General features: G+C 61.7%; 425 protein-coding genes, 10 tRNA genes, 4 pseudogenes and 1 other annotated feature (2 of these 440 only partly in view). Of the genes and pseudogenes, 169 read left to right on the top strand and 270 right to left on the bottom strand.

Annotated elements, in window-relative coordinates; genetic code table 11:
* The 4 genes from NWI_RS07435 to NWI_RS07450 all read left to right on the top strand — a co-directional run.
* Positions 1-623: the final stretch of a TolC family outer membrane protein gene (locus tag NWI_RS07435; RefSeq protein ID WP_081431766.1), read on the top strand. 787 nt of this gene lie to the left of the window's left edge; only the last 623 of its 1410 coding nucleotides appear in the window; its start codon lies beyond the left edge, outside the window; the stop codon is at positions 621-623.
* A gap of 272 nt (positions 624-895) precedes the next feature.
* On the top strand, positions 896-1549 hold the full coding sequence (locus NWI_RS07440) for a PopZ family protein (protein ID WP_041345504.1): 654 nt from the start codon (positions 896-898) through the stop codon (positions 1547-1549).
* Between the two features lie 202 nt (positions 1550-1751).
* Positions 1752-4610, top strand: a complete 2859-nt coding sequence (locus tag NWI_RS07445) for a valine--tRNA ligase (protein WP_011314705.1) — start codon at positions 1752-1754, stop codon at positions 4608-4610.
* A complete protein-coding gene (locus tag NWI_RS07450; protein ID WP_011314706.1) occupies positions 4607-5773 on the top strand; it encodes an MFS transporter in 1167 nt (388 codons plus the stop codon). Before NWI_RS07445 ends, NWI_RS07450 begins: the two co-directional genes overlap by 4 nt.
* On the opposite strand, the gene NWI_RS07455 is transcribed toward NWI_RS07450, so the two are convergent.
* Positions 5754-6380: a DNA-3-methyladenine glycosylase gene (locus tag NWI_RS07455; RefSeq protein ID WP_011314707.1), complete on the bottom strand. Its 627-nt coding sequence runs from the start codon at positions 6378-6380 to the stop codon at positions 5754-5756. The two genes, NWI_RS07450 and NWI_RS07455, sit on opposite strands and share 20 nt — an antisense overlap.
* A gap of 217 nt (positions 6381-6597) precedes the next feature.
* Here NWI_RS07455 and lipA point away from each other — a divergent pair, with 217 nt between their 5' ends.
* A complete protein-coding gene (lipA, locus tag NWI_RS07460; RefSeq protein WP_011314708.1) occupies positions 6598-7557 on the top strand; it encodes a lipoyl synthase in 960 nt (319 codons plus the stop codon).
* 11 nt (positions 7558-7568) lie between these two features.
* Positions 7569-8036 carry a type II toxin-antitoxin system RatA family toxin gene (locus NWI_RS07465; RefSeq protein WP_011314709.1) on the top strand — a complete coding sequence of 156 codons (468 nt, stop codon included), beginning with the start codon at positions 7569-7571 and terminating at the stop codon, positions 8034-8036.
* A 10-nt stretch (positions 8037-8046) separates the two neighbouring features.
* On the opposite strand, the gene NWI_RS07470 is transcribed toward NWI_RS07465, so the two are convergent.
* Entirely contained in the window at positions 8047-8673 is a 627-nt protein-coding gene (locus NWI_RS07470; protein WP_011314710.1) for a CinA family protein, read from the bottom strand.
* 1 nt (position 8674) lies between these two features.
* The gene (locus tag NWI_RS07475; protein WP_011314711.1) at positions 8675-9871 is read right to left on the bottom strand and encodes a bifunctional 2-C-methyl-D-erythritol 4-phosphate cytidylyltransferase/2-C-methyl-D-erythritol 2,4-cyclodiphosphate synthase; all 1197 of its coding nucleotides are present in this window, start codon (positions 9869-9871) and stop codon (positions 8675-8677) included.
* Between the two features lie 200 nt (positions 9872-10071).
* On the opposite strand from NWI_RS07475, the gene dusB reads away from it, so the two are divergent.
* The 9 genes from dusB (at position 10072) to NWI_RS07520 (ending at position 21914) form a co-directional block, all read left to right on the top strand.
* Entirely contained in the window at positions 10072-11121 is a 1050-nt protein-coding gene (dusB, locus tag NWI_RS07480; protein WP_011314712.1) for a tRNA dihydrouridine synthase DusB, read from the top strand.
* Complete coding sequence (locus NWI_RS07485; protein ID WP_011314713.1) at positions 11118-12293, top strand: two-component system sensor histidine kinase NtrB; 1176 nt, start codon at positions 11118-11120, stop codon at positions 12291-12293. Before dusB ends, NWI_RS07485 begins: the two co-directional genes overlap by 4 nt.
* Before the next feature lie 7 nt (positions 12294-12300).
* Entirely contained in the window at positions 12301-13740 is a 1440-nt protein-coding gene (gene ntrC, locus NWI_RS07490; protein WP_011314714.1) for a nitrogen regulation protein NR(I), read from the top strand.
* A gap of 177 nt (positions 13741-13917) precedes the next feature.
* A complete protein-coding gene (locus NWI_RS07495; RefSeq protein ID WP_011314715.1) occupies positions 13918-16218 on the top strand; it encodes a sensor histidine kinase NtrY-like in 2301 nt (766 codons plus the stop codon).
* 17 nt (positions 16219-16235) lie between these two features.
* A complete protein-coding gene (locus NWI_RS07500; RefSeq protein ID WP_011314716.1) occupies positions 16236-17606 on the top strand; it encodes a sigma-54-dependent transcriptional regulator in 1371 nt (456 codons plus the stop codon).
* Positions 17607-17688: 82 nt separating this feature from the next.
* Positions 17689-18546: a D-amino-acid transaminase gene (locus NWI_RS07505; RefSeq protein ID WP_011314717.1), complete on the top strand. Its 858-nt coding sequence runs from the start codon at positions 17689-17691 to the stop codon at positions 18544-18546.
* Between the two features lie 184 nt (positions 18547-18730).
* Positions 18731-18979 (top strand): RNA chaperone Hfq, encoded by a 249-nt coding sequence (hfq, locus tag NWI_RS07510; protein ID WP_009797508.1) that lies wholly within the window; start codon positions 18731-18733, stop codon positions 18977-18979.
* Between the two features lie 23 nt (positions 18980-19002).
* Positions 19003-20376, top strand: coding sequence for a GTPase HflX (gene hflX, locus NWI_RS07515; protein WP_041344895.1), 1374 nt, complete (start codon positions 19003-19005; stop codon positions 20374-20376).
* A 101-nt stretch (positions 20377-20477) separates the two neighbouring features.
* Complete coding sequence (locus tag NWI_RS07520) at positions 20478-21914, top strand: NAD-dependent succinate-semialdehyde dehydrogenase (RefSeq protein WP_011314719.1); 1437 nt, start codon at positions 20478-20480, stop codon at positions 21912-21914.
* A 22-nt stretch (positions 21915-21936) separates the two neighbouring features.
* Here the strand turns inward: NWI_RS07520 and mazG are convergent, their stop codons facing one another.
* Positions 21937-22761: a nucleoside triphosphate pyrophosphohydrolase gene (gene mazG / locus NWI_RS07525; protein WP_011314720.1), complete on the bottom strand. Its 825-nt coding sequence runs from the start codon at positions 22759-22761 to the stop codon at positions 21937-21939.
* 134 nt (positions 22762-22895) lie between these two features.
* Between mazG and queC the strand changes: the two genes are divergently transcribed.
* The 5 genes from queC to NWI_RS07550 all read left to right on the top strand — a co-directional run bounded on the left by queC (position 22896) and on the right by NWI_RS07550 (position 29755).
* The gene (queC, locus tag NWI_RS07530) at positions 22896-23612 is read left to right on the top strand and encodes a 7-cyano-7-deazaguanine synthase QueC (RefSeq protein WP_011314721.1); all 717 of its coding nucleotides are present in this window, start codon (positions 22896-22898) and stop codon (positions 23610-23612) included.
* A gap of 333 nt (positions 23613-23945) precedes the next feature.
* Positions 23946-24251 (top strand): hypothetical protein, encoded by a 306-nt coding sequence (locus tag NWI_RS07535; protein ID WP_244375002.1) that lies wholly within the window; start codon positions 23946-23948, stop codon positions 24249-24251.
* A gap of 53 nt (positions 24252-24304) precedes the next feature.
* Complete coding sequence (ihpA, locus tag NWI_RS07540) at positions 24305-25576, top strand: divalent metal ion exporter subunit IhpA (protein WP_011314723.1); 1272 nt, start codon at positions 24305-24307, stop codon at positions 25574-25576.
* A complete protein-coding gene (ihpB, locus tag NWI_RS07545) occupies positions 25573-26565 on the top strand; it encodes a divalent metal ion exporter adaptor subunit IhpB (protein WP_011314724.1) in 993 nt (330 codons plus the stop codon). The genes ihpA and ihpB overlap by 4 nt, the downstream gene beginning before the upstream one ends.
* Positions 26555-29755 (top strand): efflux RND transporter permease subunit, encoded by a 3201-nt coding sequence (locus NWI_RS07550; protein WP_011314725.1) that lies wholly within the window; start codon positions 26555-26557, stop codon positions 29753-29755. Before ihpB ends, NWI_RS07550 begins: the two co-directional genes overlap by 11 nt.
* 87 nt (positions 29756-29842) lie before the next feature.
* Here NWI_RS07550 and NWI_RS07555 read toward each other — a convergent pair whose 3' ends face one another.
* From NWI_RS07555 to metG, 5 genes are all read right to left on the bottom strand, one after another.
* Positions 29843-30187, bottom strand: coding sequence for a carboxymuconolactone decarboxylase family protein (locus NWI_RS07555; protein ID WP_011314726.1), 345 nt, complete (start codon positions 30185-30187; stop codon positions 29843-29845).
* A gap of 294 nt (positions 30188-30481) precedes the next feature.
* Positions 30482-30808, bottom strand: coding sequence for a YnfA family protein (locus tag NWI_RS07560; RefSeq protein WP_011314727.1), 327 nt, complete (start codon positions 30806-30808; stop codon positions 30482-30484).
* A gap of 42 nt (positions 30809-30850) precedes the next feature.
* Positions 30851-31654 carry an MBL fold metallo-hydrolase gene (locus tag NWI_RS07565; protein ID WP_011314728.1) on the bottom strand — a complete coding sequence of 268 codons (804 nt, stop codon included), beginning with the start codon at positions 31652-31654 and terminating at the stop codon, positions 30851-30853.
* Positions 31651-32442, bottom strand: coding sequence for a TatD family hydrolase (locus NWI_RS07570; RefSeq protein WP_011314729.1), 792 nt, complete (start codon positions 32440-32442; stop codon positions 31651-31653). Before NWI_RS07570 ends, NWI_RS07565 begins: the two co-directional genes overlap by 4 nt.
* 14 nt (positions 32443-32456) lie before the next feature.
* Complete coding sequence (gene metG / locus NWI_RS07575; protein ID WP_011314730.1) at positions 32457-34091, bottom strand: methionine--tRNA ligase; 1635 nt, start codon at positions 34089-34091, stop codon at positions 32457-32459.
* Here metG and NWI_RS18220 point away from each other — a divergent pair.
* Positions 34060-34548 carry a hypothetical protein gene (locus NWI_RS18220; protein ID WP_244375003.1) on the top strand — a complete coding sequence of 163 codons (489 nt, stop codon included), beginning with the start codon at positions 34060-34062 and terminating at the stop codon, positions 34546-34548. The two genes, metG and NWI_RS18220, sit on opposite strands and share 32 nt — an antisense overlap.
* 51 nt (positions 34549-34599) lie before the next feature.
* On the opposite strand, the gene NWI_RS07585 is transcribed toward NWI_RS18220, so the two are convergent.
* The 7 genes from NWI_RS07585 to NWI_RS07615 form a co-directional block, all read right to left on the bottom strand.
* Positions 34600-35640 (bottom strand): DNA polymerase III subunit delta', encoded by a 1041-nt coding sequence (locus NWI_RS07585; RefSeq protein ID WP_011314731.1) that lies wholly within the window; start codon positions 35638-35640, stop codon positions 34600-34602.
* Entirely contained in the window at positions 35637-36329 is a 693-nt protein-coding gene (gene tmk, locus NWI_RS07590) for a dTMP kinase (protein ID WP_011314732.1), read from the bottom strand. Before tmk ends, NWI_RS07585 begins: the two co-directional genes overlap by 4 nt.
* On the bottom strand, positions 36329-37570 hold the full coding sequence (locus tag NWI_RS07595) for a D-alanyl-D-alanine carboxypeptidase family protein (RefSeq protein ID WP_011314733.1): 1242 nt from the start codon (positions 37568-37570) through the stop codon (positions 36329-36331). Before NWI_RS07595 ends, tmk begins: the two co-directional genes overlap by 1 nt.
* Before the next feature lie 123 nt (positions 37571-37693).
* Entirely contained in the window at positions 37694-38533 is an 840-nt protein-coding gene (locus tag NWI_RS07600) for a septal ring lytic transglycosylase RlpA family protein (RefSeq protein ID WP_011314734.1), read from the bottom strand.
* A 159-nt stretch (positions 38534-38692) separates the two neighbouring features.
* On the bottom strand, positions 38693-38989 hold the full coding sequence (locus tag NWI_RS07605) for a PilZ domain-containing protein (protein ID WP_011314735.1): 297 nt from the start codon (positions 38987-38989) through the stop codon (positions 38693-38695).
* 638 nt (positions 38990-39627) lie between these two features.
* Positions 39628-39855, bottom strand: coding sequence for a hypothetical protein (locus NWI_RS07610; RefSeq protein ID WP_041344900.1), 228 nt, complete (start codon positions 39853-39855; stop codon positions 39628-39630).
* A gap of 171 nt (positions 39856-40026) precedes the next feature.
* Positions 40027-40578 carry a hypothetical protein gene (locus NWI_RS07615; protein WP_041344901.1) on the bottom strand — a complete coding sequence of 184 codons (552 nt, stop codon included), beginning with the start codon at positions 40576-40578 and terminating at the stop codon, positions 40027-40029.
* A 65-nt stretch (positions 40579-40643) separates the two neighbouring features.
* Between NWI_RS07615 and NWI_RS07620 the strand changes: the two genes are divergently transcribed.
* Positions 40644-41057: a hypothetical protein gene (locus tag NWI_RS07620; RefSeq protein ID WP_011314737.1), complete on the top strand. Its 414-nt coding sequence runs from the start codon at positions 40644-40646 to the stop codon at positions 41055-41057.
* Between the two features lie 213 nt (positions 41058-41270).
* Here NWI_RS07620 and NWI_RS07630 read toward each other — a convergent pair whose 3' ends face one another.
* The 18 genes from NWI_RS07630 to NWI_RS07710 form a co-directional block, all read right to left on the bottom strand.
* On the bottom strand, positions 41271-41645 hold the full coding sequence (locus tag NWI_RS07630; protein ID WP_011314738.1) for a phage tail assembly chaperone: 375 nt from the start codon (positions 41643-41645) through the stop codon (positions 41271-41273).
* Positions 41642-43648, bottom strand: a complete 2007-nt coding sequence (locus NWI_RS07635; RefSeq protein WP_011314739.1) for a tape measure protein — start codon at positions 43646-43648, stop codon at positions 41642-41644. The genes NWI_RS07630 and NWI_RS07635 overlap by 4 nt, the downstream gene beginning before the upstream one ends.
* Before the next feature lies 1 nt (position 43649).
* Positions 43650-45263: a terminase large subunit gene (locus tag NWI_RS07640; RefSeq protein WP_011314740.1), complete on the bottom strand. Its 1614-nt coding sequence runs from the start codon at positions 45261-45263 to the stop codon at positions 43650-43652.
* Positions 45263-45658 (bottom strand): phage terminase small subunit P27 family, encoded by a 396-nt coding sequence (locus NWI_RS07645; RefSeq protein WP_011314741.1) that lies wholly within the window; start codon positions 45656-45658, stop codon positions 45263-45265. The genes NWI_RS07640 and NWI_RS07645 overlap by 1 nt, the downstream gene beginning before the upstream one ends.
* Positions 45658-46707, bottom strand: coding sequence for a hypothetical protein (locus NWI_RS16425; protein ID WP_011314742.1), 1050 nt, complete (start codon positions 46705-46707; stop codon positions 45658-45660). Before NWI_RS16425 ends, NWI_RS07645 begins: the two co-directional genes overlap by 1 nt.
* Positions 46707-46832: a hypothetical protein gene (locus NWI_RS18465; protein ID WP_283805213.1), complete on the bottom strand. Its 126-nt coding sequence runs from the start codon at positions 46830-46832 to the stop codon at positions 46707-46709. Before NWI_RS18465 ends, NWI_RS16425 begins: the two co-directional genes overlap by 1 nt.
* Complete coding sequence (locus NWI_RS07655; RefSeq protein ID WP_011314743.1) at positions 46829-47143, bottom strand: phage head closure protein; 315 nt, start codon at positions 47141-47143, stop codon at positions 46829-46831. Before NWI_RS07655 ends, NWI_RS18465 begins: the two co-directional genes overlap by 4 nt.
* Complete coding sequence (locus tag NWI_RS07660) at positions 47140-47574, bottom strand: DUF3168 domain-containing protein (RefSeq protein WP_011314744.1); 435 nt, start codon at positions 47572-47574, stop codon at positions 47140-47142. Before NWI_RS07660 ends, NWI_RS07655 begins: the two co-directional genes overlap by 4 nt.
* Entirely contained in the window at positions 47571-47996 is a 426-nt protein-coding gene (locus NWI_RS07665) for an HK97-gp10 family putative phage morphogenesis protein (protein ID WP_011314745.1), read from the bottom strand. Before NWI_RS07665 ends, NWI_RS07660 begins: the two co-directional genes overlap by 4 nt.
* Complete coding sequence (locus tag NWI_RS07670) at positions 47986-48306, bottom strand: head-tail connector protein (protein WP_011314746.1); 321 nt, start codon at positions 48304-48306, stop codon at positions 47986-47988. The genes NWI_RS07665 and NWI_RS07670 overlap by 11 nt, the downstream gene beginning before the upstream one ends.
* A complete protein-coding gene (locus NWI_RS07675; protein ID WP_011314747.1) occupies positions 48306-48608 on the bottom strand; it encodes a hypothetical protein in 303 nt (100 codons plus the stop codon). Before NWI_RS07675 ends, NWI_RS07670 begins: the two co-directional genes overlap by 1 nt.
* 2 nt (positions 48609-48610) lie before the next feature.
* Positions 48611-48973 (bottom strand): HNH endonuclease, encoded by a 363-nt coding sequence (locus tag NWI_RS16885; protein WP_011314748.1) that lies wholly within the window; start codon positions 48971-48973, stop codon positions 48611-48613.
* A 70-nt stretch (positions 48974-49043) separates the two neighbouring features.
* Complete coding sequence (locus NWI_RS07685) at positions 49044-49436, bottom strand: hypothetical protein (RefSeq protein ID WP_011314749.1); 393 nt, start codon at positions 49434-49436, stop codon at positions 49044-49046.
* A 12-nt stretch (positions 49437-49448) separates the two neighbouring features.
* Positions 49449-50606: a phage major capsid protein gene (locus tag NWI_RS07690; protein WP_011314750.1), complete on the bottom strand. Its 1158-nt coding sequence runs from the start codon at positions 50604-50606 to the stop codon at positions 49449-49451.
* 5 nt (positions 50607-50611) lie between these two features.
* Positions 50612-51109, bottom strand: a complete 498-nt coding sequence (locus NWI_RS07695) for an HK97 family phage prohead protease (RefSeq protein ID WP_011314751.1) — start codon at positions 51107-51109, stop codon at positions 50612-50614.
* Positions 51109-51294, bottom strand: coding sequence for a DUF2158 domain-containing protein (locus NWI_RS07700; RefSeq protein ID WP_148203805.1), 186 nt, complete (start codon positions 51292-51294; stop codon positions 51109-51111). Before NWI_RS07700 ends, NWI_RS07695 begins: the two co-directional genes overlap by 1 nt.
* Entirely contained in the window at positions 51291-51680 is a 390-nt protein-coding gene (locus NWI_RS07705; protein ID WP_011314752.1) for a hypothetical protein, read from the bottom strand. The genes NWI_RS07700 and NWI_RS07705 overlap by 4 nt, the downstream gene beginning before the upstream one ends.
* Positions 51673-52872 (bottom strand): phage portal protein, encoded by a 1200-nt coding sequence (locus NWI_RS07710; RefSeq protein WP_011314753.1) that lies wholly within the window; start codon positions 52870-52872, stop codon positions 51673-51675. Before NWI_RS07710 ends, NWI_RS07705 begins: the two co-directional genes overlap by 8 nt.
* A gap of 167 nt (positions 52873-53039) precedes the next feature.
* Between NWI_RS07710 and NWI_RS17910 the strand changes: the two genes are divergently transcribed.
* Positions 53040-53504, top strand: a complete 465-nt coding sequence (locus NWI_RS17910) for a hypothetical protein (protein WP_187148025.1) — start codon at positions 53040-53042, stop codon at positions 53502-53504.
* Between the two features lie 55 nt (positions 53505-53559).
* Here the strand turns inward: NWI_RS17910 and NWI_RS16430 are convergent, their stop codons facing one another.
* Together NWI_RS16430 and NWI_RS16895 are read right to left on the bottom strand one after the other, a co-directional pair.
* Positions 53560-55944 (bottom strand): AAA family ATPase, encoded by a 2385-nt coding sequence (locus NWI_RS16430; RefSeq protein ID WP_187148026.1) that lies wholly within the window; start codon positions 55942-55944, stop codon positions 53560-53562.
* 61 nt (positions 55945-56005) lie between these two features.
* Positions 56006-56242 carry a hypothetical protein gene (locus NWI_RS16895; RefSeq protein WP_081431716.1) on the bottom strand — a complete coding sequence of 79 codons (237 nt, stop codon included), beginning with the start codon at positions 56240-56242 and terminating at the stop codon, positions 56006-56008.
* A 443-nt stretch (positions 56243-56685) separates the two neighbouring features.
* Between NWI_RS16895 and NWI_RS07735 the strand changes: the two genes are divergently transcribed.
* From NWI_RS07735 to NWI_RS07745, 4 genes and pseudogenes are all read left to right on the top strand, one after another.
* Complete coding sequence (locus NWI_RS07735; RefSeq protein WP_041344909.1) at positions 56686-57240, top strand: hypothetical protein; 555 nt, start codon at positions 56686-56688, stop codon at positions 57238-57240.
* Positions 57237-57593 (top strand): annotated as a pseudogene (locus tag NWI_RS18575) (site-specific integrase); the annotation flags it as partial. The gene NWI_RS07735 and the pseudogene NWI_RS18575, both read left to right, overlap by 4 nt.
* Before the next feature lie 93 nt (positions 57594-57686).
* Positions 57687-58367: a site-specific integrase gene (locus NWI_RS07740; protein ID WP_430691789.1), complete on the top strand. Its 681-nt coding sequence runs from the start codon at positions 57687-57689 to the stop codon at positions 58365-58367.
* 71 nt (positions 58368-58438) lie between these two features.
* Positions 58439-58528, top strand: a tRNA-Ser gene (locus NWI_RS07745).
* A gap of 102 nt (positions 58529-58630) precedes the next feature.
* On the opposite strand, the gene NWI_RS07750 is transcribed toward NWI_RS07745, so the two are convergent.
* Both NWI_RS07750 and NWI_RS07755 read right to left on the bottom strand, forming a co-directional pair.
* Positions 58631-58870, bottom strand: coding sequence for a hypothetical protein (locus NWI_RS07750; protein WP_011314756.1), 240 nt, complete (start codon positions 58868-58870; stop codon positions 58631-58633).
* A 6-nt stretch (positions 58871-58876) separates the two neighbouring features.
* Positions 58877-59194, bottom strand: coding sequence for a hypothetical protein (locus NWI_RS07755; RefSeq protein WP_148203806.1), 318 nt, complete (start codon positions 59192-59194; stop codon positions 58877-58879).
* A 638-nt stretch (positions 59195-59832) separates the two neighbouring features.
* Here NWI_RS07755 and NWI_RS07760 point away from each other — a divergent pair.
* Both NWI_RS07760 and NWI_RS07770 read left to right on the top strand, forming a co-directional pair.
* Entirely contained in the window at positions 59833-60204 is a 372-nt protein-coding gene (locus NWI_RS07760) for a hypothetical protein (protein WP_011314758.1), read from the top strand.
* A 549-nt stretch (positions 60205-60753) separates the two neighbouring features.
* Positions 60754-62105 (top strand): IS3 family transposase gene (locus tag NWI_RS07770; RefSeq protein WP_148203808.1). Its coding sequence is split into 2 segments (ribosomal slippage): positions 60754-61090 and positions 61090-62105, totalling 1353 coding nucleotides; the frame shifts between segments, so codons are not numbered across the junction.
* On the opposite strand, the gene NWI_RS16435 is transcribed toward NWI_RS07770, so the two are convergent.
* The 6 genes from NWI_RS16435 to NWI_RS07795 form a co-directional block, all read right to left on the bottom strand.
* On the bottom strand, positions 62050-63369 hold the full coding sequence (locus tag NWI_RS16435; RefSeq protein ID WP_049750568.1) for an AAA family ATPase: 1320 nt from the start codon (positions 63367-63369) through the stop codon (positions 62050-62052). The genes NWI_RS07770 and NWI_RS16435 overlap by 56 nt on opposite strands.
* A complete protein-coding gene (locus NWI_RS07780) occupies positions 63360-63623 on the bottom strand; it encodes a hypothetical protein (RefSeq protein ID WP_011314761.1) in 264 nt (87 codons plus the stop codon). Before NWI_RS07780 ends, NWI_RS16435 begins: the two co-directional genes overlap by 10 nt.
* Complete coding sequence (locus NWI_RS07785) at positions 63620-63808, bottom strand: hypothetical protein (protein ID WP_041344911.1); 189 nt, start codon at positions 63806-63808, stop codon at positions 63620-63622. Before NWI_RS07785 ends, NWI_RS07780 begins: the two co-directional genes overlap by 4 nt.
* 186 nt (positions 63809-63994) lie before the next feature.
* Positions 63995-64273, bottom strand: coding sequence for an AlpA family phage regulatory protein (locus tag NWI_RS18580; protein WP_081431717.1), 279 nt, complete (start codon positions 64271-64273; stop codon positions 63995-63997).
* Between the two features lie 137 nt (positions 64274-64410).
* Entirely contained in the window at positions 64411-65007 is a 597-nt protein-coding gene (locus NWI_RS07790) for a hypothetical protein (protein WP_011314762.1), read from the bottom strand.
* Positions 65004-66035 carry a tyrosine-type recombinase/integrase gene (locus tag NWI_RS07795; protein ID WP_011314763.1) on the bottom strand — a complete coding sequence of 344 codons (1032 nt, stop codon included), beginning with the start codon at positions 66033-66035 and terminating at the stop codon, positions 65004-65006. Before NWI_RS07795 ends, NWI_RS07790 begins: the two co-directional genes overlap by 4 nt.
* Positions 66036-66911: 876 nt before the next feature.
* Between NWI_RS07795 and NWI_RS07800 the strand changes: the two genes are divergently transcribed.
* The gene (locus tag NWI_RS07800; protein ID WP_011314765.1) at positions 66912-67340 is read left to right on the top strand and encodes a hypothetical protein; all 429 of its coding nucleotides are present in this window, start codon (positions 66912-66914) and stop codon (positions 67338-67340) included.
* A gap of 176 nt (positions 67341-67516) precedes the next feature.
* Entirely contained in the window at positions 67517-68308 is a 792-nt protein-coding gene (locus NWI_RS07805) for a DUF2147 domain-containing protein (protein ID WP_041344913.1), read from the top strand.
* Between the two features lie 21 nt (positions 68309-68329).
* Here the strand turns inward: NWI_RS07805 and NWI_RS07810 are convergent, their stop codons facing one another.
* Positions 68330-68740 carry a (R)-mandelonitrile lyase gene (locus NWI_RS07810; RefSeq protein ID WP_011314767.1) on the bottom strand — a complete coding sequence of 137 codons (411 nt, stop codon included), beginning with the start codon at positions 68738-68740 and terminating at the stop codon, positions 68330-68332.
* Between the two features lie 128 nt (positions 68741-68868).
* On the opposite strand from NWI_RS07810, the gene pxpB reads away from it, so the two are divergent.
* The 3 genes from pxpB to NWI_RS07825 all read left to right on the top strand — a co-directional run bounded on the left by pxpB (position 68869) and on the right by NWI_RS07825 (position 71448).
* Positions 68869-69603, top strand: coding sequence for a 5-oxoprolinase subunit PxpB (gene pxpB / locus NWI_RS07815; protein WP_011314768.1), 735 nt, complete (start codon positions 68869-68871; stop codon positions 69601-69603).
* A complete protein-coding gene (locus NWI_RS07820; protein ID WP_011314769.1) occupies positions 69600-70619 on the top strand; it encodes a biotin-dependent carboxyltransferase family protein in 1020 nt (339 codons plus the stop codon). The genes pxpB and NWI_RS07820 overlap by 4 nt, the downstream gene beginning before the upstream one ends.
* A 61-nt stretch (positions 70620-70680) precedes the next feature.
* Positions 70681-71448 (top strand): 5-oxoprolinase subunit PxpA, encoded by a 768-nt coding sequence (locus NWI_RS07825; RefSeq protein WP_011314770.1) that lies wholly within the window; start codon positions 70681-70683, stop codon positions 71446-71448.
* Between the two features lie 7 nt (positions 71449-71455).
* Here NWI_RS07825 and NWI_RS17915 read toward each other — a convergent pair whose 3' ends face one another.
* The 4 genes from NWI_RS17915 to pcsA form a co-directional block, all read right to left on the bottom strand.
* On the bottom strand, positions 71456-71608 hold the full coding sequence (locus NWI_RS17915; RefSeq protein ID WP_187148027.1) for a hypothetical protein: 153 nt from the start codon (positions 71606-71608) through the stop codon (positions 71456-71458).
* A 175-nt stretch (positions 71609-71783) separates the two neighbouring features.
* On the bottom strand, positions 71784-72758 hold the full coding sequence (locus NWI_RS07830) for a quinone oxidoreductase family protein (RefSeq protein ID WP_011314771.1): 975 nt from the start codon (positions 72756-72758) through the stop codon (positions 71784-71786).
* An 85-nt stretch (positions 72759-72843) separates the two neighbouring features.
* Positions 72844-73569, bottom strand: a complete 726-nt coding sequence (locus tag NWI_RS07835) for a TerC family protein (RefSeq protein WP_011314772.1) — start codon at positions 73567-73569, stop codon at positions 72844-72846.
* The gene (pcsA, locus tag NWI_RS07840; RefSeq protein ID WP_011314773.1) at positions 73566-74300 is read right to left on the bottom strand and encodes a phosphatidylcholine synthase; all 735 of its coding nucleotides are present in this window, start codon (positions 74298-74300) and stop codon (positions 73566-73568) included. The genes NWI_RS07835 and pcsA overlap by 4 nt, the downstream gene beginning before the upstream one ends.
* Positions 74301-74451: 151 nt before the next feature.
* Here pcsA and NWI_RS07845 point away from each other — a divergent pair, with 151 nt between their 5' ends.
* Together NWI_RS07845 and hspQ are read left to right on the top strand one after the other, a co-directional pair.
* Positions 74452-75726: a UbiH/UbiF family hydroxylase gene (locus NWI_RS07845; protein WP_011314774.1), complete on the top strand. Its 1275-nt coding sequence runs from the start codon at positions 74452-74454 to the stop codon at positions 75724-75726.
* Between the two features lie 138 nt (positions 75727-75864).
* Positions 75865-76197, top strand: coding sequence for a heat shock protein HspQ (gene hspQ, locus NWI_RS07850; RefSeq protein WP_041344914.1), 333 nt, complete (start codon positions 75865-75867; stop codon positions 76195-76197).
* 69 nt (positions 76198-76266) lie between these two features.
* On the opposite strand, the gene NWI_RS07855 is transcribed toward hspQ, so the two are convergent.
* A complete protein-coding gene (locus NWI_RS07855; RefSeq protein ID WP_011314776.1) occupies positions 76267-77001 on the bottom strand; it encodes an invasion associated locus B family protein in 735 nt (244 codons plus the stop codon).
* A 520-nt stretch (positions 77002-77521) separates the two neighbouring features.
* On the opposite strand from NWI_RS07855, the gene NWI_RS07860 reads away from it, so the two are divergent.
* The 3 genes from NWI_RS07860 (at position 77522) to NWI_RS07870 (ending at position 82059) form a co-directional block, all read left to right on the top strand.
* Positions 77522-79237 (top strand): extracellular solute-binding protein, encoded by a 1716-nt coding sequence (locus tag NWI_RS07860; protein ID WP_244375015.1) that lies wholly within the window; start codon positions 77522-77524, stop codon positions 79235-79237.
* Between the two features lie 4 nt (positions 79238-79241).
* Positions 79242-80744: an AMP-binding protein gene (locus NWI_RS07865; RefSeq protein WP_011314778.1), complete on the top strand. Its 1503-nt coding sequence runs from the start codon at positions 79242-79244 to the stop codon at positions 80742-80744.
* Positions 80745-80829: 85 nt separating this feature from the next.
* Positions 80830-82059 carry a GGDEF domain-containing protein gene (locus NWI_RS07870; RefSeq protein ID WP_011314779.1) on the top strand — a complete coding sequence of 410 codons (1230 nt, stop codon included), beginning with the start codon at positions 80830-80832 and terminating at the stop codon, positions 82057-82059.
* Positions 82060-82067: 8 nt separating this feature from the next.
* Here NWI_RS07870 and mfd read toward each other — a convergent pair whose 3' ends face one another.
* The gene (mfd, locus tag NWI_RS07875) at positions 82068-85592 is read right to left on the bottom strand and encodes a transcription-repair coupling factor (protein ID WP_011314780.1); all 3525 of its coding nucleotides are present in this window, start codon (positions 85590-85592) and stop codon (positions 82068-82070) included.
* The gene (locus NWI_RS07880; RefSeq protein WP_041344915.1) at positions 85589-85876 is read right to left on the bottom strand and encodes a succinate dehydrogenase assembly factor 2; all 288 of its coding nucleotides are present in this window, start codon (positions 85874-85876) and stop codon (positions 85589-85591) included. The genes mfd and NWI_RS07880 overlap by 4 nt, the downstream gene beginning before the upstream one ends.
* Before the next feature lie 159 nt (positions 85877-86035).
* Here NWI_RS07880 and recG point away from each other — a divergent pair, with 159 nt between their 5' ends.
* A complete protein-coding gene (gene recG / locus NWI_RS07885; RefSeq protein WP_011314782.1) occupies positions 86036-88135 on the top strand; it encodes an ATP-dependent DNA helicase RecG in 2100 nt (699 codons plus the stop codon).
* Positions 88136-88273: 138 nt separating this feature from the next.
* Here recG and NWI_RS07890 read toward each other — a convergent pair whose 3' ends face one another.
* Together NWI_RS07890 and glmS are read right to left on the bottom strand one after the other, a co-directional pair.
* Positions 88274-89047 carry a DUF502 domain-containing protein gene (locus NWI_RS07890; RefSeq protein ID WP_011314783.1) on the bottom strand — a complete coding sequence of 258 codons (774 nt, stop codon included), beginning with the start codon at positions 89045-89047 and terminating at the stop codon, positions 88274-88276.
* A gap of 117 nt (positions 89048-89164) precedes the next feature.
* On the bottom strand, positions 89165-90991 hold the full coding sequence (glmS, locus tag NWI_RS07895; RefSeq protein ID WP_011314784.1) for a glutamine--fructose-6-phosphate transaminase (isomerizing): 1827 nt from the start codon (positions 90989-90991) through the stop codon (positions 89165-89167).
* A 374-nt stretch (positions 90992-91365) separates the two neighbouring features.
* Here glmS and NWI_RS07900 point away from each other — a divergent pair, with 374 nt between their 5' ends.
* Positions 91366-91560, top strand: a complete 195-nt coding sequence (locus NWI_RS07900; protein WP_041345523.1) for a hypothetical protein — start codon at positions 91366-91368, stop codon at positions 91558-91560.
* 76 nt (positions 91561-91636) lie between these two features.
* On the opposite strand, the gene NWI_RS07905 is transcribed toward NWI_RS07900, so the two are convergent.
* The 7 genes from NWI_RS07905 to NWI_RS07935 all read right to left on the bottom strand — a co-directional run bounded on the left by NWI_RS07905 (position 91637) and on the right by NWI_RS07935 (position 102709).
* Positions 91637-91710, bottom strand: a tRNA-Cys gene (locus NWI_RS07905).
* Between the two features lie 186 nt (positions 91711-91896).
* Positions 91897-92736, bottom strand: a complete 840-nt coding sequence (locus tag NWI_RS07910) for a hypothetical protein (RefSeq protein WP_011314786.1) — start codon at positions 92734-92736, stop codon at positions 91897-91899.
* A 150-nt stretch (positions 92737-92886) separates the two neighbouring features.
* Positions 92887-93600 (bottom strand): tRNA-uridine aminocarboxypropyltransferase, encoded by a 714-nt coding sequence (locus tag NWI_RS07915; RefSeq protein ID WP_011314787.1) that lies wholly within the window; start codon positions 93598-93600, stop codon positions 92887-92889.
* 47 nt (positions 93601-93647) lie between these two features.
* Complete coding sequence (locus NWI_RS07920) at positions 93648-96746, bottom strand: efflux RND transporter permease subunit (RefSeq protein WP_011314788.1); 3099 nt, start codon at positions 96744-96746, stop codon at positions 93648-93650.
* Positions 96746-99868, bottom strand: a complete 3123-nt coding sequence (locus NWI_RS07925) for an efflux RND transporter permease subunit (protein ID WP_011314789.1) — start codon at positions 99866-99868, stop codon at positions 96746-96748. Before NWI_RS07925 ends, NWI_RS07920 begins: the two co-directional genes overlap by 1 nt.
* A gap of 62 nt (positions 99869-99930) precedes the next feature.
* A complete protein-coding gene (locus NWI_RS07930) occupies positions 99931-101304 on the bottom strand; it encodes an efflux RND transporter periplasmic adaptor subunit (protein ID WP_011314790.1) in 1374 nt (457 codons plus the stop codon).
* Positions 101294-102709 (bottom strand): efflux transporter outer membrane subunit, encoded by a 1416-nt coding sequence (locus NWI_RS07935; protein WP_081431718.1) that lies wholly within the window; start codon positions 102707-102709, stop codon positions 101294-101296. Before NWI_RS07935 ends, NWI_RS07930 begins: the two co-directional genes overlap by 11 nt.
* A gap of 515 nt (positions 102710-103224) precedes the next feature.
* On the opposite strand from NWI_RS07935, the gene NWI_RS07940 reads away from it, so the two are divergent.
* Complete coding sequence (locus NWI_RS07940; protein ID WP_041344916.1) at positions 103225-104265, top strand: cysteine synthase A; 1041 nt, start codon at positions 103225-103227, stop codon at positions 104263-104265.
* Between the two features lie 13 nt (positions 104266-104278).
* On the opposite strand, the gene NWI_RS07945 is transcribed toward NWI_RS07940, so the two are convergent.
* The 4 genes from NWI_RS07945 to NWI_RS07960 are packed head-to-tail and all read right to left on the bottom strand — an operon-like array spanning position 104279 to position 108813.
* Positions 104279-105022, bottom strand: coding sequence for an amino acid ABC transporter ATP-binding protein (locus NWI_RS07945; RefSeq protein WP_011314793.1), 744 nt, complete (start codon positions 105020-105022; stop codon positions 104279-104281).
* Between the two features lie 12 nt (positions 105023-105034).
* Entirely contained in the window at positions 105035-106555 is a 1521-nt protein-coding gene (locus NWI_RS07950; RefSeq protein WP_011314794.1) for an amino acid ABC transporter permease, read from the bottom strand.
* Entirely contained in the window at positions 106552-107757 is a 1206-nt protein-coding gene (locus tag NWI_RS07955; protein WP_011314795.1) for an amino acid ABC transporter permease, read from the bottom strand. The genes NWI_RS07950 and NWI_RS07955 overlap by 4 nt, the downstream gene beginning before the upstream one ends.
* 15 nt (positions 107758-107772) lie before the next feature.
* Positions 107773-108813, bottom strand: coding sequence for an amino acid ABC transporter substrate-binding protein (locus NWI_RS07960; protein ID WP_011314796.1), 1041 nt, complete (start codon positions 108811-108813; stop codon positions 107773-107775).
* A 463-nt stretch (positions 108814-109276) separates the two neighbouring features.
* Between NWI_RS07960 and metC the strand changes: the two genes are divergently transcribed.
* Positions 109277-110473 carry a cystathionine beta-lyase gene (gene metC, locus NWI_RS07965; RefSeq protein ID WP_011314797.1) on the top strand — a complete coding sequence of 399 codons (1197 nt, stop codon included), beginning with the start codon at positions 109277-109279 and terminating at the stop codon, positions 110471-110473.
* Between the two features lie 84 nt (positions 110474-110557).
* Here the strand turns inward: metC and NWI_RS07970 are convergent, their stop codons facing one another.
* From NWI_RS07970 to NWI_RS07990, 5 genes are read right to left on the bottom strand one after another with little or no spacing between them, the layout of a single operon-like run.
* Positions 110558-110881 carry a lipid-A-disaccharide synthase N-terminal domain-containing protein gene (locus tag NWI_RS07970; protein ID WP_011314798.1) on the bottom strand — a complete coding sequence of 108 codons (324 nt, stop codon included), beginning with the start codon at positions 110879-110881 and terminating at the stop codon, positions 110558-110560.
* Entirely contained in the window at positions 110874-111623 is a 750-nt protein-coding gene (locus NWI_RS07975; protein WP_011314799.1) for a glycosyltransferase family 2 protein, read from the bottom strand. The genes NWI_RS07970 and NWI_RS07975 overlap by 8 nt, the downstream gene beginning before the upstream one ends.
* Before the next feature lie 13 nt (positions 111624-111636).
* Positions 111637-113379, bottom strand: coding sequence for an ArnT family glycosyltransferase (locus tag NWI_RS07980; RefSeq protein WP_041345524.1), 1743 nt, complete (start codon positions 113377-113379; stop codon positions 111637-111639).
* A gap of 51 nt (positions 113380-113430) precedes the next feature.
* The gene (gene pbpC, locus NWI_RS07985) at positions 113431-115551 is read right to left on the bottom strand and encodes a penicillin-binding protein 1C (protein WP_011314801.1); all 2121 of its coding nucleotides are present in this window, start codon (positions 115549-115551) and stop codon (positions 113431-113433) included.
* Positions 115548-120767, bottom strand: a complete 5220-nt coding sequence (locus NWI_RS07990) for an alpha-2-macroglobulin family protein (RefSeq protein WP_011314802.1) — start codon at positions 120765-120767, stop codon at positions 115548-115550. Before NWI_RS07990 ends, pbpC begins: the two co-directional genes overlap by 4 nt.
* Positions 120768-121264: 497 nt before the next feature.
* On the opposite strand from NWI_RS07990, the gene NWI_RS07995 reads away from it, so the two are divergent.
* A tRNA-Arg gene (locus NWI_RS07995) sits at positions 121265-121341 on the top strand.
* An 862-nt stretch (positions 121342-122203) separates the two neighbouring features.
* Here NWI_RS07995 and NWI_RS08000 read toward each other — a convergent pair.
* The 5 genes from NWI_RS08000 to NWI_RS08025 form a co-directional block, all read right to left on the bottom strand.
* On the bottom strand, positions 122204-122395 hold the full coding sequence (locus NWI_RS08000; RefSeq protein ID WP_148203810.1) for a hypothetical protein: 192 nt from the start codon (positions 122393-122395) through the stop codon (positions 122204-122206).
* A 536-nt stretch (positions 122396-122931) separates the two neighbouring features.
* Positions 122932-123165 carry a hypothetical protein gene (locus tag NWI_RS08010; RefSeq protein WP_011314805.1) on the bottom strand — a complete coding sequence of 78 codons (234 nt, stop codon included), beginning with the start codon at positions 123163-123165 and terminating at the stop codon, positions 122932-122934.
* Complete coding sequence (locus NWI_RS08015) at positions 123166-123462, bottom strand: hypothetical protein (RefSeq protein WP_041344918.1); 297 nt, start codon at positions 123460-123462, stop codon at positions 123166-123168.
* Positions 123459-123881 carry a hypothetical protein gene (locus NWI_RS08020; RefSeq protein ID WP_011314806.1) on the bottom strand — a complete coding sequence of 141 codons (423 nt, stop codon included), beginning with the start codon at positions 123879-123881 and terminating at the stop codon, positions 123459-123461. Before NWI_RS08020 ends, NWI_RS08015 begins: the two co-directional genes overlap by 4 nt.
* Positions 123881-124654: a M15 family metallopeptidase gene (locus NWI_RS08025; protein ID WP_011314807.1), complete on the bottom strand. Its 774-nt coding sequence runs from the start codon at positions 124652-124654 to the stop codon at positions 123881-123883. Before NWI_RS08025 ends, NWI_RS08020 begins: the two co-directional genes overlap by 1 nt.
* 504 nt (positions 124655-125158) lie before the next feature.
* Here NWI_RS08025 and NWI_RS08035 point away from each other — a divergent pair.
* A protein-coding gene (locus NWI_RS08035) for an IS3 family transposase (protein ID WP_148203749.1) occupies positions 125159-126510 on the top strand; the annotation gives its coding sequence in 2 pieces (ribosomal slippage) (positions 125159-125492 and positions 125492-126510; 1353 coding nt in all).
* Positions 126511-126542: 32 nt separating this feature from the next.
* Here the strand turns inward: NWI_RS08035 and NWI_RS08040 are convergent.
* The 17 genes from NWI_RS08040 to NWI_RS16450 all read right to left on the bottom strand — a co-directional run bounded on the left by NWI_RS08040 (position 126543) and on the right by NWI_RS16450 (position 142015).
* Positions 126543-127802 carry a phage major capsid protein gene (locus tag NWI_RS08040; RefSeq protein ID WP_011314809.1) on the bottom strand — a complete coding sequence of 420 codons (1260 nt, stop codon included), beginning with the start codon at positions 127800-127802 and terminating at the stop codon, positions 126543-126545.
* A 10-nt stretch (positions 127803-127812) separates the two neighbouring features.
* Positions 127813-128658 (bottom strand): head maturation protease, ClpP-related, encoded by an 846-nt coding sequence (locus NWI_RS08045; protein ID WP_011314810.1) that lies wholly within the window; start codon positions 128656-128658, stop codon positions 127813-127815.
* A complete protein-coding gene (locus NWI_RS08050) occupies positions 128636-129910 on the bottom strand; it encodes a phage portal protein (RefSeq protein ID WP_011314811.1) in 1275 nt (424 codons plus the stop codon). Before NWI_RS08050 ends, NWI_RS08045 begins: the two co-directional genes overlap by 23 nt.
* 12 nt (positions 129911-129922) lie before the next feature.
* The gene (locus NWI_RS08055) at positions 129923-131791 is read right to left on the bottom strand and encodes a terminase large subunit (RefSeq protein WP_081431720.1); all 1869 of its coding nucleotides are present in this window, start codon (positions 131789-131791) and stop codon (positions 129923-129925) included.
* The gene (locus NWI_RS08060) at positions 131724-133136 is read right to left on the bottom strand and encodes a site-specific DNA-methyltransferase (RefSeq protein ID WP_011314813.1); all 1413 of its coding nucleotides are present in this window, start codon (positions 133134-133136) and stop codon (positions 131724-131726) included. The genes NWI_RS08055 and NWI_RS08060 overlap by 68 nt, the downstream gene beginning before the upstream one ends.
* On the bottom strand, positions 133111-133581 hold the full coding sequence (locus NWI_RS08065) for a P27 family phage terminase small subunit (RefSeq protein WP_011314814.1): 471 nt from the start codon (positions 133579-133581) through the stop codon (positions 133111-133113). Before NWI_RS08065 ends, NWI_RS08060 begins: the two co-directional genes overlap by 26 nt.
* 245 nt (positions 133582-133826) lie before the next feature.
* On the bottom strand, positions 133827-134057 hold the full coding sequence (locus NWI_RS18230; RefSeq protein WP_244375005.1) for a hypothetical protein: 231 nt from the start codon (positions 134055-134057) through the stop codon (positions 133827-133829).
* Positions 134058-134436: 379 nt separating this feature from the next.
* Positions 134437-135141, bottom strand: a complete 705-nt coding sequence (nusG, locus tag NWI_RS16440) for a transcription termination/antitermination protein NusG (protein ID WP_011314816.1) — start codon at positions 135139-135141, stop codon at positions 134437-134439.
* The gene (locus NWI_RS16445; RefSeq protein WP_011314817.1) at positions 135138-136334 is read right to left on the bottom strand and encodes a helix-turn-helix domain-containing protein; all 1197 of its coding nucleotides are present in this window, start codon (positions 136332-136334) and stop codon (positions 135138-135140) included. The genes nusG and NWI_RS16445 overlap by 4 nt, the downstream gene beginning before the upstream one ends.
* The gene (locus tag NWI_RS08085; RefSeq protein ID WP_011314818.1) at positions 136331-136723 is read right to left on the bottom strand and encodes an ASCH domain-containing protein; all 393 of its coding nucleotides are present in this window, start codon (positions 136721-136723) and stop codon (positions 136331-136333) included. Before NWI_RS08085 ends, NWI_RS16445 begins: the two co-directional genes overlap by 4 nt.
* On the bottom strand, positions 136720-137454 hold the full coding sequence (locus NWI_RS08090; RefSeq protein ID WP_011314819.1) for a hypothetical protein: 735 nt from the start codon (positions 137452-137454) through the stop codon (positions 136720-136722). The genes NWI_RS08085 and NWI_RS08090 overlap by 4 nt, the downstream gene beginning before the upstream one ends.
* A complete protein-coding gene (locus tag NWI_RS18470; RefSeq protein WP_283805214.1) occupies positions 137451-137582 on the bottom strand; it encodes a hypothetical protein in 132 nt (43 codons plus the stop codon). The genes NWI_RS08090 and NWI_RS18470 overlap by 4 nt, the downstream gene beginning before the upstream one ends.
* A gap of 74 nt (positions 137583-137656) precedes the next feature.
* Positions 137657-138199, bottom strand: a complete 543-nt coding sequence (locus NWI_RS08100; RefSeq protein WP_011314820.1) for a DUF7220 family protein — start codon at positions 138197-138199, stop codon at positions 137657-137659.
* Positions 138196-140448 carry an MT-A70 family methyltransferase gene (locus NWI_RS08105; RefSeq protein WP_011314821.1) on the bottom strand — a complete coding sequence of 751 codons (2253 nt, stop codon included), beginning with the start codon at positions 140446-140448 and terminating at the stop codon, positions 138196-138198. The genes NWI_RS08100 and NWI_RS08105 overlap by 4 nt, the downstream gene beginning before the upstream one ends.
* Complete coding sequence (locus NWI_RS08110) at positions 140445-140978, bottom strand: HNH endonuclease (RefSeq protein WP_011314822.1); 534 nt, start codon at positions 140976-140978, stop codon at positions 140445-140447. The genes NWI_RS08105 and NWI_RS08110 overlap by 4 nt, the downstream gene beginning before the upstream one ends.
* On the bottom strand, positions 140975-141250 hold the full coding sequence (locus tag NWI_RS08115; RefSeq protein WP_011314823.1) for a hypothetical protein: 276 nt from the start codon (positions 141248-141250) through the stop codon (positions 140975-140977). The genes NWI_RS08110 and NWI_RS08115 overlap by 4 nt, the downstream gene beginning before the upstream one ends.
* A gap of 144 nt (positions 141251-141394) precedes the next feature.
* Positions 141395-142015, bottom strand: coding sequence for a DUF2312 domain-containing protein (locus NWI_RS16450; RefSeq protein ID WP_011314824.1), 621 nt, complete (start codon positions 142013-142015; stop codon positions 141395-141397).
* A gap of 122 nt (positions 142016-142137) precedes the next feature.
* Here NWI_RS16450 and NWI_RS17590 point away from each other — a divergent pair, with 122 nt between their 5' ends.
* Positions 142138-142410 carry a hypothetical protein gene (locus NWI_RS17590; RefSeq protein ID WP_011314825.1) on the top strand — a complete coding sequence of 91 codons (273 nt, stop codon included), beginning with the start codon at positions 142138-142140 and terminating at the stop codon, positions 142408-142410.
* 224 nt (positions 142411-142634) lie between these two features.
* Here NWI_RS17590 and NWI_RS16455 read toward each other — a convergent pair whose 3' ends face one another.
* Complete coding sequence (locus tag NWI_RS16455) at positions 142635-143027, bottom strand: hypothetical protein (RefSeq protein ID WP_011314826.1); 393 nt, start codon at positions 143025-143027, stop codon at positions 142635-142637.
* 98 nt (positions 143028-143125) lie between these two features.
* Here NWI_RS16455 and NWI_RS08135 point away from each other — a divergent pair, with 98 nt between their 5' ends.
* Positions 143126-143398: a hypothetical protein gene (locus NWI_RS08135; protein WP_011314827.1), complete on the top strand. Its 273-nt coding sequence runs from the start codon at positions 143126-143128 to the stop codon at positions 143396-143398.
* Positions 143399-143406: 8 nt separating this feature from the next.
* On the opposite strand, the gene NWI_RS18585 is transcribed toward NWI_RS08135, so the two are convergent.
* Positions 143407-143613, bottom strand: a complete 207-nt coding sequence (locus NWI_RS18585) for a helix-turn-helix domain-containing protein (RefSeq protein ID WP_041344925.1) — start codon at positions 143611-143613, stop codon at positions 143407-143409.
* A gap of 92 nt (positions 143614-143705) precedes the next feature.
* Between NWI_RS18585 and NWI_RS08145 the strand changes: the two genes are divergently transcribed.
* From NWI_RS08145 to NWI_RS08185, 7 genes are all read left to right on the top strand, one after another.
* The gene (locus NWI_RS08145; protein ID WP_041344927.1) at positions 143706-144080 is read left to right on the top strand and encodes a helix-turn-helix domain-containing protein; all 375 of its coding nucleotides are present in this window, start codon (positions 143706-143708) and stop codon (positions 144078-144080) included.
* Between the two features lie 83 nt (positions 144081-144163).
* Entirely contained in the window at positions 144164-144409 is a 246-nt protein-coding gene (locus NWI_RS08150) for a hypothetical protein (protein ID WP_011314828.1), read from the top strand.
* Between the two features lie 85 nt (positions 144410-144494).
* On the top strand, positions 144495-144725 hold the full coding sequence (locus tag NWI_RS08155) for a hypothetical protein (protein ID WP_011314829.1): 231 nt from the start codon (positions 144495-144497) through the stop codon (positions 144723-144725).
* Positions 144722-144991: a hypothetical protein gene (locus NWI_RS08160; RefSeq protein WP_011314830.1), complete on the top strand. Its 270-nt coding sequence runs from the start codon at positions 144722-144724 to the stop codon at positions 144989-144991. The genes NWI_RS08155 and NWI_RS08160 overlap by 4 nt, the downstream gene beginning before the upstream one ends.
* 192 nt (positions 144992-145183) lie before the next feature.
* Positions 145184-146443 carry a phage Gp37/Gp68 family protein gene (locus tag NWI_RS08170; RefSeq protein WP_011314831.1) on the top strand — a complete coding sequence of 420 codons (1260 nt, stop codon included), beginning with the start codon at positions 145184-145186 and terminating at the stop codon, positions 146441-146443.
* 585 nt (positions 146444-147028) lie between these two features.
* Positions 147029-148279 carry a tyrosine-type recombinase/integrase gene (locus NWI_RS16910; RefSeq protein ID WP_011314832.1) on the top strand — a complete coding sequence of 417 codons (1251 nt, stop codon included), beginning with the start codon at positions 147029-147031 and terminating at the stop codon, positions 148277-148279.
* Positions 148260-148331, top strand: a tRNA-Arg gene (locus tag NWI_RS08185). The genes NWI_RS16910 and NWI_RS08185 overlap by 20 nt, the downstream gene beginning before the upstream one ends.
* A 42-nt stretch (positions 148332-148373) precedes the next feature.
* Here the strand turns inward: NWI_RS08185 and NWI_RS08190 are convergent.
* Positions 148374-148865, bottom strand: coding sequence for a single-stranded DNA-binding protein (locus NWI_RS08190; RefSeq protein WP_011314833.1), 492 nt, complete (start codon positions 148863-148865; stop codon positions 148374-148376).
* A gap of 457 nt (positions 148866-149322) precedes the next feature.
* On the opposite strand from NWI_RS08190, the gene NWI_RS08195 reads away from it, so the two are divergent.
* On the top strand, positions 149323-150099 hold the full coding sequence (locus NWI_RS08195; protein ID WP_011314834.1) for an outer membrane protein: 777 nt from the start codon (positions 149323-149325) through the stop codon (positions 150097-150099).
* A 508-nt stretch (positions 150100-150607) separates the two neighbouring features.
* Entirely contained in the window at positions 150608-153589 is a 2982-nt protein-coding gene (gene uvrA, locus NWI_RS08200) for an excinuclease ABC subunit UvrA (protein ID WP_011314835.1), read from the top strand.
* A gap of 35 nt (positions 153590-153624) precedes the next feature.
* Here the strand turns inward: uvrA and NWI_RS17920 are convergent, their stop codons facing one another.
* Positions 153625-153912, bottom strand: coding sequence for a hypothetical protein (locus tag NWI_RS17920; protein WP_187148050.1), 288 nt, complete (start codon positions 153910-153912; stop codon positions 153625-153627).
* Between NWI_RS17920 and NWI_RS16915 the strand changes: the two genes are divergently transcribed.
* Complete coding sequence (locus NWI_RS16915; RefSeq protein WP_347335886.1) at positions 153911-154447, top strand: BA14K family protein; 537 nt, start codon at positions 153911-153913, stop codon at positions 154445-154447. The genes NWI_RS17920 and NWI_RS16915 overlap by 2 nt on opposite strands.
* A gap of 796 nt (positions 154448-155243) precedes the next feature.
* Complete coding sequence (locus NWI_RS08210; RefSeq protein ID WP_011314838.1) at positions 155244-159041, top strand: vitamin B12-dependent ribonucleotide reductase; 3798 nt, start codon at positions 155244-155246, stop codon at positions 159039-159041.
* Positions 159042-159312: 271 nt separating this feature from the next.
* Here the strand turns inward: NWI_RS08210 and NWI_RS08215 are convergent.
* A protein-coding gene (locus NWI_RS08215; protein ID WP_148203813.1) for an IS3 family transposase occupies positions 159313-160541 on the bottom strand; the annotation gives its coding sequence in 2 pieces (ribosomal slippage) (positions 159313-160253 and positions 160253-160541; 1230 coding nt in all).
* Positions 160144-160260 (bottom strand) — a sequence feature (AL1L pseudoknot). Its footprint overlaps the gene before it by 117 nt.
* Before the next feature lie 70 nt (positions 160542-160611).
* Between NWI_RS08215 and NWI_RS18590 the strand changes: the two genes are divergently transcribed.
* Both NWI_RS18590 and NWI_RS08225 read left to right on the top strand, forming a co-directional pair.
* Positions 160612-160887, top strand: coding sequence for an ImmA/IrrE family metallo-endopeptidase (locus NWI_RS18590; RefSeq protein ID WP_187147953.1), 276 nt, complete (start codon positions 160612-160614; stop codon positions 160885-160887).
* Between the two features lie 11 nt (positions 160888-160898).
* Positions 160899-161147, top strand: coding sequence for a DUF2442 domain-containing protein (locus NWI_RS08225; protein ID WP_011314841.1), 249 nt, complete (start codon positions 160899-160901; stop codon positions 161145-161147).
* A 312-nt stretch (positions 161148-161459) separates the two neighbouring features.
* Here the strand turns inward: NWI_RS08225 and NWI_RS17925 are convergent, their stop codons facing one another.
* Positions 161460-161615: a hypothetical protein gene (locus NWI_RS17925; protein ID WP_187147954.1), complete on the bottom strand. Its 156-nt coding sequence runs from the start codon at positions 161613-161615 to the stop codon at positions 161460-161462.
* Positions 161616-161665: 50 nt separating this feature from the next.
* Entirely contained in the window at positions 161666-162376 is a 711-nt protein-coding gene (locus tag NWI_RS08230) for an ROK family protein (protein WP_011314842.1), read from the bottom strand.
* Between the two features lie 273 nt (positions 162377-162649).
* Between NWI_RS08230 and yghU the strand changes: the two genes are divergently transcribed.
* The 4 genes from yghU to NWI_RS08250 all read left to right on the top strand — a co-directional run bounded on the left by yghU (position 162650) and on the right by NWI_RS08250 (position 165814).
* The gene (yghU, locus tag NWI_RS08235; protein ID WP_011314843.1) at positions 162650-163522 is read left to right on the top strand and encodes a glutathione-dependent disulfide-bond oxidoreductase; all 873 of its coding nucleotides are present in this window, start codon (positions 162650-162652) and stop codon (positions 163520-163522) included.
* A gap of 48 nt (positions 163523-163570) precedes the next feature.
* The gene (fabG, locus tag NWI_RS08240) at positions 163571-164251 is read left to right on the top strand and encodes a 3-oxoacyl-ACP reductase FabG (protein WP_011314844.1); all 681 of its coding nucleotides are present in this window, start codon (positions 163571-163573) and stop codon (positions 164249-164251) included.
* 305 nt (positions 164252-164556) lie between these two features.
* Positions 164557-165099 carry a bifunctional 3-hydroxydecanoyl-ACP dehydratase/trans-2-decenoyl-ACP isomerase gene (gene fabA, locus NWI_RS08245; RefSeq protein ID WP_011314845.1) on the top strand — a complete coding sequence of 181 codons (543 nt, stop codon included), beginning with the start codon at positions 164557-164559 and terminating at the stop codon, positions 165097-165099.
* Positions 165100-165136: 37 nt separating this feature from the next.
* Positions 165137-165814, top strand: a complete 678-nt coding sequence (locus tag NWI_RS08250) for a DUF2161 domain-containing phosphodiesterase (RefSeq protein ID WP_011314846.1) — start codon at positions 165137-165139, stop codon at positions 165812-165814.
* 37 nt (positions 165815-165851) lie between these two features.
* On the opposite strand, the gene NWI_RS17930 is transcribed toward NWI_RS08250, so the two are convergent.
* A complete protein-coding gene (locus NWI_RS17930; RefSeq protein WP_187147955.1) occupies positions 165852-166007 on the bottom strand; it encodes a hypothetical protein in 156 nt (51 codons plus the stop codon).
* A 161-nt stretch (positions 166008-166168) separates the two neighbouring features.
* Here NWI_RS17930 and NWI_RS08255 point away from each other — a divergent pair, with 161 nt between their 5' ends.
* Positions 166169-166468, top strand: a complete 300-nt coding sequence (locus NWI_RS08255) for a hypothetical protein (protein WP_011314848.1) — start codon at positions 166169-166171, stop codon at positions 166466-166468.
* A 330-nt stretch (positions 166469-166798) separates the two neighbouring features.
* Positions 166799-167017: a DUF6719 family protein gene (locus tag NWI_RS18235; RefSeq protein ID WP_244375016.1), complete on the top strand. Its 219-nt coding sequence runs from the start codon at positions 166799-166801 to the stop codon at positions 167015-167017.
* 161 nt (positions 167018-167178) lie between these two features.
* Here the strand turns inward: NWI_RS18235 and NWI_RS08265 are convergent, their stop codons facing one another.
* A complete protein-coding gene (locus NWI_RS08265) occupies positions 167179-167658 on the bottom strand; it encodes a CreA family protein (RefSeq protein ID WP_148203927.1) in 480 nt (159 codons plus the stop codon).
* A gap of 282 nt (positions 167659-167940) precedes the next feature.
* Here NWI_RS08265 and NWI_RS08270 point away from each other — a divergent pair, with 282 nt between their 5' ends.
* The 3 genes from NWI_RS08270 to NWI_RS08280 all read left to right on the top strand — a co-directional run bounded on the left by NWI_RS08270 (position 167941) and on the right by NWI_RS08280 (position 171091).
* Positions 167941-169422, top strand: coding sequence for a L,D-transpeptidase (locus NWI_RS08270; RefSeq protein ID WP_011314851.1), 1482 nt, complete (start codon positions 167941-167943; stop codon positions 169420-169422).
* A gap of 172 nt (positions 169423-169594) precedes the next feature.
* Positions 169595-170521, top strand: a complete 927-nt coding sequence (locus NWI_RS08275; protein ID WP_011314852.1) for a polysaccharide deacetylase family protein — start codon at positions 169595-169597, stop codon at positions 170519-170521.
* 21 nt (positions 170522-170542) lie between these two features.
* Positions 170543-171091 (top strand): dihydrofolate reductase, encoded by a 549-nt coding sequence (locus NWI_RS08280; RefSeq protein ID WP_011314853.1) that lies wholly within the window; start codon positions 170543-170545, stop codon positions 171089-171091.
* 32 nt (positions 171092-171123) lie between these two features.
* Here NWI_RS08280 and NWI_RS08285 read toward each other — a convergent pair whose 3' ends face one another.
* Together NWI_RS08285 and aspS are read right to left on the bottom strand one after the other, a co-directional pair.
* Positions 171124-173406 carry an NADP-dependent malic enzyme gene (locus NWI_RS08285; protein ID WP_011314854.1) on the bottom strand — a complete coding sequence of 761 codons (2283 nt, stop codon included), beginning with the start codon at positions 173404-173406 and terminating at the stop codon, positions 171124-171126.
* A gap of 186 nt (positions 173407-173592) precedes the next feature.
* Entirely contained in the window at positions 173593-175365 is a 1773-nt protein-coding gene (gene aspS, locus NWI_RS08290; protein WP_011314855.1) for an aspartate--tRNA ligase, read from the bottom strand.
* 226 nt (positions 175366-175591) lie between these two features.
* On the opposite strand from aspS, the gene rnd reads away from it, so the two are divergent.
* Positions 175592-176740, top strand: coding sequence for a ribonuclease D (gene rnd, locus NWI_RS08295; RefSeq protein ID WP_011314856.1), 1149 nt, complete (start codon positions 175592-175594; stop codon positions 176738-176740).
* 76 nt (positions 176741-176816) lie between these two features.
* On the opposite strand, the gene NWI_RS08300 is transcribed toward rnd, so the two are convergent.
* Entirely contained in the window at positions 176817-178133 is a 1317-nt protein-coding gene (locus NWI_RS08300; RefSeq protein ID WP_049750571.1) for a hemolysin family protein, read from the bottom strand.
* 555 nt (positions 178134-178688) lie between these two features.
* Here NWI_RS08300 and NWI_RS16925 point away from each other — a divergent pair.
* A pseudogene (locus NWI_RS16925) lies at positions 178689-179446 on the top strand (IS5 family transposase).
* 13 nt (positions 179447-179459) lie between these two features.
* On the opposite strand, the gene ppx reads toward NWI_RS16925, so the two are convergent.
* From ppx to NWI_RS08330, 4 genes are all read right to left on the bottom strand, one after another.
* On the bottom strand, positions 179460-180959 hold the full coding sequence (ppx, locus tag NWI_RS08315) for an exopolyphosphatase (RefSeq protein ID WP_041345535.1): 1500 nt from the start codon (positions 180957-180959) through the stop codon (positions 179460-179462).
* A 19-nt stretch (positions 180960-180978) separates the two neighbouring features.
* Positions 180979-183180 (bottom strand): RNA degradosome polyphosphate kinase, encoded by a 2202-nt coding sequence (locus NWI_RS08320; RefSeq protein WP_011314859.1) that lies wholly within the window; start codon positions 183178-183180, stop codon positions 180979-180981.
* 245 nt (positions 183181-183425) lie between these two features.
* Positions 183426-184106 (bottom strand): DnaA ATPase domain-containing protein, encoded by a 681-nt coding sequence (locus NWI_RS08325; RefSeq protein ID WP_011314860.1) that lies wholly within the window; start codon positions 184104-184106, stop codon positions 183426-183428.
* A gap of 45 nt (positions 184107-184151) precedes the next feature.
* On the bottom strand, positions 184152-184694 hold the full coding sequence (locus tag NWI_RS08330) for a CDP-alcohol phosphatidyltransferase family protein (protein ID WP_011314861.1): 543 nt from the start codon (positions 184692-184694) through the stop codon (positions 184152-184154).
* Positions 184695-184929: 235 nt separating this feature from the next.
* Between NWI_RS08330 and purM the strand changes: the two genes are divergently transcribed.
* Both purM and purN read left to right on the top strand, forming a co-directional pair.
* Positions 184930-186003, top strand: coding sequence for a phosphoribosylformylglycinamidine cyclo-ligase (gene purM / locus NWI_RS08335; RefSeq protein WP_011314862.1), 1074 nt, complete (start codon positions 184930-184932; stop codon positions 186001-186003).
* A 24-nt stretch (positions 186004-186027) separates the two neighbouring features.
* Positions 186028-186681, top strand: coding sequence for a phosphoribosylglycinamide formyltransferase (gene purN, locus NWI_RS08340; RefSeq protein WP_011314863.1), 654 nt, complete (start codon positions 186028-186030; stop codon positions 186679-186681).
* 220 nt (positions 186682-186901) lie between these two features.
* Here the strand turns inward: purN and NWI_RS08345 are convergent, their stop codons facing one another.
* The 3 genes from NWI_RS08345 to ndk form a co-directional block, all read right to left on the bottom strand.
* Positions 186902-187105: a cold-shock protein gene (locus tag NWI_RS08345; protein ID WP_011314864.1), complete on the bottom strand. Its 204-nt coding sequence runs from the start codon at positions 187103-187105 to the stop codon at positions 186902-186904.
* A 357-nt stretch (positions 187106-187462) separates the two neighbouring features.
* Positions 187463-188281, bottom strand: a complete 819-nt coding sequence (locus NWI_RS08350) for a TerC family protein (protein WP_041345536.1) — start codon at positions 188279-188281, stop codon at positions 187463-187465.
* 391 nt (positions 188282-188672) lie between these two features.
* Positions 188673-189095: a nucleoside-diphosphate kinase gene (ndk, locus tag NWI_RS08355; protein ID WP_011314866.1), complete on the bottom strand. Its 423-nt coding sequence runs from the start codon at positions 189093-189095 to the stop codon at positions 188673-188675.
* 266 nt (positions 189096-189361) lie between these two features.
* On the opposite strand from ndk, the gene NWI_RS08360 reads away from it, so the two are divergent.
* A complete protein-coding gene (locus NWI_RS08360) occupies positions 189362-189625 on the top strand; it encodes a hypothetical protein (protein ID WP_041344934.1) in 264 nt (87 codons plus the stop codon).
* Positions 189626-189678: 53 nt separating this feature from the next.
* Here the strand turns inward: NWI_RS08360 and NWI_RS08365 are convergent, their stop codons facing one another.
* The 8 genes from NWI_RS08365 to NWI_RS08400 form a co-directional block, all read right to left on the bottom strand.
* Positions 189679-191685, bottom strand: a complete 2007-nt coding sequence (locus tag NWI_RS08365; RefSeq protein ID WP_011314869.1) for an acetyl/propionyl/methylcrotonyl-CoA carboxylase subunit alpha — start codon at positions 191683-191685, stop codon at positions 189679-189681.
* Between the two features lie 2 nt (positions 191686-191687).
* Positions 191688-193292 carry a carboxyl transferase domain-containing protein gene (locus NWI_RS08370; protein ID WP_011314870.1) on the bottom strand — a complete coding sequence of 535 codons (1605 nt, stop codon included), beginning with the start codon at positions 193290-193292 and terminating at the stop codon, positions 191688-191690.
* A 234-nt stretch (positions 193293-193526) separates the two neighbouring features.
* Positions 193527-193832 (bottom strand): ETC complex I subunit, encoded by a 306-nt coding sequence (locus tag NWI_RS08375; protein WP_041345537.1) that lies wholly within the window; start codon positions 193830-193832, stop codon positions 193527-193529.
* Between the two features lie 257 nt (positions 193833-194089).
* On the bottom strand, positions 194090-194485 hold the full coding sequence (locus NWI_RS08380) for a hypothetical protein (protein ID WP_081431722.1): 396 nt from the start codon (positions 194483-194485) through the stop codon (positions 194090-194092).
* 52 nt (positions 194486-194537) lie between these two features.
* Positions 194538-194614 (bottom strand) — tRNA-Pro (locus NWI_RS08385).
* A gap of 70 nt (positions 194615-194684) precedes the next feature.
* Positions 194685-195176, bottom strand: coding sequence for a DUF192 domain-containing protein (locus tag NWI_RS08390; RefSeq protein ID WP_011314873.1), 492 nt, complete (start codon positions 195174-195176; stop codon positions 194685-194687).
* A gap of 152 nt (positions 195177-195328) precedes the next feature.
* A complete protein-coding gene (locus NWI_RS08395) occupies positions 195329-195982 on the bottom strand; it encodes a cold-shock protein (RefSeq protein WP_011314874.1) in 654 nt (217 codons plus the stop codon).
* Positions 195983-196731: 749 nt separating this feature from the next.
* On the bottom strand, positions 196732-197178 hold the full coding sequence (locus tag NWI_RS08400) for a hypothetical protein (protein ID WP_011314875.1): 447 nt from the start codon (positions 197176-197178) through the stop codon (positions 196732-196734).
* A 438-nt stretch (positions 197179-197616) separates the two neighbouring features.
* Here NWI_RS08400 and NWI_RS08405 point away from each other — a divergent pair, with 438 nt between their 5' ends.
* Together NWI_RS08405 and NWI_RS08410 are read left to right on the top strand one after the other, a co-directional pair.
* On the top strand, positions 197617-198066 hold the full coding sequence (locus NWI_RS08405; RefSeq protein ID WP_011314876.1) for a VOC family protein: 450 nt from the start codon (positions 197617-197619) through the stop codon (positions 198064-198066).
* A 602-nt stretch (positions 198067-198668) separates the two neighbouring features.
* A tRNA-Glu gene (locus NWI_RS08410) sits at positions 198669-198743 on the top strand.
* Positions 198744-198824: 81 nt separating this feature from the next.
* Here NWI_RS08410 and NWI_RS17935 read toward each other — a convergent pair.
* Complete coding sequence (locus NWI_RS17935; protein ID WP_187147956.1) at positions 198825-198995, bottom strand: hypothetical protein; 171 nt, start codon at positions 198993-198995, stop codon at positions 198825-198827.
* 204 nt (positions 198996-199199) lie between these two features.
* Here NWI_RS17935 and NWI_RS08415 point away from each other — a divergent pair, with 204 nt between their 5' ends.
* Both NWI_RS08415 and NWI_RS08420 read left to right on the top strand, forming a co-directional pair.
* Complete coding sequence (locus tag NWI_RS08415; protein WP_011314877.1) at positions 199200-199577, top strand: hypothetical protein; 378 nt, start codon at positions 199200-199202, stop codon at positions 199575-199577.
* Entirely contained in the window at positions 199574-200410 is an 837-nt protein-coding gene (locus tag NWI_RS08420) for a hypothetical protein (RefSeq protein WP_041344939.1), read from the top strand. The genes NWI_RS08415 and NWI_RS08420 overlap by 4 nt, the downstream gene beginning before the upstream one ends.
* A 10-nt stretch (positions 200411-200420) precedes the next feature.
* On the opposite strand, the gene NWI_RS08425 is transcribed toward NWI_RS08420, so the two are convergent.
* The 22 genes from NWI_RS08425 to NWI_RS08530 form a co-directional block, all read right to left on the bottom strand.
* Positions 200421-200816, bottom strand: a complete 396-nt coding sequence (locus NWI_RS08425; RefSeq protein ID WP_011314879.1) for a phage tail assembly chaperone — start codon at positions 200814-200816, stop codon at positions 200421-200423.
* On the bottom strand, positions 200813-202828 hold the full coding sequence (locus NWI_RS08430; protein ID WP_011314880.1) for a tape measure protein: 2016 nt from the start codon (positions 202826-202828) through the stop codon (positions 200813-200815). The genes NWI_RS08425 and NWI_RS08430 overlap by 4 nt, the downstream gene beginning before the upstream one ends.
* Before the next feature lies 1 nt (position 202829).
* On the bottom strand, positions 202830-204443 hold the full coding sequence (locus tag NWI_RS08435; RefSeq protein WP_011314881.1) for a terminase large subunit: 1614 nt from the start codon (positions 204441-204443) through the stop codon (positions 202830-202832).
* A complete protein-coding gene (locus tag NWI_RS08440) occupies positions 204443-204838 on the bottom strand; it encodes a phage terminase small subunit P27 family (RefSeq protein WP_011314882.1) in 396 nt (131 codons plus the stop codon). The genes NWI_RS08435 and NWI_RS08440 overlap by 1 nt, the downstream gene beginning before the upstream one ends.
* Positions 204838-205887: a hypothetical protein gene (locus NWI_RS17940; RefSeq protein ID WP_011314883.1), complete on the bottom strand. Its 1050-nt coding sequence runs from the start codon at positions 205885-205887 to the stop codon at positions 204838-204840. The genes NWI_RS08440 and NWI_RS17940 overlap by 1 nt, the downstream gene beginning before the upstream one ends.
* A gap of 106 nt (positions 205888-205993) precedes the next feature.
* Positions 205994-206308 carry a phage head closure protein gene (locus NWI_RS08450; protein ID WP_041344940.1) on the bottom strand — a complete coding sequence of 105 codons (315 nt, stop codon included), beginning with the start codon at positions 206306-206308 and terminating at the stop codon, positions 205994-205996.
* On the bottom strand, positions 206305-206739 hold the full coding sequence (locus tag NWI_RS08455) for a DUF3168 domain-containing protein (RefSeq protein ID WP_011314885.1): 435 nt from the start codon (positions 206737-206739) through the stop codon (positions 206305-206307). The genes NWI_RS08450 and NWI_RS08455 overlap by 4 nt, the downstream gene beginning before the upstream one ends.
* Positions 206736-207161 (bottom strand): HK97-gp10 family putative phage morphogenesis protein, encoded by a 426-nt coding sequence (locus NWI_RS08460; RefSeq protein WP_011314745.1) that lies wholly within the window; start codon positions 207159-207161, stop codon positions 206736-206738. The genes NWI_RS08455 and NWI_RS08460 overlap by 4 nt, the downstream gene beginning before the upstream one ends.
* Positions 207151-207471 (bottom strand): head-tail connector protein, encoded by a 321-nt coding sequence (locus NWI_RS08465; protein WP_011314886.1) that lies wholly within the window; start codon positions 207469-207471, stop codon positions 207151-207153. Before NWI_RS08465 ends, NWI_RS08460 begins: the two co-directional genes overlap by 11 nt.
* Positions 207468-207773, bottom strand: coding sequence for a hypothetical protein (locus NWI_RS08470; RefSeq protein ID WP_081431723.1), 306 nt, complete (start codon positions 207771-207773; stop codon positions 207468-207470). Before NWI_RS08470 ends, NWI_RS08465 begins: the two co-directional genes overlap by 4 nt.
* Positions 207774-207775: 2 nt before the next feature.
* Positions 207776-208138 carry an HNH endonuclease gene (locus tag NWI_RS16930; RefSeq protein WP_011314748.1) on the bottom strand — a complete coding sequence of 121 codons (363 nt, stop codon included), beginning with the start codon at positions 208136-208138 and terminating at the stop codon, positions 207776-207778.
* Between the two features lie 70 nt (positions 208139-208208).
* Entirely contained in the window at positions 208209-208601 is a 393-nt protein-coding gene (locus tag NWI_RS08475) for a hypothetical protein (protein WP_011314749.1), read from the bottom strand.
* 12 nt (positions 208602-208613) lie between these two features.
* Positions 208614-209771: a phage major capsid protein gene (locus NWI_RS08480; protein WP_011314750.1), complete on the bottom strand. Its 1158-nt coding sequence runs from the start codon at positions 209769-209771 to the stop codon at positions 208614-208616.
* A 5-nt stretch (positions 209772-209776) separates the two neighbouring features.
* On the bottom strand, positions 209777-210274 hold the full coding sequence (locus NWI_RS08485) for an HK97 family phage prohead protease (protein WP_011314751.1): 498 nt from the start codon (positions 210272-210274) through the stop codon (positions 209777-209779).
* Positions 210274-210459 carry a DUF2158 domain-containing protein gene (locus NWI_RS08490; RefSeq protein WP_148203805.1) on the bottom strand — a complete coding sequence of 62 codons (186 nt, stop codon included), beginning with the start codon at positions 210457-210459 and terminating at the stop codon, positions 210274-210276. Before NWI_RS08490 ends, NWI_RS08485 begins: the two co-directional genes overlap by 1 nt.
* The gene (locus tag NWI_RS08495) at positions 210456-210845 is read right to left on the bottom strand and encodes a hypothetical protein (protein ID WP_011314752.1); all 390 of its coding nucleotides are present in this window, start codon (positions 210843-210845) and stop codon (positions 210456-210458) included. Before NWI_RS08495 ends, NWI_RS08490 begins: the two co-directional genes overlap by 4 nt.
* Positions 210838-212016, bottom strand: a complete 1179-nt coding sequence (locus NWI_RS08500) for a phage portal protein (protein ID WP_011314888.1) — start codon at positions 212014-212016, stop codon at positions 210838-210840. The genes NWI_RS08495 and NWI_RS08500 overlap by 8 nt, the downstream gene beginning before the upstream one ends.
* A 65-nt stretch (positions 212017-212081) precedes the next feature.
* Entirely contained in the window at positions 212082-212288 is a 207-nt protein-coding gene (locus tag NWI_RS16935) for a DNA-binding protein (RefSeq protein ID WP_081431724.1), read from the bottom strand.
* Between the two features lie 434 nt (positions 212289-212722).
* Entirely contained in the window at positions 212723-214723 is a 2001-nt protein-coding gene (locus tag NWI_RS08510; RefSeq protein ID WP_011314889.1) for a bifunctional DNA primase/polymerase, read from the bottom strand.
* A 57-nt stretch (positions 214724-214780) separates the two neighbouring features.
* Positions 214781-215020: a hypothetical protein gene (locus tag NWI_RS08515; RefSeq protein ID WP_011314890.1), complete on the bottom strand. Its 240-nt coding sequence runs from the start codon at positions 215018-215020 to the stop codon at positions 214781-214783.
* Between the two features lie 259 nt (positions 215021-215279).
* On the bottom strand, positions 215280-215468 hold the full coding sequence (locus NWI_RS08525; RefSeq protein ID WP_041345544.1) for a helix-turn-helix transcriptional regulator: 189 nt from the start codon (positions 215466-215468) through the stop codon (positions 215280-215282).
* A gap of 150 nt (positions 215469-215618) precedes the next feature.
* Positions 215619-216827, bottom strand: coding sequence for a tyrosine-type recombinase/integrase (locus NWI_RS08530; RefSeq protein ID WP_244374888.1), 1209 nt, complete (start codon positions 216825-216827; stop codon positions 215619-215621).
* Positions 216828-217185: 358 nt separating this feature from the next.
* On the opposite strand from NWI_RS08530, the gene NWI_RS08535 reads away from it, so the two are divergent.
* The 3 genes from NWI_RS08535 to NWI_RS08550 all read left to right on the top strand — a co-directional run bounded on the left by NWI_RS08535 (position 217186) and on the right by NWI_RS08550 (position 219617).
* The gene (locus NWI_RS08535; protein ID WP_011314894.1) at positions 217186-217611 is read left to right on the top strand and encodes a hypothetical protein; all 426 of its coding nucleotides are present in this window, start codon (positions 217186-217188) and stop codon (positions 217609-217611) included.
* Between the two features lie 347 nt (positions 217612-217958).
* Complete coding sequence (locus NWI_RS08540; protein WP_011314895.1) at positions 217959-218333, top strand: hypothetical protein; 375 nt, start codon at positions 217959-217961, stop codon at positions 218331-218333.
* A 780-nt stretch (positions 218334-219113) separates the two neighbouring features.
* Positions 219114-219617: a hypothetical protein gene (locus NWI_RS08550; protein ID WP_041344944.1), complete on the top strand. Its 504-nt coding sequence runs from the start codon at positions 219114-219116 to the stop codon at positions 219615-219617.
* 164 nt (positions 219618-219781) lie between these two features.
* On the opposite strand, the gene NWI_RS08555 is transcribed toward NWI_RS08550, so the two are convergent.
* Positions 219782-220594 carry a phosphatase PAP2 family protein gene (locus tag NWI_RS08555; protein ID WP_011314898.1) on the bottom strand — a complete coding sequence of 271 codons (813 nt, stop codon included), beginning with the start codon at positions 220592-220594 and terminating at the stop codon, positions 219782-219784.
* A gap of 237 nt (positions 220595-220831) precedes the next feature.
* Between NWI_RS08555 and NWI_RS08560 the strand changes: the two genes are divergently transcribed.
* Positions 220832-221134, top strand: coding sequence for a hypothetical protein (locus NWI_RS08560; protein ID WP_011314899.1), 303 nt, complete (start codon positions 220832-220834; stop codon positions 221132-221134).
* 263 nt (positions 221135-221397) lie between these two features.
* On the opposite strand, the gene NWI_RS08565 is transcribed toward NWI_RS08560, so the two are convergent.
* The 3 genes from NWI_RS08565 to epmA all read right to left on the bottom strand — a co-directional run bounded on the left by NWI_RS08565 (position 221398) and on the right by epmA (position 223907).
* The gene (locus NWI_RS08565; protein WP_011314900.1) at positions 221398-221658 is read right to left on the bottom strand and encodes a hypothetical protein; all 261 of its coding nucleotides are present in this window, start codon (positions 221656-221658) and stop codon (positions 221398-221400) included.
* 108 nt (positions 221659-221766) lie between these two features.
* Entirely contained in the window at positions 221767-222867 is a 1101-nt protein-coding gene (locus tag NWI_RS08570) for a lysine-2,3-aminomutase-like protein (RefSeq protein ID WP_011314901.1), read from the bottom strand.
* A complete protein-coding gene (gene epmA, locus NWI_RS08575) occupies positions 222864-223907 on the bottom strand; it encodes an EF-P lysine aminoacylase EpmA (protein WP_011314902.1) in 1044 nt (347 codons plus the stop codon). The genes NWI_RS08570 and epmA overlap by 4 nt, the downstream gene beginning before the upstream one ends.
* 144 nt (positions 223908-224051) lie before the next feature.
* On the opposite strand from epmA, the gene efp reads away from it, so the two are divergent.
* Positions 224052-224618, top strand: coding sequence for an elongation factor P (gene efp, locus NWI_RS08580; protein ID WP_011314903.1), 567 nt, complete (start codon positions 224052-224054; stop codon positions 224616-224618).
* A gap of 69 nt (positions 224619-224687) precedes the next feature.
* A complete protein-coding gene (locus NWI_RS08585) occupies positions 224688-225911 on the top strand; it encodes a lytic murein transglycosylase (RefSeq protein WP_011314904.1) in 1224 nt (407 codons plus the stop codon).
* Positions 225912-225952: 41 nt separating this feature from the next.
* Here NWI_RS08585 and recJ read toward each other — a convergent pair whose 3' ends face one another.
* The 5 genes from recJ to NWI_RS08610 all read right to left on the bottom strand — a co-directional run bounded on the left by recJ (position 225953) and on the right by NWI_RS08610 (position 232059).
* A complete protein-coding gene (gene recJ / locus NWI_RS08590; RefSeq protein ID WP_011314905.1) occupies positions 225953-227794 on the bottom strand; it encodes a single-stranded-DNA-specific exonuclease RecJ in 1842 nt (613 codons plus the stop codon).
* Between the two features lie 51 nt (positions 227795-227845).
* A complete protein-coding gene (gene glpX, locus NWI_RS08595; protein ID WP_011314906.1) occupies positions 227846-228841 on the bottom strand; it encodes a class II fructose-bisphosphatase in 996 nt (331 codons plus the stop codon).
* 60 nt (positions 228842-228901) lie between these two features.
* Positions 228902-230224: a homoserine dehydrogenase gene (locus NWI_RS08600; RefSeq protein WP_011314907.1), complete on the bottom strand. Its 1323-nt coding sequence runs from the start codon at positions 230222-230224 to the stop codon at positions 228902-228904.
* A gap of 76 nt (positions 230225-230300) precedes the next feature.
* Complete coding sequence (locus tag NWI_RS08605; protein ID WP_011314908.1) at positions 230301-231518, bottom strand: LL-diaminopimelate aminotransferase; 1218 nt, start codon at positions 231516-231518, stop codon at positions 230301-230303.
* A gap of 235 nt (positions 231519-231753) precedes the next feature.
* The gene (locus tag NWI_RS08610) at positions 231754-232059 is read right to left on the bottom strand and encodes a hypothetical protein (protein WP_011314909.1); all 306 of its coding nucleotides are present in this window, start codon (positions 232057-232059) and stop codon (positions 231754-231756) included.
* A gap of 283 nt (positions 232060-232342) precedes the next feature.
* Between NWI_RS08610 and phaC the strand changes: the two genes are divergently transcribed.
* Positions 232343-234148: a class I poly(R)-hydroxyalkanoic acid synthase gene (gene phaC / locus NWI_RS08615; RefSeq protein WP_041345549.1), complete on the top strand. Its 1806-nt coding sequence runs from the start codon at positions 232343-232345 to the stop codon at positions 234146-234148.
* 85 nt (positions 234149-234233) lie between these two features.
* Here the strand turns inward: phaC and argC are convergent, their stop codons facing one another.
* Together argC and NWI_RS08625 are read right to left on the bottom strand one after the other, a co-directional pair.
* Positions 234234-235262 (bottom strand): N-acetyl-gamma-glutamyl-phosphate reductase, encoded by a 1029-nt coding sequence (argC, locus tag NWI_RS08620; RefSeq protein WP_011314911.1) that lies wholly within the window; start codon positions 235260-235262, stop codon positions 234234-234236.
* An 84-nt stretch (positions 235263-235346) separates the two neighbouring features.
* Entirely contained in the window at positions 235347-235877 is a 531-nt protein-coding gene (locus NWI_RS08625) for a DedA family protein (protein WP_011314912.1), read from the bottom strand.
* A 182-nt stretch (positions 235878-236059) separates the two neighbouring features.
* On the opposite strand from NWI_RS08625, the gene parE reads away from it, so the two are divergent.
* Both parE and NWI_RS08635 read left to right on the top strand, forming a co-directional pair.
* Positions 236060-238117, top strand: a complete 2058-nt coding sequence (gene parE, locus NWI_RS08630; RefSeq protein WP_011314913.1) for a DNA topoisomerase IV subunit B — start codon at positions 236060-236062, stop codon at positions 238115-238117.
* 134 nt (positions 238118-238251) lie between these two features.
* Positions 238252-238662: a VOC family protein gene (locus NWI_RS08635; RefSeq protein WP_011314914.1), complete on the top strand. Its 411-nt coding sequence runs from the start codon at positions 238252-238254 to the stop codon at positions 238660-238662.
* A gap of 38 nt (positions 238663-238700) precedes the next feature.
* Here the strand turns inward: NWI_RS08635 and NWI_RS08640 are convergent, their stop codons facing one another.
* Positions 238701-239960, bottom strand: coding sequence for an FAD-dependent oxidoreductase (locus tag NWI_RS08640; RefSeq protein ID WP_011314915.1), 1260 nt, complete (start codon positions 239958-239960; stop codon positions 238701-238703).
* 26 nt (positions 239961-239986) lie between these two features.
* Positions 239987-241486, bottom strand: a complete 1500-nt coding sequence (locus tag NWI_RS08645) for a caspase family protein (protein ID WP_011314916.1) — start codon at positions 241484-241486, stop codon at positions 239987-239989.
* A 356-nt stretch (positions 241487-241842) separates the two neighbouring features.
* On the opposite strand from NWI_RS08645, the gene NWI_RS08650 reads away from it, so the two are divergent.
* Together NWI_RS08650 and NWI_RS08655 are read left to right on the top strand one after the other, a co-directional pair.
* Complete coding sequence (locus NWI_RS08650; RefSeq protein ID WP_011314917.1) at positions 241843-243294, top strand: DEAD/DEAH box helicase; 1452 nt, start codon at positions 241843-241845, stop codon at positions 243292-243294.
* Between the two features lie 183 nt (positions 243295-243477).
* On the top strand, positions 243478-244512 hold the full coding sequence (locus NWI_RS08655) for a GGDEF domain-containing protein (protein ID WP_041345552.1): 1035 nt from the start codon (positions 243478-243480) through the stop codon (positions 244510-244512).
* 275 nt (positions 244513-244787) lie between these two features.
* Here the strand turns inward: NWI_RS08655 and NWI_RS08660 are convergent, their stop codons facing one another.
* The 7 genes from NWI_RS08660 to NWI_RS08690 all read right to left on the bottom strand — a co-directional run bounded on the left by NWI_RS08660 (position 244788) and on the right by NWI_RS08690 (position 252059).
* Positions 244788-245192 carry a HesB/IscA family protein gene (locus NWI_RS08660; protein ID WP_011314919.1) on the bottom strand — a complete coding sequence of 135 codons (405 nt, stop codon included), beginning with the start codon at positions 245190-245192 and terminating at the stop codon, positions 244788-244790.
* A gap of 58 nt (positions 245193-245250) precedes the next feature.
* Entirely contained in the window at positions 245251-245631 is a 381-nt protein-coding gene (locus tag NWI_RS08665) for an iron-sulfur cluster assembly protein (RefSeq protein WP_011314920.1), read from the bottom strand.
* Positions 245628-246872, bottom strand: coding sequence for a cysteine desulfurase (locus NWI_RS08670; RefSeq protein WP_011314921.1), 1245 nt, complete (start codon positions 246870-246872; stop codon positions 245628-245630). The genes NWI_RS08665 and NWI_RS08670 overlap by 4 nt, the downstream gene beginning before the upstream one ends.
* 164 nt (positions 246873-247036) lie before the next feature.
* Positions 247037-248359 (bottom strand): Fe-S cluster assembly protein SufD, encoded by a 1323-nt coding sequence (gene sufD / locus NWI_RS08675; RefSeq protein WP_011314922.1) that lies wholly within the window; start codon positions 248357-248359, stop codon positions 247037-247039.
* Between the two features lie 63 nt (positions 248360-248422).
* On the bottom strand, positions 248423-249172 hold the full coding sequence (gene sufC, locus NWI_RS08680) for a Fe-S cluster assembly ATPase SufC (RefSeq protein ID WP_011314923.1): 750 nt from the start codon (positions 249170-249172) through the stop codon (positions 248423-248425).
* Positions 249173-249315: 143 nt separating this feature from the next.
* A complete protein-coding gene (gene sufB, locus NWI_RS08685) occupies positions 249316-250797 on the bottom strand; it encodes a Fe-S cluster assembly protein SufB (RefSeq protein WP_011314924.1) in 1482 nt (493 codons plus the stop codon).
* 80 nt (positions 250798-250877) lie between these two features.
* On the bottom strand, positions 250878-252059 hold the full coding sequence (locus tag NWI_RS08690) for a cysteine desulfurase family protein (protein WP_011314925.1): 1182 nt from the start codon (positions 252057-252059) through the stop codon (positions 250878-250880).
* Positions 252060-252240: 181 nt separating this feature from the next.
* Here NWI_RS08690 and NWI_RS08695 point away from each other — a divergent pair, with 181 nt between their 5' ends.
* Positions 252241-252888 (top strand): alpha/beta hydrolase, encoded by a 648-nt coding sequence (locus NWI_RS08695; protein ID WP_011314926.1) that lies wholly within the window; start codon positions 252241-252243, stop codon positions 252886-252888.
* 50 nt (positions 252889-252938) lie between these two features.
* Here NWI_RS08695 and NWI_RS08700 read toward each other — a convergent pair whose 3' ends face one another.
* A complete protein-coding gene (locus tag NWI_RS08700; protein WP_011314927.1) occupies positions 252939-254039 on the bottom strand; it encodes an anhydro-N-acetylmuramic acid kinase in 1101 nt (366 codons plus the stop codon).
* Positions 254040-254193: 154 nt separating this feature from the next.
* Here NWI_RS08700 and tyrS point away from each other — a divergent pair, with 154 nt between their 5' ends.
* Positions 254194-255447, top strand: a complete 1254-nt coding sequence (gene tyrS, locus NWI_RS08705) for a tyrosine--tRNA ligase (RefSeq protein WP_011314928.1) — start codon at positions 254194-254196, stop codon at positions 255445-255447.
* Between the two features lie 24 nt (positions 255448-255471).
* Here the strand turns inward: tyrS and NWI_RS08710 are convergent, their stop codons facing one another.
* Positions 255472-259104, bottom strand: a complete 3633-nt coding sequence (locus NWI_RS08710; RefSeq protein ID WP_011314929.1) for a DUF3971 domain-containing protein — start codon at positions 259102-259104, stop codon at positions 255472-255474.
* Between the two features lie 223 nt (positions 259105-259327).
* On the opposite strand from NWI_RS08710, the gene NWI_RS16940 reads away from it, so the two are divergent.
* The 4 genes from NWI_RS16940 to NWI_RS08725 all read left to right on the top strand — a co-directional run bounded on the left by NWI_RS16940 (position 259328) and on the right by NWI_RS08725 (position 263826).
* On the top strand, positions 259328-259957 hold the full coding sequence (locus tag NWI_RS16940) for a peroxiredoxin (RefSeq protein WP_011314930.1): 630 nt from the start codon (positions 259328-259330) through the stop codon (positions 259955-259957).
* Between the two features lie 100 nt (positions 259958-260057).
* On the top strand, positions 260058-261422 hold the full coding sequence (locus NWI_RS08720; protein ID WP_011314931.1) for a M23 family metallopeptidase: 1365 nt from the start codon (positions 260058-260060) through the stop codon (positions 261420-261422).
* A 218-nt stretch (positions 261423-261640) separates the two neighbouring features.
* On the top strand, positions 261641-261814 hold the full coding sequence (locus NWI_RS17945; RefSeq protein ID WP_187147957.1) for a hypothetical protein: 174 nt from the start codon (positions 261641-261643) through the stop codon (positions 261812-261814).
* Between the two features lie 134 nt (positions 261815-261948).
* Complete coding sequence (locus tag NWI_RS08725; protein ID WP_011314933.1) at positions 261949-263826, top strand: ABC-F family ATP-binding cassette domain-containing protein; 1878 nt, start codon at positions 261949-261951, stop codon at positions 263824-263826.
* 133 nt (positions 263827-263959) lie between these two features.
* Here NWI_RS08725 and NWI_RS08730 read toward each other — a convergent pair whose 3' ends face one another.
* The 3 genes from NWI_RS08730 to NWI_RS08740 form a co-directional block, all read right to left on the bottom strand.
* Positions 263960-264517, bottom strand: coding sequence for a hypothetical protein (locus NWI_RS08730; RefSeq protein WP_011314934.1), 558 nt, complete (start codon positions 264515-264517; stop codon positions 263960-263962).
* 129 nt (positions 264518-264646) lie between these two features.
* The gene (locus NWI_RS08735) at positions 264647-265099 is read right to left on the bottom strand and encodes a DNA polymerase III subunit chi (RefSeq protein WP_011314935.1); all 453 of its coding nucleotides are present in this window, start codon (positions 265097-265099) and stop codon (positions 264647-264649) included.
* Positions 265096-266598 (bottom strand): leucyl aminopeptidase, encoded by a 1503-nt coding sequence (locus NWI_RS08740; RefSeq protein WP_011314936.1) that lies wholly within the window; start codon positions 266596-266598, stop codon positions 265096-265098. The genes NWI_RS08735 and NWI_RS08740 overlap by 4 nt, the downstream gene beginning before the upstream one ends.
* A gap of 362 nt (positions 266599-266960) precedes the next feature.
* On the opposite strand from NWI_RS08740, the gene lptF reads away from it, so the two are divergent.
* The 6 genes from lptF to rsmA all read left to right on the top strand — a co-directional run bounded on the left by lptF (position 266961) and on the right by rsmA (position 274821).
* On the top strand, positions 266961-268133 hold the full coding sequence (lptF, locus tag NWI_RS08745) for an LPS export ABC transporter permease LptF (protein WP_011314937.1): 1173 nt from the start codon (positions 266961-266963) through the stop codon (positions 268131-268133).
* Positions 268130-269227, top strand: a complete 1098-nt coding sequence (gene lptG, locus NWI_RS08750; protein ID WP_011314938.1) for an LPS export ABC transporter permease LptG — start codon at positions 268130-268132, stop codon at positions 269225-269227. The genes lptF and lptG overlap by 4 nt, the downstream gene beginning before the upstream one ends.
* On the top strand, positions 269227-271716 hold the full coding sequence (locus NWI_RS08755) for an LPS-assembly protein LptD (RefSeq protein WP_011314939.1): 2490 nt from the start codon (positions 269227-269229) through the stop codon (positions 271714-271716). Before lptG ends, NWI_RS08755 begins: the two co-directional genes overlap by 1 nt.
* Before the next feature lie 190 nt (positions 271717-271906).
* On the top strand, positions 271907-272851 hold the full coding sequence (locus NWI_RS08760; protein ID WP_011314940.1) for a SurA N-terminal domain-containing protein: 945 nt from the start codon (positions 271907-271909) through the stop codon (positions 272849-272851).
* A gap of 102 nt (positions 272852-272953) precedes the next feature.
* Entirely contained in the window at positions 272954-273961 is a 1008-nt protein-coding gene (gene pdxA / locus NWI_RS08765) for a 4-hydroxythreonine-4-phosphate dehydrogenase PdxA (protein ID WP_011314941.1), read from the top strand.
* Positions 273958-274821, top strand: coding sequence for a 16S rRNA (adenine(1518)-N(6)/adenine(1519)-N(6))-dimethyltransferase RsmA (gene rsmA / locus NWI_RS08770; RefSeq protein ID WP_011314942.1), 864 nt, complete (start codon positions 273958-273960; stop codon positions 274819-274821). The genes pdxA and rsmA overlap by 4 nt, the downstream gene beginning before the upstream one ends.
* Here rsmA and gmk read toward each other — a convergent pair.
* The 6 genes from gmk to fabG (NWI_RS08800) form a co-directional block, all read right to left on the bottom strand.
* Positions 274818-275477, bottom strand: a complete 660-nt coding sequence (gene gmk, locus NWI_RS08775) for a guanylate kinase (RefSeq protein ID WP_011314943.1) — start codon at positions 275475-275477, stop codon at positions 274818-274820. The two genes, rsmA and gmk, sit on opposite strands and share 4 nt — an antisense overlap.
* A 3-nt stretch (positions 275478-275480) precedes the next feature.
* Positions 275481-276368, bottom strand: coding sequence for a YicC/YloC family endoribonuclease (locus tag NWI_RS08780; RefSeq protein WP_011314944.1), 888 nt, complete (start codon positions 276366-276368; stop codon positions 275481-275483).
* A 436-nt stretch (positions 276369-276804) separates the two neighbouring features.
* Positions 276805-278028, bottom strand: a complete 1224-nt coding sequence (mltG, locus tag NWI_RS08785) for an endolytic transglycosylase MltG (protein WP_011314945.1) — start codon at positions 278026-278028, stop codon at positions 276805-276807.
* A 125-nt stretch (positions 278029-278153) separates the two neighbouring features.
* Positions 278154-279419, bottom strand: a complete 1266-nt coding sequence (fabF, locus tag NWI_RS08790; RefSeq protein WP_011314946.1) for a beta-ketoacyl-ACP synthase II — start codon at positions 279417-279419, stop codon at positions 278154-278156.
* A gap of 94 nt (positions 279420-279513) precedes the next feature.
* Positions 279514-279753 carry an acyl carrier protein gene (locus NWI_RS08795; protein ID WP_002716125.1) on the bottom strand — a complete coding sequence of 80 codons (240 nt, stop codon included), beginning with the start codon at positions 279751-279753 and terminating at the stop codon, positions 279514-279516.
* 274 nt (positions 279754-280027) lie between these two features.
* Positions 280028-280765 carry a 3-oxoacyl-[acyl-carrier-protein] reductase gene (gene fabG, locus NWI_RS08800; RefSeq protein WP_011314947.1) on the bottom strand — a complete coding sequence of 246 codons (738 nt, stop codon included), beginning with the start codon at positions 280763-280765 and terminating at the stop codon, positions 280028-280030.
* Positions 280766-281183: 418 nt separating this feature from the next.
* Here fabG (NWI_RS08800) and NWI_RS08805 point away from each other — a divergent pair, with 418 nt between their 5' ends.
* On the top strand, positions 281184-281396 hold the full coding sequence (locus NWI_RS08805; protein ID WP_187147958.1) for a hypothetical protein: 213 nt from the start codon (positions 281184-281186) through the stop codon (positions 281394-281396).
* A 57-nt stretch (positions 281397-281453) separates the two neighbouring features.
* On the opposite strand, the gene fabD is transcribed toward NWI_RS08805, so the two are convergent.
* Positions 281454-282407, bottom strand: coding sequence for an ACP S-malonyltransferase (fabD, locus tag NWI_RS08810; RefSeq protein ID WP_011314949.1), 954 nt, complete (start codon positions 282405-282407; stop codon positions 281454-281456).
* Positions 282408-282782: 375 nt separating this feature from the next.
* Between fabD and rpsF the strand changes: the two genes are divergently transcribed.
* From rpsF to rplI, 4 genes are all read left to right on the top strand, one after another.
* Positions 282783-283202: a 30S ribosomal protein S6 gene (rpsF, locus tag NWI_RS08815; protein WP_011314950.1), complete on the top strand. Its 420-nt coding sequence runs from the start codon at positions 282783-282785 to the stop codon at positions 283200-283202.
* A gap of 5 nt (positions 283203-283207) precedes the next feature.
* On the top strand, positions 283208-283447 hold the full coding sequence (gene rpsR / locus NWI_RS08820; RefSeq protein ID WP_011314951.1) for a 30S ribosomal protein S18: 240 nt from the start codon (positions 283208-283210) through the stop codon (positions 283445-283447).
* A gap of 133 nt (positions 283448-283580) precedes the next feature.
* Entirely contained in the window at positions 283581-284591 is a 1011-nt protein-coding gene (locus NWI_RS08825; protein WP_011314952.1) for a DUF2232 domain-containing protein, read from the top strand.
* 38 nt (positions 284592-284629) lie between these two features.
* Positions 284630-285238 carry a 50S ribosomal protein L9 gene (gene rplI / locus NWI_RS08830; RefSeq protein WP_011314953.1) on the top strand — a complete coding sequence of 203 codons (609 nt, stop codon included), beginning with the start codon at positions 284630-284632 and terminating at the stop codon, positions 285236-285238.
* Positions 285239-285610: 372 nt separating this feature from the next.
* Here the strand turns inward: rplI and clpA are convergent, their stop codons facing one another.
* On the bottom strand, positions 285611-288016 hold the full coding sequence (clpA, locus tag NWI_RS08835) for an ATP-dependent Clp protease ATP-binding subunit ClpA (RefSeq protein ID WP_011314954.1): 2406 nt from the start codon (positions 288014-288016) through the stop codon (positions 285611-285613).
* A 252-nt stretch (positions 288017-288268) separates the two neighbouring features.
* Positions 288269-288604, bottom strand: a complete 336-nt coding sequence (gene clpS / locus NWI_RS08840) for an ATP-dependent Clp protease adapter ClpS (RefSeq protein WP_148203816.1) — start codon at positions 288602-288604, stop codon at positions 288269-288271.
* A 524-nt stretch (positions 288605-289128) separates the two neighbouring features.
* Between clpS and NWI_RS08845 the strand changes: the two genes are divergently transcribed.
* Positions 289129-290946 (top strand): pilus assembly protein, encoded by a 1818-nt coding sequence (locus tag NWI_RS08845; protein WP_011314956.1) that lies wholly within the window; start codon positions 289129-289131, stop codon positions 290944-290946.
* A gap of 176 nt (positions 290947-291122) precedes the next feature.
* On the opposite strand, the gene NWI_RS08850 is transcribed toward NWI_RS08845, so the two are convergent.
* Complete coding sequence (locus NWI_RS08850; RefSeq protein WP_011314957.1) at positions 291123-291461, bottom strand: phasin family protein; 339 nt, start codon at positions 291459-291461, stop codon at positions 291123-291125.
* A 372-nt stretch (positions 291462-291833) separates the two neighbouring features.
* On the opposite strand from NWI_RS08850, the gene NWI_RS08855 reads away from it, so the two are divergent.
* On the top strand, positions 291834-293597 hold the full coding sequence (locus NWI_RS08855; protein ID WP_011314958.1) for a D-alanyl-D-alanine carboxypeptidase: 1764 nt from the start codon (positions 291834-291836) through the stop codon (positions 293595-293597).
* Positions 293598-293934: 337 nt separating this feature from the next.
* Here the strand turns inward: NWI_RS08855 and NWI_RS08860 are convergent, their stop codons facing one another.
* The gene (locus tag NWI_RS08860; RefSeq protein ID WP_041345554.1) at positions 293935-294657 is read right to left on the bottom strand and encodes a DnaJ domain-containing protein; all 723 of its coding nucleotides are present in this window, start codon (positions 294655-294657) and stop codon (positions 293935-293937) included.
* 193 nt (positions 294658-294850) lie between these two features.
* Entirely contained in the window at positions 294851-295474 is a 624-nt protein-coding gene (locus NWI_RS08865) for a VWA domain-containing protein (protein WP_244374890.1), read from the bottom strand.
* A 467-nt stretch (positions 295475-295941) separates the two neighbouring features.
* Here NWI_RS08865 and panC point away from each other — a divergent pair, with 467 nt between their 5' ends.
* Positions 295942-296793, top strand: a complete 852-nt coding sequence (panC, locus tag NWI_RS08870; protein ID WP_011314961.1) for a pantoate--beta-alanine ligase — start codon at positions 295942-295944, stop codon at positions 296791-296793.
* 33 nt (positions 296794-296826) lie between these two features.
* Here panC and NWI_RS08875 read toward each other — a convergent pair whose 3' ends face one another.
* The 4 genes from NWI_RS08875 to NWI_RS08890 form a co-directional block, all read right to left on the bottom strand.
* Complete coding sequence (locus tag NWI_RS08875) at positions 296827-297291, bottom strand: DUF1489 family protein (protein ID WP_011314962.1); 465 nt, start codon at positions 297289-297291, stop codon at positions 296827-296829.
* The gene (locus tag NWI_RS08880) at positions 297291-298211 is read right to left on the bottom strand and encodes a hypothetical protein (RefSeq protein WP_011314963.1); all 921 of its coding nucleotides are present in this window, start codon (positions 298209-298211) and stop codon (positions 297291-297293) included. The genes NWI_RS08875 and NWI_RS08880 overlap by 1 nt, the downstream gene beginning before the upstream one ends.
* Before the next feature lie 501 nt (positions 298212-298712).
* The gene (locus tag NWI_RS08885) at positions 298713-298916 is read right to left on the bottom strand and encodes a hypothetical protein (RefSeq protein ID WP_148203817.1); all 204 of its coding nucleotides are present in this window, start codon (positions 298914-298916) and stop codon (positions 298713-298715) included.
* A 250-nt stretch (positions 298917-299166) separates the two neighbouring features.
* Positions 299167-299823, bottom strand: a complete 657-nt coding sequence (locus tag NWI_RS08890; protein WP_011314965.1) for a glutathione S-transferase family protein — start codon at positions 299821-299823, stop codon at positions 299167-299169.
* A 249-nt stretch (positions 299824-300072) separates the two neighbouring features.
* Here NWI_RS08890 and NWI_RS08895 point away from each other — a divergent pair, with 249 nt between their 5' ends.
* Positions 300073-300342 (top strand): DUF3253 domain-containing protein, encoded by a 270-nt coding sequence (locus NWI_RS08895; protein WP_011314966.1) that lies wholly within the window; start codon positions 300073-300075, stop codon positions 300340-300342.
* Positions 300343-300356: 14 nt separating this feature from the next.
* Here NWI_RS08895 and NWI_RS08900 read toward each other — a convergent pair whose 3' ends face one another.
* Positions 300357-301154, bottom strand: a complete 798-nt coding sequence (locus NWI_RS08900; protein ID WP_041344951.1) for a YdcF family protein — start codon at positions 301152-301154, stop codon at positions 300357-300359.
* A 57-nt stretch (positions 301155-301211) separates the two neighbouring features.
* On the bottom strand, positions 301212-301532 hold the full coding sequence (locus NWI_RS08905; RefSeq protein WP_041344952.1) for a helix-turn-helix domain-containing protein: 321 nt from the start codon (positions 301530-301532) through the stop codon (positions 301212-301214).
* Positions 301533-301705: 173 nt separating this feature from the next.
* On the opposite strand from NWI_RS08905, the gene NWI_RS08910 reads away from it, so the two are divergent.
* Entirely contained in the window at positions 301706-302989 is a 1284-nt protein-coding gene (locus NWI_RS08910; RefSeq protein ID WP_011314969.1) for a polysaccharide deacetylase family protein, read from the top strand.
* A gap of 128 nt (positions 302990-303117) precedes the next feature.
* Here NWI_RS08910 and NWI_RS08915 read toward each other — a convergent pair whose 3' ends face one another.
* Positions 303118-303351 carry a hypothetical protein gene (locus NWI_RS08915; RefSeq protein WP_011314970.1) on the bottom strand — a complete coding sequence of 78 codons (234 nt, stop codon included), beginning with the start codon at positions 303349-303351 and terminating at the stop codon, positions 303118-303120.
* A 238-nt stretch (positions 303352-303589) separates the two neighbouring features.
* Here NWI_RS08915 and topA point away from each other — a divergent pair, with 238 nt between their 5' ends.
* The 3 genes from topA to NWI_RS08930 are packed head-to-tail and all read left to right on the top strand — an operon-like array spanning position 303590 to position 309126.
* The gene (gene topA, locus NWI_RS08920; RefSeq protein WP_011314971.1) at positions 303590-306325 is read left to right on the top strand and encodes a type I DNA topoisomerase; all 2736 of its coding nucleotides are present in this window, start codon (positions 303590-303592) and stop codon (positions 306323-306325) included.
* A 15-nt stretch (positions 306326-306340) separates the two neighbouring features.
* Positions 306341-308689 (top strand): ribonuclease R, encoded by a 2349-nt coding sequence (gene rnr / locus NWI_RS08925; protein WP_011314972.1) that lies wholly within the window; start codon positions 306341-306343, stop codon positions 308687-308689.
* A complete protein-coding gene (locus tag NWI_RS08930) occupies positions 308686-309126 on the top strand; it encodes a DUF983 domain-containing protein (protein ID WP_011314973.1) in 441 nt (146 codons plus the stop codon). Before rnr ends, NWI_RS08930 begins: the two co-directional genes overlap by 4 nt.
* A gap of 27 nt (positions 309127-309153) precedes the next feature.
* Here the strand turns inward: NWI_RS08930 and prfB are convergent.
* From prfB to NWI_RS08965, 5 genes are all read right to left on the bottom strand, one after another.
* Positions 309154-310285, bottom strand: a protein-coding gene (gene prfB, locus NWI_RS08935) for a peptide chain release factor 2 (RefSeq protein WP_148203818.1) whose coding sequence is annotated in 2 segments (ribosomal slippage) — positions 309154-310215 and positions 310217-310285 — 1131 coding nt in all. Because the reading frame shifts where the segments join, the coding sequence is not laid out codon by codon here.
* A gap of 311 nt (positions 310286-310596) precedes the next feature.
* Positions 310597-313089, bottom strand: coding sequence for a penicillin-binding protein 1A (locus NWI_RS08945; protein WP_041345555.1), 2493 nt, complete (start codon positions 313087-313089; stop codon positions 310597-310599).
* A gap of 320 nt (positions 313090-313409) precedes the next feature.
* Positions 313410-314360, bottom strand: a complete 951-nt coding sequence (locus NWI_RS08950; RefSeq protein ID WP_011313641.1) for an IS481 family transposase — start codon at positions 314358-314360, stop codon at positions 313410-313412.
* Positions 314361-314444: 84 nt separating this feature from the next.
* Positions 314445-315187, bottom strand: a protein-coding gene (locus NWI_RS16950; protein WP_148203819.1) for an IS5 family transposase whose coding sequence is annotated in 2 segments (ribosomal slippage) — positions 314445-314878 and positions 314878-315187 — 744 coding nt in all. Because the reading frame shifts where the segments join, the coding sequence is not laid out codon by codon here.
* Between the two features lie 71 nt (positions 315188-315258).
* Positions 315259-316527 (bottom strand): N-acetylmuramoyl-L-alanine amidase, encoded by a 1269-nt coding sequence (locus tag NWI_RS08965; protein ID WP_011314976.1) that lies wholly within the window; start codon positions 316525-316527, stop codon positions 315259-315261.
* Between the two features lie 702 nt (positions 316528-317229).
* Between NWI_RS08965 and NWI_RS08970 the strand changes: the two genes are divergently transcribed.
* Positions 317230-320346 (top strand): Rne/Rng family ribonuclease, encoded by a 3117-nt coding sequence (locus tag NWI_RS08970; RefSeq protein WP_041345556.1) that lies wholly within the window; start codon positions 317230-317232, stop codon positions 320344-320346.
* A 185-nt stretch (positions 320347-320531) separates the two neighbouring features.
* Here the strand turns inward: NWI_RS08970 and thiL are convergent, their stop codons facing one another.
* The 9 genes from thiL to NWI_RS09015 all read right to left on the bottom strand — a co-directional run bounded on the left by thiL (position 320532) and on the right by NWI_RS09015 (position 327972).
* Positions 320532-321503 carry a thiamine-phosphate kinase gene (gene thiL / locus NWI_RS08975; protein WP_011314978.1) on the bottom strand — a complete coding sequence of 324 codons (972 nt, stop codon included), beginning with the start codon at positions 321501-321503 and terminating at the stop codon, positions 320532-320534.
* 189 nt (positions 321504-321692) lie between these two features.
* On the bottom strand, positions 321693-322178 hold the full coding sequence (nusB, locus tag NWI_RS08980) for a transcription antitermination factor NusB (protein WP_011314979.1): 486 nt from the start codon (positions 322176-322178) through the stop codon (positions 321693-321695).
* Positions 322179-322185: 7 nt separating this feature from the next.
* A complete protein-coding gene (gene ribH / locus NWI_RS08985) occupies positions 322186-322677 on the bottom strand; it encodes a 6,7-dimethyl-8-ribityllumazine synthase (protein WP_011314980.1) in 492 nt (163 codons plus the stop codon).
* A gap of 670 nt (positions 322678-323347) precedes the next feature.
* Positions 323348-323977, bottom strand: coding sequence for a riboflavin synthase (locus NWI_RS08990; protein ID WP_011314981.1), 630 nt, complete (start codon positions 323975-323977; stop codon positions 323348-323350).
* 172 nt (positions 323978-324149) lie between these two features.
* Complete coding sequence (gene ribD, locus NWI_RS08995; protein WP_011314982.1) at positions 324150-325313, bottom strand: bifunctional diaminohydroxyphosphoribosylaminopyrimidine deaminase/5-amino-6-(5-phosphoribosylamino)uracil reductase RibD; 1164 nt, start codon at positions 325311-325313, stop codon at positions 324150-324152.
* Positions 325310-325792, bottom strand: coding sequence for a transcriptional regulator NrdR (nrdR, locus tag NWI_RS09000; RefSeq protein WP_011314983.1), 483 nt, complete (start codon positions 325790-325792; stop codon positions 325310-325312). Before nrdR ends, ribD begins: the two co-directional genes overlap by 4 nt.
* Positions 325793-325923: 131 nt before the next feature.
* Positions 325924-327225, bottom strand: a complete 1302-nt coding sequence (glyA, locus tag NWI_RS09005; protein WP_011314984.1) for a serine hydroxymethyltransferase — start codon at positions 327223-327225, stop codon at positions 325924-325926.
* A 184-nt stretch (positions 327226-327409) separates the two neighbouring features.
* Positions 327410-327604 (bottom strand): DUF3606 domain-containing protein, encoded by a 195-nt coding sequence (locus NWI_RS09010; protein WP_041344953.1) that lies wholly within the window; start codon positions 327602-327604, stop codon positions 327410-327412.
* A 68-nt stretch (positions 327605-327672) separates the two neighbouring features.
* The gene (locus NWI_RS09015) at positions 327673-327972 is read right to left on the bottom strand and encodes a hypothetical protein (RefSeq protein WP_011314985.1); all 300 of its coding nucleotides are present in this window, start codon (positions 327970-327972) and stop codon (positions 327673-327675) included.
* Between the two features lie 164 nt (positions 327973-328136).
* Here NWI_RS09015 and NWI_RS09020 point away from each other — a divergent pair, with 164 nt between their 5' ends.
* Entirely contained in the window at positions 328137-329138 is a 1002-nt protein-coding gene (locus NWI_RS09020) for a DUF4062 domain-containing protein (protein ID WP_011314986.1), read from the top strand.
* A gap of 63 nt (positions 329139-329201) precedes the next feature.
* Here NWI_RS09020 and NWI_RS09025 read toward each other — a convergent pair.
* Positions 329202-329286 (bottom strand) — tRNA-Leu (locus NWI_RS09025).
* A 131-nt stretch (positions 329287-329417) separates the two neighbouring features.
* Entirely contained in the window at positions 329418-329660 is a 243-nt protein-coding gene (locus NWI_RS09030) for a FliM/FliN family flagellar motor switch protein (RefSeq protein WP_041345558.1), read from the bottom strand.
* A gap of 63 nt (positions 329661-329723) precedes the next feature.
* Here NWI_RS09030 and lipB point away from each other — a divergent pair, with 63 nt between their 5' ends.
* Entirely contained in the window at positions 329724-330419 is a 696-nt protein-coding gene (gene lipB, locus NWI_RS09035) for a lipoyl(octanoyl) transferase LipB (RefSeq protein ID WP_011314988.1), read from the top strand.
* Positions 330420-330484: 65 nt separating this feature from the next.
* On the opposite strand, the gene NWI_RS09040 is transcribed toward lipB, so the two are convergent.
* From NWI_RS09040 to NWI_RS09065, 6 genes are all read right to left on the bottom strand, one after another.
* Positions 330485-333049, bottom strand: coding sequence for a TonB-dependent siderophore receptor (locus NWI_RS09040; protein WP_049750573.1), 2565 nt, complete (start codon positions 333047-333049; stop codon positions 330485-330487).
* 145 nt (positions 333050-333194) lie between these two features.
* Complete coding sequence (locus NWI_RS09045; RefSeq protein WP_011314990.1) at positions 333195-334154, bottom strand: FecR family protein; 960 nt, start codon at positions 334152-334154, stop codon at positions 333195-333197.
* 106 nt (positions 334155-334260) lie between these two features.
* The gene (locus tag NWI_RS09050) at positions 334261-334764 is read right to left on the bottom strand and encodes a sigma-70 family RNA polymerase sigma factor (RefSeq protein ID WP_041344955.1); all 504 of its coding nucleotides are present in this window, start codon (positions 334762-334764) and stop codon (positions 334261-334263) included.
* Between the two features lie 252 nt (positions 334765-335016).
* Positions 335017-335316, bottom strand: coding sequence for an acylphosphatase (locus NWI_RS09055; protein ID WP_011314992.1), 300 nt, complete (start codon positions 335314-335316; stop codon positions 335017-335019).
* Between the two features lie 75 nt (positions 335317-335391).
* Complete coding sequence (locus NWI_RS09060; RefSeq protein WP_011314993.1) at positions 335392-337407, bottom strand: acetyl-CoA carboxylase biotin carboxylase subunit; 2016 nt, start codon at positions 337405-337407, stop codon at positions 335392-335394.
* A 217-nt stretch (positions 337408-337624) separates the two neighbouring features.
* Positions 337625-338197 carry a hypothetical protein gene (locus NWI_RS09065; protein WP_011314994.1) on the bottom strand — a complete coding sequence of 191 codons (573 nt, stop codon included), beginning with the start codon at positions 338195-338197 and terminating at the stop codon, positions 337625-337627.
* A 384-nt stretch (positions 338198-338581) separates the two neighbouring features.
* On the opposite strand from NWI_RS09065, the gene NWI_RS09070 reads away from it, so the two are divergent.
* On the top strand, positions 338582-339241 hold the full coding sequence (locus NWI_RS09070; RefSeq protein WP_011314995.1) for a peroxiredoxin: 660 nt from the start codon (positions 338582-338584) through the stop codon (positions 339239-339241).
* A 315-nt stretch (positions 339242-339556) separates the two neighbouring features.
* Complete coding sequence (locus NWI_RS09075) at positions 339557-340684, top strand: S-(hydroxymethyl)glutathione dehydrogenase/class III alcohol dehydrogenase (RefSeq protein WP_011314996.1); 1128 nt, start codon at positions 339557-339559, stop codon at positions 340682-340684.
* 135 nt (positions 340685-340819) lie between these two features.
* Here the strand turns inward: NWI_RS09075 and NWI_RS09080 are convergent, their stop codons facing one another.
* Positions 340820-343081 carry a CHASE2 domain-containing protein gene (locus NWI_RS09080; protein WP_011314997.1) on the bottom strand — a complete coding sequence of 754 codons (2262 nt, stop codon included), beginning with the start codon at positions 343079-343081 and terminating at the stop codon, positions 340820-340822.
* A gap of 361 nt (positions 343082-343442) precedes the next feature.
* Positions 343443-344798 (bottom strand): tetratricopeptide repeat protein, encoded by a 1356-nt coding sequence (locus NWI_RS09085; RefSeq protein WP_011314999.1) that lies wholly within the window; start codon positions 344796-344798, stop codon positions 343443-343445.
* A 327-nt stretch (positions 344799-345125) separates the two neighbouring features.
* On the opposite strand from NWI_RS09085, the gene NWI_RS09090 reads away from it, so the two are divergent.
* Positions 345126-345202: transfer RNA gene (locus tag NWI_RS09090), tRNA-Arg, on the top strand.
* Between the two features lie 806 nt (positions 345203-346008).
* Positions 346009-346359 carry a GrlR family regulatory protein gene (locus tag NWI_RS09100; protein WP_041345559.1) on the top strand — a complete coding sequence of 117 codons (351 nt, stop codon included), beginning with the start codon at positions 346009-346011 and terminating at the stop codon, positions 346357-346359.
* A gap of 6 nt (positions 346360-346365) precedes the next feature.
* Here NWI_RS09100 and NWI_RS09105 read toward each other — a convergent pair whose 3' ends face one another.
* Positions 346366-349047, bottom strand: a complete 2682-nt coding sequence (locus NWI_RS09105) for a PAS domain S-box protein (protein ID WP_011315001.1) — start codon at positions 349045-349047, stop codon at positions 346366-346368.
* 81 nt (positions 349048-349128) lie between these two features.
* Positions 349129-352626 carry an indolepyruvate ferredoxin oxidoreductase family protein gene (locus NWI_RS09110; RefSeq protein WP_011315002.1) on the bottom strand — a complete coding sequence of 1166 codons (3498 nt, stop codon included), beginning with the start codon at positions 352624-352626 and terminating at the stop codon, positions 349129-349131.
* Positions 352627-353095: 469 nt separating this feature from the next.
* Between NWI_RS09110 and NWI_RS09115 the strand changes: the two genes are divergently transcribed.
* Positions 353096-353356, top strand: coding sequence for a GCG_CRPN prefix-to-repeats domain-containing protein (locus NWI_RS09115; protein WP_041344957.1), 261 nt, complete (start codon positions 353096-353098; stop codon positions 353354-353356).
* 435 nt (positions 353357-353791) lie between these two features.
* On the opposite strand, the gene NWI_RS09120 is transcribed toward NWI_RS09115, so the two are convergent.
* Together NWI_RS09120 and NWI_RS09125 are read right to left on the bottom strand one after the other, a co-directional pair.
* Complete coding sequence (locus NWI_RS09120; RefSeq protein ID WP_011315004.1) at positions 353792-355912, bottom strand: sodium-translocating pyrophosphatase; 2121 nt, start codon at positions 355910-355912, stop codon at positions 353792-353794.
* A gap of 251 nt (positions 355913-356163) precedes the next feature.
* On the bottom strand, positions 356164-357351 hold the full coding sequence (locus NWI_RS09125) for a pyridoxal phosphate-dependent aminotransferase (protein WP_011315005.1): 1188 nt from the start codon (positions 357349-357351) through the stop codon (positions 356164-356166).
* 171 nt (positions 357352-357522) lie between these two features.
* Here NWI_RS09125 and NWI_RS09130 point away from each other — a divergent pair, with 171 nt between their 5' ends.
* The 9 genes from NWI_RS09130 to aat all read left to right on the top strand — a co-directional run bounded on the left by NWI_RS09130 (position 357523) and on the right by aat (position 366496).
* The gene (locus NWI_RS09130; protein WP_430691771.1) at positions 357523-358878 is read left to right on the top strand and encodes a M48 family metalloprotease; all 1356 of its coding nucleotides are present in this window, start codon (positions 357523-357525) and stop codon (positions 358876-358878) included.
* A 42-nt stretch (positions 358879-358920) separates the two neighbouring features.
* Entirely contained in the window at positions 358921-359685 is a 765-nt protein-coding gene (locus tag NWI_RS09135) for a DsbA family protein (RefSeq protein WP_011315007.1), read from the top strand.
* A 370-nt stretch (positions 359686-360055) separates the two neighbouring features.
* Complete coding sequence (gene aroQ, locus NWI_RS09140; protein WP_011315008.1) at positions 360056-360526, top strand: type II 3-dehydroquinate dehydratase; 471 nt, start codon at positions 360056-360058, stop codon at positions 360524-360526.
* Positions 360527-360567: 41 nt separating this feature from the next.
* Positions 360568-361053, top strand: coding sequence for an acetyl-CoA carboxylase biotin carboxyl carrier protein (gene accB, locus NWI_RS09145; protein WP_011315009.1), 486 nt, complete (start codon positions 360568-360570; stop codon positions 361051-361053).
* A 25-nt stretch (positions 361054-361078) separates the two neighbouring features.
* Positions 361079-362434 carry an acetyl-CoA carboxylase biotin carboxylase subunit gene (gene accC / locus NWI_RS09150; protein ID WP_011315010.1) on the top strand — a complete coding sequence of 452 codons (1356 nt, stop codon included), beginning with the start codon at positions 361079-361081 and terminating at the stop codon, positions 362432-362434.
* Positions 362435-362610: 176 nt separating this feature from the next.
* The gene (locus NWI_RS09155; protein ID WP_244374891.1) at positions 362611-364104 is read left to right on the top strand and encodes a sensor histidine kinase; all 1494 of its coding nucleotides are present in this window, start codon (positions 362611-362613) and stop codon (positions 364102-364104) included.
* Positions 364101-364541, top strand: a complete 441-nt coding sequence (locus NWI_RS09160; RefSeq protein WP_011315012.1) for a response regulator — start codon at positions 364101-364103, stop codon at positions 364539-364541. Before NWI_RS09155 ends, NWI_RS09160 begins: the two co-directional genes overlap by 4 nt.
* Positions 364538-365626 carry a sensor histidine kinase gene (locus NWI_RS09165; protein WP_011315013.1) on the top strand — a complete coding sequence of 363 codons (1089 nt, stop codon included), beginning with the start codon at positions 364538-364540 and terminating at the stop codon, positions 365624-365626. The genes NWI_RS09160 and NWI_RS09165 overlap by 4 nt, the downstream gene beginning before the upstream one ends.
* 192 nt (positions 365627-365818) lie before the next feature.
* Complete coding sequence (gene aat / locus NWI_RS09170) at positions 365819-366496, top strand: leucyl/phenylalanyl-tRNA--protein transferase (protein ID WP_011315014.1); 678 nt, start codon at positions 365819-365821, stop codon at positions 366494-366496.
* A 181-nt stretch (positions 366497-366677) separates the two neighbouring features.
* On the opposite strand, the gene NWI_RS09175 is transcribed toward aat, so the two are convergent.
* Positions 366678-367607 (bottom strand): DUF2155 domain-containing protein, encoded by a 930-nt coding sequence (locus tag NWI_RS09175; RefSeq protein WP_148203821.1) that lies wholly within the window; start codon positions 367605-367607, stop codon positions 366678-366680.
* Between the two features lie 398 nt (positions 367608-368005).
* On the opposite strand from NWI_RS09175, the gene NWI_RS09180 reads away from it, so the two are divergent.
* Entirely contained in the window at positions 368006-369814 is a 1809-nt protein-coding gene (locus NWI_RS09180; protein ID WP_011315016.1) for a FecR domain-containing protein, read from the top strand.
* Between the two features lie 49 nt (positions 369815-369863).
* Here NWI_RS09180 and NWI_RS09185 read toward each other — a convergent pair whose 3' ends face one another.
* On the bottom strand, positions 369864-370274 hold the full coding sequence (locus NWI_RS09185) for an NADH:ubiquinone oxidoreductase subunit NDUFA12 (RefSeq protein WP_041344959.1): 411 nt from the start codon (positions 370272-370274) through the stop codon (positions 369864-369866).
* 442 nt (positions 370275-370716) lie between these two features.
* Here NWI_RS09185 and NWI_RS09190 point away from each other — a divergent pair, with 442 nt between their 5' ends.
* Positions 370717-371088, top strand: coding sequence for a GNAT family N-acetyltransferase (locus NWI_RS09190; protein WP_011315018.1), 372 nt, complete (start codon positions 370717-370719; stop codon positions 371086-371088).
* A gap of 131 nt (positions 371089-371219) precedes the next feature.
* On the opposite strand, the gene NWI_RS09195 is transcribed toward NWI_RS09190, so the two are convergent.
* Positions 371220-371594, bottom strand: a complete 375-nt coding sequence (locus tag NWI_RS09195; protein WP_011315019.1) for a DUF3597 domain-containing protein — start codon at positions 371592-371594, stop codon at positions 371220-371222.
* Between the two features lie 343 nt (positions 371595-371937).
* On the opposite strand from NWI_RS09195, the gene NWI_RS09200 reads away from it, so the two are divergent.
* From NWI_RS09200 to NWI_RS09210, 3 genes are all read left to right on the top strand, one after another.
* Positions 371938-372867, top strand: coding sequence for a DUF2189 domain-containing protein (locus tag NWI_RS09200; RefSeq protein ID WP_011315020.1), 930 nt, complete (start codon positions 371938-371940; stop codon positions 372865-372867).
* Positions 372868-373058: 191 nt separating this feature from the next.
* Entirely contained in the window at positions 373059-374492 is a 1434-nt protein-coding gene (trmFO, locus tag NWI_RS09205; RefSeq protein ID WP_011315021.1) for a methylenetetrahydrofolate--tRNA-(uracil(54)-C(5))-methyltransferase (FADH(2)-oxidizing) TrmFO, read from the top strand.
* A gap of 27 nt (positions 374493-374519) precedes the next feature.
* Positions 374520-375620 carry a serine/threonine protein kinase gene (locus NWI_RS09210; RefSeq protein WP_011315022.1) on the top strand — a complete coding sequence of 367 codons (1101 nt, stop codon included), beginning with the start codon at positions 374520-374522 and terminating at the stop codon, positions 375618-375620.
* A 6-nt stretch (positions 375621-375626) separates the two neighbouring features.
* On the opposite strand, the gene NWI_RS09215 is transcribed toward NWI_RS09210, so the two are convergent.
* The 5 genes from NWI_RS09215 to yajC all read right to left on the bottom strand — a co-directional run bounded on the left by NWI_RS09215 (position 375627) and on the right by yajC (position 380125).
* Entirely contained in the window at positions 375627-376487 is an 861-nt protein-coding gene (locus tag NWI_RS09215; protein ID WP_011315023.1) for a phytoene/squalene synthase family protein, read from the bottom strand.
* A 146-nt stretch (positions 376488-376633) separates the two neighbouring features.
* Positions 376634-377020 carry an Mth938-like domain-containing protein gene (locus NWI_RS09220; RefSeq protein WP_011315024.1) on the bottom strand — a complete coding sequence of 129 codons (387 nt, stop codon included), beginning with the start codon at positions 377018-377020 and terminating at the stop codon, positions 376634-376636.
* Complete coding sequence (gene secF, locus NWI_RS09225; RefSeq protein ID WP_011315025.1) at positions 377017-378075, bottom strand: protein translocase subunit SecF; 1059 nt, start codon at positions 378073-378075, stop codon at positions 377017-377019. The genes NWI_RS09220 and secF overlap by 4 nt, the downstream gene beginning before the upstream one ends.
* Positions 378076-378091: 16 nt before the next feature.
* Positions 378092-379690, bottom strand: a complete 1599-nt coding sequence (gene secD / locus NWI_RS09230) for a protein translocase subunit SecD (RefSeq protein WP_011315026.1) — start codon at positions 379688-379690, stop codon at positions 378092-378094.
* A gap of 33 nt (positions 379691-379723) precedes the next feature.
* Positions 379724-380125 (bottom strand): preprotein translocase subunit YajC, encoded by a 402-nt coding sequence (yajC, locus tag NWI_RS09235; protein ID WP_011315027.1) that lies wholly within the window; start codon positions 380123-380125, stop codon positions 379724-379726.
* Between the two features lie 187 nt (positions 380126-380312).
* On the opposite strand from yajC, the gene NWI_RS09240 reads away from it, so the two are divergent.
* Positions 380313-381287 carry an ATP-binding protein gene (locus tag NWI_RS09240; protein ID WP_011315028.1) on the top strand — a complete coding sequence of 325 codons (975 nt, stop codon included), beginning with the start codon at positions 380313-380315 and terminating at the stop codon, positions 381285-381287.
* Between the two features lie 139 nt (positions 381288-381426).
* Here NWI_RS09240 and NWI_RS09245 read toward each other — a convergent pair whose 3' ends face one another.
* Both NWI_RS09245 and NWI_RS09250 read right to left on the bottom strand, forming a co-directional pair.
* Positions 381427-382788, bottom strand: coding sequence for a peptidoglycan DD-metalloendopeptidase family protein (locus NWI_RS09245; RefSeq protein ID WP_011315029.1), 1362 nt, complete (start codon positions 382786-382788; stop codon positions 381427-381429).
* A gap of 148 nt (positions 382789-382936) precedes the next feature.
* Positions 382937-383590 carry a protein-L-isoaspartate(D-aspartate) O-methyltransferase gene (locus NWI_RS09250; RefSeq protein ID WP_011315030.1) on the bottom strand — a complete coding sequence of 218 codons (654 nt, stop codon included), beginning with the start codon at positions 383588-383590 and terminating at the stop codon, positions 382937-382939.
* 260 nt (positions 383591-383850) lie between these two features.
* Between NWI_RS09250 and NWI_RS09255 the strand changes: the two genes are divergently transcribed.
* Entirely contained in the window at positions 383851-384231 is a 381-nt protein-coding gene (locus tag NWI_RS09255; RefSeq protein WP_011315031.1) for a response regulator, read from the top strand.
* A gap of 65 nt (positions 384232-384296) precedes the next feature.
* Here the strand turns inward: NWI_RS09255 and surE are convergent, their stop codons facing one another.
* From surE to NWI_RS09285, 6 genes are all read right to left on the bottom strand, one after another.
* Positions 384297-385064, bottom strand: coding sequence for a 5'/3'-nucleotidase SurE (gene surE / locus NWI_RS09260; protein WP_011315032.1), 768 nt, complete (start codon positions 385062-385064; stop codon positions 384297-384299).
* A 323-nt stretch (positions 385065-385387) separates the two neighbouring features.
* On the bottom strand, positions 385388-386881 hold the full coding sequence (serS, locus tag NWI_RS09265) for a serine--tRNA ligase (protein WP_011315033.1): 1494 nt from the start codon (positions 386879-386881) through the stop codon (positions 385388-385390).
* Positions 386882-386988: 107 nt separating this feature from the next.
* Positions 386989-387798, bottom strand: a complete 810-nt coding sequence (tatC, locus tag NWI_RS09270; RefSeq protein WP_011315034.1) for a twin-arginine translocase subunit TatC — start codon at positions 387796-387798, stop codon at positions 386989-386991.
* The gene (gene tatB / locus NWI_RS09275; protein WP_011315035.1) at positions 387795-388337 is read right to left on the bottom strand and encodes a Sec-independent protein translocase protein TatB; all 543 of its coding nucleotides are present in this window, start codon (positions 388335-388337) and stop codon (positions 387795-387797) included. The genes tatC and tatB overlap by 4 nt, the downstream gene beginning before the upstream one ends.
* 179 nt (positions 388338-388516) lie before the next feature.
* Complete coding sequence (locus NWI_RS09280; RefSeq protein ID WP_011315036.1) at positions 388517-388753, bottom strand: twin-arginine translocase TatA/TatE family subunit; 237 nt, start codon at positions 388751-388753, stop codon at positions 388517-388519.
* A 258-nt stretch (positions 388754-389011) separates the two neighbouring features.
* Positions 389012-389674, bottom strand: coding sequence for a protein-L-isoaspartate O-methyltransferase family protein (locus NWI_RS09285; RefSeq protein ID WP_011315037.1), 663 nt, complete (start codon positions 389672-389674; stop codon positions 389012-389014).
* Positions 389675-389930: 256 nt separating this feature from the next.
* On the opposite strand from NWI_RS09285, the gene NWI_RS09290 reads away from it, so the two are divergent.
* A tRNA-Asn gene (locus NWI_RS09290) sits at positions 389931-390005 on the top strand.
* Positions 390006-390054: 49 nt separating this feature from the next.
* Here NWI_RS09290 and NWI_RS18240 read toward each other — a convergent pair.
* A pseudogene (locus NWI_RS18240) lies at positions 390055-390282 on the bottom strand (hypothetical protein); the annotation flags it as partial.
* Positions 390283-390557: 275 nt separating this feature from the next.
* On the opposite strand from NWI_RS18240, the gene NWI_RS09295 reads away from it, so the two are divergent.
* The 3 genes from NWI_RS09295 (at position 390558) to NWI_RS09305 (ending at position 391491) form a co-directional block, all read left to right on the top strand.
* Positions 390558-390800: a hypothetical protein gene (locus NWI_RS09295; protein ID WP_041344963.1), complete on the top strand. Its 243-nt coding sequence runs from the start codon at positions 390558-390560 to the stop codon at positions 390798-390800.
* 158 nt (positions 390801-390958) lie between these two features.
* Positions 390959-391192: a hypothetical protein gene (locus NWI_RS09300; RefSeq protein ID WP_011315039.1), complete on the top strand. Its 234-nt coding sequence runs from the start codon at positions 390959-390961 to the stop codon at positions 391190-391192.
* 92 nt (positions 391193-391284) lie between these two features.
* Entirely contained in the window at positions 391285-391491 is a 207-nt protein-coding gene (locus NWI_RS09305) for a hypothetical protein (RefSeq protein WP_041344964.1), read from the top strand.
* Between the two features lie 75 nt (positions 391492-391566).
* Here NWI_RS09305 and NWI_RS17950 read toward each other — a convergent pair whose 3' ends face one another.
* Both NWI_RS17950 and glmU read right to left on the bottom strand, forming a co-directional pair.
* Positions 391567-391743: a hypothetical protein gene (locus NWI_RS17950; protein ID WP_011315040.1), complete on the bottom strand. Its 177-nt coding sequence runs from the start codon at positions 391741-391743 to the stop codon at positions 391567-391569.
* Between the two features lie 652 nt (positions 391744-392395).
* The gene (gene glmU, locus NWI_RS09315; protein ID WP_011315041.1) at positions 392396-393754 is read right to left on the bottom strand and encodes a bifunctional UDP-N-acetylglucosamine diphosphorylase/glucosamine-1-phosphate N-acetyltransferase GlmU; all 1359 of its coding nucleotides are present in this window, start codon (positions 393752-393754) and stop codon (positions 392396-392398) included.
* A gap of 144 nt (positions 393755-393898) precedes the next feature.
* Here glmU and NWI_RS09320 point away from each other — a divergent pair, with 144 nt between their 5' ends.
* Both NWI_RS09320 and NWI_RS09325 read left to right on the top strand, forming a co-directional pair.
* On the top strand, positions 393899-395167 hold the full coding sequence (locus NWI_RS09320) for a hypothetical protein (protein WP_011315042.1): 1269 nt from the start codon (positions 393899-393901) through the stop codon (positions 395165-395167).
* 63 nt (positions 395168-395230) lie between these two features.
* Positions 395231-395611, top strand: coding sequence for a hypothetical protein (locus NWI_RS09325; RefSeq protein WP_011315043.1), 381 nt, complete (start codon positions 395231-395233; stop codon positions 395609-395611).
* On the opposite strand, the gene NWI_RS09330 is transcribed toward NWI_RS09325, so the two are convergent.
* On the bottom strand, positions 395571-397169 hold the full coding sequence (locus NWI_RS09330; protein WP_011315044.1) for a beta-1,6-glucan synthase: 1599 nt from the start codon (positions 397167-397169) through the stop codon (positions 395571-395573). The two genes, NWI_RS09325 and NWI_RS09330, sit on opposite strands and share 41 nt — an antisense overlap.
* Before the next feature lie 446 nt (positions 397170-397615).
* Here NWI_RS09330 and NWI_RS09335 point away from each other — a divergent pair, with 446 nt between their 5' ends.
* The 4 genes from NWI_RS09335 (at position 397616) to NWI_RS09350 (ending at position 401800) form a co-directional block, all read left to right on the top strand.
* Positions 397616-398188: a hypothetical protein gene (locus tag NWI_RS09335; protein WP_011315045.1), complete on the top strand. Its 573-nt coding sequence runs from the start codon at positions 397616-397618 to the stop codon at positions 398186-398188.
* Between the two features lie 178 nt (positions 398189-398366).
* Positions 398367-401036 (top strand): glycosyltransferase, encoded by a 2670-nt coding sequence (locus tag NWI_RS09340; protein ID WP_011315046.1) that lies wholly within the window; start codon positions 398367-398369, stop codon positions 401034-401036.
* A 267-nt stretch (positions 401037-401303) separates the two neighbouring features.
* Positions 401304-401379 (top strand) — tRNA-Lys (locus NWI_RS09345).
* 220 nt (positions 401380-401599) lie between these two features.
* Positions 401600-401800 carry a twin transmembrane helix small protein gene (locus NWI_RS09350; protein WP_041344966.1) on the top strand — a complete coding sequence of 67 codons (201 nt, stop codon included), beginning with the start codon at positions 401600-401602 and terminating at the stop codon, positions 401798-401800.
* A gap of 211 nt (positions 401801-402011) precedes the next feature.
* Here NWI_RS09350 and NWI_RS09355 read toward each other — a convergent pair whose 3' ends face one another.
* A complete protein-coding gene (locus tag NWI_RS09355; protein WP_011315048.1) occupies positions 402012-403157 on the bottom strand; it encodes a PcfJ domain-containing protein in 1146 nt (381 codons plus the stop codon).
* Positions 403158-403563: 406 nt separating this feature from the next.
* Between NWI_RS09355 and NWI_RS16965 the strand changes: the two genes are divergently transcribed.
* Together NWI_RS16965 and NWI_RS09360 are read left to right on the top strand one after the other, a co-directional pair.
* Positions 403564-403914 carry a hypothetical protein gene (locus tag NWI_RS16965; RefSeq protein ID WP_011315049.1) on the top strand — a complete coding sequence of 117 codons (351 nt, stop codon included), beginning with the start codon at positions 403564-403566 and terminating at the stop codon, positions 403912-403914.
* Positions 403915-403931: 17 nt separating this feature from the next.
* Positions 403932-404429, top strand: coding sequence for a hypothetical protein (locus NWI_RS09360; protein ID WP_011315050.1), 498 nt, complete (start codon positions 403932-403934; stop codon positions 404427-404429).
* 317 nt (positions 404430-404746) lie between these two features.
* On the opposite strand, the gene cysK is transcribed toward NWI_RS09360, so the two are convergent.
* Entirely contained in the window at positions 404747-405724 is a 978-nt protein-coding gene (gene cysK, locus NWI_RS09365) for a cysteine synthase A (RefSeq protein ID WP_011315051.1), read from the bottom strand.
* Positions 405725-405957: 233 nt separating this feature from the next.
* Here cysK and NWI_RS18245 point away from each other — a divergent pair, with 233 nt between their 5' ends.
* Positions 405958-406173, top strand: coding sequence for a hypothetical protein (locus NWI_RS18245; protein ID WP_041344967.1), 216 nt, complete (start codon positions 405958-405960; stop codon positions 406171-406173).
* A 27-nt stretch (positions 406174-406200) separates the two neighbouring features.
* Here the strand turns inward: NWI_RS18245 and tgt are convergent, their stop codons facing one another.
* From tgt to coaD, 5 genes are all read right to left on the bottom strand, one after another.
* The gene (gene tgt / locus NWI_RS09375; RefSeq protein WP_011315052.1) at positions 406201-407334 is read right to left on the bottom strand and encodes a tRNA guanosine(34) transglycosylase Tgt; all 1134 of its coding nucleotides are present in this window, start codon (positions 407332-407334) and stop codon (positions 406201-406203) included.
* Positions 407331-408413 carry a tRNA preQ1(34) S-adenosylmethionine ribosyltransferase-isomerase QueA gene (queA, locus tag NWI_RS09380; RefSeq protein WP_011315053.1) on the bottom strand — a complete coding sequence of 361 codons (1083 nt, stop codon included), beginning with the start codon at positions 408411-408413 and terminating at the stop codon, positions 407331-407333. The genes tgt and queA overlap by 4 nt, the downstream gene beginning before the upstream one ends.
* A 337-nt stretch (positions 408414-408750) precedes the next feature.
* On the bottom strand, positions 408751-409215 hold the full coding sequence (locus tag NWI_RS09385; protein WP_011315054.1) for a peptidylprolyl isomerase: 465 nt from the start codon (positions 409213-409215) through the stop codon (positions 408751-408753).
* Between the two features lie 40 nt (positions 409216-409255).
* Positions 409256-409816: a peptidylprolyl isomerase gene (locus NWI_RS09390; RefSeq protein WP_011315055.1), complete on the bottom strand. Its 561-nt coding sequence runs from the start codon at positions 409814-409816 to the stop codon at positions 409256-409258.
* 32 nt (positions 409817-409848) lie between these two features.
* Complete coding sequence (gene coaD / locus NWI_RS09395) at positions 409849-410346, bottom strand: pantetheine-phosphate adenylyltransferase (protein ID WP_011315056.1); 498 nt, start codon at positions 410344-410346, stop codon at positions 409849-409851.
* A gap of 529 nt (positions 410347-410875) precedes the next feature.
* Here coaD and NWI_RS09400 point away from each other — a divergent pair.
* Positions 410876-411130 (top strand): hypothetical protein, encoded by a 255-nt coding sequence (locus tag NWI_RS09400; RefSeq protein ID WP_011315057.1) that lies wholly within the window; start codon positions 410876-410878, stop codon positions 411128-411130.
* 90 nt (positions 411131-411220) lie between these two features.
* Here NWI_RS09400 and gyrA read toward each other — a convergent pair whose 3' ends face one another.
* A complete protein-coding gene (gene gyrA / locus NWI_RS09405; RefSeq protein ID WP_011315058.1) occupies positions 411221-413962 on the bottom strand; it encodes a DNA gyrase subunit A in 2742 nt (913 codons plus the stop codon).
* A gap of 149 nt (positions 413963-414111) precedes the next feature.
* On the opposite strand from gyrA, the gene NWI_RS09410 reads away from it, so the two are divergent.
* On the top strand, positions 414112-414735 hold the full coding sequence (locus tag NWI_RS09410) for a MarC family protein (protein WP_011315059.1): 624 nt from the start codon (positions 414112-414114) through the stop codon (positions 414733-414735).
* A 140-nt stretch (positions 414736-414875) separates the two neighbouring features.
* On the opposite strand, the gene scpB is transcribed toward NWI_RS09410, so the two are convergent.
* From scpB to NWI_RS09440, 6 genes are all read right to left on the bottom strand, one after another.
* Complete coding sequence (gene scpB, locus NWI_RS09415; protein ID WP_011315060.1) at positions 414876-415622, bottom strand: SMC-Scp complex subunit ScpB; 747 nt, start codon at positions 415620-415622, stop codon at positions 414876-414878.
* Positions 415623-415643: 21 nt separating this feature from the next.
* Positions 415644-416480, bottom strand: coding sequence for a segregation and condensation protein A (locus NWI_RS09420; RefSeq protein ID WP_011315061.1), 837 nt, complete (start codon positions 416478-416480; stop codon positions 415644-415646).
* Complete coding sequence (gene nagZ, locus NWI_RS09425; protein WP_011315062.1) at positions 416477-417493, bottom strand: beta-N-acetylhexosaminidase; 1017 nt, start codon at positions 417491-417493, stop codon at positions 416477-416479. The genes NWI_RS09420 and nagZ overlap by 4 nt, the downstream gene beginning before the upstream one ends.
* 47 nt (positions 417494-417540) lie before the next feature.
* Positions 417541-418953 carry an SPOR domain-containing protein gene (locus NWI_RS09430; RefSeq protein WP_011315063.1) on the bottom strand — a complete coding sequence of 471 codons (1413 nt, stop codon included), beginning with the start codon at positions 418951-418953 and terminating at the stop codon, positions 417541-417543.
* A gap of 101 nt (positions 418954-419054) precedes the next feature.
* A complete protein-coding gene (gene argS, locus NWI_RS09435; protein ID WP_011315064.1) occupies positions 419055-420848 on the bottom strand; it encodes an arginine--tRNA ligase in 1794 nt (597 codons plus the stop codon).
* Positions 420849-420886: 38 nt separating this feature from the next.
* The gene (locus NWI_RS09440) at positions 420887-422101 is read right to left on the bottom strand and encodes a deoxyguanosinetriphosphate triphosphohydrolase (protein WP_187147959.1); all 1215 of its coding nucleotides are present in this window, start codon (positions 422099-422101) and stop codon (positions 420887-420889) included.
* Between the two features lie 110 nt (positions 422102-422211).
* Between NWI_RS09440 and erpA the strand changes: the two genes are divergently transcribed.
* Positions 422212-422544: an iron-sulfur cluster insertion protein ErpA gene (gene erpA, locus NWI_RS09445; RefSeq protein ID WP_011315066.1), complete on the top strand. Its 333-nt coding sequence runs from the start codon at positions 422212-422214 to the stop codon at positions 422542-422544.
* Positions 422545-422635: 91 nt separating this feature from the next.
* Positions 422636-423436 carry an exodeoxyribonuclease III gene (gene xth, locus NWI_RS09450; protein WP_011315067.1) on the top strand — a complete coding sequence of 267 codons (801 nt, stop codon included), beginning with the start codon at positions 422636-422638 and terminating at the stop codon, positions 423434-423436.
* 109 nt (positions 423437-423545) lie between these two features.
* On the opposite strand, the gene NWI_RS09455 is transcribed toward xth, so the two are convergent.
* The 12 genes from NWI_RS09455 to NWI_RS09510 all read right to left on the bottom strand — a co-directional run bounded on the left by NWI_RS09455 (position 423546) and on the right by NWI_RS09510 (position 434577).
* Positions 423546-424364, bottom strand: a complete 819-nt coding sequence (locus NWI_RS09455) for a tetratricopeptide repeat protein (protein WP_041344968.1) — start codon at positions 424362-424364, stop codon at positions 423546-423548.
* On the bottom strand, positions 424364-424648 hold the full coding sequence (locus NWI_RS09460; RefSeq protein ID WP_148203824.1) for a hypothetical protein: 285 nt from the start codon (positions 424646-424648) through the stop codon (positions 424364-424366). The genes NWI_RS09455 and NWI_RS09460 overlap by 1 nt, the downstream gene beginning before the upstream one ends.
* 277 nt (positions 424649-424925) lie before the next feature.
* Positions 424926-426359, bottom strand: coding sequence for a dihydrolipoyl dehydrogenase (gene lpdA / locus NWI_RS09465; RefSeq protein ID WP_011315070.1), 1434 nt, complete (start codon positions 426357-426359; stop codon positions 424926-424928).
* Positions 426360-426377: 18 nt separating this feature from the next.
* Positions 426378-427343 carry an OmpA family protein gene (locus NWI_RS09470; RefSeq protein ID WP_011315071.1) on the bottom strand — a complete coding sequence of 322 codons (966 nt, stop codon included), beginning with the start codon at positions 427341-427343 and terminating at the stop codon, positions 426378-426380.
* A gap of 28 nt (positions 427344-427371) precedes the next feature.
* Entirely contained in the window at positions 427372-427716 is a 345-nt protein-coding gene (locus NWI_RS09475) for a hypothetical protein (RefSeq protein ID WP_011315072.1), read from the bottom strand.
* Positions 427713-429071 (bottom strand): pyruvate dehydrogenase complex dihydrolipoamide acetyltransferase, encoded by a 1359-nt coding sequence (locus NWI_RS09480; protein ID WP_011315073.1) that lies wholly within the window; start codon positions 429069-429071, stop codon positions 427713-427715. The genes NWI_RS09475 and NWI_RS09480 overlap by 4 nt, the downstream gene beginning before the upstream one ends.
* Before the next feature lie 12 nt (positions 429072-429083).
* Positions 429084-430481, bottom strand: a complete 1398-nt coding sequence (locus tag NWI_RS09485) for a pyruvate dehydrogenase complex E1 component subunit beta (RefSeq protein WP_011315074.1) — start codon at positions 430479-430481, stop codon at positions 429084-429086.
* Between the two features lie 27 nt (positions 430482-430508).
* Complete coding sequence (gene pdhA, locus NWI_RS09490; RefSeq protein WP_041345562.1) at positions 430509-431531, bottom strand: pyruvate dehydrogenase (acetyl-transferring) E1 component subunit alpha; 1023 nt, start codon at positions 431529-431531, stop codon at positions 430509-430511.
* 190 nt (positions 431532-431721) lie between these two features.
* Positions 431722-432039, bottom strand: a complete 318-nt coding sequence (locus tag NWI_RS09495; RefSeq protein ID WP_011315076.1) for an FtsB family cell division protein — start codon at positions 432037-432039, stop codon at positions 431722-431724.
* 59 nt (positions 432040-432098) lie between these two features.
* On the bottom strand, positions 432099-432656 hold the full coding sequence (locus tag NWI_RS09500; protein WP_011315077.1) for an NADPH-dependent FMN reductase: 558 nt from the start codon (positions 432654-432656) through the stop codon (positions 432099-432101).
* 61 nt (positions 432657-432717) lie between these two features.
* A complete protein-coding gene (locus NWI_RS09505; RefSeq protein WP_011315078.1) occupies positions 432718-433305 on the bottom strand; it encodes a protein-S-isoprenylcysteine O-methyltransferase in 588 nt (195 codons plus the stop codon).
* A 15-nt stretch (positions 433306-433320) separates the two neighbouring features.
* The gene (locus NWI_RS09510) at positions 433321-434577 is read right to left on the bottom strand and encodes a hypothetical protein (RefSeq protein WP_011315079.1); all 1257 of its coding nucleotides are present in this window, start codon (positions 434575-434577) and stop codon (positions 433321-433323) included.
* A 219-nt stretch (positions 434578-434796) separates the two neighbouring features.
* On the opposite strand from NWI_RS09510, the gene NWI_RS09515 reads away from it, so the two are divergent.
* On the top strand, positions 434797-435471 hold the full coding sequence (locus NWI_RS09515) for a hypothetical protein (protein WP_011315080.1): 675 nt from the start codon (positions 434797-434799) through the stop codon (positions 435469-435471).
* 164 nt (positions 435472-435635) lie between these two features.
* Positions 435636-436610, top strand: a complete 975-nt coding sequence (locus NWI_RS17610; protein WP_011315081.1) for a hypothetical protein — start codon at positions 435636-435638, stop codon at positions 436608-436610.
* A gap of 91 nt (positions 436611-436701) precedes the next feature.
* On the opposite strand, the gene NWI_RS17615 is transcribed toward NWI_RS17610, so the two are convergent.
* Entirely contained in the window at positions 436702-436926 is a 225-nt protein-coding gene (locus tag NWI_RS17615) for a hypothetical protein (protein ID WP_148203825.1), read from the bottom strand.
* On the opposite strand from NWI_RS17615, the gene NWI_RS16475 reads away from it, so the two are divergent.
* Both NWI_RS16475 and NWI_RS16485 read left to right on the top strand, forming a co-directional pair.
* Complete coding sequence (locus NWI_RS16475; RefSeq protein WP_148203826.1) at positions 436925-437914, top strand: hypothetical protein; 990 nt, start codon at positions 436925-436927, stop codon at positions 437912-437914. The two genes, NWI_RS17615 and NWI_RS16475, sit on opposite strands and share 2 nt — an antisense overlap.
* A gap of 122 nt (positions 437915-438036) precedes the next feature.
* Positions 438037-438615 (top strand): annotated as a pseudogene (locus tag NWI_RS16485) (autotransporter outer membrane beta-barrel domain-containing protein); the annotation flags it as partial.
* 98 nt (positions 438616-438713) lie between these two features.
* Here the strand turns inward: NWI_RS16485 and eno are convergent.
* Positions 438714-439994 carry a phosphopyruvate hydratase gene (gene eno, locus NWI_RS09530; RefSeq protein ID WP_011315083.1) on the bottom strand — a complete coding sequence of 427 codons (1281 nt, stop codon included), beginning with the start codon at positions 439992-439994 and terminating at the stop codon, positions 438714-438716.
* Positions 439995-440456: 462 nt separating this feature from the next.
* Here eno and queF point away from each other — a divergent pair, with 462 nt between their 5' ends.
* The gene (gene queF / locus NWI_RS09535; RefSeq protein WP_011315084.1) at positions 440457-440933 is read left to right on the top strand and encodes a preQ(1) synthase; all 477 of its coding nucleotides are present in this window, start codon (positions 440457-440459) and stop codon (positions 440931-440933) included.
* Between the two features lie 32 nt (positions 440934-440965).
* Here the strand turns inward: queF and NWI_RS09540 are convergent, their stop codons facing one another.
* The 3 genes from NWI_RS09540 to kdsA form a co-directional block, all read right to left on the bottom strand.
* A complete protein-coding gene (locus NWI_RS09540) occupies positions 440966-441682 on the bottom strand; it encodes a hypothetical protein (RefSeq protein WP_011315085.1) in 717 nt (238 codons plus the stop codon).
* A gap of 99 nt (positions 441683-441781) precedes the next feature.
* Complete coding sequence (locus NWI_RS09545; protein ID WP_011315086.1) at positions 441782-442978, bottom strand: MFS transporter; 1197 nt, start codon at positions 442976-442978, stop codon at positions 441782-441784.
* The gene (kdsA, locus tag NWI_RS09550; RefSeq protein ID WP_011315087.1) at positions 442975-443838 is read right to left on the bottom strand and encodes a 3-deoxy-8-phosphooctulonate synthase; all 864 of its coding nucleotides are present in this window, start codon (positions 443836-443838) and stop codon (positions 442975-442977) included. The genes NWI_RS09545 and kdsA overlap by 4 nt, the downstream gene beginning before the upstream one ends.
* Before the next feature lie 151 nt (positions 443839-443989).
* Here kdsA and NWI_RS09555 point away from each other — a divergent pair, with 151 nt between their 5' ends.
* Entirely contained in the window at positions 443990-444346 is a 357-nt protein-coding gene (locus NWI_RS09555; protein ID WP_011315088.1) for a PAAR domain-containing protein, read from the top strand.
* 4 nt (positions 444347-444350) lie between these two features.
* On the opposite strand, the gene NWI_RS09560 is transcribed toward NWI_RS09555, so the two are convergent.
* From NWI_RS09560 to tpiA, 3 genes are all read right to left on the bottom strand, one after another.
* A complete protein-coding gene (locus NWI_RS09560) occupies positions 444351-445982 on the bottom strand; it encodes a CTP synthase (protein ID WP_011315089.1) in 1632 nt (543 codons plus the stop codon).
* 166 nt (positions 445983-446148) lie between these two features.
* Positions 446149-446523: a preprotein translocase subunit SecG gene (secG, locus tag NWI_RS09565; protein ID WP_011315090.1), complete on the bottom strand. Its 375-nt coding sequence runs from the start codon at positions 446521-446523 to the stop codon at positions 446149-446151.
* Between the two features lie 554 nt (positions 446524-447077).
* A complete protein-coding gene (tpiA, locus tag NWI_RS09570; protein WP_011315091.1) occupies positions 447078-447830 on the bottom strand; it encodes a triose-phosphate isomerase in 753 nt (250 codons plus the stop codon).
* Positions 447831-448151: 321 nt separating this feature from the next.
* Here tpiA and NWI_RS09575 point away from each other — a divergent pair, with 321 nt between their 5' ends.
* From NWI_RS09575 to NWI_RS09605, 7 genes are all read left to right on the top strand, one after another.
* Complete coding sequence (locus tag NWI_RS09575; RefSeq protein WP_011315092.1) at positions 448152-450062, top strand: peptidylprolyl isomerase; 1911 nt, start codon at positions 448152-448154, stop codon at positions 450060-450062.
* Positions 450063-450098: 36 nt separating this feature from the next.
* Complete coding sequence (gene trpD / locus NWI_RS09580) at positions 450099-451112, top strand: anthranilate phosphoribosyltransferase (RefSeq protein WP_011315093.1); 1014 nt, start codon at positions 450099-450101, stop codon at positions 451110-451112.
* 10 nt (positions 451113-451122) lie between these two features.
* On the top strand, positions 451123-451917 hold the full coding sequence (gene trpC, locus NWI_RS09585) for an indole-3-glycerol phosphate synthase TrpC (RefSeq protein ID WP_011315094.1): 795 nt from the start codon (positions 451123-451125) through the stop codon (positions 451915-451917).
* Between the two features lie 153 nt (positions 451918-452070).
* Positions 452071-452580 (top strand): cyclic pyranopterin monophosphate synthase MoaC, encoded by a 510-nt coding sequence (gene moaC / locus NWI_RS09590; protein WP_011315095.1) that lies wholly within the window; start codon positions 452071-452073, stop codon positions 452578-452580.
* 318 nt (positions 452581-452898) lie between these two features.
* Positions 452899-454113: a molybdopterin molybdotransferase MoeA gene (locus NWI_RS09595; RefSeq protein WP_011315096.1), complete on the top strand. Its 1215-nt coding sequence runs from the start codon at positions 452899-452901 to the stop codon at positions 454111-454113.
* A gap of 169 nt (positions 454114-454282) precedes the next feature.
* Positions 454283-454984, top strand: coding sequence for a transcriptional repressor LexA (gene lexA / locus NWI_RS09600; RefSeq protein WP_011315097.1), 702 nt, complete (start codon positions 454283-454285; stop codon positions 454982-454984).
* Between the two features lie 136 nt (positions 454985-455120).
* On the top strand, positions 455121-455462 hold the full coding sequence (locus tag NWI_RS09605) for a hypothetical protein (protein WP_187147960.1): 342 nt from the start codon (positions 455121-455123) through the stop codon (positions 455460-455462).
* A 214-nt stretch (positions 455463-455676) separates the two neighbouring features.
* Here NWI_RS09605 and NWI_RS09610 read toward each other — a convergent pair whose 3' ends face one another.
* Together NWI_RS09610 and NWI_RS09615 are read right to left on the bottom strand one after the other, a co-directional pair.
* Entirely contained in the window at positions 455677-458013 is a 2337-nt protein-coding gene (locus tag NWI_RS09610; RefSeq protein WP_011315098.1) for a ComEC/Rec2 family competence protein, read from the bottom strand.
* Between the two features lie 86 nt (positions 458014-458099).
* A complete protein-coding gene (locus tag NWI_RS09615) occupies positions 458100-459779 on the bottom strand; it encodes a glutamine--tRNA ligase/YqeY domain fusion protein (protein WP_011315099.1) in 1680 nt (559 codons plus the stop codon).
* A gap of 233 nt (positions 459780-460012) precedes the next feature.
* Between NWI_RS09615 and gltX the strand changes: the two genes are divergently transcribed.
* Positions 460013-461373, top strand: the 5' portion of a protein-coding gene (gene gltX / locus NWI_RS09620; RefSeq protein ID WP_041344971.1) for a glutamate--tRNA ligase. It continues 64 nt past the right edge of the window; 1361 of the gene's 1425 nt are visible here — the first part of the coding sequence; the start codon lies at positions 460013-460015; the stop codon falls past the right edge of the window.

A 461373-nucleotide genomic window follows, 5' to 3' on the forward strand; every position in this document is an offset into this window, starting at 1 on the left:
TGACCGCGGCGATGTATGGCATCGACGTCAGCCATTTGCAGGTCAAGGTTGCGGAGGGCGTGCTGTTTCCGACCGTGACCCTTCAGGCCAACGTGCAGAAGGGGTACGATCAGCAGCTCACATTGCCGACTCAGTTCGCCGCATCGGCGATCGCGCAGGTGTCGGTGCCGATCTATCAGGGCGGCGCTGAATATTCGCTGATCCGCCAGTCCAAGGAAACGCTGGCGCAACAACGTCTCAACCTCGAGCAGGTTCGCAATCAGGCGCGCGCCAGCACTGTGCAGGCGTGGGGCCAGCTCGAAGCAACCAAGGTGCAGGTGAAGTCGGCGCAGGCGCAGGTCGAGGCTTCGGAGATCGCGGTCAACGGCATTCGCGAGGAAGCCAAGGCCGGTCAACGAACCACGTTCGACGTGCTGGTCGCGCAACAAGCCCTCGTCAGCGCCCGAGTGGCCCTGGTGACGGCTCAACACGATCGCGTGGTCGCCTCCTATGCGGTTTTGAATGCCGTTGGCCGGTTGACGCCGCAGGTACTTAAGCTGAACACCACGGTGTACGATCCCAGTGTCCACTATCATCAGGTTCGCGACAGCTGGATTGGCCTGCGTACGCCGGATGGACAGTAGTTGCGCCGACGGCGGCGGGTCCTTTGCTTGCAATCAATTGATGCCATGACATACCTTTGCACGAGGTCGTGAAGCGATTCGGACGTCGTCGGATGCCGGTCCTGCTGCGAGGGCCGGCCCGGAATTGATGTCACCACCAGTTCGCAGCGCTTTCTTGGGAAATAAATCCGGTTGCGATCGATGTCGGCGCCCGCATCTGGAACCGGATGAAAATCCTTATATCGCTTGAAGCTGGCGCTCTGGCGAGGGCCGTGACAGATGTGGAGTTGGACATGACGCAACCTGCAAAAGTCCAAGAGCCCTCCATGGAGGAAATTCTGGCGTCGATCCGTCGCATCATCGCGGACGATGAAAAGCCCGCCGCGGCCGGAAAAGCTGCCGTCGCTGACGTAGTGGAAGCGCGGCCTCGGACCGCTCCCGCCCCTAAGCCGGCCGCTCCCGCGAATGCTGACGCCGCCAACAGCCAGGACGATATCGACGCGATGCTTGCGAACCTCGACGCAGCAGCCACCGGGAAAGAAGGCCGTCCCGCCGAGGCTGAGGAGGTGTTCGAACTGACGGACGAAATGGCCGTGCCGGATGCAAGGCAGGACGCTTTTCAGAAAATCGAACCTCAGGATGATCTGGAATTCGCCGAAGCGACGCAGGTCGCGGCTGCCTCGCCGGATTCAGCAGCCATCCCCCCGTCCAATCCGAATGCCGCGCCGGCGGCGCGGATTCTGTCGCACTCGACCGTTTCAGCGGTTGAAACGGCCTTCAACTCGCTTGCCAGCACGGTGTTGACCAACAACGCCCGCACCCTTGAGGATCTCGTCAAGGAGATGCTGCGCCCGATGCTGAAGTCCTGGCTCGACGACAATCTGCCGGGGTTGGTGGAGCGCATCGTCAAGGCTGAAATCGAGCGGGTCTCGCGCGGTCGTCCCTGATCCGCTCCACCAGCCGGGAATGCGGCGGCCACCGGAGCGGAAAGCCGAACCGTCTCCAGGCGTCATGAGAAACTCACATCTGCGCTATGCGGCCGGTTTATTCGGTGGTCTTGTTGACTTGATGCGCCCTGAAAGGCTTTTAGCCGTCAGGGGATCTATTTCGTGAACTGACCTGAAACGCCCCGACTGTGATTGCATTGACATGATCGAAAAAACCTATCAGCCATCCGATATTGAAAGTCGCATGTCCCGCGTTTGGGAAGAGGCCGGCGCGTTCAAGGCCGGCCGGCCCGAACGCCGCGAGGCTGAGCCGTTCACGATCGTCATCCCGCCGCCGAACGTCACCGGCTCGTTGCACATGGGGCACGCGCTGAACAACACCTTGCAGGATGTGCTGTGCCGCTTCGAGCGGATGCGCGGCCGCGACGTGCTATGGCAGCCAGGCACAGATCATGCCGGCATCGCGACCCAGATGGTTGTGGAGCGGCAGTTGATGGAACGGAAGGAGCCCGGCCGCCGCGAGATGGGCCGCGCCAGGTTTCTTGAACGAGTCTGGCAATGGAAAGCGGAGAGCGGCGGCGTTATCGTCAACCAGTTGAAACGGCTGGGAGCGTCCTGCGATTGGTCGCGTGAGCGTTTCACCATGGACGAAGGGCTGTCACGCGCGGTCGCCAAGGTTTTCGTCGAGCTGCATCGCGCCGGCCTGATCTACAAGGACAAGCGGCTGGTCAATTGGGATCCGAAACTGCTCACCGCGATCTCCGATCTCGAGGTGAAACAGGTCGAGGTGAAAGGCAGCTTGTGGCATCTGCGCTATCCGATCGAGGGCAAGGCTTTCGACCCGAGCGATCCCTCGACCTATATCGTCGTCGCCACCACGCGGCCGGAGACCATGCTGGGCGATACGGCTGTCGCGGTGCATCCGGAGAACGCGAAGCTCGAATACCTGATCGGCAGCAATGTCGTGCTGCCTTTGGCCGGCAGGATCATTCCGATTGTCGGCGACGACTATGCCGATCCGGAGAAGGGCACCGGCGCGGTCAAAATCACCCCGGCTCATGATTTCAACGACTTCGAGGTCGGTAGGCGCCACCACCTGCCGCAGATCAGCGTGCTCGATCGCGAGGGACGGCTGACGCTATCCGAGAACGAGGATTTCCTGCGCGGCCTTCCGTCGGGCGCGTTGATGCTGGCTGAGGAATTCGACGGCATGGATCGCTTCGCCGCGCGCAAGGCGATCGTGGCGCGTCTCGAAGAGTTCGGCTTTCTCGACAAGATCGAGCCGCATACGCACATGGTGCCGCATGGCGACCGCTCCAACGCCGTCGTCGAGCCCTACCTGACCGACCAGTGGTACGTCGACGCCAAGGAACTGGCGCGGCCGGCAATGGCCGCCGTGCGTTCCGGCGAAACGGCGTTCGTGCCGAAGAACTGGGAGAAGACCTATTTCGAGTGGATGGAGAACATCCAACCCTGGTGTATCTCGCGGCAGCTCTGGTGGGGTCATCAGATTCCGGCCTGGTACGGGCCCGACGGAAAGGTGTTCGTCGCGGAAACGGAGGACGAGGCGATCGGCCATGCGCTCGGCTATTACGTCGAGCAGGGCGTGATTACGGCGGAGCAGGGCGCCGGGATGGCGCGCGATCCGGCGAAGCGTGATGGCTTCATCACGCGAGACGAAGACGTGCTCGACACCTGGTTTTCATCGGCGTTGTGGCCGTTCTCGACGCTCGGCTGGCCGGACGAGACGCCGGAGGTGAGGCGTTACTATCCGACCAACGTGCTCGTCACCGGCTTCGATATCATCTTCTTCTGGGTTGCCCGAATGATGATGATGGGCATCCACTTCATGAAAGAAGCCCCGTTCTCGACGGTCTACATCCACGCGCTCGTTCGCGACGAGAAGGGCGCCAAGATGTCGAAGTCGAAGGGCAACGTCATTGATCCCCTTAATCTGGTCGATAAGTACGGCGCGGATGCGCTGCGCTTTACGCTCGCCGCGATGGCGGTGCAGGGCCGCGACATCAAGCTCTCTCCGCAGAGGGTCGAAGGCTATCGCAATTTCGCGACCAAGTTCTGGAACGCGTGCCGTTTCGCGGAGATGAACGATTGTGTCGTTCCCGCCCGGTTCGATCCGACCGCGGCGACGGAGACACTGAACCGATGGATCGTTCATGAGACCGCGCGTACGGCGTGCGAGGTCACCGAGGCCATTGAATCCTCTCGCTTCAATGACGCCGCAAGCGCGATCTACCGCTTTGTCTGGAACGTCTATTGCGACTGGTATCTTGAGCTCGCGAAGCCCGTCATTCTGGGTGAGGACAGCCCCGCCAAGTCCGAGACACGCGCGATGGTCGCCTGGGCGCGCGATGAAATCCTGAAGCTTCTCCATCCGTTCATGCCGTTCATTACGGAGGAGTTATGGGCGGTGACGGCGGAGCGGACGCGACTGCTGACCCTGACGGAGTGGCCCAACAAGGCCGATCAGACCCGCAAACGGCGGACGTTGATCGCGGCCGCCGACCCCTTCATCGGGTCGGAGCCGATAACCGATCTGCTGGAGCCCTACTTCCGCGACGATGCCGCCGAAGCCGAGATCGGCTGGGTGGTCGATCTCGTCACGGCGATCCGCTCCGTCCGCGCGGAGATGAATATTCCGCCTGCAACCCTGGCGCCGCTGGTGCTGGCTGGCGCGTCCGACGAGAGCAGGGCGCGGGCGCAGCGCTGGAGCGATGTCATCAAGCGGATGTCCCGGCTTGCGGATATCTCGTTCGCGGACCAGGCGCCGGCGGGCGCCGTGCAACTGCTGATCCGTGGCGAAGTCGCCGCGCTGCCGTTGAAAGGCATCGTTGACGTCGCCGCCCAGCGTACGCGTCTGGGGAAGGAAATCGCTAAGGCTGACGCCGACATCGCTCGCGTCGATCTCAAGCTCGCGGATCAGAATTTCATCGCCAACGCGCCCGGAGAAATCGTCGAGGACGAAAAAGAAAAGCGGGAAGCAGCGGCCGCTCGCAAGGCGAAGTTCGTCGAGGCGCTGGAGCGTTTGAAGGCCGCTGAGTGAGTGTTGCGCGATCGTCGTCGCTGCGTCCCCTGGGTCTGCTATGGCTTGGGGGCGTGGGGCTGCGGCTCACGATCCTTGCGGTGCCGCCGGTACTGGCGCTTATCATTTCCGATCTTGCGCTGTCAGGAACCGAGGTCGGGATCCTCAATGCCATTCCGGTCAGTTTGTTCGCGCTTGTCGCGGTGCCCGGATCGCTGCTGATTTCGCGCGTCGGCGCCGTCAGGGCGCTCGTCGTTGGCCTTTTGATCGCGGCGGTCGGGTCGGCGCTGCGCGGTTTCGCCATCGGCGCGATGACGCTGTTCGCGGCGACCGCGCTGATGGCGGCGGGCGTCGCCCTGATGCAGCCGGCGTTGCCGCCGCTGGTTCGGCAATGGGTCCCCCGCCGGATTGGTTTCGCCACGGCCGTCTACACCAACGGATTGCTATGCGGCGAAATCTTCCCGGTCGTGCTTGTCGTGGTGACCGTGCCGTTGCTGGGAGGCGGGTGGCGCGGAAGTCTCGAACTCTGGTCGATCGCGGCGGCGGCGATCGCATTGATCATCTTCGTTGCCCGGCCGGGCGGCGACCAGGTATCCGCTCAGCACAGCCGCTGGATGCCGGACTGGCGCGATCCGCTGCTGTGGAAAATCGGCCTCGTCGCCAGCGCGAACAACCAGCTGTATTTCTGCACCAATGCGTTTCTGCCAGGCCTGCTGCTGCAAAACGGCCAGACCGAGCTGATCGGACCTGCGCTATCGGCGCTCAATCTCGGGCAGTTGCCGGGGTCGATCATTCTTATTCTGATGGCCAGCCGTCTCGAGCGGAGGAGATGGCCGCTGGTTCTTTGCGGCGCGCTCGGCCTGCTCGCTGTCCTCGGCACTGCGACGAGCACGAGTTTTTGGGCGATCGTCGGTTCGGCGGCGCTGGTGGGCTTCACCTGCGCCGTGGGCCTCACTCTTGTACTGACGCTGCCGGCCCTGCTGGTCGCTCCCGATGACGTACCCCACAACTCGGCCGGAATGTTCACAATCGGTTACGGAATCGCCATGCTGATCTCCATCGTCAGCGGGATGGTCTGGGACATCACCGGGAACGCCGTGGTTGCGTTCGTGCCGATCGGTCTTGCCGTCGTGCCGATGGTCGTGCTGCCGCTGGGAATTGATTTCAGTACCCGGCGCTCCTGAACGGCTTGCTCAGGAACTTCGATCCTTTCAATCCGTATCGCCATGGCAGGTCGGCGGCCTTGGTGATGCCGATGCGCACGCCGGCGACGACGTCGGCCTTCTCTGTTCGCCGAAAGACCGCGATCGGCGGCGCATCGAGCGGCAGCGCGTTATGCGCGATCGATATGCCGAGCGCCTGGCATAGTCTGCCTGGCCCTGAGCACAAAAGGCGTTCCTCATGCAGCCCGCGCCGCCGCCGCATCGCCGGAATGCCGTGGGTCGGCTGTAGCGCGCGGATCAGAACCGCGGCGGCGGAGCCATCCATTTCACAGACGAAGTTCACGCACCAGTGGATGCCGTAAGAGCGATAGACATAGGCGAAGCCGGGTGGGCCGAACATCACCATGTTTCGCGGCGTCGGTCCCCGATGGGAATGCGCCGCCGGTTCGGTGTGATGATAGGCCTCCACCTCGACGATGATGCCGCCGACGCCGTCGACCAGCAGGGTCGCGCCGATCAGGTCGGGAGCGACATCATGCACGCTGCGCCCGAAAAACGCGCGCGTGAGGGGTTTGCCGAGAACAGGTGGATCTGGGCCATCGGATGTCAGGTCTTGAGTCAGTTTCATGCGGCAATCGGAGCGGGCGGGTGGATTCGGGATATGTTACATATCTGGCTGATCCGGCGAAGCGGGTTGCAGCCCCGCGCCGCGCGGATTACCTAAAGCCTTCCCGCTTCTGACAGAAATCAAAAACGGGGCATACGATCTTGATCTGACGTGTTCTCTTCACGCGAACAGGTCGTTCGTTCCGCTCGAAAACGCCCAAAAGTCTTCTGGATCATCCATGGTCGTCATCCTCGATACGATTTCCGCCAATCCTGTCCGGCCGCGGCATCCGGAGAAGGCCAACCGGCCGGATGCGTTGTCGCCGCCGAAACCCGACTGGATTCGCGTGCGCGCGCCGAACACGCGCGGCTATGCGAATACGCGCCGGATCGTCAAGGAGAACGGACTGGTCACCGTATGCGAGGAGGCGGGCTGCCCGAACATCGGCGAGTGCTGGGACAAGAAACACGCCACCTTCATGATCATGGGCGACACCTGCACCCGCGCCTGCGCCTTCTGCAATGTCAAGACGGGAATGCCCGGTGCGATCGAGTCGTCCGAGCCCGAATACGTGGCTGAAGCGACGCGCAAGCTGGGGTTGGCGCACGTCGTCGTCACATCCGTCGATCGCGACGATCTCGATGACGGAGGCGCGGAACATTTCGCGCAGACGATACGCGCTATCCGTGAGCGTTGTCCGGCGACGACGATCGAGATCCTGACGCCCGATTTTCTTCGCAAGGACGGCGCGCTGGAAAAGGTGGTGGCGGCGAAGCCCGATGTCTTCAACCACAATCTCGAAACCGTTCCGTCGCGTTACCTGACTGTGCGGCCCGGCGCGCGCTATTTCCACTCGATCCGCCTGTTGCAACGGGTGAAGGAGATCGACCCGGCGATCTTCACCAAGTCCGGCATCATGGTCGGGCTTGGCGAGGAGCGTCACGAGGTCTTGCAGGTGATGGACGATCTGCGGTCGGCGGATGTCGACTTTCTTACCATCGGGCAATACCTGCAGCCGACCCGCAAGCATCACGCCGTGATACGTTACGTCACGCCGGAGGAGTTTTCGAGCTATGAGACTGTCGCTTACACCAAGGGTTTTCTGATGGTATCGGCAAGCCCGCTGACGCGCTCGTCGCATCACGCCGGCGAGGACTTTGCAAAGTTGCAGGCCGCCCGCGCCACGTTGTCGCGGTAAGCGCCACCGGGATGCCGTCGTTTTCAAGCAAGCGCCGCGTGCGTCACAGCGCGAGCGAGATGTTCGATCTCGTGGCGGATGTCGAGCGCTATCCGGACTTCGTGCCGCTTTGCCAGTCGTTGAAGGTGCGGCAGCGCACGCCCGCGGCCGACGGCAAGGAAGTCGTGGTCGCTGATATGACCGTGTCGTTCAAGCTCGTGAGCGAGTCCTTTACGAGCAAGGTGACGCTGGATCGGCCGAACCTGAAGATTGTCGTTGAGTATCTGCGCGGGCCGTTCAGCCACATGGAGAACCGCTGGACCTTCGAGCCGAAGTCGGATCAAGGCTGCGATGTGGGGTTTTTCATCACCTATGAATTCAAGAGCCGGATGCTGGCGATGCTGATGGGCGCGATGTTCGACACCGCGTTCCAGCGTTTCGCGGCGGCGTTCGAGAAACGCGCCGCCGCCGTGTACGGTCCGCCGAAGGCGAGGACCTGACGCGACATGTTCAGGTTTTCTTTGGAGAAGGTTTTACCGGCGCTGCGGTGCGCCGCCGCTCGGAAGCCCGGCGTGTCGGCGCTCTCGCCGCGCGCGGCCGCGACCGGCTGATGCTTTCGCGGCGGACTTTCGCGGGCGGCTTCGGGCCGCGCGTCAGTTCCATCAGCATCCGCAGGGCTTCGACGACCGAACGTTGCCGTACTGAACTGCGGCCGATGGCGCCGAAGCGGCATTCCCGATGGATCAGGCGGCCGTCACGCGCCGCGGCCGCAAAATGAACGAGGCCCACGGGCTTGCCCGGCGTTGCGCCGCCGGGACCCGCGATCCCGGTGATGGAAACGGCCAGATCGGTGTCGGCGCGCTCCAGCGCGCCTATCGCCATCGCGGTCGCGGTTTCCTTGCTGACAGCGCCGAAACTGTCGAGCGTGCCGGCCTTGACGCCAAGCATCGCGCGCTTGGCGTTATTGGAATAGGTGACGAAACCGCGATCGATGACGTCCGAGGAGCCGGGAATCTCGGTCAGCGCCGCGGCGACCAGTCCGCCGGTGCAGGATTCGGCCGTTGCGATCGTGAGCTTGCGCATCCGGCAAATGTCGAGCAGCGAACGCGACAGGGCGCGTGCGTCGCTGTTGTTCATGTCAGGTGTCCCGGCCCTTGTCGTTCCAGGGCAGACGGATGGTGGCGCTGGCAGTCGCCGCGATTCCTTCCTCGCGTCCGGTGAAGCCGAGCCGTTCGCTGGTCGTCGCCTTCACGGCGATGCGCGAGATGGCGACCCCGGTGATATCAGCGATGCGCGCCCGCATCTGGTCGCGCAGAGGTCCGATCTTCGGCTGCTGGCATATCATGGTGACCTCGAGATTGGCGACGCGGCCGCCGCGCGCCGTAACCCGGTCGACAGCATACTTCAGAAATTTGTCGGAAGCCGCCCCTTTCCATTGCGGGTCGCTGGGCGGGAAATGCGAGCCTATGTCGCCGTCCGCGAGCGCTCCGAGAATGGCGTCGACCAGCGCGTGCAAGCCGACATCGCCATCGGAGTGCGCCAGGAAGCCGCAATTATGCGGCACCTTCACGCCGCACAGCATGAGGTGATCGCCTTCGCCGAAAGCATGCACGTCGTAGCCCGTGCCGGTTCTGATGTCGCCGAGAGCGGCCGCGAGACGCGCTTCCTCACGCACGAAATCTTCGGGAGTCGTCAGTTTCATGTTCGCAGCATCGCCCTCGAATGTCGCCACCGTCAATCCCACCCACTCGGCGAGCGCGGCGTCGTCGGTGAAATCGTCGCGGCCCTCGCGCGCCGCACGGCGGTGCGCATCGAGTATCATATCGAAATGGAACGCCTGCGGCGTCTGCGCGATCCGCAGCTTTGCACGGTCGGGGGTCGCGTTGACCGCGCCGGATTCATCGACCTGCTTGATGGTGTCGGTAACGGCAATAGCGGGCACCGCCGCGCCGGCTTTATCGGCAGCGTCGATGGCGCGCGTGATCAGCGCCGGTGTGACGAACGGGCGGGCGGCGTCGTGGATCAGCACGATGTCCGGCGCGTCGGCCGCTAACGCCTCAAGGCCGGCGCGAACGGAAGCCTGGCGCGTGGCCCCGCCATTCGCGGGCGGACGATAGCGGAACTGGGCGGCGGCCTGATTGAACATCGAGAGGTCATCGGGATTGAGCACCGGCTGAACCGCGAACACGTCGGGATGCTGGCAGAACGCCTCCATCGCCCGCGAAATCACGGTTCGTCCGCCAATCGTCCGGTATTGTTTGGGGCCGCCCGCGCCCGCGCGGAGACCGCGGCCCGCGGCGACAATGATGGCGGCAGTTCGTTTTGAGCTGGGCATTGGACTCGCTGTGAAGGAATCGGGTTGTTTGAGCAGGCCCTTACCACGCCGTTAGCAAAAACAGCAGGAGTCCGGACCAGCCGCGAATTATTCGGTGCTGGCGTAGTTGGCAAGATGCCCGGAACTGGCTATTGTGTAGGCATAAAACCATCATGCCTAATAAATAAGCTATTCGGAACGTGGCACGGAACGATTGGACCATGAGCAAGAGCCTGACAGGTCCTCCTCCGTCATCAAGTCTCGGACCGTTCGCGGTCGGAGATATTTCGATCCGCAACCGCGTTCTTCTTGCGCCGATGTCGGGGATCACGGACAGGCCGTTTCGACGTCTTACGGAGTCGCTGGGGGCGGCGCTCGTTGTTTCGGAAATGACCGCGAGCGACGATCTCGTCCGCGGGCGTCCAATGTCCGTCCTTCGCTGTGAAGCCACCGGTCATGGGCCGCACGTCGTTCAGCTTGCCGGCTGCGAGACGCGCTGGATGGCGGAAGCCGCGCGGATCGCCGAGGCGGCCGGCGCCGACATCATCGATATCAACATGGGTTGTCCCGCCCGGCACGTGACAGGCGGCCAGTCGGGTTCGGCGCTGATGCGCGATCCCGACCATGCCCTCGACCTGATCGAGGCGACGGTCGGCGCGGTGAACGTGCCGGTCACACTCAAAATGCGCCTCGGATGGGACGGCCACTCGTTCAATGCGCCTTCGCTGGCGCGGCGCGCCGAATCCGCCGGCGTGCGGATGATCACGGTTCATGGCCGGACGCGCTGCCAGTTCTACAAAGGCCGCGCCGATTGGCGGGCCGTGCGGGCCGTGAAGGAAGCGGTGCGCGTTCCCGTCGTCGTCAACGGCGACATCACATCGTTCGACGCAGCCGTTGCTGCGCTGGAGGCGTCGGGGGCCGATGCGGTCATGGTGGGCCGCGGCGCGCAGGGCCGCCCCTGGCTGCCGGGTCAGATCGGGCGGCGGCTCGAAACCGGCATCGAAGAATCCCATCCTTCGCTCACGGATCAGTTGGCTTACATCCGCGCGCTTTATGACGACCTGCTTCTGCATTACGGCCTGCGCATCGGGCTTCGTCATGCGCGAAAGCATCTTGGCTGGGCGCTGGATACGGCGGCAGCGCTTCGTGCCGTGCCGACACCGGTCCAGAAATCGTGGCGGACGAAAATTCTGACGGCCGATGATCCCTCCGGCGTACAGCGGTTACTGGTGGACGCGTTCGACGATTTCGCGTGGAGGGCCGTGGCATGACGTCGATCGCGCAGCGTCCGCGCGTCGCGTCTTCCGATGGCGAGGCCATTCTCAACGCGCTCCCTAATCCTGTGCTGCTGGTCGCGCCCGACGGCCGGATCGTTGACGCCAACATGGCGGCAGAGTCCTTCTTTGAGATGTCGAAGCAGTTCCTGCAGCGCGAGCCACTGAAACAGCTTATCCCATTCGGCAGTCCGCTCCTGGCCCTGATCGATCAGGTTCGCGACAGCGGCGCGCCCGTCAACGAGTTCAGGGTTGATCTCGGCACGCCGAGGATCGGCCGTGACCGTCAGGTCGACCTGCATGTCGCGCCCCTGACCGAACGGCCCGCTCACGTCGTGGTGATGATCCAGGAGCGCACCATCGCCGACAAGATGGATCGGCAGTTGACCCATCGCAGCGCGGCCCGATCTGTGATCGCGCTTGCGGCCATGCTCGCGCACGAAATCAAGAACCCGCTTTCCGGGATTCGTGGTGCGGCGCAGCTTCTTGAACAGGGGGCGACGCCGGACGATCGAATGCTGACCCGGCTGATCTGCGACGAGGCGGACCGTATCGTCACGCTGGTCGATCGCATGGAGGTATTCGGCGACGAGCGGCCGATCAGGCGGGAGCCTGTCAACATTCACGCGGTGCTCGATCATGTCAAACGGCTCGCGCAGTCGGGCTTCGCGCGAAATGTCAGGTTCACCGTTGATTACGATCCGTCGCTTCCGCCGGTTCTCGGCGATCGGGATCAACTGGTTCAAATCTTTCTGAACCTTGTCAAGAATGCCGCCGAAGCTGTTTCCGATCTCGGAGAAGAGGGAGAAATCCAGTTCACGACCGCATTCCGTCCCGGCTTGCGCCTTTCCCTCCCGGGCAAGAAAACGCGGGTTTCGCTGCCGCTGGAGTTCTGCGTCAAGGACAATGGTCCCGGCGTGGCGGAGGATCTGCTTCCGAACCTGTTCGATCCGTTCGTCACCACCAAGCAGACCGGCAGCGGGCTCGGTCTGGCGCTGGTCGCAAAGATCGTCGGGGATCACGGCGGCATCGTCGAGTGCGAGTCGCAGCCGCGCAAGACCAACTTCCGTATCCTGCTGCCGATGTTCGATTCCGGTCCGGTACACCGGCAGGGCGATGACGCTGCCGCGTCCGGAATACCGCCACGCACCGCGCGTCATCCAGCATGAGGACAAAATGTCTCCAGCCAACATACTTGTCGCCGATGATGACGGAGCCATCCGCACGGTGATCAATCAGGCGCTGTCGCGTGCCGGTTATGACGTGCGCCTGACCGGGAATGCCGCAACGCTGTGGCGATGGGTCAGCCAGGGCGAAGGAGATATCGTGATCACCGACGTGGTGATGCCGGACGAGAACGCCTTCGACCTTCTGCCTCGCATCAAGAAAATCAGGCCGAACCTGCCGGTCATCGTGATGAGCGCGCAGAACACCTTCATGACGGCGATCCGCGCCTCCGAGCGCGGCGCTTACGAATACCTTCCGAAACCGTTCGACCTGAAGGAACTGATCGCAATCGTCGGCCGCGCGCTCGCCGAGCCGAAGGAGAGCGCGGCCAGCCGCGGCGACGAGAATGAAGGCGATTCCCTGCCGTTGATCGGCCGGTCCCCCGCCATGCAGGAAATCTACCGTGTTCTGGCGCGGCTGATGCAGACGGACCTGACCGTGATGATTTCCGGCGAGTCCGGCACCGGCAAGGAACTTGTCGCGCGCGCGCTTCATGACTACGGCAAGCGTCGCGGCGGTCCGTTCGTCGCCGTCAATATGGCGGCGATTCCCCGCGACCTGATCGAATCGGAGTTGTTCGGTCACGAACGCGGCGCATTCACGGGCGCGAACGCCCGCGCGTCGGGCCGTTTCGAGCAGGCCGAAGGAGGGACTCTCTTTCTCGACGAAATCGGCGACATGCCGATGGAGGCGCAGACACGTCTGCTTCGTGTGCTTCAGCAGGGTGAATATTGCACCGTCGGGGGAAGGACGGCCATCAAGACGGATGTCCGCATCGTTGCGGCATCCAACAAGGATCTTCGTGTCCTGATTCAGCAGGGGCTGTTTCGCGAGGATCTTTTTTTCCGCCTCAACGTGGTGCCGCTGCGCCTGCCGCCGCTCCGCGAACGCATCGAGGATCTGCCGGATCTGATCAGGCATTTTTTCGTGCTTGCCGAAAAGGATGGACTGCCGCCCAAGAAGCTGGACGCGCTTGCGCTAGAACGCTTGAAGCGGCACCGCTGGCCCGGCAACGTCCGGGAGCTTGAAAACCTTGCGCGCAGGCTGGCCGCGCTCTACCCGCAGGATGTCATCACCGCTCCGGTGATCGATTGCGAGCTTGCATCTCCCGAGGCGACCTCCGGAAGTAACGCCCAGAACATCAATAGTCTCGGTGGCGCCGTCGAGATGTACATGTCGTCGCTTTTCTCAGGCTCCCCGAACGGGCTCCCGCCGCCTGGCCTGTATCAACGCGTTCTCAGGGAGATTGAGGTCCCGCTTCTCACCGCCGTGCTGGCGGCGACGCGCGGCAACCAGATTCGCGCCGCCGACCTTTTGGGTTTGAACCGCAACACGCTCCGTAAAAAAATCCGCGATCTGGATATCCAGGTCTACCGTTCCGGAGGATAGGTAGCCGAGTCTACCGGCAGTTTTTCCGCCATTCACGATCGAACCGGACTCAATCGATTGTTGCCAGTCGCGGCTGATGTTCGCGCCGCGGAAATGTCCCAATTGTGCAACATTGTTGTATGATTGCATCAGTTCGCTGGTTGCGCCAGCCAGCTTAAACGCCCAGCTTTCACGCGGATGACCACAGCAGACACGCCGGTTCCCTCGCACGATCCGACATTCGCCGAGTCGCGTGGCTGGGCGATGCGCCGGCTATTGGCGCCCGTCGCGATCGGCCTTGCGCTGCTGTCGGCATTCCTGACTTTCGTGGTTTTGGTTGGCCTCACGCCGATCGAGCCGACGCACCGGGTCGTCATTACGTTTCTGCTGGTCGACGCCGGCATCATCCTTCTGCTCGTTGGCATCATCGCCCGCGAGGTCTGGCGTGTCGTGCAAGCCCGCCGCCGGGGGCGCGCCGCGGCGAAGCTGCATGTGCAGGTCGTCGGTCTTTTCTCGATCATCGCCGTTCTGCCGGCGGTCGTGGTGTCGGTCGTCGCCAGCGTCACGATCGATCGCGGCCTTGACCGTCTGTTTTCAGGGCCGATCAAGGAGGTTATTGAGAACTCGCGGATCGTCGCACACGCTTATGCGAACGAGCATGCCCAACTGATCCGGGGCGATATCCTGGGCATGGCCAATGACGTTTCCAACGCACGGCCGCTCTACGACCAGGACCGCGTGACATTTCTCCAACTCCTGACCTCCAGCGCCAAGGCTCGCAACCTTCCCGGCGCGATGCTGATCGATAAGGAGGGTCATCTGCTGGTATCGGCGCAAACCGGCATCAAGCGAGCCTACGACACGCCGAACCCCGACATTCTCAAGAATGTGAATGAGGACGATCCGCAGATCGCGCTCATTCCGGAGGCGAACTACGTCGCCGCCGTCATTCGCCTTCGCGCGTTTCAGGACACGTTCCTTTACGTCGCGAGATTGCTCGATCCCTATGTCGTCTCGCAACTGAAGCAGACCGAGTCGAGCATTGTCGAATACGCCACGATCGAGGCTCGGCGTCTTGGCATCCAGGTGGCGCTCGCGCTGATGTTCGCTGTGATTGCGCTGACCATTCTGATGGCGTCGGTATTGCTAGGCCTCAACTTCGCGGACCGGTTCGTGGCCCCCGTCCGACGCCTGATGAACGCGGCCAACCTCGTATCCACCGGCGACCTGAACGTTCAGGTTCCTGTTTTGAAATCCGAAGGCGACCTGGCGCAGCTCGGCGAGACATTCAACAAGATGACCGCCGAATTGCGCACTCAGCGCGACGAACTCGTTAATGCGAGCGGCCTGATCGACAGCCGGCGCCGTTTCATCGAGGCGGTGCTGTCGTCGGCCAGCGCCGGCATCATCGGCGTCGACGGCGCCAACACCATCCGCATCCTGAACCGCTCGGCGGAGAAGCTGATCGGCCATTCGGAATCAGAAACGCTCGGACATCCGCTATCCGAGGTCATCCCCGAGCTGAGCGATCTCATGCAGACGGCGAGGGAGGGGGCGCAACGGCTGGTGCAGGGCCAGATCACGCTCAATCGCGACGGCAATGAGCGTAACATCTCGGTGCGCGTCAGCGCCGAGCAAACCAGTCAATCGCGTGACAGCTACATCATCACCCTGGACGATATCACGGAGCTTGTGACCGCGCAGCGTACGTCCGCGTGGGGCGATGTGGCGCGACGTATCGCTCATGAAATCAAGAATCCGTTGACACCGATCCAGCTTTCGGCCGAGCGCATCCGCCGTAAATTCGGCAAGGTGATCACTCAGGACAAGCCGATCTTCGAGCAATGCACCGACACCATCGTGCGTCAGGTTGAGGATATCAGGCGGATGGTCGATGAGTTCTCGCGTTTCGCGCGAATGCCGAAGCCCGTGATGGAAGGAGAGGATGTCGCCGATACGGTCCGCCAGACGGTTTTCCTCATGCGTGTCGGACATCCCGAGATCGATATCGAAGCCGACATCAGGCAAGAACCGATGCGCGCGCAGTTTGACCGGCGGCTGATCTCGCAGGCGCTGACCAATATCATCAAGAACGCGGCCGAAGCCATCGAAGCGGTGCCGCCGGAGGTGCTCGGAAAAGGCCGGATCGACGTCATCGCCGCGCAGGAAGAAGACGACATCATCATTGACGTGATCGACAATGGTGTCGGCTTACCGAAAGTTGCGCGCGCGCGGCTGCTGGAGCCTTACGTGACGACACGCGAAAAGGGTACCGGCCTTGGTCTTGCGATCGTGGGGCGCGTTCTGGAAGACCACGGCGGAAAGCTCGAGCTCAATGACGCGTCGGCGATCAGGCCGGAAGCGCGGGGAGCCTGGATGCGGTTGCGGTTTGCAGCGACGGGGCCAGCGAATGCGGGAACCATTGGGGATGATGGAGCGACTAACGGGGATACCCTGACCGGAAAAGAAACAAAGACTGAGGTTGCGACCGGCGGCTGACGAGGCGGATCCAATTCATGGCACATGACATTCTGATTGTTGACGACGAGGCGGACATTCGCGACCTGGTTGCGGGCATCCTGGAAGATGAGGGGTTCACGACCCGAACCGCGCGCAACAGCGATGAGGCGCTGGCGGAGGTTTCAAGCCGCCGTCCGCACATGGTGTTTCTCGACATCTGGCTGCAAGGCAGCAAGCTCGATGGGCTCCAGCTGCTGGAAATGATCAAGCAGGACAGCCCCGATATGCCGGTCGTGATGATCTCCGGTCATGGCAACATCGAAACGGCGGTCGCGGCCATCAAACGCGGCGCCTATGACTTCATCGAAAAGCCGTTCAAGGCCGATCGGCTGATTCTGGTGGCGACGCGTGCGCTCGAAACGTCGCGCCTGAAGCGCGAGGTCCGTGAACTGAAGCAGCTCGCGCCGGCGGCAAGCTCGCTGGTTGGGCGTTCGCCATGCATGAACCAGCTTCGGCAAACCATCGAGCGCGCGGCGAAAGCCAACAGCCGCATCATGATCGTCGGCCCGTCCGGGTCCGGCAAGGAACTGGCGGCGCGAACGCTTCATAATCAGTCGAGCCGTGCCGAGGGGCCGTTTGTTGTCATCAACGCCGCTGCGATCACGCCGGAGCGAATGGAGTCCGAACTGTTCGGCGTGGAGCAGGTCGACGGTCAGCAGCCTCGCAAGGCCGGTGCGCTGGAAGAAGCGCACGGCGGGACGCTGTTCATCGACGAGATCGGCGATATGCCGCGCGAGACGCAGAACAAGATCATGCGGGTCCTGGTCGATCAGACCTTTCAACGCTCAGGCGGCGCAACCAAGATCAAGGTGGATGTGCGCATCATTTCGTCGACAGCGCGCAATCTGGAGGAGGAAATTGCAGCGGGCAGGTTCCGTGAAGATCTCTATCACCGGCTGTCGGTGGTGCCGATCCGCGTTCCGCCATTGTCCGAACGCCGCGAGGATATTCCCGAACTGATCGAATTTTTCATGGACCATATCTCCGCCACGAGCGGTTTGCCCAAGCGCCAGATCGGCGATGACGCGATGGCGGTGCTGCAATCGCATGTCTGGCCGGGCAACGTCCGGCAACTCCGAAACAATGTCGAGCGCGTAATGATCCTGGCAGGCGGAGGCCCGGAGGTCATCATCACCGCGGATATGTTGCCGCAGGATGTCGGCTCCATGGTCCCGGCGATGCCGTCGGGCGTCAATGGCGAGCACATCATGGGCTTGCCGCTTCGCGAGGCCCGCGAGGTTTTCGAGCGCGACTATCTGATCGCTCAGATCAGCCGCTTCTCCAACAACATCTCCCGGACCGCGGAGTTCGTCGGCATGGAGCGCTCGGCGCTGCATCGCAAACTCAAGGCGCTCGGCGTCAACTAGATTGTTGCTCTGACGCATGGTCATCCCGCGAAATCGTATTCATCTCGATCGAGAACAGGTAACGCTGAGGTAAACCTGCTGAATGTCGCGCATCGCTTATGTCAACGGCCGGTATCGCGATCTGCGCGATGCCTGCGTCAACGTCGAGGATCGCGGCTACCAGTTTGCCGACGGTGTTTACGAGGTTTGCGAGGTGCGCGGCGCGAGGCTGGTTGATTTTCCCCGGCACATGGCCCGGTTGCAGCGGTCGATGCGCGAATTGCGGATCGCCGAACCGATGCCGATCACGGCGCTCGGCATCATCATGCGCGAGGTCGTGCGGCGGAATCGCGTGACCTACGGAATCGTGTATCTGCAGGTGACTCGCGGCGTGGCCCGGCGCGATCACGCTTTTCCGCCGAACCCGGTCAAGCCGGGCGTCGTCGTCACGGCCCGCGCGCTGGATGACGAGAAAAAGCAGCAAGCCGCCGCCGCCGGCATTTCTGTCATTACTCTGCCGGAGAATCGTTGGCCGCGGGTGGATATCAAGTCAGTGGCGCTGCTGCCGAATGTTTTGGCAAAGCAGCATGCGCGGGAAAAGGGAGCCCATGAGGCGTGGTACGTCGATAGTGACGGATTCGTCACCGAAGGCGCGTCGAGCAACGCCTGGATCGTGACGAAGGACGGCCGGGCCGTCACCCGGTCAGTGGACCAGGGCATTCTGGCGGGCATCACGCGGGCTGTTCTCATGGAAGTCCTGAGGGCTTTTCAGATCAGGCTTGAAGAGCGCCCGTTCACGCCGGCGGAAGCCCGCGAGGCGGCCGAAGCGTTTGTAACCTCGGCTTCTCAGATCGTCATGCCCGTGGTCGCGATCGACGGCCAGGTGGTGGGGGATGGTCGGCCTGGCGGTATTGCAAGGCGGCTTCGAGAGGAATTCCACCGCTTTTCAGCATTTTCCTGATGGTTTTTGTGTATCCGGGTAAACCCGCGGACCCGAACCGGCTTGCGTAACATCATACTCTGCCTTCTAATCCGGGGGGCCGGGTCCATGAGGAGGATCTCAGAGGGGAGCCGGCGGGCCATGAAACGCTCGGGAGGGCTGCTTCCGGCTCCAAAAAGCAAAGTTAAACTGCGGGATAACAAAAATGGCGATAGACCGCGCACAAAACCTACAGGACACTTTCCTCAACCACGTCCGTAAGACGAAAACGCCTCTGACGATCTTTCTGGTAAACGGAGTCAAGCTCCAGGGAATCGTGACCTGGTTCGACAATTTCTGCCTGCTGCTCAGGCGCGACGGTCATTCACAACTGGTCTACAAACACGCGATTTCGACCATCATGCCGGGTGCTCCGATCCAGTTGTTTGAAGGCGGCGAGGATGCTCCGCTTTGAGCACATACTTGAAAGTTTCCTGATTGGACCCCCGCCAGTTCGAGGGGAGCACCGACCCGTCGGGGTCGATGCGGGGCGAGCCAACCGGACGAGCGATCGTCATCGGCCCTTACGTGCGGACGCGGGGCGGCGATGCCGAGACGCCGCGACGATCCCTGCGCAACACCGACGCCCGGCTGGATGAAGCCGCCGGTCTCGCCAAGGCAATCGACCTCCATGTGATTCAGGCGATCGTCGCTCCCGTCAGCCAGATCAGGCCCGCGACATATCTCGGTAAGGGCAAGGTCGAGGAGTTGCAGGGCTTGATCGCCGCCGATGGAGCCGGTCTCGTGGTGATGGACTGCGCGCTGTCGCCCATTCAACAGCGCAATCTGGAAAAGGCCTGGAGCACAAAGGTGCTGGACCGCACCGGCTTGATCCTCGAAATCTTCGGGCGCCGCGCCAAGACCAAAGAGGGCGCGCTTCAGGTCGAACTCGCTCATCTCAACTATCAGCGCAGCCGTCTGGTGCGCTCCTGGACCCACCTCGAACGGCAGCGTGGCGGCTTCGGATTCATGGGCGGGCCCGGCGAAACCCAGATCGAGGCGGATCGCCGCCTGATCGGCGATCGCATCACGCGACTGGAAAACGAACTCAAGAAGGTGCAGGCGACGCGGCGGCTGCATCGCGCCGGGCGGCAGCGCGTGCCCTATCGCGTGGTCGCGCTGGTCGGCTACACGAATGCCGGCAAATCGACGCTGTTCAATCGATTGACGCGCGCGGACGTTCAGGCCGCCGACATGCTGTTCGCGACGCTCGATCCGACGCTGCGCTCGCTCGCGCTGCCTCACGGCGGAAAGGCCATGCTGTCGGACACCGTCGGATTCATATCTAATCTGCCGACCCAGCTCGTCGCTGCTTTCCGCGCGACGTTGGAGGAGGTGATGGAGGCGGACGTTATCCTTCATGTTCGTGACATTTCGCATGAGGATACGGAGCCGCAGCAGCACGATGTCGAAGCCGTGCTGCATCAACTCGGCATCGACCCCGACGGACCGGCGCGCATGATCGAGGTCTGGAACAAGATCGATCGCTTCGATGCGGATCAGCGCAAAGACCTGGAGAACGTGGCTGCACGCCGTTCGACGGATGTGCCGCGTTTTCTTGTTTCTGCCGAAACCGGCGAAGGGGTTGAGACGCTGCTTGCGGCGATCGAGGATCGGCTGGCGGCAACCCGAACCACGCTGGATCTGTCGGTCGACGCCTCGGATGGCGCGGCGATCAGCTGGCTGCATCGGAACTCCGAGGTGCTCGCCAAGGAACTACGCGACGGCCGCTACGACATGACCGTCAGGGTCGATGAGACAAAACGTGACATACTCGTCAATCGGTATGGCGCGGCGCCACGTCCGCTTTGATTTCCGCTCGCAAAGCAAGGCCGCGCAAGGATGGTCTTGACCGGCGGAACGCCGGACTATTCCATGTCCATCAAATCACATGAAAGCCGCAGGAGATTTCCGTGAGCTATCAGGATACATCGCTTCTGATCGACGGAAGGTGGCGCCCCGGCGCCTCCGGCAAGACGATCGCCGTCCTCAACCCCGCGACCGAAGAACAGATCGGAACGGTCGCTCATGCCGATCGGGCCGATCTCGACGAGGCGCTCGCCGCTGCCGACAAGGGGTTCAAGATCTGGCGGGCGGTCGCTCCGTTCGAGCGCGCCAGGATCATGCGTAAGGCGGCAGCCTTGCTGCGGGAGCGAGTCGAGCGCATCGCAACGCTGATGACGATGGAGCAGGGCAAGGTTCTCGCTGAAGCCAGAATCGAGACGCTGGCCGCGGCCGACGTCATCGAATGGTTCGCGGAAGAGTCCCGGAGGGCGTATGGCCGCGTGATTCCCGCGCGGGGCCCGGGCATCTACCAGATTGCGATCAAGGAGCCGGTTGGTCCGGCGGCGGCTTTCACGCCGTGGAATTTTCCCATCAATCAGGTCTGCCGCAAATTGTCGGCAGCGCTCGCCGCCGGCTGTTCGATCATCGTCAAGGCGCCCGAGGAAACGCCGGCGTCTCCAGCCGAGCTGCTCCGCGTATTCATCGACGCGGGCGTGCCCGACGGCGTCATCAATCTCGTTTTCGGTGTGCCTGCCGAAATCTCCGAGTATCTGATCCCGCATCCGATCATCAGGAAAATATCCTTCACAGGCTCGACGGCGGTGGGCAAGCAACTCGCGGCGCTTGCCGGACTGCACATGAAGCGCGCGACCATGGAACTCGGCGGTCATGCGCCAGCCGTCGTGTTCGACGACGCCGACATCGCAAGCGCGGTGAAAATCATCTCGGACGCCAAGTTTCGTAACGCCGGTCAGGTCTGCATCGCGCCGACGCGCCTTCTCGTGCAGGAAAAGGTGTACAAGGATTTCGTCGGCAAGTTCACGGAGGCCGCCAAGGTGGTTAGAGTCGGCAACGGGCTCGACCCTGATTCAACGATGGGATCGCTTGCCAACTCGCGCCGCGTTTCCGCCGTGGAAGGTTTTGTTCAGGACGCGATCGGGAAGGGCGCCAAGCTCGCGGCGGGTGGACATCGCGTCGGCAACAAGGGTTATTTTTTCGAGCCGACAGTTCTGGTTGACGTGCCGAAGGAAGCCCGCGCCATGAACGAGGAGCCGTTCGGCCCCCTGGCGCTGATTTCGCCGTTCTCGAGTTTCGACGAGGCCGCCGAAGAATCGAACCGCCTGCCATACGGCCTCGCGTCCTATGCGTTCACCAGTTCGACCAGGACGGCAACCGCCATTGGCGCGGCCATTGAGAGCGGAATGGTCGCCATCAATAATGTCGCTCTCGCTTTGCCGGAAAATCCATTCGGAGGCGTCAAGGATTCAGGTTACGGTTCGGAGGGAGGAATCGAGGCGATGGAATCATATCTCATCACCAAGTTCATCAGCCAGACCGGCGTGTAAGCAGCGCGTTTCGCCCTAACGCTTAACGCGTTTCCTTCTGCTTCGCCTCGTTCCACAGCGCATCCATCTCGGCGAGAGATGCATCCTCGAGCGAACGGCCCTTCGCGGCAAGCGCGTGTTCGATATGGGCGAACCGCCGTTCGAATTTCGCGTTTGTCGCACGCAGCGCGGTTTCGGGGTCAGCATCGACATGGCGCGCGAGGTTGACCAGTGCGAACATGAGATCGCCGGTCTCAGACGCGATCTCGGACCTGTCGCCGCGATCCAGCGCCGCCTCGATCTCGTCAGCTTCCTCGCGGATCTTGTCGAGCACGGCTCGCGGGTCGTTCCAGTCGAAGCCCACGGTCGAGGCTTTTCGCTGCAAAGCCATCGCGCGCGTCAACGCGGGCTGACCGGCCTTGATGTCCGCGAGCAGACCCGAAGCCGGCGTTTCCCTCATCGGCTTGCGCGCGGCGCGCTCCGCCTTTTCTTCCGCCTTGATGCGTTCCCATGTTCCTTTCACATCGGATGGCGCGATGTATCCTGCATCGTCGGGAAAGACATGCGGATGCCGCCGGATCATTTTGCGCGTGATCGCCTCGACCACATCCCCAAACGAAAACGCATTCCGCTCTTCCGCGATGCGCGCGTGAAAGACGACTTGCAATAGCAGGTCACCAAGCTCGTCGCAGAGATCAACCAGATCGTTGCGCGCGATCGCATCCGCCACCTCGTAGGCTTCTTCGATGGTGTAGGGCGCAATGGTCGCAAACGTCTGCTCGAGATCCCAAGGGCAGCCGGTGCCGGGCGTTCTCAATTGCTTCATGATGTCGAGCAGGCGTGAAATATCGCGGGATGGGGTGGTCATCGGTTCACCGGTATCGGAATGGACTTGCTTCTCTATGCCTGAAGCAGCCCGTCGTCCCAGAAAAAAGCATGGGATCCAGCCTCGCAATCCCCACCGATTGGCGCGGGGAGCCGAGGGATGCTATTGGCTGCGCCATGATCGATGAGCCAGCCTCTCGAACCGCACTGGTGCTGTTTTCCGGAGGCCAGGACTCCGCCACCTGCCTTGCCTGGGCGCTGCAACGGTTCGCGCGCGTCGAAACGCTGGGGTTCGACTACGGCCAGCGCCATGCAATCGAACTCGACTGCCGCGACAGTCTGCTCGCGGGCATGGCGTCCCTGCGCCCGGATTGGGCGAAGAAGCTCGGCGAAACCCACACGCTCGCCATTCCGACACTGGCGGAGATTTCCGATACGGCGTTGACCCGGAACGTCGCGATCGAAGTAAGCGAGAGCGGATTGCCCAACACCTTCGTGCCGGGGCGCAATCTGGTGTTCCTGACTTTCGCGGCGGCGCTGGCCTACAGGCGCGGCGTGACGGATATCGTCGGCGGCATGTGCGAGACCGATTATTCCGGCTATCCCGATTGCCGTGATGAAACCATCAGAGCCCTGCGCATCGCGCTCAATCTTGGAATGGTCAGACAATTCGAACTGCATACGCCGCTGATGCGGCTCGACAAGGGTGCAACCTGGTCGCTTGCGCATGAACTCGGCGGGACCGGGCTGGTCGATCTCATCCGTGAACATTCCCACACCTGCTATCTCGGCGAGCGCGGTGCGCGGCATGCCTGGGGTTACGGCTGCGGCGAGTGCCCGGCGTGCGGGTTGCGGGCAAAAGGCTGGCGCGAATATCTGGCGCGGATCGCCTGACATGCGGCCGGATCGGACGGAGGCATGAAACCTGACGAATCCAACTGGCCGTCCGCTTGGAAGCCGTCTGATGTGTTATAGTATTGCAGTCGACTTGATGTCCGCGCGCGTGCTAGAGCGTTTCGAGCGAGGTATGTCTTCGGGCTTGACTTGAGGATGGATACGGTTCGCGCGAAGAAAACGCGTCAAAACAGTTCATGGAGAGCCTCGCTTCTGATTCAATCAGAAGCGGAAAGGCTCCAGACCGACGAGTGCCGACTTGAGACGGATGCGCTTTTGATACTCACCGCAAACGACGTTCGAACCTGTTGTCTGCGCGCATTGCGTAGCAGGGTGGCGGTTGTGTTTCTGATCGTGACCTATCTATTGTCGGGCGCGTCGCATCATTGTTTCGACGTGAATGTGTCCGCGCCTGAAAGCCGGATCGTTCTCTCGATGGCCTCGCTTCACGCAGACACCGACTCGCCGGGAGCACTCGCGGATCATCACTGCCACGGATGCTTCCAGGTCTCGCTGCCCGATCCGCCGTTATTCTCTGTTGCGATCGAGCATCAAGCTGCCGCCGTGCCTCGGGCGATGACGCGAGCCTCCGATCTTGTCCCCGGTATCGATACGCCTCCGCCGAAACTCCTGGGCTGAACGTATTCACGGGCGCATCGACGTCCTGATTCCGTTATTCGCCAGGATCTTCCATGTTGTTAAAGTCCGCCGCGCATCTTGCGTGGGCGATGGCGCTGCTGATCAGCCCCTGGCTGATGACGCCGTCGTATTCGCAAGCGCTGACCTTGAGGGCCGCGCTTCAACGCGCGCTCGCCGCCAACCCGCGTCTGACCGCCGCCGGGCGCGATGTCGGCATCGCAACCGGCAGGGGTATCCAGGCCGGGATGCTGATAAATCCCGAAGCATCGTATCAGCAGGATAACTCGCTCGGTTCCGGAAATTATCGCGGAACGCGGTCGGCGGAGACAACGCTCCAGATCAGCCAGTTGTTCGAGCTTTTCGGCAAGCGAGACGCGCGAATTGCCGTCGGCCGGGCCGGCGTGGAGACCGCGGTGATACAGCGCAAGGCCGTTCGCCTTGAAGTCTTGTCCGAGACGGCTGTCGCTTTTCTGAGCGTTCTCGGCGCCCAGCGCAGGATCCAGATTCTGGACGAGCAGATCGCCGCGATCGATGCGTTGACGCCGTTGCTGCAGCGGCGGGTGGAGGCCGGCGCGTCGTCATCCGCCGAGATCGGCCGGGCGGACGTCGCATCCGCATTGATGAAAGCGGACCGCGAGCGGATCCGGGCGAGGCTTGCCAGCGCCAGGCGCGAGCTGGCCGCGCTGATGGGAGACACTTCCGCCAAGTTCAAGTCCGTCGCGGGACGGCTGGACGACCTGGGCCGGCCTCCGTCTTTTCAGGCCGTGGTTGCCGCGATCGATGCGAATCCGCAGTTGATGCGCTGGACGGCCATCTATGCTCAACGCAACGCCGAACTTCTGGTGGCGCGGCTGAAGCCCTATCCCGACGTTCGCGTCAGCGCGGGCTGGCGTCATTTCAACACGACCAACGACGACGCCGTCATACTCTCGCTTTCGGTTCCCATCCCGGTATACGACCAGAATCAGGGCAACATCCTTTCCGCGCAGGAAAACCTCGCAAAAACCAGAGCCGAACGGGAATCCAATCGCAACACGCTGATCGTGCTCGCAGGGCGTGCCTATGACTCGCTGCAAGGTTCTTTACGCGAACTGAAGGTGCTGCGTGAGATTGCGATTCCGAAGTCGCGCAGCGCCGCCGATGCGATCTTCGAAGGATACGGGCAGGGGCGCTTTTCGTTGCTCGAAGTGCTCGATGCCCTGGCGAATGTCGCACAGGCGCGCCTGCGTGAGCAGGAGGCGCAGCAGAACTTTCACGTAGGCGTCGCGACGATCGAGGGTCTGGTCGGCAATCCGTTCGCGTTGGCGCGAGGGGGCGTCCGATGATCAAGAGATTCACGATAATCATATTCGCCGTCGTGGTGCTTGCGGTCGCAGGGATCGGCTATCGCATGTTGGATCTGACAGACCCCGGTGTTCCCGCATTGCGTGAGGATCACGATCACACGATCCATGAGTTCAAGCGGGGGCATGTCGAGGAGGATGAGCATGGCGCCAAGCGCATCCTGATCAGCGACGTCAAACTCGCGGCCGCCGGGGCGGTGCTTGCCGAGGCCGGAGAGGTCACGCTCAGCGACACGCTATCGTTCAACGGCGTGTTGCGGGCCAATCAGGAGACTGTGGTTCAGGTCACGCCGCGGTTTCCGGGCATCGTCCGGTCGATCAGGAAAAGGATCGGGGACACCGTCGCAGGTAACGACCTGCTTGCATCGATCGAAAGCAACCAGAGTCTCACCGTTTACGATCTGAAAGCGCCGATCAGCGGGACCGTGATCGATCGCCAGATATCGCTCGGCGAGTATGCCTCGGAACAGAAGCCTGCCTTCGTGGTCGCGGACCTGTCGACGATCTGGGTCGACCTTTCGATCTATCGTCAGGACCTGAAACGGGTTCGAACCGGTGATGAAGTGCTGATCGATCCGGATGACGGCGGCGCGGACATCAAGGGGCACATCTCTTATGTCGCGCCGATCGGATCAATCGACACGCAGACCGCGATCGCCCGGATCGTCCTGACCAACACCGATGGGCGCCTGCGTCCCGGACTGTTCGTCACGGCCAGGCTTGTCCTGACAAAACGCAGCGTACCGGTTGCCGTTCGCGCGGGAGCGATCCAGATGCTGGACAATAAGACGGTCGTGTTCGTTCGGGAGGACCAAGACAAGATCGAGGCTCGTCCGGTCGTGGTCGGAGAATCTGATGCGAGGTTCGTGGAGATTCGAGCCGGCATGGTGGCGGGAGAGCCCTATGTCGCCGAAAACAGCTTCGTTGTGAAAGCGGAGATGGGGAAGGGCGAGGGCGAGCATGATCATTGATGCTGTTCTTGCCTTCTCCATTCGCCAGCGATGGCTGATGATGCTGTTCGTGCTGGGGATCGGCGTCCTCGGAGCGTGGAATTTCACGAGGCTTCCCATCGATGCCGTACCTGACATCACGAACGTACAGGTCCAGATCAATACCCGCGCGCCAGGCTATTCGCCGCTGGAAACCGAACAGCGGATTACGTTTCCTGTCGAGACCGCGATGGGCGGTCTGCCGAAACTCGACTACACGCGCTCGAGTTCACGCTACGGCCTGAGTCAGGTCACGGTGGTCTTTCTCGACGGCACCGACATCTACTTCGCGCGCCAGCTCGTCAACGAGCGCATTCAGCGCGTAAGAGATCAGTTGCCGCCCGGCGTCGAAGTCGCGATGGGGCCGGTGTCGACCGGCCTCGGCGAAATCTTCATGTATACCGTAGAAGCGAGGACCGGAGCCCGGACGGCCGGAGGCGGCGAGTTTACACCGAGCGACCTGCGCACCATTCAGGACTGGATCATCAAGCCGCAACTTCGCAACGTTCCGGGCGTGATCGAAGTCAACACGATCGGCGGCTACGAGCGCCAGTTTCACGTGTTGCCGGATCCCGGACGCCTGATGGCCTACAATTTCGGATTTCGCGACGTGATGACGGCGCTTGCCGCCAATAACGCCAATGTCGGCGCGGGCTACATCGAGCGCAACGGCGAACAATATCTCGTCCGCGCGCCGGGGCAGGTCGCTAACATCGCTGAAATTCAGGAGATCGTCATTGGTTCGCGCGGGGGCATTCCCGTTCGTATCCGTGACGTGGCGAGTGTGAAGGAGGGCAGGGATCTCAGGACCGGCGCCGCCACGATGGACGGGAAGGAAACCGTGCTCGGCACGGCGATGCTGCTCATCGGAGAGAACAGTCGCGCCGTCGCAAGACAGGTGGCTGCAAAGCTCGACGAGATCGTCAGGTCCTTGCCTGAAGGCGTGGTCACGCGCACCGTTTACGATCGGACCGTCCTGGTCGATGCGACCATCAGGACCGTTCAAAAGAACCTGATCGAGGGTGCGCTTCTCGTCATCGCTGTTCTATTTCTTATCCTTGGCAACATCCGCGCGGCGATCGTGACGGCGTGCGTGATCCCGCTTTCCATGCTCTTCACCATCACCGGGATGATCGAAACGAAAGTCAGCGCCAATCTCATGAGCCTCGGCGCCATTGATTTCGGCATCATCGTCGATGGCGCCGTCATCATCGTCGAGAACTGCCTGCGGCTTCTTGCTGAAGAGCAGCGCAGGAAGGGCCGGATTCTAGCGCTCAATGAGCGGTTGCAGACTATTCTCGATGGATCCAGCGAGGTCATCAAGCCAAGCCTCTTCGGCACGATGATCATCGCGGTTGTGTACCTGCCGGTGCTGACCCTTACGGGCATTGAAGGAAAAATGTTCACGCCGATGGCGCTGACGGTCCTGATGGCGTTGCTGGGCGCCGCGATTCTCTCCGTGACGTTCGTGCCGGCGGCGGTAGCGATCGTCGTCACCGGCAAGGTCTCCGAAAAGGAGAACATCTTCATGCGCGGAGCAAAACAGGTTTATCTGCCATTGCTGGATGGTGCGATCCGGTATCGGCACATGGTTGTGGCCGTCGCCGTCGTTATCGTCCTCGGCAGCGGAGTGGCGGCGACGCGCATGGGTGGCGAATTCATTCCGTCGCTCGATGAAGGAGATATCGCGATCGCCGCGATCCGGATACCGGGGACCAGCCTGACGCAATCGCTTGACCTACAGAGCACGCTTGAGAGGCGGATAAAGCAGCTACCCGAGGTGAAGGACTTCTTCGCGCGAACCGGCACAGCGGAGGTCGCCACCGATGCCATGCCGCCGTCGATCTCGGACGGCTACGTCATGTTGAAGCCGCGCCGGGAGTGGCCTGACCCGTCGAAGCCGAAGTCGGATCTGGTGGAGGAAATCGAAGCAGCCGCGAATGAAATTCCGGGCAGCAGCTACGAGATATCGCAACCGATTCAGCTGCGCGTCAACGAACTGATTTCAGGCGTGCGGAGCGACCTCGGCATCAAGATCTTCGGCGACGACATGGATATTCTGCTGGGGGCGGCGGAGCAGGTGAGGGAGGTCATCAGGGGCATTGCGGGCGCGAGCGACGTGAAGGCCGAGCAGGTGTCGGGACTGCCCATTCTGACGGTCAAGCTCGATCGTCAGGCGCTGTCGCGCTACGGCCTCAGCATCGCCGACGTCCAGAACGTCGTGGAGATCGCCATCGGCGGCAAGAGCGCCGGGAAGCTGTTCGAGGGTGACCGGCGTTTCGATATCGTGGTTCGGCTTCCCGAAAGCCTGAGGGGCCGTTTGGAATCGATCCGCGCCATTTCCATTCCGCTGCCTTCAGCCGGGATCGCGGCGGCGGAGGCGACGAAGTTTGCGTGGGCGACGTCTCCGGTGCAGATGCGTTACGTGCCGCTGTCGTCGGTGGCGGCCGTCGATGTCGCGCCGGGCCCCAATCAGATCAGCCGAGAGAATGGCAAGCGTCGCATCGTTGTCACCGCCAACGTTCGTGAACGCGACCTTGGATCATTCGTGGCTGACGCGCAGCACGCCGTCGCGGAAAAGGTCCAGCTGCCGCCGGGATACTGGATCGGCTGGGGAGGGCAGTTCGAGCAGCTGGTTTCGGCCACCCAGCGGCTGACCGTCGTGGTGCCGGTCGCGCTGGCGCTCGTGCTGCTGCTGTTGTTCATGAGCTTCGGTTCGGTCGCCGATGCGCTGCTGGTCTTCAGCGGCGTGCCGCTAGCCCTGACAGGCGGCGTGCTGGCGCTGCTGCTGCGCGGCCTGCCGCTCTCGATCAGCGCCGGGGTGGGTTTCATCGCGCTGTCCGGCGTCGCGGTTCTGAACGGCATGGTCATCGTAGCGTTCATCGAGCGGCTGCGGCGCGAGGGAAAGCCGGTGTGGGATGCCGTGCGTCAGGGCGCGTCGACCCGGCTGCGGCCGGTTCTGATGACGGCGCTGGTCGCCTCGCTGGGGTTCGTTCCGATGGCGATCGCGACCGGGGCCGGAGCGGAAGTGCAGCGGCCATTGGCGACGGTCGTAATCGGCGGCATCGTCTCGTCCACCATCCTCACGCTGCTGGTGCTGCCGGCGCTATATATCCTGTTCCGGAAAGATTCCGACCCAGCCGCTGAACAGCCGCGCACAACCCATCCCTGACCGCGAGTTCGTCAGGGACGGGGGCGGCGGGACGGGTGACTGATCCGGCGTACGCGGCCGGGGTGGAGGCGGGGGGATCAAAACGGCCTATCGCGCGCCCTCGACCGCATCCACCGCGTCGAGAACTCTTGCGGAAAAGACGACGGCTGCCCCGGCGTTCATTGCCACAGCAACGCCCAGCGCCTCGGCGATTTCTTCGCGCGTCGCACCTTCCTGCACCGCCTTCGCCGCGTGAACGGCGATACAGCCGTCGCAGCGCGTCGTGACCGCGACGGCAAGCGAAATGAGCTCGCGCGTTTTTCCATCGAGATGCCCGGTCTTGGCGCCCGCGCCGCCGGCCATGCGATAGGCATCGACGGTGTCGGGTGAAAGTTTGCGCAGTTCGCCGACGCGTGACGACAACTTGTTCCGAAAGTTCGCCCAATCAAGCATGTAGGCCTCCTCTGCTTTTTCATGGTTCGGACACGGCCTTCGAGGCGGCGACAGCGACCTCTCTCTAAAGTCGGGCCCGCAAAGCCAGGCCCGCTAAAAATCAGAACATCACTCTTCTCCCGACCGCCAAGCACCGGGGCGAGAGTGACAAACTCGAGCGCGGACGACAATCCCGCTCACCCATGTTTGTTCGTGCTTACCCGGTGGCCGATCCAGAATTCGCATAAGGTATATTATGGAATATTTTCGGGATGCTTCGCCGGGGGACTTTTCGCCGAAGGATCAGAGGCTTAATCAGATTTCGTGCGGTCCGATCAGAATGACCACGGCCCCTATAAGGCAGATCAGCGCGCCCGCGAGATCCCACCTGTCCGGCTCAATGCCTTCCACGGACCAGAGCCAGCCCAGCGATGCCATGATGTAAATTCCGCCGTAAGCCGCGTAGGCGCGCCCCGCCGCTTCGCTGTCGACCAATGTCAGCAGATAAGCGAACAGCGCCAGGGAAGCCATTCCGGGCACGAGCCACCAAACCGACTTTCCAAGACGCAGCCAGGCCCAGAATGCGAAGCAGCCGGCGATTTCCGCAATGGCGGCGCCAACATATGCAGCAGGTGTGATCACTTTGATCTGTTCGTGATGTTGCTGAAACCGCGCTGAGATCGATCAGGCCGGATCGATCGTGAGACGCATCCCGTCATACGCCGGCGTGACATTCGTAGGAAGCTCCCGCCGCAGGATTTCGTAATCCAGATCGGAATGCATGTTGGTGATCACGGCGCGTCTGGGCTTGAAGCGGTCGATCCAGGACAACGCATCGGCGACGCTGAAATGAGTAGGGTGCTGCGCGTAGCGCAGCGCATCGACGATCCACAGATCGAGATTTTTCAGAGCAGGCCAGCTTTCTGGCGGAATATCGCAGAGATCGGGCGTATAAGCGGCGTCGCCGATCCGATATCCCAGCGCCGTGATTTGACCGTGCCGCACCAGGAAGGCCGACAATGTGAGCGCGCCGCCGCTGCCGTTGATGGTCCTGCTTTCGCCCGCCTCGATCGAGCGTTGCTCCAGTATCGGCGGATAGAAGCTGCCTTCGGGTGTCTCGAAGCAGTACGCAAAACGCTGCATGACATCCACGGCCGTGGACTTATTGAGATAAACCGGGATCCGCCGGCCCTGATGCAGGACGACCGAGCGGAGGTCATCGATCCCGTGAGTCTGGTCGGCATGTTCGTGGCTCAGGAACACCGCATCGATATGATCGACATTGGCGTCGATCAACTGCTCACGCAGGTCAGGCGAGGTGTCGATCACAACGCGCGTCGTGCCCTCCTCCGAGGTGCGTTCGGCCATGAGCGAGCAGCGACGGCGGCGGTTCTTCGGATTCGCGGGATCGCAGGCGCCCCAGCCCATTGCCGGGCGTGGCACGCCGGCGGACGAGCCGCAGCCGAGAATGGTCAAGGTCAGCGTCATGCGGCGGCGTCCGGATGCGGTACCTTGGAGAACAGCCGAAAGAAATTCTCGGTGGTTTGTCGCGAGATGTCGTCGAATGAAACGCCGCGCGCGTCCGCCAACACCTTCGCGGTCTCCACGACATAAGAGGGCTCGTTGCGCTTGCCGCGAAACTTGCCAGGCGCAAGATACGGTGCATCGGTCTCGACCAGGATGCGATCTGCGGGTAGTTCCGCGGCGAGCGCGCGCAACGCGTCGGATTTCTTGAAGGTCAGAATTCCGGTGAAGCCGATATACAATCCGAGCGCGACCGCTTTCATCGCGAGTTCGCGGCCACCCGTGTAGCAATGCAGCACGGCGCGAAAAGCGCCCTTCGCCATTTCCTCATCGAGGATATGACCGCAGTCCTCGTCCGCCTCGCGGGTGTGGATCACCAAGGGTAAACCGGTCTCGCGTGCGGCTGCGATGTGAGTGCCGAATCCCCGCGCCTGCGCAGCGTGCGAGCCGTGCTCGTAGAAATAATCCAGCCCCGCCTCTCCCAGCGCGGCGACTTTTGGATGGCGTGTCAGCGCGATGAGTTCGTCGATCGAAATGCCGCCCTCTTCGTCGGCATGATGCGGATGGGTGCCGACCGAGCAATAGACATCCGGAAACCGTTCCGCGATGGCGAGCAGTTTCGCCTGCTCCCTCACCCGCGTTGAAATTGTCACCATGCGCCCTACCCCCGCCGCTTCAGCGCGCGCGACCACGGCGTCGAGTTCATCGGCGAAATCGGGAAAGTCCAGATGGCAGTGGCTGTCGACAAGCATCGGCGTTCAACGGTTCAGGCTGAAGGCGGTTCGACATAGCGCGGAAACACCGGGACCGGCGCCGGCAAAGCCGATCCCGGTCTGATGCGGATGTCGCCGCCGAGCATCGCAAAATTCCGCTCGTCCGCGGGAATGCCGAGAATGTCGAGAAGCTTCGCACAGGCGGCAGGCATCGCGGGCTGCGCCAGGATAGCGATCTGGCGCACTACCTCGGCGGTGACATATAGCACGGTCTTCTGCCGCGCCGGGTCGGTCTTGGCCAGGGCCCAGGGCGCTTCGCCTGCAAAATAGCGGTTGGCTTCGGCGACGACGGACCAGATGGCATTGAGGGCCTGATGAATCTGCTGCGTATTCATCGCCTCACGCGCGATCGCGATCATGCCGTCCGCCTGTGCAAGGATCGCCTTGTCGGCGTCGCTGAAATCGCCGGGCTCGGGCAGAACGCCGCCGTGCTGCTTGGCGATCATCGACAGCGAGCGTTGCGCGAGGTTGCCGAAGTCGTTGGCGAGGTCGGCATTGATGCGCGCCACGATCGCCTCGTGGTTGTAGCTGCCGTCCTGTCCGAAGGGCACCTCGCGCAGGAAGAAGTAGCGCATCTGATCGACGCCATACTGCGCGGCAAGGCTGAAGGGATCGACCACATTGCCGACCGACTTCGACATTTTCTCACCGCGATTGAACAAGAAGCCGTGCGCATACACCCGCTTCGGCAACGCGATTCCCGCCGACATCAGGAAGGCAGGCCAGTACACCGCATGAAAGCGGATGATGTCCTTGCCGATGATGTGGATATCGGCCGGCCAGAAGCGCCAGTTGCTCTCGTCCTCGTCCGGAAAGCCGACGCCGGTGATATAGTTGGTCAGCGCATCGACCCAGACGTACATGACGTGCTCGGGATCGCCGGGAACCTTGACGCCCCAGTCGAAAGTGGTGCGCGAGATCGACAGATCCTTCAGGCCGCCCTTCACGAAGCTGACGACTTCGTTGCGGCGGGAATCCGGACCTATGAAGTCCGGCTCGCTTTCGTACAATGCAAGAAGCCTGTCCTCATAGGCCGAGAGCTTGAAAAAATAGCTCTTCTCTTCCACCCATTCGACGGGCGTACCTTGCGGGCCGCGCCGCACGTTGTCCTCGCCGACGACCGTCTCGTCCTCCGCGTAATAGGCTTCGTCGCGCACCGAGTACCAGCCGGAGTAGTTCGACAGATAGATGTCGCCGTTCCCGGCCATGCGCTTCCAGATGTCCTGGACCGAGCGATGGTGTGCCGATTCCGATGTGCGAATGAACCGGTCGAACGAGATGTCCAGCGCCTCGTCGAGTTTCCGTAGCAACTCCGCGTTTCGCGTGGCGAGTTCAAGCGCTGATATGTTTTCCCGTTGCGCCGTCTGCACCATCTTCTGGCCGTGCTCGTCGGTGCCGGTCAGGAAGAACACATCCTTGCCGTCGAGCCTTTGGAAACGCGCGAGCGCGTCGGTGGCGATGGCCTCATATGCGTGGCCGATGTGCGGCGCGCCGTTCGGATAAACGATGGCTGTGGTGATATAGAACGTATCGGCTCGCGATGACGCCGGACTCGAGGGAAGCGATGCAGCGGCCGTATCGACCTTGGCGGCAACCTTGCGCGGTGCTCGCGGCTTTGTCTTTTTCACCGGAGGCGTTGTAACGGATCGCTTCCGCGCGGCCTTTTCTGGTGCCGCTTTCCTCGGCGCGGTTTTTCTCGGCGTCACTTTCTTCGCCGTGGGTTTCTTTGGCGCGACCTTCTTCGACGCTGTCTTCTTGGACGCGACCTTCTTCGGAGTTCTTGTCGCCGGCTGCTTTTTAGCCGGTTTCCTGGCCGCTTTTCTGACCGTCCTCTTGGTGGTTTTCCTGGCCGCTTTCTTGAGTGTCTTCTTCTTCGCCGCCTTTCTAGCCGGCTTCGGCCCGCGCGCTGTCGTCGTCCCCTTCGCGGGCGTCTTCTTGCGTTTGGTGGTCTTCTTAACCGCCGTCTTGCCGCGCGTTTTTGCTTTCGGGTTACGGCCGGTGGCGGCGGAGCGCGGCTTGCGGGATTTCACGCGAGGTTTCTTGGCCGTTTTCTTCTTAGCGGGAGCCACCACGAATTCCTTATGAAGCAGGCTGGAGGTCGAGAACAACGTCGAGAACAATCTTGGGCGGAATGTTTTACCGCGTTGCTTCCGCGAGAAGCCCGAACACCGAAAAAACCAAGGGTTTTCGTTCGAGATTATAGGTCTCTGTCTCGCGCGCGGTATTGTTGATCTTTTCCCATACCTCCGCGAGCCGTGCAAGACGAGGAAGATCGGCGTTCGCGTCGCTGATGCGAAGTCGCTCGCCCATCCAGCGGTCCACACTGTCGATAAACGCGCCAAGCGCGGCGCGATCGCTGCCGCTGATGGCGTCGCCGAGCGCGTGGAGTTCGCCGGGGTCGATGTGCGGAAGGTTGTTCAACAACGCCGTCGTGCGTTGATGGAGCTTCAGCGCGCCGCCTCCCAGGAGCGCCAGCGCCCGCGCGACGCTTCCCTCTGCCGCTCCGGCGACATTCCGCAAGGACGCATCGTCGGGCGCGATACCGGCCGCTGCCGCGGCCGCGCTGATCACATCGCTCGCCGCCAGCGGGCGCAGCATCAGCTTGCGGCATCGTGATTGCATCGTCGCCAATACCCGCGCCGGAGCATGGCTGATCAGGAAGAACAGCGACCGGTGCGGCGGCTCCTCAAGCACCTTGAGCAGCGCATTGGCGGCGTTGGGGTTGAGTTCGTCGACGGGATCGACGATGCACACCCTCCACCCGTTCCCGGTCGCGGTCGATCCGAAAAAGGCGATGGTCTCCCGCGTCTGCTCGACGCTGATGACCGTGCGCATCACCCCCTTTTCGTTGAGTGTCCGCTCCAGCGTCAGGAGCCCGCCATGCGTGTCGGCCGCGACGTGGCGTATAGCCGGATGCATCAGGTCCAACTCAAGCGTTTCGGCCGATTGCACCCGCGGTGTAGCGGGATCGGCATGAGCGAGCACAAATCGCGCCATCCGATAGGCCAGCGTCGCCTTGCCGATCCCCGGCGCGCCGCCGATCAGCCACGCGTGTGGAATGCGGCCGCTGCGATAAGCGTCGAGCAACGTTCGTTCCGCCTCGCCATGGCCGAAAAGCGCGGTGGTCTCGCGCGGATGTGGAAACGGCGTTTCCGTGGCGGCCGGGCGTGCGATCATGCGCGTGAGGCTTTCGTGGCGGCGTCAGCCGTCAGCGCGCGGTCGTGCAGGGCCGCCCATACTCTCGCGGCCACCGCGTCGAGGTCTGCGTCGGCATCGATCACCACGCAGCGTTGCGGATCGCTCGCGGCGATCGCGCGATAGGCGTCGCGGAGTTTGCGGTGAAAAGCAATATCCTCCGCCTCGAAGCGATCCGGCGCGCCGCTGCCACGGCGAGCGGCCGCGCGCTGCAAGCCGACCTCGACGGGGACATCGAGGATCACCGTCAGGTCAGGCTTGAGATCGCCGATCGTGACCCGCTCCATCGCGTTCAGCACGCCGGGCAGCACGTTCCCCAATTGACCCTGATAGACGCGGGTCGAATCGGCAAACCGGTCGCAGAGCACCCAGATGCCCTGCTCCAGAGCGGGCTTGATGACGGTGTGGACATGGTCATCGCGGGCCGCCGCGAACAGCAAAGTCTCGGCGTCGGCGCCGAGCAGCTTGCCCACGCCCGACAGGACGAGGTGTCGAATGATTTCGGCTCCCGGCGATCCTCCCGGCTCTCGCGTGACGATGGCGCGCAGCTTCGCCGCCTGAAGACGTTCGGCCAGAATCCTGATCTGCGTGGATTTACCGGACCCCTCCCCGCCCTCGAAAGTAATGAAACGTCCGCGCTGCGAGTCGGCTTTGGGCGTGGCCTGGGCCATCAGAGTTTCGCGGCGCCTGAGCGCACCGTCCCGACGACAAGCTCGATCACTCCATCGAACGCGCGGCGCATGGTCGAGCCGATGCCAACCGCTTTCGTGGCATGAACCGGCATCTCCACCGCTACTTCCCTGCCTCGCCACACCCTGACGACGCCGATCGGCTGCCCCGGCGCAATCGGCGCGCGGACCGGCCCGGAATAAACGATGCGCGCGATCAGCCTGTCGCCGCCGTTCTTCTGAACCATGACCTGGACCGGGTCTGACACGGCCACCTGAACGGAGCCGCTATCGCCGCCAAATACCTTGGCGTAGCCGATCGGCTGTTCCGCGGCGAACAGGGTCCGGACCTCGAAATTTCGAAACCCCCATTCCAGCAATTTCCTGGCTGCGGTCAGCCGGTAGTCGGCGCTTTCGAGACCGTTCACGACCACGATCAGCCGCGTGCCGTTCTGAACCACCGAGCCGACCAGGCCGTATCCCCCCTCCTTGGTATAGCCGGTCTTGAGCCCGTCGGCCCCATCCATCGCGGCGAGAAGCGCGTTGCGGTTTGACTGGCGGATCTTGTTCCAGGTGAATTCGCGCTCGCCGAACAGCTTGTAAAAATCCGGGTATGTCAGGATGATGTGGCGCGCCAGCGCCGCAAGCTCCCGAACGGTCATCTTGTTGTCGGGATGCGGCAGACCACTGGAATTGGCGAAGGTGGAACGGCTCATGCCCAATTCCCGCGCGCGCGCCGTCATCTTTTCCGCGAAGGCGCTTTCGTGGCCGGCGATGCCCTCCGCGAGCGCCATGCAGGAGTCGTTTCCGCTCTGGATGATCGCGCCGCGCAGGAGGTCCTGGACAGGGATGCGGCTGTTGATCGCCGCGAACATCGTTGATCCGCCGGAGGGCGCCCCGCCCTTTCGCCAGGTGTTTTCGCTGATGACGTATTCGTCCGTGAGCTTGATCTCGCCTTTTGTGACGGCGTTGAAAACGACTTCCGCCGTCATCAGCTTCATCATGCTGGACGGTGCACGCAGTTCATCTGCGTTCTTCTCGAAAAGCACGCTACCGCTTTTGGCTTCGAGCAGAATTGCGGTCGGGGCGCTGGTTTCGTAGATATCTTCTTTCTTCGCTCCCTGGACGCTGTTGTTCGCAGCCAGCACGACTCCGTCGAGGCTGATCGTGAGGATGGCGGCGGCTACCAGACCGCGCCAGGCGAGCCCCCCGCGTCTGTCGGGCGTGGAAGATCTGGTTGTCATGATACGGTCCCGAGCAGACCCTTTTATCAGTTGGGGTGATCGCGAACAACATGGGCCCGCGCGCGTGAAGGGCCGGATAAATCACAGCAGGCTTAGGGGGTTTCCCCAGGAGGTGAGCGGCGCTTAATAGAGCCCTCGGGCCGAGAATTCGCTCGGTCCGCTCTGGTCCGCCGGCGCATAAGCGGCGACCGGGTGGACACGGCCCGTAACATCGCCCTCACCGTATGAAACCTCTCGCCGACCATCAGATTCCTGTCGATGCGTCGAGACACGGCTGGACGCGGAGGTTTCGCCGATCGACGGCCGGAGTTCAGGAACAAACGGCCGCGCCGAGGCGACCCTGACGGTGGACGGCGACGGCGCGGGAACGCCCGTTCGCAAGGTCGCCATCAATTGCCGATCGTCAGAACCTTCAAGTGGCGCGCGTCCGACATATTCGACCCGCACCGGCGCGACGCCATTTCGCTTGAACTCCAGCAATTCGGCCGCCTTGTTCGAGACATCGATCAGCCGGTTACCGTGATACGGTCCGCGATCGTTGACGCGGACGACCAGGGATTTGCTGTTGCCGAGGTTTGTGACCCGGACATAGCACGGCAACGGAAGGGTCGGATGCGCGGCAGACAGCGAAGCCATGTCGAAAACCTCGCCGTTGGCTGTCAGGCGGCCATGGAAGGCGTCGCCATACCAGGACGCGAGCCCTTCGGCTTTGTATTTGGTGTTTTCCTGGGGAACGTAAACACGTCCGGCGACCGTATAGGGCTTGCCGATCCGGTAAGTCCCGCCGCCTTTTGGCACCGTGTCGCCCGAGGCAACCACCCGAGGACTGCTCGAAACGCCGTACTTCGGGTCAATCCGGCTGAGTTTGCTCGATGAGCCGCAATTGGCGAGCATCAGACATGCGCCTGCGGCGGCTAAGGCACGCGCAGCAAGCCGGATTCGATCTGAACCTGATTTCCCCATCCGTCCCCAAGTCCCGATCCCTGGCGGGACTGCCCCACTTCACAGCGCCAGTCAGCATGATCATGATACGGTCACGACCATACCAAGTCGTGAACATATCGCAGCGCAAAGACGGCGGAAATACGGTAACGAGCCGGGAGGGATAAAACGAGTGGTAAATCAGGAGTTGCGACTGGGAGCGTCGAAGCCCGCTTCGGCGGTGGGCTGATCGAATGCAACCCCGATCCGGTTCTGTTTGGTCCAGATGACCCGGCAGCCTCGAATGACCCGATCCTTTTCGGTCATGAGTTGGAAACTCAATGGGACAGAGGCGGGATTTGGGACTTCAAGGGCGGCTCCCTCTGGAGATACGTTCAACAGTCGGCACCGCATGCTGAATCCGCCCATCGAAATGTAGGCCGGTTCGTCGATTTCGACGCGCGGATGTTTACGGCGGTCTTCAGTTGGGGAGTTCATGGCCTGTCCGTCTGCTTCTGCGTCCGGTTTATAGCGTCATCATAGTCGTCATCCGAACGCTCCTTCGCATTCTGCGGTTGGAATGATTCTATCTCGGGCAGCCCTATAGCGTTTTCAGGCTAGGCGGAAAACGGGTCGCAAAGGAAGGCGCGTCAACTCAGGATCATCGAGCCCCGCTTCTGATTTCCTTACGAGAGAATAGGATTCTGCGAAGCGCGGCCACCCGTAGACGTTTCGACAGTACGTCCCTCACCTCGTACGGGTCGCGACAGGTTAGATGACGACTTAGGGGTACAGGAGGAATATGGGGAGCGGTTTAAGATCCAGATCTACAATTTAGTCTATTTCTGTAAGGGTCTTTCGTTTCGGAGTTGCCCTTTCGCTGAAGGAAGGATGGCCTCTTCACTGTTTTCATTTCGCTATCAGCTATGTTCGACGGTTTGAGCAACGGTTTCGAGCATTCACTCCGTCTGCAATTGCGCTCGAGCGGGGGGTGCGCTAATCGGTCGAAGTCTTGGATTCGGAAGGGTGGCCGAGTGGTTTAAGGCACCGATCTTGAAAAACTATTTTTGCCTTCCGTGTAGTCCACGCTTGTCTAAGAACGTCCCGTTTCGTTGACGTTTCCGGGACGAAACCCCCTACCCGGCCCGCTTTGTCCGGGTCCGTTTCGGGGAGTTGGGTGCCAATTGCGGTGCCATATCATCCTCATCATCAACAGGAATGTAGACTCCGTTCTCTTTCGCCGCCGCGAAAACTTGGGTCTTCACCCTTTCCGCATTTTCCGCCAAGTACGTCACGTCCACCACCAAGGACATAAGCAGGCGTTGCGTGAAATTGGCTTCTGCGTCTTCGGTTTCCTTGGGCATCGTCACAACTCCAATGGGCCACCATGGCCGCGATCGGAACGTAGCGGAATCACTTCAGAGGTCAATTCTTGATATTTCTCTAAGTATCTGTAATATAATGGTTATATGTTGACAAACTGCATTGATGTAGTAAGTTAGCGCATCACGTAGTTTGTCAACCAACGAAAAACATCAGAAACTGCTCGGATTCTTCAAGCATTCATCTGCCACTTCTAAGAATGTCTCGACTAGGTGCGGAGCTCTAGGACCAATTTCGCCCTCTGGAATGATATATTTCAACGCGAATTTCGTTTCCGGTGAGTGCAAGCGGGACAGGTCTCGCAATGAGCATTCGATTGCTTCGTCGGGCTTTTCGGCAAACGCGTCCCGGTATTTCCCCGACGCTCTAGCTTCCTCCCAAGTTAAGGACGCGATCCGAAAAACTTTGGCGCGGATCTCGGCATTGCAATCAGCCAACCACAGTTTTTGAATGTCGTGCCTAAACTCCTTTCTGACCTCCTCAACGTCACCACTGGCACGCACGAGAGGGGCTTTTAGTAACACCTCAATCCCATGCGCGATCAAATGAAGCGTCGGCACTTTGATAATGGTCCGCTCGCTTTGCACCAGTATGCTAGCTGCGTAGAGATACTGTTTCGCGCGAACGACAAACTGCATGTCAGGGCGGTTTAAGAAACGTCTCGTCTCTTCCTCTGCTTGCTCAAAATAATCCATATGGCGCATGCGGTACCCCCGCCTAAGCAATTTCCGACTCGACAATCGTTCTCTTTATGTTCTAATTTCCCGCCATGTGCAACTGGTCCGCTTATTGGCGAATGCCCTCCGCCAGGCAAATGGAAAAACTTGCGCGCGAGCAGCGCCAGGATGAACCAAATTCCGAGCCGGACGGCTGGTGGCACTCGGTTCTGAACGATCCGCGCGCGACCGGTGCCCCTCGCCTGCCGATCCACCAACTACGCCTGAACGAAATCCCGCGGGACGTCCTTCGCGTCGAGTGCTTACGCTGTACGCGCATTGTGGAAATCCAGAAGGCCGACGCGGTTCGGCTGTACGGTCCACATGCCATCTGGAAAGATGTCGGCCGAAAGCTACTCGACGATGGGTGCAAATATCGCACCGGGCGTCATGAGGAAGACGGCTGCTGGCCAGATTGGCGTCTTGAATCCGCCTCAATCGCGAGCGAACTACGTATATTGCTTTAAAAATGGACTTTTCAAAATGAATATTGGCGATATTTTTCAGTTCCCATACCAAGGATACTTCATACCTTTTAGGATTTTCGAGATCGACGCTGATCGAAATGATGTATTGCTGCAAAAAGTGTTTTCTAACGGTGCTGACACGCCGCCCAAGGCTTTCAAAGCATATGACATAGAGCCCTACTGGCAGACACGCTAACTCATCCCGCGCTTCCACTACCCAAACATCGCATCGAACAGCGCCGGGGTCACTTTGCGCGAACTGACTTTCGGCTTGTCCGGCTCCTTCGCTAGGGCAGCGGCGACTTCCAGCCATGTCGCGTCCAATGCGCGGATCATGTCCAGTTCGAAAGGTCGCACCGGCTCGCGCCGTAGCCGCGACCAGGATTCAATGTCCGCGTAAGCGATAGGATTGGCGCCGAACCCGTTGCTGCCGCGCGTCGCGTGCAGGTCGAGGAATATCCCCCATACGCGCAGGCCGGCTGCGGGAATTTCAGGCGCGTCCGGTTCGTTTTCAGCGCCGGGGTGGCGGTCCATCCGCCAGCGGAGGATGTAGACGAGCCGATCGGAAAGCCATTGCAGGTTGATCATAGCAACCTCCGATTCTTTGCGTTCCTGACAGCTTGGACCGTGAGCATGGGCAAGTTAGCCTTCAAATCGGCGACTTGCTGCTCAACCCGTTGAAGTCCCGCCGCATCAGCGCCCGTGGCGTCGATATTCACCATCACCGGTACATTTATATCCCCGCCCCCGCCCACCGAACCGATTTGATGGTTCGGGATGACCTGAGACCCGCGCGGCAGGTTGACCAGTTCCGGTCCTTTCTCGCCGACGATGGCGAGACCACCCGGTGCATTGTCCGTACCGTTCGCGAACTTCGGAATGAGCGCGGACAGAATGCCGCCCCCGCTCCCGCCGCCACCCATCAAGTTCGCCAGTGGTCCGAGCACGGCCTGCTTGACCGCGATCTTGGCAAGTTCCGCAAGAATGGACTGTGCCATGGACTTGAATGCTTCTTCGACCGTCTTGGTCCCGGTGACGATCTCGCCGAAGTCGTCGGCGATGCGATCGAGCGAACCGACGGAGAGGTATTCTAGCTGCCGACCCACGTCAGCAGATTCCCGCGCGAACGACGCCAATGGACTATTCAAGCGCTCCAATTCGCCGCGCGCCTTGGCATAGGCGTCCGCAAGAGCCTCGATCTTGGCGCGCTGCTCGGCTGTCACCTCGACGTTTTTCTTGCCGGCGCGCTCATTGGCCTGCTTGGCCGCGGTCTCCAACTCGACGACAACTCTCGCCCGGTCCTGCTCCGTCGCTGTCTGATCGATCGTCGCCGCTTCGACCTTTAGAAGCTCGATCCGCTTGGCGATCTGGTCGTTTGACCGTTCGAACGGGTCACGGGTTGCGGCCGCGCCGTCCTTTTTGCCGGGCACCTTGAAGTCCGCCAGCGAAACCGGATTGACCTTCGGTCCCTCTGTCGTCCCGCCGGTAACTAAGACTCGCGCCGGCGTGGCTGGCGTCGCACCGACCGGCGTCAGGCCATACTTCGCCATTTCCTCGGGCGAGAAGTCGGCGCCGAAGAACTTTGCAATCGTGGTCCATGCCGAATTGTTGCCGACGCTGGTCAACCACTTTTGCAGCGTTTCCAGCTTGCCGGACGCGGCGTCAAAATAATCACTGAGCTTTTCGACCACGCCGGCAACGGCGGTCAGCCCCTTGGCAGCGTTGCCGCTCGCGCCGGTCGTCTTGTCGAGGTGTCCGACCAGTGCGATGAATGCGTTACCGATGCGGGCAGACGCCTGCCCGATGGTGCCGTCAGCTTTCGCGGCCTGCGCTTCGATCTGCGGCATACCAGCCAGGAAGGCACGGAAGAACGCCTCCGACGAAACCTTGCCATCGTTGACCAGGTTTTTCAGCGTCGAAACCGAACCGCCCGCTTCTTTCAAACCCGCCGCAACTGCCTGCAGGATTGGCCGCGCGCCTTCGTTGACGCTGTTAAATTCCTCGGCTCGCACGACGCCAGATCCGATCGCCTGCGAGAGTTGCAGCAACGCACCGGCCGCTTCTGTCGAATTTGTGCCGGCAACCCGCAGCGCAATCGAAACGCCGTCGGTGAATTTCATCAGGTCGGCGCTGTTAGCTTTCAGTTCCTTCTGCGCCTGCGAAGCCCGACTATAGAGCGTCACCAATGGCTCGATAGCGGTGCCGTTCTTCTGAGCGATCTGGAAGAGTGACGAAAACACCTTGTCCAACGCCGCATCTTCAAGGCCGGTCACCTTCAGCGCGTTCTGCAGTGACGTGAATTCCTGCGCCGCCTTGGATACCGTGCGGAACGCGGCGCTTCCGGCGATACCAACTGCGAAGGCCTTGGCGAACGAACCAATCTGGACGCTCGTCTGCGCCAGTGAGCGATTGATTGCCGTCGTCGAGCGGAGCATATCCTGCTCCATATTCTTCGTGGCGCGGCTGGATCCGGCTGTGAGTTGCCGATAAGTCCGCGTGCCGGTCTGCTCGGCTTTCACCATGCGCTTCTCGAACTCCGAGATCCGAGCCTCAAGCATCACGACTAGGCGTTCGCCAGTATCTTCAGCCATGTTATCCTGCCTTCACAAACGCCCAATCGGGCGACCAGTTCGGTGAATCGTAGATAGATCGCGCGTTGTCGCCAGCCGCGCACCGTGCAACAGCCATGGCAGTCGCAACCGCGCCGTCGATGCGGTCGCGAGACTTGCCCTTGTGAAAAGACTTGTTGCCGGCTTTGTCGGTTTCGGTGGCGATGTTGTCGAAGTTCCAGCGCAGCACGGGGTGTCCGCCGTGACGAAAGCGACGACCGACGATCGCCCGTTCCAATTCCTTGATGGCGGGCGCCATTGTCACCCAGCCCTGACGCATCTCCACGGCTGGAAGGCCGTCTGCCAGGAGATTACTGAGCATGTTGCGCGCCAGATGCGGATCGAACGCGATTTCGCGGACGTTGAACCGGTCGCATAGATCGCGAATATGATTTTCAACGACATGGAAGTCGACGACGTTGCCGGGTGTCGGGATAATGAATCCATCGGCGGCCCAAGCGGGATAGGCCACGCCATCCTTGTCCGCACGGCGCCGCAGATTGTCTTCCGGGCAGAAGAACCACGGCTGAACCTGATATCCATCATCGCCATCTCGCCAACAGGCGACGACGGCCGTGAGATCCGAATTACTGGAAAGGTCGACGCCTATCCAGCATGACTCGCCTTTGAGTTCGTCCAGATTAACAGCCCTGGCGCCTTGATCGTAAACAAGCATTTCCACGAATGGCGATGTCGAGTGGTCAAGCCAGCGGTTCAAATTGAATTGGAGAAAGCTGTCGCGATCTGAAGGCGAGTTGATCGCCTTCTGCGCCTTGTCGCGATAGCTGGTCAGGTCCGGATATCCGTGGCGCATACCGGGATTTAGCGCGTGCCACACCGCTTCATCGCGCCAGTCGTCGCCTTCCTCAGCCATAAAGACAACAGGCAACGTGGCCGGGTCGTCAATCTCGCCCTTCTGAACCTTGATTGCGTAATCAATCGTTTTCCATGCAAGGTTTTCCTGTCCGCGACCCGACGTGGTGGCAACGATCATGAGCGTGTCGGGTACTTTTACGAGGGCAGAATCGAGCGCCTCCCATTGCACCCGGCCTGCCCTGCCCTCCCAAGCGTGAAGCTCGTCAGCGATGACGACGTTCGGCGTCTTGCCGTGTTGCACCTTTCCATCGCTGGCGACAGCGATATAGCGGGATCGTTGCGCCTTGAACGTGATTGATGACGTGTATTCGCGAACAGCCAAGTGCTTCTCAAGGCGTCGATCGTGCTGAACAATCATCGCGACTTCGTTGAATAGCTCCATGGCCTGTTCGTGAGCCGATGCCGCCGACACGACCAAGTTACCGGGTTGCCTTTCGGGGCCAATCAGGTGCAAAAGCGTGATCGCGCCGCATAGGGACGTTTTCCGGTTGCCGCGCGGAAGTAGCAAAACGAGCCGCCGCACCACGCGCCGTCCATCTTCATGACGCGGGCCATAGAGCTTTCGAATGATACGCTCTTGCCACGGATCAAGCTGGAACGGGTGACCGCGCGCCGGATTCTTCGGATGCTTCAGCCTGCGAAGCCATTGCACCGCGCGCTCGCCGTAACCAAAAGGATCGGGAATCTCACTGCCGTCATTGATCCATGCAGGAACGAGCATCAGTCTAACAGCGAGTCCTCTTCGTCATCATCCCGGATCGCCGGCCGACTACGCGAAACCGGCGTCAGCCCCATTTCCACGGCGAGCAAGCGCGCGCGCGTCATGGCATCCGAGAGGATCACGCCGGCGGGATGGCGTTTAAGCAGCCCGCTTTCGGCGCCATAGACGTGGCCTTCGGTTTGCAGGATCCGTTCCATCTCCCTCACCTGCCCGATCGCGATGCAGTAGTTTTCGAGCGATCCGAGGTCCGCGTCCGTAAGAATGCGCCGCTCTATAAGATCAGGCAGAATACGCTTCCATTCGCGCTTGGCGTCCGCCGAAAGCCATTTCGGGACAGCCGGCGCCCGCTTCATCGCTGCGGAGTCGGTGCGCAGATGGGGCTTGGTGCCTTTCATCACGACCCGTAATGCTCGGTAACGATGATTATGCCAGAACCGCCCGCACCGCCTGCCGCACCGCCGGTTCCGGCCGAACCACCGTTGCCTCCCGCGGCGACCGAATAGGAGTAGGTTGACGTCGGCGAATTTATAATCGCCTTGACGTAACCTCCCGAACCGCCGCCTCCGCCGCCGTTTGGCGTCGTATTGACGCCACCGCCACCGCCGCCAGAACCGGTGTTAGCAGCGGCCGCAGTACCCGCACCTGCACCCGCCGCGCCGCCAGCGCCAGCACCGCCGAAGGGGCTAGCACCGCCGGAGCCACCCTGTGTGCTGTTGACACCAGAACCATTACCGCCGCCTGCGCCGGTTAAATTGACATATCCCCCTGATGCAGAACCTCCGGTGCCGCGGCCCGCATTCGCCCCGCCGTTCGCTCCCCCACCAGTGAGGTCTCCAAACGTGGTATTCCCGGCCGCGAAGCCGTTGCCATAACTTGTGCCGGAGCCAGACCCGCCACCCCCACCGCCGATAAGTTCGACTTCGATCCATTTGCAGCCGGCTGGCGTCGTGTAGGTACCCGAACCGGTCGTGAATACTTGGGTGGTCGGGAGTGTGTCAGATATTTCGAGGGTACCGCGAGCCTCCGCAGCATCCGCAGCCGTAAACAGTGCCTTGCCGACCGTGGTGCCGCCTAGATTGTCCAAAGCGGTGTCAGCGTCGTCCAAGTCGCTGAGGTTATTAGCAGGTATGAGGATATCCGCGGCTGATGCGGTGAGGGACAGAACCGCCGTTCCACTCAGATTGATTTTTGACGTTCCCGCAGTCCCGCCAATCTTGGACTTAGCAACAGTTGTGCGAGCCATCGTAGTGACACCGCCACCGATCGTCCCGATGCCTTCTTCGAAGTCCAAGCCATCCACGATCATGTATCGAACCGTGTCGCCGTCGCCTGCACCAGCTTCAGTCGGCGTGAGGAACGCATTTGATGACGCCGATCCGAACGTTACGTCCCCGGTCCCGGTCGTCGCGATATTGACCTTCACGCGGTCGAATAGTTTGAACATTAGATTCCCTCACCCGGCATGAATCCGCAGCCAGAGCCGAGCGGATCATCCGGTTCGGGCTGCTGTGCGGGCTTTGGCTTCTGGTCTTCGGCAGCCTTGGACTGTTCGTTCTGATTTTCGGTCATGCTATTTTCTGACATCTCAACTCCAATCCGGCTCGGCGGCCGATCTGCTTGGTTTCTTTGATATTGTGGTTATCCCCATCGAACAGCACACGATCTGCGGTGGTGATTTCGTCTATCCAGCGAACGCGAAAGACGGTGACGGTCTCGTCTGATGCACCGAAATTCCGGATGAACTCCTCGGTCGATTGCTGGATAATCTGCGCGCGAACCGTCGCGAGCGTGGTCCACGTCTCCGCCGGCGTGCCGTAATCGTCGACGGTGTTGGTGAAACGCTGAATGGCGATTTGCTGATCCAGCTTACCGGCCCTCATATGACGACGCTCCATCGCGCCTGGACCAGTGAGTTGATGGTCAGTACCGCGTGCGACATCTCTCCGCCGGGATCGCGCAAGTAGCGCACGCCATCGACGCGGCAATCGGCGCAAACGAAATCCGGATCACCTATATCGAGCCGCCGCACCCGGCCAATCGCCTTTCGGACAGCGCCAGCGATCGCCTTGACGCCTGCTGTGCTTGGCTCCGTCTTCCAAATGTGCAGCATCGAATAGACGCGGATGTAATCCCGCTTCAGCGTAAAGTCCTCGTCCACTTCCTGATCTTCGCCAAGAATGATGGATGGACTCGGCGCCGGTCGTTCGTTGCGATCCAAAATGTTCGCAGGCGGCACAAGCGCAGTGACCGCCGCGGTGTTGATCAACCGCAACCGGATTGCCTTTTGGAGTGCCAGTGCGGGGCTACTCATTTCCCCTTGGACTCCTTTACGGCTTTGTTGATTGCTCGCTTAATCCGCGACGTGATGCGCTTGCGGTACAGGCGGAACGCGGGCCAAAAGAACGGCTGCGCTGGCGCTTTCGCGGTTCCGTACTCGACCAAATGCGCGTAGCGGACCTTGGTATTACCTACCGTGACTGCAACGCTAGTTTCGCCCACCACCTTCGAACCGCCCGGCTGAGAGTACGCCGGCGTGGTTTCGCCTGGTCCCGTGACGGCGATAGAATCGATCAGGTCGCCTGTGTCGCGGCTGGCCTCGGCCAATTGACGCATAGCCGACTTCAATTCTTCACCCGATTTTAGCAGCGCAGGCTTGACCGCGGCGCGGACTTCCTTCGGGATCGCAGCCATGCGGCGCTGAAAGCTGGAAAGCCCGCCATCATCATTCGTCATCGGGCGTGCTCCACCAGCGTCGATATTCGCGGATGATGTCTGAAACGCCGTGCGGCAGTTGCTGTGCGGAGACGCCAACCAGTGTCGCCTCACGATTTTCGTACCAATGTCCGACAAGCTGCAGAACGGCTTCGACCAAGGCGGGCGGCACCGGCTCTTGATCCACGCCGCCATAGATGGACTCGATTTTGTAGCCGAGCCACGACTCCAGATAGTCTTGTGCCGCGGAAACCTTGCGGGTCAGCAGTGTATCATCGATGTCCGACGTGACATTGAGTTGCGCCTTGGCGTCGGCAAGCGTTGCGATCATTAGGAAAAAACTCCCAATTCGGTCAAATCTTGCGTTGTGGACCCCCGCCGGTCCCGCTGCGTTCCCTGAAACTTTTCGACCACCCCCGGTATCCGCATGAACCGCTCACGAACCGCTTCAGGATCGACGCCGGCGAGCGTGCAGACGATGGGAAAGTCGATGGTGTCGGTCAGCAGCCATTGAATGGCCGCGTGCTGGTCACGCTGTGCGTCCTTGCCAGTGCGTGTCGTTGTTGCATCCGTGATGGCTTGGCCGAGCACGGCACACCACAATTGTCGGTCGTGTTTCTCATCGTTTTGCATGGTCACGATGCACGCTCCATGCGCTGCTTGCGGCTGTTGTGGCAGGAGAAGCAAAGCGACTGCCAATTGCCTCGATCCCAAAATAGTTTGGTGTCGCCACGGTGTGGTCTAATGTGATCAACGACACGAGCGGCTGCACCACACATGACGCAACGAGGGTGCTTATCGAGAAAGTATGAGCGAGCCTTTTGCCATGTATTGTCATAACCGCGCTCTCGCGCATTCGGCCGGCGCTTGTCAGCTTCGGCACGTGTACGCTGCTGACACACACAACGAACGCCATAGGCGACCTTGAGGCCGCAGGAGCAGATACGTGGCGCACGAAAAGGCATTGGCATTCCTAGTTTAGGGTACGGGAGTCGCATGACTTACGAGGACCGCGACTCCCGTTCCACTAAGCGCGCCCGTGGCGGCAAGCGCGCTCAGTGACTAGTGTTAGGCGACAGGCCGCGAGCGCGCGTGACCGAGCACGGCAACAGCGCCAGCCGCGATCGACGTTCCGCTGTTCTTGGTCACAACGACACGGGCGTACTTCCTGTGGCCGATATACGACTGCTTATAAGTGCTCGACTCCTCAAGAGAGTCCGGAAGCGTCCCGACGAGGTGCGTTGCGTCGACGTCGGTGAAGTCACCGTCGGTGGTCGTGTCTGACTCCTGCAGCTTCGCGGTGAAGCTCGGTGCAGGCGAACCGGCGGTCGCACCAGTATTGATGACAAACGCGCAACTCTCGAAACCGGCCGTATCGACGGTTTCGCCCTTGATGGTTGCGGACTGCACCGCTGGCGCAAGAGCCTGAACGGTGCCGATGTTGGAAGCGATATCACGCATAATTTGTGCTCCTTACGAGGTCTTGCAGACGATCTTCTTCATCGCCGCTGGCTGAACGACCGCACCGCCGACACGCCGCGTGGCATGAATTCTGGTCGTGCCGGTGGTCGCCAGCAAATATGGATTGGCCAAAATCGACAAACCAATACGGTCGAGGATCCGATAGGTCGCGGCGATGTCGCCGAATGCGATCGGCGTGGTGCCGCTGCCGACATCATCCATGTCGGGGCAATCGATGACTGGACGACCCAGGATGGTGTCCGCCTGCCCCTGGAAGCCGGGCGACCAAAGGTATGTCCCGGTCGTGCCGTCCTTCAGCTTCCGGATGGCCGCGAGCGTCGTGGAATTCATCAACCAAGTGCCTGCGTTCCGATAAGCAGCCGGAAGCGAATAGAACGTGTCGATGAGCATGTCGGCCGGTCCGCTGCCAAGCGTGGAAGCGTTGCCGGTCGCGACGATGCTGATGTCCGCGTTGATGAGCAAACCTTCCGGCTGCAGCGGGCCGGTGCCCTTCAGGAACGACAGTCCCTCTTTCAGGCCGAAGTCCTCCGCGAGTGCCATCCGAACTTCGGACTCGGCTGCGCCGGCGCTGTCGGCGAGAAGCTGGTTCGAGATATCGACGTAAGTGTTGATCTCGCGAACCGGGATTTCAAGCTGACCAAAGGTCGGCTCACCAGTCGTCTGCGCTTGCGTCTCACCACGCCATTGAGCATTCGTGCGGCCGATGCGCTTGGGATAGGACACGGCAGGCGCCGATGTGGATCGGACCGAAGCGAGACCGCGGATCGGCGAGTACTGCACCAGATCACGAATAAACTCGGTCGCCATCTCGGTCGGCGCCAGATAGCCGCCCTGCGGATCGCTGGAAACGATCAGCGTCTTGAGTTCGAGCGGATCAGGCGGCGTGATGCCGGAACGGACATAAGCGCCGAACGCCTTGATTTCGAGCGCGGCGTCCGGATCCTTGTGATCGCCACTGCCCGGCCGGTTAATCTTGGCTTCGAGCTTGTCCATGCGGTCCACGAGCTTGGTCGTGTCGGCTTTGGTCTCGATGTCCTTCAAGCGCGCGTCAACGTTGGTAGTCAGATCATTGACCGCCTTCGTCACCAGATCGACCGGATCGGCGTCGTCGGTATCTTTGAATTCGAGATCAGAGAAATGCTTACCCAAGGTGATTACCTCAATGCTAGGGCCGCAGCGGCCCGGTTAATGACCGCGGCAATGGCTGCGGCTTCGTCAAAAGACTTTGCGGACGTGATCCGCGCACGGGGGTGCGACCCACTTCTGACAAGGCTGATTTCAGCGAGATCGAGCGCGTCGATAATTCGGTTGCGACCTTCCTTGCGGGACGACTTAGTGCGGAATCCGATCGAGAGATCAGACACGAGACCCTTTAGAACCAGGCTCCTCACCGAGCGTGCGCGGGGTTGATCGAGGTGCAGTTGCCCCTTGACCATCAACCCTTCGTCGGTCGCTTTGACTTCGGTCCACGTTCCGATCAGGTCGGCGGGATTGTGCTGATAGAGCATTCCGAGATCGGGAGAGATTTCGCCAAATGCACCCTTGGTGATGATGTCGCCAACACGATCCGGCTCCGCAAAGGGCCATGCGTTGCCGACAATTTCGCCAGTGTCGGAGACGTTCAGGGATGCCTTGATTTCGAGCCGGTCCATCAGAAGGTGTCCTTTACGAGGCCATCGACCGGGAATCGACCGAACTTCACATCGCCCCTATCGTCGATCCAAATCACGTGGACGGTGACAATGGTTTCCCGGTGATACGCGCCGGGCTGTCCATCCACTGTCATCGCGGGGCCACCGCTCTTCAACCGCACAACGTCGCCGACTTTCAAACTCAACTTGTCACCTTTCTGGAATAAGGTTCGCGGGATGCAGCGAACGCGTCGACCTGCTCTCGAACGAACCGAAACTTTGTAAGCAGCCGCACGGCTGCACTGAAACTGAACGGCACATCGACGCCGCCCTGCTTGACGCCCCAGCCGACGACGCATTTCGCGAGTTGCTCGATTGCAAGCCGCTCCTGTTCATCGGCTGGAGGTCGGCCCGCATAGCTCATCAGTGCATCCGTGGTGGCGAGGCGAGCGCGACGTTGAGTGTCGGAATCCGGACCGGCAACGATCAGAACAATATCGGTTGGCGTACCATTGACCGGATCGGTAATGACGCATTCCGCGCCGCGATCCTGGTACGCAATGAGATCATCGAAGTCGGCGAGATCAGTCATTTACGGGCTGCTCCTGCGATCCAGGCTGGCTGGCGCCGGTGTTCGGGTTGGCAAATTCGTTGCCGCCGGCATAAGGCGCAAGGCCGGTATCCAGCCATGTGCGGGCTTCGTTTGGATTGAGCACGCGACTGGCAACGAGGCTGGAAATGGCGGTCGCACGCTTCTCCAGGTCCACGCGTGTCAGGTCATCAATGTCGAACTTGAACGCGTACAGCGCCCGCTCGTCATCAGTCAGCAGCGCGCGGTCGAACGCAGATTCAAGCGCCTTGAGCCACGGCATCAGCGTGACGCTCAGGAACTCTCTGTATTTTTGCCATGCGTTGGCGTAGCTCGATTTTGCGAGGTCACCGAGCATGACGCTGCTAATGTTGAAAGCGCGTGCGATGTCTTCCAATTGCCAACGGCGGTTTTCAACGAACTGAGCGTCGGTCGATGCGAGCGCAATCTGCTTGAATGTCGCGCCATCGAATAGAAACGCCGTACCACCCGCATTGTCCGGGCCGCCATACGCCGCGTTCCAGCCAGCGATCATGTTCTGGACAGCCTTTTCGCCCGCGCCGGACGGTACCTCGACTACGCCACCGGGGCGCGCCATCCGCTTGAATAGGAATTCGACGTAGCGCGACATCGCCACTGCGGCGGAGATTGTCGGATACGCGAGGCTAACCGGGCATTTCGAGAATGGCCCGCGAATGTGAATGATGTCCGATGCCGGCACGCTGCGACCGTTGACGGTGTAGGACGGGCGACCGGAGCCGTCGCCGGCATATTCCACGGTGATGCGGCCCGCGCTGTAGCGGATGATTTCAAGGGGGCGACCGTCGCTGGATTTATTGACCCAGGCAATCCCGCCCGCGTCGGCGGTCAATGCTTGTGCGATCAAATCGCGGATCAGGACGGAGCCGGAGGTCCACTCGTTGACGTGGCCGCGCAACAGATCGAGTGCAGGGTGCTTTACGTCGGCGGACGTGTCATCGCGTTTGACCAGGTGTAGATCGAGCGTTGCCGCAGCATTGCTAATTGTCGTGACGGCGGCGGAAACAGCGGGTTCTGAAAGCGGATGAACCGGCCCGTACGTGCTGCCGCCCGAGAGAATTGCGACGATCGCTTCATCCGGATCGCTGAGCGATTTCGTTTCGACAGTAGTGCGGCTGAAGGGCCAGAGTTTCAAAGTTGCCTGCTCAAGGTACAAAAAATTCCCGCACGCGCCATTCAAGGGCTATGCGAGCCGATCGCAACGCGCGACCTGATGATGAAATGAATATACTACGCCCGAGTCGAATTCGTAAGCTGGCAAACCCTAGCAAGTCGTCAGGCGGCGCGTCGCATCCAACGCCATAGCTCGCTTCTGATAGCGCAGTGTCGCCCGCCAACTTTGAAAATCGGAACGTCAGGCTTCCTTGCCCATCGCCGGGCGGTGTCCACGCTCACGTCGAGAAAGAACGCAATCGCGGGAAGACCCCATATTCGTTCGACGTGCAGATCATCTTCGTTCAACGTGATTGGTGGTTTAGTTTCCATTATGAGTATCTTTCATTTTCAGACTGCGGGGATTCCATGGTCTACAATCGCTCCAAGGCACTAAAGTTAAACCGACTTGCTCAAGGGATCGCTGGTCGAATGGAGGAGAGGCGAAGAAAATTGGATGAGGAATACCGCTCCCAAATGCCTCCACCGAATACGAAGAAATGGCACTTATCGGAATATGAAAGCCCCCCGCCAGAGACTATCAAGCTGCCGCGACGCCTGGTGGAAGCCCTCATCAGTGACATGGCCCAATGGGAAAAGCATCTGCTCGACCACAGCGAGCCTTCCACAAAGTGACTTCTGAAATTTCGAGTTGATGCTTTCCCATGGTCACGCAAGCGCACAAGCGCCTTTAGGGCGCGCGCAGCGCTATGGGGGTATGGGGGTTGGGATAGCAGCCCGTTGGTATGGGAGTTGGTAGGGTTTGAGGTACCGTTGGTAGGGGTGTTGGTACCCCGTTGGTAGCCGGTTGGCAGGGCGTTGGAATCGGGTTGGTAGGCTCTTTCGTCAACTGATAAGTTCGATCTGAGACGATCAGGTGTTGTCTCATTCGCGAAGGTGGTCCGGTCATAATGGCTTCGATGCGCTTTGAAGCGAGCAATCGATCCATGGCATCTTTCAGCGCCCTGCTCTTCAGCCCTTGCGCGCCCGCGTGTTCTGCAAAGAGCTTCGGCGCGTAGTTGCTGCCTGGATTCGGGCTGACAGCCCCCCTGCTCTCCGCATCGTACAGTGCCAGCATTTTCAGGAAGACTTCGTCGGCCCTATTGCGAGCGTCGTTCGCAGCCATCAGGCCACCTGCAGTTATACTGTCAGGTACAAAGACACCACGGCGCCAATGCAGAACGATCTCCTCACCAACCCTGCCGTAGTTTGATTTCATGGACCGAAGTACGCGTGCGTCCGGATCCGGCTCGCTATTGTCGTCGGCCCGGATGCGATCGAAGTACAGGCGGCTCCGCACGGAATTATTCCAGCCGGTGCTTCCGCTCGAACCGGTACCCCTCGTCATTCCTGAGACGGAAGGATGTGCGAGCAAGAGGATGGTGATGTCGTATTTCAGCGCGAGACCACGCAGCAAACCGATGAACTGCCGAGCCTGCGAGCGGTCAATCTCATTGCCGCCGAACAGGTCCGCCAACGTATCGAGGACGACGAACGTCGGACGAAGCGCAATGCATTGAGCTTCCAGCGCGGCAAACAAGGCGGTCGGAATGAGGATGCTGCTACGCCCGTCAGGTGCCGCGAGGATCGCATCTTCTCCCGCAAGAGAAACGATATGCAGGTCCGTCATTTTACTCAACGGAACGGAATGCTCGCGGGCAATGTCAGCCAAGCGACGATGGACTTCGTCGCGTGAATCCTCGGCTGTCACGAATAGACATGCGCCCTTCTCCACAACCCGGCCCAGCCAGGGGCGTCCGAGCGCCGTTGAAGCGAGAAGCTGAAGAGCAATAAGAGATTTTCCCGTGCCGCCATCACCGTAAAGCAGCGTAACGGTCTCGGCTGGTATCCAATCACGAACGTGCCAGCGCCGCGGCGGTACCGGCAACCCTTCCAGAGACGCTGCCGAAAACACCGGTAGAATGCCGCCTGGCAGACTCGGAGCCGTACGCTCAGTGCGACCGTCTTCCGTCCAGCGCCAGCCTTCCGGCAATGGACTGCCTATGGGCAGCGGCGAGAAGGGCGGCGCGGGTGGATATGGACAGCCGATCACATGGCGAAACATCCAGTTAACTTCTTTCAGCCCGCGCAGCGTTAGGAGATTTTCGCCCTCGGTCTTGAAGTCGTTCGGATTCCACCAACGCTTTCGAAGTTCGTCTTCCCTGTCTTCCCATCCAAGAAGCAGGACTGCGTTCAAGCCGTCCTCTCCGGGGAACGACAATTTGATTCGCTTGGCAAGTTCGAAATCATCGGGCGTCGTCTCGCGGTCATCGGGAGTCCAGACTTTTGCCATGTGCTGGCAATACCAAACCACCTCAGCGTATCGGATGCCATCATGGGAGACGCCATCGACTGCATCGGGCACAGGCGCGGTGATCTTGATTGTTTTGGGTTTGACGTTAGCGGCCACCACGGCGAGCAGATCATCGACTTTTGTCCAGCTATTCCAAGCTTTATGAACGCGCACCGGCTGCGGATCGGGCGAGCGTCCGCGCTTTATTTTCGGTGTACTCGGCCAATTAAGCGTTCCGGGCACGCGCATGATGCGCGAGATATCCGGCACGCACATCTTGTCGCCAGTGAGTTCACCAAGCGCACGAGCCAACGGCTTCGACTCGGCAGGCGGCAATGCCCGATCGAGGATCATCACCTCCTGGTAATTCCCCTTGCTGGATTCGACGATATAATTCGGCATCAGCGGCGCGTGCGGTGTCGCTACTCCTTCGTGATCCGAATCGGCGTCAACAGTGAACGCCAGTGTTCGAACCACGTCGGCTTGGGTGCCTTTTGCACCCTCCGGCAGGTCCGGCCGCATGAGGCCACGTGAGTCGTAGACGCCGTATTGCGTGCCTTGAAACGCCATCGCTGCGGCGGTCATGCCGTCGACGTCACCAATGGCAAAATGCTGATTGATCGGCGGGAGACCCAGCGGCTTATCTGCGATTGCACATAGCACCAACTTGCCGGGGACATTGGCGCGTTCAGCGAGATGGTGCAGCATCCAGAAGTGATTGCGGATGGTGGTACGGTCGAACGTACTTGCAGAATCCGCTGTCTGCGGTGTATTATGGGTCATCAACATCCACTATTTTGGCTCGTTCATCTTAGACCCGCCCTGCCAGGCGGGTTTTTCTTTTCTAAGTTTCGATCTCGTCGAGTGCATCGAGCGCTGCTTCGCAGATTTCATGCCGAAGTGGGGCGTCGTCCCAAAACTTCAAACCCGGTGGCGGCAGGATGAAACATTCGCCCGCCCCGCTTTCCAGCAGCTTGCACCCGCGCAGCGTCGCCTGCGGAAGCTCCACGTCGAATAGTGCGAGCAAAGTTGGCGTGCGGGGGCTATCGTCGCTTACGGGTTCGATGCGGGTTATGTTCATTGGGTGTCGCCGAACAACTTCCGTCTGATCTCGGCAACCTTTGGGTCCTTAGAGTCGCCGGTAACGATCTGATGAATGGAGTCGATCATATCCTCTCGAATAAGGTCGCGGAGATTACTCTTAAGTTTCAGGGCCTCGATGCCCGGCGGTTTTGACAAGCTCATGCCGCGACCTCCAATCCGAGCTTCCGGCGAATCCAACTCGTGGGCACGACCTTTCGCTTGCCGAACTGGATGGTTTCGATTTCGCCACGGTTGGCAGCGTCGTAACTCGCATTTCGCCCAAGTCCGAAAGCTACCCTCTCGGCCGTCGGCACCGACGCCACAGGTTGTTTTAGGATTTCCGCAAGTTCTTCATTCATAACTGTTGCGCTCCTTTTGACGACAGGGTACACAATACTCCTATGATCCCGGGTTGTCAACGATAGGGGTGGAACGTACCCAATGAGCACTTCACTTAGGGCGATCTCGCCGCAACTGGCGGAAATACTTGGCGAAAAGCAGACAACGCTCAGAGAACGACAGCGGGCATTGGTCCAAGCTGGTCTTCTTAAATCGTTACCCGGTCGGGGTCGCGGGGCTGGAGTCCTCGCTACAGCGGAGAGCGCGGCTATACTTCTGACGTCGCTCCTAGCAAGCGTCGCATTAGTCGACGCGGCCGATCTGACGCACGAAATGGTGCAAGCCCTACCCGCTAATTCCAAGAAAGCATGTTCGCTAACTGGAGCGGTTAATTTCCTTGGGGCGCTGACAGAAATCTTGTCGGACCCGCAGACCGCCAATCGGATAACAAGAATATCGGCGAGCAACTACGGCACTGCTTCTATAGAATATGACAATGAGTCCCGCTGCGGTTTTGTCGTGCTCATCGCCGACGTTCCGAAAATGACCGTTCTCGCTCAAAACAGAACTTACAGTCGCTTTCGCGTGGACATATCAGTTCTCGGTCAAACGCTTCAAGAGATCGCCACCCTCCTCGCAAAGGAAGTGGCGAAATGAAGGGTCATATCCAGCAGCGCGGCAAAACCTCTTGGCGTCTCAAGTTCGATGCAGGGCGCGACGAAAAGACGGGAAAGCGCAATGTTCAGTTCGTTACATTCCGCGGCACCAAGCGCCAAGCGCAGACCAAACTGGCCGAGTTGATCGCATCGGTTGCGCAGTCGAAATACATCGAACCAAGCAAGATCACGGTGGCGGACTATGTGCGTGGTCGAGTTGACCAGTGGGAAGACTCCGGCGACATCAGCGCCCGGACGGCAGCAAGGTATCGTGAACTGACCGAAAATCAGATCGTCCCGCACCTCGGCGCGAAACTGATCCAGAAGCTCCGCACCGATGACATCGAGGAATGGCACACCACACTGCGCAGCGGCGGCCGGGCGAAGGGCAAAGGCGGCTTGGCACCACGGACGATCGGCCACGCCCACAGGGTACTTGGCAAGGCAATGCGTGACGCGCTCCGCTTCGAAAAGATCACCAAGAACGTCACCGCTCTGCAGGCTGCTCCGAAGGTCGACGATGACGAAATGGCCATCGTGCAGGACGTCCCTGCCCTAATCGACCGGCTGCGCCACCATCGGCTGTTCCCCTTGGCGATGATCGCCCTGTTTACAGGGATGCGGATCGGCGAGGTTCTGGCGCTCCGCTGGGGCCGGGTCGACCTTGATCGAAAGGTAATCGAGGTTCGCGAGGCAATCGAGGAAACCAAGGCTCACGGCATCCGAATCAAGCCTCCAAAGACAAAGGCGGGACGACGGGACGTCACCCTGCCCGACGTTCTGGTCGACGTGCTGCGCGACTATCGCAAAACCCATCTGGAACGACGGGTCGCGCTTGGCTTGGGCAAGTTGCCCGACGACGCGCTGCTATTCGCTGGGCCGGGCGGTTCCCTGCCCTCCCAGAAGTATTACAGCAAGGCGTGGAGCGATCTTGATGTCGGCGTGCCGTTCCATGGGCTGCGCCATACCCATGCGAGCCAGCTTATCGACGCCGGCGTGGATATCGTCACGATTTCCAAAAGGCTGGGCCACGCCAAGCCCGATATCACCTTGCGGATTTATGCCCACTTGTTCAGAAAGGACGACAGCAAGGCTGCGGCGGCGATCAATGCGGCTTTCAATGGTTAGGGTGCCAATCCGGTGCCAACTTCACAGTTTGTTCTTCCGGAGTTCCGCCTAAGTTATTGATTTCGCTACACGGAAGGGTGGCCGAGTGGTTTAAGGCACCGGTCTTGAAAACCGGCGTGCCCGCAAGGGTACCGTGGGTTCGAATCCCACCCCTTCCGCCAGAAACATAGTAAAATCAATGACTTAGTTCTGAAGTCGGCGCCCAACGCACAAACCGACGTACAACGAAAAAGCCCGCCAGCGTGAACCGGCGGGCCTTTGCCTTATGGATTCGCAAGCCGGCCGATGGCCATGCCGGCTCGGTGCTGACACTTATCAAGTGCCAGCGCGTGATCTCTCATCACCAACACCAGCCGGTGAAGGCCGGGACACTCATTTTCAATGTCCGGCGCGGACAGCAATAGCGCGATCAGGTCGCAATATTCCAAGATCGAGTTGAGATGGTCATCCATACCGTTAAGGCCGCTCTGCGCCTCTTGGATCAATTCAGGGGTAGTGTTCATTGCGCCCTACCCCATCACCGTGTGCTGCCAGTCCCGCTGGCCAATCTGCTCAAGCAGGCCTTCAAAGTCGGCAATGCCGCTTTCAGCGGCGTCCTGCTCGCGATCGTCGGCTGCGCCCACTGCCCAGAGCCTCTGATCAACCCCTGCTGAGACCTCGTGAGGGTTCGCGCTGCCGAGGGACGGCTCACCGTCGACATCCCCGGCCCCGTCTAGCTCGTTATCGTCACAGGGAATGTCGTCCACAGCCGCCTCAAGCTCGTGCATGGTGTAGCCGTCGCTGGCATCAAGGAAGGCGATCAGCCGCTCGATTTCGGCGGATGCCATTTCCCGTAGCTCACGGACTCGCTGGCGCGTTTTCTCTGCTCGCCGCTGTTGGGCAGCGAGTTGGCGCAAACGCTCACCAGCGGCTCGCTGTGGCAGTTCTATGATGGTTTGTGCAGACGTGTTTGTGGGTGGCGTGCTAAGCACGCTTTCAGCCTGAGCCATGGTCCCAAATCCTTGGTTCGGGTTAGGGCCGTCAGGGTGGTTACCGACACCTTGGCGGCCCGATTGCTTTCGTGTGCAATTGAATGCATAATGCACCAACTGGTTTGAATGTCAACTGCACACAAAAGCACTCAATGGCAAAAACTTCCGCAATCTCCGTTCGAGTCCCGGACAACGTGAAGGCTGCGGCTGAAAAGGCCGCAGCCGCCGACAGCCGTTCGCTAGCCTCGCTTGTGGAAAAGGTACTTACAGAATTTCTTAAAAAGAACGGCTACTTAAGCCAATAACCTTCACGTAATCTCGCGGGCCGCCGGCGGTTGAGACTAGGATACCGCCTCGATTTTCGTTATCCGCTTCGGCGTTCTGGTTGGCCCGGCCAAGAGCCGCAGAGCGTTCGGATATGTGATTGCGCGCTAGACTTTAGTTGCCCTCGCCCCCTAGTTGCGGTTTTATGGCGGCAAAATGGGGGCGGAATCATGAAGATCAGAACAGTGCTACTGTGCGCCGCGCTCGGCGGTTGCGCATCTTCCTCAAATGAGATCACGGCGGCTTACGTCTCGCCGGTCATGTACCAAGGCTATACATGTCAGCAACTCGCATTAGAGGCTCAAGGTGTTTCAGCGCGAGCCGCTGCACTGTCCGGTGCGCAGGATAAGCAGCGCACCAACGATGCGGTCGCGACGACGGCGGCTGTTATTATTTTCTGGCCCGCAGCTTTCCTCGTTGGCGGCGACAAGCAAACGGCCGCTGAGCTGGGGCAGATGAAGGGCCAAATGAACGCCATCGAACAAGCGTCGATCGCCAAAAAATGCGGGATCGAGTTTCATCGCGGCCCGTCACGGTCCTAACCAAGATACCGCGTAAATGATCTCTGCCCTCTTTGAGACAGCCGCCGCTCGGGACGATCCCTACGACAGCCGGCTTCGCTGGGTCCTTTCACCCATCACGCGAAGGCGACGATTCAAGAGATTTGTCTTTCGCGGTTACCATCATGCCCTTCCCCGAGCTCTTGGCATAACCTTCACGCTGCCGGGATTTGTGCGAACAGTCGCTCGCCTCGGACTCATCGTCGCGATTGCCTTAACCCCGTATTGGAGCGATTGGCTGGTAAAAGGGGAAGTCTCGCCTCAGAGGGCCGGTTGGGCCAGTGCGGTTATCGTTTTTCTTCTGATCGCTAAGCATTTGCTTGATGAATTTGGTACCACAAGAGCGGCGGCAGCGCGTCAACGCCGGCTTCTGCAACAATGTGCGACAAGGCAAACAGTGATAAATCGCGACCTATTTAAAGCGATGCCGCCGCGAATATCGATCGTGTCCGCCGTCAGGGCTCTTGAGACAGTTTAGGAGTTTTCGGGAAGGGAGGATTTCTGGATCATCGCAGCCAATTTGGAGCGCAGATGAGACAGAAATCCGGGCCGGAGAAAGCACCGGCAGAGCAGGTCGTGAAGGACATCCGCCGGGCAACGCGCCGGCAGTTCTCGGCTGAAGAGAAGATCCGCATCGTGCTGGAAGGCGTGCGCGGCGAGGAGAGCATCGCCGAGCTGTGTCGGCGCGAGGGGATCGCCTCGTCGATGTATTACGGCTGGTCGAAGGAGTTCCTCGACGCCGGCAAGCGCCGTCTCGCTGGTGACACGGCCCGCGCCGCGACGTCGGACGAGGTGAAAGAGCTGCGCCGTGAGGCGCAGGCCCTGAAGGAGGCCGTGGCCGATCTCACCCTGGAAAACCGCCTGCTGAAAAAAAGCATGCTCGCGGATGGGGAGGACGACACATGAGGTATCCTGCATCCGAAAAGGCCGAGATCATTCGCCTGGTCGAGGCCTCGCATCTGCCGGCACGGCGAACCCTGGACAAGCTCGGCATCCCGCGCGCCACGTTCTATCGCTGGTACGATCGCTATCTCACCGGTGGGATCGAGGCTCTGGCCGATCATCGCTCGCGGCCGGATCGTGTCTGGAACCGGATTCCTGACCCAATCCGGGCCGAGATCGTCGAGCTGGCGCTGCGCGAAACGGAGCTGAGCCCGCGCGAGCTGGCGGTGCGCTTCACCGACGAGAAGCGCTACTTTGTCTCGGAGGCGTCGGTATATCGGCTGCTGAAGGCTCATGATCTCATCACCAGCCCAGCCTATATCGTCATCAAGGCGGCGTCTGAGTTCAAGGACAAGACGACAGCGCCCAACCAGCTCTGGCAAACCGACTTCACCTACCTGAAGATCACGGGTTGGGGCTGGTATTATCTCTCGACCGTGCTCGACGACTTCTCCCGCTTCATCGTCGCCTGGAAGCTCTGCGCCACGATGCGGGCGGATGACGTCACCGCCACGCTCGATCTGGCTCTGGCGGCATCGGGGCTCGACCAGATCGCGGTCGCGCATCGGCCGAGGCTGTTGAGCGACAACGGCGCCTCATACATCTCGGCCGAACTCGCTACCTGGCTCGACGGCAAGGGCATGAAACACGTTCGCGGCGCGCCGTATCATCCCCAGACGCAGGGCAAGATCGAGCGCTGGCATCAGACCCTGAAGAACCGCATCCTGCTGGAAAACTACTATCTGCCCGGCGACCTTGAACGGCAGGTCGCGGCCTTCGTCGAGCACTACAATCACGGCCGCTATCACGAGAGCATCGATAATCTCACGCCCGCTGACGTCTACTTCGGCCGCGGGCAGACCATCCTCACCGAACGCGAAAGGATCAAACGCCAGACCATCCACCAAAGACGCTTGCAGCATCACCTGCAGGCCGCCTAACCTCAAACCCAGATGAGCCAGAACCTCCGTTCCCGTGACCCCGGAACAGTCTCAATTCATCTGACGACGGACATGCTTTGATGTCGTCTTTGAGAGCAGCAAAGGCGGCATCGTCCAGGAACGAAATGGACGATCGCATGAAGACAAGCTTTTGCGGGTCTTCGCTGATGCCGCGATACTGCATGAAGGCGTTGACGCGCTTCACGAACCCGGCGTGACCCTCACGAGCGATGATCAAAACATCTGTTGGCACGCCCGGGAGTTTAGCGCCGTGCCAATCTGGCAGTCCGAATGCAAGGTGAAGGCACCAGTCGAAACCGAGAAAGGATTTGCCACTGCCCCAGCGCCCATAGAGCAGACCGACGCTACGTTCTGGAATCCAGCCGTCCATCAAGTATTCGGCGGGCGGCAACGTCTTGAGATCGGAGAATGTCTCAAACTTGAAGCGCGAAGCGGGGCCTTCGGCAGCCGGTGCATCGCGAAGCAGATCGGCAAGCTCGTCTGCGGTCCCGCCTGCCTCGATCCAGTCCGAAACGTCGCCTTTGTCAGGGAGGCCCGGCAGCCGCACCACTCGGACTGATCGCGCGACTTTTTGCAGCGTCTCGACAACCTGCTTTGCGTGCCGCTCGCCCGCCTCGTCATTGTCGGGCAGGACGTACACGTTCCGGTCCTTGAACCACTTGGCAAGCTCTGGCGCGAATTTCTCCGCGCCAGCTGAGTTTGTCGTAGCGATGCAACCGAGCGCCGCCAGATTGTCGGCGTCTTTCTCGCCCTCGACAATCATTATATCCATCACTCCATCGCGCGCCGCCTGAACCATTTCAGGAAGACGGTATGGGACCTTCAGCCCCTTAGGGGCACCGTTCACCCACGCCTGACCGTTCCAATGGGACTGATAGAACTGCTTTTCGGAAGTGCGCTTAACCCGCAGGTAGGGCGTGCCGTCCTCGAGTCGGTAGACGTACTCGGCCGGCGGTGTGGATACGCGCTCCTGCATCCGCCTAATCGGATCAACGCCGTTCTTTTTCTGAGGCTCCCAGCGAAGCCCTAGCTTGTCTCTCACATAGTCCTTGCAGGTGATTGGATTATCACCCGCAAAGCTGTGCACGACGAAGCCGTCGGGCGCAGTCGGGTCAACTTTGATGCTAAGTGACCGGTCCTTAGTCGAGTGGTTCGGTCCTGGAGCCAATACTGCTCTGCCGGAAATTTCGCCGCCTAGCGCAAGCGCAATTTCCCGAGTGGTGAAATTGAGCGTCATGCGCATAGCACCGCGTTGAGCCTAACCGCTTCCGCAACGGCAGCAATTTTCGCAGCTTCCATAGTTTCAAAGCCGCGCTGAATGCCGGCACTGCCGCCCGATTTCGATTCATGAACGACGGCAAAACCGGCTGGCGTCTGCACTTCGTTGCCGTCGATGTAACTGCATTCGAAAAACTCGGTTGCGTAGACCTCGCCGTTAGCAGGGTCCGGGCGATATTTTTCCTTCGCGGAAGGTCTCTTGAAAGGAAGCACCTTCATGCAGCGCCCCCCATGTCGAGGTTATTCGAAACGCGCCACCGGATTTCCGTTTCGATTGCTTCCTCGGCTTTGCGAAGAGCGTTCGCCACCATCTTCATTTCACCGATGGAATATTCATTGTGCGGGGCTGAGACCGTGCTGCCGATCGTGTCGATTTGGCAGAAGATTGGTTTGATGCGTTCCATCACCTGCAGCCCTCCCCGAACACGAGAGGAGCAACCACCGCAGCCATCACGGCGCTGATCGCGCAGCGACGGGTCAATGATGCTACTTGAAGCGAACGAACTGAACGGCTATCTTCCGAACTGATCCCGCTACCCAGCAGATCAATATTCGGAAAGCCTCGTGCCCCCAGCGCGGGGTTTTTCTTTTCAGGCTGCATCGGCGGTGACCTCCATGGGTTTCCACTCGCCGCGCTGCCAAGCTGCAACTTCATCCTCCCACCAAACGACGGCCTGTCCGTTCGGGTCGAGCCGGTGGCTTTGTGGGAAAGCCTTCTCCTTCATTTTTCGGTAAAGAGTGGGGACAGACCAACCCGTGGCGTCCAAGACGCGGGGGCGGCGAATTGCCTTGCGTAGTACAGACGGTGCGGGCCGTGACTGCTGAGTAGGAGCAGGTGCCGCCGCAGACGCTAGAAGCTCTGGCTTCATCTAGGTGCCTCCTGCGTTCTCAGGACCATCCTTAAGAACGCGGGTACCTAGTTATGCCGACCGGATTACGTACTGAATCGAAATGGCACCACAACAACTGCGGCGCACGATTTCGTAGCAAGCAAATGGCACAAAAATTATTTGGCTCGTTTTTGTGGATTCCGATTGGATTTGAATGGGATCACGTTGGCACCCAATGAGGCTAGTTGCGCCGCCCTTTCAGCCTCTTGTCGCCGCTGGATTAGTCCAATCCTGCGAATGTGCGTCTTGTCGGGAATGCTTTTGTCCAGCCATCCATTTTTGACGGCCCATCGCACATGATCCGACTGCCTCTTTTCCGGCCTCGTCTCAATCATGGCGACGACTACGGAATAACCCGGATCAAAGTGCCATTTCTCATATGACCCCTTCTTGCGGCCCGGCCGGTTTAGCTCAGCTAGTTTCGCGTCGAGGGCCTCGCATCGCTCAGTCGCATCAGCTAGGCTGTTGGCCAGCTCGGCAGCCTTAAAAAGCAATGGGAGCACGGCCTCGGTGGCTGCCGCGCCCTTAAGATCGCCTGCAATCTCCCTCGCGGCGTACCAGCCCATATTGAACATCACCTTGTCAGCAAGAATGCGCTCTATTCTAATCTGGTTTGCTAGTGACTCCGCGCTTAGGCGTCCGCTGGCGGTGATGTAGTCGTTGAAATTTCGTAATGCGCCCAAAAGCGACATTAGCCGCACATCAGCCGTCATCGCCCCGCCCCTATCGCCACCACGTTGTCACCGCCAGTCGCCTTGCTCTCACAGTAGCCTGCCCAATCAGCCATGAGCCGAACGCGCTTCTCTCGCTGATCGCCGCGACGATAGGCGCGCTCGGTCTTGCTGGAGACGATATGCGCCATCGCCATTTCCGTTAGCTCGTTGGCATAGGAAGTCTGCTCAGACGCCCAATCCTTAAACGTCGACCGGAAGCCGTGAACCGTTGCCACGTCGCCGCTGTAGCCCATTTCCTTAAGCGTTTCGGCCATGGCCATGTTGCTGAGCCCTTCACCCCTAGCGCCGGGAAAGATGAATGAGCCTTCGCGGGGAAGGTCCTGCAAGATCGACAACGCACGATCAGACAAAGGGATGACGTGATCCGGCCGCCGCCTGCCCTTTTGGCCCTTCATCAACTCGCCTGGAATCGTCCAAGTCTGTTCGGACTCGTTAATCTGCTCCCACTTCGCGCCGATTGTATTTGCGGTGCGGGTGACGTTTAGGATCGTAAACTCAAGAGCCCGCGCGCTGATCCCGTCGCGCTTGCGCAGTTTCGCCATGAAGGCAGGCAGTTGCTTGTAGGGAAGCGCAGCGAAATGCTCCACCGGAGCGACCTGCGATTTCTTCGGCAACAACTGATCCAAGTGCCCAACCCACCGGGCCGGGTTCTCGGCCTCGCGGAGTCCGATCGCCCTTGCCCGGTCCAGCACCTTCTCAATCCGACCGCGAACGCGGCTCGCCGTCTCTGTCTTAGTCGTCCAAATCGGCTCAAGGATTTTCATGATGTGGTTGCGGTCGACCAGCGCCACCGGGACATTGCCGATGACGGGATAAGCGTACCTCTCCAGCGTTGCCGCCCATTGGCTGCCGTGCTTGGCGCTTTTCCAGCCGGCTTGATGCGCCTTGATGTAGGCTTCCGCGCACTGCCGGAATGTCGTGGCGTTGGCCTTCTGGGTTTCCCGTTCGGCAACAAACGCCAGCTTGCGGGCGTTGCGATCTTCGATCGGGTCAAGCCCGTCGATCACTAGAAGGCGCTTTGCCTGGGCAACCGGGGTCGGGCTTGGTCATCGGCTGCGCCGACGCCGCCGTAGCGAAAATCAGGAGCACTCCTGTCACGAGATTACGTCTGATCATCTTCGTTCCTCCAAAGGATTCAGCAGTCCTTGACCGGCCTGCCTCCCTTGGACGGAAGCCACGCTGCGCGGGTTCAATAGGGCGTTTTCGAGCGAAGATGAATCCGGTTCGCGTGAAAAAAAACGCGTCAAAACATAAAGGCAGAGTCTTTCACCGTTTCCATGAAGCGGTGAAAGACTCTGGTGACTGAAAGCCCGCGCCACCGGAGAATTCGATAGAGCCCTCCCCTGTCGCGCCAAAATTATTTGGTTCGGCATCTCGCGCCGGAGCGTGCGAGCGCCAATATTGTCTTTGCTGTTGTCCGCGATTTACCGTTGCGGGTAACGGCGCAGGATCTTGCGATGAGCAAGTTTGCTTTGTTGCTGTTGGAGGCAAGAACATATGCCCCTCTTGATGTTTGGCGCGATCATCGGCTGCGGTGTGCTCTTTTATGCCAGCTATCGCTACGTACGATCTCACCCTCCGATCCGGGAAGAAATCCGGGAAGAGGATGAGACGCCTAAAGAGATCGCGAAAGGGGATTGAGCGCGCGCGGGCATCCGCGTTCGTGATGGCCGGCGCGAAAATGCCCCGTTCCTTCGAGTGATTTCAGTTAAAGATGCTTTATGTGCATGATATATCCGAGTTTATCCTCTTGCGGAAAAGTGTTTCCGGATCGACAAAAAACCGCCCATTTGCGCCCGGATACATGCGCTTCGATGCGTATGGGGACGGACGCGTTGTAACTGGCGTCCGTGCCGTCCCCGGCTCAACACGGGGACAGGCAGGTGAGCGAAAACGACCCGACCGACCACGCTCTCGCGGCGATTGCGAGTTTCATCGACAAGCCGGATGTATCGGCCGAAGGGGATGCGGACGCCGCGCCCGAGCCTGAACCGGCAGAACAAGCAGTATCCGAAACGGCGACGGTCATCCCTGACTCTCCGGATTCGAAGCAGGCCGAAACCTACACCAGGTATGGTCCCGGTCCCCTCACCGCTGTCCGGTTCAAGTGGAGCACACGGCGCGGCGACAACGGCGATTACTTTGTCGATGAAACGATCGGGGAAAGCTCCTACCCTCTCGTCAGCGGTCCGATGACGAAAGAAGCCGCGATCAAGTTCGTCGATGACCGCGAGCGCGACGCCCGCGAGCGCTTTGAAGCTTTACGAAGCGAGATGGCGGGCGGCGAAACCGGTCAGAGCGCTGGCGAATAGCTGGCTGGTTGAAGGACAGGCCTTTCCCTTCTCGGAGCCCGACGCCTGCCTCGGGAAGGTGACCGGCTTCGACCCGATGCGCCGAGAGTGGATGCGTCGAGAGTGATTTAGATCACATTCCGGAAGCCTCCGCATGGCTAAGGTCGGAGATGAATTTCCGAACCGGAGTGGATCCCATGAAAGCGCTCGGTGTCGCCGCCGCCTTGTTGCTCACCCTCTCGACCGCCCAGGCCGGTGAGAATTTTTCATTTGAGATCGGTGGACACACCGTGCGGATCCATGCCTCGCGCGGATGCGACTCCCCGTCCTGCATCTCGATCTCGATCCCTGGCCTGTACAACTCGAAACGCAAACGGTTTGACGACGCCGATTCCGGTGACTCTGATGTCCCTCAGGCAGGCTCCGTTCAGGCCCCTGCCGCCTCTTCCCCGAGCGCGCCGCCACCAGCGCCCGCGCAAGCATCTGCTACGGCTTCTGCCCCGGCTCCCGCGGCAACAGCGCCTACCCCCGCGCAACAGCCCTCGCCTTCGATAGCGGTGTCTACGCCGACCGCCTCGACTGGGGCGCCGGTGGAGCCTGTCCCGAGTCAGGACACGAAAACGGTGGCGTCCAACGTACCGGCCGCGGAACCGCCCGAGGCATCGCCTCGTGCCACCGAACCGGCCGGGCCTCTCGGCATGTGGGTAACCGAAAAGAAGGAAGGCCGCGTCCGGATCGAGGAGTGCGGCAAAAATCTGTGCGGATATTCCGTGGATTCCCGCAGCGGCCGGAACAAGGAGAAGATCCTGATCAATATGAAGCCGAGCGGCTCGAAGTGGAGCGGAAAGATCTACGACCCGAACAGCGGAAGCACCTACAGTTCCACCGTTGCGATGAAGGGCAAGGACCGCCTGCGCGTCCAGGGTTGCGCATTCGGGGGCATGTTCTGCGGTGGACAAATCTGGACCCGGCTCAACCAGAGCTTATGAAATGGTCGAGCTTCGATGTCGTCAGCCGCTGATCTTGCCGGCATATTCCTCGTCGGTGACGTGCTCCATCCAGGTCACGGCGCTTCCGTTCAGGGCTTCATGCACCGCTATGTGAGTCATGGCGCTCGTCGGCGCGGCTCCGTGCCAGTGCTTCTCGCCCGGTGAAAACCATACCGTGTCGCCGGGGTGAATTTCGCGGATCGGCCCGCCCTCGGTCTGGACCAGCCCGACTCCGGAAACCACATACAGCGTTTGGCCGAGCGGATGAGTGTGCCACGCGGTGCGCGCGCCCGGCTCGAAGGCGACGCTCGCGGCGAGGACGCGCGAAGGCGCGTTCACGCTGGCGATGATCGGCTCAACCGAAACCGTGCCGGAAAAATACTCGCCGGGTCCAGGCTTTGCCGGCCGCGAACCTGCCTGATGAATATCCATTCTGACCTCCTGAGTTATCGCGCGCGCCGCCACCGAGAATTCATTGGAATTGCATACATCCTTCATGTCAACTCGGCGTTTGAAACGTGTTGCCTTTCATCCGTCACGAACGAAACCTGTCATCGGTCATGGCTGCGCCGTCCCTAGCCCCTCCTCGCTTGCTGCCGAGCGGCGATACCGCCATTACGGTGGAATTCTGCCGCATCATCGATGAGCTGGCCAACCACCGCGTGCTAGCGCTCGATCGTGCGCTTGCGGAGGAACCGATCGAGGGCGTTACGGAAACGGTGCCAACCTATCGATCGCTGCTCGTTCATTACGATCCTGTCCGGATCGGTTTCGAGGAACTCGCGGAACGCCTGTCGGCGCTCGCGCGCCTGCCCGTTGCTCCGGCAACTCGCGCCCGGCGCTGGCGAATCCCGGTTGCCTATGGCGGCGAGCACGGCATCGATCTGGAAGATGTCGCGAAGACGCTGAACATGACCCCTGACGACATTGTGGCGCGTCATGCCGGCGGCGATTATCGTGTCGCCATGATCGGATTTACGCCGGGCTGGTCTTATCTGAGCGGTCTCGACAGTTCGCTGCGAATACCGCGGCTGCAAAGTCCGCGCTTACTGACGCCTTCCGGCATGATCTCCATCGGCGGCCTTCAGGCGGGCATCCAGTGCCTTGGGGGACCCAGCGGCTGGCGTTTGTTGGGACGAACCGCCGTGCGAACCTATCAGCTTCATCGCGATCCCGTTTTTCTGCTCGAACCCGGAGACGCCATCACGTTTTACGCCGTCGACGGCAAGCAGTTCGCGGAACAGGAGCGCGCCGCCGCGCACGGCGAGTGGGTCGCGCAATTGGTGACGCCATGAGCAAACTTGTCGTCACCGCTGTCGGGCCCGTCACCTCGGTTCAGGACGGCGGCCGCTCCGGCGCGCAGCGTTACGGGTTGCCGCCAGGCGGCGCGGCGGATCGACTCGCGCTGGCTGCCGGCAATTGTCTGGTCGGGAATCCCCCCTTTGCGGCTGCGATTGAAATCGGCCCCTTCAGTACGAGCTTCACCGTTCGTGAAGGCAGGGTACGCGTTGCGCTCACGGGTGCCGCTCGGAGTGCGGATGTTTCGGGCCGCCCGGTTTCGTTCAACGAATCCTGCACGTTCGGTGATGGCGACAGCCTGACACTCGGCGTGGCGCGCGACGGCACCTTCAGCTACCTTGCGATCGAAGGCGGCGTGAAGGGCGAACCGATGTTCGGCAGCCTGGCCGTTCTTGCACGCGCTGGTCTCGGCAGTCCGTTTCCCCGACCGTTACAGGCTGGCGACGTGCTCGATGTGGAGGCGGCGACCACCGGGGCCGAACATGGGATCGAACTTCCCGGCCAGGACGACGGCCCGATCCGCATCGTGATGGGTCCGCAAGACGATGAGTTCGGAGAGGCTACAGGACTGTTTCTCGGCAGCGAGTGGAAAATCTCGGCGACGAGCGATCGCATGGGCTATCGCCTCGAAGGCCCGATCATCGAACACCTTCACGGCCATAACATCGTCTCCGATGGCACCGTGAACGGCAGCATTCAGATTCCCGGCAACGGACAACCGATCGTCCTGATGCCGGATCGCGGCACCAGCGGCGGCTATCCGAAGATCGCAACCGTCATGACGGCGGATCTCGGTCGTTTCGCACAAATTCCCGTGGGCCGCGGTTTCCGCTTCAAGTCGGTTACCGTCGCCGAGGCGCAGGCTGAAGCGCGCGCCATGGCCGACCTGTTGCGAACGCTGCCCGGCCGGGTGCGCGCGGTGCGCAATACCGACATTGACGATGCCTTGCGCAACGCCAATATCGCCGGAACCGCGGTGAATGCATTCGATAGCGGGACGTGGCAGACATAGCGGGATGTGGCAGACTTGGCCGCCCCTGGAACCCTAAACGCCCCGCCGTATCGGACGAACCATGACGATCGATCTCAATTGCGATCTTGGCGAAAGCTTCGGCGTCTGGCCGATGGGCAGCGATGCTGCGATGATCGAGCTTGCGACGTCCGTCAACATCGCCTGCGGTTTTCATGCCGGCGATGCGGACACGATGAGGAAGACCGTCGATCTTGCCGGAACGCATGGCGTCAACATCGGCGCGCATCCCGGCTATCGCGACCTGCACGGCTTCGGGCGGCGGCCGATCGCCGGCCTTACCTCCGGGGAAATCGAAAACCTCGTCGCGTATCAGATCGGCGCGCTTCAGGCGATCGCCACCATGGCGGGGCACAGGGTCACGCATGTGAAGGCCCACGGGGCGCTGTCTAATGTCGCTTGCGAAGACGACATGACCGCGCGCGCGATCGCCTCAGCGGTCAAAGCCGTCGACCCCGGTCTCGTCTTCGTGGTGCCTGCGAACTCGCGTCTCGTCGCGGCCGGCGAAGCCGCCGGCCTGCCGCTGGCGCATGAGGTGTTCGCCGACCGTGCCTATGAAGATGACGGATCGCTGGTGTCGCGGCGCAAGCCGGGCGCGGTGCTTCATAATGCGGATGAGATCGCTCGCCGCGTCGTGACAATGCTTCAATCCGGAGAGGTGGTTTCAATCACCGGCAAGCCGATCAGGATGCGTATGGATACGGTCTGCATTCATGGCGACACGCCGGACGCGGTCCGTATCGCGCGTACATTGCGCCAGGCGCTCAAGGATAACGGCATCGCCGTCGCGCCTTTTAATCTGATAAAATAGCGTTCGGTCAGAACGGATGGATGCCGAGCGAGCCGAATACCACGGCCGCGATCAGGAAAAGCGAGCCATAGAGTGCGAAGGTCTGGAGCCGCAACACCGTTTGCTCGGTCAGGCCAAGGGCGCTGACGTTCATGCGAGTATGGTCGGATTGTTGTTGCATCGTCGGTCTCCGGCTCAATACTCCTTACAATGAACGACGGTTCCGGTCGGCGGCAAGACAGGTGACGAAAATAGCGATAGGATTCTTCAATTCTCCGGATATCCGGACAGAAATTCTCTCCTATCTCTCGCTTCCGAAAAATTCTATTCGCGGCGGCGGATGCGCGAGGCGGCCTTCACGGCTTGAGAATGATGGCGCCTGTGGTCCGGCGGCTTTCGAGATCGGTCTGGGCTTTCGCAGCGTCCTTCAACGCATAGGCATGATTGATCTGAACGTGCAGACTGCCGGTGATGACGGCGGCGAAGACCGTATCGGCGCCTTCGAGAAGCTCCCCGCGCGTCGCTATATAATCGTTCAGCTTCGGGCGCGTGGCGAACAGCGAGCCGTGATGGGAAAGCTCGACCAATGGAAACGGCGGCACCCGGCCTGACGCGTTGCCGAAACTGACGAACAGTCCGCGCGGCCGCAGGCAGGACAGCGAGCCCGGAAACGTCATCTTGCCGACGCCGTCATAGACCACGTCGCATAGTTCGTTGCGACTGATCTGCTTGACGCGCGCGACGAAGTCCTCCTCCTCATAGAGGATGACGTGATCACAGCCGTTCGCCAGCGCAAGGTCCGCCTTGGCCTTCGACCCGACGGTGCCGATGACGTTCGCGCCGAGCGCCTTCGCCCACTGGCAGGCGAGAAGCCCGATACCGCCCGCCGCGGCATGGATCAGAACGCGATGGCCGTGCTCGACCTTGAAGGTCTTGTGCAGGAGATACCAGACCGTCAATCCCTTGAGCATCAGCACCGCGCCCTGCTCGTAGGTGATGTGGTCGGGTAGTTTAACCAGCTTGTCCGCCGGGATGTTGCGGTCGGTCGCATAACCGCCGAGATCGAAATAATAAGCGACGCGGTCGCCGGGGTGAAAATTGGTGACGCCCGGTCCAACGGAAACGACTTCGCCCGCGGCCTCATTGCCCACGATGAACGGGGCGGCCGGCGTTTTGTAGAGCCCGCTGCGATAGTACACGTCGATAAAATTCAGGCCGATCGCATGTTGCCTGATGCGGACCTCGCCCTGCCCCGGCGTACCTAGGTCCACGGCCTCATAGACAAGCGCCTCGGGACCACCGACCCGGTGAACGCGTACCGCCCTGGTCATTGTCCCCTCTCCCTGCAATGTGCGCCAAGGAGAGCGAAAGCCATAGGGCCGGCGTTGTCAACCAGCGAACCGCTGCAAGGGAAGCTCAGCGGCTCGCTTTCTTGCGGTTGCGCCCGGCGAGGACGTTGAACATTTCCACCGCCGCGGAGAACGCCATCGCGAAGTAGATGTAGGCGCGCGGGATGTGAAAGTGGAAGCCGTCCGCGACGAGCGCGACGCCGATCAGCACCAGAAACGCCAGCGCCAGCATCTTGGTTGTCGGGTGCTCGCTGACGAACCGGGACACCGGCCCCGACGACAGGTACATGACGAAACATGCGATGATGACGGCCGCGATCATGATCTCGAGATCTTTCGCCATGCCGATCGCCGTGATGATTGAATCCAGGGAAAACACCAGATCGATGATGATGATCTGCACGATGACCAGAAGAAACGCGCGTGGTTTCGGCGTTTCCCCCGCCTCGTGTTCACGCGCCTCCACCTCGCCGTGGATCTCATGCGTGGCCTTGGCGATCAGGAACAGGCCGCCGCCGATCAGGATGATGTCGCGCCAGGAAAAGGCAAAGTCCTGCACCGTCAGTACCGGCGTGGTCAGGCCGATCAGCCAGACCAGCACGGTCAGCAGCGCGATGCGGAAGATCACGGCCAGCGCGAGGCCGACCTGGCGCGCGCGCTTCGCCTGCTTCGGCGGGATTCGCGAAACAATCACCGACAGGAAAATGACGTTGTCGATGCCCAACACGATCTCGAGCGCGGTCAGCGTCACGAGTGCAGCCCATGCTTCCGGGCTGGTCAGCAGTTCGATCATTGTTTCTCTGGCCTCAGGAGACGGATCACGGCATCGCCGCAGACGATGTAGAATGCGATGGCGCAAAGCACGGCCGTGACCGGCATCGCCACATTGAAGTCGTGAGCAACGGTCGTCATTGCAAGCGCAGCCCATACCGCGATCAGCGACAGATTGAAACCGCGAAACCGCTTCACCCGTACCGGGTGCAGAACCTTGAGAGGGACGAAGGTCAGCACGATAAGCGCTGCGATCGCGAGGGTCGAAGCCGCCGGTGATGGACGCAGCAGAAACAGGTAGAACGCCGCGGCGTTCCAGAGCGCCGGGAAACCACGAAAGTGGTTATCGTCTGTCTTCATCCGGCGGTCGGAGAAATAAAGCGCGCTGCTGATCACGATGCCTACGCCCAGCAACGGCGCGGCGAACGGAAGCAACAGGCCGCTCGCGGTGATGGCGTAGGCCGGAACGAATACGTAGGTGAGGAAGTCGACCACGAGGTCCAGTATCTCACCGGACCAGTTTGGCTGCGCTGCCTGGACGTTCAGCCGCCGCGCCATCGGCCCGTCCAGGCCATCGATGAGTAGCGCCAGACCCAGCCAGGCAAACATGGCTGCCCAGTGCTCCCGCACGGCTTCCAGCATGGCGAGCAGCGCAATTCCGGCCCCGGTCGCCGTGAAAACATGGACCAGGAGCGCGGCGGTCCGCGACGTTCCGGGTCCGGGTAGCGGGCCCTGCCGGCTTGGTTGGCTCATTTGTACATCCTGCTATCAGGAGTCGGGCAGTTTTGCATAATGGTCGTTGCCGTGCTCCGCCGCGCGAGCAGTCGGGAGCAATGTCATCCGGTTCCGGCAATGTTAGCCGGGCGGGCTTGAAAATGGCGCGGCGAATGGCGATTGTCGATCCATGAACGAGAGCGCGAAGCCGGTTGCAATCTTTGATGTCGCGGTGGTGGGCGGAGGGCCTGCCGGATTGGCTGCGGCGATCGCCCTCTCCCATGCCGGCGCGCGGACGGCGCTAATCGCGCGGCGCGTCGGTTATGGCGATAACCGGACGACAGCCCTGCTTGGCGGTTCCATCGATCTGTTACGAGAGCTTGACGTATGGCCCCGCTGCGAGGCCGATGCCGCCCCTCTCCGTGTCATGCGGCTTGTGGACGATACCGGACGTCTTATCCGGGCTCCCGAGGTGCGTTTTTCCGCCGCCGAGATCGGGCGCGACGCATTCGGCTACAATATTGCAAACCGCGCGCTGATGGCCGCCATGGAGGCGCGCGCCGCGGAAGCGGAAAACCTCACGCGGATCGACGGCGAAGCTGAGCAGGTCACGCCCGGCGATACCGTGGTCACCATCACCACCCGGCAGGGAGATGAATTGAGCGCTCGTCTGGCGGTCGGGGCCGACGGGCGGCAGTCGCTATGCCGCAAAGCCGCGTGCATCGGCATTACGCGTCGCGCGCTCGATCAGGCTGCTTTGACGTTCAACGTCGCGCATAGCCGGCCGCACAAAAACACCTCGACCGAGTTTCATACCCCGCATGGTCCCTGCGTTTTTGTGCCGCTGCCCGGAGACCGCTCCAGTGTCGTCTGGGTCGCCTCCCCCAGGGAGGTGGAGCGGCTTGCCGCCCTGAGCGACGACGAACTGGCCGAAGCCGCCGAACGGAGATCGCATTCGATCCTGGGACGGCTTGAGGTCGGCCAGGGACGAAATAAGTTTCCGTTAGGGATCGAGCGGCCCGCGCGATTTGCAGGCAACCGCATCGTTCTGGTCGGCGAATCCGCCCATGTCCTGCCGCCGATCGGCGCGCAGGGGCTGAACCTGGGCCTGCGTGACGCCGCCGATATCGCGGAGATTGTCGGCGACGTTCTGTCCTCCGGGGAAGATCCCGGCGCATCTCCCGCTCTTGCGCGTTTCGAAACGGCGCGGCGCAGCGACGTTCTGAGCCGAACCTTCGCGATCGACGTGGCGAACCGGTCGCTGCTCAGCGATTTCCTGCCGATCCAGACCGCACGCGCATTCGGGCTGCACCTGATCAGCAAGGTCGGTCCGCTCCGACGCCTTGCCATGCGCGAGGGTCTCGCGCCGTCGTGGCGGCGGCGTCCACATAGGGAGCCTCGGTCTAAAGCATTTTCCGGCGAAGTGGATACCGGTTCGTCGCAAGAAAATGCGTCAAAACAATAATCTAGAGCCTCGCTTCTGATTCAATCAGAAGCGAACGTGCTCTAGCCAGCCTTGAGCCGAGGCCTCGACTCCCGCCCGTGGAGTCCAGTCCGATCTCGCCTCTGGCTTCGGCCGCCGTCCTGGTCTATGCGGTCAGGGATGACGAAAGCGCGTACCGCCAGATTCCAGATCGGCCAAATCGTTCGCCATCGGATTTATTCGTTTCGGGGCGTGATCTTCGATATCGATCCGGTCTTCAACAACACGGAAGAATGGTGGCTCTCGATCCCGGAGAATGTCCGGCCGCACAAGGATCAGCCATTCTACCATATGCTCGCCGAGAATGCGGATTCCGAATACGTGGCTTATGTCTCGGAGCAGAACCTTCTGCCAGACGACTCCGGCGAGCCAATCCGGCACTCGCAGGTGACCGAGATTTTCATCCAGGATGAATCCGGCGGCTATCGTCCCCGCAACCCGTCTCTGAATTGAGATCGTAGCTGCCTGATAACAAAAAAGCGCCCCGCGAGGAGCGCTTTTCCGTTTGATCTCAATAACGAGCTACTGTTTAGCGGTACCCTGTTGGGTGGCTTCGAGCTTCGCGCGCGCTTCGGCAGCCCGCTTCTGCAGTTCTTCCTGCAGCTTCTTCTGGGTTTCCTCGAACACCTTGGGGTCGGTCGGCGGGCCGTCATAGGCTTTCGCGAACTCAGCCAGCGGAAGCGGCAGCGTCAGCGGCGCGCCGTTGGAATTGATTGCCTGAACAATCAGATTCTGGCCCTTCTTCAGGTGTCCGAGCATATCCGCTGACAACTCATAATCCGACATGCAGCCATTGGCGAAGCAGATCACGTAGGGACTCTGCTGCGGCGGGTTGCTATCGACGATGATGCGCGTTCCGTGGACGAGTTGCATCCCGAGCGGCAGCGTTACGCGGAGAATCTTCTTGGGCTCGCCTTCGGGCTCGATGATGACCGCCGCGATTACGGGCTGGCCGGATTCGATTCGTCCGTCCTTGCCGGTGAAACATACCTGCTTGGCTTTCGCATCCTGGCCTTTCAGGCAGAACTTGGTCCAGGGGGCATAGATCAGTTGCACCTGCTGGTCGGCTGGCGCCGCCTGGTTTGCCGCCGGAGCCTGCTGCGCTCCCTTTGCTGGAGCCGCCTTGCCTTTGGGGGGGGGCGCTTGCTGGGCGGGAGCGTCCGACGCAAATGGAACGGCCACGAGCGTCACCGCGGCGAACAGGGCGAAGGCCCGTCCGCGATGCAAAGCGGACGTGGTCAAGAGACGAAAATTCATTGCGGAAAACCCTTTCCTGAACGCTCGTGATCGGATTCTAACATTCGTATTTCGTTTCAGCGAGCCTTCCTTCGAACGCAAAATTGAAGGACCGCTTGCAAACCCAGGCCCTCGATGGAGCGATTGCTGGTGGAGTTTCGAATTCAGCATTCGCGTTCCCGACGCGGTCAGCCGGATTTCTCCACCAGGAGCAGGCATTGGCGCAGACTATTCGGCGGCTGTCTCTTAGTGAAATGAGGCGGTTACGTGACGATTCGCGCTGTCATGGTCAATTGCCCGCCTTCAATACTAGGGCGCATAAAAAGATCAATGGCAACATACGCTTTTGACGTGCCTTTCAAACCGCGTCGCGGCGGTTGTGATAAAATTTCTTGTGAGCAAGTTCGAATCAAAATGGACCCGGTATTGCCGGCCGCCGCGCGAGCGCTGCCGGACGGTGGTGGGTTTGGCGCTCATAGTCGGGCTGCTCGCCGCCGGGTACCAGGAGGTTTCCGCGGCGGATTCCGGTTACGCCATCGCGATGCATGGCGAACCGGCCCTGCCGCCTGATTTCAGCCGGATGCCCTATGCCGATCCGGACGCGCCCAAGGGTGGCCGGCTGGTTCAAAGTGTTCCCGGTAGTTTCGACAGCCTCAATCCCTTCATCGTCAAAGGCGTCGCGCTTCAGCAAATTCGGGGTTTCGTGGTCGAGAGCCTGATGGCCCGTGGTCACGACGAACCCTTCACGCTCTACGGTCTGCTGGCGGAAAGGATTGAAACCGACGATGCCCGCACCTACGCCACCTTTCATCTGAATCCACAGGCGCGCTTTTACGACGGGCGGTCCGTCCGTGCCGAAGACGTGCTCTTTTCCTGGCAACTTCTCCGGGACAAGGGCCGACCCAACCATCGTCAGTATTATTCGAAGGTTGCGACGGCGGAGGCGATCGATGAGCGCACGGTGCGTTTCGATTTCGGGGGAACCACGGATCGCGAACTGCCCCTGATCCTCGGCCTGATGCCTGTTCTGCCGAAACATGCCGTCGATGCCGCCACTTTCGAGCAGACCTCGATGACCGCCCCGCTGGGGTCCGGGCCGTATCGCGTGACCGCCGTCAAGCCTGGAGCCAGCGTGACGCTGACGCGCAACCCGGATTATTGGGGACGCAACCTGCCGGTCAATCGCGGCCTGTGGAACTTCGACGAGATCAGGTTCGACTACTACCGCGAAGCCAACAGTCAGTTCGAGGCGTTCAAGCGCGGTCTGTATGACTTTCGTGTCGAGAGTGAACCACTGCGCTGGCACGAAGGCTACAACTTCCCGGCAGCGGGCGATGGTCAGCTTGTCCGCGAAGCTATTAAGACCGGCCTGCCCGCGCCCTCGGAATATCTGGTGTTCAATACGCGGCGGCCGATGTTTTCCGACATTCGCGTTCGCGAGGCGCTGACGCTGCTGTTCGATTTCGAGTGGATCAACCGAAACTATTTTTTCGGACTCTATAGTCGCGCCGGCGGCTTCTTCGCGGGATCGGAACTGTCCGCCTACGCGCGCGCCGCCGCCGACGGAGAGCGGTCGCTGCTGAAGCCGTTTCCATCGGCCGTGCGAAGCGATATCCTCGACGGCAGCTACCGCCTTCCCGTGACCGACGGTTCAGGCCGGGACCGCGAAGCCTTACGCGCCGCTCTCGCGCTTCTGTCGCAGGCAGGTTACGAGTTTGACGGCACGGTCCTGCGCCATCGCTCGACCAAGGCTCCCCTTGCCTTTGAAATTCTGGTGACGACCCGCGATCAGGAGCGGATCGCGCTAGCTTACGCGCGCGATCTCAAGCGCGCCGGCATTGAGGTGTCCGTGCGCTCGGTCGATGGCGTGCAGTTCGATCAGCGTCGGCTGGCGTTTGATTTTGACATGATCCAGAACCGCTGGGATCAATCGCTGTCGCCCGGCAACGAACAGTCCTTCTACTGGGGCAGCGAAGCCGCCGACATTCCGGGCACCCGCAATTACATGGGCGTGAAGAATCCCGCGATCGACGCCATGATCGCCGCCATGCTCAAGGCCAGGGAGCGGCCGGGCTTCGTGGATGCGGTACGCGCGCTCGACCGGGTCCTGATGTCCGGATTTTACGTGATTCCGGTTTACAACGTTCGAGAACAATGGATCGCGCGCTGGAATCGGATAGAACGACCGGCAGCGACCGCGTTGACTGGATACATCCCTGAAACTTGGTGGCGAAGGCCGCCGAAGCCCGGCAAGTGACTTCGTGCTCCAGAACAATTCATCGCCTACGCTGGATGAACTCTTCGACCGCATCCTCGTCCGGCAGCCGGACCGGCCGGCGCTGATCGATCCGCCGGACAAGCTGCGGGTGACGGGACAGTCACCCCTGCATCTGACCTTTGCCCAGGCCGACCGGGCGGTATCAGCATTGGCGGCCCACTTCATCGAGGCTGGCCTGCCCGCCAATTCGATCATAGCGGTACAGCTACCCAACACCATCGAACTGGCGCTGACAGTGCTTGCCGCCCATCGCGCCGGTCTGATCGTGGCGTTGTTGCCCCAGCTTTGGCGGCAGGCCGAGCTCGCTGTTGCGATCAACCGGACAGGCGCGCGCGCGATCGTCGCGATGGGCAATATCGACGGCGTCAATCATGCCGACCTCGCGATGAACGCGGCGGCGGAAGTGTTCTCCGTCCGTCATGTCTGCGGCTTCGGCAGCAACTTGCCGGAAGGTATGGTTCCGCTGGATATCGCTACCGAAAGGACAATCGACCGCTCGCGGCTGATGATCCGGGATTCGCGCCGCGCCGCGCTGGTGACGTTCGAGGCTTCGGGCTCGGGCTTCCTCGCCGTGCCGCGAACCCACGTCAACCTGATCGCCGCCGGGCTTGCCATCTTTCTCGAGAGCAGCCTGCCTCAGAACGCGACAATTCTCTCGGCTCTCGCGCCGTCGTCCTTCGCCGGGCTGACCTCATCCTTCGTGATGTGGCTGCTCAGCGGCGGCACCCTGGCGATGCATCATCCCTTCGACGAAACTGTTCTCGTGCGGCAGATGGAAACCGAACGCTGCGACACGCTGGTCGCGCCGGCCTCCCTGGCATTGCGGATGGCTGAAACCGGTGCTCTGTCTTCCGTCCCGAGCCTGCGTCATGTCGTTGGTCTCTGGCGGGTTCCGGAACAGGTGGGATCGAGCGCGCCCTGGTCCGACAGCGAGAGGCAAATGACCGACGTCTACCTGTTCGGCGAGGCGGGTCTTTTCGCGAGCCGCCGCGTGGAGGACGGCTCCCCTGCCCCGATCATGCCCGGCCCTTATCGGACGCCACCTCAGGTTCCCATCACATCCACGGCCGGCGAGATCGTTTTGACCCCGCACGGCACGCTGGGGCTGCGAGGGCCGATGGTGCCGATCGCGGCCTACGCCGCGCCGGAGTCTCCTTCCGAGGACTTCGTCGTGCCGTCGCAGCCGGATTATGTCGATACCGGCTATGCCGCGCGGATCGATCGCGCCACGGGCGCCATTGCGATCACGGCGCCGCCGGCCGGCGTCATGGCCGTCGGCGGCTACCGGTTTCCCGCACAGGACCTTCAGGAATGGGCGCGACGGCTCGGACCGAACGCCATGCTGACGGCGCTTCCCGACCGTCTGAGCGGCCATCGCCTTGCCGGGCGAGCCGGCGACAATGCCCGCGCTCGCGAGGCTCTCAAGGAACTGGGGCTGAACCCGTTGATGGTGGAAGCATTTCGCGATCGTTCCGTGAGCGGCTGATCAAATCCGGCGCCATTCATTGACGCCGCATTAAGGGACAATAAACTAGCCTCACACGCCTTTGGCACGTACCGAGTTGGTGAGAATGTCCCAGCAAGGCCCGCTTATCGTTGTCTCACACGGCGAGCGACAAGCGTCCGTCGTCTCTCGAGCGAGCCGGAGCATCTTCCCTGTTCTCGACATCGATTGGTCGGAAGCCTCCCGCGGCATCGAACGCTTTCAGCCGGCAGCCGTGTTCGTCCCCACGACCGAAGGCGCGGGCGTGGGATTGGATCGCCTCGCCGGTCAGCTTGCCGCGATGCAGCCTTACGTTCCCCTGATCGTCGCCGATCCCCCAATGCCCTGCCCGGACAACGCGCTTCCGTTCTCGTCCCTGAACGAAGGCATCGACCGGTTCGACAGGCGTCTCAATGCGGCGCTGCGCGTGCGAACGCTGCACGCGACCGTCCTCCGGCGGCTTGCAGGCAATCCGGCGGCGCCAAGCCTGCCGGATGCCGACCCGATCCGGGATGCGACCGTTCTCCTGATCGGGCGCGGCGCCGCTTATCCGACGCTATCGGTGGCCTTTGGCGAACGGCTCGGCGTCGTCGGGGCGCTCAGCATCGAGGCGGCGGCGAAGCATCTCAACGCGCGGGATCTGGACGGTGTCGTTATCAGTGAGGGGTTCGCCCGGCGCGTGGTCGACGCGCTTCTGACCGTGCTCGCTGAAGACACGCGCTTTCGCAATCTGCCGATCGCGGTTCCGGCCGGCGGCCCGTGGGCGACCTATGATCTTCCCAATCTCGAAGTGATGCCGAGCGAGCCCCATCATGCCGTCAGCACGTTTCTGCCTTTGGTTCGGCAGCACGCATTCGAGGCGCGTCTGCATCGTACGCTGAAATCAATGGATGCGGGCGGACTCCTCGATCCGCGAACGGGTCTCCTGACCGGGGATGCCTTCCACCGTGAACTCAACATGGCGATCCGCCAGACCCGCTCCAGCGGCGCGAGTCTCTCCATCGCGCGCTTCTCGCTCGGCCAGCAGCATGAACGCCCGCTGTTCGACGCGGCGCGTATTCTCAGCCGGCTGATGCGGCGAATGGATTTCGGCACGCTCGAAGCCGATGGTTCGATCGTCGTGGTTTTTGCCGACGCTGATTTACGCAACGCGCAGATGATCGCGCGGCGGCTTTCGAGCGTGATGAAGCATACGACGCTCAGCGCCAAGCGTACCGTGCGGATCGACCCTCAGGTCACCCTGACGGCATCCCGGTTTGATGACTCGGCGGTATCGCTCCTCACCCGCCTGAGCAGTGAAGCGCGCGCGGCATCATAACGACCGCATTACGCCGCCTTGCGATCCTCCGCGAGATTGGCAAGCTGCCGCATGATTTCGGTGGTGCCCATCAGGCGCTCTTCCGGGGTTTCCCAGTTCTGTAAGAACACCACTTTCATGTCGGGACGGACCTTCGCCGCCTGTCCATGCTGGCGGATGAAATACACCAGCCGATCGGGTTGCGCGAACTTGTTGTCGCGGAAGGAAATGACCGCACCCTTCGGTCCCGCATCCACCTTCTCGACATTGGCGCGGCGGCAATAGGCCTTGATGGCCGCGACCTTGAACAGATATCGGACTTCGTCCGGCAATTTACCGAAGCGGTCGCGCAGCTCCGCGGCAAAGCTGTCGATTTCATCATCGGTATCGAGGTCGGCAAGCCGGCGATACAACGATAGCCGAACCGCCAGATCGGCAATGTAATCCTCGGGGATCAATACCGGCATCCCGATGGTGATCTGCGGGGACCAGCGATCGTCGGCAATCTCCGTCACGCCGGTCTTGAGATTCTCGATCGCCTCCTCCAGCATCGACTGATAGAGTTCGAAACCAACTTCCTTGATGTGGCCCGACTGCTCCTCGCCGAGCAGATTGCCCGCGCCGCGAATGTCGAGATCATGCGACGCAAGCTGGAATCCCGCCCCCAGGGTTTCGAGCGACTGCAGAACCTTGAGCCGGCGTTCGGCCTGCGCCGTGATCTTGTGTTTCGACGGCAGCGTGAACAGCGCATAGGCGCGCAGCTTCGAACGCCCGACCCGGCCGCGCAACTGATAAAGCTGCGCCAGCCCGAACATATCCGAGCGATGCACGATGAGAGTGTTGGCGGTCGGGATATCGAGCCCGGACTCCACGATGGTTGTCGAGAGCAGGACATCGTACTTGCCGTCATAGAAGGCCGAGATGATGTCCTCGATTACCGTCGGCGGCATCTGGCCGTGCGCGACGGCGACCTTCATCTCCGGTACGTGCTTGTCGAGGAAATCCTTGACCTCGGCCAGATCGCTTACGCGCGGCACGACATAGAAGGCCTGGCCACCACGGTAGCGTTCGCGCAGGAGCGCCTCCCGGATCATCAGGGGATCGTGGGGCGCCACGAAGGTACGAACGGCCAAGCGATCGACCGGCGGCGAGGCGATGATCGATAGATCGCGCACGCCGGTCAGGGCCAGTTGCAGCGTGCGCGGAATCGGAGTTGCGCTCAGCGTCAGTACGTGGACATGCGCCCGCAGTTGCTTCAGCCGCTCCTTGTGGCTGACGCCGAAATGCTGCTCTTCGTCGACCACCAGAAGTCCGAGGTCCCTGAACTTGATGGATTTGCCGAGCAAGGCATGTGTGCCGACGACGATATCCACCGAGCCGTCGGCGATCCCCTTCTTGACCTTGGCCAGCTCCTTCGGCGACACCAGTCGCGAGGCCTGCGCGACATTGACCGGAAAACCACGAAACCGCTCGGTGAACGTTTTCGCGTGCTGACGCGCAAGCAGCGTTGTCGGCACGACGACCGCGACCTGCTTGCCATCCAGCGCGACGGCGAATGCCGCCCGCAGGGCCACTTCGGTTTTGCCGAATCCGACGTCACCGCACACCAGCCGATCCATCGGCTTGCCGCTTTCGAGATCCTCCAGCGAAGCCTGGATCGCGCCGAGCTGGTCCTCGGTTTCCTCGTAGGGAAAGCGCGCGCAGAACTCGTCGTACAGGCCCGACTGCACCGGCAGCTTCGGCGCCTCACGCAAATGCCGCTCCGCGGCGATCCTGATCAACTCGCCTGCGATCTCGCGAATGCGACTTTTCAGCTTGGCCTTGCGAGCCTGCCAGCCCCCGCCTCCGAGCCGGTCCAGTTCGACATTGGCTTGATCGGAGCCATAGCGCGATAGCAGTTCAATATTCTCGACCGGCAGGAACAGCTTGGTCTCGTTGGCGTAACGCAGTTCCAGACAATCGTGCGGCGCGCCACCTACTTCAAGCGTCTGCAAGCCGACAAAACGCCCGATGCCGTGCTCGACGTGAACAACGAGATCGCCCGCCGCAAGGCTGGTGACTTCCGAGATGAAGTTTTCGAGTTTGCGGCTGGCCTTGGGTGGCCGCACCAGGCGATCGCCCAGGATGTCCTGTTCGCTGATGACCGCGACAGATTCAGTTTCAAATCCGGATTCTATCCCGACAACGCCCAGCATGACCTCATTGCGGGGCGTTGCGTGAACGGTACGCCAGGTATTGATGCTCGTCAGGTTGAGCAGTCCGTGATCTTTCAGCATGCTCGCCATGCGGTCGCGCGAACCCTCGCTCCACAACGTCACGACGACTTTCTTTCGCGCGGCCTGCAACGCCTGTATGTGGGATCCGACGGACTCGAAAACGTTGAGAGTGGTGTCAGCCCGTTCGGGCGCGAAATTCCGCCCCTGCCGTGCGCCGGCATCGATGATATTGACGGATTCGTCCGGCATCGCGAATGGCGTCAACCGCACCAAAGCTGCTTCATTGAGGCGCTTTGCCCACTCATCCGGCGTCAGATAAAGACGGTCGGGCGGAAGCGGCTTGTAGGGCACGCCGCCGCCGGCTTGCTCAAGGGGCTCGCGGCGCGCTTCATGGTAATCGGCGATCTGCTTGAAGCGCTCGCTCGCGGCGTCTTCTCCCTGCGGCTCGATGACGATGGATGCGCCGTCAAGATAGTCGAACAGCGTGTCCATGCGTTCGTGAAACAGCGGCAGCCAGTGCTCCATGCCCGGATACCGCCGCCCTTCGCTGACAGCTTCATACAACAGGTCATCGCGTTCCGGTGCGCCGAAAGTCGCGACGTATCCCATCCGGAAACGCCGGATGGTTTCGGTGACGAACTGGAATTCGGAGATCGGCACCAGATCGAGCGAGCGTACGTCAAACAGCGTGCGCTGGGTTTCCGGATCGAATGACCGGATCGACTCCAGCGAGTCGCCGAAGAAATCGAATCGCACGGGATGATCGAGATTCGACGGAAACAGGTCGAGGATGCCGCCGCGAACGGCGTATTCGCCGGGTTCGCGGACCGTTGAAGAGCGATTGTAGCCGTTGTGCTCGAGCCATGCGGCGATGGAATCCATCGGAACCACATTGCCGGGTGCGACCGACAGGGCTTGAGACGCGACGATTTCGCGCGCGGGCACGCGTTGCAGGATCGCGTTGACCGTTGTGAGGATGATCAGAGGCGTCTCGCTGCCGGTTAGACGAGACAGGCGCGCCAGCGTCGTCAGGCGCTGCGCAAGCACGCCTCCATGCGGCGAGACCCGATCATAGGGCTGGCAATCCCAGGCCGGGAATTGCATCACGGAAATGTCCGACGCGAAAAATTCGAGCGCCCGCGCCAGTTGCTGCATCCGCGGACCGTCACGGCAGACCACCGTCAGGCTGACCGCCGCGGCTCGCCGCGTAGCGTTGGCCTTGATGGCTCGCGCGAGGTCAGAGACGACGAGTCCCTCGGCGCCCTCCGCGACATTCGCGAGCGTCAGCGGACGACCCGGTGACAGCGATTCCGCAGGCGACCTTGAAAAAGCTTTCATGCGCCCTGTCCCCGCCGAAACGACTTGATGCGATCGAACAGCGCGGTCCGGTATTCGGAGGCCAGCGGAGCGCCGTCGCTCAGCGCGGCGTAAAGGTCCGGGTCCGGAACCTCGATCAGGTTTTCGAGATCTTTTAACTCCGCTTCGGTCAATGAACCGATCTCCTCATCGACGAACCGGCCGAGGATCAGGTCCATCTCGCGCATCCCGCGATGCCAGCAGCGATACAGCAGCCGTTTGCGGCGGTCATCCATGCCCTCGCTCGATCGTGTCGATCCCGTCATTCGTCTATTCCAGGCAAACGCCAAAAGCCCGGACGAGCCGGGCCGGCACCATATAGCCTCCGGAATAATGGATGTCAGCATCCGTTTCGCGCATTGCGCAATCAGAGATTTGCATTCAAGGCTTGCAGTTGGTCCAGATCATTCCGCCCGAGTCCTGAGATGCGTCCCGCGCTGCTCAATCCGCTCTTTGTACCGGTGACCAGCCTGTCCGGCGTCGGACCGAAGCAGGACAGGCTGTTCCGGCACCTGCTCGCGCGCGATGAAACGCCGCGGCTGGTTGATCTGCTGTTTCACCTGCCTGCAAGCGTCGTCGATCGCAGGGCGCGACCCAAAATCCGTGACGCCGTCCCCGGCACGATCGTGACGCTGGAGGTGAGCGTCGACCGGCATCGCCCGGCGCCGCCCGGACGCTCGCGCGCGCCGCATCTCGTCTATGCCAGCGACGAAACCGGAAGCGTCGTCCTGACCTACTTCCGCGCTCAGCCGAGCTATGTCGAAAAACTGCTTCCCGCAGGCAGCAAGCGTTATGTGTCCGGCACGGTGCAGATGTTCGACGGCACGCTGCAGATCGTGCATCCCGACCGGGTTGTCGATGAAGCCGGGCTGGCGGAGCTTTCCGGCATCGATCCCGTCTATCCCCTCACCCAGGGTCTGGCGCCGGGGGCGTTGCGCCGCGCGATCGCGCAGGCATTGCAGAATCTGCCCGTGTTGCCCGAATGGACCGATCCGAAGATTTTACGTCGCTGTGGCTTTCCGCCGCTGGCTCAGGCGCTCCGCCGGGTCCACGTCCCCCTGGAGTTGACTGATACGCTGCCGGAAGGCCCGTTCTGGTCACGCCTCGCCTTCGACGAACTGCTGGCCGGCCAGCTTGCGCTAACGCTGGTGCGCGCGCGGCTTCGCCGCCCGGCTGGAAACCGGCACGCGGGCGACGGACACCTGCGCAACAGGATTATCGATGCGCTCCCCTACGCCCTCACCGCATCCCAACAGCAAGCCGTCGCGGCGATCATCGAAGACCTGCGGCAGCCGGTGAGGATGCTGCGGCTGCTTCAGGGCGATGTCGGCTCGGGCAAGACCGTGGTCGCGCTGCTGGCCGCCTGCGCGGTGGCCGAATCCGGCAAGCAGACGGCCTTGATGGCGCCGACCGAGGTTCTTGCTCGCCAGCATATCAAGACCATCGCGCCGCTGGCCGAACGGGCCGGCCTGCGGGTTGCGATTCTGACCGGCCGCGAGAAAGGCAGGGAACGGCGCGAGATCACGGCGCGCCTCGCCGAAGGCGACATTGACCTGCTTGTAGGCACCCATGCGTTGATCCAGGATGAGGTCACGTTCAAATCGCTGGCGCTCGCGGTGGTGGATGAGCAGCACCGTTTCGGCGTGCGCGAGCGCCTCGCGCTGACGACGAAGGGTGAAGCTGTCGATGTCCTGGTGCTGAGCGCGACGCCGATCCCGCGCACGCTGGTGCTGACCTATTTCGGCGACATGGATGTCTCCGAATTGCGCGACAAGCCCGCGGGCCGGCAGCCGATCGATACCCGCGCCGTTTCCGACGGCCGGTTGACCGAGGTCATCGACGCCGTTGGCCGCGCCGTGAAGGCGGGAAAGCTGGCTTACTGGATCTGTCCGCTGGTTGAGGAATCCGACGCCGTCGACCTGAGCGATGCCGAGCAGCGCTACCAAAGCCTCAAGGCTCGCTTCGGCGACAGGGTCGGCCTTGTTCACGGCAAGATGCGCGGCCCCGAAAAGGATCGCGTGATGGCGCAATTCGCGGCCGGCGAAATCAATCTGCTGGTCGCGACAACCGTCGTCGAGGTCGGCGTCGACGTTCCGGCGGCGACGATCATGGTGATCGAGAACGCCGAACGCTTCGGTCTGGCGCAACTCCATCAGTTACGAGGCCGGATCGGTCGTGGTTCGGAGCCCTCCACGTGCCTGCTGCTTTACCGGGAGCCTTTGGGCGAGATGTCAGCCGCCCGGCTGCGGGTGATCCGGGAGACCACGGACGGATTCCGCATTGCCGAAGAAGACCTGAGGCTGCGCGGCGAAGGCGATGTGCTCGGCACGCGTCAAAGCGGCCTGCCCGGCTATCGCGTCGCGCGCTCGGATGTCCATGCGCAACTCATCACGCTGGCCCGCGACGAAGCCCTGCGCATTCTGAAGCAGAATCCGAATCTCACGGGCTCGCACGGCGAAGCCTTGCGATGCCTGCTGTATCTGTTTGAGCGCGACGAAGCCCTGCCCCTGCTCGGCGCGGGTTAAAAGCGAGGCATGTCTCCGGGCTGGCCCCCGAGCATGAAAGACCTATTCGCGTGAAGAAAACGCTACAGGTCGAGGTCTGGACAGCCTCCGCTCCTCACCCTGTGCTCCTCACCCTGTCAGGCGCAAGGGCTCCAGGCATCAGTCAACCTTCGCAGCCGTTGTCGACGCGAGGTTGGAGGCATTCGCGACCCGCGCCGCCTGGGCCATTTCCGCGAGGGCCGCGAGCTTCTTCTGCGAATCGGAGTTCGGCTGAACCACGCCGGCCGACATAATCAAGGTCGCCGCCTCCTCCGTGCTCATGTCGATCTCGACGACCCTGTTTTTGGGCACGTAGAAGAAGAAGCCCGTGGTCGGGTTGGGCGCGCAGGGCAGGAATACGGAAATATGCTCCTCCTGAGAGGGAAGCCGGGCAGCGACATTCGCGCTTGGCACCTGCGAGATGAGCACGATCGACCACATGCCGGGCGACGGGAATTCAACGAGACCAACCCTGCGGAGGCTCGATCCGGATCCCGAGAAAAGCGTTTCGAAGACCTGCTTGAGTCCGCGGTAGATCGCCCGCACCACCGGCATACGGCCGAGCACTTTTTCGCCAAGATCGACCAGCGTCCGGCCGATCAGGTTGGCCGTCAGGAAGCCGAGCATGGTCAGCGCGAACACCGCGACGATCAGGCCCGATCCGGGCAATATGAAAGGCAGGTACGTTTCCGGCCGATATGCCATCGGGACGAACGGCCGCACCAGGTTGTCGACCCAGTTCACGAACCACCAGGTCAGGTAAAGCGTTATCGCCACCGGGCCTGCGACAATCAGGCCGGTCAGAAAGTAATTCCGGAATCGCGCGATGAGCCCGCGAGGCATGTCCGGGGAATGGTCGCCTTGTGCGCCGCTCGGAGGGGTGTCACGCGTCATCGTGGTTCCAGATCAAGACGTCCAAAAAGGCTTTCAAAGGGCTGATACCGGCTTATATAGGCATTCTATCAAACTTTGCATGTCGTGCATGCGATGGACGCCCTTGCGGCCTCCGTCTTATTCAACGGTGACGGATTTTGCCAGGTTGCGCGGCTGATCGACATCCGTGCCCATCACGACCGCGGTGTGATACGCCAGCAACTGCACCGGCACCGCATAGATCAACGCGGCAAAAGTGGCCGCCATATCTGGCATGATGATCGTCTCCAGCGGCTCGACAGCGGCTTCCGCCGCTCCCTTCGCGTCGGTCATGAGAATGATGTTGCCGCCGCGCGCCGCCACCTCCTGCATGTTGGACACGGTCTTTTCGAAGACGCGGTCATAGGGAGCGATCACCACCACAGGCATGTTCTCGTCGATCAATGCGATCGGTCCATGCTTGAGTTCGCCCGCGGCGTAGCCTTCCGCATGGATATAGGAGATTTCCTTGAGCTTGAGCGCTCCCTCCAGCGCAAGCGGATAACTGGTGCCGCGTCCGAGATACAGGACATCCCTGGATTTGGCGATCTCGCGCGCGAGCCTGTCGATCTGCGGTTCGGTGGCCAGCGCCTCCGACATCAAGCGCGGAACTTCGATCAGATCGTGCACGAGCCGGGCTTCATCTTCCTCGGATAATTCGCCGCGCACCTTGCCCGCGGCGATCGCGAGCGTTGCGAGCACCATCAACTGGCAGGTGAAAGCCTTGGTCGAGGCGACGCCGATCTCCGGTCCCGCCAGCGTTTGCAGCATCGTCTCGCTTTCGCGCGCGATCGTCGATGTCGTGACGTTGACGATCGAGAGCGTGTGCAATCCATGCTGCTTCGCATATCGCAGCGCCGCGAGCGTATCGGCGGTTTCGCCGGATTGCGAAATGAAGATGGCGAGGTCGCCTTTGCCGAGCGGCGCTTCACGATAGCGAAACTCAGAGGCGATATCGATTTCGACGGCAAGCCGGCCCAACCGCTCCAGCCAGTACTTACCGATGTAGCCGGCATAGTTGGCGGTTCCACACGCGATGATCGAGACCCGCTTGATCTCGCGAAAATCGAACGGAAGGTCCACCGGAAGCGATACGCGCTCGGTCGCCATGTCGACATAGCGGGCCAGCGTGTGTCCCACCACTTCGGGCTGTTCGTGGATTTCCTTGGCCATGAAGTGGCGATAGTTCGCCTTGTCGACCAGGGAAGCCGAAGCGCTTTGCTTGACCACCTCGCGCTGAACGACGGCGTTATGGTGGTCGTAAACCGTCGCGCCGTCATGCGTCAAAACAGCCCAATCGCCGTCTTCGAGGTAGCTGATCGTATCCGTCAGCGGCCCGAGCGCAATCGCGTCCGATCCCAGGTACATTTCGCCGTCGCCATACCCGATCGCCAGCGGAGGCCCGTTCCGCGCGCAGATCAGAATGTCATCGTCGGCCGCGAAAATGAAACCGAGAGCGAAGGCGCCGCGAAGCTGCGACAACGTGGCTCTGACCGCCTCGACCGGATCGATGCCGGCGGCAAGATAGCCATCGACCAGATGAAGCACGGCTTCAGTATCGGTTTCAGTTTCGAAAACCGCTCCGTTCTTCTTAAGTTTCTCGCGCAGTTCGCGAAAGTTTTCGATGATGCCGTTGTGAACGACGGCCACGCGCTCGGTCGCGTGGGGGTGCGCGTTGTTCTCCGTTGGTCTGCCGTGCGTCGCCCAGCGCGTGTGCCCAATCCCGACCTGCCCGATCAGCGGCTCGGCCTGGAGGCGCCCGGCGAGGTTTCGCAGCTTGCCCTCGGCGCGACGGCGCGCCAGACACGCGCCTTCCAGTGTAGCAATGCCGGCGGAATCGTAACCGCGGTATTCGAGACGCCTGAGCGAATCAACCAGTTGCTCCGCTACCGGACCGCGCCCCAGAATTCCTACAATACCGCACATGCGGATCAATATCTCCCAACTCAGACAATCGCGAAAAGACCGCGCCCTCTTAACGAAACCCGGACCGTCCGGAAACAGTAATCATCGCCGATTGCGACAGTGTTAAACCGGCCTCAACGCAAATCCTCCAGCGGTCCGGATGTCCCTTCCTCGCGAGACCGGTCGCGGGCGGACCTGCCACGGTAAGCACTCGATAACCTTGATTGCATGCGAATCGGCGATCCGCGATGTCGAGGATGTCCGTCGGTCGGGTCATGTGCGAGGCTCAAACCGTGTCGCAATTTTCATGGCTCGATCCAGACAATTTTAGCGATTTCCGCAACGGGAGCCCAAGCCGTTTCTGGCACTCTGTATGCCAGACCAGAGAGGCGTACATGAGTGAAGTTGAGTTTGAACGACTGCTGAGCGCAGTGAGTGACGTGCTCGCGCCGCGCATCGAAGAAGCCGTGCGTAACGCGCAGCCGCAGGTTGACCAAATGGGGCCCGGCAAGCTGCCGCAAGCCGCGAACGACAATGAAGTCGCCTGGCCCTTCCTTCCTTTTCCCGAGGGGTGGAACGGCGCCTGCTGAACGATTTCTAAGCGATTGATGAATTTGTAAATTTTGAATTATTTCAGATGGTTATCATAACACATTGATTATGTTATGGAGGCCACGACCAGAATTGAACTGGTGTACACGGTTTTGCAGACCGTTGCGTAACCACTCCGCCACGTGGCCCCTTGGTCCCCGACTTATTATAGAGTGACAGTCACTTAAGCAACCTTGCTCATATTTACGGGCGCAGATTTCTGAATCTGCGATCCGTGGCGTTTCCGAACCGCCGTCCGCGTTGTATTCCCCAGCCTCGACCTGGCCTGGACCTCAGACGGCCGCTGATAAGCAAGGCGGCGGCGCACAGCAATCTCACTTCCGGGAACAGGATTCTTTCTTGTCTTGTGCCGAAAACTCCAAGGATGAGATCGAAGCCCTGGCGCCGCAGTACCGACGCTCGCAACTCTCATTGGCAAATCGAAACCGGATACGATCCGATATCTCGATATCGATCTGACAAACCTCTGTCGGCTGGCTTTTGTCGACATAGCGCCAGCCTTGCGCTGTTTCGGCTACCGTGCCTTTCGCGGAGCATAGATGTTTCGTGCGCGGATTAGCGACGTCGACGGAGAACGACGCCGACCCGGATGATCCAACGCTGAGGCTGAATTCGACTCCCTCGTCCTTCTGCGCAAAGCAATGACGCCCTTCCCTCATCGCAGCGCGCATATCGCCGGCCTCTCCCGTCGCCGCGCGTGTCGTATTCTTGGGCGCGACGGCGGCATTCTCACCGCCGCACTTCCGGTAAAGACTGATGCCGGGGCGCTGCTTGCTGACGTTGACCATGGCGAGAGTGTCATTCCTCCCCAATGGGAGGATCTGCCATATCCCGGTTTGCGTCCATCGCTCGCCTTCACCATCGCACGTCATGGCGACGTGAACAGCGCCGCTATCAAATTCGACCTTTGGCCGGGATACGGATTTGAATCGGCACTCGCTCTCATGATAGCGAACGAGGCCTGCCTCGATCTTGATGTGCGTGTCGGTGTGCCGGTCCGAATTCCAGTCCGAGGCTTTGCAAGCCTGATCTTCATTTTCGATGGCCTGCCACACGCCCGTGAAGCGTTCCGGCACGTTCGCGGCCAAACACTGGATCGGCGCAAGGACAGCAATCCCGATGATCAGCGAATTGTTTAGTGCGCGAATATTCAACCTGGTCCCCGCCTGCTCGGTTCAAGCAAACTTGATACATCAGACTGATCCAGCCGACAGCTCAAAAGTGACCGATCCTTCAGCCGCTCGCGAAATGGTCGAACGACGTTTGCGGCCGCTGCAACCGTCATGGGCCTATCATGGCCAGCGTCATCGGTGTCGGCGGCGTCTCGGTCGGGTTGCAAGTTCGGGCATGTCCGCCTGCGCCTCCTGATACTTTGTCAGCATCCGATCGAAGCTCGCGAGCAATGTGGTTTCGATGTCAGGCCGATCCTCGAGTCCGGCGAGCATGATCGCCGCCGCCTCGATCGTGGCGAGGCCGTCGCGTCGCGGCTCCTTGCGCAGCTTGCCGTAACGGGACGCTCGCCCCGGCGCCAGGACGACGCGCTGGCATTTCAGCAACCATGGATTGCGCCACCATAGCGCCTTCGCCTGGCTCCATGTGCCATCCAGCAGCACCACGCCCTCGATATCGGCGAGAGCCGCGCGTTGATCGGTCTTCATCTGGCCGTTGCGATCGATTGCGACGATGGTGCGGTCGGTATTGAAGCGATCGGCCCTGACCGAGCCAAGGTAAAGCGCTGCCCAGCGCGAGGGATCATGCACCGGCCGTCCCAATGCTCTCGACAGGCTGGGCCAGGACAGACCGATCTTCAGCACGGCGTTCTCGACATGCAGCGCGGTCAGCCGGGCGGTTCCGAGCGCTTTATCCTGCTCCTGGGGATGTTGCAGAAGAAGCAGCGCGGTCCGGTTTTTGATCTGCTCGATGCTCCCGCAAACGCAGAGCACTTCCGCCTTGTGACAGCGCCCGCATTGCGGGAGCGCTTCACTTTCCGCGGCGGAGCTTTCGGAGTTGCTGGACATTGCCCGCTATACGCCGCGCCGATCCAGCCCGCAACCGATCGCTTCCGCTATTCGGCGGGCGCGGCGGCGGGGATGGCCTCGCCTCGCCGCCGAATCCGGTCGATCAGGAGATAGATGACCGGGGTCGTATAGAGGGTCAGGATTTGTGAAACGAGAAGCCCGCCGATGATGGTGATGCCGAGCGGTCGCCGTAGTTCCGTTCCCGGACCGGTCGCGAGCACCAGCGGTATCGCGGCGAAAAGCGCGGCCATTGTCGTCATGATGATCGGCCGAAAGCGCACGCGGCACGCCTCGAAGATGGCGTCCGCGGATGATAATCCGCGTTGGCGTTCGGCTTCCAGCGCGAAATCGACGATCATGATCCCGTTCTTCTTGACGATGCCGATGAGAAGAATGATTCCGACGAACGCAATGATCGTCAGCGGCGTGCCGGTGATCTGCAAGGCCAGAAGCGCTCCGAGGCCCGCCGATGGCAGGGTGGAAATGATCGTCAGCGGATGAGCGAGACTCTCATAGAGAACCCCGAGCACAATATACACCGCGACGAGCGCGCCGAGAATCAGCAGCGGCTGTCGCCCCGATGTCTTGCGGAAGTCGGCCGCGCTTCCCTCGAAGCTTCCGCGAATGCCCTCGGGCATGTGCAACTCATCGACCGCGCGTTGAATGTTGGCGGTAGCATCCTGAAGTTCCACGCCCGGCAACGTGTTGAACGACACCGTCACCGACGGAAACGATTGTGAATGATAAACGGCGAGCGGCGACAGATCTCGCTCGTAACGGGCGACGGCGGACAACGGAATTTGCACGCCGTTGGCTCCCGCGACGAAGATGCGTTCGAGGTGAGATGGGTCTTCCTGAAACCGCGGATCGATTTCCAGAATGACCTGATACTGATTGCGCTGGGTGTAAACGATCGAAATCTGCCGCTGCGAAAACGCGTTGTTGAGCGCGTTGTCGATGTCCTGAACCCTGACCCCGAGGCTGGACGCCCTCTGCCGGTCGATTGACAGCGTCAGTTGCAAACCGCCGGCCTCGCGGTCGCTCGACACGTCGGTAACGCCTTCGATCGCTTGCATGCGCTTGGCGACAAGCGGCGCCCATTTCTGCAACAAATCGAGGTCGGTGCTAATGAGCGTGTACTGGTAGTTCGAATCGCTCTGGCGGCCTCCGCGGCCGATGTCTTGGGCGGCGAACATGAATAGCCTGATGCCCGGCACGTCACCAAGACTTCGTCGAAGCCGATCGATCGCCTGCTGGGTCGTCAGCTTCCCCCGTTCAGCGGGCGGCTTCAGGCTGATATACATGAATCCCCGATTTGAGCCCGCGCGCATGCCGCCGCCGCCGATCGATGAGCCGATGCCCTCCACGGCGGGATCAGCCATCACGATATCCATGACGCGCTGTTGAAGCTCGAGCATGGACTGAAAGGAAACGTCGGGTGACGCGCGCGTCGCACCGATAATGAAGCCGCTATCGTCGATCGGGAAATAGCCCTTCGGCGTCTTGATATACAGCGTCACCGTCAGGGCGATGGTTGCGAAGAAAACCAGCAGCATCAGGACGGGAAAGCCGAGCACGACGCGCAGCGTGCGCGTATAGAACGCCACGATTCGCGAAAGCAGGCCCTCGACCAGCCGGTCGAACCGGGTCGCATCCGTGGATGTCGCGCGTTTGATGTAGTGGGCGCAGATCATTGGCGTGACCGTCAACGACACGATCGTCGATACCACGATGGCAAACGTGAGTGTCAGCGAGAACTCCCGCAGCAACCGGCCGACAATACCGTCCATGAAGATCAGGGGCGTGAATGCGGCAATCAGCGACAGGCTGATCGAGAGCACGGTAAAGCCGATTTGCCTTGCTCCTTCGAGCGCCGCCCGGTACGGCGGCAACCCCTGTTCCAGATTGCGGTACATGTTCTCGATCATGACGATGGCGTCGTCGACAACGAAACCGACCGAGATGGCCAGCGCCATCAGGGACAGGTTATCGATGGAGAAGCCCGCGAGCCACATCCCGGCGCATGTACCGGCCAGCGCCAACGGGACTGATACGCCGGCCGCGACCGTCGGCGTAAATCGCCGGAGGAACGCAAAGACAACGACCATCACCAGCAAGGCTGTCGCAAGCAGCGTCCATTCCATGTCCTCGACGCTTGCGCGGATGGTTCCGGTACGATCAACGATGATGGAGACTTCGATACCGGCCGGGATCCATTGCTTGAGTTCGGGCAGCAGCGCCCTCACCCGGTCGACCGTGTCGATGACATTGGCGTCGCCCTGCTTGGTGACCTGGATCAGCACCGCGGGCTGCTTGTTGAACCAGGCGATCGAGCGGCTGTTTCGCGTGGCGTCCTTGACCTCGGCCACGTCCGAGAGCCGAACGAAATTTCCTCCCGAACTCTTTATAACGATGTCTCTGAATTCCGCCGCGCTACGCATCTGCCGGTTGGTCGACAGCGTCTCGCTCTGGCGGTCGCCGTTGAAGATTCCGACAGGGCCGAGCGGATTGGCGTTCACGATCGCGGTCCGGACATCGTCGGTCGAGATCCCTGCGTTCGAGAGCGCGACCGGATTGAGCGCGATCCGCACAGCCGGCTGGTCAGCGCCGCTGACCGAAACCTCGCCCACTCCCGGAACCTGCGAAACGCGCTGAACGAGAACCGTATCGGCTACGTCATAGATGGCGCTGGTCGACATGGTTTTCGATGTCAGCGCCAGGATAAAGACCGGCGACGCCGCCGGATTGGCCTTGCGGAATTTCGGCAAGGTCGGCATATCCGTCGGCAGATTCGCGAGCGACGCGTTGATCGCCGCCTGCACATCGCGCGCTGCGTGATCGATGTCGCGCCCGATGGCGAACTGCAAATGGATGCTGGTGGAGCCCAGCGTACTTGAGGATGTGATCTGTTCGACGCCGGCGATCTCGCCGAGGCGCCGCTCCAGCGGCGCGGCGACGGTGGCGGCCATCACCGACGGCGACGCGCCCGGCCGGCTCGCCGACACCCTGATCATCGGGAAGTCGACATTGGGAACGGAAGCCACCGGAAGCACGCCATAAGCCACGACGCCGATGAGAAACAGCCCGATGGCGAGCAGCGTGGTGCCGACCGGCCTTCGTATGAACGGCTCGGAGATCGAAGCCATTATTTCATGCCTTCGATCGCGCCTGGCGGCGGCCCCGAACCGCCGGTCGGAACGGCTTGCTCGATGCGCTTGTTCAGCCGGTCGAGCGCCAGATAGATCACGGGCGTGGTGTAAAGCGTGAGCAGCTGACTGAGCAGCAAACCGCCAATGATCGAAATACCGAGAGGAAACCGCAACTCCGAGCCGGTGCCGCTTTCAACCGCCAGCGGCAGCGCGCCGAACAGCGCCGCCAGCGTCGTCATCATGATGGGTCGGAAGCGGAGCAAACACGCCTGCACGATCGCATCCGTCGAAGACATGCCCTGACGGCGTTCAGCCTCCAGCGCGAAATCGATCATCATGATCGCGTTCTTCTTCACGATGCCCATCAGAAGAATGATGCCGATCAGGCCGATCACCGACAGATCCTGTCCGAACAGCATCAAGGCGAGAATGGCGCCGATACCCGCCGAAGGCAGTGTCGAGAGGATCGTAATCGGATGAATATAGCTTTCGTACAGGACGCCCAGCACGATGTAGATCGTGACCAGCGCGGCCAGGATCAGCCAGGGCTGACCGGCAAGCGATTTCGAGAACTCGGCCGCGTCACCCGAAAACATGCCGGCGATATTGGAGGGCATGCCGATGCGGGTCTCAATGGTCTTGACCCGTTTCACGGCGTCGCCCAGCGCCTCTCCCGGAGCGAGGTTGAAGCTGAGCGAGGATGCCGGGAACTGCGCCTGATGAGAGATCGCCAGCGGCGCGGTTGTTCGGGTCAGCGTCGCGACGGCGGATAGCGGCACCTGGGCCCCGGCCACCCCCGGCAGAAAGAGCTTGGAGAGGATCGAGGGGTCGCGCTGATACTGCGGCAGAGCCTCCAGCACGACGCGATACTGATTGGACTGTCCATAAACCGTCGATATCTGCCGCTGGGCAAAGGCATCGTTCAACGTGTCGTTGACCGCCTGAAGGCTGACGCCCAACTGGCCCGCGCGAGCGCGGTCGATGTTCAGCGCGGCGCGAAGACCTGCGTCCTGCGCTTCCGACGATACGTCCCGGAAAAGCGGATCGCGGCGCAGTTCCTCGACCAGCTTGCGGGTCCACTCCGAAACCTGGGCCGCGTCCGTCCCCGTCAGGGTGTATTGATACAGTGAACGGCTGGTTCGCGTGCTGATCTGAATGTCCTGCACCGGCTGAAAATAAACCGTCATGCCGGGAATCGAAGCCACGCGCGCCTTGAGGCGCGCGATGACGGCAGCGACGTCGTCACGGCGGTCGTTGCGCGGACTCAGCGTCATCACCAGACGGCCGGCATTCGTGGTCGGATTCACCGAAGCGGCGCCAATGACGGATACGACGCCTGTGACGTCAGGGTCCGCCTTGATGACGGCCGCTACCTCGGCCTGACGCCTTTGCATTTCGGCGAAGGAGACGTCGGGCCCCGCCTCGGTGACGGCGATAACCGACGCCGTGTCCTGCAAGGGCAGGAAGCCCTTTGGCGCGACGACATAGAGCAGCATCGTCGCGACGATCGTCGCAAGGACAACGCCCAGTGTCGCCTGCTGATGCCGGAGGACCCATAACAGCGTCAAATGATAGAACGCGACCAGCCGGTCGATACTGCGGTTGACCGCCGCCACTCCGGGGATCGAAACGCCTCCTTCCGAGCGCTTGAGCAGACGCGAGCACATCATAGGCGTCAGCGTGAGCGACACCACGGCGGAGGTGACGACCGCGATCGTCAGTGTCAGGGCGAACTCGCGGAACATTCTTCCGACCAGCCCGGACATGAACAACAGCGGGATGAACACCGCGATCAGCGAAACCGTCAGCGAGATCACGGTGAAGGCGATCTCGCGCGCGCCCCGGAGCGCGGCTTCCATGACGCTCTCGCCGTTCTCGATGTGCCGGACGATGTTTTCGATCATGACGATGGCGTCATCGACCACGAATCCGGTGCCGATCGTCAGCGCCATCAGCGACAGGTTGTCGAGGCTGAAGCCTGCGAAATACATGATGCCGAAACTGGTGATCAGCGATAGCGGCAGCGCCACCCCCGCGATCAATGTCGCCCGCAGCGAGCGCAGGAAAAGCAGCACGACAAGCGTCACGAGGACGATGCTGAGAATGAGGGTGAACTGCACGTCGTGGACGGATGCGCGGATCGTCACGGTCCGGTCGCTGACGACGGTCAGGTCGACACCGGCCGGAATCGCGCTTTGGAGTTTCGGAATCTCCTCCCGGATCTGCCGGACAACCTCAATCACATTGGCGCCGGGCTGGCGCTGGATATCGATGATGACCGCCGGCGTTCCGTTGTACCAGCCGCCAGTGCGGTTGTTCTCCAGTCCGTCGACGATCCGGGCGACATCGCCGATCGTGACCGGAGAACCGTTACGGTAAGCGATAATGATGGGTCGGTATGCGTCGGCCGTCGTGACCTGGTCGTTCGCCGCGATCGTATAGGCTTGCTGCGCGCCGTCCAGGGATCCCTTGGGGCCGGAAACGTTGGCGCTGGCGATCGCGGTCCGCAAATCCTCCATTGAAATGCCATAGGCGGCCAGCCGCGTGAGATCGGCCTGGACGCGCACCGCCGGCTTCAAGCCTCCGAGCACGGAAACGCGGCCGACGCCCGAAATCTGACTGAGGCGCTGGGTGAGAATGGTATCCGCGATATCGCTCATGGCGCGCATCGAGACCGTGTCCGAGGTCAAAGCGAGCGTCATCACCGGCGCGTCGGCAGGATTCACCTTGGCGTAGGTTGGCGGGTACGGCAGATTTCTCGGCAGGATTCCCGCGGCCGCATTGATGGCCGCCTGCACGTCCTGCGTGGCGCCGTCAATATCCCGATCCAGGTTGAACTGCAGGGAGATCTGGCTGAGCCCGTACGAACTTGTCGACGTCATCGACGACAGCGACGGGATCTGTCCGAGCTGACGTTCCAGCGGCGCCGTCAGCAATGACGCGACGACATCGGGACTTGCGCCCGGCAGCTGAGTCCTCACCTGCACTGTCGGGAAATCAACCTGCGGCAGCGCGGAGACCGGCAGCGCCCAATAGCCGAGCGCGCCCCCGATCATCAGCGCGATCCCGAGCAAGGAGGTCGCGATCGGACGACGGATAAACGGTTCCGAAACACCCATGTCTGATCAACTCGTCTGGCGGCGATGCCGTGGATTAGATATTCAGCGCCGCACCTCTGGAGTTATGGCCGAGGCTTCGGTCCCGCGCCGGACTGCCCGCTTTCCTGTGGCTCGCTGCCCGATTGATTCTGTCCTCTCTCGCTCCGCCTGCCGCGACGATCGCTGCCATCACCGCCCCGGCGAGCGCCGCGCCTGTCCTGCCGCGCCGGCGGCGCAAGATCGGCCGTCGGCACCTGATCGCTCTGGCCGACAGTCACCTTTGCGCCATCGGAGAGATTGGCGAATCCGGTTGTGACCACGCGATCGGTGGGAGCAATTCCCTTGGCGATCACGGCGTCCTTTTCGTCCTGCTGCCGCACCGTCACCGGCCTGGCTTTCACGATGTCGTCGTCGCCGATCACGTAGCTGAAGGTTCCGAGCGGGCCTCGCTGCACCGCCGACGTCGGGATCACCGTCGCTTGCGACAGCGTTTCAACCTTGATGCGTACGTTGACGAACTGGCCTGGCCAGAGTTGAAAATGCTCATTCGAAAATGCGGCCCTCAGCCTCAATGTGCCGGTCGTCGGATCGACCTGATTATCGATGCCGATCAGCTTGCCCGTGTCGACGACTGTCGTGCCGTCGTTTCCGAATACATCGACTTCGATTTCACCCTTGGCGGCGGCTGCATTCACGCGCGTGATCTGCTGTTGCGGAAGGCTGAACTGGACGGAGATGGGTTGAAGCTGCGTAATGATGACCAGTCCGGTCGCATCCGCGGCGTTGATGATGTTGCCGCGGTCGACCTGGCGCAGGCCCACGCGACCGGAAATCGGCGCGACGATCCTGGTGAAGCCGAGCATCGCCTGCGCGTTGTCGATGGCGGCCTGATCGGCCTTGACCAGCGCCTCCTGCTGCGCGACGACCGCCCTCTGGGTATCCGCCTGCTGCTTCGAACCGGCGTTGGAGGCGGCTAGTTGCTCGTAGCGTTTCAGATCGAGGCGCATATTGGCGAGTTGCGCTTCGTCCTGCGCCTTCTTCGCGACCGCCTGATCGTACTGGGCCTGATAGATCACGGGCTCGATTTCGCCCAGCACGTCGCCTTTCTTGACGTCCTGGCCTTCGGTGAAATTGACGGCGATCAGCTTGCCGTTGACCTGGGAGCGTACTGTCACGGTGCTTAGCGCGCGGACGGCTCCGACGCCGTCCAGGTAGACCGGCACGTCCTGGATGCGCGGCGTCGCCGCCAGTACCGGAACCGCGCGATCGGGACGTTCCCAGCTTCCATCGCGCTTCTTCTGAGCAAACGAGGTCCAGCCGAGATAGGCTAGCCCTCCGACGATCAGGAGCGTGATGGCGATCCGCAGGGGACGCCGACGGTCGCTCGCCGCTCTCGCGCCGGACAGCCCGTCGCCGGCTGCTTTCACTGTATCGTCCAGGCCTGGTCTAAAGAGCATTGCCCGCCCTCTCGATCCGCGGCTCCCAGCCGCCGCCCAGGGCCTGATAAAGACTCACGATCGCCTGTAACCGTGCAAGCTGCGCTTGCGACAGGACATCTTCCGCCTGAAAAAGCGTCAATTGCGTGTTCAGCACGATGATGATGTCGGCGGTACCGGCCTGTAGCTGTTGTTCGGAGAGCTGGAACGCTTTGCGCGAAGCGGCCACGACCTCACGCTGGAGGCGCAGCCGCTCGGTGGTTTGACGCACGGCAGTCAGCGCGTTGCCGACATCGGCGAACGCCGAGATCACCGTCTTGCGGTAAGTCTGAAGCAGTTCGTCCTGCCTCGCCTTCGTGAGTTCGAAATTGCTGAGGATCCTGCGGCCATCGAAGATCGGCTGCGTCAGTGCGCCGGCGAGGTTGAAGAATGCGGCATTGGGGGCGAACAGCGCGACCAGCGCCGGGCTCTGGTAGCCGCCCTGCGCGGTCAACTGAATGCTTGGAAAGAACTGTGCCCGCGCGCTACCGACATTCGCGGTCGCCGAGGCGAGCTGCAGCTCCTGACGGCGGATGTCCGGGCGCTGGGTCAGCAATTCGGACGGCAGCCCGGGCGTCACCCTTGGCGCGGTGATGCGGTTGAGCGAACCGCCCTTCACGGTCACGCTTTCCGGCGGGCGAGCCACCAGCGTCGCGAGCGCGTTGATGTTCTGTACCAGCGTCTGCCTGAGTTGCGGAACGGTCGCGCGCAGATTTGCCAGCACGCTCTCCTGCTGCGCAACGTCGAGGTCGGATCCGGTGCCGGCGCTCAGCCGCTGTTTGAGCGCGTCCAGAATACGCCGGGCGCTGGCGATGTTGCGTTCGGCGGTGCGAATGCGGTCCTGCGCCGTGAGGACCTGGAAATAGGCATTCGCGACGCTGACCAGCGTCGTCAGCGCGACCACGTCGCGGTCAAAGCGGCTGGCGTTGGCCGTCTCCAGCGCGGCCAGCGTGGCATCGCGGTTCTTGCCCCAGAAATCGAGCTCATAGCTGGCGCCGCTCAACGTGCCCGAGTAGTTCACGACTTCCCGGCCACGATTGGTCAGGCCGCTTTGGCTCGAACCCGACGTGCGGAAATAGGATTCCTGCCCGCCGATGCTGACGCTCGGCAATAGCGCCGCGCCGATGATCCGGGCCTGCCGGTCGGCCTGAATGATCCTCGCGGCCGCCGCTGCGATATCGAGATTGACGGTCTGGGCCTCTTCCATCAGGGAGGTGAGTTCGGACGAGCGAAAGCCGCGCCACCAGTCGAGCGCCGGCAGGGCGTCAGCCGCGGTCGTGCTCGCGGCCTTGTACGCCATCGGAATATCCAGCGCCGGATCCGGAATATCCCGTGTCAGAATGCAGCCGGCCGACGCCGCGACCGCCGCCCATAGCGGCAGGAGCATCGCGGAACGCCGGATCCATGTCGCGCGTCTCAGAGGATGGCCCAAAGCCCTGGCGGCGGGAGCGCTCACACCGGCCCCCTGAGGGACGACAGAGACGACGAAAGGTATTGACGTGAGCCTGAGGCACCGCAGTACCAACCTTTTCTGAAATAGAGCGACGCGGCCACCGGGAGTAATGCTTTCTCTTAAGAAACCGCCCTATTCTAGCTGTCCGAGCAGGCGACGGACAGTCCTGCGGAGGCAAGAACGTTAGACGCGCTCCACTGGAGCCGGAGTTCTGATTCTATCAGAAAAGACCTGATTTTATTGCGTTTCCTGAAACATGGACCGAGGCGTGTCCGCCAATCTTACCAAGATTTCATGCGGCGCTACGAGGGTTCGCCGCCGGTTCGTGGAAAGTCGCCGGCCCGCGGCTTCGCTTTATGAATGCGATTCTGCGCACCCTTGTACCTGCCTCTCCCCTCAACTAGGGTTACCTGCAATCCTCCAACAGCCCGATGAGAATTTTGCATCTCATGAGAATCGATAACGACGTCGTAGAAGCGATCGGCAATACACCTCTTATCAAGTTGAAGCGCGCCTCCGAAGCAACAGGATGCACCATTCTCGGCAAGGCCGAGTTCATGAATCCGGGTCAGTCCGTCAAGGATCGCGCCGGTAAGCAGATGATCCTGGAAGCCGAAAAGCGCGGCGACCTCAAGCCCGGCGGCCTCGTCGTTGAAGGCACGGCCGGCAATACCGGCATCGGTCTTGCCATCGTCGCCAGCGCTAGAGGCTATCGCACGATGATCGTCATTCCGGAAACACAAAGCCGTGAAAAGAAAGACATGCTTCGGCTATGCGGCGCCGAGCTGGTCGAGGTTCCGGCGCTCCCCTACAGCAACCCGAACAATTATCAGCACATCGCAAGGCGTCTCGCTGACGAATTGCGCGAATCCGAACCCAACGGTGTGCTGTTCGCCGACCAATGGAATAACCTCGACAATCCGAAGGCCCATTACGTTTCCACGGGTCCGGAAATCTGGGAGCAGACGGATGGAAAGGTCGATGGCTTCATCTGTTCGATCGGCACCGGCGGCACGCTCGCCGGAGTGAGCGCTTTCCTGCGGGAGAAAAATAAAGATATCGTCATCGGCGTCGCGGACCCGCGCGGCGCGGCCATGTATGAACTGTTCAAGAACGGCGTGGCCAAGCCGACCGCGGGAGGCTCGATCACCGAGGGGATCGGGCTCGGACGCGTGACGCCCGTGATTGCCGACGCCAGGGTTGACGAAGCCTATCTCGTCCCGGACGAGGAGGCTGTGCCCGTGATCTACGATCTGCTCGAACACGAGGGGCTTTGCCTTGGCGGCTCGACCGGCGTCAACGTCGCCGGCGCGATTCGTCTCGCGCGCCAGCTGGGGCCCGGCCATACCGTCGTGACGATCCTGTGCGACTCGGGCAACCGCTATCAGTCGAAACTTTTCAACCCGGACTTCATGCGCTCCAAGAACCTTCCCGTGCCGCAATGGCTCGAGAGGCGGAGCACGGTGAAGGTTCCGCTCGCAGAAGTTTAAGGCCGTTCCGGTCTCACCGCAGAATCTGGCTGAGGAAGAGCTGGCTGCGCGGGTGTCGCGGATTGGCGAAGAAGCTGGCCGGGGTATCGGACTCGATGATCTGTCCCTCATCCATGAACACGACGCGGTTGGCGACCTCCCTGGCGAATCCCATTTCGTGCGTGACCACAAGCATGGTCATGCCTTCTTCTGCCAGATCCACCATCGTGTCGAGAACCTCCTTGACCATCTCGGGATCGAGCGCCGACGTCGGCTCGTCGAACAGCATGACCTTTGGATTCATCGTGAGCGCGCGCGCGATCGCCACGCGCTGCTGCTGGCCTCCGGACATCTGACCGGGATATTTGTTGGCCTGATCAGGAATCTTGACGCGCTCCAGAAACTTCATCGCCGCCGCCTCAGCGTCCTTCTTCGGCGTATTGCGGACCCAGATGGGAGCGAGCGTGCAGTTTTCGAGCACCGTGAGGTGCGGAAACAGATTGAAGTTCTGAAAGACCATCCCGACCTCGCGCCGCACGTCGTCGACGCGCCGCAAATTGGGGCCGAGTTCAATTCCATCGACGACGATGCGGCCTTCCTGAAACTCCTCGAGCGCGTTGATGCAGCGGATCAGCGTCGACTTTCCCGAGCCCGACGGACCGCAAATGACGATGCGTTCGCCGCGGGCGACGTCGAGATCGATGTCCCGCAGCACGTGAAAACTGCCGAACCACTTGTTGAGAGCGATGATGGAAACGATGGCGTTGTTATCTGTCATTGGTTTCCGAGTTCAGGTTCGCCGATGCGCGTTCAGTCGATGCTCCACGAATAAAGAGTATCGCGAGATGCTGAAGCAGAATGCGAAGTAGATGAGTCCGGTGAATGCGAATCCGGTGAACAGCGTGGTGGGCGTCGCCCATGTGGGATCCGCGAACGACGCCCGCAAGATTCCGAGCAGATCGAACAACGCGACGATGGAGACCAGCGAGGTGTCCTTGAACAGCGCGATAAAGCTGTTGACCAGTCCGGGGATGACATGCCGCACCGCCTGCGGCATCACGATCAGCCCGGTGGTCTTCCAGTAGGACAGTCCAAGCGCATGAGCGGCTTCCGCCTGTCCGCCCGGAACCGCCGCGAGACCGCCGCGAATGACCTCGGCATTATACGCCCCCGCGAACAGCGCAATACCGATCAGGACCCGGACCAGCCCATCGACGGTAAAGTTTCCGGGAAGGAAGAGCGGCAGCATATAGGTCGCGAAAAACAGCACGGTGATCAGGGGAACGCCGCGCCAGAATTCGATGAAGGCGATCGAGAAAACCCGAATCAGCGGGAGAGTGGAGCGCCGTCCCAGCGCCAGCGCGATTCCGATCGGTATCGACGACACGATGCCGGTCACCGACACCACCAGCGTGACCAGCAGGCCGCCCCAGAGACGAGTGTCGACAACCGGAAGTCCGCCGCGATCGAGAGGCATGACCGCGATAATCAGGCCCATGCCGGCGAACGCGGTCAGGCTCGTGAGCAAGGCACCCCAGCCTGCACGAAATCCGCCGCTGAAGAAAAAGAGCAGCAGCGAAATGAACGCTGCCGTCAGGCCAAAATCGTACCAGACCGGCTGACCGGAGCCCTGAAGCCGATCCCGGAGCGACATCAACGGCGACGCCAGCACGTTCACCACGTCCCCGATCGATGCAATGGCGCCTCCCACCGGCCGCAGGATCGTACCGAACTCGCCCGCCTCCCCTGACGCCGCGAGTTGCCGTCCGGCGTCGCCGACGCTGTCCGCAAGGCTGGACAGAAGCCCTGCGCTCCAGCTCACACCGAATCCGGTAATGCCACCGCCATGCAGCAGAAAAAATGCCGTGACGGGAAAAGCGACGAAGAACAGGCCGGCATTGAGACGCTTGGCGGGCAATCGGGGAATGAGAAGCGGCAACAGCAAGACGGCCGCCAGCAGGAACGTCAGATTGACCCGCCACCGTTCGGGCTCCGGATAAAAGCCGTAAATGAACTGCGTGATCTTCGCCTGGACGAACGGCCAGCACGCTCCGATCGATTGCCCCGCATCGGCGGCCAGACACGAGGTTCGGTCCTGACCTTCCCACGCCGCATCGATGAAGAGAAAGCGAACGGCGGGAACAACGAAGAGCCATAGCAGCGCGACGCCGACGAAAGTCAGCAGCGCGTTGCCCGGCGAGTTGAACAGGCGAATCTGCACGAAGCGGAGCAGGTTTGTCGTCGTGACGGGGGCTCGTCGTTCCGGAACGAGATCGTCGCGCACGAACGATGGTGCGGGTCGAGCGGTCATGCCCTTACGCTCCGCGCAACGCGCCGGGAGTAGATGCTCATGATCCCGCTGGTTACCAGCGAGATCAGCAGATACACGCCCATCGTGATCGCGAGGATCTCGATGGCTTGTCCGGTCTGGCTGAGCGTCGTCCCGGCGAACACGGAGAACAACTCCGGATATCCGATGGCGACAGCCAGCGAAGAATTCTTGGTGAGGTTGAGATACTGATTGGTCAGCGGCGGCAGGACGACCCTCATGGCTTGCGGGACCACGATCAATCGCAGCGTCGATCCCCGCGAAAGCCCGAGCGCGGCGCCTGCTTCCATCTGACCCTTGTGCACGGAGAGAATTCCGGCGCGCACGACTTCCGCGATGAAGGCGGCCGTATACGTCGAGAGCGCGATCGCCAGTGCGACAAATTCGGGGATCAGACGCGCGCCGCCGGAGAAATTGAATCCCTTGAGGACCGGCATTTCGAACGTGAAGGGAATACCGAAAACGGCTATCGCTACGGCCGGCAGAAAGATCAGCAGACCAAGAGCATAGGGCCAGACGACCAGCGCTCGTCCGGTCCGAAACAAGCTGCGACGGGAATGGCTCCGCAGCACCATGCAGCCGATGATGGCAACCGCTATCGCGACGGCGAACGCGATCAACCCCTCCTGCCCGACCGGCCTCGGGATCGCGAGACCGCGATTGCTGAGAAAGACGCCATCAAGGATCGAGATGCTTTGCTTTGGACTCGGGAGCATCCGCAGCACGGCAAGGTACCAGAACAGAATCTGAAACAATAAGGGCAGATTTCGAACCAGCTCCACATAGCCGCCGGAAATGCGGGATATCAGCCAGTTCGGCGACAAGCGGCCAAGCGCCACCATGAAGCCGATCACTGTCGCGAAGAAAATGCCGACCGCGGCCACCACCAGCGTATTCACGAGACCGACAAGAAAAACACGCGTGTAGCTGTCGGTCTGGGAATACGGGATCAGGGTCTGGCTGACCCCGAACCCCGCGGTATTCGACATGAAACCAAGCCCGGACGCGGTATTCTGCGCTTCCAGGTTTCCTCTGGCGTTGGCCACGATCTCATAGCCGATCCACGCAAGGATCGCGACGAACAGCACCTGCAACGCAAGTCCGCTCCAGCCCGCCCGCCCGCCAAGCGCGCGTCGTAGCCTGAGAGAAAATTGCAGCGGCGGTTTTCGGGACCGGGTGGCCATTCCTTCGCGTCGACGCTAGCGGATCGGCGGCGCGTACATGATTCCGCCCTGATTCCAGAGCTTGTTGAGTCCTCGCGCGATCCCGAGCGGCGAGCCGGCGCCGACGTTGCGATCGAACGATTCGCCATAGTTGCCGACGGCCTTGATGATTCGCGAAACCCAATCCTTGGTGACGCCGAGCTGCTCGCCGAAATTGCCGTCTGTTCCGAATATGCGCTTGAGTTCGGGATTCTCGGATCTGGCCATTTCGTCAACGTTCTTCTTCGTGATGCCGAGTTCTTCGGCATTGATCATCGCAAACAGCGTCCACTTCACGAGATCGAACCACTGGTCATCGCCGTGACGCACCATCGTCGCGTGCGGCTCCTTCGAGATGACCTCCGGCAGAACCGCATGATCGGCGGGATTAATGAGCTTCAGCCGCTGGGCGTAGAGCTGTGAAATATCCGAAGTGAACACATCGCACCGGCCGGATTCGTAGGCCTTTATGGTCTCGTCGGCGGTGCTGAATGCAATGACCTCGTACTTCATCTTGTTGCTTTTGAAATAATCGGCGAGATTCTGTTCGTTCGTGGTGCCGGTCTGAACGCAGACCGATGCGCTGTTCAATTCCAGCGCCGAGTTCACCTTGAGGGACTTCCTGATCAGGAAGCCTTGTCCGTCGTAGTATGTCACGCCGGTGAAATTGGCTCCGAGCGACGTGTCGCGCGAGAGCGTCCATGTGGTGTCGCGCGACAGCACATCGATTTCGCCGGATTGCAGGGCGATAAACCGGTCTTTCGCGGACAGCGGAACAAACTTGACCTTGGTGGGATCGTTGAACACCACGGCCGCGATCGCGCGGCAGATGTCCACGTCGAGGCCCGTCCAGTTTCCTTTGTCGTCAGGGGCGGAGAAGCCCGGCAACCCCTGACTGACGCCGCACGACAGCGCGCCTCGCGCCTTGACTGCTTCGAGCGTGGTCTTCGCCTTCGCGGATTCCTGCTCCTGCGCGGATGCCGGTTGTAATGAAATACCAGCAACGATAGCGAAAATAGCAGTAAATACGCATTTCATGGCAATGCCTTTCAAGAACGTCAATGGACTCAGGTCGCGCCGTTCAGCGGTTTGGTCTAGGTGCGCCCGACCGATTCGTTTCTCCCACCAGAATCAGGCCAAAGACGGACTTTGTCGATCAACCGGGGTTGAGAACAGATGAAGCTTCACAGGATGAAGCTTCACGGGGGCTTTCTACCCGCGGTCGGCGATAAATTGAACCATCACCGAACGACGAGCGCACTCCAGCATTCGCACCCGTTTCCAGCGATGCCTTTTCTTGTGAAGGGGGATCAGCGAGCGATATGGGTTGCGGGGCGGTGTTTCAAGCCTGACATTCGGCTCCGCGACACACGGAGGCGATACACGGGGGTTGACGAAGGTCTTTTCTTTCCTGTTACTACCGATCCGCTTTGGAACTGACATCCGTCGAATTTCGGGACAGTGTCAGCGGCAAAATGCCTCGTTTAGCAACGCAGAAGATATGACCTTGTCGAAGAGCGACGGATCGACGGATTCGCTTCGGGCGGAAACCAGACTGGTCGTTTCGGGTCGAGACACCGCGTCCCAGAAAGGGTTCGTCAATCCTCCCATCGTCCGCGGCTCGACGGTGCTCTATCCGACTGCCGGCGACCTTTACGCCCACCGCGGAGAATTCCAGTACGGACGGCACGGCACGCCTTCGACCCGTGCGCTGCAGGATGCGCTGATGGCGTTGGAGGGCCCGCATTGCGCGGGCGTCGGCCTGGTTCCGTCAGGTGTCTCCGCGCTTTCCACGGCGCTGTTGTCAGTGCTGAAGGCCGGCGATCATCTCCTCGTCTGCGATAACGTTTATCGTCCGACGCGACAGTTCTGCGATGGGTTTCTGGCGCGCTACGGAGTTGAAACGACTTACTTCGATCCGTTGATCGGTTCGGGGATCGCCGCGCTGCTCCGTCCGGAAACCCGCGTGGTGATGGTCGAGGCGCCAGGCTCACAGTCCCTGGAGATGCCGGATGTTCCCGCGATCGCGGCCGCCGCTCACGCGCGCGGAGCGATTGTGATCGACGACAATACGTGGGCGACCCCCCTCTTCCGCCGCGCGCTCGAGCAAGGCGTGGACATCAGCATCCAGGCGGCGACCAAGTACATCGGAGGTCATTCCGACGTCATGTTCGGAACCATCGCCGCCAATGCCAGCGCCTGGCCGGCGCTCACTGAGACCATCAGACTACTCGGTCTATGCGTCGGTCCCGACGACGTGTTTCTGACCCTGCGAGGATTACGCACCCTTGCGGTGCGGCTTTATCATCACCAGCAGGCCGCGATGAACATGGCGCAGTGGCTCGCGCGGCGGCCGGAGGTGACCAGAATTCTGTATCCGGCATGGCCGGACGATCCGGGTCATGCGATCTGGAAACGGGACTTCACCGGCGCACCGGGATTGTTTAGCATCGTCCTCAAGCCCGCGCCGCAGCAGGCCGTCAGCGCGCTGCTCGATACGCTGAAGCTGTTCGGCATGGGTTACTCGTGGGGCGGCTTTGAGAGCCTCATCATTCCCTTCGATTGCGCATCGTATCGGACCGCGACAAAGTGGACGCCGGGCGGCCCCACGCTGCGGCTACAGATCGGGCTTGAGAACGTGGACGATCTCAAGGCCGATCTCGAACGGGGTTTTGCGGCCTTCAACGCCCATCAATGAAGGCTCCCGCGATGAAGGCTCCCGCCTCCCGCTTTTGACGGGTTGCTTCAGCCCAACAACCAGCGCCTGACTCGCGTCGGTCTCTCACGTCGATGATTGGCGTCCGTTGAGAATGATGAAATACAGGTTGCGAAAATAAACGATAAGGCCGAGAGCCTGGCCGGCGATGAACACCGGGTCTCGCCGGTAAAGGGCGTAAACCAGAAGAAGAACTCCGCCTCCGATCGAGAAGAACCAGAACGCCACGGGAATCACGCTCTTTCGCGCACGTTCGGATGCAATCCATTGCACGACGAACCGCATGGTAAAGAAACCCTGCGCAACAAAACCGAGAATCACCCAGCCGTCGAAATTAGCCACGAACACGTCGTAGAAATAGTTCGTCAGCATCCCGACCATGTCAGTCATGACGCAGCACCTCGGTTGCAACTGGCGTCGATTTCTTGCGCCGGATCAGCCACCACACACCGGCAAGATCGATGATTCCGATCCACAGGCGATCGAAGAATCCGTAATTCGACACGCCCGAACGTCGCGGCCGGTCGGTCACGTCGACATAGGCGATGTCATAGCCTTCCCGCCGCACCAGCGCGGGGAGAAACCGGTGCAGGCCGTCGAAATAAGGCAAGGACAGAAACACCTCGCGCCGAAAGGCTTTCAGCCCGCAGCCGGTGTCGCGCGTTCCATCGCTCAGCACCCGGCTTCTCACCTTATTGGCTACTCGCGACTGGAACTTCTTGAACCCGGTATCCTTGCGGCCGACGCGCTGGCCGGCGGCGAGACCAATGCGTCCCTCGCCCTTCTCGATCGCCATGATGAGCTCGGGCAGAAACTCCGGATTGTTCTGGCCGTCGCCATCCAGCGTCGCGACGATCGGACCGCGTGCGGCCCGCACCCCGGTTCGAACCGCCGCCGATTGGCCCGATGACTTTTCGTGACGGATCTGGCGCACGGTCCCGCGCTCGGCCATGATCGCCGTCAACCGCTCAGCGGTCGCGTCAGTGGAGCCGTCGTCGACATAGACGATCTCGTAATCCCATCGGCCGTCGAGCGCCGCCGCGATCTCCTCGATCAGGGGCGCGACATTGTCCGCCTCGTTGCGCACGGGCACGACAATGGAAACTGTGGGCGCGGTCGTTCTGGTGGACATGTCGTCTCTTATCTTAACGCGTTCCTTCGGAGCGGAAGATGGCGATTGAAATCGTCTTCCCCTGCGAGAAGTTAAAACCGTCGATCCGCGTTGCAACGTTGTAACGCAGCCCGATCGTCTCGGCGCGCTGCGCGAAGGCCCGCTCGGAACGGGATTCAACAAGCGCGAACCGGCAACTGCCATGGAGGAGGAAATCGGCGGCTCCGGAGCCGTCGGTCAGCAGCGTCGATGTCCCCGTCATGAAGACCAGGCTTGGCTCATGGTAGCCCGCCGCCGCTGCCTTCGGTCCGACACATTCGACGTTTCGCAGCGCTCGCGCGACTTCGGGGCTCGGAAACAATGGCGTCAGCGCCGCGACGATGATCCCGTAGACGGAAGCGCTCAGGAACAGCGCCGCCAGAACCGCATTCAGCAGCGAGCGTTCCGCGTTGTCGTCATCGTAGAGCCACCAGGCGAACAGCCCGGAGATCAAGGCCACCGCGGCGAACGGCCAGGCTAGGAAAACCGGCTGGCGCGTCAAGGTGATGGTCGCGACGATCGCAAGCACGAGGGTTATCGCGGGAATGGCGAACCACCATGCCGTTCCCTTGGTGAGCCATGATCGCGACAGGACGCGGCGCTCCAGCGCCCAGACCGACAGGATAGCGATCGCGGGATACAGTGGCAGCACATAATGCGGCAGCTTCGTCAACACGAGTTCAAACACGATCCATGACGGAATCAGCCACGCGAGCAGAAACCGCACCTCCGGCTCCCGCCGCGCGCGCCAGACCGCGGGCGCCGCCAGTCCCGCGAGCGCCGCGCCGGGCCAGAACGTAATCCAGAACAGCAGGAAGTAGGTGCCGGGCGGCGCTCCATGCGATTCCTGAGCCGCGAGCTTGCTCAGCATGTCGCCGCCGATCGAGTCCGTGAAAAACGTGTCGCCGGCGCGGAGGAAGATCGCCACGAACCACGGCGTGACGAGGACAAGCACCCACATCAGCCCCCAGACTGACCGCAGCCGCCAGAGCCATGACGCGGAGCGATCGAGAATGGCGACGGCCCCGATCGTCAATCCAACGAACATCAGGATCAACGGGCCTTTCAGCAGGATTCCTCCCGCGAGCGCCGTCCAGAAGATCGCCGGATGCGTCCAGGACGGATGCTCGGGGTTCTCGCCCCGCCGGGACGACAGATAGATTCGCGCAAGCGCGCCCATCGCCGCCACAATGGTCAGCAGCAGCATCGCGTCCGTCTTCGCGAGCCGCGCCTCCACTCCGAGCAGGACCGACCCGCACATGATCAGTCCGGCCAAAATGGCGCCACGCCGTGTTATGAAAGCAAGCGCCGCCCAATAAGTCAGAAGCACCGCGCCAATCGCGCCGATCAGGGAAGGCACGCGATAGAGCCAGATGCGAATCTGCGCGCGCGGCAGGCCGAGAGCTGAAGCCGTCTCGACGGCTGCTGCCTGTAGCCAGTAGATACCGACCGGCTTCTTGTAACGCACCTCGCCCTGAAAGCGGATGTCGACGAAGTCGCCGGTCTCGACCATCTGCTTGGTCGCCTGCGCGAAGCGGGCCTCGTCGCGATCGATTGGCGGGATGTTGAAGAAACCAGGCAGAAAGAACAGAAGACCGAAAACCGTCAGAAACAATGCCGATCTGATATGACTGACGACGACAAAGTCGATCACCATCGCCAGACCCCGTCCCATGGGCAACGGGTTCTTCGGCTCGCGTGGTCGTCCAAATCGGGGACTGGAAAGAGGCTCGGCCATGGGATTGCGCATACGCTGAACCCGAGGCAGGGACAACCGCTGAGCCGGCTGCTATTGAATTCTGACCGTAACTGTGTCCGTGGTGCCAGCCGCGTCCATCACGGTCAGCCGGACGAAGCCCGGCCCGGGCGGGTCGATCATCCGCTGGCGACGGCCGTCGATCGCTCCCACCGCTTTCCCGTTGACCAGCATCGTCATCGGCAGGCTCCCGCCCGCCACTTTCACCGGCAGCGGCGACAGCGTTCCCTGCCCTGCTCCGGCGTCGATCCGCGAGCCGTTCAGCGGAAACTGGATATGGAGCCTGCGCTCACGATTGGCGATCCTGATAAGTTCGCCGGCGGAACGAAACCTCTGCAAGGGAAGCGGAAGTTTTGCATTGGCGGCGATCAGGGTTCCGCGCGGAGCCTTCGGGAGCGGCGCAGGCAGCCGGCCGGTGCGAGCGAAGGCATCGAACAGAATGGGCGCGGCCGCGACGCGTCCGATAAGGCCAGGAACCGGCGCGCCGTCAGGGCGTCCGACCCAGACGCCGATCGTCATGCGGCCGTCGAAGCCCACGGACCACGCATCGCGATAGCCGTAGCTCGTGCCGGTCTTGAACGCGATCCGGTTCCGGACTGCGTTTTCCGGCGGGGGTGTTCCCAGAAGGACATTGCCCACCTGCCAGGCGGCAACGGCATCCAGCAGCCGCAAAGGCGAGCGGACGCTGGAGTCGTCGTGCTCGATCTCGCGTAGGGGCATCACGATGCCCAGTCGGGGAATGCCGGAATAGGCCTGCACCAGGTCATGGAGCGTCACGCCGACGCCGCCCAATCCCATCGCCAGGCCCGGAGCTTCGTCCTTGGGAAGCACCAGACTCGCGCCCGCCTGTTTCAGCCGCGACGACAGGCGGCTCGCCCCGATGCGATCCAGCAGTTCGATCGCTGGAACGTTGAGCGATAATTGCAGGGCCCGCCGCACCGGGACGGTGCCCTGAAACGTCATATCGAAGTTTTCCGGCGCGTAGCTACCGAACCGCACCGGGCGATCGTCGATCAGGCTATCCGGGTGAACAAGGCCGTCTTCGAAGGCCAGTCCGTAGATGAACGGCTTCAGGGTCGATCCCGGCGAGCGCACCGCCCGCGTCATGTCCACCTGCCCGGCCAGCCTTTCGTTGAAATAATCGGCGGAGCCGACATGAGCGACCACATCGCCGGTAGCGTTGTCCACCGCGATGATGCCGACCGAAATGTCCGGTCCGAGCGCCGCCGCGCGGTCGCGCGCCAGAGTTTCGAGCTGGCGCTGTAATCCGGATTCCAGCGTCAGCCGGATCAGGTTTGAATCCTTGTTGGTAGCCAGAGCCTGATCCGCCGAATGCGGCGCCAGCATTGGAAACGGTCGTCGCGTCCGCAGGACCGGCACCGCCATGGCCCGCCTGGCGTCTTCCGCGCCGATGCGCGAATCCTCGACCATGCGCATGAGCACGCGGTCGCGGGCGGCGCGCGCCGCCGCGGGGTGTCTGTCGAGTCGTCGACGTTCCGGCGATTGCGGCAAGGCCACCAGCAGGGCCGACTGCGCCAGCGACAGCCGTTTCGGCTCCTTGCCGAAATAGGCAAGGGACGCCGCGCGAATACCTTCGAGATTGCCGCCGAACGGCGCGAGCGTCAGATAAAGGTTGAGGATCTCGCCCTTTGTAAGCTCACGTTCGAGTTGGAGCGCGCGAACCATCTGACGCAATTTGGCGTAGATCGATCGCCGCTGGCGCGGTTCGATCAGCCTGGCGAGCTGCATGGTGATGGTCGAGCCGCCGGAGACGATGTGACCGCGGGTCAGGAGTTGCCGCGCCGCGCGGCCGAGCGCGAGCGGGTCGATGCCCGCGTGCGAATAGAACCGCTGGTCTTCATAACCCAGCAGCAGATTGAGATATCCGGGATCGACATCGGTTGTGGCATCGACCGGCAATCGCCATCGGCCGTCCGCCATGGCGAATGCGCGCAGCAGTTTGCCGTTGCGGTCGAGCACGGTGGTCGAAACCTCGTGCGCCTTCGCCAGCGGCAGCGGTCCCAGCGAGACGATCCAGCCCGTGACCGCGCCGGAGGCGACAAGCGCGACAACCGCCATCATCGCCGCGGCCAGCTTCACCCGCCGCCAGCGACGCGGCTGCACGATCGTTGCGGGGGTGTCCGGGGTGGTCATTTTGTTGAACGCACCTCGACGCGGCCGGTGCTGGTGCGGCCGTAGCGCGAGGGATTGTACATGTCTTCCACGTATGCCTGCGGCAGCACGTATTTTCCGGGCGACACCGCGCGCACGACATAGGCCACGGTGAATACCGCCTTGTCGCTCGCAGTGCGATCGATGGCGGCGGTGAAGCGGTCGTCACGGAATTCAGTGCTGACCGGCTCCTTGCCGTCCTCGATCCAGTCGAGCGTCCCGGTGTCCCCGGAGGATACCAGATTAGGATTGTCGATCTCGAATCCTGCCGGAAGATAGTCCGCCACCAGGATATGACCGTATTCAGGCTTCGTTTCAGTGATCCTGAGAACGACCGCCAAGCGGTCGTTCTGCGTGGCCTGGGTCGGATCCGCGGGCGTTCCGTCGAGGTTGAAATAGTTGCGCTCGATTACGAAGCCGTTCGAGGTCGCCGGTTCGGGAGTAACCGGCGCGCCGGCCACGGAGATCACCGCCTGCACCGGCGCTTCGCCTGTGTTGGTGATCTTGATCGGCTTGTCGGCCAGCTCGGCCGCCTTGTGGCTGCGATAAAGCGCGGCTTTAACGGGCGCGCCGTTGACATCGAGCGACATTGATTCTTTCGCAAGCGCCCTCGCCGCCAGGACCAGCCACGCGTTCTCCTGCGTCGAGGTTGAGGACGTCAGCCCCCGCGCCGCTTCCACCCGCTGCACCGCTTGGGTGACCGTGGCTCGCGGCGCGTTGCCCTCGCTCGCCAGCGATACCAGCGCTGCCGCATCGCGGAGCGCCGAGCCGTAGTCCGCCCGGCCGAATTCGAGTGCCGGTTTCGGCGCAAGGCTTTCAGCCGCAGCAATATAAACACGTTCAGCGCGCGCCCGGTCGCCGACCAGCGCGAGCGCCGCGGCAAGTTGCGCCTTGGCGATCGGCGTCGCCAGATTGTTCAACTTGGTATCGGCCAGATAACGCAAATCGCCGATCGGGGCGGCGCCGTTCCTGGCGAGAACGTAAAGCCCGTAAGCCAGGTCGCGACCGCCGTCCTTTTCCGGCTCGGCTGCGTTCACCACCGAGTTGCGGATGCGGTCGAGCGCGCTCGTGAACTGAATGTCGGGGACGGAGAAGCCCTTCTCGCGAGCGCGCGTCAGGAAGTCCGTGACGTAGGCGTCGAGCCAGGAATCCTCGCCGCCGGACGACCACAGGCCGAAGGAACCATTCGAGCCCTGCCTTGCCAGCAGCCGCTCGATCGAGCTTTTGATGCGATCGTCGATACTGGTATCCATCGCGAGGTGGGCTTCCGCTGCGAGATCATTGACGTAGAGCAGCGGCATCGCCCGGCTTGCGATCTGCTCCGAGCAGCCGAACGGATAACGGTCGAGCGCCTTAAGGACGCTCGCCGCGTCCAGCGCCGAGGACAGGCCGACCGACATCGACACCCCTCCCGTGCCCGCCACGAGGTCCGAGAACATATCCGAGGTCAGCGTCAGGCTCTCGCCCTTCGCCAGCGTTCGCACAGAGCGACGCGCCAGGATCTGTGTCGCGGGCTTAACCTCGAGGTCGTAATGCCGCGCCAGCCTCAGGCCGTTCGGTCCCTTGATATCGATGTCGAACCGGGCAGCGCCGGCGGAGCCCGCGGTATCGAGCGTCAGCGCCATCGAACTGCGCTGCCCGGCCGCGAGCTTGATCGCGGTCGTGGCATTGCCCGCTACCTTCACCGGCCCGGACGTTCTGACGTTGACGGTATAATCTCCTGGCGGACCTTCGACATTGTCGAGATCGAAGCTCATCGTGCCCCGATCGCCGGTCAACAGAAAGCGCGGCAGGGTCGCCGTCAGCACCACCGGATCACGCACCGTGACATCGACCGTCGCACGCCCGAGCTTGGTCGCGGTCCAGGCGACCGCCATCACGCGCGCCGTGCCCGCGAACTCCGGAATGTCGAAGCTGATTTCGGCCGTGCCGTCCGCGGCGACCGTGACGATGCCCGAATAGAGCGCGAGCGGCTTCTGCGTCGGCGGGCTGCCCTGCAACTCCGCTCCCGCGAAATCGCCGCCGGTCCTGAGCTGGCCGCGCGTCCCTTGCATCCCGTCGATCAGTTGTCCGTAGAGATCACGGATTTCAGACGTCAAGCGACGCTGGCCCAGATAGTAGTCGTCGGGCGCTGGCGGTTTGTAGTTGGTGAGATTGAGGATGCCGACGTCAACGGCGGCGACGACGATCTTGGCGTCTTCGCCGGGGCTTAGACCGCCGACCTTCACAGGCAGCTTAAGCGGTGCGGATGGTCGCGCCAGTTCCGGCGGCGAGAGGTTGACCGAAAGGGTGCGCGCGCTCCTGTCGATGCCGAACCATTTGATGCCGATCGCGCGGCCGGGCATCCGCTGCGCGGCAACGTCGAGCGGCCGCCGCAGCGTCGCGACCACATAGGCCCCGGTGCCCCAGTCCTTGCCGACCGGGATCTTGACCTGCGACGTGCCTTCCTTGACCTCGGTGGTTTGGGTGGTCAGCAGCCGGTCACCTAGAACGTTGATCGTGAGCTTGCCCGCGGTCCGGGCGTTAACCGAAACGACCATGGTGTCGCCGGACTGGTAATCCGGCTTGTCGATCGAGGTTTCCAGCAGGTCAGGCGTGTCGGCGCTGCCGTCGGAATACCAGCCGACGTCGAACTGAACAGATGTCAGCGGGCCGTCTGAATCGGAGGATTTGACGTCGAGCCGGTAACGCCCCGGCTGCGGGGAGAGTTCGATCCGCGCGGGACTGTCGGCGGCGATCGAGAGGTCGCCATCGGCCACCCGTCTGGTCGATTTCACCGGCTCGTATTCCCAGTACGAGTTCTGCCGATACCACTGATAGCGGCTCTCCAGCTTGAGCAGTTCGTAGCGCAGACCCTTGCGGGCAAGCGACGTTCCGTCCGGCGCCACAAAGACGACGTCGAATCTGGCCCTGTCCCCCTCCGCGACACTCTTGTCGGCGAACAACGGTTTGACGCCGATCATGGCGGCGGACGGTTTCACCGGAAGCACGATCTTCCGTTCGACCGCGCGGCCGCCCGCCTCCGCCATGCGAATGAAAATCTGCGCTTCGTGCTGCCGGTCCGATGACGGGGCCGTCGCGAGGCTGACGGGAAACGTGGCGACGCCGTTCGCATCGGCTTCGGGCAGGTTTTCGATCGGTGTGCGCTCGTTACTGGCGGCCTCGTCATCGGGCACGCCGAACCGATACCCCGCATAGCCTGGACGGCTCTCGGCAGGCGCAACCAGTAACTCGCCTTCGAGCTGCAGGCCGGACGCGGGAGCGCCGTAGAGGAAACGGCCGTCGACCTTGAGTTCTACCGGATTATCAGCGGCAATCTGTTTCGCCTTGGTAGTCAGATCGAATTCGATCCGGTCCGGGACATAGTCCTCGACCATGAAGGTGGTTTCGCCGACGGATGGTCCTTTGGGGTCCGTAAACGCGCGAACCCGCCATGTTCCGGTCGGGACCGCTGAATTGAGCGGCAGGTCCAGGCTTCGTCCGCCCGAGCCATGATCCGACAGGACTGCGCGGCGGTACTCGACGCCATCAGGCCGTTCGACCACCAGCGTCAGGGGGCCGCCGGTCACGGCGACGCCCTGCCCGTCCCGCAGCAACGCCGTGAGATACACGGTCTCCCCCGAGCGATAGACGCCGCGCTCCGCATAAACGAAGGCATCGGCTCCCGATGGCACGGCGCGGCCCGAGACGCCGCGATCGGTCAGATCGAATGCATTCGACTTCAGGCTGAGGAACGCATAATCGGCTTTGTCGGTGCTGACTGTCAGCAACGCGGGCGACTGCCCTCCTTCGCCTCGCGCCAGCCCCGGCTCGAATAGCGCGTGCCCGGATGCATCCGTCTTCCGGGTTGCCAGGATTTCATTGTTGCGGGCGACCAGGCGGACTTCCGCCTTGTCCACGGCATCGGTTGTCGCCAGCGAATTGACGAAGACGTGGATGCCGTCATTGCCTGAATAGGCGCTCAGGCCGAGGTCCGAGACGATGAACCACTGGGTCGCCAGCGAGCCGGACTCGTCGTCATCCGTCGAACCCGGACCCTTGGGCGCGGCCGTCATCACGTAAACGCCGGGCTGGAGGTTTCCGAGCGCCTCATCGACCGGAAACGCCGTCGTCACATCGGCATTCAGGGTGGAGGCCGTCGTCACCTCGCCCGACCAGACCTTGATCCCGCGTTCGTGGCCAAGCTCATATAACTGATGGCTGCCGAGCGCCTTCTGAAAGTCGCTCTCGACAACGGTGTTGATGAGGTTGCGGTCGCCGATCCGGAACACCTTGACGGTCACGTTCTGGGTGTTGACGCTGACAAGCGGGATGCCGCGCTGGCCGGTGCGCGGCAGCACGTAGGCTCGTCCGGTGAAGCGGACGAACGGCTTGCGGTCGCGCACATAGACGTTGAATTCAGCGGATTTCGGCAGACTTTCCTTCACGGCCGACGGCAGGCCGGCGCGCAGGTTGATATTGTAGCGCTCACCGTGCTTGAGACCCTCGACACAAAGTTGCCTGTCCTCCGAGGACAGCGCCGGCCGGTCGTCTCCCGCGAGCGCGACGAAGGGCGAGAAGTCCACCCTCTTGGCAAGATCCTCGGAGAACTGAAAACAGACCCGAGGCGTCGCCGAATCCGAATCTACCGTGTAATCGAGCAGCCGGAAGCCGTGGTCGTCCCGCATTTTTTCGTATTGCTCGCGAACGCTGGCCACTTCGCGCAGATCGAGAGAGAGCCGCAACGCGTCGAGGGCCGGCCGCCACAGCTTTCGATCCGAAAAGGCGCGACCGAGAACCGCCAATGCATCAGCCTCGGTCCCCGGATCGGTCGCCCGCTGGTAGGCGAGATAGGCAGCGGTGGACGCGCGCTCCAGCAGGAAGGTCTGTTCCTGACTTGTGGCGGGTTTGATCTGGAAGATGGTCCGCGCCAGGCGTAGCCAGTTGCCGCTATCGTTCGGTGCAACGGTTGCGATCTGGCCGAGTATTTGAAGGCCACTGCGAAAATCGGCTCGTTTGAAGGCCGTGTCGGCGTCGGTACGCAGCATGGAGCCTGATTTGGCGACCGCGCCGGCTTCACTTTTGATCCGGGCTTCGAGCTTGATCGCCGCATCGGCCAGATCGTCGCGCTTGAAAGCTTTATCCGCCGCATGGGCGACCGATCCCAGCCCGATGAGCAAGGTCGCGCAAAAGGCTACGGCACGAACCAGCCTGGTCATGAAAGCTCTCTCCCCGCGCGGCACGCGCGCAAATGTCGCTTGGGCGTTCTCGGAGGATTCGACTTCCGCGTTGTGCCGGATCGAATTGACACTAGCATCCCCGCCCGCGCGTCCAAGGCTGCGGTTACAGCTAAAAGGCTACGGTTAAAGCTGAAACTCCACTAACAAATCTATACTTACCGGCGGATATTTGTCATTTAAGTGCAGAGTACCGGCCTGAACGCAAAGCGTGGCTTCCAACAAACCGCTTGTGTCCAGAACGCACGAAAAGCTGGATCGATTCATGGTCTTACCTGGTGTTGTTACGATATAGGACCATCTCGCCGTCGATCACCATCTTCGCACAGCGGACATCCCACCGGTGACAAGGTTTCCGATGACGGATCATTCGAGACAAGCGGATCGCGCATATTCGTCGTCCGCCCGGTCGAAATGGTTCGGATCCGGGCTTGGCGCGAAGGCAGTTTTTTCATATTGCGGTGGGATGAAGTCTTAGCGGTCCCGTAGCTCAACTGGATAGAGTAGCGGATTTCTACTCCGCGGGTTGCAGGTTCGAATCCTGCCGGGATCGCCAAAATATACAAATAAAATCAACGGTCTAAAACGCTCACCCCGACCGGATTATGAGAACAGATCGGGACAAAAGCAGACCTTCGGGGACGTTTCGGGACAAAAAGTCCCGAGGAAAATCCCGAGGTTTCGGGACCGAATCGCTAGCGCCGCCCGGCACCGTGCGTTTTCGATCTAGGCCAATTTCTGAGTGCGTAGTTGGGTTAATCTCCATCAATCCGCGCTCCGCAGCCGCTTCATCGCGAACTTATTACGCCGCCTCTCAACATCACAGCGGGCCTTTTGCACAATTTGGTCATCTCCGTAAGAATTAATCGGTTCCGGACGGGTGAGCAGCCTGTCTGTAGAACTGGAGGATGTTTCAATGCGTAGACTCATTCTTGCGGCCGTGGCGGTCGGCGCCATTATGGCTGCCTCAATCGCACCTACCGAGGCCCACTGGCGTGGTCATAGAGGGTGGGGCGGTCCAGGCATCGGCTTAGGTTTGGCTGCCGGTGCTTTAGCGTTTGCAGCGGCCGCGGGGTCGCCCTACTACGGTCCCGGTTATTATGGCGGGCCTTATGGGTATTATGGCCCGCGCCCGGTGTACTATGGACCGCGATATTATCGCCCGTACTACCGACCATACTACAGACCGTACTTCGGCCCTTATGGGTACTGGTAAACGTCAAAGGCCCGAATTGACCGGGCCTTTTTCTGTGAGCGCGGGCCAGACCTGTCCCGCCATATCCCCGTTGAGCTTTCTTTGAAACCACATCCCCTTGACTGCATTATAAGGCCGGAACGGTTGATTGCCCGGCAGATCCGATCCCGTTCCCGAAAGGCCCGCTGTGCCTCCAACCGGCGGGCCTTTTTTGCGAGCACCATCAGCGCTCACGAATCCGTCTGATCTCCGCTCGATCGACGGCGCAGTTGGCAACCTCTCGGGTCGATATCGGAGCACCGCCGCCCCGAACCGCGCAGCCGGCCATGTCCGCCTCGCTCGGGCCGGACGGACCACAGCCAGCCATGGCGATCAGCGCCGCCACGGCCAGCGGGATCAGGATGGCACGCATCACGCCCCTGCCCTCGGATCGACAATCGTGAACCCCGCGATCGAACGCGGATGAACTCTGGTCTTGCCTCGGCCGGAGTTGGCATCCCAAACCAGCCATACCTTCCCCCTGATATGCCTCTTGAGCACGAACACATGGCCTCGACGCGCTGCGACCATGCCGGGCGCCGGGGCCGCTCGAGGAAAGCGCAGCCAGTTCGCCGCCAGGTTCAGCCTCGGGATGATCCGACCGAAGATATGGAGCGAAGCCCCGCAGCCGCAGTAGCGGCGCGGGCAGCCGCGTGGGCGGCCTCCGACGATGCGTCCCGCTCCGGTCGCCATGATGCGGTGAAGGCCGGGAGGGAGGGGACGAGTGGTATCCCGATGGGCGGTGATCAAATGGCCCGTTTTTCGCCTATTCCTACGTGATATCAATTGCTTGGGGTGGTGCGCAAAGGACGACCTCGACATTATCGAGGTCGTCTGCTTCGGCCTCGCATCGGCCTGCGATACGAACACGACAGCGCAAAGCGCCGCCAGAATGACCGCCATACGCATCGATCAGCCCCCCTTCATCCAGGAAGCGATCTTGCTGATCGACTCCCCGAACATCACGATACCGGCGAGGATGCCGAGCATGGTGATGATGACCCACTTCATGAAGCGACCGACTGTCAGCGCCGAATTGATGAGACGGATGCCATCGTTCAGTGTCTTGATCTCATCCGGCCGCAGGTTGGTGAGGAACTCCTTCGTCGCCGGCGGCAGATCGTCAAACCGCTTAGCCTCGCTCATTTAATCCTCCCCCGGCTCGATGACATTTCCGGCGGCGCGCTCCTGCGCCCCGACCGCATGAAGCCTGCTCCGGCAATCGGCGGCGACGGCCCGTTGAGCAGCCTCGTACCTGCCAGCCGCTGATCCTGCCTTGGCGCCGACCGTCTCGGGGTTCGGAGGCACCGCATCCTTCTTGCAGGCGAACGCTGCGGGCGGGAATTTCGGTCCGGAAACCATGACCTTGACTGGTTCCGGCGCCGGCGCGGTCGCGCACCCGCCGAGAGCGGCGACTGCAACCAGGATGAAAAAGCGTCTCATTTCGATATCCCCAATCGCCCGCGCTCGCGTGTCCAGGCGTCGAGCAGAACCTTCGGCACCGGGCCGTCATCCGACGCCGGCGCAGCCTTGATGATCGCGTTCTCACTTTGCTGCGCCCGCTCCGCCGCCAATTTGTCAGCGTCGAGCTTTGCCTGGGCCCTCGCCGCCTCGTTACGCTGGCGCTCGATCTCCTCACGGTGCGCCTTCTCGGCATCGAGGCCGCGGGCGATGAGACAGGCCGGCAATTTGCGCTCCGAGATCGCCGGCCGCTTGTCGCAGCCGTACCTCACCTCGAGGGTGTGATGCTCTGCCGAGAGTACGTCGAAGGCGCCGGCCTTCTGATAGAGGTTGGCCAAATAGAGCGAGGCGCTCGCGATCAGAGCGGCTGCGACCAGGTAGGCGATGATCTTGATGCTCATCAGTTCACCTGTCGCTTGATCCACGCGCGCACGTTGCTCGGCCCCATGAACAGGACGAACAACACGGCAACCAGCACCATGGCGCCGAGCAGCACCGCGATTACTCGCCAGTCGGTCAGGTAGCCGAAGAAACCAAGTCCAGCGCCGCCGGAAAACCAGCCTGTGACGGCTTTCCACTTGCGGCGTAACCACGTCGGTTTAGGCGAGACGTCGATGGCGGCAGAATGCTCAATGTGAGCATCACTATCCGCGTCGATCTCCGGAGCATCGAAGAGTTTGACAGGGGTTACCCCCGGATACCCGCTGGCGTCGCAGAACTCGAAATGCATGGGATCGGTGCGGCCACGATAGTCGCCGCCCCATCGCGCGCCCTGACGCTTGAAGGCATTGATGACCGGCTGCGGCATCGTCCCGCGACCGGCCCCGAGTCCATTTTGCTCCGCATTGAGGTCGATCGCGGCGCCATAAGCATGGTTCGACCACCTGGTGGCGCTGCCACGCACCTTCCGGGGGTTGTAGGCGCCGGCGTACTTCGAGATGCCGAGCGCATCGATCCTGCGCTGGTCGCGACCGTAATGCTCCCAGATTTCATCCAGCGCCGCCCTGAGCGCGCCGGCCGCCTTCCGATGAAACCGGATACGGCTGATCGGCTTGCCGTCGTAATACATCTGGAAAGGCGGCACGACATCGACGAGTTGGCGCTCGACGTCGCGGCCAGGGGTGCCGTAAAAAGCCAGCAGATCGGCTTGATTGTCTCTCGGCCACTTGGTCATAGGTTCTCGTCCCCGGAAAAGAGGTTGGTTAGGCTCAGGTTGTGGAATTGAGGGCGCGCCTACTGTGTCGAAGGATCAATGCCCGGTCAGCGCATAGCTCAGCGTTCCCCGATCGGGGCTGGGCATTGGTGGGTCCTTTTGAGTTGCCTTTAGGAGGGGCGCGAGGATAGGTTGCGGCCGGACAGCAGGAAACCGGGGGCACGTTGACCATGAGCCAGTCAAAGGCGAGCGCTTGGATTGATTTAGTCGATCAGCCCATATTGTTGATTTCAAAATTGTCGGATGCGATCGTTAGAAACGTCTATGCCGAAATCTATTTTTATGGCGCGCTCGGCGCAGCTTTTTTGGTCGGGGTGCTATTCCACATCATGCAGGGGCGTGACATTCGGCGGCGTTACTTTTCAAAGAACTTCAGGGTCTGTCCGCCGTCAGGGCTCTTGAGACAGTTTAGGAGTTTTCGGGAAGGGAGGATTTCTGGATCATCGCAGCCAATTTGGAGCGCAGATGAGACAGAAATCCGGACCAGGCAAAGCGCCGGCAGAACAGGTGCTGAAGGACATCCGACGGCAGACGCGCCGGCATTATTCGGCGGAGGAGAAGATCCGTATCGTGCTGGAAGGACTGCGCGGCGAGGAGAACATCTCCGAGCTTTGCCGCCGCGAAGGCATCGCCGCCTCGATGTATTACGGTTGGTCCAAGGAGTTCCTGGAAGCCGGCAAGCGCCGGTTGGCGGGCGACACGGCACGTGCCGCAACCTCTGGCGAGGTGAAAGATCTTCGTCGGGAAGCCTCGGCGTTGAAGGAAGTCGTCGCCGATCTCACCCTGGAGAACCGTCTGCTAAAAAAAAGCATGAACGGGGATGGGGAGAACGAGGCATGAGGTATCCTGCGTCCGAGAAAGCCGAGATCATCGCGTTGGTGGAGCAGTCGCATTTGCCGGCCAAACGCACGCTGGACAAGCTCGGCATCCCCCGCGCCACGTTTTATAGATGGTACGATCGCTACCGCGCGGGCGGCATTGAGGCCCTGGCAGATCACCGCTCTCGACCGGATCGGGTCTGGAATCGTATCCCGGATGACGTCCGCGGCCAGATCATCGACCTGGCATTGGAGCTTCCGGAACTATCGCCGCGAGAGCTCGCCGTGCGGTTTACCGACGAGAGAAAGTACTTTGTCTCGGAGGCTTCGGTCTATCGGCTGCTGAAGGCGCACGACCTCATCACCAGTCCGGCCTATGTAGTGATCAAGGCGGCGAACGAGTTCAAGGACAAGACCACCGCCGCCAACCAGCTCTGGCAGACCGACTTCACCTACCTGAAGATCACCGGCTGGGGCTGGTACTATCTATCGACGGTGCTCGACGACTTCTCGCGCTACATCGTCGCCTGGAGGTTAGGTCCCACGATGTGTGCCTCCGACGTCACGGCTACGCTCGATCAGGCACTGGCCGCCTCTGGTCTGGATCACGTCAGCGTCAGGCAGCGGCCCCGGCTTCTCAGCGACAATGGTTCGAGTTACGTCGCGGATGATCTGGCCACGTGGCTCAGGGCCAAGGACATGCAGCATGTGCGCGGAGCGCCGTATCATCCTCAGACTCAGGGCAAGATCGAGCGTTGGCATCAAACGTTGAAGAACCGCATCCTGCTTGAGAACTACTATTTACCGGACGACCTCAAACGTCAGGTCGCCGCGTTCGTCGAACACTATAATCATGACCGCTACCACGAGAGCATCGGCAACGTTACACCTGCCGACGTCTACTTCGGCAGGGCTGAGACAATCCTCGCCGAACGACACCGCATCAAGCGCGACACCATCGCAAACCGTCGCTTGCAGCATCAGCTGCAGGCCGCTTAAACTCTAACCACAGATGAACCAGAGCCTCTCTTCTAGAAATGTCTGATCAGTCTCAAATTATCTGACGACGGACAAGTGGTATAGAAGTGCACGTAAGGCTTGTTGGTGAACGGGTCGCGCAGCACGCGCACGCCCATGCGGTCAACGATCAGGTAGCCGCGCTGGAAGTCGCCGAAGGCGATCGGGAAATTCCCGCCGGCGGTCGCGTCCGGCATGTTATCGTCATCCGTCACCGGATATCCGAGGATCGTCGCCGGCTGACCGGCCTGAATCGACGGCTGCCACAGATACAATTCCTCGGTTTTCGACTTGAACTTGCGGATCGCGGCCTGCGTCTTCCGATTCATGAGGAACCGCGCATTCTGCCGGTAGCCCTGCTTGATCGAGTAAACCAGATCGGTAAGCGCATCCGCGCCGTTGTGCGACGAGTCGGTCATCGCTGCCGCCACTCCGGAGACGACATAGCCGAGCTTGCCCCACGCATAAGAGGTATCGGCTACCGTGTCGTAGGAAAGAAGCCCACGCGGCTTGCCGACGCCGTCGCCGATGATGAAGCTCGCGCCTTCCATTTCAGCGAAGGTGATCGATACCTCATCGGCGAGCCACTGCTCGATATTGACGCGGGAATCATCGAGGAGCGTCTGGGTCGCCGCCGGGTTAGCGTAGAGTTCCATCGCCTGGAAGGCCAATTCCACCAACGTTGGAGTGGCGGTCGCTGGGCGAGCCTGCCGCTCGCCGACCCAACCGCCGACCGCGCCGCCCTGATTGACCAACTTCTTATAGGTGCCGGACGAAATCGACATGACGCGCGAGATCGCGCGCATCGCCGACACTGTGCCGAGCACGCGGTCAATGGCCGCTTCCATCTGGTCCGGAACGACGAAGCCGCCATCCGGATCACTGTCGGTGCGCAACGCGGCTTTCACTTCCAGATCCCGCAAGCCGTTTTCCGCGCCATTGCGGAAGAACTGGTTGAAGGCTCTCGCATGCTCGCGACGCTCGGCGGCCAGCGGCTTGTCGTCGCCAGCGCCGCCGACCTTGAGAGCGGCGATCGACGAGTTCACCTGGTCCAGCTGTTCCTGCAGCTTCGTGATCTCGGCGTTGATGCGATCAACCTTTTCTGACTGCACGACATCGCCCAAACCCTTCTTAAGGTCAGCGATTTCTTTCTCGCGCTCGGCTTTGAACGTTTCGAATGTCTGGCGCAGCTCGTTGAGGATAGCCGTTGCGCTGCCGGCATCGGCGCGCGCGGCGACGAGCCCGCGGGCGCGGGATTTCATTGCGATGGTCATGCTGGTCTCCCTATGACCGGATTGCGTTGATGAACTGCCGGGCGGCAGCGACTAAGCCAGCGTCATGCGTAGCTGTCGGGGCAGCGTCATGCGTGCCCCCTGCGAGCTCTGCGAACATGCGCCGCCGCTCGACACGCGGGACGCCCTGTTTCGCAAGAGCAGCATCCATGCGCCGCCGGGCGTTCACCGCGCCAGCGACAGAGTTCTCGGCTTCCGACTGGTCGGCGCCGATGGCGTCATCGACCAGGTCAGCAAAGCCATTCTTGACAGCCTCGGACGGCCCCATGAAGGTTTCGGCGTCCATCAGCTTTTCGATCGCGGAGCGCTTCAGGCCGGTGCGCGCTTCGTAGATATCCACAATGGCGCTGTCGAACCCGTCAAACAGCTCGGCCGATTCGCGCATGTCGTGACGATTGCCGATAACGACGCCCCAGGCGTTATGCACCATCATGAAGGTGCCGAGACCCATGCGAATCTCATCGCCGGCCATGGCGATGATTGAGGCGGCGGACGCCGCCCAGCCCAGCACCTCGACCGTCACCCTCGCAGGATGGCCGCGCAACAGATTGTAGATCGCGATGCCTTCGAACATGTCGCCGCCGGGCGAGTTGATCTTGACGGTAACGTCGCGGTCTCCGATCGAGCGCAGCGCTGCGGAAATGCGCTTGGCCGTCACACCGCCGCCCGACCACCAATCCTCGCCGATCACCTCGTACATGCTGATGGTGGCATCGTCGTCGGACGCGGCGGCACGCGGAGTCTCGGACCAGCGAGCGAGAACGTCGCTGGGCGCGTCCCATTGAAAATTCTGCGGGCGCTGAAACGTCCGCGCCTCAGGCAGCTTGCGAAGACTCATCGCCATCATCCTTTTCGGGTTTGTCGTCGCCGCCGGCGGTATTCGGAGGCGGATAATAGATGTCGCCACCCTCGCGCGGGTTGAGGTCTTCGAGCGCACGAACCTCATTCGGACTCATCACACCCCACTGAAGCGCCTTCACATGCGCTTCCCAGCGCATCTTGATGTCGCCCTTGACCAGCGACGCCCGATTGAACCGGGCGTAGATATCGTTGTCATTGTCGACGATCAGGTCGCGGTTGATCGTCTCTTCCCATGTGGTCAGATCGTCTTCCGCGCAGAACGTGACGAAGCCCTGCGTCTGCGATGCGATGCCGGTGCCCCAGCTTGTGCTCTTTTCCGTGTCGCCAAGCATGTGTGGCGGTACGCCGAAGAACATGGCGATGTCGGAACGTGAGAACTTTCGGCTCTCGATCCATTGCGCGTCTTCGGCCGTCATAGCGAGGGGCTTAACTTCTATCCCCTCTTCGAGGATCAGCGCCCTGCCCTCCTTATCGCCTCCAGCCCGGAACTCATCGAGGCTCGACCGTAGATTCTCGATGCCCTCCGGGCCTAGCGCTTTCGGGTGAACAAGCACCGTGGACGGGCGAGCGCCATACTTGAACACCGTCGCGCCATGATCTTCCTGCGCCAGCGATAGGCCGATGGTTTCGCGCGCATAGGTAATGACGGAGACGCCATGGACGCCATCGAGCGTCAGACCAACGAGGTGAAAGACCTCGGCCTGAGTCAGCACGACCCGGCGGCCATCCTTGCGGGTGTAGGTATACTCCAACGCCAGGCTATCGAGCTGCTCGCACTTAACGCGATCGGGGTGCAGCGGGATCAACTCCTTCACGGCGCCGCGAGATCGAACGATTAGCGCGTAGGCATTCCCACGTAGCAAGAGGTGCGCCGTCATCATCCGCTTGAACTGAGACGGCGTCTGCCAACGGTTAGGCCGGCGTCGGAAGATCGACCAGAGTGGATGATCGGAAGCGTCATCCCGCGTCCGAGCATCCACCCTACGCTTGATATGCAGCGGCATGTTGGCCGGAACGCCCGATCGAATGCGCACGCAGGCATACACCGCCGACGCGCGCATCGCCTTGTCCGGTGTCACCGTCATGCCGGACGCGGTAACATTGCCGGTGCGGAGCGCCTCTTCCAGCTGCTCCGACGTCGTGATGACAACGCCGCCGCCCGCCGGTTGAATCGCGGCGCGCGGTTCCGGAGAAGCACCGCTCCCGAATATACGTGACCAAAGGCCCATGCGATTTTCCGGTTAAAGGACCAGCGCGCCGCGCTTGCTGTAAATTGACGAGTCGTCTCGCATGGACGTCGCCACGCCGATCGACATGGCCAGCGACACCATTCCGTCGATGCGGGTGGTCGCCTTGTCCTTGTTGAACATGCGATGCCCGGTGCGGTTCTGCTCGTAGACCACGCCGCCGGCACACATGCGCATGACCGGGTTCACGGCGACGGTGATGCGCTGCTCGAGCAGGGCAGCCTCAAGCTTGTTGATGGAGTCAGGCATCCACCAAACGATGTCGTCGGCGCCAGTCTCGCGGTTTCGATCGCCCTCCCGTTCGCCAATGATGCGGCGCTGGAAGCCTTGCGGATGGACTTCGGCCGGTATTGTCCCGCCTTTTTCGCCGAGCGCGTCCAGGAGCTGCTCGAGACCATACTGGTCGGCGCCGATCATCACCGGATGATACTTTGCCACAAGCTGCTGCAACGCGTCGGCCACCCAGGAATACCTGATACGCGGACCGGGCACCGCCTCCATGAATTTCTTTTGGACCCATAGCTCATAGGGCGCACGGTCGGTTTTCGCGCGCTCTTTCAGCGTATCGGCCGGCGTCCAGAACCACGTTTTAGAAGCAAATCGCCACTGATCTTTCGTCGCATCGAGCAGCCATGTCAGCGTGAAGGCGGTCAGGTCGCGCGCGCGGGAGAGATCGAGGCCGCCATAGCACGGCACGTTGTCCGCGGTGAGTTTGTCGACATCGACATCGCCTTCGCAGTCCTCCCATACCTTGCGCGGAATGGCTGATGTCGCCGATTCCGTCCATTGGCAGAAGTGCAGGCGACGGACCAGACCCTCTTTCGAGGGCATGCCTTGCGCTTCCTGCACTTGCTCCCGGATGAATGCGGGTTGGATCGAAACGCCGAGGTTCGGATTCGCCTTCGGCCAACAGCTCTCATCCTCAAACGGATCGTCGGTCTCATCGAGATTAGCAATGAAGGCGAACCAGGCATCGTTCTCGAATTCGCGCTTGAGGATCCGCACGGACATATCGTGTTCTTGCCCGCAGACCGTCTTTTTGTCGAAACCAGAGTTCGTGATTTCGAAAAGCAACGCTTCCTGGTTGCCCTTGGTGCCGGCGCGCATCATTTCAATGACGGAATTGTCCGGGTGCTCGTGCACTTCGTCGATCAGCGCGCAATACGGGCGAATGCCGGACTTGCCCTTTTTGTCGGACGAGATCGGCTTGAAGTAGGAATTCACGCCGGGACGGCTGGTGTGCAGCTCCCACACCGGATTCGCGCCCTTCGGCTTCAGGCGCCGCCGCAACGCCGGCGATCGTTCCCACATCGCAACCGCGTCACGGAACAGAATGGCCGCCTGATCCTTGTCGGTGGCGGCAGAGTAGACCTCGGCGCGCAGCTTGCGGCAGCCGAGCAGCATGTAGTGGCCGATGCCGGCGGCAAGCGGCGACTTGCCGTTGCCCTTTCCGATCTCGACATAGGCGCGGCGGAAACGCCGGAAACCGAGCGCGTTCTTCCACCCGAACAGCGAGCCGATGATGAATGCCTGCCACGGCTGCAGGTTGAACGGCGACGCATAGGTCGATACCTCGCCATATTCGTCGCGCTCCTCGACCTCAACTGTGAGCACGTCACGGAAGAAGCCGATCGCGCGCTGCGCGGCATGGACGTCGAACACCAGGCCGCGCTCCTCACCAGAAGTGCGGTCGCGCTGATGCCGCTCGCATGCGAGGCGCACAAGCGGACCCGCCACGATCTCGCCAGCCAGGACGGCCACGGCATAAGCCGTGACCTCATCCTCCGGTTCGAGATCAGGCTGCGGCGGCGGCGCGACGCTCGGCGTCGCGTTCGGCGGCAACGTCGTCGAAAGTTCGTCCATCGGATTCCAGGGTAGCCACAAGGCCGGTGAATTGCTGCCAGCGCTTCACGGCGACATCGACGTAAAGCGGATTCAGCTCAATCGCGAAGCATTTGCGGCCGGTGATTTCGGCCGCGATGAGGGTGGTGCCGGATCCGGAAAACGGCTCATAGACCATCTCGCCCGGCTGCGAGTTGTTTTCGATCGGCCGTTTCATGGCCTCCACCGGCTTTTGCGTGCCGTGGCCAGTCTCCGACTTCACATGCTCGATGTTCCAGACGGTCGATTGCTTCCGACCGCCTTCGTAATGACCGCGCTCGCCGTCGCGCACGGTGTAAGTCGCAACCTCATGCTCCGGCACGAAATGCCAGCGCTCGTCCGCCCCCTCTTTCACTGCATAGAAGCACGGCTCATGCTGAAAGTGATAATCGCCGCGCCCGAGCACATGCCGCTGCTTCACCCAAACGATGTGCGCCCGAATCTTGAATCTGCAGGCCGTGAGGGAATTGGCGACGTCGCCGCAATAGGCGCCCGCGTGCCAGATGTACGCAACGTCACCGGGAAACAGCTCCCACGCCTCCCGCCAATCGGCGCGATCGTCATTCAGCACTTTGCCGGTCGCCGCATCCTTTGACGTGACGCCCGCCGCTTGCCGCCAGGCCGGATCATATTTCACGCCATAAGGCGGGTCGGTGACCATCAAATGCGGCACCCGGCCCGCCAGAACGCGCGCGACATCCTCCGGATTGGTGGAGTCGCCGTTGGTGATGCGGTGACGCCCGAGGATCCACACATCGCCGCGCCGCGATGTCGGCACCGGCGGCGGCTCGGGCACTTCATCCGGATCTGTGAGACCAGCAGTCGGCTCATGCAGCAGGCCAGCTATCCTGCCGGGTTCGAAACCGAGCTGATCCAGCTCAACGCCGAGCGCGCCAAGCTCGAGCACTTCGCCCTTGAGCAGCTTCTCATCCCAGCCCGTCGACATGGTGAGCTGGTTATCGGCAAGACGAAACTTGCGCTTTTCCGCCTCCTCCCAGCCGACCGCGATCAGGACGCGAACCTCGGCGAACTGCTCCTGCTTCAGCGCTTCGAGCCGACCATGGCCAGCGATAACGATACCCGCCTCATCGACCAGCACGCGGTGCACCTGCCCATATTGCCGCAGCGAGGCCCGAATCTGATCCAGCTGCGCCTGGTCGTGCTTCTTGGCGTTACGATCGTAAGGCCGCAGCTGGTCGATCGGCCAGGTCTCCTCGCGAACGCGATTGGCCGCGCGCGGCCCGATCGGCTCAAGCTCGACGCGCGGCGTCTCGGCCTTCGGCTTCCGGGTCCGCTTTGGCTTAGTCGAAGTATTGGTCATTTTCATCGAACAGGTCGCCCTGACCGGGCAGAAGGTTGCGCTCATCGGTCGGCGACAGACCGAGCATCGCAATGAGCGATCGCCACTGCCGCCAACTCTCGTTGACCTGCGCAACATGCGGGTGGCTTTTCACCTGATCGCCGTTGCGCGTTTTCACGCGGTAGATTTCGTGCGCCAGCGTCGGCATTGACGCCCGCAGGCCGCGCATTCGAACGGTGCAGCGGCAGTATTCGATAATCGTGTCGATGTAGCGCGCCTTGAGACGGTCGACCGATGGATCCGCAAGGATCGCAGCGACGCGCTTGTATTCCTTCTCGACCTCCGCCGGCAGATCACGCGGCATCAGCCGGCGGATCGCCCGTTGCATCATCTTCTTGCGAAGCTTTTCCGCATCGACGTCATCCGGCCGCATCGGGATGACGTTTCGGAGCTTTGGTTTAGCACCGCGCATCAAAGGTGGCTTTTTGTATTTAATTCCAACTTTTTGCGTCCGAAGGGGGGCCGCCGGTCCCTAAGCGGAACCCTGCGAAGTTTTTTGCCCCCCCGGGTCATCCCATGGTCGAAAAATTTTGGATCGGGATTCCACATGGAGGCATTTTTTTGACTCAAGGTGCGTCGAAGATCGGCGTTTTATTCTTATAATTTTAAGCCGCCGAGTGACCAGGCCACTTGCGGAGCCGAATACCGCGCTGCGGATCAGCCTCCAACCCAACCATCGACACCGATCACCGCTCGCTCGCGACGGCTGATCGCGACCGCTGTCGCCGAGTCCAACCACAGCTCGGCCTCCGGAAGCGCGCCGCGATCGAACATGTGCTCGAGCTGCTGCTTGACCACGTTGTGGTGGAAATCGCAGGACGATTGCCACCTGTCCTGATCCCAGAACAGCACCATGTCGCCTCGGTGCGGGACGACGTGATCGACCACTGCCGTTGGCGTTACCCTGCCCTCTGCTTTGCAACCGAGGCAAAGCGGATGTTTCCACTTGAACTGCTTCGCTGCACGATCCCAGCGCCCATCGTAACCACGAGAGCGAGCAGAACCACGGCGCGCATCGTAGTCGGAAACGGTCGGCATACTCAAAAGAAAGGCCTGCGCGGCATGGACACCGGCAGGCCAAGTCTCTGGGAGGCGTCAGCGGCAGCATGAGCACCGCCGCTACTCCTAAACGAAAAGCGCCGCCTGCATTGCTGCAGACGGCGCACTCACCAACTCACTACAGGTGCAACGGCCAATGGCGATCACCGCTACATCCCTAGACGCAAAAAGCCCCGCACGATGGCGGAGCTTTTTGAGCGGAATCCCTTCAACGGCAGCTGAAGCTGCCTCGCCGAGGCTTTCGCCCCTCACGAACCGTGCAGGTATCCGTTGGACCCGGTGACGGTTCGATCTGTGCTTCCGACATCTCGGTCGGCGACAGGCGTCCGAATATCTCGATGGCTACCTTGAGTCGCCCCTTGGAGTCGAGTCGCTCGATGCGACCGGAAAAGTCGCGAAACGGTCCATCCACAATGCGCACGAGAGCGCCGATCTCGAACCGCGCGGCGCGCTTGCTTTGCGGCGTATTCGCGATCGCGACCAGCGCATGAATGTCCGCCATGCAGGCCACACGATCTGAGGTCGCTTCGCGCTCTGACGGAATGCGCGCGCGCCACCCGCCAAACCGCAACCATCCCGACACACCGCCGATATCGGCCGGCACGCGCTCAAAGTCCGGCACGAACACGAGCTGCGGGAATAGCGGCACCTGGACGAGCCGCTTGATCTCATAAGTCCAGCTCGATCCATGCACCCTGCGCACCACCCGCTGCTGCTTTGCGATCAACGGACAATAGGCGCTGATATTCCGCCGCTCGAACTCCCGCATGACCTTACGCTCGCAGCCCGGATGCGTGCGCAGAATGAACCAGTACTTCGGCTGCATCGGCACCGATGCCGGACCACGCACCGCATCGAGATCAACCGTTCCGACGAATTGGCCGATCTCAAGCCGTTGCAGTTCACCGATCATGATCGCGTTTCCCCATGCTGGTCGTGTTGCGCAACGTTACCTATGACGTCATCGGAGGCGACCGATTCATCGGGCGACGCTTCGTCGGCTGTTTCCAGATAAACCGTCCCGTCTTTCCTGGGTGGCCATGGCCATGGCGCCATCGAGCCTTCCATGATCCGCCGGCGCGTCGCGACCGTGACGTGGTCAGCCAGATATCGATCCCATGCCGCCGCTTGCTGATTGTTCAACGCGATCCACTGCGATCGCGGCGGCGCGTTGGCCAGCGCCAGAAGCCGGGGCGTCGTCTCGCCGCGCCAGCTCACGCGGCCATCGGCCAAACGGTGGACCTTCAGAAAGAACGTTTCGAGCATGGCGATCTGATGCAACGTTGCCAGCGCTGCGGCCGCGGCGCTCCCGGGCGGATGATGCACGGTTGACGCCGGCGCTTCCGGCTTGGCCGCAGAGAGCAGCTCCCATCGCCTCTGCTCGAGGTACTTCCAGCCGGCCGGCACACGATCGCGCTTTCTCCGCTTTTGCTCGGCGAGGAAGCCAGCGACGGCTCCGAGTGCTGCTTCACGTTGCTGAGCCGTGAGCGCGGCTGCGGCGTAAGCCGTTCGCTGACGATCGTCGAGCGCAGCCGTAGGCCAGCGAGCCTCGAACGTAGTGAGGAAGCGGGCAACCGACTCGTGTTCGGTCTTTCCCTCGCGCGCGCGCTCTCTCTCCCGTTCAAGATGGGGTCGTTCTAAGGGGTCGTTCTTGGTGCCCACGTATGTGTGGGCACCCGGTGCCCGCCCAGGGTGGGCACCCGGGTGCTCATCTATGGGCACCCCCTCCGGAGCCGGACCGCACGAATCTGGCACCGGATGCGGGGTGCTCGCTGGTGGGCACCCCCTGCCCGACTCCTCCTGGTCGAGCAATACGCGATATGCATAGCTCGCGCTTGGATGACGACTGGTGTCATCGTCATCAGAAAGATCGCGGCGCTTCATTTGCACCCAACCGGCGCCGACCAGGCGCTCCAGGGCGCGCTGAATGGTCGCGCGACCGCAGTCGAGCTCGGCGGACATCTTCACCTGACTGCGCCGGCACCAGCCCATATCGTCGGTGTGCCGACCAAGCAGGCACAGCACCTGCAGGTCGCGCGGCTCCAGCGAGCGGTCGGTGACAGCGCCGGCGGGAATGATGGAATAGCGGGGCGATGGCATGATCATTCCGGCGGCAAAATCCCGTCCGGCACGTCCATAACTCCGAGCGCGCCCTTATACGGGATTGGTGTTTTGAAGGGACGCGGTTCACGCAGTACGAGGCCGAACGGGCCACAGAACCAGAGGGAAGGATGATCGCGCACGCAGTCGACGATCTCGACCGTGCCGACGAGCGCACCGAGCAGCCCGCACGCGCGGAAGTCGGCGACGGTCGGCGGCCTCAGACCGAAAGAAGCAATGTCGTCGATCGCGAGCATTTCGGCGCGCGTCATCGTCGCGCTGGCGTGCACAACGATGCGCCCGCGCAAATTCCAGCGCCGGTCGCGGTTCTCGATGTCCTTGCCAGCGTGAAGGATGGCCCATGCCCAGGGCTGGCGAATGCTGATGGCTTTCATGCGCCACCCCCGCGCGCGCACTGGAACAACCCACCCGAAAGCGTCTCTCGTTTCTCTTTGATCAGCTCGGCGAGCGCTGCGTCATCGGCGGGCGCGTAGGCGTTCTTGCGTTTCGAGCGAAAGAACATCCCGCGCAAAGCGTTCTGGCCGTACCGCTCGATTTCCTTGATCAGATCGAGGGCGGCGCGGCGGCGTGGATCGCTCGGGCGCGGCTCTCCGACCTGCTTGTACAGACCCTTCCCGATGTGCTGAAATTCCGTGGTCGCGCAGATGTCTTCAGATGGCTTTGCCAGCACACCTTCAAGGATCCTGATGATCGACAGCGCGGCCCACTCGTATCCCATACGGAACAGTGGCGGCGGCAACTCATCAATTCGGCAGCTGCTGTCACAGTAGTAGATATCATCCCGCTTCTGAGCGAGCATCGCGGCGACCTTGCATTCGCTCCAATCCTGATCGCCGTCAGTAGCCGATCGCCTCGCCAGTTCAGCAACGGCATCCTGAAAAGCTAGCTCGCGCACGCGCGTCTCTTCCGCGAGCCCAAGGCCATCCAGCTCACGGAGATCGCGGAGAGCTGTCCGCCGTGGCTGTAGACGCAAGAGCGAGGCGCGGGCGATATCTTCAGCACGACAATGCGGAAGATAAAGGCCGATCGAATTCCAGTAATCCTGCAAAGACAGCGCGATCGCCTCGGTAAGGCTGATGTGCTCTTCGTCGGCAGAGACGGTCATGACCGCACCTCGAGCCGCGCATCGCAGGGCGGCGTCGGCTGCGCCGGAAGCTGTTCGCAACCGCGCCAGAATTCGGTCCAATGCACGTCGCGTGGGCCGTCAGCCTCATGCCGCGTGACCTTGACCATGCCGCACCGCCGGCACTCTCGTTCGGACTTGTGCTCGAACCGCGCGGGCTCGCTCCATCTGTGACGGGCCGACGTCATCGCTGCACCTTGCGGCTACGATTGCGATCGAACTTCTCGCCCTCGGCGATCCCGAGCGCGCACCCCTTGACGAGATCGCGACGGAAGCCGGTCGGCTTCCACCATTCGATTTCCCATGGCCAAAAGAGCGGGAGGTAGAACTTTGCGTCGCGGCCGACATCGGCGCCTTCAATTAGGTGACAATCGGCTTGCTTCAGATATGCTGCGCCCGCACGCGCCAGATCGCCCCGCGCATGTTCATCGTCATGCGCCGCGTCCCAGCCCTCGACGTCCTGTTGCCGATAGCGCTCCGCGATCACGGCCTGCATGAACGGCGACAGCGGCCGGCGGATATGCAGCGCCTCGAACAGCCGCCGCAGCGTGAACGAGCGCACGATCGAGATCGCGGTCATGATCAGTGCGAAGACGAAATTTGCATGCCAAGGGATCGGCACGCCCAGCATCGGCAGGAAGACGGCCTGCGCCGTCATGCTGATGCCGAAGCCGACCACGATATTGATGATGCTTTCCAGCACCGACATCCATTTCGATTGTTTCATCTCACAGCCCCAAACATGTTGATCTGCACCGGCGTCAAAGGCTCCGGCTGCGTGAGCGGCGGCGGCGCGCTGCCGGCTTCGGTCTCTCGCAGCCAGGCGTGTCCGGCCTCGGTGACGGCGAGACCGCCGCAGTCGTCGATGACGCTAAGAAATCCGAGCCCGATCAGGTCGCGCTCGTAGGTCGCGCGCCGGGTCGCTGACAGATCGGAACGATAAGCGCCGGCAATCGCCGCCAGCACCTCGCGCATCTCCTGCTCGTCGTCGGAAAGATCAGAGACCGCCGGCGGTGTGAGGACCTTCGGCGCAAGGCCGGCGCGCTCGCGCTTCAGCTCATCTAGCCGATCGTAGCCGGCGGCAGTGAGACCCCAATCCGTAATGGTGTCGTATTTGAACACCAATCCGCGCGCGATGTAGTCGGAAGCAACAGGACCAATGATATTGAACCGGTCCCGGGTCGCGGAATTCGCGAACGCCTTGAGGATGGTGAATTCGTCGGGCCCACTATCGGGCGTCGACGGCAACGGACCCGCCGACGCCCCGGCCATTTCAGGCTCGCCGACATCAACCGCATCGGCGATACCGACAACCTCATCGGCGATTTCGTCAACCGCATCGGCCGATCCGACAAACGAATCTGATTCCGGCGCAGGATTGAATTTCTGCTCAAGGACAGCGAACCGCTCTTTACCTTCGTCAGTTAGAAACAGAAGCTTGTCGAAGTCGAAGTCAACAAGGCCGGATTCGATCAGTCCATCGATCGGGCCAGATATGCTGACGTTCGCGTCGATCGCGCCGAGAACTTTCCATTCCACCAACTCGGACATTGGCGATGTTGGTTGCCGGTCTCTCCCGGCTGTCACGCCCAAAGTGTCGCGCTGTTGCTCGCGGTCGGCATCTCCGCTCACGCTGAGATTGGACGTGTTCTCGCTGCCCCCGTCTGACGCGCCGGACGGCACCTCAGATTTCGTACGCCGCAGACAAGCCGGAAGATCCAGCCCATCATCGGCGGAAAGGGTGGGAGCCGCGACGGGCAACATCGTCGCGTTCCCGGCGGTTGACTCGTCGGCCGTACTTCCGGGCGCGACGGTCTCCGCGATTTCGTTGTCGCCGGACGATGGACTTGTCTGGTTTCCCCACCCTTCCCACTTCGGCGGCAGCGGGTGCTCGGCATCGACGCGCGCGAACAATTCCATCACCGGCAGCCCGCCACACATGGTGGCGATCATCTCCCGATAGAATTCCGGCTTGCGGGAATGGCCGAGCGGCTTCGAGCGCTCCCGATGGTTGGAGCCGAACTTTTCCTTCGTGTCGGGCTTCGGCAGACCGCGGCCGCGCTTGAACAGGAGCAGGATCTCGTCCTGGTCAAAGGTGATGACGCCGCCGCCCTGATCTTCCGGGTGCTCTTCGTCGGTCTTGGTCCAGACGAAGGCGGTCGAGTAGCTGTCGCAGCCCCAGGCGCGCGCCACGGCCCAGGCCAACGGCAGCTGCACTTTGCGGGTGATGACGCAACCGTCATCCGTCGCGAATTCCATATCGACGGCATGCAGCGCGAACATGTGCGCGCGCGGGATCCAGAGAAACACCCAGGCATCCGGCAGCAACAGATCCTTGACCGGCAGCGCGCAGATGTCGTCCCACGTCATGGTGGGATAGTGGTTCTCGTAAGAGCGGCCGGTGACGCCCTGCTTCCGGTGCCAGGGTGGATCCGCATAGATCACCGGGAACCGGCGGCCGGTCGGCAGTCTTGCGGTTTCATCCGAAAGCGCCTGCTGCAGCGCGCGGCGACGCTCACGGCCATCGGCCTCTTCGCCGACCTTCAGTAGATCCATTGTGACGCGCACGCCGGATCGCACCTCGTCAGCATGACGCTCGAGCAGTTCCTCAAACTTGTCTTCCGGCAGCCGCGCCATGCGCTGCGCACGCGAGGACAGTTTGCGGTCGATGCCAGCCTGCTCGAGTGTCGGGACCGGCGTTCCTACCTGTTCCTTGTCGGAACAGGTAGGATTGCGGTACGGCTGACCACCTTTGGCAAGCCCAACGGTTTCCTTCTGCGCGATGATCATCTCGCCGAGTCGCTGCTCCGCCCGAAAGCGGATCTGCGCCGCAGCGACTTCTATCTCGCGGTCTTTGGCTTGGCGCGCATAAGCCGCAAGTGCGACGGCTTGATCCCGGATCAACTTCACTTCGTCGACAGCGACGGCTTCAGCCAAAAGTCGACGCGCCTCCTCGTATTTGACGAGTTCGGTCAAAACGGCACCTCCGCCATGGCGCCGCCAGCGGCGTGCGCGGTCAGCAGTTCAGCGATGATGGATTCCAGCGACGGAACACGACCGCGCGGGCGGCGGTTGGCGGCATTTTCGCCGGGCGTGAGCCAGCGCAGATTGCAGCGACGGTTATCCAGCGTCTGCCCGTTGACGTGATCGACATGACGCTTCGCCATGAACCGATCAGATCGCGGGTCGTGCCGGATCAGGATCTCGCGATGCATGCGCACCGTGGCGCGGCCCGAGCCGACATTGCGCTTGGCATATTGCTGCCACGGCGTTCGCGAGCCCCAGCTGATGTTCCAGGTCACCTCGGTGAGCCAGCCATAGTCGTCAGCATCAACCAGGCAATAGACGCCTCGGCGCTCCGACAGCGGAATCAGCCGCCACGCCGTGCGCGACAGATCCACCTGCTCGAGCGTAATAAGTTCGACCGGCTGCGGCTTGAGGAGATGGGTGACGATCGGCGCGATCGCGTCGAGCTTGTCGGCGAGCGTTTTGTCGTAGCCGCTCATTCGTCTACCTCGTCATAGGTCGCTTCGAAAATGTCAGGCTTACAGGGATAGATTTCACCCTCCACGCCGCGGATGATCCAGTCGTCACGCCGCGCTGCCATCATCCCTTCCAGCGTGAAAATCTGCGCACTGTCGCCATCAATCCAAACTGAACCTGGGGTGCCGACATGCTTCAGGGCAGATCGAAACCACTCCGGCGCGCCGACTTCGCTCGAACGGCCGAGCCACTGAAATGCCTCGATTTCGACCGGCTTCTTGCGATACTTGCCCATGATCACCCCTGAATGAGATCGTTGAAATCGTTGAGGCCGCCATGCGCCTGCATCGACGTTACCGCCACGCCGTGGGCGACAGATCGACCTGCTCGAGCGCGATAAGGTCGACCGGCTGCGGCTTGAGCAGAGCGGCGGCGCGCATCATGCGTCCTCGCCTTCGTCGTCGCTGTCAGGATCCTCGTCGGGCTTGCTCACCTTGCTGCGCTTCTCCGCCGCGTCGGCCTTGCGCCTGACGTCGTCGCTGGTTGCAAGCTTTCCGCCCGGCACCATGGTGAGTACGGTCGCCGGCGTTTTCAGCGCGCGGCCGGTCTTTTCCTTCGGTGCAGCCGCCGGCGGCACATAAACCTCGGCATAGGCCCGGCCCTCTTCGTCGCGCCACAACCGCATCGGATCACCGCCGACGCGGGCGATGATCTCGCCATTGTTCGGAATGAGTGACGACAGCACGTCGATAACCTGCTCGCGCGCCAGCACGTCGACGCCGAGCGCGCGAACCATGGACGGCAACGGCGCCTCGGGCGTCATGCCGAGTTCCGCCATGTAGGTCTCGAAAATGGAATCTTCCTCGGCCACCTCGGCCGGGTCTTTGTCGCGCCGCTTGATGATGCGCCGCATCGCCTTGGTGTCGAAGCCTTCGGCCTTGGCCTCGGCGAATACAGCCTTCATGTCGTCGCCGAGATCGCGCCGATCGGCCGCGATCCGCTCGATGCGCTCAATGAAATCCTTCAGGCGCGAACGCGCCTCGGCGCGGGCCGTCGTCATCGGACGCCCCTTTTCAATCTCTGCAGATCAGCATCGTGCGCCGAGTCGGGCATGGCGGATGACGCCACGTCCGACTCGGCTACCATCGGGGTTGCAACACCAACCGATGAAGGAGATTCGCGATGAGCGACGACGAACGAAAGTGGCCCTACGGACTCGCGACCGATCACATCGATCGCCTGCATGACCTTGATCTGCATCCGCCCGAGGTCTTCAGCGATGCCGCGCAGATATTCGAGAGCGGCGGCATACTGCGCTTTGTCTTTCGCGCTAGCCGTCCCGAACTCGGTGACCCCTATAGCGACCCGACCGTTCCGGTCGCCCGGGTTGCTATCAGCCGGCGCTATTTCACCGCCGCGCTGCAGGATGCGCTCGCCAAGCTGCCGCCCGGTTGACGGCAGCAACTTCCAGCGCTTCTCTTCCAGATATTTCCAACCGGCGGGCACGTATCTGCGGCGAAGCCGCTCCAGCTCGGCCAGGAAGGGTGCGACGCCGGCAAGCGCCGCCTCTCGATCGGAATCGGATAATCGCGATGCGGCCTGCGTAACCCGGTCCCGTTCGTCGAACGACGCGGTCGGCCAGGAGGCGTTGAACGAACTCAGAAAGGACTGAATGTTCATCAGACATCCTCCAGGGCTTGCGCTTTTTCCCGGCGAAGCTCGGCCTCGCGCTCATGAATGGTGAGAAGCCGCCGCGCCCTGCGGTCGCGCGCGATCCACTCGGCTTCAGCGCCGGCGGTGATCGCATCGAGAACGATGCCGCCAATCGGGCTGCGGAGCAGCGAGGCCAGCGCCTCGCCGTTCGGCGATTGCCGTCCGGCGAGCCACAATTCACAGACGCGCTGCGGCCGATGCGCGTAATCCGCCAGCGTTTGCGCTAGCTTGTCGGGATGTTCACGGCGAAGCGCGTCGACCACCCGCGAAAACCACCGATCGATTGATCGGTATTTACCGATCGAATGATCGGCGCCGGTTTTTGACAGTTTTGCGCCGGTCGGGCTCGGTCGGGTCATGATTGAACCCCGCCGACTTTTACCCTTCGCTCAGACCCGATCTGTGAGATTTCCCGCAGGCCTAAGGCCGCTGAGGAAACGCCAGAAGGGGAACAATCTTGAAAAACGAAGTGTTGCAGGGGCTGATCGACCCCGATCGCGTACCCGACCTTTTTGCCGAAGGGTTTGCGTCGATAGAGAAAGCTGGGAACGCCTGCGTCAGATTCACGCTGTATGCGAGGCGAAACTACGGAACCGAGATCGAACACATCGTGATCGGTCGCGTCGTCATTCCGAAGGAGATTTTGCCCACCGCGTATCGCCAGACCAGAGCAGTACTCGAGGGCGGCCCCTTTCTGAGCGCGGTACCGATTGCGAGTTTCTTGACGTAGCAGCATCATCACGCCGCCCTGAAAAAGTCGTTCGGCGTCAGCTGACCATCGCTGGCCGCAACCAACCGGCCGATCAACGAGGACCCCGGAGGCTCGCCGCTCTCGATACGCGAAAGCCACGACTTCGTGGTGCCCACACGAGAGGCGAGTTCCTCCAAGGTCATCCCTTGGGCTTTCCGGTACGCTTTGAGGGGGTGGACAGCCGAATCGCTCATGCTCGGAAAGTTACGTTATTCGTAACTTTCCGCAACAGACAGTTTCGCCATCCGGGAACGACAGAGCGTTACGCTTAACGTAACCTGCTGACATGTCGAAGGAAAAGCAAAAATCCACAGGCCGACGCAAGCCGAAATACAAAACGTATTTCCTTGCGTGGCGACTCGCCCGGCGCCTTACGCAGCAGGGGCTCGCCGATCTGCTCGGAACCAATAAGACTCGCGTAACTATGAAAGAGCGGGACCTTGAGGGCTGGGACCAAGATTACCTAGACGCCTTGTCCAGGGCGCTTTCCGTAGACACGTGGTCCCTGCTCTACCGAGACCCCGACGCCGACAACTCCGACGAGGCAAAAGGATTTCGCGTCTACGACGAATTGAGTCCTGAAGCGAAAACCAAAGCACTCGACTACATGCGCGACCTCAAGTTGGCCGACAAAGCCCGTCGCGGATCTGGCCAAAACTGAAGTTACGAGTATCGTACTTTTCTCATTGCTGAAAAGTTTCGCATGGCGTAACATTCTCCCGACACCAAATCGGGAGACGCGCCATGGCGCCCAGCGATACCGCCCAAAGCAACGTCATAACCCTGCCCCGCCTGGAGGCCGGCGATCTCATTGACCGCATGGCCGCCGATCTCATCCACTTCGAGGCGACCGGCACCGAGGGTGACGCCATTCGCTCGCTGATGGCCACCCGCCGCTACGGCTACGGCGAGATCGCCACGCTCATCGACGACGCCCTGGCCGCCGCCCGGCAGGAAATCGTGGCCGCCGAAATGGCGAGGGCGTCATGAGCAGGATCGCCACCAACATTCTGCTCTGGCTTTACGTCGGAGTGTTACTCGCCGGCACCATCGTGGACACATGGCAGGTGCCCCGATGAGAAACCGCCCCTCGCCTGCTTTTATCGCGAAAGTGCTCGACGCCCTGCCCGCCGACGGCGCGCCGATCTCATCGCGCGGCGTCTTTCTCGCGATCGGCGAAATCTCAACGCCGGCCTACGTCCGCATCGTGCTGCGCCAGCTCGCGATCGGCGGCCGGATCATCGCGACCGGCCCCAGCGGCCAGCGCGTCTATCGACGGCTGCCGGCGCAACAGGAGGTCGCATGAAGCGGAGAAAAACAGGCCGCCTCGCGATGCGGTGCGAGGGCAAATTCTGGAACGCCTATTATGCGCTTCCCGACACGATGGAAGACGCGATCCTGCTCGGCTCGATCCACATACGCCTCGTCGCCGACGTGACACGCAAGAACCTGTTTATGGCGCTGATGCAGGAGGCGGTGTCCGACATGCTGACGGACATCACCGGCACGCGGCCGACATGGCCTGACGAACCCCACGCGGCTCCACCGCACGAACGCGCGGGGCATTCATGAACTCGAAACCGCAACGATATTTTGCGCGATCCGCGTCCGATCGCACAGACGAATGGCCCTACTGGTTCGTCGCCGATCGAGGGAAGTCCGGACTGAACGTGACCGGAGAGCTCGTGCCGCAATTGCACGGATACCTTCCGTTTCTGTTGCGCGCGGATGCCGAGTACGTAGCAGAAAAGGCTAACCGCAACCATGGCTGAGCACAGCACCATCGAATGGACCGATGCGACGTGGCAACCGATCACCGGATGCAGCGTCGTCTCGCCGGGCTGCACCAACTGTTACGCGATGCGGCTTGCAGGCACGCGCCTGAAGCATCACCCGTCCCGCGCGAACCTCACCACCATGACCAAAGGCGGTCCGGTGTGGAACGGCGCGGTGCGGCTCAACCCTGAATGGCTGACGCAACCGCTCGGCTGGAAGAGACCGCGGCGCATCTTCGTCTGCGCGCACGGCGACCTATTCCACGAATCGGTGCCCGACGAATGGATCGACCAGATCTTCGCCGTGATGGCGCTGACGCCGCAGCACACTTATCAGGTGCTGACGAAGCGCAGCGCGCGGATGCGGGACTACATCTGCACGCGTGCGGGCGACTGGCAGGTCGTGCTGCCCGATGCATGTGCTCCTGGCACACTACCGATTACAAAGAACGACGTAGCGCGCGCGCTCGGACGCCTCCCGAAGTTCAGTTACGACCCGCCGACGCCCACATGGCCGCTTGCGAACGTCTGGCTCGGCGTCTCCACCGAGCGGCAGAAGGAAGCCGACGAACGGATTCCGGACCTGCTGGCTACGCCGGCGGCGGTGCACTTCATCAGCGCCGAGCCGCTGCTAGGGCCGATAGATCTAACGGCAATCAAAGCCACGCACGTTCCGGGCACGCCAGACGATAGCGATATGGGCTGGACCTTCAACTCTCTGGCTACGGGCGACTATTACAGCTTCAAGGATGATCGAGGATATAACGAGGGCGGTGATGGCCCGCACCGCGAACACGCGCTTGATTGGGTCATCGTCGGCGGCGAATCCGGCCCCGACGCCCGGCCGATGCATCCGGATTGGGCGCGGTCCATCCGCGATCAGTGCGCCGCGGCCGGCGTGCCGTTCTTCTTCAAGCAGTGGGGAAGCTGGTACCCTATCGTCGATCGCGACAAGGAGGATCCGGACTGGCGTGCTGATTATGGCCGGGCTAGCCGCTCGCCCGAGAAATTTCGCATCCTCAACTTGGCCGGCGGCTGCGGCTTCCATGGCGATAGCGTGCATCTGATGCAACGCTACAGCAAATCCGCAACTGGCCGGCTGCTCGACGGCGTCACCTATGACGCCATGCCAAAGGCAGTAGCCGAGCAGCTAATCGCCCGTCAGCGGCCGAGCATCCAAAATGCCGGCGACGCGCTCGACGAGCAGACTCGCGGCGCTCCCATTTCGGTGAGGGGCGCGCCGCGATGACCTTAGTTTACGATGCCAGCCCTGAGCTGTCGCGCTTCCGAGAGCCAGCACCGAACAATGGCGAGCCATTCGTTAGCGCTTTCCCATTCGTTAGCGCTTCCGCATACCCGCACGTGGCGCATCGCAACACGCTCCATGCCCTCAAGCTTAGCAACATCGTCGTCTTCAATCAACATTTGAAACTTCCTTTTGGTTCTAAAATACCTTGGCGTCCGGCCCGACTAACGACGGGCTGCTCGCTCAATCCATTCCCAAATAGCGGCATAACTGTGTCGGTTACAGACCGGTCGGAAGTGTTCGAGCAGCCAACCGGGCCTCAGCGGCCTGACGCCATGCCAGAGACCGCGCGGTGACGCCGGCCCCCGCCCTACCCGACGCCCTGCAGGCCGCGTTCATGCGCTCGGCGACCCTCGGGATGCCGGAGCTGGCCCGCCTCATCCCCATGGACGTGAAGACGCTGAGAAGGCATCGTGAGGCCGGCCACCTGAGGGGCCGGATCAAGGGCTTTGGCCGGAAGCATCCGCGCTGGGTCTTCACCGCCGCCGACGTCGCAGGATTCTTCCTGACGCTGCACGAGATTGCCGAATGTCCGTCTATCCCATCAAGGGCTCCCGATACTGGCAGTTCGACTTTCAAATCTCAGGTTATCGCTTTTCCGGATCAACAAAAAAGACGTGTGAACGTGACGCGAAGGCCGTCGAGACCGCGGAGAAAGCCAAAGCCCGCGAGCTGGTCAAATCCATCACCGTCGCCGCGGGCGAACCCATAAGGCTCGGTGCCGCCTGCGACCGCTGGTGGGCCGAGGTTGGCAGCCGGGGCTCCGAGCGCGACATGCAGCATGCGCTGGGCCGGATCCGCGACATTATCGGCGACCGGACGTTTCTGCACGACATCACCGACGACACGCTCTCCCGCCTGATCGCCGAGCGGCGGCAGGACCGGGTCCGCGCCGGCCGCGACGATAACGGAGTGCAGTTGTGGCGCCCGATCAGCAACAAACGGGTGAACAAGACCACCACGGGCCTGTTGCGCCGCGTCATCAACCGCGCAGTCGACAACTGGAACGCCGTGGTGCCGCGAGCGCCGAAATGGGAGAAGCACTGGCTCAAAGAGACCAAACGGCCAATTCGCGAGATCGGTCACGCCGAGGAAGCCGCGATCGACGCCGAGGAGGATGCCGACTATGCGGCGCTACGGCGCTTCGCGGTCATTACCGGGCTGCGCCGCGGCAGCGTGTTGCTGCGATGGCCCCAGGTTGACTTTGAGCAGGCCGTAGTGCGCGTCATCACCAAAGGGGGCGTCCCGCGCGTGATCCCGCTGACGAAAGAGGCCTACGCCCTTCTGTGGGCCCGCCGGGGCCACCACCCGGAGGCCGTCTTCACCTTCATCGCCCGCCGCACCAACAAGAACGCCAAGAACGGGCAGCAGTACATCCGGGGCCAACGCTACCCGATCACGGTCTACGGCTTCGTCTCACACTGGCGCTACGCCACCAAGCGCGCCGGCGTGAAGGCCCGAATCCACGACATGCGCCATACCGCTGCCACCCGCACCCTGCGAGAGACGGGCAACCTCAGGCTCGTGCAGAAGCTGCTTGGCCATACCGACATCAAAATCACCGCGGAATTCTATGCCGACGTGCTGGTTGAGGATCTACGCGAGGGGATGGAGCGCACCAGCGCCGCCGAGCGCCAGGCGGTTGCAAAGCTAGAATCAGGTCGCGCCGTCGAGCGAGAGTGTGCGGTAGAAGTCGCGGGGAATCCCTGTAATAAATCCCGAGGCACTTCAGCAACAACCGACAAGCCTTTGCGCTCACGGCGCAATTCGGAACCGTAGTAGCGGATTTCTACTCCGCGGGTTGCAGGTTCGAATCCTGCCGGGATCGCCAAAATCGCCGCTACGCCGAGCAGGCTTACATTCATTCATCCGCCTAAAACGGAATGTCGTCGTCCATGTCGCCGCGATGGCTGCTGGCGGGCGCGGCGCGGCGCGGCGCGGCGCCGGATGGACTTCCGGACCCGAAGCCGCTGCCGGCATCGTCAGGTCCGAAATTGCCGCCCCCGCCGCTATTGCGGCCATCGAGCATCGTCAGCGTCGAATTGAAGTTCTGAAGAACCACTTCGGTGGAGTATTTCTCGACGCCGTTCTGGTCGGTCCACTTACGGGTCTGCAACTGTCCCTCGACGTAGACCTTCGAGCCTTTCTTCAAATACTGCTCAACAACCTTGCAGAGACCTTCGTTGAAAATCACGACTCGGTGCCACTCCGTCCTTTCCTTGCGCTCGCCGCTCGTTCTGTCGCGCCAGCTTTCCGAGGTGGCGATCCGCAGGTTGGCGATCGGGCGTCCGTCCTGAGTCCGCTTGATCTCCGGGTCGGCGCCGAGATTGCCGATCAGAATAACCTTGTTCACGCTACCCGCCATCGCCGTTCTCCAATTGTCCCGTCCCGATCGCTAGCTCAAACCGGCGATAGCCCAAACAGGCGTTCCACTTCAAATCCCTGCCCTCTATCCAGCCGTGGCAGGCGTTCAGGCAAGCTTACACTCCCCTCGCCGCGCCGAGAGGCCGATCGAAGGGTTATCCACGATCGAACACCTCGTATATGGAGTTCTATATTTGTTCTCAAGTGGGGAAAGGCGGAAATCTGCTCAGGTTCTCGCGGTATTGGCCTTGGTTTCCCCCACCTTCAGCACACGGGGTTTCCCCCACCTTCAGCACACGGGCCGAACCAATTTGAGCTAACCGATTTGAGCTAACGTGTTGCATTTGAGAGACGGCATTTTGTCGCGTCGGAGAGTATAAATGATTCACAAATTTCGGGGTGAATACCGGCGCTCGCGCTTTAACGGTTGAAATTAAAGAATAATCAGGGGGATCGAAATGAGCAAGCTACTGATCGGAGCCGTCAGCGCTCTTGCTATTGGCCTCGGCGCTGTTGCGCCAGCCGCCGCGGCCGACCTTGCTCCACGTCCCTATACGAAGGCCCCTCCTCCAATGATGGCCGCAATCTACGACTGGAGCGGCTTCTACATCGGTGCGAACGGTGGCTGGGGATCGAGCAGGAATTGCTGGGACTTCACGACGCCCGCAGGTGTTTTCGTCGCGAACGAAGGTTGCCATAACGCAACCGGCGGCACGGCCGGCGGCCAGATCGGCTATCGCTGGCAGGCCACCAACTGGCTGTTCGGCCTCGAGGCTCAAGGCAACTGGGCTGATCTGAGCGGCCGCAATGTCAGCCTCGCCTTCCCGGCTTTCACCAACAACAGCAATTTGAACGCGTTCGGCCTGTTCACCGGCCAGATCGGTTACGCCTGGGATGCCACCTTGCTCTATGTGAAGGGCGGCGCCGCCGTGACGTCCAACCGATACCGGAGCCTTGTTACCGCGACCGGCGTTCAGGCAACCGACAGTGTCAACAACAACCGCTGGGGTGCGGTCGTGGGCGTCGGCCTGGAATACGGGTTCGCGCCGAACTGGTCGCTCGCCTTCGAGTACGATCACATCTTCATGGGCAACAGCAGGCACACCTTCACCAACAATGGCGTTGCCGGAGCCGCCGGTACGCTGTTTGGAACGGACAACATCAGCCAGGACGTGGACATCGTCACCGCGCGCATCAATTACCGTTGGGGTGGCCCCGCCATCGCGCGGTACTGATCGCGCCTGATCCGATTTCCCTGGTAAACTCCTCAAGGCCGGCTTTCGCCGGCCTTTTTTTTGCGTCGGGATCCAGTGCGTGTTCGCAAGAATCGCCAGGGCGGGCGGCGATGAACCGTGGCCGGGTCTCCTTTGCGATGAAATAGTTTTAGAGCATTTTCCGGCGAAGTGGATACCGGTTCGCCGCAAGAAAATGCGACCAGACAACCATTTCTAGAGCATGCTCCGATTCAACTTGATCGGATCATGCTCTAGAGCCTTTCCGTTTCTGATAAATCAGAATCTGGCTCTATGATTTTGATTTAGTGCGCTTTCTTCATGCGAACTGGTGTCCGCTGTGCTTGAAAACGCGCTTGATCATCGCGGCCCTCTGGAAATCTCCCGCTGTTCTATCTACGTTCCACGGACTGCCACAACGGATTGCTACAAACGGCGCCACTCCGGGGATTTCGACCGGCGCGGCGCGCCCAAGCGCGGCGCGATTCTGGCGCCTGGATAAAGCCCTGTCATGGACGAAGTCATAAAGGCCAAGCGGCAACAATCGAGCCCCGCGAGTCGCGCCATCACGATCCGCGGCGCGCGCGAACACAATCTGAAGAACGTCGATCTGGAGATCCCGCGCGATAAGCTGGTGGTGTTCACCGGCCTTTCCGGCTCCGGCAAGTCCTCGCTGGCGTTCGACACCATCTATGCCGAAGGCCAGCGGCGCTATGTCGAGTCGCTGTCGGCTTACGCGCGTCAGTTCCTGGAGATGATGCAGAAGCCCGATGTCGATCAGATCGACGGGCTGTCGCCTGCGATATCCATCGAACAAAAGACGACGTCGAAGAACCCGCGCTCCACCGTGGGAACCGTGACGGAAATCTACGATTACATGCGGTTATTATGGGCGCGCGTCGGCGTGCCCTATTCGCCCGCCACCGGCCTGCCGATCGAGAGCCAGACGGTGTCGCAGATGGTTGATCGGGTTTTGGCGCTGCCTGATGGCACGCGGCTCTATCTGCTGGCGCCGGTCGTTCGCGGCCGAAAGGGCGAATATCGAAAAGAACTGGCGGAGTATCTCAAGAAGGGCTTTCAGCGCGTCAAGATCGATGGCTCGTTCCACGAGCTCGCCGACGCTCCCGCGCTGGATAAGAAGTTTCCGCACGATATTGACGTGGTGGTCGATCGCATCGTCGTCCGGCCGGACCTAGGCCAGCGGCTGGCTGAGTCGTTCGAGACGGCCTTGAAGCTCGCGGAAGGGCTGGCGGTGATCGAATATGCGGATGCCCCTCCTCCGCTCCCCCACGGCGCGGGCGACAAGAAGAAGGTCGCGAAGATTCACGACAGGAGCGGGCCTGAACGCATCCTGTTCTCGGAAAAGTTCGCGTGCCCCGTGTCCGGCTTCACGCTTCCCGAGATCGAGCCGCGGCTGTTTTCGTTCAATAATCCCTACGGCGCTTGCCCGAAGTGCGGCGGTCTTGGTGTCGAGCAGCATGTCGATGAAAATCTGGTCATCCCCAACAGGGAATTGACACTGCGCAAAGGCGCGATCGCACCGTGGGCGAAATCGTCGTCGCCGTACTACCTGCAGACGCTCACCGCGCTCGGAAAATTCTACAAGTTCGCTCTCGACACCAGATGGAAGGATCTGCCGAAGAAGACGCAGGCCGCGCTTTTGCATGGCTCGGGCGACAACGAGATCAGGTTCTCCTATGAGGACGGCGTGCGCTCCTATGAAACCAGGAAGCCGTTCGAAGGCGTGATCCCCAACATCGAGCGCCGTTATCGCGAGACCGAAAGCGAATGGGCGCGCGAGGAGCTCGGGAAGTATTTCTCCGATGTGCCGTGCGATTCCTGCAAGGGCTATCGACTCAAGCCGGAGGCGCTCTGCGTCAAGATCGGGGGCAAGCACATCGGCGAGATCAGCGAACTGTCGGTTCGCGGCGCCGGCGAATGGTTCGAGACGGTCCCGACAATGCTCTCGGCGCAGCAGAACGAAATTGCCGGTCGCGTCCTCAAGGAGATCCGCGAACGGCTGTCGTTTCTGCTCGACGTCGGCCTTGGCTATCTCACGCTGTCGCGCGCTTCCGGCACGCTGTCCGGCGGCGAGAGCCAGCGCATTCGACTTGCTTCGCAGATCGGCTCAGGCCTCACCGGCGTGCTTTATGTACTGGACGAGCCGTCGATCGGACTGCACCAGCGCGACAATGCCCGCCTGCTTGAAACCCTGAAGCGGCTGCGCAATCTCGGCAATACCGTGATCGTTGTCGAGCACGACGAGGATGCCATCCGCCTCGCCGACCATGTGCTCGATATCGGCCCCGGCGCCGGTGTTCACGGCGGCCACATCGTCGCGCAGGGCACGCCGGCCGACATCATGCGCAATCCCAGATCGCTGACCGGCAAATATCTGACAGGCGAGCTGTCGGTCGAGATACCCGAGCGGCGGCCGCCGAACCATCGCCGCACCATCAAGCTGGTCAACGCGCGCGGCAACAATCTGAAGAACGTTACCGCGGAAATTCCGCTCGGCCTGTTCACCTGCATCACCGGCGTCTCCGGCGGCGGCAAGTCAACGCTGCTGATCGACACGCTTTACAAAGCGATCGCGCGGAAGCTGAACAATGCGAGCGATCCCCCCGCGCCCCATGACCGTATCGAAGGCCTGGAGCATATCGACAAGATCATCGACATCGACCAGTCTCCGATCGGGCGCACGCCGCGCTCCAATCCCGCGACCTACACCGGCGCCTTTACGCCGATCCGCGAGTGGTTCGCCGGGTTGCCGGAAGCCAAGGCCCGCGGTTATGCGCCCGGCCGCTTCTCGTTCAACGTCAAGGGCGGGCGTTGCGAGGCCTGCCAGGGCGATGGGGTCATCAAGATCGAGATGCACTTCCTGCCCGATGTTTATGTCACCTGCGACGCCTGCAAGGGCAAGCGCTACAATCGCGAAACGCTTGAGGTGCTGTTCAAAGGCAAGTCGATTTCGGACGTGCTCGACATGACGGTCGAGGAAGCCGCCGAGTTTTTCAAGGCGGTGCCGCGCGTGCGCGACACCTTCTTGACGCTGCAGCGCGTCGGCCTCGGCTACATCCGTGTGGGACAGCAGGCGACCACGCTGTCAGGCGGTGAAGCGCAGCGCGTCAAGCTCGCCAAGGAACTGTCGAAGCGAGCGACCGGCCGCACGCTTTACATTCTCGATGAACCGACAACCGGCCTGCATTTCCATGACGTCAAGAAACTTCTTGAAGTGCTGCACGAACTGGTGGCGCAAGGGAACACGGTTGCGGTGATCGAGCACAATCTCGAAGTCATCAAGACCGCGGATTGGGTGATCGATCTCGGCCCCGATGGCGGCGACGGAGGCGGCGAGATTGTTGCCTGGGGAGCCCCGGAAGACATTGTGAAAGCGCCGCGCAGCCATACCGGAAAGTTCTTAAAGCCGATTCTGGAAAAGGCAGGAAAGCCAAGGCGGCATAACCCGAATGCGAGTGAAGCGGCCGAATGACGCACGGCCGCGCAATCTTGTGAACGATGAACTCATCAATGAAGATTTATGCCCAAGCGTCTTGTCAGAAAGATATTTTCAGGGATTTTTTCGTTGAAACGGATGCGCGCACCGGAGATGGAACATGACCATGGCGGCCGTTGCGGAACTCCCCAGTTGTCGCCACGTTTGGTTCGTGGAGCGAAGCCTTCGATTGGAATACCTGAACATGGAGTTACGAATATGTTCCGTTTCAAATCCGTTTTAGCGGCGACCGTCATCGCTTTAGCGCCGCTGGTCGTTGCGTCGCCGAGCTTTGCACAAGGATGGGGATCAAAAGCCATGGGATTCTCTGGCGGCGGCGCCCGCATTGGCGGCGGCAGCTTCATGGGTGGTGGCCGACATTTCGGCGGCGGTGGCCGACACTTCGGCGGCGGCTGGCGCGGGGGCGGGCGCATGGGCTGGGCCGGTCGGGGTTGGGGAGGCCATCGAATCGGCTGGGCGGGACGTGGCTGGCGCGGGCATCGCATCGGCTGGGGTGGACGCGGATGGCGTCGTGGCTGGGGTGGAGGTTGGGGAGGTGGATTCTACCCCGGTTTGATCGGCGGCGGCCTGTTGGGCGGAGGCTTGTGGGGCAGTCCATGGGGATGGGGCTGGGGTGGAGGTTGGGGACCGGGATTAGGTTGGGGATCACCCTTCTATTCCGATTACGGGTATGACGACGGGTATTATGACGACGGCCCGGCTGTCGCTCCGACAGTGGTGCGAACCAATGGCAGAGATGTCACCTACTGCCAGCGGCGATTCAAATCATACGACGTGCGTTCCGGGACCTACCTGGGGCGCGACGGCAGACGACATGCGTGTCCAAGACGCTGATAGCTTTCGCCAATTACGGCTTTAGCTTCCCGGAGCGGTGCGAAACCACCGCTCCTTTTTCTTTTGCGTCGCTTCTTTCCTTCTCTTCGGCCCCTGCTGCGCCCCGAGTCGCTGCCTTTAGCAACCCTTCGCCTGCCTTGTGAACAGCGGGCGAAATTCATTCCGAGTCGGTGATTTCAAGGATTTGCCGTTGGGAATCCCCGCAGACTCACTGATACTTGAAGCAACTCTAGGCCAATGCGATCCTTGGCCTCCCTCCCTTTTCCACCATATTTAGTGTTTGTTTCACAAGTTTGCACTAACCCTTGACGCATGTAAGGGAGTCGCCCTAGCTTCGATCTGTCCGGCGCGAGGGTTTCTTGGGTTCCCGCCGGGCGCTCCTAGGAGCGTTTTCAAGCGAAGTGGACACCGGTTCGCGTGAAGAAAACGCGTCCAATCAAAATCATAGAGCCCGCTTCTGATTTTATCAGAAGTGGAAAGGCTCTGAAGATCAAGATCGGGCTACTCCATCCGCCGGTAGAGGCAGCGGATGGTGGAATGATGTCTGCCTCCGAGCCTTGGCATCAGGAGCCTTGGCATCAGGAGCGTTGGGCGTCAGGAGCACGAAAAGCCGGATCGAAACTGGCTCAAATGGGGATGCGAGGCGTTGAGTCCAAGACCGCCTCGAGGCTGAAGGTTCGGAAGTGAAACCGGACTGAACAGGTCGGTACACCGGCCGAACCGCGGGCGCGAAGTTCGCGAAGGGAAACCGCCGCTGCCGCACAAGCGGTGACGGACAGTTACGGGGCACGAAGCAATGCGATTCGAACGGCGCTACACCACGGACGGCCAATCACCCTATGCCGGGATTGATTTCCGGCTGACGACGAGCGAGATCCGAAACCCGGACGGCTCGGTGGTGTTTCGGCTCGAGAATGTGGAAGTGCCGGAGTTCTGGTCTCAGGTCGCGTCCGACGTATTGGCGCAGAAGTATTTCCGGAAAGCTGGCGTCGCGGCGCGCCTGAAGAAGGTCGAGGAGGAAACGGTCCCTTCGTGGCTGTGGCGCTCGGTGCCCGATACCGATGCGCTTGCCGCCCTCCCCGAAAGCGAACGTATCGTCGGTGAGACCTCGGCGAAGCAGGTCTTCGACCGGCTGGCCGGCTGCTGGACCTATTGGGGGTGGAAAGGCGGTTACTTCACCTCTGAAGACGACGCGCGGGCTTTCCACGACGAACTCCGCTGCATGCTGGCGCGCCAGATGGTGGCGCCGAACTCCCCGCAGTGGTTCAACACCGGCCTGCATTGGGCCTACGGCATCGACGGTCCCGGCCAGGGCCACTACTACGTCGACTTCAAGACCGGCAAGCTGACCAGGTCGAAGTCGTCCTACGAACATCCGCAACCGCACGCCTGTTTCATTCAGGGCATCGAGGACGACCTCGTCAATGAAGGCGGCATAATGGACCTGTGGGTGCGCGAGGCGCGCCTGTTCAAATACGGCTCCGGCACCGGCTCCAACTTCTCGCGGTTGCGCGGCGAAGGCGAACGCCTCTCGGGCGGCGGCCGCTCCTCAGGCCTGATGAGCTTCCTCAAGATCGGCGACCGCGCGGCGGGCGCCATCAAGAGCGGCGGCACCACGCGTCGCGCCGCCAAGATGGTTGTGGTCGACGCCGATCACCCTGATATCGAGCAGTATATCGACTGGAAGGTGAAGGAGGAGCAGAAGGTCGCCGCCCTCGTCACCGGCTCCAGGATCAACCAGAAGCACCTCAAGGCGGTGATGCGCGCCTGCGTCAACTGCGAGGGCTCGGGTGACGACTGCTTCTTGCCGGAGAAGAACCCCGCGCTGCGCCGTGAGATCAAGCTCGCCCGCCGCGCCCAGGTGCCTGACAACTACATCAAGCGTGTCATCCAGTTCGCCCGGCAGGGCTACAAGGAGATCGACTTCCCAGTCTACGATACCGACTGGGATTCCGAGGCCTATCTCACCGTCTCCGGCCAGAATTCCAACAATTCGGTGTCGCTGAAAGACGACTTCCTGCGCGCGGTCGAGACCGACGGCGACTGGAATCTGATCGGGCGCACCAACAGGAAGGTGACGAAGACCCTCAAGGCGCGCGAGCTCTGGGAGAAGATCGGCTACGCCGCCTGGGCCTCGGCCGATCCCGGCCTGCACTTCAACACCACGATGAACGACTGGCACACCTGCAAGGCGTCCGGCGACATCCGCGCGTCGAATCCGTGCTCGGAATACATGTTCCTCGACGATACCGCCTGCAACCTTGCCTCCGCCAACCTGATCACGTTCTACGACACCGCCTCGAAGCAGTTTGACGTCGAAGCCTATGAACACACCGTGCGTCTCTGGACCGTCGTGCTGGAGATCTCGGTGCTGATGGCGCAGTTTCCGTCGAAGGCGATCGCCGCGCTTTCCTATGAATTCCGCACGCTTGGTCTCGGCTTCGCCAACATCGGCGGTCTCCTGATGACCATGGGCCTGTCCTATGATTCGCGGGAAGGCCGCGCGCTGTGCGGTGCGCTGTCCGCGATCATGACCGGCATCGCCTACAGGACCTCCGCGGAAATGGCCGGCGAACTCGGCGCGTTTCCCGGCCACAAGAAAAACGCCGGCCATATGCTGCGCGTCATCCGCAATCACCGCCGCGCCGCGCACGGTCAGGCGCACGGCTATGAGGCGCTCGCGGTCAACCCGGTGCCGCTCGACCACGCCTCCTGTCCGCAAGCGGACCTGATCGCCCACGCGACCAGGGCGTGGGATGATGCGCTCGCGCTCGGCGAACAGCACGGCTATCGCAACGCCCAGGTCACGGTGGTGGCGCCGACCGGCACCATCGGCCTCGTGATGGACTGCGACACCACCGGCATCGAGCCCGACTTCGCGCTGGTGAAGTTCAAGAAGCTGGCCGGCGGCGGCTACTGGAAGATCATCAATCGTGCGGTGCCGGAGGCGCTGCGCGCGCTCGGCTATCGCGAAAGCGAGATCGCCGAGATCGAGGCCTATGCGGTCGGCCACGGCTTGCTGTCCAACGCGCCGGGCATCAACGTCTCCACCCTGAAGGCCAAGGGATTCACCGACGAGGCCATCGCCAAGGTGGAAAAGGCGCTGCCGACCGCGTTCGACATCAAGTTCGCTTTCAACAAATGGACGTTCGGCGAGGACTTCATCCGTGACACGCTCGGCGTCGACGCCGACGCCCTCGCCTCGCCGGCCTTCGACCTGCTCGCCGCGATCGGTTTCAGCAGGCGCGAAATCGAAGCCGCCAATGTGCATATCTGCGGCGCGATGACCGTGGAAGGCGCGCCTCACCTCAGGGCCGAGCACTATCCGGTGTTCGACTGCGCCAACCCCTGCGGCAAGATCGGCAAGCGCTATCTCTCGGTCGAAAGTCACATCCGCATGATGGCTGCGGCGCAGCCCTTCATCTCGGGCGCGATCTCGAAAACCATCAACATGCCGAACGACGCCACGGTGGACGACTGCAAGTCGGCCTATCTGCTGTCGTGGAAGCTCGCGCTGAAGGCCAACGCGCTCTATCGCGACGGATCGAAACTGTCCCAGCCGCTCAACTCGCAGCTCATCGTCGATGATGACAGCGACGACGACGCGATCGAGGCGCTGATGGACAAGCCGATGGCCGCCCGCACCGCACAGGTGGCGGAAAAGGTTGTCGAGAAGCTGGTGGAGCGCATCGTCGTGCTGCGCGAGCGCGAAAGGATGCCGGACCGCCGCAAGGGCTATACCCAGAAGGCCGTGGTCGGCGGCCACAAGGTCTATGTCCGCACCGGCGAATACGACGACGGCCGCCTGGGCGAGATCTTCATCGACATGCACAAGGAAGGCGCTGCGCTGCGCTCCTTCATCAACAACTTCGCCATCGCGGTGTCGCTCGGCCTGCAATACGGCGTGCCGCTGGAGGAATATGTCGACGCCTTCACCTTCACCCGCTTCGAGCCGGCGGGACCGGTGCAGGGCAACGACTCGATCAAGTACGCGACCTCGATCCTCGACTACGTATTCCGCGAACTCGCCGTCAGCTACATGGGCCGCTACGACCTCGCCCATGTCGATCCGTCGGAGACCGGCTTCGACGCGCTCGGCAAGGGCGTGGCCGAAGGCAAGACGCCGGAAGGCCAGCAGGCCACCCGCTATGTCTCGAAGGGCCTGACCCGCTCACGCACCGACAACCTCGTCGTCATGCGCGGGGGCAATGATGCACGGGGGTCTTCGTCCTCAGCCGCCGGCGACGGCGGCGCGCGTACTTCCGTCCCCTCCCCCCTCGCAGGAGAAGGCCGGGCCGCAGCGGCCAGCGTCACGGCCCTCTCATCCTCGCGCGCGGGCGATACGCTCGAAGGCGCGGCCGCGCTGAAGCAGGAGACTGGTCATGATCTCTCGCCGACCGAACGGCTGGAGCAGCAGCAGAGAAACAAGGTCGCCGCGCCGGCAATCGCACCGACCAAGGCCGAGCGCCGCGCCGAAGCGAAGGCAAAAGGCTACGAGGGCGAGATGTGTCCGGAGTGCGCCAACTTCACGCTGGTGCGCAACGGCACCTGCATGAAGTGCGATACGTGTGGAAGCACGACGGGGTGTAGTTAGGAGACAGATAAATGATTAAATTCATTCCGTCAGAAGACATTGATAAGATTGCGTTAGCCCATCGCCGCGCATTGGGCTTCCGAGATGATCAGATGATCGACGGAATGACTCTTAATTACCAAGCTCAAGAAACGCTATCCTGAGTTTGACTACCGGCGAGTACCGAACGGTTCACTCAACAGTGCTGATGCACAGTGGGATGACCGCAAAAAGCTAATAACCCTTACTGAAGTGAACCGCCCCGAGTTTGCCGGAGGCTGTTTGGTTTGAGTCACGCCGCCATGGCTGTCTCGTCGAGCATGGCGTAGTAGCGCTCCTCGGCTTCGGCCGGCGGGATGTTGCCGATGGGCTCCAGCAGCCGGCGATGGTTGAACCAGTCGACCCAGGCGAGTGTGGCGAACTCGACCGCCTCGAAGCTCCGCCACGGCCCGCGCCGATGGATGACCTCGGCCTTGTATAGACCGTTGATCGTTTCGGCGAGCGCGTTGTCGTAGCTGTCGCCGACGCTGCCGACCGAAGGCTCGATGCCCGCCTCGGCCAGGCGCTCGGTGTAGCGGATGCTGACGTATTGCGAACCGCGATCCGAGTGATGGACGAGACCAGCCTTGCTGGCGGGGCGCCGTTCATGCAGCGCCTGCTCCAAGGCGTCCAACACGAAGGCGGCATGAGCTGCGCGGCTGACGCGCCAGCCGACGATCCTGCGAGCATAGGCATCGATCACGAAGGCGACATAGACGAAGCCCGACCAGGTGCTCACGTAGGTGAAGTCGGATAGCCACAACATGTTTGGAGCTGGCGCGTGGAAGACCCGGTTCACGTGATCGAGCGGGCACGGAGCTGCCTTGTCCTGCACGGTCGTGCGGATCGGCTTGCCGCGGATGACGCCCTGCAGGCCGAGATCAGCCATCAGGCGCTCGACGGTGCAGCGAGCAACCGGGATGTTCTCCCGGTTCAGCTGCCGCCAGACCTTCCTCACGCCATAGACCTCGAAGTTCTCGACGAAGACGCGCTCGATCTCAGGCTTCAGCCTCAGGTCCCGCTTTGCCCTTGCCGACAGCTTCGTGGGATCGGCGCGCTTGGCGAGGTCGTCATGGTAGGTCGAGGGGGCGATCGGCAGCACCCTGCAGATCGGCTCGACCCCGTGGACCTCTCGGTGACCGTCGATGAAGGCGATCATGTCTTTGACCGGCGGTCGAGCTCCGCCATCGCAAAATACGCCGACGCCTTGCGCAGGATCTCGTTCGCCTGCCGAAGCTCACGGTTCTCCCGCTCCAGCGCCTTGAGCTTCTCGGTGACCTCGCTCGGAAGACCGGCGCGCGTGCCGCTGTCGACCTCAGCCTTCTTCACCCACTCATTGAGCGACTGCGCCGTGCAGCCGATCTTCGTCGCGATCGAGGAGACCGCGGCCCACCGGGACCGATGCTCCTTCTCGTGATCGAAGACCATCCGCACCGCGCGGGCCCGCACTTCCGGAGAAAACCGGTTCCTCGTCTTGCTCATCATGGCTCCACCTTCTCAAGGTTGGGAGCCTCCGGCAAACTCGGGGCGGTTCAAAGCGACTTTTGAGGGCATGAACCAAAAAAAGCCGCGGAGTCTGTTTGCCGTCGTCCATGAAGTTGGGCATGCGTTATTAGGTCATAAGGGTATTCTCAACCGTGGTCCATCAAGCGTTGTTGCCGCATCGTTGTCCTCTAATCTCAAACGAATGGAGCATCAAGCGAACTCATACGCAGGTTTTTTGATGCCTGATCACTCAGGACTCCGAACTATGACCATTGACCAAATTATCAAAGCTTATAACGTCAGCAGCGAGGCCGCGCGAATTCGGTGGTCTCAATTTCGCTAGTCAGTCACAAGATGAACATTTCGGCATCTAGCGTTCGTTTCGACGAACATACAATGTGGGTCGAACTGACTGACGGTCGCACGCTCGGCGTGCCGCTGGCATGGTTTCCGCGGCTCTTGAGGGCGACACCCGCGCAACGCGACAAGGTCGAGATCAGCCGCGTCGGGCTGCACTGGGACGACCTCGACGAGGACATCTCGATTGCAGGGATACTGGCCGGACGCGGCGATGTCACGCATCGCCCGGATCATGCGGCGTGATGCTTGCAGTGCTGAAGCCAAAGGGTAGCATGCCTCGCTTCGATAACCTTGTCGAAGTATTTGGAATGGACAAGGCGTTTCCAGATCGCATCTGGCCCCGCGACAAATGCTCTCGCGAGCGAAATTTTTAAAGTGTTGAAGCTCCGCAACTCGCCAAACCCACGCTTTCAACACTACATCGACGACAACAATTGTCTCACCTTATAAACGTACTCAAAACTAGTCTATCGCACGTGCGTCACAAAGCCGAATACGTACGCCGCCGGGCAACATACCCTCACCCCCGGCGAGCTCATCCCATACCCAGCGTCATCAAATGCCGAGGTGTTTGATAACCGCCAATCCGGCGAAGAAAGCAACCAGCAGTAGCGCGCCGATTATGACGTAGACGTTCTTGCGGCGTTTGCTCATACTTGGCGCCCCGTTGTATTCTCGCGTCGAACTGCGCCATTCCCTGAAATCGTTCATTGTTCAAACCTCCGTCGCCGCCGGCCGTAAGCGCCACGCGCAGGAAGCGATTAACGCACCCTCGCCCGCGCGTCCACACTGCTCTGATCCCATAACCGGAAACCGCCCTCGAACGCATCGGCATTGTCGCCGCGCCGCGATTTCGGCGGCAGCTTTTCGAGATGCCTGGCGTTACCCCCGCCGATCAGCACCTCGTCCGGTTCGAGCGCGGCCGAAAGCTGCGCGATGATGTCGAAGACATGCTTGCGCCATTTCTTGTCGCCGCTGTGCTTCCGCCCCGCCTTCCCGGCGTAATCCTCATAGGTTTTACCCTTCCGGTATGGCAGGTGAGCCAATTCCATCGGCTCCGGTTCGCCGTCCGCGATCATCGCGGAGCCGAGCCCGGTGCCGAGCCCGAGAAACAGCATCCGCCCGCCGCGATAGCCGCCGAGCGCCTGCATCAACGCATCGTTGACGACGCGGGTCGGCTTGCCGAACGCCTTCTGAAAATCGAATCCTTTCCACCCCACGCCGAGATTGACGGGTTCGCGCAGCGGGCGATTTCCGCAGACCGGGCCGGGATAGCCGATCGAAACGACGTCGAAGGACCAGTCCTTCGTCAGCGCCTTGATCTTGCGCACCATCTCTTTCGCCGTGAGACCGGGTCCGGATTCGAACTTGCGCGGGACGCGGTCCGTGTTGGTCATCATCTTGACATTGGACCCGCCGACGTCGATCGCGAGAATGGTCGGGTTCATCCGGCTGGAGCGTGCTGCCTTCATGGTCCGTCCTCGAAACATCTGATGCGCGGCCAGCGGCGCTTCAAAAGTGCCGATCTCAACCGCCGGCGCTTCTCGATTGCTCTCCGCTTGCGGCCGTTCAAATTCGGGCCTAACTAGAGCCTTTCCGCTTCTGCTTGAACAGGAGCGAGGCTCTAGATTGTTGTTTTGACGCGTTTTCTTTCCGCGAACCGGTATCCACTTCGCTCGAAAACGCTATAGCCGCGGTATCCTGCCTGTCTCACTATCATGCTCGCTGTTCCGGAGTGCCTCTTGATGACCGACGCCCCCTATATGCCGCCAAAAGTCTGGACTTTCGATAAAGAGAATGGGGGCAGATTCGCTTCGGTCAACCGGCCGACCGCCGGCGCGACCCACGAAAAGGTGCTGCCCGTCGGCAAGCATCCCTTCCAGCTTTATTCGCGGGGAACGCCGAACGGCCAGAAGGTCACGATCATGTTCGAGGAACTGCTCGCACGCGGTCACGCCGGCGCGGAATATGACGCGTGGCTGATCCAGATCGACGGCGAGCAGTTCGGCTCGGGGTTTGTCGAGGTCAATCCGAATTCGAAGATTCCGGCGCTGGTTGACCGTTCGAGACCCGTGCCGTTCCGCGTCTTCGAGTCCGGTGCGATTCTCCTGCATCTTGCGGACAAGTTCCGCGAGTTCATCCCCAGGGCGACGGCGGCGCGCGCGGAATGCCTGTCCTGGTTGTTCTGGCAGATGGGCAGCGCGCCCTATCTTGGCGGCGGCTTCGGGCATTTCTACCACTATGCGCCGGAGAAGATCGAATATGCCATCAATCGCTTCGCGATGGAAACGAAGCGGCAGATGGATGTGCTCGACCGCCGGCTCAAGGACAACGAGTATCTTGCCGGCAACGAGTACACGATCGCGGACATGGCGGTGTGGCCATGGTACGGCGGCTTGGCCGAGGGCAGGCTCTACGGCGACAGCGCAACCTTCCTCGACGTCCAGAGCTACAAGAACGTGCAGCGCTGGACGGCGCAGATTGCCGCACGGCCCGCGGTGAAGCGCGGCCGCATCGTCAACCGCACCTCCGGTGATCCCGCAAGCCAGCTTCACGAGCGCCACGACGCCTCGGATTTCGAGACCCGGACGCAGGACAAGCTGGCGAAGCAGGGTTGAGACCCGCCCTCTTTCATTAGCAGCCGTTCCGGGCTGGAGGCTCATGCAATGCAAGGAAAGGTCATCGCCGTCACCGGAGCTTCCGGCGCGCTGGGCAAGGTGGTCGTGGATGCCGCCATCACGCGCGGCGCCAGGGCGGCCTGCATTAACCGGGCTGTGGCAAGGGGCGATGCCACGGCCGACCGGATCGAATTGGGCGGCGTCGATCTGACTGATCCCGCACAGGCCTTGCAAGCCATCGATGCGGCGGCCGCGCATTTCGGCCGGCTCGACGTTCTCGTCAACGTTGCCGGCGCGTTTGCCTTCGAAACCGTCGCGGACGGCGATCCGAAGACCTGGCAGCGCCTTTACGCGATCAATGTGGCGACCGCGCTGAACGCCTCGCGAGCGGCGATCCCGCATCTGGTTGCGTCCGGCGCCGGACGCATCGTCAACATCGGTGCGATCGGTGCCTTGCAGGCGGGCGTTGGCATGGGCGCCTATGCGGCGTCGAAAGCGGCCGTGCATCGGCTGACCGAAGCGCTTGCCTCCGAGTTGAAAGGCAAGGTGACCGTCAACGCCGTCCTGCCCTCGACGATCGACACGCCGGCCAATCGCAGGGACATGCCGAAAGCGGATTTCGCGACCTGGGTGACGGCGGACGAACTGGCTGATGTCATCCTGTTTCTGGCAAGCGATGCGGCGAGCGGCGTGACCGGGGCGCTGCTTCCCGTGCGCGGACGCGTTTGAATCGCGATCCATCGTTATATATAATTGAATATAATATCTTTGTGTCTCGAGCTTCGCTTCTCGTTGAACTGGAGAAGCTTGCTGTTTGACGCGCCGTCTTCACGCCAGCCTATAATTTCCCATCTCCCGCGAAGGCACGAGGACGTTCTTGCTTGGAAACGCTTTAGAACCCGATTTTAGACCCTTGTGTTTCCATCGTAACGTGTAATTATACCGCTGTTGCTATCTCGGGTAGCGGCAAGAGTTCCACCCCTCAGCTTCACGGTTTCCTTTCCTTCGTCGCTTCAGCGGGGATCAGGGTCGAAATGCCTAACCTTCGCAGCAGCTATGATTACGAGGACTTGCTGGCTTGCGGCCGTGGCGAGATGTTCGGCCCCGGCGAACCCAAACTTCCGTTGCCGCCGATGCTGATGTTCGATCGCATCACGGAGATTACCGAAGGCGGCGGGAAATATGGACGCGGCCTGGTGCGCACCGAGCTCGACATCAAACCGAACCTCTGGTTCTTCCAATGCCATTTTCAGAACGACCCGGTGATGCCCGGCTGTCTCGGTCTCGACGGGCTTTGGCAGATGGTGGGATTCTATCTGGTCTGGCTTGGCCGCGACCGGAATGTGCGGGCTCGTGCGCTCGGTCTTGGTGACTTGAAGTTTACAGGTCAAATCTTGCCGCACGCCCGCAAGATATCCTACACGGTCGATATCAAGCGGGTGATGCGTTCGAAGCTGGTGATGGCGATTGCCGACGGTACAGTCAGCGTCGACGGCGATACGATTTATCATGCCAAGGATCTTCGGCTCGGCCTGTTCAAGAGCCTGCCCGGATCACCGATTGAGCCGACAAGCTGATAAGCTCCCGGCTATTGAGTCGGCTTGAGCTTGTACCGTGGAAACCTCGCTTTATCTTCCGGTCAAACGCCATCTTGAAAGCCTTGGTTTCTCGGTCAAAGGCGAAGTCGGAGGCTGCGACCTGGTTGCGCTGAACGGCGATGATCCGCCTGTCGTGGTGATCGGCGAACTGAAGCTGAGCTTCAATCTGGAGCTTATCCTGCAAGGCGTCGAGCGCGCGGGCGCATGTGATGAGGTCTGGCTTGCCGCCAGGCTGTCGATGCGTGGCAAGGGCCGCGAGAGCGACGCGCGCTATCGCAACCTGTGCCGGCGGCTCGGGTTCGGAATGCTCGGGGTGACACACCAGGGGAATGTCGAAGTGCTGGTGGCTCCCTCCGCTGCCAGTCCGCGCCGTAACCCGAAGAAGCGTTCCCGCCTTGTCATGGAGCATCAACGCCGCAGGGGCGATCCCGTTGCCGGCGGCAGCACGCGAATGCCGATCATGACAGCGTATCGCCAGCAGGCGCTGAGCTGCGCGGCCGCGATGGCTGCGGGTCCATGCCGCGTGCGGGATCTCAGAGGAGAGAATCCCGATGCTGGAAAAATCCTTCTTCACAATGTCTATGGATGGTTCGATCGCGTCGATCGTGGAATTTATTGCCTGACCGAGGCTGGCAAGGACGCGCTGAAGCGATGGCCGCAGCAGTCATGCGAAGCAGTGCCGATCGTCGAATGAGTTCAAAGGGTCGAGCTTCTGGTCAGCCGGAGGATCTTCAATCAAAGCGCGGCGGCATGTCGCATGTGATCATCTCCACCTGGCAAAGCGCGTCAAAATGCATAGCTGTTTTGCCACCGGGGATTCCGTATTGAGTCAAGGTGCCGAGTTTCCTGAAGCGGGAGAAGCCTGCCTCTGCTTTCCGCTTCGTCATGCTGAATGCCTGTCGTGTTCTGAATTTGAATCGAAAGGCGCTGATGTCGGAGGCGAAACGTCGAAGAGCCGTCATTCTTCGAACGATTATGGTCATGGTGCGTTAAGGCGTTTCACGTCAATTTTTCATGGGCCGGGTTTGCGCAACCATTGAGGCGAATGATGAGCGAAGGCTGGCATACAAAATATGGCATCCGACGGGTTCGCCGCGATCCTCCCACGTTGGAGGAAGCTATCTTCGCCGCCACCGGGATCACCGACGATCTCGATTCGCAGGCGGAGATTGCGGCATCACTGATTGGAATGCCCTTCGATATCGTTCACGCAGAGGTCAAGAAGACCGCTCGGGCTGTGACGCGGTCGCCCACGACACGCGTGATCGTCGGTGAGCAAGGCGCGCTGCGTTCGGTCGTGGTCGAGCGCCGTGTGGTCCGCAGATTCGGCAACGACAAGCGACTTTGACGCGAACGGGTATTACCGCAATCCTTTTCGCTTTTGATGGAATCAGAAGCGAGGCTCTAATTGTTGTTTTGACGCGTTTTCTTCACGCGAACCGGTATCCACTTCGCTCCAAAACGCTATAGAACCACTATTTGTTGCGCTCGCGAGCACAGTTCACGTTCTTGGGAGTTATGTGAATCGCGTTACGAGACTGCGAATTGAACGCTTTCCTATGCGCCTAGTCGATCTCAGAATCTTTTGGCGTCTGGTTGGAGCGAACCGGTATCCATCACGACGCTTGAACCCTACAGAAATCGAATGCTGGAATATCGTGGCCCGCTCCTCCTCCTCATGATAGTCGGCACGCTGACCGTTGCGGCGACCGCCGCATACGCCTCGCAAGTTTCGCGAGAGACCGATGTCGTTAATCTGCGGCTGGGCGAACGCATTCTTGTTGATGACGGATCCTGTCCGGCGGGCCATATCAAGGAAGTCTCCGGTACGAAACTGACCCCGGCCGGCGTGGTTCGAGCACGCAAGTGCATACCGCGGATTCGCTTAAAGCGATGAATGCGTGCCACGATCACGGTTCGAAAGACGACCTCCCTCGGGCCGAACCTCTATTTTGATCGAGCATGGTCTGATCAAGTTGAATCGGACCATGCTTCATTCTGGCCGCAGTGTAGCCGTATTTCCTCGCGGTGAGCGGCCCTTCGGGTCGGGATCATGCTCTAATCGGAAATGAAATCCGCGCATTTTTGCATGGCCGTGTCCGAAGCGCCCCATGGCATGATCGGTATCGAGGACGTTGAATTCTGCGGCGAGCCTTCGATCACCCGGTCGGAGTAAACCATGTAGACCAGCACGTTTCGTTTGACGTCGCAGCCCCGTACGATCTGCATCTTCTTGAAGAACAGCGAACGCCGCTGCCGGAATATGTCATCGCCCTGCTTCAGCTTTTCCTTGAAGCGTATCGGTCCCGTCTGGCGGCAGGCCAGCGAGATATCTGAGACCTCCTCCGCCACTCCGAGCCACCCCTTGATGCCGCCTTTTTCGGGTACCGTGAAATGGCACGCAACACCTTCGATTCCCGGATCGTCGACGCCATAAGTCGCAAGCTTGTCATTCGGCGTCAGCAGCTTGAAAACCGTCGAGCGGCGAAAGATCAGGTCGGGCTCGTCTGCTGCATGGGCGTAAGTTCCCGCGAGCATCGCTATCGTCAGAACGATGAAGGCCAATAAGGTCTGAGCCGTCCGGCGCCTCTCATCATGAATTCGAGCTCGAAATGTCATCAGGTAGCTCCATTTGCTGAGTCCGGCCTATGTAGGTTCTTCAAGTTTCGGAAAAAAGATCCCGATCGTCCAGCAAGCCGAGAATTAGAGTCGTGTGAAGGATTTTGCATTACCCTGCGTAAGCTGACCGGGAACCGACACGGGCCGGCCGGGCGTGACGTCCGCGACGCTCATCTGAACCATGATTCGAGGGACGAAGGCGTGAGTAAATATTGGTGCTTCCTGCGCGCGATACGGTGGCGTTCGTTGTCCGCCAATTTTCCCCTTGCTCGCGCAGGTGCATATCCCTGCCCGCGGCGCGTCGGGTTGGGACTGGTAGCCGCGATCCTGATCGGACTCGGATCACCCGCTCACAGCCAGTTCTTCTGGCAGGAGGATTACCCGGAGGTTTTTATCGAGCCGCCTCCCCAGCCGCCTCCCCAGCCGCCGCCCGTGACGAGGCCGCAGGCGCACGAATCCAAACCTCGCCGTCTTTCAAAGCCAGAACCGACGGCCAGGGTCATACGGAAGCCAAACGGTCCGATCATCATCGCCGTTTCAATCCGCCGGCAAACGATGAAGGTCTACGACGGCAACGGCCTTTTCGCCGAAACGCCGGTGTCGACCGGAATGCGCGGCCACTCAACTCCAATGGGGGTTTTCAGCGTCATTCAGAAGCGAAAATGGCATCGCTCGAACATCTACAGCAACGCGCCGATGCCCTACATGCAACGCATCACCTGGTCCGGCATCGCGATGCACGCGGGCGCGCTTCCGGGGTATCCGGCATCGCACGGATGTATCCGAATGCCTCTGGACTTTGCGGTGAAGATGTGGGGCTGGACCAGGATTGGCGCGAGGGTCATCATCACGCCTGGCGAGGTGACGCCCGCGGATTTTTCGCACCCGCTGCTGACAGCCCGCCGGCCTAAGTCCGAGACGGTGCCGGCCGAGGTGAAAGCCTCCGACGCCGGCAATGCGATGCCGCAAGTCGAAGTTTCATCGATTGCATCCGATCTGCCCGCGACCGGTGAGCCCGCTGCCGCAACGCCCGAGTCCGCCATCGGACCGGTCAGGACGGATTCAGGAAATACGCAGGACGCCGACACGACGGTAACGGCGGCGGTCAAGGTTGACGGAGATGCAGCGGCCTCCCCGGCCGGAACTCCGGCAGCGCCGGAGGATCAATCGCAGTCCTCTCCGGAAAGCGCTGAGAAAACCGGGCTTATGGCGGTCTCCGCATTGAAGCGCAACGACCGGATCGCGGTGTTCGTCAGCGGCAAGGACAGCAAGATCTATGTGCGGCAGAACTTTTCGCCGATATTCGATGCTCCCATCACGATCGCCGCAAGCGATCGGCCCTTGGGAACACACGTGTTCACGGCGAGAACCACCAGGGACAGCAAGGATGACTTCCGCTGGTCGGTGGTCTCGCTCCCGGCGCCGGCGCACCGCGCCGATCGGATTCACATCTCAAAAAACCAGCCCGCCCGGCAAACGAAGGTGGCCGACGCGACGGCCAGACCAATTTCGGTTCCGGAGAACCCCACCGAAGCGTTGGATCGCGTCTCCTTTCCGGAAGACGTCATGGCGAAGATCGCAAGCGCTCTTTCAACGGGAGACTCGATCGTTATCTCCGATCAGGGGATCGCGGGCAGCGGCGAAACCGGTGAAGGCACCGACTTCATCGTCAAGCTGCCATAATGTGGCGATTCAACCGTTCGAGCTTTCGCTGAGCGGCATGTCACGCGCAACGCGGTCTCGGAGAAAGCGGTCCAGTTGGGGATAAATGCCGTTTCCGTCGAAGTGGCCGCCCCTGGCTGCGCTAGGATAACAAAGCGGACGACTCAACCGCGAAACCTTTGGGGTGATCGAGATGCGCATGACGGCGGTGCTGATTTCTGCAGGCGTGATTTCGTTGTGCGCAGCCACGGTTGCCTGGTCGCAGACACCGGCGCCCAAGGGAGCTCAGAACGCCGCGCCGGTTCCCGTGCGGGCCAGCGGGCCGCAGGTCGCCTGTAACGGAAGCCCCGACGCGCTCGGTGTTGCGCGCGTGGTCCAGATCGACACGACCGGCGGTCCGGGCTTCGGTTTCGAGCATTTCAAGCAACTCGACTTCCTGCGGGACAAGGAAGTGGTGTTGACGTTCGATGATGGCCCATGGCCCGGAAAAACGCCCGCCGTGTTGAAGGCGCTTGCGGATCAATGCACCACCGGCATCTTCTTCTCGATCGGCAAGCACGCGACATATCATCCCGAAATCTTGCGGAATGTCGCCGCCGCAGGACACACGATCGGCGGTCACACCTGGTCCCACGCCAACCTCAACAACAAGAAGCTGTCCGAGGACCAGCGCAAGGAAGAAATCGAGAAAGGCTTCAGCGCCGTCAAATGGGCGCTCGAAGCTGAACCCGCGCCGTTCTTCCGCTTTCCGGCGCTTCAGCATCCGCCGGAAATCGTGACGTATCTGGGCGAACGCAATGTCGCGATTTTCTCCTGCGACGTCGACTCGTTCGACTTCAAGACCCGCAATGCCGAACAGGTGGTCACCAACATCTTCAAGAAACTGGACAAGGTCGGCAAGGGCATCATCCTGATGCACGATTTTCAGAAGCATACGGCGGAGGCGCTTCCTGAGATTCTGCGCAGGCTCAAGGCGGGCGGCTACAAGGTGGCGCAGATGAAGGCCAAGGCCCCGATCCAGACGCTTGCGCAATATGACGAGGCGCTGAAGAAGGATACCAAGCTCCCGACCGTGAGCACGCGCCCGATCGATAGCGTAGTCCAGACCATCTCCGAGTAGCGTGACGATTCAGGACGAAAAATGCTTCGCATCGAAGGTTACGTTATCGTGTCGGCTGACGGAATGCTTGCCGATGCCAACCGGGTGATGCCCGAAGCGCTGAAGTTCAAGGGCGATCTCGAGTTCTTCACGTCGGGCCTCGATGACGCGGCTGTCGTCGTTCACGGGCGCAATTCGTTCGAGGATCAGCCCAACTCTCCGCTTCGCAAAAGGATCATTCTCACCCATCGCGTCGCTGGTGTTGAGCCTGATCCCGAAAACGAAAAAGCGACTTTGTGGAATCCCGCCGGCGCTTCGTTCGAGGACGCCTGCTCCCATGCCGGAGTGCGCGACGGAACTGCCGCGATCATCGGTGGGCCTACGGTTTTCGAGATGTTCCTCGATCGTTATGATACGTTCTGGCTGTCGGAAGCTCCGCATGTTAGGCTGCCCGGAGGCGAAGGCTGCTTCCCCGCCGTCCCTGATAGCTCTCCGCAAGCCGTGCTGACGGCGCATGGCCTTCAGCCTCGCGAGGTCCGGATTCTCGATGCGAAGAACGATGTTGGCGTCACCGCATGGCGCCGGACATGATCCGCTTCAACTTGATCGGATCGGATCATGCTCTAGATTCGGCCCGCGCGTTCCTGCGCTTCGACCACCGCAATAGCCGTCATGTTGAGTATGCCGCGCGCCGTCACTGACGGAGTCAGAATATGCGCGGGACGCGCGGGACCGATCAGGATAGGCCCGACCAGTAGCCCGTTGCCGAGCACCTTGATCATCTGATAGGCCGCGTTCGCCGCATCGAGGTTGGGCAGGATCAGAACGTTGGCGACGCCGGTTAGCCGGGAATGCGGCAGGATCAACTGTCGCGCGGACTCGGACAGGGCGGTATCGCCCTGCATCTCCCCGTCCGCCTCGATATCGGGATGTCGGGTGATGAAGATCTCGGTCGCCCGGCGCGCCTTGCGCGCCGATTCGGTATCGTAGCTGCCGAAATCGGAGTGCGACACGAAAGCGATCTTCGGCTTGATGTTGAAGCGCTGCACATGCACCGCGGCCTGGCCTGCGATATCAGCCAGTTCTTCCGCGGACGGATTCGGGCGGACCTGCGTATCCGCGATGAAATAGGCGCCCTTGCCGGTGATCATCAGCGACAGCGCGGCAAAGTCGCTTGTCTCCGGCAGATACCCGATGATCTCCCGGATATGCCGGAGGTGCCGCATATAGCTGCCTTCGACGCCGCACAGCATCGCATCGGCTTCGCCTCGCACCACCGCGAGCGCCGCGATCACCGTCGCGTTGGTGCGGATCGTGGTGCGGGCGACGTCCGGTGTCGCGCCGTGCCGGCCGGCGACGTCGATATAGGACTGCACATAGGAGCGGTAGCGGGGATCGTCCTCGGGATTGACAAGGTCGAAATCCCTGCCCGCCTTGATCGCGAGACCGAGACGCCTGATCCGCGTTTCCACCACGGACGGGCGACCGACCAGGATCGGACGGGCCAGTTGCTCCTCGAGCACCTGCTGGGTTGCCTGCAGCACCCGCATATCCTCGCCCTCGGCGTAAATCACCCGAAACGGCTGCTTCTTCGCCTCCGCGAAGACCGGCTTCATGACGAGGCCGGACCGGAAAGCAAAGCGTTCAAGCCGCGCGTGGTACTCGTCGAAGTTCGTGATCGGCCGCGTCGCTACTCCCGAGGCCATGGCGGCCTTCGCGACGGCGGGCGCGATGCGCAGGATCAGCCGGGGGTCGAATGGACCGGGAATCAGGGAACCAGGCCCGAACCCCTGGGTCTCGCTGTCAAACCGGATTGCCGCGTCAAGCGGCGGTTCGCGCGCGAGCCGGGCGATGGCATCGACAGCGGCCAGCTTCATCTCCTCGTTGATCGCGGTGGCGCCGACGTCGAGAGCGCCGCGAAAGATAAAGGGAAAGCACAGGACGTTGTTCACCTGGTTGGGAAAGTCCGAACGGCCGGTGCAGATCATGGCGTCGGGCCGCGCCTTGCGCGCCTCTTCCGGCATGATTTCCGGCACAGGGTTGGCGAGCGCCAGCACCAGCGGCCTGTCCGCCATCTGCGCGACCATTTCCGGCGTCAGCACGCCCCCGGCGGAGACACCAAGAAACACATCCGCGCCTGAAATCACCTCGGCAAGCTTGCGTTTGTCCGTCTTCTGCGCGTAAGCCGCCTTCCACTTGTCCATCAGCGTATCGCGGCCCTCGTACACAACGCCGTCGATATCGCAGACCCAGATGTTCTTGCGCTGCGCGCCCATCGACACCAGCAGATTGAGGCAGGCGATTGCGGCCGCGCCCGCGCCGGAAGCAACGATCTTCACTTCCGCGAGCGCCTTGCCGTTCAGCATCAGGGCGTTGGAAACTGCGGCCGCGACAATGATCGCGGTGCCGTGCTGGTCGTCATGGAACACCGGAATCTTCATCCGGCCCTTCAGGCGCTCCTCGATCTCAAAGCACTCCGGCCCCTTGATGTCTTCAAGGTTGATCCCGCCGAAGGTCGGCTCCAGCGCCGCGACCGTCTCCACCACGCGCTCGATGGTGTCGGCGGCGATCTCGATATCGAACACGTCGATACCGGCGAACTTCTTGAACAGGATCGCTTTGCCTTCCATCACGGGCTTGGAGGCGAGCGGCCCGATATTGCCAAGGCCGAGCACGGCGGTGCCGTTCGACACCACCGCGACCAGATTGGCCCGGCCGGTTAGCGTGGCGGCTTCCGCCGGATCGGCGACGATCTCCTCGCAGGCCGCGGCTACGCCGGGCGAATAGGCCAGCGCGAGGTCACGCTGGTTGGCGAGCGGCTTTGTCGGCTGGATTTCGAGTTTGCCGGGACGCGGGGAGCGATGAAAGGACAGCGCGGCGGAGCGAAGATCCTCTGAATACGACACGTTGCAGCGCTCCTTGCCGCCTGCCTTGGTCAGCTCCCGGCGTAGGTTCTGACGATGGTGCGCGCGGGCCTACTGGCCCGGGCGTAAGCCTACGCCAAAGCGCTCCGGCCCGAGCCATGCCCCTGATTCCTCCGACATTTGAGAAAAGCCGGTGGAATCGGGGACGCCGAAGTTGGAATCGAGGCGTTAATTCTGCGGCAGATTGAGCCGGATATGAAGCTCGCGCAACTGCTTCGGAGCGACTTCTGACGGCGCGCCCATCAGCAGGTCTTCGGCCCGCTGGTTCATCGGAAACAGCGAAATCTCGCGCAGGTTGTTTGTTCCGCAGAGCAGCATGACGATACGATCGACGCCGGCCGCCATGCCGCCATGCGGCGGCGCGCCGTACTGAAACGCGCGGTACATGCCGCCGAACCGCTCGACCACGTCGTTCTCGCCATAGCCCGCGATTTCGAACGCCTTCACCATCGCTTCCGGCCGGTGGTTGCGGATGCCGCCTGAGGCGATCTCGTAGCCGTTGCAGGTGATGTCGTACTGGAACGCCTTGATCGTCAGCGGATCCTGGGTGTTGAGCGCATCGAGCCCGCCCTGCGGCATCGAGAAGGGATTGTGCGAGAAGTCGACCTTCTTATCTTCTTCATTGTACTCGTACATCGGGAAGTCGACGATCCAGGCCAGTTCGAAGCGGTCCTTGTCGATCAGGTTCAACTCCTCGCCGAGCCTGGTGCGCGCGAGTCCCGCGAATTTCCAGAATTTCGCCGGGTCACCCGCGACGAAGAACGCGGCGTCGCCAGCCTTGAGGCCAAGCTGAACACGAATCGCCTCGGTCCGCTCGGGTCCGATATTGTTGGCCAGCGGACCCGCCCCCTCGCCGCCTTCGCGCCACATGATGTAGCCGAGTCCCGGCTGACCCTCGCCCTGCGCCCACGAATTCATGCGATCGCAGAACGCCCGGCTGCCGCCGCCGGGTCCCGGAATCGCCCAGACCTGGTTCTTCGAATCCTCAAGCATCCGCGCGAACACCTTGAAGCCGGAGCCGCGGAAATGCTCGGAGACGTCCTGCATCAGCAGCGGATTGCGCAAGTCGGGCTTATCAGTGCCGTACTTGCGCAAACTCTCGGCGAACGGGATGCGCGGCCAGTTCCTGGTGACCGGCTTGCCCTTGGCGAACTCCTCGAACACGCCAGTTATAACCGGCTCAACCGCAGCAAAAACATCGTCCTGCTCGACAAAGCTCATCTCAAGGTCCAGCTGGTAGAATTCGCCCGGCAGGCGGTCGGCGCGCGGGTCCTCGTCGCGGAAGCACGGCGCGATCTGGAAGTAGCGGTCGAAGCCCGACATCATCAACAGTTGCTTGTACTGCTGCGGCGCCTGCGGCAGCGCGTAGAACTTGCCGGGATGAATGCGCGAGGGAACCAGGAAGTCGCGCGCGCCTTCCGGTGATGAGGCCGTCAGGATCGGGGTCTGGAATTCAAAAAATCCCTGCTCTTTCATGCGCTTGCGCATCGAATCGACGATCGCGCCGCGGGTCATGATGTTCTGATGCAGATTCTCGCGACGAAGATCGAGGAAACGGTACTTAAGCCTTATATCTTCAGGGTATTCCTGTTCGCCGAACACCGGCAGCGGCAATTCGGCGGCGGGTCCGAGCACCTCGATCTCGGTGACATAGATCTCGACATCACCGGTCGGCAGTTCCGGATTCTCGGTGCCGGCGGGACGGCGTCGGGCCTTGCCGTCGATCCGCACCACCCATTCCGAACGAAGCTTTTCCGCCAGCGCGAAGGCCGGGGAGTCCGGATCGGCCACGCACTGGGTCAGCCCGTAATGGTCGCGCAGGTCGATGAACAGCACCCCGCCATGATCGCGAATCCGATGGCACCAGCCTGACAGGCGGACGGTCTGGTCGATGTGGCTGTCGCGGAGCGCGCCGCAGGTATGAGACCGATAGCGATGCATGGGAATCCTGCAAGAAGGCGTCAGAGGCGGAACAGGGTCGGACGAGCCGCTGGATGGTTGAGCGTCAGGGGTTTACCCGAGCGAAAGGTGCGCGGCAACCGAGAGGTGGAACCTGGAAGAGCGGCCCGGATGATCATTCTTGACCGGAAAAGTCTGAAGAAAACAAGCGCGGCGTGCTGCAAAAAAGCAGGGCGACAGGGCAAAAAAGACGAGCTATGGAGCGTTCATGGATCTGATTACCACCTCCGCGGAGCTGGCCTCCGTCTGCGCCCGCCTCGCCAGGCACCCGGTCATTACCGTCGACACCGAGTTCCTCCGCGAAACCACCTACTATCCCCTGCTCTGCGTCATTCAGCTGGCAAGTCCCGATGAAGCCGTGGTGGTCGATGCTCTCGCCGGGGGAATCGACCTGAAGCCGTTTTTCGCTCTGATGTCGAACGAAAGCGTCCTCAAGGTCTTCCACGCTGCACGGCAGGATATCGAGATTATCTGGCACCAGGCCGGGCTTATCCCCCATCCTGTCTTCGACACCCAGGTTGCCGCCATGGTGCTGGGACACGGCGATTCCATTGCCTATGACGCGCTGGTCGAGCGTATTACCGGACACCGTCCGGACAAGACCCACCGATTCACCGACTGGTCGCGCCGTCCGCTGACCGCGGAACAACTCGAATACGCCGTGGCGGATGTCACTCACCTCCGCGACGTCTTTGCCGCCCTCGACGCCGATCTCAGCAAGCGCGGACGCAGCGATTGGGTCAGCGAGGAGATGGAGGTCCTGACGTCGCCGAAGACCTACGACTTTCATCCCGAACGTGCATGGGAACGATTGAAGAGCCGGGTCCGCAAGCCGAAGGACCTTGCCGTCCTGATGGAAGTGGCGGCCTGGCGCGAACAGGAAGCCCAGAGCCGCAATATTCCACGGTCCCGTGTTCTGAAGGACGACGCCGTCGGCGATATCGCGATCCATGCGCCGAGTAGCCCGGAACGGTTGGCGACGCTGCGTTCGCTGCCCAAGGGTTTTGAACGGTCGCAATGGGGCGCTGATATCGTCGCGGCGGTCCAGCGCGGGCTTGCACGAGACCCGCGCACGCTGCCCCGGATCGAGAAGCCCCGCAACAATTCGAACGGCGCCGCCACGGTGGAGCTTCTCAAGGTTTTGCTGCGCATGACGTCCGAGCGCCATGCTGTCGCCAGCAAGGTGATCGCGACGGTGGATGACCTGGAACGGATCGTCGCCGATGACGAGGCCGATGTCGGTGCGCTGCACGGGTGGCGGCGTGAACTGTTTGGCGAGGCCGCCCTCGCCCTGAAGCATGGCCGGCTGGCTCTGGCGATCGAAAAGGGCCGCGTGGTGCGCGTGGAGCGAGCGTAGAGCTTTTTCGCTTCTGATGTGATCTGGAGCGAGGCTTTCCGATTCCTGAAGCACGCCCGCGATTCAGCGATGCACGTCATTCGACGGACCTCGACGCGATTAGCCTGCTGATCCGCGGACCGTCCATTTCCGAGATCCGGAACAGCCACCCTTCCCAGGCGAACTCGTCGCCGACCGCCGGTATTCGACCCAGCAACTCGATCGCGCAGCCCGCCACGGTATGGAAATCTCCATCGGGCTTGCGGCTGATGCCCAGGTGGATCATCGCTTCGTCGATCGGCATTCGTCCGTTGATGACAAACTTGCCGTCGCCTCCTCCCAGTATGTCCGGCTCCTCACCGGCATCCGGCAGTTCACCTGCGATGGACTCGAGCAGATCGGTGCGCGTGACGATCCCCTGCAACGTTCCGTACTCGTCGACCACGGTGCCGACGCGAACAGGTTGCGCCTTGAAACGCTCGATGGCTTGCAGGATCGGCGTGAACTCCGAGAGTGCGAGCGGTTGCTGCAACACCGCGAGCGGATCGACCTCACGTCCCTCAAGCGCCTGATCGAGCAGGTCTTGCTTGCGCAGTACACCCACGACCTCGTCGATGCTACCCTGCCCGATAACGACGTGCTCATGCTTGCACTCACGCACTACATTGAGAATCTCGTCCCGGCTGTCATCCGCGTCGGCCCAAACGATGCTCATCCGCGGGGTCATGATGTCGCTCACGTCGCGACGGGTGAGGCTGATGACCCGCTCAACGACTTCCCGCTGGGTTCGAGCAAGCAAGCCCGCTCGCTCGGTCTCGGCAACGAGAAGCCTGATCTCGTCAGGTGAGTGAAGCGTTTCCTTTTCGCTGGCGGCGCTGAGGCCGAACAGACGCAAGACGCCGTTGCCGAGCCCGTTCAATGACACGATCGCCGGTTTCAACAGCAACCCGAACAGCGCGAGCGGACGCACGATGATCAACGCGGTGGTCTCGGTCCGCTGCAAGGCGAGGCTCTTCGGCGCGAGTTCGCCAAGTACGATGTGCAGGATCGTAATGATGGCAAAGGCGATAATGATGGCGATGGCGTGAGCGCCGATTTCGGCGCCGGTACCGAATGGCAGAACCAGCAGCGGCTCGATCAGGTGCGCCAGCGCCGGTTCTCCGATCCAGCCCAGAGCCAATGACGACAGCGTAATTCCGAGCTGGCACGCCGCGAGATTATAATCGAGATGTTCAACCGCCTTCTGTAGCGCACGGGCGTTTGCGCCTCCGGCGGCAACCAGTTGCGCGACGCGGCTGCGACGCATCGCCACCAGTGAGAATTCTGAAGCGACGAAAAAGCCGTTCGCGATGACAAGAATGATGACAGAGAGAACTCCGGCCAGACTGGTTAAACTGTCATCACCCACGGCGATATCTCCTTATGGAAGGCGAGAGCGTTTTCGAGCGAGGTGAATACCGGTTCGCATGAAAAAAAGCGTCGAATCACGATCATAGAGCCTCGCCTCTGATTCCATCAGCAGCGAAAAGGCTCCTGGTGTTCCGCCACCACGACAACGTTACAGAAGCGGATGCTTAATGCGCAAAGAGAAAACGTCGCAGGCGGCGCTGATGAAAGCGCCTGGTGTGGTGGTTCAGAAGTTCGCTTTCAGGGTCCAGCGAATCTGCCAGGCGAACTTCTGAACCTAAACCACACTAGAATTATAAATTTGCCAGTGTCCCTGTGATTTCGAAGTTCGCATCAAAGGTTGCTGCAAGGGTTTGCGAACTTCGGAATCGGGACGCTAGAGCATGATCCGATCAAGTTGAATCGGACCATGCTCTAGAAATGGTTGTTTGGTCGCGTTTTCTTTACGCGAACCGGTATCCACTTCGCCGGAAAATGCTCTAGGTCGGATCGACATTCAGGATTCCCAGGCGGTCTGATCGCTGATTCATAGGGTTCCGTGATTCTGACACGGAGCTGCACGATGGGGATCAAGCGGTATGAGCTGAGCGATCATCAGTGGGCGAAGATTGCACCGTTGCTGCCAGGCAAGGCCTCTGATCCGGGACGGACGGGATCGGATAATCGGTTGTTTGTGAACGGCTGCCTGTGGGTGCTGCGATCCGGCGCGCACTGGTGTGACCTGCCGGAGCGCTATGGTCGCTGGAAGACGGTGCATCGGCGGTTCAGCAGGTGGTGCCATGCCGGTGTGTGGGAACGGGTGTTCTCCACCCTGACAGCCGATCGCGACAACCAGTATCTGATGCTCGACTCAACCATCGTTCGAGCCCATCAGCAGGCGGCTACCGGAAAAGGGGGGCCAAGGATCAGGCGCTGGGGCGTTCCCGAGGTGGACTGACCACCAAGGTCCACATGCTCGCCGATGCGCTGGGCCGACCCTTGCGTTTCATCGTCACCGCCGGGCAGGTCGGAGACATCACACAAGCCCCCGCGCTGCTCGAAGCCCAGGCCGGGGACGCCGTGCTGGCCGACAAGGCTTATGACAGCAACGCCTTGCGTGCACTCATCGCCGGCATGGGCGCCGAAGCGGTGATCCCCTCAAACAGGACGCGCAAAATCATCATCCCGCATGACGCCGGTCTCTACAAGCACCGCAACCGCATCGAGCGCTGCTTCAACCGTCTCAAGCACTTCCGCCGTTTCGCCACCCGCTACGACAGGCGAACCGTTCACTTCACGGGCTTCGTTCACCTGGCCGCAGCCCTGATCTGGCTGCCGTGAATGTCGATCCGGCCTAGCGGAGAACGATCGAGCCCGAGCGGCCGACAAGGCGCGCCAGTTGCTTGAACCGGCCGCCCACACGATCCGCGACCAGATCGACCAGCCGGTGTTCGAACACAAGCGTCAGCTTGCGGCCGCTGTTCTTGAAATGGGTGGCGGACAACACCCCCGGTTGAGCGGCTGAAATCAGATGCGCGACGCGAAAGGCGGCGCCCAGAATACGCGCTCTCTCATCCATGGGCGGCGTCACCAGTTCGCATACCTCGGGCGATGGCCCGTTTGCTTCGTTCAACCCGGCATAGCGGTAGTATACCGACAGCGCGACGAAGGCTCGTCCTTGATGGTCGATGCTGACGAAATTGCCATTCATGATCAAACTGAGCGTTTGCTCGCTGCGGTAGTCTGGATGGATGCGCCAGCCGATATCGGAAAGCAGGCAGGCGGTGTGGCGCAGCCGTCGGTCGTCTTCGGTCTCCTTAAGCTTGAGAGCCCGGAACAACCGGTCGGTCCATTTGATCAGCTCCTCGGCATGACACGCCGAGCGTGACAGCAGGCCGTTCAGCGTTTGCGCGGCGCAGATCAATCCATCCCTGGATTGGTCGGCAGCGGGCAGCATCGAATAAAGCAAACCCTCGCGGACGCCATAGGTCGAGAAGACGATGGCCTTCGGCTTCGCGATCCGGATGATGTGCTCCAGCACCAGAGCGGCGTAAGTCAGGAGCGGCTGCCGTGCTTCGGCCACGACCTCGATATCTGCCAGCATGTCGGAAGCAACCAGACGGCGCAGCCGCCGGACGAAATCAAGCGCGTCGGCCGCGGGGATGGAGTAACCGTGCATGACGCGAAGCGGATAACCGCTCTGGATGATGTGAAGGCGCGCCAGCGCCCGCCATGTTCCGCCGATAGCGTAGAAAGTGCGACTCTTGCCGGCCTTCAGTGGCGTCGCATCGGCAAGCGCGGCTTTTACGATGCTGTTCGCGCGCTTCAATGATTTCTTCGACGCATCCTGCAAGGCGAGACTGCCGAGCGGCAGCGTTATTCCGCGACCGACGCGGTGATCGCGCACGTCAGTCAATTCCAGCGAACCGCCGCCGAGATCGCCGACGATTCCGTTCGGTTTGTGGACGCTGGAAACGACCCCAAGGGCCGCGAGATAAGCTTCCTGTGATCCCGGCAGGACTTCGACCGTCACGCCGCAGATGCGTTCCGCCTGGGCTATGAAATCCGCGCCGTTCGTGGCGTCGCGGCATGCGGCGGTCGCGATGGCGTAAACGCGGCTGATCTTCATGACCTTGCACAGCGCGTGGAAACGCCGCAGGGATGTCAGCGCCTTGCTGATCGCATCCGACGCAAGCAATCCGGTGGACTGCACCTCGCGCCCGAGTCCGCACGATGCTTTCTCGTTGAAGACCGAGACGAGACTTCGCTCCAACGCTTCATAGACGACGAGGCGGACGGAGTTGGAGCCGATATCGATGACGGCGACGCTGGAGCCCGGCTTGCGCGGACGCAGATATGTCGGGGCCGGCGGTCTATGCCGGCGGCTGCCGCTCTGAGCGACGCGTGAGACGGCGCGGCGAAGATTCCTTGAGCGACTTTCCACGGCCGGACAGACTCGGGTTTGTCATGAAATAGTTGTGCAGGTTGAAGGGCTCCTCGCCCTTCGCGGCCTTCATACGCGTTGACGATCCATCCGGCAACAACCGCCAGCTCTGTTCGGTGTCCTTGAGGTTCGCGACCATGATCTGCTCGAGAACCTGCTGATGCACCGTCGCATTCTGCAGCGGGCACAGCACTTCGACGCGCCGGTCGAGGTTGCGCGGCATCATGTCCGCGGACGAGATATACACAGCGGCTTTTGGTCCCGGCATGGTTTGCCCCATTCCAAAACAGTAAATCCGGCCGTGCTCCAGGAACCTGCCGATGACTGACTTGACGCGAATGTTTTCCGACAACCCGGGAACTCCGGGCCGCAGGCAGCAGATGCCGCGCACGATCAGTTCGACGGAAACGCCCGCCTGGGATGCTTCATACAGCGCGTCGATGATGTCGGGATCGACCAGCGCGTTCATTTTCATCCAGACCGCGGCCGGTTTGCCGTTACGCGCAAAAGTGGTTTCACCGCGAATATGATCGAGAATCCGATTCCGCAGCGTTAGAGGTGATACGGCCATTCTCTCGATATCGCTCGGCTCGGCGTAGCCCGTGATGTAATTGAATACGCGCGCCGCATCACGGCCTATGATCGGATCGGATGTAAAATACGACAGGTCCGTATAGATACGCGCGGTCACCGGGTGATAGTTGCCGGTACCGGTGTGGACATAGGTCGCGAGACTGCCGCCTTCCCGGCGCACGACCAGCGAGAGCTTGGCGTGCGTTTTTAGTTCGAGGAAACCGTAGACCACCTGCACGCCGGCGCGCTCGAGATCGCGCGCCCAGCGGATGTTGGCCTCTTCGTCGAACCGGGCCTTGAGCTCGATGAGCGCCGTGACGGACTTGCCCGCCTCCGCGGCCTCCGCCAGCGCCCGCACGATCGGCGAGTTGTTGGAGGTGCGGTAGAGCGTCTGCTTGATCGCGACGACGTCAGGATCGCGCGCGGCCTGTTGCAGGAACTGCACGACGACGTCGAACGACTCGTAGGGATGATGAACGATCAGGTCTTTTTGCCGGATGGCGGCGAACACGTCGCCGCCATGATCGCGCACGCGCTCGGGATGGCGCGGAACATACGGCACGAATTCAAGGTCGGGCCGGTCGAGCCGTGTGAGTTGCGACAGCTCGTTCATGGCCAGGACGCCGTCCACCAGCAACACTTCGTCGTCGGCCGCGGATAGCGCCCGCTGAACGAATGCGCGCAGCTCGGCGGGCATGGCGGCTTCGATTTCGAGCCGGATGACGGAGCCGCGCCGGCGGCGTTTCAACGCGGTCTCGAACAGGCGAACCAGGTCCTCCGCCTCCTCCTCGATTTCCAGTTCGGAGTCCCGGATGATGCGGAAAGCGCCCTGCCCCTTGACCGTGTAGCCCGGAAACAGCCGGTTGATGAACAGGCTGGTGGCGCCTTCAATCGTGATCAGCCTGACGGGATCGTCCTTGCTGGCCGCCGGAATCCTCAGGAACCGGTCGATCTTGCCGGGCATGCGGATCAACGCATTCATCGGCTTGCCGTCGGAGGTCCGCGCCAGTTGCAGCGCGATGGTGAAGCCAAGGCTTGGAATGAACGGAAACGGGTGGGCCGGATCGATGGCGAGCGGCGTCAACAAAGGGAAGATATTGTGCAGGAAGTGATCGGCGATCCAGCTCCGCTCGGCTTTGGTGACATCCTTGCCGTCGATCAGGACGATCCCGACTCCGGCCAGCATATTGCGCAGATCCCGCCAGATCGCCTGCTGGTCGCTCGCCAGATCGGAGACCGTCTCGTTGATGAGAACAAGTTGCTCCGACGGCGTCAGCCCGTCCGGGCTGCGCTCGGTGATCCCTTCCCGCACCTGCGCCTTGATGCCGGCGACGCGAACCATGAAGAATTCGTCGAGGTTGTTGGCGGAAATCGACAGGAATCGGACGCGCTCAAGCGCGGGATGACCTGGATTGACCGACTCCTCAAGGACGCGGCGGTTAAAATGGAGCCAGGATAATTCCCGATTGATAAACCGTTCCGGACTGGCGCGGATCGCCGAGTCCAGTTCCAGTTCCGGTTTTTTCTCTTCGGGAGCAATCGCTTGAATTGAATCCATCGATATGTCGGTCCGTATTCCCGTGTCTTCGAGCGAAGCGGATAGCCGGTTCGCGTAAAGAAAACGCGTCAAATCAAAAACTGATTGCCCGCTTCTGATCTCGACAGAAGTGAAGGGGCCCAGATGCTTCGGCGGCGGTGCAACAGCGGTGAACCATGGGCCAGCTCAATGACGTTTCCATGACATTTGACGTTGCGGATGGTCGGGGCGTCAAGGTCCGTCGAAGGAATTCAGAGCCTGTGGCCTCAGTCGTGATTTCGAAGCAGTTCTGCGGCGAGCGCGCGCGTCACCGGCCTGCCAAGCCGTAACGATTCGGCATCGAGCTGTTCGACGGCGAGGCGAGCGGCGGCAACCGATCGTTCGGTCCGCGTTGCGATGAAACTCACGATCGCTTCGTCGATATTCATCTGGCGATCCGCTGAGAACTTCACGATCAACGCCCGGAGCAGATGATCGTCGGGCGGCATCAACGTCACGACCGGCACCGCGCGGAGTCGCGACCGCAGGTCGCGCAGCCCGATCTCGATCGCGGCCGGCGTGACTCGCGCCGTCATCAGCACGAACGCGGCTTCCTCACGGGCGAGGTTCATCAGGTGGAACAGGGCAAGCTCATCGAAGGTTTTCGGATTGAGGTCCTCCACCACGAGCGCCCCTGTCGTCAGGGCCATCGGCACCGTCGCCGCGGTCAGGCCTTGCGCGCTGATGGAGCGCGCCCCTGCCCGCTCCGCCCAGATCGCCGCGAGATGGCTCTTGCCGCAACCTTCAGGGCCGGCCAGCAACATGATCCTGTTCGGCCACTCCGGCCAGCTCTCGATCAGCGACAGCGCCGCCGCGTTCGCGGGACCTTCAAGAAAATCGTCCCGCGAAAAGCTCTCGGCGTGCGGCAGCGTGAATGCGAGCTGACGGGAGGGAGGACGGCCTGCCAAGCATCTACTCCACGTCAGCACCAACTCGCGCGCACTGTGCCACCTTCATTGCGGATCGATGGTGCTCATGTGGCGCACCCACTCCACGAGATAGAAAGAAACGGAAACCAGGGTCAGGATCGCTATGGCGGCCATCAGAAGGGCTTCGTAGGGCGAGGAATCAAATCCGAATCCCAGCGCGGCCAGCACCAGCGCCGCGAACGCGACCTGCGCTCCCGTATTGAGCTTAGAGACCAGCAGTGGCTTCATGGGCACCGGCTTGTTGAACAGCCACGATACGATCACCGCCCCGACGATCATGATGTCGCGCGAGACCACCAGGATAACGAGCCAGATGGGCACGGCGCCCCAAATGCCGAGCGTGACGAAGATCGAGACCAGCAGCGCCTTGTCGGCCAGCGGATCCAGAAGCGCACCAAGTTCGCTCGCCATGTTGAAGCGCTTGGCCAGAAACCCGTCCACCGCATCGCTGACGCCGGCAATCACAAAGATGGCGAAAGCGATCTCCATCTGATTGGAGGCGATAGCCCAGATAATGATTGGCACGAGCAGAATACGGCCGAGCGTAATAATATTTGGAATACTCACGCGACTTTCCAGGCTCCGGTTTCCGCACAAAACCTTCGGGAGGCGAGGCTTTGCAGAAGAGGTCGGCCTTTGTCTACATAGTATATGCGGACAGCCTGTGCGAGCCATTGCGCAAGTCGGCAATCCGACGTAACCAGCCGGGATGTCTTCGAGCGCTGCTAGTGTCCCTTTGATTCCGAAGTTCGTATCAAAGGTTGCGGCAAGGGTATGCGGACTTCGGAATCGGGACACTGGCATGACCGACAGGAACATCAGCCTGACCTATGCCGGGGCGGGCGTCGATATCGACGCCGGCAACCGGCTGGTCGACCTCATCAAGCCGATGGTGCGCGCAACCGCTCGCGCCGGCGCGGAGGCCGAGATCGGCGGATTCGGCGGCCTGTTTGATCTCAAGGCCGCCGGATTCGCGGACCCGGTTCTGGTTGCGGCCAACGACGGCGTCGGAACCAAGGTCAAGATCGCGATCGAAACCGGCATCCACGATACCATCGGCATCGATCTTGTCGCCATGTCCGTCAACGATCTCGTCGTACAGGGCGCGGAGCCCTTGTTCTTCCTTGATTATTTTGCCTGCGGCAAGCTTGATCCCGAAACCGCCGCGGCGATCGTGGCCGGAATCGCGGAAGGCTGCCGGGAAGCGGGTTGCGCCCTGATCGGCGGCGAAACGGCTGAAATGCCCGGCCTCTACAAGGACGGTGACTACGACCTTGCCGGCTTCGCGGTCGGCGCGGCGGAACGCGGCTCCCTGTTGCCCGGCCGCGATATCGCCGCCGGTGATGCGGTGATCGGACTCGCGTCGTCCGGCGTGCATTCCAATGGCTATTCACTGGTCCGCAATATCGTCGAAGCCTCGGGTATCGCCCTCTCCGCTCCAGCGCCATTCGCTCCCGTCGCGACCCTGGGAGGTGCGCTGCTGACCCCCACCCGGCTCTACGTCAAATCCTGTCTGCGCGCGATCCGCGAAACCGGTGCGGTGAAAGGGCTCGCCCACATCACCGGAGGCGGCTTCACCGACAACATTCCTCGCGTCCTGCCCGAAGGACTCGGCGTGCGGATCGATCTCGCCGGGTTGACGGTCCTTCCGGTCTTCAAATGGCTGGCGCAGCAGGGTCGCGTCGTCGAACGCGAGATGCTTCGAACCTTCAATTGCGGCATCGGAATGGTCGCGATCGTGCGCCGCGACGCGGTTCAGCAGGTCGTGGATGTGCTGACGCAGGCCGGCGAACGTGTGTCGTTGCTGGGCGATGTGATCGTTGCAGGCGATGAAGGCCGGGTCGTTTACGACGGTCAACTCGATCTCGCCGTATAGAACGCCCCAGCAGGGAATGTGAGCATGAAACGCCGTGTCGCCATCCTGATCTCCGGACGCGGATCGAACATGACGGCGCTGGTGGAGGCTGCAAAGGCCGAGGACTTTCCGGCTGAAATAGCCGTCGTCATTTCCAATAAACCCGGCGCGGCGGGCCTCGCCAGAGCCCAGGCGGCCGGCGTCGAGACGCTCGTCATTGAAAGCAAGCCATTTGGCAAGGACCGTGCGGCGTTCGAGGCCGAACTGCAATCCGCTCTGGATGACAGGCGCATCGAATTCATCTGCCTCGGCGGCTTCATGCGGCTGTTCACAGCCGAGTTCGTCCGAGGCTGGCATGGACGGATGCTCAACATCCACCCCTCGCTGCTTCCATCATTCCGGGGCCTCGACCCCCACGGTCAGGCCCTGCGCGCGGGCGTGAAGATCTCAGGCGCCACGGTGCATTTCGTCGTCGCGGAAACAGATGCCGGCCCCATTGTCATGCAGGGCGCAGTGGCTGTGCGTGACGACGACACGGCGGAGACGCTGGCCGCGCGCGTCCTGGACATCGAGCATCGCATCTACCCCGATGCGCTGCGGCTGGTCGCGGGCGGCGGCACGCGACTGGATGGCGACATTTGCAAGACGTCGGCAAACGCCAGTCCGGACGATAGCCTGATCTCGCCGTCCGTAATCTGACCACGATTGATCTGACCACGATTGATCTGACCGCGTCCTGCTATAGCGTTTTCGAGCGAAGCGGATGACGTGACGGTTCGCGTGAAAAACGCGTCAGATCATAATCGGAGAGCCCGCTTCTGATTTTCATCAGAAGCGGAAAGGCTATACGTCAGGGCAGATCCACCCATCCTCGCGATTGAAGGAGCGTGTCGCCGAACCCATCGCGGGGAGATGTGATTTACGAGATCTTCAGATTCTCGGCGGAGGTCTTGCCGCGATTTTCAACCAGATCGTATTCAATCGTCTGGTTTTCGTCGAGGGTGCTCAGGCCGGCGCGCTCAACGGCGGAGATATGAACGAACACGTCCCTATCGCCGGTCGTTGGCTTGATAAATCCGTACCCTTTGGTTGGGTTGAACCATTTGACGGTGCCCTTTTGCATCGTCTGTCTCCTGTTGGGATATGATCAAAGACGTGGCGCACTTCGCGTCTCACGCCACAAGCGGCCCCCTCTCCTGATCTTTTCCGAACTTTCCGAATTGTACCGATGGCGGGCTCTCAACCGATTGTTGGTGGATTGCAACACGAAAATTACCGCTTAGCAAGTCACGCCAGATAACTGGGAAACACCCGAACCCGCGGCTGTGGAGGAAGCGGCGATGCGGCAGCGACGGGCGAAACCGAAGCGTTTCAAGGTGTCTTGGCGAAGCGTGGCCGTTCCGGAGACGAACCAGCTTCGTTCGTCAATATCCCGCTATCCACATATTTGATTGCGCGGAAGACCTGCCCTCTGGAACGGTTAATCGGCGACTTGCCTGCGGTTGCGTATCATCGATCCGGCACTGAGCACGATCATGACTCCCAGCAGGCCACACAGCACCTCGCCTCCGGGTCCGCCGGCGGTAAACCGGGGCGCGATGCCGACCCACCCCAGGACCGCATCCAGAAAGGCGCCGGTGCCCCCATCGAAGAACCGATGCAGCCATGGCGCTACCGCCGGATCGGTCGCGATGACCTCGCCCGCGATCCAGCCCAGCAGCGCCGATCCGGCCCAGATCAAGAAAGGCAGGCGCGTCAGAAGCAGCATGATCAGCGCCGCGCCCGTCACGATCAGCGGCACGCTGACGGCCAGCCCGATGATCAACAGCGGTACGCTGCCATTCGCCGCTGCCGCGATCGCGATGACATTGTCGAGACTCATCACGAAGTCGGCGACCACCACGACCCGGACGGCGGACCAGAGGCGGCCGGCCGCCGGGATGGCTTCCTCGCCCTGCTTCTCCGGCACCAGCAGCTTGGTGGCTATCACAAGCAGCGCGATCCCCCCCACCAGCTTGAGGTAGGGCAGCCCCATCAAGGTCGTGATGATCCCGGCGAAGATGATGCGGAGGCCGACCGCGGCGCCCGCGCCGAGCACCACGCCCCAGAAGCGCAGCCGGGGAGCCAGCCCGCGACAGGCAAGCGCGATCACCAGCGCATTGTCGCCGGACAGGACGACATCGATCCAGATGATCTTGCTGACGGCGAGCCAGAACGCCGGATCATTCAGGTCGTTTCGAAACTGATCGAAGGCCGAGGCGATCGCCGTCAGGTCGAAGACGTGCAGTAGCGAATCCAACACCTGTTCCTTCGATCGAACGCCGCCAGACTCGGCCGATAACGTTCCCGCGCGAAGCATGTCCCCGGGATGTGACCCGAGGATGGCGGCCGGTTCGCGTGAGGAAAACGCGTCAAAACACCAATCTCAGGCTTCGCTTCCGATTGAAGCGGAAGCGAAGCTCCAGGGTCTGTTTCAACCGCGTTGAATCCGATTGAACTGCGTTGAATCAGATTCTTTGCTTATCTTCCTGTCCGAGCATGATCTTCTCCGAAAGCCGGTTTCCACTTTGCGCTGGCGCGGCCCTTCGGGTGGGATCATGCTCTGGAAAATATCGGGATCATGTTTTGGAAATTATTGTCCGGTCGCATTTTCATGCGGCGAACCGGTATCCATCTCGCCCGAAAATGCCTTAGCCGACGATCTCGTTGCCCGAGAAGAACTGGGCGATCTCGACCGCCGCGGTTTCGGTTGCATCCGATCCATGAACGGAGTTTTCACCGACCGATTTCGCATGGAGCTTGCGAATGGTGCCATCGGCCGCCTTGGACGGATCGGTCGCACCCATGATGTCGCGATACTTGAGGATCGCGCCTTCGCCTTCCAGCACCTGCACGACCACCGGCCCGGAGATCATGAAGTCGACGAGTTCTCCGAAGAACGGGCGGGCCTTGTGCACGGCGTAAAACGTCTCGGCCTGCTCGCGGGTCATGCGGATGCGCTTTTGCGCCACAATTCGAAGTCCAGCCTTTTCTATCAGGGCGTTGATCGCGCCGGTCAGGTTTCGCGCGGTCGCGTCCGGCTTGAGAATCGAAAAGGTGCGTTCAATCGCCATGATGTCGTCCTTGATTTAGCGGTCGCAGGAATTGCGCGCTTATATCGGCGCCCGTCAGTGACGGCAAGCGCATCGGACATCTGACCGTCCCACCCTCGGCAATTCTTCGCGCGATGACAAGCTCTGTAATCTGCATCACAGAGCGGTTCGAATCCATGCCGTAACCTCCGACGCACTGAACCTGCTCGCCTGGCGCAACGTCAGACCAGCCGGACGAAATATTCACCGCGGACGCCTCGGCGTCCCCATCATGAGGAGAGAGCTCGATGTTTCGCAAAATCGCATTCGCCGCGATCGCGGCTGCGTCGCTTGGTACGGCAACGTTGGCGCCCACCGCGGCGTTCGCTGGCAAGGGCTGGCATCACCACGGTCATCATCACCATCACGGGCATGGGCATCACCATCACGGCTGGCGCCATTATGCCTGGGGTCCCGGCCACTTCATCGGCGGGGGTGGCGGCTGCTATGTGCGCAGGCTGGTGCCGACCTCTTTCGGACCGCGCTGGCGCGTCGTCAATCGCTGCTTCTGATCACCGGGAACGGCAGTCTCGCCCAAAAACAGGTGAGACTGCCCCTTTCGCTTTCAAGCGGCCGCCTCGATCTCGGCGAGTTCGACGCCTTCCCGCACGACATCGCCGACCCTGCATTTGATTTTCTTCAGCCTGCCTGCAAACGGAGCCCGCAAGGTCTGCTCCATCTTCATCACCTCCAGCGCGAGAATGGGGGCGCCCTTCTCCAGCAAAGTCCCTTCCTCCGCGAACAGCGCGACCACCGTGCCCGGCAGCGGCGCGATGATGCGATCTTCGCCGGCCTGCTCCTCCTCGTCTTCGCCAAACGGATCGACCCAGTGTAACTCGAACCGCCCGTTGCGCGTCCGCAAGTACAGTTCGCGTCCATCGACAGCGAACACCACATGGCTTCGTCGCCCATCGAGCGTGAGGATCATGCCTTCCGAGTCGTCCGCAGCGAATGCGAATGGAAGCTTCTTGTCCGCAAGCTGGATTTCATCCGGGCCATTGCCATAGACGAATGTGACCTCGTGCTCAGCCTGCCCCTGCCCCTGACGGAATACGAACCGCTGCCGGCGTCGGCCGACCGCCATCCAGCCCGCGGTTCGCCAGGGCGACGCCGGGTCCGTTGAAGATGCCTTGCTTTCCTCCAGCAGGACGGCGGCGACGGCGGCTGCGAGTTCGGTCTCGCCCGGCGCCGTCGAGGGCCGGGTCAGCTCTTGCAGATGACGCTCGATGAACCCGGTGTCGACCGCGTTGGCGCGCACATCCGCGTGCGTGATCAGCGCGGACAGGAACGGAATGTTGGTGGCGATGCCGCGAACGTCCGTTTCGTCCAATCCGCGCGCCAGGCGGCGGATCGCGGCCTGGCGGGTCGGCGCCCAGGCGATCACCTTGGCGAGCATGGCGTCGTAGCTTGGCGGAACCGCATCGCCTTCACGGTAGCCGGCGTCGATACGCAAGCCGTCAACCTCCGGCGGCGTACGCCACATTCTGATGCGGCCGACGGACGGCATGAAGTTCCGGTCCGGATCTTCGGCATAGACCCGTGCTTCGATGGCGTGACCGTTCAGTGTGATCTGGTCCTGCGTCAGCGGCAGCTTCTCGCCGAACGCCACCCGAAGCTGCCATTCCACGAGATCTATCCCGGTGACGAGTTCGGTCACGGGATGCTCGACCTGCAGGCGGGTATTCATTTCGATGAAGAAGACGTCCCTGCCGTCAGATACGAACTCGACTGTGCCCGCGCCGATATAATTCACGATGGCGGCGGCCTTGCGCGCGGCTTCGCAGACCCTGTCGCGCTGCGCGGCGTTGAGTGTCGGCGATGGCGCTTCCTCGATCACCTTCTGGTGCCGCCGCTGCAAGGTGCATTCACGCTCGAACAACGACAGCAGATTGCCATGGCTGTCGCCGATCACCTGCACTTCGATATGCCGGGGATTTTCGACGTATTTCTCGATCAGCATTCGCTCATCGCCGAAGGCCGCGCCGGCCTCGCGCCGGGCGCTGACGATAGCGGGAGCCAGTTCCGCGGCCGACCGCACGATCCGCATGCCGCGGCCGCCGCCGCCGCCGGACGCCTTCACGAGAACCGGATAGCCGATCCGGTCCGCGGTATTCCGCAGCGTGGCTTCGTCCTGCGCCTCGCCATGATAGCCCGGCACCAGCGGCACGTCAGCCTTTTGCATCAGCGCCCTGGCGTCCGATTTCGTTCCCATCGCGGTCATCATCGCCGCTGTCGGCCCGACAAACACGAGGCCGGCATCGGCGCAGGCTTGCGCGAAGCCGGCATTCTCCGACAAGAACCCGTAGCCCGGATGGACGCCTTCCGCGCCGGTTCTGCGCGCGGCGTCGATCACTTTCCCGACGTTGAGATAGCTGTCGCGGGCGGGCGCGGGTCCAAGGCACACCGCCTCGTCGGCCAAGGCGACATGCAGCGCGTCGCGGTCTGCCTCCGAATAGACGGCGACGGTGCGCAGGCACATGGCGCGGGCGGTGCGGATGACGCGGCACGCGATCTCGCCGCGATTGGCGATCAGGAGCGTCGTGAAGGGGCGACAGGTTGGAGCGCCGGCCATGATCACATCCTGAACAGGCCGAAGGTCGTCGGCTCGATCGGCGCATTCGCCGCGGCGGACAATCCAAGTCCCAACACGAGACGCGTGTCGGCGGGATCGATCACCCCGTCGTCCCACAACCGCGCGGTGGCGTAATAGGGATTGCCCTGGCTCTCGTATTGCGCGCGGATCGGCGCCTGGAATTCACTCTCATCCTCCGCCGACCAGGTGCCGCCCTTGGCTTCGATGTTCTCCCGCCGCAGCGTACTGAGAACCATCGCGGCCTGTTCGCCGCCCATCACCGAGATGCGCGCGTTAGGCCACATCCACAAAAAACGCGGCGAGAAAGCGCGTCCGCACATGCCGTAATTGCCGGCGCCGTAGGAGCCGCCGATCACCACCGTGAACTTCGGCACGCCCGCGGTCGCGACCGCCGTGACGAGCTTGGCCCCGTCGCGCGCGATGCCGCCCGCCTCGTACTTCTTGCCGACCATGAAGCCCGTGATGTTCTGCAGGAAGACCAGCGGAATGCCGCGCTGGCAGCACAACTCGATGAAGTGAGCGCCCTTCAGTGAGCTTTCGCTGAACAGGATGCCGTTGTTGGCGACGACGCCGACCGGGTATCCCCAGATATGGGCGAAGCCGCACACCAGCGTCTGGCCGTAGAGCTTCTTGAATTCGTCGAACTCAGAGCCGTCAACGATGCGGGCGATGACGTCGCGCACGTCGAACGGCTTGCGGCCGTCCGCCGGTACGACGCCGTAGATTTCCTCCCGTGCGAACAGCGGTTCGCGCGGCTCGCGCATGTTGAGCGCGGCGCGCTGCGGAGGCTTCAGGGTGGAAACGATGCGGTGCGCGATCCCGATCGCATCGGCGTCATTTCGCGCATAATGATCGGTGACGCCGGATTGGCGCGAATGCACGTCCGCGCCGCCGAGTTCCTCGGCGGTAACGACCTCGCCCGTGGCTGCCTTCACGAGCGGCGGTCCGCCCAGAAAGATCGTGCCCTGATTACGTACGATGATGCTCTCGTCCGACATCGCAGGCACGTAGGCTCCGCCCGCCGTGCACGATCCCATCACGATCGCGACCTGCGGAATGCCTGCCGCCGACATGCTGGCCTGATTGTAGAAGATGCGCCCGAAGTGCCGCTCGTCGGGAAATATCTCGTCCTGGTGCGGCAGGAAGGCCCCGCCGGAATCCACCATGTAGATGCAGGGCAGATTGTTCTGCCGCGCGATATCCTGCGCGCGCAGATGCTTCTTCACAGTCATCGGATAGTAGGTGCCGCCCTTGATCGTGGCGTCGTTGGCGACGATCACGCACTCACGGCCGGCGACGCGTCCCACGCCCGTGATGATGCTCGCCGAATGCACGTCGCCGCCGTACATCCCGTTAGCTGCCAGCGGCGACAGTTCGAGAAACGCGGTGCCGGGATCGAGCAGTAGATCGATGCGGTCGCGGGCCAGCATTTTTCCGCGCGAGACATGGCGCGCGACCGCGGCCTCGCCGCCTCCGCCCGCGACGCCCGCGAGCTTTTCGCGCAGCTCGCCGACCAGCGTTTTCATCGCTTCGACGTTGCGCGCGAAATCTGACGACGTGGGATCGACACCGGAACGGAGCGCCATGACAGTCCGAATGCTTGGCGCGCGTTGAAACGCGCGCTTCAATCCGGCCAGATTACGATGATTTGGGATCAAAGCGATCCATAATCATGAACCTGATCGATTCCCCTATTTTTGATGCGCGGGACGCAGGTGGGCGACGGTTATGATTTGCCTCATGCCACTAAGACGCCATGCCCCTTCGGTAAGGTCAGTCTGCTGGCTGGCCTGTCGATAGCTTTAATGGGTCCTAGAGCTTCAATGGGTCCAGGGTTCGATGCGGCGGAATGCGAAATTGTCCGAGTAGGCAGCCTTTCGTGTCGCCCTTCCCTTCGGCTCGATCACTTGATAGGGGATGCCTTCGCGCTCGCAATAGGCGATCGCATCCTCCCTGGTCTCGAAACGAAGCGTGATCTGCTGCTTCGTGTCGCCGGAACTGGTCCAGCCCATCAGCGGCTCGATCGCTCTTGGCTGCTCGGGCTCGTAGTCCAGTTGCCATTCCCTGGTCCTGGCGGCGCCCGATTGCATCGCGTTCTTGGCGGGCTTGAAGATACGGGCCATCATGGATTTCGCTGGTACCTGCTGTTGACGTTGATCCGGCAGCAAGCCGCCGGACATCCCTGGATCTCAAGTATATTCGTTATGTCACGGCCTGACAATCTGGCCCGAACGGCATTGGGCATCGCCTTCCGCAGTCGGCCCGTTCTTGGCCTTGAGGGATGACGGATCGACCACGTCGTGTGGAAGCGCGGCCGAACGAAGGTGGTTTCACGAAATGTTCGACCACCTCCGTGCGAACGAGGCCGGGGGTCAAATTTGCCTCAGGGAACGGAAGGGTGTGGTTGATCCTCTACCGCGCCTGAATCGGCAAATTCAGTACCTCTGCCGGCCAGAAGTTCTTTCAGATGGCCGCGCAACCGCTCCGCCTTTTCATACCGCAGCGAAGCGACGGTGACCTTGTCGACGGCGACAATGATCTGGGTGGCTGCATTCACGCATGAAATCCGGCCGGATGCGTTATCAACGCCCGCGAGCGCTTTGCCCAGTCCGGTTTCCAGCGTCTCGGCTTCAAGCGTGTTCAGCGTGAGCGGATCACCGCCATCAATCGCAATATCAATCTCGAGGCCGTCCCCCTGGGGCGGCTTACGAGCGCCAAGCGTCCAACTACTCATTGCTTCGCCTTCCTCACCATCGCGAATGTCCGCCCTTTTCGCCACCCTGGTCGTTCGGGAAGGATTCGTCGATCGAAACCGACAAGATACTGGTTGATGGTCGGGGCAGCTGGATTCGAACCAACGACCTGCAGTACCCAAAACTGCCGCGCTACCAGGCTGCGCTATACCCCGATCTGCTGGGAAACGATGTCGTTACATCCTTCCGGGCGGCCCAGCAAGTCGCTCAGAGTTTCCAGCGGACTCAGCGGCCGTTGAAGAGCGGATGCGACACCCGGTCGCCTGTCGCGATTCCGTATTTTTTCGCGGTGCCTCCGATCACCTCGAGCACACCTTTAGCCAGACCCCGCGACGAGATGATCCGGGTCGATAGAGGCTCGGTGTTTTCGGCGATCCGCACAATGCGACCATTCGAGCCGATAAAGATCATGTCGAGCGAGATGTAGGTGTTCTTCATCCACATCGACACCTGCTGCGCAGGAGAAAAATCGAACAGCATACCCTGCCCGTCAGGCAGATGCTTTCGATGCATCAATCCGGTGGCCTTCTCCTCGGGGGTCGTCGCCATCTCGACCGAGAATATCTTTACGCCGGTCCTGGTCGCGATTTCGAGCGGCTGGAATTCGGCGGCGTGGACACCCCCGTCGTCCGGGGCGACCACGACAATCCAGGAAAACAGGACAATTCCCAAACCGGCGCGGAACCACCCAAAACCGACATCCCGCAGTCCTAGCATCGGACAACCTGTCAGAACCATGATCAAAAGCAGCGATCGCCGCAAACCGCCCGCCGCCGCTGGCAGCCGGCGGTTACAAGCGCAGAACACGATTCCCGAAAATCAAATCCCAAGCAACCCCGGGCGGCTTCCACGGCGGCCTGTTTGGCAGATCAGTGCGAGGACACGCTGGGGGCACCCGTTTCAGGTTGGACTTCCGCGGCCATCATGCCCTTGCTACCCGGCCCGAAGCGGACCAGGACGAACTGCCCCGGCCGAAGTTCCGTGATGCCGAAGCGCCGTAGCGTTTCCATGTGCACGAAAATATCCGGAGTTCCCTCGCCGCGCGTCAAGAAGCCAAATCCCCGCAATCGATTGAACCATTTGACCTGCGCCCTCTCCAGGCCGCTGGTGGGTGTTACGCTGACATGTGTCCGGGGTGGCAGCATCTGCGCGGGATGAATCGCGGTGGACTCGTCCATCGACGTGATCCGGAACGCCTGATAGCCTTTCGCCCGCTGCACGCAGTCACAGACCAGGCGGGCTCCCTCATAAGCGGTCTGATAGCCGTCGCGACGAAGCACCGTGACGTGCAGGAGCACATCCGGCCAGCCATTATCGGGGACGATAAATCCGTAGCCTTTTGAAGCGTCGAACCATTTGATGACGCCGCTGATCTCGACGATGTTGGCGGGAGATTCCCCTAGCCCGGCAAACGGACCGGCTCCCGCCTCTCGATCGTTCGTTCCGGAAAATTCCTTGGATCCCAAGGGATCGCTCACCGCCGGCCCCGCAAACTTCCTGGATTCAAAACCGTCCGACCCCATGACGCAGGCCCCCACACATTTTTATTTACTACGGTTGCTTCAACTACGGCTGCAGTCTAGCGCAGCGTACCGTTATTTACGACCGTATATAGCCAGGCGAATCTCACGAATCAAAAGATAACACTCTTGGGGGCGTCGCAAGACAAAAGATAAATCGATCGACATCTATAAACAGCCTTGCACAATGCACGAATCAACTCTCACCGGATTTTGATTCTCGGTCTGCCGATGGGTTTCAGCGCTGTCGAAAAGCATCGCTGGTACGTATTTCGGCTGTTATCGATAAGGTTTGTAGAAGCATCATATCGTTTTACTATGTAGCGTGGGCGCGAACGGATCCAGGCGCCGGCAGTTCGAAGTACCCGTAGTTCGAAGTACTCGTAGCAAGTACCCTTTGACTGGCTCTCCGTCTGCGTTTGTTTTGAATTTTTCCCTGGAATTTCTCCAAGTCAGGCGCGTGAAGTCAGCCCACATCAACGACAATCTGAATGCCGCACGCACGCAAAAAATATATGAACCTCGTTCAGTAGGCGTCTTGGGGCGTCGTGAAGGCAGGTCATCGCACCGCGCGCTAACAATTGAGACATCACCGCCTGCCGCGCATTCCGCGCGCGAATTTTACTTCTGAAACCGTCGTTGCTGAGCGCCGAAGCAGTCCACCCGCTGGCTGGGGCTTGCGATGCGGTGTCGGCCCGGAGAGACCTCATCTCAGTCTCTCCGGGGGTCTTCAGTTCAGGTCAAATCAGGGGTCACCAGCGCCCGCGGCCACCCCAACCTCGGCCACCGTAATAGGCACGGCCGCCACCCCAGTGGCGATGACCTCCGTAATATCCGCGACCTCCATAATAGCCCCGGCCGCCCCGGCCGCCCCAACCGCGATATCCGCGGTAGCCGCCGTAGTAGCCTGGACCCCATCCGCCGCCATAAAAGCCCGGCCCCCATCCGCCGCCCCAGCCACCACCCCAACCGCCGCCCCAGCCGGCGCCGTAGATGCCCGGTCCATAGCCATAGTAGGGTCCGCCGCCGTAGTAACCGTAGGGTCCGTAGAACGAACTCGCCATCGCGCCCGCTGCGAGAGCGCCGACGGCAAGACCGACTCCAAGACCCGGTCCAAATCGCTGAGCCTGAGCCGGTGCCGATACGACGGCACTGCCGAGCGCGGCCACGGTCGCAATCATGATCAAGTTCTTCTTCATGTCGCTATCCTCTCACCAGAGATCGTCGCAATAATGTGTTCTCTAAAAGGTGGTTTGCAATGCGCTTGCTTGAATACATTCCAGATCGGGGTTCTATCGTTATCGCCTTGGTTTCCAAACGTGATGATTCAGCCTGACGCCGGACGCCGCCCCCGAGGTCCGATGAAATCGCTCTGCGATCCAACGACAAAATGGATCGTCGGATTCTGCCCGAAAAGGCTGCTCAAGCGAGGGTGACGACCGTGCCGGGCTTTCGCGCATCATGCGGGGCAAACGAGCAAGTCGTCGAAAGGGTTCCATGGCCGTGGCAAAAAACGTCGTTTAGTTAACACTCCGCTTCGCGGCCCGGAATCGGAAACCGGATACAAAATCGACCATACCGATCTGATATTGCTATGATTCTATTCACCCTCATCATCTCGTCAGGAGACATCACGGATGCGCTACCTTCATACCATGCTGCGCGTGCGCAATCTTGAGATCGCGCTGAAATTCTATGTGGACGCGTTGGGATTGAAGGAGGTCCGGCGCGTCGACAACGACAAGGGGAAATTCACGCTGGTATTCCTGTGCGCCCCCGAGGACGAGGACCTTGTGAGGCAGTCGAGTGGGCGTGGCGCGCCGCTGGTCGAACTGACGTACAACTGGGTCGAGGAGACCTATGGCGAGGATCGCTTCTTTGGTCACCTTGCCTATGAGGTGGACGACATCTACGCCACGTGTGAAAGGCTGATGAGGCTCGGGATCACGATCAATCGCCCTCCCCGCGATGGACAGATGGCGTTCATCCGCTCTCCGGACCTGCACTCGATCGAACTGCTGCAGAAGGGCAAACCTCTTCCGGCGGCTGAACCGTGGACTTCAATGCCCAACACCGGTCATTGGTGAGAACCTCCGGCGACGTCGCTTGTGCCTGAATCGCGCGCGTTCGCGATGGGCAACGGGCGCGTCGTTGCGAGGCCACCTCAGTCCCAGGCAGTTGCTCGTCCCGTGGAAAGCGGGAACGATCGACGGCGGTTCACGTTCTCTTTTTGCATATTATGGACACACTAAGGAGACGTCGATGGGACGCGGACTTTTGCTTTGGCTGCTGGGCGTGCCGATACCGGTGATACTTCTGCTGTGGCTGTTCTTCGGTACCTGAAACGCCCGCTAGTATTCTTCGTTGAAGGCCTCGCTTAAGCGAGGCTTTTCTTTGCGGGCGGCTCCCCGATCCGGTTTGTGGTGCAGTTGTAAAACTGCCGGTGTACCTGAAGGCCTCAAAGGTCGGCCTGAGAAGATATCAGGATGCGCCGCGATACGGGGTCTCTCCAGGGAGAACGCTTGCTCCTCCGGGCAAACGCCACTATACGTTTCGCCGCTGCCGCCGAGCCGGTTCGTCGCCGCCCGGAAACGCTGTCTGATCAGATCAACACAGGATATTGATCTAGCGGCGATATCGCAGCGCATTGAGACTGAAGCGACGGCGCGATTTGCCGCTGAAAAGTTCAGCTCCCTTCGTCTATCGGTCAGGACGCCACCCTTTCACGGTGGAGAGAGCGGTTCGATTCCGCTAGGGAGCGCCAATGATTTCAATTGGTTAGCTCTCACACCGCCCGCCATGTCCAACATATGTCCAATAAACGGGCATTGTCATACGTGGACAGTTAGTCTTCCCCGTCTTCCCGCGTCTTAACGTGTACGCCGTGCTCCTTGGCTAAGGCGAGGATCTGCCCTTTCATATACTCGACGTTCTTCGCTAGGCATGTCACGTCCACAACCAAGCTCATCAACATGGTATGGGTGAAACCATCTTCAGCGTCTTCGAGAAGGGTCATTTCGTAGCTCCTGTATCCGCGACCACTATGGCCACGAGCGAATAGAGCCACATTCGGGGCGCCTAGTCGAGACCTTGACCGGGAAAAAGTTTCGCGTAAGATACTGAAATATCTACTACATTACGGCAGGTTGTCAACCGAGTTGCGAATAAGCGCTCGCTTTCGGACTCGACAATTGTTCTCTTTATGTTCTAATTTCCCACCATGAGCAATTGGTCGGCTTATTGGCGAATGCCCTCCCCCAAACAGATGGAAAAGCTGGCGCGCGAGCAGCGCCAAATCCAAACGCCCGACGGCGAACCTGATGGATGGTGGGACTCGGTTCTTAACGATCCGCGTGCGACCGGCGCCCCTCGCCTTCCGATCCAGCAATGCCGCCTCAACGAAATTCCGCGTGACGTTCTACGCGTCGAGTGCTTTCGCTGTATGCGCATTGTGGAAATCGAAAAGGCCGACGCGATCCGCCTGTACGGTCCACATGCCATCTGGAAAGATGTCGGCCGAAAGCTACTCGACGACGGTTGCAAACATCGCACAGGTCGTCACGAAGAGGACGGCTGCTGGCCGGATTGGACTGGATGAACTCTGCTCTCGGTTGGATTTCAATCGGCCTGTCGATCCTTTGGCCTCTGGCGCTGCTTTTAGGGCGGAATTGGATCAAGGCGCGGATCGAAAGCAGTGTACGCCATGGCTTTGAATTGAAGATCGAAGCTGTTCGATCAGAACTTAGAGCGAATGAAGAGAAAATCAGGAGTCAGTTGCGCGAGAAGGAGCAAGAGATATCGACATTACGACAAACGGTTTTGAACGGCACTGCGAACAGACAGTCGCTTTTCGACAAACGCCGCTTTGAAGCCGTGGAAAAAGTATGGGCCTCTGTCAACGATTACTCGAAGCTCTTGTGGGTTTCATCGACCATTGCAATAATGAAAGTTGAGGCAGTCGCGGCCGAAGCCTCAGATCCGAAAATGCAACGAGTGCTGGCGGCCATGGGGCAAAATCCGCCGGACTTAAAGGATCTTCAGGACGCCAAAAACGAACGCCCATTCCTTTCTGAAACTGCCTGGGCTTACTATTCGGCTTATACGTCTATCCTGGTTGGCAACTATACAGTCTTCAAAATCTTACAAACAGGAGTGAGCGATCCTCTCAGGTTTATTAATCGCGATGGGAACAAAGAGATTCTGAAAGCGGCTCTGCCGCACCAAGTTGGTTATATCGAAAAGTATGGGGCGCAGGGTTATCACCATCTTCTCGGGGAAATACAGTCTCTCCTCCTAGCCGAGCTCATCAATATGCTTAACGGAAAAGAGACTGACAGAGAACGAGTGGAAAACGCGAGAGGCCTTTTAAAGGTTATTCAAAGAACCGAGGATGAGCGTGGTCAGACGGAACACGTCGCTGCCGCTGTCTAGTGACCGATCGTCATTCCATTCCTCGCTTCCCCTCGCCAAACATGGCATCGAATAGCGCCGGGGTCACTTTGCGCGAACTGACCTTCGGCTTGTCCGGCTCCTTTGCCATGGCGGCGGCGACTTCCAGCCATGTCGTGTCCAATGCGCGGATCATGTCGAGTTCGAACGGCCGCACCGGCTCGCGACGCAGCCGCGACCAGGCTTCAATGTCGGCATAAGCGATCGGATTGGCGCCGAATCCGTTGCTGCCGCGCGTCGCGTGCAGGTCGAGGAAGATCCCCCAAACACGCAAGCCCGCGACCGGAATTTGCGGCGCATCCGGTTCGTTTTCAGCGCCGGGGTGACGGTCCATTCGCCAGCGAAGAATGTAGACCAGCCGATCGGAAAGCCATTGCAGGTTGATCATAACCCACGCACCCGGCGGTTCTTGGCACTCTGAATTGCCTGCACGGCCAATCCCGGCAGGTTCGCTTTCAGATCGGCGACCTGTCTTTGCACACGCGCTAGTCCCGCTGCATCGGCGCCGGTTGCGTCAATATTCACCATCACCGGCACATTTATATCCCCGCCACCGCCCGCCGATCCGATCTGATGGTGCGGGATAACCTGCGACCCGCGCGGCAGGTTGACCAGTTCCGGTCCGCGTTCACCTACGATGGCGAGGCCGCCGGGTGCATTGTCCGTGCCGTTGGCGAACTTCGGAATGAGTGCAGACAGAATGCCGCCCCCGCTCCCGCCGCCGCCCATCAGGTTCGCCAGCGGACCGAGTACGGCTTGCTTGACCGCGATCTTGGCAAGTTCTGCAAGGATCGATCGCGCCATGGACTTGAACGCTTCTTCGACCGTCTTCGTGCCGGTGACGATCTCGCCGAAGTCATCAGCAATCCGGTCGAGAGAGCCGACCGCGAGACGTTCGAGTTGCTGCCCGACGTCAGCAGATTCCCGCGCGAATGACGCCAGTGGGCTATTGAGACGTTCCAATTCACCGCGCGCCTTTGCGTAGGCATCCGCAAGAGCCTCGATCTTGGCGCGCTGCTCGCCTGTAACCTCGACGTTTTTCTTGCCCGCACGCTCATTGGCTTGTTTCGCCGCGGTCTCCATTTCGACCACAACTCGCGCCCGGTCCTGCTCCGCCGCTGTCTGGTCAATTGTCGCCGCTTCGACCTTCAGAAGTTCGATACGCTTCGCGATTTGATCATTTGACCGTTCGAACGGGTCACGGGTCGCCGCAGCGCCGGATCCTGCCTTGCCAGGCACCTTGAAGTCAGTCAGCGAAACCGGATTGACCTTTGGCGCCTCTGTCGTGCCGCCCGTAACAACGACACGCGCCGGCGTGGCTGGCGTCGCGCCTACGGGTGTTAGGCCATACTTCGCCATTTCCTCCGGCGAGAAATCGGCGCCGAAAAACTTCGCGATCGTGGTCCAGGCGGAATTGTTGCCAACGCTGGTCAACCACTTCTGCAGCGTTTCCAGCTTGCCGGATGCCGCGTCGAAATAGCCGCCGAGCTTTTCGACGACACCGGCGACTGCGTTTAGCCCCTGGGCGGCGTTGCCACTGGCGCCTGTCGTTTTATCGAGATGTCCCACCAGTGCGATGAAAGCGTTACCGATCCGCGCTGAAGCCTGTCCGATAGTGCCGTCGGCCTTCGCCGCCTGCGCTTCAATCTGCGGCATCCCGGCGAGGAACGCGCGAAAGAATGCTTCCGACGAGACCTTGCCATCGTTGACTAAGGTTTTCAGCGCCGAAACTGAACCGCCGGCTTCTTTCAATCCGGCCGCAACCGCCTGTAGAATCGGCCGCGCGCCTTCGTTGACAGAATTGAACTCTTCCGCCCGCACGACGCCTGAGCCGATGGCCTGCGACAACTGCAGCAAGGCGCCGGCCGCTTGCGTCGAATTTGTGCCGGCAACCCGCAGCGCAATCGAAACGCCGTCGGTGAATTTCATCAGGTCGGCGCTGTTAGCTTTCAGTTCCTTCTGCGCCTGCGAAGCCCGACTATAGAGCGTCACCAATGGCTCGATCGCGGTACCGTTCTTCTGAGCGATCTGGAAGAGTGACGAAAACACCTTGTCCAGTGCCGCACCTTCAAGGCCGGTGACCTTCAGAGCATTTTGCAGCGACGTAAATTCCTGCGCTGCCTTGGATACCGAGCGAAATGCGGCGCTCCCGGCGATACCGACCGCGAATGCCTTGGCGAAAGAACCGATCTGGACGCTAGTCTGCGCCAGTGAGCGATTGATCGCGACCGTCGAGCGGAGCATATCCTGCTCCATATTCTTCGTGGCGCGGCTCGATCCAGCCGTGAGTTGCCGATAGGTCCGCGTTCCGGTTTGCTCGGCCTTCACCATGCGCTTCTCAAACTCGGAAATCCGAGCTTCAAGCATAACGACCAGGCGTTCGCCGGTTTCTTCAGCCATATTATCCTGCTTTCACAAACGCCCAATCGGGCGACCAGTTCGGTGAATCGTAGATTGATCGGGCGTTGTCGCCGGCTGCGCATCGTGCAACTGCCATGGCAGTCGCAACCGCGCCGTCGATCCGGTCGCGAGACTTTCCCTTGTGGAATGATTTGTTGCCGGCCTTGTCGGTTTCGGTGGCGATGTTATCAAAGTTCCAGCGCAGCACGGGGTGTCCGCCATGACGGAAGCGGCGACCGACGATCGCCCGTTCCAGTTCTTTGATGGCAGGCGCCATCGTCACCCAGCCTTGACGCATCTCAACGGCAGGAAGGCCATCCGCCAGTAGATTGCTGAGCATGTTGCGCGCCAGATGCGGATCGAATGCGATTTCGCGGACGTTGAACCGCTCGCAAAGGTCGCGAATGTGGTTCTCGACGGCGTGAAAATCGACGACGTTGCCCGGTGTCGGAATGATGAATCCGTCATCGGCCCAAGCGGGGTAAGCGACACCATCCTTGTCCGCGCGGCGCCGCAGATTGTCTTCCGGACAGAAGAACCATGGCTGAACCTGGTATCCGTCATCGCCATCTCGCCAGCACGCCACGACGGCCGTCAAATCCGAGTTGCTGGAAAGGTCTACGCCTATCCAGCATTGCTCGCCCTTGAGTTCATCGAGATCAATCGCGCGAGCGCCCTGATCGTAAACTAACATTTCCACGAACGGCGATGTCGAGTGGTCAAGCCAACGGTTCAAATTGAATTGCAGGAAGCTGTCGCGATCTGACGGCGAATTGATCGCCTTCTGCGCCTTGTCGCGGTAGCTGGTCAGGTCCGGATATCCATGGCGCATACCGGGGTTCAGAGCGTGCCACACCGCTTCGTCGCGCCAGTCGTCGCCCTCTTCCGCCATGAATACGACAGGCAACGTGGCCGGGTCGTCAATCTCGCCCTTCTGAACCTTGATGGCGTAATCGATCGTTTTCCAGGCGAGGTTTTCTTGTCCCCGGCCCGACGTGGTGGCCACGATCATGAGCGTGTCAGGCACCTTCACCAGTGCGGAATCCAACGCCTCCCATTGCACCCGACCTGCCCTGCCCTCCCAAGCATGTAATTCGTCGGCGATGACGACGTTCGGTGTCTTGCCGTGCTGAACCTTGCCGTCACTCGCGACGGCGATATAGCGCGATCGTTGCGCCTTGAAAGTGATCGATGACGTGTATTCGCGAACCGCCAAGTGCTTTTCTAGCCGGCGATCGTGTTGGACGATCATGGCGACCTCGTTAAACAACTCCATCGCCTGCTCGTGCGCGGATGCCGCCGACACCACCAAATTGCCGGGCAGCTTCTCCGGGCCAATCAAATGCAAAAGCGTTATTGCGCCGCATAGGCTGGTTTTTCGATTTCCCCGCGGAAGTAGTAGAACAAGCCGGCGCACCACTCGCCGTCCATCCTCATGGCGCGGACCATAGAGCTTGCGAATGATCCGTTCCTGCCACGGGTCAACCTGGAACGGGTGACCGCGCGCCGGATTCTTCGGATGCTTCAGCCGGCGCAGCCATTGCACCGCGCGCTCGCCGTAACCGAAAGGATCGGGAATATCGCTGCCGTCGTTGATCCATGCAGGAGCGAGCATCAGTCTAACAGCGAGTCCTCTTCGTCATCATCCCGGATCGCCGGCCGACTACGCGAAACCGGCGTCAACCCCATTTCCACGGCGAGCAAGCGCGCGCGCGTCATGGCGTCCGAGAGGATCACGCCGGCGGGATGACGTTTAAGCAGCCCGCTTTCGGCGCCATAGACATGGCCTTCGGTTTGCAGGATCCGCTCCATCTCCCTCACCTGCCCGATCGCAATGCAGTAGTTTTCGAGCGATCCGAGATCGGCATCCGTCAGAATGCGCCGCTCTATGAGATCAGGGAGCACGCGCTTCCATTCGCGCTTGGCATCGGCCGAAAGCCATTTCGGGACAGTCGGCGCGCGCTTCATCGCTGCGGCGTCGGTGCGTAGATGAGGTTTAGCGCCTTTCATCACGGCCCGTAATGCTCAGTGACCATAATGACGCCAGAGCCGCCCGCGCCGCCGGCAACACCACCTGACCCAGCCGTTCCGGCTGTCCCTGCCGCTCCCACAGCATAAGAGTAGGACGCGCTCGGATTATTAATGATGGCGCGCAGGTAACCCCCGCTACCGCCGCCGCCGCCAGAATTGACCGTGGCGCCGCAGCCAGCACCGCCGCCACCAGCGCCAGAATTGGCTGTGGCGGTGCCACCTACAGCTTGATTTGGCTGCCCCTCGTGCCCGCCATCTCCAAATGTACTTGCGGCACCCCTACCGCCCCATTGGCTGGTAAGTCCTGATCCATGGCCACCAGATGCCCCGGCTTTGTTGAAGTAACCGCCGGAAGCAGTGCCGCCCGCACCGCCAGCGGCGTTTGCCGCACCCGCACCGCCATTGGCTGTCAGCGAACCAAAAGTCGTATTACCGCCCGCTCCGCCATTGCCCGCCGAAGTGGCCGAACCAGCACCGCCGCCGCCGCCGCCAATCATCTCGACTTCGATCCACTTGCAGCCCGCTGGCGTGGTGTAGGTGCCGGCTCCGGAAGTGAAAACCTGAGTCGTGGGGAGCGTGTCAGATAGATCCAATGCCGCTCGCGCATTTTCCGCATCGGCCGCCGTAAACAACGCCTTGCCGACCGTGGTCGCTCCTAGATTGTCGAGGGCTTCGTCCGCGTCGTCCAAGTCGGCGAGGTTATTACCAGGGACAAGGATATCCGCCGCCGACGCAGTGAGCGACAGAGCGGCCACACCGCTCAAGTTAATCTTTGATGTTCCCGCGGTACCGCCAATCTTGGACTCTTTGACCGTTGTCCGTTCCATTGCGGTAACGCCACTTTTAATCGTACCGATTCCAACTTCAAAGTCGGTACCGTCAACGATAAGGTAGCGGACAGTATCGCCGTCTCCGGCTCCGGCTTCGGCTGGCGTCACGAACGCATTCGAAGACACAGAGCCGAAAGTAACGTCACCGGTCCCGGTAGTCGGAGTGTTGACTTTCACTCGGTCGAAGAGTTTGAACATCAGATCCCTTCCCCAGGTACGAAACCGACGCCAGAGCCGAGCGGATCATTCGGTTCGGGCTGCGGCGCGGGCTTCGGCTTGTCTTCGTGCTTTTTCGTTTCTTCGTTCATGCGATCCTCTGACATCGTAACTCCAATCCGGCTCTGCGGCCGATCTGCTTGGTCTCTTTGATATTGTGGCTGTCCCCGTCAAACAGCACGCGATCTGCGGTGGTAATTCCGTCGATCCATCGGACTCGAAAGACGGTTATCGTCTCGTCTGATGCACCGAAATTTCGAATGAATTCCTCGGTCGATTGCTGGATAACTTGCGCGCGAACCGTCGCGAGCGTGGTCCACGTCTCTACTGGCGTCCCGAAATCGTCGACGGTATTGGTGAAACGTTGAATGGCGATTTGCTGATCCAGCTTGCCGGCCCTCATATCACGACGCTCCATCGCGCCTGGACCAGCGAGTTAATGGTCAGCACGGCGTGCGACATCTCTCCGCCGGGATCGCGCAAGTAACGCACGCCATCGACGCGGCAATCGGCGCAAACGAAATCCGGATCACCTATATCGAGCCGCCGCACCCGGCCAATCGCCTTTCGGACGGCGCCAGCGATCGCCTTGACGCCTGCTGTGCTTGGCTCCGTCTTCCAGATGTGCAGCGTCGAATAGACGCGGATATAATCGCGCTTGAGCGTGAAGTCCTCGTCCACTTCTTGATCTTCGCCAAGGATGATGGAGGGGCTCGGCGCTGGGCGCTCGTTGCGGTCCAATATGTTTGCAGCCGGCACAAGCGCAGTGACCGCCGCGGTATTGATCAGCCGCAACCGGATGGCCTTTTGGAGTGCCAGTGCGGGGCTACTCATTTCCCCTTGGACTCCTTTACGGCTTTGTTGATTGCTCGCTTAATCCGCGACGTGATGCGCTTGCGGTACAGGCGGAACGCGGGCCAAAAGAACGGCTGCGCTGGCGCTTTCGCGGTTCCGTACTCGACCAAATGCGCGTAGCGGACCTTGGTATTACCTACCGTGACTGCAACGCTAGTTTCGCCCACCACCTTCGAACCGCCCGGCTGAGAGTACGCCGGCGTGGTTTCGCCTGGTCCCGTGACGGCGATAGAATCGATCAGGTCGCCTGTGTCGCGGCTGGCCTCGGCCAATTGACGCATAGCCGACTTCAATTCTTCACCCGATTTTAGCAGCGCAGGCTTGACCGCGGCGCGGACTTCCTTCGGGATCGCAGCCATGCGGCGCTGAAAGCTGGAAAGCCCGCCATCATCATTCGTCATCGGGCGTGCTCCACCAGCGTCGATATTCGCGGATGATGTCTGAAACGCCGTGCGGAAGTTGCTGTGCGGAAACGCCGACAAGCGTTGCCTCGCGATTCTCATACCAATGAGCGGCAAGCTGCAGCACGGCCTCGACCAAGGCGGGTGGCACCGGTTCTTGATCTTCGCCGCCGTAGACGGTCTCGATTTTGTAGCCGAGCCACGACTCCAGGTAGTCTTGGGCTGCGGAAATCTTGCGGGTCAGCAGCGTATCGTCGAGGTCCGAGGTGACGTTGAGTTGACCTTTGATGTCAGCCAGTGTCGCAATCATCGTGGAAAAAATCCCAATTCGGTCAAATCGTGCGTTCTGCTCCCCCGCCGGTCCCGCTGCGTTCCCTGAAACTTTTCGACCACCCCCGGTGTCCGCATGAACCGCTCACGAACCGCTTCAGGATCGACGCCGGCGAGCGTGCAGACGATGGGAAAGTCGATGGTGTCGGTCAGCAGCCATTGAATGGCCGCGTGCTGGTCACGCTGTGCGTCCTTGCCAGTGCGTGTCGTTGTTGCATCCGTGATGGCTTGGCCGAGCACGGCACACCACAATTGTCGGTCGTGTTTCTCATCGTTTTGCATGGTCACGATGCACGCTCCATGCGCTGCTTGCGGCTGTTGTGGCAGGAGAAGCAAAGCGACTGCCAATTGCCTCGATCCCAAAATAGTTTGGTGTCGCCACGGTGTGGTCTAATGTGATCAACGACACGAGCGGCTGCACCACACATGACGCAACGAGGGTGCTTATCGAGAAAGTATGAGCGAGCCTTTTGCCATGTATTGTCATAACCGCGCTCTCGCGCATTCGGCCGGCGCTTGTCAGCTTCGGCACGTGTACGCTGCTGACACACACAACGAACGCCATAGGCGACCTTGAGGCCGCAGGAGCAGATACGTGGCGCACGAAAAGGCATTGGCATTCCTAGTTTAGGGTACGGGAGTCGCATGACTTACGAGGACCGCGACTCCCGTTCCACTAAGCGCGCCCGTGGCGGCAAGCGCGCTCAGTGACTAGTGTTAGGCGACAGGCCGCGAGCGCGCGTGACCGAGCACGGCAACAGCGCCAGCCGCGATCGACGTTCCGCTGTTCTTGGTCACAACGACACGGGCGTACTTCCTGTGGCCGATATACGACTGCTTATAAGTGCTCGACTCCTCAAGAGAGTCCGGAAGCGTCCCGACGAGGTGCGTTGCGTCGACGTCGGTGAAGTCACCGTCGGTGGTCGTGTCTGACTCCTGCAGCTTCGCGGTGAAGCTCGGTGCAGGCGAACCGGCGGTCGCACCAGTATTGATGACAAACGCGCAACTCTCGAAACCGGCCGTATCGACGGTTTCGCCCTTGATGGTTGCGGACTGCACCGCTGGCGCAAGAGCCTGAACGGTGCCGATGTTGGAAGCGATATCACGCATAATTTGTGCTCCTTACGAGGTCTTGCAGACGATCTTCTTCATCGCCGCTGGCTGAACGACCGCACCGCCGACACGCCGCGTGGCATGAATTCTGGTCGTGCCGGTGGTCGCCAGCAAATATGGATTGGCCAAAATCGACAAACCAATACGGTCGAGGATCCGATAGGTCGCGGCGATGTCGCCGAATGCGATCGGCGTGGTGCCGCTGCCGACATCATCCATGTCGGGGCAATCGATGACTGGACGACCCAGGATGGTGTCCGCCTGCCCCTGGAAGCCGGGCGACCAAAGGTATGTCCCGGTCGTGCCGTCCTTCAGCTTCCGGATGGCCGCGAGCGTCGTGGAATTCATCAACCAAGTGCCTGCGTTCCGATAAGCAGCCGGAAGCGAATAGAACGTGTCGATGAGCATGTCGGCCGGTCCGCTGCCAAGCGTGGAAGCGTTGCCGGTCGCGACGATGCTGATGTCCGCGTTGATGAGCAAACCTTCCGGCTGCAGCGGGCCGGTGCCCTTCAGGAACGACAGTCCCTCTTTCAGGCCGAAGTCCTCCGCGAGTGCCATCCGAACTTCGGACTCGGCTGCGCCGGCGCTGTCGGCGAGAAGCTGGTTCGAGATATCGACGTAAGTGTTGATCTCGCGAACCGGGATTTCAAGCTGACCAAAGGTCGGCTCACCAGTCGTCTGCGCTTGCGTCTCACCACGCCATTGAGCATTCGTGCGGCCGATGCGCTTGGGATAGGACACGGCAGGCGCCGATGTGGATCGGACCGAAGCGAGACCGCGGATCGGCGAGTACTGCACCAGATCACGAATAAACTCGGTCGCCATCTCGGTCGGCGCCAGATAGCCGCCCTGCGGATCGCTGGAAACGATCAGCGTCTTGAGTTCGAGCGGATCAGGCGGCGTGATGCCGGAACGGACATAAGCGCCGAACGCCTTGATTTCGAGCGCGGCGTCCGGATCCTTGTGATCGCCACTGCCCGGCCGGTTAATCTTGGCTTCGAGCTTGTCCATGCGGTCCACGAGCTTGGTCGTGTCGGCTTTGGTCTCGATGTCCTTCAAGCGCGCGTCAACGTTGGTAGTCAGATCATTGACCGCCTTCGTCACCAGATCGACCGGATCGGCGTCGTCGGTATCTTTGAATTCGAGATCAGAGAAATGCTTACCCAAGGTGATTACCTCAATGCTAGGGCCGCAGCGGCCCGGTTAATGACCGCGGCAATGGCTGCGGCTTCGTCAAAAGACTTTGCGGACGTGATCCGCGCACGGGGGTGCGACCCACTTCTGACAAGGCTGATTTCAGCGAGATCGAGCGCGTCGATAATTCGGTTGCGACCTTCCTTGCGGGACGACTTAGTGCGGAATCCGATCGAGAGATCAGACACGAGACCCTTTAGAACCAGGCTCCTCACCGAGCGTGCGCGGGGTTGATCGAGGTGCAGTTGCCCCTTGACCATCAACCCTTCGTCGGTCGCTTTGACTTCGGTCCACGTTCCGATCAGGTCGGCGGGATTGTGCTGATAGAGCATTCCGAGATCGGGAGAGATTTCGCCAAATGCACCCTTGGTGATGATGTCGCCAACACGATCCGGCTCCGCAAAGGGCCATGCGTTGCCGACAATTTCGCCAGTGTCGGAGACGTTCAGGGATGCCTTGATTTCGAGCCGGTCCATCAGAAGGTGTCCTTTACGAGGCCATCGACCGGGAATCGACCGAACTTCACATCGCCCCTATCGTCGATCCAAATCACGTGGACGGTGACAATGGTTTCCCGGTGATACGCGCCGGGCTGTCCATCCACTGTCATCGCGGGGCCACCGCTCTTCAACCGCACAACGTCGCCGACTTTCAAACTCAACTTGTCACCTTTCTGGAATAAGGTTCGCGGGATGCAGCGAACGCGTCGACCTGCTCTCGAACGAACCGAAACTTTGTAAGCAGCCGCACGGCTGCACTGAAACTGAACGGCACATCGACGCCGCCCTGCTTGACGCCCCAGCCGACGACGCATTTCGCGAGTTGCTCGATTGCAAGCCGCTCCTGTTCATCGGCTGGAGGTCGGCCCGCATAGCTCATCAGTGCATCCGTGGTGGCGAGGCGAGCGCGACGTTGAGTGTCGGAATCCGGACCGGCAACGATCAGAACAATATCGGTTGGCGTACCATTGACCGGATCGGTAATGACGCATTCCGCGCCGCGATCCTGGTACGCAATGAGATCATCGAAGTCGGCGAGATCAGTCATTTACGGGCTGCTCCTGCGATCCAGGCTGGCTGGCGCCGGTGTTCGGGTTGGCAAATTCGTTGCCGCCGGCATAAGGCGCAAGGCCGGTATCCAGCCATGTGCGGGCTTCGTTTGGATTGAGCACGCGACTGGCAACGAGGCTGGAAATGGCGGTCGCACGCTTCTCCAGGTCCACGCGTGTCAGGTCATCAATGTCGAACTTGAACGCGTACAGCGCCCGCTCGTCATCAGTCAGCAGCGCGCGGTCGAACGCAGATTCAAGCGCCTTGAGCCACGGCATCAGCGTGACGCTCAGGAACTCTCTGTATTTTTGCCATGCATTGGCGTAGCTCGATTTTGTGAGGTCACCGAGCATGACGCTCGAAATGTTGAATGCGCGCGCGATGTCTTCCAGTTGCCATCGGCGGTTTTCGACGAACTGAGCGTCGGTCGATGCAAGTGCGATCTGCTTGAACGTCGCACCGTCAAACAGGAATGCGGTGCCGCCGGCGTTGTCCGCGCCGCCGTAAGCCGCGTTCCAGCCCGCGATCATGTTCTGGACGGCCTTTTCGCCCGCGCCGGTCGGCACTTCGACAACGCCGCCGGGACGCGCCATCCGCTTGAAGAGGAATTCGACATAACGCGACATCGCCACTGCGGCGGAGATTGTCGGATAGGCAAGACTGACCGGGCATTTCGAGAATGGGCCGCGAATGTGAACGACGTCCGACGCCGGCACGCTGCGACCGTTGACGGTGTAGGATGGGCGACCGGAGCCGTCGCCGGCATACTCGACGGTGATGCGGCCCGCGGTATACCGGATAATTTCAAGGGGTCGGCCGTCGCCGCTTTTGTTGACCCAGGCAATCCCGCCGGCGTCGGCGGTTAGTGCTTGTGTGATAAGGTCTCGGATCAGGTCGGAGCCGGATGTCCATTCGTTGACGTGACCGCGCAACAGGTCGAGTGCGGGGTGTTTTACGTCGGCGGACGTGTCGTCGCGTTTGACCAGGTGTAAATCGAGCGTTGCCGCAGCATTGCTGATCGTCGTGACGGCTGCGGAAACAGCGGGTTCTGAGAGAGGATGAACCGGCCCGTACGTGCTGCCGCCCGAGAGAATTGCGAAGATCGCTTCATCCGGATCGGCGAGCGATTTGGTTTCAATAGTAGTGCGGCGGAAGGGCCAGAGTTTCATTCATGATTATATGCCACAAAACGCGCGGACATATAAGCTGGCAGGACCTTGCAAACCCTAGCAGGTCAGGCCGCGCGACGCATCCAGCGGAAGAGTTCGCTACGAATCGCCCAATGTCGACCACCTGTTTTGTAAATCGGAACGTCCGGTTTCCTTGCCCATCGTCGAGCGGTGTCGACACTCACGTCGAGGAAAAACGCGATCGAGGGCAAGCCCCAAATGCGTTCCACGTAGAGGTCAGGTTCGTTCAGTTTGATTGGTTTGGTTTCCATGTGGTGTTTCACCTCTTTTGCGAATTGAATTTCTCTTCCACATACTTCCCTAGCAACTTAGTGGTCACGCAAGCCTGTTGGCTATTGAGGTCGCGACCGGCCTCCCTCAAACACTCTGCCTTAGCGACGTCGCCGTACTTTGTGGGAGGCGGAAACGCCGGTAGCTGGGCCATGTAGGCAATCCCTGCAACGACCACTGCGATAAGGGCCAGTTTGATCGAAGCTCGCATGAATGGTGCCTTTGAAATTATGAGTTGACAGAAATCGTTCCGATCGTTTCACCCCTAGGATAGGACCGGAACGGAACGACCATGGCGGCTGCGTAAACGCAGCGCCGCCGTATGGGTGTCGTTTCATTGATCGTTTCGCTTGAAACGCCCATTTGGCAATGGTTTCTTGCATCGTCGTTTCGCTATCGTTCCGATTTCGTTTCGCTAATTTTTGATGGGTGGAAGGGGTGGAAATGATACCCCTGGAAAAGGGGTCCGAAACGATGGTGAAACGACCGGTTCGAGGTCGTTAAGCTCCTTCTGGCCGATTTGTGTCAACACGATTTTTCGACCCTCACGTCTAATGAGCTTGGTGTCGATGAGCTTCTGGACAAGTCGGTTCACCTTTGATTTGCCGGCTCCGCCTAGCAGGGTTGCCAATTCTTGCAGCGACGCCTTGGGGTGCTGTTCGAGTAGGCGAAGCAGCTTGTTTTCGTCGCGCTCCTGGGTCGCATGGTTGGACGCCATCTCGCCCTCACCGATCGCCCGCGCGATAACTGTAGGGATGCTGCGCCCCTTGCTGTCCTTGAGCAACGGATGCTCCCTCACGGCGTCCAGCTTGAACGCCAGGGGTGAGAATGCCGGTCCCCGAAACTTGCCCTGCACTTCGGCTCCAATGATTGTGTCGTTCGCCTTGAGCGCGATATTGCCGTCAACCTCGTTTAAGAATGCGCCGCCGCCCCGCGGCATCAGGTCGTCGTCAGCCGCCCTCTTCGTCGGATGGCAAAGAATCAGAACGCATGGGCGGCCGGGAAGGTTCGTGAGCGACCGAAGTAAGCGGGCGTTGTTTCCTTGCTGTACGTTGTCGTTTTCATTGTCGCCCTCGAAATAGGCCGCTGCCGTGTCGACGACCACCAACATTGGCTGAAGCGCCCGCTCCTTCACCTCCTGCTCGATCGCCGCGACGTTCTGTGAAACTGAAATAACACCCGGAAGGAAGTACACAGGGACTGTCTGCGGATCGATCCGCATTTCCTGCGTAAGGCCAAGCCAGCGCATTTGAATGTCGGTCGGGTTCTCGCCAGCTAGGTAGATGACATCGCCCTGAGACACGCTGAGGCCATTCAGGGACCGCCCCGTGGCGACGTGCGCGCTAAAGCACATTGCCACGGCGGTCTTGCCGGTGCCGGTCTTCGCCGTCATTGAATAGCAGAAGCCGCGCTGGAGCACCCCGTCAAGGATGTAGTCCGGCGGGACAAAGCCTTCCAGAAATTCCGCAGACGACTTGAGAAGCGCTGCGCGTGGAGTCGTTGGCGCCAACGAGGGCGATCCTATCGAAGCGACCGAACCAAACATTTCGCTCGCGGCGAGTTGCCAGCCAGCCTTACGTGCCCGCTGAAACCATGTAGCGAGGGTGACCGCGTTGCCGTCATCGGTATCTTTGAAGGTTTCCCATTTTTGATCGCAGGAATATCGACCGGCGACGGTCACGGATTCCCACAATTCTAATCCATCGTCCCAGAAGCAGATTTTGAGAGCCTGCCCGATCGAAATCCAATCTTCGTAGGAATCGAACGCGTCCCGCTCGTTCATCCACGCGAGCATACTTCGGACGTCCCGCAGAGAATGCTCACCCTGCCGGCTGCGGTGCTCCGTGACCTTGCGTGTCCCGCCCGAGCAATGTTGTATCAGCCCTTCGGGAGCGGGATGTGGCGGCGGTGCGCCCGGCATTAATTGGTAGGGGCGCCCGTCGTAATAGCTACCGGCGGCGACGGTGTATCCAATGCAACGGATATTGATCCGGCCTTTGATGGCGTCTGGTTGGCGAAGCGTGGCCGCGTCGACACCATCAGGAACCGTGCAGTAGACGTGCCAGCCGCCCGAAGGCGATTGCACATGAGGCACAAGCGCGGCGGGTAAACCCCATGACGCGCAGAGTTCGGCCCATAGCGCCCATGCTTCCTCGCGGCCGTTGTCGCCCTTGGTGTCAATGTCGACGATGATCAGATTAGATGCGAAGGCGACAACCCCGAAGTTGCAGCCAGGATTTTCACGAGCCCATTTGTCGATTTGCTCCGGGTTGCGGGACCAGTCATGCTTGAAACTGGAAATGATGCCGGTCGCTATCTTCGATCCCGCAGGAATCGGAACGAGAGCCGCGCCATTCGATTTGTAATATTGCAGGCTTGCGCAATCCGCGGCTTGCGGGTATAAAGAGTTGTTCAACTGCCGATGACTCCATGCTTGAAAAGCCTCGCCCTCCCCCGGCGGGGTTTTTCGTTTCTAAGGCTCGATCTCGTCGAGTGCGTCGAGAGCCGCTTCGCAGATCTCGTCGCGTAAGGCGCTATCAGACCAAAACTTCAAACCAGCGGGTGCCAGGACGAAACATTCGCCCGTCCCGCTTTCCAGTAGTTTGCAGTTTCTCAAAACGGCGTTCGGCGTTTCCACGTCGAACAGCGCGATCAGGGTTGGCGAGCCGGGCCGGTCAGGAGCCGCGGGTTCGATGCGGGTGATTTGCATCATTGGGGGTCGCCGAACAATTTCCGCCTGATCGCGAGTACCCTCGGGTCATGGGTCTCCGCCGCAACGATTAAATATACCGCGTCAATGATGCCCTCTCGCACGTGATCGGGTGTCGCGCTTTTGACCTTAGCAAACGTCTCTTCGATACCCGGAGGTTTCGAGAAACGAACCTCGTTGAGGTTATCGACGCCAAGGGCTTCACAAGTTGCCGCGGCCTGAGCGCGTACTCGGTCTCCTAATTCTTGAAATGGATTACGGGTCACGCCGCGACCTCCATGCTCTCAGCTTCGCGCGCTGCAATCCATTCGCGAATCGCGTCTTCGCTGATGCGCGTCGTCTTGCCGAGCTTGTAAGACCGCGGCGCTTTGCCTTCGCGTGCCAGGATATAGAAATATGCGCGTGAAATCCGTTGGCTGTCGCAGAACTCTTGAATGGTAACCGAATTCATTTTGATCCTCCTATGTGACGACATGCAGTATCCGGGACCAGTGTCGATTCCCCCAAATCCACATGCCTCTACCTGTTCGTGCGGCAACGCCGGTTTCCATTCGCGGATTTTACGCTCGGGAGGATGCACCCAGCGAGGATTAGTCGCGGGTTACGAGAATCGCGGAGCGTTCGCGCGAATAGCATCGGCCACAAACGACGGCCCGAGGTGCGCATAATGCGCTTCCGTCACGCGTGTCGTAGTGTGCCCTAACTGGCGCGCGACAATCTGCAACGACACGCCACGCATGACGGCATGGGACGCCCAGGAATGCCGCAAGGCGTGGAAATTTATCGCCGGATCAATCTTTGCGTTCTTGCAAGCGTTGCGCAGCGGGTCCGCTTGGTGATCCCGCTGCCATGGCTCGCCGTTTTCTTTCACCAAAAGCATGGCTGCTGGCGACCTGCCCTTCGCGATCTCCGCGACATACGCCGCGCCCTCTTGTGTCAGCACAACATGCCGTGGCTTGCCAGACTTTGAATCGCGAACATGTAGCGTGCCAGCGTCGGCATCGAAGTCCTCGACACGAAGGGCGATCAGTTCGCCGTAGCGGCAGCCGGTCTCCAAAGCTACGCGCACAAGGTGTTTGAACGCCGGCGAGCAGGCTTCCAGCAGGCGGCGGATTTCGGTCATGGATAGATAGCGAACCCGCGCGCTGTCGACACTCTCAAACGGCGTGACGCGCCGCCATGCGGCATCGGTTGGCACCTTGCCGTCACGCCATGCCAAATTCAGCGCGGCTTTGAGCGTCGTTAAAATCCGGTTCGCTGTTGATTTCCGGCGGCGATCATTTTCAGGATGCGTTGTGCTTTTGAAGCGTTGTCGACGGCCATTCTTCGTTCGGATACGGGCTGGATTTTTCGCTAGAGCGGCGTGCCACCGCTCAATCTGTTCTTTCGTCAGCTTGGCGACTTCAACACTACCGAACACGGGCAGAATGAACGCTTCCGCCGCATAGCGCCCCTCCCTGCCCGACTTCGTTTTAGTCTCCAAATATTCGAGATACGTCGCCATGGCGTCGGCCACCGTGAGCGGCTTGGCAATACCCGCTTCTGTGCGCGCGTAATCCGCCATGCGCTTGCGAGCGAGCGTCTGTGCCTGTCGCCAATCGAGGATGGCCACACCGTCCGCGTCGCTGAAATCGTCAGCCGTGGCCAGCGTCTCGGTGCGATAGGACTGTTCGCCAGCATACAGGCGCAAAACCCACTTCCCGGCGCCGGTCGTCGGCCGACGATAGCCAATATGAACCCCCGGCTCCAAGGCTCGCCAATAGGGTTTGCCGCGCGGCTTCAAACGACTGCGTGCCGTGCGCGTGTCCAATATAGAGTCGCGAATAGTACGTGCCATCACGGTGGAGATTAGCACGTGTCCAATAGATGTCCAATAAGCGTGGATAGACGGACAAATGTCTAGGGACGTCTAAGTGTACTAAACTATTGAAAAATATAGAGCGAAAGTGTCAACCATAGACGTCCCTAGACGAATTTAACACCCTTTCACGGTGGAGAGAGCGATTCCGCTAGGGAGCGCCAACTAAATCAGTAACTTAGCTCGTTCATGTTCATTGTGTCCCACCTGCCCGGTTTGGCGGGACCGGCTTGCGTTCCGCCGGTACCCCGCGATTATGTGGCTTATGGCAAAGCGGATGCCGACTTCATGAACGGATCGGAGTGAAGCCATGAAAGCATCGTTGGTAGCTCTGCTCTTGGCTCTGCTCCTGGCGCTTCTCTCGCATCTCGCCCCCGCCTTCGCGGAGACGCCAAAGAGTACGGACGCGCCGCCTGTCGTGCAGCAGGAGTTTGATGGCTTCATCAAGAAATTCCGGACCGCGTTGAAGGCCGATGATTCCGCTGCGGTTGCCAGCATGACGCAACTGCCTTTCATGGCCGACGCCTCCATCAGCGATGCGTCGGCATTCCGGGCGAAGATATATTCCGGCGATTTCACGGCGAGAAATCGCAAATGCATCCAGCGCGGCAAAGCCGTCTATGCTCGCGACGGAGCAAACAAGGATAGCTACTTCATCTTCTGCGGCGATCTCATATTCACCTTCACCAGAACCGCGCAGGGATTTCTTCTTTCCGAGATTGGCATGAACGATTGAAGACCTTGCCTCGGCACGAGCGCACGTGCCGCCGTCACGGCGACGAACGCCAAGCCGCGACTTCCGCGACCGAATACATATCAACCATCCCGATCAAGCTTCGCGTCACTCCTGCGCCGAGCGCCGTGCGGGCGAGCTCGCTCCTGCCGTCGCAAAGGTGCAGCGGGCCCGCAACGCAATGAGGAGCCTGGTGCAACGCGCAACAGCAGCGTGGAATCTGGGTGCAGCGCACACAGGCGCATGACGCATCATCCTTGATCTGGATCAACGCTTCCCCGGCAACGTGGTGTGCAATGGGCCGACGTTGGCTGCGTTAAAGCGCCGCCGCACAAGCACGGAGATTGATTATGAGATACTCGAATTCTCTGCGCGCCACCATTCTTGCCGTGACCATTGGTTCTCTCGGCATGAGCGCTCATGCGGGGCCGATGCCAACATATGCCGCGCCGACGATGAAATCGGTGATCCAAAAGAACACCACCGACGTCCGCTGGGGCGGCGCCGGTTATGGTGTTGCTGGCGTCCGCGTCCGCGGGGCGATCGCGAGTGGCGCCTACTACGGAGGCTATGGCGGCTACTATTATCCCGCCTATGGCTACCGCGCAGTATCGTATTATGACGACAGCTATTGCTTGCGCCCCTTGGTGGTTACGCCGGCTACCAGGATCCAAAGCAGGTACCTGGGGGTCAAACCCAGTGAGAGGCTGCCCTGGACAGATTAAGGTGCGTTCCGAAGGTAGGATTTCTGGTTCGTCGCAGCCGTAAAGCACGAAGATGAATCAGAAATCCAGGCCGGAATCGTCAATTCGCGGGCTGCTGGAAGCGCATGACTACAAGCATACATGACTACAAGCATAGAAGCGCCTTCCTGGGTGTTCATTTGGTCCTCTGGGGCTATTGAAGTTTCGCAACCTCGGCCTCCTCGTTGCGGACCAGATGGACAACCTCCTGAAAGCTCGCACCTGGAGCCTCAGTCCGATGGCGCTATCGCGGCTTATAGCGTTTTCGAGCGAAGCAGGTCCTAGGCTTGACCCGAGGATGGAATCCGGATCGCGTGAAGAAAACGCGTCAGAACAAAATCTGGAGCTTCGCTTCTGATTCAATCGGAAGCGAAGCTCTAGCGGCCGCGCAGACGGTTCAGTATCCGTCCCCCAACGATAAACAGAATAACGCCGACAAACACGAGTGTGAAAAGAATCGAAACCATGAGGCGTCCCTTAATCAGGAGGCAGTCGACAGCCGCCTTCGACCGTTACCATACAAGTTGGGCGCCGCGCGATCGCGGCGCGAGGGAATTGCTTTCGGAAAGTCGGTGTGAGCTTGGATTTCTCCGTCGCGCCTGTCCAGAATGCTGCGATGAACAAAAAGACGCGCGACGGTTGGCTTACTGAAGCGCGTCCCCTGTACAAAATGTCGCAGCTCGGTCATACTTTGCAACCGGTTCTGAGGGAGGCAACGCGACGAACGTAAGCAACGTACAGCAACGCTAAGGAGGCACCGTGATGAGTGAACGCGACCGCGCCAATCTGATCTTGGGCATAGCCGTTACCAGCGTGATGTTTTTCGGCAGCATGGCCCTGGTATGGAATAATACCGGCCGGCTTTCGAGCGAAGCGAAGGCGGCAGTCGCCCCTGCGCATCAGGCCGCGCCCCACGCAGACGCTACCGCCGGACTTGAAAATCGCCTGCTTCTCCTTGAAGCCAAGATGAAGGCTCCGCCAACCGTTGATGCTTCTCAGCTCGATGCAAAGATCAAAGGTCTTGAGTCCCAGCTCGCGGCTGTACAAACCCAGTTGGGCGCTTTCACCGCGTCGGATTTCGACGCGCTCAAGATGAAGGTCGCCGGGACGAAGAATCCCGAGTCCCTCAAGACGACCATAGATGCTCTTCAAACGGACGTAGGAAAGCTGCACACGCGCCTCGATCAGCTTTCGGAGCAAGCATCCGTCACCACATCGGACACGAAGCACAACTCGCGGAAGTCGCAGCATTCGAGATCGAAATAAAGCGCCACCCTGCGGGTTGGCGAACTATAGCGTTGCGCGCGAAGCTTGTCCTCGGGCTTGCCCGAGGATGGACGCCTGTTCGTGTGAAGAAAACGCGTCGGAACAACAATCTGGAGCTTCGCTTCTGATTCAGTCAGAAGCGATAATGATCCGCTGCATCGGCCTCAGGAGTGAAGCGATCGCGCAAGCACCTTTCCCAAGGCTTGCAAGCTCGGGAACAAGTCGAACGCGTCCGCCAGAAAAATGAACAGAAGCGCGTGAACAATATACAGGCGGCCTTCGAACCATGTGAGAGCATGTTCAAACAGGCGTTTTGGGTATGGAAGCGCGGCAAGAATGAAAACAACCGCCGGTCCCAGAACGAACGAACCAAGGATATCGCTCGGATAGTGGAGCCCGACGATGACCCTGGGAATCGCGACGATCAACGCAACCCAGGCAAAGCAGAATAGCCCGGCCGATCGCTTCTCGACGAAAACCAAAGCGGCAAGACTGAAGAATAAGGTCGCCGTGTCGCTGGGGAACGAATTCGTTCGGTCCCACGGTGTTCGCGGAATGACGGTGTCCAGTGGAATTGACGGGTCCAGAATAGGACGTAGGTGCACCGCGGTGTGAAACTGGGACCAGATCGAAAGCATGGTCGCCAGACAGACCCCCAACAGCCCGGCCAACATGCGACCGCGACGCTCCGGCTGTTCGGTGGCGAACCACAGGGCGACAAGGGAAAAAAACACTGGGAATCCCCGGAAAAGCGAATTGTTCGCGAATTCCCAAAGGGTGTCGTTTCCTCCGCCGAATGCATTGAGCGTAAGAAGGATTTCTCGATCGAGGCCGGTAATTGTCATTGTTGTTGATTTCGCCGCGTGCAGCCGGACATGAAAATCGGAACGTAAAGCTGCAATTTTCGCGACCGTGCTTTTACGTGCAAACGGGTGCCGGTCAACAACGATTATGGTTGGCCGGTCCGATATCCGCATTCCGTTTAGCGGCCTGTCGCGGCTATCGGAAAGTTGAAGGTCGCCAGCGCACGCCGCCGCGCCTCACCCAGCCCCGGAAACGCTCGTTAACCTTTGATTAACCAGAATCCGGCGACGATTCCGTTGGCCTTAATCCGCGCTCCACGGGGTTCATTGGACTCGGCGGGTGCGCGAGGTTCCGGCCCTCGTTCTGCATTGCGGCTCAGAACGCCGCCGCCGTTGGAGTGAGGATTTTTGATGGCAGATAACGACAGCACCATCGCATGGCATCGGGCCCAGTTGAAAAAGCATCGCGAAACTTTGCGCGACATGGAGGTTCGCCGTTTCCGTTTTGGCGAGACCGCGGATCCGCGCGTGCGCGTCGAGACGCTGCGAATGGCGGCCAATCTTCGGCGTAAGATCACCGCGTCCGAGAAGGTCATCGGCGCTTACGAAAAACGTACGCGGCGTCCGCGGACGACCGACTTTCGTAGTCTTGCCAACGTGCAGTGGGGCAACTGGAACAGCGCTCCCTGCAACGGAGAGATTGCGCGGGATTGAACGGCGGGCATCCGTGGTGCTACGGATGGCTTGTGACGCAGAGCGGATTTAGCCGGCCCACGGCATCGTGCCAGCCGGACTGCTCCCAAACCGACGATCGCGGAAAGCCAATGATGGTGACACCCGCGATGATGATGATCATGTCCATCACCCGGCGGTGAACAGTCAGCCCCGGCCCGCACGCAGGCTGATTCCGATCTGAGACCGGTCAAAGCAGAGAATAGAGTCTTCACCGTTTCCATGAGCGGTGAAGACTCCAGGCGTCAGCAGCCGCGACAGATGCTTTTGATTTTGCGCTGGAGAGCTGCATCGGCCGGATCGAGGCGATCCCGGTCCCTCGCGTCCCTGCTGTCCGGAGGCAGGTCGCTCGGGCGCGGCTGACGGTGGCCGATCGGCGTGCTGTCACGCGAAAATCTGTCGATGGTCAAACCGGGTGACGATCCGCTTCCCGATGGATACTGCGCGAGCGCCGCGGGCGCGCCGATCAAAACCGCAGAAACCGCGATCACAGAGATTCTGCTCATCTCGCTGCTCCATTGTCCGCAACTGATACTGGCGAGAACGTTGTGAAGTTTTTCAGCGTTCCGCGGTTGTGCCGGCCTCGCTTGCCCGGCGCGTCAGTCTCTCAGTCTCTATGGCTTCGGCGGATAGAGATGAACGCCGCCACAGTAGTCGGTAATAAGATAGTGCAATTCCGGCCGATGTTCACCTGCTCCGGAGATTAAATCTGAGGGCGACATATAGCCCGGGCCCACCGGCGACTTGCCGTATCCGCCGGGAATATCGAGGACATAATCCGGCTGGCACAGGCCGGATACACGGCCGCGCAGCTCGCGCATCAGGGCTTGCCCCTGTTCCAGCGTGGTCCGCAGATGCGCCGTCCCCGGCGCGAGATCGCCGTGATGCAGATAGTAGGGCTTGATACGGCATTGGACGAAGGCGCGCATCAGCGCCTCCAGCGTCGCCGCGTCATCGTTGACGCCGCGCAGCAGCACCGACTGGCTGACCATGGGAATACCCGCATCGATGATGCGCGCGCAGGCCGCTCGCGCCGCCGCTGTCAGTTCGCGCGGATGATTGGCGTGCAGCGCCAGCCAGGTGGTGGCGCCGTCCGTGCGCAGGGCCGCCGCCATCTCGTCGGTGACGCGCGCGGGATCGGCAACCGGAACGCGCGTATGGATGCGGACGATCCTGACGTGGTCGATGGCGGCCAGCTCGGCCATGATCTCGGCCAGCCGTCGCGGCGACAGCATCAACGGGTCGCCGCCGGTCAGGATCACCTCCCAGACTTCCGGATGCGACCGGATGTAATCGAGCGCCGCCGCGGTCGCTGATTTCGACAGCGCGGTTTCCTTGGCGGGTCCCACCATTTCGCGGCGGAAGCAGAAGCGGCAGTAGACAGCGCAGACGTGAACGAGCTTGAGCAGCACCCGGTCGGGATAACGATGAACGATGCCGTCCACCGGAGAACGCGCGTGATCGCCGATCGGGTCGGCGCGTTCGTACGCTTGCGCCGCCAGTTCATCTGCGCTCGGGAGATACTGCCGCGCGATCGGATCATCAGGATCGGCCGGATCGATCAGGTTCGCCACCTCAGGCGTGATCGCAATCGCATAGCGAGCGGCAACCTTTTCGAGATCGGCCAGAGCCGCGGCCGGCGCGAGACCGTGAGCGATCAGGTCTTCGGGACGCCGCAAGGTCGAAGCGATGCCTTTCGTGATCCGCGCGCTCATGCTTCCTCCGCGGGCGGCGTCCACACCACCTGATCGATTCTCGACGCGCCGCTCGCCAGCATCACCAGCCGATCCAGGCCCAGCGCCACCCCGCCCGCTTCCGGCATTCGGGCGACGGCCGCAAGAAAATCCTCGTCCAGCGGATAGCGCTCGCCGTAGCGGATTTGCTTGTCGTCCATCGCTTGCGCGAAACGGATGCGCTGTTCGGCGGCGTCGGTCAATTCACCGAACCCGTTCGCAAGCTCGACGCCGCAGGCATAGATCTCGAAACGTTCGGCGACGCGGCTGTCGGACGGGCTGATCCGCGCCAGCGCGGCTTCGGGCGCGGGGTAGTCGGACAGCACCGTCAACCGGCCCTGCCCGAGATGGGGCTCGACATGCTCGACCAGCACCTTGCTGAAAATATCCGACCAGGTGTCGTCGTCCGTGATGCGCACCCGCTCCCGCGCGGCTTCCGCCAGAGCCGTGCGATCGCCCTCGCGGCCCACTATCGTATTCAGGAGGTCAATTCCGGCGAAGCGCTCGAACGCCGCCGTGACCGTCAATCGTTCCGGCTCGGCAAGCGGATCGGCCTGCCGGCCGCGAAACGAAAATCTCGGGATGCCGGTCGCTCGCGCGGCGTTGGCGATCACGGTGATACAGTCGGCCATGACCGCCTCATAGGAACCGCCCGCGCGATACCATTCCAGCATGGTGAACTCCGGCAGGTGCAGTACGCCGCGCTCGCGGTCCCGGAACACCCGAGCGAACTCCACGATCTTTTGCTCACCGGCCGCCAGCAGCTTCTTGCAGGCGAATTCCGGGGAGGTGCGCAGGTAGCGCGTGAGGTGATCGCCGGCCGCCGTCGTCAGCGTCGTGCGCGGCGCATGAAGATGGGTTTCGTTGCCCGGCGACACCTGCAGAACACCGGTTTCGACCTCGACGAACCCCTGCGCGTCGAACCATGCCCGTAGAGCCCTGGTCACGGCGCTGCGCGCCTTCAGGAACGGCATCCGGTCCGCGTGCCTCGACTGATCCCACCAGGAAGAGATCCTCTCCATCCATCCTCAGCAATCGACCGGAATCGGCCGCAAAACACTGGCGCCGACGGGCCAAATCAGTATGTTGCGGCCCGAAACCGCTTCAAAGGCCGCAGGACGTTCCGTCCGGACCGGCCTTAAGCCAGAACCTTAGGAAATCCAGCCTTGAGAGTCATCGCCAGTTCTATTCGCAAGGGCAACGTCATCGAGCAAGACGGCAAGCTCTACGTGGTCCTCACCGCGGAGAACATCCACCCCGGCAAGGGAACCCCGGTCAGCCAGATCGAGATGCGGCGGATCAGCGACGGCGTGAAGATTTCCGAACGCTACAAGACCACCGACCAGGTCGAGCGCGCCACCATCGAGGATCACAACTTCACCTTCCTCTATGAAGACGGCGACGGCTTCCACTTCATGAATGCCGAGACCTACGATCAGGTCCAGGTGCCCAAGGATATCGTCGGCAGCGCCGCGCCGTACCTCCAGGAAAACATGGTGGTGAAGCTGTCCCTGCACGACATGGTGCCGGTGGCCATCACGCTGCCGCAGCGGGTGACGCTGGAGGTGGTCGAGACCGAGCCTGTCACCAAGGGGCAGACGGCGTCCTCGTCGTACAAGCCCGCCGTGCTGTCGAACGGGGTCCGCACCGGCGTGCCGCCGCATGTCGCCGTCGGCACCCGCGTCGTGGTGATGACCGAGGACGGCTCCTACGTCGAACGCGCCAAGGATTGAGGAAGGTCCGGGTTCCCGCGACGCAATGAAGCTTTGCTGCGGGATGTTACCCTCCGTTATGCTCGCTGCATGACAGTCCCCGATTCTCACATCCGGCTCAGCCGGCGCGGCGCGCTACGATGTCTCGGAGCGGTGGCGGTGCTTGCGCCCTTCCCTGCTCTCGCCGCCATGCCTCAGGGGTTCGAGCAATGGCGCTACGGCTTCCGCGCCCGCGCGCTGGCCAAGGGGATTTCAAGCGCGACCTGGAGCCGCTGCATGGGCCGGATCGAACCGGACATGAGCGTCTTCAACAAGATGCGCAAACAGCCGGAGTTTCACGAAAAGATCTGGCAGTACATCAACCGCCGCGTCTCTGACTGGCGAATCATCGCCGGCAAGGAAGCCCTGCGGAAGAACGAAGCGCTGTTCTCGCGGATCGAGCGCGATTTTGGCGTCGAGCGCGGCACGCTGCTGGCGCTGTGGGGCGTCGAGACCGCCTTCGGCGATCCGCTGGTGCAGAAGAACCATATGCGCCCGGTGTTTCCTTCGCTGGCGGCGCTGGCCTGGAACGAACCGCGACGGCGTGCCTACTGGGAAACCGAACTCATCAACGCGCTGCGCATCGTGGACAAGGGCTGGAGCACGCCCGAGGAGATGCGCGGCTCGTGGGCCGGCGCGATGGGACACAGCCAATGGATGCCGGAAGTCTGGCTCAACGTCGGCATCGACTATGACCGCGATGGCCGGGTCTCGCCGTTCGGGAAACCCGACGATGCGCTGGGCTCGACCGCGCGCTACCTAATCAAGCGCGGCAAGTATCATCGCGGCGAGCATTGGGGGTATGAGGTGCGCGCGCCCGGCGGCGCGAGCGGCAGCCGCAGCTATGCCGCCTGGGCGGCGGCCGGCGTGCAGCGCGCCGACGGTCAAGTGTTTCCCCAGCCGAACGCGTCGGCCAAGCTCTGGATCCCGGAACCCGGCGGCCCGGCGTTCCTGCTGGGGCCGAACTTCTATGCCGTGCGCAGCTACAATCCGTCCATGAACTACGCACTTTCGATCTGTCATCTCGGCGACCGCATCCTCGGCGCGCCGCCCTTCATCCAGCCCTTCCCCGGATCAGAACGCGCGCTCACGCTCGCGGAGGTGCAGGAGGTGCAGACGCGCCTGACCCAGGCGGGCTTCGACACCGGCGGCACCGATGGACGCGTCGGCAACGACACCATGAAGGCGGTGAAGGATTTCCAGGCTCGCGTCGGATTGCCGCCGGACGGCTATGCGGGCTTGAAGGTGCTGGCGAAGCTGAGACAGGGACTGTAGCTGATCGGGGCGGTAACGCCTGTCTGTTCGTTGTGTCCCTTTTAACGAATTGTCTTCGGTCCCGGATCTGGCGCCGCGACATCCACCACGCGCAACTGCACGCGCTCCGCGCCCTGCCAGCGGTCCACCGCCAGCGATCCCGCGACATGCAACGGCTGGCCCCGCATCCGGGCGAGAGCGTTGCCCAGCGGCTGACCGACCGCGCGAAACGCGATGCCGTTCACGATCGCGCCGTCACCGGACCTGAACCGTAACCGGAGATGCGCCTGCCCGATCTCGTCGGCATGGATCAACTGGTGCGATGGCAACGCCACCACCGGCTCGGGGTTGCCCGCGCCGAACGGTCCCGCGCGATTGAGCGTCGCCACGAATTCGGGCGTCGCCGCCCGCGCGCTGACCGCGCCATCGATGAAAAGCTTGCGGACATGGCGCGACCGCGCGACATCGGCGGCGAGCGCCGTTTCCATATAGGCGCGGAATTCCGCAAGCTGCTCTTTCCGCAACGTCACGCCAGCCGCCATGGCATGGCCGCCGCCCTTGAGCAGCACGCCGTCCGTCACGGCCCGCCGCACCGCCTTGCCGAGATCGACGCCGCCGATGGAGCGGCCCGATCCGGTCCCGATGCCGCCGGGCTCCAGCGCGACAACAAAAGCTGGCCGCGCGAATTTGTCCTTCAGCCGCGACGCCACGAGACCGACCACGCCGGGATGCCAGCCCTCGGAGGCGGTGACGATGACGGAGCCCTTGTCCTCCAGACCGAGCGAGGCCAGCGCCTCGGCTTCGGCCTGCGCTTCGGCCGTCTGTTCGATCACGCGGCGTTCCGCATTGAGACGATCGAGTTCGGCGGCGATCCGCGCGGCTTCGGACACATCGCCTTCCAGCAGCAGCCGTACCCCGAGGTCGGCGCGCCCGATCCGGCCGCCGGCGTTGATGCGCGGTCCCAGCATGAAGCCGAGATGCCAGGCTTCCGGCGGGCCGCTCAGCCGCGCCACATCCATCAGGGCGGTGTGGCCGACATGATCGCGGCGGCGCAGCGCGATCAATCCCTTCGCCACGAAAGCGCGGTTGAGACCGGTCAGCGGCGCGACGTCGGCCACCGTTCCGAGCGCGACGTGATGCAGCATGTCCAGGAGATTCGGTTCGGGCCGCTCGCGGCTCCAGAAACCGCGCTGGCGGAGCTCGCGGTTCAGCGCGACCAGCGTGATAAAAACGAGACCGACGGCCGCGAGATGGCCCAGGCCGGAAAGATCGTCGGGGCGGTTCGGATTAACCAGCGCCTCGACCTCGGGCAGGTCGTCGCCGCATTGGTGATGGTCGATCACGACGACCGACATGCCCCGCTGCCTTGCAACCGCCAGCGGCTCGATACTGGTCGTGCCGCAGTCCACGGTCACCAGCAAGGTCGCGCCCCTGCCCGCGAGCGCGTCGACCGCATCGACATTCGGACCATAGCCTTCGAAAATGCGGTCGGGGATATGGATCAGCGGGTCAAGTCCGCAATGCCGCAGATGCCAGGCGAGTAACGCCGCCGAGGTCGCGCCATCGACGTCATAATCACCGAAGATCGCGACTGTCTCACCGCGCATCGCGGCATCCGCGATCCGCTGCGCGGCGGTCTCCATCTGCGTCACGGTGAAAGGATCGGGCATCAGCCGGCGGATGGTGGGGTCGAGAAAATCCGTGACCGCATCGATGTCGACGCCGCGTCCGGCAATCACCCGCGCCAGCATCTCCGGCAACTGATGCCGTTGTGCGATCGCCAGCGCGCGCGCCGCGCCCCGCGGATCGAGGCGATCGCGCCACAGACGGCCCGTCGCTGAATGCGATACGCCAAGAAAGGCGTCAGGCGCTTCGACAGGCAATGCGGAGGCTGGCAAGGTCATGAGGTCGTCCGTGCCTTGCGATGTCGGCCGGGGGCGACGTCGCCTGCTTTCTCAATTCTGGTCGAACCGGTCCGTCCTGCGATGCTCAGCCTTGATGCGGCGCACGGTGCCGGACGCGGAACGCATCACCACCGTGTCGGTCTCGATCACGTTCTTGCGGAACCGGACGCCGGACAAAAGCGAACCTGATGTCACACCTGTGGCGGCGAACAGGCAATCGCCTTTCGCCATGTCATCGATCTCGTATTTCTTCCTGGGATCCTCGATGCCCATTTGCAGCGCCCGCTCGCGCAGCGCTTCGCTATCGATGATGAGACGGGTCTGCATCTGGCCGCCGATGCAGCGCAGCGCCGCCGCCGACAGCACGCCTTCGGGAGCGCCGCCGCTGCCGAGATAGATGTCAATTCCCGTTCGCGGCTCGGCGGTGTGGATGACTCCGGCGACGTCGCCGTCGCTGATCAGGCTCACCGCGGCGCCGAGCTTGCGCAGCGCGGCGATCTTGGCCGCATGGCGCGGCCGGTCGAGCAGAATGGCGGTGATCTCGGTCGGCTTGACCCCCTTGGCCTTGGCCAGGTTGATGATGTTCTCTTCCACCGGCGCGTCGAGATCCACCGTGCCCTTCGGATAGCCGGGGCCGATCGCGATCTTGTCCATGTAGCAGTCCGGCGCGTGAAGCAGCGTGCCGGCCTCGGCTATCGCAATGGTGGCGATCGCGCCCGGCATGTTCTTGGCGCAGAGGACGGTGCCCTCGAGCGGATCGACGGCGATATCGACCCGCGGGCCGCATGTGTTGCCGACCTTCTCGCCGATAAACAGCATCGGCGCCTCGTCGATCTCTCCCTCGCCGATCACGACCGTGCCGTCGATCGGCAGATTGTTGAGTTCGCGTCGCATCGCATCGACCGCGGCCTGATCCGACGCCTTCTCCATGCCGCGACCGCGCAGGCGCGCCGCCGACACCGCCGCCCGCTCCGTCACCCGCACGACTTCGAGCGTCAGGATACGCTCCAGCACCTGCTGTGACGGAACGGAATTCTGTGTCGGCATCGTTTCAACTCCCTCGGACAGCGCGGAGGCTCCCTGCGTCGGCTGCGTTGGCACGCATGTTCAGTTCTTCTCGATGCGAATGACCTGCGGCCGCCCAGTGATGACCTTGTCAGCCCTCACGGCATGGAGCGCCCGATGCACCGCGTCCTCGCTGGTTGCATAGGTGATCAGCAGAACCGGAACCGGCGAAATCGGCGTGTCGGACTCATCGGTATCCAGCTTGCCGTTGGGATGACGCTGCACGATGGATTCGATCGAGATCTTCTGTTCGGCGAGCCGCGTGGCGATGGTCGCGGCGGTGCCGGCGAAATCGCGCGCCATCAGGCGAATGTAATAGCCGCCCTCGTGGCGCTCCATCGGCGCTTTTTTCGTCTCACGCAGTTTCGTCGAGTGCCGGCCGAACGGCAGCGCGCGGGTGCCGGACGCGACGTCGGCGATATCCGCGACCACGGCGGACGCCGTCGCGGCTCCGCCGGCGCCCGGTCCGACAAGCGTGATCGGGGGGATGCCGTCGCCGTCGATGGTCACCGCGTTGGTGACGCCCATGACCTGTGCGATGGATGATGTCTTCGGCACCATGGTCGGATGCACCCGCTGCTCGATGCCTTTCGAGGTCCGCACCGCGACCCCCAGCAGCTTGACCCGGTAGCCGAGCTCCTCGGCCGCGCGAAGATCCTCCGGCGCGATCGAGGAAATGCCTTCGACATAGACCTCGTTCTGCGCGATGCGCGTGCCGAAAGCCAGGCTCGCCAGGATCGACAGCTTCTGCGCGGTGTCGTGACCGTCGACATCGAACGACGGATCGGCTTCCGCATAGCCCAGGCGCTGGGCGTCCTTCAGGCATTCGGCGAACGACAGGCCCTCCCGCTCCATCCGCGTCAGGATGTAGTTGCAGGTGCCGTTGAGAATGCCGTAGACGCGATTGATCGTCGTGCCCGCAAGCCCTTCGCGCAGCGTCTTGATGACGGGAATTGCGGCGCCGACCGCCGCTTCGTAGTTCAATGCACCGCCGTGCTGCTCGGCGAGAGAAGCCAGCCGCAGGCCGTGCTTGGCGATCAGCGCCTTGTTGGCCGTCACCACCGACTTGCCGGATTTCAGGGCCGCCTCGATCGCGGAATGCGCCGGATCGTCCGAACCGCCCATCAGTTCGACGAAGCAGTCGATGCCGGGATCGTTCGCCAGCGCCAGCGCGTCCCTGGCCCATGCGATGTCGGTCAAGTCGACGTCGCGCTTCCTGGTTTTCGAGCGCGCCGCCACGGCGACGACACGCACCCCGCGTCCGCAGCGCGCCGTGAGCGCGCCTCTTTGCTGCTCGATCAGGCGGACAACAGCCGAGCCGACAGTTCCGAGCCCCGCGATGCCCACTTTCAGTGGTGCGACCATGACAACCCTGCTGGAAACCGGTGTGCGAGGCACACCACCCGAGCGGAAGACCGGAAGGCATTTTCCGGTCTGGCGCCTACCGCCGGTTGGCGAGAGGAACCACGTTGTGCAACGTTTCAATGCCGCTTTCAAGGAAGTGGCGGACGCCGCGGGCGGCCTGGCGAATTCTCTGCTCGTTTTCCACCATGGCGATGCGGACATAGCCTTCGCCATGTTCGCCGAAACCGACGCCGGGCGACACCACGACGCCCGATTTCTCCACCATCAGGGTGGAGAACTGCATGCTCCCGAGGTCGCGGAAGCGTTCGGGCAACGGCGCCCATGCGAACATCGAGGCCTGCGGCGGCGGGATCACCCATCCTGCGCGGCCGAACGATTCAACCAGCGTATCTCGGCGCTTGCGATAGGTTTCGCGCATCTCCCGGATGCAGGTGTCGGGACCGTTCAGCGCCGCCGTGGCCGCCACCTGTACCGGCGTGAAGGCTCCGTAATCGAGGTAGGATTTGACGCGCGCCAGCGCCGCGATGATGCGTTCGTTGCCGACCGCGAAACCGATGCGCCAGCCGGCCATCGAGAACGTCTTCGACATCGACGTGAATTCCACGGTGACGTCGAGCGCGCCGGGCACCTGCAATACGGAAGGCGGCGGGTTGTCGTCGAAATAGACTTCGGAATAAGCGAGGTCGGACAGGATGAAGATCTCGTGCTTCTTCGCGAACGCCACCAGATCCTTGTAGAAATCGAGACACGCCACCTGCGCCGTGGGGTTCGACGGGTAGCAGACGATCAACCCGATCGGCTTCGGAATGGAATGGATGATCGCACGCTCGCAGGCGGCGAAGAATTCCGGCGTTGGCGAGGACGGGACCGAGCGGATCACGCCGCCCGCCATCAGGAAGCCGAAGGCGTGAATCGGGTAGCTCGGGTTTGGACAGAGGATGACGTCGCCCGGCGCGGTGATCGCCTGAGCGACGTTCGCAAAGCCTTCCTTGGAGCCGAGCGTCGCCACGATCTGCGTATCGGGATTGAGCTTCACGCCGAAGCGGCGGGCATAGTAGCCGGCCTGAGCCCTGCGCAGGCCGGTGATTCCGCGCGAGGCTGAATAGCGGTCGGTCTTGGGCTTGCCCAGGGTTTCCTTGAGCTTTTCGATGACATGAGGCGGTGTCGGCAGGTCCGGATTGCCCATGCCCAGGTCGATGATATCGGCTCCGGCGTTCCGGGCGGCCGCCTTGGCGCGATTGATCTGTTCGAAGACGTAAGGCGGCAGACGGCGGATACGATAAAACTCTTCCATGGTCCTGGCTCCAGGCCGGATTGGCGATGCGAGCGTCCTCGCCTCGATGAAGTCAGTGAGACTTCGGTAAATCGTTTGTATTCAATAGCTTGACATACTCAAGCGCCGGTTTGCCGGGGTCGAGGCTTGACGTTCGGGACGCAACCGTCTGCTTGAATCAGCTTCTTTTAACACGGACACCCTGCCCTGCCATCATGTCGCGTGCTTCAGGCGCTGAGGACGACCGCTCACAGGCTTATTGGGGTTCCGCATTCTGCGTGGCGTGAGCCTGACGGTCGCGCGCGTCGATCAGTTCCTTTTCGACTTTCGCCTGCTCGGCGGGATCCATCGCCGCCTGATCTCTTGGAGCTGGAAGGTCATGCACCGCAGGATAGGACGATACGTCACGGGGCCGTTCCGGCGCATCCGACGAAGTCTCGAAATCCGCAATCGATGTCGAGCAGCCTGCGAGCGCGAGCGACATCAACACCGCCAACGCGGCGATGCGGACGGCTACCGGGGCCGCGCGTCTGCTCGTCTGTCCTTGCGATTCTGTCGTCACGGATGCTCACATGGTTCCGTCAAAGCCTGCCGGTATGGAGTTGCTCCATCACACCTGATCGCGGCATGAAATCATCATCGCTTCCAAACCATTAAAAGCTTCGAAATCCCTGCGACCGCGACCACTACAACCGGGTCATCACGGCCCATATATGGCGGGATCAAGGAGTATTGTCGCACTGCACCACATCGAATCGGGCAATGATCCCCAGATTATGTCATGATCGATGCCCGCCAATGGCAACCTACGTGACGGAACGATGAGCAAGCTCCAAGACGCGTCCATGAGCGAGGTATCCGCCGAGGCCAAGCCGACGAAGGGGTTCGACTCCGACGCATTCGCGATGAATCTCGCGAGTGCTATGGAGAACGGCGGCAGGGCGCTGGCCGCGTATCTCAAGGCCCGGGAGCAGAAGCAGACCCCCGACAACCCGCCTACCGAGTTTGCCGAACTGATCAAGACCGTCAGCGCGGTCTCCGAATACTGGCTGTCGGACCAGGCCAGGGCCGTCGATTTACAGGCCCGGCTTGGCAAGTCCTATCTGGAACTCTGGGGTTACGCTGCGCGCCGCCTTGCCGGCGAGGAGGTCGAGCCAGCGATCGAACCCGATCCGCGCGACAAGCGCTTCGCCGACCCGGAATGGCGGTCGAACCTGCTGTTCAACTTCCTGATGCAGGCGTATCTGCTGACGACCAAATGGACCAACGAACTGGTGCGCGACGCCCACGGCCTCGATCCCCATACCCGCAAGAAGGCTGAGTTCTATATCACGCAGCTCACCAACGCGGCCGCGCCGTCCAATTTCGTGATGACCAACCCCGAAGTGCTCCGCGAGACCTTCGCCTCCAACGCCGACAATCTGGCGCGCGGCATGAAGATGCTGGCGGAAGACATCGAGGCTGGCCGGGGCGTGTTGCGCATCCGCCAATCCGACTCCGCTGGACTCGCCGTCGGCGTCAACCTGGCGACGACGCCCGGTAAGGTGATCTACCAGAACGAACTGATGCAATTGATCCAGTATTCACCGAGCACCGAAAACGTGCTGCGGACGCCGCTTTTGATCGTGCCGCCATGGATCAACAAATTCTACATCCTCGATCTCACGCCGGAGAAGTCCTACATCAGGTGGTGCGTGGATCAGGGCATCACCGTGTTCGTGATCTCCTGGGTCAACCCGGACGGACATCTCGGGGAAAAGACCTTCGAGGACTACATGAAGCAAGGTCCGCTGGCCGCGATGGACGCCATCGAAAAGGCCACCGGAGAAACGAAGGTCCATACCGCGGGTTACTGCGTCGGCGGCACCCTGCTTGCCGCCACGCTGGCATGGCTTGCGAACAAGCGGCGGCAGCGCGTGCGGTCGGTGACCTTCTTCGCCGCTCAGGTGGACTTCACCCATGCCGGCGATCTGCTGGTATTCGCCGATGAGGATCAGATCTCCGCGCTCGAACGCGACATGAAGCGGTCCGGCGTGCTGGAAGGCAGCAAGATGGCGATGACCTTCAACATGCTGCGCTCCAACGACCTGATCTGGCCCTACGTCGTCAGCAATTATCTCAAGGGCAAGGCGCCATCCGCCTTCGATCTCCTGCACTGGAATTCAGACGCCACGCGGATGCCGGCCGCCAACCACTCGTTTTATCTGCGCAACTGCTATCTCGAGAACCGCCTTTCAACCGGCTCGATGGTGCTCGACAATACCTTGCTCGACCTTTCCAGGGTCAGGGTGCCGGTCTACAATCTCGCGACCCGCGACGATCACATCGCGCCGGCGGAATCCGTGTTGTACGGCTCGCGTTTTTTTGGCGGGCCGGTGCGCTTCGTTCTGGCGGGATCGGGCCACATCGCAGGTGTGATCAATCCGCCCTCGCGCGGCAAATACCAGTATTGGACCAACGACGGGATCAGCGACAAAACCCTCGCCCAGTGGATGCAGGACGCGCAGGAGCACAAGGGCTCGTGGTGGCCGGACTGGCTCGCATGGCTGCGAAACATCGACGGCAAGGAGGTTCCGGCGCGCGAGGTCGGAACCGGCGCGCTGTCGCCGATCGAGGACGCGCCGGGCAGCTATGTGCGCGTGCGTGCTTGAGATATAGCGCTTTCGAACGAAGATGACCTGATCGCGTGAAGGCAACGTGTCATGGCCGGCACATAAGCCGGGCGTGATGATTCAATCAAACCTCATTCCACTCTTGCTCCGTCGGGGTCGCCGCGTCGTCCCTGTCGGGCAATCCCAGCATCAGCCGCATGTTCTGCACCGCCGCGCCGGATGCGCCCTTGCCCAGATTGTCGAGCCGCGCCACCAGCACGGCCTGCCGGTGCCTGTCGGTCGCGAAAACATGCAGTTCAAGCCTGTTGCTCCCGTTCAGCGCTTCCGGCTCGATCCGGCCGCTTTTCGCGGCAGCATTGTCGAGCGGCATCACCGAGACATAGGTGCTGCCCGCGTAACGCTTCGCCAGTGTCGCATGAAGCGTGGCGCCGTCGGGTTGCCCCGGCAGCGTATCCAGATGCAGCGGGATCGAGACCAGCATGCCCTGCCGGTAGTCGCCGACCGACGGCGCGAAGATCGGCCGCCGTGTCAGGTTCGCGTATTTCTGCGTTTCCGGCAGGTGCTTGTGCTCGAAGCCAAGTCCGTAAAGCTCGAATGCGGGCGCGGCACCCTTCTCGAAACTTTCGATCATGGATTTGCCGCCGCCGGAATAGCCGCTCACCGCATTGATGGTGACGGGATAGTCCGGCGGGATCAGCCCGGCATCGGTCAGCGGCCGCAGCAAGGCGATCGATCCGGTCGGATAGCAGCCGGGATTCGCAACCTTGCGCGCCGCCTTGATCCTGTCCGCCTGATCCGGCGTCAGCTCCGGAAAACCGTAGGTCCAGTCCGAAGCGACGCGGAACGCCGTCGAGGCGTCCAGCACTTTCGGCGCGTCAGCGCCCATGCCGTCGATCAGGGCGACGGTTTCCTTCGCCGCTTCGTCGGGCAGACAGAGGATCACCAGATCGACTTCCGCCATCAGCGCGCGCTTGGCGGCCGGATCCTTTCGCTTGTCGTCGGAAAGGCTTTTGACGACGACGTCGCCTTGCCGATCAAGCCGCTGGCGGATTTCGAGGCCGGTCGTTCCCGACGCGCCATCGACGAACACTGTCGGCTTGCCCGCCGCGCCGCTGCTTGAAACGCCTTTCATCGTGGTGTCTGCGCTGGTCATGACCTCATCCTATAGCGTTTTCGAGCGAAGCATGTCCTCGGCCTTGACCCGGGGATGTCGGCGCAAGGCATTTCGCAGGGGTGATCAAGTCGCCCGCCAGAGCCATTGCACGAACTGCGAGGTCAGGTCGCCAAAAAACAGCAGCACCGCCGACCAGATCAGCGCGGACGTCCAGTTGGCGAACTGAAATCGCAACGACGGCATTTCGAAGATGCCAGCGGCAAGCGGCACAGTGGCGCGCAGCGGTCCGAAGAATCGCCCGATATAGATCGAGGGAACGCCCCACTTTTCGACGAAGGCGATGCCTCGCGGCAAGAGGCCTGGATGCCGCGAAAGCGGCCAGATCGAGGCGACCTGATCCTTGAAGGTGAAGCCGATCCAGTAGGACACCCAGTCGCCGAGCGCCGCGCCGATCGCCCCGGCCAACCAAACGGGCCAGAAATTGATCTGTCCCGGTCCCATCATCGCTCCGATCGCCACCAGAATCCCCCAGGCGGGGATCAGCAGCGAGACGAAGGCGATCGATTCGCCGAAGGCGAGCAGCAGCACGACGGGAGCGGCCCAAACCTGATGGTCGCGCACGAAGTCGACCAGGCTGCGTGCGACATCTTCCATTCCCAAACGCCTCTCATCGGATTTCGGCGGCGAGGAAACCCTTTCGCCGCCCGTCCCTCGCAGGTAAGCCACCCTCGCCCGGAGACTTCAAGTCACAAAGGCGCGGACGGCACGAAACCAGCGTGGCATAGTCGGGGCAGCCGATTCGTTCGCACGCAGCTTTATGCAATATCTAAGTAATTATGGTCAAATCACTGAAATCGAACATTAAAAAGAAACAAGCTGACGACCTTTTCGCGGCTTCGGAAACCAAGGGCCGGTCCTCCGCGAGGGCCCCAGGCCGGGCATCGGGAGCCGAGGCGGACTATACCGCCGCCGACATCGAGGTGCTGGAGGGACTTGAGCCGGTCCGCCGCCGCCCCGGAATGTATATCGGCGGCACCGACGAGAAGGCGCTGCATCATCTGTTCGCCGAGGTGATCGACAACGCCATGGACGAGGCGCTGGCCGGCCACGCCACCTTCATCGTGGTGGAGCTTGCCGCTGACGGCTTCCTCACCGTCACCGACAACGGGCGCGGCATCCCGGTCGATCCGCACCCGAAATTCCCGAAGAAATCGGCGCTTGAAGTCATCATGTGCACGCTGCATTCGGGCGGCAAGTTCGACTCCAAGGTGTATGAAACCTCCGGCGGCCTGCACGGCGTCGGCGTTTCCGTGGTCAACGCCCTCTCCTCGCACCTCGAAGTGGAAGTGGCGCGCAGCCAGAACCTCTACAGGATGACCTTCGAGCGCGGCCACCCCAAGGGCAAGCTCGAGGACCTCGGCAGGATAGCCAACCGCCGCGGCACCACCATTCGTTTCAAGCCGGACACTGAAATCTTCGGGGCGAAGGCCGCGTTCAAGCCGCAGCGCCTGTTCAAGATGACGCGCTCGAAGGCCTACCTGTTCGGCGGCGTCGAAATCCGCTGGCGGTGCGCGCCGGAACTGCTCAAGGGCCTCGAGGATCTTCCTCCGGAAGCGACGTTCCACTTCCCCGGCGGCCTGAAAGACTACCTTGCCGCGGCGATCCACAAGGACACGCTGGTCCATCCGGATATCTTCTCTGGCAGATCGGGCCGCAACGGCGCGCACGGCGCCTGCGAATGGGCGGTGGCATGGACCGCGGATGCCGACGGATTCCTGTCCTCCTACTGCAACACGGTGCCGACGCCCGACGGCGGCACCCATGAGTCGGGCTTGCGCAGCGCGCTGCTGCGCGGGCTGAAGGATCATGCCGAGCGCGTCGGCCAGGGCAAGCGCGCGGGCAGCATCACGTCGGAGGATGTGATGGTGGGCGCCGCCGTGATGCTCAGCGTGTTCGTGCGCGAGCCTGAGTTTCAGGGCCAGACCAAGGACCGCCTCGCCACCGCCGAGGCGTCGCGGATCGTCGAGCAGGCGATCAAGGATCCGTTCGATCATTGGCTGTCCGGCAATCCGGCGCAGGCCAACAGGCTGCTCGACTTCGTGATCGAGCGCGCGGACGAGCGACTGCGCCGCCGCGCCGAGAAGGAAACCTCGCGCAAGAGCGCCGTGAAGAAGCTTCGGCTGCCCGGCAAGCTTGCCGACTGCACCAACACCGCGACGGAAGGCTCGGAGCTGTTCATCGTCGAGGGCGACTCGGCCGGCGGCAGCGCCAAGCAGGCGCGCGATCGCAAGACCCAGGCCGTGCTGCCTTTGCGCGGCAAAATCCTCAACGTCGTATCCGCGACGCGGGACAAGGTCACAGCCAACGCCCAGTTGGCGGATCTCATCCAGGCGCTGGGCTGCGGCACCGGGACCAACTACCGCGAGGAGGATCTGCGCTATTCACGCGTCATCATCATGACCGACGCCGATGTCGATGGCGCCCATATCGCCTCGCTGCTGATTACGTTCTTCTACCGGCAGATGCCTCGCCTGATCGACGAGGGTCACCTCTACCTCGCGGTACCCCCGCTTTATCGCCTCACCCACGGCAGCAAGACGGTCTACGCCCGCGACGAGGCCCACAAGGATGCGCTGCTCAAGAGCGAGTTCAACGCCAACGCCAAGGTCGATGTCGGCCGGTTCAAAGGGCTGGGCGAGATGATGCCGGCGCAGCTCAAGGAAACCACGATGGATCCCGCCAAGCGCACGATGCTGCGGGTCATGCTGCTTGCGGAAGATCGCGAGGACACGGCGGATTCAGTCGAGCGGTTGATGGGCACCAAGGCGGAGGCGCGCTTCGCCTTCATTTCGGACAAGGCTGTATTCGCCAGCGAGGACATGCTGGACGTTTAAGCCCTCTCCTGTCCCAAGCCCTCTCCTTCCCAAGGGTGCGCCTATCTGAAGCATGGGCCAAGTAGTTGACTGGATTCCGGTGCCAAGTTGCGGTCATAATCACAGACGACTTCAACGGCAGGGAGGCTAGGACAATGGGTTCAACCGTGATTCCCGCGATGCGCTATCGCGATCCGCACAAAATGATCGACTGGTTGTGCGAGACCTTCGGCTTTGCCCGCAAATCCGTCCATGACGACGGCAATGGCGGTGTGGCCCATGCCGAACTTACGCTTGGCGAAGGCATGATCATGCTGGGCTCTGCGCGCGACGACGATTTCGCCAAGGTTCAGAAGCCGGCCACCACCGACCACCTGGTCACTCAGAGCGCCTATATCGTGGTGCCGGATGCCGACGCCGTCTATTCCAGGGCCAAGGCCAACGGCGCCATCATCGTTCTTGAGATTTCCGACAAGGACTATGGAGGACGCGAGTTCACCTGCCGCGATCCCGAGGGCCAGGTCTGGAGCTTCGGCACCTATAGTCCGTGGGCCCAGAGCAACTAAAGGTTGAGGGTCGGTCGAAATTCTCTCTGACTGGATAGTTACGATCGAGCTTCCGACAGTCCCGCCTCCTCTGAGCGCACATGCTCGGGCCGCACCCCGACGGCAATGAAGCGCGCGGTCAATCCTTGCAGGAAGGGGACAGCATTGACGACACGCGCGAATAGCGGCGGCTTGAACGGGCCTTCGCCCGGCTTGAGCGCCGCGCTGACGATGTTGTTCTGGACCGTCACCTGCATCGCCTGCGTCATACGCATCGGGAATTCGCGGCGGCGTTGAACCTCGGCGAGATCGTGCTCGCTCACGCCGCCGCGCTTGAGCTTTCCCGCCAGATGATTGGCTGCCGCGACCGCATCCTGGATCGCGATATTGACGCCGACGCCGCCGATCGGCGACATGGCGTGCGCGGCGTCGCCGATGCAGAGCAGTCCTGGCCGTGTCCATCGCTTGAGGCGATTGACGGCGACGGTGAGCAGCTTGACGTCGTCCCAGCTTTTGACGTCAGCGATGCCCGACTTCAGGATCGGTGCAAGCGAAACGACGTCGGAGCGAAACGATTCAAGGCCCCTCGCCTTCACGGCGTCATGCTGTCCCTTGGGAATGACATAGGCGCATTGCCAGTAGGTGCCGCGATCCAGCGTCACCATCATTTTGCCCGCCTCGATGCGGGCGAGGATACTTTCCGTTTCGGTGGATTTGCCGGCGCGAAACCAGAGCACGTCCATCGGCGCGCCGATCTCCTCCACTTCGAGGCCCGCGCTCGCCCGGAGGACGGAATGCCGGCCGTCGCAGGCGACCGTAAGATCGGCCATGATCTCGAAGGCGCCGTCGGCATCTTCCGCATGAACGCCGATCACCGTATCGCCGTCCTGAACAAGGCCCTTCCCCTCGGTCCCCATCATCAGCTTGAGATTCGGATATCGACGGCCCTTCTCGCGCAGAAAATTAAGGAAGTCCCACTGCGGCATGAAAGCGATGAACGGATATCTGGCGCCGGTCCGGCTGATGTCCCCGATCCGCAATCGCCTCCCGCCGAAATGGGCGTCGAGCTTTTGCAGCTTGTCGTGCGGGACTTTCAGGAAATCGTCGATCAGGCCCAGCTCGTCCATCACCTGCATGGTCGAGGGATGCACGGTGTCTCCGCGGAAGTCGCGGAAGAAATCCGCGTGTTTTTCGAGCACGACAACATCGACACCGGCCCGCGCGAGCAGGTAGCCGAGCATCATGCCCGCGGGTCCGCCGCCGACGATGCAGCAGCGCGTGGACATCGAGCGTTGTTGGCGCGGACTGGCTGCATCCATCGGTGGAGCCTTTCAAGTCGAAAAAATCAGCGCCGGAAGCTCTTGATCTCCGATACGCTGCCGTCGCGATAGGTCAACTCAACGGATACGGTTTTCGTTGCAGGCGGCAATTTCAGATACGGTGTGGCATTGCTCGGGATCGCCACGGGGTCACGCGGATCACAGGGGGGCATCTTGAGCGTTCGGTCCGGCACCGACGAGTCGATACCGATTTTCACTTCGCGGATCGCGCAGCGATACGACATCAGATGCGTATAATAGACAAGCAACCCGTTGAACTGGCGAAACGACAGCCAGCTTGTCGCGGTCATGTCGAGAATTTTTCGCTGATCGCGAATGAGTGCTGCGTCCGGATCGAACCGGATGGGAAACGGTCCCTTCATCTCGCCATTGGCGTCGACATAGCGCATCTGAATTGTCGCGGCCGGCGCATCGGCAGGGAGTTCGATGGCCGGATTCGGCATCCGCTTGCGGGTTCGCTGGTCGAGCGTGTCGAGGAAGCCGGTTTCCTTGAACTCGCCGTTCTCGTCCATGCGCCAGGAAATCCCGAGCGCGGGGTCGGCGATTGAGAACACCACGGTCCATCCGCCGTTGTGGCGGGAGAAATTCGCGATGGGCGCGTTGAGGGCTTCGTTCGAGGGCGGCTTCAGCGGCGCGACAGGGGTTAGCGCCGCAATCTTCGGCGCGGGTTCGGTCGGAGCCGGTTTCGGCTGCGCCGCCTTGGCCAGGCCGTTCAGGAACACATCGTCGACCATCTGGTCGAAATAGACCGGCACCTGCTTGTGTCTTACGGTATCGGCCATTTCGCTGACAATGCGGCGGGTTCGCTGCGCCACCCGCACCATGTTCTCTCCGGGCTGCAGCAACTCCTTGGCGAAGATGCGGGTGAAAACCGAATTCGGATTGCTGTCGTTGTCCGACAGGCGATCGAGCGCGGTCTGGCGCGGCCCGGCTGAAAATACCGAGAACACGCCTTCCGGCAATTCAATCATCGGCGCCAGTCCCGCGCCGCCCGCGACCGCGCGGGTGCCCTTGCGTTCGAAAGGATTGTTGCGGCAGGCATCGAGCACGAGGATCGAGGTGCGGGCCTTCCTGTTCTGGAGCCGCTCGACGATGCGATCGGCAAGGATCGAGGCGTCGCGCACCAGCTCCTCCTGCCCTTCGGTGGCGGCCGGAACGTCGGTCGGCAACAGATAGTTTTGCCCCGCGATCTCGAAGCCGTGACCGGCGTAGAAGAAAAACGCGGTATCGCCGGCCTCGATCTGCCGATCGAACGCCAGCAGCGTCCGGCTGAAATCCTGGCGGGTCTGGTTTTCCGCCACCATCACGCTGAAGCCGAGTTGCCTCAGCGTGTCGCCCATGGTGCGGGCGTCGTTGACGGCCTTCTGAAGTTTCGGGACGTTCCTGTAGTCGTTGTTCCCGATCACCAGCGCCACGCGCTTGGCTGCCAGCGCCGGACCTGCCAGCATCGCCAGCGCACATACGATTCCCGCCAAAGCGGTGCGTCCGACTGAAATTCCCCTCATCCCAACCTTCTCGTCCGCCGCTCCGCGATAAACCCACCCGTAAATTGTCTCATGCCATAGTCGACATGCCGGGCGCTGCGGTTCAACCCCCACCGACGGGTTCAAAGCGGGTTCCGTTTAGCTGAATTCAACGAAGCGTCCGGATTTCTCGCTGTTCAGGCTGTTTCTTACATTGACTTTGCGCATTTCGCCCCTATGTTTTGGCGTAACGCGGCCCGGATTCGAAAACGATTCAACGGTGAGCCGCCCGTCAGCGTAAGACAGACCCCCCTTCGCTTATCAAGCACGCCGTTAAGGGGGCGAGCGCGACAGCCTTATATCCTCGATTCCGAACGGCGGTGTCGATCAGAGGCTCAATGTCTTTTTCCCATCTCGGTTTGTCCGACAAGGTGCTCGCCGCCGTTGCGGCTGCAGGTTATACTTCCCCCACTCCCATTCAGGATCAGGCCATCCCCCACGTGCTGGCGCGCCGCGATGTCCTTGGCATCGCCCAGACCGGCACCGGCAAGACGGCAGCCTTCGTCCTGCCCATGCTGACATTGCTGGAGAAAGGTCGCGCCCGGGCGCGAATGCCCCGTACGCTGATCCTGGAGCCGACCCGCGAACTCGCGGCTCAGGTCAAGGAACAGTTCGACAAGTACGGCGCCGGCCAGAAGCTCAACGTGGCGCTTCTGATCGGCGGCGTTTCCTTCGGCGATCAGGATCTGAAGCTGACCCGCGGCGTCGACGTGCTGATCGCAACTCCGGGCCGCCTGCTTGATCACACCGAACGCGGCGGCCTGCTGCTCACCGGGGTCGAACTGCTGGTGATCGACGAAGCGGACCGAATGCTGGACATGGGTTTCATTCCCGATATCGAGCGCATCTGCAAGCTGGTGCCGTTCACGCGGCAGACCCTCTTCTTCACCGCGACGATGCCCAACGAGATCCGTCGCGTCACGGATACCTTCCTGCATAATCCCGAAAAGATCGAGGTTTCCAGGCCGGCGACCACGGCGGCGACCGTGGCGCAATCGCAGGTCAGCTGTAGCCGCGAACCGCATGAGAAGCGTGAACTGCTGCGCCGCCTGCTGCGCGAAGCCAAGGAACTCAAGAACGCCATCATCTTCTGCAACCGCAAGCGCGACGTCGCCATTGTTTGCAAATCGCTTCAGAAGCATGGCTTCAGCGCCGGCGCCCTTCACGGCGATATGGATCAGTCGGCGCGGACCGCATCGCTCGATCAATTCCGCAAGGGTGAACTGCCGCTGCTTGTCGCTTCCGACGTGGCCGCCCGCGGACTCGACATTCCCGAAGTCAGCCACGTCCTCAACTTCGATGTCCCCTACCATCCCGACGACTACGTGCATCGCATCGGCCGTACCGGCCGTGCCGGACGCACCGGCACCGCGATCACGATCGTCTGTCCGGCGGATTTCAAGTCACTCGCGGCTATCGAGAAGCTGACCGGTCAGGCCATACCCCAGGCAGACCTTCCCGGCCATGATGCCAGCGCCAATGAAGCCGTTGTAGAAGCTGGCGCTCCTGCCGCGGCTGCGGCGGGACGGTCTTCGCGATCCCGCTCCGCACCCGACAAGGGCGGCGAGAGCTATGCGCGTGGCGGAAAGCGCGAAAGCCGCAAACCGCGCCGTTCCGGAGGCGACCACCAGAGACACGAGGCTCCTGCTGTGACGGCGGCAGCATCCAAGGCCGCGCCGCCCCCCTCGATCGGGCGCACGCTCGCACCACGCCGGGAGGCGGTCTCCGAACCGGGGGACCACTCACACCTGCCGGCTTTTTTGCTTCGCCCCATCCGCGCCCGCGGTTGAGCCTTTCGGCCGGCGCGGTTCTGCACCGGCCCATCAAAGACGCTGTTTACGTTTACCGCGCGTAAACTCCCTGTTGCTAACTTCAATCGATATTTACGTTGATATTTGCCGTTTAGGACGACGATCACGTGAATCGTCGGCAGGACCGCATCAGTGGTTGAGCTGAACGAACATGAACGCACCATGGCGTTCGCCGAGGTGGCGCTCGGCCAGATCCGTTCGCTGCGTCAGGCCGCGGTGCCGCGCAATTATGAAGTCTGGTACGTCTACGCCGCCGGATATAACTGCTCCCTCAACAGGACCATCAACGAGACGCTGGCGCGCAACGGAACGCTGAGCGACGTTGATCTCGAGCAGATCTACGATACCTATCTTTCTCCGATCAGGACGACCGAACGCATCGACAAGGTTGGCGCGCGGGTGATCAACGAAATCGACGAGGTGATACTTCTTATTACCGGCGCGCGCAGCATGGCGGCCGGTTTTGGAGACAGCTTGAGAGAAGCCGCCAGGCAGCTTGGCGCCGCCGGCAGTCATGCGCAGATCAAGTCGGTCATCGCGGCGTTGATGACATCAACCCTCGACATGCAGGAAGCCAACAAGGTTCTGGAGGACCGGCTGGAGCTCTCGAAGGTCGAGATCAATAACCTTCAGCATAGTCTTGAGGCCATCAGAGCTGAAAGTATGACGGATCCGCTCACCGGTCTCGGCAACCGAAAGTATTTCGATCGAGCCGTGGCCGACGCCGTGGCGCTGGCAATGAGCGAAGGCGAGCCGCTGTCGCTTCTGATGTTCGACATCGACCATTTCAAGTCGTTCAACGACAACTACGGACACCTGACCGGCGACCAAGTCCTGCGGCTGGTCGCGATGTCATTGAAGCAGAACATCAAGGGGCAGGACATCACCGCTCGTTACGGCGGTGAAGAATTCGCGGTCGTGCTGCCGAGCACCGCGCTGAAACAGGCGCTGACGGTCGCGGATCATATCCGGCGCGCCGTGATGGCCAAGGAGCTGAAGAAAAAATCGACCGGCGAGATCCTGGGCCGCGTCACCATCTCGATCGGCGTCTCGATGCTTCGCCCCGGCGATACTCCGGACTCACTGATGGAGCGCGCCGATGCCTGCCTGTACGCAGCCAAGCGTGGCGGCCGCAACCGCGCTATTTGCGAGACCGATCCGGAATACTTCGCTGGCGCTGAGACTCGCGTGGCATGAGGCTCTGCCCTCGCCCATGAACGGCGTCGCTTTCGCTCGCCTATGGTCTTCCGGCCATCTACGTCCTCGTTCCGGCCACGTCCTCAGGATGCCGTGACAAGTACGGTCATGAATGACGGATCCGGTTGAATCAGTCGCACCCGATAGTGTTTTCGAGCGAACCGGCCACGCTCTAGAACCTTTTCGCTTCTTATGGAATCAGAAGCGAGGCTGTATAATCTTGATTTAACGCGTTTTCTTCACGCGAACCGGTATCCACTTCGCTCGAAAACGCTCTAGCCGTCGATCTTGGCGGGCGTGAGCTGCACGGACTCACCGCAGCCGCAGGCTGACACCTGGTTCGGATTGTTGAAGACGAACTGGGCCTGCATCTTTTCGGCCTTGTAGTCCATTTCGGTGCCGAGCAGATACAGCACCGCTTTGGGGTCGACCAGAATCTTAACGCCCTTGTCTTCCACTACTTCGTCCGTCGGCCTGATATCGTGGGCGTATTCCACGGTGTAGGACTGACCTGCGCAGCCGCCATTCTTGATGCCCACCCGAAGGCCGACAATCTCTGAATCGGCTCGCGCCGCAAGTTCCTTGACTCTGGTCGCGGCGGCGTCAGTCAGCCGCATGACCTGCGGACGAGGCCGGGGTTTCGGCTTGGTTGCTGGTGTGCCTGGCGTCATGTCTGTCATCTGGTCAATCCTGACGGCAAATCAAGTCCGATCATAGCATCGGAGCGGATGGAATTCGTCACCACATATTGAGAACGGCGCGCGCCTCATCTGTCATCCGGTCGGGCACCCACTGCGGCTCCCAGACGATGTTGACATTGACCACCCCGACGCCGGGGACGCTCGCGACCGCGTTTTCCACCATAATCGGAAGTTCAGCCGCCGAAGGGCAGTTCGGCGTCGTCAGCGTCATCTCGACGTCGACAGCGCGATCATCCTTGATGTCAACCTTGTAGATCAGGCCGAGTTCATAAATGTCCGCGGGGATTTCCGGATCGAACACGGTCTTCAGCGCGGCCACGATGCCGGCGCCCATGCGCTCGGTTTCCTCCGCGGAAAGCGCGGAGCTGGTCTGCATGTGACAAGTCTTGTTTACAACCAGTTCGGCAGTGTCGCTCATGAGAACAACTCCCGGGCCTTGATCAGCGCCTGCGCCAGATGATCGATTTCCTCGCGCGTATTATACATGCCGAACGAAGCGCGGCAGGTCGCCGAAACATTGAAACGCTCTAAAAGCGGCATCACGCAATGCGTCCCGGCGCGAACCGCGATTCCGGCGCGGTCGATCACGGTCGCGACATCGTGTGGATGCGCGCCTTTCATCTCGAACGAGATCACCGGCCCCTTGTCGCGCGCGGTGCCGATGATGCGCAGCGAGTTGATCTCGCGCAGCCGCTCCTGGGCATAGGTCAGAAGATCGTGTTCGTGCGCTGCGATGCGTTCCTTCCCGATCGAATTGACGTAATCGATGGCGGCGCCAAGCCCGATCGACTCGACAATCGCGGGCGTGCCTGCCTCGAACTTGTGCGGTGGATCGCCGTAGGTGACCCAATCCTGCGCGACCTCGCGAATCATCTCGCCGCCGCCGTTGAAGGGACGCATGGAGACGAGATGGTCATGCTTCGCATACAGCGCGCCGATCCCGGTCGGGCCGTAGAGCTTGTGTCCGGTGAAGACATAGAAATCGCAGTCGATGTCCTGCACGTCGATCGCAAGGTGCACCGCGGCCTGGCTGCCGTCCACCAGCACCGGTATGTCGCGCGCATGAGCCAGCTTCACCACGTCCTTGACTGGAACGAGGGTGCCGAGCGCGTTGGACATCTGCGTGATGGCCACGAGCTTCGTCTTCGGCGTCAGCAGCTTCTCGAATTCCTCGATCAGGAAGTTGCCGTCGTCGTCGACGGGCGCCCACTTGATCACGGCGCCGTGGCGCTCGCGCAGGAAATGCCAGGGAACGATGTTGGAATGATGCTCCATGATGGAGAGCACGATCTCGTCGCCCGCCTTGATGTTCGGCTCGCCCCATGACGACGCCACGAGGTTGATCGCCTCGCTGGCGTTACGCGTAAAGATGATCTCTTCGGTCCGTCCTGCGTTCAAAAACCGGGCGACCCGCGCGCGGCCGCCTTCATAGGCTTCGGTTGCGGCGTTGGCGAGATAATGCAGCCCGCGATGAACGTTGGCGTACTCGGTCTTGTAAGCCTCAGCCATCCGGTCGAGCACCGCGTTCGGCTTCTGCGCCGAGGCGGCGTTGTCGAGATAGACCAGCGGTTTGCCATAAACCTTCATCGCCAGCGCCGGAAAATCCTCGCGCACGCGCATGACATCATAGGAACCGTTGGCGACCGCCGGATGGGTCATTTTCTCTTTATCTCTCTTGTCGTCATGCCCGGCCCTGTGCCGGGCATCCACCTCTTTGGTTCTTCCAGTCCCCTGCCCGCAAGACGTGGAAAGACCGGGTCATCTACGCCGAAACGTGCTGCGCGATTTAGCCCGGTCACGCCGGTGAGTCCCGGAATGCGCCTTCACCCTCGCGCCGCGAGCCACCGCTCGGCGGCCCCGATGACAACATCGCGCAAGCCATCATCAGCAACGGATTCGATCGCCTCGCCGACAAACGCCTGGATCAGAAGCGCCTGAGCTTCCTTTTCAGAAAGGCCGCGGGCGCGCAGATAGAACAGCAGGCTTTCGTCGAGTGCGCCGATCGTCGCGCCATGGCCACACGAGACGTCATCGGCGAAAATCTCAAGCTCGGGCTTGTTGTCGGCTTCCGCGCTATCGGACAGCAGCAAAGCCCGCGTCATCATCCTGCCGTCGGTCTTTTGCGCATCGGGCCGCACGATGATCTTGCCCTGGAATACCGAGTGCGCCTGATCGTCCAGAACGGCGCGGAACACCTCGTTGCTGCTGCAATGCGGCACGGCATGATCCAGCACCAGCGTCGTATCGCCATGCTGGCGGCCATTGAGCAGGTTAACGCCGTTCACGTCCGCATGGGACCCCTCGCCGCTGAACTTGATGAAGCCTTGATATCGGCTCACCGCGGCGCCGCTGGTGAGATTCAGCGAGTTGAACGTAGCTTTCGCGCCGATCGTCACGATCGCGGTCGAGATGTTGGCGGCATCCCTGGCATCCTCGACAAGGCGAACATGTTGCAGCACGGCGTCGTCGCCGACCCACAACACGACCGAGTCGTGAGCTTGATAGGCGGCGGCGCCCTCGGCCGCGACGAAACTTTCGACCAGCGTGGCTTGTGCGCCATTCGCCAGCCGCAGCGACGAACGCGTGAATGCCGCGGTGCTGGATTGAGTGGCGATATGAACGATATGCAGCGGTCTGGTCAGCTTCGCGTTCTCCGCCACGTCGATGACAATGCCATCCGTGGCCATCGCGGTATTGAGAGAGATCATCGTGTCGGATGCCGCCGTGGTGGTCAGCAGATCGGCGCGAGCGGCAACCTCGTTGTTCTCCAGAACTTCACGCAGCGCCCGCACCTCGACACCGTTCTCCGGCGTCTGATCGGATAGCTTCGGCGCGAATACCCCGTCCACCAGCACCAGCTTGTACGCGTCTCCCGCGCCATAGGCGGTGACGGCCTCGCCCGCGCGCGCCAATGCCGCCTGATCAGGCGCGGCGGCAAGCGGCGCAATCTCGCGCAACAGCGTGCGCAAGTCGGTATATTTCCATTCTTCAATGCGCCGGTACGGCAAACCCCGTCGGGCGAAATCGTCGAATGCGGCCTGCCGCGCTTCACTTACCGGACCGGATCCCGGCAGACGGTCACGCGCCGCGGCGAACAGCTCCCTGGTCGCGCGTTCCGTAGTCGGTTTTACCAATGCAACATCCATGATCAAATCCGTTCAGATCATTTTCGGCATGATCTCATCCGAAGCCGAAGGCCGTTTTTCGAGTTACGCTTCCTCGAATTGCGCATATCCGGACGCTTCGAGCTCCAGCGCCAGATCCTTGTTTCCGCTCTTCACGACGCGGCCCTTCGACATCACGTGTACGACATCGGGCACGATGTAATTGAGCAGCCGCTGGTAGTGTGTGATGACGACCATGGCGCGATCCGGTGATCGCAGCGCATTGACGCCGTCGGCCGCAACGCGAAGCGCGTCGATGTCCAGCCCGGAATCCATTTCGTCGAGGATGCAGAGGCTCGGCTCGAACAGCGCCATTTGCAGCACTTCGTTGCGCTTCTTCTCGCCGCCCGAAAAGCCGACATTGATGCCCCGGCGCAGCATGTCCTGCGGGATGTTCAGGGACGCGGCGACGTCACGCACCTTCTTCAGAAAATTCGGCGTCGAATATTCGCTCTCGCCGCGCGCCTTGCGCTGCGCGTTCAACGCGGTGCGCAGGAAGGTCATGGTGGCGACGCCGGGGATTTCCACGGGATACTGAAAAGCGAGAAAGACGCCTTTCGCCGCCCGCTCGTCCGGCTCCATCTCCAGCAGGTCCTCGCCCTTGAACAGGATCTGACCGCCGGTGACCTCGTAGCCGGGCTTGCCCGCGATGACATGGCTCAGCGTCGATTTGCCGGAGCCGTTCGGCCCCATGATCGCGTGGACTTCGCCCTTGTTCACGGTCAGCGACAGGCCGTGAAGAATTTCACGCTCCTCGACACGGACCTGCAGGTCTTTGACTTCAAGCAACGGCATCGTAGATCCTTCGCTATCGTTACGTCATCGCGAGGAGCGCGCTCGTGCGGCGAAGCAATCCGGCGTTTCCACCGGTGGATCGCTTCGCCCGGCGCAAAGCCGGCACAACAGCCAGCTTTGTAGCGAGCTCGCAGTGACGTGGGTTAACCCACACTTCCTTCGAGCGAGATCGAGATCAGCTTCTGAGCCTCGACCGCGAACTCCATCGGCAACTGCTGCAGCACGTCTCTCACGAAGCCGTTGACGACGAGGCCGACGGCTTCTTCCTGTGACAGTCCGCGCTGGACGCAATAGAACAGCACGTCTTCCGAAATCTTCGAGGTCGTCGCCTCATGCTCGAACAGCGCCGAGGTGTTCTTGGCCTCGATGTACGGCACCGTGTGAGCGCCGCATTTGTCGCCGATCAGAAGCGAGTCGCAGGCGGTGAAGTTGCGCGCGTTGGTCGCCTTGCGATGCGCGGTGACGAGACCGCGATAAGTGTTCTGCGACTTTCCTGCCGCGATGCCCTTGGAGATGATCCGGCTCGTGGTGTTCTTGCCGAGATGCAGCATCTTGGTGCCGCTGTCGACCTGCTGGTAGCCGTTGGAAATGGCTATCGAGTAGAACTCGCCGCGCGAGTTGTCGCCGCGCAGGATGCAGCTCGGATATTTCCAGGTGATGGCCGAGCCGGTCTCGACCTGGGTCCAGGAAATCTTCGAATTCGCGCCGCGGCAATCGCCGCGCTTGGTGACGAAGTTGAAGATGCCGCCCTTGCCCTCGGAATTGCCGGGATACCAGTTCTGCACCGTGGAATACTTGATCTCGGCGTCGTCGAGCGTGACCAGTTCGACCACGGCGGCGTGCAACTGGTTCTCGTCACGCTGCGGCGCCGTGCATCCCTCGAGATAGCTGACGTAGGAGCCCTTGTCGGCGATGATGAGCGTGCGCTCGAACTGGCCGGTGTTGCGCTCGTTGATGCGGAAGTAGGTCGACAGCTCCATCGGACAGCGAACACCGGGCGGGACATAGACGAACGAGCCGTCGGAGAACACCGCCGAGTTCAGCGTCGCGAAGAAATTGTCGGAGGTCGGCACCACGCTGCCGAGATACTGCTTCACCAGTTCCGGATGCTGCTGGATGGCGTGCGAGATCGGCATGAAGATCACGCCCGCTTTCTTCAGCTCCTCCTGAAACGTGGTCGCCACGGATACCGAGTCGAACACGGCATCGACCGCGACCTTGCGCTCTCCCTCGGGACGAACGACGCCTTCGAGCACCTCGACCTCGCGCAAGGGAATGCCGAGCTTCTCGTAGGTCTTCAGGATTTCCGGATCGATCTCGTCGAGCGAGGCGATCTCTTTCTTCGGCTTCGGCGCGGAATAATAATAAAGATCCTGATAGTCGATCTTCGGGTAGTCCACCCGCGCCCAGGTCGGCTCCTGCATGGTGAGCCAGCGGCGGTAGGCTTCAAGCCTCCACTCGAGCATCCATGCGGGCTCGTTCTTCTTCGCGGAAATGAACCGGATGGTGTCTTCGGACAGTCCCTTAGGGGCCTTCTCGGACTCGATGATGGTCTCGAATCCATACCGGTATTGATCGACGTCGATCTGGCGAACCCGATCGACCGTCTCTTGTACGGCTGCCATTCCTACCTCCGCTCGCGGTTTCAAGGACCACGGTGGATTGAAGTCTTGGTGCCTGCTCCGATTCTAAGGAAGAAGCTGTCTTAGAATGGTTCAAGCCCTGTTTCGTTCCCCCTTAGTAGTGCACCTGAAAGCTTTCGCCAAGTCTTAATAGCCCGATCCACGTCTGCGTCCGTGGTCTCCCAGCCCAGCGAGAATCGTATCGCGCTCCTGGTCATTTCCGGGCCGTACCCCATGGCCGCCAGCACATGCGAGGCCTGCACTTTGCCCGAAGAACATGCGGAACCGGATGAGACGGCCACCCCCTCAAGGTCGAATCTGACCACGGCCGTCTCAGCTTTCAAGGTGGGAACACCGAAAAGTGTCGTATTTGGCAGGCGCGCGACCTTCTGCGAGAAGATCACGCCGCCCCGTGTTTGTCTCAAGCCATCCTCCAGCCGGTCGCGCAGGCTCTTGATCCGAGCCGTGTCGATGGCGCGATCTGCTTCGGCTGCCCTCACGGCGGCCCCAAAGCCCGCAATTCCCGGTACATTCTCGGTGCCGGCACGGCCGCCCCGCTCCTGACCGCCTCCCCGTATCAAGGCCGTTGGATGGCTTCGGTTCTCCGCGAGGACCAATGCGCCCGCCCCTTTCGGGCCGCCAACCTTGTGCGCAGAAAGAGATACAAAATCAGCATTCAATTCATTGATATCAATGTGAATTTTTCCGAATGCCTGCACCGCGTCGACATGAAGCAGGCCGCCTGCCTCGTGGACCAGCCCTGCGGCTTCGGCCACCGGCTGAATGGCGCCGGTTTCGTTGTTGGCGAGCATGATCGAGACCAGCGTGGGAGGTTGCCGCGCGAGCATCGCGCGCAAGGCGTCGAGATCGATCAATCCCGAGCGATCGACCGGCAGACGCGTCATCCGGTCCGGCGGAAACCGCGCTCCGGCCAGAACGGAGGCATGTTCTATTGATGAAACTATAATATTATCAATATCGTGTTTTTGTTTCCTGATAACAGGAGTTAGCGCCAGGGTGTTGGCCTCTGTTCCTCCTGACGTGAAGATCACGTTGCGTGGTTCGCCTCCGACCGCTTCCGCGACGATGATCCGCGCATCTTCGATCAGTCCCCGCGCCCGCCTGCCTTCCGCGTGAACGGATGACGGATTGCCGAAGAGATCCCAGGCCGCCGCCATCGCCTCGCGCGCCTCGCGCCGAAGCGGCGTGGTCGCGTTCCAGTCGAGATAAGTTCGTTCCTGCATGTGATTGCGACTATACGGCATTTTTGGCGGATGCGGTCACGGCCGCGTAAGATGCTTGCTTTTCGCCCCTCGCCCTATGCTAGAAGGCGGCGGTGTTCACCGGCACTTTCTGTTACCGCCATCGCGGCGGCCTGATCGCCCTCGTCGTCGAGCCGCGAACGGAAACCGATCCTGTGAGCGGCTTGATTTGCCAAGGATTCCGATGCCTGAAGTCATTTTTACCGGTCCCGCCGGCCGTCTCGAAGGCCGCTACCATCCAGCGAAGCAGAAAAATGCCCCGATAGCGATGGTCCTGCATCCGCACCCACAGTTTCGCGGCAGCATGAACCACCCGATTGTCTATCAGGTTTACTATGCTTTCGTGGCGCGGGGCTTTTCCGTGCTGCGTTTCAATTTCCGTGGCGTTGGCCGCAGCCAGGGCTCGTTCGACCACGGCACCGGCGAATTGTCGGACGCCGCGGCTGCGCTCGACTGGGCGCAGACCATCAACCCGGAGGCGCGCGCCTGCTGGGTCGCGGGATTTTCCTTTGGCGCCTGGATCGGAATGCAGTTGCTGATGCGGCGGCCCGAGGTGGAAGGCTTCATCTCGATCGCGCCTGAACCCAACCGCTACGATTTCTCGTTCCTGGCGCCGTGCCCGTCATCGGGGCTTATCGTCCACGGCGAGAAGGATATCGTCGCGCCAGCCAAGGATGTCACGACGCTGGTCGAGAAGCTGAAGACCCAGAAGGGAATCGTGATCGATCAGCAAACCATTCCGGGTGCGAACCATTTCTTCGAGGACAAGATGGAACCGTTGATGGAAACGGTCACCAGCTATCTCGATATGAGGCTTGCCAACATCCGGTAGCCGCATCGCGTGTGGGACGCAATATCGTACGCCACAGCGTCGCGAATGGTTCAGGGCCGCGTGACCACACCGCCGGTCATCGGCACCGGCACTCCGGTGGTCGCGGGGTAGCTCAAGGGCAAGCCTTTCAGGCCACGCGCCGCGAGATAGCCGAAGGCCTGCGCCTCCATCGCGTCAATCGACCAGCCGAGCGCGTCCGCCCGCTCGACAGGCGCAGGGGCAACCTTCTCCCGTAGCATCTCGAGCATGATCGGGTTGCGGGCTCCGCCGCCTGCGACGATCCATCTTTCCGGCGCCTTCGGCAGCAGCGGAACGATCCGCGCGATGGCCGCCGCGGTAAACGCCGTCAGGGTGGCGGCGCCATCGGCTGGCGGCCTATCGGGCAGGGCGAGAGAGGCAAAATCGTTGCGGTCGAGCGATTTGGGTGGTGGCAGCGCGAAAAAGGGGTGATTCAGGGCGCTCGCGATCCAGTCCGCGTCGGGGCGGCCCTGCTGCGCCAGCCTGCCATCGCGGTCGAACGGTTCACCCGTCGTGCGAAGCATGAAATCGTCGAGCAGCGCATTACCGGGTCCGGTGTCGCAGGCGATCAAAGTGTCCGCGCCGTCGATATAGGTGACATTGGAGACGCCGCCGATATTGACCACGCAAATCGGACCGTCGCGGCCGAGCGACTGCGCCAGCGCGCGATGATAGGCGGGGACGAATGGCGCGCCCTGCCCGCCGGCGGCGACGTCGGCCGCGCGGAAATCATGCATCACCGGCACGCGGATCGCTTTCGCCAGCGCGTCCGCATCGCCGATCTGCACGGTCAGCCGCTCCCCCGGCCGATGCAGAACCGTCTGGCCGTGAAAACCGACGATATCGATATCCTCGCGCCTGATGCCGTTCCGCGCGAGGAAGGACGTGACGGCGTCAGAGTGCGCCATGGTCACGGCGTGTTCGGCCATGCCGATCACGCCCGGCCGTGCGTCACGTCGCGTCAGATTGACCGCCTCCGCCAGCGCCTCCCGCAACAGGCCGCGTTCGTCGTTCGTGTAAGGGCGATAGCCTGTCGGCCCGAACGCCGTCACGCGCTCGCCGTCGGTTTCGATCAGGGCGACATCAACGCCGTCAAGCGAGGTACCGCTCATCATGCCGATCGCCGTCATCATCGCCTTGCGGTCTCCAGCGGCCGGCTTGTGCCGAACGCGCGCTTCTTATAATGGCACACACTTGACACGCAGTATAACCGGGCGGCGGCTGACAGCTATCCTGTGCCGAATGGTCTGCGCGCTCAGTTGAACAAGAGATTAGAGTTATAGTGCCATGGTCGCTTTCAAGTCCGATTTTCTCAACACGCTTCAGGAACGGGGCTTCATCCACCAGTGCTCCGATTTCGAAGGCCTTGATGCGCTGGCGTCCAGAAATCAGGTGACGGCCTACACCGGCTATGACTGCACCGCGCCGTCGCTGCATGTCGGTCACCTGCTCTCGATCATGATGATGCACTGGCTGCAACAGACTGGAAACAAGCCGATCGCCCTGATGGGTGGCGGCACCACGCGCGTGGGCGATCCGTCGGGCCGCGACGAAACGCGCAAAATTCTGAGCTATGACCAGATCGACGCCAACAAGGAATCGATCAAGGGCACATTCTTGAAGTTCCTGGTTTTCGGCGACGGCAAGAACGACGCCATCATGACGGACAATGCCGAGTGGCTCACCAGGCTCAACTATATCGAGATGCTGCGCGACGTCGGCCGGCATTTTTCCATCAACCGCATGCTCACGATGGACAGCGTGAAGATGCGTCTCGAGCGCGAGCAGGAGTTGTCGTTCATCGAGTTCAACTACATGATCCTTCAGTCCTACGATTATGTGGAACTGGCGCGCCGCCACGGCTGCAACCTGCAAATGGGCGGTTCGGATCAGTGGGGCAACATCGTCAACGGCGTCGATCTCGGCCGCCGCATGGGCACGCATCAGCTCTACGCGCTGACCTGCCCGCTGCTCACGACATCGTCGGGCGCCAAGATGGGCAAGACCGCGGCGGGCGCGGTCTGGCTCAACGCCACCATGCTGCCGGTCTACGATTACTGGCAGTACTGGCGCAACGTCGAGGACGCCGACGTCGGCAGATTCCTGAAACTGTTCACGATCCTGCCGATGGGTGAGATCGCGAAGCTGGCTGCGTTGCAGGGCTCAGAGATCAACGAGGCCAAGAAGGTGCTCGCGACCGAGGCGACCGCGCTTCTGCATGGTCGCGACGAAGCCGAGAAAGCCGCCGACACCGCGCGCACGACGTTCGAGCAAGGCGCTATTTCCGAGAGTCTTCCCACACTGGATATTCCGCGGAGCGAGCTTGCAAGCGGCGCCGGCGTGCTCGCACTGTTTGTGAAGGCGGGCCTTGTCGCCTCGAACGGAGAAGCGCGCCGCCAGATCAAGGGTGGTGGACTTCGCGTCAACGATGTCGCCGTCGCCGACGACAAGATGGTGCTGACGCCGGATCACCTCACGCCCGAAGGCGTGATCAAACTTTCAATGGGCAAGAAACGCCACGTCCTGCTGCGGCCCGCATAGCGCGTCCGGAGAACGCGATCGCGTTCAGTTCCCGCTCGTTGCCGGAAACTCGATCTGGTTGGCTGTTCTTCCCGTCTGGAACTCAAAAATCTTGCGCACCAGTCCCGGCGCCATGGCCGAGATCGGGTTGATGCGCAGTTGCGGTTGTCCCGGTGTTCCCACCACCTCATAAGTCACGCCGATCAATCCCTCGTCGCTGCCGCCCCCAAGGATAAGTCCGACGACCGGAAGCTGTCCAAATATGTTGTTGAGCCCGTACATCGGAACGAAGGTGCCGCTCATGCGAACCTCGTTGGCTGGATAATCGATCCGTCCTTCAATGGTCGCGCCAATCGTCGGACCCTTGACGACGCCATCGCGGACCGTGAGTTGTCCGTTCTGCCGGCTGAATTCCGCGCGCAGCCGCGAGAATGAAATGCCGTTCTGAGCGGTTCGGGGGCCACCCGCCGCGGCGCGATCCAGAGCGGATTCGCCCTTGATGGTGAAATCGCGAACATTGATCAGTCCCTGCTTGGCCCGCTGCTCGGCGGTCGGCGGGTCCATGGCCAGCGCGAGCTGACCGCCAAACATCTTTCCGTAGGTATCGGTAAAGCGGAAGAACGCGCCGGCGTCGTCGGTCTCGATCAGAACCACGTCGCGACCCTGCGGACGGCCGCGCAGACTGCCTGTCAGGGGGGTGTTGCGTCCGATCTTGCCGGTCATGGTGAGGCTGCGAACCGACCCGTTACGCTGGGCCATCTTGACGTCCGCGCTGCGTATGGCTTCGCCGTAAAATCCGGCGACGGCTCCGATCTTCAGGTCGATGTCGAAATCGATGCTTTTCGACTTGCTCCTGGCGTCGGCCTGCTTGCCCGAGATCGCCGATTTGAGAAAGCCGCGACCGTCGAACACGTCGCCGCGCATGACGACTTTCAACACGCCGTCAGCGTTGCGTTCGGCCTTCAGAGAAGCCCGGTCACCTTCCGACGGCGCGTAAACCGGGAAGTTCACGTTCACCAGATCGCCGTTCTGATCGACCTCCAGTGATCCCTTTATCGTGACGCCGCTGCCGTCGACGATGATGTCCTCCAGGCGCGTGGATTGCGCTTTCTGCACGACATTGAACGTCGCGTGACCTGACTTGCCCGGCAGCTTGACCCAGCCGGGCAAAATGTTGTCGAGCTTCAGGGATGTGAGATCGGCATCGACGGCGAATTTATTATCCCTGTTGCGGCCGATCTTGCCGGCCAGCTTGACGGGAATCGAGCCGGTCGCTCCCGCGCCGAGATCAATTCCGAGCTTTGCGCGGCTCGCATCATCCAGCGTGGCCTGCAGCTTGATGTCCGCATCGCCATCGGCCGGCTTGCGGTAGTCCAGCGATGCCGGCTGGCCGTTGATCTTGACGTCGCCCTTGACGTGATACCCCTCGTTGTTGGCGGTGACCTTCAGCGCGCTCGCCTCAAGTTTCTGATTCATGACCAACCGGTCGGCGGCAAAACCCGTGAGATCGGCGGTGATGGAATAGGTGGTGTCTTCCTTGGTGATCTGTCGCGTGAGCGGCAGGCCCAGGGCGATCTGGGCTGCAACGGTGCCCTTGCTGGAGTTGGGATCGATCAGATTATCGGTGAATTCGTTGAGGCGGTCCGAGACGAGAATTTCCGCGGCTGCGGGAACCGGACTGTCTATTCTGAATCTCACCTTTGCCGGCGAGGGTTTGGGCGCCATATCGGGCACTTCGAAAACGACGTCGGAAATGTTGAGCCTTCTGCCCGACGGAGTGTCGGCGACGGCCTGCTCGATCGTTACCGCCGCCGTTCTTCCTGTCACCCGCGCCTTCAGGCCGGCGTCGTGGACCAGGGGTAGTTCATCAACGGGATAGATCGTCACATTGTCGGCGACGATATCGACCGAAAGCCCGTCATCCGGCATAGGCGGTCCGCGACGCGACAGATTGTGAAGCGGCGAATTCACGCCGATTTCAATGCGCTTGAGAAAGCCTCGTTTAATTCGTCCGATAACCCATTCCCGCAGTTCCGGCACGATCACAGCCGGCCATATGCTCTTAAGCGCGGCGGCGGACATCGGCGTCCCGGCGAAGCCCAGTTTCAAGCGCGGCGCATCCGAATAGTCGATGCTGCCGGTGCCCGCGATGCCGATCTCGCCGTTGCTGATATCGGCCTGGGTCAGAATGGCCTGCCTGTGCCCGGTGTCGAAACGCAGGCCGACCGCAATGCGGTTGAAGATCAGAGGCGCTTCCCCATCGGAGCCGGCGAGCACTATGGTGCCGCCGCTCAAACCCATCTGCCAGTCCGGAACATTGCCGTTCGGAGGCTGGAGACGGGCGAGCAGCGTGATCCTGTTTTCGCCGGACACGATCTTGAACGGCACCAGAAGCACGCGCCGTCCCGAATCCCATTCCACGTTCATTTCGATCTGATCGATCGCCATGGGGTAATCCGGCGTGTCGGAATCGATGATCGTGCCTTTGCCGGCGAAAAGATTGCCCCGGAGATACGTAGGTAGGCCATCGCGACCAATCTCGCCCTTCAATTCTCCGCTGAGGGGCATGTCGGCGCTGTAAGTGAGATCCTTGATGCGAAGAGCCAGCAGAACGGTCTTCGCTGGAATTCCGGCGGCGCGGAGTTCAATCGGACGGACGCCATTCGCGGGCGGCCCGACCGCGACATGAAGCGACCATTCCTTGCTGCCGCCTTCGCTGACAGTGAACGCGACTCCGCCCGCGCTCGGCCGGTGAAGGCTCAGGCTGATGTTGCTAAAGCTCCAACGGTTGCCGCGTTGCTGGTCATCAACCACCAGCCTCCCGTTCTTCAGACCAATCTCGTTGAGATTCTGGCCATCCAGTCCCCTTACGCCGAGGCCGTCGAGCCATTCCAATCCCGCCAACAGGGCGCCTGCGTTGCCGCTGCTTTCCGAGCTCGCCGGCGCCGCGGCCGGGGAGTCGGAGAGTTGCTGCGTAGCTTGTGGGGGCGGCGACGTTTCCGAGGAGACGACCGCCGATGGCAGGCCGGATCGCAGGGGCGGCGCGACGCCCGTGGCAAGCGGCTTGGCGTTGTCGCCCGTGGAAACAGTGACCTGGCCGTCCGGCGTAATCCGGACCGCGAGCTCGGCGTCGACCAGGTCGAGGCTTTCCGCGCGCAGCCGCCCCGTCAACAGCGCCAAACCGGACAGTTTAACCTCGGCTTTGGGGGCGCTCGCGATCACGACACGGTCGCGGTCACGGACGACGACGTCACGAATACGGACCGCGATGCGAATTCTGCCGGCGCGCTCGATCTGAGTGCCGCCGATCTCCACCGTGTTGTCGTGACCGATGTTTCCTTCGATCGCACTGACAAGCCATGGCGTCATCATGTCGAGATTGAGGGGACCAGCACCGAGCCGCCACCACAGCGCACCGAATCCCCCTGCGAACGTGACCGACAGAACCAGAAAGGCGACCGCGAGCCGTTTGATCCAGCGCTCTCCCGCCAGCCAGTTTCTGAACCTCACGAATCGGTCGCCGGCCCTGTGAAACCTCGAATCCGATCGAGACAGCAACCGACGTACGCGACGGCTGTGGAGTTCGTCGTCGTCCTCGCCCCAGCCGGCGACCTCTCCCTGCGAGACATGATGATCGCCGTGCGGATTTGGATCTCGTGTCGGCGTGCTTTTAGTCATTGCCTCTCGGTGCCGGCTTGGTCCGGAGCTTTCGCTCTCATCGGTCCGCACGCCGCGTTCGGACGAACGTTCCTGTGATGCGGGGCGGACAATCCGTCGAATCCCTTGTAACCGTACCCGCGCTCGCAGTCATGGCGGCGGCGGCAGTCTGACCGATTCGTCCTCGGCATCCGCGGCAATCATAACGGATAATGAGCGTTGGAAAACGACGAAAGGAAGGCGTATGTCCAAGAAGATACGCAAGAAATCCTCGAAATCCGACAGTTCTGTAACGGTGCGGGCGGCAACTGTCGCTCACACGGAACAGGCTCGCGAGGCCGGCCCGTCACCCTCCCCGGCAGCGACCACAAAAACCAAGCCGCGCCCTGCTCCGCCGGCCTCTCAAGGCGCCGGGCTCGCGGAAGGCTCCCCGGCCCCGCCATTCAACCTTCCCAGGGAAGACGGCGCCTTGGTTTCGCTTGCTGATTTCGCGGGAGGAAAGCTCGTAATCTTTTTCTATCCGCGCGCGGGAACGCCGGGCTGCACCATAGAGGCCATGGACTTCACCCGGCTGGCGACTGATTTCGCGGTCAGTGGAACGGCGGTGATCGGCGTATCGGCTGATCCGGTAAAGGCGCAGCTTTCGTTTCGAAACAAGCACCAGCTGTCCATTGCTCTGATATCGGATGAAAAGCACCAAATGCTGGAGGCTTATGGGGTCTGGGGTGAAAAGTCCATGTACGGCAAGACTTTCATGGGCGTTCTTCGCACAACCGTACTGGTGGATGGGGCCGGACGGATCGCTCGCATCTGGCGCAGGGTCAAGGTCGAAGGTCACGCGGACGAGGTGCTCGCGGCCGCGCGCGAACTGTGAAGCTGGCTGGCCGTTTTCCGAAAATTAACCATGAACGGTTCCAATCAGCGTCGAAGTTGAGCCGCCTGGAACTTCGTTTTCGGTCGGCACAGGAGTGCCGATGTCCTACCGTTCCAGTCAGTGTGTCGAGTATCCGCCTCAGCGCGCTCACGCTCACAAACACGATCGAAGTCCGTCCCGCCGTGCCGCGGCAGGCTTGTCGTCAGGCGCGCCGGAGAAACGGAGCGGCTACACCTTCGCCCATGGCGGTCGACAGGTTCGGTTTGGCCCCGTCGTGTTCTGGATTGCGGTCGGAACGGTCACGCTGCTCGGGGTCTGGTCGGCCGCGACGGCGACGTATTTTGCCTTTCGCGATGATGTGTTGACGCGGCTCCTCGCGCGGCAAGCTGAAATGCAATACGCCTACGAGGATCGCATTGCCGAATTGCGCTCGCGTGTCGATCGCACCACCAGCCGCCAGCTGCTCGATCAGGAACAGTTCGAAAGAAAGCTCGACGGGATCATGCGCCGTCAGGCGTTGCTTGAAGCCCGCGCCGGCGCCCTGAATGCCATATCCGATGTTTCAGTGACGGGTTCAATCAAAGGGGCGGCGCAAAAAACGGGAAACGATACTGATGCAGGCCCGTCGCGGGCCGACAAGCCATCTCCGATCAACGATGCTGATGGCTTCGAGATGCCAGACCGGGGCGCGGCCCTCGACTCCCGTGATCCCGCCAATGCCCGTCCGAAACCGGTCCCGCTCATGAACCTCACCGGCGAGGCCAACAGGCTGACGCGACTGGAATCCTCGCTCGATCGGGTCGAAAGCCGGCAGGTCGCCGAGTTGAACGCGATCGCGGACGGCATGGATTCCCGCCTGCGGCGGATGCGCGGCGTGTTTTCCGATCTCGGACTGAGTGTCGCGAAAATGGCGGCCGTGTCGAACTCCGGCACGGGCGGGCCCTATGTGCCGGTCAAGCTGCGATCCGATGTCGATCCCTTCGAGCGCCAGCTTTACCGCGTCAGCCTGACACGGGCGCAGATCGACCAGCTCGACCGGGCTCTCGCCCTTGTTCCCTATCGCAAGCCGGTCACGGGCGAGCTTGAATTCACCTCCGGTTTCGGTGTTCGCGTCGATCCGTTCGTTGGGCGGCCGGCGATGCATGCCGGGCTCGATTTTCGCGCCGCAACGGGAGCGCCGGCGCGCGCGACGGCGAACGGAAAGGTCACCACCGCGAACTGGACGGGCGGTTACGGCCGGATGGTCGAGGTGGATCACGGCAATGGCTTGTCCACGCGCTACGGGCATCTTTCCGCGATCAATGTGAAGGTCGGCCAGTCCGTCAAGGCTGGACAGGCAGTCGGCGAGGTCGGCTCGACGGGCCGTTCAACGGGGCCGCACCTGCATTATGAAACAAGGATCGACGGGGAAGCCGTCGATCCTCAGAAATTCTTGCGAGCAGGCGCCCGCCTGAACAACGGCTGATTGAAATGCTTTGCCGGGCCTGCCAAAGCTTGCTCGAAATCGAAACGCCCCGGCTGTTGAATGACTGATTTCCACACCGGCCGCGATCTTCGGGCTTGAATATCCCGCACCCGAGAGGCATACCCCGAAACAATTTTCCGCTCCGGGACTTAACAACCCAGAGCTGTTTTGCTTCTGACTCAAACGTCCGAATCGCGCTCGTAGGACACGGGACTGAAATGCACGACCGAACCGCCGAAAGCGCCACCCCGATTGATCCGCAGACCAGCAACGTGGTCGCGAGAGCGATCGGCGAACGGCTGCGGACCGACGTGCGGCCGGAGGAATCGGAGCTTCCTTTCCGGCTTCAGCTGCTGATGCAACGGCTTCGCGCGCAGGATCACCATAGCTGAGGTTCTGAAGCTGACGCTCTGACGCCGGTCTCGGTCGGCTGTGAATCCTTCTTCGGTCAATGCCCGCCGCCGGCCTCCCTCCTTCGTTCACAAACGAGTTGCGTTTGGCGACGCAGCGGTGAAAAAAACAAAACATGCTATCCATCACCGATATTTCGATCCGCATCGCCGGACGCCTGCTGATCGACCATAGCTCCGTTCAGATCGTGCCCGGCGCGCGCGTCGGCTTCGTGGGACGTAACGGCGTCGGCAAATCGACGCTGTTCCACGCGATACGCGGTGAACTGCCGACGGAAACCGGCACCATCGCCATTCCGCCGCGCTGGCGCGTGGGCAGCCTTGCGCAGGAGGCGCCGGATGGTCCGGAAAGCCTGATCGAGGTGGTGCTTAAGGCCGACCTCGAACGCCATGCGCTGCTGCGTGAAGCCGAAACGGCCCGCGATCCGGAACGTATCGCGGACATCCAGATGCGTCTGGTCGATATCGACGCTCATTCTGCGCCCGCACGGGCGGCATCGATCCTGAGCGGTCTCGGATTTTCAACGGCGGACCAGTCCCGCCCCTGTTCGGAATTCTCAGGCGGCTGGCGCATGCGCGTCGCGCTCGCGGCAACGCTTTTCGCATCACCCGACCTGCTGCTGCTGGACGAGCCGACCAACTACCTCGATCTCGAAGGAACGCTCTGGCTGGAAGATCACCTCGCGCACTACCCGCGCACGGTCATCATCATCAGTCACGACCGCGACCTCCTTGACACATCCGTCGATCAGATTCTGCATCTCGATCGCGGCAAGCTCTCGCTCTACAAGGGAACCTATTCTGCTTTCGAAGAGCAACGCGCAACTCGCGAGTTGCTGGACGCCAAGCACGCCAGACGGCAGGCCGATGAGCGCAAGCGGCTCCAGGCCTTCGTGGATCGCTTCAAGGCTAAGGCCTCGAAGGCGCGCCAGGCGCAGTCACGCGTGAAAATGCTCGAACGCATGAAGCCTGTGACCGCGCTGGTCACACAGGATGTGCGCGAGATTTCCTTTCCCGTGCCGGACAAGCTGCTATCGCCGCCGATCATCGCCGTTGACGAGGCCGTCGTCGGTTACGATCCGCAATCGCCTATTCTCAAGCGCGTGACGTTGCGGGTCGATGAGGACGATCGCATCGCCCTGCTCGGCGCCAACGGCAACGGCAAGTCCACCCTCGTCAAGCTGCTGGCCGGCAAGCTGCAACCGTTCGCCGGCAGGGTGGTGCGCGCCGACAAGCTGTCGATCGGCTATTTCGCCCAGCATCAGACCGACGAGCTGGATCTCGACGGCTCGCCCTACGATCATGTGCGGCGCCTGATGCAGGATGCTCCGGAAACGAAAATCCGCGCTCGCGTGGGCGGCATCGGCTTTTCCGGCAAGGCGGGCGATACGCTCGTTCGCAGCCTTTCGGGCGGCGAAAAAGCGCGTCTTCTGCTCGGGCTCGCGACGTTCTTCGCTCCCAACATGATCATCCTCGACGAGCCGACCAACCATCTCGATATCGACAGCCGCGCCGCGCTTGCCGAAGCCATCAACGAGTATCCCGGCGCTGTCATCATGGTCTCGCACGACCGTTACCTGATCGAGGCCTGCGCCGACCAGCTATGGGTGGTGGCGGACCATACCGTCACTCCTTACGACGGCGATCTCGAGGATTACCGCCGCGCGGTTTTATCGGCACGGGGTCTCCGCTCGAATGGCCGCGACCGGGTGTCCGGCCAGCGCGACGATGGTCGAGACAAGCCGCGGCGCGAGAGGACCGAACGACGCTCGCCGCTCAAACAGAAGATCACGGCCGCCGAGGCCGAGATCGAGCGAATTACCGGAATCATCGCAAAAATCGATGTCGCCCTTGCCCTGCCGGACCTGTTCAAGCGTGAGCCCAAACAGGCGGCGCAACTCACCAAGGCGCGCGCCAGCGCGGCCGATGCGCTGCGGCGGGCGGAAGAGGCATGGCTGGAGGCCAGTTCGTCTTACGATAACGCTACAGGCTGACGGAAAGCCGCCTCCAGAACTGGAGCCTTTCCGGTTTTGACGGGTCGAAAGCATGGCTTTCGATGTTGTTTTGACGCGTTATCTTGAAGCGAACAGGTCATCCACCCGCTGCAACCCGCCATAACTTACCCGGTTACCGTCTTTTCGCGCGTCGCTCCGGCTTCTGACGGACGGCTGATTCCGGCGCCTGCTCGATGGAAGACAGGCGTCCCGCCGTGAATGTGTAGATACCGGCACGCGGTCCCTTCAGGAACGTCAAGACTGCGACACGATCGCCGCGAGGATTGCTGGACAGGCTGACATTGTCCGGCGCCGCGCCAAGACCGCGCGTCACGTCGCACTCGGTATGGCCTAACGCCACCGTACCCGTGAGCGCCGAGGTTGCCGGAGAATCTCCCGCGCTATCAGCGAGCGCGCTGGATTCACCCATACCGATCGGCGGCGCCATTCCCGGACAAAGTCCGTCGGCGCTGATGAGATCGTCCGGCGTAACCGGCTTGTCCGGCGTCAGCGGCGGCGCCTCGACCGAAACGTTCTTGATGAACAACCTGCCGGATCGCGAAAACCAGTCCGCATCCTTCGAGAGCAGGCCGGTCGAAAACATATCCGATGCGGTGCCGCAGCCAGAGACAAGCGGCGCCACCAAAAGCAGCGGTATCAGGGCCCTTCGGCGAAATCTGGGCTGTCTCACGACGAATTCTGTCCCGGCGGATCGTAGCGGAAGGCCTGTCCAACACCGATTTGCGGCGCGACCATGGCTGGACCCTAGTGTTTGATCAGAAAGCTTCAAGTCTCATCAAATTAAAATTGCTCTATCTGGCTACCCGCGACGCTGCCAGCGCCCCGTTTCGTCAGGCTGCCAGTAGGTCGCCTCGCATCCTCGCGACTTGCATTCCGTCCAGATGGCTCTCGCGGCATCCAGCGCGGCTCCGTCGTCGCCATCGAATATCAGCACCAGTCGCTCATAGGTATCAAGATTTTCCGGAAGCGGGGCATTGTCGATCAGAAATCTGACGGTGGCCCGATTGGGATTGCGGCCGTCGACCGTCAGCACGATCGGCTGTTCGCCTGCATCCTCGATCCGCCACGTCGCATGCGGCAGGAAAGAATCGTCGCGATAGGACCACAGATGCGCGTCGAGCGCATCGGCACGCTCTTCAGACGTCGTGTGGACCACCGCGCGCCATCCGCGCTCGAAAGTCTTTTCGAGCAGCGGCGGCAGAACCTTTTCAAGCGACATGTTCTGCAAATGATAGAACAGGACTTCCGTCATCGCTTCGTTTCGTAATGCTCCGCGACGAGGCGGTCCAGCAGCCGCACGCCGAACCCGGAACCCCAACTCTGATTGATGTCGGATTTGGGAGCGCCCATCGCCGTTCCCGCGATGTCGAGATGCGCCCACGGGGTATCGTCGACAAACCGTTGCAGGAATTGCGCGGCCGTGATCGAGCCGCCATGGCGTCCGCCGGTGTTCTTCATGTCGGCGAACTTGGAGTCGATCAGCTTGTCGTATTCCGGCGCAAGCGGCATCCGCCAGACCCGCTCACCGGTGTCCAGACCCGCTCTCGTAAGGCGCTCCGACAACTCGTCGTTATTGGAGAACAGGCCGGCGTGCTCAGTGCCAAGCGCGACCATGATCGCGCCGGTCAGCGTCGCGAGATCGATCATGACCTTCGGCTTGAACTTGCGGGCGACATACCAGAGCACGTCCGCGAGAACGAGTCGGCCCTCGGCATCGGTGTTGATGATCTCGATGGTCTGTCCCGACATGGACGTCACGATATCGCCGGGCCGCTGCGCGCTGCCGTCCGGCATGTTCTCGACAATGCCGATTGCGCCGATGGCATTCACCTTCGCCTTGCGCGCTGCCAGTGCGTGCATCAATCCCACCACGCAGGCGGCCCCGCCCATGTCGCCCTTCATCTCTTCCATGCCGTTGGCGGGCTTGATCGAGATTCCGCCGGTGTCGAAGCAGACGCCCTTGCCGACGAAAGCGACAGGCGGCTCGCCCTTCTTGCCGCCATTCCAGCGCATGACGACCGTCCGGCTGGGCCGTGCCGACCCCTGCCCCACACCCAGCAGTGCACCCATGCCGAGCTTCGTCATCGCCTTGACGTCCAGAACGTCGATGCCGACTCCCATCGCGCGCAACCGGCTCGCGCGCCGCGCGAATTCCTCCGGATAGAGGACATTCGGCGGTTCGTTCACCAGATCGCGCGCGATGATGACACCGTTGACAACGTGATTGACCGGCGCGAACGCCTTCTTCGCCGCGGCGACATCGGCGACCGCGATCGATACATCGGCGCGATTGACAGCGTCATCGCCCTCTTTCTTCCGCGTCTTGTAACGATCGAATTTGTAAGCGCGCAGCCGGATGCCGGAAGCCAGAGAAGCCGACAGATCCGGTTCCATCGTCGCGGATGGCAGTTCCGCGATGATCGTAACGCCGTTGTTGTCGCTGCGAACCTTTCCCGCGATGACGCCGCCGAGTTTCAGGAAGTCGCTGCTCTTGAGAGCCGGCGTCTTGCCGACGCCCACGACGATCAGACGATCGGCCTTGAGTCCCTCCGGAGCGAGAATATCGAGCGTCGTCGCGCTTTTGCCCTTGAACTGATTGGCCGCGGCCGCTCGTTTAACCAGCCCGGCCGACGAACCGAGTGCCTTGCCCGCGGCCCGGCCGAACTTCAGCGTCTCATCGCAGAACACCACGAGGGTCCCGCGCGAAGCGGTCGAAAACGGAACAAAGCCGACCTTGACGGCGTCGGGCATCGGAAACCTCCAGAATTCAGGGTGGCGCGGCCTCGGAATCGGCCAGCGCGTGTGACTTACCGACTATGACCCGTCAAAGGCAATGCTGCCAAGCTCCGCCACGGGACCCCTTCCCGGCGCCGTTACGGTGAACTTCGCTCTTGGAGCGCGATCGGCCCGGCTGTCGTGGCCGCCGGGCCACATATTCCGGATTTTAACTATAATCACCGGGCTTTGAGGCCCAGCCATTTTATTGACAGATCAAGGGGATGGTACTGGGCCACGAGTCAGATAAGAACAAGGCGGGACATTGGGGATGTCCCGGCCGCGGTCCGGCCTTGCCGGATATTTCCGCGTGAAGGGATTGGGGATCGTTCAGACCGATGGGGTCGATCGACAAGTATATTTTCCGGACGACGCTGGCGTCGTTTGTCGTGGTTCTGGTCAGCCTGACGGGGGTGATCTGGATTACGCAAGCGTTGCGCGGGATCGACCTGATGACAAGTCAGGGGCAGACCATCCTGACGTTCCTGGGAATCACCAGCCTTGCTATCCCGGTGCTGGTGCTGATCATTTCTCCGATCGCACTGATGATCGCGGTCTCGCACACGCTTCACAAGCTGGCGACGGACTCGGAAATCATCGTGATGAACGCCGCTGGCCTGTCGCCGTTCCGGCTCTTCCGGCCGTTTCTTTATGCAACGGTGGTCGTGGCTCTGCTGGTGGCCTTCATTGCCGCCTACCTCGCACCTGACGGCATGCGCCGGTTGAAACAATGGGACGCCGAGATCACCGCCGATGTTCTGGCGAACGTTCTGCAGCCGGGCAGATTTGCGCAGCTCGATCCGAATCTGACGATCCGCATTCGTGAACGACAGCCGGGTGGCCAGCTCGCCGGAATCTTCATCGATGACCGCCGTAATTCGAATGAGCGCCTCAGTATCATCGCCGACCACGGAACGGTGATGAAGAACGACCAGGGATCGTTCCTCATCCTGGAAGACGGACACCTGGAGAGATTCGAAACCGGCAAGCGCGAGCCGGCCATGGTCGCGTTCGACCGCTATGCTTTCGACATGTCGAAATTTTCCAATCGGGGGCATGACGTCGTTTATGGCATTCGCGAACGCTACCTTTGGGAGTTGATTGCTCCCGATGAGAAAGATCCGCTGGTTCAGCAACTGCGCGGCCAGTTCCGCGCCGAGCTTCATGATCGATTCACCGCGCCGATCTATCCGTTTGCTTTTGCCGCGCTGACCTTCGCGTTCCTCGGATCACCGCGCACCACGCGTCAGAGTCGTAATTTCTCCATGGGAGCCGCAATCGCGGCCGTGTTCGGCCTTCGTATGGCGGGCTTCGCGCTTTCGGTCATGACAGTGAAATCGCCGATGGCGGCGCTCCTGCAGTATCTGCTTCTGTTCGGCGCGATCGGTATCAGCCTGAGGGTGATCATTGCGGGAATCGTGCTCGAACCGCCCGCAGCGTTGATGGAAGCGATCAACAGATCGAACGCGCGGATCCTTCGCCTGCTGCGGAAGAGGCCGGCTTTCGCATGAGCATGTTGACGAACACGTTGGGGCGTTATTTTGCCGGCCGTTTCATGGTGGCGGCGCTTGGCGTGTTCGCCAGCATTTTCCTGCTGCTCGTTCTCGTCGATTATATTGAAATGGTCCGGAGAACATCAGGACTTGCGTCGGCATCGGCGCTCATGGTGGCGGAAACGTCGCTGTTCAGGGTGCCTCAACTCCTTGAGAAGCTGACCCCGTTCTGCGTTCTGATCGGCGCCATGACTTGCTATCTCGCATTGTCGCGGAAGCTTGAGCTGGTGGTGGCCCGCGCCGCCGGCGTTTCGGCGTGGCAGTTCATCTCGCCGACGCTGGCCTGCGCGATCGCGCTCGGCGTTTTCGCGACCACGGTTTACAATCCCTTGTCTTCCAACCTGCGTGAATTGTCGAAGCGGATGGAGGCCGAAATGTTCGGCGGCGCGTCGGGCGGAGGTCTCCATGACGCATCGGGCTTCTGGATCAACCAGGTGACCGACGACGGCCAGGCGATCATCAACGCCGCGCTCAGTGAGCAGCAGGGCGTGCGCTTGACGGGACTCACGGTGTTCCGGTTCGATCCCGATTCCAGGTTCAGGGAGCGTATCGAGGCGCGGGAAGCCGCCCTGGAGGACGGCCGCTGGCTGTTCAAAGGCGTCCGCCGGTTCACGCTCGATAACCCTCCGGTCGAGCAGGAAACTTTTGTGCTCCCGACCAGCCTGACGCCGGCGCAGGTTCAGAACAGTTTCTCCACGCCCGAAACTGTGTCATTTTGGCAACTGCCGGACTATATCCGATCCTCCGAAAGTTCGGGGTTTGCCACAGCGGGATACCGGCTGCAGTATCACAAACTCATCGCACAGCCGTTTTTGCTGGCTGCCATGGTGATGCTGGCGGCCTCGGTAAGCCTCCGGTTCTTCCGCTTCGGCGGGGTGCAAAAGATGGTTTTAAGTGGCGTGGGTTCCGGCTTTCTGCTCTATGTCCTATCCAAGGTAACTGAGGATTTGAGCAAGGCCGAATTGATGAATCCAATCGCCGCGGCATGGCTGCCGGTTTGCGTCGGCGGCCTTACCGGTTTTTTGGTCTTGCTGCACCAGGAGGACGGATAGTGGCCCCAATCGCCACCCTCCGTAAACGATCGGCTATTCGCGAGCGGCGCAGCCCCCTGCGCTGCTATCGGTCGGGTGCGTCCGTGATTCCGGCCTCGCTGACGGCGGCCGTTCTCGGTCTGATCGCCGCCGCCGTGATGGACGTCGTCGCGACCACTCCGGCTGCCGCGCAAAGCTTCACCTACAACCCTCGCCCACCCAAGCCCGCGCCGCCGCCAAGGCAGAACGATGGGCAGATGCTCGTTCAGGCCACCGAGCTTGACTACGACTACAATAATTCCCGCGTGTCAGCCGTCGGCAACGTGCAGATGTTCTACAACGGCACGAGCGTCGAGGCGGATCGGGTCATCTACGATCAGAAAACCAAGCGGCTCCATGCCGAAGGCAACATCCGCATGACCGATGCGGACGGCAAGGTCACCTATGCCAACATTCTCGATCTGAGCGACGACTACCGGGACGGATTCGTTGATTCGCTGAGGGTCGACACCGCCGACGCGACGCGCATGGCCGCCACCCGCGCCGATCGGACCGAAGGCAACTACACGGTGTTCGAAAACGGCGTCTATACGGCCTGCGCGCCATGCAAGGAGAACCCGAAGAAACCCCCGCTATGGCAGGTCAAGGGCGCCCGGATCATTCATAACCAGACCGAGAAGATGCTGTACTTCGAGGACGCCCGTTTGGAATTCTATGGCGTGCCGATGGCTTACATGCCCTTCTTCTCGACACCCGATCCGACGGTGAAGCGCAAGAGCGGCTTCCTGATGCCGGCCGTGACCGCCTTTACCGGTTTCGGGGTCGGGGTCGAGACTCCCTACTATTTCGCGTTGGCGCCGAACTATGACCTGACCATCTCTCCCCGGTTCACCACGCGGCAAGGCGTATTGATGCATGGCGAGTTCCGGCAGCGTTTCGAGGACGGCGCCTATCAGATCCGTGCCTATGGCATCAATCAGCTTGATCCGGACGCCTTCGGCGCAGGTCCCGGCAACCGGGACTTCCGGGGCGGTGTCGATACCAAGGGCCAGTTTGCCTTGAACGACAAATGGATCTGGGGTTGGGACGGCGTCCTGCTGAGCGACTACTTCTTCTTCTCCGACTATCGGTTGAGGCAGTACAGGGACCCGATGCAATCGTTCCTGACCTTGCCGACCGAAGCGCTCTCGCAGCTCTATCTGACCGGCGTCGGCAACCGCAGCTACTTCGACGCCCGCGCCGTCCACTACCTGAGCTTCTCCGGCAATCAGAGCCTGGTTCCGGTGATCGCGCCCGTGGTTGATTACTCGAACGTCATCAACCATTCGGTGATCGGCGGCGAGTTCAGCTACAAATTCAATTTCGTCAATCTCATGCGCGATCAGCCGCAGTTCGATCCGATCTCGACACTGGCGAACACCTCCTTCGTGTGCGGGCCGACATCGGCTGACCCGGCGGCGAGACCGCGGGATCTCTGTCTGCTTCGAGGCATTCCGGGAACCTATACGCGTCTGACGGCGCAGGCTCAGTGGCGGAGGTCGTTCACGGATTCCTTCGGTCAGATATGGACGCCGTTTGCCTCGCTTCGCGCCGACGCCATCAATGCCGACATTTCGAACCAGCCGGGCGTATCCGAGTTCCTCCAGCCCGGCGCCACGCAGACAGTCCGCCTCATGCCGGCGGTGGGCCTCGAATATCGCTATCCCTTCATCAACGTTCAGCCCTGGGGCACCACGACGCTCGAACCGATCGCGCAGGTTATCATCCGCCCGAACGAGAGCTATGCGGGCCGGCTGCCGAACGAGGATGCGCAGAGCCTGGTCTTCGACGCCACGAACCTGTTCCGGGTGGACAAGTTCTCCGGTTACGACCGTGTCGAAGGCGGTGGCCGCGCCAATGTGGGCGTGCAGGCGACGACTCAATTCGACCGCGGCGGCGCGATCAATTTTCTGTTCGGACAGTCCTATCACCTGTTCGGCCTCAACTCGTTCGCCGTCGCGGACATGACCAACACCGGTGTCAATTCCGGCTTGCAGCGCGCGCAGTCAGACTACGTGACAAGCGTCAATTATTCGCCGAACAGCGCCTTCACGTTCAGCACCCGCGCGCGCATTGATGAGACGACCCTGAATGTGCAGCGCTTCGAAGCCGAAGGCCGCGCCAGTTTCAACCGCTGGTCCGGGAGCATTTTGTACGGCGATTACGCGGAGCAGCCCAACCTCGGGTTCCTGACAAGGCGCCGGGGTATCCTGGGCTCCGGCTCCATAAAGATCGCATCCAACTGGGTTGTGCAGGGTGCGGCGCGCTGGGATCTGGAAGCCAGACAGATCAACCAGTATGCGGTCGGCGCGGGATACGTGGACGATTGTTTCGTGCTCGGCGTCAACTACGTGACATCATACATTTACGCTGCGGGAGCAGCGCCGCCCCAGCTTAACCACGCTTTCATGCTTCAGCTTGGGCTGAGAACCCTGGGGCAGACCCGCCAAGGGTCGACCGGCGTCCGCTAGAGTCGTTCACCGCTTCATGGAAGCGATGAACGACTCTAGCCTTTTGATTGACGCGTTTTCTTTACGCGAACCGGATTCCACTTCGCTCGAAAACGCTATAGGTTTCAAGTGGAGGTGCTTTTTGCAGCAAGACCGGGCTGCCTGATTTGACACAGCCTCCGTCGACAAAAGATCTGCTAGCGCGACTGACATGAAAATGACCCTGCTCTACCGGCCATCCAGCCTCCTTGCCGTATTCGCATTTCTTACGTTCGTCAGCATGAACTCGCCGCTGCATGCGCAGTCGATCGCGGTCATGGTCAACGGTGAGCCGATCACCACTTTGGATATCGAACAGCGCAGCCGCCTGATCAAGATATCCACTCACAAATCTCCGTCCCGGCAGGAGGTGATCGACGAGCTGATCGATGAGAAGGTGAAGGTCAAGGAGGCCAAGAAGTACGGTGTGAATCCGACCTCGACGGACATTGATCGTGCCTACGCCAATATGGGCGCGCGGATGGGGATGTCGCCCGAACAGCTGACGAAATCGCTCGGCTCCCAGGGGATTCGCCCGGATACGATTAAGTCGCGCCTGAAAGCCGATCTTGTCTGGGGAAGCCTCGTGCGCGGCCGCTTCAAGGAAAGTCTTCTCGTGAGTGATCGGGACGTCAATGAAGCGCTGAAGAACAGCGGCGAGGATCAATCGAAGATTGAGGGGGTCGAGTACCAGATGCGCCCTGTCGTTCTGATCGTTCCGCGCGGTGCGACGGCTTCCATGGTGGAAGCGCGGCGCAACGAGGCCAATGCTTTGCGCGAGCGCGTGCAATCCTGTGCGGAGATCATTCGCACCGTCAAGGTGATGCGGAATGCCACCCTCCGCGAGACGATCACCAAAACGTCCACCGACCTGCCGCCTCCGCTTCGTGATCTGCTGGACAAGACGGCGGTGGGACATCTGACGCCGCCGGAAATGACCCGGCAGGGCGTCGAAATGGTGGCGGTATGCGGAAAGAAGGTGACAAGCGTGGACACCCCGAAGAAAAAGGAAATCCGGGAGAAAATGTTCGCCGACAAATATGAGAAGCGATCCAAATCTTACCTGGAACGTATTCGAAAATCGGCGATGATCGAATATCGTGAGAGCCGCCCCTGAGAACGGCGTGCAAATGACGTTCTCGCGTCCCGCAGAAGTCTAAGGCGGCGGATGTCTTGAACGGCGGCACTGTCCGATCAAAAGCCGCGCCGGAGTCACCGCTTGGTAAAGCCAATAGCACTGACACTGGGTGAGCCGGCCGGCATCGGACCGGACATCGCGATCGCGGCCTGGCTGCGCCGCGAGAGCGATTCCGTTCCGCCCTTCTACCTTCTTGGCGATCGCGCCTTCATCGCGGCACGGGCAAAGCTGCTCGGACATGAAATTCCTCTGGTGGATGTCGGCCAGGGAGACGTGTCCAGGATATTTTCTGAAGCGCTTCCGATTGCCGCCACGGGCCATACGGCAACCGCGCAGCCCGGCGATCCCGACGACAACAGCGCCCCCGCGGCGATCGGATCAATCCGTCAGGCGGTCAGCGACGTTGTGGCGGGCCACGCGGGAGCGGTGGTCACCAATCCGATCGCCAAGAGCGTGCTCTACCGGGCGGGATTCGCCCATCCCGGTCACACCGAATTTCTCGCAGAACTGGCGGCGGCGAACGCCAATCCTCCCCAACCGGTGATGCTGCTGTGGTCGTCAGATCTCGCGGTGGTGCCGGTCACCATCCACCTGCCGTTGCGCGATGCGATCTCAATTCTGTCGAGCCGCATGATCGTGGACACCGTCCGCATTGTCGTGGCGGACTTGCGCGCTCGGTTTGGGATTCGCAATCCCCGCATCGCGGTATCCGGATTGAATCCCCATGCGGGAGAAGACGGCTCGCTTGGAACCGAGGATCAGACGATCGTGGCCCCCGCCATCGCAACCCTGCGCGCTGAGGCGATCGACGTCAAAGGTCCGCTTCCGGCCGACACCATGTTCCATGAGGCCGCGCGCCGGACCTACGACTGCGCGATCTGCATGTATCACGATCAGGCGCTGATTCCGGTCAAGACACTGGCGTTCGATCGGGCGGTCAATGTCACGCTGGGACTGCCGTTCATCCGTACATCGCCTGATCATGGCACCGCGTTCGACATAGCCGGCACGGGGCGCGCCAGTCCATCGAGTCTGATCGCCGCGCTGCGGCTCGCCGCGCGGATGGCAGGTCCGACGCCTTCGTCATGAGCATGATCGATGACCTTCCGCCGCTGCGCGACGTCATCAAGCGTCACGCTTTGTCGGCGCGAAAATCGTTGGGACAGAATTTTCTGCTCGATCTGAATCTCACATCCAGGATCGCGCGCGCCGCCGGTCCGCTTCAGGATGCGACAGTCGTCGAGATCGGTCCCGGCCCCGGCGGATTGACACGAGCGTTGCTTGCGGTCGGCGCGAAGCATGTTATCGCCATTGAGCGTGACGAACGCGCGCTCGGCGCGCTGGAAGAAATCTCGGATCGCTATCCCGGCCGTCTCACGATCATCAACGCAGATGCGACGGACTTCGATCCGCGGCCCCTGCTCGGCACGACGCGCGCAAAGATCGTCGCCAACCTGCCTTACAACATCGCCACCGCGCTTTTGATCCGATGGCTCAGCATCGAGCCTTGGCCACCCTGGTACGATGTCATGGTGCTGATGTTTCAGCGCGAGGTGGCCGAGCGGATCGTTGCCCGTGAAAACGAAGACGCCTATGGCCGTCTCGGCGTTCTGTCGAACTGGCGGGCCGAGACCAAAATCCTCTTCGACATCTCGCCCGCCGCCTTCGTTCCGCAACCCCAGGTCACGTCTTCCGTGGTGCGGCTGATACCGCGCTACAACCCCGAGCCCTGCGACCGCCGCAGCCTGGAGCAAGTCGCTGCCGCCGCGTTCGGGCATCGCCGGAAAATGCTGCGGCAGAGTCTCAAATCGTTACCCGCCGACCCGGCGTCGCTCGCGGCCGCGGCCGGCATCGATCCCACGCGGCGCGCGGAGACGGTTTCGATATCCGGCTTTGCGGCCATGGCGCGTGAGTTGGCGAGCATCGTTGGAAGCGGCAAAAGACTCTAAGTTTCGAGTTGCCGCTGTAGTTCTCGTACGAAAGCGGTCAATCCGGTCCGGCGTTCGCGCTTGAGCCGCTCAGCCTTCAGGATAGACTGCACCTCGGCGAACGCTTCATCGATATCCCGGTTGATGACGATGTAATCGTATTCGGCCCAGTGGCTCACTTCATGGGCGGCGCGGGCCATTCGTTCACGGATGACATCATCCGAATCCTGGGCGCGGGTATGCAGACGCCGCTCCAGATCCGCGGCGGACGGCGGCAGAATAAAGACGCTGACCACGTCGTCTCGCGCCTTCTCCCGTAGCTGCTGCGTGCCTTGCCAGTCGATATCGAACAGGACATCGCGGCCGGATGACAGCGCCGCATCCACCGGCGCGCGCGGCGTGCCGTAATGATTGTCGAACACATGAGCCCATTCTAGCAGATCGTTCCGCTCGACCATGGCCGCAAAGGTTTTCTCGTCGACGAACGCGTAGTCACGACCATCGACCTCGCCGGGCCGCATCGGTCGGGTGGTCGCGGATACCGACAGGCTCAAGCCTTCGACGCGCTCGATCAGCAGCCGCGACAGCGTGGTCTTGCCGGCGCCGGAAGGCGACGATAGCACGAACATCAGGCCGCGCCGCTCGACTCCATCGAAACCCCGATCGTGAGCAGTCATCGATCACTCCAGATTCTGGACCTGTTCGCGAAACTGTTCGACGACGTTCTTCAGTTCGAGTCCGACATTGGTCAGTTCGAGATCGTTCGACTTCGAGCAGCAGGTGTTCACTTCCCGGTTGAATTCCTGCGCAAGGAAATCAAGCTTCCGTCCGATCGGTCCGCCATTGCCGATCAATTCGCGCGTCTGCGAGACATGCGAGGCAATGCGATCCAATTCCTCGCGGATGTCCGCCTTCGCGGCGATCAGGAGCGCTTCCTGATGGAGTCGATCCTGATCGAAGCGGTCCGACGTGTCGAGTAGCGCGGCGATCTGCTCGGACAGCCGCGCCATTACCGCGCCCGGTCGGCGGCCGGGAGCCGCATCCGCCCTGCTCGCGAGACGTTCGATCTCATCTATCCGCTGCATCAATATACGGCCTAGCTCAGCGCCTTCACGCTCGCGCATATCCGCCAGGCTGCGTAGCGCCTGCTCGAAAGAGTCAGCGGCGGCGAGCTTCACCGCCTGCTCCTCGGCTTCGTCGGGCTCCGGCTCAACGACCTCCAGAACGCCCTTTATCGATAAAAGACCGTCGATGCTCGGCGCGAGCGCGTCGATCTTGTTGCGCAGCTCCTGAGCGGTGTTCAGGAGAGATGCCAGAACGCTCTCATTGATGCGAACGACGGGAGCGGCGTTGCTTCGCTTCACCGTCAGATTGGCATAGACCGTACCGCGTGACAGCACCTGCGTTGCGCGCTTTCGTATCGTTACGTCTATATCATCCCAGCCGGAAGGTAACCGCGTCCGAAGGTCGAACCCCTTGGCGTTTACTGACTTCAACTCCCATTCGAACGCATACGGCCCGCTTGCGCCGTGGCTTCTTGCAAAGCCGGTCATGCTCGACAACGCCATCGCGCGGTTTTTCTCCAAATGCGGGATTCGTCCAAACAGATCGTTACGATGGTGAAGAACGTGTGTGGTTGTGAAATCTATGGATAGAGATTATCGCTTCTGATCAGGTTATAGCGTTTTCGAGCGAAGTGGATACCGGTTCGCGCGAAGAAAACGCGTCAAAACGACGATCCAAAGCTTCTTCTGATCCAATCGGAAACGAAGCTTTAGAATCGAAGCTCAGCCTCTTTGATTAACGCGTTTTCGCGCGAGTGCCACTCCTATGGAAACCATAGCATCATCCCGATCCGGCTGATCGCACTAACCGAAAGTGGGGACGGTTACGGAGGCCGGCCGCGCCCGATCAAAGGATGAGTCAGAATTCCAGGCGGGAAACCTGCCGCGACCTGATTCGATTCCGGCCGGTGAACCAATGTGCAATAGGTTTTGCGACGTCCTATCGGTCCGGCCGGGTTCGGGTCCGCGGAGCGGGTTTGGGGGCAGGCTTCGAGGAAGGTTCGTCCCGTGTCGCGCCGCTCTCCGTTGCGGTTGGCGCGGCCGCAGGCGGCGGGTCATCTATCGGCTCAACCGCATCGTTCTGAATCTGCTTCTCCATGGCCCGCAACCGGGCGACGTTCTTCTGATGCTGTTCGTAGGTCTCGGTGAAGCTGTGACCCCCGCTTCCATCGGCGACAAAGAACAGGTCGCGCGTTCGCGCCGGATTTGCCGCCGCTTCAAGCGAAGCCCGGCCTGGATTCGCGATCGGTCCGGGCGGCAATCCGTCGATCACGTAGGTGTTGTAGGGAGACGCATGCATGATTTCGCTGCGCTTGATCGGCCGTCCCAGCGTTCCCTTGCCTCCGACCAGGCCATAAATGATCGTCGGGTCGGACTGCAGCTTCATTCTCTGTTTCAGGCGGTTGACGAACACCGCCGCGACGCGGCTGCGTTCATCCGCCTTACCGGTTTCCTTTTCAATGATAGAGGCCAGTGTAACGAGCTGCTCAGGTGTTTTGACGGGTACATCCGAGGCACGGCGCTCCCAGATTTCCGCGAGCACGCGCTTCTGCGTCTGCTGCATGCGCTGAATCACCTGGTCCCTGCTGGTGCCTCGCGGGAACTTGTATGTCTCGGGCAGCAACGTACCCTCGCGTGGAATCTCGCGAAGCGTGCCTGAGAAAATCTCGTTCTCGGATATCCGTGCCGCGATCTGTTCGGAGGTCAGGCCCTCGGGAATCGTCATGGGATGCTGGACCACCTTGCCATCGACAATGGTGCCGATGACTTCACGCAGACTGGCGTTCTTCTGGAATGCATACTCTCCGGGCTTCAGATCAGCGCGCGCCTTCAGTGCGAATACGCCTCCGATGAACGCCCAACGATTGCTGTCGATCACACCTTCGCGCTGGAGAATGTCGGCGATGTCGTTCATTCCGGCGCGGGACGGAATGTTGACGATCTTTTCTTCCTGCAGCGGTCCCGGCGCTTCGATCTTCTGCTTGCCATAGACAAGAACGCCGCCGACTCCAAGCATCCCGATCAACAGAACGGTAATGATCGCGTTGCCTGCAACCACCAGCGGGCTTCGCACGCGCGCGGAACGTTTCGGTGGCGGCGGTACCTGTTCGGGTTCAAGCGCGGCGCGTGGACTGCGTGGAGAAATGGGCGGCCTTTCAGTCATCGATGCAACCTGAATCCTGTCGGTTCAATCGGCCGGCGAATTTCCTGCCCCGGCCAACAGCATGCGCCCTTCTTTAGGATTTATCATCGAATGCGGCGAAACGGTGGATTTGCTTCCATCGCACATTAATTAGCGATGCGCCGCATGATAATCGACGCGTTGGTGCCGCCGAACCCGAACGAATTCGACAACGCGACATTGATTTCCCGTTGACGCGCCTTGTGCGGGATAAGATCGATCGCTGTTTCCACCGAAGGACTATCGAGATTGATCGTTGGCGGCGCGACGTTGTCGCGAATCGCAAGGATGCTGAAGATAGCTTCCACGGCGCCCGCCGCACCCAGCAGATGGCCGATGGAAGATTTCGTCGAGGACATCGCTGTCCTTGATGCGGCGTTGCCCAGCAGACGCTCCACGGCCTTCAGTTCGATTTCATCGCCGACCGGCGTCGATGTCCCGTGGGCGTTGATATAGTCGATATCCGATGGCGACACGCCGGCGCGCTTCATGGCTGCGGTCATGCTTCGGAAAGCACCGTCGCCATCCGGGGACGGCGACGTGATGTGGTAGCCGTCTCCCGACAGGCCGTATCCGGTGATCTCGGCATAGATTCGCGCGCCACGCCGACGCGCATGTTCGTACTCCTCCAGCACGACGATGCCCGCGCCTTCTCCCATTACGAAGCCGTCGCGATTGCTGTCGTAAGGACGCGATGCCTTGTGCGGCGTGTCGTTGAAGCTGGTGGAGAGCGTTCGCGCGGCGCAGAAGCCCGCCATGCCGATGCGGCAGATTGGCGATTCCGCGCCTCCGGCCACCATGACGTCCGCGTCGCCGAGCGCGATGAGGCGGCTTGCATCGCCGATCGCATGCGCGCCTGTCGAGCAGGCTGTCACAACAGCATGGTTCGGTCCCTTCAGTCCGTGTTCGATCGACACGTATCCTGAAGCGAGATTGATCAGGCGTCCCGGAATGAAGAATGGCGACACCTTGCGGGCCCCCCTCTCCTTCATGAGGACCGCGGTATCGGCGATGCCCGACAGGCCGCCTATGCCGGAACCGATCAGGGTGCCGGTCGCGCAACGATCCTCCTCGGTTGAAGGATGCCAGTCCGCGTCATCGAGCGCCTGCCTGGCGGCGCTCATCGCGAAGATGATGAAGTCGTCGACCCTTCGCTGGTCCTTCGGCTCCATCCACTGATCGGGATTGAACGTTCCGTCAGCACCGTCGCCGCGGGGGACGATGCAGGCGATTCGGCACGGCATGTCGGTTACGTCGAACGTCTCGATCCGCTTCGCGCCGCTCTTGCCATCGAGAACACGTTTCCAGGTCGTCTCGACCCCGCAGCCAAGCGGCGACACCATGCCAAGTCCGGTGACGACAACGCGCCTCATCTGGAAAACTCCAGCTTCCTTACGGGTCATAAGGAAAAGCCGGTGGGCCGTTCGAAAACGACCCGTCCGGCTTCATCATGACCGCGAGAGGGTGTCAGCTTTTCGCGTTCTTCTCGAGAAACTTGGTCGCATCCCCGACGGTCAGGATCGTCTCCGCCGCGTCGTCGGGAATCTCGCAGCCGAATTCTTCCTCGAAGGCCATCACGAGCTCGACCGTGTCGAGGCTGTCCGCGCCTAGATCGTCAATGAAGCTGGCACTGTCGACGACCTTCTCCGGCTCCACGCCAAGGTGTTCGACCACGATCTTCTTAACCCGCTCGCCAATCTCGCTCATTATCAAACCTCGCGCTTGTTCAATTGGACCCGACCGCAAAACGAGCCATCGTGGATCATTAAACCGGCTAATTCCTGTTGCTATTTGCAGTCGTGTAGGATCTCGGTCTTTTCCGCCTTGTGCAGGTGCGGACCGCAAACGACGCAGCCGCCGCACCGCCAATATACAGGGTTTCAATTTCCTGCAATGGCGTTCTTTGCCCACCCGTTCGTGGTCCGGTTATCACACATCGAAAGCCTTGACCACTAGCCCCGGCAGATGAGCCAAAAGCACCTCAAATCATTGCCATTCCGCCGTTGACATGGATCGTCTGTCCGGTCACGTAGGCCGCTTCGTTCGAACTCAGATAGACCGCCGCCGCGGCGATATCTTCCGGAGTTCCGAGGCGGGCCGCCGGGACCTTCGTCAGAATCGTCTCTCGCTGCTTTTCGTTCAGCGCGTCGGTCATCGCCGTTGCGATGAATCCGGGTGCAATGCAGTTGGCCGTCACCCCGCGCTTTGCATATTCCGCGCCCAGGGTTTTGATCATGCCGATCAGTCCGGCCTTTGATGCGGTGTAGTTTCCCTGCCCCGGATTTCCGGTAACGCCGACCACCGAGGTGATGGCGATGATGCGGCCGAAGCGTTTACGCATCATCAGTTTTGTCGCCGCGCGCGCAAGGCGGAATGTCGCGGTCAGATTGATCCTGATCACGTCGTCCCAATCCTCGTCACGCAGTTGCACAAACAGGTTGTCCCGCGTGACGCCGGCATTGGCGACGAGAATATCGACCTTCCCCATCGCCTTCTCGGCATCCGGCACCAGTGCCTCGACCGCCGCCGTATCCGACAGGTTACAGGGCAGCACATGAACGCGCTCGCCAAGCGTATCCGCCAGTGTCTCCAGCACTTCCCGGCGCGTACCGGAAATCGCGACCGTCGCCCCCTGCGCGTGTAGCGCCTTCGCAATGGCGCCGCCGATGCCGCCGGTCGCGCCTGTCACAAGCGCGGTCCTATCGGTCAAGTCGAACATATCGCCCCCGTTGGAACATCCTAGATCACGATGGTTTTGGATCGAATCGATCCAAAACCATAAACGTGATCGTTTCCATTATTTTAGAGCGGGATGCGGGCGGAAAACCGCTACACACTTTTCCTCATCCCGCTCTAGGCCAAAACGAAAATCACCACCCACGTCCGGTTTGCCGCAAGGAAACGCCGCTCGTCAATAACCCTGCCTCATTTTCCGGCCGCGGCGGTCGCCTCCCCGCAGGATTAAAGAGCGCACCCGCGGGAGCCGGCGTGGTGTAGATTCATCGTCAATTCAGTCCGCAAGCTCCTACCACCCTTAACCACATCCGGCCGGTCTGCTTCCATCGCTTGCATGGAAGGTAATCGCGATGTGTGCCCTTGAAGATCTTTTCCTGATTCTCTGCCTCCTGAGTGTCTTCTTGCTTGCTTTGTATGGCGTGCGCGGGTGGTTGCTGCTCATCAACAAGGAGGCGGAGAGCGCTTGTCCGCGATGCGGCATGGCCATGACGATGGACAAATCCGTTGCGGTCGCAAGACTGGTCCGCCGCTGCCCGCATTGCGAGACGGAAGCCGACCCGCTCCAGGCGTCGGCGAGCGGCTGGATCAAAAGCTCGCTGAAGCCGCCCGAGTGATTGCATCGAATCGAATGGTGCATTGCAAGGTCGCGCGGCCTTGAGCCGCTCTCGATCTCAGCGCGCTGCGAGGATCGCATCCCTGGCGGCGGCGATGTCGCCGGGACCGCCGACCGCGACGCCGGCCGCGTCCTTCACGATGCGCTTTAAGAGGCCGGTGAGCACCTTGCCCGCGCCGACCTCCAGAAAATGCGTGACACCCTGGGCGGCCATATAGGCCACGCTTTCGCGCCAGCGCACCGTGCCGGTGACCTGCTTCACCAGAAGTTTCCGGATCGCGTCGGGATCGCTGACCGGAGCGGCGATGACATTCGCGACCACCGGCGCTACCGGCTTGTTGATCGTGACCCTGGCGAGAGCTTCCGCCATGGTATCCGCCGCCGGTTGCATCAGCCTGCAATGAAACGGCGCCGATACAGCCAGCAGCATCGCGCGCCTTGCGCCTTTAGCCTTCGCGATCTCGACGGCCCGATCGACCGCGGCTTTGTCGCCGGACACGACAATCTGTCCGCCGCCATTGTCATTCGCGGCCTCGCAGACCTGACCCTGCGCGGCTTCGTCGGCGACGGCGACGGCGACCTCATAATCAAGACCCAACAGCGCCGCCATCGCGCCGTCGCCGACCGGAACAGCCTTTTGCATTGCGAGACCGCGCGTTCGCAGCAGCCGCGCCGTATCCGCGATGCTCAGGCTTCCAGCGGCCGCGAGCGCGGAATATTCTCCCAGCGAATGTCCGGCCACGAAGGCGGCGTCCCGCGCCACGGATAATCCCGCCTCGGCTTCGAGCACGCGGAGAGCGGCGATGGAAACGGCCATCAAGGCCGGCTGGGTATTCTCGGTCAACTGCAGGGTTTCAGCCGGCCCGTCCCAGATGATGGCTGTCAGCTTTTCCCCGAGGGCGGCATCCACTTCGGCAAAAACGGCCTTGGCAACCGGAAAGGCGTCGGCCAGCGCCTTGCCCATGCCGACTGTCTGGGAGCCTTGCCCCGGAAAGGTGAATGCCGCTGTCATGCGCTCGCCCCTTGAAACCCCGGCCGGAGAGACACCGCGAGCCGGATGATGTCAAGGCATTGGATGCGCAAGGCTCTTCACAGGGCTTTCGTTCGCGCAGCGCCCGTCCGCACCTGATTGTTCGGGCCGCAAAAGCCCTCCGGCGGCTTGTCCCTTGCAAGCGGCCCGAAAATCCGTATAACCCGCGCCATCCGCAGATCCCGGCCGGGAGCTGAACGGACGGTCTCAGCAATTTCACCTGTCAGGCGATATTGATGCGGCAGGGCTCATCAGCCCGTCGTCCCGTGCTTCCGCCTTCTGAGCTTATCCCGAGTCCTTTCCAAGGTCTCGAAGGGCTTGCCGCCGGGGTCCGCGCCAACTGAGGAAAGGACACCCATGCCTCTCTATGAGCATGTTTTTCTCGCGCGCCAGGACGCGAGTTCCCAGCAGGTCGAGGAATTGACCACCCAGATCACCGGCGTGATCACGGGACTGGGGGGCAAGGTCACCAAGACCGAGAACTGGGGCGTACGTTCGCTCACCTATCGCATGAAAAAGAACCGCAAGGCGCATTTCGTGCTGCTCAACATCGATGGACCCGCCACCATCGTCAATGAGATCGAGCGTCAGGAACGCATTCATGAAGACGTCATCCGCTATCTCACCGTGCGAGTGGACGAACATGAGGACGGTCCGTCCGCGATGATGCGCAAAGCCGATCGCGACCGTGAGCGCGACGATCGCGGTGGTGGTTTCCGCGGTGACCGCGGCCCGCGCAGACCGCGCGAGGAACCCGCCGCAGTGGTTGAGGAGTAAGAATCATGGCTGATGCCGGTGCACGCCGTCCCTTTTTCCGCCGCCGCAAGACCTGCCCGTTCACGGGCGCGAATGCGCCGAAGATCGACTACAAGGATTCCAAGCTGCTGATGCGTTACGTCTCCGAGCGCGGCAAGATCGTGCCGAGCCGCATCACTGCCGTCTCCGCGAAGAAGCAGCGCGAACTCGCCCGCGCGGTCAAGCGTGCGCGCTTCCTCGGCCTGCTTCCCTACGTTATCCGGTAACTCCGGGACTGGCGGCGGTGTTCGCGCTGCCGCCGGTCATCTTTCATAAATCATAAGGCTTTCGGATCATCCGTCGGCCGATGGTTGGGGCTCGAATGAGACCCCTAACCGCTCGAAGGGAGCGGGACAGCTGATGACTATGAACCTTCCCGTTGCAATCGCGGCCGGTTGTGCGTCCGCGCTGATGTTCGCCTCGATCATTTCAGGCGCGCTGATCTCGGTGCTGTTGTTCTATCTGGCGCCTCTGCCGTTGATGGTCGCGGCAATGGGATGGGGGCCCGCCTGCGCCGCGATCGGCGGCGCTTTCGCCGCCGTCAGCCTTGGCGCCCTGTTCGGTGCGTCCTATTCCGCCGCTTTCGTGCTGACAGTGGCGCTGCCGGCATGGTGGCTTGGGCATCTGGTGTTGCTCGGCCGCCCGGCCGGCATGGATGCGCCGCCGCAACGAGCCGAGCAGGCAACCAGCCAGGGGACCGATGCAGCGCTGGCCGCTCCGCCTCCGGTCGACTGGTATCCGCTCGGACGCGTCCTGGTCTGGATCGCCGGCTTCGCCGCGCTGACCACGACCGCCGCACTTCTCACGCTCGGTTCCGACGCATCGGCGATTACGGATGCCTTGCGGCGTGGTCTGGTTCGCATCGCCAAGGTACAGGATGGAGCGTCCGGCGACCGCGCCTCGGAGGTCGTCGATGCGTTCGTGGCCATCGCCCCCGCCGCTGCCGCGACCATCGCGATGGCGACACTCACGCTCAATATGTGGCTTGCGGCCAAGGTCACGGCCGCCTCCGGCCGGCTGCGGCGTCCCTGGCCCGACGTGAGAACAACGACACTCCCGCCGATGGCGCTGGTTGCGACGATGATCGCGCTGGCGCTGAGCTTCGTCGGCGGACTGCCCGCGATGCTGGCCCAGATCATTACCGCGTGCCTGATGATGACGTATGCGCTGGCGGGTTTCGCCGTGCTGCACACGATCACGCTGACGATGCGGAACCGCGGGCTATGGCTCGGCTCGGTCTATGCCATCGTGCTGATGTTCGTATGGCCCGTCATCACGGTCGTCGGTATCGGCATCGCAGACGCGGTTTTCGGGTTTCGCCAACGTTACCTGCAACGTCACACGCCTCCGCCGCTCACACCGAAATCTTGAACTCAATATAGTTGCTCAACCGAACAAGAGGATCGAACATGGAAATCATTCTGCTGGAACGCGTGGCCAAGCTCGGGCAGATGGGCGAGGTCGTGAAGGTCAAGGACGGTTTCGCCCGCAACTTCCTTCTCCGCCGCGGCAAGGCCCTGCGCGCGACCGCCGAGAACCGGGCGAAATACGACGGCATGAAGGCCGAGCTTGAAGCCAACAACATCAAGGCCAAGGGCGAAGCCGCCACGGTGGCCGAGAAGATCAACGGGCGCGACATCGTCGTCATCCGCCAGGCTTCCGAAACCGGTCAGCTATTCGGTTCGGTCACGGTTCGCGACATCGTTGCGGCATTGGCCGCCGACGGCATTATCGTCAGCCGCCCCCAGGTCTGGCTCGATGCGCCGATCAAGACGATTGGTCAGCAGAAGCTGACGGTCGCGGTTCATCCGGAAGTCGAGGCCGAAATCACGGTCACGGTCGCCCGCAGCGTCGACGAGGCCGAGCGCATCCAGCGCGGCGAGGACATCAGCACCCGCCGGGAGGATCGTGACGCCGCCGCGGAAGCGATCGCCGCCGCCGGTGAATTCTTCGATCCGGACGCTCAACACGACGACGAGCCGGCTGCCGAGGACGACCAAAACGCCGAGGAGAAGTAAGGGCTCGGGATGAAGCACTTTGCGATTCGAACCGCTGTTGCTTTCGAGCCAGCCGCTGTGGGGCGGTTTTAGAGTGTTTTCAAGCGAAGTGGATACCGGTTCGCGTGAAGAAAACGCGTCAAAACAACAATATAGAGCCGCGAAAAGGCTCTAGGCTGAACCGTTTGTTGAATATATGATCCGGAGCAATCCTGATCCGAGATCATCGTGATCTGGAGCGCCGGGGTACCGCGCACGACAAAACGGCCGGCACATTACGTGCCGGCCGTTTTGTTTATTCACCGGAGAGCTTGTTAGCGCGTTTTCTTCATGCGATCGGCGTCCATCCTCGGGTCAAGCCCGAGGACATGGTTCGCTCGAAAACGCGATAGCTCACACCTTTAGCGGCTCCTCCGACGTAAGCCCTCCGCCGCCCGGCTTGGGCTTGCGCGGTGGCGTACGCTTGCGAGCGCCCGGAAGATTCTCGGGCTTCGGCGTGACCGGCCCTTCGATAAACTCGAAGCCGATCTTCTCGAGATCGACGCCCGCGACCGCCTCATCCTTGACTAGAACGACGCGAACGTGGCCGCCACCCTTGAGCTTACCGAATAGCACCTCGTCTGCGAGCGGCTTCTTGATGTGCTCCTGGATCACCCGCGCCATCGGCCGGGCCCCCATTTGCTCATCGTAGCCGTGCTGGACCAGCCAGGCCTTGGCCGTATCAGAAAGCTCAATCGTCACATAACGATCCGCAAGCTGAGCCTCGAGCTGCAACACGAACTTCTCGACCACCATGCCGATGACATCCGTATTGAGGTGACCGAACGACACGACGGCATCAAGTCGGTTACGGAACTCAGGCGAAAACTGGCGATTGATCGCCTCGCGATCGTCCCCTTCCCGCTTGTTGCGCGTGAAGCCGAACGCAGCCTTAGCCATGTCCGAGGCGCCCGCATTGGTTGTCATGATCAGGATCACGTTACGGAAGTTGACCTGCTTGCCGTGGTGATCGGTGAGCCGGCCGTGATCCATGATCTGCAACAGCACATTATATACATCCGGGTGCGCCTTCTCGATCTCATCGAGCAGCACCACAGAATGCGGATGCTGATCGACGCCGTCAGTCAGCAGGCCGCCCTGATCAAAGCCGACATAGCCCGGAGGCGCACCGATCAGCCGTGAAACGGTGTGCCGTTCCATGTATTCGGACATGTCGAAGCGCAGCAGTTCGACGCCGAGCGCCTCCGCAAGCTGTTTGGCGACCTCCGTCTTGCCGACGCCGGTCGGGCCGGAGAACAGGTAGGAACCGATCGGCTTCTCCGGTTCGCGCAAGCCGGCGCGCGCCAGCTTGATCGACGCCGTAAGAGCCTCGATCGCACGATCCTGTCCGAACACGACGCGCTTGAGAGTCTGCTCAAGGTGCTTGAGAACCTCAGCATCGTCCTTCGACATGCTCTTGGGCGGGATCCGGGCCATGGCCGCGATCGTGGTCTCGATTTCCTTGATCCCTATCGTTTTCTTCCGCTTGTTCTCGGTCACCAGCATCTGGGCCGCGCCGGATTCGTCGATCACGTCGATCGCCTTATCGGGCAACTTGCGGTCGTGAATATACCGGGACGACAACTGCACGGCCGCCTCGATCGCGTCGTTGGTGTACTTCAGCTTGTGGTAGTCCTCGAAATACGGCTTGAGGCCCTTGAGGATGGCGATGGCATCCTCGACCGACGGCTCATTGACGTCGATCTTCTGGAACCGGCGCACCAGCGCGCGATCCTTCTCGAAGTGCTGCCGGTATTCCTTGTAGGTGGTCGAACCCATGCAGCGGATCGTTCCCGACGCCAATGCGGGCTTGAGCAGATTCGAAGCATCCATCGCGCCGCCGGAGGTCGCTCCCGCGCCGATCACCGTGTGGATCTCGTCGATGAAGAGAACCGCGTTCGGGTGGGCTTCGAGTTCCTTGAGCACCTGCTTCAACCGCTCCTCGAAGTCGCCGCGATAGCGTGTGCCCGCCAGCAGCGTTCCCATGTCGAGCGAGAATATGGTCGCGGCCGCCAGCACCTCGGGAACTTCACTGTCGACGATGCGCTTCGCCAATCCTTCCGCGATCGCGGTCTTTCCGACGCCGGCGTCGCCGACAAAGAGCGGGTTGTTCTTTTGCCTGCGGCACAGCACCTGGATCGCGCGGTTGATCTCGGTATTTCTTCCGACCACCGGATCGATCTTGCCGTCCCGCGCCTTCTTGTTCAGGTTGACGCAATAGGTCTCGAGCGCGTCGCCCTTCTTCTTGGCGTCGTCGCCGCTCTTGGTTTCGGTCTCTTCGTCGACGCCGCGCACCGGCCTCGCTTCGGAAACGCCGGGGCGTTTGGCGATGCCATGACTGATGTAATTCACCGCGTCGTAGCGCGTCATGTCCTGCTCCTGCAGGAAGTAGGCGGCATGGCTCTCGCGCTCCGCGAAAATCGCGATCAGCACGTTGGCGCCAGTCACCTCCTCGCGGCCGGACGACTGCACATGAATCACAGCCCGCTGGATCACGCGCTGGAAACCGGCTGTCGGTTTGGCGTCGTCAGCGGCTTCCGCCGTGACCAGATTCTCGAATTCGGTCTCGAGATAATTCACGAGGCTGCCGCGCAGCTTGTCGAGATCGACGCTGCAAGCCCGCATGACCGCTGCCGCGTCCGAATCGTCGACCAGCGACAGCAAGAGGTGTTCGAGCGTGGCGTATTGGTGATGACGCTCGTTGGCGATCGCGAGCGCCCGATGCAGGGATTGTTCCAGGCTTTGAGAAAAAGTTGGCATTGCGCGTCCTCTAGGGTCTCTTGGCCATCATGATCGCCATCGCCCCGTCAGGCAACAACAACCTTATGTCAACAATATAGTAGTACAATTTCCCGAGGAAAAGGGTCCGTCTTCCGCCAACAAAATAGCGTGGGCGGACTCTCGCCGCCAGACGCGCATAGCGCCTATGCTCAACCGAGCCGAGCGCGGATTGACCTCGCGAATCCGGGCAACGGCGAAATATCCGTTCCGGCTTTTTCCGAATCGATGCGGCTATTTTTTTTCCATCACGCATTGCAGCGGATGCTGGTGCTTGCGCGCGAAATCCATCACCTGCGTGACCTTGGTCTCTGCGACCTCGTAGGTGAACACGCCGCATTCGCCGATGCCATGATGATGAACGTGCAGCATGATCTGGGTGGCGGCCTCCAGGTCCTTTTGAAAGAACTTCTCAAGGACGTGAACGACGAACTCCATCGGAGTGTAGTCGTCATTCAATATGAGCACGCGATAGAGATTGGGACGTTTCGTCTTCGTCCTGACCTTGGTGATGACAGAAGCGGCCGGATCGCCACGGCCCCCGGCGTGATCGTCTTCATCTTCACTCATTCTCGGTGCTGAACGGTTATTGCTCACGGGCAGCACGGACGTTTCAGGTGTTTGAATGACGGGCGGCTTCAGCATGGCTCAGGCGTTCGATATCTTCGGCATTCGATGTTTTCAGCGTTCGATGTCTTCAGTGTCGATTGTTGTCGGGACAAACGATGGCGCCGGCAAGGAGGCCGCGCGCCGCTTCAGTCCAGGCAACGTATCAGGACCGCCCCGTCTGTCTATCTGACTATCGGCCGGCCCGGACGGATTAAGTATGGGTTTGTATTGGCCTCACCGCAAGATCGTAATTGCCGCTGAAACGCCTGTCGATCACGGGCCGGTTGCCGGGCTGATGGTTAACCGATTCCTCCTGCCCTCCCCGAATGTCCGATCATCCCGTTCAAGCTCCATTGACGATGGATAAGCATTTTGAACGGTCGTCGCAATTTGTGCGGCTATTTACCTGCTTTCTCAGGACAACTTTACCACCCGTTTAGCCGGGACGCCCGAAATGCGCTGGAGCCAACGGATCGGTGACAGCCATGCCTGGGACGTCAACTTGCAAACGGATTCGCAATTCGATCAGTCGTTTTGATCGGGATATCCGAGCTAACATCGCGCCCATTTTCGCGATCGCGCTGCTGCCGGTATTGGGCTTCGTGGGCGCCGCCGTCGATTATACGCGAGCGAACGCGGCCCGCTCGTCGATGCAGGCGGCCATGGATTCGGCGGTGCTGATGGTTTCCAGGGATGCCGCGGCGAATCCGGCCATGACGTCCCAGCAGATCACTGACGCGGTGCAGCGCTACTTTAACTCACTTTATAATGACAAAAGCGCATTCAATGTCAGCGTAAGCGCGGCCTATACCCCGAGCACGTCATCGGCGGCGGCGAAGATCCTCGCCTCCGGACAGGGCGCGATCGAAACCGATTTCATGAAAATCGCCGGCTTTCCGCAGCTCAGCTTCGGAACCAGTTCCACGTCCACGTGGGGCAATTCGCGAATGAGGGTCGCGCTGGTCCTCGATAACACCGGGTCGATGCGCGACAACGGCAAGATGGCCGCGCTGCAACGGGCAGCCAAGGACATGATCGACTCACTGTCGGCTTTCGCCAAAACCGCCGACGACGTCTACATTTCGATCATTCCTTTCGCAAAGGACGTTAACGTCGACAAGTCAAACTATAACGCAGCCTGGATCAACTGGACCGAATGGGAAGCTGAGCCTCCGATTCTCATTGAGGAAAATTATCCCATCAATGTAAGATACAACGGTCTGACCTATGACAAATGGGAAGATATTGGTCCTGGTGCCCCCTGTCCATTCGATACACGAAACAATGGCAGCCCTCGGCCAACCCAAAATAGTCGCGTAGGTAAATTCAGTTTTGCTTGTATGGACCGCCCAGGCTCCCTTTCCGGCGCAACAGACCTCAGCAGCCTATACACCAATCGATATCTAATTCCGTCAGATCCGAGCGGAAAGTATTATGGCATGATCTGCCCTGGCATCGACGGTGGAGCAAAGTTCCCTAGGAAAAGGGATATTTACTACAACGGTTGCTATACCAGCGTTGTAGATACGGACAGAAGTGTAGTCGTTTCAACGGGATCTGGCGCAAGCTGCCCCAGCACCACACCAAATTGTTCATGCACGGGCAGCGGCAGGAACCGCAAATGCACCCAAGCAAAGTACAAGCATTACTGGCGCGCCCACCCGACTGACACCAATCAGGCGAAAGATGCCGCTCCTGCTCACAGCACCTGGACCGGTTGCATCAACGATCGCGATCAGGCCTACGACATCTCCAATGCCGATCCCTCTTCAGGCAGCAGCGGAACACCCTCCACGAAGTTCTACGCCGAACAGTTGAACGGCTGTCTTCCGGCCACCATTACGCCCGTGAGTTCTCAATCGAGTACCCTGAAGAACCAGATCGACTCGATGTCGCCCAGCGGTAGTACGAACCAGGCCATCGGTCTCGCCTGGGGATGGCAGACGCTGAGTACCACGAACGGCCCCTTCCCGGCGCCCGCCAAGGATAAAGCATATGTCTATCAGGACTATCTGGTACTCTTGTCTGACGGCTTGAACACGCGGAACCGCTGGTCTGGCAACGGAAGCGACCACTCGCCGGAGGTCGATGTGCGGCAGGCGCTGCTATGTCAGAAGGTCAAGGACAGCGGCACCGTCATTTTCACTGTCCAGGTCAATGTCGGCAACAGGGATCCGCTATCCCAGGTGCTACAGGACTGCGCTTCCAACGGAAATTTTCAGATGATCACGTCGGCTAACCAGACTGCCGACGCTTTTCAGAACATCCTCACGCAAATCTCGCAACTCCGCATCGCCAAATAACGGGGAGCCTTTCCGCTTCTGATTGAATCAGAAGCGGGGCTCTATGATATTGTTTTGACGCGTTTTCTTCACGCGAACCGGTGTCCACTTCGCTCGAAGACGCTCTAACCAACAAAAAACCCGGCCGAAAACTGCGGCCGGGCTACTCTTATAGTCGGGGGCCTTCGCCTCAGGGATCAACGGGCGTCCGGAACGAACTTCGCCGTAAAATCCTCAAATGGCTTATAGGCTTGCTTGGCGAGATCAGCGTACAGTCCGCCGATTTTCTGCGACTCGCTGACGAACGTCTCGTAGGCGGTTCTGGCATACGCGGTCTGCGCCTCGATCGCCTGATCCAGCGATTTCGCCCCGGCGAGCTTCTCGGTGAAGGCTCTGCCGTCTTCAAACGACTTCCGCGAGTAATCCCCGAAGGCTACGGCAATAGCCTGAACGCCCTTCTGAAAACCGCTCGCGGTTGTGACCGCGGCGTCGAACTGCTCTTTACCCTGCTGCTGAATGTCTTCGATCTTGGTCATGATGATTCCTTATCGTCATCGGACGGGATGGAGCCCCGCCGTTCTCCCAACCCTTATAGTGCATCGCACAAAAAATGCAAGCATTATTGTGCATCGCACAAGATCGACATTCGCGTCAAAATCCTCGGGTTCCATCAAGAGTTACTTAACGCTTTGGAAACTCCGGGCTCCTACGCTGATTCCAGCATCTTGAGCGTTCCCGGTGAAAAGGCAAAAAGCACCTTGGAACCAGACCCTTAGCCAGAATGGCAATCAGACCCTGCCACCCTTGCCGAGAAAGCCGGTTCGCGCCGAACGCTCAGATCAGATGGCCGGGCAAAATTTTGCCTCACGAACCAGTGACTAAAAGTCGAAAATAGGACGGGGAAGTATATGCTTCGCACCACCTTGGCTTCCTCGCGCGCAACGCGTGTTGGCGCGCTTGGGCTTGCAGCGATCATCGCCGTCGTTTTTACGATCGATCATGCAGATGCGCGGCGTGCCCGTCAGCACCATCGCCACCACCAGCAGCAGGTGCGGCATAGCTACAATCCGCCCTTCGCGTCGATCGTGGTGGATGCTAATTCCGGGGCGACGCTGTCGTCCACCAGCCCCGACAGTCTTCGCCATCCGGCGTCGCTCACCAAGATGATGACGCTCTACATGCTTTTCGAGCGTCTGGACGCCGGCAGGATCGGCCTCGACAGCGAGATGCGCGTTTCAGCGCGCGCGGCCGCGCAGAACCCGACCAAGCTCGGCCTGCGACCGGGTCAGACCATCCGCGTCGAAGATGCGATCAAGGGGCTGGTGACGAAATCCGCCAACGACGCGGCGGTCGTCATCGCCGAGGCGATCGCAGGCGACGAAGACGACTTCGCCAGGATGATGACGCGGAAGGCCCGTGCGCTCGGCATGACACGGACGGTCTATCGCAACGCTTCAGGTCTTCCCGACGACGATCAAGTCACCACGGCGCGGGACCAGGCAACGCTCGGCCGTGCGTTGCAGGATCGTTTCCCGCGCTACTATCGCTATTTCGCGACCACCTCATTCACGTTCCGTGGTCGCACCATTCGGGGTCATAACCGTCTGGTCGGCAGCGTCGATGGCGTCGACGGTATCAAAACAGGCTATATTCGAGCTTCCGGCTTCAATCTCGTCACCAACCTCAAGCGCGGCAATCGCCACCTTGTCGGCGTGGTTCTTGGCGGTCGCAGCGGCGGCTCCCGCGACGCCACCATGCGCAAACTGCTGGCGGAAAATCTCGACAAGGCCGCGACGCGGCGGACGGTCGCCGCGATTGCCGAAAGCAGCATGGCGGAGGCCAATGCGAGGGCGGCCGAGGATCAGGCGCGCTCACGGCCGAGGGGTACGACGCAGGTGGACGGAGCCGTTCAAGTCGCGTCCACCGTGCCCGAGCTTGTCTCGCTGCCGGCCGAGCGTCCCGCTCATCTGAGCCGATCGCTGACAGCGGCTCCGGCGGCGGCGTTACCTCCGAAGCGGCCTTTAGCCGAACCGGCTCCCTTGACGAGCGGCGTTATCGAAACCCAGCCGATCGACGCCGTTCCCGGCTCGGCCGAACCGATGAAGCCGGTGCGGGTCAAGACGGTACAGGTCAGGGCGAAAGCGGTCAGACTGGCATCGGCCGGGCCGGCGCCTGCTTTGTCTCCGGCCGCCGGCGACGCCGCAGCGGATCGCGAGGCGGCGCCGGAAACGTCGGGCTCGGTCGTGGCGCGGGCGAACATGCCGCCGCAGCCTGCCAACTTCGGCACCGGTCAGGGCATCCTGGGGGTGCTTCCGGCCTCCAGTCTTCCTGCTTCGACAAGGCAGGCGATGGTTCATGCTGATCCGGCGCCCGCGGTTCAGCCGCGAACAGTTCAGAAGAATGGCGCGCTCAAGCCGGTCGCGTCGCATTCGGGTTGGATCATTCAGGTCGGCGCGCTGGAAACCGAGAGCCAGGCGCGCGAGCGTCTCGATGCGGCCCGAGGCCGCGCTCCGAGGATGCTGGGCAAGGCCGATCCTTTCACCGAGCCCGTCGCCAAGGGCAGCAAGAAGCTATATCGCGCCCGCTTCGCCGGCCTCGAACGCGATGAGGCCGAAGCCGTGTGCCGCAAGCTGAAGCGTTCGGATATATCCTGCATCACGATCAAAAACTGATCGCCCGCCCCGCACTCATACGCGACGCCAGAATCCAGAGCTTTATGCTTCTGATGCAATATCAGAAGCATGGCTCTCGAATTTGACGCGTTTTGCTTTGCGCAGGCCATATCCGCCGACCCGGGTCGAGCCCGAGGACATCCTTCGCCCAAAATGTTCATCGAAGCATGGGGGATCTACGCACCGAAACCACTCCATGCAAACCACTCGTCAAGAATTGACGGATAATGTTCGAAGCAACGATCGATCCGCCGGACAACGGCGGGCGAAATCGGGGCCGCGTCGGACAGAAAGACAGAAGCAACTCGCAGTGTAGCGTTTGGTGGCGTTGTTGGAGTTAGCTGCGATGAGTGCGAAGCAAAGTATCCTTGGCCGCGTTTACGCGGGCCGCGAGGTACGTCGACCCCCCCTGGTCGGGATGCAGTTTCTTCATCAGCCCCCGATGCGCGCGACGAATCTCGTCGTTTCCCGCCCCCGGCTGCAAGCCAAGGATCTGATAGGCCTCCTCGTCCGTCATTTTGCCGCCCGGCGACGCGCGGCTCCTCCCCCCTGCCGGATCGCCTTGCGCGTTATGACGCCAGGCGGGAAACCTGCGGTCCAGATAAGCTTCAAGTAGCGCGCAACTCTCCGCGTCGAAGCCTGTCATCATGGCGAGGAGTCGAGGCAGGTCGAAGTCATCCAGCGAGCGGCCGGCATCGGGTCCGTCAATGATCCATCCGCCGAGGCGGCCGCTGGCGTGATCCAGGACCATTTCGAGAAACCGCGAACGAACCTGGGACGTGTGTCCGTGGGCCGTACGCTGCATTCCCGCGCCAAAAAGCCTGGCGAAGAATGACATGCCCGAGGACGACCATCCCAAAAGTCCGACGCCGAGAAGCGCTAGCGGCAGCGCAACCGCCAGCTCCCCCCTGCTGCCTATGAAAGCCGCCATTCCAAACGCGATGATGCCGCCGGCGAGCCTGATGGCTCGCGCCAGAACGGCCGGATTTGCCGCCCGCAACAATTGAAGCAGCAAATACAGAAACAGGAACGTGAAGAGGCCTGCTATCAGTGTCGGCATGGCGAATAAATAGTAGCTCGGCGCGGTCGATGAAAGCGATTGTATGCGGTGGCCTGCGGCGACATAGCGACGCCACGAGGAAGCCAACCCCGAACCGTTGTTCTGGAAGCGTTTTCTCACGCAAGCTGGTATCGCATCTCCGGTCAAGACCGATCCGGTCAAGCCCGAGGACATGCTTCGCTCGAAAACGCTATTACTTCATCTGTCCCAATAGCCGGGTGGCACTTGTTACGGTCGTCGACAGCCGCCGCAAGGCCTCCCGGCCGCCCACCGCATAAGCCGCCGCTGCGCGAAGCAGTTCGCGCAATTGGCTCGCCGCGCCAGGATCGAACCGACACCAGGCGCCGCCGGTCAGCCGCGCGATTTCGCGAAAAGCCTGCTCGGCAATCGCATCGTGCCCTTCCTGAAACATGAACACGGGGACTTTCAGCAGTCCCAGTTCTCCCGCTTTCGCGCAAAGATCGTCCACCGATTCTTCCATCGCGTCACCGACGAAAACGACGGCCTTGATGCCTGAGGCGACAGCTTCAGTGCGCGCGTGGGAAAGAACCTTGCCGATCTGGGTGTTGCCGCCGCGGCAATCGATGGCGCTCATCAACCTTGCGAGTTTCGCGCTGTCGGGTATCCAGCCGCTGGAACGGCATTCGTTGAGTCCCCGGTAGTAGACAAGGCGAATGTCGAGGCTGCCGATGCCGACCGCTTCGTGAAACATGTCGGCCTGAAGAGTGCATGCCATGTCCCAGGTCGGCTGCCGGCTCATGGTGGCGTCGAGCGCGAACAACAGCCTGCCACGGCCGTCTGATGCATAAGGCGACATTGATCTCGCCTTCGCAACGAACGCGGCGATATCGGACGAAGATGACTTTACGTCAGGCAGCGGAGCGCTTCCGCCGGCCGGCGGGCTCCGGCAGATCGTCGGATTCGGGGAACGTTTCGGCGGCTCCGGATCGTAGGCCATCGAGACTCACAAGGGATTAAAGGCACTATAGCGTTTTCGGGCGAAGTGGACACCGGTTCGCGTTAAGAATTAAGAAAACGCGTCAACTCCATATCATGGAACCCGGACTCTTGATTCCTGTCCGAAATGGAAAGCCTCTATGTGGCGTAAATCGCTGATATTTCAAGTTGGCGTATCAGGCGGGGTAAGCGGCTGACGGGGAAATTCGATCTGCTCAGCAACCTCAACCGATTCAACAAGACGCGAAAATGCTTTAGTAAGGTGCGATCCGCTGCATCCCGCGCATGTAGCAGTCCCGTCCCTGGAATTTATCCACCCGAGCAGCAATGCCGCCCGCTCCCGCTATCGTTCGCACCCTGCCATCGCTACGCCGCGCCCTGGAGCGCCTGCGGGCGCGGCGAGGCACCATCGCGCTGGTGCCGACCATGGGCGCACTTCACGAAGGACATCTGGCGCTGGTGCGTCAGGCAAAGAGGCGCGCATCGAGGGTTATCGTCTCGATTTTCGTCAACCCCACCCAGTTTGCGCCGCATGAAGACTTCGGATCCTACCCGCGAACCTGGAAGGCCGATCTGGCCAAACTCGCCGAGGCGAAGACCGACCTGATATGGCGTCCCGACGTCAGCACGATGTATCCGCGGGACTTCGCGACCCGGATATCGACTGAAGGACCGGCCATCGCGAGGCTTGAAGATCATTTCCGCCCGCACTTTTTCGGCGGCGTCACGACCGTGGTCGGCAAGCTGTTCATCCAGTGCCGGCCTGATGTCGCATTGTTTGGCCAGAAGGATTATCAGCAACTCAAGGTCGTGACGCGAATGGTGGCCGATCTCGATCTCGGCGTGAAGATCGTTGGTGTCCCCATCGTGCGCGAACCCGACGGGCTCGCGATGTCGTCACGCAACGTCTACCTGTCGAACGAGCAGCGCGCTCGCGCGCCGACGCTTTATCGCACCCTGAAGGACGCGGCTGGGCGTTTGCGGAACGGGGATCATCTCGAAGCCGTCATGGCGGATGGCGCGAGGACGATCGAGGACACTGGCTTCTCGCTGGATTATTTCGAGGCCCGCCACGCCGAAACGCTGTCACCGGTCGGCTCGTTAAAGGATGGCCCGGTCAGGCTCCTGGTCGCAGCTAAGATCGGGGATACCCGCCTGATCGACAACCTCGGCGTTTAATTCACCCTCTTGCTCACTCGCTCCCGTTTCCAATTACAGCAACCCCAGATCGCGCAACTCGCGGCGCAGCGGCTCGGGCATCTCTGCGACGCTCGCGGCGTTGCTTCCGAGGTCGGGAGGAGCATCGGCGAGGGACAGGTAACGCCACCCTTGAAAGGGGCGCATCGGGCGCGGCCTGACGGCGACCACCTTCGGCTGCATGACCAGACGGCACCGACCAATACCGTCGCCGTCGCGGAAGGGCTCGATGCCGATCAGCTTCTCACGGGCCGCAATTTCACCCCTTATGACCCAATAAAGCGAGCCACCCGCGAGCAACTCCTCGCCGCGTTTCGGTGTCATCCGGGTGATGTGAATATGATGGCGCGGCAAGCCTTCTAGCGTCGCCTGCTTCATACGTTCGGCGATCCAATCCCTGAGTTCCTTTACGGATTCGCAGCCCACGGCGAGTTTGATTAGGTGGAGGTGCCTGTCGGCGGCGGCCGTCGAGTGGATCATCAGTTCTGTGGTGTCGGTGGGGGCGCCAGGCGGACGGGCGGGGGCGCGTGCGGCTTCGGCGCATGCGGCTTCCTCGCGGCGGGGCGCGGTTTCGGGACGGCCTGCGCGGCGGCCGAGGATGACGCCGGCGGGGCAGCCGCCGGCTCGGGCGTCATGATGCTGACCGGCGGAATGGATTCAGCCGTCGGAAAGTCCATGGTCGTCGGATTGCCGGTCGGCTCCGACGCGAGCGCCGGAACAGGCGGCGTACCGGGTGCAGCGGCCTGCGCTACCGCGGGCGCGTTCCAGGATGACGCGTAACGCACCACCAGGTTCTCATAGAGCTGCTCTTTCATGTTCGCCGCGATCCGACCGTGATCAGTCAGCGACTGGAAAGCAGCACAGTCCGACGGCTGGCAATGGTCGCGCGCGACCAGCACATGGGCGACCAGACCATAGCGGTCGCGTTCGATCGTCCGTCGCAGTACCTCCAATTCCGGCGCTACAATGCTGCCGTCCGCAGCGGCGGCGCCGAACGATCGTAACCTGTTGATTTCGGAAGCGACGTAGGACACGGCGGCCGCCACCGCGTCGGGCGTCCCGAACAGCGCCTTCTCGCAAGCGCTCTCGACCACCTCTCCGGCCAGCCCGTCAATGCAGGACAACGCCGGTATCGCGATGTTGGTCCGTACGCTCTGGTTCTTCGAATCCAGTGAGCGGCTGCCATCCGCCTCGAAGGTGCGAAGCGCAACCGCCGCCGCAACTCCGATCGCGAGCAACGTGATGATGGTCAAGACGCCGTTGGCGACCGACTTTTCGGCACGGATGAGCGTCAGGAACACGATGAACGCGAAGAAAACCGCACCCGCGAGCGTCAGCCACATCGGGAATGCAGGAGAGCGCCAGAATTGATCGAGTGATGTCACCCAGCCCCAGTTCATGCTCCGTGCCCTCATGCCGAACGGTGGGCCAGCATAGACAATCGGCAAATGCCGACAAAGCCCGGCTATTCAATGATCCGGGAATACGGCGAAATCAGTCCGGACCCTCTCGTTGTGAACTGGGGGTCCGGAACTCAATTATAGCCTTTTCGAGCGAGGTGGATACGGTTCGCGTGAAGAAAACGCATCAGACCAGAAACATAGAACCCGCGCTTCTGATTGAATCAGAAGCGGAAAGGCTCGTGGCTCGTTGATCCCAAGAGCACCATGCGGCCAGGCGAAACCCATTACAGGCGAAACCCGTTAGCCGTAAGATTAAGGCTCGTCGTCAACAGCTTGCGCGGACTCAAGACCGCAACCGGCGTCCACTTTTTTGCGAAACAGGCGCTAGATCACGATGGTTTTGGATCGAATCGATCCAAAACCATGAACGTGATCGATTCCAACATTTTAGAGCGGGATGCGGGCGGAAAACCGCTACACACTTTTCCTCATCCCGCTCTAGCAAGCGGCGAGCTGGCTTTCCTTTGCGACGCGCTCGAAAGCCTCGGCTGAATTCTTGATCCGATACTGGAAGTCGTCGCCATCGGTGGGAAGTAGCCGGATCACCTCGTAAGTGCCGCTCGCAGCCGGCCGCGCCACGTTGCTCGCGGTGAAAAGGACTGTTTCTCCAACGAGAAATTTATGCTTCAACGCCTTCTCCATCAGATATCAATATCAGTCTGTCCGCGCCCACAGCGGTGCAGCCGGTCAGGATTTTTGGCTCCTATAGCACGCCCTTGAGGCATTTGGCGAGTCATAAACAACATGGCGGAATTACGGATTCCGCAGACTTTCCAGCAACGTAAATGCCATCAGGTTGTTGCGGAAAGGGCGCCGCGAGCAAGGGTTGTGGGCGCGACAGGAAGGTAACGGCCGGCTGGCTTCTCGTTGCACCTTGCAAGCCAACGTCCGTTCAGTCGGTTTCGAATCTCTCGATCACCATGGTTTCCGCGAGCCCCTGCCCGGTCCACTCGCGAAAGGCAGGCTGCTCCATCATCGCATTCATGTATTCCTGCACCTGGGTTGTCACTTCGATCGCATAGGTGCGGAAGCGATGGATCACCGGCGCATACATGGCATCGGCCGCGGTGAAAGATCCGAACAGGAACGGCCCGTCCCTTTCGGATCGTCGGCGGCAATAAGTCCATAGCTCCTGAATGCGAGCGATGTCGGCTCGGGCGCTGTCGGAAAGCGTCTTTGGGCTGATCGGCCGATGCAGGTTCATCCCGCATTCGCGGCGGAGCGCTGAAAAGCCGGAATGCATTTCGGCCGAAATCGAGCGCGCATGCGCGCGGCTCGCCGGGTCTGCCGGCCACAAGCCTGCCTCTGGAAACCGTTCAGCGGCATATTCGATGATCGCGAGCGAATCCCAGACGATCACCCTGCCATCGATCAACGCCGGGACCTTGCCGGCGGGGTTTATATCGAGGATGCGCTGCTTGTCGGCCGGGCCGGTGTAGAGCGGAATCAATTTTTCCTTGAAGGCGATGCCGCCCGCCCTGAGCGCCAGCCAGGGCCGCATCGACCACGACGAATAGTTCTTGTTTCCGATCACGAGCGTCAGCGTCATGGTTTCTCCTCCTGCGTCGGCACACCGCGCCGCGATCATCGCCGTCCATCTATTCCGTCACAGGTCTCGGGTCATGTCTCCGTTCGCCATGTCTCCGTTCGCCATGTCTCCGTTCGCCATGTCTTCATTTGCCATGTCTTCATTTGCCATGTCTTCATTTGCCATGTCTTCATTTGGCAATCGGGGCTGACTCCGCGGGGATTTCATCGCTCTTGCAGGGCGTCCGTCATTGCGCCATGGCACTGAATCATGATGACGCAAGATTCGCATTCGATCCCCTCCCTCGAAAACGACATTCTGAAAGTTTTGACGCGCGACGCCACCAGAACGCTGAGCGCGCCGGAGCTTGCACAGGCAATTGCTGCGGAAGCCGACTGGCGCAGCCTGCTGATGCCGATCCGGCGCGCGGCCGTGGCAATGGCTCAATCCGGACGTCTCGTGATCTATCGCAAAGGCAAGCCGGCCGATCCCCTGGACTTTCGCGGCGTATACCGGGTGGGCTTGCCACGACTGGACTGAACGCCTTTTCACTGTCACCGCGATCCCGGAAAGAACGCGTCGCTGCGGCCGGTCATCCTGTAAACCAGCAGTCCGACCCATTCGTGGGCGGCCGTATCGGCGCGGGCGAGACCTGCCGACAACTTGTCAAAGGGCATCCACGCATCGATCCAGCCCCGCGTGCGCCAATCGACCGGATAAGGTTCGACATCGAAGCCAGCCTTGCGGAATACGCCGACCGATCGCGGCATGTGATAGGCTGACGTTACCAGCAACCAGCGCTCGCCGGATTCAGGCTTCACCAGTTCGCGGGTAAAACGCGCGTTCTCATCGGTCGTGCGGGAACGGGTTTCGAGAACGATACGCTCGCGCGGGATGCCAAATTGCTCGAACAGCCGTCCCATCACCGGTGCTTCGGCGCGCAAGCCGGCAATCAGGTTTCCGGCGCCTCCACTGTAAACGATACGAGCCTTCGGAAATCGCCGCGCCAGTTCTAGCGCCGCGATTACCCTTTCCGCCGACGCATTGGTTTCGACGGCTCCGCGGGAAACCGATATGTCCGCGTCAACAGCGCCACCCAGAACAATGATGCCATCCGGATCGCGCCCGTCGTGTTGCCATGCCGGAAAACGCTCTGATAGCGTCAACAGCAACACGTTGCCGAGTGGCGAATAGCCGAAGATCAGGAGCGCGGCGATCCCCGCCATCAGTAACCCGACGCCGGCGCGCCGCCATCTCGACAGACTCAGGCAGAGACCGAGACCGCATATGAGCGCGATCGCGTTCGACGGCAGGACGATAAATCCGACAACCTTGGAAAGCAGGAAGAACATGCGGTCAGCGGCCCGGTCGATGCGGAGTCGAAAATCGCGACTCATCCGGCCGTGGTTCTATTCGCGACCATCGAGGGCGGCGAACACGGTTTCGGGCGCATGGGCAACGACCGCAAGGAGCGCGCGCGCGGGTCCGCGCGGAATCCGCTTGCCCTGCTCCCAGTTGCGGATGGTTTCAACGGGAACGCCCAGCCGCGCCGCGAACTCGACCTGGGTCAACCGCGCCCGCCGCCGCAGGCTTCTGACCTCAGGCACCGAGCTCGGTCCAGCATCATCGGAAGCTGCGCCCGCGACGTGCATGGAGGGTGATAGCGGAAACTCTTTCCCATCGCGGATTTCCACGATCCGTCCGTCTGCTTTCAAACGCAATCGCTGCATACTCACCTCCGATTCGAGAGATCGTCGGTGATGGACGTTAAGCCTGAGTGAATGCGCGCGGGGCCGCGGCACCAGGCACCCTCTTTCACGACCAGTTCACGACCAGTTAAGGCGGCGTTCATCGCCGGTCTTCTAGTTTCGGACGCAATGGGTGGGCGCGAAGGTATTATTGAATGGCACGGATATCAAAAGCAGCCCGGCGGCGGATCCAGCGGATTCTTGGGCTCGGCCTGCTCGCCGCCACCCTCGAATTCACGGCGCTTCCCGCTTTGGCCGGCGATTGTCCGGGCAATCCCGATGCTCTCGGAACGTCCCGGACATTGGTCGTGGACCCTCGGGAGCACCCCCGTATCGGCACCATGCAGTATCAGGAAACATTGCCGCTTCGCGATCATGAGGTGGTGCTGACCTTCGACGACGGGCCGCTGCCGCCCCACAGCCTCCGGGTTCTCGATATCCTCGCCCGTGAATGCGTGAAGGCGACTTTCTTCACGGTTGGGCGGATGGCCCGCGACTACCCGCAGCATCTGCGCCGAGTGCTCGCGGCGGGACATTCCATCGGCACCCATTCGCAGAATCATCCGCTTGGCATGAACCGGATGCCGATCGAGCGAGCCCGGCAGGAAATCGACGACGGGATCGCTTCCGCGACCGCCGCGCTGGGCGACGAGGCAGCTCTCGCACCGTTCATGCGCATTCCCGGCCTGAGGCGCGCGCAAGGGATCGAGGATTATCTGGCCTCAAGAAACATTCAGCTCTGGAGCGCCGATTTCCCGGCTGACGACTGGCGGCCTATTTCAGCTGAGCGCGTCTATCAACTCGCGATCAGCCGGATCGAAGCCAAGGGCAAAGGTATTTTGCTGTTGCATGATATCCAGGCCCGGACAGTGACTGCGCTGCCCAGGATTCTCCGCACCCTGAAGGAGCGCGGCTACCGCATTGTTCACGTGGTGCCGGCGAGGGCGAACCGGCCGAAGACGGCCACCGAGCCGCATGATTGGCGGATGCATCCTGCGCCGGCGATCGTCGCGACCGCCTCACCATCGCCCGCGGTACAAGCTACCGGCCCTGTGGACGCCGGCTCCCTCCCCGCTCCCGCAATCCCGGACTCGCAACTGAACCAGGGACAGCTTGTTCTTCTGCCGGAGGTTCTCGACCGATCTCAGCGCTTCGCTCGCGGCTTCCTACCGTTGTTACTGCGCGACTGGGCCTTCTGGCGGCGCCCTTCGCCGCTCGCCGCCTATGACCGGCTTTCCGTCCCCCGACAGAATTTTTTCACTATTCAGGAAAAACCCCCAGGGCCGCTGGCGGCTGCTCCTCTCCCGCAGCAAGCCCGGCCACCGGTCGGAAGCGGTCATCCCATCGAGGGTAATGAGCAATCGATGCCGCTCGACGCAAGCGCCGCGAAGCGCACCATTCCCGGAAGCGCACCAGCGTTGCGATCCACTTTTCGTTGAAGCATCTCCCGGACAAGCAGTATCGAAGCCAGCCCAGGTATCCACTGCGCTCGAAAACACTATAGAGCGTGATCCGAATAGAGCATGATTCGATCAGCTTGAATCGGGATCACTCTACGTGCCGGTCTTCAGCTTCCCTTTCGCGCGGTACGCAGTCGGACGATCTCTTCAGCCTCCAGCTGCGCCATATCGAGCAGATAGCCGAGAGTATCCAGCCCATGACGCCGCGCAATCAGCGCCAGGTCGGCAACCGCCCCCGCCAGGTAGTGGGCGGCCTCGTCCGGGCCGCCGTCACCGGGGGGGTCGCCTAAGCACGACTCATCATCGCGTAGCTCCTCGTTACGGTTTGGTCGTTCCCTCATCCCCCGAGAACTCCTCGCATCATGCCAAGGCGGAAGCTTCAAGTTCCGTCCCCTCATGAGAAATGGCAACTATGAGTAATATTATAAGAAACGTACAATTCCTAGGTGTAATCGAGACGAGAGGTTTTCACAGGAGTCTATTTGACTTAAGACCCCGCTGCACCCATGTTCGCCCCGAAACAGCCCGTTCGTCATTCGCGAATCGGTTTGAAGTTTATCCATAAAATACTGGAATAACATGAATATCGTCATTGTTGAGTCGCCTGCGAAGGCCAAGACGATCAACAAGTATCTGGGAACTTCCTATGAAGTGCTAGCGTCTTTCGGTCACGTTCGCGACCTGCCGGCCAAAAATGGATCCGTCGATCCCGACGCCAATTTTCAGATGATCTGGGAGGTCGATCCGAAGGCCGCCGGCCGGCTCAATGACATCGCCAAATCGCTCAAGGGAGCCGACAAGCTCATCCTCGCCACCGACCCCGATCGCGAGGGCGAAGCGATCTCCTGGCATGTGCTCGAAGTGCTCAAGCAGAAGCGCGCGCTGAAGGACCAGAAGATCGAACGCGTGGTCTTCAACGCCATCACCAAGCAAGCCGTTACCGAAGCCATGAAGAGCCCGCGCCAGATCGACGGCGCGCTGGTCGATGCCTATATGGCGCGCCGCGCGCTCGACTATCTGGTCGGGTTTACCCTTTCCCCGGTGCTGTGGCGCAAGCTGCCCGGCGCACGATCGGCCGGCCGCGTCCAGTCGGTCGCCCTGCGCCTGGTCTGCGACCGGGAGCTTGAGATCGAGAAGTTCGTCCCGCGCGAATACTGGTCACTGGTCACGACGCTCGCCACCCCTCGTGGCGAAACCTTCGATGCGCGGCTGGTCGGGGCCGACGGCAAGAAGATCCAGCGGCTCGACATCGGAAACGGCGCCGAGGCTGAGGATTTCCGGAAGGCGATCGAGGCGGCGAACTTCACGGTATCGACGGTCGAGGCCAAACCGGCGCGACGCAATCCCCAGGCGCCGTTCACCACGTCGACGCTACAGCAGGAGGCCAGCCGCAAGCTCGGCTTCGCGCCTGCGCACACGATGCGGATCGCACAACGTCTTTACGAGGGCATAGACGTCGGCGGCGAAACCACGGGCCTCATCACCTATATGCGAACGGACGGCGTGCAGATCGACGGCTCGGCGATCACGCAGGCACGCAAGGTCATCGGCGAGGATTATGGCCACGCCTACGTGCCGGAGGCGCCTCGCCAGTACCAGACCAAGGCCAAGAACGCTCAGGAGGCGCACGAGGCCATCCGGCCGACCGACCTGTCGCGCCGGCCCTCGGACATGAAGCGCCGCCTCGATGCCGATCAGGCCAGACTTTATGAACTGATCTGGATCCGGACCATCGCCAGCCAGATGGAATCAGCGGAGCTGGAACGCACCACCGTCGATATCGCGGCGCGGGCCGGTGCGCGCACGCTGGAGTTGCGTGCCAGTGGCCAGGTCGTCAAGTTCGACGGTTTCCTGGCGCTTTATCAGGAAGGCCGCGACGATGAGGAAGACGAGGACAGCCGCCGCCTTCCGGCCATGAGCGAAGGCGAAGCGTTGAGGCGCGAGAACCTCAGCGTCACCCAGCATTTCACGGAGCCGCCGCCGCGCTTTTCGGAAGCCTCGCTGGTCAAGCGCATGGAGGAGCTCGGCATCGGCCGGCCCTCGACCTACGCCTCGATCCTGCAGGTGCTCAAGGATCGCGGCTACGTCAAACTCGAAAAGAAGCGGCTCTATGGCGAAGACAAGGGCCGCGTCGTCATTGCATTCCTGGAGAACTTCTTCGCGCGTTACGTCGAATACGACTTCACCGCCAATCTCGAAGAGCAGCTCGACCGTATTTCGAACAACGAAGTGTCATGGCAGCAGGTCCTGAAGGATTTCTGGGACGACTTCATCGGCGTGGTCAATGAAATCAAGGATGTCCGCGTATCCGAGGTGCTCGACGTGCTCGACAACATGCTCGGGCCGCACATCTATGCGCCGCGCGAGGATGGCGGCGATCCGCGCCAGTGCCCCACCTGCGGAACCGGAAGACTGAATCTCAAGGCCGGGAAATTCGGCGCCTTCGTCGGCTGCTCAAACTATCCGGAGTGCCGCCATACCCGTCCCCTCGCCGCTGACGGCGAGGCCGGCGGCGACCGCGTTCTCGGCAAGGATCCGGAGAGCGGTCTCGATGTCGCGGTGAAATCCGGCCGCTTCGGACCTTACATCCAGCTCGGTGAGGCCAGCGATTACGGCGAAGGCGAAAAGCCGAAACGCGCGGGCATCCCGAAAAACACGTCACCCGCCGACATCGAGTTGGATCTTGCGGTGAAGCTGCTGTCGCTTCCGCGCGAGATCGGCAAGCATCCGGAGACCGGCGAGCCGATCACGGCGGGGATCGGCCGCTTCGGCCCGTTCGTCCGGCATGAAAAAACCTATGCCAGTCTCGAAGCCGGCGACGAGGTGTTCGACATCGGCCTCAACCGCGCGGTGACGCTGATCGCGGAGAAGGTCGCCAAGGGGCCGAGCCGGCGCTTTGGCGCCGATCCGGGCAAGCCTCTCGGCGACCACCCGACGCTCGGCCCGGTCGCGGTGAAGAGCGGCCGTTACGGGGCGTATGTCACCGCAGGCGGCGTCAACGCCACGATTCCGAGCGACAAGACGCAGGACACCATTACGCTGCCGGAAGCCATCGCGCTGATCGACGAGCGCGCCGCCAAGGGCGGCGGCAAGCCGAAACGCGCGGCGAAGAAAGCCAAGCCCGCGCAAACCGAAAAGGCCGGCAAGGACGGCGCGGCGACAAAAAAGCCGGCCAAGAAAGCAGCTTCGAAACAGGCTTCCACGAAGCCGAAGTCTGAGGCCGTGAGCAAGGCGCGTGGCTCGATCGCCGCGGCCAAAGCGCCGCCCAATACAGTGAAAGCGCCTACAAAAAAGAGCGCGGGCAAGAACGGCTGACGTGAGCCAATTGATGTGAGCAAACCGCGCGCCAGGAATTTTCCGGATCGCGAGGCCATCGTCGCTTTCATCCGCGCGCATCCCGGCCGGGCTGGCACACGCGAGATCGCTCATGAGTTCGGCTTGAAGAACGCCGATCGCGCCGAACTCAAGCATATCCTTCGCGCGCTCGCGGATGACGGAACAATCGTGAAACGGAGCCGCAAGCTGCGGAAGCCGGAAACGCTGCCGCCAACGCTGGTAGCCGATATTACGGGGCGAGATCGCGACGGCGAACTGATCGCCACGCCGACCGAATGGGACGATGAAGCAACGCCCGCGCCGAGGATTCTCATTCATGTGCCGCGTCGGGCGAAGCCCGGCACCGTGGCAGGCGTCGGCGATCGTGCGCTGCTGCGCATCGAGACAATCGAGTCCGACGAAACCGCAAGCTATCGCGCTCGCGTCATCAGGGTCATCGATCGCACCCGCGCGCGTATGCTCGGCATCTATCGCGCGTCGCCTCAGGGCGGCGGACGCCTTGTGCCGGTGGACAAGAAGCAGGCCGGGCGCGAGCTGAACATCGCGAAAGCCGACAGCGCGGGCGCGGAGGACGGCGATCTCGTGAGTGTCGAACTGGTGCGGACCCGCGGTTTCGGACTTGCTTCTGGCAAGGTGAAGGAGCGGCTTGGCTCGCTCGCGACCGAAAAGGCCGTCAGCCTGATCGCGATCCACGCCCATGACATTCCGCAGGAGTTTACGCCGGCCGCCTTGCGCGAAGCCGCCGCTGCGAAGCCTTCCGCCTTGCAAGGTCGCGAAGACTGGCGCGCGGTGCCGCTCATCACCATCGATCCCCCCGATGCGAAGGATCACGACGACGCGGTTCACGCCGCGCCGGACGATGATCCCAACAACACGGGCGGCGCCATCGTCACCGTCGCCATCGCTGACGTCGCCTATTATGTGCGGCCTGAATCGGCGCTGGATCGTGAAGCTCTGGAGCGCGGCAATTCGGTCTATTTCCCGGATCGCGTGGTCCCGATGCTGCCCGAGCGCATTTCAAACGATCTCTGCTCACTTGTTCCGGGCGAAGCACGCGGGGCTCTCGCCGTGCGCATGGTGATCGACGCCGACGGACGCAAGCGTTCGCACACCTTTCATCGCATCCTGATGCGCTCGGCAGCGAAGCTTGCTTACTCGCAGGTGCAGGCCGCGATCGACGGCAACCCGGATGACGCGACCGCCCCCCTGCTCGAACCGATCCTGAAACCGCTCTACGCGGCCTTTGCTCTGGTGAAGCGCGCGCGCGACGAGCGCGATCCGCTCGATCTTGAATTACCCGAACGCAAGATTCTGCTGAAGAAGGACGGAACGGTCGATCGTGTGATCGTTCCGGATCGGCTCGATGCGCATCGGCTGATCGAGGAATTCATGATCCTTGCAAACGTCGCCGCGGCCGAGATGCTGGAAAAGAAAGGGCTGCCGCTGATCTATCGCGTGCACGACGAGCCGACGGTCGAGAAGGTTCACAACCTGCGCGAGTTCCTGAAAACTCTCGATATGTCCTTCGCCAGAAGCGGCGCGCTGAGGCCGGAGTTGTTCAATCGCGTGCTGGATCAGGTCAGGGGCCATGATTCCGAATCGCTGGTGAACGAGGTGGTTCTTCGTTCGCAGGCACAGGCTGAGTATTCGGCGGAGAACTATGGCCACTTTGGTCTCAACCTGCGGCGCTACGCGCATTTCACATCGCCGATCAGGCGATATGCAGATCTCGTCGTGCACCGCGCCCTGCTCCGTGCGCTCGGTCTTGGCGACGGCGCGCTGCCGGATTCCGACAACGCCGAAACGCTCGCCGAAATAGCCGCGCGCATTTCCGTCACCGAGCGGCGCGCCATGAAGGCCGAACGCGAGACGGCCGATCGCCTGATCGCGCATTTTCTCGCCGACCGCATCGGCAACATCTTCGAGGCGCGTATTTCCGGTGTCACCCGCGCAGGGCTTTTCGTGAAGCTGGCCGACACCGGCGCCGACGGGCTGATCCCGATTCGCTCGCTGGGGACCGAATATTTCAAGTACGACGAGACCCGGCATGCCCTGGTGGGGTCCCGCAGCGGTTCCATGCACAAGCTGGGTGACGTGGTGGAGGTTCGTCTGGTAGAAGCTGTACCCTTGGCTGGCGCTCTGCGGTTCGAACTCTTATCCGGAGCCGAGGTGAGGCCGCGCTCCCCCCGCGCGCGGGGTGGAGGGAAAATAAAGACGCCGCGTGGTCGGAACGCGGGTCATCCTGATGTTCATTCGAAAGCCCATCCGGGCCGTAAACCGCGCGGGACATCGCGCAAGCCGGGCAGGAGCAAGGCCGGCAAACCGAAGAAGGGCAAATCATGACCGCGCTTCCTCCCGATACCGCGAGCACAGCAGGCAAAACCTGGACCCCGGAAGGCGAAAAGCGCGACACCTGGGCCGCGATGAGGCGCGGGTTATTCTGCCGCTGCCCGAGATGCGGGCAAGGCAAACTTTTTCGTACCTTCCTGAAAACCGCCGACAATTGTTCGGAATGCGGACTTGATTTTACTCCCCATCGCGCCGACGACCTGCCCGCCTACCTCGTCATCGTCGTCGTCGGCCACATTGTCGTGCCGCTGGCGCTGCTGATCGAGAAAGCGTTTGCTCCGCCGCTGATCCTTCAATGGGCGATCTATCTGCCGCTGACGCTGATCATGGCGCTGTGGCTGATTCAGCCGATCAAGGGTGCGGTCGTCGGCCTCCAATGGGCCCTCCGCATGCACGGCTTTGACGAGAATTTTGTCGACGACCAGGTCTGAGACCAACCAGGTCTGAGACCGGTCTGATCACTCAACATCCTCGACGGCGCCCGGCGTGGTGCCAAAAGCTCTCTGCGCCAGCGTGGCCGCCATGAAGTCGTCGAGGTTGCCGTCGAGGACGCCCGAAGTGTCCGACGTCTGCACGCCGGTTCGGAGGTCCTTCACCATCTGGTAGGGCTGCAGGACATAGGACCTGATCTGATGGCCCCAGCCGATATCGGTCTTGGCGGCCTGATCGGCGGCCGCCTGCTCTTCCCGCCTCTTGAGTTCGATCTCGTAAAGTCTCGCCCGCAGCATGTCCCAGGCCTGCGCGCGATTCTTGTGCTGCGAGCGCCCGGCCTGACACACCACCGCGACCCCGGTCGGAACGTGTGTCAGCCGCACCGCCGACTCGGTCTTGTTGACATGCTGTCCGCCTGCTCCGCCGGAACGCATGGTATCGGTGCGAACGTCCGATTCCTTGATATCGATCTTGATGCTGTCGTCCACAACCGGGAAGATCGCCACGCTCGAAAACGACGTATGGCGCCTCGCATTGGAATCGAACGGCGAGATTCTCACGAGGCGATGCACGCCCGCCTCGGTCTTGAGCCAGCCATAGGCGTTGTGGCCGCTGACCTGAACCGTCGCTGATTTGATGCCGGCCTCTTCGCCGGGCGTCTCTTCCAGATACTCGACCTTGAAACCACGCTTTTCCGCCCAGCGCGTATACATGCGCAGAAGCATCGCAGCCCAGTCCTGACTTTCGGTGCCGCCCGCGCCGGCATGAACCTCCAGGTAGGTGTCGAAGCGATCCGCTTCTCCCGAGAGCAAGGCTTCGAGTTCGCGGCGGTCGACCTCCTTCTTGAGGGCTTTCAGGGCATTTTCGGATTCGTCGATGACGGCCTCATCGTTCTCGGCCTCGCCGAGTTCGATCATGCCGATCTGGTCTTCTAGCTCGCGCTCGACCTTGCCGATGCCGGCCAGCGAATCCTCAAGGGAGGTTCGCTCCTGCATCAGTTTCTGGGCTTTCTGGGGATCGTTCCAGAGATCTGGGTCTTCGGCGAGCTTGTTCAGCTCCGCCAGGCGCGCGGTTGATGTGTCGACGTCAAAGATGCCTCCTCAGCAGCCCGACCGACTGCTTGATCTCTTCGACAAGTCTTTCGATTTCAGCGCGCATAGCTTTTCGAGTCCACCGGCTTACGCCTCATTCAACAACAGCGTGTGATTTAGCCGCGAAGCCCGCAAAGCGCAATCGTGTCGGACGTGAAACCCGAAGGGAGCGCGGGCTCGCCGCAAGAAAATGCGACCAGACAATAATTTCGAGAGCATGGTCTGTTTCAACCTGATCGGATCACGCTCCATAGCGTTTTCGAGCGAAGCATGTCCTCGGGCTTGAGCCCTAAGGATGGAATCCGGTTCGCGTCAAGAAAACGCGTCAGAACAACAATCCAGAGCTTCGCTTCTGATTCAATCAGAAGCGATCATGCTCTAGTAAAGCCCTCCGGTGCCGGGCCGGAACAGGCTGCGGTCGGCGTCGGGCAGCGGCTGCGGCTCGCGTCCGTCTGCATCAGCCACGCCGATCACGGAATAGTTGTCAGGCGGCGCCGTGCCAGGCTTGAAAGCTTCAAGGATCGTCTTGCCACCGCTGCCGGGGCCTGCACGCATGCCGGACTTGGCGTCAACGCGAACCAGCTTGATACCGGGAGGAATGCGGAACGGAGTGGCCGGCTTGTCGGCAAGCGCGATCTTCATGAAGTCCCGCGCGATCGGAGCCGCCAGATGTCCGCCCGTCGCCCTGCGGCCGAGATTGCGCGGCTTGTCATACCCTATATAGATGCCGACCACGAGGTCTGGCGAGAATCCGATGAACCAGGCATCCTTCTGGTCGTTAGTCGTGCCCGTCTTGCCGGCGATCGGCTTGCCGACCTCGCGCATGACCGTGGCGGTGCCCGCCTGCACCACACCTTCCATCATGGAGGTGATCTGGTAAGCCGTCATTGAATCCAGCACCTGCTCGCGGTGATCGATCAACTGGGGTTCGGATTGATTCTTCCAGCCCTCCGGCGCCTCGCAGCCGCGGCACTCCCGCGCGTCGTGCTTGTAGATGGTGTGACCGTAACGATCCTGAATGCGGTCGATCAGGGTCGGCTTCACGCGCCTGCCGCCGTTGTCGAACATCGAATACGCGGTCACCATGCGCAGCACCGTGGTCTCGCCGGCCCCCAGTGCGTAGGACAGATAGTTCGGCAGTTCATCGTAAACGCCGAAGCGCTTGGCATACTCGCCGATCAGCGGCATCCCGACATCCTGCGCCAGGCGGACCGTAACGGTGTTGAGCGAAAGCCGCAGCGCGTTTCGGAGCGTTTGCGGACCGTAGTACTTTTCTTTCGAGTAGTTTTCCGGCCGCCAAACGCCCGAGCCGCGCCCCTGGTCGATCTCGATCGGCGCATCGACCACGACCGTGGAAGGCGTGTAACCGTTGTCGAGCGCCGAGGAATAGACGAGCGGCTTGAACGAGGAGCCTGGCTGCCGGTACGCCTGCGTTGCCCGATTGAACTGGCTTTGATCGAAGGAGAAGCCGCCGACCATGGCCAGCACACGGCCGGTCCGCGGATCCATCGCCACCATCGCGCCGGACACTTCAGGCAACTGGCGCAACCGGTATTCTCCCTCGACGATCTTGCCATCCTTCGCGATCAGGGGATCGGCATAGATCACATCGCCGGGCGAAAGCACTTGAGACACCTTTGTCGGCGTACGACCTCGCGCCGACCCGGACGTGGCCTTGGCCCATTTCACCCCGTCAAGCGTGATCAAACCTGTTCGCCGCTCGCGGCTTACGGCGCCCCCAAGCTCGCGTCCGGGCTGGAAGCCGATCCGCGCCGATTTGTCGTCGGACTCGAGCACGACCGCCATTCGCCACGGGGAGATATCGGACAACGATTTGACCTCGGCGAGTTTCACCCCCCAGTCGCCGGAGATGTCGAGCTTGCTCACCGGCCCGCGCCAGCCCTGAGCTTCGTCATAGGTGACGAGGCCATTGGCCATGGTCTTGCGCGCGATCACCTGCAATTCCGGATCGAGCGTCGTCCTGACGGACAGGCCGCCCCCGTAGAGCTTTTCTTCGCCATAGCGTTCGAACAGGTCGCGACGAACCTCCTCAGCGAAATATTCGCCGGCGAAAGTATGCGCCCCGTTGGAGCGGCCCGTGACGATCAGCGGCTGCTTGCGAGCTTTTTCCGCGTCGGCCTGGTTGACCCAGCCGTTCTCCAGCAGCCGGTCGACGACATAGTCGCGCCGTTCGATCGCGCGTTCACGGTTCTTGACGGGGTGCAGCGTCGAGGGCGCCTTTGGCAGGGCCGCGAGATATGCGGCCTCGGCGACGCTCAATTCGTTGACCGATTTGTCGAAGTACACGAGCGATGCGGCCGCGATACCGTACGCGCCAAGGCCGAGGTAAATCTCGTTCAGATACAGTTCGAGTATCTTGTCCTTGGAATAGGTGCGCTCAAGGCGCATGGCCAGCAATGCTTCCTTGATCTTGCGGGTAAAGGAAACTTCGTTGGTCAGAAGAAAGTTCTTGGCAACCTGCTGGGTGATCGTGGAGGCGCCCTGCGGTCTCTTGTTGGTGCCGTAGTTCTGAGCATAAAGCAGCGCCGCGCGCGCCATGCCCTGATAATCGATGCCGCCGTGCTCATAGAAATTCTTGTCCTCCGCGGCCAGGAACGCGTTGATGACCAGCTTCGGCACGGCCTGTATCGGCAGGTAGAGCCGGCGCTCCTTCGCATACTCGCCGAGCAGCGAGCCATCCGATGCATGCACGCGCGTCATCACCGGCGGCTCATAATTCTGAAGCTGGGAATACTCCGGCAGGTCCTGGGAAAAATGCCAGATCAATCCCGCGACCGCCGCGACGCCGACCAGAAACAGAATGGTCCCCGCGGCAAACAGAAAGCCCATGAACCGCAGCAGCAAGCGCATCATCGAATGTCCGTTTTGTTATCCGGAACCTGATCATCGGCGACTACAGCGCCGACTACAGGCATCGTCGCCGGGTGGACGCGTTTCGTTCGTCGAGGCATCCGCCCGGATCGGGCATGCCGATTCTGGCGATTCCGCGAGTTCACGAAACTTTTCTATAGGGTGGACGCTGTGTCCAAACTAGGGCTTCTCACCCGCAATGCGCCGCTTTTCATGCTTATAGCGTTTTCGAGCGAAGTGGAAACTGGTTCGCGTGAAGAAAACGCGTCAAAACATAAAGTATGGAGCCCTTCACCGCTTCCATGAAGCGGTGAAGGGCTCTAGGTGTTCAGTCCCGGCATTTGATGGATTGGATCGATGATGAATCGATCGGGCTCTGAAGTCCATCGTTTGCAGATGAACTCGTAGGGTGTGAGGCCTTTGAGCGTCTTCAGCCTTCGACCGAAGTTGTATGCCTTGATGAAGTCCTGAAGGTGCCGGCGCAGTTGGTCATGATTGTCGTAGTGGAAGCGCTTGACGGTGGCGTCCTTGATGGTGCGGTTCATCCGTTCCACCTGTCCGTTGGTCCAGGGATGGTTGATCCTGGTGAGCCTGTGCTCGATGCCGTTCTCGTCGCAGACGCGATCGAAGATGTGGTGGAACGCATATTTGTGACGGGCGTGGTTGGTGAACTGGATGCCGTTGTCCGTCAGCACCGTGTGGATGGCATAGGGAACTGCCACGATGAGGTTGCGCAGGAACTGAGCCGCGACCATCTTGCCCGCCTCTTGGTGGAGCTCGGCGTAGGCGAACTTCGAAGTGCGGTCGATGGCCACGAACAGGCGCAGCTTGCCCTCAGCCGTCTGCACCTCGGCGATGTCGATGTGGAAGTAGCCGATCGGGTAGCTCCTGAACGTCTTCCTGATCGGCTTGTCGCCTTCGACCTCCGGGAGCCGGCTGATGCCGTGACGGTGCAGGCAGCGATGCAATGAAGACCGCGACAGGTGCGGGATCGTTGGCTGAAGCGCGTAGAGGCAATCATCGAGCGGCAACAGGGTATGCTTGCGGAAGGCGACGATGATCGCCTCCTCCTCGGATGAGAGCACCGTCGAGCGCGGATCTTTCGGTCCCGTCGGAAGGTCGGCCACCGAGGTCCGCTTCTTCCATTTTGCGACGGTCTTCTGGTTGATCCCGTAGCGTTTCGACAGCGCTCTCAGGCTCTCTTCACTATTTTGTATTGCTCGACGGATTGCCTCTGTCGTCGTGGCGCTCCCGTGAAGAACCTGTCCCATAGCGCATCCTTCCATTCTCCGGAAAATAATGCACCATCAAATGCCGGGATCAAACAACTAGGTCATCGACTCATTAAATCGCAACTAGATGCGGATTGAGGCGAGCTTGATGGAGGTGAGGAAGTTGTCGTCACGTTTGTCATATCTGGTGGCGACGGCGCGATAGTGCTTGATTTTGTTGAAGAAGCGTTCGACCAGATTGCGCTTGCGATAGAGCCGTCTGTTGAATTGCAAGGCCGCAACGCGATTTGACATCGGCTTCACATTGGCTCTCGCGCCGCGCGCGGCCAGCGTTTGACGCAGGGCGTTGGAGTCGTAGGCCCGGTCGGCCAGCAGCACGTCGCCGCGTTCGACGGTGTCGATCATGTCCTGCGCGCTACGCCCGTCATGGGCCTGGCCTTCGGTGATCTTGAGGACGATCGGCAGGCCGCAGGCATCCACCAGCGCGTGGATTTTGGTGGTCAGCCCGCCGCGCGAGCGACCCATGCAACGGGATCGCGTCTGTTTTTTTGACCGTTGGCCGCATGTTGATGCACGCGGATCGACGACGAATCGATCATTTGGATGTCGCCATCGTAAGCCTTTGAAATAGCCGACAGAATGCGATCCCACACGCCTGCCTTGCGCCACCGGTTGAAGCGGTTCACGCAAGTGGTGTGCGGGCCGTAGCGCGCTGGAATGTCCGCCCACGGCGCACCGGTGCGCAGCCGCCAGAAAATCCCGTTCAGCACCCGCCGATCATCCACCCGTGCAACGCCGCGCGACTTGTTCGGCAACAGCGGCTGGATCACAGACCATTCAAAATCCGTCAGATCAAAACGTGCCATTCAATCCTCCCACCTCTGGAGATTGAATCACGCATCCCGTCCAAACGGAACCCCGTTTATGGGTTCGTGACCTAGTCCACCGGAGCGGCTGATACGACCCTTTTTGCAAGGAACGCCTCGATGGCCTTAGCCACCGACCGGACCGTCTTTGAACGCCACTCTTCGGATGCCATCTGGCGAAGATCCGCATTATTCGAAACGTAACCCAGTTCGACCAGCACCGACGGCACATCGGGAGCTTTAAGCACTCTGAATCCGGCCGACTTCAGCGGGTGCTTGTGCATTCGCGCGGAGGTTTTCATCTCACTCATCAGCAGCCGGGCGAAACGATTTGAGAACGTGCGCGTTTCCCGCCGCGCAAGGTCGATCAGGATATCGGCCACCTCGGTCGGCTCCTCGGTCAGGTCGACGCCGCCGATGGCGTCCGCCTTGTTCTCGGCTTCGGCCAGCCGTTCCGCCTCGCGGTCCGAGGCCCTGTCCGACAGCGTATATATCGTTGCGCCCCGCGCATCGCCTTCGTGGCGCGGCAAGGCGTCCGCGTGAATCGACACGAATAATGAAGCGCCATTGTTACGGGCGATGCGCACCCGCTCGGCCAGCGGGATGAAAGTGTCGTCGGTCCGGGTCATGACGACACGGAACCTGCCGCCCTGCTCGATGCGATCGCGCAAGGCTGTGCCGAAGGCCAGCACCAGATCCTTTTCGCTTTCTCCCGTTGACGCCTGGGTTCCATTATCGAGTCCGCCGTGGCCTGGATCGATCACGACCACGAGGCGGCCGTCCGCGACTCCGGGCGAGCCAGGCGTATCGGCAACGGGCCCGGGAGGACCAGTATCCTTCGCCGGTTCCGGGCTGCTCGATCGCGCCAGCAAGCGGTTGAATGCGGCACGGTCGACGGCCTCAAGTTCGACGACGAGACGGGAGGGCTGACCGTTCGCGGCGTCAAGCACGTAGGCTTTCCCGATTTTCGCAGGTCCTGCGAGATCGAAAACGATACGCGATCCGCCCGGCATCACCAGGCCGTAGCGAAACGCCTTGATCAGGCCGCGTCCCGCCTCCCCGGCCTTTGGCGCAAGATGGAAACTGACCTGGGGAGTGTCGATCACGACCCGATAAGGATCGCTCAGCAGAAAAGCGCGAAGATCGATCTTCCTGTCGAGATCGAGGACGAAGCGGGTCTGTTTCAGATCACCCGCGACACGCACCGCGGAGGCGACCGGAAAATCAACCGCGACCTCGGGGCGCGCGGGCTCGTTCCCGGCGGCCAACGAAGCCGCGCCGGGAGCAAGCATCGCTGCGGCGCATAGCCAGACGATTCCCAGATTTGCGCGGCACGCCAACGAACCCATGCCTCCGAACTGCCTTCCAATCGCAATAGAACCGCACGGTTAATCCCGGCTTAATCGATCACGACTGTTTAGAGATGTTGCAGGCTGGCGACGCTGTCCCTTGCATGAGACGGGCAATCCACGTATGTAGGTGAGTGCTGACGGCTAAACTCACGGTTGTGTCGCGTTCAGCCTCCCGAGAGCGGCGTAGGGCTTCAACTTGCTGGAAGCCCGGCGTTTCCTGATCCCCTCCACACAGCCAGCGCAACGCGCGGCCGAATCGCAGAGGTGTTTTTCAGGTTTGGGAGGCATCCTGTCCCAGGTTATCATTTGAACCGGGGGCGACTTGGAGAGGTCGTATCCGATTGTCCCGGCCCTTCGGCCACCAGGTACGACAACCGGCAGGTGCCTTGGCGCCGCGTCGGTCCGGCAGCGAGAGAGATATACGGCGGTGTTTTGTTTGCCGCCAACCTGTTCAGACGGGCTGACGCCTGATGCGCCATACTGAGAAGCCGACCATTTTTTCCGCAAGGACCGCGCCGAGGCGAAGTGAAGGCTTCGCGGATCGCGTCTCGCAGGAAGCAGGGTCGGTACGGCGTACGGGATCGCGGCGCAGCCTTCCCCTCACCCCCGAATCAGGTGGACCGTTGCATGGGCCGGCCGCGCGCCACGCGCTTGCCATGTCATGCGCCCTCCGCCTCCAAGAGCTTCAAAATGCCCAACAAGCCCAACAAAATGTTGATCGACGCCACCCACCCGGAAGAAACCAGGGTGGTGGTGGTCCGCGGTAACCGCGTCGAGGAATTTGATTTCGAATCCGCCCAACGCAAACAACTGCGCGGCAACATCTATCTGGCCAAGGTCACCCGGGTCGAACCGTCTCTACAAGCTGCGTTTATCGAGTACGGAGGAAACCGGCACGGTTTCCTGGCGTTCAGCGAAATCCATCCCGACTATTATCAAATTCCGGTCGCCGACCGTCAGGCGCTGATCGAGGCGGACGAGCGGGCGCACCGCGAGGCCGAGGAGGAGTCCGAAGATCGCTCCAGCCGCCGTCGTTCGCGGCATCGCAACGCCCGCCGGCGCGATCATGGCGAACGCGTGCAAAGCGCCGTTGTCGAGAACGGGGAGCATCAGGTCGCGGGCGCGGACGGGACGCAATCCGACCCGTCGCATTCCGACCCGTCGCATGATGAATTCGCGGCTGGCGACCACCTCGGGCAACAGCACGACGTACAGGATCACGATCAGCCGAACGATCCGGATCACCATCATCTGGATGATGACGATCATTCGCACGAGTCTGGATCAATCTCGTTATACGGCTCCGACTACGAAACCGTCGCGGACCACCTGCCGGAGTCCCCGGACTTCGCTTTCGCCGCTGATTCCGATAATGGGGATCACGAGCAAGACGAAAATCAGGAGGATACCGGTGACGATCAGGTTGCCGCGTCTTCGGAAGAGGATTTGCCCTCGATAGCGCCGCATGACGCGGTCGGCTCGGAGCCTTCTGCTGACGACGGCGCCCGGGACGATCAGGTCGAACCGGCGATATCTTCCTCTCCGAATGAGGATCATGCGCTCGGCGTACATGCGAGCGGTGATCACGACCACGACGAGCCTCATGCCGAAGAATTTCATGGGGATGAGGTCCGTGTCGAAGATCGCGCCGATGATGATGGCGACGATGACGAAGAAGAGGAGCAGGTCGAATCCGTCGGCGGCGATGATGCTCTCGAGGAAGTGCCGGAGCGGGCGTTCCGGCCGCGCCGTCAGTACAAAATCCAGGAAGTCATCAAGCGCCGCCAGGTCATGCTGGTGCAGGTCGTCAAGGAGGAGCGTGGCAACAAGGGCGCGGCGCTGACGACCTATCTGTCGCTGGCCGGCCGGTATGCCGTGCTCATGCCCAATACCGCGCGCGGCGGCGGCATCAGCCGCAAGATCACCTCGGCGCAGGACCGTTCGCGGCTCAAGGAAGTGGTCCAGGACCTCGATGTCCCCGAGGGAATGGGAGTCATCCTGCGCACCGCCGGCGCTGCGCGCACCAAGCCGGAGATCAAGCGCGACTTCGAGTATCTGATCCGCATGTGGGAAACCGTGCGCGATATGACCCTGCGGTCCCAGGCGCCGACGCTCGTTTACGAGGAAGGCTCGCTGATCAAGCGCTCCCTCCGCGATCTCTACAGCAAGGAAATCGACGAAATCCTGGTGGCCGGTGAAGCCGGCTATCATGAAGCGCGCGGTTTCATGAAGATGCTGATGCCTTCCAACGCCAGGGCCGTGAAGCAGTATCGCGACTGCCAGCCCCTGTTTTCGCGGATGGGCGTCGAGAGCCAGCTGGACGCGATGTTTCTGCCGACGGTGCAGCTTCGCTCCGGCGGATATATCGTCATCAACCAGACCGAAGCGCTGGTGTCGATCGACGTCAACTCAGGCCGCTCGACCCGCGAACATCACATCAAGGACACCGCGCTCAAGACCAATCTCGAGGCTGCCGAGGAAGTCGCCCGGCAGTTGCGGCTGCGCGATCTTGCCGGCCTGATCGTCATCGACTTCATCGACATGGACGAGAAGCGAAGCAACCGCGCGGTGGAGCGTAAGCTCAGCGAGTGCCTGCGCCACGATCGCGCGCGCATCCAGGTCGGTCGAATTTCGCACTTCGGTCTTCTGGAAATGTCGCGCCAGCGCATTCGCGCCAGCATGCTGGAAAGCTCGACGGAGCCCTGCCCGCAATGCGGCGGCAGCGGCCATGTTCGCTCGGTACCCTCGGTGGCGCTACAGTTGTTGCGCAGCCTCGAGGAAGTTCTGATGAAAGGCGCGACGCACAACCTTATCGTACGGACGCGCATCAACGTCGCGTTGTATGTGCTCAATCAGAAGCGCGAGCATCTGCGCGCCCTGGAGCACAGCTTCAGGGTTGGTCTCTCCGTGGTCGCCGACCCCGCGATCGCGGGTCAGCAGTCCTTCGTGATTGATCGCGGCGAGCAGGTGCATACCCTGGAGGCCGCAAAAGCGCTATTGGCGACACAACTCGTCACATACCCGCCACAAGCTGAGGATGTTCAGGACGACGAACCGACGCTGGATACGGAGACCGAGACCGAGGCCGATGACGCCGAAGTTCGCGTCGATGAGCAGGCAGGCGGTGAGACCGAGGGTGACGGCCGCAAGCGCAGGCGACGCCGTCGGCGTGAACGCTCCAGCGAAACGAACGACAGCCAGGTCTCACAAGCGGTCGAGGTTCCGGACAGCGTCCAGATTGCCGCCGAGTTCGCCGCCGCGCGCTTCATGATCGACGACGTCGAGAATGAGGGAGAGGACTCTTCGGCGCAGGAGAGCGCGGCGCCAGCCGATCAGCCTGCGGACGAACGCCGCCCGCGACGGCGCGGGCGTCGCGGCGGACGCCGGCGCCGCGGCACCAACGGTGCGAATCCTGTCGATTCGGCTTCCGACGAACTGAACGTCACTTCGGTATCGGAAGCCGTCGACGCTGTCGCGGACCTCGATTCCGTGTCGCTGGCGCCGGAAGCGCGGAGCGAACCGGCTGAATCTGAAACTCAGCCACAGCAGCAGAGCGAAGAGTCGGCGAGTTCCCCGGCTGAAACCGGAAACGGCACCGTTCCGGAGCCCGAGAAAGCTGTTTGCCGTCGCTCGACGGTGCGTGAGAAGGTGAGCTTCACCTCGCAGGAAGAACCGCCTTCCGTTCCGGTCGTTCAAGGCGAGCCGGAAGAGTCGACGCCCGAGGCGCAACAGCCTCCGCAAGCATCGGACGAAACCCGGCCGCGCCGCGCCGGATGGTGGTCGCGCCGGTTCGGTGGCGGCACCTGAACGGGCCTCCGCTCTCATAAGCAAACGCCCGGCCTGGATTACGATGGTTTTGGATCGAATCGATCCAAAACCATGAACATGATCAATTCCAGTATTTCGAGACGCGGGATGCGGGCGGACAACCGCACCCACTTTTCCTCATCCCGCTCTGGCCGGGCATTTTTGTAGGGCCGAGAGGCCCGTTTTCAGAAGTGGCTGTAGGAAAGCGGCGGGAGCGCGATATCCCCGCCTTTTGCATCGCGCCATTTTGGAGCCGCGTTGCCCGCGACGACCTCTCCGATCGACGTTACGGCGACGCCGGCGCTGCGGGCCGCCTGCGCGAAATCATCCCAGTGACCCTTCGCGACTGTACACAAAATCTCATAATCGTCGCCGCCGCTCACAGCGGAGGCGAAGCTCGCCTTTCCCTGCTCGATCACTTCGCGCGCAGCTTCGGAAAACGGAACGGCCGCAGCATCGATAATTGCCGAAACTCCGGACGCTCTGCAAAGTTTTGCGAGATCACCGGCCAGACCGTCGGAAACATCCATCGCCGCCCGCGCATGGTCGCGAACAGCCGGTGCGAGGTGAACGCGCGGCTGCGGGATCCGGTATCGCTCGATCAGCGGCTCACAAATCCTGGGATCGCTGACCGTCACGTTGCCCGAGAGGATGGCGAGCCCGAGCGCCGCGTCGCCGATCGTGCCGGAAACGGCGATACGGTCGCCGGGCTGCGCGCGGCTGCGCAAGATCATTCCATTGCGTGGCGCGCGACCGAAGGCCGTGATGGACATCGTCAACGGCCCCGGCGTCGCCACCGTGTCACCGCCAAGCAGCGGGCAGTCAAAGGTGATGGCGTCGTCGGAAAGCCCGCTCGCGAAGGCTGCGAGCCATCTCTCGTCCAGTTCACGCAAGGCCAGAGTCAGAACGAATCCGGCGGGCGTGGCTCCCTTGGCGGCGAGATCGGAAAGATTGACCCGCAATGCTTTTCTGGCGACAGTTTCAGGGGGATCGCTGGTCCGAAAATGCACCCCTTCGACAATCGCGTCGGTCGTGATCACGAGATCGTCGCCGCCGCCTTTCAAGATCGCCGCATCGTCAGTGAGCCCGAGCGCGCCCGGATCGGTCGCGATCGGCTTGAAGTAGCGAGCGATCAGATCATCTTCACCGGACGGCATGCGTTGATCCTTGCGAGCGTGATCCTCGCCACAGTCAAATTCGTCATGGCCGGGCAAAGCCGTTCGAGGAAACGGCGTCGCTTCCGCTCGCCTATGTCCCGGCCATCCACGTCTTTTCCAAACTCAGCAAGACGTGGATACCCGGCGTAAAGCCAGGCATGACGACATCACCTCGTCTTCCGCCCTGCCCTACCCTCGCGCAAACTCCCCGGTGCGAAAACGGCGCGCGATCTGGTCGAGCACTGCATTCACCATGCCTGCTTCATCCTTTTCGACGAAAGCGTGCGCGACATCGACATATTCAGAAACCACCACCCGCGCTGGAACATCCTTGCGGTGTTCCAGTTCGTACGAGCCCGCGCGCAGCACCGCGCGCAGGATCGCGGCGACCCGCTTCAGCGGCCAGCTTTTCGACAGCGCGTCGTCGATCAAGGGATCGATCCTCACCTGATCGCGAACCACGCCCGCCACCACATCGCGAAAGAAGGCGGCCTCGGCAGGAAGATACCTGTCGCCTTCGACTTCGTTGCCGAGCCAGTGGCTATCGAACTCCGCGAAGACATCGTTGATGCCTGCGCCGCCGATCTCCATCTGATACAGCGCCTGCACCGCGGCGAGCCGCGCCGCGCCGCGCCTGTTGGCCTTCCTGTCAATGCTTGCCTTGATGTCCGCCATCGCTCCGTTACGCCTTCGCCAACCGGCGTTTCATCCGCAGCATCGTCAACGCCGCCTGCGCGGCATGGCCGCCCTTGTTCAATTCGCCCGCACGCGCCCTCGCCCACGCCTGCGCATCGGTGTCGACGGTGATGATGCCATTGCCGAGAGCGACGCCACGCTTCACCGACAGATCCATCAGCGCGCGCGCGGATTCCATCGAGACGATCTCGAAATGGATGGTATCGCCCCGCACGACGCACCCGAGCGCCACCACGGCATCGTAAGGCTCGCCGCGCCGTTCTGCCGCATCAAGCGCGAAGACGATGGCCGCGGGAATCTCCAGCGCACCCGGAACAGTGACGACGTCATGACGGACGCCGGCGGATTGCAATTCGGCGACCGCTCCTTCGAGCAACGCATCCTGGATATCATCATAGAACCGCGCCTCCACGATCAGAACGCGCGCACCGGAGACGCTCGTTTGATCTTTAAGCGGTGCGTGCCTTGCCTCTGCCATACCTGCTCCGGTTCGCCGAGCCTGCCCGGTATCCGTTATTGTTGAAAAGAGCTAGAGCATTTTTCTTCTGATTGAATCAGAAGCGAAGCTCTGGATTGTTTTGACGCGTTTTCTTACGCGAACAGGTCATCCACCCTCGGGCTAGAGCCTTTCCGCTTCTGATAGAATCAGAAGCGGGTCCTATGATTTTGATTTGACGCGTTTTCTTCACGCGAACCGGTGTCCACTTCGCTCGAAAACGCTCTAGTGTAGTGGTTCAGAGGTTCGCTTCATTGCCCATCGAGTCGGTCAAGCGAACTTCTGAACCTAAACCACAATAGAATCATAAAGTTGCTAGAGCGGGATGAGGAAAAGTGTGTAGCGGTTTTCCGCCCGCATCCCGCTCTAAAATGTTGGAATCGATCACGTTCATGGTTTTGGATCGATTCGATCCAAAACCATCGTGATCTAGTGTCCCTTTGATTCCGAAGTTCGTATCAAAGTTTGCGGCAAGGGTATGCGAACTTCGGAATCGGGACACTAGAGCATTTTCCGGCGAAGTGGATACCGGTTCGCCACAAGAAAATGCGACCAGACAACCATTTCTAGAGCATGGTCCGATTTAACTTGATCGGATCATGCTCTGAACCCAAGGATATGCTTCGCTCGAAAACGCTATAATAGTCGCGTATCATGCCTCCGTCGAGGAGACGCAGGTCATTTCGCTCAGGCGCGCGGCATAACGCGCCATCAGGTCGACCTCGATATTGACCTCGCTGTTGGGACGCCAGTCCCCCAGCGTGGTAAGGTCAAGCGTGCGCGGAATCGTGAGCACCGAAAACGCCTCGTTCCGAACGCTGTTCACCGTCAGCGATACGCCGTCCAGCGTCACCGAACCCTTGACCGCAATGAACCGCGCCAACTTCGGAGCGGTCGAGAATTCAAAGCGCGCCATGCCGTGCTGATCGTCGCGCGTCAGTATGGTCGCGATTCCGTCGACGTGACCCGCGACAATATGGCCACCAAGCTCGTCCCCGATCTTCAATGCGCGTTCAAGATTGAGCCGCGTGCCCACACTCCAGTGCTTCGCCGTCGTCACGTCGAGCGTCTCAGCCCCGACATCGACATCGAACCAGGTCAAGCCGGCGGCGACGCCGGAGGCAACGACCGTCAGACACGCGCCGTTGCAGGCGATCGATGCGCCATCCGCGATGGTGCCTTGATCGTAGTGACAGAGGATACGGAGGCGGTGCAGCCGGTTCTGCGCCGTGAGCGTGACGCTTTCGATCTCGCCGATGTCGGTCACTATGCCGGTGAACATCAGAACCTTCCGAATCCAGTACATCCGCAGCGGCCGAAAGAGATAGACGCCCGGCACCGGGACGGGCATGACGGATTCAAACGTAACTCAATTTAGAGCATTTTCCGGCGAAGTGGATACGGTTCGCCACAAGAAAATGCGACAGGCAAGAATTTCCAGAGCATGGTCGGATTCAACTTATGCTCCGGACACGTTCGTAAATCGCGAGGGCGTCCTGATCCAGCGTCTCGCCCGCACACATCCTGAACTCCGGCGACCCGGTAATGACGGTCAGCGGCAAGGCCCCGAGTGCGGCCACGCCGTCGTCGCCGATCGGATCCGGACCGCGCAGCAGCCAGGCTTCGTCAACCAGCGCCGCCGCGATAAACGACGCCGCGACGCGCGCGCCGCCTTCCACCACCAGCCGGGTGACTCCGCTTTCCGAGAGAGCCCGGAGAACCGCCACGAGATCGAGCCCGGGCGCTCCAGCCGCGCCCGGAACGCGCATCACCCGCGCGCCGGCCGCGCCAAGCTTCATCGCCCTTGATGCTTCGGCAAATTCCGAGGTCATGATCCAGAGCGGGGTCTCGCGCGCGGACTGAACAAGGCGGCTGCTTTCCGGAATGCGCAGCGCCTGATCCAGAACCACGCGTAGCGGCGAGCGTGTTTCCATGCCGGGAAGCCGGCAGGTCAGGAGAGGGTCGTCCGCCAGTACGGTGCCGATGCCGACCAGGATCGCGCTGCATTGCGCGCGCAGAAGATGCGCTCGCGCCCGCGCCGCCTCGCCTGTGATGGCGACCGGCACGCCTCCGGCGGCGGCGATCTTTCCGTCGCTGGACACCGCGAGCTTGAGAATGATGTGCGGGCGTCTGTCCCGTACCCGCCGGAAATGTCCGGCATGGTGGTGCGCCGCCTCGGCCGCGCAAAGTCCGATCTCCACTGCCACGCCAGCAGCGCGCAATCGCGCATGGCCCTGCCCGGAGACTTCGGGCGTGGGATCCTCGATCGCGGATACAACCCGCGTAATGCCGGCTGCGATCACGGCGTCCGCGCAAGGCGGGGTTTTTCCGACATGAGAACACGGCTCCAGCGTGACATACAATGTCGCACCACGCGCCGCCTCCCCCGCGCGCCGCAGCGCCTCGGCCTCCGCGTGCGGACGCCCTCCCGGCTGGGTCCAGCCGCGGCCGACGATCACGCCGTCCTTCACGATGACGGCGCCCACGGCCGGGTTGGGTGCGCTCGCGCCCAGGCTACGACGTCCCAGCGCAAGCGCGAGCTGCATGAAATGCAAATCGACGGTCCTCTCCGTCCGGAGGCTGGCGCCGTGCTCCTCCTCCAGAACGCCGACGATCATTTGCGCAGCGGAACCCGCCGCGGGTCGTCCTCGCTGGAGAGTTCGCCCAGTACCGCCTCGAAATCCTTGGCCTCGCGGAAATTGCGGTAGACCGAGGCGAAACGCACATAGGCCACATCGTCGAGGCTGCGCAGGTGCTCCATGACGATCTCGCCGATGGTTTCGGACGAAATTTCAGCCTCACCGCCACTTTCGAGTTCGCGGACGATGGCCGAGACCATGGTTTCGATGCGCTCGGGCTCGACCGGCCGCTTGCGCAAGCTGATTTGCAGCGAGCGTACCAGCTTGTCACGATCGAACGGCACCCGCCGGCCGTTGCGCTTAATCACCGTGAGTTCGCGCAGTTGCACCCGCTCAAACGTCGTGAACCGGAAATTGCAGGCCATGCAGACCCGCCTGCGCCGTATGACGGCGGAATCCTCGGTCGGCCGGGAATCCTTGACCTGCGTATCCAAACTGTTGCAGCTCGGGCAGCGCATCGGTTATTCCCTGTCATTGCCGGGCTCGACCCGGCAATCCATCATTCTCACAAGATCGATGGATGCACGGATCAAGTCCGCGAATGACCCCGTAAGTTTGAAAACGTCTGCGGATCCCATCGACCCCAACTTTATTGATAGATCGGAAAGCGATCCGTCAGCGCCTTCACCTTCTCCTTCACCGCCGCCTCGACCAGCGGGGCCTTGCCGTCCTCGGCCTGTGCGATGGCCGTAAGCACTTCCGCAATCAGGCCGCCGACCTGTTTGAACTCGCTCACCCCGAAGCCGCGCGTGGTGGTGGCCGGCGTACCGAGACGCAGGCCCGAGGTCACGAACGGCTTTTCGGGATCGAAGGGAATGCCGTTCTTGTTGCAGGTCAGGCCGGCGCGAACGAGCGCCTTTTCCGAAACGTTGCCTTTCAGTCCCTTGGGGCGCAAATCCACCAGCATCAGGTGGTTGTCCGTGCCGCCGGAGACGATGTCGAACCCATGACCACGCAGGCTTTCAGCAAGCGCTCTAGCGTTTTCGACAACGTTCTTCGCGTATATCTTGAAGTCCGGCCGCAGCGCTTCACCGAGCGCCACGGCCTTGGCGGCGATGACATGCATCAGCGGGCCGCCCTGCAACCCCGGAAAAATGGCCGAATTGAACTTCTTGGCGAGCGCTTCGTCATTGCACAGGATCAGGCCGCCGCGCGGGCCGCGTAGCGACTTGTGGGTCGTGGTCGTCGTCACATGCGCGTGCGGGACCGGCGACGCATGGACGCCCCCGGCAACCAGACCCGCGAAGTGCGCCATATCCACCATCAGATAGGCGCCGACGCTGTCGGCGATCTCGCGAAAGCGCTTGAAATCCCACGGTCGCGAATAGGCCGAACCGCCGGCGATGATCAGCTTCGGCTTCACCTCCTCGGCGCGGCGGGCTACCTCGTCCATATCGATCAGGTGATCGTCGCGCCGCACGGTATAGTGCGCGACCTTGAACCACTTGCCGGACATGTTGACCGGCGCGCCGTGCGTCAGGTGCCCTCCGGCAGCCAGATCCAGCCCCATGAAGGTATCGCCAGGCTGCAGCAGCGCCAGAAACACCGCCTGGTTCATCTGGCTGCCCGAATTCGGCTGGACGTTGGCAAAACGGGCGCCGAACAGTTTCTTGGCGCGCTCGATGGCCAGCGTTTCGGCGACATCCACCCATTCGCATCCGCCGTAATAGCGCGCGCCCGGATAACCCTCCGCGTACTTGTTGGTCATCACCGAGCCCTGCGCCTCCAGAACCGCACGGCTGACGATGTTCTCCGACGCGATCAGTTCGATCTCGTGACGCTGACGGCCCAGTTCGCCGGTGATCGCGGCGGCGATCTCCGGATCGGCTTCGGCCAGCGTGCCCGCGAAGAACGGATCAGGGGCGGAAGCGGTCTTGGCGGAAGAATCCATGCAAAAAATACCCTCGGCAGCGCAGACCGTGATGCACGGGTGCGAACAGCAATGGCGGATGGTCGAAGCGGCTTCCGTCAGATAGCACATCGAAACGGAGCAGCCAAGGTGTTGCGGCTCGGCTCCGACGTTCGGCCAATATATGGTGGATGCCTGTCGCGAAATCCCGGCGAGGGAACGTTTATTATTGCTTTTCCAAGCGATGCCGTACGGCGGCCAGCGACGGACCTACCTCGGAAATCGTCTCCAGCAGTTTCTCGCGGGATACGTTCAGCCGGCTTGCCCAAAGCTCGGTCTGGACGTCGTCATTCGGGTCCACCGCGACGGCGGGTTTCTGGTACGTGGATATCACGGAGGCGACTGTGACAAGCCGGATCATCCCGCAATCCTAGCATTCGAGCGGCGTTCCGCCACCCTGCCCGGCAACCACGGTTAAGATCCGGTGCTCTACTTAGGGAAACAGTGGCCAACCGTGAGCCAGAATACCCGGGCCAGGGATCCTCTGGCGGTTCCTCGCTTTGCTGATGCTGTATCCAGCGGGCGATCGTGTCCGACCGAGCAATCAAGGCCGTCATCGACCAGCCGTCGTGTGGAAGTATAGCGGCCCCGGGCATGGCGTTCGGCAATAAGCGCCTGCTCGTACTCGTCGGACGATGAAAAGAGGCAGGCGAAGCCGCCGCGAGCCGCCGTCGCGGCGGTTTCGAGCGACAGGATATCGTTTCGAGTGTTGCTGCGTGAGATCATCATGAACGAAGCCTATGAGTCGCATGGTAAACAAAAGATTAACCCGCAACGGGTGGGGCCGCGACCTGCCCGAAACGCCTTCCACTTATCCCGGCCACATGACAAGTGATTGACAAATCCGGGTGCCGGCAGCGCAGGGTCAAGTCCCGCGACAAGGAAAAGTTCAAGTGGATCGGGTTTTTCAGATTTTCATTGCTTCAGTGGACGCCGATCTGAAGGAGCGTCAGGCCGTCGGCAACACGCTGGCAAAGGCGGGATACATGCCCGCCGGCATGGAGTCGTTTCCGGTCACCGATCAACAGCAACTGGACTATATCAAGCGGATCATCGATCGCAGCGACTATTACATCATCATCGTCGGCCGCCGTTACGGCTCACTGTCCGATCATGAACTGATTTTCGCGGAAGATGTCTTCGCGTATGCGCGATCAAAGGACATTCCGATCCTTGCGTTCCTTCCGGAAAAACCGGGCCACGCCACAGGCGGAGCGATCGAGCCGGAGCCTCCGCTGAAAGAAAGGCTGGATACGTTCAAAGCTCGCTTGAGCACCAGCCGCATCGTCGAATTCTGGAGCAACGAAAACGATCTTTGCATGAAAGCCATGATGGCCGTCGCAACGGCCGTGAACTTGAAACCCGGTGTGGGCTGGATACGCGGAGACCAGGCCGTCAATCCCAAGCTTTTTCAGGAACTGGAAAAGCTGCGGACGGAGAATGCGGACCTGCGCCAGAAGCTGGCCGATCTTGATCGTGACAAGTCATCGTCTCACCCGGCCGAGGTGGAGCCGGATAACTCGGTTACCGTGGAATTCCTTGTCTACCGGTCGGAAGAAGGAGCCCCGGACTCGATATCGCGGCCGGTCCTGTTGGGCGACCTTTTTACCGGGCTTTATGGTCACCTCCTCAAGAGCCCGTCCGAGGCCTATGTTCGGGAGCTTGTCGGATACTGGTATCGGCAGAAGCTTCACATCTCCGATTATTGCGAACTCAGCGAAAAGAGCGCGGTCATCATTCGGGAAAAGCTGGAAGCTCTGGGTTTGATCAAGCCGCGGTCGATCATGGCGGGCTTTTCCAATCACGTCGCCTGGTCCCTCACCGAAAAAGGACGACGTTTTTCCGAGTCCGGGCACCTGCCCAGGATCGGTCACTCAGGCTCCACCGCGACTTGATCAACCGTGCGCAGGCGATGTTGACGACGAAACGCGGATACTTCTCGATCCGACTTTTTCAGGTGGTGCGCTCGAAAGGACTCGAACCTTCACGATGTTACTCACTGCCACCTCAAGGCAGCGCGTCTACCAATTCCGCCACGAGCGCTAAATCGGGTCAGGCTCGCCGCCGGACCGATCGACGGCACCGATGTAACAAAACAATGATGGAGGGACAAGGCCCCGCGAGAAGTCCCTCCTCCCGATCGGTGGATTGGAAGGCAGCCTTGGGAGGAAGCGTTATCGGCGGTCCGGCGCGCGCGGCAGCATCTGCTTGACTTCGACCGTGATGCGGTTCCGGTTGACCATCACGACGCCGCTGGCGACCGGGAGGTTGTTGGCGAGGATCTTGACCTCATCCTGCTCGGTGGCGTCAAGCTCGATGATGGCGCCACGGCTGAGCCGCATCACCTGATGAACGGGCATGGACGTGGTGCCCAGAACCACCATGAGATCGACCGATACTTTGTCGAGCGTCGCCACGAAATTCAGACCCGGAGCCATGCCAATTGCTACGGTTCCACACCACCACATGATGGTTAGCCAATGATTAACAGTCGCCAGACCCTCGATTTGAAGCTGTTCGCGGCCTCGCCCGGCGAGCCCGTGGACTGGCGGCGGTCGGATCAACCGGTGCCGTATCCGGGAGCGGTCGACGCCATGGAAAGGCGGGCCGCGGCGATCGCCTCTAGCGAGGCCGCGGAGCAGGTCTGGCTGCTGGAGCACCCGCCGCTTTACACCTGCGGCACCAGCGGACGCGAAGCCGATCTGGTGAAGGCCCGCTTTCCGCTATTTTCGACCGGCCGTGGCGGCCAGATCACCTATCATGGCCCCGGCCAGCGCATCGCCTACGTCATGCTGGATTTGAAGCGCCGCCGTCCCGACGTGCGGGAGTTCATTGCCTGCCTGGAGGAATGGATCATCCGCACGCTCGACGCCTTCGGCGTCAAGGGAGAACGGCGCGAGGATCGGGTCGGCGTCTGGGTGGCGCGACCGGACAAGGGGCCGGGCCATGAGGACAAGATCGCGGCGATCGGCGTGCGGCTGCGCCGCTGGGTATCGTTCCACGGCGTCTCGCTCAATGTCGATCCCGATCTCAGCCATTTCGCCGACATCGTGCCCTGCGGCGTCTCCGACCCGCGTTACGGCGTGACGAGCCTCGCGGACCTTGGTTTGCGTGTCAGGCTGACCGATATCGATCAGGCATTGAAGCGCACCTTCAGCGAAGTGTTCGGTTCCTGAGAATCCCGCGTTTATTTGACGGGATCGATGATATTGATCCCGGTAGCGGCAATCAAAGCACGTGTCTAAAACCTCGCCCGCGCGCTCAGCAGGAAATTACGTGGCGGGCCGTACCAGTTAGCGTAGTCTGCGTATCCCATCGTCTGGTAATATCTCTTGTCGAAGACATTATTGACGTTGAGCGTCGCGCTCCAGTGCTGATTGATCTTGTATTCCACATACAGATCGACCACCGCGCGGCCCGGCTCGGTAAATTCAAACGGGGCCAAAGGTCCGTCATATTCTCCGGTATTCGGGTTTAAGGTTCTCGCCTCTCCCTTCCGGTAGAATGAACTTTGCGCGGTCACGCCGCCGCCGACTTTCCACCCATCAAGCGGCCCTCGAAGCGCATAGGTCGTCCACAGCTTGAACAGGTGCTTGGGAGTCACCGTGCTGTAACGGCCGCCTGCGACTACATTCTCATTGTCGTTGAAGGTGTAGCCTGCCTGAACCCGCCACCCCTCGGCGATTTCGCCACTGACCTCGGCATCCACGCCCCGGCTGACAATGCGGCCCTGACCGAGAAAACAGCAATTACGGCCCAGGTCGCCGGTAACCGGCGGATAGGCCGGGTCCGGCACCGCCTCGCCGTTACGGTTGACATGATAAAGCGCGATGCTCGTATTCAGGCGCCCGTCGAGCAGGCTGCCTTTGACGCCGGTCTCGTAAGTGCGCCCCGTGACGGGACCGAGCGGTGTTCCGGGTAATGGTCCGCTGAGAGAATTGGCCTGCGGCTGATAGGTCTCGGCAAAGCTCGCATAAGCGGACCAATGCGTCGAGAAATCATACACCAGGCCCAGGGAAGGCGTAAAAACCTTGTTGTCATCGAACCTTGTAAGTGTCGTGCCGGTGATGTTCCCCGTATTCCTGTCAAAGGTAGTGATGGCATCGTCGTAATTATACCAGCTCAACCGTCCACCGACGATAAGCGTGAGCGGATCAGCGATTTTCGCCGCCAGCGACCCGTAAACGCCTTTTTGCGTGATTTTGGTCGCCCACTGGAAGATTCGAAAGTAAGGATCATTTAATCGAAAATCGGCTGGATCGAACTCGAATATGTTCGGAACAAATATAGTGCCGCCGTTGCGTGCATTTGTTTCTCCGCCGCTGTCATATCGGATTATATTCGCGCCCAATATCAGCTTGTGGTCCATGCCAAGCAGATGGAATGATCCCTTCAACACGGCATCCAACGTGCTCTGGGTCTCGTTACGATAAAATTGCCTGCCGTGTCCCGTGCCGCTCCGAAGGCCGGACAGGGTGATCGGATCAATCGCACCCCAGAAGACCTGAGTTTTTTCGTCAACCTTGCTGTGCGCTCGCGACGCCTCGATTCCCAGGGTCCACTTGTCTCCGAGCTCCTGATCAAGGCGAACGAACTGCTTGGTGGTGTTCCTCAGCCAGCGGTTTTCGTCAGGCGCGAGAAACGTGCTGCGTGGCAAGCCTATATCTGCTCCGTTCGAGTAGCGCGGCAAGCCATAGCGCCAGTTCGAACCATCCTGACGCATGATGTCGCTGCCGAATGTCAGCATCGTACTGTCGGTGACGTCGGCTTCGACAATTCCATAGAGCAGGTATTTGTTGCTCTTTGCGACATTGTAGAAAAACTCCCGGTCCTCATAGACGCCGACGAAGCGTCCGCGAACGGCGCCGTTCGCGTTGAGAGACCCGCTGACGTCCAACTCACCTCGATAGTTATTCCAGCTTCCGCCTCTGGCGAGCGCATTCATCTGAAACTGGCTGGTCGGCTTCTTGCGCACGAGATTGATAACGCCGCCGGGCGCGCCTGAAACGCCATAGAGCGCATCGGAGCCACGCAACACCTCGACGCTGTCATACATCGCGAGGTCCGCTTGCGATGTGGTCAGGCCGCCCGCGTAAGTCTGGCTGTATGACCGCGACAACAACGGGCTGTTGCCGTCGATCTGGAAGTTCGTGATCTCGAAACCCCGCGAATAGAAACCCGAACTTGAACTGCTTTGTTGCTCCACCGTGATGCCGGGCGTGTACTCCATGACATCTTCCAGCGTCCTCAGCCCCTGATCCCGCATGCGCTGGTGCGTCATGACAGTGACGGTCTGCGGCAACTCCCTCAGCGACTGTCCCTTGCCGAAAGACGACTGGCTCGTCGTGTAGGACTCGGTGCCCTCGGTCCTGCCAGGACGAGTTGCCCCCTCCACATCGATCGTATCGAGCGCGATCGCACCCGCCGGCGCGGCACCGGTGGCAGTCGCGCCGGGCTGCGTGATCAATACGTTTCGCGAATCCTTGAACGAATAGCTCAGGCCGGAGCCTTGAAGAATGCGCGCGATGGCCTGCTCGCGCGTCGCCGCGCCCTGAATTCCCGGCGAGGTCTTGCCGCTCGCAATGGAGGCTTCATAGGAGAGCTGGATTCCAGACTGCCTGCCGAAAGCGGCGAGGACTCGATTCAAGGGACCGGCGGGAATGTTGAAACTGGTCTGGGCCTGCGCGAGCGCCTGGCTTTGCGGCGCCGCGCTGCCGCCGATCACCGCCGTCGTCGCCAGCAGCGCCGCGATCAGCGCCTTGCGAACATCCTTGCAAAATGCGCTTCCGCGAAACCTGTACTCCAAAGCCCTCTGCCCCAAATCTCCTTGTCGCATTTCCGAACTACCCCCGAGTGTCATTCGGGACTGGCGGCTCGCTGTTCGATGCAGTCCCTACAGGGCTTTACGAACGGGCTTCCGAAATTTTCTGTTTTTTTCTCTGTGAAGTTCGTCAGACGGGCGAGATGACGGTCATGAAGGGCGTGACGCGCACCTTCGCGCCGAACGGGCGAACCACTGCTTCGAGCGCTCCCAGCGGATCGGCAAGGTCGAAAACACCGCTCACCACGCGGGAGCCGAGAAACGGATCGGCCATGACCACCCTTCCCGGCTGCCAGCGCGCGATCTTGGCCACCATCGCGGAGACGGTTTCCCGTTCGGCGACGATCATTCCCTCCCGCCATGCCGCGATCTGGGAGGCTTCGCGCGTACCGCGAGCAATCGCGTGCGAGGAAGTATCGAAGGTGATCCAGTCGCCCGGATTCAATCTTTCCGCGAGACGAAGCGCGGAGTGGGCCGCTCTCGCCTCGACCGCGCCGTGGTTCACGGAGACCGAGACGAATCCCGCGTCGTTGGACACGTCAAAGGCGGTGCCGAGCGCTGTCGCCGTGAGATCGCCGGACAGGACTGAAAATGGCCGCGACGCGTCGCGCACCACGTCAAAATAAGCCATTCCCGCCAGAAGCCCGATCGTCCTTCGCGCGTCGGCAAAATCGATCGCGACCGCGCTATCGGGTCCCAGCGTGATCTCACTGCCGTCGGACAAGGTAATGCGCCTGATTTCAGCGGTGGACGTCATGTAATCCGCGCGCGCGCGCAGGAGAGCGCCCGGCACCGTCAGCGATCCGGCCGCCGCAACGCCTGCGCCGATCAGGCCGCCGATGACCAGCCTGCGCCGCGACATGCCGCCAATTCCGCCTTCAGCGGCCTTGCGCTGCTCGGTCAGAACCCTTCCGGTCATGCCGTGGATCGCCGCGACCCTGGCCCAGGCCGCCTCGTGGCGGGGGCTGCGCGCCACCCATGTCCGCACCATGTCGACGGAAACAGGGTTGGCCGGGTCGTTCTGAAGGCGAATGGCGAGGTCCGCCGCTTCGCGAAACAATCGGCGGTCCTCTGCTGGCGCCTCGGTCATTCGTATACGTCCATCATCTCGCGCTGGATGACCGCGCGCGAAACCTTCCTATCGAAGATTACGAGTGGCGGGCCGGAATTTTCAGTTTTTCTTGAACGGCGGCCTGTCAGAGGCCGGTCAGCCGGGCATCGATATGATCGTAGGCGTCCCGGATCAGCGACCAGACGCGGGAGGTCGAAAGACCGAGTTCGGCCGCGACCTCGGCAATCGTCATTTCATCGAGCCGATGCATTTCGAAGGCGACGCGGGTACGCTCGGGCAACTCGGCGAGCGCGGCCCTGGTCAGCGCCAGCTTCTGGCGGTCATAGACGGCGGATTCCGGAGACGGCGTGGGGTCGACGATCGCTGCAAAATCCTCGGCCGACATTTCGACCCGACGCAGCACCCGCTCGCGGCGCTGGTGATCGATGCCGAGATTGCGCGCCACCCGAAACAGATAGGCCGCCGGGTTATGAACCGTCACCGACCTGCCAGGCGGCGAGACGAGAACCTTGACGAACGTATCCTGGGTGATGTCCGCAGCCGTTTCCTCGCTCAGTCCCCGACGCCGCAGCGCCGCGGTGATGTCGCGCGCATGGCGTAAGAACAGCCTGTGAAGATCCCAACTCATGCGCGCCCCGAACGCCAGCCGGAAGCCATCCCTTGCCCGCAAACGGATTCGCCCGGCGACAGCGGCTGCGGACAAACGGGAACGAAAGCGAAAGGGATCATGATGCGAACGTGAACTAGCCAAGGATGAGGACGCCGACACGCTGTCACCGTCGCGGTGGTCGGCTTCCAATCGTTTATGGCGTCCAAAATTCTTCCGCAACCGCAATGATCTAGATTGATTCTAGGAAGTGGCCGGGAGAAAGGCTTTTGCCTACACCGTCGGAAGCTGTGAGAAGCGTTCGCCGGGCCGGATCATTTTCAGGGCGTTCGCCGCCACCGGCTGATCTTCAATATCATCCACGCGCGCAAATTCCGGCCCGCTCCGGCATCGCGTGATCATCTCCGCGACGGCTTCGGTCGACCCCGCGAACAGCGCCTCGACGCTCCCGTCACGCCGGTTGCGCACCCAGCCGCCGACGCCGAACCGGATGGCTTCGCGCATCGTCCAGTAACGGAAGCCCACGCCCTGAACCCGGCCGCGGATCATGACCTGACGGACCACCTCATGCATCCAGTGCTCCCATCGGTTGCCGTCGGGCGAAACCACGGCGCGCGAGTTCGAGACATCGAGACACCACGAAAGCGCTCAAGCGAATTCGAGGATCAACGCATCGACCGCCAGCGTCGCTCCAGGCACCGCCGCAATCCTCTTGACCGTTCCGTCCTGCTCTGCGCGCAGCACGTTCTGCATCTTCATCGCCTCGATGACCGCCAGCGTCTCGCCAGCCTTGACCTCCTGCCCTTCGGTCACGGCGATCGAGACGACAAGGCCGGGCATCGGGCAAAGCAGCTTCTTGCCGTTGTCCGTGACCGTCGCCACCGGCATGAGCCGCGCGGCCGCCGCTTCGGTTTGCGTGAACACAGAGACCGCGGCCTCGAAGCCCTGATACGCAAGCCGGAAGCCGCCGGTGATCGGCCTCACCTGCATTGCGATGGGGTGCGCATCGAACGTTCCCTCCCAGACCGGCTGGCCGGGCGCCCATCGCGAAAGCAATCGATGCGCTTCGCCGGCGCTCTCGTCCGCGTCTACGAAGCGAACCGCGATGGCGTCGCCGTCACGCCAGACATCAAGCAGGATTTCATCGCGATCGAGCCAGACCGCGCGGCGCTTCTCCCGCGTCACCGGCCGGCCGTTCATCTGGCCGGAGATCCGCCGCTTGCGTTCGCCAAGCACATGATCGATCGCAGCCGCCACCGCCGCAAGCCTGCGCGCGATCTCGCCTTCCGGCGCGCGAGCGGTGAACCCGTTCGGAAACTCCTCGGCGATGAAGCCCGTCGAAAGATTTCCGGCGCGCCAGCGCGCGTGATGCATCAAGGCCGACAGGAACGGAATGTTATGCCGGATGCCGTCGATGTAGAACGCGTCGAGCGCCTGGGCCTGCGCCTCGATGGCGGCGACGCGAGACGGCCCATGGGTCACGAGCTTGGCGATCATCGGATCATAGTGAAGCGAAATCTCGCTACCTTCATAGACGCCGGTGTCGTTGCGCACGGTGACATCGTCCCGGCTCATTTCCGCCGGTGGCCGATATTTGACGAGGCGTCCGACCGAGGGGAGAAAATTGCGGAACGGATCCTCGGCATAAACCCGCGTCTCGACCGCCCATCCCGTCAGCGTTACATCCTTCTGGGCTACCGACAGTTTTTCTCCCGCGGCGATGCGGATCATCTGCTCGACCAGATCGATGCCGGTAACCAGTTCGGTAACCGGATGCTCGACCTGTAGCCGCGTGTTCATCTCGAGGAAGTAGAAGCTCTTGTCCTGCCCGACGACAAACTCGACCGTGCCTGCGGAGTCGTAGTTTACCGCCTTGGCCAGCGCCACGGCCTGCTCGCCCATCCTGCGCCGCGTGATCTCATCAAGCAGGGGCGATGGCGCCTCCTCGATGACTTTCTGGTTTCGCCGCTGGATCGAGCACTCACGCTCGCCGAGATGGATCACATTGCCATGCTTGTCGCCGAGCACCTGGATTTCGATATGCCGGGGTTCGACGATGAATTTCTCGATGAAGACGCGGTCGTCGCCGAACGAGGCTTTCGCCTCCGCTTTCGCCAGATTGAAGCCCTCCGCCACCTCGGCACTGGAATGCGCGATGCGCATGCCCTTGCCCCCTCCGCCCGCGGAGGCCTTGATCATGACCGGATAGCCGATTTCACCGGCGATCTTCACCGCGTGCCTGTCGTCCTCGATCACGCCGAGGAATCCCGGCACCGTCGAAACCCCTGCGCTCGCGGCCACCATTTTGGATTCGATCTTGTCGCCCATCGCGGCGATCGCTTGCGGATGGGGTCCGATGAAAACGATGCCGGCGTCCGCCAGCGCGCGCGGGAACCCCTCGCGCTCGGACAGGAACCCGTAGCCGGGATGGACGGCTTCCGCGCCGCTCTTGCGGCAGGCTTCGACGATTTTCTCGATAACGAGATAGCTCTCGGAGGCCGGCGGAGAGCCGATCAGCAAGGCCTCGTCGGCCATCTTGACATGAAGCGCGTCGCGATCCGCCTCAGAGTACACGGCGACGGTCTCCACCCCCATCCGGCGGGCTGATCTGATGATCCGGCAGGCGATCTCGCCGCGATTGGCGATCAGAATTCGTTTGAACATGCCTTGCGACCTGCAACCTTCGGGAGCGGTCCAATCATCATCGGCACCGTATACACGGTCCGGTCTTCGTGCTGTTACTATTTCTCGTATAGAAAAACCAAACAGGAGCAAGGGTTTTCGGCGGCATATCAGTCGCAGCCGCTCGATCCCGAGCGGCCGATAAAAAACGGCGGGCAAATAACCCGCCGTTCGTCGATTTAGAGCCTTTCTGCCGCCCTTACATGCCGAGATCGAGAACGCCCGGAAGGTGCGCCAGCGGCAAGGTTGCCGCGCCGATCAGGCTCGCGACCAGCGCCATCAGCTGACGATTGCCGCGGCGTTTGCCGCGCATCTGGTTCGCGATCCACTCCAGCACTTCGATATTGACGCCCACCGCGCGGGTTGGCGCCCAGCTTTCGATAGCGGTATCCGGAGCCAGAGCGATGCTGCGCGACGGCACGGGAAGTCCCGATGCGGACGCCGCGTGGTGGACGATGGCTTTGGCGAACAGATCGTCGAACCGCCCGCCATCGCTTCGCTCGGTGGCGGCATCGTTGATCTCGAACAGCGCTTCAGCCTCTTCCCGGCTGACCGGCTGGTTGTCCACGGCAGCAGCCGTCAGAAGGCGCTCACACCAGGAAGTGTCGGTGGAGTCGAGCGCTCTGGAGAAATGAACGCGGCCTCCGGCGGTCGGGCCCTCCCCCGTAATGACCCCGTTACGGACGGTTGCGAGGGCCGCCACCACATCCTTCCGGCTCGAAATGGCAAATGTATCGATGGGGGCGACGGCGGCGGACAGGTCGGAAAGCATCGGTAGGGTTCTCTCTTCTGGATCAGATGAGCAATTTCACGCGGGCGTGAATCGTTCGTTAAAAATCGGACAATCCGCTGCCGTGTTCGAACTTAACGTTCGAACTTAACGGTCAGTTGGTTGTCGCCCCCGTGGCGGCCCCGGTTCAAGACATTGGCAATAGCTTTCGGCACGCGTGGGGCGACGGCGGGGCAACATCGGGACATCTTCGATCACGATGCCGTAGGGTTAATTCGCCGCCCCCGGGCAAGTGTCGATAGGAAGATGCTCCGCTATGCTCTCCGGAAAAAAAGACATTGTCTTTTTCGTAACCGGTTCCGTTTCGCGAGGTCCGAGCCTATAGTCCCCGCCACCAGTTAACTGTGTGACACGAGGACGTGACTTATGACTTTATCGATTGGCTCGACCGCTCCCGATTTCGAAGCTGAAAGCACCGAAGGCCCCATCAGCTTTCACAAGTGGCTGGGTGATAGCTGGGGGTTGTTCTTTTCGCACCCCAAGGACTTCACGCCGGTCTGCACCACCGAGCTCGGCGCCGTCGCCCGGCTCAAGCCGGAATTCGACAAGCGGGGCGTCAAGCTGATCGGCATCAGCGTCGACCCGACCGACAAGCATCACCTCTGGTCCAAGGACATCGAGGAAACGCAGGGCGTCGCGCCGAACTATCCGCTGATCGCGGATGTCGATTTCAAGGTCGCCAAGCTCTACGGCATGTTGCCGGCCAGCACGTCCGGCGACGTCAACAAGCGGACGCCCGCCGACAATCAGACCGTGCGCAACATCTTCGTGATCGGCCCAGACAAGCAGGTCAAGATCGTTCTCATTTACCCGATGAGCACCGGCCGCAACTGGCAGGAGGTGCTGCGCGTGATCGACTCCCTGCAACTCACCGCCAAACACGGCGTTTCGACCCCGTCAGACTGGAAGCAAGGCGACGATGTGTTCTTTTCCGCCGCGGTTCCGGAGGAAGAGGCCCGCAAGAAATTCCCCAAGGGATGGAAGTCGCCGAAGCCGTATTTTCGGATCGTCGAACAGCCGAAGTAACGCGGGCAGCTTCAACGCCTGCGCAAGTGAAGGGACGCCTCCAGGGCGTCCCTTTCTTTTTGGCTAGTTAAGCGAAGCATGTCCTCGGGGCTTGACCCGAGGATGGATGACCTGGTCGCGTGAAGAAAGCGCGTCAAAGCAACAATCTGGAGCTTCGCTTCTGATTCAGTCAGAGCGATAATGTTCTGGAAAATCCAGCGGCGCTCGAAGCGGATGCGGCGGCCGTCGTTGCGGCTTCGGAGGCACGACCGTATCCTGGGCGGCAACGCCCATTCCGTCGATGCTCTTTCAATTCCTGCCGGAGAAGAAGCCGCCATGCACGTCCGCGCCGCAGTCGCCCTTGCCGCCGGCAAGCCGCTTGAAGTCACGACCGTGGAACTCGACGGCCCACGCGATGGTGAGGTCATGGTCGAGATCAAGGCGGCCGGCGTCTGCCACACCGACGAGTTCACCTTGTCCGGCGCGGATCCGGAAGGGTTGTTTCCGGCCATACTCGGCCATGAGGGCGCCGGCGTGGTGGTCGATGTCGGCAAGGGCGTGACCTCGGTGAAGAAAGGCGATCACGTTATTCCGCTCTACACGCCCGAATGCCGGCAATGCCCGTCCTGCCTGTCGCGCAAGACCAATCTGTGCACGGCCATTCGCGCGACCCAAGGCCAGGGGTTAATGCCGGACGGCACCTCGCGCTTCTCCTTCGACGGCAAGCCGCTCCATCACTACATGGGCACCTCGACCTTCGCCAACTACACGGTGCTGCCGGAGATCGCGGTCGCGAAGATCCGCGAAGACGCTCCGTTCGACAAGGTCTGCTACATCGGCTGCGGCGTCACTACCGGCATCGGCGCGGTGATCAACACCGCGAAGGTCGAACCCGGCGCCAAGGCGATCGTGTTCGGCCTCGGCGGCATCGGGCTGAACGTCCTGCAAGGGTTGAGGCTCGCCGGCGCCGACATGATCATCGGCGTGGACATCAACGACGATCGCAAGGCGTGGGGCGAGCGCTTCGGCATGACGCACTTCGTCAATCCCACGGATGTCGGGAAGGAACTCGTCCCTTACCTTGTCGATATGACGAAGTCCGGCGCTGATCAGATCGGCGGCGCGGATTACACGTTCGACTGCACGGGCAATGTGAAGGTGATGCGCCAGGCGCTGGAATCCTGTCACCGTGGCTGGGGACAGTCGATCGTGATCGGCGTCGCCCCCGCCGGCGCGGAGATCGCGACGCGGCCGTTCCAACTCGTCACAGGCCGCGTATGGAAAGGCACGGCGTTCGGCGGCGCGCGCGGCCGCACCGATGTGCCGAAGATCGTAGACTGGTACATGCAGGGCAAGATCCAGATCGATCCGATGATCACGCACGTCATGCCGCTCGACGACATCAACAGAGCGTTTGACCTGATGCGCAAAGGCGAATCGATCCGCGGCGTCGTCACGTTCTGAAAGAGACTTTCCGTTCCGCCGGAATCAGAAGCAAGGCTCTCTGATCTTGTTTTAAAGCGTTTTCCTCACGCGAACAGTTCATCCATCCTTAGGGCTCAAGTCCGAGGACATGCTTCGCTTGAAAACGCTATAGTTTCACATCGTATGGATAGGCACGATCTGTTCAGCCAGGCGGTGATAGAAGCCCTGCATGTCCTCGCCGGCAAGCTCCCGGCACCGGGCCAGGGCGGCTGTCGCTTCGAACCCCTCACCTGCTTTGATCGCGGCCAGCAGCGCGCCGTGCCGCGCTTTCCATTCGGCGAACTCCGGCGATGCCGCCACTGAATCGTCGCCGACGATCGCATAAATTTTGGTGGGGCGTGACTTTCCCTTCAACAGGATCTCGCCGGCCTCAAGCAGCGCAATCCCTCTAACGCGTCGCGCCACGTCCTCCGAAACCAGAAGATCCACATCGAGCGTCTTGCTTGCCGATTCGATCCGTGCCGCCACGTTCACGACATCGCCCATGGCCGAGTAGTTGAATCGTCTTTGCGATCCCATGTTGCCCACGCAAGCCAGTCCGGCATTGATGCCGACTCCTATCCTGACGCGCGGGTCAGTGAAGCCACGCGCCGAGAATCCGAAAACGTCGGCGTCGTTGAGCGCGGTGAGCGCCTCACGCATCTTGAGCGCGGCCTGGCAGGCTCGGGTCGCATGATCGGGCACGTCGGCCGGCGCGTTCCAGAATGCCATGATCGAATCGCCGATGTATTTATCGATGGTCCCCAGTTCATCCTGTATCGCATCCGACAGCGGCGCCAGCAGCGTATTGATGAAATCGACAAGCTCGGTCGCGGTCAGGGCTTCAGAGATCGGCGTAAACCCGCGAACATCCATGAACATCACGGAAATATCGCGGGACGCGCCACCGAGGCGCATCTCCTGCGGCGAATTTTCAAGCTGCGTCAGCAATTCCGGCGCGAGATATTGACCGAAAGCCTGACGTACGAATTTTTTTTCGCGATCGGATGCAACGTGAAGCACACGCTCCACGGCGATATAGACTGTCAGCGCCGCCAGCGACGGAAAGATCGGGTCAATCAGCAGCCGAAAATGCGAGAAGGCGATCCACGATCCGGCCAACCCCGCGACAAATCCGACGACGCCGGCATAGAACGAGAACCGCGCGCCGAACATCAGCACAAGGCCGGCGACCAGGGCGCCGAACAACAAGGTCAGGACGATCTCCAGTCCCTTGGCCCAGTCGGGTCGCTCGATGAAATCCTGCGCAAGGATTTGCTCGATCACCTGCGCCTGAACCGAGACGCCCGGAACCGACCCGCCCAGAGGCGTCGTGCGTGAATCCATCAAGCCCGCGGCCGATGCGCCGACCAGAACGATCGCGCCATCGACCAGCGGCTTCACCGTCGCCTCTTTAGCCGGATCGAGAATGTCTTTCACCGACACGTAACGCTGCGGCCGGTCGCGACTGAAATAGACCCAGGACTCTCCGTTGCTCGTTAACGGCAGCTTGAACGCCCCTACCCGCATGTCGATCAGCGCGGCGCTGCCGGTATCACTGTCCCCGCTCGATCCGGTCCCGCGCACGATGATGCTTTTCTGGTTCTGGGCGACGCGGAGCGCCTCGATCGCAAGGCTGGGGTAGATGCTCACCCCGTCGGAAAACAGCATGGGTACACGGCGAACGATGCCGCCGCGATCGTGCGAACTGAGATTGATGCCGCCGATACCCGCCGCCTTCTGATTCAATATCGGCAGGCTCGATACCGTGCCGCCGAACGGCGCCAGCACGTTTGCCGGATTGACGCCGACAAAGGCCACCCCGGCCCGCACCGGCGGGCGCTTGTCATTGACGGCGCCGGTAGCGGCGAAGCCGAACACGACCCCCGCGTTCTCGATAGCATCGGCGAACGCCTGATCATGATCAGGCAGGTTCGCGAGCAGCTTCAGGGTCTGGTCGAGATCCGGCGCGCCGGAGTCTTTCAAATCGTTGGCGAGCCGGCTCGGCGTCGTGCGATCCGGTTCGGAAAAGATGACATCGTAGGCGACCACGCCTGCGCCGAGATCGGCAAGCCGACGGGTCAGCGCGGCAAGACGCGTCCGCGGCCAAGGCCACTGGCCATACTCCGAAATCGAGGCTTCATCGATGTCGACGATCCGCACCGGCAGATCGGTGTAAGCGCGCGGTTTGAGGCGCTGATAGGTATCGAACGTACGCTCCTTCAACTCGGTGACGATGCGCGGATCATACGCGCGCAGCGAAGCAAGCAGCACGAGGGTCACCACCGCCGCGCCGACCGCCCGAAGATTCTTGTTGCGCGTCAGCCGGCGCAGGCGCGCCCATGCTAGCATCGCTCGAACGCGCAAGGTGTTCCGCAAACGCGTCGCGGCCTTCATCGCTCCGTCGCCCGTTCAGGCGCGAACAGGGGAACATGACCGCCGGTGCGGTCAGAAAATCTCGCCGGCGCGCGGCAGGCGTCCGCGGGCCTTCCGCTCAAGCCTGGATCGGCGCAATCAAGGGACGACGACAAAGGGTCTTTGGTCCGGTTCGATGTTTCGTTGATCAACCTGGCAAACCGCGGGCACGACAACATCGCGAATGCGGCCAGGACATTATAACGTTTTCGAGTGAAATGAATACCGCAGCCAGATCGCCACTGCGCGGCTTCGACGCGACGTGTTTTCTTCACGCGAACAGGTCATCCATCCTCGGGTCAAGCCCGAGGATATGCTTCACTCGAAGAGACTATAGCCGGTTTCAGAACCGTGCGGTCGGCCCGATCGAGACCGAGAAGTTATCGAGGGTGAAATTCGGCAGCGACGAGTCGATCTTGGTGTAAAGGATCTGGGTCCGCAAGCCCACGTTTCTGTACACCTGCGCATCGAAGATCGCGCCGTAGCGTTGCTCCCAATCGTGCCTTATCTGGAAAGGATCGACGATCGGATTGGGCGCGTCGTAATTGGCCCGGCTAAAACCGAAGGTCGGAGCGATCACGAACTGATGCGGCGTGCCGAACACCGGCAAGGCGAACGCGTATGGAAAAGCCATGTCGATCGAATAGCGCTTGTATGAGTAGAAATCGAAGGCGGCACGGTTCTGATCGAAGGCGGCGCGCGTCGTCCAGTGCATCGGTCCGAGGCGGAGATCGGAGGTCACGACCGCTGATAGCAGATCTCCGGTTTGTTGGCTGGCCGTTGGAAAGTTGAACGAGTCAGAAAAATTGCGGTGCCGCTGCTCGACGAACGCCTCCAGAAAGCCGCGATCGCCGATGGTCGTGCGCGCGGAAAACCCGGCGCCGCCCGCCGAGAAATAAGTGGCGTCCCCCAGCCAGACCTGATCTCCGATGCCGTAAAGCTTGACCGATGCGTTCTGTCCGATCGCGAAACGCGGGCCGACCACGACCTCGACCAGGCCGAAATTGAACTGGTTGAGTTTGTACTGGCGCGAATTAAGGCCCAGGAAGCTCGCTTCGATGGCGTCCCCCCGCGTTCCGATCTTATAGGCATAGTGAGCCGCGAGGGTCTGGAACATATTCACGTCCGGACTCTTGCCGAACGAACTGTTGAGAATGGCATCCTGACCCAAGGCGCGCACCATCAGGCTCGAGGGGCCGAGGTTGGCGTTGGTCTGATAGCGCAAGCCGGCTGTGGTGAACACGCTGAACTCATAGCGCGCGAGCCGCCGGTCGATCTCGGTCAGATAGGCACGGACCTGGGCGCGGATATCATCGGGAGCGTCCGCGCCCTTGATCGCCTCCTGAAAATAGCTGCGCGCCAGTTCGTATGAGCCAAGCTTGAAATATAGTACCCCCAGCTCGAGTTTGACGCGCGGCAAATTCGGATTGAAGAACAGCATCCTTTCGAGGGCGCCGATAGCGGCCTCATAGTCGCCGCGCTTGACGGCCTGCTCGGCAAACTTGAAACTCGCCTCCAGATCGGCGGGGTTCTTGTACATCTGCTGGAACAGCGCATCGTAGTCCTGCTGAACGGCAGACGCCGCGGAAATGAGTGACGCTGAGATAGGCGATGTCGTCGATTGCGCCGCGGCTCCCGAGAAGCAAGCCGTCATCGTCAACAAAACGGACGCGACTTTCGCGGTCTGAATAAGTTTCACGCCACCACCCGGAACTTTGATGCGAGGCCTCCCTTCCATCTCCGTGGAAATATGGAGCAATTACGCACCGTTACGGCTGCCAGATTAGCGGCGGTCTCCCCGATTGGAACAACGATATCCCCGCGTCGACACGATTTCGGAGCGGAGTCACCCTTTTACCACACGTTGATCAAATGAAATCAACGGCTTGGCAGCACACATCGAACCGGGGCGAGAACCGCGATCAACCGAACTGGTCCGGGATTATTAACAGGCGCTCTTTCCCTAGAAATGCTGCCTCCAAATCGCGTGACATCGGGACCCCGCAGTTCCTATAAGTGGGCGCGTGCGCTCGTAGCTCAGCTGGATAGAGCATCGGATTTCGATTCCGAGGGTCGGGAGTTCGAATCTCTCCGAGCGCGCCAACGGCACTCCTGAACCGGATGGAACATCCCGCACCATGAGGTATAGTTCGGAGATTCGTTCTGGAGGTTCCATGAAGAAGATCATACTTGCCACGTCCTTAATGCTGGGGGCTACGCTGCTGTCGACCCCGTCCATGGCGGTTCCTGCCGCACCGGGCGCTATTCCCTCGTCGACCGCGCTCCAGCCGGTTCAGTTCTTTTACGGCGGGCGAAACTATTGTTGGTACAATATGGGGTGGCGCGGCCCCGGATTCTATTGGTGCGGTTACGCATCGCGGCGTGGCATGGGCTGGGGTGGCGGCGCAGGCTGGCGTGGTTGGGATCATAGAGGCGGTCGCCACTTTGGCGGACCTCCGCGCCGCAACGGTCCTGGCATTCATCACGGTCCCGGCACCCATCGCGGGACCGGCATTCATCGCGGTGATCGAGGTCCTCTCCCGCCCGGAGCAGTTCCTGGCAGACACGGCGGAGGCCATGGCGGCCGCTACTAAGCCTTTTCGCTTCTGTGTAATCAAAAGCGAGGCTCTATATTGTTATTTTGACGCGTTTTCTTCACGCAAACCGCATCCATTTCGCTTGAAAACGCTCCAAGCCTGTCGTCCTTCTGGTGGCGGAGCCGCGCGTTGCGCCCTCCGTTTTCCATCAGGACGTTGCATGATTCACGGAACGGGTCTGCGGTCTCGCAGATCCGTTTTTCATCCGTGAGGCCGGCGACGCCTGGAGCGCCTTCGCATTGACGCGATCGCGTCCTCTTTGACATAATGAGGCCGGGACAAGACAAAATTACCGGCTGCGAGCGGATCACCATGAAAAATGGGCTGTATTCGGTTCACGTCGCCTTGCTTGACGGGCGTCTGGGCAAGGGCAGCGGCGTGGTCATGTTCCGCGACGGCAAGATTCTCGGCGGTGATGCTTATCTGTTCTATACCGGCAGCTATTTCACCAAGGACGACGGCACTTTCCGGGGCGAGGTTCTGGTTCAGCGCCATACGCCTAATCCCGATCCGAATCTGCTGTTCAGCAGCCCGGAACCCGTGGGTATCGGCGTCACCGGAACTTTTACGGATACGACCGGCACGATGAATGGCACAGCGCTGGTCGGAAAGGCGAGCCAGATTTTCCGGGCCACGCTGCGCAAGCTGGCCGACACGGATTAGGGACCGCTATTCCGCAGCAAGTTCCATGGGCGCGACCCGAGGCAGAACAATATGAATGCGCGTGCCCTGCCCGGAATCTGAGTCAAGTTCGATACGCCCTCCCAGCCGGCTCGTTACGATATTGTAGACAATGTGCAGACCGAGGCCTGTTCCTCCTTGATCGCGCCTCGTCGTGAAAAAGGGATCGAACGCCTTGCGCCGCACATCGGGGTTCATGCCGCACCCGTCGTCGGAGAACAGAATCTCGACATTGTCCCCTCCTACTCGCCGGACGGTAATATTGACCGTGCCGCCCTTGCCGTCCGGAAAGGCGTGCGCGACCGAGTTGAGAAACAGGTTGGTCAACACCTGGCCGTAAGGCCCCGGGTAGCTGTTCATCGTGAGATCAGGCTCGCAATCGACCGTCAACGCGACATGATGCTTGCGCAGGGCGGGACGCAGACTCATCACCACCTGCTCGGTGAGTTCGCCGAGGTCGAAGGTGCGCTTGTCCGAATAGCTGCGGTCCGCTGCAACCTGCTTGAATGACTGGACCAGTTCGGCAGCGCGATTGAGATTGGCGACGAGTTGAGAGGCAGCATCGCGATTGGCGGCAATGAAATCGTTGAGGCTTGAGCGCCTCAACTGCCCACGCTCGACCTCCGCGGCGAACAGGGCGATCTTGCGCTCCAGCGAAGAAGCCACCGTCAGACTGATGCCGACCGGATTGTTAACCTCATGAGCAACGCCCGCAACAAGACGTCCCAGCGCCGCCAGTTTTTCCGCCTCGATCAGCGAATCCTGGGTTGCGCGCAGATTACTGAGCGCCGCCTCGGCGGCGTCCTTGGCGCGTCGCATTTCCTGCTCGCTCCGCTTGCGGTCGCCGATGTCGAGCGCGACCGTGACGATATTTTCCACGCGGCCGTCGGCGTCGCGGATCGGGAGCTTGTTGACGAGCCATTGTCGCGGTTCGCCTGACGAATCCTGATATTCTTCTTCGTAGAAACCAAGCTCCTTACCGCTCTCAAGGACCCGCCGGTCGGTCTCATCGGTCTTTTCCGCATCGTCATGCGACATGACTTCGCCCGCCGTCCGTCCTATCGCATCCGCCGGCTCTATCCCGAAGATGCCGGCCATGTAGCGATTCATCAGGACGTAACGCATCTCCGCATTCTTGACGTTGATCACCGCCGGCACGGTGTCGATCACCAGTTGCAGCAGACGCCGCCCCTCCGCGATCGTCTCCTCTGCTCTCCTCTGATCGGTGATGTCGCGGACCACGCCTTCATAACGAACGATGCGCCCGTCTTCGTCGCGGACAGCGGTCGCGCTGTCGGAGAGCCACAGGATGCCGCCATCGCGCTGACGCACCTGATACTCGAATCCGCGAACAGTCCCGTCACGCTCCATCCGTTGCTGGTACTTAGCGCGCGCATCTGTATCGACGTAAACCGTCTGCGCGCTGTTGCCGATGCCGCGGAAGAGGTCGTCGGGGGTATCATATCCCATCATACGCGCCAGCGCCGGATTGGCGTCGAGCAGTTGACCGGCCGGCGTCGTGACATAGATCCCGTCGACCGAACCTTCGAACAGCTTGCGATAGCTCTCCTCGGCAAGGCGCTGCTCGGCAAGCGCCCGAACCGCGGCTTCTCGCGCGGAGTCCGCCTCAGCGAGCGTCCGGCGAAACACCTCGGCCGCGCGTGCGATATCCCCGATCTCATTATCGACCTCGGTTGAGGGGATCGATGTTTCCTTCTGGCCTCCAGCCAGTTTCCGGATCGCCCTCGCGATCGCCTTCAATGGCCGGACGGTCCGGCGGACCACGAACACCGCCGCGAGCAGGCCGATCACGATTCCCACGCTGCCGAGAATGATGCTCTGCCATTTGGTTTCAGCAAGCGTCCGGGCAAAATCGCGCGACAGCACCCGCTCGCGCTCCGCGCTGAGTTCGCGCAGCAGTTCCGTCACCTGCCCGATCAACCGCCCTTCCGCGCCCAGCACATCCCGGTCGAGATCCGCGATCTGCCGCTCCCGCAAGGATATCGCGATCACGGCATCGGCATAGGCCTCGACCGCGGCACGCACCTTCGGCTCGTCCACGCGAATGGCGCGCATGTTTTCAGCCGCCCGCTCCGCGGTCGTCGGGTCATGCCCGAGCAGCGCGGCAGCGACGTCGCTTTGCGCTCGAAACAGTGCTCTCGACGCAGACTGATCGGCGGACTGCTCGATGATGAGTTCGAGTTTTTCGCGAAGCGGCGGCAGCGTTTCGATCAGCTTCGCGCGGTCTCCAATCAGGTTCGCAGCCTGTTCTATACCCTTGCGGTAGTGCTCCAGTCGCGGCGTGACGCCATCGATCATCTCCTGCTGTTCTGGGGCAAGCTTGATGCGCGTCTTCTTGAGCATCTCGTTCAAGGACGACGTGGCGCCCCACACCCGGCTGGACTGGGCCTGCGGGTCGGTGACGTAGTCCCGCGCCGCCAGCCGCAACTCGTTCATGCGGCGATCGAGTTCCTCGGCGAGGTCGACGACGCTGTCGAGCCGCTGCAATTCGGCAAAGGTATTGTCGAGATGACGGGTCGCGACGACATTGGCCACGCTGGTTATCACGATGATCGCCAGCACCAGGAAGAAACCGCCAAAGGTGATCTGGCCGATCGACAGCGAAGACGACTTCATCCGCTGAAAGAATGCTCCGAACCCAGATGGCATGGCGTTTTGGACCGGCTCCCGACGGTCCTATATAGGCCGGATTGCCGCTTCGGGGAACAGGAAGACCAAATCAGCGGGCGCCTATTCCGCCGCCATCTGCCGCGGCGCCACCGGAGGCGGATTCGCCAGGTCGCGCAGCAACTCCGCATGACGGCCCCTGGTGTCGGCTACAGCCTTTTCCTTCACGGGACCATAACCACGGATGCGGTCAGGCAGCGACAGCAGTTCGATCGCGGCTTCGACATTGGCCGGTGAAAGCCTGTCGAGCACCGCCGCCACATCGGTCTCATATTCCGCTATCAGGCTTCGTTCCAGCCGGCGCTCCGGGTTGTATCCGAAAACGTCGAAGGCGGTGCCGCGCAGGCCTTTCATTTTCGCCAGCAAGCGAAATACCGGCATCATCAGCGATTTGCCATAAGGCTTCTTGGCAGGCCGGCCGAGCGCGTCTTTCCTGCCGTCGAACAACGGCGGGGCGAGATGGAAGCGGATGCTGTAGTCGCCTTCGAACTGATCGCTGACCTGCTTCCTGAAGCGGCCATCCGTATAGAGCCGGGCCACCTCGTACTCGTCCTTGTAGGCGAGCAATTTGGCGTAGTTGATCGCAACCGCGCGCGGCAAGGCATCGCCGTAGCCACCCTCGTTTGCCGCCTGCCGGATCCGGCTCACCATCGCCCGGTATTTGTCCGCAAGCCTCGCGTTCTGATAGTCCGCAAGGTGCGCCGCGCGATGCACAACGATTTCGTCCAGCGACATGTCTCCCAGAGCCTTCGGCGGGGCCGCCTCACCGGTCCCCTTCATCATCTCGACAAGACGAGCAGGATCCACCACCGCAAGCCGACCAAGCCGAAAGGCCCCGACATTCATTTTCACGGCAACGCCGTTCATCTCGATCGCCTGCTCTATCGCCTCCGAGGTCAGCGGCAGCAAACCCTTCTGATAGGCGTAACCCATCATCATCATATTGGTGGCGATGGAATCTCCGAGCAGCGTCTCCGCCGGCCTTGTAAAGTTGAAGAAGGTGGAATCCTTGCGGAGCGCGGTTTCGAGGACGCGGCCGACCTTGCCGCTTTGGAAATTGAAGTCGCGATCGAGAACGAAGCCGGCGGTCGGAATAAGGTGAGTATTGATAAGACCGTAAGTGCGGCTCGACTCGCAGAGCGTGATCGTTTCCTTGGCTGCCGCGACTACTTCGTCAGCGGCAATGACGAGATCGGCCGTGCCGGTGACGATGCGCGAGCATATCACTTCAGCGGGGTTTCGCGACAGCCGGACGTGGCTCAGGACCGCGCCGCCCTTCTGGGCGAGACCGGACATGTCGAGGATCATGCTGGCCTTCCCCTCGATATGCGCCGCCATGCCGAGCAGCGCGCCGATGGTCAGCACGCCGGTGCCGCCTACCCCTCCAACTCCGATATTGTAGGGCCGGTCGAGCGAAGGCCGCGAAGCCGGTTCGGGCAGATCGCCGATCTCGCCGAGGTCCGCCGGCGCACGCTTTCGCAGGCGTCCGCCGTCGATCGTCACGAACGAAGGGCAGAACCCCTTGAGGCACGAATAATCCTTGTTGCAGGATGACTGGTTGATGGAGCGCTTGCGCCCCATCTCGGTCTCCAGCGGCTCCACCGAAATGCAGTTCGACTGCACCGAGCAATCGCCGCATCCTTCGCAAACCTCGGGGTTGATCAACACGCGGCGCTGCGGATCCTCCATGAGGCCGCGCTTGCGACGCCGTCGCTTCTCCGCGGCGCAGGTCTGCACGAATACGATAGCCGACGTTCCCTTGGTCTCGCGACAGGTTTTCATGACCGCATCGAGGTCATCGCGATGCGCGGTCCGGGTGCCCGGCGCGATGTCTGACGCCGGATAGCTGTCGGGACTCTCCGAAACCAGATAGATGTCTCGGATGCCTTCGGCGTGAAGCTGGAAAGTGATCCGCTGCGGCGACAACTCGCCGTCGAAATGCTGGCCGCCGGTCATCGCGACGGCGTCATTGTAGAGGATCTTGTAGGTGATGTTCGCGCCGGAAGCGACAGCCTGCCGGATCGCCAGACTCCCGGAATGGAAATAGGTGCCGTCGCCAAGATTGGCGAAGATATGCTTCTCATTGGTGAACGGCGCGATACCGACCCAGGGCGCGCCCTCCCCGCCCATATGGGTATAAGTTTCGGTGTTGCGATCCATCCACAGCGCCATGAAGTGGCAGCCGATGCCGGCCATGGCGCGGCTGCCGTCGGGCACTTTGGTCGAGGTGTTGTGAGGACAACCCGAGCAGAAATACGGCACGCGCATCACGGGAGTCGCTGGCTGCATTTGCGACGCTTGACGGCCGTTGAACCAGTCAGCCTTGGCGCGAAGCATCTCGGCGATTTCGGGATTAAGGTTCAGGCGCAGCAGCCGCTCGGTCAGGTATGACGCCAGGGAGGCGACACCCAGTTCCTGCGCGAACGGCAGGAAGCGCTTGTCGTGGTCGTCCATCTTGCCGATGATGCGTGGCCGCACGTCGTCGCGCCAGTTGAACAGCTCCCGCTTGATCTGGTTCTCGACGATCTCGCGTCGTTCCTCAACGATGAAAATCTCCTCGAGGCCGACGGCGAATTCGCGGATGCTCTGCGGCTCCAGCGGCCATGGCATTCCGATCTTCAAAAGCCGCAGACCAATTTTCGCGGCGACCTGCTCGGTAATGCCGAGTTCGCGCAGCGCCTGACGGATGTCCTCGTAGCTCTTACCCGAAGCGACGATGCCGAACCGCGCATTCGGGGAATCCATGGTCACGCGATTGATGTTGTTGGCGCGCGCGAAGGCGACGGCGGCAAAGCCCTTGTGGTCCTGCAAGCGCAAGTCCTGATCGTAACGGTCGTCGGGCCAGCGCAGGTTCAGTCCGCCCGGCGGCATCTCGAAATCGGCGGGAATGACGAACGGCTTCATCTCATCGGTCAGATCGATCTCGGCCGTGGTTTCCACCGTCTCGGTGATGACCTTCATTCCGACCCAGCAGCCGGAGTAGCGCGACATCGCGATGCCGAGCAGTCCCATCTCGATCATTTCGTGAATGCTGGACGGATAGAGATAGGGCATCAGCGCCGCGATGAACGCATGGTCCGACTGATGCGGCACGGTGGAGGATTTAGCGCCATGGTCATCGCCCGCCAGGCACAGCACACCGCCGTTCCTCGCCGAGCCCGCGGCATTGCCGTGGCGGAATACGTCGCCGCAACGATCGACGCCGGGCCCCTTGCCGTACCAGAGCCCCACGACGCCGTCATAGCGCGCGCCCGGGGACAGATTGACCTGTTGCGAACCCCAGACCGCTGTCGCCGCCAGATCTTCGTTCACGCCCGGCTGGAACTTGATGCCGTGCCGGTCGAGATGATGACGGGCCGCAAAGAGCTGCTGATCGTAGCCGCCGAGGGGCGATCCGCGATAGCCGGAAATGAAGCCCGCGGTGTTGAGGCCGGCGGCGCGGTCGCGGCGGATCTGCGCCATCGGCAGCCGGACCAGCGCCTGAAGGCCGGTCATGAAGACGTGCCCTGATCCCTGGGTGTATTTCTGATCGAGGCTGATCGGACCCTGATTGATACCCATTGCGCCGCCCTCTTCGTGCCTGGCCGCCCCCTTAAAGCTAGTGATGCGACTGCTTCAGAACCAGACTTGCCGTCTCAAGAAGCGAACACTCGGGCAAACCCGGAGAGAAAGCCAAGCATCAAATGATCGTAATTTCGTTACGAATAATTCGGACGCGGTTTCGGCTTATGTCTTCGCTCCCCTCCCGCGCGCAAGGACATGTCACTCGGGGCGCGAGGTCCATTGAAGTTCGCGCCCCGCGATCATCAAACCTCTCAGTCTGGCAAGGCCAGAATGATGAATTCAGCAGCCGGCAGCGCGCCAGAGTCTCCTTAACCATGTCGTTGATGAACGATCGATAGGCGGCTCCAAGCGTGTCGATACGCGCTTCTTCGGTTGATGCTGTCAGATTCTGGACAGAGTTATCGTCGACTTTCCGGGTGCGAATCACGACTGCCGCGTTATCGCGGCCGAACCAGAGGACGATTTGATGAAATCAGTTTTTGCAGCAACCTTTCTCGTTGCCACCATCGCAACCTTCGGCATGGCGGACGCCATGCCGCTGGCTCCGCCAGCAGCGGGCGTGAATGCTGACCTCATTCAAGTCGCGCACCGCTGTGGGCCGGGATACCATCGCGGTCCGCGCGGCGTATGCATCGCCAACCGGCGCGGACCGGCGGTCGATCGCCGGCAGCATCGCCGCTGCCGTCACTGGGGTCCGGGCCGCCGCATCTGCCGCACTTGGTGGTAAGGAGCGGCCGCGTTTATAGCGTTTTCGAGCGAAGTGGATACCGGTTCGCGTGAAGAAAACGCGTTAAAAAAAGATCGGAGAGCCTCGCTTCTGATTCCATCAGAAGCGAAACGGCTCTAGATCACGATGGTTTTGGATCGAATCGATCCAAAACCATAAACGTGATCGATTCCATTATTTTAGAGCGGGATGCGGGCGGAAAACCGCTACACACTTTTCCTCATCCCGCTCTAGCCCGACGCTCAAAGAAAAAACCCGCGGCTCTCAAGCCGCGGGTTTCTTTATTGTTTGAATCGCTTTCCGCGAACGGTGTCCACTTCGCTTGAAACGCTCCAGAGCATGACCCGATCAAGTTGAATCGGACCATGCTCTGGAAGTTATTCTTTGGTCGCTTTTTCTCGCGGCGAACCGGTATCCACTTCGCCGGAAAATGTTCTAGTGCGCCAGCACCGCCAGCAATAGCAACGCCACGATATTGGTGATCTTGATCATTGGATTGACCGCGGGGCCAGCCGTATCCTTGTAGGGATCTCCGACAGTATCACCGGTGACAGCCGCCTTGTGCGCGTCGGAGCCCTTGCCGCCATGATGGCCGTCCTCGATGTACTTCTTGGCGTTATCCCACGCGCCGCCGCCCGAGGTCATCGAGATCGCGACGAACAGTCCCGTCACGATGACGCCGAGCAGCATCGCCCCGACCGCCGAGAATGCCGCCGACTTGCCGGCAACGCCGCCGCCGGCGATCGCGTAGATCAGGAAGTAGACAACGATCGGCGACAGCACCGGCAACAGCGACGGAATGATCATTTCCTTGATCGCCGCCTTTGTCAGCAGGTCCACCGCCTTGCCATAGTCGGGCTTGTCGGTGCCGCGCATGATGCCCGGCTTCTCACGGAACTGGCGACGCACTTCCTCGACGATCGCGCCCGCCGCGCGTCCAACCGCGGTCATGCCCATCGCGCCGAACAGGTAAGGCAGCAGGCCGCCGAACAGCAGGCCAACCACCACATAGGGATTGTTCAGGGAGAAGTCCGGGTTGACGCCCTGGAAGTAGGTGTGTTGCGCGGCATCGCCGATGAAGAACTTGAGGTCCTGATTGTAGGCCGCGAACAGCACCAGCGCGCCGAGACCGGCAGACCCGATCGCGTAGCCCTTGGTGACGGCCTTGGTGGTGTTGCCGACGGCGTCGAGCGCGTCGGTCGACTTGCGGACCTCCTTCGGCAGGCCCGCCATTTCGGCGATGCCGCCTGCATTGTCGGTCACCGGACCAAAGGCGTCGAGCGCGACGATCATGCCGGCCAGCGCCAGCATCGTGGTGGTGGCGATCGCGATGCCGAATAGGCCGGCCAGACCGTAGGTCACCAGGATGCCCGCGATGATGACGATCGCCGGAAGCGCCGTCGCCTCCATCGAGATCGCGAGGCCCTGAATGACGTTGGTGCCGTGCCCCGTCACCGAAGCCTTCGCAATCGACTTTACCGGACGATAGTCGGTGCCGGTGTAGTATTCGGTGATCCAGATGATCAGGCCGGTGACGACCAGGCCGGCCACCCCGCAGGCGAAGAGATCGAGGCCGGTATAATCGACGCCCGCCAGTTCGCCGAAGCCGACCAGCCAGTAAATGACGGCGCCGACGCCGACCAGCGACAGGACGCCGGTGGCGATCAGGCCCTTGTACAGCGCGCCCATGATCGACTGGCTGTTGCCGAGCCTGACGAAGAACGTCCCGATGATCGAGGTAATGATGCAGATGCCTCCGATCGCGAGCGGCAGCGTCATCATGTTCACGAGCAGCGGCGAGGTCGCGAAGAAGATCGCGGCAAGCACCATGGTGGCGACGGCGGTCACCGCGTAGGTTTCGAACAGGTCGGCGGCCATGCCCGCGCAGTCGCCGACGTTGTCGCCCACGTTATCGGCGATCGTCGCCGGATTGCGCGGGTCGTCTTCCGGAATGCCGGCCTCGACCTTGCCCACGAGATCGCCGCCGACGTCAGCACCCTTGGTGAAGATGCCGCCGCCGAGACGGGCGAAGATCGAGATCAACGATGCGCCGAAGCCGAGCGCGACCAGCGCGTCGACAACCGTGCGGCTGTTCGCGGCGTAACCCGCGCCGTGGATGAGATAAGCGAAATAGATGGTCACGCCGAGCAGCGCCAGACCGGCGACCAGCATCCCCGTGATCGCGCCGGCCTTGAAGGCAAGCTCCAGTCCGCCGGCCAGCGACTTGGTCGCGGCCTGCGCGGTGCGCACGTTGGCGCGGACCGAAACGTTCATGCCGATGAAGCCCGCCGCGCCCGACAGGATCGCGCCGATCGCAAACCCCACGGCGACCAGCACTCCGAGGAAGTAGGCGAGCAACGCGAAGATCACGATGCCGACCATTCCGATCGTCGTGTATTGCCGGCGCAGATAGGCCTGGGCGCCTTCGCGTACAGCCGCGGCGATTTCCTGCATTCGCGGATTTCCCGCATCCGACCTCAATACCGATGAGGTCGCCCAACCCGCATAAACGATCGAAAGCGCTCCGCAGAGCACAATCCCTACCAATGCTGTCATTGAATTTGCCTCAGAATTCCGGAAGTTGCCCCGACCACGCCGCGAGCCCGCGAACGGACGTTTAAGGGAGGTCCGTTTTGTCGCAAGGCGACGTCAAATCGGGCGCGACCATGCCAAAATCGAACCTCCGGCGCAATGTCGGCTTTCGGCTAAACGGCCGAATTTCCGTAAGGAATTACAATAAAATGCCGGCAAGTTGCGGACAGACTCCCCCTCGCCGGCCGGGTTATCCCGGATGAGCGCGGAGGCTTTCAGGTCAGCCATTTCCCGATGCGCGCGACCGCCTCGTGCATCTCGGCGGCCGACCGGGCATAGGAGAAGCGCAGGAAAGAGCGACCGCGCACGGGATCAAAATCGACCCCGGGCGTCGCGGCAACGCGCGCCTGCTCCAGCATCCGGCGTGCGAAATCATGGCTGTCCGCCGTGAACTTCGAAACGTCGGCATAGAGGTAGAACGCGCCATCCGCTGGCAGAAACTCGCTCAAGCCGGCCTTAGGAAGACCCGCGATCAGGATGTTGCGGTTTTCCTCATAGCCCCGCTTCACGATCTCCATCTCCTCGCGGCCCGCGAAAGCCGCCTCGGCCGCGACCTGCGAGAGCAGCGGCACCGAAATCGACAGGTTCTGCTGCAGCCGTTCGATCGTCCGCACGAGGTGTTCAGGCACGACCATCCAGCCGACGCGCCAGCCAGTCATGCAGAAATACTTCGAAAACGAGTTGATGATCAGCGCATGCGGCGACAGTTCAGCGGCGGTGACGGCAGGAAACGCATAATCGAGACCGTGATAGATCTCATCGGAAATAAAGCGAATGCCTTCGCTATCGGCCGCCGCCATCAGAAGCGCCAGCGCCTCGCGCGACATCATCGTTCCCGTCGGATTTGCCGGACTTCCGACCAATACCCCCTTCAGCGGCGTCTTACGGTGCGCGGCCAACAGCGCCTCGCCGGTCAGCGCATGACGGTTCTCGCTTGACGTCTCGATCAGGACCGGCTCGCAGCCGAGCGCCGTCAGGATATGCCGGTACGGCGGATAGCCCGGCACAGCCACCGCGACGCGGTCTCCCGGTTCGAACATCGAAAGAAACGCGAGGATGAAGCCGCCCGATGATCCCGTCGTCACGACGATCCGCTCCGCGCTGACCGTGCAGCCGTAAAACTCGCGGTAATGTCGCGCGATCCGTTCTCTCAGCGACGGGATGCCCAGCGCTGGCGTGTAATCGATCCGTCCGGACTCCAACGCGGCGCGGGCCGCGTTCAACGCGGTTCGTGGCGCCGGCGCTGAAGGCTGTCCGACCTCCATGTGAATGACGTGTCCGCCTTCCGCCTCGATCCGCGCCGCCGCCGCCATGACGTCCATCACCATGAAGGGTGGAACCTGGCTGCGGCTAGATGCCGCCAAGATGCTGGCGGCCCGCTCTCTCGGTGTCGCGTCGGCCATGGAAATCTGTTAATGCGCTCTCTCGCCCGAGGCCGCGTTACCGCCTTATTCGGTGGGTTGTTTAGGACATACAGCGTATTCGAACCCGCGCCAATGATTCCGAAGGCATTGACTAACGAAGATATGACCCGGCGGCCCGTCACTCCCCTACGTCGTTCTGTCTCGAAGCTGATGACGCTGGTCACCGCCTGCGCGATCGCGAACGCCTCCTTTCCAGCCCAAGCGCAACAGGACAAAGGTCTGCCGATGTTGCGCGATAGCGAGACCGAGCAACTGCTGCGAGACTATACGCGGCCGATCCTGCGCGCGGCGGGGCTGCAAAAGCACAACATTCAGATGGTCATCATCAACGACAGGTCCTTCAACGCCTTCGTCGCCGATGGCCGCCGCATCTTCGTGAACTACGGGGCGATTTCAAAGTCGACGACGCCGAACCAGTTGATCGGCGTGCTCGCGCATGAGACCGGGCATCTCGCCGGTGGCCATCTGTCCAAGTTTCGCGAGCAGCTCGCCCGAACCCAGACCCAGCTCATCATCGCCATGCTTCTCGGCGCCGGCGCTCTCGCGGCCGGAGCCGGCCGCGGCGGAAGCAACAGCCCCGGCAGCAATATCGGCGCGGCCGCGCTCAGCGCGCCTCAGGAAATCGCCCGCCGAAGCCTGTTGGGCTATCAGCGCCAGCAGGAGGAAAACGCCGACCGCGCCGCCGTCAAGTTCCTCAACGCCACCGGCCAATCCCCCCGGGGCATGTACGAGACCTTCAAGCGCTTCACCGACGAAAGCCTGTTCGCCGCGCGCGGCGCCGATCCCTATGCGCAGTCGCACCCGATGCCGGCCGACCGTGTCGCCGCGCTCGCGGAACTCGTCAAGACCAGCCCCAACTGGCAAAAGAAGGACGATCCGGCCCTGCAGATGCGCCATGACATGGTGCGTGCCAAGATCTCGGCGTTCATGGAACGTGAGGATACGGTATACCGGCGCTATCCGCGGTCAGACACCAGCCTGCCCGCCCGCTACGCGCATGCCATCACCACCTACCTGCATGGCGATCTTCGCTCGGCCATCGAGCAAATCGATGCGCTAATCAAGCTTCAGCCGCAGAACCCTTACTTCTACGAAGTACGTGGGCAGGCTTTGCTCGAGGGAGGCCGCCCCACGGAGGCGATCGCACCGCTGCGGCGCGCCGTCCAGCTCTCGCGAAACGCTCCGCTCATCGAGATGCTGCTGGGTCAGGCGCTCGTGGCCTCGAACAACAAGGCCAATGCCGACGAGGCTATCGCAATCCTGCGAACGGCGCTGGTACGGGAGCCAGAGGCTCCGCTCGGCTATTCGCAGCTTGCGATAGCCTACGGCCGCAAGGGCGATTATGCACAAGCCGATCTGGCATCGGCTCAGGCCGCGTTCCTGCGAGGCGACAACAAGACGGCGCGCGAACTCGCATCACGCGCGAAAACCCGCTTCGCGATCGGCACGCCCGGATGGGTCAAGGCGGACGATATCGTCTCATCCAAGATTCCGGACAAGAAATAAACCAGACGGCTCCGCCACGCGGTCCCTTTCAAAGGATTGACAATGTCCTCTCTCCGATTTCTCGCTCCCGCCCTTCTTGCGCTCGCGTTCAGCGCTCCTTCCGCCGCGTCCGCTCAGAGCTTCTCCGACAGCCAGCGCGGCGAGATTGAGCAGATCGTCAAACACTATCTGCTCGCACACCCTGAAATCCTTGAAGAGGTTTCGGCTGAACTCAGCAAGCGTCAAGCGGCTGCCGAGGCGCTCAAGCACGAGGCCGCGGTCACGGAGAACGCGAACGCCATCTTCAATTCACCGCGCGGCGTGACGCTCGGCAACAAGAACGGCGACGTCACTTTCGTCGAGTTCTTCGATTACAACTGCGGCTACTGCAAGCGCGCGATGCTCGATATGCTCGAGCTTATGAAGTCGGATCCCAAGCTCAAGGTCGTACTCAAGGAGTTTCCCGTGCTCGGCCAGAGTTCGGTGGAGGCCGCGCAAGTCGCCGTCGCGGCGCGAATGCAGGATCCCACCGGCAAGAAATACCTCGATTTCCACCAGAAGCTTCTGGGAAGCCGCGGTCAGGCCGACAAGGCGCGCGCGCTGGCCGCCGCCAAGGAGGCCGGATTCGACATGGCCAGGATCGAAAAGGATATGACGAGCGCCGAGGTGCGCGCCACGCTCGAAGAGAACTTCAAGCTTGCCGAATCCATGGGAATGAATGGAACGCCAAGCTACGTCATCGGCAAGCAGGTCGTCGTGGGAGCCGTGGGTCTCGAGAACCTCAAGGAGAAAATCAACACGGCGCGCTGCGGCAAAGCCTCCTGTTGATGGCGCGTCCCTGTTTGAATCAGCGCTTTTGAACCAGCGCTCACCGGGGGGCCTGGAATCGAACGCCGGGTAACCGCTTCGCATGAGCGCTCCGAATCCCTCTCGACGTTTCTCCCCTTCCTGTGGTCGTTTGAGAGGCTCCCTCAGGGGCGCGGGAACTGGCTATCTGGTACGCTCGTATGCCCCGTCGCGATGCCCAAGGTCGGTTAACGAGATATTTCCGTATGTTCTCCATGAATCCTCGCAAACAGCGCGAGATATCTCAAGCCGAATCAGGGACTGTTCAGGCTTCCCCTTGACGTTCTTGTTACATATAACGGCCCGAACTCCGGCGTTCGGCGGCGGAAATGGCTGATTTTCAGGATTTCAGATGGCCAAGACGATCTACGTGCTCAACGGCCCGAACCTTAACATGCTCGGGACCCGAGAGCCGGATACCTATGGCCACGCCAACCTTGCCGACGTCGAACAGCTTTGCGCCGAAACGGCCAAAAATTTTGGACTGGCCGCGGATTGCCGCCAGTCAAACCGCGAGGGCGAGCTGATCGATTTCATTCACGAAGCTCATGCGAAGAACGCAGCCGGTATCGTCATCAACGCCGGCGGCTACTCGCACACTTCCATCGCACTTCACGACGCGCTGGTCGCGGTCAAAATTCCGACCGTCGAAGTTCATATCAGCAACATTCATGCGCGCGAGGACTTCCGTCATCACTCCTTCACGGCCAAGGCCGCGTTCGCAAGCCTGTCAGGCTTCGGAATTGACGGCTACCGGCTCGCGATCAATGGCCTTGCCGCCAAGATCGGCGCGGTAGACCCGTCGAACAAAGTTAAATCCTGACACATCAGCGTCATTCTCACAGAAAGTTTCGGATCGAGATCATGTCCCGCCAGCCCGGAGAACCCGCAAAAAACAAAACCGGCAACGATCTGCGCGAGGAGAGCGACGTGATCCGCGAACTCGCCGCCCTGCTCGACGAAACCAGGCTCACGGAGATCGAAATCGAGCGTGATGGACTTCGTGTCCGTGTGGCACGCAACGTCACCGTCGGGGCAGCGATACCGGCCACCTATCAGGCCGCGCCGGCGCCAGCCCCCTCGCCGGCCGCAGGCGCGGCCGACATCAGCAAGCATCCCGGCATGGTTCCATCGCCGATGGTCGGAACGGCCTATTGGGCGTCGGAACCGGGCGCAAAACCCTTCATCGAGGTCGGGTCCAAGGTCACCGCAGGCCAGACGCTGCTGATCATCGAGGCCATGAAGACCATGAACCAGATCCCGTCGCCGCGCTCCGGCACCGTCACGCAGATTCTCGTCGAGGATGGCCAGCCCGTCGAGTTCGGCGAGCCGCTGGTCATCATTGAATGACGCCGTTCGAACCGCGGACGCAGTGATGTTCGATAAGATCCTGATAGCCAATCGCGGCGAGATCGCCCTGCGCATCCTGCGCGCCTGCAAGGAGCTGGGTATCGCGACCGTTGCGGTCCATTCCACCGCCGACGCCGACGCCATGCATGTCCGCCTCGCGGACGAAAGCGTCTGCATCGGGCCGCCGACGACGAAGGACAGCTACCTCAACATCCCGGCGCTGCTGGCAGCCTGCGAGATCACAGGCGCCGAGGCCGTGCATCCGGGGTACGGCTTTTTGTCCGAGAATGCCCGTTTCGCCGAAATCCTCGCTGACCATCGCCTGCATTTCATCGGCCCCAAGGCCGAACATATCCGCCTCATGGGCGACAAGATCGAAGCCAAGAAGACCGCGAAGCGCCTCGGCATTCCCGTGGTTCCGGGCTCCGATGGCGGCATCGGTCCCGATGACAACGCCATGGCCATCGCCAAGGCGATCGGCTTTCCTGTCCTGGTGAAAGCGGCCGCCGGCGGCGGCGGGCGCGGCATGAAGATCGTCAAGACGCCCGACGACCTGATGATGGCGATCTCGGCCGCGGGGAACGAGGCCCGAGCGGCGTTCGGCGACGCCTCCGTTTATCTGGAAAAGTACTTGCAGAAGCCGCGCCACATCGAAATCCAGGTGCTTGGCGACGGGCGCGGCGGCGCCATTCATCTTGGAGAACGCGACTGCTCGCTCCAGCGCCGCCACCAGAAGGTTTGGGAAGAAGGTCCATCGCCCGCGTTGACGGCGGCAGCCCGAAACAAGATCGGCGAGACCGTTGCCAAGGCGATGAGCGAGATAAAGTATCTCGGCGTCGGAACGGTCGAATTCCTCTACGAGGACGGCAGATTCTATTTCATCGAAATGAATACGCGCATTCAGGTCGAGCATCCCGTCACCGAGATGATCACCGACATCGATCTCGTGCTGGAGCAGATCCGCATCGCCGCCGGCGGCGACCTTCCCGCCGCCCAGAAGGAAATCGCCGTCAACGGCCACGCCATCGAGTGCCGAATCAACGCGGAAAACCCCGTTACCTTCCGCCCATCTCCTGGCAAGATTTTGCAATTCCATCCGCCGGGCGGGCTCGGCGTCCGGATCGATTCCGCCGTTTATCAGGGGTATGTGATCCCGCCCTACTACGACTCGCTGGTGGGCAAGCTGATCGTGCACGGCAAGACGCGCGCCGAATGCCTGATGCGGCTGCGCAGAGCCCTCGACGAGATGGTCGTGGAAGGCGTCGAGACCACCTTGCCGCTGTTCCGGGCGCTGGTCCGCGAAGCGAGCATTATCGACGGCGACTACCATATCCATTGGCTGGAGCAGTATCTCTCCAGCGGCGGTCTAAAAGGAGCCTGAGCCGTTTCGAGCCCGGACCGGGATTGTTTTAGGAACAAAAGACACGGAACCGATTGCGCGCTGAGGGGTTTAGCAAAAGGCCGGTAAACGCGCGGGGGCGATTCAGACTGTCTCGATCCGAATACGATGAAATCGTAGCGCCAAGAGCCAGGACGTCACGACCCGCGCTCAGCCAGTTGCTCCTGCTGACGGCAGGTCTGGTGGTTCTGACGCTGATCAGCGTCATTTCCATTTATCTTGTCAACAAGGCGCGCGACGACACTCGCTGGGTTCTCCGCAGCATGGAAGTCGAGAATGAAATTTCACTGGCCCAGTTACAGATACAGCGCGCGGAAAGTTCGCAGCGCAGCTTTCTGCTGACGCAGCGCCCGGAATTCCGGGCTGCGTTCGAAGATGCATCAGGCCGGATTCCGCTGAGCTTCGAACGGCTGAGGGTACTGACCAAAGAGAATCCCTACCAGCAACAGCGGCTCCAGCAAATGGTCCCGCTGACCAGTCAGCGGATCGAGCAGTTGCGGCAGAGCATTGATCTCGCGCTGACGAACCGGCTGGATCAGGCCGTTGAGAGCGCGCGACGAGAGGCTGGTCAGGACGCGACGCGACAGATTCGCGATCTGGGGAACGAGATGCGAACCGAGGCAAATCGTCTGCTCGCGGCGCGGACGGCGTCAGCCGATGCCAGCCAATCGCGTTCGGCGCTGATTACCAGCGTCGGCTCGGGGCTCGTTGTGCTGTTTGCCGGGCTCTCGATCTACCTTGTGCGGCGGTCGAACCGGGAACGCGACCTGGCTAACGCCCGGCTGCGCGATATCAATCTCAATCTGGAATCGACCATCGAGAAGCGGACCAGCGATCTGCGGGAAGCCAACGATGAAATCCAGCGTTTTGCCTATATCGTCAGCCACGACCTGCGCTCGCCGCTGGTCAACATCATGGGTTTCACCAGCGAACTCGAGGAACTGCGGGGCGACATATTCCGCCGGATCGCGGAGCTGAGCCGGCCGGATAGCCTGCCGCCCCCTGGCGTGAACGATCCAGCCAGTGCGGCCGAACCGGTTCTCGATGGACCGGACGAGCAATTGTCGCAGGACTTCACGGAGGCTCTGGGATTCATCAAGTCGTCGATCGCCAAGATGGATCGTCTCATCGGCGCGATCCTCAGCCTCACCCGCGAGGGCCGGCGCGAATTTCATCCCGTTTCGATCGCCATGCGCGATCTGATCGAGGGCATTGTATCCACCGTGGCGCATCAGGCCGCCGAAGCGGACGCCCAGATCCGGGTCGAGCCGTTGCCGGATATTGTTACCGACCGCATCGCGATCGAACAGATCTTCTCCAATTTGATCGACAATGCCTTGAAATATCTCAAACCTGACGTTCCCGGCGATATCGCCATCAGTGGCCGGCGCAAGCTGGGTTTTGCTATTTTTGAGATCACGGACAACGGTCGCGGCATCGATCCGAAGGATCACCAAAGGATTTTCGATCTGTTCCGCCGGGCGGGGCCGCAGGATCGGCCGGGCCAGGGTATCGGACTGGCGCACGTCCGTGCACTGGTCCGAAGGCTCGGAGGGACCATATCAGTCTCGTCGAAGCTTGGTGCCGGCACCACGTTTACAGTTACGCTGCCCAGCACATGGATGGTCACAAACCGGGACGAACAATCATGAGTACGCCAGTCACCATCATCATGATCGAAGACGATGAGGGTCACGCCCGGCTGATCGAACGAAATATCCGGCGTTCCGGTGTCAACAATGAGATCAAGTCGTTCACCACCGGTACAGAAGCCGTCAATTACCTGTTCGGCGCGGATGGCAACGGCCTTCCCCATAAGGGAGAGTCGCTGCTTATCCTGCTCGACCTCAATCTTCCTGACATGACCGGCATCGAGATCCTGCGGCGCGTGAAGGAAAACAGATACCTCAAGTGCGCGCCGGTGGTGGTGTTGACGACGACCGACGACTCGCAGGAGATCAAGCGTTGCTACGAACTCGGATGCAGCGTCTACATCACAAAGCCAGTGAACTATGACAATTTCGCCAATGCGATCCGGCAACTCGGTCTGTTTTTCTCCATCATTCAGGTACCTCAGGCTACTCCATGAACGTCAAGCCTACCCTTTTGTATGTGGATGACGACAAGGCGCTGGCTCGTCTGGTGGAGCGCGGCCTGACACGTCACGGATTTTGCGTGGAGTACGCATCCGACGGCGAGGCCGGACTCGCACGCATCGCGCAGGGCGGCATCGATGTGATAGCGCTCGACCAATACATGCCCGGCCTGGACGGGCTGGAGACGCTAGGCCGGATTCAGGCAATTCCCAACGCGCCCCCCGTGGTTTTCGTCACCGCTTCGCAAAACTCAAAGATCGCAGTCACCGCGCTCAAGGCCGGGGCCGCGGATTATCTTGTCAAGGACACGCTCGGTGAGTTCGTTCCGCTGTTGCACGTCGCGGCCGAAGTGGCGATCCGCCAGGCGCTCGTTCAAAAGGCACGCGACGAGGCTGAAGCCGAAGTCCGCGCCTCACGCGATCGCTATGCGGCGCTGGCCGCCGAGCGCGAGATGCTGCTGCGCGAGGTCAATCATCGCATCGGCAACAGTCTCCAGATCATCGCGTCACTGCTGCATCTGCAAGCCAATTCGAGCCCCGAGGAAGACATCAAGGCCGCCCTCACCAATGCAATGGGACGGGTGGCGGCAGTCGCGCAGGTGCATCGCCGGCTCTACACGTCGCACGACCTGAAGAGCGTCCTGCTGAACCAGTATCTTGAAGCACTGCTCGAGGATCTCCGGCGCTCCACCGAAGGCAACCGGATGTCGCGCCTCGACCTGAAAGCCCAGCCCGTCGAGATCGATCCCGATCGCGCCGTCGCCATCGGGATCATCGTCAATGAACTGGTGATGAATGCGGTCAAGTACGCCTATCCTGATGGCCCCGGCCCCATCCACGTCGAACTCGCGTCCGACGGCGATGATATCGTGCTGTCAATCACTGACGATGGCGTCGGCCTCAATGCAAGAAGCGATCCGCGCTCGACCGGAATGGGCCAGCGGATTGTTTCAGCGATGGCGCAGAAGCTCGACGCGCAGGCCGAACGCGATCCCACCCACGCGGGCACGCGCATCGTTCTGCGGTTCCGGAGCGGAACTCCTCAGGTCGCGAAACCCATGTCCGCGACCGCGGCATGAGCACGGCGGCAGCAAGCTGAAAGCGCCTTCGCGCCTGACATGACATCAGGTCGAGGCCCAACACTCAATTCGTGATGATGGAACCAGAAGCGAACCGACATCATCTCTCGGCACGCGATCTCCACTTGATCGCATCATTCGCTGGTAGATTATCGACGCGGAAACCTTCCAGCTCTGCTATAAGATAACCGGATGTCCCGCGAGACCGCCTCGTCCGAGATCACGCCCGAACTGCTGCTGCGCGCCTATGCCTGCGGCATTTTTCCGATGGCGGAGAGTGTCGACGACCCGACGCTGTTCTGGGTCGAGCCGAAGATGCGCGGCGTGGTTCCACTCGAGAGCTTTCGAATTCCGTCGCGGCTCGCGCGCACCGTTCGATCGGACAGTTTCACGGTGACCGTCGATACCGCATTCGACGCGGTGATCAACGGCTGCGCCGCGCCCCAACCCGGCCGCAACAACACCTGGATCAACCATCGAATCCGTGAACTCTATATCGGCCTGCACGAACTCGGCCACTGCCACAGTGTCGAGGTCTGGCGGGACAATGAACTGGCCGGCGGCCTTTACGGCGTCAGGCTCGGCCGGGCGTTTTTCGGCGAGAGCATGTTCCATGTCGTGCGGGACGCGTCGAAGGTCGCGCTCGTGCATCTGGTCGCCCGGTTGATCGCCGGAGGCTTCGTGCTGCTCGACACGCAGTTCGTCACCGACCATCTGCGGGGGTTCGGCGCCATCGAAATCCCGCGCCGGCGCTACCGGGCGCTACTCGACGTCGCGCTGGAAGGCCGGGCCGATTTCGGAGCGCTGCCGCTCGACCGGCCGGTGCCGGGCGCAGAAGCGCTCAAGGCCATCGCCGACCGAAGCTCTTAGAGCATGATCCCGACCCGAAGGGCCGCGCCAGCGCAAAGTAGGAACCGGCAGCCTTTTCTGATGGAATCAGAAACGAGGCTTGCGGATTTTGATCCGGCGCGTTTTCCATGCGACCGATACCCACTTCAATCGAGAACGCCCTGAAGTGTCGCGGCGCGAGCGGAAAAGCGGATCGCCCACTCTACCTCTGGAACGGCGGGAAGAAGGGATTGCTCTGCGGCTGTCGCTGCGCGGGAGGCACTGGCGCTGGTTGCGGCGGCGGCGCGGGTTGACGCGACTGACGGGTCGATTGTCGCGATCGCCTGGCTGGCGGGGGTGGCGTCGGTTTGGGCTGATCCGGCTGCTCGGCGATAACGGTCGTCTCCGGATCCTTGCAGTCGGTCAGCCAGACATCATAGATCGGATGCTCGACGCCATGCAGGCCGGGGCTCGACGCGAACATCCATCCGGAGAAAATTCGCTTCACCTCGCCCTGAAGCGTGATCTCATCGACCTCGACGAAGGCGTCGGTATTCGCGGCTTCGGTCGCGGGGCGCGTGTAGCAGGCGCTGGTTTTTACCCGCAGCGCGCCGAACTGTACGGTCTCTCCGATATCCTCGTCGAAATGGATGATGCGGCCGGTGATCTTATCCAGGCCGGAAAATACAGCCTTCTTGTTGACGATCCTCTCGGCGGGGGCCTCGGTAACGACCTCGTCGCCGGGCTGTAGCGTGGCCGGCGCCGGCGGGGCCGGTCGCGCGGCGTTCTGTTCGGGAGCCTGACGGGGTGATGGCGGCGCGACGGCAGCGCCTCCCGGAGCGTTCTGCGGAGTCACGGTGGTTCCGGACGGCGGCGGCAGCGGCTGAGACTGAACCGGACCGGGCGGCGGAACGCCCTGCCCCGGCGGTGGACGCATCGGCGCCGGCAACACGCGGCCCTCAGGCGGCAATTCGGGCACCTCTTCCTCGTCATCCTCAGGCGCGGCCTGCCCCTGTGGAATAGCGCCAGGCGGACGCGGTGGCGGGTCGGAGAAGATGTTTCCGATCTGGGCGCGCGCGGAAGGCGGGGCCGCGACAAGTGCGACGCCTGCAAAAGCCGCACAACCGGCTATAACGATGGTTCGAAATATCATGCGCGGCTTTGTGAGGCTCGAATCAGGGCCGGACCATTGTACAGGGATTAAAGGCTCCAAGCCGCTCGCGGCAATCCGGTTAACACGTCGATTGCGGCGGGGAAAGGGCGACCTGCTCCGCGTCCACTGGCGGCAGCGGCTGAGCTCGCTTGATTCCGTAGGCAATAGCGTTATGGAGCGAAATCGAGGCCGGTTTACGTGAAAAGCATCAAGACACCCGGAGCCTCGCTGCTGATTTCCATCAGGCAGAAGGCTGGGGCGCACCGTGGATTTACGGCAACAGATGCCATCAATCGCCTGCGGATCGTGACCTGGTAGACGATCTGGGGTTGGCGCATTCGGATTATTCAAGAGTATACTTGGCCGGACTTTGTCTGTTCTGAGTGTCAGGAGTTGCCATGACCCGGGCGGGGGCGCATTGGATCGCGATGACGGCGGCGGCTCTGGCGCTCGGGGGCGCGGCGGCGCAGGCTCAGCAGGTCGGCACGGCATCGGCGGTCAATCCCGCCGCCACCGCCAACCTGAAGACCATCACCATCGGCCAGTCGATCGCCCACAAGGAGCGTATCCAGACCAGGTCAAGCGGCTCGGTGCAGTTGCTGTTTCTCGACAAGACGTCGATGACCATCGGCCCGAACAGCGACCTCACAATCGATGAATACGTCTATGACCCCAACGCCAACACCGGCAAACTGGCGGCCACGCTCGGCAAGGGCGCGCTGCGTTTCGTAGGCGGCCAGATCAGCCACAGCGGCGACGCGGAAATCAAGACCGGAACGGCCTTGATCGGCATTCGCGGCGGCGTGATGATGACCGACGGCAAGGGCGGCATCTATGCCGGCTACGGCAGAATGACTGTCTCATCCGGCGGCCAGACCGTCACCCTCGGCGCCGGCGAATTCACCCAGACGCAAGCCGGCGGCCCCCCTTCGCCCCCCGGCCTGCCGCCGCCAGGGTTCGTGCAGCAGTTGATCGCATCGTTCCAGAGCGCCGCCGGTCAAACGGGCGGTGCGCGCGCGGGCTCGGCTTCGGCGAAGAATGTCGCCGCCGCCGAGCACAAGGCGACCGGATCACCCGGCGGACTGGTGACCGGCTCGGGTGCTCCGCCCTCTCCCAACCCGCCCACCATTATCCAGCAGATCAATGCGATTACGTCAGCCTTCACGGAAGCGATCCAGACATCCAATCAGGTGACCGGGGCGCAGCAGATCGCGCATGATCATCCGCCCGGCGGCGACCACCCTCCCCCGACGAACAATATCCCGCCTCCGACAAACAACAATCCGCCCGGGCCGCTGCGCGGGTATGTCGGCGGATTGGTCTACACAAGCTCAAGTGAGGGCGAATATTACTCGAGTCACGGTGAGAACGGTGAGCATGGCGTAAGCTACGAAGGCCCGACCAATATCGATCCCGTCACCGGAACCGCCGAAATCACCCTCGACACCGCCAACAAGCGCGTCCAGGCTCGTCTGGACACCTACCGTTACGATCAGAACAACCCGTTCACGCAACTCACCGAGACGATGCACGAGTTGTTTCAGTTCGGATCCAAGGGATCGACCGGCCCCGCTGACAGCGTCTATGTAGACAAAGATAATTTCTACGCGAACACGCCCGAGAACCACGAGGTCAACGGCAAGAAGGTCAGCGGCATTCTGGTTTCCGGCAACGGCATCGCGACACACGAGGTCGTTGCCGATGCAATTCCGAACCTGACACCGTGCCAGTGTGACTACACACGCTGGGGTTTCTGGATGGCTGATGAAAGCGATACCAGCACCAGTGCGCCTACATCATATAAGACAACCGTCGGCACCTGGGTCGCCGGTCGGCCCGTGGGCAGTATCGGCGACGTGCCGACGACAGGCGCCGCAACCTACACCGGCCATGTCGTCGCCAATGTGAATAATGCAGGATTCGTCGCCGGCGGGTTCTCGAACACCGTCAATTTCGGGGCGCGCACTGGCGCGGTGAGCGTGACCAATCTCGACGGCACGAACTATTCCGGCACCGTGAACTTCAACACCGACCCGCGCAATTTCGGCGGCACGCTCAACGGCGATACCGGCAGCCGTCAGATGGCCATCGACGGCAGCTTTTTCCAGGGCGTGAATAACCCAGTCGGCGAGATGGGCGGACGGGTCGGAATCTCCGGCGCCGACGGCTATCTCGGCAGCGGCATTTTCGCGGCTACCAAACAGTGACAGCACCCGCGTAAATGCTGGTGCGTCCCCGCGCTGGATGCGGGTGTTTCTACTGGCCGGGCGTCCAGGGCTGATAATCGCCGGTCGCCTTCGGACGGCGGCCGCTCGCCAGCGTCGAGCCGGACGGTCGATAGGCCGCCGGTGTCCCCGTCATGTTCGGCACATGCGGCTTCTGCCATTCGCGCGGCTGGTAGTCTTCCTTGGTCGGCGGAACATCGACAACGTGATGAATCCAGCCATGCCACTCCGGCGGAATATGGGTGGCTTCCGTGTAACCATTATAGATCACCCAGCGGCGCTCGAAGCCAAGCGCCGGGTCGATCCGTCCGCCTCGCGTCCGGTAATAGCAGTTACCCTCGCTGTCCCTGCCGACGAGTTCACCGAACCGCGCCGTCCAAAGCTGAGTACCGAAAGTCTGGCCGTTCCACCAGGTAAAAAGCTTGAGGAAAAACTGCTTCATTGCCGGAAATCCGTCGCAGGGGGTGTCACGAACCCCCGCAAGGGCTCGCGCGATTATCATTCTGTTTCGATTTGATGACATCCCGCCGCAGCCTTGTCCAGCCAAACGCGGCCAAATAGCGCGGACCCTGCCGCCGCCCGCAGCGCTAAACGGGCGTGAATTATAGCGTTTTCGAGCGCAGCATGTCCTCGGGCCAGACCGGAGGATGGAATCCGGTTCATGTGAAGAAAACGCGTCAAAACATAAAGAAAGATGGAGCCCTTCACCGCTTCCATGAAGTGGCGGAGGACTCTAGCGGGTTGCGCCTTCGGCTCGCACGTCTTAGAGCCTCTTAACGCGTTTTCTTCACGCGAACCGGTATCCACTTCGCTCGAAAACGCTATAACCCATTCTATTATCCAAGCCCGGTCCGGCGCTGATCGCGCGGGCCGCAGGCTCAGCAATGGCAGGCCGCAGACGCTCCGCTGTTGTTGACTGGCTCCCGAAAACTTTGAATGTTGCCTCTCAGGCAGGAAAGAATAAAGGCTGCGAAATGTCCGAAGTCGTCAACAACATGGAAAAACATCGCTACGAACTCGAAGTGGACGGGCTCGTTGCCGCGACCTACTACCGATTCCTGGATGGTGTCCTCGTCTTCACCCACACTCAGGTGCCGCCCGAACTCGAAGGCAAGGGCGTCGGTTCGGAACTGGTGAAGGGCGCGCTGGATCAGGTGCGCGCGGATAAATTCAGGGCCAGCGCTCAATGCCCCTTCGTGAAAGCCTGGCTCGAGAAGAATCCGGATTACGCTGATCTGCTGCGCCCGAATTTGTGAGGCAACGAGAGACCTGAGTTCCGCTTCTGATTCAATCAGAAGCGGATTTCACATGCTGGCTTAACGCCGTTTCTTTTCGCGAACCGGCGTCCACTTCGTTCCGAATCCTAGAGCTAACTTCGTCTGTCGGATTACTGCTTCATGTCGGGCGGCAGCTTGCCCCCGTTGGCCGCGAGCTGAGCCATCATCTGCTTATGCAGCCAGACATTCATCGCCGCGGAATCGTTGGTATCGCCCGGATATTTCAGATCCTTCGCCAGCTCCTTGCGCGCGCTCAGGCTGGAGTCGACATCAAGCGCCTTCATCAGATCAACGATCGAGGTTCGCCATGCCAGCTTCTCCTTCTTGGCGGCGACAGCCTTGTCGAGAATGGCCGCGACGTCGACGCTCTTGGCGGACGAGCCCTCCGGCGAAGGCGCAGTACCGCTGCCTGACTCTCCCGCCGGTGTTGCCGCTTCAGCGTGCGAGCCGAAGATGGCGCCCATGATCTTTCCAAATATGCTCATTATGCCGCTCCCAATAGCTTTGGCCTTGTGCCGACTACAAAGCGGAAATCCCGCATCTGTTTCCGCCGGATCGTCAAAAGAGTAACCGGCTCACCGCGGCTTGCCAATGCGAACGATGCCGGCCTCCCCCGGCTTCCATCCGCCCCAAAGCCAAAGGTAGAAAAGTCACTCAACCGTGAGCAACTAAGACCACGGATCGGAATTAGAATGGTGACAATACAGGTCGCGGCAGGACCAGGTTGCTTGCCTTCGCGTCTGGTCTTGATCGTGATCGTTTCCGAAGGGGCGACCTCGCCGCCTTCCGGCGGCCAGAGATCGACCCCGCGAAAGGGAGACAACGAACATGGCCACCTCTTATCCTGTCGACGTCACGTCGCACTCGGGAATGGCCGGCGCGGACAGACCTGTGGTCCGTCACATCGGCTTATCCGATCTGTTCGATGCATTGCGGCTGGGCTGGGAAGACTTCAAAGCGGTTCCCAGCCACGCCATCGTCCTGTGTGTCATCTATCCCGTGATCGGCATCGTTCTGGCGCGGATAGCGCTTGGCTACTCGGTCTTGCCGATCCTGTTCCCGCTCGCCGCCGGCTTCGCCCTGATCGGGCCGTTCGCGGCGCTCGGCCTATACGAACTGAGCTATCGGCGCGAACTCGGAAAAGAAGCCTCCGCCTGGCATGCGTTCAGCGTGCTGCGGGCGCCGTCGTTCGGGTCGATGCTCGGACTGGGCGGTCTGCTGCTGGTCATCTTCTTTATATGGCTGGCGACAGCTCGCGCGATCTATGTGTCCACTTTCGGCAACACCCCGGCGGCGGTCATTCCCGATTTCTTCACGCAGGTTTTCACCACGACCAAAGGCTTGCAGATGCTCATGATGGGCGTCGGCGTCGGATTCCTGTTCGCAGCCGTGGCCTTGTGCATCAGCATTGTGGCGTTCCCGCTGATGCTTCATCAACACGCTGACATGACGGATGCCATTTTGACGTCGTTGCGCGTGGTGGCGAAGAACCCGATAGCGGCGGCGGAATGGGGCCTGATCGTTGCCGTGCTGCTGACGCTCGGGTCGATCCCCTTCTTCCTGGGCCTCACGGTCGTCATGCCGCTGCTCGGTCATGCGACGTGGCATCTCTATCGCAAGGCGATCGAGAGTCCTTTAACCTCGTCGGCGCACGAGCCTCGTGAAACGGAGAAGGAAAAACGCTACGCAGCCGATTTCCCGTCCGTCTTGTTCCCGCCTTACGGGCGCAAGCACCGGTTCTTCGATAGTGCGGATTGATCGGAAGACGTTCGCTCTCGCAAAGGCCGCCTCGATGCCAATCGAGGTGGCCGTTGCGTGTCGACAGTCCTCAGGCGAGATTCCTGGGCAGACCATAGCCCCAATGCGGACGCGAATACCGTCAGGGTTGAAAGCGCCGGACCCGCGTTAACGCGTTCCTTTTGGCTGAGAAACGCGCTACCCCTTCGTCCATGACACAGTTTGAATCCTCCCGCGCCACCGTCCATATCGTCGGCGCCGGCCTGGCCGGCTCGGAAGCGGCCTGGCAGGTCGCCGCTCAGGGCGTTCGGGTCGTGCTGCACGAGATGCGGCCCCACCGGATGACCGCGGCGCACCGGACCGGTGGCCTTGCGGAACTGGTCTGTTCAAATTCGTTCCGGTCCGACGATGCTTCCAACAATGCGGTCGGACTCCTCCATGCGGAGATGCGCCGGCTCGGATCGCTGGTCATGCGATGCGCCGATGCCAATCAGGTTCCTGCAGGCGGCGCGCTCGCGGTGGATCGCGACGGCTTTTCCGCCGCGGTCACCGAAGCTCTCGACAACCATCCGCTGATCGAGATCGACCGTGCCGAGATCGACGGCCTGCCGCCCGCGGACTGGGGCAACGTCATTGTCGCCACGGGGCCGCTGACCTCGACGCCTCTCGCGGCTGCGATCCGCGCACTGACCGACGAGTCCGCCCTCGCCTTCTTCGATGCGATCGCACCCATCGTCCATCGCGACTCCATCGATATGTCGAAAGCCTGGTTCCAGTCCCGCTATGACAAGGCTGGTCCTGGCGGCAGCGGCGCCGATTACATCAATTGTCCGCTGAGCGAAGCGCAGTATCACGCCTTTGTGGACGCGCTGCTCGAGGGCGAGAAGGTCGACTTCAAGGACTGGGAGACCGCGCCCCCCTACTTCGACGGCTGCCTGCCGATCGAGGTCATGGCCGAACGCGGCCGGGAAACGCTGCGCTATGGTCCGATGAAGCCGGTCGGCCTCACCAATCCGCACGATCCCGCCACCAAGCCCTACGCCGTCGTCCAATTGCGCCAGGACAACAAGCTGGGCACGCTTTACAATATCGTGGGCTTTCAGACCAAACTGAAGCATGGCGCGCAGACGCGAATCTTTCGCACCATTCCCGGCCTTGAAGGCGCGGAGTTTGCCCGCCTCGGCGGCCTGCATCGCAACACATTCCTGAACTCGCCAAAGCTTCTTGACGTCCGGTTGCGGCTGCGCGCCGAGCCACGGCTGCGCTTCGCGGGACAGATGACCGGATGCGAAGGTTACGTGGAATCCGCCGCTATCGGGCTGCTCGGGGGACTCTACGCGGCAGCCGATGCACGATCATGCACGCTTGAAGCCCCGCCGCAGACGACGGCGCTGGGCGCGCTGCTCGGCCACATCACCGGCGGCCACATCGAGACCATCGACACGGGCCCCCGCTCGTTCCAGCCGATGAACATCAATTTCGGATTGTTTCCTCCGCTCGCCGATCCGCCAACCAGGAAGCCTGACGGCACGCGCCTGCGCGGCAATGAAAAGACGATCGCAAAGAAACAGGCGATCTGCGCGCGCGCGCTGTCGGATCTCGATCGCTGGATCGCGGATGCGCTTCGTCCGGCAGCCGCGGCATAGGTTCAACACGGCACCTCCAGGATTATCATGCCCCTTCCGAAGCAGGACGCAGCATTCCTGTCCACGAACTGGACCGAAGGAGTCCTACTGAAACGCGACGTGTTTTCGACGGTGGAGCGCGGGCGTTTTCGGACAACCTCCGGCGAGGCCGACGCGGTGCTGCGGCGGCTGGATCAGGTGCCGTGGTGGTCGTATGTTGTCGCGAGGCATTTGTTCGAACGTGAGCGCGAGGCGCTGACGCTCGCTCGCGATCTCGGCGTCGGTCCAAGGCTGTTGTGGAGCGGACGCAGCGCGTTGGTGCGAGACTTCATCGATGGCGTGGCGCTGCATCTCGCGAGACCCCACGGCGACCCATCCTACTTCCGCTCGGCCAAGGCGGCGTTGCGCAAGCTGCATCGCGCCGGCATCTGCCACAATGATCTTGCCAAGGAGCAGAACTGGCTGCGCGGCAGCGACGGCAACGCCTACCTGACGGACTTCCAGCTTGCTGCTTGCTTCAAACGGCGATCGCGCCTGTTTCGCATCGCGGCTTACGAAGACCTGCGGCATCTTCTCAAGCACAAGCGCACCTATGCGCCCAACGCCCTGACGCCACGCGAGCGCAAGATGCTCGCGCGCAAGTCGGTCATCGCGCGTGTATGGCTGATGACCGGCAAGAAGGTCTACCAGGTCATCACGCGCGGCCTGTTCAGTTTCACCGACCGCGAAGGCGGCGGCCGGCGTCTCGTCAACGACGCTCCCGTGCTGGTCGCGCGCATCAGGGAAAATCCCGCGGTGCGCGACGCCGCCATCGTTGCCTTCGCTGACCGCCGCAGCGGCGTCGGGCTTTACGCCTTTGTCGAGGCAGACCTGCCCGGACTCGAAGCGCGGTTGCGCTCCACGCTTGCCGCCGCAGGCGAGCCGAAACCGCCCGAGCACATCCAGATCGTGGCGCGCCTTCCACGCGGCGCCGGCGGCAAGGTGCGCACCGAAATCCTGCAACTCATCGCCATGAACCAGATCGACCTGATCGAGCCGTTGATCACGAGTCCCGCGGATCGCGAGTTCTTGCGCGGCATTCTTGAGAGCCGAAAAAACCTGCGCGACCGCTTCAATTTCGAATCGACCGACCAGGCCTTGCCGTCCTGATCCTGCTCAACCGCGAAATGCCTTCGAGCGCGACGCTCGCCACATGGTCCATAGGACACGCAACCGCGATATCGGCCGTGGCATGAAGGGATTAATGCCAGCGCCGCCGACATCGTCCAGTGCGCGGCGCACAAGCGCGAGCGGAAGATAGACACCGCGAGAATCTGGCGGCAGGTCGGACAGCAGGCCCAGCGCCACCTTCAGATGCGATCGCGCTTCCTCAGCCAGTCCGCGAATCGCCGCGCGAACCGAAGGCGCGTCTCGCCCCGTGAACATCTGTTCCAGATCGACGCCGTGCTGCTCCAGCAGCTTGAGCGGCACATAGGACTGCCGCCGCGAAGCGTAGAAACCGAAGTTCGCGATCACCCGCGCCATACCGCAGGCAAGACCGGCGTGTCGCGCGAGATGATCCGTCTCGTCCGGCCGCTGTCCGATGGTACGCGAGGAGAGCGAGAACAGCGCGCACGACGTATCAGCCAGATATTGTTCCAATGCCGCGATGTCCGGCATCGGATCGTTGTAGAGATCGAACTGATGCACCTCGATCAGACGCTGCAACAGCGCGACCGGAAGATCGTGCTCCCGGATCGCGAGCAGGAGTTCCGCCGCGACCGGATTGCCTTCGACGCCGCCGTGTCCCGCGCCCGCGAGCATATCCATCCACCATTGCAGGCGGACTTCTCCCGCCAACGGCTGGGTGATCTGCTCCCTCACCCTGACGATCTCGACGTTGAACGCGTAAAGCGCCAGCAGCGCGCGGCGGCTACGGAGCGGCGCGAACAACGTCGTCGCATAGTTGCCGAAGTCGTGGGTGCGCACCAGTTCCGCACAAAACGCAGCGGACGTGTTCCTTGTTGTATCGTTCATGACATCGCAATCACGCGCGCCACGGAGCGCGTCGATATGATGCTCGCCACAATACAGCAATCAGCGCCATCAGGCGCTGCCGATGCGGTGAGGTTTTCATGGTACGGCTATCAGCGCCGTCAGGCGCTGCCGATGCGGTGAGGTCTTCATGGTACGGCTATCAGCGCCGCCGCCACCCTGCGCCGCTCGCCCAGCATGATGTTGTATGTGCGAATCGCCGGACCCGTGAGCATGGTGTCCACGCCGATGCTCACGCGGCGCAGGGCCGCGCGCAGCTCGGGAGGAACAAGCCACACATTTATTCCGGTGCCGATCAGCAACGTGTCGATGGCGGCCGAGCCTTCGAACACGCGCGCCAGAGCATGACGGTCGATGTCATCCGCTCGCGCTACCGGCCACGCCCATACACCGTCGGGCAGGCAAAGCAGCGAGCCGCGATGCGACATGGTATCGAAACGAAAGCCGCCGTTGCCATAGGCTTCGATCGCGGCGGGCCGCGGAAGGTGCGGCACCTCCGGCGGAGCAGCGCTCACGGCTTTGCTGGTTTCGCGGACTTGGCCAGCTTCTCGGACTTGACCGGCTTTTCGGGTTTGGCAGGCTTTTCCTCGACATCGGCGCGGCTCTCGCCCACGCCGAGATAGATCAGGATCGGAGCCGCGATAAAGATCGAGGTGTAGGTGCCGACCAGCACCACGCCGAACGTCATCACCGCGGTGAAACTGTGGATCGCAGGTCCGCCGAACAGCAGCAAAGCGAGCAGCGCCAGCGTCACCGTGACGTGCGTGATGATCGAGCGCGAAAGCGTCGAGTTGATCGATGCGTTGAGCAGTTCGGGCATCGGCATTTTCTTGTAACGCCGGAGGATCTCGCGGATCCGGTCGTAGATGACGACCGTGTCGTTCAGCGAGTAGCCGAGAATTGTCAAAAGCGCCGCGATGCTGGTGAGGTCGAAGTCGACCTGCGAAATCGACATGAAGCCGATCGTCAGCACGATATCGTGCACGTTGGCGATCATCGCGCCGAGCGCGAACTGCCACTCGAACCGGAACCAGAGATAGACCAGAATGCCGATGATCGCCAGGATCAGACCGATCATGCCGTAGGCGAGCAATTCGCCAGACACGCGGGGTCCGACCACCTCGACCCGACGATAGTTGACGGTTTCGCCCAACGCGCCGCGCACCTTCTGCACGGCTTCCTGCTGCGCCGCGTCTCCGCCCGGCTGCTCGGCGACGCGGATCAGCACATCCGTCGGGCCGCCGAACTGCTGAAGCTGGACCTCGCCCAGATCGAGCTTGCTCAGCGTCGCGCGCATGCTGGCGATATCAACCTCGCCAGACTTGGCCTGCACCTCGAGCAGCGTGCCGCCCTTGAAATCGATGCCGAAATTCAGGCCATGCGTGAAGAACAACGTGATCGCGACGATCGAAAGCACGGCGGAAATCGGAAAGCTGATGCGACGGAAGCGCGTGAAATCGAACTTCGTGTCGTCCGGAATGATCCGCAGCGACGGCAGCAGGCCGAAGCAGCTGACGATGGTCAGTACAACGATGAGGGCACCGAGCCCGATCAAAATCCATTGAGTCACAGCCGGCTCCGCGTCATCAAATCGGCACGGTTTGCGGCCGCTTCCAGCGCACCCACGTTGCGACGATCAGCCGGGTCACCTCGAAGGCGGTGAACACCGTTGTAATGATGCCGATGCCGAACGTCACCGCAAAGCCGCGAACAGGACCGGTGCCGATATAGAACAGCACAGCGGCGGCGATGAAGGTCGTGATGTTGGAATCCAGAATCGTCGCCAGCGCCCGCTTGAAGCCGGCGTCGATGGCCGAAATCGCGGTGCGGCCGGCGCGCAGTTCCTCGCGGATACGCTCGTAGATCAGTACGTTCGAGTCCACGGCGATGCCCACCGTCAGAACGATGCCGGCTATACCGGGCAGCGTCAGCGTCGCGTTCAACAACGACAGCACGCCGAAAATCATGGCGACGTTGATGGCGACCGCGATATTCGCGATCACCCCGAAAAACCGGTACGTCAGCAGCATGAACAGGATCACCATGATCGAGCCGACATAGGCGGCAAGCTCGCCCTGTTCGATCGAGTCCTGTCCGAGCCCCGGTCCGACGGTGCGCTCCTCGATGATCGTCAGCGGCGCCGGCAGCGCGCCGGCGCGCAGCAGGATCGCGAGGTCATTTGCCTCCTGCACCGTGAAATTACCGGAGATCTGACCCGAACCGCCGGTAATCGGCTCGCGGATGACCGGCGCCGAGATCACCTCGTTGTCGAGAATGATGGCGAACGGCTGTCCGACGTTTTCGGTCGTCGCCTGCGCGAATTTTCTCGCACCGTTGCTGTTGAAGCGGAACGTCACGATCGGCTCGCTGGTGCGCGAATCGAACCCCGGTTGGGCGTCGGTCAGATCTCCACCGGAGACGAGCACCTGCTTCCGGACCACGTAAGGCGTCTTGGGCGCCTGCGAACTCATCAGCACTTCGGAATCGCCGGGCACCCGCCCCTGTGCGGCCTGATCAGGCGGAATGCTGGAATCGACCATCCGGAAGTCCATCTTGGCGGTTTTGCCGAGGATTTCCTTCAGCCGCGTCGGGTCCTGCAATCCCGGCACCTGCACCAGAATGCGGTCGGCGCCCTGACGCTGGATCAACGGCTCGACGGTGCCGAGTTCGTTGACGCGCTTCTCGATGATCTGAATCGACTGTTCGACCGACTGGCGGATACGGTCCGTGACGGCGGCCTGCGGCACGGTCATGCGGATCACGCCGTCAGCGCTGCTGACTTCGAGGCTGCGCTGGCCGCTGGAGCCGAGCAGACCTCCCAGCGGTTGCGACAGTTCACGCAATTTGGCTAGCGCGGTCTGGAATTCCTCTTCCTTGCTGATACGGACCTCGACGGCGCCGTTCTTGGCGGCAAGGCCGGTATAAGCGATCCGGGCGTCGCGCAGCGTCTTGCGCGCGTCATCGCGAACCTGATCGAGTTTCTCTTTCTTGACGTAGTTGGAATCGACCTCGAGCAGCAGATACGAGCCGCCCTGAAGGTCAAGACCTAGCACGAGGTGGCGCTGCGCCCATTTCGGCCATGTCTTGACCTGCGCCTCCGGAAAGAAGTTCGGTACGGCGCACAGGCAGATCGCGAGAGCGGTCACGATGATCGTCAGCGCCTTCCACCGCGTAAAGTACAGCATCGAGATAACTCGTCAGATTCGAGGAATGATCACCTAGCTCGCGGCGGTGTCGTCCCTGGAGCCATTTCCTTTAGCGCCATCGGCTTTGGCGGCTCCCTTTGCCGCTTCACCTTTGGCGGGTTCGCCCTTCGCGCGAACGATCGAAATCATCTGACGCATCTGCCGTACCCGGACGCCATCAGCGATTTCGAACTCGATCTGCTCGTCATCCACCACCTTGGTGACCTTTCCGACCAGGCCGCTCGATGTGATGACGGTGTCACCGCGACGAATGTTCTTCACCAGTTCGGCGTGCTCTTTCGCCTTCTTCTGCTGGGGCCGGATGATCAGGAAATACATGATGATGAAGATCAACGCGAACGGCAGCAGCGACATCAACAGGCTGTTGGCGTCGCCGGAGCCGGCGGCCTGAGCAAAGGCGGGGGTAATGAACATACGGGCCATTCCTTGGGATCAGACCGGCGAGAGCACAGAGTCGGGCCGATCAAGAGCAAATTCGCGCGGACTATAACGGCCACGGTCCCAATTGCAACGCCGCCAGCCCCTTGATCGAGCCACATTATTCCGCGGCTTGCGGGAGCGCGGTCGCCCCGCTAAGGGTGCGCGGTCGGGAAAGACAAAGATGGCCAGAAAGTCGCGGAAAACCAGCCTTCGAAAGCCCCCTCTCCAAACGCCCGGGGCCCGTTCCGTTCCTCGGGCCGGCGCGACGAAAGGTCCGAAAGCGGCCGCGAGGCGAGATGCCGCGGACCGGATCGCCCGCGCTCTCGAAACGATCGCCGCCGCCATGACCGCCGCCACCGAGCAGATCGACAATCACGCCGTCATGACCCGAGCCGATGCATTCGTCTGGCATCCCGACGGTCGATTGACGCCGGTTTCGCAGGTCAGCCGCGTCGATCTCACCCTGCTCAAGGGCATCGACCGGATGCGCGATATCCTGATGGAAAACACTGCCCGCTTCGCCAGGGGCCTGCCCGCGAACAACGCCCTGCTCTGGGGTGCGCGCGGCATGGGCAAGTCGTCGCTGGTGAAGGCGGCACATGCCAGCATCAACGCCGAGGCCGGCGGACGGCTCAAGCTGATCGAAATTCACCGCGAGGATATCGAGAGCCTGCCCGGCCTGATGGAACTGCTTCGCTCATCCGAGTTTCGTTTCATCGTCTTCTGCGACGACCTGTCCTTCGACGGCAATGACGCTTCATACAAATCGCTGAAGGCCGCCCTCGAGGGCGGCATCGAGGGGCGGCCCGACAACGTCATCCTGTACGCGACGTCAAACCGCCGTCATCTGCTGGCGCGCGACATGATCGAGAACGAGCGATCGACGGCGATCAATCCCGGCGAGGCCGTCGAGGAAAAGGTTTCGCTGTCCGACCGCTTCGGCCTCTGGCTCGGCTTTCACCGCTGTAGCCAGGATGAGTATCTCGCGATGGTGCGCGGCTATTGCTCCCACTTCGGCATCAGGCTCGACGACGCCGAACTGGAGCGGGAGGCGCTGGAATGGTCAGCCACGCGCGGCTCGCGTTCCGGCCGGGTTGCCTGGCAATTCACGCAGGAGCTTGCGGGACGGCTCGGCGTGCGGCTCGCGGCGAGATAGCCTTCGAGCTTATTCTGCGGATGTAGCGCGGCACAGTTGATGCGCTGCTGAACGGGGACCGCCTACGCGCAGCGATCGTTTCGGTCCCGGATCGGCAAAGCATCGCAAGCGCAACGCACCGCCTCCGGGGCATCCAGCCTCATGCGCCGTTCAGGAAGTTCAACGGGTCGACCGGCGTCGATCCTTTTCGGATCTCGAAGTGAAGCTGCGGCGACCCCGCCTCGCCGGACTGGCCCGACTTGGCGATGACCTGGCCGCGCCTGATGGAATCTCCGCGCTTCACCATCAATTCACGCGCATGGGCATAGGCGGTCACGTAGCCGTTGGAGTGCCGAACCAGGACCAGATTGCCGTAGCCTTTAAGTTCGTTGCCGGCATAAGCAACGACTCCGTCCTCGGCGGCCTTGACCGGCGTACCCTCGGGCACTGCGACATTGATGCCGTCATTGGATTTCCCGTTGGTCCGGGCGCCATAGGCCGTGATCACGCGGCCACGCACAGGCCAGCGGAAAGTCGGCAAAGCGCCGGTCGCCTCCGCGGCTTTCACCGAAGGTTTAACCACGGCCGCTTCAGGCGTCGCGGTCGCAGCCGCAAGGTTGACCTTCTGAACCGGACCTGCGGTCGCGGCGGCGGCGTGAACCACGGGTGCGGGCGCGGGCTTGGGTGCAACGGCGGGAGGCGCGGCCGGAGCGGCGACAGGTTGCGCGGACACCGCGGCGACCTTGGTCGGCACCGTGATCCTGGTGCCGATCTTCAGCTTCGCGCTCGGTGGTAATCCGTTCGCGCGTGCAAGTTCCCCGACAGAAATGTGATTGCGGCGGGCGATGTTCATCAGCGTGTCGCCGCGATTGACGTGATGGGTGGCGCCGGACGCAGCCGTAGCGACGACCGCCGGCTTCGCGGCCGGAGCCGGCTGGGTTTCCGCCACCGCTGCGCGCTTCGGAATGATCAGCCGCTGGCCGGGCTGCAACTGGCGAGGACCCCGGTAGCCATTGGCCTTGAGAATTTCAGCGCTGGACACGCCATACCGGCGCGACAGTCCTTCCAGCGTATCGCTGGTCCCGACAATGATCGGCGTGCCGCCCTTATGATTCCAGCCGTCCCGCGCCGCGACAGCGGGGGCAGACTCGATCGCACGCGCGGGAGGCGTATATGAACCGGGACCGCGCCCGCTCACCGACACGCTCGATGCCACCGGATAGGACTTCGGCGTCGAGATCGGCGGAAGCGGCTGGGATTGATAGTCGGAGTGGGGCCGATACGGGGGCCGCGAATATTGGTGCAACTCGCGGCGCTCCACCGGAGCCGCAGGCGCCGCGGCCACCGTGCCGGTGGTCTCTCGCTGCCAGCCAAAGCGATTTGATTGCTGCGGACCGCTGTCCAACTGCGCGAGGCGCGTCGACATATCCGCGCTGCACCCGGCAAAACCGATCGACACCAGCGCCAGCACCGCTACCTGCGGTACGCGGCGCGAGCAAAGCAACTCGACGACACGGGACATGGTTACTCACTCGTACGCAACACGACTAAATTTGAATAAACACCGTCCCAGTAAACAAAGCCTTTCACCGTGACACGTCACGGCCTCGAAAGTTAACATCGCCGGACAAACTGATTACGGCCGCGGCCGAACCTCGGACCCGATAGGATCAGAGCTCGCGGGCGATGCCCGGCAGCGCCGGCACGAAGCGGACGTCGATCAGCTCTTTGCGGATCATTCCGGCGGGGGCGCGCCGCAGCAGGATCAGGGTCTGCCGTCCGCTCTGCGGTCCGACAGGCGCGATCAAAAGCCCGTCGGGCTCAAGCCTGGCCGTCAGCGCCTCCGGTATCTGCTCCATCGCCGCGGTCACCATGATGCGGTCGAACCGCCCTGCCTCGCCAGGAATGTCGAAGCCGTCACCCAGCAGAACCTCGACGTTGTCGTAGCCGAGATGCTTCAACCGGGCGCGCGCGCGATCGGCGAGCACGCGATACCGCTCGACCGTCACGACCTCGCGGCAGAGGCGCGACAGGATCGCGGTCTGGTAACCCGAACCCGTGCCGATCTCCAGGACCCGTTGATCGTCCCCTAATTCCAGCCGCTCGGTCATGTAGGCCACGACGAACGGCTGGCTGATGGTCTGGCCGCAGGCGATGCCGAGCGCGGTGTCGCACCATGCGTCCTCGCGATCGCCCTGTTCGACGAAAGCATCGCGCGGGACGTTATCCATCGCGCGGAGCACACGCTGATCGCTGATGCCGCGTCGCCGCAGGTTAAGCTGAAACATCATCTTTTCAGGCGGCGGATGATCGGCGGGGGGCATGACGGGCGAACTCTCGAGCGCCGGCGCTTGGCCGAGCGGTTATCATTAACGCAATCTGCGCAGATCACCCACCTCGTCAATCCGGCGAGGCAAGTATTTGTTCCGGCGAAGAACCGGCGTGACGAATTCCGCCGGTCCGGGAATCTCCCGATTTGCAGCGCGGCATGCTGGTGCGACAACCTTGCCCTAGGCGACAACACGGATTGCGTTCGGTCGCATAATTTGCGACCCTGCGTTGGTGACAAGGCGGGATTTCCAACATGGAATCAGCGAAGCCATCCGGCGGCTCCGTATTCCTCGTTGAAGACGAGGTTATGATCCGCATGATGGTTGCGGATATGCTGGAGGAACTCGGCTATAGCATCGCCGCCGAGGCTGGCGACATCGAGCAGGCTCTCCAACTCGCGCGTACGACGAACTTCGACATCGCGATTCTCGACGTCAACGTCAACGGGAAGCTGATTTCTCCCGTGGCGGAGGTCATCGAAGGCCGCAACCGTCCGTTCATCTTCGCCACAGGCTATGGCACGCAAGGGCTTCCGCCGGAGTATTGCAACCGGCCGTCCGTGCAGAAACCCTTCCAGATGGATGGCCTTGCCGCCGTGATCCGAAGCACGCTCAAGGGCAGCGCCGTGGCCTGAGACAGAGCCTTTCCGCTTCTGATGAAATCCGAAGCGAGATTGATCCGACGTGGATTGCAGGCGTCCTACTTGAGCTTCGCGGTGAGGATCGCGGCGAACGCTTCGTCGGTGCGATCCAGCCGCAGCGGCGTCACGGAAACACATTGCCCCGCGATCGCCGCGAGATCGGAGCCCGACGCGGGAGTGTCCGCATCGTCGGCCTTCTCGAACCCGATCCAGAAATACGGGTTGCCGCGGCCGTCGCGGCGCTCGTCGATCTTGAGAAAACCGAGATTGCGCTTGCCCATCCGCGTCACCAGCACCCCCGCCACATCCTCCGGCGCGCAGGCCGGAAAATTGACGTTGACCACCGTGTTCTTCGGGATGCCGATCTCGATCACCCTGCGGAGGATTTGCGGCGCGAACGTCCGCGCGGTTTCCCACACCGGCCTGTCGCCGGTTTCCATGCTGAACTCCTGCGACAGCGCGAAAGACGGCAGTCCGAGCATCGTGCCTTCGAGCGCCCCCGCGACGGTGCCGGAATACACCACATCCTCGGCGAGGTTGCGGCCGCGATTGACGCCGGACAGCACGAGATCAGGCGCTTTGTCGGCGAGGATGTAGCGTGATCCCATGATGACGCAATCGGTCGGTGTGCCCTTCACCGCGAAATGGCGGGGTCCGATCTGGCGCAGCCGCAGCGGATCGTTGAGCGTCAGCGAATGCGAGACCCCGGACTGATCGTGCTCGGGCGCGACCACCCAGACATCATCGGACAGGTCTTTTGCGATTTGCTCGATGATTTCGAGGCCCGGCGCGTAAATGCCGTCATCGTTGGTACAGAGAATCCGCATTCGTAAGAGCGCCTCTTTCGGTCGCCGCGAGAGCGTTTTCGAGCGAAGGGATACCGGTTCGCGTGAGGAAAACGCGTCAAATCAAAACCAAGAGCCCCGCTTCTGATTCCATCAGAAACGGAAAGGCTCTAGTCGTTCGGGGACACCTCATATCCGGCCCGGCCGGGACTGGCAAACCTGACGTTCCGCCTGCGCCGGCGGATTTTACGCCGTCCTCACCGGGTCTGTCCCGGTGATCCACTCTTTCAGTTGAACCGCAAGCAAGACGTGGATGGCCGGAACAAGTCCGGCCATGACGCTGACGCTGGGCCTGACGGCAGTGGCTACATATCTTTCGCGATCACCTTCAGGCCGCCCATGTAGGGCTGCAAGACATCGGGCACGGCGATGGAGCCGTCGGCCTGCTGGTAAGTCTCCATCACCGCGATCAGCGCGCGACCCACGGCAGTGCCGGAGCCGTTGAGCGTGTGGACGAAGCGCGGCTTGCCGTCGCTGCTGCGATAGCGCGCGTCCATGCGTCGCGCCTGGAAATCGCCGCACACCGAGCAGGACGAAATCTCGCGATAAGCGCCGCCCTCTCCTTGTCCCGGCATCCACACCTCGATGTCGTAGGTCTTCTGCGAGGCGAAGCCCATGTCGCCGGTGCACAGCGTCATCACGCGGTAATGCAGGTCGAGCCGGCGCAGCACTTCTTCCGCGCATGACAACATGCGCTCGTGCTCGTCCTTGGATGTTTCCGGCGTGGTGATCGACACCAGCTCGACCTTGGTGAACTGATGCTGGCGGATCATGCCGCGGGTGTCGCGACCGGCAGCGCCCGCTTCGGCGCGAAAACACGGCGTCAACGCGGTGAAGCGCAGCGGCAGTTCTTTTTCATCGAGGATGGATTCGCGGACGAGATTTGTGAGCGGGACTTCGGCAGTGGGGATGAGCCAACTCGTCGAGACGGGCAACTGCTCCCGCAACTTTACGAAGTCGGGCATAGCTACGTTCGACCAACCTAGAACACCCTGCTCTTCGATGGTCCGACCTGCGAGCGCAGCCAAGGCATATCTGGCAATCGCTTCTGGACTTTCTCGCGTCTCAGCGTCCAACTCGTCGTAGAGCAAATTGCCGCCGATTGGGCTCCGGGCCAGAAACTGGTCTTCTCGAAACTTCGGCAATTGCGCGGTGCCAAACATCGCGTCGTCACGCACCAGCAAAGGCGGGTTGACCTCGGTGTAGCCGTGCTCGCCGGTGTGGACATCGAGGAAGAATTGCCCGATGGCGCGTTCGAGTCGCGCCAGCCCGCGCTTCAGCACCACGAAGCGCGCGCCGGACAGTTTCGCCGCCGCCTCGAAATCCATATCGCCGAGCGCGCCGCCGAGATCGTCGTGCGGTTTCGGCGTAAACGCATAGTCGCGTTTTTTTCCGAAGATGTGATGCTGCACGTTGCCGTGCTCGTCGGCGCCGTCAGGCACCTCGTCGAGCGGCAGGTTCGGAATCTCTGCCAACAGGTTCTTCAACCCAACCTCACGCTCGATAATAAGGTTACTTCCTCCGCTGATAATATCGTGCTTAAGGCGGTCGACCTTTTCCATCAACGCCGCTACTCTGACCTCATCTTTCTCGCGCATCGCAATACCAATTTCTTTTGAAATCTGGTTCCGCGTTGACTTCCATTGCTCAACTGTTGCGATAAGGGTCCGCCGCTCTGCGTCGAATTTCAAAATTTCTTCCGAAGAAAACCGCACGCGATCTGTATCAGATAGTCTTCGCCGCTTCAGCGCGGCGTCGAACGCTTGCGGGTTGTCGCGGATCGCTTTGATGTCGTGCATGGGAGCCAGTCCAAAAGATAAAGAAGCGGCCAGACTCAGGGTGACGTCATGTCCGCGAGAACTGGCATTCAGTAGCCCGAACGGCAGCGATTGGAAATAGTCGCGCCCTACTCCGCGGGATTTCCCGCAGGCGGCGAAGTGGCGGCGGAAGCGGAGGGCCTGGCGGCCTTCTTCTCGACAATCGCCACGGCGAGGATCGAGCCCTCGTACAGCAGGAGCAGCGGCAGCGCCAACGACATCTGGCTCAGCACATCCGGCGGCGTCAGCACCGCCGCGATGACGAACGCGCCGACGATGAAATAGCGTCGCTTCTCGCGCAGGCCTTTCGACGTAACGACGCCAATCCGCCCGAGCAGCGTGAGAATCACCGGCAACTGGAAGGCGATGCCGAACGCGAAGATCAGCGACATCGTCAGCGACAGGAATTCGCCGACCTTTGGCAGCAACTGGATCTCCGCAGTTTCGGGGCCCGCCATCTGCTGCATTCCGAGCGAGAACCGCACCAGCATCGGCAGCACCGCGAAGTACACCACCGTCGCGCCGAGCACGAAGAACGCCGGGGTCGCGATCAGGTACGGCAGGAAGGCATTGCGCTCGTGCTTGTAGAGTCCGGGCGCCACGAATTTATAGATCTGCGTCGCCACGATCGGAAACGAGATGAAGGCCGCGCCAAACAGCGCGAGCTTGAGCTGGGTGATAAAATATTCGAGCAGCGCGGTGTAGATGAATTTCGAGTTTTCCGGCCCCGCGACCCAAACGAACGGCCATATCAGGATGTTGTAAATCTGCCTGGCGAAGAAGAAGCAGGCGACAAACGCCACGCCGAATCCGATCAGCGCCTTGATCAACCGGGAGCGCAGCTCGATCAGGTGATCCATCAGGGGGGCCTTGCTGGCCTCGATGTCTTCGTCGCTCATGACGCTTTGGCGCCCCTGGCCGTCTGGTCCCTGCCCTCACGCGAGATTTCCGGCGCACCCTCGGGCGGTTCAACAGCGGTTGCATCCTGATGAGCCTGCGGCGTGATCGCCAGCGGCCCGGAGGCGTTCGTCCCGGCGTCGGCCGTGAAGGTTTCAGCAGCCCCTGCTTCCGGCGCAGCCGACCCGCTTGCGGAAGCGGCATCGGAAGACACGGATGGCTTGTCGGCCCCGGTAGCAGGCTTGTCGATATCCTCCAGCCTGGGCGGCTCGCCGAGCGAGTCGGTCAGCCGGGTCATCAGGTCGCCACGGGTCAGGCCGCTGGTGGCGTCGCGCACTTCGTCGAAGGATTTTTTCAGGTCGGCCATTTCGGCCTCGCGCATGGCCTCGTTGAACTGCCCCTGAAATTCAGCCGCCATCCTGCGCGCCTTGCCCATCCACTGGCCGACCGTACGCAACACGCCCGGCAGCTCCTTGGGGCCGATCGCGATCAGCGCGACGACCCCGATGACGAGCAGTTCACTCCACCCGATGTCGAACATGAAACTTTCCGCTCACGCGAGGGCTTCGCGTCGGTTTCCGCGCCGCAGCCTACATCGCGTCTTGTTTAGGTCGCTGCCTTGAGCCCCACAGGGATCAACACGTTTCGACAGCCCTACCGCATCGTGGAAGCCGAACCTTGATGATCGCCGCGGACGTGCCGTCCTCGCGCCGGGCCGCGTCAGATGACCTTGCTGCCGGTGTCAGACCGCGCCGCGCCGGACCCATCCGCGTTGTGATTGATCGTCTTCACCGGTTCGGGCTTTTCCGCGGTTTTCTCATCGTCCTTCATGCCTTTCTTGAAGGCCTTGATGCCCTGCGCGACGTCACCCATCAGATCTGAAATCTTGCCACGACCGAACAGCAGCAGGATCACCGCGACCACCACGATCCAGTGCCAGATGCTCAGTGAACCCATCTGCAACCTCCAAGCCGGCGGCCGGCGTACGGCCAAACCTGTACGGAACGTAGGCCCGGGGATTGGCAAAAACAAGGATTCAGGTTCTCGCGAGCCGCAATAACGGCGCGGGATAGCCCGCACGGCTTCAAGCCGAAAGCGTCGCTCGCGCGCTAGAGTCTTTCACCACTTCACGGAAGCGGTGAAAGACTCTAGCTTTTTGATTTGACGCGTTTTCTTGACGCGAACCGGATTCCACTTCGCTCGAAAACGCTATAGTCAGAATACGAAGGCGGGCGGCCGTTCGAGGCCCGGCAGGATCGGAGCCGACGCGTTGAAAAGAGGCCGGCTCCCAAAATCGGACCGTGAACGGGTGACGATGACAACCCGCGGCGCGCCGTCTATGGCAAATACGCCGACCAGCCGTCCCTCGGGCGCAAGCTGCCCGTAAAGCGCATCGGGAACAATCTCGGTGGCGCCCTCCAGAATGATGACATCGTATGGGGCGCGGGCCGATGCTCCGTCGTTCGCCCTGGCCGGAATGACCGTTACGTGGCCAAGGCCGAGGCTCGCGAGATTGTCCGAGGCTTTCGTCGCCAGCGCCGGATCGCTCTCGATCGCCGTCACCCGGTCGGTGAGTTTTCCCACAAGCGCGGCGGTATAGCCGGTCGCACAGCCCACCACGAGCACGTTGTCGGTGCTCTTGATCTCGGCCGCCTGAACCATCTTTGCGACCACCATGGGCTTGAGCAGATACCGTTTCGATGTCCCTTCGCTGACGTCCAGATCAAGATCCAGATATGCCAGCGCGCGGCGATCCCCGGGGACGAAAATCTCACGCGGAAGCGCCAGCATCGCGTCGATGATCCGCAGATCGGTGACGTCGCTGGGCCGCACCTGACCGTCAACCATTTTCCCGCGAGCGGTCGAAAAGTCCGACATCGACGATCCCTCAACCCATGACAAAGTTCCCGGAGGACTAGGACACCCCCATGGTCGATGCAAGCCTTTGCTGAGCGGGCCATGTCAGCCGTCGCATTTTGTCGCAGCGTTTTCCGTTGGTTGCAGGACGCATGACGCGTGGCGGTTAGCCGATCGATTGTCCGCGCTCGTCCGGGAAGCCGGATCGGCATTTCTGCTTTGCAAGCGTCGGAGGCTTTGTTATAGGCTGCCTCTCTGCGAAGCATGCTTCGCACGTTCCCTGGTAGCTCAGCGGTAGAGCATTCGACTGTTAATCGAATGGTCGCAGGTTCGAATCCTGCCCGGGGAGCCATTTTCATGAAAACGCAAGTTGAAGAAAGAAGCCGGCAAACATCACCCGCACTATAGTCGCGGCCCGTGGATGAAAGCCTGGCCCGCGCGAACCAGTTCGCCGGAAACTCGTCCCGGCAGTCGGTCAGATACTTGCCGCAGAACACGCCGAGTTCGAGCATCTGCTTCGGAGTAAGGTCGGGCCGGAATACCGGATCGAAGTTGCGGCCGGACGGCGCCGTCAATCGATAGCGATAGCCGCTTTGCATCCTGTCGTCGACGATGATGACACGGCCCATTCGGTCAGTTTAGCGCAAGAATCGAAACGGAATGACGCCTAACGCGCGTCATCAATGAAAATCCCGGCGTCTGTTCGAACGGCCACCCTATAGCCCTTCGTTTCCGATGGAACCAAAGAGAAATCCATGATCTTGATCTGGCGCGTTTTCTTGACGCGAACCCGTGTCCACGCCGCTCGAAAACGCTATAGCTTTCGTCGCGCAATTCAAAGCAAACAGGATCGCAGCAGGCAGGATTCAGGCTTGCTGCCGAACGGCGAGCAGAGGAGATTTTGATGGCGGAAGATAACTTTGAAGTCGAAACTGAAGGTTCTGCAATCGCTGCGTTTACGCTGGCTCAATTCGCGTTCTGGGGTCTGATCGAGAGCGGGGTTATCTCAACCGAGAAGGCGGCGGATATGCTGGAACAAGGCGTAACAGCGCTTTCCAAGGGAGATCTGGCCAATCGGAAGGCTTCGCAGATGTTGCAAACCATCCTCGATATGGTGCAGCGTAATCAAAGGTCGAGCGTGAACTGAGCCTTTTCGCTTTTGATGATGGAATCAGAAGCGAGGCTGTATGATTTTTTTGACGCGTTTTCTTCACGCGAACCGGTATCCACTTCGCTCGAAAACGCTATAGAGCAGGCCCGAGGACGCGCTTCGCCTGAAAACGCCATGAACCGCCGGTGAGCGTCATGTCATCAAATATTGAACCGCTGGCGCGAGCGATGGCGGAACGGATCTGCCGGTCTCACCTCATGAATGAAGCGGAAATCCCGGACTGGGTGGACCGCCACTGGGAGATCGCGGCGGCGATGCTGGAGTCCGGCGCCATGGACGAAATGGGCGAATGGCAACCCGGGCAGGACTGGCGACAGGGACTGGAAGCATACCGCGAACGGTTGGCCGCGAAGCACGACATCGGATAAAATCCAGCCCTGACCCCTCTCGACCCCCGTCCGGGAAAAGGGCATGATCGGGATCTGGACGCCTTTCCCTCCGTCCCATCCGAAGGTCTCCGATGGACGTATTCCCCGATCAACTGAGCATCGTCACGGTGAACGCTTCACGCCCTTTGATCCGGCCTGACGGTCGCTACGCAATAGAACTGGCGACCACAGAACTCGGCTCGATCGCGTTCGAGGTCGACGAGCAAGCGCTTTACGCCCTGCGCCAGGCCATAGGTGAAATCGAGACGGAAATGAAACGGAGACCCGGAAGAGCCTGATCCGACCGGCCGAGGTTGTCACCTCCTCGTGGAGGATACGGTTTTTCGATTTCCGTCTTCACCCGAAAGCCCCTGTCAGGCATTCGCGATCTTTTCGCCGTGCAGCGTCAGTTCCTGCTGCAAGACGCTGCCGGTATGGGTCTCCTTGTTACCTGTCTTCTGAACAGCCGCGATCAGCGCGTTGAGGCCCAGCAATGTTGCAATGATGAGAATGACCATCAAGACAGCTTTGATCTTCTTTTCGTTATCCATTTCGTTCTATTCCTCTCATGACAACCGGAAAGGTGCGCCGATCGAAACGGCGCGACCGTGCGTCTGATGATGTGCGGATGAATAGGCTGATCAGGGTCACTCTCGAACAGGTGAGGTCGCCGCAGCAGGTGTTCCAGACATTATGCTGTTTTCCGGTGCTTCGCGACGGGATTTTATCGCCTCGTGCGAAATCGTTGACCCGGGTTCCGCTTTCCCGCCCCTCTTGAGCACGTCACGACCATTCGACTTTGCGGCGTCCTTTTAACGGGCGCGCAACGTTTATACGGAAAGCTTCCCTATGGCGCTTCGGGCGAAGCATGTTCCGCGGGGCTTGCCCCCCGGGAAAACCATCGGTTCGCGTGAATATAAGTTACGGGGAGGACCATGGAACCGTGAGCGACACACGCGATGCCAGTGGCCGAACCGGGCCGCAACGATTCTCCCGCGCATCGACGCGGTCGCTTGCGCAAACGTCATCCCGCCTTGCCCATTGGCCGCCACCGTTCCGCGGCACGGCCACGAAGCCGAAGATCGTCCGCTATAAGCCGGATGAGAAACCACAGCGGGCAAAGCCTCGCGGCTGGCGCCTGACGCGAGCCATGTTCTCCGAATTCGAGGAAGAATGAATCTTCGGTCCGCCTCGGCTCCTTCTTCAGCCGGTCTTCTGTTTCCTGGCGAGCAGCTTCATCTCGCGGAATCTCTTTGCCCAGCCCTCGCGCAGGGTTTGCTGGCCTCGGCCGACCGCGAGCGCGTCATCCGGCACGTTTTTGGTGACGACCGAACCCGATCCTATGTAAGCCCCGGCGCCGATCCTGAGCGGCGCGACCAGTGAGGAGTTGGAGCCGACGAACGCCCCCTCGCCGATCTCGGTGCGGTGCTTATTGAAGCCGTCATAGTTGCAGGTGATGGTGCCCGCGCCGATGTTGGCTTTGGCCCCCACATGGGCATCGCCGATATACGTCAGGTGATTGACCTTGGCGCCGGCTTCGAGAACGGCGGCCTTGGTCTCGACGAAGTTCCCGATCCGCGCGCCATCGCCCACCGACGTTCCCGGCCGCAGGCGGGCATAGGGGCCGACGGAGGCGTTCCTGCCGATTGATGCCTGCACCAGGTGGGAGAATGCGTGAACCACCGCGCCGTCGGCGATCGTGACGCCCTGCCCGATGATGACGTAAGGCTCGATGGTCACGTCTCGGCCGAATGAGGTGTCGGCGGAAAGAAACACCGTTTCGGGGGCCACCATGGTCACGCCGGCGTCGAGCGCAGCCTTGCGCAGCCGCGCCTGCATGACCTGTTCGGCCTCGGCCAATTGAGCCTTGGTGTTGATGCCGCGCACTTCGTCCTCGCCGGTTTCGATCACCGCCGCCGTCAGACCCAGCTCGGCGACAAGGCCGACGGCGTCGGTGAGATAGTATTCACCCTTGCTGTTGGCGTTGCCGATCTTTTCAATGATCCGCAGCGCCGTCCTGCCGTCGAAGGCCATAACGCCGGCGTTGCAAAGCGTCATGCGGCGTTCTTCGGGGCTGGCGTCCGCGTCCTCGCGGATCGCTGTAAGCCGACCATCGGTCACGATCAGCCTGCCGTACCCCGCCGGATCGCGGGCATGAAAGCCGAGCACGGCCAGCGAGGCACCGGCCCGCAACGGCGCCCGCATCCTCGCGAACGTATCAGCCGAGATCAGCGGCGTGTCGCCGAAAGCGATCAGCAGATCGTCGGCGCCGCGGATGATGGCTTCCTTCGCCGCGAGGACAGCGTGTGCCGTTCCCAGGCGCTCGTCCTGGACGAACGTCATGACGTCCGGCCGCACCCGCTTCGCTTCATCGGCCACGGCCTGATGGCCGGGACCAATGACAACCGTCAGCGACGTTCCCGGACCGCCCGGCGCGGCCGCCAGCACATGCGACAACAGCGTCTGCCCCCCCACCGGATGCAGCACTTTAGGCAGAGAGGAGCGCATCCGTGTCCCCTCGCCCGCGGCCAGCACGATGGTCAGACAGTTCCGCCCGCTCATTCGAATCCTCATGGTTGGCGTATCAAACGTCGCCGTCATTAAGCTTTTTTCTCGAAGCTGAAAACCGGCCGGCTTCCCTGAGATCAGGCAGGTTTCCTGCTAACATTCCGCCATGATTCGGAACGGGGGTCCGGCATCATCATTATGGCGAAGAATCAGAACGGCTTAGCCGAAAGCACAGGGGCCGATGAAAGCAGCGGCCGGCCGGCCGGCTTTCTTGCCGATGAGGATGGATTCGACCGCCGCACCATATGGCGGCTCGGATCCTGGGGCGTCGGGTCCATCGGAGCCGTCATCGTCGCCCTCCTAGCATACAATTCCGGAGCCGCTCTCCGGTCTCGACCGCTCGCCGGTGCCGACCTCGCAAAGCCATCGCCGCAGTTGGAGATCGCGCAAGCGGCCGAGCGGAAAATCGAACGTCTTTCGTCCGCCATCGACACGTTGAACAGCGATCGCGAGCGGCTGTTCGCCCGTCTCGCCGTCCTTGAGCAAGGTTTCGAATCCGTCACCGGCTCCATAAGCCGGAAGGCGTCGCAGACCGACGCTATAGCAACGACCTCGACGCCGGCGGCCAGTGAGCCCTATCCGGTCAGAGAACCTGACTCACCGGGTCAAGACGCCTTGACAGCCGCAAATGCGTCCACGGATGCGCCACTCTCCGCACCGGCCGCTTTCATCACCACCGCCGCAGCGGCGGCGGTGAAGCCTCCGATCGCCGCTTCTTCTCCCGTAGCTGCATCACCGCCCGCGATAGCCGCACATGATCCCACCGCAACAATGCCTGGCGGACAGGGTGAAACGGTCACGCTCGGGACCGCGAAATCAGAGCTTGAAAAAAACCTTCACCACCACAAGGAGGCGCAGATCGTTGCCGCATCCATTCCCCCGATCGCTGATGCGCCGCAACCACCTTCCCCCGCTCAGGCATCGTCCTCTGAAACGGTGAAAGACACGAGCCCCGTCCCGGTGCCGCGCACCGAATTCGGCATCGATCTCGGAAGCGCCGCGTCGATCAAAGGTTTGCGAACGCTCTGGCAAAGCCTTCTGAAATCAGAGCCGAAGGAATTGACGTCGCTGCATCCGATCATCGTGCTGAAGGAAACCAGCAACGGCAACGGCATTCAGATGCGTCTGGTCGCCGGGCCGCTCACCGATGCGGCGACTGCCGCCAGGATCTGCGCGGTGCTGTCCGAGGACGGCCAAACCTGCGGCACCACCGTATTCGACGGCCAGCGCCTCGCCATGAACGAAGATGGCAAGGACAGCGCCGTTACCCCCGCGACAAAAAAACCTAAGACACCGCCTGCGTCGCGACGTCGGCCTGCCCGGAAATCGACGCGAGTCGAGGAGCCGGCACAGCCCCCGCCACCACCTCCGAGGCCGGCAGCATTCAGCCCATTCTTTTCACGCTGACTCCATCCGGCGGGGACCGGATTCCGGGTTGTCCGCTCTACCGATCCGGATCATATTCACGCGATGAAAAAAGACCCGTTCCGACTGACGCCTTATCAGGTGCAATGGCTGCTGATCGTGGGATTCCTGAGCGTCGGTTATGCGCTGTATCTGCGCTATCTCGCGATTGAATTATCGACGGTATCACTGGCGTGCGACTCCGGCCTGCAAACCATGCTCTGTCGGGGCCGGAGCGTCGCCACGTATCTGTTTCGCAATCAGGTCTTCGGAATCGCGGCGCTGGTCGTCGCGGTGCTGCATGTGATGCGGCCCTCGATCGTGCTTCTGACCGCGGGATTGAGCGCCGCCGGCTTTGGAATCGTACTTTACAATGCCGGTCTTTCGGGCCTCGCGATCGGCCTGCTTATCCTTGGGTTTGCGCGGCCCGCGCCCGCCACAGCGTGATCCCGAGCATAGCGTACACCACACAGGTCCAGAGCGACTGCCAGTTCTTCGGGCCTTCGTTAAATCCGATATAGACCGCCGCGATTATCAGCAGGCCGGCAAAAACCGATTCCGCGATGGGGCGAACGCCGGTGAGCGGACGATTGAGCCATGCCAGCGCCCAGCACGGCGCCACGGCCATTGACAACGCGGCAAAGGGAAAATCCCGGTACCGTGGATCGAAGACGAAGCCGAGCGCCGTCTCCGCCGCGATCAAGGTGGTCACGAGCAGCGTTATCCCCAGCATCACGGTCAGCACCGAGCCGGTGCGACCCGGGCGCGGGCCTATCAATTCGACGAATGTCGGCAGCGCGCGCCCCGACATCAGGGCGTTCGCACCCAGCAACGGAGCGATGACCCCCGCCGCCAGCAGCCCCCCCCAGCGCAGCGAGTTGCCGAGTCCGAAACTCTCGTAACACAGCTTGTCCGCGGCGACTCCGAGCAGGATTCCCGCCGTCGTGGCGGAAACCGCCACCGCGATCCAGGACATCCATCTCGGTTTCCAGGGCTTTCGCCGCAACGTCAGCATGGCGACCCCGAAGACAAGGACGCATAAACCCATCCCGGCGCCCATCTGGATTTTCCACAATGGGAAATTGCGAACGGGTTCGCCGGCCGGATATTTCAGTTCGCGCGGATCGACCCCGATCAGGCCCCAGTTGCCGCCGACCGTACCTTCAAGCTGGCGCTTCCAGGGCTGGTCATAGGCCTCGATCAGGTTGACGCGGAATTTCTCGCGTTTCGCCATGTCGAGAATTTCGGACACTACACGCGCCTGATTGGCGCGAGACGGCAGCGCGCCTTCCCGCATCCGACCGGCGCTCGGCCATCCGGTCTCGCCGATCAGGATCTCCTTGGCTGGAAACGACGCCGCGACCTGCTTGCGGATGGCGCCGACATGCGCCGCCGCGTTACGCGAGCGAATCGGAATATCCTCCCAGTAGGGAAGGATGTGGATGGTGACGAAATCGACCGCGTCATAGACCTCACGGCTGCGCAGCCAGTATTCCCAGACGTCCGCGTAGGTCACCGGCACCTTCACCTGCGACTTCACCAGCCGGATGTTCGCCGCGAGATCGGAGGCGGTCATTTCCCCGCGCAGCAAAACCTCGTTACCGACGACGAGCGCGGTGATGACGTTGGGATATTCCTTCGCAAGACCAATCGCGACATTGATCTGGGCCAGATTTTTCAACCGGTTGTTGCCAAGCCAGATGCCCTGGATGACCTTGAGGCCAACCTTCTCGGCGAGAGCGGGCAGCCGGTCGAGGCCGTTCTCGATCGAGTAGGTCCTGACGCAATTCGATATCTTCGCCAGCTGGGCAAGATCTTCGGCGATCTGCTCGGGCGCGATCTCGGTCGTGGCGACCAGCGGGGTCTGTTGCCCCCGGAACGGTGCATAGGACACGCATTCCAGCTTCGCCGCCGGATCGATCGGAGCCCGCGCAAGCCGGATCGGCGCGCCGAGCCACCACCATGCTGCCGCGATCAGACCTAGCGAAATGATGAGAAGCGCCATTGGCGTGCGAAATGAAATCGGCCCTATCCTCCGCTAGAACATTTTTGCTTCTGATCAATCAAAAGCAAAGCTCCAGATTGTTGTTTTAAGACGTTTTCTTCACGCGAACCGGTACCCGCTTCGCTCGAGAACGCGAGAGAGCCGTCCGATTAGCTTGTCGGGACCATCCTGCCAAGAGCCGCGGCCCGACCGCCACAATCATCGGGCCGCGTTTGTCCCTGATGCGATCAAACCTCTCATCCGCTGGACAAAATTCAGAATCTCCGTCATTTGGGAATCCTTGCGGACGAGTTTGACATTCGCGATCTGCTTGCGCGATCTGCCTGGCGACGCCTCGCGAGGGCGAATGATCAGAATCACGCGACCAGGGCGTCTCGCCGCATTGGGGACTAATTTGCCCGTCATTGCGGGTAGGTGGTGCGGCGGGCAAGAGTCGGGGGACTTTCATGCGTCGGATGCTGTTTGGATTCGAGAAAGCGTTGTGGCGTGGCCTTGCCGTTCCCGGCTTCGCCCTGCTGTTCGGCATCGGCGGAGCGATCGCGCAAAGCGGTGATCTGCGAGCCCAGGATCAAAACAAGCCGGCGGCGGAAAACGGGACAAACGGAGCTGATGGAGCCAAGGACAGCCAGCGTAAAACCGACGAGTTCGTCGAAGCCGCCCGCGTCATCAACGGTCCGGCGGGAAATCCGGAATGCGTCTGGCTCGGCCGCCGCGTGGTTGTCCTGATGTGGCGCGACGACCTGGATACGGCCTTCCGTCATCTTGATCTCTATGATCGCTTCGGATGCCCCGGCGGTCACGTTCAGGCGGCATTCCGTTGCCTGGTCCGGTTCGGACCCATCGACCCCAAGGCGCCCGATGCGCTGAGCGGGCGCGTTCATGCCTGCTGGATCAATCCGGACGCGCAACCATCCGGGCAGGACGCCGCGGCCTCACCGCCGGCGGCTCACTCCAGCCCAGCGCCCGCAACTCCGGCGCCGCAGCCGGCGCCCGCTCCACCCGTCCCGAAGAAAAAGTAACCGCCACTTCGCCAGAAACAGTTTCCGATTTTTGGGGATCACGCGGAACCGCCTTCAAAACGCCACGGCACCATACGAGTTGTTAATTATGTCGCAGAATTATGTCTGCTAATGTGTCGGTCGGGCCCAGGGGCAGGTCCGCGTTTCTGGCAGGCATGCCCCTTATGGTTTAGTCGCGATGCGCGCCGTCGTCGCCGTTTTTCTATTTGTGTCCGCCGCGCATGCCGCGCTCTGGGGAGTTCTTCAGGACAAGCAATCAGCCCCCGACTTCAAGGGGGTTCTGACCAGCCTGTCCTACGCACCCTTTGAAGGCGCCGCGCATCCTGACGTCGATAATATCCCGACCGTCGAGAAGATCCGGACCGACATGAAGGCGCTGGCGCCCCTGACCCGCGCCATCCGTCTGTATTCGTCGACCGGCGGCGTGGAGCTCGTGCCCCCCATCGCCAATGAATTCGGCCTCAAGGTCATGGTCGGCGCGTGGATCGACAAGTTCGTCGAGCGCAACGAGCGCGAGATGCTCGCCGCCATCGATCTCGCCAAGCACAACGGCAACGTCAACGGAATCGTCGTCGGCAACGAGACGATCTATCGCGGCGACCAGAAGGTTTCAGATCTCATCAAGCTCATTCAGCGCGTAAAAGGCTCCGTGAATGTGCCTGTTACGACGGGTGAAATCTGGAATATCTGGCTGGAGCATCCTGAACTCGCATCATCGGTCGACTTCATCGCCGCGCACATCCTGCCCTATTGGGAAGGCTTTTCGAGCAAGCAGGCCGTCGATCAGGCTCTCATCATCTATCAGAAATTGCGCGACGCCTTTCCCGGCAAGCGGATCGTGATCGCCGAGTTCGGCTGGCCGAGCGCCGGATATAATCTCCGGAACGCCGATCCCGGTCCTTTCCAGCAGGCGGCCACGCTTCGCAATTTTGTAACCAAGGCCCAGTCGATCGGCATGGAGTACAACATCGTCGAAGCCATCGACCAGCCCTGGAAGTTTTTCGAAGGCGGCGTGGGTCCCTACTGGGGTATCCTCAACGCGGATCGCGAGCCGAAGTTTTCGTGGAGCGGTCCCGTCGTCAATGAAGCTTACTGGAAGCTTGCCGGCATCGCCCTTTTGATCGGCATCCTGCTGTCGCTGCCCATCCTGCGGCTTGTCCGCCCCACGCCGATGCAGACCCTGCTGCTGTCGGTTGCCGCCAACGGCGTCGGCGCCTGGGTCGCGACGGTCTTCGCCTACTGGACCACGCATTACTTCGTTTTCGGTTCGGCTCTCGCGCTGGCGCTCGGATTGACTCTGCTTGTCCCGTTGATCCTGATCGCGATGGCGCGCATCGAGGAGATCGCGACCGTGGCGTTCGGCGAGCGCCCGCGGCGGTTGATTACCAGAGAGGCGGCGGCGGCCGCCCAGGCGGCCAGCGACGCGCCGCTGCCCAAGGTCTCGATTCACGTGCCGGCTTATTTCGAGCCGCCCGAAATGCTCAAGCAGACGCTCGACGCAGTCGCGCGCCTCGACTATCCGAATTTCGAATGCGTCGTGATCATCAACAACACGCCCGATCCCGCCTTCTGGCAACCCATTCAGGATCACTGCCGCGCGCTGGGCGAACGATTCAAGTTCATCAACGCCGAAAAGGTCGAGGGCTTCAAGGCGGGGGCGCTGCGCATCGCCATGGAGCGCACCGCCGCCGACGCCGAGATCATCGGCGTCATCGATGCCGACTATGTGGTGCAGCCCGACTGGTTGAAGGACTTGGTGCCGGCGTTCAACGATCCCGGCGTCGGCCTGGTTCAGGCGCCGCAGGATCACCGCGACGGCGACCGCTCGTTGATGCACTACATCATGAACGGGGAGTATGCCGGCTTCTTCGATATCGGCATGGTCCAGCGCAACGAGACCAACGCGATCATCGTCCATGGCACGATGTGCCTGATCCGCCGCGCCGCGATGGACATGGCGGGCGGCTGGGCCGGAGACACGATTTGCGAGGACACCGATCTCGGCCTTGCTATCGCGCAGCATGGCTGGGTCACACACTACACCAACACCCGTTACGGCTACGGCCTGCTCCCCGACACGTATGAAGCCTTCAAGAAGCAGCGTCATCGCTGGGCCTATGGCGGCTTCCAGATCGTCAAGAAACACTGGCGGCGCTTTCTGCCGGGCGCGAGCCGCCTGTCGCCAGACCAGAAGCGCGAATTCACCCTGGGATGGCTCAACTGGCTCGGCGCCGAAAGCCTTGGCGTGGTGGTTGCGATCCTGAACCTGATCTGGGTGCCGATCGTCGCCTTCGCCGACATCGCCATCCCCGACAAGATCCTGACATTGCCCATCATCGCCGCATTCGTCGTGTCGCTGCTCCATTTTCTTACGCTGTACCGCCTTCGCGTACCGATAAAAACGGCGCAGATGCTGGGAGCGATGGTCGCGGCCATGTCCGTGCAGTGGACCGTGTCCCGCGCGGTGGCGCAGGGGCTCATCACGGAACACCTCGCCTTCGCGCGGACATCGAAGGGCGGACTGTCGCGGATGTCGATCGAGTTTCAGGCTTTCTGGGAGGCGGTGATCGGCGTTCTCCTGCTGGTTGGAGCGGCGGTGTTGATCGCATCCAACCAGTACAAGGAAGTCACCGAGATCTACATCTTCGCGGGCGTGCTCGTGCTCCAGAGCCTGCCGTTCCTGTCGGCCGTCGCCATCGCCATCCTTGAGATGTCACGCATCAACCAGTTTTCATTCTGGCGCAATGCGCGAATCCGCAGCGCCGAACTGATCGGGCTGCGGCCCGCTCCGATGGCAACAGGCACGTCGTCTCCCGTCGGCTCCGAGATTCAGCGCGAAACAACCTGATCCGGCCACCAACGCCGTTCCCAGACTGCTGGAGAGCTTTGTCGCCAAGTCTGTTTCAACTGCGTTGAATCAGACTCCAGCCTTAACTTTTGATCGAGTATGATCTTGTCCAAAAACCGGTCTCCACTTTGCGCTGGCGCGGCCCTTCGGGTCGGGATCATGCTCTAAGGCTCGGATTCGGATGAGTAAATTGTGATATACGTTGTCCTGTGCCGACACCGGCGCTATTGACCGGCACGGACTGGCCCCCTACACAGCGCGGCATGTGAGCGCGTAGCTCAGTTGGTAGAGCACGTGACTTTTAATCATGGGGTCGAGGGTTCGAGTCCCTCCGCGCTCACCACCAGAACATGGGTTTCCCGGATTTCGTCGGAACGCCCGACGCCAAAAAAGCGAGAGCCCGATCGCATCGGCGGCCTGTTTTCCAGCAGTTGGGCGACGCAAGCAGGCGGCACGCTAGGGCCTTTCTCGTCGAGAAGAAGCCACCCTTCCGCTGGAACCCCTCCCCTCCCGCGCAGTTAGCCAGACTGATCAAACCAGCAGCACGAGACTGAGACATCGGAATGACAGAATTCCTGCGTCAGGTTTTGGTGCCGATCGCGGTGGCATCGGTCGCGGCGGTGCTGATACTTGGCCTCGTCAACATGATACGCGGCGGCAATCCCTGGCGCTCGCAATACCTGATGCAAACGCGGGTTGTGTTGCAGTTCGTCGCGATCGTTATGGTCATGATGGCCGTTTGGTCGATGATGGGCCGGCAATAGATCGTTCACGCCCTCGGGAACCATATGCCTCTCGGCGCATTGCCCGTGCCGGACGGCCCTTGGCCGGGTACCGTCCGACTTCACTCGATCTGGCCCGCCTCCCCTCGGATGGCGGGCCCTTTGTGATTTATCAGGATGTGATTTATCCCGGATTCAGGCCCGTTCAATAAACACGCCATCGGAACGAACAACCCCGATCGGCACTAACCGCTCAACTGGCGGCTGCGGTATCCTCGTTCAGGCCCAAGATAAACGCCTGTATCACTTTCTCAACGTCCGGCGAGACGTCGGCATTGCACGGCCCCTTGGTCTGGATAAGCTTGTAAGGCGAACGCTTGCGGGCGGGCAGCTGAAGAAACTCACCCGACGCAAGCAGGAATCCTGACTTGCTGATCTCGAAGGTCGCGACGCGCTGGCTGTCCTTGCGCACCGAAAAAATCCGGCTGAACCCGCGTATGACATTTCCCGCGTAGCTCGCCACGCAATGATGCATGTCCGCGCCCTCGGCATGAAGCGCCGCGCCTGACTGAAGCGCTACAATTTCGTACCCATCGATGATCCTCCTGCGCGGGAGATCTCCATAATCGATGACATCGTTCCATCCGATCTTGTGGGTCAGAAGGTACGCCTTCTCGCTGCTGGCCCGTGCGAGTTCATCGTGCCACTCGATCGCCGCCCGGTACGCGCGCTCATAACTCCAGCGCCGATTGAACCCGTCGATATGAAAGGCCGCATAATCCGCAACGGCCGAAGCCTGATCCAGAAGGCCACCCGCCGCGCTCGCCCCGTGTTCGCCCATCGCGCGCACCGCCCATTCAAAGAGGGCCTTGGCGCTCTGCTGACGGCGGCACATCGTCTCGGACCACTCACCGAGCGCGCGCAACCAGTTGTGCTGCTTGCGGATCGCGGTGGGGATCGCCTGCGCCAGTGGCGAGGGCGGGATATCGCACAGGTTCTGAATGATCTGATATTCGGTCGGACCGGCGCGAAACGCCTGCCCCTTGAGCGCGCGTAACGGGCGGATAAGTCCATAGGACTTCAGAAGATCGCGCAATTTCGGGCGATCCTGGATGGCCGCGTGCCAGTCCTGCTGGACAAATTCCCGTTCGCTCGGACGGAAACATTCCATGCCCTGCGCCGCCGCGACGACAAGGACCGGAGCCTGCCTCAGATAGTCGATCGCGAACGGCTCGACCACGACCATGCTCACAGCGGCGATCGCAAGCGGCTTTACCGCGTACATACTCTCGGCTTCACGCGCGCAAGCCTGAACCCACGGCTCATCCCGCAGCAGACCCGTTGCCGCGAATTCGGGAGCCAGCCACTGCAGCAGGCCTCTCTGTGCATCATCCTTCATGCGAGGACCTTGAGCATCGCAACCAGAAGCCCCTGACCTTCCACTCGGCCTGCTGACCGGTCAAATATATTCTCTCCTTCAAAGCAACACCGTGGCCGCCGGTTGAGACAAGCCGGTATTTTTATAGATCAGTTTTTCCTCGCCGGATCTGGTTATTGATCAGGAGCCCCGAAATCGGATAAACTTGGAAAGGATAACACCGCAAACGTGGCGAGTTCCCGGAAGATTGTGGGATTTAGCTTGTAGTATGTTGAATTATTTAGTGATTTGCTAATATCGACCGAGTCGTTATCGGTGCGCAGAGTGATCCGGTGGAAGCCTATCGGCCTCCGGCCGGTCTTATCGCTAATTTCGGACACAATCTCCCGGAATAACGCGGCAAGCAAGAAAATCGAGGAACTTGTTCATGCACCGCGCTAACACTTATGCTATTCTTTTTTCAGGTGTTCTGAGTGCGGGCTTGGCTTCACCGGCGCTTGCCGGGAACACCTATGACGGGCTTTGGAATGTTAGGATCGTCACCAAGACGGGCAATTGCGACCCGGTGGCGCAGTATCCTCTGACGGTTATCAACGGCAAGGTAACAGCCGGAAATTCTGACATTACCGGCAGCGTCGGAAGCCAAGGCTACGTGAAGGTATCAATCCGTGGAGCTTACGCCAATGGGCAGCTCAACGGCAACGTCGGATCGGGTAAATGGAACGGAGCGTCCGGAGGAATTCCTTGTAGTGGCCGGTGGGAAGCTTCGCGTCAGTGAATAATGGGATGATACAAATGGGATTCGGGGGGATCATGTCTCGAGGATTGTCCGCCGCGTGCGCGTTAGGCGCCGTGGTGATGCTGTCGATGTCGACCAGCCTGGCGGGGGCTGGCCCGTTTGAAGGTTTGGCGGGGATCTGGACCGGACGTGGCACGATACAGCTCGAGGACGGATCGACCGAAAAGATTCGATGCAAAGCCACTTATGCGGTCAGCGGCGATGCTCAGGGCCTCAATCAGACCCTGCTCTGCGCCAGCGACAGCTACAAGTTCGAGCTCAAAAGCAACGTGCTCGCTCGCAACGGCGTTCTGTCTGGAGACTGGCGCGAGACCAGCCGCAATGTTGGCGGCACCCTCGAAGGCCGTGCCGGTAATGGCCAGTTCAACGTCGACGTCAGCGCTCCCGCATTTACCGCGAAGCTCAAACTGAAGACGAACGGCAACCGGCAGGACGTGGTCATCAGTTCCGACGGGCAGTTCAAGGGCGCCAGTATTTCTCTGTCGCGTTCCTGATCTCAGTCGCCATCTCAGCCCATAGCCTCGCTTCTGATCCAGAAGCGGGGCTATATTTGTTGTGCTGGAGCTTTTCGGCTTCTGATAGAATCAGAAGCGGGCTCCCTGAATTTTCTTCCCGCGAAACAGTGTCCATCCTCGGGTCTGGCCCGAGGACATGCTTCACTCGAAAACGCCCTAACTGGTTCCTCATGTGAACCGCACTCCATCCACGGGTCACGCCGGGGAATAGAATCTCGTTCACAAAGAACAACGCGTCAGATTAAGAAGATAAGATAGCATCCTTCACCGTCGCATGAAGTGGCGAAAGACTCTGGTCAGATTCCCTCGAACAGAGCCGTCGAAAGATATCGTTCCGAAAACGAGGGGACGACGGCGAGAATTGTTTTTCCTTCGCTTCCGGGCCTCCGGCCGATGGCAAGCGCCGCCGCAATAGCCGCGCCGGATGAAATTCCGCCTGGAATGCCTTCGCTGCGCGCCAGGGCACGGGCGGTTTCCAGCGCTGTGGCGCTATCGACCTTCACAATCTCGTCGATGGCGGAACGGTCCAGGATCTCGGGCACGAAACCCGCGCCGATCCCCTGAATCCTGTGCGGCGAATGCCGGCCGCCCGACAAGACCGCGCTCTCTTCGGGTTCGACGGCAACAATGCGCAGCGACGGCTTGCGGGGTTTCAGCGCCTGACCGATCCCCGTGATGGTGCCGCCGGTGCCGACGCCAGCCACGACCCAGTCAATATTCCCGCCGGTATCGTTCCAGATCTCTTCGGCCGTAGTGCGCCGGTGGACTTCCGGATTGGCGAGGTTCTTGAACTGTTGCGGCATCACAGCATGGGGAGTAGTGCGCACCAGTTCCTCGGCCATGGCGATCGACCCCTTCATGCCTTCGGCCGCCGGCGTCAGAACGATCTCCGCTCCCAGAAAAGCCAGCATCTTGCAGCGTTCCGTCGAAACCGATTCCGGCATCACCAGCTTCAGGCGGTAACCGCGCGAAGCCGCGACAAAGGCCAGCGCAATGCCGGTGTTTCCCGAAGTCGGTTCAATCAAAACAGTGTCTGCATTGATCTTGCCGGCTTCCTCCATCGCCTGGATCATCGCCGCGCCGATACGATCCTTCACGCTGGTGGCCGGATTAAAGTATTCCAGTTTGGCCAGAATGGTCGCACTCACGCCGTGCTGCTGCGGCAACCTGCGCAGGCGAACGATGGGAGTGTTTCCGACCGTATCGACAATGCTGTCGAACACACGACCCCGGCCGGCATGGTGCAGTGCATCGTTATTCGGCTTGGTATCCATGTCAGCGTCCTTCAGTCATGGGTTGAATGCTTATCCTCGGAACACAGCCAGCGTGTCGGCCAGGCGCGGCGGCAAAAACTCATCGCGCCAAAAAAACAGATCAGGAAACCGCGCCGATAACCGAGCTTCGAACTGGAATTCGTAAAAGAAACGCATTTGTGTTGCGACATCGTCAAACGATGCGTGTACCGTACCTGAAAATCCAGTCTGATTAATCTCAAAAGGAGGTCACGATGCCAGCGATTGCTGAAGTCCGGTCGACCGCCCTGCTCCATTCCTCGTCTCATGGAAACGATCTTCCAGCGTGCCCGGTTTGCGCCGACTCGATGATTGCGGCGGAGGCATCCGCATACTTGCCGGACAATGTCATCGGACACTTGTGGAGTTGCGACACGTGCGGGTACGGCTTCGTCACCAAGCATGTCGTCCAACGGATCGCCTGCAACTGACATAATCTTTTTCTGCGCCGTCAGGCATCAGCGCGAGGCGATGTCGCCGCGCGCCCAGCCTTCGCGTGTCCGCTCCCTGAACTCCTGAAAGACTCCCCCGGCGATCGCCGAGCGCATCGCCTGCATGAGGCTTTGATAATAAGCGATGTTGATGCCTGAGAGCAGCATCGCGCCGAGTGTTTCGCCCGAGCGAACCAGATGGTGCAGATAGGCGCGGGAATAATCGCGCGCCGCTGGCCATGAACTCTCTTCATCGAGCGGACGCGGATCGTCGGCGTGACGCGCGTTGCGCAGGTTGATCTGACCGAAACGGGTGAAGGCCATGCCGTGGCGTCCGTTTCGTGTCGGCATGACGCAGTCGAACATATCGATGCCGCGCGCGACCGCTTCCAGCAGGTCGTGCGGCGTTCCCACGCCCATCAGATACCGCGGCCTTTCCATCGGCAACCACGGCGCGGCTTCTTCGATCATCGCGAGCATGGTGGCCTGAGGTTCGCCGACCGCGAGACCGCCGATGGCGTAGCCGTGGAAACCGATCCCGGTCAGCCCGCACGCGCTCGTGCGCCGCAGTTCCGGGATGTCCCCACCCTGAACGATGCCGAACAGCATGTTGGCGGCGGGGGCACCCTCGAAGGCGCGCCTGCTGCGCTCGGCCCAGCGCAGCGAGAGCTGCATGGCGCGCTCGATGTCTCCACGTTCCGCCGGCAAACGCACGCATTCGTCGAGTTGCATCGCGATGTCGGAGCCGAGCAGACGCTGCACCTCGATCGCGCGTTCCGGCGTGAGCTCGATCGCGGTGCCGTCGATATGGGATCGAAACGTCACGCCCTGCTCTTTCACCTTACGCAACTGCGCCAGCGACATCACCTGGAAGCCGCCGGAATCGGTCAGCATGGGTCCACCCCACCTGGTGAATTTTTGCAGGCCGCCGAGTTCGTGGATCCGCTCGGCGCCGGGCCTCAGCATCAGGTGATAGGTGTTGCCGAGCACGATGTCGGCTCCGGCATCGCGCACGTCCTGCCATTGCAGGCCCTTCATCGCGCCCTGCGTGCCGACCGGCATGAACGCCGGCGTTCGCACCGTTCCGTGAGCCGTGGTGAGAAGCCCGGTGCGAGCGTCGCCGTCGCGCCCGAGAAGCTCGAAATGGTTGGCGAGACTCATGCGCCCGCCCGTTCCGGAAACAGCAGACAGGCGTCCCCATAGGAATAGAACCGGTAACCCGCCGAGATAGCATGAGCATAGGCCTGTTTCATGGTTTCAAGACCGCTGAAGGCGGAGACCAGCATGAACAGCGTCGATCGCGGCAGATGAAAATTCGTCATCAGGATATCGACCGCGCGGAAGCGATGGCCGGGCGTGATGAATATCGCGGTCTCCCCGGTAAACGGCTTGATCCGTCCGTCATCGTCGGCCGCGCTTTCCAAAAGCCGAAGCGATGTCGTACCAACCGCGACGATCCGGCCACCGCGCGATCGCGCCGCGTTCAACGCGTCGGCGGTCTCCGTAGATATCGCGCCCCATTCCGAATGCATCCGGTGACCGGCGGTGTCATCGACCTTTACCGGAAGAAACGTACCCGCCCCGACATGCAGGGTGATCCGATGAAGGCCCACGCCACGACCACGCAGCGCCGTTTCGATCTCCGGCGTGAAATGCAGACCCGCGGTCGGCGCCGCGACCGCGCCCTCATGAGTCGCGAACATGGTCTGATAATCTGAGGCATCGCGATCGTCGGGCGCGCGCTTTGACGCAATGTAGGGCGGCAGCGGCGTTGAGCCCAGCTCGGCAATGGCCTGATCCAGCATCGGCCCGTGAAACGAGAAGGCGAACGTCACTTCGCCCTCCTCGCCCTTGCTTTCGACCCGCGCGTCGAGATGTCCCAGGAAGCACACCCGTCCCTCGTTGCCTAAACGAACGATGTCTCCCGCCATGAGCTTCCTGGCGGGCCTGACCAATGCGCTCCAGCGAGAACCGTCGAGGCGCTTGATCAGCGTCGCGTCTATCCTCGGTTCCGCCTCGCGCCCGATTCGGCGGCCATGCAACTGAGCGGCGATGACCCGCGTATCATTTACGACGAGCTGGTCACCTGGCCGCAGCCATTCCGGAAGATCGCTCACTTGCTGGTCGCGCACGCCGGATCCGGGCTGCACCACGAGCATCCGCGCGGAATCGCGCGGGCTCGCCGGACGCAGCGCAATGCTCCCGGCCGGCAGTTCGAAATCGAAGAGATCGGTTCGCATGGAATGATCAAGCTATGGCGTTTTCACTGGCCCCGCCGGCTCGAAACGTCAATGGCCGGAACACATCCGGCCATTGCGCGTCGGTCTGAAGAATCGGAACAGCGCCTTGTAGCGTTTTCGAGCGAAGCATGTCCTCGGGCCACACCCGAGGACGAAATGCCGCTCGCGTGAAGAAAACGCGTCAAAACAGTAATCCAGAGCCCCGCTTCCGATTCAATCAGAAGCGAACCTGCTCTAGAGCATGATCCGATCAAGTTGAATCGGGCCATGCTCCAGAAATGGTTGTCTGGTCGCATTTTCTTGCGGCGAACCGGTATCCACTTCGCCGGAAAATGCTCTAGGCCGCGTCCGCCGCTATCCTGGCCTTGACGATCTTGTCGGGATTTTGCACCGGCTCGCCGCGCTTGATCTTGTCGACATTCTCCATGCCTTCGATCACCTTGCCCCAGACGGTGTACTGGCCGTCCAGGAAGGATGCATTGTCGAAGCAGATGAAGAACTGGCTGTCGCCCGAATCCGGGCTTTGCGCCCGCGCCATGGACGCGGTGCCGCGCACATGCGGCTCCCTGTTGAACTCAGCCTTCAGTTTCTGGCCGGAGCCGCCCATGCCGGTGCCTTGCGGGCATCCGGTCTGCGCCATGAAGCCGTCGATCACGCGGTGAAATACGATGCCGTCGTAGAACCCTTCACGCACCAGTTCCTTGATCCGCGCGACGTGGCCGGGAGCAAGATCGGGGCGCATCTCGATCGTCACGGGTCCCTGGGTGGTTTCGAGGATCAAAGTGTTTTCGCTGTCAGCCATGCTCGTTTCTCTTTCCGTTTGTAAGGGGTTCGTCCGTTTTTTACTTGACGTCGGAAGCAACCTGAACCTTCAGCATCTTGTCCGGGTCGGTGACGGTGCCGCTGCTCGAACCGGCGGGCGCCTTCTTCAACTTGTCCACCACGTCCATGCCCGCGACGACATCGCCCACCACGGTATATTTGCCGTTGAGGAAGGAGGCGTCGGCGAAGCAGATGAAGAACTGCGAGTTCGCTGAATCGGGACTTCCCGCGCGCGCCATTCCGACCACGCCGCGCTTGAACGGCACGTTGGAGAACTCGGCCTGGAGGTTCGGATATTTTGAGCCACCGGTGCCGTTGAAATTCTTGCCATCGCCCGTCTGCGCCATGAAGCCATCCATGACCCGATGAAACGGCACGTTGTTGTAGAAGCCGTCACGCGCGAGTTGCTTGATGCGCTCGGCATGTTTGGGCGCGATATCGGACCGCAGCTTGATGACGATCTGTCCCTTCGTGGTGTCGATCACGATCGCGTTCTGCTTGTCGAGACCGGCCGGCAATGGCTGCGCGAAAGCGGGGACCGCGAATATCAGCGCGGCGACGAGGCCAAGAATTCTAATCATGACAACTCCGGATCTGAGGAAAATCGGTTCATTCAACCGGCGAATTTGGTCCTGAGCCTGGATGCGACCAGCTGCGGAACGAAAGGCGACACATCGCCGCCCATCGTTGCGATCTGGCGCACCAGTGTGGCGGTGATCGGGCGGACGCCGGGCGAAGCCGGAACGAACACGGTGTGCACGTCGGGGGCCATGGTCTCGTTCATGCCGGCGATCTGCATTTCATAGTCGAGATCGGTGCCGTCGCGCAGGCCCCGAACCAGAATCGTGGCGCCGACTTTATGCGCGGCCGCGACTGTCAGGTCGTCATAGGTCACGCAATCGAAAGCGCATCCGGCTTCGACCGCAACCGGTTCGAACACCGAGCGCGCCATCGCGAGGCGGTCATCCGCCGAAAACACAGGCGTCTTGCCGGGGTGAACGCCGACAGCCACGATCAGCCGGTCGCACAGGGCGACGGCATGTCTGACGACATCGAGATGGCCATTGGTGACGGGATCGAACGATCCCGGATAGAGCGCGACGCGTGGCATCGTCCCCCTCTAGAGCATGATCCCGAAAAGTGGAAACCGGTTTTCGGATAAGATCATGCTCGATCAAAAAGTTAGGGCTGAAGTCTGATTCAACGCAGTTGGATCAGACTCCAGAGCCTTTCCGCTTCTGAGAGAATCAGAAGCAGGCTCTATGACTTTGATTTAACGCGTTTTCTTCACGCGAACCGGATTCCACTTCGCTCGAAAACGCTATAGCGCGCCTGTTCAGAGGCCGCAAGCGAAGCGGGTTCCGCAATGATCGAAGCGGCGGCCGATATTTATTTCTCACCCGCCGATCGAACCGGACCGGGGTGTGCGCGTCTTATTCATGTATCGCCGAGACAACTGAAATCATTGCGGATTTCAGGTTTGTTTCGTCTTGAAAAGACGTGGTGAAACAATTCTCCCGCACGACGAAACCACTTTTATAACGGGCGAAGACATCGCGAAACGAGGACCGATTATCAATCCGTCCAACCAAGCGGGCCGCGAAAATCAAACGGACAGGCCCAGATCACAGGGGACCGTCATGATCAAAGCTCTTTCCGCAGTTGCGGTCGCGGCGTTCATCGCAGCCGCCCTCACCGTTCTTCCGGGTTTCGCGCCGCAGGTTTCCGCCAGCACGCCCGTTCCGCTCGCCAAGGCCGATCGGCTCGATATCCGGCCCGCAGGCGCGGTCTGTTCGCAGCAAGCCTGGCCGAATTTCGATGCATCCTGCCTTCGCGCCGCCGGCTCCAGGACGGTGGTTCGTGAAGCCCGGCTGATCACGGCAGGACATCGCTGATCCCGGATTAAGTTTCGTAGCTTTATTCTTCCAAAGAGGAAGCCGTCGTTGATGACAATGGGCGGCTTTTGTTTTGTGAGCGGGCGGAAATTATCCGCCGTTGCCGTTCTCGCCGTCCTCTCGAATATGTTCGACCGACACCACATGCTCGCCATCCGCCGTGTTGAACACGCGGACGCCCTTGGAGGCCCGGCTGGTGATGCGGATGCCTTCCACCGGCACCCGGATCAACTGCCCGCCGTCGCTCACCAGCATGATCTGGTCCGACATCTCGACCGGGAATCCAGCGACGAGATGTCCGATCTCGCCAAGCTTGGTCGGATCGGTCGCGCGAATGCCCTTGCCGCCGCGTCCTGAAACCCTGAATTCGAACGACGACGATCGCTTGCCATAGCCATAGGTCGTGACGGTGAGCACGAACTGCTCGGCGGCGCCCATCTCCACATAACGCCCTTCGGGCAGCGAGAGATCAGTATGCGCGGCCTCGTCGGCCTCGGGCGTCGCCTCCTCCGGCTCGATATCCTCGCCGGTCGCCGCGCGGCGGATCGCGCCGGACTGCTTAAGATACGCCGCGCGTTCGGCCGGCGTGGCGTCGAAGTGATGCAGGATCGACAGCGAGATAACCCGATCGCCCTTGGCCAGCGCGATGCCGCGCACTCCCATCGATGTCCGGCCCGAGAACACGCGCACGTCGGTGACGGGGAACCGGATGCACTGACCGCCCGCGGCGGTCAGCAGCACGTCGTCGCGCTCGGTGCAGATCTGCACGTCGACGATCGACTCGCCCTCACCCAGCTTCATCGCGATAATGCCGGAACGCCGGACATCGACGAAATCGGAGAGCTTGTTGCGGCGGACCGTTCCGCTGGTGGTCGCGAACATGACGTCCAGGTCGGCCCAGGACGATTCATCCTCCGGCAGCGGCATGATGGTGGTGATACGCTCGCCCTGGTCGAGCGGCAGGATGTTGATCAGCGCCTTGCCGCGGGCATTGGGAGCCGCCATCGGCAGCCGCCAGACCTTTTCCTTGTAGACCTGTCCGCGCGACGAAAAGAACAGCACCGGCGTATGAGTCGAGGCGACGAACAGCCGGCTGACGAAATCCTCGTCCCTCGTCTGCATTCCGGAGCGGCCTTTGCCGCCACGCTTCTGCGCGCGGTAGGTCGATAGCGGCACCCGCTTGACATAGCCTGCATGCGAGACGGTCACGACCATATCCTCGCGCTGGATCAGGTCCTCGTCCTCGACCTCCCCTTCCTGCTCGACGATAACCGTCCTGCGCGGGGTGGCGAATTCGGACTTCACCGCGCCAAGCTCGGTCTTGATGATCGCCTGTACGCGCGCGCGCGACCGCAGGATGTCCAGATAGTCGGCGATCTCGATGGCGAGCTTGTCGAGTTCCTCCGAGATTTCCTCGCGGCCGAGCGCGGTCAGGCGCTGCAGACGCAGATCGAGAATGGCTTTCGCCTGCTCCATCGACAGCCGCGCCGTGCCGTCCGGCGACACGCGGTGGCGCGGATCGTCGATCAGCGTGATCATCGCCGCGACATCCTTCGCCGGCCAGTCGCGCGACATCAACGTCTCGCGCGCGGCGTTGGGATCCGGCGACTCCCTGATCACGCGGATGATCTCGTCGATGTTGGCGACGGCGATCGCGAGACCGACCAGGATGTGGGCGCGATCGCGGGCCTTGTTGAGCAGGAACTTGGTGCGGCGCGTGACGACCTGTTCGCGGAACGCGATAAACAGGGTCAGCAGGTCTTTCAGGTTCATGACCTGCGGACGGCCCGCATCCAGCGCCACCATGTTGGCGCCGAAGTTGGTCTGCAGCGGCGTGTACTTGTAAAGCTGATTGAGCACGATCTCCGGAACGGCGTCGCGCTTCAACTCGACGACGACGCGAAACCCTTCGCGATCGGATTCGTCACGCAAATCCGAGATGCCGTCGATCTTCTTCTCGCGCACCAGCTCGGCGATGCGCTCGACCATGCTGGCCTTGTTGACCTGATAGGGGATCTCCGAAACCACGATCGCCTCGCGGTCCTTGCGGATCGTATCGATCGACACTTTGCCGCGCATCACGATCGAGCCCCGGCCGAGGTGATAGGCCGAGCGGATGCCCTGCCGTCCAAGGATGATGCCGCCGGTCGGGAAGTCCGGACCCGGAATGATCTTGATGAGGTCGTCGATGCCGAGCGCCGGATCGTCGATCAGCGCCACGCAGGCGTCGATGACCTCGCCGAGATTGTGCGGCGGGATGTTGGTCGCCATGCCGACGGCGATGCCGCCGGCGCCGTTGACCAGAAGATTTGGAAATTTCGCCGGAAGAACCGACGGCTCTCTCTCGCTATTATCGTAGTTGGGCTGGAAATCGACGGTGTCCTTGTCGATGTCGTCGAGCAGCGATTGGGCGATCTTGGTGAGGCGGGATTCGGTGTAGCGCATCGCCGCCGCCATATCGCCGTCCACCGAGCCGAAATTGCCCTGTCCGTCGATCAGCGGCACGCGCATCGAGAAATCCTGCGCCATCCGCACGAGCGCGTCATAAACCGATTGATCGCCGTGAGGATGGTACTTACCGATGACGTCGCCGACAGTGCGGGCGGATTTGCGGTAGGGCTTGTTCCACTCGAAGCCGTTCTCATACATCGCGTAGAGAATGCGACGGTGGACCGGCTTGAGGCCGTCGCGCGCATCCGGCAGCGCCCGCGCCACGATCACGCTCATCGCGTAATCGAGATAGCTGCGTTTCATCTCCTCGAGGATGGAAACGGGCCGAATGCCCGAAGGCGCCGGCGGCTCCTCGGGTTTAGTGTCTTCGATATCTGACAAGGAAGGATTCCGGTCGGTTTCTGCTCGGAATCGTATAGCCTATCGAGGCTGGGAAAACCACCTTCGGCGATCGCCGGAGGCGGTTTTTTCCCGTCGTTCTTTCAGTTACTTATAAGCCATATTGGCAACCAGAATCTGATGGTGGAACGGTGCTGCCGGACTACGCGCTGACGACCTTCGCGACGCTGATGGTGGTGGTCGATCCGATCGGTCTGGCCCCGGTGTTCCTGTCAATCACCCAGGGCCTGCCGAAGGCCGCCCGGCGCGGCATCGGCTGGCGCGCCTCGGCGATAGCCGCCGCCATCCTGGTGGCGACGGCGCTCGGCGGGACATGGCTCCTCGCCCGGCTCGGAATCGGCCTCCCCGCGTTTCGCATCTCCGGCGGACTCCTGCTGTTCGTGGTCGCGTTCGAGATGGTGCTGGGGGTCCGGCCGGCGCGAGAGGCCCAGCAGGCGACCCAGGCGGCGGAGGAGCACGCGCGAAATATCGCGGCCTTTCCGCTGGCGATCCCGATGATCGCGGGTCCGGGGGCGATCACGGCCACCCTGCTGCTGGCCGGTCGCGCGGCGGATCAGCCGGTTCAACTGATAGCGCTGATCGCTATCATCATTGCGGTCGCCGCCATTTGCGGCGTCACCTTCGCGTTGGCGGGGCGCGTGGCCGGCGCGCTCGGCCACACCGGCAACGTCGTGCTGTCGCGATTGCTCGGCGTCGTATTGGCCGCCCTCGCCGTCCAGTTCGTCATCGATGGCATTCGCGAGGCGTTCGGCTGAAAAGGGACCGGTAAACGTCGCGTCCGTGCGTCAGGCTGGCCCGAGCGAGAGCCTCGCTTCTGATGAAACGATGCTTTGACTTCAAGCGAACGGAAACCTCCGTCGGGTCAAGCCCGAGGACGCGCTTCGCTTGAAACGCCTCAGGATCCTGTCGGGGCAGTACCGCCGCTGCTCGAATTATCGCTTTCCGCCTCCAAAGCCGGGACCAGCGCCAGTTCGAGATCGCCCGCATCAAGCGGATCCTCGTCGTCGCGCAAAGCCGGATCGTCTGATGGCGTCGGAACGCTGAACCCGCCCGGCAGGCGCGAATCCAGCAGCCCGGTTCCTTTCAGCTCTTCCAGGCCCGGCAGATCGCCGAGATTCTCGAGGCTGAACTGGGACAGAAACGCCTCGGTCGTCCCGAAGGTGAGCGGGCGGCCCGGTGTCTTGCGGCGACCGCGCGGCTTGATCCAGCCGGTCTCCAGAAGAACGTCCAGCGTGCCCTTGGAGGTCACGACGCCGCGGATCTCCTCGATCTCCGCGCGCGTCACGGGCTGATGATAGGCGATGATGGCCAACACCTCGATCGCCGCGCGCGACAGGCGCCGCGTCTCCGTGCTTTCCCGCGTCATCAGCCAGGCCAGATCGCCCGCCGTGCGGAAGGTCCACTTGTTGGCGATTCGCACCAGGTTGACGCCCCGCGACGCATAGTCCGCCTGCAACTGGGCGAGAGCCGATTTGATATCGACGCCGTCGGGCATCCGCTTGGCGAGCGCCGACTGATCCAGCGGCTCGGAGGAAGCGAACAGCAGCGCCTCCAGCAAGCGCAATTCCTCGGGCCGCGACGCGGGCAGTTCCGTTTCGGGTTCCTCGAGCCGCTCCACGCGTATTTCCGCCAGGCTTGCCATCGCTCGGTCTCCTTCTTCCAATTACTGCACCGGGGTGTCCGGTCCCGCCGTCGGATCGGGTGACGGCTGCGGCGCACGCTTGCGAAAATAAAGCGGCGCGAAGGCCTCTTTCTGATTCAGATCCATCACGCCCTCGCGCACCAATTCGAGAGCGGATGCAAAACTCGACGCGAACACGGTGGCGCGCTGCGCCGGATCGACGACAAACGTCATCAGATATTCATCGAGACAGCCCCAGTCCTCACCCGCAAGACCGACCAGACGCTCAAGCGAGGCTCGCGCCTCGCTCAACGACCAGACCGTGCGCTTGGCCATGTGAACGGTGGTCAATACCCGCTGCTGACGCTGCACGGCATAGGCGGAGAGCAGGTCGAACAAGGTCGCGGTAAACTTCGGATGCCGGATCTCGGCGATCGACTCGGGATTTCCGCGCGGGAAGATGTCGCGCCCCAGTTGCTGACGATTCATCAGGCGGTTCGATGCCTCGCGGATGGCCTCAAGCCGGCGCAGACGGTTGGCGAGCGCCGCCGCCATTTCGCCCGCGCTGGGCCCATCCGGTGTCGGCGGCTCCGGCAGCAGCAATCGCGATTTCAGGAAGGCGAGCCACGCCGCCATCACCAGGTAATCCGCGGCGAGTTCGAGACGAATCTTGCGAGCCGCCTCGACAAAAACCAGATACTGATCCGCGAGCGCCAGAATGGAGATTTTCGACAGGTCGACCTTTTGCTGCCGCGCAAGCGCCAGCAACAGGTCGAGCGGGCCCTCATAACCCTCGACATCGACCACGAGCGCCACCTCGTCGGCGACGACGCGCTCCGTCGGACGGCCTGTTTCAAACGAAAGAATTTCCGCGCTCATGCGCTTGCCGCCGTCAACGCGTCGAGTTTCGCGCGCGCCGCTTCGCGGTCGAACGGTTGCGGCGGCCTGCGCGCGGCGAGGGCCCGCCGGGCGCGGTCCAGCGCGACTCCCGACAATTCCGGAGCTTCGCTGGCGACCTGCCGCATCTCGTCCAATTGGCCATTGCAGTGCAAAACCATGTCGCACCCGGCCGCAACGATCGCCCTCGTCCGCTGGGCGATCGATCCCGTCAGCGCATTCATCGACACGTCATCGCTCATCAACAGTCCCTGAAATCCGATCGAGCCGCGAATCACCTGCTCGATGATTGTCGCAGATGTTGTCGCCGGTTGGGTGGCGTCAATCGCACTGAACACAACATGTGCGGTCATCGCCATCGGCAGATCAGAAAGGGGACGGAACGCAGCGAAATCAACAGCCTCAAGCTCGTCTTTCAAGGTATCCACGATCGGGAGTCGGTGATGAGTGTCCGCGGTCGCCCGTCCGTGACCCGGAATATGCTTGAGAACCGGCAACACACCACCCTGCTCCAGCCCCTCGGTGACGGCCCGCGCGATGGTCGCGACCTTTAGGGGATCGGTCCCATAAGCGCGATCACCGATGACGGCATCCGCGCCCGGCACCGGAACATCCGCCAGCGGCAGGCAGTCGACCGTGATTCCGAGATCGGCGAGATCGGCCGCGATCAGTTGCGCGCCAAGTCGCGCGGCCTCCAACCCCGCAGCCTGATCGCGATCATAGAGAGCGCCGAACGTCGCGCCCGCCGGATAGACGGGCCAATGCGGCGGCCCCAACCGCTGCACGCGGCCGCCTTCCTGGTCGATCAGGACGGGTGCATCACCATCCTCGATAGCTTCTCGAAACTCCTGAACCAGGCGCGCAACCTGCAGAGGATTGTCGATGTTCCTCTTGAACAGGATGAAACCCCACGGGCGCCCTGCGCGCAGGAATTCGCGCTCCTGCATTGTCAGGCCAAGGCCTGACGCTCCCGTGATGAATGCGCGCGTGCTCATAGCGGCCGATTAGCTCTCACCGGCCGCGATGGTCAAGGAAACCGCCGTTAATTCCTTTGGACGACGCACTGTCCTCCGGCCGATTTGAGGCTTCCGCAGAAACGCGATGCCTCGCCGGACGAGGCGAACGGCCCGACCATTGCGCGATAGTAGACACCCTTGGCGCCGAGGTCGGCGCGCTTGATCACAGGCGTACGCGATCCCAGCATCGACGGGAATTTACCCTGTAGCACCCGGAACGACGCCTGCGCGTCCGCCTCATTCCTTTGCGAGGAAACCTGGACCAGATAGCCCCCGCTGGCGGACGACTGCTGCGCCGGATGGGTCGACGCCATCCGGGTTCGCGTGTCGGCGGTCTGCGAGAGCGGCACATTGGCTCCGGGCGCGGCCCCCGCCGCAGCGGCATGCCGGCTGGCGGCGGACGCGGCGGCGAGATCGGCCTGATCACCGCGGACCGCGAGGGTCCTGACCTTGCGCGGCTCGTCGCCCCCGAGCGCGCTGTTTGCAACGGTCGCGGGAGGCTTGATATCCGGAGCCACGCTAGCCGCGGACGGCGGGTTATCGTTCTGGTTCAGTGGCGGAAAAACCACACGCGGGCCGGCGCTCACGGCGCTTTTGACATCGACCGGCTGCTCTTCGCGAGACACCACCTGCTCGGTGCCGTTTTCCACGGACATCCGGTCCTGAAGCAACTTGCCGACGGCATCACCCGAAGTCGTCTGCTGAGGCACGATCTTGTTGGGTTCGGTATCGGCCCTGATGATCGGCGGCTCACCGTTAGGCGCGTTCCCGACAAAGGTGCGATAAGCATACGCCGCGCCGGTGCCGACCACCGCGAGCGCCAGAACCGCGACCACCGTCGCCATTTTTCCGCGACGGCCGGGAGCCGGTTCATCTTCGGCCTCCCCGTAGCCGTAAGATTCGCCATAGCCGTTCTCGTCGCCGAAGGGCGCTTCCGGATAGGTCTCGCGCGGATACTGGCCTTCATAAGCATCGTGCGGAACGCGATCGCCATACGCATAGGCCGGCTGATCGTCCGGCAAATTCCCGTAGCGGGCATCGTCGTAACGGCCGGGATCGGCCTGATAAGATTCCGGCTCAGGCTGATGGCTGTCTGGATAAACCGCCGCGCGCCGCAGCACCGGATGCGCCGAGGATTCGAGTTGCTCCGGCGAAGGATCGGGCCGGGCCATCCGCCTTTGAATCCAGGACGGCGGTCCGGCGGGTGGCTCCCCCTCGATCGGTTCCTCGATCGGCGGCAGCGGCTCGAAATGGTCGACGGGATCATCCACGGGAGCCATCGGCGTTTCCCGCCTGGGCTCACCGAAAGAATCGCCCTGACCAATCAGGCGCGCCAGTTCCGCAAGCGGATCCGGCTCCGTGGGAGCAGTCGCGCGCTGGTCGTCGCGCCCGTAATCGTCGTCCTCCGGGAAGGGCCGGTCCTGATATCGATGAGCCATCGTGATGTCGCGTCCCTTTCGGAAAGGCGCCAACTCGCTCGTTCTAAACGAAACAGCTGCCAATCAAGCCCATCACGATCCCCTTCATGACGGCTAACCCATTATCGCATCTCGGTCGGCGCATGGACGCCGAGAACGGTAAGTCCGGATGCCAGAACAGCGACAACGCCCTGAACCAGCGCCAGCCGTGCCCTGGTTATTTGTGCATCATTATTGATAATGAAGCGTAAATGAGGCAAATCGCGCCCCTTCGTCCAAAGCGCATGAAATTCGCTTGCGAGATCATAGAGATAGAAAGCGATCCGATGCGGCTCATGAGCGGCCGCCGCAGCTTCGACCGTTCGCGGATAAAGCGCCAGCTTCCGTAGCAGGCCGAGTTCCGCCGGATCGGACAGCCGTTCCAGGTCCGCTGTCCCGAGGAATTGCCTTCGCTCCGCATCCGCTTCGGGAAGATCCGGGAACACCTCGCGCGCATTGCGGAAAATCGAGAAGCCGCGGGCGTGGCCGTACTGGACATAGAAAACCGGATTGTCCTTCGACTGCTCGATGACCCTGGCGAGGTCGAAATCCAGCACCGCATCATTCTTGCGGAACAGCATCATGAAGCGCACGGCGTCGGAGCCGACTTCCTCGACTACTTCACGTAACGTCACGAAATCCCCGGCGCGCTTCGACATCTTCACTGGCTCGCCGTTGCGCAGCAGCTTCACGAGCTGCACGATCTTGACATCAAGGGTCCCCTTGCCCGACGTGACCGCCTTGATCGCGGCCTGCACGCGCTTGATGTAACCGCCGTGATCGGCGCCCCAGACATCAACCATGTTGTGAAAGCCACGGTCGAACTTCGTCTTGTGATAGGCGATATCCGAGGCGAAGTAGGTATATCCGCCATCCGACTTCTTCAGCGGGCGATCGACATCGTCGCCGTAGGCCGTGGCGCGGAACAGGGTCTGCTCGCGATCCTCGTAGTCTTCCACCGGCGCGCCCTTCGGTGGCGGCAACCGGCCCTCATAGACGTCGCCCTTCTCTCGCAGGAAACCGATGGTCTCCGCGACGCGATCCGCGCTGCCATCGATCAGCGAGCGCTCCGAGAAGAACACGTCGTGCCGGATGTTCAGCGCGGCGAGATCGCCCCTGATCATCTCCATCATCATGCCGATGGCCTTGGCGCGCACGAGACCAAGCCACTCCGCTTCGGGAGCCTTCACCAGACTATCGCCATGCCCGGCGGCAAGCGCCTGACCCACCGGCTTCAGATAATCGCCGGGATAGAGCCCGTCCGGAATCTCGCCGATGTCCTCGCCCAGCGCCTCGCGGTAGCGCAGGAACGCCGAGCGCGCGAGCACGTCGACCTGCGATCCGGCGTCGTTGATGTAGTATTCGCGCGTCACGTCATAGCCGGCGAACGACAACAGGCTCGCCAGCGCGTCGCCGAACACCGCGCCCCGGCAATGCCCGACATGCATCGGGCCGGTCGGATTGGCCGAGACGTATTCGACGTTGACCTTTTCGCCGGCGCCGATGGCGCTGCGGCCATAGCCCTCGCCATCCCGCAACACGTCACGCAATACATCAGCCCAGACCGGCAACTTCAGGGTCAGGTTGATAAAACCTGGCCCTGCGATGTCGGCGCTCTCGATCAGGTCGTCGGCGCGCAGCTTCGTCACGATCCGCTCCGCGAGATCGCGCGGCTTGGCTTTGGCGTCTTTCGCCAGCACCATGGCGGCGTTGGTCGCCATGTCGCCATGCGAGGCATCGCGCGGCGGCTCGACCACGATCCGCGCCAGATCCAGCCCGGACGGAAGCGCGCCTTCTTCCGCGAGCGCGGCGCAGGCCCGATGCACGCGCGCAAGCACATCCGCGAAAAGATGCTGCGATGGACTGGAATCGGTCATGATATCCGCGATTTGAGTGAAGCTGGAACACGCGCCGCCTAACGCAATTCCGGAGTCGAGTCAAAAAGGCGCTTGTGCTCGTTGATCGCGAAACGGTCAGTCATCCCTGCGATGAAATTGCCGACCGTGCGCGCCTTTTCGGCATCGAACGCGCCGTTGACCCCCTGCTCCGGCAGCCATTCGGCGGGAAGCGCCGCCGGATCGTCGCGGTAGCGAATGAACAGGTCCCGGACGATGGTTTCAGCCTCGTCCATCACCCGCATGACGCGAGGATGGCGATACATCCTTTGCCGGAGGAACGCCTTGATTCCCGCCTCGGCCTCAGCCGCCTCCGGCGGAAAGGCGATCAGCGACGCGGAGTGCCGGCGCACATCATCGACCGATCGCGGCCGCGCACCGGCAATCCGCCGGCCCGCCTCGGACAGGACGGCCATGATCAGGCAGGAGATCAGTTCGCGCACCAGTTCGGCGCCACGCCGCCCGTCATCCAGCATCGGATGGCGGCGCGCGATATCCGCGATCATTCCAGCGGTTAGCGGCATTTCCTTCAAGTCATCAACAGCGAACAATCCGGCACGCAAGCCGTCGTCGATGTCGTGAGCGTCATAGGCGATGTCGTCGGCGACCGCCGCAACCTGCGCCTCGAGCGAGGCGAAGCTCCATAGCTCCAGATCGCAGGTCCGGTTGAAATCGGCGATACCCACCGGCACGCCCCGACACTGATAGCGCCCCACGGCGTTTCCCGCGGCATCGATCAGCGGGCCGTTGTGCTTGACGATCCCCTCCAGCGTTTCCCAGGTCAGGTTGAGGCCGTCGAAATCCGGATAGCGATGCTCCAGCAGGGTCACGATCCGCAGCGTCTGCGCATTATGGTCGAAGCCGCCATAAGGACCCAGGCAAAGATCCAGCGCCCGCTCCCCGGCGTGGCCGAACGGCGGATGGCCGAGATCGTGCGCCAGCGCCAGCGCTTCCGTCAGGTCCTCGTCGAGCCCGAGCTGGCGGGCCATCGCGCGGGCGATCTGCGCCACTTCCAGCGTGTGGGTGAGACGGGTCCGGAAGTGATCGCCCTCATGATAGACGAACACCTGGGTCTTGTGCTTCAGCCGCCGGAACGCCGTCGAATGGATCACCCGGTCGCAATCGCGCCGGAACGCGCTGCGGGTCCGGCTCGGCGGCTCGTCATACAGCCGCCCGCGGCTGCGGCCGGGCTCGCTGGCAAAGGGCGCGGGCGGGGCTGCCATTCCAACTGTCACGGCACTTGCCCCCTTCCGATGGTTTGATTCCGCCGTAAGCCCACTTAACTATGGCTTGCGGGCAATTCAAAATATTGGACAATGTCCGCGATCGCATATGGAGTCGCAGGATGACAGAAGCCAACATCACCGTCAGCGAGCGCGCGGCGCGGCGGATCAGAGAAATCCTGAAATCCGAGGGCGACGGCGCCATGTTGCGTATCAGCGTCGAAGGCGGAGGCTGCTCGGGCTTTCAGTACAAATTCGACATCGAACGCGCCAAGGCCGACGATGATCTGGTGATCGCGCGAGATTCCGCGGTGGTGCTCGTCGATCCAGCCTCCGTCCCTTTCCTGAGCGGGTCCGAAGTCGATTTCGTCGACGATCTGATCGGAGCATCGTTCCGGGTCGTCAATCCGAACGCCACCGCCTCCTGCGGCTGCGGCACCAGCTTTTCGATATAGTTTTTCGGGGTCAGAGGCGGCCTTGACCCGCTGAAAGAGACCTCACGGCGGATTGCCCGTTGAGACCGGCAATCACATGCGGGACCGCCTGATGCGCATAGCCACCTGGAACGTCAATTCGGTCCGGCAGCGCCTGGATCACCTGATCACCTGGCTGAGAGAGACCGCGCCGGACGTCGTCTGCCTTCAGGAGATCAAATGCGTCGATGAGCAGTTTCCCCGCGAAGCCATCGAGGCGCTCGGCTACAATGTGGTGACGCACGGCCAGAAGACCTTCAACGGCGTGGCGCTGCTATCGAAATTCCCGTTCGACGAGACCCGGCCCCGGCTGGCGGGCGATGACGGCGACGTGCAGGCGCGATTCCTCGAAGGCGTCGTCACCCTCGAGCATGGGGCGGTGCGCGTCGCCTGCCTCTATCTGCCCAACGGCAACCCTCCGAACACAGAGAAATATCCCTACAAACTCAAGTGGATATCGCGCCTTATTGAGTATTCGAGGGAACGATTGAAAAGCGAGGAAGCCTTCATACTCGCCGGCGATTTCAACGTCATCCCCGCGCCGTGCGACGTCTACAATTCCGCCGCATGGGTCGATGACGCCCTGTTCCGCCCGCGGACACGGCAAGCTTTCCAGACGCTGCTCGGGCTTGGGCTGACCGACGCCCTACGCGCGGTGTCAGACGCCGCCGGAGAATATACGTTCTGGGACTATCAGGCGGGCGCCTGGCAGAAGAACAACGGCTTGCGGATCGATCATCTGCTGCTGTCGCCGCAGGCCAGCGACCGGCTCAGCGGAGCGGGAATCGATCGTCATGTGCGCGGCTGGGAAAAAGCGTCCGACCACGTCCCGGTCTGGATTGATCTCGATCTGGAAACGGCTGGAAGGAACTAGAGCTTTTCAGCGAAGGAGAAGCACCGGTTCGCTTGAAGAAAACGCGCCAAAACAACAATCTGGAGCCCTCGCTTCTGATTACGTCAGAAGTGAAAACCTCTACCCAGGGTCAATCCCGCCGCCCCTGCACCCAGTGCTCCAGCATCTGCAGCGCCATGGCGCGATCATCCTCCGAGGCCTTCGCGATCGCCTTGTTATAGCTCTCGGTGATCCAGGTCTCGTCTGGCGCGGCCGCGTCTCGCGCCAGCGTCAGCCACATCAGGCCGCGCGCCGCCTGCCGAGGCAACAGGTCGCCGTTAAACAACATCCTGCCGAGCATCGCCTGCGCCTGATGCTGGCCCTTTTGCGCCGCGAGGCCGAGCCAGCGGGCGCCATACTTGACGTCGTGAGGCGCTCCGATGCCTTTCAGATAGAGCCGGGCGAGATCGTATTGCGCATCGGCGTTGCCGAAATAGGAAGCCGCGTAGGAAAACATCTCGCGCGCGCGCTCAGCGTCACGTTTGATGGCCGAATTCGGAATCCCTTGCAGATAATAGCGTCCGAGCGCGACGAACGCGTTAGCCACGACGGCGGCCTGCGGCGCAGAAGGGCTGTCCTCCGCATGGGCGTTGGCGATTCGACTGAAGTACTGAAAAGCGCGCAGATCATCCTGGGTGACGCCGTCGCCCTTGGCATACATACGTCCCAGCCGCCACTGGGCGATCGGGTGCCCGCCCTCGGCCGCGTATTGCAGAGCCGTCAACGACACGCTCGGCGTCGCCGCCTTTTTCAGCGCCTCCCCCCCGGCGAGGGGAGCGGAAACCACGGGAAGCGCCGCGGCGGCTTCCTGCTCTCCGGTCACGGTGCCATCAAAGGCAAAGGCCGGGGCGCTCACGCACACCACGCTCCACGCCAAAGCCAGAAAAGCTGTCCTGCTAGCCATTCGCATTAACGCAACTTCTCGAACACCCTGCCCGTACAGGTCAGGATACGGCTAAACATCTGTTCAAACTGCCGAGCGAACTTTGCGCGCTCATCGGATGTGGGATTGGTCGCGCCGATCCGCCATTCGGTCTTGCGGTCAGGGTACCCAGCATAAATCAAATTTACGTCAGTACGCGGGCGACCCGCTTTGCTGTCGTTTCTAACGCCGTCAGCGGTCGCGAGCGCAGCAAGACGATGCGAATCGATCCATCGCGCGCCGGACAAGCCCGCAAGGCCGGGCGCGCGCATCGGACCTTCCGCGACACGACGGCTCGACAGCCTGCCCTTGACGTCCGTCCCGACATCCATCGCGAACCCGATCCCTCCCTGCGGCCTTTTTCCGGAGACGCTTCGAGCCTCTGAAGCGTCAGCTTCCAGCCGACAGGTAAATTTTCAAGAAGGGGTGTGGCCAAATAGCGGCGTCTGCAAGAGCCACCTGTTCGCAGGGTTAAATGATCAGCCGTGTGTTGCGCCATGGCAACAATATCGCCACGGGGCAACACCCGACAGGCTGCCGCGTCTACCCTTACATGTTCAGCGCGCGTCCGTAGGCGTCGAGCACCGCTTCCTTCATCATTTCCGAGAGTGTCGGATGCGGGAAGATGGTGTGCATCAATTCCTGCTCGGTCGTCTCCAGGTTCATCGCGACCACGTATCCCTGGATCAGTTCGGTGACCTCCGCGCCGATCATGTGCGCGCCGAGCAACTGCCCGGTTTTGCTGTCGAAGATCACCTTCACCAGCCCCTGATCCTCGCCGAGCGCGATGGCTTTGCCATTGCCGGCGAACGGAAAGCGGCCGACGCGGATATCCTTGCCCGCCGCCTTCGCCTTGGCCTCGGTGAGGCCGACGGAGGCGATCTGCGGGTGACAGTAAGTGCAGCCGGGGATCAGGCTCCTGTCCATCGGATGCGGTTTGAGGTCCTTGATCGCCTCGATACAGATGACGCCTTCGTGCTCAGCCTTGTGCGCCAGCATCGGCGGTCCCGCGACGTCGCCGATCGCATAGATACCCGGCACGTTGGTCCTGCCGTAGCCGTCGATCACAATACAGCCGCGATCGGTTTTCACGCCGAGCTTTTCCAATCCGAGATTCTCGATGTTGCCGACCACGCCGACCGCCGAAATCACCCGCTCGAACTCGGCGGCGACCGGCTTGCCGTCGCCAGCGTCGATGGTGGCGACGACGCTGTCGGCCTTTCTGTCGAGCTTGGTGACCTTGGTGGAGGTCATGATCCTGATGCCCTGCTTCTCGAACTGCTTGCGGGCGAGAGCGGCGATCTCGGCATCTTCGACGGGCAGAATCTGCGGCAGCACTTCAACGACCGTGACCTCCGCTCCCATGGTGCGGAAGAACGAGGCGAACTCGATGCCGATCGCGCCGGAGCCGACGACAAGCAGGGACTTCGGAATCTTCGGCGCGACCATCGCCTCGAAATAGGTCCAGACCAGCTTGCCGTCCTGCTCCAGGCCGGGCAGCACGCGCGGCCGCGCACCGGTCGCAACGACAATGTGCTTCGCCTGATAGCTGCCCTCGCCCAGCACGCCCTTGGGCGGCTCGGTCTTGATGCGCGGATCCGACGTCTTCACCGTGATTTTTCCGGGAGCATCGACCGATGCTTCGCCCCAGATCACGGTGATCTTGTTCTTCTTCATCAGAAAGCCGACGCCCTCATTGAGGCGTTTGGAAACGCCGCGCGAACGCTGCACCACGGCCGTCGGATCGTAGCTCACCTTCTCCGCCGAAAGGCCATAATCCTTGGCGTGCCGCATGTAATGATAGATTTCCGCCGAACGCAGCAGCGCCTTGGTCGGAATGCAACCCCAGTTGAGGCAGATGCCGCCGAGATGCTGTTTCTCGACGATCGCCGTCTTGAGACCCAGTTGCGCCGCCCGTATAGCAGCGACGTAACCGCCCGGGCCCGAGCCGATGATGATGACGTCGAAGTGAGTGTCAGCCATGGCCTCTGCTTTCTGTCCTCAATTCGTGGCGTCGACCAGTTCGACACGCCGGTTCAGCGCACGCCCCTCTTCGGTGCGGTTGGTCGCCATCGGAGCAGCCATGCCGACTCCAAGCGGCGTCAGGCGCGCCGCGGCGACGCCATGCTCGCGGCTGAGCGACTCCACGATAGAACGCGCGCGGCGATACGACAGGTCGCGGTTGTAGTCGAGCGCGCCCTTTGAATCAGTATGCCCCACGATCAGCACCTTCAACTCGGGTTGAGCTTTCAAGAGTTTGGCGATCTCGTCGAGCTGCGGCTTCGAGTCGGAACGCATGGTGTCCTTGTCGAAGTCGAACAGGATGCCGTGAATCGCGACACGCCCTTGCGAAGCGATATCACGCTGCATGGCGGACGACTCCACCACGACCATCCGCTCTTCCATTGGCTTGGCTTCGGTGATTTCGAGAAGCGCCAGCGCACGGTCCTTGAGCGGCCCGCCACCCGAGCGGTGCATGATCACATACAGCGAGGCATAGACGTCGCCTTCCGCGCGCTTGAGCCGCGCGGCGACGTAGCGCTGGTCGGCCTGCTGATCGCCGAACAGCATGTAGAGCGGGTCGCCGGCGATCGCGAGGCTGAAATTCCGGCCACCGCAGGTCTCACGCTCGCAACTGAACATCGTCTCGAAGCCAGCCTTCTTGAGCGCCTGCTCGTAGTTGCGAAACACCTCCAGCGACGAGCGGCCTTCCGGCATCTTGTAGGCGATCTGGGTGAACTTGCCCTCCAGCGGAGTCACGGAATTCGCGTTCTTGTCCTTGCCGCCGTAGTTCTTTATCAGCGCGGTCGCGAGTTTGTAATCGGTGAACGCCTCCTGCTTGTAACGAAGGATCTCCGAGCCGTCATAACGCGGCAACAATGGATGGTCCTTGGACCCCTTGATGTCCGCCGCCTGCACGGACGCCGCGACCAGAACCACACCAAGAGACATCAGGAAGGTCCGCATCTTTTTTCCTTCACACGCTCGGTCGAATTTACGACTTGCACTGCTTCTCGCCGAGATCGACCCGAACGATCCGCGACGGTCCCGGCATCGGTCTCCCGCCCGGACTCTTCGCCGGCTCACGCACCACCGTGGCGAGGATCGCGCAATTGCCGCCATAAATATTGAAACGACCCATGCCAATCCGTTCGATACGATCGACCACGCCGAGTCGCTCGGGAAAATCACGCATCGCAACGATCGCTGCAAAGTCCTGCCACACTGTGAACCGTGGTGGCAATTCGGCGCGCGCCGAACCCGTCACGCCAATGCACGGGCTTGCTGCCAGGATCGCAACCGCGAGGGATTTTCCGATGGTCATTGCCGGCGTGGTCACACCATCATCATCACGGGATTCTCGATCAGCGTCTTGAACGCGCCGATCAACTCCGCGCCGAGCGCGCCGTCGACCGCGCGGTGATCGCAACTCAAGGTCACGCTCATGATCTGCGCCGCCTCGATCCTGCCGCCCCGCACGACCGCCCGCTCCTCGCTGGCGCCGACCGCGAGGATCGTGGCGTGCGGCGGGTTGATGACCGCGGTAAAATCCTTGATGCCGTACATGCCGAGGTTGGAAACGGCCGTGGTGCCGCCCTGATATTCCTCGGGCTTGAGTTTGCGGGCCCGCGCCCGCGCGGCAAAATCCTTCATCTCGGATGAGATGGCGGAGAGTGTTTTCGTTTCGGCCTTGCGGATGATCGGCGTGATCAGTCCGCCCGGCATCGCGACGGCGACGCCTACATCGGAATGCTTGTGTTTCAGCATGCCGCCTTCGGTCCAGCTCACATTGGCGTTCGGCACGCGTTGCAGCGCCACCGCCATCGCCTTGATGACGAAGTCGTTGACCGAGAGCTTGTAGAGCGGCTTCTTTTCCTTGTCCTTCGGCGCGGACGCGTTGATCTCTTCACGCGCGGACAGCAGCCGCCCGATGTCGCAGTCCATCGTCAGATAGAAATGCGGAACGTTCTGGATCGACGCGGTCAGGCGCTGCGCGATCGTGCGGCGCATGTTGTCATGGGGGACGAGTTCGTAGGAGCCGTCCTCGAACAGCGACAGGATCTGCTTGTCCGACATCGATGGCGCGATCGACGGCGCGCCTGCCGGGGCGGGCGCAGCCGCCGCCTTCAGGCCCTTGCCGGACTTCGCCTGCTCCACGTCGCGCGCGACGATGCGGCCATGCGGACCGCTACCCTCGATACGCGCCAAGTCAATGCCGGCTTCACTGGCGAGCCGCCGCGCTAGCGGCGATGAGAAGATGCGAGCGTGGCCGTTCGCCGGCTGCGCCGCTTGCGATCCGGATGATGCAGGCTTGGACGCAGGGGCGCGGGAGGATGGTTCCGGAGAACCAGCCGCTTCGCCGCTGCCAGCTTTCGCATCCGCCCTGGATTCTGGTTTTGCTTCGTTCCCAGGCGCTGCCGTGGCTCCGCTCGCCGCCGCCTTCACGTCCTCGCCGTCACCGGCGAGCACCGCGATGACGTTGTTGACCGGCACGTCCTGCGTTCCTTCCGGCACCAGGATCTTCGCGATGGTGCCTTCGTCCACCGCTTCGACTTCCATGGTCGCCTTGTCGGTTTCGATCTCGGCGATGACGTCCCCGGACTTGACCGCGTCGCCCTCCTTCTTGAGCCACCTCGCGAGGTTGCCCTTCTCCATCGTCGGCGACAGCGCGGGCATCAGGATGTTGATCGGCATGATTTGCCCCGCTTACCGGTAACAGACGGCCTTGGCCGCGGCGACGACTTCAGCCACCGACGGCAACGCCAGCTTTTCGAGATTGGCCGCATATGGCATCGGCACGTCCTTGCCCGAGACGCGCATCACCGGCGCGTCCAGATAGTCGAATGCGTGTTCCATGATGCGCGCGACGATCTCCGCGCCGACGCCCGACTGCTGCCAGCCCTCTTCCACGGTCACCGCGCGGCCGGTCTTCCGCACCGACGCCACGATGGTTTCGGTGTCCATCGGCCGCAGCGTGCGAAGATCGACGACCTCGGCCTCGATACCTTCCCTGGCGAGTTCATCCGCCGCCTTCAATGCGTAGGTCATGCCGTTCGACCATGAGACCAGCGTGACGTGCTGACCGGTTCGCGCGATCCGCGCCTTGCCGATCGGCAGCACATGGTCATCGAGTTTCGGCACCGGACCGGTGTGCCCGTACAGAATTTCATTCTCAAGGAAGATCACCGGATTGGGATCGCGGATCGCGGCCTTCAAAAGCCCCTTGTGGTCGGCGGCTGAATACGGCGCGATCACCTTGAGGCCGGGGATCTGCGAGTACCACGCCGAATAGTCCTGACTGTGCTGCGCGGCGACGCGCGCCGCGGCGCCGTTTGGACCGCGAAACACGATTCCGCAGCCCATCTGGCCGCCGGACATGTAAAGCGTCTTGGCGGCCGAATTGATGATCTGGTCCATTGCCTGCATGGCGAAGTTGAATGTCATGAACTCGACGATCGGCCTCAGGCCCGCCATCGCCGCGCCCACGCCGACGCCGGCAAAACCGTGCTCGGTGATGGGCGTGTCGATCACCCGCCGCGCGCCGAATTCCTGCAGCAGGCCCTGCGACACCTTGTAGGCGCCTTGATATTCTGCGACCTCCTCCCCCATCAGAAAGACATTGTCGTCGCGGCGCATTTCCTCGGCCATGGCGTCACGCAACGCCTCGCGGATGGTCATGGTCACCATCTCGGTGCCTTCCGGCACCTCGGGATCCTCTGAAATTCCGGGGCGGGGTGAAGCGGCCATCGGCTTGCCCTCGCCGGCCGGCGAGCGCGACTCCGCAGCCGGGGCGGATGACGATACGCTGGAAAATTTCGGCTCTGTCTTGGACTCTGTCTTGGCCAGATCGGCCGCGCTTTCGCCGTCCGCGAGAATGGTGGCGATCGGCGTATTTACCGCCACGTCGGCGGTCCCTTCAGGGACCAGTATCCTGCCGAGCGTCCCCTCGTCGGTAGCCTCGACTTCCATGGTTGCCTTGTCGGTCTCGATCTCGGCAATGACGTCGCCCGACCTGATCGTCTCGCCCTCCTTCTTCAGCCACTTGGCGAGGTTGCCTTTCTCCATGGTTGGCGAAAGCGCGGGCATCAGAACTTGAATTGGCATGATCGCTCCGAAAAAAGGCTTGCGCGCTCAGCGATAAATATCGGTGTAAAGTTCGGACGCGTCGGGCTCTGGATCGTTTTGCGCGAAGTCCGCGGCTGTATTGATGATCTCGCGCACCTTGGCGTCGATCTTCTTCAATTCGTCCTCGGAGACCTTGGAAGCCAGCAGGCGGTTGCGGACCTGTTCGATCGGATCCTGATCGTGCCGGACCTTGTCGACCTCCTCGCGCGTCCGATACTTCGCCGGATCCGACATCGAGTGGCCGCGATAGCGGTAGGTCTGCATTTCCAGGATGTAGGGACCGTTGCCCTCGCGGCACCATTTCACAGCCTTGTCGCCCGCCGCCTTCACGGCGCGGACGTCCATGCCGTCGACCTGCTCGCCGGGAATGTCGAAGGACACGCCGCGCCTGGAAAAATCGATCTGCGCAGACGAGCGCGCCACCGACGTGCCCATCGCATAGCGGTTGTTCTCAATAATGTAGACGACCGGGAGCTTCCAGAGCTGCGCCATATTGAAGCTCTCATAGACCTGGCCCTGATTGGCCGCCCCGTCTCCGAAATAAGTCAGGCTGACGCGATCGTTTCCTCGATAGCGATTGGCGAAGGCGAGACCCGTCCCGAGCGACACCTGCGCGCCGACGATGCCGTGGCCGCCATAGAAATGCTTCTCCTTGCTGAACATGTGCATGGAGCCGCCCTTGCCCCTGGAATAGCCGCCGCGCCGCCCGGTCAGTTCGGCCATCACGCCCTTGGCGTCCATGCCGCAGGCCAGCATGTGCCCGTGATCGCGATAGCCGGTGATGACCTGATCGCCCTCCCCGAGCGCCATCTGCATGCCGACGACGATCGCCTCCTGGCCGATATAGAGATGGCAGAAGCCGCCGATGGCGCCCATTCCGTAGAGTTGGCCGGCTTTCTCCTCGAAACGGCGGATCAGCAGCATTTCGCGCAGGGCGTGAAGGTCCTGCTCGCGCGTGAACGAGGGGGACGGCTGGCTTTTCGAGCCGCTGCCTGCCGCCTGCGCGACGTTCTTCTTGGATGCAACCATGGTCATTCCGGATGCGAGAAAGGGTCACTCTCTCTAGCCCAACTCAGGCAACCTTGAAAGCGCGTGATATCAATGATGTTCGCCTCGCCGCGAAATTCCGTGACCGAAAACCGGAGGTTTTTGAAATTACACAAAAGCCTTTTGCAAAAAGGCTGAAGTGCCGCAAGCGCGGCTGCTGCCAGAGGCGTTTTTAATCCCGGCGGAGGACGTGAATCAGCTCGTGCGGATTCGCGTAGTGAAGCTGATAGCGGACGCGCTCGTCGAGCATGTCGGGATCGATTCCGCTCGCGCGCAAAAGCGCGACCCGCTTCTCGCCTTCGGCGCGCTCCGCCTTCAGCCGCGCCAGTTCGGACGTCAGCGCGATGATCTCCTGATCGAGATCCTGCCGCGCATTCAGCCCGTACTTGCCGGTATAGGCGTTGACGCCGAAATAGCCGACGATCATGGCGGCCATCGCATAGAGAGCGAGGCCGGTGAGCAGCGATCGGAGGCGTGAGCGTGAGACCATGGCCCGACGATGCGACGGTCCGGTTAATGCTTCGCTAACAAACTCACTGGCCCCGGTTGCTACTGTTGATGCCGCGCCACCCAGGCGGCGAAAGTCTTGATGTAGGCCTCGAGAAACTCGCGCAGCGAGGTCTTGACGAGTTCTCCCTTCTCATCGAACGCATCGCCGATGCCGCCGATATAGGCTTCCGGCTGCTGCAAGACCGAAACGTTGAGAAAAACCAGCGACTGGCGCAGATGATGATTGGCGCCGAACCCGCCCAGAGCGCCCGGCGAATTGCTGATCACCCCGCCGGGCTTGCCGTTGAAAACGCTCTGACCATAGGGACGCGATCCGACGTCGATGGCGTTTTTCAGCACGCCGGGAACGGACCGATTGTATTCGGGCGTCACGAACAGGACGGCGTCAGCTTTCCTGACACGATCGCGAAAATCCACCCAGTCCGCCGGCGGCGTCGCGTCCAGATCCTGATTGTAGAGAGACAATCCATTCAGCGTGACGACATCAAGCTGAAGCGACGGCGGCGCGAGCGCCGTCAACGCCCTGGCGAGCTTCAGCGAAAACGACTCCTTGCGAAGGCTGCCGACGATGACGGCGGTGTTCAGTTGGGATGCCATGAAAAGATCCTATGGTTGCGCGGCCCTCATGGCCGGCTGAATCCGCGCTCTCGATCTCCGGTCAATACACGCCGGGAATGATGCGGTGAGTTTGCTGCATGTAGCGGCGATAGTCTTCCCCGAACGTCTCGATCATCATCTGCTCCTCGAAGCGCACGCGTGCGAAGAACAGCAGCGCCACGGCGGCGACGCCGCTGAAGGCGGCGACGACGTTCGGCAGCAGGCAGGCTTGCGCGAGCGCCCACAGCCAGAATGAAGCGTACATCGGATGACGGATCGATCGGTACACCCCGGAGCGAACGACCCGATGCCCCTCACGCACTTCCAGTGAGGCCGACCATTGCCGGCCGAGATCCTTGTGCGACCGGCGGAACAGCCAGAGCGAGAACGCGAACAGCAGGCTGCCGAGTACGACGAGACCGTAACCCGGATCGTAAGCGAAAGCGCGCGGCCATCCCGTCGCGAGATTCACCATCGGAATCACAAACAGTCCGGCAAAGGCCGCCGCTAGAAGCAGGCGCTCACGCAAGGTGCCGTCACGCCGCAACGTCGCGGTACCCCGCGCACGCCGAGCATAGGGATAGCGAATAATGAACCAGGCGACGAGACCGATAAGCCATATCGTCTGTCCGAGGGTGATCGAGGACATCAGCCGCCGCCGTGCTTAAGCGACGCCGGCGACGGCGGCGTCCGCCGACCTGCTCGCGGCAGCGGCCGTCCCGGAGGATGCGCGTTGCAGGAGCGCCCCATCCTCTCCGAAACGATCGACGCCGCCGCGGGGCGACGTGATCTCCTCGAACGGCAGCGGACCGCAAATGATCAGGCAATAGTCGTAGTTGGCGCGCACGCTGTTTCCCATCAGAAATTTATAGTGCAACAGCATGAAATTGAACCGGTGACGCCGGAAGCTAGCCCTGTCCATCATGTCGTGCAACTGGACGCGGCGGATATCCGGACGCCCGCCGGAGCGCTCGCGGCTGACGCGCTTTAACATGACCGGATCGAAGCGATAGAAACTGATGGCGTCGTCGCGGGCGTGATACTCGGTCCACGGAATTCGCATCTCTCCGGCAACGGCTTGCGCGGCCTGACGAATGTGCTCGCCGCGCGGATGCAGCGAGAATTTCGCGATGGTGGAGCCGACGGTCAGAATACACAAGGAACGGCCACGCCCCGCAAGTTCGGGATCCCGCTTGAGCGCGCGCGCCACCGCGTCCATGACCAATGCGGCGCCGAGGCAGTGACCGATGATGACGACCTCATCGACATCGGCGTTACGCACCCGGTCAAGTATCCGCTCCGCGAACCGGTCGATCCGGGCATCCATTCGCGGCCGCCGCCCGTATACAAACTCGCGCGAAAAGATCCAGTCGTCGAACACATGGTTGATCGGACGCCGCGAGCCCAGCAGGCGCAACAAGCCAGCACCGACGCCCACGGCCGTCGCCGCCCCGAGCACGCCCGCCGGGAATCCGCTCACGCCCGTGAGCCTGACCAGGCCATATCCGGCCGCCACTCCGCATCCGATGAACCCCGCGACGCACAGATACGGAAACAGAAAGAAGCCGGCATACTTCCAGTTCGCGTACATGAAACGGAACAGCGTACCGGTCACGATGAAATCGACCAGCGTGACGAAGCTCCGCCATAGGCGCGACCACATCCCGCGCGCATGATCTTCAAGGATCAGATCGTCCCACCGCAGCATTTCATAGGACGTGCGCGTGCTCCAGTTAGGCCCGGACGCCTCGACGATCCAGGACGCGCTCACCGGCGTCGCGTCGATCGCGCTCACGATCCCGGCCCTCACGCCCCAGGTGCGCTGGAAAACCGACAGCGATCGCGCGAGGCGGCTCACTTGCTGCGCCGGCGAAATAGGATCGTAACCGCCGATATGAAACACATGCCGCCGCGCGATCATTCCGTCACTTCCGTGGGCATCTATTTTCAAGAAGGAAGCGATGTCGATTCTCCCCGTCCCCAAACACGATACCCAACTTCGACCTCGAATACTTCCCTGGAAAACAAGTTCAGCTGTGACAATTCAGTCACAACGCACAGGATTCCCGGTTACACAATTGACGAGAGAATGCGAGGGCGCAAATACTAAACGTCTAAGAGATTCATATGGAACTTATCGATGCCGACTGGTTTTCCGCCTGCTCAACGTGGCCTGCGTGCCGGGATCGGAGGTCTTATCCTGTTCGCGCTCGGCGGATTCCTGACAACCTCCGCCCTTGCGCGATCCTCTACGCCTCACAGGCCGGGTCATGTGTATCTGATGCGGGGTCTGTTCAACGTATTTTCGCTCGGCATGGACGATCTGGCCGCAAAGCTCCGGAAAGTCGGCGTAAAGGCCGAAGCCGTGTCCTATACGTCGTGGTCCTCGCTCGCCGACAGCATTACCGCTGATTTTCGCGCCGGCAATCGCGAGCCGATCATTCTGATGGGCCATTCATATGGCGCGGATACGACAATCTCCCTGGCGCACAAGCTGAACCAGGACAGGATTCCCGTGGCGCTGATCGTGAACTTCGATCCGACGCAGCCGGACCGGGTTCCGCCCAATGTCCGCCGAATCATCAATTTTTACGTGCCGACCGACTGGGGACGTCCCGTGGAGCCCGGCAAAAAGTTTCGCGGCCGCCTGTCCAACCTCGATGAGAGCGGCAAGCACGGTCATTTCGAGATCGACAAGGCCGACGAGCTTCATCGCAAGGCAATCGCCGCCGTGCTCCAGGCAGTCGGACGAGGCGCTCCTCGCATCAAACGGCCTGCCGAGCACGATCAAGTCTCGGAAGCGCCCGCGCGCTGAGATCCCTTAGCTGATTGAATCGAAAGTAAGTTTGAGATTGGTGTTTTGACGCGTTTTCGTCATGCGGATCATTATTCATCCTCGGGTCAAGCCCGCGGACATATTCATTCGGAAACGCGATAAGTGCTGGGTCGCACCATTTGGCGGTTTATTTGGGGGTCAATATGCCACGTTCGGCCAGCGCAGCGCGCGCCGCTTTTCTATCCACGGCGCTGCTGACACTTGCGGTCGCCGCCGATAGCGCACCGGCCTTCGCCCAATCCTTCGGCGGTGACGGCGGAACAGCCGCGGGAACACCCGCCGCGGCCGGCGGAGGTTTCGGAATCGCGGAAGAGAACGGCACTGTTGCGAATGGTGGCGCCGGGGGCGGCGGCGGCGCGGGCGCGGCAGGCGGCAACTCCGTCACCGGGCAGTCAGGCGGCACGGCCGGTCTTGACGCCGATCAAGCCGACGGCGGACAGGGTGGCGATGGCAACATGACCGCAACGCCTGGTGTCGCCGGCAGCGGCGGCGGCGGCGGGAACGGCTTTATCGCAGCCGGAGGTTCGGTAGCCATCACCACGGGGTTTCGGGGCGGCCATGGCGGTGAGGGAGGACGTTCGCTCGGGGAACACGGTGGCGGCGGCGGAGCCGGCGGTTATGGCGTCGTCGATCTTATCGGCACGGCATTTCTGTTCGATCTCGGTTCCGGAACCCTTCAGGGCGGCAATGGCGGCGACGGCGGCGACGGCGTTTATATCGGCGCCCCCGGCGCGGCGTTGACAATTGTTTCGGGCACGATAGAGGGCGGCGGTGGAGGTTATGGAGGACGGTTCGCAATTCTCAATCACAACGCAGCGTATACTGCTGGCAGTGGCGGAGACGGCGGAGCCGCATTGTTGCTTCATGCGGGCGCATCGCTGTCGAATCATGGTGTCATTCGCGGCGGTGACGGCGGCCATGGCGCCCCTGGCGTCATGAGAATCAACAGCACTGAAGGAGACGGCGGCGATGGCGGCGCCGGGATCGTCGCGAACGCAACCTCCATCATAAACACAGGAACAATCTCAGGCGGCAACGGCGGGGTCCGAGGATGGGATGTTTTGGTACCATCCGCCAAACAGGAGCCGGCGGAGTTGGCATCGCCGGATCGAACCTGAGCATCGTCAACGCCGGGTCGATCATTGGCGGGACGCAGAACGATGGATCGATGCGTGTGGCCGCGGTCGCGCTCTCGGGTAGCGGCAATCGTTACGAGATGTAGGCGGGATCGAGCACGCTCGGCAGCGTCGTGGTCGCGCCGGGCGGCGCCAGCAACATCCTGGCGCTCGGCGGCGCGTCGAGCGGCAGCTTCGACGTTTCGAAGGTGGTCGATACCGCCACCGCCGGCATGACGGATGAGTATGCCGGTTTCACCGGCTTCGAGAAGACGGGCTCCTCGATCTGGACGCTGACGGGCACCAGCAGCTCGGCCATGCCCCTCACCGTCAACGACGGCACGCTGTTGGTGAACGGTTCGACCGCGTCGTCGTCGCTGACGACGGTGAACGCTGGCGAAACGCTTGGCGGCGGCGGTACGGTGGGCAACACCCTCGTTAACGGCGGCACGCTGTCGCCCGGCAATTCGATCGGCACGCTGACGGTGGCCGGCGATCTGGTGTTCACCTCGGCATCGACCTACATGGTCGAGGTGTCGCCGGCGAACAGCGACTTCACTTACGTCACCGGCACGGCAACGCTGGGCGGAGCCACTGTTCAGGCGCGGTTCGCACCCGGCAGCTACGTCGAGAAGCGCTACACCATCCTCACCGCCGGCGGCGGCGTGAACGGCTCGTTCTCCGGGCCGGTGAACACCAACCTGCCGGCCAACTTCAAGAGCGCGCTCGCGACCGACGGCAACAACGCGTATCTGGACCTCGCGCTCGATTACAAACCACCTCAATACGGCAACGGCCTCAACCGCAATCAACAGAACGTCGCCGCCACGCTGGAGAACTTTTTCAGCAACACCGGCGGCATTCCGCTGAGCTTCGGCGCATTGACCCCGCGCGGACTGTCGCAAGCCTCGGGCGAGATCGCGACCGGCGCATCGCAGGCGGCGTTCAACGCGCAAACCCTGTTCCTCAACGCGCTAACCGATCCGTTCACGACAGGCGCGCAAGGCGCGGCTCCCCCGCCCCCGTCTTCGCAGGCGATGGGTTACGCGGCAACGCCACACGAAAGCAGACTGCGCGACGCGTTCGCATCGCTCTCCGTCAAGGCGCCGCCGCTTTCCGCTCCAGTCTTCGAACCGCGCTGGCGCACGTTCGGCAGCGGCTACGGCGGATCGGCGGCAACGCCGCGATCGGGAGCCATGACGCGACCAGTCATGTTTACGGCGGCATGGGCGGCGCGGCCTACACGCCTTCGCCGGGCACATCGCTCGGCTTTGCGCTCGGCGGCGGCGGCACCTCGTTCGGCCTGAGCGACGGACTTGGCTCCGGACGCTCCGACCTGTTCCAGGCCGGCGTGTTCTCCCGCCAGGCCCTGGGCTATGCAGGCTACCTGACCGGGGCCTTCGCCTACGGCTGACACAACGTTTCCACCGAGCGCGTGGCACCGACCGGCGAGCGGCTACGCGGCGCCTACAAGGCCAGCGTGTTCTCCGGGCGCATCGAGGCAGGCTGGCGCGTCGAGACAGCATTGGCGGGCGTGACGCCCTATGCCGCAGCCCAGGCTATCAGCTATCGGCTGCCGTCCTATCTCGAACAGGGCAACGGCGCGATCGACAGCTTCGCGCTCGGCTATGTGGCGCGCAACGTCTCCGCGCCCCGGAGCGAACTGGGCCTGCGGCTCGATCGCACCACGGTGATGGCTGATGCGCTGCTGACGTGGCGCGGCCGCGCGGCGTGGGCGCGCAACTTCAACACAGCGCGTGATGTGGCGGCGACGTTCCAGTCGCTGCCGGGCACCGGATTCCTCGTCAGCGGCGCGGCGATGGCGCCCGATGCCGCGCTGGTGCCGCCGGAGCCGAAATCAACTGGCGCAACGGCTTCGCGCTTGCCGCGAACTTCGAGGGCGAGTTCTCCGACAACTTATCCAGCTACGCCGGCAAGGGAACGCTGCGATACGCGTGGTGAGAAACTCCGCGCCGGCGTGTCCCCTCGATTCGAGAGCTGGCCATAAGCATGATCCGATCAAGTTGAATCGGACCATGCCGTGGAAATTATTGTTCGGGCGCATTTTCTTGCGGCGAACCGGTATCCACTTCGCCGGAAAATACTCTAAACAGCCTTGAGCGCGGCACGGCCCGCGTACTTCGCCTGGGCGCCAAGCTGCTGCTCGATGCGCAGCAACTGATTGTACTTGGCGGCGCGGTCCGAACGCGACAGCGATCCGGTCTTGATCTGTCCGCAATTGGTGGCGACCGCGAGGTCGGCGATGGTGGAGTCTTCGGTCTCCCCCGAGCGATGCGACATGACGGCGGTATAGCCGGCCTTGTACGCCATCTCGACGGCGGCAAGCGTCTCGGTCAGCGTGCCGATCTGGTTAACCTTGATGAGGATGGAATTGGCGCGGCCATTCCGGATGCCATCGGCGAGCCGCGTCACGTTGGTGACGAACAGGTCGTCGCCGACAAGCTGGCAGGTCTTGCCGATCATGTCGGTGACGAGCTTCCAGCCCTCGAAATCATCCTCGGCCATGCCGTCCTCGATCGAGACGATCGGATAGTCCGAGGCCAGCTTGGCGAGATATTGTGCCTGTTCCTCGATCGAACGGGTCTTGCCCTCGCCCCCGTAAACGTACTTACCGTCCTTGAAGAATTCGGTGGACGCCGGATCGAGCGCCAGCGCCACGTCGTCGCCCGGCCTGTAGCCGGCCTTGACGATCGCGCCCATGATGAAATCGAGCGCCGCACCGGCCGACGGCAGGTCCGGCGCAAAACCACCCTCATCGCCGACGTTGGTGTTGTGGCCGGCCTTCTTCAGTTCGGACCTCAGGGTGTGAAAGATTTCCGATCCGCAGCGCAGTGCGTCCGAGAACGTCTGGACGCCGACCGGCATGATCATGAATTCCTGGAAGTCGATCGGATTATCGGCATGCACGCCGCCGTTGACGATATTCATCATCGGCACCGGAAGCGTCCGCGCCGTGACGCCGCCGACGTAACGGTACAGCGGAATGTCGAGGGAATCCGCCGCCGCCCTGGCGAGCGCCAGGGATACGCCCAAAATCGCATTGGCTCCGAGCCGGCCCTTGTTCGCGGTCCCGTCAAGCTCGATCAGGGTCTCGTCGATCTGCGCCTGCTGCTCGGCGTCCATGCCCCCGATCGCATCGAAGATTTCACCGTTCACGGCGTCCACCGCTTTTCGGACACCCTTGCCGTGATAGCGGCTATTGTCGCCGTCGCGCAGTTCGACCGCCTCATAAGCGCCGGTCGAAGCCCCGGACGGCACCGCGGCCCGGCCCATCGCGCCATCTTCGAGCACCACGTCGACCTCGACGGTCGGGTTGCCGCGGCTGTCGAGAATTTCGCGGCCGATGATGTCTACGATGGCAGTCATAAGAACCTCTTGAGTCACTGGATCACGATGGTTGGATCGAACCGGTCCAGAACCATCAACGTGATCGATTCCAAATATTCTGAGAAGCGGGACGCGGGCAGAAAACCGTTACCTGCTTTTCCTCATCCCGCTTTAGTGTCCCGATTCCGACGTTCGCATACCCTTGCCGCAACCTCTGATGCGAACTTCGGAATCAAAGAGACACTAGCAACTTTATGATTCCAGTGTGGTTTAGGTTGAGAAGTTCGCTTGACGGACTCGATGGGGCAATGAAGCGAACATCTGAACCACACTAGATTTTGCGCTGCTTCTACAGCAATGCTTGTGGGTGGGAAAGGCTATGAATCATGACTCTCTCATGACGAGAGCCTTTCCGCTTCCGACCAAATCAAAAGCGGGGCTTCATGATTCTGATCTAAAATCGGCTTCCACTTGGCCGACCCCGCTTGGACAGAGACGATCATGCCCAGAAAGCCCCCCTCTTCGCCGAAATCCTCGCCTTTGCAGCTTGGCCGCGCCGTGGCGTGGCCTGATTCTCCGGAGCAGGCAAAACTCGACCGCGTGCCCAATCCACAGAAGGGCACCAACTACGTCGCGCGGTTCACGGCGCCGGAATTCACCGCGCTGTGCCCGGTCACCGGCCAGCCGGATTTTGCCCATTTGGTCATCGACTATGTGCCGGGGTCCTGGCTGCTGGAATCAAAATCGCTCAAGCTGTATCTCGCCAGTTTTCGCAATCACGGGGCCTTCCACGAGGATTGCACTGTGGCGATCGGCAAGCGCATCGTCGCCGCGATCAAACCGAAATGGCTGCGTATCGGCGGCTACTGGTTTCCGCGCGGCGGTATTCCCATTGATGTGTTCTGGCAGACCGGAGCAGCGCCCAGGGGTGTCTGGATTCCCGATCAGGATGTGCCATCTTACCGAGGCCGGGGCTGAAAGGCGCGCGCCACCCGCGCATGCCGCTGCCGTCAGAAACCGATCGTTAGCGAAGCACTGAGACTCGCGCGCCAGACATCGTCGATCCTGTAGGGATTGATACTGGTGATTCCCAGATTACCGCTTCTTGCGCTACCCGTTTCAAACCCACCGGCGTAGGCGACCAGGCCGTCCAGTCCCACCTCAGCACTGGGCGCGATCTTGTACCGGAATCCGAGCCCGACCTGGGCGGCGGTACCGGTCCTGGTGTGGGTGGCCAGATCGGCGAGGAAAATCCCAGTCGCCTTATTGGTCTCGATCACTCGGGACAGTGTATTGAATGTTATGCCGAGACCCGCCGTGGTTCTCATGGAGATCACATCCGTCAGGGGAATCTCATACGCAACATTGCCCAGGATCGCGTTGCTGATCGCGGTGCCGTCGAACCTTGATGAAGCCCCGTACAGCGGGAAATTCGCATCCCAGCCAATACCTCCCTGGCCATGCTGGTAGCTGACGAAAGCCGACATGGCTGAATCAAACCGATAGCCGACATGACCGCCGCCGCCCACGAAGTTGCCCAGTTTCACGTTGCCGACGACACCGCCTCCGGCAAAGGGCGCGCCGCCATTAACCGTGCTGGACGATCCGAATGCCGCTCCCCCCGACACATCCAGCCCGGCGAAGAAGCCTGGCTCAGCCGCGAGGGCAGATAAAGGAGAAGCGATTGTCACGAGGGTTACCAAACCTAACAATCCACGTAACATCATTGTCAGTTATCTCCACAAATCTGTGAGAGATTATCCGTTTGGTATGGTTACCATCCTCCTAAGGGCTTTTCTTGGCGGATCGAAAGTTACGGCCCGCGATCACGCCTTCGCGGCCAGCAGCCGCGCGCAGACCAATCCGAGAATCGCGATGACGAGGGCATTCACAGCGAGCGTGGGAAATTTTCCGACCCATGAAAGGCTCAGGCCATAGGCGACGGGGCCTGCCGTCTGCCCCATGTAGAAGAAAAACGAATGCAGCGACAGCGCGGTCGCCCGCGCCTGCTCGGACAATTGGCTTGCGAACACCTGAAGGCAGCCGTGCAGCATGTAGAACCCCCAGCCCATCGCAACGAAGCTGAGAAGCTGGATGCGCCAGTCCGGGCCCAGGCCGACCGCCACGATCTGCGCCGCCACCAGCAAGGCCCCGGAAATCATCATGCCGCGAACGCCGAGCAGCACCAGAAACCGTGACACCGTCATGGTGTAGAACAGGCCGCCGACGGCAAAGCCGGCGATGACGATGCCCGCGATCGACAGCCGGGTTTCACCGAGTTCGAACAGGAACGCCGCGACGTAGGGAAACAGCCCGAGCACGCAGCAGCCTTCGATAAAAACGGCCGAATAACAGACCCTGGCGTTCGAATTGCTGAAGATCTGCCGATAGCCCTGCCGCAGATCGGTCAACTTCATCCGTCGCGAGGTCGCGATCGCGTCGCCGCGTTGAAATCCGAGTCCGACCGCGATCGACACCGCGAGAACCAGCGCACCGAGCACAACGAGCACGCCTCGCCAGCCGACGAGATCACCGATCACGCCGGCGAAAGAGGCGCCCAGCAGGTTGCCTCCCATCGTACCCGCGATGGTCCGGCCGATCGCCACCTGTCGCTGCGGCACCGGCACCAGGTCGCTCGCCATGCCGAGCGCAACTGGAAAAACACCGCCGGATGCGATCCCGGCGAAGATTCGCGTGACGAACAGCGCGGCATAGGATGTGCACAGCGCGCCGGCGACGTTCGAGATGCCGAGCAGCACCAGGCACACCAGCATCAGCCGCCCCTTGCCGAAGATATCGGCGGCCGCGCCGATCAGCGGCTGCACGATGGCGAACGAGAAGGCGGTGACCGCGGACAGGCCGGCGGCGGTCGCGACCGTCACCGACAGATCCTCGGCGACATGCGGAAGCACCGGGTCCATCGCGCGCGTCGATAGGCTCGCCGCGAAGGTCGCCAGCGCGATGATGTTCAGGAGCGGCGGCAATTTAGGCTTCCCGGCCGCTGCCGGGTCAGCCGATGTCATTCCGGGCAGGCCGGGTCGGCCGCCTTCGCCAGAGCATCGAACGCCATCAGCCTTCGCACCAGTGCCTCGAACTCGCGCAGCGGCACCATGTTCGGGCCATCCGACGGCGCATGATCGGGATCGGGATGGGTCTCGATGAACACGCCAGCGACGCCGACCGCGACCGCCGCGCGCGCCAGCACCGGCACGAACTCGCGCTCACCGCCGGTTGAGGCGCCCTTGCCTCCCGGCTGCTGCACGGAATGGGTTGCGTCGAAAATGACCGGCGCGCCGGTGGTGCGCGCAAGGATCGGCAGCGCGCGCATATCGGACACCAGCGTATTGTAGCCGAACGACGCGCCGCGCTCGGTGACCAGGATATTGCGGTTGCCCCCGCCGGTGATCTTGGCGACCACGTTCCCCATGTCCCATGGCGCCAGGAACTGCCCCTTCTTGACATTGACGACCTTGCCTGTCGCGGCCGCCGCCAGCAACAGGTCGGTCTGCCGGCACAGGAACGCCGGAATCTGCAACACATCCACCACTTGCGCGACCTCGGCGCATTGGGCTGCCTCATGAACATCGGTCAGCACCGGCAATCCGAGCGACGACCGAATGTCCGCGAAAACCGGCAGCGCCTGCTTCAGGCCGATCCCGCGCGCGCCGGAAGCGCTGGTGCGGTTGGCCTTGTCGAAAGACGTCTTGAACACAAGGCCGACGTTCAACCTCGCGGCGATGTCCTTCAGCGCGCCGGCCACCTCGAGCGCGTGGGCCCGGCTTTCCATCTGGCACGGACCGGCAATAATCGACAGCGGCCGGTCCTGGCCGAAAGTCACGGAGCCGACGGAGACGACGGGCGATGCGGAGACGGGCTGGTTCAAGGTGAGTTCCTTTGCCGGCGGACCATGCCGGGCCGCGGCGGCGGGATCAACCCGCTTGTCGCATCGAATGGCAGCCGCCGTTCACAGGTAGGCCGTAGCTCCGCCAGGTCAGGCCTGATAGGCTGTACGCCGCCGTTTTCCGGAGCCGCAAATGCGCCTGCCCCTTGTTGTTTCGATCGCCACAGCATCCGCCTTTATCGGTACGGTTCAACCGGGACCGGCGCGGAGTCAAACGCCAAACCCGCTAGCGCAATCGCCCGGCGTCATCACCGGCGGAAGCCAGAACGTGATGGTCAACGGCAAACCCGCCGCGCGTCAGGGCGACGCTACCACCGGCGGCGCGCTGATCGAAGGATCGTCCAATGTCTTCATCAACGGCAAACCGGCCACGGTGATCGGCAACCGAACCGGATGCGGCGGCTCGGTCACTTCTGGCGGCCATGGCGTGTTCATCAACGGCAAGCCAATGGCGCGCCAGGGCGACCAACCGTCTGGATGTGCAAGATAGTGACCTAAACCAGCCGGCTCTGCACGACCGCCGCCTGGATGAACGAGGCGAACAGCGGATGCGGCTCGAACGGCCGCGATTTAAGTTCAGGGTGGTACTGCACGCCGATGAACCAGGGATGATCCTGATATTCGACGATCTCCGGCAGCACGCCATCGGGCGAGAGGCCCGAAAACCTTAAGCCGTGCTGCTCCAGCCGGTCCTTGTAGGCGGTGTTGACTTCATAGCGATGGCGGTGCCGCTCGGAAATCTCGACCGCCCCACCGTAGATACCGGAGACGCGGCTGCCACGCTTGAGCATCGCCGGGTAAGCGCCAAGCCGCATGGTGCCGCCGAGGTCGCCCGCTTTGGAGCGCTTCTCCAGTTCGCTGCCGCGCAGCCATTCCGTCATCAAGCCGACCAGCGGCTCGCGAGTCGGGCCGAACTCGGTCGAGTTGGCGTCCGAGATTCCGACCAGGTTGCGCGCCGCCTCGATCACGGCCATCTGCATCCCGAAGCAGATGCCGAAATAGGGTACGTGCCGTTCGCGGGCGAACCGCGCCGCCTTGATCTTGCCCTCCGCGCCGCGCTGGCCAAATCCGCCGGGAACCAGAATGCCGTCGACATGTTCGAGGAACGGCGCGGCGTCTTCGTTTTCGAACACCTCGCTCTCGATCCAGTCGAGGTTGACCTTCACCTTGTTGGCGATACCGCCATGGGACAGCGCCTCGATCAGCGATTTGTAGGCGTCCTTCATGCCGGTGTATTTGCCGACGATCGCGATCGTCACCGCCCCTTCCGGATTGCGGATACGCTCGTTGATATCGTGCCAGCCCTTAAGCGCCGGAGGCGCGGCCGGCTCGATTCCGAACGCCGCCAGAACCTCGTCGTCGAGTCCCGCGGCGTGATAGACTTCCGGCACGGCGTAGATGTTATCGGCATCGCGCGCCTCGATCACGGCGCTTTCCCGGACATTGCAGAACAATCCGAGCTTCCGGCGTTCCTCCGCGGGGATTTCCCGGTCGGTGCGGCACAGCAGGATATCGGGCTGGATGCCGATCGATCGCAGTTCTTTCACAGAATGCTGCGTCGGCTTGGTCTTCAATTCGCCGGCGCTCGGGATGAACGGCAGCAGGGTCAGGTGGACGTAGATCGCATGACCACGCGGGAGATCGTTCTTGAGCTGCCGGATCGCCTCGAAGAACGGCAGGCCCTCGATGTCGCCCACCGTGCCGCCGATCTCGCACAGCACGAAGTCATGGTCATCGTTGCCGTCGAGGATGAACGCCTTGATGGCGTTGGTGACGTGGGGAATCACCTGGATCGTGGCCCCGAGATAGTCGCCGCGGCGCTCCCTGGTCAGGATGTCCTGATAGATGCGGCCGGTGGTGATGTTGTCCTGCCTGGTGGCGGGACGCCCGGTAAAACGCTCGTAATGACCGAGATCGAGATCGGTCTCGGCGCCATCGTCGGTCACGAACACTTCGCCATGCTGATACGGCGACATCGTTCCGGGGTCGAGGTTGAGGTAGGGGTCGAGCTTGCGAAGGCGGACCTTGTAGCCGCGCGCCTGCAGCAGCGCGCCGAGCGCCGCCGACGCCAGACCTTTTCCGAGCGAGGAGACCACGCCGCCGGTGATGAAAATATACCGCGCCATGGGTCTCAACCTTTAAGGCTCCCGTGTCGATTCGCCAAAACCAATCGCGGCCTCCAGCCGGAATGCGAAAGGGCTGTGGGCGACTTCAGAATTCAAACGATCTTGCAGTCCCTTGGTGAAACTGCTGATGCAGGATGGCGGCCCCGCCCTGCATCACGTCCTTGATTTACTGGGAACGCGGCGCCTGCGGACCGGCGGGGGCCGGCGCCTGTTCCGACTGCTTCAGCGAATCGAGCAAACCGCCACCGCTCGGCGGGGCGACCGGGGTCGCCGGCTGCGATTGCGACGCCGGCGCCGTATCCAGGATCGAGCCCGGTTTCTGTTCGACGCCGGCAAGCCAGGACAGGAGCAAGCTGGTCACGAAAAAGCCGGCCGCAAGAAAAGACGTCGTGCGCGTCAGCAGGTTCGCCGTGCCCCGGCTTGACATGAAACCGGCGCCGCCGCCCATGCCGAGGCCACCGCCTTCGGATTTCTGCAGCAGAACGACGACGGTCAACGTCGCGACGATGATCAAATGGATGACGATAACTGCGGTCTGCATCTCTGGCCTTCCATCACAAGTGCGCGCCGGACGGCCGGACATCACAGGCTTGCGGGGCTTGAACTAGATCACGATGGTTTCGGATCGAATCGATCCAAAACCATGAACGTGATCGATTCTATCGATTCTAATGTCTTAGAGCGGGATGCGGGCGAAAACCGCTACACACTTTCCTCATCCCGCTCTAGTGGGTTCGGCTCCGACGTTCGCATCCGGGACGCGCGGCCAACGGCCAAGGAGTCGCGAATATCAAACCCACTCCACTCGGCGGGGTATCTACACGATCAGGCGCGGCGTTGTCACCCCCACAGGGTCGCCCCCGCTAGAGCATCGGACCCGAAAGTGGGAACCGGTTTCGGGATAAATCCGATGCTCAATCAATTAACTGGAGCGGCGGCGCTGATTCCATTTAATCGGCCGCCGCTCTAGAGCCTTTTCGCTTCTGATTGAATCCGAAGCGAAGCTCAAGATTGTTGTTCTGACGCGTTTCTGCACGCGAACCGGTTTCCACTTCGCTCGAAACGCTCTAGGCGGCTGGCCATTGCAGGAAACAGTCAGGCGACGGCCTGGGCGATCCCCAGAAAATCCGCCGCCTTGAGGCTGGCGCCGCCGATCAACGCTCCGTTCACGTTCGGAACCGCGAGCAACTCCGCAGCGTTCGACGGCTTCACCGACCCGCCGTACAGAATGCGAATCTTCGTGCCTTCCGCGCTAAACCGTTCCGCGAGCTTTTCGCGGATAAACCTGTGGACTTCCTGCACGTCCTGCGATGTCGGTGTGCGCCCGGTGCCGATCGCCCAGACCGGTTCGTAGGCCACGACGAGATTGGCGGCCGTCGCGCCATCCGGCAGCGAGCCCGTGAGCTGCCGACCGACCACATCGAGCGTCTGACCGGCATCGCGCTGGTCCTGCGTCTCGCCGACGCAGACGATGGCGGTCAGCCCCGCCCGCCATGCGGCTTCGGCCTTCTCCCGCACCAGAGCGTCGCTCTCCGCATGATCTGCGCGGCGCTCGGAATGGCCGACGATGACCGCGGTGGCGCCCGCGTCCCCCAGCATCTCGGCGGAAATATCGCCGGTGTGGGCTCCGGACGGCTTGGGGTGGCAATCCTGCCCGCCAATTCCCACCGGCGAGCCCTGCACCGCTCCCACGAACGCCAGCACCAGCGTCGCCGGCGGACAAATGAGCAGATCGGCTTTTTGCGCGGGACCAGCCGCTCCTGAAATTATCTGGCCGAGTTCGCTGGCCGAAGCCTTCAGGCCGTTCATCTTCCAGTTTCCAGCAATCAGCGGTCGCAGCCCGGTCATGGATCTCTCATCATAGGTGATTTTGACGTTGCGTCATTTCGGCGTGCCGGCAATCCGGCGCCCGAAGTTCACGGACCTTGCTAGCAGAGGTTATCGGCCGGGGCCAGTCTCCGGCGCACGCCGCGGCTTATGGTCGAGCGCTCGGCCGAGGTTGCGACGGCGCGCTTGCCACTTTATGATGCGTTATCAATTTGGTGACGCCCTCGCGCGGCTTCCGCTCAAGTGCGACCCGCTTCCCATACGACCTGCTTCCCATACGACCTGCTTCCCATACGACCTGCTTCCCATACGACCTGCTTCCCTCCTGCAAAAGACGGACTCATGCTTCGAGGAATACGCAACGCCTCATCAAACTGGCTCGGCAAGACCCTCATGACGATCGTGATGGGCCTGTTGATCGTCGCCTTCGGCATCTGGGGCATCGCGGACATCTTTCACGGCTTCGGCCAGTCCGCGCTGGCCACGGTGGGCGGCACCGAGATTTCGACCGAGCAGTTCCGGCAGATCTACAACGACCGGCTGCAACAGATCGGACGCCAGTTCGGCCGCCCGCTGCCTCCCGATCAGGTCAGGGCTCTCGGCCTCGACCGCCAGATCCTGCAGCAGGTGATCGCGGAGGCAGCGCTCGACGAAGACGCCCAGCGCAAGGGTCTCAAGGTGTCGGACGAGGAGATCGGCCGACAGATCAAGAGCGATCCCAACTTCAAGGGTGCGAATAACGCCTTCGACGCGGCGCGTTTCGCCGGCCTCATCCGCCAGCTGGGATACACCGAGCAGCGCTACGTCGCCGAGCAGCGAAACATGGCGCTGCGCCGCCAGATCGTCGGAACGATGACGGCCGGCGTCGAGCCCTCGAAAACGCTGCTGGAGGCGTTGAACCGCTTCCAGAACGAGCAGCGGACCATCGACTACGTCAAGCTCGGCGCGGCGCAGGCCGGAACCATCGATCCTCCCACGGCGGACCAGTTGTCCGGATATTTCGACGCCCACAAGGTGCAGTTCCGCGCGCCGGAATATCGCAAGGTGGCTTTCGTGGTCTTGACGCCCGAGGAAGTCGCCAAATGGACCGCCGTGTCCGACGACGACGCCAGAAAAATCTACGAGGAGCGCAAGGACAAGCTGTCCACGCCCGAACGGCGACAACTCCGGCAGATCATGTTCCCCAGCGTCACGGACGCCCAGGCCGCGCGGGAGAAGATCGCCGGCGGCGCGTCGTTCGACGACATCGCCAGGGAGCGCGGCCTTGCGACCTCGGACATCGACCTTGGCACGATCTCGAAAGCCGAGATCATCGATCCCGCCATCGCCAATGCAGCGTTCTCGATCAACAGCGATGAAGTCAGCCAGCCGACCCAGGGTCGATTTGGAGTCGCGCTGATCAAGGTCGGCCGCATTGAGCCGGGCAACCAGCCGACTTATGAAAGCGTTGCCGAAAAACTGAAGCGCGACGTCGCGCTCGACCGCGCGCGCGCTGAAATCAACAACCTCCACAACAAGATGGAGGACGAGCGCGGAGGCGGCGCGAGCGTTGTCGAAGCGGCCAAGAAAGTCGGGCTGTCCGCGGTCACCATCGAAGCCACCGACCGCTCCGGGCGCGCGCCGGACGGCAAACCCGTGTCTGGAATTCCGCAGGGCGTCGACCTGATCGCGCAGGCGTTCGCCAGCGATGTCGGCGTCGACAACGACACGCTGCAACTCGGCAACAACGGCTTCATCTGGTTCGACGTTATCGGCGTCACCCCCTCGCGTGACCGCACGCTCGACGAGGTCAAGGACAAGGTCGAAGCGAGGTGGCGCGAAGACCAGATCAGCAGCCGCCTGATGACCAAAGCGACGGATACGATCCGCAAACTTGAGCAGGGCGGCAAGCTCGCCGACGAGGCGGCCAGCCTCGGTCTCAAGGTCGAGAGCGCGAGCGCGATCAAGCGGGACGCCACGACGACCGCCCTTCCCGCCGCCGTGGTCGCCGCCGTATGCCGCGCCGCCAAGGACGCAGCCGGCCAGGCGCCCGGCGCGGGCAATGACGAATGGTTCATTTTCCGCGTCACCGACGTGAAGGTGCCGACGCTCGATCTCGCCTCCGATGAGACGAAAAAGCTGCGTGAAGGCGTCCAGCGCGGCCTGTCGGATGAGTATATCGGCCAGTACATCGTCAAGCTCGAAGCCGAGATCGGCACCAAGATCAATCAGGCGGCGGTGGCGCAGATCACCGGCGCCAGCAGCAACTTCTGACGAGAACCGGCGAGCGCCGCATCCCGAAAGCATCCGATGGACGATCTCAAGGTTCTCATTGGAAAGGTCGCCACCGGCGCGACACTGACGCGGGAGGAAGCCGCCGCCGCGTTCAACAGCATGATGTCCGGCGAAGCGACTCCCTCGCAGATGGGCGGCCTTTTGATGGCGCTGCGCGTGCGCGGGGAAACCGTCGACGAGATCACCGGGGCGGTCTCGGCGATGAGATCCATGATGCTGCGGGTCAAGGCGCCCGTGGATGCGGTCGACGTCGTCGGCACCGGCGGCGACGGCTCGGGCTCGGTGAATGTCTCGACCTGCGCGTCATTCATCGTCGCAGGCGCCGGCGTGACCGTCGCCAAGCACGGCAATCGCGCGCTGTCCTCCAGATCCGGGGCCGCCGACTGTCTCGCCGCGCTCGGCATCAGGATCGACCTCACCCCCGAACAGGTCGGCCGCTGCATCAACGAGGCCGGCATCGGCTTCATGTTCGCGCCCGCGCATCACCCCGCGATGAAGAATGTCGGCCCGACCCGCGTCGAACTCGCGACCCGCACCATCTTCAACCTGCTGGGACCGCTGTCCAATCCCGCGGGCGTCAGGCGGCAGATGGTCGGCGTGTTCTCGCGGCAATGGGTGCAGCCGCTGGCGCAGGTGCTCAAGAATCACGGCTCGGAATCGGCATGGGTCGTTCACGGCTCGGACGGCCTGGACGAGATCACCCTCGCCGGCCCGACATTCGTCGCCGCACTCGAAGACGGCAATATCCGCACCTTCGAGGTGACGCCTGAAGATGCGGGACTGGAGCGCGCCGACGGCGACGCGCTGAAAGGCGGAGACGCCGAGGCGAACGCGGCCTCCTTGCGCGCGGTGCTCGAAGGCAAGCCGGGCGCCTTCCGCGATGTCGCGCTGCTCAACGCGGCGGCGGCGCTGATCGTGGCCGGCAAGGCGAAGACCTTGAAGGAGGGTGTCGCGCTTGGGGCGAAATCGCTCGACGGCGGCGGCGCGCTGAACAAGCTGAAGCAATTGATCGCGGTTTCCAACGGTTGAGGACGATGGCGTGGCCGACATCCTGACCAGGATCGAAACCTACAAGCGCGAGGAGATCGCGAGCGCAAAGCGTGCACGTCCCCTCGGCGAGGTCACGGCCGCCGCGAAGGCCGCCCCGCCGCCGCGCGGTTTTACCGATACCATCCGCGCCAAACTCGCGCGAGGCGATTACGCCCTGATCGCCGAGATCAAGAAAGCCTCACCGTCCAAAGGACTGATCCGCGCCGACTTCGATCCGCCGTCGCTCGCCCGCGCCTATGAGGCCGGCGGCGCGGCCTGCCTCTCCGTTCTGACCGATGCGCCGTCGTTTCAGGGCCATCTCGATTTCATGGTCGCCGCCCGCGCCGCGACATCGCTGCCGGTGCTGCGCAAGGACTTCATATTCGACACCTATCAGGTCGTCGAGGCGCGGGCGCATGGAGCGGACTGCATCCTGATCATCATGGCCGCGCTCGATGATGACGCTGCGAAAGACATCGAGGCGACCGCGCTCGATCTCGGCATGGATGTGCTGCTCGAAATCCATAACCGCGAGGAACTGGATCGTGCGCTCAAGCTTCGCTCGCCGATGATCGGCGTCAACAACCGCAATCTGCGCACCTTCGAGACGACGCTCGAAACCAGCGAAGGCCTGGCGCCGTACATCCCGAAAGAACGGCTCATGGTCGGCGAAAGCGGTATCTTCACGCCCGCCGATCTCGCGCGGCTCGAACGGGTCGGCATCTCCACTTTTCTGGTCGGCGAAAGCCTGATGCGGCAAGCCGACGTCACGGCCGCAACGCGCACGCTGCTTAAACATGCGTAGCCTCCGTCTCGCCTCCTTTTCCTCTTGTGGGAGAGGGAAGCAACCAGCCTGGAGCCTTCACTTCCGATGGAATTCCATGATTCTAATTTGACGCGTTTTCTTCACGCGAACCGGTATCCACTTCGCTTGAGAACGCTATAGGATTTGATTGATATGGCAGACAAGAAAAACAAACCCGCCCTCACCCACATCGACGTCAAAGGCGAGGCGCGGATGGTCGATGTCTCGGCAAAGCCCGCAACCGAACGCGTCGCCGTTGCCGAAGGCCAGGTCGTCATGACCAAGGCGACGCTGGCCCTGATCGAAAGCGGCAACGCCAAGAAAGGCGACGTGCTCGGCACCGCGCGCATCGCCGGCATCATGGCCGCCAAGCGCACTTCGGAACTGATCCCGCTCTGTCATCCGCTGGCGCTGTCGAAAGTCACGCTCGATATCGAGACCGACAAGAAGATTCCCGGCTGCCGGGTGCGCGCCAGCGTCAAGGTTTCCGGCCCGACCGGCGTGGAGATGGAAGCCCTCACCGCGGTCTCCGTCGCCTGCCTGACGATCTACGACATGATCAAGGCCGTGGAACGCGGCGTTCGTATCGAGGGCATTCATCTGGTCGAGAAGAAGGGCGGCAAGTCCGGCCACTATCTCGTGACGGATAACGCTCCAGAATGATAAGTGACCGGCGTGAACGCGCCGTCGGGCGACATCCGGCTCATCGCACCGTTGTATGCGAGCCGAAAGTTCGGTAGATGATTGACGCGCCCGCCAGGCGCGTCCCAATGCGGTGGTTCAGAAGCGCTTCATTGCCCCATCGAGTCCGTCAAGTGACATCAAAGGTTGCGGCAAGAGTATGCGACTTCGGAATTGGACACTAGAGCATTATCGCTTCTGATTGAATCAGAAGCGAAGTTCCAGATTATTGTTTTGGCGCGTTTTCTTCACGCGAACCGGTTTCCACTTCGCTCGAAAACGCTATAGGAGAATATGGTCATGGCCCTGATGGCGGTCGCCGATGCCCTTGCGGCTGTTCTTGACGGAGTCGAACCACTCCCGGAGGAAACAGCGGCTCTCGAAGCGGCGCATCGCCGGGTGCTGGCGCGCGATCTGCCCTCGCGCCGGACCCAGCCACCGGTCGCAATGTCGGCGATGGACGGCTATGCCGTGCGCGCCGCGGACATCGCGACAATTCCCTCACGTCTTCGCGTGATCGGCGAAAGCGCCGCGGGTCGGCCGCTCGATCGCGCGCTGCGTGCGGGCGAGGCCTTGCGGATCTTTACCGGAGGGGTGGTGCCGGACGGCGCCGACACCGTCGTCATTCAGGAAGACACGGACCGCGACGGCGACCACGTCATCGTCAAGGAGGCCACGGCTTCCGGCAAGAACATCCGTCCCGCAGGGGTGGATTTTCGCGAAGGCGACGTCCTCATCCGAGCGCGCACGCGCCTCACCGACCGCCATCTCTCGCTTGCCGCCGGCATGAACTATCCGGACCTGCCGGTGCACCGCCGTCCCACCATCGCCATGCTCGCCACCGGCGACGAACTGGTCTTGCCGGGCGCGACGCCCGGTCCCGGCCAGATCATCTTGTCCAACGGATACGCGCTTCGCGCCCTCGCCCGAGGTGAAGGCGCCGAGGCGATCGACCTCGGCCTGGCCGCCGACACCATGGACGCCACGACGGCCGCCATCCGCCGCGCCCGCGACAGCGGCGCCGATATCCTCGTCACCACCGGCGGCGCATCGGTCGGCGACCATGATTTCATCAAGCGCGCGCTTGAGGCGGAAGGCGTGGAGATGACGTTCTGGCGAATCGCGATGCGGCCCGGCAAGCCGATGATGTATGGCCGGCTCGGCGCGATGCGGGTGATCGGCCTCCCCGGCAATCCCGTCTCGGCCTACATCTGCGCGTTCCTGTTCATGGTGCCGCTGATCCGCGCGCTATCGGGACGTGTAGACGTGCACCACCGTGTTGAACCGGCGCTGCTCGGAGGCGATGTCGCCGCCAATCAGGCCAGGCAGGATTATCTGCGCGCGCGACTCACGTACTCAACGGACGGCCTGCCGATCGCAACGCCGGTTACGCATCAGGACAGTTCGCTGATGGGAAATCTTGCCGCGGCGGATGCACTCGTGGTCCGCGCGCCATTCGCGCCGGCCGCCAGCAAAGGCGCGCCCTGTACCGTCATCAAGCTCTCCCTGTCATAAAGTCTCGCGTTGTTGACCTTAAATTAAGGGTTGCGGAACACATATCGAACATATAGTGTATGTTCATGATTTGTTTCGAGTTCTCGTGCCGCGGAGTTGGCGCATAGGGCTGTAAGGCCCGATGTCGTCCGTCATCGGCAGGAACCATCAACTAGGGATTGGGTCGGGAATGCTCACGCGCAAACAGTACGAACTCCTGCGTTTTATCAACGAACGGCTGAAGGAGTCCGGTGTGCCGCCTTCGTTCGATGAAATGAAGGACGCGCTCGACCTGCGCTCGAAGTCCGGCATCCATCGCCTGATCACCGCCCTGGAGGAACGGGGCTTCATCCGCCGCCTGCCCAACCGCGCACGCGCCATTGAAGTCATCAAGCTGCCGGAACTGGCCGCAAGCGGCGGCGGACGTCGCGGTTTCACACCGAGCGTCATAGAAGGCAATCTCGGCAAGGTTCGCCGCGGCGGCGGTGGCGGCGCTGACGAGGCCGAGCGTCCGGTCGCCGTTCCGGTGATGGGACGGATCGCAGCCGGCACGCCGATCGAGGCGTTGCAGACCTGCAGTCACACAATCAGCCTGCCGCCCGACATGCTCGGCGCCGGCGAGCACTACGCGCTCGAGGTGCGCGGCGATTCCATGGTCGATGCCGGCATCCTCGATGGCGATATGGCGTTGATCCAGCGTAATCCGACCGCTGACACCGGCGACATCGTCGTCGCCCTGATCGACGACGAGGAAGCGACGTTGAAACGCTTCCGCCGCCGCGGCGCTTCGATCGCGCTGGAGCCGGCGAACGCGGCCTATGAAGTTCGCATTCTTCCGCCCAACCGCGTCCAGATCCAGGGCCGGCTGGTCGGCATTTACCGCAAGTACTAGGAATCGTTCAGGTGAATAGCGGACAACATGTCGGTGATGAACCGGCCATCAAGGAAGCAAAAGAGATTTACGAGAGGTTCCGCCGCCGCATTGTAGAGGAAGATGGAGTTATCAATCATAGAATGATGTGGGAACATTGTCTCAAACCGCATTGTTCGCGGGATTTGGCATCGCAAATCTGGAGATCATTAATCTCACCCGTTTGCTTTTCTGCGTGATTATCGCAGTTATCGGAGCAACAACCGCTACATTGACTCTTTTGGCGATTGAGGCCGCTCATTCGGAAATAAGAAGCCTGGTTAAAAGCTATGGGAACATAGAAACCGCTGACTATCGCGGCAAGCTGCCGATCATTGGCTCAGGCTTGCATCACAAGTATGGTCATATGCTTTGTACCGGCCTCCCATGGCTGATGGCACCGTTCTGGATACTTGCCGGTTTGTACGTAAGCCTGAAGTATTGTGGAATGGTTTTCTAGAATTACGCATACGTCGTCAGCAGCGCGCTTTCAGGAAATGCGGTAGAGCCTTTCCGATTCTGACGGAATCAAAAGCGAGGCTTTATAATCTTGGTTTAACGCGTTTTCTTCACGCGAACCGGTCTGCACTTCGCTCGAAACGCTAACGTACTGTGCGGCCGGTTCTGATCACGAGTATGAACACCCGCGAAACACCCAACCACGGACGCGCCGTTCAATCGTCCGGCTGGAGATCCTCGGGATCAGGCGTGGCGTCGACCGAAGGCTCCGGCTTCGATCCCGGTCGTGCCGGCTGTTCATCGAAGGCGGCGGATGACCAGGGACGCTTGAGGCCAGCAGGACGGACGGCATCGACAGCGAAGCCGGGTCTTGAAGCGCCGGGCTTTGAAGCGCCGGATCTTGAAACATCGAGTCTCGAAGCATCTTGTCTGGAAGAATTCGGGGTCCGCCATAAGGCAAGAGCGCCTTCACGCCGCAGCCGGTTTTGATCGATCACATGCGCGAGGCAGCCTTCCGGAGCCTGCCACCGCGTCACTATAAGCTCCGCACGCGCGCAATCATCCTGCAGCGCCTCCGGATGCCGCGTGAGAGCGACGATCCCACCTCCACTCGCCTTGACCACGCAGCCCGCATCGTCGCACGAGACGCCCTCCGCCAGCGTGGGATCCGTGGGCCCACGCACGTCCCCATCGGCGGCAAGCCATTCCCTGACCGTAAAAGAATCCTTGCCCGTGCTGATGAGACGCAGCCGGCCGTCCCCGCCCCTCACGGCGACGTTGCGACCTTCAGCGGATATCAGGATATCCGGCGGCTTCACCGCTAGTGACCACACGATCGCCAGCCCCACAACGATCGCGCCGCCCCAGCGCAGCGGCGTTCTCAGGAGTCCGAGCAGGACGATGCCCGCTGTGGCCGCGAGCAGCGGCCCCGTTCCGAATGCAGCGATGCGGCCGATGGAGCCCGGCAGTTCGACGACCCCTTGAGCCACGGCAACCATCCATTCAATGCCGAAGTCCATCAGCCGCCAGAACACGCCATCGAAGCCGAACGGCATCGCCGCGAGGCCGAGCAATCCCGCCGGCATCACCAGCGCCGATATCACGGGCATCGCCAGCAGGTTCGCAGCCATGCCGTATGGCGTCACGCGATGGAAATGAAACGCGGCATAGGGCGTGGTCGCAAGTCCGGCCACGAATGAGGCCAGCGCCAGCATGGCGATTTCGCGTCCACCCCACAGGGCGGCCTTCGCCGTCGGCGAGTGATCTGGCGTTGCGAGCATCCTCGGCATGCCCACCTGGACCAGCGCCACCAGTCCGAGCGTCGCCGCGAACGACATCTGAAAGCTCGGATGGATCAATGACTCCGGCGCGATCGCAAGCACGATCATCGCCGCCACCGCGAGCGTGCGAAACGTAATGGCGCGCCTGTCCACCATGATCGCGATCAGCACCGCCGCCGTCATGAAGAACGAGCGCTGGGTCGCGACTTCCGCGCCCGACAGCAGAAGATAGAAAGCGGCGGCCGCGAGCGCCGCCGCCGCGGACCACTTCTTGATCGGGAAGGTCGCCGTCAGCGCCGGGACCAGCGCCAGCAGCGCCCGCACCGCGAAGAACACCACGCCGGCGACGACGGCCATGTGATAGCCGGAGATCGAAAGCACATGGCCCAGCCCCGAAATGAACATCGCCTCATTCACGGGCGGTGTGATGGCGTCGCGCCGTCCCGTCAGCAGCGCGGTAGCGATGGCCCGCGAATCGCCGCTGAGAACAAGCCGGATGCGGGCGTCGATGGCGTCGCGCAACTCCTGCATCAGCGCGGCATAGCGCAAAGCAATCCCGCCGGCAGGCGGAGAAGCGACGGTTTTGATGGCGCCCATGACGAAGCCGGAAGCGCCGATACCCTGGAAGTACATATCGCGGGCGAAGTCGTAGCTTCCGGGCCGCACAGGCGTAAGCGGCGGCTGCAACCGCGCTTTCAACTCGACGAAACTGCCGACAGCGGGCGCGGCGCCCTTCCTGACGGACAGCCGGACGCGATCGAGCTTGACGTGCGGCCGCCGACTGTCCATCCGAACGACGCGCAGGATAAATCGATCAGTCCGCTCGCGCACTTCCCTGGTTTCGACGAAACCCTGAAGCAGCGGCGTGTACATCGGCCGCGTCAGCACAGCGTGCGAGACATGCGCCGTCTTGATCGTGGCGACAGCGAACCCTGCGGCGACCGCCGCAACCATCACGGCGGCGGGAAATATCCGATGCCGGCGCAGGAGCAGCGCCGACACGAACAACGCTCCGGCGGTCACGGAGACAACCCAGGCAACGGGCTCATGATCGGCGGCAAAATAGATCGCAATGCCCGCGCCGAACGCCACCGGGACCCATGGCAGGAGGCGAACGGCTGCCGCTTCGGCGTTCGCCCAGGCCCGCAGCCGCGCGACGATTGCCGGCAAGGCTTCCGAAGGGGTTTGCGAAGGCGCGGCGACGGCTTGCCGCGTCGGCCAGGTTCCGGCGTACCCTCCCCTCCGATCGCGAGCCCTGCCCCGCTCCGCCATCCAGCCGATCCTCTACGCCCTCGCGGCGATGCTAGCGGAAGAAGCCGCGCGGAGAACAGTGGAACGGATACGGAATACCGGCGAAATCAGGAGCCGGCCGCCGCCACCTTGGCCCAGGTGTCGCGCAGGCCGACCGTCCGGTTGAACACGAGCCTGCCGGGCGCGGAATCCCTGTCCCGGTAGAAATAGCCCTGCCGCTCGAACTGGACAGCGGCTCCGGCATCGTCTCGGGCGAGAGCGGGCTCGACCATGCAGCCGGAAAGGATTTGAACCGATTGCGGATTGAGTTCGGATGCGAAGTTCGCTGCGTCGGGCTGCTCGGTTTCGAACAGATGGCCGTAGAGTCTGACCTCGGCCGGCACGGCGTCCGCCGTGTTCACCCAATGCATCGTGGCCTTCACCTTACGGCCGTCAGGCGCGTTGCCGCCCCTGGTGGCTGGATCGTAGGTGCAGCGAAGTTCGAGCACGTCGCCCGCGGGGTTCTTCACAACCTCGCGGCAGGTGATGAAATAGGCGTATCGCAGCCGCACTTCCCTGCCCGGTGACAGGCGGAAGAACTTCTTCGGCGGGTTCTCCATGAAGTCTTCCTGCTCGATATAGATCTCCCGCCCGAACCGTATCCGCCGCGTGCCCTGCGAGGGGTCGTCGGGATGGTTCACCGCCTCAAGCTCCTCGCTCTGGCCTTCCGGATAATTCTCGATCACGACCTTGAGCGGGCGCAGGACGGCCATGCGGCGCGACGCGCTCCTGTTGAGCGCCTCGCGAATGGCGAAGTCGAGCATCCCGACATCGACCGTGCTGTTGGCTTTGGCGACGCCGATCCGCTTGACGAACTCGCGCAGCGCCTCGGCCGGCACGCCGCGCCGCTGGAGGCCGGCAAGCGTGGGCATGCGCGGATCATCCCAGCCCGCGACGTGACCGCCGCGAACGAGCTCGGTCAGCACTCGCTTCGACAGAAGCGTATGCGTGACGTTGAGCCGCGCGAACTCGTACTGACGCGGTCGCGACGGCACCGGAAGATTGTCGAGAAACCAGTCATAGAGCGGCCGGTGATCCTCGAACTCCAGCGTGCAGACGGAATGCGTGATGTGTTCGATCGAGTCGGACTGCCCATGGGCGAAATCGTAGCTCGGATAAATGCTCCACACGTTTCCCGTGCGCGGATGAGTGGCGTGGAGAATGCGGTAGAGCACGGGGTCGCGCAGGTTGATGTTGCCGGCCGCCATGTCGATTTTCGCGCGCAGGACCCGCGCGCCGTTGGGAAACTCTCCCGCCCGCATCCGCGCGAATAGATCGAGATTCTCATCGGCCGGACGGTCGCGAAACGGGCTGTTCCTTCCAGGTTCGGTCAGCGTACCGCGAGCGAGGCGGATCTCCTCCTGGGTCTGATCATCGACATAGGCCTTCCCCTCGCGAATGAGGTGCTGCGCCCAGGCGTAGAGCTGCTCGAAATAGTCCGAGGCATAATAGAGATGCTCTCCCCAATCGAAGCCAAGCCAGCGGACATCGCGCTGGATCGCGTCGATGAACTCCTGCTCCTCCTTGGCCGGATTGGTGTCATCGAAGCGCAGGTGGCACCGTCCGCCGAAATCCTCGGCGATGCCGAAATTCAGGCAGATCGATTTGGCGTGTCCGAGATGCAGATAGCCGTTCGGCTCCGGCGGAAACCGGGTGACGATGCTCTTGTGCCTTCCGGACGCAAGGTCGGCGGCCACGATATCGCGTATGAAATCCCGGCCCGCCTCGGCGGTCGATTCGTCGGTCATTGTGCGCCTTTCACTCGGACCCTATGTGCCAAATCCGCGAGCGCCCGCCAAGGGCCGATGCGCCGGCAGCCTGGAACAGCGCCATTCCAAAATCCCTCATGGAAATAGAAACCGACAAAACAGCCCTTCGCTACATTGACGCCACGAAGCAGGCCAGCTAGCCGTGCATGCGAATCCCGGGCGTGATAAGCACCCCCGCCGATACCATCCTCCGAAGTGTCAGATCCGCCATAATGACAACACCCGTCGTTACACGCTTTGCGCCATCCCCGACCGGCTTTCTTCACATCGGCGGCGGCCGGACCGCGCTTTTCAATTGGCTCTATGCGCGCAAGCACGGAGGCAGGATGCTGCTGCGGATCGAGGATACCGATCGCGCACGGTCCACGCCGGAGGCGATCGACGCGATCCTTGACGGGCTGAAGTGGCTGGGAATCGAGTGGGACGACGACGTCGTGTACCAGTTTTCCCGCGTCGCGCGGCATCGCGAGATCGCCGAGCAGTTGCTCGCCGAAGGCAAGGCCTACCGATGCTATGCGACTACGGAAGAGCTTTCCGAGATGCGCGAGAAGGCGCGGGCCGAAGGTCGCGCCAAGCTTTACGACGGCCGCTGGCGCGATCGCGATGCGTCCGAAGCGCCGCAGGGCGTGAAGCCAACCATCCGCCTCAAGGCCCCGCTGACCGGTGAAACCGTGATCGAGGATCAGGTTCAGGGGCGCATCGTCTGGCAGAACGAGAACCTCGATGATCTCGTGCTGCTGCGCGGCGACGGCACGCCGACCTACATGCTCGCCGTCGTGGTCGATGACCACGACATGGGCGTGACGCACATCATCCGCGGCGATGACCACCTCATCAATGCGGCCCGCCAGAAGCAGATTTACGATACTCTAGGATGGGCGCTGCCGACGATGGCCCACATTCCGCTTATCCATGGACCCGACGGCTCGAAGCTTTCGAAACGTCACGGCGCCCTGGGAGTCGATGCCTATCGAGCGATGGGATATCTGCCGGCGGCGCTTCGCAATTATCTGGTTCGGCTCGGCTGGAGTCATGGCGATCAGGAGATCTTCTCCACGCAGGAAATGATCGACGCGTTCGACCTGCCCGCCATCGGGCGCTCCGCCGCGCGTTTCGACTTTGCCAAGCTCGAGAACCTCAACGGCCATTATATCCGCCATTGCGACGATGCCGCACTGATGACGCTGTTCGAGAATGCGCTTGATTTCGTTCCGGGCGGAGCGGACCTCAAGCCAAAACTCAACGATGTCACACGGGCGCAACTCCTGCGCGCGATGCCGGGCCTCAAGGAGCGGGCCAAAACCCTAATCGAGCTGATCGAGGGCGCGCGATTCATCTTCGCCGATCGGCCTTTGCCGATAGAAGCCAAAGCCGCCGCATTGCTGACGCCCGAGACACGCGCGCTGATCGACAGGCTTCGCGCGGCCCTTGAATCCGTGACGTCATGGAACGCGGAGACGACCGAAGCGGCGATGCGGACTTTTGCGGAACAGAACAATCTCAAACTCGGCGCCATCGCGCAGCCGCTTCGAATCGCCCTGACCGGTCGCACGACATCGCCCGGCATATTCGA

This window comes from Nitrobacter winogradskyi Nb-255 (assembly GCF_000012725.1).
In the GTDB taxonomy this organism is placed as follows: domain Bacteria; phylum Pseudomonadota; class Alphaproteobacteria; order Rhizobiales; family Xanthobacteraceae; genus Nitrobacter; species Nitrobacter winogradskyi.

Excerpts from the sequence above, each read along its gene's own strand:
- NWI_RS16435 (WP_049750568.1), bottom strand. The coding sequence starts at position 63,369 with ATGCGCATGACGCTCAATTTCACCACTCGGGAAATTGCGCTTGCGCTA.
- NWI_RS07970 (WP_011314798.1), bottom strand. The coding sequence starts at position 110,881 with ATGACTGACATGGTCGGGATGCTGACGAACTATTTCTACGACGTGTTC.
- NWI_RS08060 (WP_011314813.1), bottom strand. The coding sequence starts at position 133,136 with ATGAAAATGACCAATACTTCGACTAAGCCAAAGCGGACCCGGAAGCCG.
- moaC (WP_011315095.1), top strand. The coding sequence starts at position 452,071 with ATGGCAGACAAGAAAAACAAACCCGCCCTCACCCACATCGACGTCAAA.
- purN (WP_011314863.1), top strand. The coding sequence starts at position 186,028 with ATGAAACGCCGTGTCGCCATCCTGATCTCCGGACGCGGATCGAACATG.
- NWI_RS16935 (WP_081431724.1), bottom strand. The coding sequence starts at position 212,288 with ATGGAAACCAAACCAATCAAACTGAACGAACCTGACCTCTACGTGGAA.
- NWI_RS09500 (WP_011315077.1), bottom strand. The coding sequence starts at position 432,656 with ATGGCATCCCAACTGAACACCGCCGTCATCGTCGGCAGCCTTCGCAAG.
- NWI_RS08405 (WP_011314876.1), top strand. The coding sequence starts at position 197,617 with ATGCGCTACCTTCATACCATGCTGCGCGTGCGCAATCTTGAGATCGCG.
- NWI_RS08195 (WP_011314834.1), top strand. The coding sequence starts at position 149,323 with ATGAGCAAGCTACTGATCGGAGCCGTCAGCGCTCTTGCTATTGGCCTC.
- dusB (WP_011314712.1), top strand. The coding sequence starts at position 10,072 with ATGAGCAAGAGCCTGACAGGTCCTCCTCCGTCATCAAGTCTCGGACCG.
- NWI_RS18235 (WP_244375016.1), top strand. The coding sequence starts at position 166,799 with ATGATAGTCGGCACGCTGACCGTTGCGGCGACCGCCGCATACGCCTCG.
- sufC (WP_011314923.1), bottom strand. The coding sequence starts at position 249,172 with ATGCCGTTGCTTGAAGTCAAAGACCTGCAGGTCCGTGTCGAGGAGCGT.
- NWI_RS07945 (WP_011314793.1), bottom strand. The coding sequence starts at position 105,022 with ATGACAGATAACAACGCCATCGTTTCCATCATCGCTCTCAACAAGTGG.
- NWI_RS08900 (WP_041344951.1), bottom strand. The coding sequence starts at position 301,154 with ATGTTCTTCCTGCTTTCCAAGGTTGTCGGATTTATCGTCCTGCCGTCG.
- eno (WP_011315083.1), bottom strand. The coding sequence starts at position 439,994 with ATGACTGCCATCGTAGACATCATCGGCCGCGAAATTCTCGACAGCCGC.
- NWI_RS07735 (WP_041344909.1), top strand. The coding sequence starts at position 56,686 with ATGAGCACTTCACTTAGGGCGATCTCGCCGCAACTGGCGGAAATACTT.
- nusG (WP_011314816.1), bottom strand. The coding sequence starts at position 135,141 with ATGATCGGTGAACTGCAACGGCTTGAGATCGGCCAATTCGTCGGAACG.
- NWI_RS07750 (WP_011314756.1), bottom strand. The coding sequence starts at position 58,870 with ATGAACACTACCCCTGAATTGATCCAAGAGGCGCAGAGCGGCCTTAAC.
- NWI_RS09135 (WP_011315007.1), top strand. The coding sequence starts at position 358,921 with ATGTCCTCTCTCCGATTTCTCGCTCCCGCCCTTCTTGCGCTCGCGTTC.
- NWI_RS07990 (WP_011314802.1), bottom strand. The coding sequence starts at position 120,767 with ATGACCAGGCTGGTTCGTGCCGTAGCCTTTTGCGCGACCTTGCTCATC.
- trmFO (WP_011315021.1), top strand. The coding sequence starts at position 373,059 with ATGACACAGTTTGAATCCTCCCGCGCCACCGTCCATATCGTCGGCGCC.
- NWI_RS07915 (WP_011314787.1), bottom strand. The coding sequence starts at position 93,600 with ATGTCCAGCAACTCCGAAAGCTCCGCCGCGGAAAGTGAAGCGCTCCCG.
- NWI_RS17590 (WP_011314825.1), top strand. The coding sequence starts at position 142,138 with ATGAGCGACGACGAACGAAAGTGGCCCTACGGACTCGCGACCGATCAC.
- NWI_RS09400 (WP_011315057.1), top strand. The coding sequence starts at position 410,876 with ATGATCAAAGCTCTTTCCGCAGTTGCGGTCGCGGCGTTCATCGCAGCC.
- NWI_RS08365 (WP_011314869.1), bottom strand. The coding sequence starts at position 191,685 with ATGGCCGGCGCTCCAACCTGTCGCCCCTTCACGACGCTCCTGATCGCC.
- NWI_RS07550 (WP_011314725.1), top strand. The coding sequence starts at position 26,555 with ATGATCATTGATGCTGTTCTTGCCTTCTCCATTCGCCAGCGATGGCTG.
- NWI_RS16425 (WP_011314742.1), bottom strand. The coding sequence starts at position 46,707 with ATGTTCAAACTATTCGACCGCGTGAAGGTCAATATCGCGACGACCGGG.
- NWI_RS08605 (WP_011314908.1), bottom strand. The coding sequence starts at position 231,518 with ATGGAAGAGTTTTATCGTATCCGCCGTCTGCCGCCTTACGTCTTCGAA.
- NWI_RS09125 (WP_011315005.1), bottom strand. The coding sequence starts at position 357,351 with ATGGCCGACGCGACACCGAGAGAGCGGGCCGCCAGCATCTTGGCGGCA.
- lipB (WP_011314988.1), top strand. The coding sequence starts at position 329,724 with ATGATTAACAGTCGCCAGACCCTCGATTTGAAGCTGTTCGCGGCCTCG.
- NWI_RS08905 (WP_041344952.1), bottom strand. The coding sequence starts at position 301,532 with ATGCAGCGATTGCGTTTGAAAGCAGACGGACGGATCGTGGAAATCCGC.
- ndk (WP_011314866.1), bottom strand. The coding sequence starts at position 189,095 with ATGGCGATTGAACGCACCTTTTCGATTCTCAAGCCGGACGCGACCGCG.
- ntrC (WP_011314714.1), top strand. The coding sequence starts at position 12,301 with ATGTCTCCAGCCAACATACTTGTCGCCGATGATGACGGAGCCATCCGC.
- NWI_RS07960 (WP_011314796.1), bottom strand. The coding sequence starts at position 108,813 with ATGAAATGCGTATTTACTGCTATTTTCGCTATCGTTGCTGGTATTTCA.
- NWI_RS08970 (WP_041345556.1), top strand. The coding sequence starts at position 317,230 with ATGCCCAACAAGCCCAACAAAATGTTGATCGACGCCACCCACCCGGAA.
- NWI_RS08555 (WP_011314898.1), bottom strand. The coding sequence starts at position 220,594 with ATGCGGATATCGGACCGGCCAACCATAATCGTTGTTGACCGGCACCCG.
- NWI_RS07980 (WP_041345524.1), bottom strand. The coding sequence starts at position 113,379 with ATGGCCGAGCCTCTTTCCAGTCCCCGATTTGGACGACCACGCGAGCCG.
- glmU (WP_011315041.1), bottom strand. The coding sequence starts at position 393,754 with ATGAGCGGGCGGAACTGTCTGACCATCGTGCTGGCCGCGGGCGAGGGG.
- NWI_RS08990 (WP_011314981.1), bottom strand. The coding sequence starts at position 323,977 with ATGTTCACCGGCATAGTGACCGACATCGGCGAGATCGAAAGCGTCACG.
- NWI_RS07780 (WP_011314761.1), bottom strand. The coding sequence starts at position 63,623 with ATGAAGGTGCTTCCTTTCAAGAGACCTTCCGCGAAGGAAAAATATCGC.
- NWI_RS07820 (WP_011314769.1), top strand. The coding sequence starts at position 69,600 with ATGAGCAAACTTGTCGTCACCGCTGTCGGGCCCGTCACCTCGGTTCAG.
- NWI_RS08440 (WP_011314882.1), bottom strand. The coding sequence starts at position 204,838 with ATGAAAGGCGCTAAACCTCATCTACGCACCGACGCCGCAGCGATGAAG.
- NWI_RS09210 (WP_011315022.1), top strand. The coding sequence starts at position 374,520 with ATGCCCCTTCCGAAGCAGGACGCAGCATTCCTGTCCACGAACTGGACC.
- pxpB (WP_011314768.1), top strand. The coding sequence starts at position 68,869 with ATGGCTGCGCCGTCCCTAGCCCCTCCTCGCTTGCTGCCGAGCGGCGAT.
- NWI_RS08535 (WP_011314894.1), top strand. The coding sequence starts at position 217,186 with ATGAAAGCATCGTTGGTAGCTCTGCTCTTGGCTCTGCTCCTGGCGCTT.
- NWI_RS08560 (WP_011314899.1), top strand. The coding sequence starts at position 220,832 with ATGGCAGATAACGACAGCACCATCGCATGGCATCGGGCCCAGTTGAAA.
- NWI_RS07930 (WP_011314790.1), bottom strand. The coding sequence starts at position 101,304 with ATGCTCTTTAGACCAGGCCTGGACGATACAGTGAAAGCAGCCGGCGAC.
- NWI_RS07620 (WP_011314737.1), top strand. The coding sequence starts at position 40,644 with ATGTGCAACTGGTCCGCTTATTGGCGAATGCCCTCCGCCAGGCAAATG.
- NWI_RS08845 (WP_011314956.1), top strand. The coding sequence starts at position 289,129 with ATGCCTGGGACGTCAACTTGCAAACGGATTCGCAATTCGATCAGTCGT.
- NWI_RS08645 (WP_011314916.1), bottom strand. The coding sequence starts at position 241,486 with ATGAGGGGAATTTCAGTCGGACGCACCGCTTTGGCGGGAATCGTATGT.
- NWI_RS08150 (WP_011314828.1), top strand. The coding sequence starts at position 144,164 with ATGGCGCCCAGCGATACCGCCCAAAGCAACGTCATAACCCTGCCCCGC.
- gmk (WP_011314943.1), bottom strand. The coding sequence starts at position 275,477 with ATGACTGCTCACGATCGGGGTTTCGATGGAGTCGAGCGGCGCGGCCTG.
- NWI_RS08170 (WP_011314831.1), top strand. The coding sequence starts at position 145,184 with ATGGCTGAGCACAGCACCATCGAATGGACCGATGCGACGTGGCAACCG.
- NWI_RS08145 (WP_041344927.1), top strand. The coding sequence starts at position 143,706 with ATGTCGAAGGAAAAGCAAAAATCCACAGGCCGACGCAAGCCGAAATAC.
- serS (WP_011315033.1), bottom strand. The coding sequence starts at position 386,881 with ATGCACGACATCAAAGCGATCCGCGACAACCCGCAAGCGTTCGACGCC.
- NWI_RS07595 (WP_011314733.1), bottom strand. The coding sequence starts at position 37,570 with ATGACAACCAGATCTTCCACGCCCGACAGACGCGGGGGGCTCGCCTGG.
- NWI_RS17940 (WP_011314883.1), bottom strand. The coding sequence starts at position 205,887 with ATGTTCAAACTCTTCGACCGAGTGAAAGTCAACACTCCGACTACCGGG.
- NWI_RS08020 (WP_011314806.1), bottom strand. The coding sequence starts at position 123,881 with ATGAGCATCAAGATCATCGCCTACCTGGTCGCAGCCGCTCTGATCGCG.
- NWI_RS08600 (WP_011314907.1), bottom strand. The coding sequence starts at position 230,224 with ATGGTCGCACCACTGAAAGTGGGCATCGCGGGGCTCGGAACTGTCGGC.
- mazG (WP_011314720.1), bottom strand. The coding sequence starts at position 22,761 with ATGACCACCCCATCCCGCGATATTTCACGCCTGCTCGACATCATGAAG.
- NWI_RS09185 (WP_041344959.1), bottom strand. The coding sequence starts at position 370,274 with ATGAAGCAGTTTTTCCTCAAGCTTTTTACCTGGTGGAACGGCCAGACT.
- epmA (WP_011314902.1), bottom strand. The coding sequence starts at position 223,907 with ATGGAGAGGATCTCTTCCTGGTGGGATCAGTCGAGGCACGCGGACCGG.
- cysK (WP_011315051.1), bottom strand. The coding sequence starts at position 405,724 with ATGGATACCAAGCCGAATAACGATGCACTGCACCATGCCGGCCGGGGT.
- NWI_RS08265 (WP_148203927.1), bottom strand. The coding sequence starts at position 167,658 with ATGCTCGCGGGAACTTACGCCCATGCAGCAGACGAGCCCGACCTGATC.
- NWI_RS08720 (WP_011314931.1), top strand. The coding sequence starts at position 260,058 with ATGTCCTACCGTTCCAGTCAGTGTGTCGAGTATCCGCCTCAGCGCGCT.
- NWI_RS08650 (WP_011314917.1), top strand. The coding sequence starts at position 241,843 with ATGTCTTTTTCCCATCTCGGTTTGTCCGACAAGGTGCTCGCCGCCGTT.
- NWI_RS07805 (WP_041344913.1), top strand. The coding sequence starts at position 67,517 with ATGAAAGCGCTCGGTGTCGCCGCCGCCTTGTTGCTCACCCTCTCGACC.
- NWI_RS09045 (WP_011314990.1), bottom strand. The coding sequence starts at position 334,154 with ATGACCGAGGCGCCAGCAGAGGACCGCCGATTGTTTCGCGAAGCGGCG.
- lipA (WP_011314708.1), top strand. The coding sequence starts at position 6,598 with ATGGTCGTCATCCTCGATACGATTTCCGCCAATCCTGTCCGGCCGCGG.
- NWI_RS18590 (WP_187147953.1), top strand. The coding sequence starts at position 160,612 with ATGAACCAAAAAAAGCCGCGGAGTCTGTTTGCCGTCGTCCATGAAGTT.
- queC (WP_011314721.1), top strand. The coding sequence starts at position 22,896 with ATGATCGATGAGCCAGCCTCTCGAACCGCACTGGTGCTGTTTTCCGGA.
- NWI_RS08155 (WP_011314829.1), top strand. The coding sequence starts at position 144,495 with ATGAGAAACCGCCCCTCGCCTGCTTTTATCGCGAAAGTGCTCGACGCC.
- NWI_RS08370 (WP_011314870.1), bottom strand. The coding sequence starts at position 193,292 with ATGGCGCTCCGTTCCGGTGTCGATCCCACGTCGTCAGATTTCGCGCGC.
- NWI_RS08015 (WP_041344918.1), bottom strand. The coding sequence starts at position 123,462 with ATGAGACGCTTTTTCATCCTGGTTGCAGTCGCCGCTCTCGGCGGGTGC.
- NWI_RS08395 (WP_011314874.1), bottom strand. The coding sequence starts at position 195,982 with ATGGGGTCGGACGGTTTTGAATCCAGGAAGTTTGCGGGGCCGGCGGTG.
- NWI_RS08660 (WP_011314919.1), bottom strand. The coding sequence starts at position 245,192 with ATGACAGACATGACGCCAGGCACACCAGCAACCAAGCCGAAACCCCGG.
- NWI_RS08500 (WP_011314888.1), bottom strand. The coding sequence starts at position 212,016 with ATGAAACTCTGGCCCTTCCGCCGCACTACTATTGAAACCAAATCGCTC.
- NWI_RS07890 (WP_011314783.1), bottom strand. The coding sequence starts at position 89,047 with ATGACGCGTGACACCCCTCCGAGCGGCGCACAAGGCGACCATTCCCCG.
- NWI_RS09295 (WP_041344963.1), top strand. The coding sequence starts at position 390,558 with ATGGCGGAAGATAACTTTGAAGTCGAAACTGAAGGTTCTGCAATCGCT.
- NWI_RS08950 (WP_011313641.1), bottom strand. The coding sequence starts at position 314,360 with ATGGGACAGGTTCTTCACGGGAGCGCCACGACGACAGAGGCAATCCGT.
- NWI_RS07950 (WP_011314794.1), bottom strand. The coding sequence starts at position 106,555 with ATGACCGCTCGACCCGCACCATCGTTCGTGCGCGACGATCTCGTTCCG.
- NWI_RS08625 (WP_011314912.1), bottom strand. The coding sequence starts at position 235,877 with ATGGAAGATGTCGCACGCAGCCTGGTCGACTTCGTGCGCGACCATCAG.
- glyA (WP_011314984.1), bottom strand. The coding sequence starts at position 327,225 with ATGGATTCTTCCGCCAAGACCGCTTCCGCCCCTGATCCGTTCTTCGCG.
- NWI_RS07485 (WP_011314713.1), top strand. The coding sequence starts at position 11,118 with ATGACGTCGATCGCGCAGCGTCCGCGCGTCGCGTCTTCCGATGGCGAG.
- NWI_RS08065 (WP_011314814.1), bottom strand. The coding sequence starts at position 133,581 with ATGCGCGGTGCTAAACCAAAGCTCCGAAACGTCATCCCGATGCGGCCG.
- NWI_RS07935 (WP_081431718.1), bottom strand. The coding sequence starts at position 102,709 with ATGCTCCTGCCGCTATGGGCGGCGGTCGCGGCGTCGGCCGGCTGCATT.
- NWI_RS08515 (WP_011314890.1), bottom strand. The coding sequence starts at position 215,020 with ATGATGCAAATCACCCGCATCGAACCCGCGGCTCCTGACCGGCCCGGC.
- NWI_RS07900 (WP_041345523.1), top strand. The coding sequence starts at position 91,366 with ATGAGTGAAGTTGAGTTTGAACGACTGCTGAGCGCAGTGAGTGACGTG.
- NWI_RS07645 (WP_011314741.1), bottom strand. The coding sequence starts at position 45,658 with ATGAAAGGCACCAAGCCCCATCTGCGCACCGACTCCGCAGCGATGAAG.
- tpiA (WP_011315091.1), bottom strand. The coding sequence starts at position 447,830 with ATGACCGGGCTGCGACCGCTGATTGCTGGAAACTGGAAGATGAACGGC.
- NWI_RS07830 (WP_011314771.1), bottom strand. The coding sequence starts at position 72,758 with ATGACCAGGGCGGTACGCGTTCACCGGGTCGGTGGTCCCGAGGCGCTT.
- NWI_RS07920 (WP_011314788.1), bottom strand. The coding sequence starts at position 96,746 with ATGGCTTCGATCTCCGAGCCGTTCATACGAAGGCCGGTCGGCACCACG.
- NWI_RS09480 (WP_011315073.1), bottom strand. The coding sequence starts at position 429,071 with ATGCCGATCAACATCCTGATGCCCGCGCTGTCGCCGACGATGGAGAAG.
- pbpC (WP_011314801.1), bottom strand. The coding sequence starts at position 115,551 with ATGACCACCCCGGACACCCCCGCAACGATCGTGCAGCCGCGTCGCTGG.
- NWI_RS08400 (WP_011314875.1), bottom strand. The coding sequence starts at position 197,178 with ATGAAGAAGAACTTGATCATGATTGCGACCGTGGCCGCGCTCGGCAGT.
- NWI_RS08735 (WP_011314935.1), bottom strand. The coding sequence starts at position 265,099 with ATGACGGAAGTCCTGTTCTATCATTTGCAGAACATGTCGCTTGAAAAG.
- NWI_RS08885 (WP_148203817.1), bottom strand. The coding sequence starts at position 298,916 with ATGGAGAAGGCGTTGAAGCATAAATTTCTCGTTGGAGAAACAGTCCTT.
- NWI_RS07495 (WP_011314715.1), top strand. The coding sequence starts at position 13,918 with ATGACCACAGCAGACACGCCGGTTCCCTCGCACGATCCGACATTCGCC.
- NWI_RS09175 (WP_148203821.1), bottom strand. The coding sequence starts at position 367,607 with ATGATATTTCGAACCATCGTTATAGCCGGTTGTGCGGCTTTTGCAGGC.
- NWI_RS08585 (WP_011314904.1), top strand. The coding sequence starts at position 224,688 with ATGACAGTCCCCGATTCTCACATCCGGCTCAGCCGGCGCGGCGCGCTA.
- glpX (WP_011314906.1), bottom strand. The coding sequence starts at position 228,841 with ATGCCGACACAGAATTCCGTTCCGTCACAGCAGGTGCTGGAGCGTATC.
- NWI_RS18470 (WP_283805214.1), bottom strand. The coding sequence starts at position 137,582 with ATGGTCAAGGTCACGCGGCATGAGGCTGACGGCCCACGCGACGTGCAT.
- NWI_RS07740 (WP_430691789.1), top strand. The coding sequence starts at position 57,687 with ATGCGTGACGCGCTCCGCTTCGAAAAGATCACCAAGAACGTCACCGCT.
- NWI_RS09505 (WP_011315078.1), bottom strand. The coding sequence starts at position 433,305 with ATGTCCTCGATCACCCTCGGACAGACGATATGGCTTATCGGTCTCGTC.
- ribH (WP_011314980.1), bottom strand. The coding sequence starts at position 322,677 with ATGGCAGAGGCAAGGCACGCACCGCTTAAAGATCAAACGAGCGTCTCC.
- NWI_RS08910 (WP_011314969.1), top strand. The coding sequence starts at position 301,706 with ATGGCACGGATATCAAAAGCAGCCCGGCGGCGGATCCAGCGGATTCTT.
- NWI_RS08855 (WP_011314958.1), top strand. The coding sequence starts at position 291,834 with ATGCTTCGCACCACCTTGGCTTCCTCGCGCGCAACGCGTGTTGGCGCG.
- NWI_RS08665 (WP_011314920.1), bottom strand. The coding sequence starts at position 245,631 with ATGAGCGACACTGCCGAACTGGTTGTAAACAAGACTTGTCACATGCAG.
- NWI_RS08945 (WP_041345555.1), bottom strand. The coding sequence starts at position 313,089 with ATGCGCTTGCTGCTGCGGTTCATGGGCTTTCTGTTTGCCGCGGGGACC.
- NWI_RS09245 (WP_011315029.1), bottom strand. The coding sequence starts at position 382,788 with ATGTCCCGTGTCGTCGAGTTGCTTTGCTCGCGCCGCGTACCGCAGGTA.
- NWI_RS09610 (WP_011315098.1), bottom strand. The coding sequence starts at position 458,013 with ATGGCGGAGCGGGGCAGGGCTCGCGATCGGAGGGGAGGGTACGCCGGA.
- NWI_RS07440 (WP_041345504.1), top strand. The coding sequence starts at position 896 with ATGACGCAACCTGCAAAAGTCCAAGAGCCCTCCATGGAGGAAATTCTG.
- xth (WP_011315067.1), top strand. The coding sequence starts at position 422,636 with ATGCGCATAGCCACCTGGAACGTCAATTCGGTCCGGCAGCGCCTGGAT.
- NWI_RS07635 (WP_011314739.1), bottom strand. The coding sequence starts at position 43,648 with ATGGCTGAAGATACTGGCGAACGCCTAGTCGTGATGCTTGAGGCTCGG.
- NWI_RS18580 (WP_081431717.1), bottom strand. The coding sequence starts at position 64,273 with ATGAAGCCAGAGCTTCTAGCGTCTGCGGCGGCACCTGCTCCTACTCAG.
- aroQ (WP_011315008.1), top strand. The coding sequence starts at position 360,056 with ATGGCCAAGACGATCTACGTGCTCAACGGCCCGAACCTTAACATGCTC.
- NWI_RS08525 (WP_041345544.1), bottom strand. The coding sequence starts at position 215,468 with ATGAATTCGGTTACCATTCAAGAGTTCTGCGACAGCCAACGGATTTCA.
- NWI_RS07660 (WP_011314744.1), bottom strand. The coding sequence starts at position 47,574 with ATGAGTAGCCCCGCACTGGCACTCCAAAAGGCAATCCGGTTGCGGTTG.
- topA (WP_011314971.1), top strand. The coding sequence starts at position 303,590 with ATGAATATCGTCATTGTTGAGTCGCCTGCGAAGGCCAAGACGATCAAC.
- NWI_RS09195 (WP_011315019.1), bottom strand. The coding sequence starts at position 371,594 with ATGAGCATATTTGGAAAGATCATGGGCGCCATCTTCGGCTCGCACGCT.
- NWI_RS07500 (WP_011314716.1), top strand. The coding sequence starts at position 16,236 with ATGGCACATGACATTCTGATTGTTGACGACGAGGCGGACATTCGCGAC.
- NWI_RS07760 (WP_011314758.1), top strand. The coding sequence starts at position 59,833 with ATGAAGATCAGAACAGTGCTACTGTGCGCCGCGCTCGGCGGTTGCGCA.
- NWI_RS09015 (WP_011314985.1), bottom strand. The coding sequence starts at position 327,972 with ATGATGATCTCACGCAGCAACACTCGAAACGATATCCTGTCGCTCGAA.
- NWI_RS08475 (WP_011314749.1), bottom strand. The coding sequence starts at position 208,601 with ATGCGTGATATCGCTTCCAACATCGGCACCGTTCAGGCTCTTGCGCCA.
- NWI_RS08100 (WP_011314820.1), bottom strand. The coding sequence starts at position 138,199 with ATGAAACAATCGAAATGGATGTCGGTGCTGGAAAGCATCATCAATATC.
- NWI_RS17925 (WP_187147954.1), bottom strand. The coding sequence starts at position 161,615 with ATGAACGATTTCAGGGAATGGCGCAGTTCGACGCGAGAATACAACGGG.
- NWI_RS09215 (WP_011315023.1), bottom strand. The coding sequence starts at position 376,487 with ATGAACGATACAACAAGGAACACGTCCGCTGCGTTTTGTGCGGAACTG.
- NWI_RS16430 (WP_187148026.1), bottom strand. The coding sequence starts at position 55,944 with ATGACCCATAATACACCGCAGACAGCGGATTCTGCAAGTACGTTCGAC.
- NWI_RS17920 (WP_187148050.1), bottom strand. The coding sequence starts at position 153,912 with ATGGCTTTTGATCCCCATCCTTGTGCAAAGCTCGGCGACGCAACGACC.
- uvrA (WP_011314835.1), top strand. The coding sequence starts at position 150,608 with ATGGACGAAGTCATAAAGGCCAAGCGGCAACAATCGAGCCCCGCGAGT.
- NWI_RS09100 (WP_041345559.1), top strand. The coding sequence starts at position 346,009 with ATGAAAAATGGGCTGTATTCGGTTCACGTCGCCTTGCTTGACGGGCGT.
- nusB (WP_011314979.1), bottom strand. The coding sequence starts at position 322,178 with ATGGCGGACATCAAGGCAAGCATTGACAGGAAGGCCAACAGGCGCGGC.
- tgt (WP_011315052.1), bottom strand. The coding sequence starts at position 407,334 with ATGAGTCTCGCCAACCATTTCGAGCTTCTCGGGCGCGACGGCGACGCT.
- NWI_RS08710 (WP_011314929.1), bottom strand. The coding sequence starts at position 259,104 with ATGACTAAAAGCACGCCGACACGAGATCCAAATCCGCACGGCGATCAT.
- NWI_RS08865 (WP_244374890.1), bottom strand. The coding sequence starts at position 295,474 with ATGTCGCCTTATGCATCAGACGGCCGTGGCAGGCTGTTGTTCGCGCTC.
- NWI_RS07685 (WP_011314749.1), bottom strand. The coding sequence starts at position 49,436 with ATGCGTGATATCGCTTCCAACATCGGCACCGTTCAGGCTCTTGCGCCA.
- accC (WP_011315010.1), top strand. The coding sequence starts at position 361,079 with ATGTTCGATAAGATCCTGATAGCCAATCGCGGCGAGATCGCCCTGCGC.
- NWI_RS08390 (WP_011314873.1), bottom strand. The coding sequence starts at position 195,176 with ATGCTAGGACTGCGGGATGTCGGTTTTGGGTGGTTCCGCGCCGGTTTG.
- NWI_RS16475 (WP_148203826.1), top strand. The coding sequence starts at position 436,925 with ATGCCCCTCACCGTCAACGACGGCACGCTGTTGGTGAACGGTTCGACC.
- NWI_RS08740 (WP_011314936.1), bottom strand. The coding sequence starts at position 266,598 with ATGCCCGACGCCGTCAAGGTCGGCTTTGTTCCGTTTTCGACCGCTTCG.
- NWI_RS08690 (WP_011314925.1), bottom strand. The coding sequence starts at position 252,059 with ATGCCGTATAGTCGCAATCACATGCAGGAACGAACTTATCTCGACTGG.
- NWI_RS08465 (WP_011314886.1), bottom strand. The coding sequence starts at position 207,471 with ATGATTGCGACACTGGCTGACATCAAAGGTCAACTCAACGTCACCTCG.
- NWI_RS07655 (WP_011314743.1), bottom strand. The coding sequence starts at position 47,143 with ATGAGGGCCGGTAAGCTGGATCAGCAAATCGCCATTCAGCGTTTCACC.
- NWI_RS09255 (WP_011315031.1), top strand. The coding sequence starts at position 383,851 with ATGGAATCAGCGAAGCCATCCGGCGGCTCCGTATTCCTCGTTGAAGAC.
- NWI_RS16450 (WP_011314824.1), bottom strand. The coding sequence starts at position 142,015 with ATGACGACGGCCCGCGCCGAGGCGCGTTCGCGCCTGAAGGATTTCATT.
- NWI_RS08455 (WP_011314885.1), bottom strand. The coding sequence starts at position 206,739 with ATGAGTAGCCCCGCACTGGCACTCCAAAAGGCCATCCGGTTGCGGCTG.
- clpS (WP_148203816.1), bottom strand. The coding sequence starts at position 288,604 with ATGAGTGAAGATGAAGACGATCACGCCGGGGGCCGTGGCGATCCGGCC.
- purM (WP_011314862.1), top strand. The coding sequence starts at position 184,930 with ATGACCGACAGGAACATCAGCCTGACCTATGCCGGGGCGGGCGTCGAT.
- NWI_RS17915 (WP_187148027.1), bottom strand. The coding sequence starts at position 71,608 with ATGCAACAACAATCCGACCATACTCGCATGAACGTCAGCGCCCTTGGC.
- NWI_RS09130 (WP_430691771.1), top strand. The coding sequence starts at position 357,523 with ATGACGCTGGTCACCGCCTGCGCGATCGCGAACGCCTCCTTTCCAGCC.
- NWI_RS07860 (WP_244375015.1), top strand. The coding sequence starts at position 77,522 with ATGCATGGCGAACCGGCCCTGCCGCCTGATTTCAGCCGGATGCCCTAT.
- NWI_RS07955 (WP_011314795.1), bottom strand. The coding sequence starts at position 107,757 with ATGGCCACCCGGTCCCGAAAACCGCCGCTGCAATTTTCTCTCAGGCTA.
- NWI_RS08460 (WP_011314745.1), bottom strand. The coding sequence starts at position 207,161 with ATGACGAATGATGATGGCGGGCTTTCCAGCTTTCAGCGCCGCATGGCT.
- NWI_RS09305 (WP_041344964.1), top strand. The coding sequence starts at position 391,285 with ATGGACGTATTCCCCGATCAACTGAGCATCGTCACGGTGAACGCTTCA.
- NWI_RS09470 (WP_011315071.1), bottom strand. The coding sequence starts at position 427,343 with ATGCGGACCTTCCTGATGTCTCTTGGTGTGGTTCTGGTCGCGGCGTCC.
- NWI_RS16965 (WP_011315049.1), top strand. The coding sequence starts at position 403,564 with ATGCACCGCGCTAACACTTATGCTATTCTTTTTTCAGGTGTTCTGAGT.
- NWI_RS09065 (WP_011314994.1), bottom strand. The coding sequence starts at position 338,197 with ATGCTTTCCGACCTGTCCGCCGCCGTCGCCCCCATCGATACATTTGCC.
- NWI_RS17610 (WP_011315081.1), top strand. The coding sequence starts at position 435,636 with ATGCCACGTTCGGCCAGCGCAGCGCGCGCCGCTTTTCTATCCACGGCG.
- NWI_RS16910 (WP_011314832.1), top strand. The coding sequence starts at position 147,029 with ATGTCCGTCTATCCCATCAAGGGCTCCCGATACTGGCAGTTCGACTTT.
- NWI_RS09595 (WP_011315096.1), top strand. The coding sequence starts at position 452,899 with ATGGCCCTGATGGCGGTCGCCGATGCCCTTGCGGCTGTTCTTGACGGA.
- NWI_RS07640 (WP_011314740.1), bottom strand. The coding sequence starts at position 45,263 with ATGCTCGTTCCTGCATGGATCAATGACGGCAGTGAGATTCCCGATCCT.
- NWI_RS16895 (WP_081431716.1), bottom strand. The coding sequence starts at position 56,242 with ATGAACATAACCCGCATCGAACCCGTAAGCGACGATAGCCCCCGCACG.
- NWI_RS09485 (WP_011315074.1), bottom strand. The coding sequence starts at position 430,481 with ATGCCAATTCAAGTTCTGATGCCCGCGCTTTCGCCAACCATGGAGAAA.
- NWI_RS09180 (WP_011315016.1), top strand. The coding sequence starts at position 368,006 with ATGACCCGGGCGGGGGCGCATTGGATCGCGATGACGGCGGCGGCTCTG.
- phaC (WP_041345549.1), top strand. The coding sequence starts at position 232,343 with ATGAGCGAGGTATCCGCCGAGGCCAAGCCGACGAAGGGGTTCGACTCC.
- lptG (WP_011314938.1), top strand. The coding sequence starts at position 268,130 with ATGAGCATGTTGACGAACACGTTGGGGCGTTATTTTGCCGGCCGTTTC.
- yghU (WP_011314843.1), top strand. The coding sequence starts at position 162,650 with ATGACCGACGCCCCCTATATGCCGCCAAAAGTCTGGACTTTCGATAAA.
- NWI_RS07755 (WP_148203806.1), bottom strand. The coding sequence starts at position 59,194 with ATGGCATCCGCCGAAATCGAGCGGCTGATCGCCTTCCTTGATGCCAGC.
- NWI_RS09455 (WP_041344968.1), bottom strand. The coding sequence starts at position 424,364 with ATGCGAATGGCTAGCAGGACAGCTTTTCTGGCTTTGGCGTGGAGCGTG.
- NWI_RS08450 (WP_041344940.1), bottom strand. The coding sequence starts at position 206,308 with ATGAGGGCCGGCAAGCTGGATCAGCAAATCGCCATTCAACGTTTCACC.
- NWI_RS09330 (WP_011315044.1), bottom strand. The coding sequence starts at position 397,169 with ATGGCGCTTCTCATCATTTCGCTAGGTCTGATCGCGGCAGCATGGTGG.
- NWI_RS09240 (WP_011315028.1), top strand. The coding sequence starts at position 380,313 with ATGGCCAGAAAGTCGCGGAAAACCAGCCTTCGAAAGCCCCCTCTCCAA.
- NWI_RS08345 (WP_011314864.1), bottom strand. The coding sequence starts at position 187,105 with ATGCAAAAGGGCACCGTCAAATGGTTCAACCCAACCAAAGGGTACGGA.
- NWI_RS09555 (WP_011315088.1), top strand. The coding sequence starts at position 443,990 with ATGCGCCTGCCCCTTGTTGTTTCGATCGCCACAGCATCCGCCTTTATC.
- NWI_RS18585 (WP_041344925.1), bottom strand. The coding sequence starts at position 143,613 with ATGAGCGATTCGGCTGTCCACCCCCTCAAAGCGTACCGGAAAGCCCAA.
- NWI_RS08190 (WP_011314833.1), bottom strand. The coding sequence starts at position 148,865 with ATGGCGGGTAGCGTGAACAAGGTTATTCTGATCGGCAATCTCGGCGCC.
- NWI_RS07810 (WP_011314767.1), bottom strand. The coding sequence starts at position 68,740 with ATGGATATTCATCAGGCAGGTTCGCGGCCGGCAAAGCCTGGACCCGGC.
- NWI_RS07870 (WP_011314779.1), top strand. The coding sequence starts at position 80,830 with ATGTCCCAGCAAGGCCCGCTTATCGTTGTCTCACACGGCGAGCGACAA.
- NWI_RS09540 (WP_011315085.1), bottom strand. The coding sequence starts at position 441,682 with ATGATGTTACGTGGATTGTTAGGTTTGGTAACCCTCGTGACAATCGCT.
- NWI_RS09510 (WP_011315079.1), bottom strand. The coding sequence starts at position 434,577 with ATGATCGCGCGGCGGCATGTGTTTCATATCGGCGGTTACGATCCTATT.
- rpsF (WP_011314950.1), top strand. The coding sequence starts at position 282,783 with ATGCCTCTCTATGAGCATGTTTTTCTCGCGCGCCAGGACGCGAGTTCC.
- NWI_RS08495 (WP_011314752.1), bottom strand. The coding sequence starts at position 210,845 with ATGACTGATCTCGCCGACTTCGATGATCTCATTGCGTACCAGGATCGC.
- NWI_RS08045 (WP_011314810.1), bottom strand. The coding sequence starts at position 128,658 with ATGAGTCTTCGCAAGCTGCCTGAGGCGCGGACGTTTCAGCGCCCGCAG.
- hfq (WP_009797508.1), top strand. The coding sequence starts at position 18,731 with ATGGCGATAGACCGCGCACAAAACCTACAGGACACTTTCCTCAACCAC.
- NWI_RS09160 (WP_011315012.1), top strand. The coding sequence starts at position 364,101 with ATGAGTACGCCAGTCACCATCATCATGATCGAAGACGATGAGGGTCAC.
- NWI_RS09060 (WP_011314993.1), bottom strand. The coding sequence starts at position 337,407 with ATGTTCAAACGAATTCTGATCGCCAATCGCGGCGAGATCGCCTGCCGG.
- NWI_RS07880 (WP_041344915.1), bottom strand. The coding sequence starts at position 85,876 with ATGACGGGATCGACACGATCGAGCGAGGGCATGGATGACCGCCGCAAA.
- NWI_RS08795 (WP_002716125.1), bottom strand. The coding sequence starts at position 279,753 with ATGAGCGAGATTGGCGAGCGGGTTAAGAAGATCGTGGTCGAACACCTT.
- NWI_RS09075 (WP_011314996.1), top strand. The coding sequence starts at position 339,557 with ATGCACGTCCGCGCCGCAGTCGCCCTTGCCGCCGGCAAGCCGCTTGAA.
- NWI_RS16445 (WP_011314817.1), bottom strand. The coding sequence starts at position 136,334 with ATGATCATGCCATCGCCCCGCTATTCCATCATTCCCGCCGGCGCTGTC.
- NWI_RS09430 (WP_011315063.1), bottom strand. The coding sequence starts at position 418,953 with ATGGCTCATCGATATCAGGACCGGCCCTTCCCGGAGGACGACGATTAC.
- NWI_RS09105 (WP_011315001.1), bottom strand. The coding sequence starts at position 349,047 with ATGCCATCTGGGTTCGGAGCATTCTTTCAGCGGATGAAGTCGTCTTCG.
- NWI_RS18465 (WP_283805213.1), bottom strand. The coding sequence starts at position 46,832 with ATGACCGAAAATCAGAACGAACAGTCCAAGGCTGCCGAAGACCAGAAG.
- erpA (WP_011315066.1), top strand. The coding sequence starts at position 422,212 with ATGACAGAAGCCAACATCACCGTCAGCGAGCGCGCGGCGCGGCGGATC.
- ribD (WP_011314982.1), bottom strand. The coding sequence starts at position 325,313 with ATGATCGTCGGCGTTCTGGAGGAGGAGCACGGCGCCAGCCTCCGGACG.
- yajC (WP_011315027.1), bottom strand. The coding sequence starts at position 380,125 with ATGTTCATTACCCCCGCCTTTGCTCAGGCCGCCGGCTCCGGCGACGCC.
- NWI_RS07565 (WP_011314728.1), bottom strand. The coding sequence starts at position 31,654 with ATGACGCTGACCTTGACCATTCTCGGCTGCGGCTCGTCCGCCGGCGTG.
- sufB (WP_011314924.1), bottom strand. The coding sequence starts at position 250,797 with ATGGCAGCCGTACAAGAGACGGTCGATCGGGTTCGCCAGATCGACGTC.
- NWI_RS08275 (WP_011314852.1), top strand. The coding sequence starts at position 169,595 with ATGCGCATGACGGCGGTGCTGATTTCTGCAGGCGTGATTTCGTTGTGC.
- NWI_RS09320 (WP_011315042.1), top strand. The coding sequence starts at position 393,899 with ATGGCGAAGAATCAGAACGGCTTAGCCGAAAGCACAGGGGCCGATGAA.
- NWI_RS08915 (WP_011314970.1), bottom strand. The coding sequence starts at position 303,351 with ATGAGGGAACGACCAAACCGTAACGAGGAGCTACGCGATGATGAGTCG.
- rplI (WP_011314953.1), top strand. The coding sequence starts at position 284,630 with ATGGAAATCATTCTGCTGGAACGCGTGGCCAAGCTCGGGCAGATGGGC.
- NWI_RS09420 (WP_011315061.1), bottom strand. The coding sequence starts at position 416,480 with ATGAGCGCGGAAATTCTTTCGTTTGAAACAGGCCGTCCGACGGAGCGC.
- NWI_RS07445 (WP_011314705.1), top strand. The coding sequence starts at position 1,752 with ATGATCGAAAAAACCTATCAGCCATCCGATATTGAAAGTCGCATGTCC.
- NWI_RS08655 (WP_041345552.1), top strand. The coding sequence starts at position 243,478 with ATGGCGTTCGCCGAGGTGGCGCTCGGCCAGATCCGTTCGCTGCGTCAG.
- NWI_RS09335 (WP_011315045.1), top strand. The coding sequence starts at position 397,616 with ATGCGTCGGATGCTGTTTGGATTCGAGAAAGCGTTGTGGCGTGGCCTT.
- NWI_RS09055 (WP_011314992.1), bottom strand. The coding sequence starts at position 335,316 with ATGCATGAGGTGGTCCGTCAGGTCATGATCCGCGGCCGGGTTCAGGGC.
- argC (WP_011314911.1), bottom strand. The coding sequence starts at position 235,262 with ATGACCAGCGCAGACACCACGATGAAAGGCGTTTCAAGCAGCGGCGCG.
- coaD (WP_011315056.1), bottom strand. The coding sequence starts at position 410,346 with ATGCCACGCGTCGCGCTCTATCCGGGATCGTTCGATCCCGTCACCAAT.
- ihpA (WP_011314723.1), top strand. The coding sequence starts at position 24,305 with ATGTTGTTAAAGTCCGCCGCGCATCTTGCGTGGGCGATGGCGCTGCTG.
- NWI_RS08550 (WP_041344944.1), top strand. The coding sequence starts at position 219,114 with ATGAGTGAACGCGACCGCGCCAATCTGATCTTGGGCATAGCCGTTACC.
- tyrS (WP_011314928.1), top strand. The coding sequence starts at position 254,194 with ATGGTCGCTTTCAAGTCCGATTTTCTCAACACGCTTCAGGAACGGGGC.
- NWI_RS08860 (WP_041345554.1), bottom strand. The coding sequence starts at position 294,657 with ATGCCGACACTGATAGCAGGCCTCTTCACGTTCCTGTTTCTGTATTTG.
- NWI_RS08040 (WP_011314809.1), bottom strand. The coding sequence starts at position 127,802 with ATGACCATCGCAATGAAATCCCGCGCCCGCGGGCTCGTCGCCGCGCGC.
- NWI_RS07925 (WP_011314789.1), bottom strand. The coding sequence starts at position 99,868 with ATGGGTGTTTCGGAACCGTTTATCCGTCGTCCGATCGCGACCTCCTTG.
- surE (WP_011315032.1), bottom strand. The coding sequence starts at position 385,064 with ATGCGGATTCTCTGTACCAACGATGACGGCATTTACGCGCCGGGCCTC.
- rsmA (WP_011314942.1), top strand. The coding sequence starts at position 273,958 with ATGAGCATGATCGATGACCTTCCGCCGCTGCGCGACGTCATCAAGCGT.
- NWI_RS08225 (WP_011314841.1), top strand. The coding sequence starts at position 160,899 with ATGAACATTTCGGCATCTAGCGTTCGTTTCGACGAACATACAATGTGG.
- NWI_RS08565 (WP_011314900.1), bottom strand. The coding sequence starts at position 221,658 with ATGAGCAGAATCTCTGTGATCGCGGTTTCTGCGGTTTTGATCGGCGCG.
- scpB (WP_011315060.1), bottom strand. The coding sequence starts at position 415,622 with ATGGCAAGCCTGGCGGAAATACGCGTGGAGCGGCTCGAGGAACCCGAA.
- NWI_RS17950 (WP_011315040.1), bottom strand. The coding sequence starts at position 391,743 with ATGGATAACGAAAAGAAGATCAAAGCTGTCTTGATGGTCATTCTCATC.
- NWI_RS17945 (WP_187147957.1), top strand. The coding sequence starts at position 261,641 with ATGCACGACCGAACCGCCGAAAGCGCCACCCCGATTGATCCGCAGACC.
- NWI_RS07605 (WP_011314735.1), bottom strand. The coding sequence starts at position 38,989 with ATGAACTCCCCAACTGAAGACCGCCGTAAACATCCGCGCGTCGAAATC.
- NWI_RS07465 (WP_011314709.1), top strand. The coding sequence starts at position 7,569 with ATGCCGTCGTTTTCAAGCAAGCGCCGCGTGCGTCACAGCGCGAGCGAG.
- NWI_RS07785 (WP_041344911.1), bottom strand. The coding sequence starts at position 63,808 with ATGGAACGCATCAAACCAATCTTCTGCCAAATCGACACGATCGGCAGC.
- NWI_RS07615 (WP_041344901.1), bottom strand. The coding sequence starts at position 40,578 with ATGCGCCATATGGATTATTTTGAGCAAGCAGAGGAAGAGACGAGACGT.
- NWI_RS09575 (WP_011315092.1), top strand. The coding sequence starts at position 448,152 with ATGCTTCGAGGAATACGCAACGCCTCATCAAACTGGCTCGGCAAGACC.
- NWI_RS08430 (WP_011314880.1), bottom strand. The coding sequence starts at position 202,828 with ATGGCTGAAGAAACCGGCGAACGCCTGGTCGTTATGCTTGAAGCTCGG.
- pcsA (WP_011314773.1), bottom strand. The coding sequence starts at position 74,300 with ATGAGCCAACCAAGCCGGCAGGGCCCGCTACCCGGACCCGGAACGTCG.
- panC (WP_011314961.1), top strand. The coding sequence starts at position 295,942 with ATGCCGCCCGCTCCCGCTATCGTTCGCACCCTGCCATCGCTACGCCGC.
- NWI_RS08055 (WP_081431720.1), bottom strand. The coding sequence starts at position 131,791 with ATGGACGAACTTTCGACGACGTTGCCGCCGAACGCGACGCCGAGCGTC.
- NWI_RS07695 (WP_011314751.1), bottom strand. The coding sequence starts at position 51,109 with ATGGACCGGCTCGAAATCAAGGCATCCCTGAACGTCTCCGACACTGGC.
- NWI_RS07555 (WP_011314726.1), bottom strand. The coding sequence starts at position 30,187 with ATGCTTGATTGGGCGAACTTTCGGAACAAGTTGTCGTCACGCGTCGGC.
- rpsR (WP_011314951.1), top strand. The coding sequence starts at position 283,208 with ATGGCTGATGCCGGTGCACGCCGTCCCTTTTTCCGCCGCCGCAAGACC.
- metC (WP_011314797.1), top strand. The coding sequence starts at position 109,277 with ATGACCTTGTCGAAGAGCGACGGATCGACGGATTCGCTTCGGGCGGAA.
- nrdR (WP_011314983.1), bottom strand. The coding sequence starts at position 325,792 with ATGCGCTGCCCGAGCTGCAACAGTTTGGATACGCAGGTCAAGGATTCC.
- tatB (WP_011315035.1), bottom strand. The coding sequence starts at position 388,337 with ATGTTCGACATCGGGTGGAGTGAACTGCTCGTCATCGGGGTCGTCGCG.
- lpdA (WP_011315070.1), bottom strand. The coding sequence starts at position 426,359 with ATGGCTGACACTCACTTCGACGTCATCATCATCGGCTCGGGCCCGGGC.
- NWI_RS09340 (WP_011315046.1), top strand. The coding sequence starts at position 398,367 with ATGCGCGCCGTCGTCGCCGTTTTTCTATTTGTGTCCGCCGCGCATGCC.
- mltG (WP_011314945.1), bottom strand. The coding sequence starts at position 278,028 with ATGACTGAAAGGCCGCCCATTTCTCCACGCAGTCCACGCGCCGCGCTT.
- lexA (WP_011315097.1), top strand. The coding sequence starts at position 454,283 with ATGCTCACGCGCAAACAGTACGAACTCCTGCGTTTTATCAACGAACGG.
- secG (WP_011315090.1), bottom strand. The coding sequence starts at position 446,523 with ATGCAGACCGCAGTTATCGTCATCCATTTGATCATCGTCGCGACGTTG.
- NWI_RS07940 (WP_041344916.1), top strand. The coding sequence starts at position 103,225 with ATGAGAATCGATAACGACGTCGTAGAAGCGATCGGCAATACACCTCTT.
- NWI_RS08050 (WP_011314811.1), bottom strand. The coding sequence starts at position 129,910 with ATGGGCCTTTGGTCACGTATATTCGGGAGCGGTGCTTCTCCGGAACCG.
- NWI_RS09190 (WP_011315018.1), top strand. The coding sequence starts at position 370,717 with ATGGCAGGCCGCAGACGCTCCGCTGTTGTTGACTGGCTCCCGAAAACT.
- recG (WP_011314782.1), top strand. The coding sequence starts at position 86,036 with ATGCGTCCCGCGCTGCTCAATCCGCTCTTTGTACCGGTGACCAGCCTG.
- NWI_RS09115 (WP_041344957.1), top strand. The coding sequence starts at position 353,096 with ATGAAATCAGTTTTTGCAGCAACCTTTCTCGTTGCCACCATCGCAACC.
- tatC (WP_011315034.1), bottom strand. The coding sequence starts at position 387,798 with ATGAGCGACGAAGACATCGAGGCCAGCAAGGCCCCCCTGATGGATCAC.
- NWI_RS08930 (WP_011314973.1), top strand. The coding sequence starts at position 308,686 with ATGACCGCGCTTCCTCCCGATACCGCGAGCACAGCAGGCAAAACCTGG.
- NWI_RS08695 (WP_011314926.1), top strand. The coding sequence starts at position 252,241 with ATGCCTGAAGTCATTTTTACCGGTCCCGCCGGCCGTCTCGAAGGCCGC.
- aspS (WP_011314855.1), bottom strand. The coding sequence starts at position 175,365 with ATGCATCGCTATCGGTCTCATACCTGCGGCGCGCTCCGCGACAGCCAC.
- NWI_RS09350 (WP_041344966.1), top strand. The coding sequence starts at position 401,600 with ATGACAGAATTCCTGCGTCAGGTTTTGGTGCCGATCGCGGTGGCATCG.
- NWI_RS09110 (WP_011315002.1), bottom strand. The coding sequence starts at position 352,626 with ATGGGTATCAATCAGGGTCCGATCAGCCTCGATCAGAAATACACCCAG.
- NWI_RS07630 (WP_011314738.1), bottom strand. The coding sequence starts at position 41,645 with ATGATCAACCTGCAATGGCTTTCCGATCGGCTCGTCTACATCCTCCGC.
- clpA (WP_011314954.1), bottom strand. The coding sequence starts at position 288,016 with ATGCCAACTTTTTCTCAAAGCCTGGAACAATCCCTGCATCGGGCGCTC.
- NWI_RS08780 (WP_011314944.1), bottom strand. The coding sequence starts at position 276,368 with ATGGCGTTGTCGAGCATGACCGGCTTTGCAAGAAGCCACGGCGCAAGC.
- NWI_RS07845 (WP_011314774.1), top strand. The coding sequence starts at position 74,452 with ATGAACGAGAGCGCGAAGCCGGTTGCAATCTTTGATGTCGCGGTGGTG.
- NWI_RS08420 (WP_041344939.1), top strand. The coding sequence starts at position 199,574 with ATGAACTCTGCTCTCGGTTGGATTTCAATCGGCCTGTCGATCCTTTGG.
- NWI_RS09280 (WP_011315036.1), bottom strand. The coding sequence starts at position 388,753 with ATGGGTTCACTGAGCATCTGGCACTGGATCGTGGTGGTCGCGGTGATC.
- NWI_RS09165 (WP_011315013.1), top strand. The coding sequence starts at position 364,538 with ATGAACGTCAAGCCTACCCTTTTGTATGTGGATGACGACAAGGCGCTG.
- NWI_RS08115 (WP_011314823.1), bottom strand. The coding sequence starts at position 141,250 with ATGGGCAAGTATCGCAAGAAGCCGGTCGAAATCGAGGCATTTCAGTGG.
- parE (WP_011314913.1), top strand. The coding sequence starts at position 236,060 with ATGGTCAAATCACTGAAATCGAACATTAAAAAGAAACAAGCTGACGAC.
- NWI_RS08470 (WP_081431723.1), bottom strand. The coding sequence starts at position 207,773 with ATGCAAAACGATGAGAAACACGACCGACAATTGTGGTGTGCCGTGCTC.
- NWI_RS08375 (WP_041345537.1), bottom strand. The coding sequence starts at position 193,832 with ATGATGGCCCGTATCTTCAAGCCCGCCAAGAACGCGATGCAATCGGGC.
- NWI_RS16930 (WP_011314748.1), bottom strand. The coding sequence starts at position 208,138 with ATGCGACTCCCGTACCCTAAACTAGGAATGCCAATGCCTTTTCGTGCG.
- NWI_RS17935 (WP_187147956.1), bottom strand. The coding sequence starts at position 198,995 with ATGACCCTTCTCGAAGACGCTGAAGATGGTTTCACCCATACCATGTTG.
- NWI_RS08700 (WP_011314927.1), bottom strand. The coding sequence starts at position 254,039 with ATGATGACGGCGATCGGCATGATGAGCGGTACCTCGCTTGACGGCGTT.
- queF (WP_011315084.1), top strand. The coding sequence starts at position 440,457 with ATGCCCAGAAAGCCCCCCTCTTCGCCGAAATCCTCGCCTTTGCAGCTT.
- NWI_RS07455 (WP_011314707.1), bottom strand. The coding sequence starts at position 6,380 with ATGAAACTGACTCAAGACCTGACATCCGATGGCCCAGATCCACCTGTT.
- NWI_RS08360 (WP_041344934.1), top strand. The coding sequence starts at position 189,362 with ATGTTTCGCAAAATCGCATTCGCCGCGATCGCGGCTGCGTCGCTTGGT.
- nagZ (WP_011315062.1), bottom strand. The coding sequence starts at position 417,493 with ATGAGCACGCGCGCATTCATCACGGGAGCGTCAGGCCTTGGCCTGACA.
- NWI_RS08425 (WP_011314879.1), bottom strand. The coding sequence starts at position 200,816 with ATGATCAACCTGCAATGGCTTTCCGATCGGCTGGTCTACATTCTTCGC.
- fabA (WP_011314845.1), top strand. The coding sequence starts at position 164,557 with ATGCCTAACCTTCGCAGCAGCTATGATTACGAGGACTTGCTGGCTTGC.
- NWI_RS08320 (WP_011314859.1), bottom strand. The coding sequence starts at position 183,180 with ATGGATTCAATTCAAGCGATTGCTCCCGAAGAGAAAAAACCGGAACTG.
- NWI_RS08085 (WP_011314818.1), bottom strand. The coding sequence starts at position 136,723 with ATGAAAGCCATCAGCATTCGCCAGCCCTGGGCATGGGCCATCCTTCAC.
- fabG (WP_011314947.1), bottom strand. The coding sequence starts at position 280,765 with ATGTTCGACTTGACCGATAGGACCGCGCTTGTGACAGGCGCGACCGGC.
- NWI_RS07470 (WP_011314710.1), bottom strand. The coding sequence starts at position 8,673 with ATGAACAACAGCGACGCACGCGCCCTGTCGCGTTCGCTGCTCGACATT.
- mfd (WP_011314780.1), bottom strand. The coding sequence starts at position 85,592 with ATGAAAGCTTTTTCAAGGTCGCCTGCGGAATCGCTGTCACCGGGTCGT.
- NWI_RS17615 (WP_148203825.1), bottom strand. The coding sequence starts at position 436,926 with ATGGCCGAGCTGCTGGTGCCCGTCAGCGTCCAGATCGAGGAGCCCGTC.
- NWI_RS09080 (WP_011314997.1), bottom strand. The coding sequence starts at position 343,081 with ATGAAGGCCGCGACGCGTTTGCGGAACACCTTGCGCGTTCGAGCGATG.
- NWI_RS08435 (WP_011314881.1), bottom strand. The coding sequence starts at position 204,443 with ATGCTCGCTCCTGCATGGATCAACGACGGCAGCGATATTCCCGATCCT.
- NWI_RS08230 (WP_011314842.1), bottom strand. The coding sequence starts at position 162,376 with ATGAAGGCAGCACGCTCCAGCCGGATGAACCCGACCATTCTCGCGATC.
- NWI_RS08210 (WP_011314838.1), top strand. The coding sequence starts at position 155,244 with ATGCGATTCGAACGGCGCTACACCACGGACGGCCAATCACCCTATGCC.
- NWI_RS08850 (WP_011314957.1), bottom strand. The coding sequence starts at position 291,461 with ATGACCAAGATCGAAGACATTCAGCAGCAGGGTAAAGAGCAGTTCGAC.
- recJ (WP_011314905.1), bottom strand. The coding sequence starts at position 227,794 with ATGACCTTGCCAGCCTCCGCATTGCCTGTCGAAGCGCCTGACGCCTTT.
- fabD (WP_011314949.1), bottom strand. The coding sequence starts at position 282,407 with ATGACAGCGGCATTCACCTTTCCGGGGCAAGGCTCCCAGACAGTCGGC.
- NWI_RS08160 (WP_011314830.1), top strand. The coding sequence starts at position 144,722 with ATGAAGCGGAGAAAAACAGGCCGCCTCGCGATGCGGTGCGAGGGCAAA.
- NWI_RS16455 (WP_011314826.1), bottom strand. The coding sequence starts at position 143,027 with ATGACCCGACCGAGCCCGACCGGCGCAAAACTGTCAAAAACCGGCGCC.
- NWI_RS08880 (WP_011314963.1), bottom strand. The coding sequence starts at position 298,211 with ATGAACTGGGGCTGGGTGACATCACTCGATCAATTCTGGCGCTCTCCT.
- NWI_RS07585 (WP_011314731.1), bottom strand. The coding sequence starts at position 35,640 with ATGATCGCACGCCCGGCCGCCACGGAAACGCCGTTTCCACATCCGCGC.
- NWI_RS08090 (WP_011314819.1), bottom strand. The coding sequence starts at position 137,454 with ATGACCGTCTCTGCCGACGAAGAGCACATCAGCCTTACCGAGGCGATC.
- NWI_RS09325 (WP_011315043.1), top strand. The coding sequence starts at position 395,231 with ATGAAAAAAGACCCGTTCCGACTGACGCCTTATCAGGTGCAATGGCTG.
- NWI_RS08640 (WP_011314915.1), bottom strand. The coding sequence starts at position 239,960 with ATGGATGCAGCCAGTCCGCGCCAACAACGCTCGATGTCCACGCGCTGC.
- NWI_RS07600 (WP_011314734.1), bottom strand. The coding sequence starts at position 38,533 with ATGGGGAAATCAGGTTCAGATCGAATCCGGCTTGCTGCGCGTGCCTTA.
- NWI_RS09390 (WP_011315055.1), bottom strand. The coding sequence starts at position 409,816 with ATGATTAGAATTCTTGGCCTCGTCGCCGCGCTGATATTCGCGGTCCCC.
- NWI_RS08875 (WP_011314962.1), bottom strand. The coding sequence starts at position 297,291 with ATGATCCACTCGACGGCCGCCGCCGACAGGCACCTCCACCTAATCAAA.
- NWI_RS08110 (WP_011314822.1), bottom strand. The coding sequence starts at position 140,978 with ATGAGCGGCTACGACAAAACGCTCGCCGACAAGCTCGACGCGATCGCG.
- NWI_RS09460 (WP_148203824.1), bottom strand. The coding sequence starts at position 424,648 with ATGCGCGCGCCCGGCCTTGCGGGCTTGTCCGGCGCGCGATGGATCGAT.
- NWI_RS07505 (WP_011314717.1), top strand. The coding sequence starts at position 17,689 with ATGTCGCGCATCGCTTATGTCAACGGCCGGTATCGCGATCTGCGCGAT.
- tmk (WP_011314732.1), bottom strand. The coding sequence starts at position 36,329 with ATGGCCCAGGCCACGCCCAAAGCCGACTCGCAGCGCGGACGTTTCATT.
- NWI_RS09120 (WP_011315004.1), bottom strand. The coding sequence starts at position 355,912 with ATGACAGCATTGGTAGGGATTGTGCTCTGCGGAGCGCTTTCGATCGTT.
- NWI_RS08010 (WP_011314805.1), bottom strand. The coding sequence starts at position 123,165 with ATGAGCGAGGCTAAGCGGTTTGACGATCTGCCGCCGGCGACGAAGGAG.
- NWI_RS08570 (WP_011314901.1), bottom strand. The coding sequence starts at position 222,867 with ATGAGCGCGCGGATCACGAAAGGCATCGCTTCGACCTTGCGGCGTCCC.
- aat (WP_011315014.1), top strand. The coding sequence starts at position 365,819 with ATGTCCCGCGAGACCGCCTCGTCCGAGATCACGCCCGAACTGCTGCTG.
- NWI_RS08635 (WP_011314914.1), top strand. The coding sequence starts at position 238,252 with ATGGGTTCAACCGTGATTCCCGCGATGCGCTATCGCGATCCGCACAAA.
- NWI_RS08540 (WP_011314895.1), top strand. The coding sequence starts at position 217,959 with ATGAGATACTCGAATTCTCTGCGCGCCACCATTCTTGCCGTGACCATT.
- NWI_RS08025 (WP_011314807.1), bottom strand. The coding sequence starts at position 124,654 with ATGACCAAGTGGCCGAGAGACAATCAAGCCGATCTGCTGGCTTTTTAC.
- NWI_RS16885 (WP_011314748.1), bottom strand. The coding sequence starts at position 48,973 with ATGCGACTCCCGTACCCTAAACTAGGAATGCCAATGCCTTTTCGTGCG.
- NWI_RS09200 (WP_011315020.1), top strand. The coding sequence starts at position 371,938 with ATGGCCACCTCTTATCCTGTCGACGTCACGTCGCACTCGGGAATGGCC.
- NWI_RS09355 (WP_011315048.1), bottom strand. The coding sequence starts at position 403,157 with ATGAAGGATGATGCACAGAGAGGCCTGCTGCAGTGGCTGGCTCCCGAA.
- NWI_RS07570 (WP_011314729.1), bottom strand. The coding sequence starts at position 32,442 with ATGCTTGTCGACAGCCACTGCCATCTGGACTTTCCCGATTTCGCCGAT.
- NWI_RS09300 (WP_011315039.1), top strand. The coding sequence starts at position 390,959 with ATGTCATCAAATATTGAACCGCTGGCGCGAGCGATGGCGGAACGGATC.
- NWI_RS08825 (WP_011314952.1), top strand. The coding sequence starts at position 283,581 with ATGACTATGAACCTTCCCGTTGCAATCGCGGCCGGTTGTGCGTCCGCG.
- NWI_RS07705 (WP_011314752.1), bottom strand. The coding sequence starts at position 51,680 with ATGACTGATCTCGCCGACTTCGATGATCTCATTGCGTACCAGGATCGC.
- NWI_RS09615 (WP_011315099.1), bottom strand. The coding sequence starts at position 459,779 with ATGACCGACGAATCGACCGCCGAGGCGGGCCGGGATTTCATACGCGAT.
- NWI_RS08725 (WP_011314933.1), top strand. The coding sequence starts at position 261,949 with ATGCTATCCATCACCGATATTTCGATCCGCATCGCCGGACGCCTGCTG.
- rnd (WP_011314856.1), top strand. The coding sequence starts at position 175,592 with ATGGATCTGATTACCACCTCCGCGGAGCTGGCCTCCGTCTGCGCCCGC.
- accB (WP_011315009.1), top strand. The coding sequence starts at position 360,568 with ATGTCCCGCCAGCCCGGAGAACCCGCAAAAAACAAAACCGGCAACGAT.
- argS (WP_011315064.1), bottom strand. The coding sequence starts at position 420,848 with ATGACCGATTCCAGTCCATCGCAGCATCTTTTCGCGGATGTGCTTGCG.
- pdhA (WP_041345562.1), bottom strand. The coding sequence starts at position 431,531 with ATGGTTGCATCCAAGAAGAACGTCGCGCAGGCGGCAGGCAGCGGCTCG.
- NWI_RS09360 (WP_011315050.1), top strand. The coding sequence starts at position 403,932 with ATGGGATTCGGGGGGATCATGTCTCGAGGATTGTCCGCCGCGTGCGCG.
- NWI_RS09010 (WP_041344953.1), bottom strand. The coding sequence starts at position 327,604 with ATGATCCGGCTTGTCACAGTCGCCTCCGTGATATCCACGTACCAGAAA.
- NWI_RS08255 (WP_011314848.1), top strand. The coding sequence starts at position 166,169 with ATGAGCGAAGGCTGGCATACAAAATATGGCATCCGACGGGTTCGCCGC.
- NWI_RS07665 (WP_011314745.1), bottom strand. The coding sequence starts at position 47,996 with ATGACGAATGATGATGGCGGGCTTTCCAGCTTTCAGCGCCGCATGGCT.
- NWI_RS09250 (WP_011315030.1), bottom strand. The coding sequence starts at position 383,590 with ATGCCCCCCGCCGATCATCCGCCGCCTGAAAAGATGATGTTTCAGCTT.
- hspQ (WP_041344914.1), top strand. The coding sequence starts at position 75,865 with ATGACGAAAGCGCGTACCGCCAGATTCCAGATCGGCCAAATCGTTCGC.
- secD (WP_011315026.1), bottom strand. The coding sequence starts at position 379,690 with ATGCTGTACTTTACGCGGTGGAAGGCGCTGACGATCATCGTGACCGCT.
- trpD (WP_011315093.1), top strand. The coding sequence starts at position 450,099 with ATGGACGATCTCAAGGTTCTCATTGGAAAGGTCGCCACCGGCGCGACA.
- NWI_RS07475 (WP_011314711.1), bottom strand. The coding sequence starts at position 9,871 with ATGCCCAGCTCAAAACGAACTGCCGCCATCATTGTCGCCGCGGGCCGC.
- NWI_RS08895 (WP_011314966.1), top strand. The coding sequence starts at position 300,073 with ATGATGACGCAAGATTCGCATTCGATCCCCTCCCTCGAAAACGACATT.
- NWI_RS09070 (WP_011314995.1), top strand. The coding sequence starts at position 338,582 with ATGACTTTATCGATTGGCTCGACCGCTCCCGATTTCGAAGCTGAAAGC.
- NWI_RS09495 (WP_011315076.1), bottom strand. The coding sequence starts at position 432,039 with ATGGTCTCACGCTCACGCCTCCGATCGCTGCTCACCGGCCTCGCTCTC.
- NWI_RS08890 (WP_011314965.1), bottom strand. The coding sequence starts at position 299,823 with ATGACGCTGACGCTCGTGATCGGAAACAAGAACTATTCGTCGTGGTCG.
- NWI_RS08415 (WP_011314877.1), top strand. The coding sequence starts at position 199,200 with ATGAGCAATTGGTCGGCTTATTGGCGAATGCCCTCCCCCAAACAGATG.
- fabG (WP_011314844.1), top strand. The coding sequence starts at position 163,571 with ATGCAAGGAAAGGTCATCGCCGTCACCGGAGCTTCCGGCGCGCTGGGC.
- NWI_RS07825 (WP_011314770.1), top strand. The coding sequence starts at position 70,681 with ATGACGATCGATCTCAATTGCGATCTTGGCGAAAGCTTCGGCGTCTGG.
- NWI_RS18245 (WP_041344967.1), top strand. The coding sequence starts at position 405,958 with ATGCCAGCGATTGCTGAAGTCCGGTCGACCGCCCTGCTCCATTCCTCG.
- NWI_RS09515 (WP_011315080.1), top strand. The coding sequence starts at position 434,797 with ATGCCGACTGGTTTTCCGCCTGCTCAACGTGGCCTGCGTGCCGGGATC.
- NWI_RS09560 (WP_011315089.1), bottom strand. The coding sequence starts at position 445,982 with ATGGCGCGGTATATTTTCATCACCGGCGGCGTGGTCTCCTCGCTCGGA.
- NWI_RS07790 (WP_011314762.1), bottom strand. The coding sequence starts at position 65,007 with ATGACGGCTGATGTGCGGCTAATGTCGCTTTTGGGCGCATTACGAAAT.
- NWI_RS08760 (WP_011314940.1), top strand. The coding sequence starts at position 271,907 with ATGAAAATGACCCTGCTCTACCGGCCATCCAGCCTCCTTGCCGTATTC.
- fabF (WP_011314946.1), bottom strand. The coding sequence starts at position 279,419 with ATGAGGCGCGTTGTCGTCACCGGACTTGGCATGGTGTCGCCGCTTGGC.
- NWI_RS07670 (WP_011314746.1), bottom strand. The coding sequence starts at position 48,306 with ATGATCGCAACGCTTGCCGACGCCAAGGCGCAACTCAATGTCACGTCG.
- NWI_RS16940 (WP_011314930.1), top strand. The coding sequence starts at position 259,328 with ATGTCCAAGAAGATACGCAAGAAATCCTCGAAATCCGACAGTTCTGTA.
- queA (WP_011315053.1), bottom strand. The coding sequence starts at position 408,413 with ATGCGAACCGATCTCTTCGATTTCGAACTGCCGGCCGGGAGCATTGCG.
- NWI_RS09545 (WP_011315086.1), bottom strand. The coding sequence starts at position 442,978 with ATGACATCGGCTGACCCGGCAGCGGCCGGGAAGCCTAAATTGCCGCCG.
- lptF (WP_011314937.1), top strand. The coding sequence starts at position 266,961 with ATGGGGTCGATCGACAAGTATATTTTCCGGACGACGCTGGCGTCGTTT.
- NWI_RS07610 (WP_041344900.1), bottom strand. The coding sequence starts at position 39,855 with ATGCCCAAGGAAACCGAAGACGCAGAAGCCAATTTCACGCAACGCCTG.
- NWI_RS09385 (WP_011315054.1), bottom strand. The coding sequence starts at position 409,215 with ATGGCTGACAGCGAAAACACTTTGATCCTCGAAACCACCCAGGGACCC.
- NWI_RS07975 (WP_011314799.1), bottom strand. The coding sequence starts at position 111,623 with ATGTCCACCAGAACGACCGCGCCCACAGTTTCCATTGTCGTGCCCGTG.
- thiL (WP_011314978.1), bottom strand. The coding sequence starts at position 321,503 with ATGCCGTCCGGTGAAGATGATCTGATCGCTCGCTACTTCAAGCCGATC.
- sufD (WP_011314922.1), bottom strand. The coding sequence starts at position 248,359 with ATGGATGTTGCATTGGTAAAACCGACTACGGAACGCGCGACCAGGGAG.
- NWI_RS07835 (WP_011314772.1), bottom strand. The coding sequence starts at position 73,569 with ATGATCGAACTGCTGACCAGCCCGGAAGCATGGGCTGCACTCGTGACG.
- NWI_RS08485 (WP_011314751.1), bottom strand. The coding sequence starts at position 210,274 with ATGGACCGGCTCGAAATCAAGGCATCCCTGAACGTCTCCGACACTGGC.
- NWI_RS08670 (WP_011314921.1), bottom strand. The coding sequence starts at position 246,872 with ATGACCCATCCGGCGGTCGCCAACGGTTCCTATGATGTCATGCGCGTG.
- NWI_RS16915 (WP_347335886.1), top strand. The coding sequence starts at position 153,911 with ATGGGATTCTCTGGCGGCGGCGCCCGCATTGGCGGCGGCAGCTTCATG.
- ihpB (WP_011314724.1), top strand. The coding sequence starts at position 25,573 with ATGATCAAGAGATTCACGATAATCATATTCGCCGTCGTGGTGCTTGCG.
- NWI_RS17930 (WP_187147955.1), bottom strand. The coding sequence starts at position 166,007 with ATGACGAAGCGGAAAGCAGAGGCAGGCTTCTCCCGCTTCAGGAAACTC.
- glmS (WP_011314784.1), bottom strand. The coding sequence starts at position 90,991 with ATGTGCGGTATTGTAGGAATTCTGGGGCGCGGTCCGGTAGCGGAGCAA.
- NWI_RS07855 (WP_011314776.1), bottom strand. The coding sequence starts at position 77,001 with ATGAATTTTCGTCTCTTGACCACGTCCGCTTTGCATCGCGGACGGGCC.
- NWI_RS09050 (WP_041344955.1), bottom strand. The coding sequence starts at position 334,764 with ATGAGTTGGGATCTTCACAGGCTGTTCTTACGCCATGCGCGCGACATC.
- NWI_RS09285 (WP_011315037.1), bottom strand. The coding sequence starts at position 389,674 with ATGTCGGACTTTTCGACCGCTCGCGGGAAAATGGTTGACGGTCAGGTG.
- NWI_RS07675 (WP_011314747.1), bottom strand. The coding sequence starts at position 48,608 with ATGCAAAACGATGAGAAACACGACCGACAATTGTGGTGTGCCGTGCTC.
- NWI_RS08280 (WP_011314853.1), top strand. The coding sequence starts at position 170,543 with ATGCTTCGCATCGAAGGTTACGTTATCGTGTCGGCTGACGGAATGCTT.